This window comes from Streptomyces sp. NBC_00448, from assembly GCF_036014115.1.
In the GTDB taxonomy this organism is placed as follows: Bacteria; Actinomycetota; Actinomycetes; order Streptomycetales; family Streptomycetaceae; genus Actinacidiphila.
In genome coordinates this window covers 4,966,882-5,428,254 of the sequence record NZ_CP107913.1, presented here as the reverse complement: position 1 = coordinate 5,428,254, position 461,373 = coordinate 4,966,882, and the positions used below count along the sequence as shown (strand labels likewise).

General features: G+C 72.1%; 395 protein-coding genes, 5 tRNA genes and 9 pseudogenes (2 of these 409 cut by a window edge). 217 read left to right on the top strand and 192 right to left on the bottom strand.

From position 1 onward, the window contains the following. Window positions 1-786: the 5' portion of a molecular chaperone DnaK gene (gene dnaK, locus OG370_RS23180; RefSeq protein WP_328467294.1), read on the bottom strand. The gene continues 1,101 nt to the left of window position 1, outside the view; the window shows 786 of its 1,887 coding nt (coding positions 1-786); it begins with the start codon at window positions 784-786; its stop codon lies off the left edge, out of view. A gap of 426 nt (window positions 787-1,212) precedes the next feature. Between dnaK and OG370_RS23175 the strand changes: the two genes are divergently transcribed. After that, window positions 1,213-3,471: a (Fe-S)-binding protein gene (locus OG370_RS23175; protein WP_328467292.1), complete on the top strand. Its 2,259-nt coding sequence runs from the start codon at window positions 1,213-1,215 to the stop codon at window positions 3,469-3,471. 109 nt (window positions 3,472-3,580) lie between these two features. On the opposite strand, the gene OG370_RS23170 is transcribed toward OG370_RS23175, so the two are convergent. Beyond that, window positions 3,581-4,438 carry a thioredoxin domain-containing protein gene (locus OG370_RS23170; protein ID WP_328467290.1) on the bottom strand — a complete coding sequence of 286 codons (858 nt, stop codon included), beginning with the start codon at window positions 4,436-4,438 and terminating at the stop codon, window positions 3,581-3,583. 142 nt (window positions 4,439-4,580) lie between these two features. Here OG370_RS23170 and OG370_RS23165 point away from each other — a divergent pair, with 142 nt between their 5' ends. After that, complete coding sequence (locus OG370_RS23165; RefSeq protein ID WP_443060730.1) at window positions 4,581-5,558, top strand: Yip1 family protein; 978 nt, start codon at window positions 4,581-4,583, stop codon at window positions 5,556-5,558. A 139-nt stretch (window positions 5,559-5,697) separates the two neighbouring features. Further along, on the top strand, window positions 5,698-6,141 hold the full coding sequence (locus OG370_RS23160; protein WP_328467286.1) for a DUF2000 domain-containing protein: 444 nt from the start codon (window positions 5,698-5,700) through the stop codon (window positions 6,139-6,141). Between the two features lie 18 nt (window positions 6,142-6,159). Here OG370_RS23160 and dcd read toward each other — a convergent pair whose 3' ends face one another. After that, entirely contained in the window at window positions 6,160-6,735 is a 576-nt protein-coding gene (gene dcd, locus OG370_RS23155; protein ID WP_328467284.1) for a dCTP deaminase, read from the bottom strand. Window positions 6,736-7,223: 488 nt separating this feature from the next. On the opposite strand from dcd, the gene OG370_RS23150 reads away from it, so the two are divergent. Further along, a tRNA-Gly gene (locus OG370_RS23150) sits at window positions 7,224-7,297 on the top strand. Window positions 7,298-7,466: 169 nt separating this feature from the next. Here OG370_RS23150 and OG370_RS23140 read toward each other — a convergent pair. The 3 genes and pseudogenes from OG370_RS23140 to OG370_RS23130 form a co-directional block, all read right to left on the bottom strand. Then, window positions 7,467-7,819, bottom strand: a pseudogene (locus tag OG370_RS23140) (transposase family protein); the annotation flags it as partial. A 39-nt stretch (window positions 7,820-7,858) separates the two neighbouring features. Then, window positions 7,859-8,797 (bottom strand): zinc-binding dehydrogenase, encoded by a 939-nt coding sequence (locus OG370_RS23135; RefSeq protein WP_328467282.1) that lies wholly within the window; start codon window positions 8,795-8,797, stop codon window positions 7,859-7,861. 40 nt (window positions 8,798-8,837) lie between these two features. After that, complete coding sequence (locus OG370_RS23130) at window positions 8,838-9,647, bottom strand: nuclear transport factor 2 family protein (RefSeq protein ID WP_328467280.1); 810 nt, start codon at window positions 9,645-9,647, stop codon at window positions 8,838-8,840. Window positions 9,648-9,790: 143 nt separating this feature from the next. On the opposite strand from OG370_RS23130, the gene OG370_RS23125 reads away from it, so the two are divergent. Then, window positions 9,791-10,690: a LysR family transcriptional regulator gene (locus OG370_RS23125; RefSeq protein ID WP_328467278.1), complete on the top strand. Its 900-nt coding sequence runs from the start codon at window positions 9,791-9,793 to the stop codon at window positions 10,688-10,690. A gap of 796 nt (window positions 10,691-11,486) precedes the next feature. Here OG370_RS23125 and OG370_RS23120 read toward each other — a convergent pair. Together OG370_RS23120 and OG370_RS23115 are read right to left on the bottom strand one after the other, a co-directional pair. Further along, window positions 11,487-11,862: pseudogene (locus OG370_RS23120) on the bottom strand (tyrosine-type recombinase/integrase); the annotation flags it as partial. 470 nt (window positions 11,863-12,332) lie between these two features. After that, a complete protein-coding gene (locus OG370_RS23115) occupies window positions 12,333-12,809 on the bottom strand; it encodes a hypothetical protein (RefSeq protein WP_328467276.1) in 477 nt (158 codons plus the stop codon). A gap of 435 nt (window positions 12,810-13,244) precedes the next feature. Here OG370_RS23115 and OG370_RS23110 point away from each other — a divergent pair, with 435 nt between their 5' ends. From OG370_RS23110 to OG370_RS23080, 7 genes are all read left to right on the top strand, one after another. Beyond that, complete coding sequence (locus OG370_RS23110; protein ID WP_328467274.1) at window positions 13,245-14,060, top strand: sterol desaturase family protein; 816 nt, start codon at window positions 13,245-13,247, stop codon at window positions 14,058-14,060. A gap of 79 nt (window positions 14,061-14,139) precedes the next feature. Continuing rightward, window positions 14,140-23,484, top strand: a complete 9,345-nt coding sequence (locus OG370_RS23105; RefSeq protein WP_328467272.1) for a non-ribosomal peptide synthetase/type I polyketide synthase — start codon at window positions 14,140-14,142, stop codon at window positions 23,482-23,484. Then, entirely contained in the window at window positions 23,471-25,120 is a 1,650-nt protein-coding gene (locus OG370_RS23100; RefSeq protein ID WP_328467270.1) for a phytoene desaturase family protein, read from the top strand. Before OG370_RS23105 ends, OG370_RS23100 begins: the two co-directional genes overlap by 14 nt. 8 nt (window positions 25,121-25,128) lie before the next feature. Beyond that, entirely contained in the window at window positions 25,129-26,787 is a 1,659-nt protein-coding gene (locus OG370_RS23095) for a phytoene desaturase family protein (RefSeq protein WP_328474334.1), read from the top strand. Continuing rightward, entirely contained in the window at window positions 26,784-27,836 is a 1,053-nt protein-coding gene (locus OG370_RS23090; RefSeq protein ID WP_328467268.1) for an MDR family NADP-dependent oxidoreductase, read from the top strand. The genes OG370_RS23095 and OG370_RS23090 overlap by 4 nt, the downstream gene beginning before the upstream one ends. Window positions 27,837-27,888: 52 nt before the next feature. Then, window positions 27,889-28,974, top strand: a complete 1,086-nt coding sequence (locus OG370_RS23085) for a Rieske 2Fe-2S domain-containing protein (RefSeq protein ID WP_328467266.1) — start codon at window positions 27,889-27,891, stop codon at window positions 28,972-28,974. Window positions 28,975-29,243: 269 nt separating this feature from the next. Further along, a complete protein-coding gene (locus OG370_RS23080; protein ID WP_328467264.1) occupies window positions 29,244-32,882 on the top strand; it encodes a S8 family peptidase in 3,639 nt (1,212 codons plus the stop codon). 59 nt (window positions 32,883-32,941) lie between these two features. On the opposite strand, the gene OG370_RS23075 is transcribed toward OG370_RS23080, so the two are convergent. Then, the gene (locus OG370_RS23075; RefSeq protein WP_328467262.1) at window positions 32,942-33,889 is read right to left on the bottom strand and encodes a helix-turn-helix transcriptional regulator; all 948 of its coding nucleotides are present in this window, start codon (window positions 33,887-33,889) and stop codon (window positions 32,942-32,944) included. Between the two features lie 84 nt (window positions 33,890-33,973). Here OG370_RS23075 and OG370_RS23070 point away from each other — a divergent pair, with 84 nt between their 5' ends. Together OG370_RS23070 and OG370_RS23065 are read left to right on the top strand one after the other, a co-directional pair. After that, window positions 33,974-34,102 carry a hypothetical protein gene (locus tag OG370_RS23070; protein ID WP_328467260.1) on the top strand — a complete coding sequence of 43 codons (129 nt, stop codon included), beginning with the start codon at window positions 33,974-33,976 and terminating at the stop codon, window positions 34,100-34,102. 63 nt (window positions 34,103-34,165) lie between these two features. Beyond that, window positions 34,166-34,300 (top strand): annotated as a pseudogene (locus OG370_RS23065) (VapC toxin family PIN domain ribonuclease); the annotation flags it as partial. 537 nt (window positions 34,301-34,837) lie between these two features. Here OG370_RS23065 and OG370_RS23060 read toward each other — a convergent pair. Next, window positions 34,838-35,410, bottom strand: a complete 573-nt coding sequence (locus OG370_RS23060) for a COG4315 family predicted lipoprotein (RefSeq protein ID WP_328467258.1) — start codon at window positions 35,408-35,410, stop codon at window positions 34,838-34,840. Window positions 35,411-36,099: 689 nt separating this feature from the next. On the opposite strand from OG370_RS23060, the gene OG370_RS23055 reads away from it, so the two are divergent. Continuing rightward, entirely contained in the window at window positions 36,100-36,369 is a 270-nt protein-coding gene (locus OG370_RS23055) for a type II toxin-antitoxin system Phd/YefM family antitoxin (RefSeq protein ID WP_328467256.1), read from the top strand. Continuing rightward, complete coding sequence (locus OG370_RS23050; protein ID WP_328467254.1) at window positions 36,359-36,817, top strand: type II toxin-antitoxin system VapC family toxin; 459 nt, start codon at window positions 36,359-36,361, stop codon at window positions 36,815-36,817. The genes OG370_RS23055 and OG370_RS23050 overlap by 11 nt, the downstream gene beginning before the upstream one ends. Before the next feature lie 598 nt (window positions 36,818-37,415). On the opposite strand, the gene OG370_RS23045 is transcribed toward OG370_RS23050, so the two are convergent. After that, entirely contained in the window at window positions 37,416-37,967 is a 552-nt protein-coding gene (locus tag OG370_RS23045) for a hypothetical protein (protein ID WP_328467252.1), read from the bottom strand. A gap of 478 nt (window positions 37,968-38,445) precedes the next feature. Between OG370_RS23045 and OG370_RS23040 the strand changes: the two genes are divergently transcribed. Then, window positions 38,446-39,747, top strand: coding sequence for a carbohydrate-binding protein (locus OG370_RS23040; protein ID WP_328467250.1), 1,302 nt, complete (start codon window positions 38,446-38,448; stop codon window positions 39,745-39,747). Window positions 39,748-40,009: 262 nt separating this feature from the next. On the opposite strand, the gene OG370_RS23035 is transcribed toward OG370_RS23040, so the two are convergent. Then, entirely contained in the window at window positions 40,010-44,185 is a 4,176-nt protein-coding gene (locus OG370_RS23035; RefSeq protein WP_328467248.1) for a S53 family peptidase, read from the bottom strand. A gap of 160 nt (window positions 44,186-44,345) precedes the next feature. Here OG370_RS23035 and OG370_RS23030 point away from each other — a divergent pair, with 160 nt between their 5' ends. Then, window positions 44,346-45,329 carry a helix-turn-helix domain-containing protein gene (locus tag OG370_RS23030; RefSeq protein WP_328467246.1) on the top strand — a complete coding sequence of 328 codons (984 nt, stop codon included), beginning with the start codon at window positions 44,346-44,348 and terminating at the stop codon, window positions 45,327-45,329. Between the two features lie 16 nt (window positions 45,330-45,345). Here OG370_RS23030 and OG370_RS23025 read toward each other — a convergent pair whose 3' ends face one another. Further along, entirely contained in the window at window positions 45,346-46,392 is a 1,047-nt protein-coding gene (locus OG370_RS23025) for an acetylxylan esterase (protein WP_328467244.1), read from the bottom strand. A 108-nt stretch (window positions 46,393-46,500) separates the two neighbouring features. Beyond that, window positions 46,501-47,643 carry a mandelate racemase/muconate lactonizing enzyme family protein gene (locus tag OG370_RS23020; RefSeq protein WP_328467242.1) on the bottom strand — a complete coding sequence of 381 codons (1,143 nt, stop codon included), beginning with the start codon at window positions 47,641-47,643 and terminating at the stop codon, window positions 46,501-46,503. Window positions 47,644-47,861: 218 nt separating this feature from the next. Here OG370_RS23020 and OG370_RS23015 point away from each other — a divergent pair, with 218 nt between their 5' ends. The 8 genes from OG370_RS23015 to OG370_RS22980 all read left to right on the top strand — a co-directional run bounded on the left by OG370_RS23015 (window position 47,862) and on the right by OG370_RS22980 (window position 58,711). Then, a complete protein-coding gene (locus OG370_RS23015; RefSeq protein WP_328467240.1) occupies window positions 47,862-48,869 on the top strand; it encodes a LacI family DNA-binding transcriptional regulator in 1,008 nt (335 codons plus the stop codon). Window positions 48,870-49,064: 195 nt separating this feature from the next. Next, window positions 49,065-50,462: an ABC transporter substrate-binding protein gene (locus tag OG370_RS23010; protein WP_328467238.1), complete on the top strand. Its 1,398-nt coding sequence runs from the start codon at window positions 49,065-49,067 to the stop codon at window positions 50,460-50,462. A 6-nt stretch (window positions 50,463-50,468) separates the two neighbouring features. Continuing rightward, complete coding sequence (locus OG370_RS23005) at window positions 50,469-51,428, top strand: carbohydrate ABC transporter permease (protein WP_328467236.1); 960 nt, start codon at window positions 50,469-50,471, stop codon at window positions 51,426-51,428. Then, the gene (locus OG370_RS23000) at window positions 51,425-52,306 is read left to right on the top strand and encodes a carbohydrate ABC transporter permease (RefSeq protein WP_328467234.1); all 882 of its coding nucleotides are present in this window, start codon (window positions 51,425-51,427) and stop codon (window positions 52,304-52,306) included. Before OG370_RS23005 ends, OG370_RS23000 begins: the two co-directional genes overlap by 4 nt. Before the next feature lie 78 nt (window positions 52,307-52,384). Beyond that, a complete protein-coding gene (locus tag OG370_RS22995; RefSeq protein ID WP_328467232.1) occupies window positions 52,385-54,682 on the top strand; it encodes a hypothetical protein in 2,298 nt (765 codons plus the stop codon). A gap of 7 nt (window positions 54,683-54,689) precedes the next feature. Continuing rightward, complete coding sequence (locus OG370_RS22990) at window positions 54,690-56,912, top strand: FAD-dependent oxidoreductase (protein ID WP_328467230.1); 2,223 nt, start codon at window positions 54,690-54,692, stop codon at window positions 56,910-56,912. Window positions 56,913-56,925: 13 nt separating this feature from the next. Then, window positions 56,926-57,816, top strand: a complete 891-nt coding sequence (locus OG370_RS22985) for an NAD-dependent epimerase/dehydratase family protein (protein WP_328467228.1) — start codon at window positions 56,926-56,928, stop codon at window positions 57,814-57,816. Between the two features lie 301 nt (window positions 57,817-58,117). Beyond that, on the top strand, window positions 58,118-58,711 hold the full coding sequence (locus OG370_RS22980) for a hypothetical protein (protein WP_328467227.1): 594 nt from the start codon (window positions 58,118-58,120) through the stop codon (window positions 58,709-58,711). 126 nt (window positions 58,712-58,837) lie between these two features. Here the strand turns inward: OG370_RS22980 and OG370_RS22975 are convergent, their stop codons facing one another. From OG370_RS22975 to OG370_RS22960, 4 genes are all read right to left on the bottom strand, one after another. Then, complete coding sequence (locus OG370_RS22975; RefSeq protein ID WP_328467225.1) at window positions 58,838-59,644, bottom strand: DEAD/DEAH box helicase; 807 nt, start codon at window positions 59,642-59,644, stop codon at window positions 58,838-58,840. An 805-nt stretch (window positions 59,645-60,449) separates the two neighbouring features. Further along, window positions 60,450-61,292 (bottom strand): Gfo/Idh/MocA family oxidoreductase, encoded by an 843-nt coding sequence (locus OG370_RS22970; protein WP_328467223.1) that lies wholly within the window; start codon window positions 61,290-61,292, stop codon window positions 60,450-60,452. A gap of 145 nt (window positions 61,293-61,437) precedes the next feature. Further along, window positions 61,438-62,799 (bottom strand): RNA polymerase sigma factor, encoded by a 1,362-nt coding sequence (locus tag OG370_RS22965; RefSeq protein WP_443060885.1) that lies wholly within the window; start codon window positions 62,797-62,799, stop codon window positions 61,438-61,440. Continuing rightward, entirely contained in the window at window positions 62,799-63,218 is a 420-nt protein-coding gene (locus OG370_RS22960) for a YciI family protein (protein ID WP_328467219.1), read from the bottom strand. The genes OG370_RS22965 and OG370_RS22960 overlap by 1 nt, the downstream gene beginning before the upstream one ends. A 391-nt stretch (window positions 63,219-63,609) precedes the next feature. Here OG370_RS22960 and OG370_RS22955 point away from each other — a divergent pair, with 391 nt between their 5' ends. Further along, window positions 63,610-65,136 carry a flavin monoamine oxidase family protein gene (locus OG370_RS22955; RefSeq protein ID WP_443060884.1) on the top strand — a complete coding sequence of 509 codons (1,527 nt, stop codon included), beginning with the start codon at window positions 63,610-63,612 and terminating at the stop codon, window positions 65,134-65,136. Window positions 65,137-65,221: 85 nt separating this feature from the next. On the opposite strand, the gene OG370_RS22950 is transcribed toward OG370_RS22955, so the two are convergent. The 4 genes from OG370_RS22950 to OG370_RS22935 form a co-directional block, all read right to left on the bottom strand. Continuing rightward, window positions 65,222-66,010, bottom strand: a complete 789-nt coding sequence (locus OG370_RS22950; RefSeq protein ID WP_328467215.1) for an ABC transporter permease — start codon at window positions 66,008-66,010, stop codon at window positions 65,222-65,224. Further along, the gene (locus OG370_RS22945; protein ID WP_443060883.1) at window positions 66,007-66,996 is read right to left on the bottom strand and encodes an ATP-binding cassette domain-containing protein; all 990 of its coding nucleotides are present in this window, start codon (window positions 66,994-66,996) and stop codon (window positions 66,007-66,009) included. Before OG370_RS22945 ends, OG370_RS22950 begins: the two co-directional genes overlap by 4 nt. A gap of 206 nt (window positions 66,997-67,202) precedes the next feature. Further along, complete coding sequence (locus OG370_RS22940; RefSeq protein ID WP_328467211.1) at window positions 67,203-68,045, bottom strand: DUF4097 family beta strand repeat-containing protein; 843 nt, start codon at window positions 68,043-68,045, stop codon at window positions 67,203-67,205. Between the two features lie 116 nt (window positions 68,046-68,161). After that, a complete protein-coding gene (locus tag OG370_RS22935) occupies window positions 68,162-68,677 on the bottom strand; it encodes a toxin-antitoxin system HicB family antitoxin (RefSeq protein ID WP_328467209.1) in 516 nt (171 codons plus the stop codon). A gap of 776 nt (window positions 68,678-69,453) precedes the next feature. Between OG370_RS22935 and OG370_RS22930 the strand changes: the two genes are divergently transcribed. The 3 genes from OG370_RS22930 to OG370_RS22920 all read left to right on the top strand — a co-directional run bounded on the left by OG370_RS22930 (window position 69,454) and on the right by OG370_RS22920 (window position 73,857). Continuing rightward, the gene (locus OG370_RS22930) at window positions 69,454-69,654 is read left to right on the top strand and encodes a hypothetical protein (protein WP_328474906.1); all 201 of its coding nucleotides are present in this window, start codon (window positions 69,454-69,456) and stop codon (window positions 69,652-69,654) included. Window positions 69,655-69,812: 158 nt separating this feature from the next. Then, complete coding sequence (locus OG370_RS22925) at window positions 69,813-72,686, top strand: DUF6571 family protein (protein WP_328467207.1); 2,874 nt, start codon at window positions 69,813-69,815, stop codon at window positions 72,684-72,686. A gap of 70 nt (window positions 72,687-72,756) precedes the next feature. Further along, on the top strand, window positions 72,757-73,857 hold the full coding sequence (locus OG370_RS22920; protein ID WP_328467205.1) for a hypothetical protein: 1,101 nt from the start codon (window positions 72,757-72,759) through the stop codon (window positions 73,855-73,857). Window positions 73,858-74,010: 153 nt separating this feature from the next. Here OG370_RS22920 and OG370_RS22915 read toward each other — a convergent pair whose 3' ends face one another. The 5 genes and pseudogenes from OG370_RS22915 to OG370_RS22895 form a co-directional block, all read right to left on the bottom strand. After that, window positions 74,011-74,619, bottom strand: coding sequence for a superoxide dismutase (locus tag OG370_RS22915; protein WP_328467203.1), 609 nt, complete (start codon window positions 74,617-74,619; stop codon window positions 74,011-74,013). Window positions 74,620-74,816: 197 nt separating this feature from the next. Further along, window positions 74,817-74,996, bottom strand: a complete 180-nt coding sequence (locus OG370_RS41535; protein WP_443060882.1) for a hypothetical protein — start codon at window positions 74,994-74,996, stop codon at window positions 74,817-74,819. Window positions 74,997-75,437: 441 nt separating this feature from the next. Beyond that, a pseudogene (locus OG370_RS22905) lies at window positions 75,438-76,169 on the bottom strand (PepSY-associated TM helix domain-containing protein); the annotation flags it as partial. A 379-nt stretch (window positions 76,170-76,548) separates the two neighbouring features. Further along, window positions 76,549-77,844, bottom strand: a complete 1,296-nt coding sequence (locus OG370_RS22900) for an amidohydrolase family protein (protein ID WP_328467201.1) — start codon at window positions 77,842-77,844, stop codon at window positions 76,549-76,551. A 75-nt stretch (window positions 77,845-77,919) separates the two neighbouring features. Continuing rightward, window positions 77,920-79,089: a trans-sulfuration enzyme family protein gene (locus OG370_RS22895; RefSeq protein ID WP_328467199.1), complete on the bottom strand. Its 1,170-nt coding sequence runs from the start codon at window positions 79,087-79,089 to the stop codon at window positions 77,920-77,922. A gap of 154 nt (window positions 79,090-79,243) precedes the next feature. Here OG370_RS22895 and OG370_RS22890 point away from each other — a divergent pair, with 154 nt between their 5' ends. Further along, window positions 79,244-79,681 (top strand): Lrp/AsnC family transcriptional regulator, encoded by a 438-nt coding sequence (locus OG370_RS22890; protein WP_328467197.1) that lies wholly within the window; start codon window positions 79,244-79,246, stop codon window positions 79,679-79,681. Window positions 79,682-79,787: 106 nt separating this feature from the next. Here the strand turns inward: OG370_RS22890 and OG370_RS22885 are convergent, their stop codons facing one another. Further along, window positions 79,788-80,636 (bottom strand): PhzF family phenazine biosynthesis protein, encoded by an 849-nt coding sequence (locus tag OG370_RS22885; RefSeq protein ID WP_328467195.1) that lies wholly within the window; start codon window positions 80,634-80,636, stop codon window positions 79,788-79,790. A 406-nt stretch (window positions 80,637-81,042) separates the two neighbouring features. Further along, window positions 81,043-81,240: pseudogene (locus tag OG370_RS41530) on the bottom strand (aldo/keto reductase); the annotation flags it as partial. Window positions 81,241-81,607: 367 nt separating this feature from the next. Between OG370_RS41530 and OG370_RS22875 the strand changes: the two are divergent. The 5 genes from OG370_RS22875 (at window position 81,608) to OG370_RS22855 (ending at window position 86,084) form a co-directional block, all read left to right on the top strand. After that, complete coding sequence (locus OG370_RS22875) at window positions 81,608-83,299, top strand: chloride channel protein (RefSeq protein ID WP_443060881.1); 1,692 nt, start codon at window positions 81,608-81,610, stop codon at window positions 83,297-83,299. A gap of 81 nt (window positions 83,300-83,380) precedes the next feature. Next, window positions 83,381-83,866: a MarR family winged helix-turn-helix transcriptional regulator gene (locus OG370_RS22870; protein WP_328467191.1), complete on the top strand. Its 486-nt coding sequence runs from the start codon at window positions 83,381-83,383 to the stop codon at window positions 83,864-83,866. A 112-nt stretch (window positions 83,867-83,978) separates the two neighbouring features. After that, window positions 83,979-84,344: a hypothetical protein gene (locus OG370_RS22865; protein WP_328467189.1), complete on the top strand. Its 366-nt coding sequence runs from the start codon at window positions 83,979-83,981 to the stop codon at window positions 84,342-84,344. Continuing rightward, complete coding sequence (locus OG370_RS22860; protein ID WP_328467187.1) at window positions 84,331-84,789, top strand: CBS domain-containing protein; 459 nt, start codon at window positions 84,331-84,333, stop codon at window positions 84,787-84,789. Before OG370_RS22865 ends, OG370_RS22860 begins: the two co-directional genes overlap by 14 nt. Further along, window positions 84,786-86,084: an ArsB/NhaD family transporter gene (locus OG370_RS22855; RefSeq protein ID WP_328467185.1), complete on the top strand. Its 1,299-nt coding sequence runs from the start codon at window positions 84,786-84,788 to the stop codon at window positions 86,082-86,084. The genes OG370_RS22860 and OG370_RS22855 overlap by 4 nt, the downstream gene beginning before the upstream one ends. Window positions 86,085-86,142: 58 nt before the next feature. On the opposite strand, the gene OG370_RS22850 is transcribed toward OG370_RS22855, so the two are convergent. Further along, window positions 86,143-86,763: a hypothetical protein gene (locus OG370_RS22850; RefSeq protein WP_328467183.1), complete on the bottom strand. Its 621-nt coding sequence runs from the start codon at window positions 86,761-86,763 to the stop codon at window positions 86,143-86,145. A 139-nt stretch (window positions 86,764-86,902) separates the two neighbouring features. Here OG370_RS22850 and OG370_RS22845 point away from each other — a divergent pair, with 139 nt between their 5' ends. Continuing rightward, window positions 86,903-87,325: a DUF3592 domain-containing protein gene (locus OG370_RS22845; RefSeq protein WP_328467180.1), complete on the top strand. Its 423-nt coding sequence runs from the start codon at window positions 86,903-86,905 to the stop codon at window positions 87,323-87,325. Between the two features lie 270 nt (window positions 87,326-87,595). Here the strand turns inward: OG370_RS22845 and OG370_RS22840 are convergent, their stop codons facing one another. Together OG370_RS22840 and pepN are read right to left on the bottom strand one after the other, a co-directional pair. Then, on the bottom strand, window positions 87,596-88,657 hold the full coding sequence (locus OG370_RS22840; RefSeq protein WP_328467178.1) for a hypothetical protein: 1,062 nt from the start codon (window positions 88,655-88,657) through the stop codon (window positions 87,596-87,598). Between the two features lie 132 nt (window positions 88,658-88,789). Continuing rightward, a complete protein-coding gene (gene pepN / locus OG370_RS22835; RefSeq protein ID WP_328467176.1) occupies window positions 88,790-91,378 on the bottom strand; it encodes an aminopeptidase N in 2,589 nt (862 codons plus the stop codon). A gap of 193 nt (window positions 91,379-91,571) precedes the next feature. Here pepN and OG370_RS22830 point away from each other — a divergent pair, with 193 nt between their 5' ends. Further along, window positions 91,572-95,732: a hypothetical protein gene (locus OG370_RS22830; protein ID WP_328467174.1), complete on the top strand. Its 4,161-nt coding sequence runs from the start codon at window positions 91,572-91,574 to the stop codon at window positions 95,730-95,732. Window positions 95,733-95,824: 92 nt separating this feature from the next. Here OG370_RS22830 and OG370_RS22825 read toward each other — a convergent pair whose 3' ends face one another. Next, on the bottom strand, window positions 95,825-97,708 hold the full coding sequence (locus tag OG370_RS22825) for an N-acetylmuramoyl-L-alanine amidase (protein ID WP_328467172.1): 1,884 nt from the start codon (window positions 97,706-97,708) through the stop codon (window positions 95,825-95,827). Window positions 97,709-98,074: 366 nt separating this feature from the next. Between OG370_RS22825 and OG370_RS22820 the strand changes: the two genes are divergently transcribed. After that, window positions 98,075-98,539, top strand: coding sequence for an NUDIX domain-containing protein (locus tag OG370_RS22820; protein WP_328467170.1), 465 nt, complete (start codon window positions 98,075-98,077; stop codon window positions 98,537-98,539). Window positions 98,540-98,834: 295 nt separating this feature from the next. Continuing rightward, a complete protein-coding gene (locus OG370_RS22815) occupies window positions 98,835-98,987 on the top strand; it encodes a hypothetical protein (protein WP_328467168.1) in 153 nt (50 codons plus the stop codon). Window positions 98,988-99,025: 38 nt separating this feature from the next. Here the strand turns inward: OG370_RS22815 and OG370_RS22810 are convergent, their stop codons facing one another. Continuing rightward, entirely contained in the window at window positions 99,026-99,727 is a 702-nt protein-coding gene (locus tag OG370_RS22810; protein ID WP_328467166.1) for an FG-GAP repeat domain-containing protein, read from the bottom strand. A gap of 889 nt (window positions 99,728-100,616) precedes the next feature. On the opposite strand from OG370_RS22810, the gene OG370_RS22805 reads away from it, so the two are divergent. Beyond that, the gene (locus OG370_RS22805; protein WP_328467164.1) at window positions 100,617-101,258 is read left to right on the top strand and encodes a DUF2637 domain-containing protein; all 642 of its coding nucleotides are present in this window, start codon (window positions 100,617-100,619) and stop codon (window positions 101,256-101,258) included. A 129-nt stretch (window positions 101,259-101,387) separates the two neighbouring features. Next, window positions 101,388-102,077, top strand: coding sequence for a hypothetical protein (locus OG370_RS22800; protein ID WP_328467162.1), 690 nt, complete (start codon window positions 101,388-101,390; stop codon window positions 102,075-102,077). Window positions 102,078-102,092: 15 nt separating this feature from the next. Here OG370_RS22800 and OG370_RS22795 read toward each other — a convergent pair whose 3' ends face one another. Then, window positions 102,093-102,695: a TetR/AcrR family transcriptional regulator gene (locus OG370_RS22795; protein ID WP_328467160.1), complete on the bottom strand. Its 603-nt coding sequence runs from the start codon at window positions 102,693-102,695 to the stop codon at window positions 102,093-102,095. Between the two features lie 248 nt (window positions 102,696-102,943). Here OG370_RS22795 and OG370_RS22790 point away from each other — a divergent pair, with 248 nt between their 5' ends. After that, entirely contained in the window at window positions 102,944-103,846 is a 903-nt protein-coding gene (locus OG370_RS22790; protein ID WP_328467158.1) for an NADP-dependent oxidoreductase, read from the top strand. A gap of 502 nt (window positions 103,847-104,348) precedes the next feature. Here OG370_RS22790 and OG370_RS22785 read toward each other — a convergent pair. From OG370_RS22785 to OG370_RS22770, 4 genes are all read right to left on the bottom strand, one after another. Beyond that, complete coding sequence (locus OG370_RS22785; RefSeq protein ID WP_328467156.1) at window positions 104,349-105,014, bottom strand: response regulator transcription factor; 666 nt, start codon at window positions 105,012-105,014, stop codon at window positions 104,349-104,351. Then, entirely contained in the window at window positions 105,011-106,375 is a 1,365-nt protein-coding gene (locus OG370_RS22780) for a sensor histidine kinase (protein ID WP_328467154.1), read from the bottom strand. Before OG370_RS22780 ends, OG370_RS22785 begins: the two co-directional genes overlap by 4 nt. Window positions 106,376-106,433: 58 nt before the next feature. Next, window positions 106,434-107,225 (bottom strand): ABC transporter permease, encoded by a 792-nt coding sequence (locus OG370_RS22775; RefSeq protein ID WP_328467152.1) that lies wholly within the window; start codon window positions 107,223-107,225, stop codon window positions 106,434-106,436. 97 nt (window positions 107,226-107,322) lie between these two features. Then, the gene (locus OG370_RS22770) at window positions 107,323-108,273 is read right to left on the bottom strand and encodes an ABC transporter ATP-binding protein (RefSeq protein WP_328467150.1); all 951 of its coding nucleotides are present in this window, start codon (window positions 108,271-108,273) and stop codon (window positions 107,323-107,325) included. Window positions 108,274-108,539: 266 nt separating this feature from the next. Here OG370_RS22770 and OG370_RS22765 point away from each other — a divergent pair, with 266 nt between their 5' ends. Then, window positions 108,540-109,328 (top strand): D-Ala-D-Ala carboxypeptidase family metallohydrolase, encoded by a 789-nt coding sequence (locus OG370_RS22765; protein ID WP_328467148.1) that lies wholly within the window; start codon window positions 108,540-108,542, stop codon window positions 109,326-109,328. 290 nt (window positions 109,329-109,618) lie between these two features. Next, window positions 109,619-111,292: an esterase-like activity of phytase family protein gene (locus tag OG370_RS22760; protein ID WP_328467146.1), complete on the top strand. Its 1,674-nt coding sequence runs from the start codon at window positions 109,619-109,621 to the stop codon at window positions 111,290-111,292. A gap of 109 nt (window positions 111,293-111,401) precedes the next feature. Here OG370_RS22760 and OG370_RS22755 read toward each other — a convergent pair whose 3' ends face one another. Continuing rightward, on the bottom strand, window positions 111,402-112,472 hold the full coding sequence (locus OG370_RS22755) for a glycoside hydrolase family 43 protein (protein WP_328467144.1): 1,071 nt from the start codon (window positions 112,470-112,472) through the stop codon (window positions 111,402-111,404). A gap of 283 nt (window positions 112,473-112,755) precedes the next feature. Then, on the bottom strand, window positions 112,756-113,235 hold the full coding sequence (locus tag OG370_RS22750) for a hypothetical protein (protein ID WP_328467142.1): 480 nt from the start codon (window positions 113,233-113,235) through the stop codon (window positions 112,756-112,758). A gap of 137 nt (window positions 113,236-113,372) precedes the next feature. Between OG370_RS22750 and OG370_RS22745 the strand changes: the two genes are divergently transcribed. Beyond that, window positions 113,373-113,987, top strand: coding sequence for a TOPRIM nucleotidyl transferase/hydrolase domain-containing protein (locus tag OG370_RS22745; protein WP_443060729.1), 615 nt, complete (start codon window positions 113,373-113,375; stop codon window positions 113,985-113,987). Window positions 113,988-114,032: 45 nt separating this feature from the next. On the opposite strand, the gene OG370_RS22740 is transcribed toward OG370_RS22745, so the two are convergent. The 3 genes from OG370_RS22740 to OG370_RS22730 all read right to left on the bottom strand — a co-directional run bounded on the left by OG370_RS22740 (window position 114,033) and on the right by OG370_RS22730 (window position 118,454). Further along, the gene (locus tag OG370_RS22740) at window positions 114,033-115,298 is read right to left on the bottom strand and encodes a vWA domain-containing protein (protein ID WP_328467140.1); all 1,266 of its coding nucleotides are present in this window, start codon (window positions 115,296-115,298) and stop codon (window positions 114,033-114,035) included. 230 nt (window positions 115,299-115,528) lie between these two features. Then, window positions 115,529-116,854 (bottom strand): AAA family ATPase, encoded by a 1,326-nt coding sequence (locus tag OG370_RS22735; protein ID WP_328467138.1) that lies wholly within the window; start codon window positions 116,852-116,854, stop codon window positions 115,529-115,531. A gap of 112 nt (window positions 116,855-116,966) precedes the next feature. After that, entirely contained in the window at window positions 116,967-118,454 is a 1,488-nt protein-coding gene (locus OG370_RS22730; RefSeq protein WP_328467136.1) for a hypothetical protein, read from the bottom strand. 267 nt (window positions 118,455-118,721) lie between these two features. Here OG370_RS22730 and OG370_RS22725 point away from each other — a divergent pair, with 267 nt between their 5' ends. Together OG370_RS22725 and OG370_RS22720 are read left to right on the top strand one after the other, a co-directional pair. Next, a complete protein-coding gene (locus tag OG370_RS22725; protein WP_328467134.1) occupies window positions 118,722-120,008 on the top strand; it encodes a sensor histidine kinase in 1,287 nt (428 codons plus the stop codon). Further along, the gene (locus OG370_RS22720; protein WP_328467132.1) at window positions 119,996-120,691 is read left to right on the top strand and encodes a response regulator transcription factor; all 696 of its coding nucleotides are present in this window, start codon (window positions 119,996-119,998) and stop codon (window positions 120,689-120,691) included. The genes OG370_RS22725 and OG370_RS22720 overlap by 13 nt, the downstream gene beginning before the upstream one ends. Here OG370_RS22720 and OG370_RS22715 read toward each other — a convergent pair. The 4 genes and pseudogenes from OG370_RS22715 to OG370_RS22700 all read right to left on the bottom strand — a co-directional run bounded on the left by OG370_RS22715 (window position 120,634) and on the right by OG370_RS22700 (window position 127,256). Beyond that, window positions 120,634-121,812, bottom strand: coding sequence for a glycosyltransferase 87 family protein (locus OG370_RS22715; protein WP_328467130.1), 1,179 nt, complete (start codon window positions 121,810-121,812; stop codon window positions 120,634-120,636). The genes OG370_RS22720 and OG370_RS22715 overlap by 58 nt on opposite strands. Before the next feature lie 400 nt (window positions 121,813-122,212). Next, window positions 122,213-122,587, bottom strand: a pseudogene (locus tag OG370_RS22710) (hypothetical protein); the annotation flags it as partial. Between the two features lie 134 nt (window positions 122,588-122,721). Further along, complete coding sequence (locus OG370_RS22705) at window positions 122,722-123,894, bottom strand: epoxide hydrolase family protein (protein WP_328467128.1); 1,173 nt, start codon at window positions 123,892-123,894, stop codon at window positions 122,722-122,724. A 53-nt stretch (window positions 123,895-123,947) separates the two neighbouring features. Beyond that, window positions 123,948-127,256: a family 78 glycoside hydrolase catalytic domain gene (locus tag OG370_RS22700; RefSeq protein WP_328467126.1), complete on the bottom strand. Its 3,309-nt coding sequence runs from the start codon at window positions 127,254-127,256 to the stop codon at window positions 123,948-123,950. A gap of 274 nt (window positions 127,257-127,530) precedes the next feature. On the opposite strand from OG370_RS22700, the gene OG370_RS41525 reads away from it, so the two are divergent. From OG370_RS41525 to OG370_RS22680, 5 genes are all read left to right on the top strand, one after another. Next, entirely contained in the window at window positions 127,531-127,650 is a 120-nt protein-coding gene (locus OG370_RS41525; protein ID WP_366409697.1) for a putative leader peptide, read from the top strand. Window positions 127,651-127,979: 329 nt separating this feature from the next. Further along, window positions 127,980-129,299 (top strand): NtaA/DmoA family FMN-dependent monooxygenase, encoded by a 1,320-nt coding sequence (locus OG370_RS22695; protein ID WP_328467124.1) that lies wholly within the window; start codon window positions 127,980-127,982, stop codon window positions 129,297-129,299. A gap of 37 nt (window positions 129,300-129,336) precedes the next feature. Then, window positions 129,337-131,679 carry an ATP-binding protein gene (locus tag OG370_RS22690; protein WP_328467122.1) on the top strand — a complete coding sequence of 781 codons (2,343 nt, stop codon included), beginning with the start codon at window positions 129,337-129,339 and terminating at the stop codon, window positions 131,677-131,679. Window positions 131,680-131,774: 95 nt separating this feature from the next. Next, entirely contained in the window at window positions 131,775-132,689 is a 915-nt protein-coding gene (locus OG370_RS22685) for a sigma-70 family RNA polymerase sigma factor (RefSeq protein WP_328467120.1), read from the top strand. Window positions 132,690-132,846: 157 nt separating this feature from the next. Beyond that, window positions 132,847-133,290, top strand: a complete 444-nt coding sequence (locus OG370_RS22680) for a cysteine/serine endopeptidase inhibitor (protein ID WP_328467118.1) — start codon at window positions 132,847-132,849, stop codon at window positions 133,288-133,290. A gap of 52 nt (window positions 133,291-133,342) precedes the next feature. Here OG370_RS22680 and OG370_RS22675 read toward each other — a convergent pair whose 3' ends face one another. Continuing rightward, on the bottom strand, window positions 133,343-133,474 hold the full coding sequence (locus OG370_RS22675; protein WP_328467116.1) for a hypothetical protein: 132 nt from the start codon (window positions 133,472-133,474) through the stop codon (window positions 133,343-133,345). Window positions 133,475-133,564: 90 nt separating this feature from the next. Continuing rightward, the gene (locus OG370_RS22670; protein ID WP_328467114.1) at window positions 133,565-134,761 is read right to left on the bottom strand and encodes an eCIS core domain-containing protein; all 1,197 of its coding nucleotides are present in this window, start codon (window positions 134,759-134,761) and stop codon (window positions 133,565-133,567) included. A gap of 620 nt (window positions 134,762-135,381) precedes the next feature. On the opposite strand from OG370_RS22670, the gene OG370_RS22665 reads away from it, so the two are divergent. The 7 genes from OG370_RS22665 to OG370_RS22635 all read left to right on the top strand — a co-directional run bounded on the left by OG370_RS22665 (window position 135,382) and on the right by OG370_RS22635 (window position 143,245). Next, window positions 135,382-136,689 (top strand): glycoside hydrolase family 16 protein, encoded by a 1,308-nt coding sequence (locus tag OG370_RS22665; RefSeq protein WP_328467112.1) that lies wholly within the window; start codon window positions 135,382-135,384, stop codon window positions 136,687-136,689. A gap of 142 nt (window positions 136,690-136,831) precedes the next feature. Beyond that, the gene (locus tag OG370_RS22660) at window positions 136,832-137,197 is read left to right on the top strand and encodes a hypothetical protein (protein WP_328467110.1); all 366 of its coding nucleotides are present in this window, start codon (window positions 136,832-136,834) and stop codon (window positions 137,195-137,197) included. 84 nt (window positions 137,198-137,281) lie between these two features. Further along, a complete protein-coding gene (locus OG370_RS22655; RefSeq protein ID WP_328467108.1) occupies window positions 137,282-137,380 on the top strand; it encodes an Ms4533A family Cys-rich leader peptide in 99 nt (32 codons plus the stop codon). Window positions 137,381-137,630: 250 nt separating this feature from the next. After that, a complete protein-coding gene (locus OG370_RS22650; RefSeq protein ID WP_328467106.1) occupies window positions 137,631-139,349 on the top strand; it encodes an ABC transporter substrate-binding protein in 1,719 nt (572 codons plus the stop codon). Between the two features lie 4 nt (window positions 139,350-139,353). Beyond that, window positions 139,354-140,364, top strand: a complete 1,011-nt coding sequence (locus tag OG370_RS22645) for an ABC transporter permease (RefSeq protein WP_328467104.1) — start codon at window positions 139,354-139,356, stop codon at window positions 140,362-140,364. Then, the gene (locus OG370_RS22640) at window positions 140,361-141,350 is read left to right on the top strand and encodes an ABC transporter permease (protein ID WP_328467102.1); all 990 of its coding nucleotides are present in this window, start codon (window positions 140,361-140,363) and stop codon (window positions 141,348-141,350) included. The genes OG370_RS22645 and OG370_RS22640 overlap by 4 nt, the downstream gene beginning before the upstream one ends. Window positions 141,351-141,451: 101 nt before the next feature. Beyond that, a complete protein-coding gene (locus tag OG370_RS22635) occupies window positions 141,452-143,245 on the top strand; it encodes an ABC transporter ATP-binding protein (protein WP_328474326.1) in 1,794 nt (597 codons plus the stop codon). Window positions 143,246-143,298: 53 nt separating this feature from the next. Here OG370_RS22635 and OG370_RS22630 read toward each other — a convergent pair whose 3' ends face one another. Further along, window positions 143,299-143,514, bottom strand: a complete 216-nt coding sequence (locus OG370_RS22630; protein ID WP_328467100.1) for a DUF4287 domain-containing protein — start codon at window positions 143,512-143,514, stop codon at window positions 143,299-143,301. Window positions 143,515-143,811: 297 nt separating this feature from the next. Here OG370_RS22630 and OG370_RS22625 point away from each other — a divergent pair, with 297 nt between their 5' ends. After that, the gene (locus OG370_RS22625) at window positions 143,812-144,051 is read left to right on the top strand and encodes a hypothetical protein (RefSeq protein WP_328467098.1); all 240 of its coding nucleotides are present in this window, start codon (window positions 143,812-143,814) and stop codon (window positions 144,049-144,051) included. Between the two features lie 153 nt (window positions 144,052-144,204). After that, window positions 144,205-145,017 (top strand): maleylpyruvate isomerase family mycothiol-dependent enzyme, encoded by an 813-nt coding sequence (locus OG370_RS22620; protein ID WP_328467096.1) that lies wholly within the window; start codon window positions 144,205-144,207, stop codon window positions 145,015-145,017. An 85-nt stretch (window positions 145,018-145,102) separates the two neighbouring features. On the opposite strand, the gene OG370_RS22615 is transcribed toward OG370_RS22620, so the two are convergent. Continuing rightward, window positions 145,103-145,843 (bottom strand): N-acetylmuramoyl-L-alanine amidase, encoded by a 741-nt coding sequence (locus OG370_RS22615; protein WP_328467094.1) that lies wholly within the window; start codon window positions 145,841-145,843, stop codon window positions 145,103-145,105. A gap of 181 nt (window positions 145,844-146,024) precedes the next feature. Then, window positions 146,025-147,320, bottom strand: coding sequence for an MFS transporter (locus OG370_RS22610; protein WP_328467091.1), 1,296 nt, complete (start codon window positions 147,318-147,320; stop codon window positions 146,025-146,027). Between the two features lie 225 nt (window positions 147,321-147,545). On the opposite strand from OG370_RS22610, the gene OG370_RS22605 reads away from it, so the two are divergent. The 3 genes from OG370_RS22605 to OG370_RS22595 all read left to right on the top strand — a co-directional run bounded on the left by OG370_RS22605 (window position 147,546) and on the right by OG370_RS22595 (window position 149,949). After that, entirely contained in the window at window positions 147,546-147,851 is a 306-nt protein-coding gene (locus OG370_RS22605; RefSeq protein ID WP_328467089.1) for a zinc-binding dehydrogenase, read from the top strand. A 114-nt stretch (window positions 147,852-147,965) separates the two neighbouring features. Next, window positions 147,966-148,841 (top strand): fructosamine kinase family protein, encoded by an 876-nt coding sequence (locus tag OG370_RS22600; RefSeq protein WP_328467087.1) that lies wholly within the window; start codon window positions 147,966-147,968, stop codon window positions 148,839-148,841. Between the two features lie 172 nt (window positions 148,842-149,013). Then, window positions 149,014-149,949 carry a TIGR03564 family F420-dependent LLM class oxidoreductase gene (locus OG370_RS22595; protein ID WP_328467085.1) on the top strand — a complete coding sequence of 312 codons (936 nt, stop codon included), beginning with the start codon at window positions 149,014-149,016 and terminating at the stop codon, window positions 149,947-149,949. Window positions 149,950-149,998: 49 nt separating this feature from the next. Here OG370_RS22595 and OG370_RS22590 read toward each other — a convergent pair whose 3' ends face one another. Continuing rightward, window positions 149,999-150,370, bottom strand: coding sequence for a hypothetical protein (locus OG370_RS22590; protein WP_328467083.1), 372 nt, complete (start codon window positions 150,368-150,370; stop codon window positions 149,999-150,001). Between the two features lie 154 nt (window positions 150,371-150,524). Between OG370_RS22590 and OG370_RS22585 the strand changes: the two genes are divergently transcribed. After that, on the top strand, window positions 150,525-151,268 hold the full coding sequence (locus OG370_RS22585; protein ID WP_328467081.1) for an SDR family NAD(P)-dependent oxidoreductase: 744 nt from the start codon (window positions 150,525-150,527) through the stop codon (window positions 151,266-151,268). Window positions 151,269-151,320: 52 nt separating this feature from the next. Here the strand turns inward: OG370_RS22585 and sigJ are convergent, their stop codons facing one another. Continuing rightward, entirely contained in the window at window positions 151,321-152,193 is an 873-nt protein-coding gene (sigJ, locus tag OG370_RS22580; protein ID WP_328474325.1) for an RNA polymerase sigma factor SigJ, read from the bottom strand. Window positions 152,194-152,492: 299 nt separating this feature from the next. Here sigJ and OG370_RS22575 point away from each other — a divergent pair, with 299 nt between their 5' ends. Together OG370_RS22575 and OG370_RS22570 are read left to right on the top strand one after the other, a co-directional pair. After that, complete coding sequence (locus OG370_RS22575; RefSeq protein ID WP_328467079.1) at window positions 152,493-152,864, top strand: DoxX family protein; 372 nt, start codon at window positions 152,493-152,495, stop codon at window positions 152,862-152,864. Between the two features lie 49 nt (window positions 152,865-152,913). After that, complete coding sequence (locus OG370_RS22570; protein ID WP_328467077.1) at window positions 152,914-153,405, top strand: nuclear transport factor 2 family protein; 492 nt, start codon at window positions 152,914-152,916, stop codon at window positions 153,403-153,405. A gap of 284 nt (window positions 153,406-153,689) precedes the next feature. Here OG370_RS22570 and OG370_RS22565 read toward each other — a convergent pair whose 3' ends face one another. Next, window positions 153,690-154,082, bottom strand: coding sequence for a MerR family transcriptional regulator (locus tag OG370_RS22565; RefSeq protein ID WP_328467075.1), 393 nt, complete (start codon window positions 154,080-154,082; stop codon window positions 153,690-153,692). Between the two features lie 180 nt (window positions 154,083-154,262). On the opposite strand from OG370_RS22565, the gene OG370_RS22560 reads away from it, so the two are divergent. Further along, the gene (locus OG370_RS22560) at window positions 154,263-155,336 is read left to right on the top strand and encodes an alkene reductase (protein ID WP_328467073.1); all 1,074 of its coding nucleotides are present in this window, start codon (window positions 154,263-154,265) and stop codon (window positions 155,334-155,336) included. Window positions 155,337-155,392: 56 nt separating this feature from the next. On the opposite strand, the gene OG370_RS22555 is transcribed toward OG370_RS22560, so the two are convergent. Further along, window positions 155,393-155,974, bottom strand: a complete 582-nt coding sequence (locus OG370_RS22555; protein WP_328467071.1) for an AAA family ATPase — start codon at window positions 155,972-155,974, stop codon at window positions 155,393-155,395. A 755-nt stretch (window positions 155,975-156,729) separates the two neighbouring features. Here OG370_RS22555 and OG370_RS22550 point away from each other — a divergent pair. From OG370_RS22550 to OG370_RS22540, 3 genes are all read left to right on the top strand, one after another. Beyond that, window positions 156,730-157,389 carry a helix-turn-helix transcriptional regulator gene (locus OG370_RS22550; RefSeq protein WP_328467069.1) on the top strand — a complete coding sequence of 220 codons (660 nt, stop codon included), beginning with the start codon at window positions 156,730-156,732 and terminating at the stop codon, window positions 157,387-157,389. 124 nt (window positions 157,390-157,513) lie between these two features. Then, complete coding sequence (locus OG370_RS22545; RefSeq protein ID WP_328467067.1) at window positions 157,514-158,173, top strand: DUF4255 domain-containing protein; 660 nt, start codon at window positions 157,514-157,516, stop codon at window positions 158,171-158,173. Beyond that, window positions 158,170-160,413, top strand: a complete 2,244-nt coding sequence (locus OG370_RS22540) for an ATP-binding protein (protein ID WP_443060728.1) — start codon at window positions 158,170-158,172, stop codon at window positions 160,411-160,413. Before OG370_RS22545 ends, OG370_RS22540 begins: the two co-directional genes overlap by 4 nt. Window positions 160,414-160,473: 60 nt before the next feature. Here OG370_RS22540 and OG370_RS22535 read toward each other — a convergent pair whose 3' ends face one another. The 3 genes from OG370_RS22535 to OG370_RS41520 all read right to left on the bottom strand — a co-directional run bounded on the left by OG370_RS22535 (window position 160,474) and on the right by OG370_RS41520 (window position 163,068). Next, window positions 160,474-161,859, bottom strand: a complete 1,386-nt coding sequence (locus OG370_RS22535; RefSeq protein ID WP_328467065.1) for a COG1470 family protein — start codon at window positions 161,857-161,859, stop codon at window positions 160,474-160,476. Between the two features lie 106 nt (window positions 161,860-161,965). After that, window positions 161,966-162,217, bottom strand: a complete 252-nt coding sequence (locus OG370_RS22530; RefSeq protein ID WP_443060727.1) for a hypothetical protein — start codon at window positions 162,215-162,217, stop codon at window positions 161,966-161,968. Further along, the gene (locus OG370_RS41520) at window positions 162,214-163,068 is read right to left on the bottom strand and encodes an eCIS core domain-containing protein (RefSeq protein WP_443060726.1); all 855 of its coding nucleotides are present in this window, start codon (window positions 163,066-163,068) and stop codon (window positions 162,214-162,216) included. The genes OG370_RS22530 and OG370_RS41520 overlap by 4 nt, the downstream gene beginning before the upstream one ends. 388 nt (window positions 163,069-163,456) lie before the next feature. Between OG370_RS41520 and OG370_RS22520 the strand changes: the two genes are divergently transcribed. From OG370_RS22520 to OG370_RS22465, 12 genes are all read left to right on the top strand, one after another. After that, window positions 163,457-165,070, top strand: a complete 1,614-nt coding sequence (locus tag OG370_RS22520) for a phage tail sheath family protein (RefSeq protein WP_328467061.1) — start codon at window positions 163,457-163,459, stop codon at window positions 165,068-165,070. Window positions 165,071-165,161: 91 nt separating this feature from the next. Next, on the top strand, window positions 165,162-165,605 hold the full coding sequence (locus OG370_RS22515; protein ID WP_328467059.1) for a phage tail protein: 444 nt from the start codon (window positions 165,162-165,164) through the stop codon (window positions 165,603-165,605). Further along, window positions 165,605-166,114, top strand: a complete 510-nt coding sequence (locus tag OG370_RS22510; protein ID WP_328467057.1) for a hypothetical protein — start codon at window positions 165,605-165,607, stop codon at window positions 166,112-166,114. Before OG370_RS22515 ends, OG370_RS22510 begins: the two co-directional genes overlap by 1 nt. Beyond that, the gene (locus OG370_RS22505) at window positions 166,111-166,269 is read left to right on the top strand and encodes a DUF6760 family protein (RefSeq protein WP_328467055.1); all 159 of its coding nucleotides are present in this window, start codon (window positions 166,111-166,113) and stop codon (window positions 166,267-166,269) included. Before OG370_RS22510 ends, OG370_RS22505 begins: the two co-directional genes overlap by 4 nt. Window positions 166,270-166,335: 66 nt before the next feature. After that, window positions 166,336-169,842 carry a hypothetical protein gene (locus OG370_RS22500; protein ID WP_328467053.1) on the top strand — a complete coding sequence of 1,169 codons (3,507 nt, stop codon included), beginning with the start codon at window positions 166,336-166,338 and terminating at the stop codon, window positions 169,840-169,842. Between the two features lie 111 nt (window positions 169,843-169,953). Continuing rightward, the gene (locus OG370_RS22495) at window positions 169,954-170,391 is read left to right on the top strand and encodes a phage tail protein (protein WP_328467052.1); all 438 of its coding nucleotides are present in this window, start codon (window positions 169,954-169,956) and stop codon (window positions 170,389-170,391) included. Then, complete coding sequence (locus tag OG370_RS22490) at window positions 170,392-171,117, top strand: CIS tube protein (protein ID WP_328467050.1); 726 nt, start codon at window positions 170,392-170,394, stop codon at window positions 171,115-171,117. After that, window positions 171,114-173,006 (top strand): VgrG-related protein, encoded by a 1,893-nt coding sequence (locus OG370_RS22485; RefSeq protein ID WP_328467048.1) that lies wholly within the window; start codon window positions 171,114-171,116, stop codon window positions 173,004-173,006. The genes OG370_RS22490 and OG370_RS22485 overlap by 4 nt, the downstream gene beginning before the upstream one ends. Then, on the top strand, window positions 173,006-173,506 hold the full coding sequence (locus tag OG370_RS22480; RefSeq protein WP_328467046.1) for a GPW/gp25 family protein: 501 nt from the start codon (window positions 173,006-173,008) through the stop codon (window positions 173,504-173,506). Before OG370_RS22485 ends, OG370_RS22480 begins: the two co-directional genes overlap by 1 nt. Then, window positions 173,506-175,464 carry a putative baseplate assembly protein gene (locus tag OG370_RS22475; RefSeq protein ID WP_328467044.1) on the top strand — a complete coding sequence of 653 codons (1,959 nt, stop codon included), beginning with the start codon at window positions 173,506-173,508 and terminating at the stop codon, window positions 175,462-175,464. Before OG370_RS22480 ends, OG370_RS22475 begins: the two co-directional genes overlap by 1 nt. Window positions 175,465-175,547: 83 nt before the next feature. Next, window positions 175,548-176,072, top strand: coding sequence for a phage tail protein (locus OG370_RS22470; RefSeq protein WP_328474321.1), 525 nt, complete (start codon window positions 175,548-175,550; stop codon window positions 176,070-176,072). Then, a complete protein-coding gene (locus tag OG370_RS22465) occupies window positions 176,053-177,696 on the top strand; it encodes an NADase-type glycan-binding domain-containing protein (RefSeq protein ID WP_328467042.1) in 1,644 nt (547 codons plus the stop codon). The genes OG370_RS22470 and OG370_RS22465 overlap by 20 nt, the downstream gene beginning before the upstream one ends. Before the next feature lie 156 nt (window positions 177,697-177,852). Here the strand turns inward: OG370_RS22465 and OG370_RS22460 are convergent, their stop codons facing one another. Further along, window positions 177,853-179,052 carry an MFS transporter gene (locus OG370_RS22460; protein ID WP_328467040.1) on the bottom strand — a complete coding sequence of 400 codons (1,200 nt, stop codon included), beginning with the start codon at window positions 179,050-179,052 and terminating at the stop codon, window positions 177,853-177,855. A gap of 75 nt (window positions 179,053-179,127) precedes the next feature. Between OG370_RS22460 and OG370_RS22455 the strand changes: the two are divergent. Together OG370_RS22455 and OG370_RS22450 are read left to right on the top strand one after the other, a co-directional pair. After that, window positions 179,128-179,280, top strand: a pseudogene (locus OG370_RS22455) (carbohydrate ABC transporter permease); the annotation flags it as partial. Window positions 179,281-179,621: 341 nt separating this feature from the next. Then, window positions 179,622-181,037, top strand: coding sequence for a hypothetical protein (locus OG370_RS22450; protein ID WP_328467038.1), 1,416 nt, complete (start codon window positions 179,622-179,624; stop codon window positions 181,035-181,037). A 60-nt stretch (window positions 181,038-181,097) separates the two neighbouring features. Here OG370_RS22450 and OG370_RS22445 read toward each other — a convergent pair whose 3' ends face one another. Further along, on the bottom strand, window positions 181,098-181,742 hold the full coding sequence (locus OG370_RS22445) for a class I SAM-dependent methyltransferase (RefSeq protein ID WP_328467036.1): 645 nt from the start codon (window positions 181,740-181,742) through the stop codon (window positions 181,098-181,100). A gap of 289 nt (window positions 181,743-182,031) precedes the next feature. On the opposite strand from OG370_RS22445, the gene OG370_RS22440 reads away from it, so the two are divergent. Further along, window positions 182,032-182,274 (top strand): hypothetical protein, encoded by a 243-nt coding sequence (locus OG370_RS22440; RefSeq protein ID WP_328467034.1) that lies wholly within the window; start codon window positions 182,032-182,034, stop codon window positions 182,272-182,274. Window positions 182,275-182,302: 28 nt separating this feature from the next. Here the strand turns inward: OG370_RS22440 and OG370_RS22435 are convergent, their stop codons facing one another. Together OG370_RS22435 and OG370_RS22430 are read right to left on the bottom strand one after the other, a co-directional pair. Next, window positions 182,303-182,785 carry a MarR family winged helix-turn-helix transcriptional regulator gene (locus tag OG370_RS22435; RefSeq protein ID WP_328467032.1) on the bottom strand — a complete coding sequence of 161 codons (483 nt, stop codon included), beginning with the start codon at window positions 182,783-182,785 and terminating at the stop codon, window positions 182,303-182,305. A gap of 131 nt (window positions 182,786-182,916) precedes the next feature. Continuing rightward, the gene (locus OG370_RS22430; RefSeq protein WP_328467030.1) at window positions 182,917-184,497 is read right to left on the bottom strand and encodes an MFS transporter; all 1,581 of its coding nucleotides are present in this window, start codon (window positions 184,495-184,497) and stop codon (window positions 182,917-182,919) included. A 76-nt stretch (window positions 184,498-184,573) separates the two neighbouring features. Here OG370_RS22430 and OG370_RS22425 point away from each other — a divergent pair, with 76 nt between their 5' ends. Both OG370_RS22425 and OG370_RS22420 read left to right on the top strand, forming a co-directional pair. Beyond that, the gene (locus OG370_RS22425) at window positions 184,574-185,017 is read left to right on the top strand and encodes a protein-tyrosine phosphatase family protein (protein ID WP_328467028.1); all 444 of its coding nucleotides are present in this window, start codon (window positions 184,574-184,576) and stop codon (window positions 185,015-185,017) included. Between the two features lie 183 nt (window positions 185,018-185,200). Then, entirely contained in the window at window positions 185,201-185,743 is a 543-nt protein-coding gene (locus OG370_RS22420; RefSeq protein WP_328467026.1) for a hypothetical protein, read from the top strand. A gap of 118 nt (window positions 185,744-185,861) precedes the next feature. Here the strand turns inward: OG370_RS22420 and OG370_RS22415 are convergent, their stop codons facing one another. Further along, window positions 185,862-187,799 (bottom strand): glycoside hydrolase family 2 protein, encoded by a 1,938-nt coding sequence (locus OG370_RS22415; RefSeq protein WP_328467024.1) that lies wholly within the window; start codon window positions 187,797-187,799, stop codon window positions 185,862-185,864. A 161-nt stretch (window positions 187,800-187,960) separates the two neighbouring features. On the opposite strand from OG370_RS22415, the gene OG370_RS22410 reads away from it, so the two are divergent. The 4 genes from OG370_RS22410 (at window position 187,961) to OG370_RS22395 (ending at window position 192,658) form a co-directional block, all read left to right on the top strand. Further along, window positions 187,961-189,118 carry a LacI family DNA-binding transcriptional regulator gene (locus OG370_RS22410; protein ID WP_328467022.1) on the top strand — a complete coding sequence of 386 codons (1,158 nt, stop codon included), beginning with the start codon at window positions 187,961-187,963 and terminating at the stop codon, window positions 189,116-189,118. A 307-nt stretch (window positions 189,119-189,425) separates the two neighbouring features. After that, complete coding sequence (locus OG370_RS22405) at window positions 189,426-190,766, top strand: extracellular solute-binding protein (protein WP_328467020.1); 1,341 nt, start codon at window positions 189,426-189,428, stop codon at window positions 190,764-190,766. Window positions 190,767-190,778: 12 nt separating this feature from the next. Then, window positions 190,779-191,777, top strand: coding sequence for a carbohydrate ABC transporter permease (locus OG370_RS22400; protein ID WP_328467018.1), 999 nt, complete (start codon window positions 190,779-190,781; stop codon window positions 191,775-191,777). After that, window positions 191,774-192,658: a carbohydrate ABC transporter permease gene (locus OG370_RS22395; RefSeq protein ID WP_328467016.1), complete on the top strand. Its 885-nt coding sequence runs from the start codon at window positions 191,774-191,776 to the stop codon at window positions 192,656-192,658. The genes OG370_RS22400 and OG370_RS22395 overlap by 4 nt, the downstream gene beginning before the upstream one ends. 37 nt (window positions 192,659-192,695) lie before the next feature. Here the strand turns inward: OG370_RS22395 and OG370_RS22390 are convergent, their stop codons facing one another. Next, window positions 192,696-193,214 carry a GNAT family N-acetyltransferase gene (locus OG370_RS22390; RefSeq protein WP_328467014.1) on the bottom strand — a complete coding sequence of 173 codons (519 nt, stop codon included), beginning with the start codon at window positions 193,212-193,214 and terminating at the stop codon, window positions 192,696-192,698. A gap of 134 nt (window positions 193,215-193,348) precedes the next feature. Here OG370_RS22390 and OG370_RS22385 point away from each other — a divergent pair, with 134 nt between their 5' ends. The 4 genes from OG370_RS22385 (at window position 193,349) to OG370_RS22370 (ending at window position 196,455) form a co-directional block, all read left to right on the top strand. Further along, window positions 193,349-193,594 (top strand): hypothetical protein, encoded by a 246-nt coding sequence (locus OG370_RS22385; RefSeq protein WP_328467012.1) that lies wholly within the window; start codon window positions 193,349-193,351, stop codon window positions 193,592-193,594. 129 nt (window positions 193,595-193,723) lie between these two features. Further along, window positions 193,724-194,935 carry a PP2C family protein-serine/threonine phosphatase gene (locus OG370_RS22380; RefSeq protein WP_328467010.1) on the top strand — a complete coding sequence of 404 codons (1,212 nt, stop codon included), beginning with the start codon at window positions 193,724-193,726 and terminating at the stop codon, window positions 194,933-194,935. 360 nt (window positions 194,936-195,295) lie between these two features. Further along, window positions 195,296-195,658 (top strand): STAS domain-containing protein, encoded by a 363-nt coding sequence (locus tag OG370_RS22375; RefSeq protein ID WP_328467008.1) that lies wholly within the window; start codon window positions 195,296-195,298, stop codon window positions 195,656-195,658. Window positions 195,659-195,828: 170 nt separating this feature from the next. Continuing rightward, window positions 195,829-196,455: a DUF5994 family protein gene (locus OG370_RS22370; RefSeq protein WP_328467006.1), complete on the top strand. Its 627-nt coding sequence runs from the start codon at window positions 195,829-195,831 to the stop codon at window positions 196,453-196,455. Window positions 196,456-196,493: 38 nt separating this feature from the next. Here OG370_RS22370 and OG370_RS22365 read toward each other — a convergent pair whose 3' ends face one another. Beyond that, on the bottom strand, window positions 196,494-197,426 hold the full coding sequence (locus tag OG370_RS22365) for a LysR family transcriptional regulator (protein ID WP_328467004.1): 933 nt from the start codon (window positions 197,424-197,426) through the stop codon (window positions 196,494-196,496). A gap of 70 nt (window positions 197,427-197,496) precedes the next feature. On the opposite strand from OG370_RS22365, the gene OG370_RS22360 reads away from it, so the two are divergent. Continuing rightward, on the top strand, window positions 197,497-198,756 hold the full coding sequence (locus tag OG370_RS22360) for a TDT family transporter (protein WP_328467002.1): 1,260 nt from the start codon (window positions 197,497-197,499) through the stop codon (window positions 198,754-198,756). Here OG370_RS22360 and OG370_RS22355 read toward each other — a convergent pair. Then, entirely contained in the window at window positions 198,753-199,901 is a 1,149-nt protein-coding gene (locus tag OG370_RS22355) for a peptidoglycan recognition protein family protein (protein WP_328467000.1), read from the bottom strand. The genes OG370_RS22360 and OG370_RS22355 overlap by 4 nt on opposite strands. A gap of 402 nt (window positions 199,902-200,303) precedes the next feature. Between OG370_RS22355 and OG370_RS22350 the strand changes: the two genes are divergently transcribed. Together OG370_RS22350 and OG370_RS22345 are read left to right on the top strand one after the other, a co-directional pair. Continuing rightward, window positions 200,304-200,927, top strand: coding sequence for a DUF998 domain-containing protein (locus tag OG370_RS22350; RefSeq protein WP_328466998.1), 624 nt, complete (start codon window positions 200,304-200,306; stop codon window positions 200,925-200,927). Between the two features lie 149 nt (window positions 200,928-201,076). Then, window positions 201,077-201,694 carry an alpha/beta hydrolase gene (locus OG370_RS22345; protein WP_328466996.1) on the top strand — a complete coding sequence of 206 codons (618 nt, stop codon included), beginning with the start codon at window positions 201,077-201,079 and terminating at the stop codon, window positions 201,692-201,694. Window positions 201,695-201,731: 37 nt separating this feature from the next. Here OG370_RS22345 and OG370_RS22340 read toward each other — a convergent pair whose 3' ends face one another. Further along, window positions 201,732-202,709, bottom strand: a complete 978-nt coding sequence (locus OG370_RS22340; protein ID WP_328466994.1) for an acetylxylan esterase — start codon at window positions 202,707-202,709, stop codon at window positions 201,732-201,734. A gap of 45 nt (window positions 202,710-202,754) precedes the next feature. Then, window positions 202,755-205,166, bottom strand: coding sequence for a glycogen debranching N-terminal domain-containing protein (locus OG370_RS22335; RefSeq protein ID WP_328466992.1), 2,412 nt, complete (start codon window positions 205,164-205,166; stop codon window positions 202,755-202,757). Window positions 205,167-205,364: 198 nt separating this feature from the next. On the opposite strand from OG370_RS22335, the gene OG370_RS22330 reads away from it, so the two are divergent. The 4 genes from OG370_RS22330 (at window position 205,365) to OG370_RS22315 (ending at window position 210,071) form a co-directional block, all read left to right on the top strand. Beyond that, window positions 205,365-206,498 (top strand): LacI family DNA-binding transcriptional regulator, encoded by a 1,134-nt coding sequence (locus OG370_RS22330; protein WP_328466990.1) that lies wholly within the window; start codon window positions 205,365-205,367, stop codon window positions 206,496-206,498. 85 nt (window positions 206,499-206,583) lie between these two features. After that, a complete protein-coding gene (locus OG370_RS22325; RefSeq protein ID WP_328466989.1) occupies window positions 206,584-207,822 on the top strand; it encodes a sugar ABC transporter substrate-binding protein in 1,239 nt (412 codons plus the stop codon). Between the two features lie 93 nt (window positions 207,823-207,915). Further along, window positions 207,916-209,142, top strand: a complete 1,227-nt coding sequence (locus OG370_RS22320; protein WP_328466987.1) for a carbohydrate ABC transporter permease — start codon at window positions 207,916-207,918, stop codon at window positions 209,140-209,142. Further along, window positions 209,139-210,071, top strand: coding sequence for a carbohydrate ABC transporter permease (locus OG370_RS22315; RefSeq protein ID WP_328466985.1), 933 nt, complete (start codon window positions 209,139-209,141; stop codon window positions 210,069-210,071). Before OG370_RS22320 ends, OG370_RS22315 begins: the two co-directional genes overlap by 4 nt. Before the next feature lie 123 nt (window positions 210,072-210,194). Here OG370_RS22315 and OG370_RS22310 read toward each other — a convergent pair whose 3' ends face one another. Beyond that, window positions 210,195-211,052 carry an SCO6745 family protein gene (locus OG370_RS22310; RefSeq protein ID WP_328466983.1) on the bottom strand — a complete coding sequence of 286 codons (858 nt, stop codon included), beginning with the start codon at window positions 211,050-211,052 and terminating at the stop codon, window positions 210,195-210,197. Window positions 211,053-211,242: 190 nt separating this feature from the next. Beyond that, window positions 211,243-211,809, bottom strand: coding sequence for a TetR family transcriptional regulator (locus tag OG370_RS22305; protein ID WP_328466981.1), 567 nt, complete (start codon window positions 211,807-211,809; stop codon window positions 211,243-211,245). Window positions 211,810-211,921: 112 nt separating this feature from the next. Here OG370_RS22305 and OG370_RS22300 point away from each other — a divergent pair, with 112 nt between their 5' ends. The 4 genes from OG370_RS22300 (at window position 211,922) to OG370_RS22285 (ending at window position 218,230) form a co-directional block, all read left to right on the top strand. Beyond that, the gene (locus OG370_RS22300; RefSeq protein WP_328466979.1) at window positions 211,922-212,848 is read left to right on the top strand and encodes an SDR family NAD(P)-dependent oxidoreductase; all 927 of its coding nucleotides are present in this window, start codon (window positions 211,922-211,924) and stop codon (window positions 212,846-212,848) included. Between the two features lie 109 nt (window positions 212,849-212,957). Next, a complete protein-coding gene (locus tag OG370_RS22295; RefSeq protein ID WP_328466977.1) occupies window positions 212,958-214,397 on the top strand; it encodes a purine-cytosine permease family protein in 1,440 nt (479 codons plus the stop codon). Between the two features lie 192 nt (window positions 214,398-214,589). Further along, entirely contained in the window at window positions 214,590-215,492 is a 903-nt protein-coding gene (locus OG370_RS22290) for an FAD binding domain-containing protein (protein WP_328466975.1), read from the top strand. Beyond that, window positions 215,489-218,230, top strand: coding sequence for a molybdopterin-dependent oxidoreductase (locus tag OG370_RS22285; RefSeq protein ID WP_328466973.1), 2,742 nt, complete (start codon window positions 215,489-215,491; stop codon window positions 218,228-218,230). Before OG370_RS22290 ends, OG370_RS22285 begins: the two co-directional genes overlap by 4 nt. Before the next feature lie 7 nt (window positions 218,231-218,237). Here the strand turns inward: OG370_RS22285 and OG370_RS22280 are convergent, their stop codons facing one another. Beyond that, window positions 218,238-220,067 carry an APC family permease gene (locus tag OG370_RS22280; RefSeq protein ID WP_328466971.1) on the bottom strand — a complete coding sequence of 610 codons (1,830 nt, stop codon included), beginning with the start codon at window positions 220,065-220,067 and terminating at the stop codon, window positions 218,238-218,240. Window positions 220,068-220,188: 121 nt separating this feature from the next. Between OG370_RS22280 and OG370_RS22275 the strand changes: the two genes are divergently transcribed. The 3 genes from OG370_RS22275 to OG370_RS22265 all read left to right on the top strand — a co-directional run bounded on the left by OG370_RS22275 (window position 220,189) and on the right by OG370_RS22265 (window position 223,001). Beyond that, window positions 220,189-221,220 carry an amidohydrolase family protein gene (locus OG370_RS22275; protein WP_328466969.1) on the top strand — a complete coding sequence of 344 codons (1,032 nt, stop codon included), beginning with the start codon at window positions 220,189-220,191 and terminating at the stop codon, window positions 221,218-221,220. 132 nt (window positions 221,221-221,352) lie between these two features. Next, a complete protein-coding gene (locus tag OG370_RS22270) occupies window positions 221,353-221,883 on the top strand; it encodes a TerD family protein (protein WP_328466967.1) in 531 nt (176 codons plus the stop codon). Between the two features lie 242 nt (window positions 221,884-222,125). Then, window positions 222,126-223,001: a lysozyme gene (locus tag OG370_RS22265; RefSeq protein WP_328466965.1), complete on the top strand. Its 876-nt coding sequence runs from the start codon at window positions 222,126-222,128 to the stop codon at window positions 222,999-223,001. On the opposite strand, the gene OG370_RS22260 is transcribed toward OG370_RS22265, so the two are convergent. The 5 genes from OG370_RS22260 to OG370_RS22240 all read right to left on the bottom strand — a co-directional run bounded on the left by OG370_RS22260 (window position 222,950) and on the right by OG370_RS22240 (window position 228,657). Next, complete coding sequence (locus OG370_RS22260; protein WP_328466963.1) at window positions 222,950-223,792, bottom strand: DUF1295 domain-containing protein; 843 nt, start codon at window positions 223,790-223,792, stop codon at window positions 222,950-222,952. The genes OG370_RS22265 and OG370_RS22260 overlap by 52 nt on opposite strands. Then, window positions 223,789-225,177, bottom strand: coding sequence for a cyclopropane-fatty-acyl-phospholipid synthase family protein (locus OG370_RS22255; protein ID WP_328466961.1), 1,389 nt, complete (start codon window positions 225,175-225,177; stop codon window positions 223,789-223,791). The genes OG370_RS22260 and OG370_RS22255 overlap by 4 nt, the downstream gene beginning before the upstream one ends. Further along, window positions 225,174-226,565 carry a cyclopropane-fatty-acyl-phospholipid synthase family protein gene (locus OG370_RS22250; protein WP_328466959.1) on the bottom strand — a complete coding sequence of 464 codons (1,392 nt, stop codon included), beginning with the start codon at window positions 226,563-226,565 and terminating at the stop codon, window positions 225,174-225,176. Before OG370_RS22250 ends, OG370_RS22255 begins: the two co-directional genes overlap by 4 nt. After that, on the bottom strand, window positions 226,562-227,275 hold the full coding sequence (locus OG370_RS22245) for a DUF1365 domain-containing protein (protein WP_328474319.1): 714 nt from the start codon (window positions 227,273-227,275) through the stop codon (window positions 226,562-226,564). The genes OG370_RS22250 and OG370_RS22245 overlap by 4 nt, the downstream gene beginning before the upstream one ends. A 122-nt stretch (window positions 227,276-227,397) precedes the next feature. Then, complete coding sequence (locus OG370_RS22240) at window positions 227,398-228,657, bottom strand: NAD(P)/FAD-dependent oxidoreductase (protein WP_328466957.1); 1,260 nt, start codon at window positions 228,655-228,657, stop codon at window positions 227,398-227,400. Window positions 228,658-229,051: 394 nt separating this feature from the next. Between OG370_RS22240 and OG370_RS22235 the strand changes: the two genes are divergently transcribed. Further along, window positions 229,052-231,055, top strand: coding sequence for a S53 family peptidase (locus OG370_RS22235; protein ID WP_328466955.1), 2,004 nt, complete (start codon window positions 229,052-229,054; stop codon window positions 231,053-231,055). A 236-nt stretch (window positions 231,056-231,291) separates the two neighbouring features. Continuing rightward, window positions 231,292-232,560 carry a hypothetical protein gene (locus tag OG370_RS22230; RefSeq protein WP_328466953.1) on the top strand — a complete coding sequence of 423 codons (1,269 nt, stop codon included), beginning with the start codon at window positions 231,292-231,294 and terminating at the stop codon, window positions 232,558-232,560. Here OG370_RS22230 and OG370_RS22225 read toward each other — a convergent pair. The 4 genes from OG370_RS22225 to OG370_RS22210 all read right to left on the bottom strand — a co-directional run bounded on the left by OG370_RS22225 (window position 232,550) and on the right by OG370_RS22210 (window position 238,602). Beyond that, window positions 232,550-234,736, bottom strand: coding sequence for a transglycosylase domain-containing protein (locus OG370_RS22225; protein ID WP_328466951.1), 2,187 nt, complete (start codon window positions 234,734-234,736; stop codon window positions 232,550-232,552). The genes OG370_RS22230 and OG370_RS22225 overlap by 11 nt on opposite strands. Window positions 234,737-235,274: 538 nt before the next feature. Further along, on the bottom strand, window positions 235,275-235,874 hold the full coding sequence (locus OG370_RS22220; protein ID WP_328466949.1) for a TIGR03086 family metal-binding protein: 600 nt from the start codon (window positions 235,872-235,874) through the stop codon (window positions 235,275-235,277). Window positions 235,875-236,096: 222 nt separating this feature from the next. Next, on the bottom strand, window positions 236,097-236,402 hold the full coding sequence (locus tag OG370_RS22215; protein ID WP_328466947.1) for a zinc-ribbon domain-containing protein: 306 nt from the start codon (window positions 236,400-236,402) through the stop codon (window positions 236,097-236,099). Window positions 236,403-236,652: 250 nt separating this feature from the next. After that, window positions 236,653-238,602 (bottom strand): helix-turn-helix domain-containing protein, encoded by a 1,950-nt coding sequence (locus OG370_RS22210; protein ID WP_328466945.1) that lies wholly within the window; start codon window positions 238,600-238,602, stop codon window positions 236,653-236,655. A 596-nt stretch (window positions 238,603-239,198) separates the two neighbouring features. Between OG370_RS22210 and OG370_RS22205 the strand changes: the two genes are divergently transcribed. From OG370_RS22205 to glpK, 4 genes are all read left to right on the top strand, one after another. Beyond that, window positions 239,199-240,455, top strand: coding sequence for an SLC13 family permease (locus OG370_RS22205; RefSeq protein WP_328466943.1), 1,257 nt, complete (start codon window positions 239,199-239,201; stop codon window positions 240,453-240,455). A 185-nt stretch (window positions 240,456-240,640) separates the two neighbouring features. Beyond that, window positions 240,641-241,117 carry a universal stress protein gene (locus tag OG370_RS22200; RefSeq protein ID WP_328474317.1) on the top strand — a complete coding sequence of 159 codons (477 nt, stop codon included), beginning with the start codon at window positions 240,641-240,643 and terminating at the stop codon, window positions 241,115-241,117. A 194-nt stretch (window positions 241,118-241,311) separates the two neighbouring features. Continuing rightward, window positions 241,312-242,157: an MIP/aquaporin family protein gene (locus OG370_RS22195; RefSeq protein ID WP_328466941.1), complete on the top strand. Its 846-nt coding sequence runs from the start codon at window positions 241,312-241,314 to the stop codon at window positions 242,155-242,157. Between the two features lie 152 nt (window positions 242,158-242,309). Continuing rightward, window positions 242,310-243,827, top strand: a complete 1,518-nt coding sequence (glpK, locus tag OG370_RS22190) for a glycerol kinase GlpK (RefSeq protein ID WP_328466940.1) — start codon at window positions 242,310-242,312, stop codon at window positions 243,825-243,827. Window positions 243,828-243,911: 84 nt separating this feature from the next. Here glpK and OG370_RS22185 read toward each other — a convergent pair whose 3' ends face one another. Further along, on the bottom strand, window positions 243,912-244,595 hold the full coding sequence (locus OG370_RS22185; RefSeq protein WP_328466938.1) for a DUF4232 domain-containing protein: 684 nt from the start codon (window positions 244,593-244,595) through the stop codon (window positions 243,912-243,914). A 98-nt stretch (window positions 244,596-244,693) separates the two neighbouring features. On the opposite strand from OG370_RS22185, the gene OG370_RS22180 reads away from it, so the two are divergent. Then, window positions 244,694-246,145, top strand: a complete 1,452-nt coding sequence (locus OG370_RS22180; protein WP_328466936.1) for a VWA domain-containing protein — start codon at window positions 244,694-244,696, stop codon at window positions 246,143-246,145. A gap of 282 nt (window positions 246,146-246,427) precedes the next feature. Beyond that, window positions 246,428-247,156: a hypothetical protein gene (locus tag OG370_RS22175; RefSeq protein WP_328466934.1), complete on the top strand. Its 729-nt coding sequence runs from the start codon at window positions 246,428-246,430 to the stop codon at window positions 247,154-247,156. Window positions 247,157-247,205: 49 nt separating this feature from the next. Here OG370_RS22175 and OG370_RS22170 read toward each other — a convergent pair whose 3' ends face one another. The 3 genes from OG370_RS22170 to OG370_RS22160 all read right to left on the bottom strand — a co-directional run bounded on the left by OG370_RS22170 (window position 247,206) and on the right by OG370_RS22160 (window position 249,842). After that, window positions 247,206-247,655, bottom strand: a complete 450-nt coding sequence (locus OG370_RS22170) for a type II toxin-antitoxin system PemK/MazF family toxin (protein WP_328466932.1) — start codon at window positions 247,653-247,655, stop codon at window positions 247,206-247,208. 237 nt (window positions 247,656-247,892) lie between these two features. Further along, window positions 247,893-248,876: an aldo/keto reductase gene (locus OG370_RS22165; RefSeq protein ID WP_328466930.1), complete on the bottom strand. Its 984-nt coding sequence runs from the start codon at window positions 248,874-248,876 to the stop codon at window positions 247,893-247,895. A 36-nt stretch (window positions 248,877-248,912) separates the two neighbouring features. Next, window positions 248,913-249,842 carry a sigma-70 family RNA polymerase sigma factor gene (locus OG370_RS22160; RefSeq protein ID WP_328474315.1) on the bottom strand — a complete coding sequence of 310 codons (930 nt, stop codon included), beginning with the start codon at window positions 249,840-249,842 and terminating at the stop codon, window positions 248,913-248,915. A 211-nt stretch (window positions 249,843-250,053) separates the two neighbouring features. On the opposite strand from OG370_RS22160, the gene OG370_RS22155 reads away from it, so the two are divergent. After that, window positions 250,054-250,914 (top strand): FMN-dependent NADH-azoreductase, encoded by an 861-nt coding sequence (locus OG370_RS22155; protein WP_328466928.1) that lies wholly within the window; start codon window positions 250,054-250,056, stop codon window positions 250,912-250,914. Here the strand turns inward: OG370_RS22155 and OG370_RS22150 are convergent. Then, on the bottom strand, window positions 250,841-251,107 hold the full coding sequence (locus tag OG370_RS22150; protein ID WP_328466926.1) for a hypothetical protein: 267 nt from the start codon (window positions 251,105-251,107) through the stop codon (window positions 250,841-250,843). The genes OG370_RS22155 and OG370_RS22150 overlap by 74 nt on opposite strands. 174 nt (window positions 251,108-251,281) lie before the next feature. Further along, the gene (locus tag OG370_RS22145) at window positions 251,282-252,331 is read right to left on the bottom strand and encodes a zinc-binding dehydrogenase (RefSeq protein ID WP_328466924.1); all 1,050 of its coding nucleotides are present in this window, start codon (window positions 252,329-252,331) and stop codon (window positions 251,282-251,284) included. Window positions 252,332-252,419: 88 nt separating this feature from the next. On the opposite strand from OG370_RS22145, the gene OG370_RS22140 reads away from it, so the two are divergent. The 5 genes from OG370_RS22140 (at window position 252,420) to OG370_RS22120 (ending at window position 255,635) form a co-directional block, all read left to right on the top strand. Continuing rightward, window positions 252,420-253,010 (top strand): TetR/AcrR family transcriptional regulator, encoded by a 591-nt coding sequence (locus tag OG370_RS22140; RefSeq protein WP_328466922.1) that lies wholly within the window; start codon window positions 252,420-252,422, stop codon window positions 253,008-253,010. A gap of 116 nt (window positions 253,011-253,126) precedes the next feature. Continuing rightward, window positions 253,127-253,528: a phage holin family protein gene (locus OG370_RS22135; RefSeq protein ID WP_328466920.1), complete on the top strand. Its 402-nt coding sequence runs from the start codon at window positions 253,127-253,129 to the stop codon at window positions 253,526-253,528. Then, window positions 253,525-254,052 carry a DUF3618 domain-containing protein gene (locus OG370_RS22130; protein ID WP_328466918.1) on the top strand — a complete coding sequence of 176 codons (528 nt, stop codon included), beginning with the start codon at window positions 253,525-253,527 and terminating at the stop codon, window positions 254,050-254,052. The genes OG370_RS22135 and OG370_RS22130 overlap by 4 nt, the downstream gene beginning before the upstream one ends. Window positions 254,053-254,191: 139 nt before the next feature. Next, a complete protein-coding gene (locus OG370_RS22125; RefSeq protein WP_328466916.1) occupies window positions 254,192-255,202 on the top strand; it encodes an aldo/keto reductase in 1,011 nt (336 codons plus the stop codon). A 115-nt stretch (window positions 255,203-255,317) separates the two neighbouring features. After that, window positions 255,318-255,635, top strand: a complete 318-nt coding sequence (locus OG370_RS22120) for a hypothetical protein (RefSeq protein ID WP_328466914.1) — start codon at window positions 255,318-255,320, stop codon at window positions 255,633-255,635. 21 nt (window positions 255,636-255,656) lie between these two features. Here the strand turns inward: OG370_RS22120 and OG370_RS22115 are convergent, their stop codons facing one another. Then, a complete protein-coding gene (locus tag OG370_RS22115; protein WP_328466912.1) occupies window positions 255,657-256,196 on the bottom strand; it encodes a hypothetical protein in 540 nt (179 codons plus the stop codon). A 374-nt stretch (window positions 256,197-256,570) separates the two neighbouring features. On the opposite strand from OG370_RS22115, the gene OG370_RS22110 reads away from it, so the two are divergent. Continuing rightward, on the top strand, window positions 256,571-258,553 hold the full coding sequence (locus tag OG370_RS22110; RefSeq protein WP_328466910.1) for a hypothetical protein: 1,983 nt from the start codon (window positions 256,571-256,573) through the stop codon (window positions 258,551-258,553). Window positions 258,554-258,594: 41 nt separating this feature from the next. Here the strand turns inward: OG370_RS22110 and OG370_RS22105 are convergent, their stop codons facing one another. Together OG370_RS22105 and OG370_RS22100 are read right to left on the bottom strand one after the other, a co-directional pair. Next, on the bottom strand, window positions 258,595-259,140 hold the full coding sequence (locus OG370_RS22105; RefSeq protein ID WP_328466908.1) for a hypothetical protein: 546 nt from the start codon (window positions 259,138-259,140) through the stop codon (window positions 258,595-258,597). A 114-nt stretch (window positions 259,141-259,254) separates the two neighbouring features. Then, window positions 259,255-259,923, bottom strand: a complete 669-nt coding sequence (locus OG370_RS22100) for a hypothetical protein (RefSeq protein WP_328466906.1) — start codon at window positions 259,921-259,923, stop codon at window positions 259,255-259,257. Between the two features lie 370 nt (window positions 259,924-260,293). Between OG370_RS22100 and OG370_RS22095 the strand changes: the two genes are divergently transcribed. The 7 genes from OG370_RS22095 (at window position 260,294) to OG370_RS22065 (ending at window position 269,124) form a co-directional block, all read left to right on the top strand. Beyond that, complete coding sequence (locus tag OG370_RS22095; protein WP_328466904.1) at window positions 260,294-261,682, top strand: efflux RND transporter periplasmic adaptor subunit; 1,389 nt, start codon at window positions 260,294-260,296, stop codon at window positions 261,680-261,682. Beyond that, window positions 261,679-262,608 carry an ABC transporter ATP-binding protein gene (locus OG370_RS22090; protein ID WP_328466902.1) on the top strand — a complete coding sequence of 310 codons (930 nt, stop codon included), beginning with the start codon at window positions 261,679-261,681 and terminating at the stop codon, window positions 262,606-262,608. The genes OG370_RS22095 and OG370_RS22090 overlap by 4 nt, the downstream gene beginning before the upstream one ends. Beyond that, the gene (locus tag OG370_RS22085) at window positions 262,605-263,822 is read left to right on the top strand and encodes an ABC transporter permease (RefSeq protein ID WP_328466900.1); all 1,218 of its coding nucleotides are present in this window, start codon (window positions 262,605-262,607) and stop codon (window positions 263,820-263,822) included. The genes OG370_RS22090 and OG370_RS22085 overlap by 4 nt, the downstream gene beginning before the upstream one ends. A 50-nt stretch (window positions 263,823-263,872) precedes the next feature. Further along, window positions 263,873-264,763, top strand: a complete 891-nt coding sequence (locus OG370_RS22080; protein ID WP_328466898.1) for a hypothetical protein — start codon at window positions 263,873-263,875, stop codon at window positions 264,761-264,763. 69 nt (window positions 264,764-264,832) lie between these two features. Beyond that, the gene (locus OG370_RS22075; protein WP_328466896.1) at window positions 264,833-265,573 is read left to right on the top strand and encodes a response regulator transcription factor; all 741 of its coding nucleotides are present in this window, start codon (window positions 264,833-264,835) and stop codon (window positions 265,571-265,573) included. A 14-nt stretch (window positions 265,574-265,587) separates the two neighbouring features. Then, entirely contained in the window at window positions 265,588-267,336 is a 1,749-nt protein-coding gene (locus tag OG370_RS22070) for a sensor histidine kinase (RefSeq protein ID WP_328466894.1), read from the top strand. Between the two features lie 318 nt (window positions 267,337-267,654). Beyond that, complete coding sequence (locus tag OG370_RS22065) at window positions 267,655-269,124, top strand: hypothetical protein (protein ID WP_328466892.1); 1,470 nt, start codon at window positions 267,655-267,657, stop codon at window positions 269,122-269,124. A gap of 91 nt (window positions 269,125-269,215) precedes the next feature. On the opposite strand, the gene OG370_RS22060 is transcribed toward OG370_RS22065, so the two are convergent. The 3 genes from OG370_RS22060 to OG370_RS22050 all read right to left on the bottom strand — a co-directional run bounded on the left by OG370_RS22060 (window position 269,216) and on the right by OG370_RS22050 (window position 271,016). Continuing rightward, window positions 269,216-269,581, bottom strand: coding sequence for a hypothetical protein (locus OG370_RS22060; protein WP_328466890.1), 366 nt, complete (start codon window positions 269,579-269,581; stop codon window positions 269,216-269,218). A gap of 84 nt (window positions 269,582-269,665) precedes the next feature. Beyond that, window positions 269,666-270,085 carry an RbsD/FucU domain-containing protein gene (locus OG370_RS22055; RefSeq protein WP_328466888.1) on the bottom strand — a complete coding sequence of 140 codons (420 nt, stop codon included), beginning with the start codon at window positions 270,083-270,085 and terminating at the stop codon, window positions 269,666-269,668. Window positions 270,086-270,161: 76 nt separating this feature from the next. Further along, the gene (locus OG370_RS22050) at window positions 270,162-271,016 is read right to left on the bottom strand and encodes a chitosanase (protein ID WP_328466886.1); all 855 of its coding nucleotides are present in this window, start codon (window positions 271,014-271,016) and stop codon (window positions 270,162-270,164) included. 213 nt (window positions 271,017-271,229) lie between these two features. On the opposite strand from OG370_RS22050, the gene OG370_RS22045 reads away from it, so the two are divergent. Both OG370_RS22045 and OG370_RS22040 read left to right on the top strand, forming a co-directional pair. Next, complete coding sequence (locus OG370_RS22045; RefSeq protein WP_328466884.1) at window positions 271,230-271,460, top strand: DUF2277 domain-containing protein; 231 nt, start codon at window positions 271,230-271,232, stop codon at window positions 271,458-271,460. An 87-nt stretch (window positions 271,461-271,547) separates the two neighbouring features. Continuing rightward, window positions 271,548-271,988: a PPOX class F420-dependent oxidoreductase gene (locus tag OG370_RS22040; protein ID WP_328466882.1), complete on the top strand. Its 441-nt coding sequence runs from the start codon at window positions 271,548-271,550 to the stop codon at window positions 271,986-271,988. Window positions 271,989-272,015: 27 nt separating this feature from the next. Here the strand turns inward: OG370_RS22040 and OG370_RS22035 are convergent, their stop codons facing one another. Together OG370_RS22035 and OG370_RS22030 are read right to left on the bottom strand one after the other, a co-directional pair. Continuing rightward, window positions 272,016-273,473: an LCP family protein gene (locus OG370_RS22035; RefSeq protein WP_328466880.1), complete on the bottom strand. Its 1,458-nt coding sequence runs from the start codon at window positions 273,471-273,473 to the stop codon at window positions 272,016-272,018. A 237-nt stretch (window positions 273,474-273,710) separates the two neighbouring features. Next, the gene (locus OG370_RS22030) at window positions 273,711-274,577 is read right to left on the bottom strand and encodes a helix-turn-helix domain-containing protein (protein ID WP_328466878.1); all 867 of its coding nucleotides are present in this window, start codon (window positions 274,575-274,577) and stop codon (window positions 273,711-273,713) included. Between the two features lie 202 nt (window positions 274,578-274,779). Between OG370_RS22030 and OG370_RS22025 the strand changes: the two genes are divergently transcribed. Next, on the top strand, window positions 274,780-275,235 hold the full coding sequence (locus tag OG370_RS22025) for an ATP-binding protein (protein WP_328466876.1): 456 nt from the start codon (window positions 274,780-274,782) through the stop codon (window positions 275,233-275,235). Between the two features lie 193 nt (window positions 275,236-275,428). On the opposite strand, the gene OG370_RS22020 is transcribed toward OG370_RS22025, so the two are convergent. Further along, entirely contained in the window at window positions 275,429-275,665 is a 237-nt protein-coding gene (locus tag OG370_RS22020) for a DUF397 domain-containing protein (protein ID WP_328466874.1), read from the bottom strand. 236 nt (window positions 275,666-275,901) lie between these two features. On the opposite strand from OG370_RS22020, the gene metG reads away from it, so the two are divergent. Next, a complete protein-coding gene (gene metG, locus OG370_RS22015; RefSeq protein WP_328466872.1) occupies window positions 275,902-277,644 on the top strand; it encodes a methionine--tRNA ligase in 1,743 nt (580 codons plus the stop codon). Window positions 277,645-277,742: 98 nt separating this feature from the next. Here the strand turns inward: metG and aspS are convergent, their stop codons facing one another. After that, on the bottom strand, window positions 277,743-279,509 hold the full coding sequence (gene aspS, locus OG370_RS22010; protein ID WP_328466870.1) for an aspartate--tRNA ligase: 1,767 nt from the start codon (window positions 279,507-279,509) through the stop codon (window positions 277,743-277,745). A gap of 159 nt (window positions 279,510-279,668) precedes the next feature. Here aspS and OG370_RS22005 point away from each other — a divergent pair, with 159 nt between their 5' ends. The 3 genes from OG370_RS22005 (at window position 279,669) to OG370_RS21995 (ending at window position 283,027) form a co-directional block, all read left to right on the top strand. Continuing rightward, on the top strand, window positions 279,669-281,810 hold the full coding sequence (locus OG370_RS22005) for an ATP-binding SpoIIE family protein phosphatase (RefSeq protein ID WP_328466868.1): 2,142 nt from the start codon (window positions 279,669-279,671) through the stop codon (window positions 281,808-281,810). A gap of 145 nt (window positions 281,811-281,955) precedes the next feature. Next, a complete protein-coding gene (locus tag OG370_RS22000; RefSeq protein WP_328466866.1) occupies window positions 281,956-282,456 on the top strand; it encodes a hypothetical protein in 501 nt (166 codons plus the stop codon). Between the two features lie 118 nt (window positions 282,457-282,574). Then, a complete protein-coding gene (locus OG370_RS21995; RefSeq protein ID WP_328466864.1) occupies window positions 282,575-283,027 on the top strand; it encodes a hypothetical protein in 453 nt (150 codons plus the stop codon). A 23-nt stretch (window positions 283,028-283,050) separates the two neighbouring features. Here the strand turns inward: OG370_RS21995 and OG370_RS21990 are convergent, their stop codons facing one another. Further along, window positions 283,051-284,241, bottom strand: a complete 1,191-nt coding sequence (locus OG370_RS21990) for a saccharopine dehydrogenase family protein (protein ID WP_328466862.1) — start codon at window positions 284,239-284,241, stop codon at window positions 283,051-283,053. Window positions 284,242-284,312: 71 nt separating this feature from the next. Between OG370_RS21990 and OG370_RS21985 the strand changes: the two genes are divergently transcribed. Next, window positions 284,313-285,269 (top strand): helix-turn-helix domain-containing protein, encoded by a 957-nt coding sequence (locus tag OG370_RS21985; protein WP_328466860.1) that lies wholly within the window; start codon window positions 284,313-284,315, stop codon window positions 285,267-285,269. Window positions 285,270-285,341: 72 nt separating this feature from the next. Here the strand turns inward: OG370_RS21985 and OG370_RS21980 are convergent, their stop codons facing one another. Both OG370_RS21980 and OG370_RS21975 read right to left on the bottom strand, forming a co-directional pair. Further along, window positions 285,342-286,229, bottom strand: coding sequence for an LAETG motif-containing sortase-dependent surface protein (locus tag OG370_RS21980; protein ID WP_328466858.1), 888 nt, complete (start codon window positions 286,227-286,229; stop codon window positions 285,342-285,344). Between the two features lie 155 nt (window positions 286,230-286,384). Further along, entirely contained in the window at window positions 286,385-287,569 is a 1,185-nt protein-coding gene (locus OG370_RS21975; RefSeq protein WP_328466856.1) for a PP2C family protein-serine/threonine phosphatase, read from the bottom strand. Window positions 287,570-287,717: 148 nt separating this feature from the next. On the opposite strand from OG370_RS21975, the gene OG370_RS21970 reads away from it, so the two are divergent. Together OG370_RS21970 and OG370_RS21965 are read left to right on the top strand one after the other, a co-directional pair. Then, window positions 287,718-288,290: a helix-turn-helix domain-containing protein gene (locus OG370_RS21970; protein WP_328466854.1), complete on the top strand. Its 573-nt coding sequence runs from the start codon at window positions 287,718-287,720 to the stop codon at window positions 288,288-288,290. 33 nt (window positions 288,291-288,323) lie between these two features. Next, window positions 288,324-289,232 (top strand): aminoglycoside phosphotransferase family protein, encoded by a 909-nt coding sequence (locus OG370_RS21965; RefSeq protein ID WP_328466852.1) that lies wholly within the window; start codon window positions 288,324-288,326, stop codon window positions 289,230-289,232. Window positions 289,233-289,261: 29 nt separating this feature from the next. Here the strand turns inward: OG370_RS21965 and OG370_RS21960 are convergent. After that, window positions 289,262-289,335 (bottom strand) — tRNA-Thr (locus OG370_RS21960). Between the two features lie 132 nt (window positions 289,336-289,467). Continuing rightward, entirely contained in the window at window positions 289,468-290,022 is a 555-nt protein-coding gene (locus OG370_RS21955; protein ID WP_328466850.1) for a hypothetical protein, read from the bottom strand. A gap of 19 nt (window positions 290,023-290,041) precedes the next feature. Here OG370_RS21955 and OG370_RS21950 point away from each other — a divergent pair, with 19 nt between their 5' ends. After that, the gene (locus OG370_RS21950) at window positions 290,042-290,197 is read left to right on the top strand and encodes a hypothetical protein (protein ID WP_328466848.1); all 156 of its coding nucleotides are present in this window, start codon (window positions 290,042-290,044) and stop codon (window positions 290,195-290,197) included. A 45-nt stretch (window positions 290,198-290,242) separates the two neighbouring features. Here OG370_RS21950 and OG370_RS21945 read toward each other — a convergent pair whose 3' ends face one another. Continuing rightward, window positions 290,243-291,505 (bottom strand): MFS transporter, encoded by a 1,263-nt coding sequence (locus OG370_RS21945; RefSeq protein WP_328466846.1) that lies wholly within the window; start codon window positions 291,503-291,505, stop codon window positions 290,243-290,245. A gap of 75 nt (window positions 291,506-291,580) precedes the next feature. On the opposite strand from OG370_RS21945, the gene OG370_RS21940 reads away from it, so the two are divergent. Together OG370_RS21940 and OG370_RS21935 are read left to right on the top strand one after the other, a co-directional pair. After that, entirely contained in the window at window positions 291,581-292,009 is a 429-nt protein-coding gene (locus tag OG370_RS21940) for a MerR family transcriptional regulator (RefSeq protein ID WP_328466844.1), read from the top strand. Between the two features lie 9 nt (window positions 292,010-292,018). Then, complete coding sequence (locus OG370_RS21935; RefSeq protein ID WP_328466842.1) at window positions 292,019-292,954, top strand: aminoglycoside phosphotransferase family protein; 936 nt, start codon at window positions 292,019-292,021, stop codon at window positions 292,952-292,954. On the opposite strand, the gene OG370_RS21930 is transcribed toward OG370_RS21935, so the two are convergent. Then, window positions 292,951-293,847: an oxidoreductase gene (locus tag OG370_RS21930; protein WP_328466840.1), complete on the bottom strand. Its 897-nt coding sequence runs from the start codon at window positions 293,845-293,847 to the stop codon at window positions 292,951-292,953. The two genes, OG370_RS21935 and OG370_RS21930, sit on opposite strands and share 4 nt — an antisense overlap. A gap of 95 nt (window positions 293,848-293,942) precedes the next feature. On the opposite strand from OG370_RS21930, the gene OG370_RS21925 reads away from it, so the two are divergent. Both OG370_RS21925 and OG370_RS21920 read left to right on the top strand, forming a co-directional pair. Then, window positions 293,943-294,584: a DNA-binding response regulator gene (locus OG370_RS21925; RefSeq protein ID WP_328466838.1), complete on the top strand. Its 642-nt coding sequence runs from the start codon at window positions 293,943-293,945 to the stop codon at window positions 294,582-294,584. A gap of 72 nt (window positions 294,585-294,656) precedes the next feature. Next, window positions 294,657-295,630: pseudogene (locus tag OG370_RS21920) on the top strand (IS5 family transposase). 228 nt (window positions 295,631-295,858) lie between these two features. Here OG370_RS21920 and OG370_RS21915 read toward each other — a convergent pair. After that, a complete protein-coding gene (locus OG370_RS21915) occupies window positions 295,859-296,788 on the bottom strand; it encodes a LysR family transcriptional regulator (RefSeq protein ID WP_328466836.1) in 930 nt (309 codons plus the stop codon). Window positions 296,789-296,903: 115 nt separating this feature from the next. Here OG370_RS21915 and OG370_RS21910 point away from each other — a divergent pair, with 115 nt between their 5' ends. Next, window positions 296,904-297,431: a DapH/DapD/GlmU-related protein gene (locus tag OG370_RS21910; protein WP_328466834.1), complete on the top strand. Its 528-nt coding sequence runs from the start codon at window positions 296,904-296,906 to the stop codon at window positions 297,429-297,431. A gap of 141 nt (window positions 297,432-297,572) precedes the next feature. Then, a complete protein-coding gene (locus OG370_RS21905; RefSeq protein ID WP_328466832.1) occupies window positions 297,573-299,579 on the top strand; it encodes a tetratricopeptide repeat protein in 2,007 nt (668 codons plus the stop codon). Here OG370_RS21905 and OG370_RS21900 read toward each other — a convergent pair. The 3 genes from OG370_RS21900 to OG370_RS21890 all read right to left on the bottom strand — a co-directional run bounded on the left by OG370_RS21900 (window position 299,552) and on the right by OG370_RS21890 (window position 300,821). Further along, window positions 299,552-300,058 (bottom strand): DUF6907 domain-containing protein, encoded by a 507-nt coding sequence (locus tag OG370_RS21900; protein WP_328466830.1) that lies wholly within the window; start codon window positions 300,056-300,058, stop codon window positions 299,552-299,554. The genes OG370_RS21905 and OG370_RS21900 overlap by 28 nt on opposite strands. Before the next feature lie 126 nt (window positions 300,059-300,184). Continuing rightward, window positions 300,185-300,589: a hypothetical protein gene (locus OG370_RS21895; RefSeq protein ID WP_328466829.1), complete on the bottom strand. Its 405-nt coding sequence runs from the start codon at window positions 300,587-300,589 to the stop codon at window positions 300,185-300,187. Between the two features lie 13 nt (window positions 300,590-300,602). After that, on the bottom strand, window positions 300,603-300,821 hold the full coding sequence (locus OG370_RS21890; RefSeq protein ID WP_328466827.1) for a hypothetical protein: 219 nt from the start codon (window positions 300,819-300,821) through the stop codon (window positions 300,603-300,605). A gap of 170 nt (window positions 300,822-300,991) precedes the next feature. Here OG370_RS21890 and OG370_RS21885 point away from each other — a divergent pair, with 170 nt between their 5' ends. The 4 genes from OG370_RS21885 to OG370_RS21870 all read left to right on the top strand — a co-directional run bounded on the left by OG370_RS21885 (window position 300,992) and on the right by OG370_RS21870 (window position 303,115). Further along, window positions 300,992-301,879, top strand: coding sequence for a helix-turn-helix domain-containing protein (locus OG370_RS21885; RefSeq protein WP_328466825.1), 888 nt, complete (start codon window positions 300,992-300,994; stop codon window positions 301,877-301,879). Next, on the top strand, window positions 301,855-302,076 hold the full coding sequence (locus tag OG370_RS21880) for a DUF397 domain-containing protein (RefSeq protein WP_328466823.1): 222 nt from the start codon (window positions 301,855-301,857) through the stop codon (window positions 302,074-302,076). The genes OG370_RS21885 and OG370_RS21880 overlap by 25 nt, the downstream gene beginning before the upstream one ends. Window positions 302,077-302,194: 118 nt before the next feature. After that, window positions 302,195-302,392: a DUF397 domain-containing protein gene (locus OG370_RS21875; RefSeq protein WP_328466821.1), complete on the top strand. Its 198-nt coding sequence runs from the start codon at window positions 302,195-302,197 to the stop codon at window positions 302,390-302,392. Between the two features lie 27 nt (window positions 302,393-302,419). Beyond that, complete coding sequence (locus OG370_RS21870; RefSeq protein WP_328466819.1) at window positions 302,420-303,115, top strand: haloacid dehalogenase type II; 696 nt, start codon at window positions 302,420-302,422, stop codon at window positions 303,113-303,115. Window positions 303,116-303,230: 115 nt separating this feature from the next. On the opposite strand, the gene OG370_RS21865 is transcribed toward OG370_RS21870, so the two are convergent. Next, window positions 303,231-303,866, bottom strand: a complete 636-nt coding sequence (locus OG370_RS21865) for a class I SAM-dependent methyltransferase (protein ID WP_328466817.1) — start codon at window positions 303,864-303,866, stop codon at window positions 303,231-303,233. Window positions 303,867-303,931: 65 nt separating this feature from the next. Between OG370_RS21865 and OG370_RS21860 the strand changes: the two genes are divergently transcribed. Then, complete coding sequence (locus OG370_RS21860) at window positions 303,932-304,627, top strand: TetR/AcrR family transcriptional regulator (RefSeq protein ID WP_328466815.1); 696 nt, start codon at window positions 303,932-303,934, stop codon at window positions 304,625-304,627. On the opposite strand, the gene OG370_RS21855 is transcribed toward OG370_RS21860, so the two are convergent. From OG370_RS21855 to OG370_RS21845, 3 genes are all read right to left on the bottom strand, one after another. Further along, the gene (locus OG370_RS21855; RefSeq protein ID WP_328466813.1) at window positions 304,620-305,066 is read right to left on the bottom strand and encodes a GNAT family N-acetyltransferase; all 447 of its coding nucleotides are present in this window, start codon (window positions 305,064-305,066) and stop codon (window positions 304,620-304,622) included. The two genes, OG370_RS21860 and OG370_RS21855, sit on opposite strands and share 8 nt — an antisense overlap. Before the next feature lie 32 nt (window positions 305,067-305,098). Then, window positions 305,099-305,935 carry a class I SAM-dependent methyltransferase gene (locus tag OG370_RS21850; RefSeq protein WP_328466811.1) on the bottom strand — a complete coding sequence of 279 codons (837 nt, stop codon included), beginning with the start codon at window positions 305,933-305,935 and terminating at the stop codon, window positions 305,099-305,101. A gap of 71 nt (window positions 305,936-306,006) precedes the next feature. Beyond that, the gene (locus tag OG370_RS21845; RefSeq protein WP_328466809.1) at window positions 306,007-306,792 is read right to left on the bottom strand and encodes an SDR family oxidoreductase; all 786 of its coding nucleotides are present in this window, start codon (window positions 306,790-306,792) and stop codon (window positions 306,007-306,009) included. Window positions 306,793-306,926: 134 nt separating this feature from the next. Between OG370_RS21845 and OG370_RS21840 the strand changes: the two genes are divergently transcribed. Further along, window positions 306,927-307,772 carry a LysR family transcriptional regulator gene (locus OG370_RS21840; RefSeq protein ID WP_328466806.1) on the top strand — a complete coding sequence of 282 codons (846 nt, stop codon included), beginning with the start codon at window positions 306,927-306,929 and terminating at the stop codon, window positions 307,770-307,772. Window positions 307,773-307,801: 29 nt separating this feature from the next. On the opposite strand, the gene OG370_RS21835 is transcribed toward OG370_RS21840, so the two are convergent. Together OG370_RS21835 and OG370_RS21830 are read right to left on the bottom strand one after the other, a co-directional pair. After that, window positions 307,802-308,413 carry a DUF6879 family protein gene (locus OG370_RS21835; protein WP_328466804.1) on the bottom strand — a complete coding sequence of 204 codons (612 nt, stop codon included), beginning with the start codon at window positions 308,411-308,413 and terminating at the stop codon, window positions 307,802-307,804. After that, on the bottom strand, window positions 308,406-308,627 hold the full coding sequence (locus OG370_RS21830) for a hypothetical protein (RefSeq protein WP_328466802.1): 222 nt from the start codon (window positions 308,625-308,627) through the stop codon (window positions 308,406-308,408). The genes OG370_RS21835 and OG370_RS21830 overlap by 8 nt, the downstream gene beginning before the upstream one ends. Window positions 308,628-308,949: 322 nt before the next feature. Here OG370_RS21830 and OG370_RS21825 point away from each other — a divergent pair, with 322 nt between their 5' ends. After that, on the top strand, window positions 308,950-309,237 hold the full coding sequence (locus OG370_RS21825; protein WP_328466800.1) for a hypothetical protein: 288 nt from the start codon (window positions 308,950-308,952) through the stop codon (window positions 309,235-309,237). A 63-nt stretch (window positions 309,238-309,300) separates the two neighbouring features. Here the strand turns inward: OG370_RS21825 and OG370_RS21820 are convergent, their stop codons facing one another. The 3 genes from OG370_RS21820 to OG370_RS21810 all read right to left on the bottom strand — a co-directional run bounded on the left by OG370_RS21820 (window position 309,301) and on the right by OG370_RS21810 (window position 313,256). Beyond that, window positions 309,301-311,373, bottom strand: coding sequence for a WD40 repeat domain-containing serine/threonine protein kinase (locus OG370_RS21820; RefSeq protein WP_328466798.1), 2,073 nt, complete (start codon window positions 311,371-311,373; stop codon window positions 309,301-309,303). Between the two features lie 149 nt (window positions 311,374-311,522). Continuing rightward, window positions 311,523-312,485, bottom strand: a complete 963-nt coding sequence (locus OG370_RS21815; RefSeq protein WP_328466796.1) for a pirin family protein — start codon at window positions 312,483-312,485, stop codon at window positions 311,523-311,525. Between the two features lie 252 nt (window positions 312,486-312,737). Then, complete coding sequence (locus OG370_RS21810) at window positions 312,738-313,256, bottom strand: SseB family protein (RefSeq protein WP_443060725.1); 519 nt, start codon at window positions 313,254-313,256, stop codon at window positions 312,738-312,740. 139 nt (window positions 313,257-313,395) lie between these two features. Between OG370_RS21810 and OG370_RS21805 the strand changes: the two genes are divergently transcribed. Together OG370_RS21805 and OG370_RS21800 are read left to right on the top strand one after the other, a co-directional pair. After that, window positions 313,396-315,222, top strand: a complete 1,827-nt coding sequence (locus OG370_RS21805; RefSeq protein WP_328466794.1) for an acyl-CoA dehydrogenase — start codon at window positions 313,396-313,398, stop codon at window positions 315,220-315,222. Window positions 315,223-315,368: 146 nt separating this feature from the next. Beyond that, complete coding sequence (locus tag OG370_RS21800) at window positions 315,369-316,673, top strand: M18 family aminopeptidase (protein ID WP_328466792.1); 1,305 nt, start codon at window positions 315,369-315,371, stop codon at window positions 316,671-316,673. A 58-nt stretch (window positions 316,674-316,731) separates the two neighbouring features. Here the strand turns inward: OG370_RS21800 and OG370_RS21795 are convergent, their stop codons facing one another. Then, window positions 316,732-317,772, bottom strand: coding sequence for a S66 family peptidase (locus OG370_RS21795; RefSeq protein ID WP_328466790.1), 1,041 nt, complete (start codon window positions 317,770-317,772; stop codon window positions 316,732-316,734). 130 nt (window positions 317,773-317,902) lie between these two features. Between OG370_RS21795 and OG370_RS21790 the strand changes: the two genes are divergently transcribed. Next, window positions 317,903-318,100 (top strand): hypothetical protein, encoded by a 198-nt coding sequence (locus tag OG370_RS21790; protein ID WP_328466788.1) that lies wholly within the window; start codon window positions 317,903-317,905, stop codon window positions 318,098-318,100. Window positions 318,101-318,216: 116 nt separating this feature from the next. After that, window positions 318,217-318,456, top strand: coding sequence for a DUF6458 family protein (locus tag OG370_RS21785; RefSeq protein WP_328466786.1), 240 nt, complete (start codon window positions 318,217-318,219; stop codon window positions 318,454-318,456). Here the strand turns inward: OG370_RS21785 and OG370_RS21780 are convergent. Next, a complete protein-coding gene (locus OG370_RS21780; RefSeq protein WP_328466784.1) occupies window positions 318,450-320,294 on the bottom strand; it encodes an NHL domain-containing thioredoxin family protein in 1,845 nt (614 codons plus the stop codon). The two genes, OG370_RS21785 and OG370_RS21780, sit on opposite strands and share 7 nt — an antisense overlap. Before the next feature lie 190 nt (window positions 320,295-320,484). Between OG370_RS21780 and OG370_RS21775 the strand changes: the two genes are divergently transcribed. The 4 genes from OG370_RS21775 (at window position 320,485) to OG370_RS21760 (ending at window position 325,622) form a co-directional block, all read left to right on the top strand. Then, window positions 320,485-322,158, top strand: a complete 1,674-nt coding sequence (locus OG370_RS21775) for a DUF262 domain-containing protein (RefSeq protein WP_328466782.1) — start codon at window positions 320,485-320,487, stop codon at window positions 322,156-322,158. Further along, a complete protein-coding gene (locus OG370_RS21770) occupies window positions 322,151-323,386 on the top strand; it encodes a type II toxin-antitoxin system HipA family toxin (protein WP_328474311.1) in 1,236 nt (411 codons plus the stop codon). The genes OG370_RS21775 and OG370_RS21770 overlap by 8 nt, the downstream gene beginning before the upstream one ends. A 54-nt stretch (window positions 323,387-323,440) precedes the next feature. Next, complete coding sequence (locus tag OG370_RS21765) at window positions 323,441-323,935, top strand: LURP-one-related/scramblase family protein (protein WP_328466780.1); 495 nt, start codon at window positions 323,441-323,443, stop codon at window positions 323,933-323,935. A gap of 256 nt (window positions 323,936-324,191) precedes the next feature. Next, entirely contained in the window at window positions 324,192-325,622 is a 1,431-nt protein-coding gene (locus tag OG370_RS21760; RefSeq protein ID WP_328466778.1) for a hypothetical protein, read from the top strand. Window positions 325,623-325,703: 81 nt separating this feature from the next. Here the strand turns inward: OG370_RS21760 and OG370_RS21755 are convergent, their stop codons facing one another. Continuing rightward, complete coding sequence (locus tag OG370_RS21755) at window positions 325,704-326,480, bottom strand: carbon-nitrogen family hydrolase (RefSeq protein WP_328466776.1); 777 nt, start codon at window positions 326,478-326,480, stop codon at window positions 325,704-325,706. A 135-nt stretch (window positions 326,481-326,615) separates the two neighbouring features. On the opposite strand from OG370_RS21755, the gene OG370_RS21750 reads away from it, so the two are divergent. The 5 genes from OG370_RS21750 (at window position 326,616) to OG370_RS21730 (ending at window position 332,026) form a co-directional block, all read left to right on the top strand. Further along, window positions 326,616-327,443 carry a maleylpyruvate isomerase family mycothiol-dependent enzyme gene (locus tag OG370_RS21750; RefSeq protein ID WP_328466774.1) on the top strand — a complete coding sequence of 276 codons (828 nt, stop codon included), beginning with the start codon at window positions 326,616-326,618 and terminating at the stop codon, window positions 327,441-327,443. Window positions 327,444-327,852: 409 nt separating this feature from the next. Beyond that, the gene (locus OG370_RS21745) at window positions 327,853-329,583 is read left to right on the top strand and encodes an ATP-binding protein (protein ID WP_328466772.1); all 1,731 of its coding nucleotides are present in this window, start codon (window positions 327,853-327,855) and stop codon (window positions 329,581-329,583) included. Continuing rightward, window positions 329,583-330,014: a roadblock/LC7 domain-containing protein gene (locus OG370_RS21740; protein WP_328466770.1), complete on the top strand. Its 432-nt coding sequence runs from the start codon at window positions 329,583-329,585 to the stop codon at window positions 330,012-330,014. The genes OG370_RS21745 and OG370_RS21740 overlap by 1 nt, the downstream gene beginning before the upstream one ends. Beyond that, complete coding sequence (locus tag OG370_RS21735) at window positions 330,014-330,364, top strand: DUF742 domain-containing protein (protein ID WP_443060880.1); 351 nt, start codon at window positions 330,014-330,016, stop codon at window positions 330,362-330,364. Before OG370_RS21740 ends, OG370_RS21735 begins: the two co-directional genes overlap by 1 nt. Window positions 330,365-330,466: 102 nt before the next feature. After that, window positions 330,467-332,026: a cytochrome P450 gene (locus tag OG370_RS21730; protein WP_328466766.1), complete on the top strand. Its 1,560-nt coding sequence runs from the start codon at window positions 330,467-330,469 to the stop codon at window positions 332,024-332,026. 378 nt (window positions 332,027-332,404) lie between these two features. On the opposite strand, the gene OG370_RS21725 is transcribed toward OG370_RS21730, so the two are convergent. From OG370_RS21725 to pdhA (OG370_RS21690), 8 genes are all read right to left on the bottom strand, one after another. After that, the gene (locus tag OG370_RS21725) at window positions 332,405-333,718 is read right to left on the bottom strand and encodes an MFS transporter (protein WP_328466764.1); all 1,314 of its coding nucleotides are present in this window, start codon (window positions 333,716-333,718) and stop codon (window positions 332,405-332,407) included. Further along, window positions 333,715-334,359, bottom strand: coding sequence for a GntR family transcriptional regulator (locus tag OG370_RS21720; protein ID WP_328466763.1), 645 nt, complete (start codon window positions 334,357-334,359; stop codon window positions 333,715-333,717). The genes OG370_RS21725 and OG370_RS21720 overlap by 4 nt, the downstream gene beginning before the upstream one ends. A 114-nt stretch (window positions 334,360-334,473) precedes the next feature. Next, a complete protein-coding gene (locus tag OG370_RS21715; protein ID WP_328466761.1) occupies window positions 334,474-335,499 on the bottom strand; it encodes a hypothetical protein in 1,026 nt (341 codons plus the stop codon). Beyond that, the gene (locus OG370_RS21710) at window positions 335,484-336,146 is read right to left on the bottom strand and encodes a hypothetical protein (RefSeq protein ID WP_328466759.1); all 663 of its coding nucleotides are present in this window, start codon (window positions 336,144-336,146) and stop codon (window positions 335,484-335,486) included. The genes OG370_RS21715 and OG370_RS21710 overlap by 16 nt, the downstream gene beginning before the upstream one ends. A gap of 159 nt (window positions 336,147-336,305) precedes the next feature. After that, the gene (locus tag OG370_RS21705) at window positions 336,306-336,500 is read right to left on the bottom strand and encodes a hypothetical protein (protein WP_328466757.1); all 195 of its coding nucleotides are present in this window, start codon (window positions 336,498-336,500) and stop codon (window positions 336,306-336,308) included. 107 nt (window positions 336,501-336,607) lie between these two features. Continuing rightward, entirely contained in the window at window positions 336,608-338,053 is a 1,446-nt protein-coding gene (locus OG370_RS21700) for a dihydrolipoamide acetyltransferase family protein (protein ID WP_328474309.1), read from the bottom strand. Between the two features lie 19 nt (window positions 338,054-338,072). Next, complete coding sequence (locus OG370_RS21695; RefSeq protein WP_328466755.1) at window positions 338,073-339,047, bottom strand: alpha-ketoacid dehydrogenase subunit beta; 975 nt, start codon at window positions 339,045-339,047, stop codon at window positions 338,073-338,075. A gap of 1 nt (window position 339,048) precedes the next feature. Further along, window positions 339,049-340,236 carry a pyruvate dehydrogenase (acetyl-transferring) E1 component subunit alpha gene (gene pdhA, locus OG370_RS21690; protein WP_328466753.1) on the bottom strand — a complete coding sequence of 396 codons (1,188 nt, stop codon included), beginning with the start codon at window positions 340,234-340,236 and terminating at the stop codon, window positions 339,049-339,051. Window positions 340,237-340,652: 416 nt separating this feature from the next. Between pdhA (OG370_RS21690) and OG370_RS21685 the strand changes: the two genes are divergently transcribed. Beyond that, a complete protein-coding gene (locus tag OG370_RS21685) occupies window positions 340,653-341,669 on the top strand; it encodes a phosphotransferase (protein ID WP_328474307.1) in 1,017 nt (338 codons plus the stop codon). 137 nt (window positions 341,670-341,806) lie between these two features. On the opposite strand, the gene OG370_RS21680 is transcribed toward OG370_RS21685, so the two are convergent. Next, on the bottom strand, window positions 341,807-343,438 hold the full coding sequence (locus OG370_RS21680) for a protein kinase domain-containing protein (RefSeq protein ID WP_443060724.1): 1,632 nt from the start codon (window positions 343,436-343,438) through the stop codon (window positions 341,807-341,809). Between the two features lie 258 nt (window positions 343,439-343,696). Between OG370_RS21680 and OG370_RS21675 the strand changes: the two genes are divergently transcribed. Continuing rightward, window positions 343,697-345,406 carry a Stk1 family PASTA domain-containing Ser/Thr kinase gene (locus tag OG370_RS21675; protein ID WP_328466751.1) on the top strand — a complete coding sequence of 570 codons (1,710 nt, stop codon included), beginning with the start codon at window positions 343,697-343,699 and terminating at the stop codon, window positions 345,404-345,406. A gap of 110 nt (window positions 345,407-345,516) precedes the next feature. Here OG370_RS21675 and OG370_RS21670 read toward each other — a convergent pair whose 3' ends face one another. Together OG370_RS21670 and OG370_RS21665 are read right to left on the bottom strand one after the other, a co-directional pair. Then, on the bottom strand, window positions 345,517-346,071 hold the full coding sequence (locus OG370_RS21670; RefSeq protein WP_328466749.1) for a bacterial proteasome activator family protein: 555 nt from the start codon (window positions 346,069-346,071) through the stop codon (window positions 345,517-345,519). A 95-nt stretch (window positions 346,072-346,166) separates the two neighbouring features. Beyond that, on the bottom strand, window positions 346,167-346,778 hold the full coding sequence (locus OG370_RS21665) for a hypothetical protein (protein ID WP_328466747.1): 612 nt from the start codon (window positions 346,776-346,778) through the stop codon (window positions 346,167-346,169). A 674-nt stretch (window positions 346,779-347,452) separates the two neighbouring features. On the opposite strand from OG370_RS21665, the gene OG370_RS21660 reads away from it, so the two are divergent. Next, a complete protein-coding gene (locus tag OG370_RS21660) occupies window positions 347,453-347,989 on the top strand; it encodes a hypothetical protein (protein ID WP_328466745.1) in 537 nt (178 codons plus the stop codon). Between the two features lie 47 nt (window positions 347,990-348,036). Here the strand turns inward: OG370_RS21660 and OG370_RS21655 are convergent, their stop codons facing one another. After that, window positions 348,037-349,002, bottom strand: coding sequence for an NAD(P)H-quinone oxidoreductase (locus OG370_RS21655; RefSeq protein WP_328466743.1), 966 nt, complete (start codon window positions 349,000-349,002; stop codon window positions 348,037-348,039). Between the two features lie 11 nt (window positions 349,003-349,013). Then, window positions 349,014-349,946 (bottom strand): LysR family transcriptional regulator, encoded by a 933-nt coding sequence (locus OG370_RS21650; RefSeq protein ID WP_328466741.1) that lies wholly within the window; start codon window positions 349,944-349,946, stop codon window positions 349,014-349,016. A 95-nt stretch (window positions 349,947-350,041) separates the two neighbouring features. On the opposite strand from OG370_RS21650, the gene OG370_RS21645 reads away from it, so the two are divergent. Beyond that, the gene (locus OG370_RS21645; protein WP_328466739.1) at window positions 350,042-351,580 is read left to right on the top strand and encodes an MFS transporter; all 1,539 of its coding nucleotides are present in this window, start codon (window positions 350,042-350,044) and stop codon (window positions 351,578-351,580) included. 69 nt (window positions 351,581-351,649) lie between these two features. Here OG370_RS21645 and OG370_RS21640 read toward each other — a convergent pair whose 3' ends face one another. The 6 genes and pseudogenes from OG370_RS21640 to pdhA (OG370_RS21615) form a co-directional block, all read right to left on the bottom strand. Continuing rightward, window positions 351,650-352,636, bottom strand: a complete 987-nt coding sequence (locus tag OG370_RS21640) for a potassium channel family protein (protein ID WP_328474303.1) — start codon at window positions 352,634-352,636, stop codon at window positions 351,650-351,652. A 152-nt stretch (window positions 352,637-352,788) separates the two neighbouring features. Then, window positions 352,789-354,444, bottom strand: a complete 1,656-nt coding sequence (locus OG370_RS21635; protein WP_328466737.1) for a molybdopterin molybdotransferase MoeA — start codon at window positions 354,442-354,444, stop codon at window positions 352,789-352,791. Next, window positions 354,441-355,483 (bottom strand): annotated as a pseudogene (locus OG370_RS21630) (DUF6457 domain-containing protein). The gene OG370_RS21635 and the pseudogene OG370_RS21630 overlap by 4 nt, the downstream one beginning before the upstream one ends. A gap of 17 nt (window positions 355,484-355,500) precedes the next feature. Then, window positions 355,501-356,913 carry a dihydrolipoamide acetyltransferase family protein gene (locus OG370_RS21625; RefSeq protein WP_328466735.1) on the bottom strand — a complete coding sequence of 471 codons (1,413 nt, stop codon included), beginning with the start codon at window positions 356,911-356,913 and terminating at the stop codon, window positions 355,501-355,503. Beyond that, window positions 356,913-357,884 carry an alpha-ketoacid dehydrogenase subunit beta gene (locus tag OG370_RS21620; RefSeq protein WP_328474301.1) on the bottom strand — a complete coding sequence of 324 codons (972 nt, stop codon included), beginning with the start codon at window positions 357,882-357,884 and terminating at the stop codon, window positions 356,913-356,915. The genes OG370_RS21625 and OG370_RS21620 overlap by 1 nt, the downstream gene beginning before the upstream one ends. A gap of 80 nt (window positions 357,885-357,964) precedes the next feature. Continuing rightward, window positions 357,965-359,065 carry a pyruvate dehydrogenase (acetyl-transferring) E1 component subunit alpha gene (pdhA, locus tag OG370_RS21615; RefSeq protein ID WP_328466733.1) on the bottom strand — a complete coding sequence of 367 codons (1,101 nt, stop codon included), beginning with the start codon at window positions 359,063-359,065 and terminating at the stop codon, window positions 357,965-357,967. Between the two features lie 183 nt (window positions 359,066-359,248). Here pdhA (OG370_RS21615) and OG370_RS21610 point away from each other — a divergent pair, with 183 nt between their 5' ends. Then, the gene (locus tag OG370_RS21610; protein WP_328466731.1) at window positions 359,249-359,773 is read left to right on the top strand and encodes an Lrp/AsnC family transcriptional regulator; all 525 of its coding nucleotides are present in this window, start codon (window positions 359,249-359,251) and stop codon (window positions 359,771-359,773) included. Here OG370_RS21610 and OG370_RS21605 read toward each other — a convergent pair. From OG370_RS21605 to OG370_RS21595, 3 genes are all read right to left on the bottom strand, one after another. Continuing rightward, complete coding sequence (locus OG370_RS21605) at window positions 359,770-360,723, bottom strand: IS481 family transposase (protein ID WP_328461228.1); 954 nt, start codon at window positions 360,721-360,723, stop codon at window positions 359,770-359,772. The two genes, OG370_RS21610 and OG370_RS21605, sit on opposite strands and share 4 nt — an antisense overlap. A gap of 209 nt (window positions 360,724-360,932) precedes the next feature. Beyond that, window positions 360,933-361,538, bottom strand: a complete 606-nt coding sequence (locus OG370_RS21600; RefSeq protein WP_328466729.1) for a TetR/AcrR family transcriptional regulator — start codon at window positions 361,536-361,538, stop codon at window positions 360,933-360,935. Next, window positions 361,535-363,064, bottom strand: a complete 1,530-nt coding sequence (locus tag OG370_RS21595; RefSeq protein WP_328474299.1) for a 3-hydroxyacyl-CoA dehydrogenase — start codon at window positions 363,062-363,064, stop codon at window positions 361,535-361,537. The genes OG370_RS21600 and OG370_RS21595 overlap by 4 nt, the downstream gene beginning before the upstream one ends. Window positions 363,065-363,218: 154 nt before the next feature. Between OG370_RS21595 and paaN the strand changes: the two genes are divergently transcribed. Beyond that, window positions 363,219-364,895: a phenylacetic acid degradation protein PaaN gene (gene paaN / locus OG370_RS21590; RefSeq protein WP_328466727.1), complete on the top strand. Its 1,677-nt coding sequence runs from the start codon at window positions 363,219-363,221 to the stop codon at window positions 364,893-364,895. A gap of 54 nt (window positions 364,896-364,949) precedes the next feature. On the opposite strand, the gene OG370_RS21585 is transcribed toward paaN, so the two are convergent. The 5 genes from OG370_RS21585 to OG370_RS21565 form a co-directional block, all read right to left on the bottom strand. Beyond that, the gene (locus OG370_RS21585) at window positions 364,950-365,765 is read right to left on the bottom strand and encodes a TrmH family RNA methyltransferase (RefSeq protein WP_328466725.1); all 816 of its coding nucleotides are present in this window, start codon (window positions 365,763-365,765) and stop codon (window positions 364,950-364,952) included. Window positions 365,766-365,844: 79 nt separating this feature from the next. Then, a complete protein-coding gene (locus tag OG370_RS21580) occupies window positions 365,845-367,236 on the bottom strand; it encodes an HTTM domain-containing protein (protein ID WP_328466723.1) in 1,392 nt (463 codons plus the stop codon). Continuing rightward, window positions 367,233-368,012 (bottom strand): DUF5819 family protein, encoded by a 780-nt coding sequence (locus tag OG370_RS21575; RefSeq protein ID WP_328466721.1) that lies wholly within the window; start codon window positions 368,010-368,012, stop codon window positions 367,233-367,235. The genes OG370_RS21580 and OG370_RS21575 overlap by 4 nt, the downstream gene beginning before the upstream one ends. A 231-nt stretch (window positions 368,013-368,243) precedes the next feature. Further along, complete coding sequence (locus tag OG370_RS21570) at window positions 368,244-368,576, bottom strand: rhodanese-like domain-containing protein (protein WP_328466719.1); 333 nt, start codon at window positions 368,574-368,576, stop codon at window positions 368,244-368,246. Window positions 368,577-368,703: 127 nt separating this feature from the next. Further along, window positions 368,704-369,603, bottom strand: a complete 900-nt coding sequence (locus OG370_RS21565) for a J domain-containing protein (RefSeq protein WP_443060723.1) — start codon at window positions 369,601-369,603, stop codon at window positions 368,704-368,706. 421 nt (window positions 369,604-370,024) lie between these two features. Here OG370_RS21565 and OG370_RS21560 point away from each other — a divergent pair, with 421 nt between their 5' ends. Further along, the gene (locus tag OG370_RS21560) at window positions 370,025-373,033 is read left to right on the top strand and encodes a SpoIIE family protein phosphatase (protein ID WP_328466717.1); all 3,009 of its coding nucleotides are present in this window, start codon (window positions 370,025-370,027) and stop codon (window positions 373,031-373,033) included. A gap of 75 nt (window positions 373,034-373,108) precedes the next feature. Next, entirely contained in the window at window positions 373,109-373,570 is a 462-nt protein-coding gene (locus OG370_RS21555; RefSeq protein WP_328466715.1) for a MarR family winged helix-turn-helix transcriptional regulator, read from the top strand. A 48-nt stretch (window positions 373,571-373,618) separates the two neighbouring features. Here the strand turns inward: OG370_RS21555 and OG370_RS21550 are convergent, their stop codons facing one another. After that, window positions 373,619-374,059, bottom strand: a complete 441-nt coding sequence (locus OG370_RS21550) for a winged helix-turn-helix transcriptional regulator (RefSeq protein WP_328466713.1) — start codon at window positions 374,057-374,059, stop codon at window positions 373,619-373,621. Window positions 374,060-374,234: 175 nt separating this feature from the next. On the opposite strand from OG370_RS21550, the gene OG370_RS21545 reads away from it, so the two are divergent. Continuing rightward, window positions 374,235-374,882 carry an FMN-dependent NADH-azoreductase gene (locus OG370_RS21545; protein ID WP_328466711.1) on the top strand — a complete coding sequence of 216 codons (648 nt, stop codon included), beginning with the start codon at window positions 374,235-374,237 and terminating at the stop codon, window positions 374,880-374,882. Window positions 374,883-375,072: 190 nt separating this feature from the next. Here the strand turns inward: OG370_RS21545 and OG370_RS21540 are convergent, their stop codons facing one another. From OG370_RS21540 to OG370_RS21525, 4 genes are all read right to left on the bottom strand, one after another. Further along, complete coding sequence (locus tag OG370_RS21540; RefSeq protein ID WP_328466709.1) at window positions 375,073-375,648, bottom strand: TerD family protein; 576 nt, start codon at window positions 375,646-375,648, stop codon at window positions 375,073-375,075. A 311-nt stretch (window positions 375,649-375,959) separates the two neighbouring features. After that, on the bottom strand, window positions 375,960-376,439 hold the full coding sequence (locus OG370_RS21535; RefSeq protein WP_328466707.1) for a MarR family winged helix-turn-helix transcriptional regulator: 480 nt from the start codon (window positions 376,437-376,439) through the stop codon (window positions 375,960-375,962). A gap of 115 nt (window positions 376,440-376,554) precedes the next feature. Continuing rightward, a complete protein-coding gene (locus tag OG370_RS21530) occupies window positions 376,555-377,013 on the bottom strand; it encodes a nitroreductase/quinone reductase family protein (RefSeq protein ID WP_328466705.1) in 459 nt (152 codons plus the stop codon). Window positions 377,014-377,469: 456 nt separating this feature from the next. Next, a tRNA-Leu gene (locus OG370_RS21525) sits at window positions 377,470-377,553 on the bottom strand. A 405-nt stretch (window positions 377,554-377,958) separates the two neighbouring features. On the opposite strand from OG370_RS21525, the gene OG370_RS21520 reads away from it, so the two are divergent. From OG370_RS21520 to pknB, 6 genes are all read left to right on the top strand, one after another. Then, window positions 377,959-378,870: a DUF3662 and FHA domain-containing protein gene (locus OG370_RS21520; protein ID WP_328466703.1), complete on the top strand. Its 912-nt coding sequence runs from the start codon at window positions 377,959-377,961 to the stop codon at window positions 378,868-378,870. A gap of 10 nt (window positions 378,871-378,880) precedes the next feature. Beyond that, a complete protein-coding gene (locus OG370_RS21515) occupies window positions 378,881-379,396 on the top strand; it encodes an FHA domain-containing protein FhaB/FipA (RefSeq protein WP_328466701.1) in 516 nt (171 codons plus the stop codon). A 57-nt stretch (window positions 379,397-379,453) separates the two neighbouring features. Next, a complete protein-coding gene (locus tag OG370_RS21510; RefSeq protein ID WP_328474295.1) occupies window positions 379,454-380,992 on the top strand; it encodes a Stp1/IreP family PP2C-type Ser/Thr phosphatase in 1,539 nt (512 codons plus the stop codon). Window positions 380,993-381,029: 37 nt separating this feature from the next. Next, window positions 381,030-382,427 carry an FtsW/RodA/SpoVE family cell cycle protein gene (locus tag OG370_RS21505; protein ID WP_328466699.1) on the top strand — a complete coding sequence of 466 codons (1,398 nt, stop codon included), beginning with the start codon at window positions 381,030-381,032 and terminating at the stop codon, window positions 382,425-382,427. Beyond that, window positions 382,424-383,884 (top strand): peptidoglycan D,D-transpeptidase FtsI family protein, encoded by a 1,461-nt coding sequence (locus OG370_RS21500; RefSeq protein WP_328466697.1) that lies wholly within the window; start codon window positions 382,424-382,426, stop codon window positions 383,882-383,884. Before OG370_RS21505 ends, OG370_RS21500 begins: the two co-directional genes overlap by 4 nt. Window positions 383,885-384,057: 173 nt before the next feature. Next, window positions 384,058-386,043, top strand: a complete 1,986-nt coding sequence (pknB, locus tag OG370_RS21495; RefSeq protein WP_328466695.1) for a Stk1 family PASTA domain-containing Ser/Thr kinase — start codon at window positions 384,058-384,060, stop codon at window positions 386,041-386,043. A gap of 91 nt (window positions 386,044-386,134) precedes the next feature. Here the strand turns inward: pknB and OG370_RS21490 are convergent, their stop codons facing one another. The 5 genes from OG370_RS21490 to OG370_RS21470 all read right to left on the bottom strand — a co-directional run bounded on the left by OG370_RS21490 (window position 386,135) and on the right by OG370_RS21470 (window position 390,001). Further along, on the bottom strand, window positions 386,135-386,881 hold the full coding sequence (locus OG370_RS21490) for a class E sortase (RefSeq protein WP_443060722.1): 747 nt from the start codon (window positions 386,879-386,881) through the stop codon (window positions 386,135-386,137). Beyond that, on the bottom strand, window positions 386,874-388,265 hold the full coding sequence (locus OG370_RS21485) for a class E sortase (RefSeq protein WP_443060879.1): 1,392 nt from the start codon (window positions 388,263-388,265) through the stop codon (window positions 386,874-386,876). The genes OG370_RS21490 and OG370_RS21485 overlap by 8 nt, the downstream gene beginning before the upstream one ends. Before the next feature lie 35 nt (window positions 388,266-388,300). Continuing rightward, window positions 388,301-388,957 (bottom strand): aminodeoxychorismate/anthranilate synthase component II, encoded by a 657-nt coding sequence (locus tag OG370_RS21480; protein ID WP_328466689.1) that lies wholly within the window; start codon window positions 388,955-388,957, stop codon window positions 388,301-388,303. Beyond that, window positions 388,954-389,151, bottom strand: a complete 198-nt coding sequence (locus tag OG370_RS21475; RefSeq protein ID WP_328466688.1) for a hypothetical protein — start codon at window positions 389,149-389,151, stop codon at window positions 388,954-388,956. Before OG370_RS21475 ends, OG370_RS21480 begins: the two co-directional genes overlap by 4 nt. A gap of 130 nt (window positions 389,152-389,281) precedes the next feature. Then, window positions 389,282-390,001 (bottom strand): DUF881 domain-containing protein, encoded by a 720-nt coding sequence (locus tag OG370_RS21470; RefSeq protein ID WP_328474293.1) that lies wholly within the window; start codon window positions 389,999-390,001, stop codon window positions 389,282-389,284. A 205-nt stretch (window positions 390,002-390,206) separates the two neighbouring features. On the opposite strand from OG370_RS21470, the gene crgA reads away from it, so the two are divergent. Then, entirely contained in the window at window positions 390,207-390,458 is a 252-nt protein-coding gene (gene crgA, locus OG370_RS21465; RefSeq protein ID WP_328466687.1) for a cell division protein CrgA, read from the top strand. Window positions 390,459-390,759: 301 nt separating this feature from the next. Here crgA and OG370_RS21460 read toward each other — a convergent pair whose 3' ends face one another. Continuing rightward, on the bottom strand, window positions 390,760-391,638 hold the full coding sequence (locus tag OG370_RS21460) for a rhomboid family intramembrane serine protease (protein ID WP_328466686.1): 879 nt from the start codon (window positions 391,636-391,638) through the stop codon (window positions 390,760-390,762). 141 nt (window positions 391,639-391,779) lie between these two features. After that, window positions 391,780-392,313: a peptidylprolyl isomerase gene (locus OG370_RS21455; protein WP_328466684.1), complete on the bottom strand. Its 534-nt coding sequence runs from the start codon at window positions 392,311-392,313 to the stop codon at window positions 391,780-391,782. Between the two features lie 234 nt (window positions 392,314-392,547). Here OG370_RS21455 and OG370_RS21450 point away from each other — a divergent pair, with 234 nt between their 5' ends. Further along, entirely contained in the window at window positions 392,548-393,360 is an 813-nt protein-coding gene (locus tag OG370_RS21450; RefSeq protein ID WP_328466682.1) for a DUF5324 family protein, read from the top strand. 199 nt (window positions 393,361-393,559) lie between these two features. On the opposite strand, the gene OG370_RS21445 is transcribed toward OG370_RS21450, so the two are convergent. The 3 genes from OG370_RS21445 to OG370_RS21435 form a co-directional block, all read right to left on the bottom strand. Beyond that, entirely contained in the window at window positions 393,560-395,173 is a 1,614-nt protein-coding gene (locus OG370_RS21445) for an MFS transporter (RefSeq protein WP_328466680.1), read from the bottom strand. A 228-nt stretch (window positions 395,174-395,401) separates the two neighbouring features. Beyond that, window positions 395,402-398,995 (bottom strand): AfsR/SARP family transcriptional regulator, encoded by a 3,594-nt coding sequence (locus OG370_RS21440; RefSeq protein WP_328474291.1) that lies wholly within the window; start codon window positions 398,993-398,995, stop codon window positions 395,402-395,404. 95 nt (window positions 398,996-399,090) lie between these two features. Further along, window positions 399,091-399,741: a hypothetical protein gene (locus OG370_RS21435; protein ID WP_328466678.1), complete on the bottom strand. Its 651-nt coding sequence runs from the start codon at window positions 399,739-399,741 to the stop codon at window positions 399,091-399,093. Window positions 399,742-399,923: 182 nt separating this feature from the next. Between OG370_RS21435 and OG370_RS21430 the strand changes: the two genes are divergently transcribed. Together OG370_RS21430 and OG370_RS21425 are read left to right on the top strand one after the other, a co-directional pair. Next, window positions 399,924-400,472: a hypothetical protein gene (locus OG370_RS21430; protein WP_328466676.1), complete on the top strand. Its 549-nt coding sequence runs from the start codon at window positions 399,924-399,926 to the stop codon at window positions 400,470-400,472. A 19-nt stretch (window positions 400,473-400,491) separates the two neighbouring features. Beyond that, window positions 400,492-401,097, top strand: a complete 606-nt coding sequence (locus OG370_RS21425; protein ID WP_328466674.1) for a S1 RNA-binding domain-containing protein — start codon at window positions 400,492-400,494, stop codon at window positions 401,095-401,097. Between the two features lie 130 nt (window positions 401,098-401,227). Here the strand turns inward: OG370_RS21425 and OG370_RS21420 are convergent. Further along, window positions 401,228-401,300: transfer RNA gene (locus tag OG370_RS21420), tRNA-Ala, on the bottom strand. A gap of 147 nt (window positions 401,301-401,447) precedes the next feature. Between OG370_RS21420 and OG370_RS21415 the strand changes: the two genes are divergently transcribed. After that, window positions 401,448-402,992, top strand: coding sequence for a serine/threonine protein kinase (locus OG370_RS21415; protein WP_328466672.1), 1,545 nt, complete (start codon window positions 401,448-401,450; stop codon window positions 402,990-402,992). A 57-nt stretch (window positions 402,993-403,049) separates the two neighbouring features. Here OG370_RS21415 and OG370_RS21410 read toward each other — a convergent pair whose 3' ends face one another. The 5 genes from OG370_RS21410 to OG370_RS21390 all read right to left on the bottom strand — a co-directional run bounded on the left by OG370_RS21410 (window position 403,050) and on the right by OG370_RS21390 (window position 407,225). Beyond that, window positions 403,050-404,348, bottom strand: a complete 1,299-nt coding sequence (locus tag OG370_RS21410) for a hypothetical protein (RefSeq protein WP_328466670.1) — start codon at window positions 404,346-404,348, stop codon at window positions 403,050-403,052. Window positions 404,349-404,491: 143 nt separating this feature from the next. Next, window positions 404,492-404,632, bottom strand: coding sequence for a DLW-39 family protein (locus OG370_RS21405; protein WP_328466668.1), 141 nt, complete (start codon window positions 404,630-404,632; stop codon window positions 404,492-404,494). 453 nt (window positions 404,633-405,085) lie between these two features. Then, window positions 405,086-405,337 carry a GntR family transcriptional regulator gene (locus OG370_RS21400; RefSeq protein ID WP_328466666.1) on the bottom strand — a complete coding sequence of 84 codons (252 nt, stop codon included), beginning with the start codon at window positions 405,335-405,337 and terminating at the stop codon, window positions 405,086-405,088. A gap of 365 nt (window positions 405,338-405,702) precedes the next feature. Continuing rightward, window positions 405,703-406,386, bottom strand: a complete 684-nt coding sequence (locus OG370_RS21395) for an HAD family hydrolase (protein WP_328466664.1) — start codon at window positions 406,384-406,386, stop codon at window positions 405,703-405,705. Next, on the bottom strand, window positions 406,383-407,225 hold the full coding sequence (locus OG370_RS21390; RefSeq protein ID WP_328466662.1) for a GntR family transcriptional regulator: 843 nt from the start codon (window positions 407,223-407,225) through the stop codon (window positions 406,383-406,385). The genes OG370_RS21395 and OG370_RS21390 overlap by 4 nt, the downstream gene beginning before the upstream one ends. A gap of 432 nt (window positions 407,226-407,657) precedes the next feature. Between OG370_RS21390 and OG370_RS21385 the strand changes: the two genes are divergently transcribed. The 11 genes from OG370_RS21385 (at window position 407,658) to OG370_RS21335 (ending at window position 416,282) form a co-directional block, all read left to right on the top strand. After that, the gene (locus OG370_RS21385) at window positions 407,658-407,957 is read left to right on the top strand and encodes a hypothetical protein (RefSeq protein ID WP_328466660.1); all 300 of its coding nucleotides are present in this window, start codon (window positions 407,658-407,660) and stop codon (window positions 407,955-407,957) included. Then, window positions 407,954-408,814 (top strand): DUF2637 domain-containing protein, encoded by an 861-nt coding sequence (locus tag OG370_RS21380; RefSeq protein WP_328466658.1) that lies wholly within the window; start codon window positions 407,954-407,956, stop codon window positions 408,812-408,814. The genes OG370_RS21385 and OG370_RS21380 overlap by 4 nt, the downstream gene beginning before the upstream one ends. 17 nt (window positions 408,815-408,831) lie before the next feature. Further along, on the top strand, window positions 408,832-409,155 hold the full coding sequence (locus OG370_RS21375; protein WP_328466656.1) for a hypothetical protein: 324 nt from the start codon (window positions 408,832-408,834) through the stop codon (window positions 409,153-409,155). Window positions 409,156-409,160: 5 nt separating this feature from the next. Next, window positions 409,161-409,358: a DUF6257 family protein gene (locus OG370_RS21370; protein WP_328466654.1), complete on the top strand. Its 198-nt coding sequence runs from the start codon at window positions 409,161-409,163 to the stop codon at window positions 409,356-409,358. Between the two features lie 87 nt (window positions 409,359-409,445). After that, window positions 409,446-411,599, top strand: coding sequence for an FtsK/SpoIIIE domain-containing protein (locus OG370_RS21365; protein WP_328466652.1), 2,154 nt, complete (start codon window positions 409,446-409,448; stop codon window positions 411,597-411,599). Between the two features lie 210 nt (window positions 411,600-411,809). Continuing rightward, window positions 411,810-412,139 carry an RRQRL motif-containing zinc-binding protein gene (locus OG370_RS21360; RefSeq protein WP_328466650.1) on the top strand — a complete coding sequence of 110 codons (330 nt, stop codon included), beginning with the start codon at window positions 411,810-411,812 and terminating at the stop codon, window positions 412,137-412,139. Window positions 412,140-412,222: 83 nt separating this feature from the next. Then, window positions 412,223-413,128, top strand: a complete 906-nt coding sequence (locus OG370_RS21355; protein ID WP_328466648.1) for a bifunctional DNA primase/polymerase — start codon at window positions 412,223-412,225, stop codon at window positions 413,126-413,128. Further along, entirely contained in the window at window positions 413,125-413,484 is a 360-nt protein-coding gene (locus OG370_RS21350; protein WP_328466646.1) for a hypothetical protein, read from the top strand. The genes OG370_RS21355 and OG370_RS21350 overlap by 4 nt, the downstream gene beginning before the upstream one ends. After that, window positions 413,481-414,662 carry a DUF3631 domain-containing protein gene (locus OG370_RS21345; protein ID WP_328466644.1) on the top strand — a complete coding sequence of 394 codons (1,182 nt, stop codon included), beginning with the start codon at window positions 413,481-413,483 and terminating at the stop codon, window positions 414,660-414,662. The genes OG370_RS21350 and OG370_RS21345 overlap by 4 nt, the downstream gene beginning before the upstream one ends. A gap of 247 nt (window positions 414,663-414,909) precedes the next feature. After that, the gene (locus OG370_RS21340; RefSeq protein ID WP_328466641.1) at window positions 414,910-415,101 is read left to right on the top strand and encodes a helix-turn-helix domain-containing protein; all 192 of its coding nucleotides are present in this window, start codon (window positions 414,910-414,912) and stop codon (window positions 415,099-415,101) included. 2 nt (window positions 415,102-415,103) lie between these two features. Then, complete coding sequence (locus tag OG370_RS21335) at window positions 415,104-416,282, top strand: tyrosine-type recombinase/integrase (RefSeq protein WP_328466639.1); 1,179 nt, start codon at window positions 415,104-415,106, stop codon at window positions 416,280-416,282. Between the two features lie 55 nt (window positions 416,283-416,337). On the opposite strand, the gene OG370_RS21330 is transcribed toward OG370_RS21335, so the two are convergent. The 9 genes from OG370_RS21330 to dnaA form a co-directional block, all read right to left on the bottom strand. Then, window positions 416,338-416,414, bottom strand: a tRNA-Ile gene (locus tag OG370_RS21330). Window positions 416,415-416,462: 48 nt separating this feature from the next. Then, window positions 416,463-417,140 carry a DUF3566 domain-containing protein gene (locus OG370_RS21325; protein WP_443060878.1) on the bottom strand — a complete coding sequence of 226 codons (678 nt, stop codon included), beginning with the start codon at window positions 417,138-417,140 and terminating at the stop codon, window positions 416,463-416,465. A gap of 15 nt (window positions 417,141-417,155) precedes the next feature. Continuing rightward, window positions 417,156-419,849, bottom strand: coding sequence for a DNA gyrase subunit A (gene gyrA / locus OG370_RS21320; RefSeq protein ID WP_328466635.1), 2,694 nt, complete (start codon window positions 419,847-419,849; stop codon window positions 417,156-417,158). 44 nt (window positions 419,850-419,893) lie between these two features. Further along, a complete protein-coding gene (gyrB, locus tag OG370_RS21315; protein WP_328466633.1) occupies window positions 419,894-421,894 on the bottom strand; it encodes a DNA topoisomerase (ATP-hydrolyzing) subunit B in 2,001 nt (666 codons plus the stop codon). Between the two features lie 301 nt (window positions 421,895-422,195). Next, window positions 422,196-422,849: a DUF721 domain-containing protein gene (locus tag OG370_RS21310; RefSeq protein WP_328466631.1), complete on the bottom strand. Its 654-nt coding sequence runs from the start codon at window positions 422,847-422,849 to the stop codon at window positions 422,196-422,198. After that, window positions 422,846-424,009 carry a DNA replication/repair protein RecF gene (recF, locus tag OG370_RS21305; protein WP_328466629.1) on the bottom strand — a complete coding sequence of 388 codons (1,164 nt, stop codon included), beginning with the start codon at window positions 424,007-424,009 and terminating at the stop codon, window positions 422,846-422,848. The genes OG370_RS21310 and recF overlap by 4 nt, the downstream gene beginning before the upstream one ends. 64 nt (window positions 424,010-424,073) lie before the next feature. Further along, on the bottom strand, window positions 424,074-425,009 hold the full coding sequence (gene gnd, locus OG370_RS21300) for a phosphogluconate dehydrogenase (NAD(+)-dependent, decarboxylating) (RefSeq protein ID WP_328466627.1): 936 nt from the start codon (window positions 425,007-425,009) through the stop codon (window positions 424,074-424,076). 64 nt (window positions 425,010-425,073) lie between these two features. Further along, window positions 425,074-426,204 carry a DNA polymerase III subunit beta gene (gene dnaN / locus OG370_RS21295; protein WP_328466625.1) on the bottom strand — a complete coding sequence of 377 codons (1,131 nt, stop codon included), beginning with the start codon at window positions 426,202-426,204 and terminating at the stop codon, window positions 425,074-425,076. An 803-nt stretch (window positions 426,205-427,007) separates the two neighbouring features. Next, window positions 427,008-428,906 carry a chromosomal replication initiator protein DnaA gene (gene dnaA / locus OG370_RS21290; RefSeq protein WP_328466623.1) on the bottom strand — a complete coding sequence of 633 codons (1,899 nt, stop codon included), beginning with the start codon at window positions 428,904-428,906 and terminating at the stop codon, window positions 427,008-427,010. 408 nt (window positions 428,907-429,314) lie between these two features. Here dnaA and rpmH point away from each other — a divergent pair, with 408 nt between their 5' ends. The 9 genes from rpmH to OG370_RS21245 all read left to right on the top strand — a co-directional run bounded on the left by rpmH (window position 429,315) and on the right by OG370_RS21245 (window position 436,128). Continuing rightward, entirely contained in the window at window positions 429,315-429,452 is a 138-nt protein-coding gene (gene rpmH / locus OG370_RS21285) for a 50S ribosomal protein L34 (RefSeq protein ID WP_103886005.1), read from the top strand. Window positions 429,453-429,471: 19 nt separating this feature from the next. After that, window positions 429,472-429,870 carry a ribonuclease P protein component gene (gene rnpA, locus OG370_RS21280; protein ID WP_328466619.1) on the top strand — a complete coding sequence of 133 codons (399 nt, stop codon included), beginning with the start codon at window positions 429,472-429,474 and terminating at the stop codon, window positions 429,868-429,870. Continuing rightward, the gene (yidD, locus tag OG370_RS21275; protein WP_202234819.1) at window positions 429,867-430,184 is read left to right on the top strand and encodes a membrane protein insertion efficiency factor YidD; all 318 of its coding nucleotides are present in this window, start codon (window positions 429,867-429,869) and stop codon (window positions 430,182-430,184) included. The genes rnpA and yidD overlap by 4 nt, the downstream gene beginning before the upstream one ends. Before the next feature lie 2 nt (window positions 430,185-430,186). After that, window positions 430,187-431,452 (top strand): membrane protein insertase YidC, encoded by a 1,266-nt coding sequence (gene yidC, locus OG370_RS21270; protein WP_328466614.1) that lies wholly within the window; start codon window positions 430,187-430,189, stop codon window positions 431,450-431,452. Between the two features lie 15 nt (window positions 431,453-431,467). Continuing rightward, window positions 431,468-431,986 (top strand): Jag family protein, encoded by a 519-nt coding sequence (locus tag OG370_RS21265; protein ID WP_328466612.1) that lies wholly within the window; start codon window positions 431,468-431,470, stop codon window positions 431,984-431,986. A gap of 156 nt (window positions 431,987-432,142) precedes the next feature. Next, on the top strand, window positions 432,143-432,883 hold the full coding sequence (gene rsmG, locus OG370_RS21260; RefSeq protein WP_328466608.1) for a 16S rRNA (guanine(527)-N(7))-methyltransferase RsmG: 741 nt from the start codon (window positions 432,143-432,145) through the stop codon (window positions 432,881-432,883). Window positions 432,884-433,211: 328 nt separating this feature from the next. Beyond that, a complete protein-coding gene (locus OG370_RS21255) occupies window positions 433,212-434,333 on the top strand; it encodes a ParA family protein (RefSeq protein WP_328466606.1) in 1,122 nt (373 codons plus the stop codon). Next, window positions 434,330-435,436, top strand: coding sequence for a ParB/RepB/Spo0J family partition protein (locus OG370_RS21250; RefSeq protein ID WP_328466604.1), 1,107 nt, complete (start codon window positions 434,330-434,332; stop codon window positions 435,434-435,436). The genes OG370_RS21255 and OG370_RS21250 overlap by 4 nt, the downstream gene beginning before the upstream one ends. Window positions 435,437-435,510: 74 nt before the next feature. Further along, the gene (locus OG370_RS21245; RefSeq protein ID WP_328466602.1) at window positions 435,511-436,128 is read left to right on the top strand and encodes a GNAT family N-acetyltransferase; all 618 of its coding nucleotides are present in this window, start codon (window positions 435,511-435,513) and stop codon (window positions 436,126-436,128) included. A gap of 97 nt (window positions 436,129-436,225) precedes the next feature. Here OG370_RS21245 and trxA read toward each other — a convergent pair whose 3' ends face one another. The 7 genes from trxA to OG370_RS21210 form a co-directional block, all read right to left on the bottom strand. Beyond that, entirely contained in the window at window positions 436,226-436,573 is a 348-nt protein-coding gene (gene trxA / locus OG370_RS21240; RefSeq protein ID WP_328466600.1) for a thioredoxin, read from the bottom strand. A 51-nt stretch (window positions 436,574-436,624) separates the two neighbouring features. Further along, window positions 436,625-437,575: a thioredoxin-disulfide reductase gene (trxB, locus tag OG370_RS21235; RefSeq protein ID WP_328466598.1), complete on the bottom strand. Its 951-nt coding sequence runs from the start codon at window positions 437,573-437,575 to the stop codon at window positions 436,625-436,627. Between the two features lie 124 nt (window positions 437,576-437,699). Further along, window positions 437,700-438,665, bottom strand: a complete 966-nt coding sequence (locus OG370_RS21230) for an anti-sigma factor family protein (RefSeq protein WP_328466595.1) — start codon at window positions 438,663-438,665, stop codon at window positions 437,700-437,702. Continuing rightward, on the bottom strand, window positions 438,662-439,387 hold the full coding sequence (sigM, locus tag OG370_RS21225; RefSeq protein WP_328466593.1) for an RNA polymerase sigma factor SigM: 726 nt from the start codon (window positions 439,385-439,387) through the stop codon (window positions 438,662-438,664). The genes OG370_RS21230 and sigM overlap by 4 nt, the downstream gene beginning before the upstream one ends. Window positions 439,388-439,420: 33 nt before the next feature. After that, on the bottom strand, window positions 439,421-441,361 hold the full coding sequence (locus OG370_RS21220) for a serine/threonine protein kinase (RefSeq protein ID WP_328466591.1): 1,941 nt from the start codon (window positions 441,359-441,361) through the stop codon (window positions 439,421-439,423). Window positions 441,362-441,499: 138 nt separating this feature from the next. Next, window positions 441,500-444,007 (bottom strand): murein biosynthesis integral membrane protein MurJ, encoded by a 2,508-nt coding sequence (gene murJ, locus OG370_RS21215; protein ID WP_328466589.1) that lies wholly within the window; start codon window positions 444,005-444,007, stop codon window positions 441,500-441,502. A 26-nt stretch (window positions 444,008-444,033) separates the two neighbouring features. Next, complete coding sequence (locus OG370_RS21210) at window positions 444,034-446,388, bottom strand: DUF6049 family protein (RefSeq protein WP_328466587.1); 2,355 nt, start codon at window positions 446,386-446,388, stop codon at window positions 444,034-444,036. A 203-nt stretch (window positions 446,389-446,591) separates the two neighbouring features. Here OG370_RS21210 and OG370_RS21205 point away from each other — a divergent pair, with 203 nt between their 5' ends. Further along, window positions 446,592-448,037, top strand: a complete 1,446-nt coding sequence (locus tag OG370_RS21205) for a CCA tRNA nucleotidyltransferase (RefSeq protein ID WP_443060721.1) — start codon at window positions 446,592-446,594, stop codon at window positions 448,035-448,037. A gap of 135 nt (window positions 448,038-448,172) precedes the next feature. On the opposite strand, the gene OG370_RS21200 is transcribed toward OG370_RS21205, so the two are convergent. From OG370_RS21200 to OG370_RS21190, 3 genes are all read right to left on the bottom strand, one after another. Continuing rightward, window positions 448,173-449,486, bottom strand: coding sequence for an MFS transporter (locus OG370_RS21200; protein ID WP_328466583.1), 1,314 nt, complete (start codon window positions 449,484-449,486; stop codon window positions 448,173-448,175). Window positions 449,487-449,643: 157 nt separating this feature from the next. Further along, entirely contained in the window at window positions 449,644-450,726 is a 1,083-nt protein-coding gene (locus OG370_RS21195; RefSeq protein ID WP_328466581.1) for an inositol-3-phosphate synthase, read from the bottom strand. 72 nt (window positions 450,727-450,798) lie between these two features. After that, on the bottom strand, window positions 450,799-451,389 hold the full coding sequence (locus tag OG370_RS21190; protein WP_328466579.1) for a PadR family transcriptional regulator: 591 nt from the start codon (window positions 451,387-451,389) through the stop codon (window positions 450,799-450,801). A gap of 360 nt (window positions 451,390-451,749) precedes the next feature. On the opposite strand from OG370_RS21190, the gene OG370_RS21185 reads away from it, so the two are divergent. Together OG370_RS21185 and OG370_RS21180 are read left to right on the top strand one after the other, a co-directional pair. Further along, window positions 451,750-454,500 (top strand): transglycosylase domain-containing protein, encoded by a 2,751-nt coding sequence (locus OG370_RS21185; RefSeq protein ID WP_328466577.1) that lies wholly within the window; start codon window positions 451,750-451,752, stop codon window positions 454,498-454,500. 125 nt (window positions 454,501-454,625) lie between these two features. Next, a complete protein-coding gene (locus OG370_RS21180; RefSeq protein ID WP_328466575.1) occupies window positions 454,626-456,140 on the top strand; it encodes a glycosyltransferase family 87 protein in 1,515 nt (504 codons plus the stop codon). 33 nt (window positions 456,141-456,173) lie between these two features. On the opposite strand, the gene OG370_RS21175 is transcribed toward OG370_RS21180, so the two are convergent. From OG370_RS21175 to OG370_RS21165, 3 genes are all read right to left on the bottom strand, one after another. Continuing rightward, entirely contained in the window at window positions 456,174-457,214 is a 1,041-nt protein-coding gene (locus OG370_RS21175; RefSeq protein WP_328466573.1) for an alanine racemase, read from the bottom strand. A 63-nt stretch (window positions 457,215-457,277) separates the two neighbouring features. Beyond that, window positions 457,278-458,399: a lipid II:glycine glycyltransferase FemX gene (locus tag OG370_RS21170; protein ID WP_328466571.1), complete on the bottom strand. Its 1,122-nt coding sequence runs from the start codon at window positions 458,397-458,399 to the stop codon at window positions 457,278-457,280. A gap of 188 nt (window positions 458,400-458,587) precedes the next feature. Continuing rightward, window positions 458,588-458,902 carry a hypothetical protein gene (locus tag OG370_RS21165; protein WP_328466569.1) on the bottom strand — a complete coding sequence of 105 codons (315 nt, stop codon included), beginning with the start codon at window positions 458,900-458,902 and terminating at the stop codon, window positions 458,588-458,590. A 256-nt stretch (window positions 458,903-459,158) separates the two neighbouring features. On the opposite strand from OG370_RS21165, the gene rpsF reads away from it, so the two are divergent. From rpsF to rplI, 4 genes are all read left to right on the top strand, one after another. Continuing rightward, entirely contained in the window at window positions 459,159-459,449 is a 291-nt protein-coding gene (gene rpsF / locus OG370_RS21160; RefSeq protein WP_328466567.1) for a 30S ribosomal protein S6, read from the top strand. A 90-nt stretch (window positions 459,450-459,539) separates the two neighbouring features. Further along, the gene (locus OG370_RS21155; protein WP_328466566.1) at window positions 459,540-460,142 is read left to right on the top strand and encodes a single-stranded DNA-binding protein; all 603 of its coding nucleotides are present in this window, start codon (window positions 459,540-459,542) and stop codon (window positions 460,140-460,142) included. A gap of 43 nt (window positions 460,143-460,185) precedes the next feature. Then, entirely contained in the window at window positions 460,186-460,422 is a 237-nt protein-coding gene (gene rpsR, locus OG370_RS21150; protein WP_031512678.1) for a 30S ribosomal protein S18, read from the top strand. A gap of 16 nt (window positions 460,423-460,438) precedes the next feature. Continuing rightward, window positions 460,439-460,888 (top strand): 50S ribosomal protein L9, encoded by a 450-nt coding sequence (gene rplI, locus OG370_RS21145; protein ID WP_328466563.1) that lies wholly within the window; start codon window positions 460,439-460,441, stop codon window positions 460,886-460,888. 132 nt (window positions 460,889-461,020) lie between these two features. Here the strand turns inward: rplI and OG370_RS21140 are convergent, their stop codons facing one another. Beyond that, on the bottom strand, window positions 461,021-461,373 hold the 3' end of the coding sequence (locus tag OG370_RS21140; RefSeq protein ID WP_443060720.1) for an MATE family efflux transporter. It continues 1,036 nt past the right edge of the window; only the last 353 of its 1,389 coding nucleotides appear in the window; its start codon lies beyond the right edge, outside the window; it ends in the stop codon at window positions 461,021-461,023.

Sequence of the window (461,373 nt, the reverse complement as noted above, 5' to 3'; positions counted from 1 at the left end):
GCCCTCGGCGGACGCCGTGATGTAGGGCAGGTTGATCGAGGTCTCGGTCGACGAGGACAGCTCGATCTTCGCCTTCTCCGCGGCCTCGCGCAGCCGCTGGAGCGCCATCTTGTCCTTGCCCAGGTCCACGCCGTGGCCGGACTGGAACTGCTTGACCAGGTAGTCCACCACGCGCTGGTCCCAGTCGTCACCACCGAGGTGGTTGTCGCCGTTGGTGGCCTTGACCTCCACCACGCCGTCGCCGATCTCCAGCAGGGACACGTCGAAGGTGCCGCCGCCGAGGTCGAAGACGAGGATCGTCTGGTCGTCCTTGTCCAGGCCGTACGCCAGCGCGGCGGCGGTCGGCTCGTTGACGATGCGCAGCACGTTCAGGCCGGCGATCTCGCCGGCCTCCTTGGTGGCTTGCCGCTCGGAGTCGTTGAAGTACGCGGGGACGGTGATCACCGCGTCGGTGACCTTCTCGCCCAGGTACGACTCCGCGTCCCGCTTCAGCTTCTGCAGGATGAAGGCGCTCATCTGCTGCGGGTTGAAGTCCTTGCCGTCCAGGTTGATCCGCCAGTCGGTGCCCATGTGGCGCTTGACCGAGCGGACGGTCCTGTCCACGTTGGTGACGGCCTGGCGCTTGGCCACCTCGCCGACGAGCACCTCGCCGTTCTTGGCGAAGGCGACGACGGACGGCGTGGTCCTGGCGCCCTCTGCGTTGGTGATGACGGTGGGCTCGCCGCCTTCGAGAACGCTGACGACGGAGTTAGTCGTGCCCAGGTCGATGCCGACCGCACGTGCCATGGTTAATCCTCCAACAACTGACTTGAGTGCAACTGGCTCAACAGTGCACGACAACGAGTCCGCTGTCAATTGACATGAGTCGAGGCGACTCAACTTAACGGCGCGTGTCCGACGCACTACCCGAGCGACGCCCACACCCGACCACCGACGCCACCGCTTCACCTGTCTCACGGATGAGCACCCTGCGTAGTTCCCCGGCCACGCCTGAACCGCCACAATTCACCCGATCGGCGGCAGATCCGGCCCCGCGAGCGCCCCCACTCCGCCCAGCGGGCACCCCCGTTCGGCTCCGCGGGTACCCCCGTCGCGACGCAGATCACCAGCAGGGCGGCTTTATGGGCCCGGAATTCCCGGGTAACCTCAGCCGAGACCGGAGTAAGTTACCGCTTAGTACGTTTTTGCTCGCAGCAGGCCCGAGGAGCCCTCATGCAGCTCGCCGCGATCATCGTGTCGCTGGTCCTCACGGCGGTCGGCGTCGCCCTGATCGGCCTCGCCGTCGCGCAGATCTACCGGTTCGTCAAGCTCGGGACGCCCGTCCCCGCGGGCAGCCGCACCAACGACCCGGTCGCGCGCACGAAGACGCTGGCCAAGGAGTTCGTCGGCCACACCCGGATGAACAAGTGGGGCCCGATCGGCGTCGCCCACTGGTTCGTGGCGGTCGGCTTCCTCACCTTGGGCCTGACCATCCTCAACGCCTACGGACAGCTCTTCAAGGCCGACTGGATTCTCCCGGTGATCGGCACCTGGCTGCCGTACGAGGTGTACATCGAGTTCATCACGCTCTTCACCACCCTGGGCATCCTGGTGCTCATCGCGGTCCGGCTGATGAACCTGCCCTCCCGCGCCGGACGCAAGTCGCGGTTCGCCGGATCGACCGCCTGGCAGGCGTACTTCGTCGAGTACGTGGTGCTCGTCATCGGCCTGGCCATCCTGATGCTGCGCGGCCTGGAGGGCGCCCTGCACGGCGTCGACCACTACGAAGCCGCGTACTGGGTGTCGTACCCCCTGGTGGCGGGCCTGCGCGGGCTGAGCACCCACACCCTGCAGAACACCGTGTACCTGGTCGCGATGATCAAGCTCGGCGTCACCATGATCTGGGCGATCACCCTGGGCCTGAACACCTCGATGGGCGTGGCCTGGCACCGCTTCCTCGCCTTCTTCAACATCTGGTTCAAGCGCAACGCCGACGGCCCGGTGGCCCTGGGCGCGCTCCAGCCGATGACCAGCGGCGGCGTGCCGATCGACTTCGAGGACCCGGGCGAGGACGACGTGTTCGGCGTCTCCCAGGTCGAGCAGTTCTCCTGGAAGGGCATCCTCGACTTCTCCACCTGCACGGAGTGCGGCCGCTGCCAGTCGCAGTGCCCGGCCTGGAACACCGGCAAGCCGCTGTCGCCGAAGCTGCTGATCATGAGCCTGCGCGACCACGCCCACGCCAAGGCGCCCTACCTGCTGGCAGGCGGCGGCAAGTCCGCGGAGGGCGAGGAGAAGGCGACCGAGGAGCAGCTCGCCGGGGTGCCGGCCGCCGCCCTCGCCGAGGCCGAACGCCCTCTGATCGGCACCCTGGAGGAGAACGGGGTCATCGACCCCGACGTGCTGTGGTCCTGCACCACCTGCGGCGCCTGCGTCGAGCAGTGCCCGGTCGACATCGAGCACGTCGACCACATCGTGGACATGCGCCGCTACCAGGTGATGATCGAGTCGGCCTTCCCCAGCGAGGCCGGCACGATGCTGAAGAACCTGGAGAAGAAGGGCAACCCCTGGGGCCTGCCGAAGAAGCAGCGGCTCGCCTGGGTCAAGGAGGTCGACTTCGAGGTGCCGGTCGTCGGCGAGGACGTCGAGGACCTGACCGAGGTCGAGTACCTGTACTGGGTCGGCTGCGCGGGCTCGCTGGAGGACCGCGCCAAGAAGACCACCAAGGCGTTCGCCGAGCTGCTGCACATCGCGGGCGTGAAGTTCGCCATCATGGGCGGCGACGAGAACTGCACCGGCGACTCGGCCCGCCGCCTGGGCAACGAGTTCCTCTTCCAGCAGCTCGGCCAGGAGAACGTCGCCATGCTCAACATGGCGTTCGGCGAGGAACTCGACGACGACGGCAAGGTGGTCCCCGCCTCCCGCAAGCCGCGCGCCTCGAAGAAGATCGTCGCCACCTGCCCGCACTGCTTCAACACCATCGCCAACGAGTACCCGCAGCTCGGCGGCGAGTACGAGGTCATCCACCACACCCAGTTGCTCCAGCACCTGGTGGACGACGGGAAGCTGGTCCCGGTCACGCCCGTCGAGGGCCTGATCACCTACCACGACCCCTGCTACCTCGGCCGGCACAACAAGGTCTACACACCGCCGCGCGAGATCATCGCCAAGGTGCCCGGGCTGCGCAACGAGGAGATGCACCGCCACAAGGAGCGCGGCTTCTGCTGCGGCGCGGGCGGCGCGCGGATGTGGATGGAGGAGCGGATCGGCAAGCGCATCAACAACGAGCGCGTCGACGAGGCGCTGTCCCTGAACCCGGACATCGTCTCCACCGCCTGCCCGTTCTGCCTGGTGATGCTCACCGACTCGGTCAACGGCAAGAAGAACGACGGCAAGGCGAAGGAGTCGCTGCAGGTCGTGGATGTCGCGCAGTTGCTGCTCGACTCGGTGCGGACGCCGGCGGCGGTGCCGGCGGAGGCGACCACGACGGGCTGAGCCGCACGGACGGTGCGGGGCCCGGACGTCACCGGGCTCCGGACGTCACCAGCGGCCGGCGCGCGGCGTGCAGCGGCCGGCGGGCCGCGGCCGGCCGCGGGGTGGTCCCTCAGGACACCCCGTGGTCGGCCAGCATCTTCTTGAAGTCCGCCGTCTTGAAGATCCCGCTGTCGTCCGACACCTTGTCGCCGTCGATCTTCACCATCGGGGTGCCGGCCGCCCCGCTCTTGTCGAACGCGTTCTCCGAGCCGCTGACGAAGCTCGCGTACTTCTGGTCGCGCACCGCCGCGTCGAAGGCGGTGCTGCGCAACCCCGGCACCCGGCCGGCGAGTTGGAGCAGGTAGTCCACGGTGAAGCCGTCGGTCTGCTCGTCGGGCTGGTACTGGTAGACCAGCGTGTGCAGCGCCGCGAAGCCGCTGCCGTCCGCCGACGCGTCCAACGCCGCGCGCAGCGCGTTCACCGTCCGCTTCGAGCCGCCCCCGCCGCGCTGGTCGAGGAACGACGCGAACGTGTACTGCACGCGGATCTTGCCCGCCACCTCCAGCGCCTGGATCTGGGCCGCGTTCGCCTGCTCGAACTGCTCGCAGATCGGGCAGCGCGGGTCCTCGTAGACGGTGAGGGTGTGCGCCGCGGAGGGGTCACCGACGGTGATGGTCGTGCCGTCCGCCTCCAGGCGGGCCGGGATCGCGTGCCCGGCGGTGGCGGGGGCGCCGCTGCCGGTCGCCGTCGGTGCCGAAGGGGTCGCGGGCGCGCTCGTACGGGAGTCCGGGAGGTGGGAGCCGTAGCCGGGGTCCGTGCCGGTGGAGCAGGCGGCCAGCGGCAGCGCGAGGGCGATGACGGCCGTGGCGACCAGGGCGGCCTTGCGGCGGGCGGGGAAAGGAGGGGTGCGTATCACCCGAACGGCCCTGGTCCGTGCGCCCTTGTCCGCGGCTTCCGCTCCGATGATCCCAGCGGCGTTCTTCTTCATCGTCGACTTCCCCACACCCGGTCCAGCCCGTCACCCGTTGCCGCCCGGCAGGCTACCGCGCGTGTCACAGGTTGGCAGCAATGGGCCGCCCGCGCACAGAGGGCCGTCCCCGCATCCGGAAGTAGCGGGTACGTTCGAAGGCGTGGCAGGTTTCAAGGGACGACGGGGCGAGGGCGGCCAGCGGGGCGGGGCGCGGTCGGCGCGGTACCGGCCGCCCGGGCCCGGCGCGGCGCAGCAGCAGCAGCCGCCGCAGGGGCACCCGCGGGCGTACGGCGGGGGATACGGCGGGGGTGGCGGAGGCGGCTACCCTGACGGCGCGCCCGGCGCGGGTGCGCCGCACGGCGGGCCCGAGTACTACGACCACCGCGGCGCCCCGGCCCCCTCGTACGACGACTCCCCCGGCAGCACCCGCGCGTTCACCGTGGGCAACGACGCGCGGTACGCCGACCCGTACGCGGAGCAGGCGTACGACGGCGGGTCCTACGACCGCGGGTACGACGGCGGTTACGGCGGCGCGCCCTACGGCGATGACCACGTGGCCACGTACCGGGCCGGCCAGGCGAGCGCGCCGCCGGTCGCCCCGCGGCTGCACTGGAAGGAACTGCTGAGCGGGATCGTGCTGCGGCCGGGCCGTACGTTCTGGCAGATGCGCGACCACACGGTGTGGGGCCCGGCCCTCATCGTGACCTTCATCTACGGGCTGCTCGCCGTCTTCGGCTTCGACGCGGCCCGCAGCGACGTGCTCAACTCCACGCTGACCGCGAGCGTGCCGTGGGTGCTGACCACCGCGGTCATGGTCGTGCTGTGCGGACTGACGCTCGGCGCGGTCACCAACACGCTCGCCCGCCAGCTCGGCGGGGACGGTGCCTGGGCGCCCACCATCGGCCTGGCGATGCTGGTGAGTTCGCTCACGGACGCGCCGCGCCTGCTGTTCGCGCTGTTCCTCGGCGGCGGCAACGGCTTCGTGCAGTTGCTCGGTTGGGCGACGTGGATCGCGTGCGGGGCGCTGCTGACGTCGATGGTGGCGAAGTCGCACGATCTGCCGTGGCTCAAGGCGCTCGGGGCGGCGTCGATCCAGCTGGTGGCGCTGCTGATGTTGTTCAAGCTGCCGCTGATCTGAGAGGTGGGCCGGGGCAGGTCGGTGCGCGCGGCAGAGGTGGGCCGGGGCGGGCCGGGGCGCGCGGCCGGGTCAGCGCCGATCCGCGGGATCGGTCAGGAACGTACAAGATCCGGGGCCGGCCGGGCGTGAGGCTGGGTGCATGAGCACCGAGAACGACATCGCACCCGAGCCGGTCCGCTTCGACACGAAGATCGCCGTACTCCTGCGGGACGACCTGGAGACCTGGCAGCGGCTGAACACGACCGCCTTCCTCGTCAGCGGGCTCGGCTCGCAGGTGCCCGAGGTGGTCGGCGAGCCGTACGAGGACGCCGACGGCACGCCGTACCTGCCGATGTTCCGGCAGCCGGTCCTGGTCTTCGAGGGCGACAAGCAGACGTTGACCACCGCGCACGCCCGGGCGCTGTCCCGCGCGCTGCCGCGGTCGGTCTTCACCGCGGACCTCTTCAGTACCGGCAACGACCACGACAACCGGGCCGCGGTCCGCGCGGTGCCGCGGGACGGGCTCGATCTGGTGGGGCTGGCGGTGTACGGGCCGAAGAACGCGGTGGACAAGGTGCTGAAGGGTGCGCGGATGCACCCCTGAGGGCCTTCGAGGCGTTGGCTAGACCTGCGTGCGGTGGAAGTTGAGGAACGAGCGGGAGGGCGTGGGGCCACGCTGGCCCTGGTAGCGCGAGCCGTAGCGGGCGGACCCGTACGGGAACTCCGCGGGGGACGACAGCCGGAACAGGCAGAGCTGCCCGATCTTCATCCCGGGCCACAACTTGATCGGCAGCGTCGCCATGTTCGACAGTTCGAGCGTCACGTGGCCGGAGAACCCGGGGTCGATGAAGCCGGCCGTCGAGTGCGTGAGCAGCCCCAGCCGCCCGAGGCTCGACTTCCCCTCCAGCCGCGACGCGATGTCGTCGGGGAGCGAGATCACCTCGTACGTCGAGGCGAGCACGAACTCCCCCGGGTGCAGGATGAACGCGTCGTCGCCCTCCGGCTCCACCAGCCGGGTCAGGTCGGGCTGTTCCACCGCAGGGTCGATGTGCGGGTAGCGGTGGTTCTCGAACACCCGGAAGAACCGGTCCAACCGCACGTCGATACTCGACGGCTGCACCATCGCCGCGTCGAACGGGTCCACCCGCACCCGCCCGTTGTCGATCTCGGCCCGGATGTCCTTGTCTGAGAGAAGCACCCCCCGAGACTAGCCGAACCCGATCACGCGTCCCGGCGCCCCGCACCCCACGGGGCCGTCACGGCACCGCCATGGCGCCTCGCGGCACCGAGCGACGGGACGCACCGGGACGCGTGGCCCTACTTCCCGCTCACTTCCCCGCGCTCCCGTGCAGCGCGTCCACCGGCACCGCATGCCGCAGCCGCGCGCACTTCGGACACCTCAACAGCCGCCCAGGCCCCAACCGCTCGGCTCCGAGATGCTGCATCGGAAACGACGCCGTACTGAACACATGTCCCTCCGCACACCGAACAACCGTGCGCTCCATGTAGCCCCTTCCCCAACTCCGCGTGGCCGACAAACCCACACATTAGGGGATTCCCCTGCCCCACCCGGCTCCACCACACCGACCCCCAACCTACCCCTCCCCCACCCCTCAACCCCGCCCCGTCCGCCTCCCACCATGGGGTACAGTAGCCTCGCAGCGTCTTCCCAAAGCCGCTCACCATGCGGATGTAGTTTAATGGTAGAACATGAGCTTCCCAAGCTCAGAGCGCGGGTTCGATTCCCGTCATCCGCTCCATTGCATCACTCCTGGGCTTGAGGCTTCCGCTATTCCGGGCTCCCGTTTTTTCGGCGGATGCGGCTCCTTGCCGCCGACCAGGACTTCCATGCCACGCAGCCGCGCCAGGCGCTCCGCGTACGCCGGATGAGCCGCCATCGCACTGTTCACACGTGACCCTTTTCCCACCTCACGCTGACGCGTGATGGAGGACGAGTACGGCTTGGACGACCGCGGTGATTCGGTTGGTACTGCAGCGGAGCTTCCGAAGGAGCCGCCAGCTCTTCAGGACCGTGATGGCTTGCTCGACCGGGCAACGGATCTTGGCGTGACTGCTGTGGTGTCGGCGCTTCCCCTGCTTGCCGCGACGGCCTCGGAACGGGACGTGAACGTAGTAGCCGGCTCCCTGGTACGCCTTGTCCGGATGGTCTTCATCGCCTCGGTGAGGGTCGGGGCGAGAGCGGCCGGCACGTCGATTGCCTCGCGTATGCAGCGACGGACCGTCGCGATGCCGATGTGGAAACCGGCGGCGAGCCGGGCATAGTTGCGCGGTGTTTGAGCCAGGCGCGTGCGTATACCGGTTCAGCCGACGGTCAAGACCACGTTGCCGCGCACCCGGCGGCCGCGGAGTTCGGCGATGGCCTCGGCCGTACGGGCCCAGTCCCGGATCGAACCGATCTCCGGGTGCAGCCGGCCGGAGGCGACCAGGCGCACCAGGGCGGCGAGGTCTTGGCCGTAGCTCGCATCCGATGTCGTGTAGTCGAAGTGCGTGATCCGGGCCTGGTTGGGGCCCTTGAAGAAGTCGAAGAAGTTCAGGGTGACGGGCTCGCGGCTGGCCTGGCCGAACCACACCAACTGCCCGCCGGGGGCGAGTTTGGTCAGCGCGGCGGGCAGGCTGGCGCCCCCGACCGACTCCAGCACCACGTCGTAGGGGCCTGCGGCATCCACGACGGAGGTGACCAGCTCAGCGGCGCCGAGCTCCAGCAGTTGCGCGCCGCGTTCGGCGGTGGCGCTGACGGCCGTGACGGTGGCGCCGGAGGCGGCGGCCAGCTCGGTGACGTAATGCCCCACCCCGCCGCTGGCCCCGGTGATCAGCAACCGGCGGCCGGCGAGCGGTCCGGCGGCGCGCAGCAGCCGCAGCGCGGTGATGCCGGCGAGCGGCAGGGCGGCGGCGGTGACCGCGTCGACGTTGTCGGGCAGTTCGGCGAGGTCGGTGGTGGGTACGGCGACCTGCTCGGCCCAGCCGTAGGCGGGCGGGTGGCCGACCACGCGGGTGCCGGCGGCCGGCCCGCTGCCGTCGGCGGCGGCCCGTACCACGGTACCGGCGACGTCCTTGCCGGGCCGCCATCCGTCCCAGCGGCGGGCCAGGCCGCCGTCCAGCTGGAAGGTCTCGCCGCGGTTGACCGAGTACGCCTCGACCGCGATGACTGCCTCGCTGATGGCTGGTTCGGGCTCAAGAGCCTCGCCGAGGATGACCGGCTTATCGGTGTCGCCGGGCGCGCCAGGCAGTATCGCCTTCATGTTTTGCTGTCCTCTCGGGAGTACTGACGGTGGGCGGGCTTCAGGCGACGAGCGCCCGCTGCCAGTGCTGGGTGTCGGCGTACTCGCGCATGTTTGTGATCTTGCCGTCGCGGACGGTGAAGACACCGATGTTGTTTTCGCGGTACGGGCGGCCGGTCTTTCCGGTGGCCCAGGAGTCCCACTCGACCAGTACCTGCTCGCCGGCCCCGAAATGGTTGGTGACCTTGATGCCGATCTCTTTCTCCGGGTCGAGGTGGGCGAAGGCGGTGGCAAGGAAGCCGTTGATCACCTGGTCGCGGCCCTGCCAGGTGCCTGAGATCGGCAGATCGCCGCCGTACCAGCAGCTGCCGTCCAGGGCCCAGGAGTCACAGATGACATCCTGATCACCGGCAGCCAGAGCCTCGAAGTAGCGCAGCACCACGGTGGTCGGATCACTCTCGGCGAAGACGACGGTCTTGGCGTGCAGGGTGTCGAAGTACTCCCGGACGGAGGCGATCTTGCCGTCGCGGATGGTGAAGACGGCCAGGCAATGCTGGTCGTAGCGGCCGCCCGTCCGGGCCTGGGCGAGGGTGTTCCACTCGGCGAGCACCTTCTCGCCCTCGGCGATCAGGCCGTCGAAGCTGAACTCCATCGTCTCCGGCCGTAGCCGGGCCACCATCTGCGGCACGAACTCCTCCAGGATCTCCACCGGCCCGGTCCAGGTGCCCGACAGCGGCAGGTCGCCGGCGAGGGTCCAGGTCGATTCGGCGGTGAAGAAGCCACGCAGAGCGTCGATGTCGCCAGTCGTCAGCGTGTCCATGTATGCCTGGACGACGGCCTTGCTCGTGGCGGTCAGTTCCTGGGTGCTCATCGTTTTCTGCCCTTCTGAGGGGGTGTTTCCTCCGTTGCCTCGAACATAGGTCCACGGCATCCCCGAGAGGAAAGACCTGTCCTGGCTGACTCGATACCAGCACGGCATAAGCCCAGTTCAGGCCCGGGCGTAGGATGCGCCGCATGGCAGAACTTCGTCGTCTTCGCTACTTCCTGGCGGTGGCCGAGGAGCGGAACTTCACCCGTGCCGCCGCCCGGCTGCTGATAGCCCAGCCCGCATTGAGCCGCCAAATACGCGAGCTGGAGAAGGAAATGGGTGTGCGGCTGCTGGATCGCACCACGCAGTACGTGGAGCCGACCGAGGCCGGCCGGCTGCTGATGGAACGCGGTCAGGCCCTCGTCCGCGAGGCGGACCGGCTGTGGCGCGAGGTGCGGGGTTTTGCCACTGGTGCCAAGGGGAGCCTGTCCTTCGGCTACAGCGCCAGCACCGGCTACGAGACCGCCCCGGCCCTCCTGGAGCGGCTGGCCGAGACCAACCCCGGCATCACCGTGGACGCCAAACTGTTGTCCACCGCCGAGCTCTTGGCCGCCGTCGCGGACGGCACCCTGGATGCCGGCCTGCTGCGCTGCCCGCCGCCCACTCCGCAACTGGTGCGCACCCTCGTACGCCTGGAGCCGCAGGGCGTGCTGATGCACCAGGGACATCCACTCGCCGCTCAGAGCGAACTCCCGGCGATCGCCCTGGCCGAGGAGACGATCCTGCTGCACCCGCGGGAAGCCAACCCCGGCCACTACGACGCCATCACCGCCATCTTCCAGCGCGCCGGCATCACCCCCGAGTTCCGACCGCGTCGCCTCTTCGACACCGCGCACACCCCGGTGGCCCAGGGCAAGGCCGTCGCCGTCGTCGGTGCCTCCACCCTTCCCGGGCTGCCCGCCGACCTGGTCTGGCGCCCTCTCGCTCCCGCCGAGGCGATCGAGATCCACCTGCTGACCCGCGGCAACCCCTCACGCCCCGCGCTGGCCCATCTGCTGCGCGCCACAGCGGCAGTCGCCCGTGAGCACGGCTGGCTACGCGTCTGAGCAGCATCAACCGGATCACCGACGTGGTGAAGGCCGTCCTCGTGCTTCACCACTACGCCTATGCGTGAGGTCGGGAAGAGCTCACTGCCGCACGGGCGTCCGGCTCGGGCCGTCACGTAGTGAGCCGGTGATTCCGTCGGTCCTCAGGCCGAGGGCGTACCCGAGGGGCCGTAGACCCCGCCCTCTCGTACGGCCCCGCGAAGCCCTCCCGCTCGTTGGGGACGGGCGTGAGAACCGCGCCGCCCCCGCACCGCATCCGCACCACGCACGGCGGTACGGTGCGGTCAGCCGCAGGCACCAAGGGCACTGGACACGTGGGTACTTCAGAGCGGTAGGTGTCACTGACCAGTACAGATGCCGACGACGCCCCCGTGATTCCCAAGCTCGGAGCGCGGGTTCGATTCCCGTCATCCGCTCCATAAAGAAGCCCCAGCTCAGCGAGTTGGGGCTTTGTCGTTGTCTGGACCAATTACAGGCCCGCGTCAGACGGCCAATTGAGGCGGTTCAGAGACGCCGAATGGTGCGGCGAATATGGGCGCGGCGCAACTCTCGAATGATGCGACGCATTTCGAGTGACCTGCATCACCGTGCGAAGTTGCGTTCCGTCATGCTTGGTTGAAGGCTGCGCTGCGACCCGGCCGTCAGCTCGCGGGCAACGACCTTGGCCAGCAAGCGGATTGCGAGGCGCACAGTGCGGCGCCTGGCTGGTGGGTTCCGTCACGGAGCGTCGCGGCGGGCAGGCTTCGGGGGCCGACACGGCATCGCGTCGGCCCCCGAACGGGCGGTCGGACCGGCGTCAGGCCGGCCGCATCACTTCCGCACCGGATGCGTCGTCGGCCGCCGTGTCGAGGCGTTCGGCGCGGACGCGTTCATCGAGACCGGCCGCGACCTCCTTCCGCCGCTCCAGCGTGGAGTGCCGGGTAGATCAGGGCAGCGCGTTCCGAGGACTGGCCGGCGCGGACCATGGCGTCCTTCAGCGTGCCGCCCGACTGAGTGACGAGGGTGTTACCGGTGTGGCGGAGGTCGTAGAAGCGGAAATTGCCGGGCAGGCCGAATTTCGCGCGGGCCTTCCGCCGTTTCCGGCCGAAGGCGGACCGGCGGAATGGCGCCCCGCGCTCTCCGACGAAAAGCAGTCCGTCGTCTTTTCCCGCCACCCACCCATGGCACTTGACGCTTCGCGCGACGCAGGAAGCACGCCGGGCCGCCTCGTCCACGTCGTCGACCTGAGCCCACCGTTCTGCGCGCACAGAGCAAGGTCGTCTCGGCCTGGCTCCGGCTGCTGTTACCGGCGGCACCGCCGTCGCGTGTCGGCCGGGGGCCGGAGTTTCGACGTACGGCGTCACGTTGCGACGCCGTACATGCCGCGCAGGCGGTGAGCGTACGACCGCGCCGGTACGCGCGGCCCAAGCGACCCCTGGTGCCCCCCTGGTGCCCCCGTCATCGCAGCCAGGTGGTCGACCCCGGCACAGCGAAGGACGTGCCCGCGATGCGCGTACGGAGAACACGGTTCATCCGTGAACAGCGGACACCAATGCCGTCCGAGCTGGTGGACACGGCGCTGGAACCCGCCCCTGGGCCCAGATGCCCGGCACGACTGAAGCCGCCGACCGGGTGGGCGGCGGCTTCGGCGGCTGGGCAGCGATCAGTGTGCGGCCGTCAGGAACTCGGCCTTGTAGACGCCGTCGCGGAGCGTGGTCAGGTGGATCTCCCCGCTGATCCCCTCGTACTCGTCGGTGCCGCCGGTGATGACGCCGTTGACTTCCGTGCTGGAGGAGTCGTCCGGCTTGACCAGGTTGCCCACCTGGAAACCAATCTCGCCGTGCTGGTAGATGTCGACCATGCCGGTGCAGTAGATGACGTCACCGTCTTCGCCGGCGGTGTCGTTGCAGCTGATCACCGCGCCGCCGACGGCCGCGCCGTCGGCGTCGAGGACCGCGCCGTGCTCCCCGAAGCCGGAGTTGGACGTGCTGCCCGTGGGCATGTCCTTGCTGAAGTCGAGGGTGACGGGTTGCGGGGCGGTGACCGCGGCGGCGCTCGCGAGAGACGGGGCCGCGGCGGTGAGCGCCAGTGCCACGACGGCTCCGGCGGCACCTCGCTTGAACAGGACAGCTCGCTTCATCGATCCTCCTGGTGGAGCGGTATCGGACGTTTCCTCCGATGTGAAGGGCCATAGCTGACCACACCGGGCGACTGTCGACCGGTGTCTGATCACCGAGGCGTGTCGGCCGCGCGCCGGCGCCGGAGCGGCCCCGGAGGCCGCTTCCCGGGCGGTTCGTCGCGGCCGGGAGGGGCCGGGGTCCGGCGCACGGCACCCGGCTGATTCCCCGGATCGGGGGCAATCACGGTGTCGTTCAGCCGAATCCGCCCGGCACCGCCGATCATCAAATTACTCCGCGCGTATGGCGGTGAATTCGCATGTTCCACCGGCACGTGCTTATCCTCAAGTCCTCTTCGGCTCGGTGAAGTTCCACCTGGAGGATCGACATTGCCTCAAGGAAAATTAGACGGTCCATTTTTCGGATTTTCAACCGCGCTGCGGTGGATCGCTTATCCGATGCTGCTCCTGGCGGTGGTCTCGGCGGCCACCGCGACCCTGCTGGAGCACTGGGACCCCGGCCATGTCGTCGCGTTCTTCCAGCTCGGCACCATCGGCTACCTCTGGATTCTGGAGCGGCTGATCCCGTACCGCACCGACTGGCACCCCGACGGGCGTGAAATCCGTTACTACGGGCTCTACTTCCTGCTGACCATGGTCGGCGGGGCGCTCGGTCAGCTGGTGGTCTCCGCCATGGTCACTCGCCTGGCACCCCCTCACCCGGTGCTCCCTCTCCGCATGGAGATCCCGCTCGCCCTGCTGACCGGCTCGCTGGCGAAATACCTTTTCCACCGGTGGTCCCATCACCACCCGTGGCTGTGGCGGCTGCACGGCGTGCACCACTCCCTGGACAAAGTGAACGTCACGAACAACGGCGTCAATCACCTGCTCGACGTCTTCCTGGGGCAGGCCACCGTGCAACTGGCCCTCGCCGCGCTCGGTTTCTCGCCGGAATCCGTTCTCTGCGCCACCCTGTTCGTCGTCGCCCAGGGGTATTTCGTGCACGCGAACATCGACGTCCGCATCGGCTGGCTGAACCATGTGCTCGCCGGCCCGGAACAGCACCGGCTGCACCACAGCACCGTTCTGGCCGAAGCCGGCCACTACGGCGCGGACTTCGCGATCTGGGACCACGCGTTCGGCAGCTTCACCTGGCGGCCGGGTCGCACCCCTGCGGCGGTCGGGCTCCAGGACCCCGCCGCCTTTCCTCCCACCGGCGACGTGCTCGCCAGCCTGCTGCACCCCTGGCGTCCGGCCACCCGGCCCGGCACCTGATCGTCCGCCCGAGCGGGCCGGTGTTCGCGCATTCCCCTCCCCGCACCGCGCCGCGGCGCCATGACTCACGGAATGGACCATGACGGGCTCGCCCAACGAAGACTCCCCGGATCGGATCGCGATCATCGGCATCGGCTGCCGGTTCCCAGGCGGCGCCCGCGACCACCAGGGCTTCTGGCGCAACCTCATCGAGGGCCGGGACTGCATCACGCCGACCCCCGCCGATCGCTACGACGTCGCCACCCTGGCCAGCAGGGACGCGGCCAAGCCGGGCCGCCTGGTCGGCGGGCGCGGCGGCTACATCGACGGCTTCGACGAGTTCGACCCGGAGTTCTTCGGCATCAGCCCGCGCGAGGCCGCGCACATGGACCCCCAGCAGCGCAAGCTGCTGGAAGTGGCCTGGGAGGCGCTGGAGGACGGCGGTCAGCGGCCGAGCCTGCTGGCGGGGCGCGAGGTCGGCGTCTATGTCGGCGCGTTCACCCTGGACTACAAGATCCTCCAGTTCGCGGACCTCGGCTTCGACAGCCTGTCCGCGCACACCGCGACCGGCACCATGATGACGATGGTGTCGAACCGCATCTCGCACTGCTTCGACTTCCGCGGCCCCAGCGTCTCGATCGACACCGCCTGCAGCTCGTCACTGGTCGCGCTGCACCTGGCCCGGCAGAGCCTGCTGCGCGGCGAGACCGATCTCGCCCTGGCCGGCGGCACCTTGCTCCACCTGGCGCCGCAATACACCATCGCCGAGACCAAGGGCGGCTTCCTGTCCCCCGCCGGTTGGTCGCGTGCCTTCGACGCGGCGGCCGACGGCTACGTCCGCGCCGAGGGCGTCGGCGTGGTGGCGCTCAAGCGGCTGGCGGACGCCCTGCGGGACGGCGACCCCGTCCACGCGGTGGTGCTCGGCAGCGGTGTGAACCAGGACGGCCGCACCGACGGCATCACCGTGCCCAACCCGGATGCCCAGATCGCGCTCATCCGGCGGGTCTGCGCGGAGGCGGGCATGCAGCCGGGCGGGCTCCAGTACGTGGAGGCTCACGGCACGTCCACGCCGGTCGGCGACCCGATCGAGGCGAACGCGCTGGGCCGGGTACTCGCCATCGGCCGGCCGCCGGGTGCCCGGAGCTACGTCGGCTCGGTCAAGACCAACATCGGGCACAGCGAGGCGGCCGCCGGCATCGCCGGGCTGATCAAGACGGTGCTCGCCCTGAAGCACCGCAGGATTCCCCCGCACATCAACCTGGAGCGTCCCACCACCGCGATCGACTGGGCCGCGCTGCCCTTCGAGGTCCCGACCCGGGCGGTGGACTGGCCCGAGCACGAGGGCCCGGCCCGTGCGGGCGTCAACTCCTTCGGCTTCGGCGGCACCAACGCCCATGTGCTCCTGGAGGAGGCGCCGGCACCCCGGCCGACCGGCGTCTCCTCGCGTGTACCGTCCCGCACCGTCCTGCCGCTGAGCGCGCGCTCCCCGGACCGGCTGCCCGAACTCGTCGCGGGCATCCGGCGGCAGCTCGCGGGCATCGGGCAGCAACCCGACAGCGCCGACGGGCCCCCGGCGGCGCTGTCCGACCTCGGCCACACGCTGGCGCGGCGCCGCGAGCACCACGAGCACCGGCTGTCCGTGGTGTACTCCACGGCGTCCCCCGAATCGCTCGACCAGGCCCTGGCCGCCTACCAGCGCGGAGAGCCGCATCCGCGGGTGCTGGCCGGCCGGCGGCGGGAGCGCGCGCAGCGCCGGCTGGTATGGGTGTTCACCGGCATGGGCCCGCAGTGGTGGGGGATGGGCCGCGGGCTGCTGGCGACCGAACCGGTCTACCGCGAGGCCGTCGAACGCTGCGACGCCGAGATCCGCCGGCAGGCCGGCTGGTCGCTCCTGGACGAACTGGCCCGCGGCGAGGCCGATTCGCGGATGTCCGAGACCTGGCTCGCGCAGCCCGCCAACTTCGCCGTGCAGGTCGGCCTGGCCGCGCTCTGGCGCAGCTACGGCGTACGTCCGGACGCTGTCGTCGGGCACTCCACCGGCGAGGTCGCCGCCTTCCACGAGGCGGGGGTGTACAACCTCACGGACGCGATCGCGGTGGTGCTGCACCGCAGCCGCCTGCAACAGCGGCTGGCTGGCACCGGTGTGATGCTCGCCGTCGGTCTGACCGAGCCGGAGGCCGCCCGCCGCATCCGGGACCGCCGCGACCAGGTGTCGCTGGCCGCCGTCAACGGCCCTTCCGACGTCACGCTCTCCGGCGACCAGGACGCTCTCGGACAGCTCGCGGCCGAACTGGAGCGGGAGCAGGTCTTCAGCAGGTTCCTGCCGGTGCAGGTGCCCTACCACAGCGTGCGGATGGACCCGATCAGGGACGAACTGCTCGCCTCGCTCGCCGATCTCACGCCCGCCGCTGCCGAGGTCCCCCTGTACCTGACGGCCCGCAAGGGCCGCGCGACGGGCCCCGAACTGGACGCGGGCTACTGGTGGCAGAACGTCCGCGACCCGGTGCGGTTCCAGGCCGCCGTGGAGTCGCTGGTCGACGACGGCCACCGGTTGTTCCTGGAGATCGGCCCGCACCCCGTCCTCGGCCACGCGATCCGCGAGTGCCTCGACGGCCGGGGCGTCGAGGGCCGGGTGCTGCCCTCGATCCGCCGCTTGGAGAACGAGCCCGAGGCGTTCGCCGGGTCGCTGGCCGAGCTCCACAACCACGGGGTCGAGGTTGCCTGGGAGGCGCTGCACCCCGGTGGGCGTCCGGTGTCCGTGCCGGGCTACCCGTGGAAGCGGGACCGGTACTGGACGGAGCCGGCGCCGGTCGAGCAGATCCGGCTCGGCCGGCTCGACCACCCGCTGCTGGGCCGGCGGACCGCGAACGCGCAGCCCACCTGGGAGGTCCAGCTCGACCTCGAACGGCTCCCCTACCTGGCCGACCACCGCATCCAGGACAGCACGGTGTTCCCGGCGGCCGGATACCTGGAGATGGCCACGCAGGCGGTGCGGGCGCTGACCGGCGCCCCGCAGGCGGTGCTGGCCGATGTCGAACTGTCCAAGGCGCTCTTCCTGTCGCAGTCCCGGCCATCGACGGTCCAACTGCACTTCGACCCCGACAATGCGGCCTTCACCATCGCCTCCGTCGGCGCCGAGCGCACGGTGCACGCGGCCGGCACCGTCCGCGCCGCCCGGCGCCGGCGGCCCGGCACGGCGCCGGACCTCCGGACGATCCGCTCGCGCGCGCGCCGGCGGCTCGACGGGGCCGACTGCTACCGGGAACTCGCCGGACTGGGCTACCACTACGGTCCGGCCTTCCAGCGCGTCGAGGAGGTGTGGATCGGACCCGAGGAGGCGCTGGCACGCGTCTGTCCGGCAGAACGGCCCCCGGTGGACGCGGCCGACAGCCATGTGCATCCGACGCTGCTCGACGCGTGCTTCCACGCTCTGCTGGCGCCCCAGTTGCTCGCCGAACGACAGGCGGGCGGCATCCGCCTCCCGCTGTCCGTCCGGGAGGTGAGCCTCGACCGTGTCGGCGACCAGCCGTTCTGGGTGCATGCGACGATCTCCGGGCGGAGCGAGGACGAACTCACCGGCGACCTCGCTCTCTACGCCGACGACGGCACCCCCCTCGGGCACGTCACCGGATTCCGCGCGGCCGACGTCGAGCACGCATCGACCTCGGTCAGCCTGGCCGCCATCGACGGCTGGCTGGCCGAACCGACCTGGATCGAGCAGCCGCTGGAGGCCGTCGGCGCGCCACGGGACGCGCCACTGGACGGAGTGCCGGACGGGCTGCTGGTCTTCGCCGACGCGCAGGGCCTCGCAAAGGAGTTGGCCGAGCGGGTACGCGTCCGCGGCGGAACCTGCCACCTGGTGCAACTCGGCGAGCGCTACCGGCACGACACGGACGGCTCCACGGTCCGGCCGGGCTCCGCGGCGGATCTGCGCCGGCTGTTCACCGACCTCGACGACACCTTCGGCACCGTCCTGCACCTGTGGAACCTGGACCTGCCGTCGATCGACTCGGCCGACCGGGACGAGCTGGCGCGCTGCGGCACCCTCGGCGGCTACTCCCTGGTCGCCCTCGCCCAGGCCCTGCCGTCGGCCCGGCCGGACGCTCGGCTGCACATCGTCACCCGGGGCGCCCAGGCGGTGGTCGCCGGTGACCTCGTGGAGCCGCTGGGCGCACCCGCCTGGGGCATCGGACGGGTCCTGTGGCAGCAGGAACTCGTCGCACAGAAGGGCAAGTTGATCGACCTCGGCGTGCCCGCCGACCACGGGGACGAGGCCGAGGCCCTGCTGCGGGAGATGGCGACCGCGGACGTCGAGGAGGTCGCGCTGCGCGCGGCACGGCGCTTCACGAGCAGGCTGCGCGCGCCCACCGGGCTCACCCGGCCGCTGCCGCTGCGCCTGCGCCCGGACGGCAGTTACCTGGTGACCGGCGCGTTCGGCGCGCTCGGCCGATTGCTGTGCCGCACCCTGGTCCGGCGGGGCGCGCGCAGGTTGATCCTGGTCGGACGCACCCTGCTGCCCGAGCGGGACCAGTGGGCCGAGACCGATCCGGATACCGCGGCCGGCAGACGCGTGGCCTTCCTCCAGGAGCTGGAGTCGCTGGGCGCCCACCCCCTCCAGGCAACCCTCGACGTCACCGACGAGACCGCCCTGGCGGACTGGCTGGCGGACCACCGGCGCCGCCGGCTCCCACCCGTACGCGGTGTCTTCCACCTCGCCGGTCAGGTCAGCGACGCGCTGGTCGGCGAGCTGGACCGGGCGCGCTTCGACGCGGCGTACGAGCCCAAGGTGGTCGGGGCGCACCTCCTGCACCGGCACCTGCGCGACGAACCGCTGGACCACTTCGTCCTGTTCGCCTCCATCGCCGCCCTGCTGACCACCGCCGGCCAGGCCAACTACGCTGCGGGCAACGCGTTCCTCGACGCGCTGGCCCACCACCGCCACGCCCAGGGCCTGCCGGCCCTGAGCATCGACTGGGGCCCGTGGGCAACGGGGATGATCGAGGAACTGGGGCTGGTCGACCACTACCGCCACGCACGCGGGATGAGTTCGCTGCCGCCGGCCGCGGGCATGGCCGTGCTGGAACGCGTCATCGGCCAGGACCGGCCGCAGCTGCTGGTCGCCACCATCGTCGACTGGCAGGTGTTCCAGGCGTGGTACGCCTCACCCCCGGCGCTGGTGGCCGGCCTGGTCGCCGCCGCGGCCGAGCAGATTCCCGCCGCCCCGGCCGGCGGCTTCCCGGCCGTCTTCCGAGCGGCCGACGCCGACGCCCGCCAGGGGCTGGTGGGCGAGCGCTTCACCGAACTCGTCTGCGGCGTGCTCCGCGTGCGGCCGGAGCGCGTCGACGTGGAGGTGGGCCTGAACGCCCTCGGCCTTGACTCGCTGCTGGCGATGGAGCTGCGTGCCCGCGTCCAGGCCGAACTGGGCGTGTCGCTGCCGGTGGTGGCCCTGCTCAGCGGAGATCCGGTCGGCGCGCTCATCGAGCGGCTGCACGCCGGTCTGCTGGAACTGGCGGCGGACGACGGGACCGTGCCGCAGACGGCGGTGGAACTCCACACCGACGTCCACCGGTACCCGCTGACGTACAACCAGAAGGCCCTGTGGTTCCTGAGGCAGCTCAACCCGGACGCCTTCGCCTACAACATCGGCGGCGCGGTCGAGGTGGGCACCGAGCTCGACCCCGAGCTGATGTTCGCGGCCTTCGTCACCCTCCTCGAACGACACCCGTGCCTGCGTGCCAACTTCCACCTGGAGGACGGCCGGGCGATGCAGGTGATCTCCGCCGAGGCCCGCCCGGACACCGCGTTGTTCGACGTCGAGGGCCGGGCATGGGACGACGTCCACCGGATGATCGTCCGGGAGTACCGGAAGCCGTACGACCTGGAACACGATCCGCTGGTCCGGTTCCGCCTGTTCCGACGTGCACCGGACCGCTGGGTGATCATGAAGGCGGTGCACCACATCGTCTCCGACGCGATCTCCACCTTCACCTTCATCGAGGAGCTGTTCACGGTCTACGAGGCGCTGCGGCACGGCCGGCCCGTGCTGCTGCCACCACCGGCCGGGAACTACCTGGACTTCGTCAACCACCAGAACCGGTTCCTGGCCGGACCGGACGCCCGCGGGATGCTCGGCTACTGGCGCGGACGGCTGCCCGCCGAGATCCCGGTGCTCACGCTGCCCACCGACCGGCCCCGGCCGCCGGTGGTGACCCACAACGGGGCCTCCGAGTTCTTCCAGCTCGACGCCGAACTCAGCGCCGGGGTCCACACGCTGGCCCGGGAGCACAACGCGACCCCGTTCATGGTGCTGCTCAGCGCGTACTACCTGCTGCTGCACCGCTGGTCGGGGCAGGACGACCTGATCGTCGGCAGCCCGGTGTCCGGCCGTACCCGCGAGGAGGACTCCTCGGTGTACGGCTACTTCGTCAACCCGCTCCCGTTGTACGCCAGTCTGGCCGGTGACCCGACGGTCGCCGAATTGCTGGCCCAGGTCCGTGAGACCGTGCTGGGCGGGCTGGACAACCAGGAGTACCCGTTCGTGCTGCTGGTCGAGGAGCTCGGCCTCCAGCACGACCCGAGCCGGTCGGCGGTCTTCCAGGCGATGTTCATCCTGCTCACCCACAAGGTCGCCCAGGAACGCGGGGACTACCGGCTGGAGTACATCGAGCTCCCCGAGGAGGAGGGTCAGTTCGACGTCACGCTGTCCGCCTACGAGGACCGGTCGGACGGCCGCTTCCACTGCGTGTTCAAGTACAACACCGACCTGTTCGATCCGCGGACCGTCCAGCGCCTCGCCGGCCACTTCCGCAACCTGCTGGCCGGACTGACCCGCACCGCCGCGGACCTGCCGGTCAGCCGTATCCCCATGCTCGGCGACGCGGAGCGCGCGCGCATCCTCACCGCGTGGAGCGGCGCGACCCGGCGGGTCGGCCACGCCCCGCCGGTCACCGAGCTGTTCGCCAAGGCCGCCGCCGCGCGGCCCAGGGCGCTCGCGGTCTCGGTCCCCCGCGGATACGGCCCGGCCGCCCGGCTGACCTACCGCGAACTCGACCAGCGCTCGGGCCGGATGGCCGGACGGCTGCGTGAAATGGGCGTCGGCGCGGGCACGGTGGTGGCGGTGTGCCTGGACAAGTCGTCCGAGCTGGTGGCGAGCCTGCTCGCGGTGCTCCGGGCCGGTGGCGCCTACCTGCCGCTCGATCCGGACCACCCGGCCGAACGCCTCGCCGAACTGGCCGCCGACGTCGGGGCGGTACTGGTGATCGCCGACCGGCCGGGCCGGTTCGGCGCCCCGGTGGTCTCCCCGGAGGATCTCGCGGCGACCGCGGCCGAGGCTCCGGAACCGGCGATCGACCCGGACCTGCCCGCGTACGTGATCCACACCTCCGGGTCCACCGGACGCCCCAAGGCCGTCCGGGTCAGCCACCGCAACCTCGCGTCCGCCTACGCCGGTTGGCACGAGGAGTACCGGCTGGAGCGCGACGTCCGGGTCCACCTCCAGATGGCCGGGCTGCCGTTCGACGTGTTCACCGGTGACCTGGTCCGGGCCCTCTGCTCGGGCGGGACGCTGGTCCTCGTCGACCGGGAACTGCTCTTCGACACGGCACGGCTGTACCGGACCATGCGTGAGGAGCGCGTCGACTGCGGCGAGTTCGTCCCCGCCGTGGCCCGTGGCCTGCTGGCGCACTGCGCGCGCGAGGGCCTGCGGCTGGACTTCATGCGCCTGCTGATCGTCGGCTCGGACACCTGGAAGGTCGCGGAGCACCAGCGACTGCGCGAACTGTGCGGACCGGACACCCGGCTGGTCAACTCCTACGGCCTCACCGAGACCACCATCGACAGCACGTACTTCGAGGGCACGGGCGAGGGGCTCGAACCCGGTCGCACGCTGCCGGTCGGCCGGCCGTTCCCCGGCAGCGAGGTGTACATCCTGGACCGCCACGGCGAACCGGTGGCGCCCGGCGTCCCCGGCGAGCTGTGGATCGGTGGGGGCGGCGTCACGGACGGATACGTCGGTGACCCGGAGCGGACCGCCGAGCGGTTCACCACGCGAACGGTGGGCGGCGTCCCGAAGCGGCTGTACCGGACCGGCGACCTCGGCCACTGGGACGCGGACGGGCAGATCCACCTGCACGGCCGCGCGGACGACCAGGTCAAGCTACGCGGCCACCGGATCGAGCCCGGCGAGATCGAGGCGCACCTGGCCGCGATGCCCGAGGTGGCCCAGGCGTGCGTGGCCGTCCGCAGGGACCCGTCCGGCGAGGACCTGCTGTGCGCCTACTGCGTCCCGGCCGACGGCGCGGTGCTCGACCACCTCACGCTGCGCCGCCGACTGGCCGAACGGCTGCCGACGTATCTGGTCCCGTCCCACGTCGTGGCGCTGCCGGCCCTGCCGCTGACCGCGAACGGCAAGGTCGACACCGCCGCGCTGCCCGCACCCGGAGCGCGCACCGGAACGGACCGGCGCGATCCGCCGGTCACGCGGTACGAGGTGCGCACCGCCGCGCAGTGGGAGACCGTTCTGGGAGTCGACCGGGTCGGTCTTGAGCAGGACTTCTTCGAGCTGGGCGGCAGCTCGATCAAGCTGATCGAGCTGATCCACCACCTGCGGACCGAGTTCGGGGTAGGCATCCCGGTCGGCCTGCTCTTCCGCAGCAGCACCCTGCACGGCATGGCCCGTACCGTGGAGCAGGTCGTCACCGGGCGGATCAGCGGCACGCAACCGTACCTGTGCTTCAACGAGTCGGCGGCACCGGGCGAGACCGTGTTCTGCTTCCCGCCGGCGGGCGGGCACGGCCTGGTGTACCGCCAGTTCGCGGAGCGGCTGCCGGAGTACCGGATCGTGGCGTTCAACTACATCCGCGGCGACGACAAGACCGAGCGCTACGCCGACCTGGTCGAGCAGTTGGCGGACGGGCGCCCGGTCGCGCTGGTCGGCTACTCGTTGGGCGGCAACCTGGCCTTCGAGACGGCCAAGGAGCTGGAACGCCGCGGCCGGGCGGTGTCGGGCGTGGTCATCCTGGACTCGCACCGCATCCCCGAGGCGTACGACGTCGGGCCCGAGCACATCGCCGCGTTCGAACGCGAACTCGCCGACCACCTGAACCGGTACACCGGCTCGTCGATCGTCGCCAGCGAGACCATGGAACAGGCGAAGGAGTACCTCGAGTTCTGCGCCGGCACGCCGAACCTGGGCACGGTCAGGGCGCCGCTGTCCGTCATCTCCCACCAGGACGCGCTGCCGGGACACGCGCCCGGGCGGCACGGCTCGTGGCACGGAAGCTCGGCCACCCGTACCGAGGTGGTCCAGGGCTCGGGACGCCACGAGGAGATGCTGGACGGCGAGCATCTACGACACAACGCCGACCTGGCGCGGGCCGCCCTGGGGCGGACCGCCCTGACGCAGGACATCGGGGCGAAGGACGGTGCTGTCCATGCCGACGCGTGAGGACCGTCCCCGTGTCATCGTCATCGGCGCGGGCATCGCCGGGCTGGCCGCCGGCTGCTACGCCCAGATGAGCGGGCTGGAGAGCCGGATCTTCGAGAAGCACGTGCTGCCCGGCGGCTGCTGCACCGCCTGGGCCCGCAAGGGCTACCTGTTCGACTACTGCATCGACTGGCTGATCGGCACCGCCCCCGGCAACGACGCCCACCGCATCTGGCGGGAACTCGGCGCGCTGGACGGGAAGACCGTCACCAACTTCGAGGTCTTCAACCGCGTCGTGGACGAGCACGGCCGGGAAGTCAGCTTCTACAACGACCCGGACCGGCTGGAGCGGCACCTGTTGGAACTCGCGCCCGGCGACGCCCGGCCGATCCGGGAGTTCTGCCGGGACCTGCGGCGGTTCACCTCCATCGACCTGTACCCGTTCCTGACCCCGCCCCCGCTGCGCACCGTCCGCGAACGGCTGGATTTGCTGGGGACCGTACTGCCGTCGTTCCGGTTGTTCTGGCGCACCGGCGCCACCTCGATGGACGCCTTCTGCGCGCGGCTGCGGGACCCTCTGCTGCGCAGGGCGTTCCCGTTCATCTTCTTCCAGGACCACGAGGTCTTCCCGCTGCTGCCCTACCTGTTCAACATGGCCGCCGCCCACCGCGGCAACTGCGGTTTCCCGCAGGGGGGTTCGCTGGGACTGGCGCGGTCCGTCGAGGAGCGGTACACCTCGCTCGGCGGGCGGATCGGCTACCGCGCACCGGTGTCCCGCATCCTGGTCGAGCAGGACCGCGCGATCGGCGTCGAACTCAAGGACGGCAGCAGGGAGTTCGCCGACCACGTGGTGGCGGCCTGCGACGGCCCCACCGTGCTGCGCCGGCTGCTGGGCGACCGGTACTCCAGCCCGGTGACCCGGGCCCTGTACGACGAGGCGCTGCACCAGCCCGACGCCCTCTACCCGGGCGTGGTCTCCGCGTTCGTGGGCCTGACCGGGGATCTGCCGCCCGGCACCCCGCACAGCACCACCTACCTACTGGCGCCGCAGGACAGTGCCCGGCTGCCGGCCGCGCGGCAGAACAGCCTGGTGGTGCAGCTCCGCTCCCGGTACGCCGACGGGTTCGCGCCGCCCGGCCGGTCGGTGGTGCACTGCACCTACTTCAGCGACTTCGGCTCCTGGCAGGCGCTGCGCGACAGCGACCGGAAGGCGTACCGGGCGCGCAAGCGCGAGGTCGCCGACTTCGTTCGCGGCTTCCTCGAACGGCACCACCCCGGCACCGCGGAGCGCATCGAGGTGATCGACGTGGCCACTCCGGTCACCCTGCGGCGCTTCACCGGCAACCACGAGGGCAGCATCCTGGCCTGGAAGTCCTTCACCGAGGCCGAGCGACTGACCGACCGGCTGGTCGGCAAGGAGCGGATGCGGCTGCCCGGCCTGCGCGGCTTCTCCATGACCGGCCAGTGGGTCACCGGCGGCGGGCTGATCCGGGCCGCTTCCGCGGGCCGGTTCGCCATCCGCTACCTCTGCGACGAGCTCGGGGTGCCCTTCCGCGCGTGGCCCAGTGCCGACCGCACGCCCTGGCAACCCGAACGCTGGGGTGAGCTGCCGCAGCTCGGCGAGCGGGCCGTCTACTCCGGGGCGGCGTCGTCATGAGGCAGACCATGATCGTCGTCGGTGGCGGCCTCGGCGGCCTGTCCACCGGCTGCTACGCGCAGATGAACGGCTACCGCAGCACCGTCCTGGAGATGCACGACCTCCCTGGCGGCTGCTGCACCGCCTGGGACCGCGGGGAGTTCACCTTCGACCCGTGCGTCAGCTGGCTGCTCGGCTCCGGGCCGGGCAACGAGATGCACCGGATCTGGCTGGAACTCGGCGCGATCCAGGGCAAGCAGATGCGCACGTTCGAGACGTTCAACACCGTCCGCGGCCGGGACGGCCGCTCCGTGAACTTCTACTCCGACCCCGATCGGCTCCAGGCCCACCTGCTGGAGCTGTCCCCGGCGGACGCCCGGCCGATCCGGGAGTTCTGCGCCGGCCTGCGCGCCTTCCGCTCCTGCCTGGCGAAGTACCCGTTCCTCACGCCGGTCCCGCTGATGGGCCGCTTCGAACGCATGCGGATGCTCTCCGGCTTCCTGCGGTACGCCAACCTGATGCGCCGCGCGATGTCCGTGCCGATGACGGACTTCTCCGCGCGGTTCCAGGAGCCGCTGCTGCGCGACGCGTTCAACTACATCCTCTACGAGAAGCACCCGAGCTTCCCGCTGCTGCCGTTCTGGTTCCAGCTGGCCAGCCACGCCAATCAGTCGGCGGGGGTGCCGGAAGGCGGCTCGCTCGGCCTGGCGCGCTCCATCGAGCAGCGCTACCAGCGGCTGGGCGGTGAACTCGTCTACAACGCCAAGGTCGTCGAGATCCTGGTCGAGGACGACCGCGCGGTAGGCGTACGGCTCAGCGACGGAAGCGAACGGCGCGCGGACATCGTGGTGTCCGCCTGCGACGGCCGGACCACCGTGATGGACCTGCTCAAGGGCCGCTACGTCGACGAGGGTTACCGCCGGCTCTACACGACCACGATCAACGACCCGGAGCTTGTCTTCCCCGGTTACGTCACCGTCTTCCTCGGCCTGCGCCGCCCCTTCCCCCAGGGCGATCCCTACACGACGTACCTGCTGTCGGACGAGCAGGCCGCACGGCTGACGGGCATCCGCCACCCGAGCCTGCACGTCCAGTTCCGCAGCCGCCACTACCCCGAACTCTCCCCGCCCGGAACGGCCGTGGTCTACGCGAGCTACTTCTGCGACATCGCGCCCTGGCGGGAACTGAGCACCGGCCCGGAGCAGTCCAGCCGGGTGCGCCGCGGCGTGGAGACGCACACCCTCGCGGTCGGGCGCGGCCGCGCGTACCAGCAGGCCAAGCGCCGGGTCCGGGACACCGTGGTGGAGCTGCTCGAACAGCACCATCCGGGGATCGGGCAGGCCGTCGGCGTACGGGACGTGTCCACTCCGCTCACCCAGGTCCGCTACACCGGCAACCACGACGGCACGGTGCTCGGCTGGCAGCCGTTCCTGGCCAGCGGCGAGGACATGGAACAGCAGATCCGCACCCACGGGCCGGCCCTGCCCGGACTGGCGAACTTCTACCTCTCCGGCGTCTGGGCCACCACCGGCGGCCTCATCCGGGCGGCGGCGGCCGGCCGGCACGTCATGCAGTACGTCTGCCGGGACGACGGCCGGCCGTTCAGCGCCCTGGTGGACGACCACGCGCCACTGCCCACCCAGATCGTCGAAGGAACCACCCCCGTCAAGGAAGGAGCCACCCCGTGAAGATCGAGAAGTGGATCGTCGGCGAGCACGTCGAGGGCGTGCCGGACGTCGACCGGATGTACCGGAAGGTGACCGAGGAGGTCGATGTCGACCTCGCCGACGACGAGATGCTGCTACGGACCCGCTACGTCTCGGTCGACCCGTATCTCCACGGCATCGCGCTGGACACACCGCTCGGCACCCACATGGGCGCCGACTCGGTGATGGAGGTCGTCGAGGCCGGCCCGCGCGCCAGGTTCGCGGTGGGCGACCTGGTCCAGGGCTTCGGCGGCTGGCGCAGCCACGTCGTCAGCACCGGTGCGCCCGAGAGGTGGACCGGGACCTTTCCGATGGTCTTTCCGGCCTACCGCCGGCTCGAACCGGGCGACTACGACGACGTGCTGCCGCTGTCGTCGGCGCTCGGCATCCTCGGCGGTTCCGGCATGACCGCCTGGGGCACCATGACCAAGTTCCTCACCGTCCGCCCCGGCGACACCGTGGTGGTCAGCGGCGCCGCGGGCCAGGTCGGTTCGCTGGTCGGGCAGTTGGCCAAGCGGGCCGGGGCGCGGGTGGTCGGCACCACCGGAACCCCGGAGAAGGCGGCCTACCTGGCGGGGCTGGGCTTCGACGAGGTACTGGAGTACCGGCACGGCGACGACCCGGACGCCGTACGCGAGACGCTGGCCAAGGCGGCACCGGACGGGGTCGACAAGTACTTCGACAACCTGGGCGGAGCCTTCACCGACACCGTCTTCAGCATGCTCAACGTCGGCAGCCAGGTGGCGGTCAGCTGGCAGTGGTCCAGCCAGGTGGGCCAGGAGTGGACCGGCCCGCGGCTGCTCAACTACATCATGTTCCCCCGCACCACCATCCGCGGCATCTTCGCGCCCGAGTGGTTCACCGAGGACAACTGGACGGCGCTGCACGCCGAACTCGGCGGCGCGGTCCGCCGGGGCGAGATCGCCTACCAGCAGACCGTCCACCAGGGCTTCGACGGCATCCCCGCCGCCTACCGCAGCCTGTACACCGACCGGGCCGTCTCCCGCGGCAAGGTGCTGGTGGAACTGTGAAGCGGTCGGTGGCGAGCCGCCCGACCAGCCTGGCGGAACAACCGGAGGAACGATGGGACTGAGCCGTACGTACGCGCGGCAGTTCACCCAGGGCCCGACCCCGGCCGACGCGCGGCCACCGGGACTGCCGTACCCCGACGGCTGGTTCGCGGTGGCCTTCTCCGCCGAGTTGAGCGCGGGCACCGTGCTCACCCGGCCGCTGCACGGCGAGGACGTGGTGCTCTACCGGCTCCGCGACGGCGGTGTCCGGGCCGTTCGTCCGTACTGCCCGCACCTGGGAGCGCACCTGGGCCTCGCCGAGATGGAGGGGGACGATCTGGTCTGCCCCTTCCACCGCTTCGCCTTCGGCCCGGACGGTTCCTGCGTACGGACCTCCTACGGCACACCACCGCCGTCGGCCACGGTCGCGCAGCTGCCGGTCCGCGAGGCCAACGACGCGATCTTCGTGTGGCGGCACCACGACGACCGCCCCCCGCTCTGGGAACTCCCGGACTGGCACGTGCTCGGGGACCGGCCCCCTCGCGTCTCCACCTGGGAGATGTCGGGCCACCTCCAGGACGTGATCGAGAACGCCGTGGACACCGGGCACTTCTCCGCGCTGCACGGCTGGGCCGCGTTCGAACTCGCCGCACCGATCGCCTTCGAGGAGCGGGCCTTCCAGGTGTCGCTGAGGGTCCGCGAACGCTTCCCGCTGCTCGGCGAGCACACCCTGGAGGTGGAACTGGAGGGCCGCGGCCTCGGCCAGCTGCATGTGTGCACCTCCCTCCCCCGGCTCGGCGTGCGCACCTGCGCCATGCTCACTCCCGTGATGATCGCGCCGAGCCGCTTCCAGCTCCGGCAGTCGAGCCGGCTCGCCGTGGCGGAGCCCGGATGGCTGCCGGGGCCGTTGGCCCGGTGGATGAGCCGCTCGGCACCGCGCCTGCTGGGCGGGCTGACGCTCCGAGCCAACCGCGAGTTCGTCGCCGCGGACTTCCCGATCTGGGACAGCAAGCAGTACCAGTCGCCGCCGCGGCTCGCCCAGGGCGACGGTCCCATCGGCCCGTTCCGGCGCTGGGCGCGGCAGTTCTACCCGCCGACGGCAGTCGGCTCCCCCGGGCGCCAGATCAACCCCCTCTCGGAGCGGAGCGTGTCGACGTAGGCGAAGGAGACGGGCCCGGGGTCGAAGACCCGGGGCTTCGTTCGGAACGTCACCGGCGCCAACGCGACCGCGTCGGACGGTGGCAGCGGACGCACGACCATCGGGCTCACCCGCACTGACCGGACCGGGTAACCCCGGCCCGTCACGTTCTCGTCATGGCGAGGGTTCGCCATGGTTCCGTCTGTGCAGGGGTGTTGGACGCCCGCTAAACCGTTGTCATGAGACCCATATCCAGACGCCGGTACGCTCCAGCTGCTACAGCGCTGACCATGGCGCTTGTCGGCTGGTCGGGGGTGTCGGCCGCGTCGGCGGGCGCTTCCCCGGTGGCGGCAGGACATCCGGCCGCCACCGGCCGGTCCTACGACATCACCCTCGTGACCGGCGACCACGTGCACTACACCGACCTGCCGGGCAGCAACGACCTCGTGACGGTCGACCCCGCCGACGGGAGCAACGGCGGGGTGGATGTGGAGACTCACGGCAGCGACACCTATGTCGTCCCCCGGCAGGCCATGTCGCTTCTCGCCGCCGACAAGTTGGACCCACGGCTGTTCGACGTCACCGCGCTGGTGGCCATGGGGTACGACGACGCACACGCCGATTCCACGCCGCTGATTGCCACCGCCCCGAAGAACAGCCGCTCCGCCCGGCCCCCGGCCGCGCCCAGGGGCGCCACGTCCCTGCGCACGCTCACGTCGATCGACGCGACCGCGCTACGCACCGACAAGGACCAGACCCGCACGTTCTGGAACGCGATCGCCCCTGGCGACGCACCGCGCACGCTGAACGGCGGAATCGGCAAGCTGTGGCTCGACGGCCAGGTGAAGGCGTCGCTGAGCGACCAGACGGCGCAGATCAACGCCACTGCCGCCTGGGGACAGGGATACGACGGCAAGGGCGTCAAGGTCGCGATCCTGGACAGCGGCGCCGACCTCGATCACCCCGACCTGGCCGGCCAGGTCGACGCCACCGCGAGTTTCGTGCCCGGCGAGAGCGTCGATGACGGCAACGGCCACGGCACGCACACCGCCTCCACGATCGCCGGCACCGGCGCCGCGTCCGACGGCAAGGAGAAGGGCGCGGCTCCCGGCGCCCGCCTGCTGGTCGGCAAGGTGCTCGGCGACGCGGGCACCGGCGAAGACTCGTCCCTCATCGCCGGGATGGAGTGGGCCAAGGCGCAGGGCGCTGACATCGTGTCCATGAGCCTGGGCAGTCCCGACGCCTCCGACGGCACCGACCCGATGTCCCAGGCCGTCAACGAGCTGTCCGCCGACGGCGGTCCGCTGTTCGTGATCGCCGCGGGCAACGCGTACGACCCCGGCACCATCGGCGCCCCGGGCGCCGCGTCCTCCGCGCTGACCGTGGCCGCCGTCGACGGGAACGACCAGCGGGCGGACTTCTCCAGCCAGGGCCCGCTGACCGGCACCCACAGCCTCAAGCCCGACATCTCCGCGCCCGGCGTGGACGTGACGGCCGCCGCCTCCCAGTCGGTGCCCGGCTGGACCGGCGGCCTCTACCGCACCATGAGCGGTACGTCGATGGCGACGCCCCTCGTCGCGGGCACGGCCGCGATCCTGAAGGAACGCCACCCGGACTGGAGCGGGCAGCGCATCAAGGACGCGCTGATGTCCACGTCGCACCGGACGAGCCAGACGCCGTACGAGGTGGGCACGGGCCGGGTGGACGCCGCCGCGGCCGTCGACTCGGCGATCGAGGCGACGGGCTCCGTCGAGGCAGCCGCCTACGACTGGCCGAACGCCGACGCGAAGGCCACCACCCGCACCCTGACCTACCGCAACGACGGCGCCGCGGACGTGGATCTCGCCCTCTCCCTCGACACCGACGCCGCCGCCTACACGCTCTCGGCGTCCTCGCTGACGGTGCCGGCGAACGGCACCGCCGAGGTGACGCTGACTCTCGACCCCTCGAAGGTCCCGGCGGGAACCACGTTCTCCGGCCAGGTCCTCGCCACCGACAGCGCCACCCACACCGTGGTCGCGCACACCGGCTTCGCGCTGTTCAAGGAAGCCGAGATGTACGACTACACCGTCAAGTTGACGGGGAGCGACGGAAAGCCCGCCACGGACACGGTGGCGCTGTACTCCCCCGCCTGGTCCGAGCCGCAGTACATCGCTGTCTCCGGCGAGACCACGCTGCGCCTGCCCCCCGGCACCTACACGGCCACCTCATACGTGGACGTGCCCGGCAGAACAGCCGGCTCGCTCGGCGAGGCCCTGCTGATCTCCGACGACGTCACGCTCGGCAAGGGCCACACCGAGGGGACGGCAGACCTCGACGCGACCAAGGTGCGCGAGGTCACCGCGGTGCCGAAGCGCGAGTCCGAGGAGACGCAGATGGTCTTCGGTATGCAGCGCACGTACGACTCCGCCCCCGGGCAGGGCTGGACCACTTCCGATCTGCTGCCCGCCAAGTACGACTCGTTCTACCTCTCACCGACACGAAAGGTGAGTGACGGCTCGATGCAGGCGTTCGTCCACTGGAGGTTGCGGGAGAAGGCCCTCGACGCCAAGACGGGCACCGGACACGACATCGCGTTGACCGCTCAACCCAACACCGCGTACCACGACGGTGTGCGCACCCTGAAGACGGTGTACGCCGGCCAAGGCGCGGCGACCGACTACACCGGTCTTGACGTGCGCGGCAAGGCCGTGGTGATCGACCGCAGTGCCGACGTCACCGCTGACGAGCGCGCCCAGGCGGCCGCCGACGCCGGCGCCTCGATGCTGATCGTGGTCAACGACACCCAGGGCCGCCTCTTCGAGAGCTCCACAGGCGCCGACGACCTCACCGTCGCCTCCGTGGAGCAGGGGGACGGGGCCCGGCTCACGGCAGAGGCGAAGTCCGGCAGGGGCACGCTGCGCGTGGCACAGCAGGAGTACCCGGACTACACCTACGACCTGGTCCAGAAGTTCAGCGGCTTCATCCCCGACAAGCCGCTGGCCTACACGCCGAACGACTCGGGCCTGGCGCGTATCGACAACTCCTTCTACGCGGCCGACGGCACCCTCGGCTTCGGCGGCCGCTACTTCGTCCCGTCCTGGGGCCCAGCCCTGGGCGGCGACTCCTACGAGCGCTACGCCCGCACCACCACCGAGTACGTCACCGGCGGCACGGGCGCCATCGGTTCCTGGTACGAGCAGCACGAGGCCCTGGGCGCCACGGCGGACTACTTCGAGCGCGGCCAGACGGCCTCGTACACGTCGGGGCAGCGGTATGACGGGGCGTGGTTCGAGCCGGTGCAGGCGCCGCGCTTCGGCGACACCTACGTCCCGTACTACACCAGCAGCAACACCCTGAACTGGAACGTCGCGATGTGGTCCGGCGGCGACGACGGCCACGTCGGCGCCGGGGGCAACGGCACCGTGCGGACCGCGCTCTACCGTGACGGCACGCAACTGACCGCGTTCAACGCCCAGTCCGGCCGCATGAACGGCATGACGGCGGGCTCCTACACGCTGGTGGCCACGGGCCAGCGCTCCACCCCGGCCTGGTCGACGTCCACCCGCACGAGCACCACGTGGGGCTTCGACTACCAGCCGCTGCCGTCCAGCCCGGCCGCCCGTGCGAACCTCCCGCTGCTCAACACGTCCTACGACATCGGTACCGACCTGCAGGGCGCGGCACGGGCGGGGCACCGCATCGAACTGGGGCTGCGCTCGGCCACGTACACCGGTGACGTCGCCGCCACGTCGGCCACCCTCCAGGTGTCCTACGACGATGGGGCGACCTGGCAGAAGGCAACGCTGAAGAGGACCGGCGACGGCCGCTGGTCGACGGTGCTGACGCCCCCGCGCACGTCGCGGTCGCTGTCGCTGCGTACGGCCGCCGAGGCGCCGGGCGGCCTCTCCGTCCGGCAGGACGTGATCCAGGCCGTCACGCTGAAGTGATCCAAGGCGCGTGTGGCGGGCCGGCGGTGACCGCCGGCCCGCCACACGCGCCCGAAACGTCACACCCAGCCGTGATGGCTCGCATACCACCCCAACTGGAGTCGTGTGGTCGCCTCCGCGCGGATCATCAGGGCCTGGAGCCTTCGCTGCACGGTTCGCGCTGACATCTGCAACTGCCCGGCGACCGCGGTATCGGTCAGGCCCGCGAGCAGCAGCCGGAGGATATGGGCGTCGAGCGGGTCGACGCCCGGATGTGGTTCCTCCTGGTACGGGCGCCCGCGCTCCCATACCGCCTCGAACAACTCCCGTGCCACATGGGCGAGTCCGCCGCGCAGCACGACCGCCGGGTCCACGTCGGCTTCCCGGCCGTGCAGCGGCATCATCGCCACGGAGCTGTCGCACAGGATCAGCTTGTACGGCACTTCGGTGACGGTACGCACGTGGACACCCGCCGCCAGCGACTGCGCCACGTTCTCCGCGGCGCCCGGTTCACGCAGGAAACCCTGGTCGATGACCGCGCGTACCCGCACGTTACGGGAGATGGCCGTCACCTCTTCGCTGTCCGCCGGGGTGACCGCACGTGGTTCCCCCGCCGAAAAGATGTCGATGCTGTGCCGTGCGGAGAGCTGAAGCTGGAGATAGCGGGTGCGGATGGCCTCGGTACCCTCGACGATCTCCACAAGTTCGCGTTGGGCCCGGTCCGCGGTCACCATCCGGTACGTTTCGGCGAGCCGCGCCACGGTCAGCTCGGCGCGCTGCACCTGTTCCCGGCGCGTCGCGAGTTCGGCGCCCAGAGCGACCGCCGGTGGAACCGCCGCGTACCCCTGGCCGCCTGCCGGTCTTACGACGACACCCCTGATCATGAGGGCACGCAGAGCAGCCTCGGTCCGCTCGCCCGGCAGTGCGACGACCTCCGCCACCAGTTCGTACGGCGCCGTGGGCAGCCCTATCAGCGCCCGGTAGACGGCGTCCTCATCCGCCGTGAGTCCGAGATCCTCCAGGCTCATTCCTGCTCCCCACCCATCGCTCACCGCCAAGCCGCGCTGTCGCCCCTCCGCGCGGGACCTGAACCCCGCCGAAGTGTCCGGCCCGTGCTCGGGCGCACCAGCCTGGCGAACCGGGCCGCCGCCGACGCCGACGGCCTGATCACCGCAGTCCGGCAGGGGCTGCGCCGGCTCCAGTATCGCCAGGACGACCTGGACGGCGACGAGCGGCCTTGAGGCTGCTCCCCGGACCGGGCAACACCCTTCTCTCCACGGGTTCAAGGCGACTCGCCGGCACTCCGGCGCCTGGACATCCTGCAACGCGCCGAGAACGAGTTCGACCCCATCCCCTTCGACACCGAAGCCGCCCGCATCTACGGCAGGGTCTGCGCAGCCGTGATCGGAGCTGGACGCAAGCCACGGCGCCGGGTCGCCGGTAAGCCACGGCCATCGCACCACTCCCGCACCACTCCCGCACCAGGCAGAGCGGTATGGCTCGGTCGATCAGGGGCACCAACAGCGCCCTCCCAGCGGACACTTACCGACCGACCATGCCGCCCACCGGCACAGATGCCAACAAGGCCCCCGTGATTCCCCGGCGCAGAGCGCGGGCTCGATTCCCACCATCCGCTCCATAAAGAAAGCCCCAGCTCAGTGAGTTGGGGCTTTGTCGTTGCGTAGACCATTTCGAGATCCGCGTGCCGTAGCGGCTTGCCTCATGCCTGTCTCCCGCGAAGCAGCGCGCGGTTGTCGCGCTTACGGGAGAATGTGGTTCGGGCGAGACCTCTCTGCGTGCACGCTGCGCGGGGTGCGGACCTCGCCGCTGCCGGGGTCCGCGGAGATCCGGAAAGTACTGCGCGTGAAAGGCCATCGGGCGCGGAGCCCCGTCGACGCGCCCGTCCCCGGCGAGGATGACACCGGCTCCGCCCGTGCCGCGGTGCACACCTCCATCAGGGTTCGCGGCAAGTGGGCTCAGTAGCCTCCGCCACCGCCGGAGGTGGACGCGGAGGGCTGCGAGGACGGCTTGGTGGTGATCTGCTTGCCGTTGGTGCCCACGACGTACCACTTGGCGCCGAAGTTGTTGAGGCCCTGGCCATTGGTCTGGCCGGACTTCTTGTCCCCGGCGAACCGGTAGAGCGGGTGGCCCTTGTACGTCACCTGCATGCTGCCGTCACTGCGCTTGGAGGTCGACAGCAGCTTGCTCTGCGCCCCGGAGGCGGCGGTCGGCTTGCCCGTCACCGTGAGCGGCGGCCACGCGGTGGCGCAGGACCCGTTACAGGTGGACTTGCTGGTCTTGTCCGCCTGGAAGAGGTAGAGGGTCATGCCCTTGTTGTCGACGAGGATCTTGCCGAGTTTCACCGACTTGGTGCTCACCGTCGCCGAGCTGGAACTCGCGGCGTTGTCCGCCGCGTGCGTCCCGGCAGCGGCCGGTGCGGCGGCAGCGGAGCTGTGGGCCGTATCGCTGGAGCTGGAACAAGCTGTCGCGGCGGCGAAGGCCAGCAGGGTTCCGGTGACTGCGGCGGCGGCTCTGGCGTGGTGCTTCACGATGACTCCTCGGAGATCCGTCCACCGTGGACGGGGCGATGGCGGCCCGCCTGGGTGGGGCCGCACCACCTCCACTACACGTCCGCTCTCGTCCTCCAGCTACAGGGGAGAGTCATTCGGGCGACCCGGCGCTGGGCCTCGGGCGCCGAACAGGGACGGGGCCGGCGCCGGAACGGGACGCGTGACCCACTTTCGTGCGAGAGGGTGCTGCGGACGGCCCAGCTCCACAGGCGACGCGGTCCGGGGGTGTCGGACCCACCGCTGGGGGCGTTTCCCGGGCCTGCCGGCCCCCAGACGGCCCCACGGGCGCGGGGAGCAGCTGGCCGCTTCCGTCTCCAGGCTGAACAGCGGGGGTCCATCCCCGCGGGTGCGGGGAGCAGTCTGGCCGACTTGTGCGTTTTCTGGAGGGCCGGGCCGCTTCGAACCAGCTGCTGGGAGAGAGACATTTGGGGCACCAGGCGGGCGAAGGCGCCGGCCGACTCCCCACCTCACAGAGTACGGTCACGCGAAGACGCACCAGGCCCGGCCAGCACGCAAAGCAGCAAACGTGCCAGTTCGCCCCAGCGGGCCCGGAGCCGCCCGGACGCCAGACCCTCGGCTGCGGCCACGCCCAGAGCGACCTTTGAGGTGTCCGGTCGTCTACGACCCGGCTCGCGGCACGCGGTGCTACAAGGTGCTACCGTGGCGCCATGTCAGTGCAGCCCGAGATCACCCAGCGCGATCTGCGTAGCCGGTCCAAAGAGATCATGGACGCCGTCCAGGGCGGCCAGTCCTTCACCGTCACCCGGGACGGGCACCAGATCGGGGAGCTCATCCCGCTGCGCCGCCGGCGGCGGTTCGTTCCGCGCGCGGAGTTCGCTGCCATGTCCCGTACGGCGTCGGACGTCTCGCTTGAGGCGTTCCGGGCCGACCAGGACGCCACCGCCGAGCAGGAGACGGACGACCCCTATGGCCGTTGAGTACGCGCAGGGCCTGCTCGACACCAACATCGTCATCCTGCGCAAGTGGCTCGACCCCGCAGAGCTCCCCGGCGAAGTCGCGATCACCGCCATCACCCTGGCAGAACTCTCCGCAGGCCCACACGAGGTGCGCAGGAACGAAGAGCAGAGCGACTACGACGAGCACGCGGAACGGGGCCGGCGCCTGGACATCCTGCAACGCGCCGAGAACGAGTTCGACCCCATCCCCTTCGACACCGAAGCCGCCCGCATCTACGGCAGGGTCTGCGCGGCCGTGATCGGAGCTGGACGCAAGCCACGGCGCCGGGTCGCCGACCTCATGATCGCCGCCATCGCCGTCGCCGAAGAACTCCCCCTCTTCACCACCAACCCCGACGACTACAAGGGCCTCGACAGCCTCGTCACCGTCGTACCCGTCACCCGACCCACCGTCCTCCACGACCGGTAAGCCACAGCCATCGCACCACTTCCGCACCGGGCAGAGCGGTACGGCTCGGTCGATCAGGAGCACCAACAGCGCCCGCCCAGCGGACACTTCCGGACCGACCATGCCCGCCGACCGGTACAGATGCCAACAATGCCCCGTGATTCCCCAGCGCATAGCGCGGGCTCGATTCCCGTCATGCGCTCCATAAAGAAAGCCCCAGGTCAATGACCTGGGGCTTTGTTGTTGCGTAGACCATTTCGAGATCCCCGTGCCATTCGCATATCGCAAGGCGAGGAAACCGGCCGCAGAGAAGCGCTGCTCGGGGACTTTTTCACTCCGCCGATATCTTTGGGTGGATCGACCTCGTCGCTACTGGTCTGCCGCGACGTACGGCGGGTTGCCGACCGCCAACCGTTCCAATAAAACACCGGAGCCGTCATCCGCCATAACTTCGTGAAGATTCCGGCGGCACGAAAACGGGACGGGCCCGCGACCCACGCAGACGACCGGAACACCCGTGCCCGGGACCGCGACCAGGCCGTACGCGAGGGTGGATGACCCGGCGGAGCGGCGTGGCTCCCCCGCCGGTCCGCCACGGGCGGGGTGGCCGCTGTCACGGTCAGACGTACGCGACGGGCCGGGACTGCTCAGCCGGGACGGCCGATCCGTCCCGCTTCGCACGGCCGAGCAGCAACTGCCCGCGGACCACGATGGTGCCCAGCCGGACCACGACCTCACCGAACGCCATCAGAATGAGCGCCACCACCCACGCCTGACCGCTGGTGATGTCGTGCGCAGCCGAGAAGTGGGTGACGTGGACCGCGCCGGAAGAGTGCGAGGACCACACGGCGAACCCGAGCCGGAACCCCATGCTGACCACCCACAAGGCGGCCGCACCCACCGAAGCACGAATCCGCACATGACCGTCAGCCAACCGGACACGGGTGAGCAGACCGCCGAGAAGACCGAAGACGACACCCACGCCGGCGAACACGCCCGCCAGCAGCAGGTCGTTCCCCGCCGTGGGGATGTGGTGCAGGTAGGTGGACGCCGCCCAGCCGATGATGCCCAGCGGCAACAGCACGGTCCGCACGGTCAGCCGCTCCTCCCGCATCTGCCGGAAGACGATCAGAACCAGAACGATGTCGATGACCCAGTCAGTGGTTGTCATGGCACCGAGCATCCACTCCGATGGCCCCCGCTCCCTCAACCCACGGGTGGAACCCCGGGTGGACATCGCCTCTCCACCCCCCGCCACCCCTCACCACGGACAGCGGCCACAACCAGTGATCCGGGCGGCACACGGCAGCCTCTGCGAGCTCCGACGCGGGTGCGTCCACGTCACCTTCACGAGTGCACCGCGCCGGGATGGGCCGCGATCAATGGTCGAGGACGTGGTTTTCCACAACCTCCACCATTCACGACCAATATCTCCACCGACTCTCGGCGGCCTATCACGAAAGATGGTGAATTTTGCGGCGGACCTGTTCCTGAAAGGCCGCCACCCCGATCTGGCAAAACTAATTATGCAACTTTGTTGAAGGGTTGACCGGCCCACTCGCCGCCCGTACAAGTTGGTCTTGACCAATCTGCTCGACGGTCAGGACCGGACCACTCCGCAAGAGCGCCTCTCACTCCTGGAGGATTCCATGCGAGTCGGAAGACAGATTCTACGCATTGCACTCATCACCGGCTCGGCACTCGGGCTGACCGTCGGCGGCGCGGCCTTCGCGGGGGCCGCGGCGCCGTTGGCGCAGGCGCCCGCCGCGCAGGCGGCCACCACCTGCGCCGCGGCGTGGAGTTCCAGCACCGCCTACACCGCCGGCCAGCAGGTGAGCGAGAACGGGGCCGATTACACCGCCAATTACTGGACTCAGGGCAACGACCCCGCGACCAGCAACGGCGGAAGCGGCAGCGGACAACCGTGGACGTCCAACGGCGCGTGTACCGGCGGATCATCAGGAGGCGGGGGAGGTACCGGCCCCGGGACCGGATCGGGTTCGGTCAGCGGGCTGCTCTTCAGCCCGTACAAAGACGTCACCATCAACATGAACTGGAACACCTACCAGATGCAGTCGGCCGTGACCGGGTCCGACCTGCCGGTGGTGGGCTCCGGCAGCCTGGTGTCGCAGTACCTTCCGAAACTGCCAGCGCTCACGGTCGCGTTCGCCACCGGCGCGTGCGGCAGCGAGAACTGGGGCGGTGTCTCGGGCGCCGACTGGGCCGCCGAGAACGTGCCGCAACTCCAGTCCGCCGACCTGGACTACGTCCTGTCCACCGGCGGTGCGGGCGGAACCTTCACGTGCGACTCGACAGCGGGCATGGAATCGTTCATTGCCCGCTACGCCGGTCCGAACCTGGTCGGCGTCGACTTCGACATCGAAAGCGGCCAGAGCGCGTCGGACATCCAGAACCTGGTCGCCGCGGCGGCCGGAGCACAGGCGCAGTACCCGAACCTCCAGTTCTCGTTCACCCTCGCCACGCTGGGCGCGTCCGACGGCAGCTACAGCGGCGTGAACTCGCTCGGCGACGAGGTCGTCAAGGCGGTGCTCGGCTCCAGCCTGCAGAAATACGTCATCAACCTGATGACCATGGACTACGGCAACGCGTCCAGCAGCGTGTGTGTCGTCTCCTCCGGCAGCTGCGAGATGGCGCAGTCGGCGATCCAGGCGGTGCAGAACCTCGAGCACACCTACGGGGTCCCGGCGAGCAAGATCGCCGTCACCCCGATGATCGGCATGAACGACGCCACCAGCGAGATCTTCACCCCCGCGGACGCGGACACGCTGACGTCCTACGTGGTCAGCAACGGCCTGGCCGGGCTGCACTACTGGTCACTGGACCGGGACACGCCCTGTTCCGACACGTATGCGTCTCCCACCTGCAACTCCGTCTCCAGCACGACACCGCTTGAGTACACCGACAAGTTCCTGGGCGACCTCGGGGACTGACGAAGAACCCCGGACGGGCCGCGCACGGACCACCGTGCGCGGCCCGCCTGCTTCCGGGGCGCAGGCGACCCCCGTGATTCCCCAGCACGGAGCGGGGGACCTGTCTGAGCTCGTGCGCACGGTCGGACGGCACTGTGCCCCGCTGCCGGTGGCAGCGGGGCACAGGTTCCGGTGGTGCTCCGGGGCCGGATGTCCCCCCTCCGGGCATCCTGTCCCGGAGCGTCCGGTCAGGCCGCCTGTACGGGGGCGGCCTGACCGGAGGTCACTTCAGGGCGGCGAGTGCGGTGTCCACTCCGGCCAGGGGGGAGCCGAGGCCGGTGACGGTGTCGTACCCGGGGCCTGCGGTGCACTCGGTGCCGCACAGGCCGTTGGAACCCGAGGTGACGTCGTTGAGCTTGGGGCCCAGGGCGTACACGTCGGTGTGGGCGGTGTCACCGTGCGGGCCGGCGGCGGCCAGCGGTGCCTTGCCGGCCTGGGCCCGGAGCTGGTCGGCCGCGCTGATCAGGGCGGCCCAGGACGGGGCGGACAGGCTGGTACCCCCGACCTCCATCCACACGGGGGTTCCTCCGGCGGAGGTGTAGACGGCCACGCCGGTGTTGGGGTCGGCGACGAAGCTGACGTCCGGGGTGGCGCGGAACTTCGAGCTCTGCACGCCCTTCTGGTAGGCGGGGCGCTTCTCGAAGTAGCTCAGGCCGCCGCCGGTCGAGGACCAAGCGGTCTCGCCCAACGTGGTCCCGGAGGCGTCCAGTTGGAGGCTGGTGCCGCCGATGGCGAGCGCGTACGGGTTGGTGCTGGAGTAGCCGGCCGGGTAGCCGGCGTCACCGGTGGACTGCACGCACACCGCGTCGGCGAGCGCGCAGTGGCCGTCGTAGAAGGACTCCTCGGAGAACTCGGACATGCCCCAGCTGTTGCTGACGGCGGCCGGGTGCAGCGAGGCGGCCTTGTCCACGCCCTGGTAGAGGCCGGCGGCGGAGGCGTCGGCCGCCTCGACCAGCACGATCTTGGCGTGCGGGGCGACGGAGTGCGCCCACTCGATGTCGAGGGCCTCCTCCTCGTTCCAGTTGGCGTCGACGGCCGGCTTGGTGCCGTCGGCGTAGACCTGCTGGAAGTCGAAGCAGTCCGTGCCGGCCGGGACGCTGTCGCAGGTCTGCGGCAGGCCGAAGTGGTCGGCGAAGTGGTTCAGGTCGTCCTTCGCGGTCGGGTAGTCGTAGGCGTCGACGATGGCGATGGTCTGGCCGGTGCCGTCGCCGGTCAGTCCCAGGCGGGCCTGGATCTGCTGCGGGGTGTAGCCGCGGGTGGGCTGGTCGGTGTCGTCGGCAGTGGCCGCGACGGTCGACTTGATCTTCACCGGCGGGGCGATGGTGCCCGTGGTCGGCAGCGTCGCGCCGGTGAACGGCGCGAGGGTCGAGGCGCCGGTGCTCTGCTCGCCCTTCTGCTTCGCGGCCAGGTCCTTCGCGGCCTGGCCCTCAGGGGCCTGGTCGCTTCCCGGCTGGACGGAGCGGGTGGCGGCGGTCGCCGGCTGCGCGGTGTCGGTGACCTGCTGGACCGTCACACCGTGCGGGTAGTTGTCCGGCGCGACCATGTTGGCACCGAACCCGCCCACGTTCTCGTTGAGGTCGTAGGCGGCGTTGTCGTACGGCAGGCCGACGATGTCGGTGGCCTTGCCGCCGGTCAGGTCCACCGCGGTGGCGGTGCCGGCGAAGAGCGAGAAGTCCTCACTGCTGCTGGAAACGTAGTCGTCGGACTTCGGGAACGGCTGGTCGTACTGCTCCAGGCCGCCGACGGCTCCGACGAAGGTCTCCTTGCCGCCCGCAGTGGTGGCGAAGACCGCGCTCTGGTTGTTCGGGAGCGTGCCGATGTTGTACGGGGCGCTGCCGTCCGCGGGGTAGAGGGTCATCTGGAAGGCGTGCAGCTCGACCAGGCCGTACTTCTGCGAGGCGGCGAAGCCCTGGAAGGTGTTGGCGCCGGTGGAGTCGCGTTCGGAGACGACCTTGCCGGTCGTCGCGTCCACGATCTGCACCCGGTGCTTGCCGGTGGCGGGCTTGTCACCGCCGAAGGCGAAGGCGACTCCGTCGCCGCCGGTGCCGGGGATCGCCGTACTGACGAAGGCGCCGGCCTGCTGCTCGATCCAGGCGGCGGAGGGGACGTCGGCGTTGCTGGGCTGCTCGCTCCACATCTGCGTGCCGGTGGTGGCGTTCAGGGCGACGGCGGTCGGGGCGGGGTCGGTGGCGCCGGTGCCGAAGCCGGACCGGGTGCCGCCGTACTCCAGGAACAGCCGGCCCTGGCCGTCGGTGACGGGCGTGGAGTAGATGACCTGCTTGCTGCCGACGCCGGCCGGGCGGTAGTCCCACATCCGGGAACCGTCCGCGGTGTAGGCGGCCACGTCGCTCGAACCGGTGGCGACGATCTCGCCCTTGGTGACGGCCAGGCCGTACTGGAAGGCGCCGGTGGTGATGTCGGCACCGACCTTGCCGGTGGCCGGGTCGAGCACGGCGAAGCCGTGGGAGGTGGCGGCGAGCACGCGCGGCGCGGTCCTGCCGTGCTTGTCGACGACGTTCGCGACCTGGATCTGGTGCACGGCCGCGCTGACCGCCGTGTGCCACAGGACGGTCGGGGCGGTGTTCTTCAACGAGCGGCCGTCCAGGGCGAAGACGCCGTGGCTCTGGCCGCCGACTATCAGGTCCTTGACGCCGTCGCCGTTGACGTCGACGGACGCGGCCGAGTAGTTCTCGCTGAACAGCGGCAGGTCGGTGGCCTTGCCGTTGTTCTTCTTCAGCGTCCAGGCGTTGAGGTCCAGGCCGACGCTGAGCAGGCCGCCCTGGTACGGGGTGACCTGGTCGCCGGTCACGTCGCCGTCGCGGCGCCATGCCAGGGAGCCGTTGCGCGCGTCCAGGGCGAGCAGTTGGGTGTTGTAGACGCCCTCCGGCTCGGTGGCGCTGTCGGCAACGTTGTCGGCGACCGCTGCGTAGACCTGGCCGTGGCCGGACGGGTCGTACGTCAGCGACAGCGTGGGCGCGTTGGGGTTGCCGACGGTGCTGCTGGTCTGGTGGGTCCAGACGGTGTCGCCGTTGCCGTCCCAGCCGGAGATCGTGCTCTGCCCGTCGGACAGGTCGGCGTTGATGCCGAGTTCCGCCACCGCGTAGCGCGCCTGCTTGCCGTGCGCCTGGCCGTTGACGACGAAGTCCTCGGGGATGGTGTTCTGCCGCGAGGCCAGCACGGTCCGCGCGCCGGTCTGCGCGTCGACCGCCGTCAGGTCCCAACGCACCGCGTCATAGGGGTCGTTCTGCTCGGCGACCAGCACCCGGTCCGAACCCGGGTCCTGCTGGAGGATACGGGGGTAGCCCGGCGTCTTGGTGTCGACCAGGGCCTTGCCGCTGGCGGTGCTCACGACCAGGACGTGGCCGGCGGCCGGCCGGGGGTTGCCGAGGCCGAAGGGCGTGTCCGTCCAACCCACCGTGATCCGGCCGTCGTTGAGCGGCTCGACATCCGTCCAGTCGGCCCAGGGCGCGCCGGTGCTGTACGTCCATGCCTTCTTGGCGGTGACGTCGCCGCTCTTCTTCGCCGTGAAGGAGTAGGCGAGCAGCGAGCTGCGGCTGTCGCCCTGGGTGGCCACCGGGTCGTCGCCCCAGTCGGGGCCCGTGGTGTCGGCGACGACCAGCTTGCCGTCCTGTGCCAGGAGCGAGCCGACGTAGCCCGGCAGGAGCTGGTGCCACAGCATCCGGCCGGTGCGGCCGTCGAGCACGTTGACGAACGTGCCGGACGGCAGGTCGGAGCCGGGCGAGGTGAACGGCCGTGACGGGTACTGGCCCACGGAGTAGGCGACCGCGATGTCCGCCACGCCGTCGCCGTTGAAGTCCGCCTGGGCGAAGGGGTGCCGACCGGAGGACGACGGCTGGTAGGGGTTGTAGCCCTCGGACATCACCGGGGTGAACGCCTGGGGCTGGTAGGCCTTGTCCGGCTTCACCTGCCAGTCGTCGTACAGCGAGCTGCTGCTCTTCTGCCAGACGGGGTTGCCCTGGGCGTCGTACCGGGTGATGGAGCCGCCGGTGGACAGGGCGACCCAGTCCTGGGTCCCCTGCAGCGCCAGCGTGGAGACGGAGCCGCGCGCGCTCTCCCACGTCGTGGACTCGTCGATGCCCGTCGTCGAGGGCGCGGACGAGGTCGAGGGCGTTGACGTCGAGGGTGCCGACGTCGAGGGGGCGGCGGTCGTCCCGGTGGACGACGCGTCACCCGAAGCCGCCGCGGCGACGAACCCGGAGGTGCCGTCCGCGCGCTGGGTGTACTTCGCGCTGAGCTTCGCCAACTGCTTGGCGTTCAAACGCACGGGTTTGTGTGCGACCGGGGCGGCGTGTGCCGCCGGTGCGGACAGCAGCGCTGTGGCTACCGCCAGGACGGCGGCTGTCGCGCCGCCGCGTAGGGCTTGGCCTGCGGGTCTCATCGAGATCCGTCACTCCTTTGTCACCGCGAGAGGGGGTGGCTGTACCTTTCCAGCCATCAGTCGGTGGTGGGACCGATCCGAGTGGCCGTCTGCGGCCGTTGGCCGCAGACGGCCACCTGCCAACCGGTCATTTCCGGGCAATGGGAAAAAAGGGGTCGCGATGTTGGAGTCGGTCGGGCTGGACGAGGTCACCGAGCGGGCCTACGGCGTGCTGCTGCACGAGGAGCAGCTCACCGCGGGCCATCTGGCCGGCATCCTCGATCTGGCACCGGCGCGTGCCCGCCAGGTGCTCGACGGCCTGGTGGCGGCCGGGCTCGCCCAATACCACCAAGGGCGGCCGGCGCGCTACCGGCCGGTCGACCCCCGCACCGGCCTGACCGAGCTGATCCGCTCGCGCCAGCGCGAACTGGAGCGGGTCGCCGCCTCGGTGGAGGCGTACGCCGCCGACTACCACGAACGCAACCTGCGCTCCGACCCGCGGCTGCTCGTGGAGGTCATCGAGGGACCCAACGAGGTCACCCGGCGGGTCGAACTCCTCGTCACCAGCGCGGAGCACGAGATCCTCGCCTTCGACGCGCCGCCCTACGTCTCCCCGCACGGCACCACGTCCCCGTCCGAACGGGACGCACTGGGGCGCGGCGTGAGCGTGCGGGCCGCCTACGCCACGGAGGTCCTCGCCGTGGCCGGGCACGCGGAGACCCTGCGCGAGATGGTCCGGCTCGGCGAGCAGGCGCGGGTGCTGCCCCGCGTACCGACCAAGTTGATCGTGGTGGACCGGCGCGAGGCGATCCTGCCCCTGACCGGCTCCGACGAGGGGCAGCGCACCACCGCCGCGTACGTCCGCCGCTCCGGACTCAGCGACGCGCTGGTGGAACTCTTCGAAGCGCACTGGGCCGTGGCCACCCCCGTCTTCGCCGCCACCGAGCCGCCCGAACCGACCGACCCGACCGACCCGGAGATCTCCCCCGAGGACCGGGCGCTGCTGCAGTTGCTGAACGCCGGCTTGAAGGACGAGGCGATCGCCCGCCAACTCGACCTCAGCCAGCGCACCTTCCGGCGCCGGGTGGCCCATCTGATCCACCGGCTCGGCGCCACCAGCCGCTTCCAGGCCGGCACCCAGGCGATGCGCCGCGGCTGGCTGTGACCCGCCCCGGGCAGGCTCAGGGGGTGACGCGGGCGAGGTCGGGATCGGGTCGGGGCCGGGCGAAGAACTCGCGCATGGCGGTGTGCAGCCGGTCCTGGACGGCCTGGTGGTCGGAGTGGTCGGGCCAGTGGCCGAACGGCATGACGTGCAACTCCTTTGGCCCGGCAAGGCAGTTGAAGACCGCGAACTGGCCGGGCGGCGGCACCGCCGGGTCCAGGAGCGCCGCGGCGACGTGCACCGGGATGCGCAGCCGGCGGGCGGCCGTGGCCGCGTCGAAGTAGGCGAGGACCTCCAGCACCGACGGGTCCGCCAGCCATCGCTCACGGACCTGCGCGCCGCTGCCCAGGCACTCCAGGCCGACCCGCAGGGGATGGTCGCCGAAACTGGGCACGGTCAACTGACCGGTGGCGAAACGCTCGTCCCACGGCAGCGCGAGCGCGCCGATGCCGCCGCCGAAGCTGGAGCCCTGGAAGTCCGTTCGCAGGCCGCGGAGGGACGGGACCAGGTCGTGCAGGGCGGTCACCGCGCACCACACGTCGGCGGCGCACCCGCCGTGCACGTAGGTCTCGCGCGAAGCGATGCCGTGCAGGACGTGCGGGGCGGCGACGGCGGGCGATGCGCTGAGCGCGGGCAGCCCCCGCAGGCACGGCTGGAGGGATGCCACGCCGTCCATCGGCAGCCGGGGGTCCGGCGCCGCCCGTCCGCCGTAGCCATGGGCGATCACCGCGCCGCGGCACGGCTCGCCCCTCGCGGGCACGGTGAGCCAGCCGCCCAGCCGCACCCCGCCGAGGCTGGTGTAGCTGACGCGGTACGCCTCCACGGCGGCGGCGCCGGCCTGGTGCCCTTCGAGCGCGGCTTCCTGCCACCCGTCGGGCAGCCGTTCCTCGATCCGCGCGTCGACCCGGACGTCCCGGGCCCGCCGGTACAGGTCGCGCCAGAACGCGTCGAAGTCGTCCGGCTCGTGCGCGGGGCCGGGAACGGCGCGGAGCGCGGCGAGGTCGTGTCCGTAGGTCGGGTCGAAGGGGAACGGGGCTGTGCGGGGTGGTGCGTCAGGGCGCGCCATGGACTCTCCTCGCGTTGGGGTCGGTCGACTGCCGCCGGGGGCGCGCGAACCCCGGACGGGGGCTCGCACACCTCCGGCCGCCGGCCGTCGCTCGTCGGCGGGCGACCGTCACCAGTTGGTGAACGCGCCGTCCGGGTTGCGGAGATGGGGGCGTTCGGCCGCGGTCGCGGTGTACCGGCGGGCGGCTTCGCGGTCGAGGGTGACGCCGATGCCGGGGAGGCCGGTGGAAAGGACGCGGCCGGGCCGGATGGTGGGGCGGGTGGCGAAGAGTGCGGCGATGGCCGGTTCGGGGTCGGTCTGGTGCTCCTGGATCGCGATGTTCGAGCAGGCCAGGTTGAGTTGGAGGGAGGAGGCTGCGGTGACCGGGCCGAGGGGGTTGTGGGTGGCGAGCTTGATGTGGTGGGCCTCCGCCATCGCCGCGATCTTCTTCGCCTCGGTGAGCCCCGCGGCGACCCCGACGTCCACGCGGGCGTAGTCGATCAGGTCCTCCTCGATCAGGGTCCTGAACTCCCATTTGGAGCCGTACTGTTCGCCCGCGGCCAGCGGAACTCCGGTGCGGGAGCGCAGCATCCGGTAGCTGTCGGGGTTCTCGCAGCGCAGCGGGTCCTCGACGAAGTACGGGCGGGCCGCCTCTATTTCGCGGCACAGCGTCACCGCCTCGGGCGGGTCGAGCCGGGTGTGCACGTCCAGGATCAGTTCGGTGTCGTCGCCGAGCGCGTCCCGCACCTGGTGGAAGAGGCTGACCGTGTCCCGCAGGCAGCGCCGGGCGTCCAGGATGTCGCCCGGGTCGTGCGGCGCGGAGAAGCGCAGATGGCCCCAGCCCTCGGCGACCAGTGCGCGGCAGCGGTCCAGGAACCGCTCGCGGTCGTGGTAGTCGTCCCCGACGTGCACGTACGCGGGGACGTAGTCCCGTACGGCGCCGCCGAGGAGTTCGTGCACCGGCACGCCCAGCGCCTTGCCGCGGATGTCCCACAGCGCGACGTCCACGGCCGCGATGGCGGCGCCGAGTATCCGGTCGGCCGGGAAGAAGCCCCGCCGGAACATGACCTGCCACAGACGCTCGATCCGCCGCGGGTCCTCGCCGACGATCAGCTCCGCGAGATGTTCCAGCCCGCCGGCCACCGCCTTCTGCCGGGATCTGATGCCGACCTCGCCCAGGCCGTGGATGCCCTCGTCGGTGTCGACCACGACCAGCATCATGCTGTCGCCGTGGTCGGGGAGGGTCAGCACTTCCAGGCCGGTGATCTTCATCCCGCTCCTCCGTGAGACTGCTATGAAAACGTTCCCGCAACACCATCAGGCGTGCTGAGAACGCATCATCCGCAATGACCGTGCCGTTCCGCAAGGCCTTACCGCCCTCAGGATTTTCCTTGTGGAAACACTCTTGACACCTCCGGGAACGTTCGCAAAGATCCACGGCATCCGGCAGCAGCGAGGCTCCGGGCGGCGATGATGCGAGGAGGCGGTCCGTGGCAACCACGATCCGGGAGGTGGCCAGTGCCGCGGGCGTCTCGGTCTCGACGGTCTCCCGCGCGTTCACGGCACCGGAGCAGGTCCAGCAGAAGACCCGGCAGCGCATTCTGGAGGCGGCGACCAAGCTCGGTTACGCGCCGAACCCGGCGGCGCGCAGTCTGCGCGGCGGCGGCACCGGCACGCTCGGGCTGATCATCCCCGACATCGCCAACCCGTTCTTCCCGCCGATCGTCAAGGCGATGCAGGCCCGCGCCCGCCGGCTCGGCTACACCGTGCTGGTCACCGACAGCGACGAGCGCGAGGCGGACGAGCTGGAGGCGATCGCCGCCGTCTCCAAGCGGGTGGACGGCCTGGTGCTGTGGGCCTCCACGCTCACCGAGGACCGGCTGCGCGAACTGGCCGACCAGATGCCACTGGTGGTCGTCAACCGCCATGTGCCCGGCATCCCCGAGGTGCGGATCTCGCTGTCGGCCGGCATCGCGCAGGCGGTGGAGCACCTGCGCGCGTACGGCCACCGGCGCTGCGTGTTCATCAACGCCTCACGGGACGAGCTGAGCCGCGGCAAGTCGATCCACGAGTCGTTCGAGGCGCAGGACATCTCCTTCGTCGAACTCGGCCCGTACGAGCCGCGGTTCGAGACCGGGGTGCTGGCGGCCACGCTGGTCGCCGCGCACGGGGCGACGGCGGTCCTCGCGCACAACGACCTGGTCGGCCTCGGCGTGCTGCACCAGATGGCGAGCCTCGGCGTCAGCGTGCCCGGCGACGTCAGCGTCATCGGCATCGACGACACCCTGCTCGCGTCGGTCTCCACCCCCAGCCTCACCACCATCAGGATCGATCCGGAGGAGGTCGCCACCCGGGCGGCCGACCTGCTCCTGGAGACGATCGCGGGCCACGCCGACCGCCGTACGGGCGGTGCCGGCAACGCCGAGGACACCCCCTTCGCGGAGATCGGCTCCCGGCTGGTCCCCCGCGCGTCCACCGGGCCCGCGCCCACGCGCTGACCCCCGCGTCCACCCGCCGTCCCCGCGGGGGCCCCACCGCCCCGCCGTACCAGCCGCCGACCCCGCGGCGCCCCCGCCGTTCACGCCGCTGACCCTCGCGGCGGCCCCGCCGCACGACCCGGTGGCCGCCTCCGAGACCCCCATGCGCAGCAAGGCACCCCGCCCCGACCTCACCCTGCCCTCCGTGGAGACGAAATGTCCAGACAATCCCGTAATGCGGCCCTGCTCGGCAGTACCGCCATAGCCATGACCGTGGCTCTCACGGCCTGTTCCGCCCTCACCCCGAGCAAGTCCGGCGGCGGCAGCGGCGGCGTCATCCTCCGCGTCCAGGGCATGCCCCCCGCCACCGACAAGGCCGAGCTCAAGCTCTTCAAGCAGCAGGTCGCCGACTTCGAGAAGGCCAATCCGGGCATCAAGGTCAAGGGCTCCACGACGGTCTTCGACCCGCTGACCTTCTCCGCCAAGCTGGCCGGCGGCAATGTCGAGGACGTCATCAAGGTCCCGCTCACCGAGCCGCAGCGGCTGATCCAGCAGAAGCAGGTGCAGTCGATCAGCAGCCAGCTCCAGTCCTGGGGCCACTTCAAGGAGTTCAACCCGCAGGTCCTCAAGCCGCTGAGCGACAGCGCGGGCCAGGTCTACGGCGTCCCGCAGAATCCGTACGCCCAGGGTCTGGTCTACAACCGGGCGCTGTTCAAGGCGGCCGGGCTCGACCCCGACAAGCCGCCGACGACCTGGCAGGAGGTCCGGGCGGACGCCAAGGCGATCAGCGCCAAGACCGGCAAGGCGGGATTCGTCCAGGAGTCCAAGGACAGCCAGGGCGGCTGGCAACTGGCCATCCTCTCCTACGCGTTCGGCGGCGATCTCGAAACGCAGCAGGGCGGAAAGTACACCGCCACCCTGACCGGCGAGGCGACGAAGAACGCGCTCGGCCTGCTCAAGGACATGCGCTGGAGCGACGACTCCCTCGGCCGGAACCTGCTGAACAACCAGAACGACGCCATCCGGCAGTTCGCGGCCGGCCAGGCGGGGATGTTCATCGGCAGCCCCGGCACCTTCCGGCTGGCCAAGACGCAGTTCGGCATGGAGCACACCGACGACTTCGCCGTCGCCTCGATGCCGCAGTCCGGCGGCAACGCCACCCTCACCGGCGGCGACATCTACATGGTGCCGAAGTCGGCCGACACCAAGCACGCGGCGGCCGCCGTCAAGTGGCTGATCTTCGCCTACGCCGAGCCGCAGTACAGCACGGCCACCGCCGTGAGCCAGGCCAAGTCGCTGGCCGCCGACCCCAAGTCCGCGGTGGGCGTCCCGACGCTGCCGGTCTTCGACGCCGCGCGGCAGACCGCGATCAACGCGGCGATCAAGCCGTACGTCAACGTCAAGCTCGACAACTTCGCGCCGTACACGAAGGGCCTGGGCAAGCTCGAACTCAAGCCGGAGCCGCCGTACGAGGCGCAGACGCTCTACGCCGCGCTCGACCCGGTGGTGCAGGCGGTGCTCACCCAGCACAACGCCGACATCGACGCGCTGCTCGCGAAGGCCGAGAAGGACGTCAACGCCAAGCTCGCCACTGACCAGTCGAACCAGAAGTAGCCGGTCATGAGCCTGCTCACCCACTCCCAGCGCGGCGCGAAGGCGTCCCACGACCCCGCCGAGGGGGCCGCGGGACGGCCGGCCCGGCGGCGCGGCGGCACCGCCGCCCGCAGGCAGTTCACGGCCTGGCTGTTCCTGCTCCCCGCCGTGCTGGTCTTCGGACTGTTCGCCTGGTGGCCGATCGTCCGCAGCCTGCTGCTCAGCTTCCAGCGGACCAACCTCGTCGACCCCGCGGTCTGGGTCGGCTTCGACAACTTCCGTGCCGTCTTCGCCGATCCGCTGCTGGGCACCGCCGTCACCAACACGCTGTTCTTCGTGGGTCTCGGCCTGCTGATCGGCTTCCCCGCCCCGCTGATCCTGGCCGCGGTGATGTCGACGGTACGGCGCGGCGCGGGGGTGTACCGCTTCCTGGTCTACCTGCCGGTGGTCATCCCGCCGGTGGTGGCGATCCTGCTGTGGAAGTGGTTCTACGACCCGGGCAGCGGGCTGTTCAACACCGCGCTCGGCAAGGTCGGCCTCGGTCCGTACACCTGGCTGGAGTCCTCCGACACGGCGATGCTCTCGCTGGTCCTGGAGGCCACCTGGGCCGGGATGGGCGGCGCCGTGCTGATCTACCTGGCCGCGATGGTCGGCATCCCGGGCGAGCTGTACGAGGCCGCCGAGGTGGACGGGGCCGGCATCTGGCGCCGGATCTGGCACATCATGCTGCCCCAACTCCGATCCGTGATCGGCCTGTTGCTGCTGGTGCAGCTCATCAACACCGTGCAGGTCTTCACCGAGCCGTATGTCTTCACCGGCGGCGGCCCGGACAACGCGACGCTGACCGTGCTGCTGCTGATCTTCCGCTACGCCTTCCAGGACGGCGCGTACGGCCAGGCCGCCGCGCTGTCCTTCCTGATGGTGCTCGCCCTGGGCCTGCTGTCCGCGGTCTATCTGCGGGCCACCCGCGGTTGGAGCAAGTCATGACCACCCCGCTGACCACCTTCGTCTCCGCCCACGACCGGCAACGGCCCGGTGTGCGCGCGGCCGTGCGCTCCATCCAGGTGCTGACGCTGCTGCTTCTGCTGCTCATCGGCATCGGGCCGCTGTACTGGATGCTCAAGGGCGCGGTCTCCCCGCCCACCGAACTCACCAACCACCCGCTGGCGTTGTGGCCCGACCGGCCGCGCCTTGGCAACTTCCGTACGGCGTACACGGATCTGAGCGTCGGCCGCTATCTGATGAACACCTTCCTGGTGGTCGGCGGATCGTGGTTCGTGCAGCTCTTCGTCTCCGCCACGGCCGGCTTCGCGCTGTCGGTGCTGAAACCGCGCTTCGGCAAGGCCGTCTACGGCGCGATCCTCGCCACGATGTTCGTGCCGTACACGGTGAACATGGTCAGCCTCTTCATGACGGTCATCGATGTGCCGCTGCTGCACCTCAACCTCGGTGACACGTACTGGGCGATCTGGCTGCCGGCCGGCACCAACGGCTTCACGGTGCTGCTCGCCAAGCAGTTCTTCGACGCGCTGCCCAGGGAGCTCTTCGACGCGGCGCGGGTCGACGGGGCGAACACCTGGCAGCTGCTGACGAGGATCGTGCTGCCGATGAGCAGGCCGGTGCTCGCGGTGATCAGCCTGCTGGCGGTGATGCACAGCTGGAAGGACTTCATCTGGCCGCTGGTCGCGCTCACCGATCCGGACAAGCAGCCGATCAGCGTCGCGCTCTCCCAACTCGCCACCCAGGCACCGCAGGACCAGCTCATCGCGGCCATGGTGCTCGCGGTCGCGCCACCGGTCCTGGTCTTCGCCGTCGGCCAGAAGTACATCGTCGCCGGGCTCGGCTTCACCGGCGTCAAGGGCTGAGCGCACCCGGCCCTCCGGACCGCCGCCCGCCCGCTTCATCCCCGCACCTTCTCTTCGGGACAAGAGAGAGGCACCTCCATGTCCGTCGCACGCCGCAGATTCCTCCAGGGCACGGCCGTCGCCAGCGGCGCCGCGCTGCTTCCCGCGATCCCCGCGCACGCCGCCGACCCGGTCACCGTCACCGCCGACGGCATCACGCTCGTCGGTCAGAGCGACGGCAGCGTCCTCATCAGCGACGGATCGGCCGGTTCGGGCACCGACCGGGTCCTGATCAGCCACTTCATGTTCAAGGACAGCGTGCTCGGCCAGCAGCGCACCTACGGCGGGACGCCCGCCCCGATCACGCTGGCGGACGGCCGCCCCGCCGTCCGGATCACGTACACCATGGGCAGCGCCGCAGGCGGCGTCACCGTGCTCGGCACCTTCGACGTCAGCGCGCACAAGGCCCACATGTCCTGGGAGGTCAGCGGCTCGGACACGTTGACGCCCACCGGGTTCATGGTCGCCCGCACCGTCCAGTCGCCCAGCGCGCCCGAGTCCTACGAGGCGTTGACCGCGTGGACGAAGGACCCGCGCGGCGGCATCCCGTACGAGGTCAACGCGGGCTGCGCGTACGCCGAGACGTGGGCGGACACCAAGGGCTTCTTCTGCCTGGCCGCCAGCAACACCGCCTACACCACCGCCACCTGGCTGCACACGCCCGGCGCCGCGACCGGTACGGGCGCCGCCACGACGACCATGGATCTCGTCTTCGGCGACCTGCGGCCGCGCGGCGCCGGGGTGCTGGCGGCGGGCAGCCCGCTGGGCGTGGAGGTGTGGACCGACCAGCCGTTCAACCTCTACAAGAGCGCCGGGCAGACCATGACCCTCAAGGCGCAGGTGGCCAACGGCGGTTCGGCCGCGAAGCCGGTCACCCTGACCTGGTGGGCGCGGGACTTCGCCGGGAACCAGATCGCGGGCGGCACCGACTCCCGAACGCTCGCCGCGGGTGCCGGCTGGGACGCCTCCTTCCCGATCACCGCACCCGGCCAGGGCATCGTCTTCACCGAGGTGAGCGTCCAGAGCGGCAGCGACACGGCACTGGCCCGCACGAATCTCTCCGTGCTGCCCGACTTCGCCTACCAGGCGGGCAGCGAGTCGATGTTCGGCCTCGCCAACTACCCCTGGCTGCTCAAGCCGACCGAGGCCGATGTGCTCGGGCTGCTGAAACTGATCGGTGTGCGGCGCATCCGGATCGCCTACGCGGGCGCGCCCGGCATCGACATCGCGACCCTCGACGCCAACGGCATCCACCACAACGTGGAGTTGAGCGGCATCCCGACCGGCGGCAGCGCGGACCAGATCGCCGCCTGGGCCGACACCAACACCGCGACAGCCATCGCCGCCGCCGCCGAGTACTTCGAGGTCAGCAACGAGGTGAACGCCCCCTGGATGCAGGGCCGGGGCGCCGACGCCTACGTCAGTGACGGGCTGCGCCAGGTCACCGACCGGCTGACGGCGGCCGGGTCGACGATGAAGGTCATGAACGCGGGCCTCGGCGGCATGGACTACGTGTGGACCGCCAACTTCCAGGCCGCGGGCGGATGGGACCTCATCGACGCGTTCGCCTTCCACCCCGGCCGCGGCAACTTCACCGCCGACTACGCCCCCACGCCTGATCAGTGGGTGCTGGGCGACACCGGCACGTACTGGAACTTCCTCGGCGCACTGCGCAAGGCCAAGGAGGTCATCGCCGAGTACGGCACCAAGGAGTTGTGGATGTCCGAGGCGTACGCCCCGACCAAGCCGAACTCCTGGTGGAACGACACCTACCGGCATGCCGCGGAGAACGTGCTGCTCAGCCTGGCGCTCGCGAAGTCCGAGGGGGTGCGGGGCGTCAACTGGTACCAGTTGCACGACTCGACGGTGCACCATCCGCAGGAGGCGAACCCGGACGACGTCGAGTTCCACAGCGGCATGATGAACCGCGACACCAGCGCCAAGCCGACCCTGCTGGCGTACGCGACGGCCGCGCGCGTCCTGGACCAGGCCGCGTACGTACGCCCGTTGGTCTTCAGCGACCCGGACGTCAAGGGCCTGCTGTTCACCAGCCCCGCCGGGCCGATCTCGATCCTGTGGACCCGCAAGGACGGCTACGTCCTCAACGCCGACCACGGCACCGACTCCTGGTGGGCCTCACCCGAACCCTGGACCGACACCTGGACGACGAAGACGCAGGTCGTCGCCCACTCCGGAACCGTCGCCGGGACGGTGCGCGAGCTGAACTGCATCGGCCAGGAAAGCACGTTGACTGCGGCGGGCGGCAAGGTCACGCTCACCCTGGACGGCGCGCCCCGCGTCTACTACGGCCTCGCCGCCGACCCCGACTGGAAGTAAGCACGCCATGAGGAACGAAACCGTACGGCACGACATCACCGTCGTCGGCGGCGGCCTGGCCGGGGTCTGCGCGGCGATCGCCGCCGCCCGGCTGGGCCGGTCCGTCGCCCTGATCAACAACAGGCCCATGCTCGGCGGCAATTCGAGCAGCGAGGTCCGGGTGTGGGTGTGCGGCGCCACCGGGCACGGCAAGAACCACCACGCCCGCGAGGGCGGCGTCATGGGCGAACTGTTCGTGGAGAACCAGTTCCGCAACCCCGAGGGGAATCCGTACTACTGGGACACCGTGGTGCTCGACGCCGTGCGGGCCGAGCCCAACATCACGCTGCACCTCAACACCGATGTGCGAGAGGTCGACGCCGAAGGGCCCGACGACGCACGGCGGATCACCGCCGTGACCGGCTGGACGATGGGCTCGGAGCGGCTGATCCGCTTCGAGAGCGAGGTGTTCCTCGACTGCACCGGCGACGGCCTGATCGGCTACCTCGCCGGCGCCCGGCACCGCATCGGCCGCGAGGCCCGCGCGGAGTACGGGGAGCCGTGGGCGCCCGAGATCGCCGACGACATCACGCTCGGCTCGACGCTGCTGTTCTACACCAAGGACGCGGGGCGGCCGGTGAAGTACGTGCCGCCGGACTTCGCCAAGGACATCAGCACGACGTCCATCCCGCAGCGCCGCATCATCAAGGCGGGCGACAACGGCTGCGCGTACTGGTGGATCGAGTTCGGCGGCGAGCTGGACACCGTGCACGACAACGAGCAGATCCGCGACGAGCTGTGGTCGGTGATCTACGGCATCTGGGACCACATCAAGAACTCCGGGCAGTTCGACGCCGACACCATGACCCTGGAGTGGGTCGGCTCGCTGCCCGGCAAGCGCGAGTACCGGCGCTTCCTCGGCGACTACGTCCTGCACCAGGGCGACATCCTCGGCCAGACCGAGTTCGCCGACCGCGTCGCCTTCGGCGGCTGGTCCATCGACCTGCACCCGCCGCAGGGCATGTACTCGACGGCGGCCGGCGCCAAGCAGCGCTACGCGGACGGCATTTACCACATCCCGTACCGCAGCCTGTACTCGGTGAACACCGCCAACCTGCTCTTCGCGGGGCGCGACATCTCCGCCAGCCATGTGGCGTTCGGCTCGACGCGGGTGATGGCGACCTGCGCGACGATCGGCCAGGCCGCGGGCACGGCGGCAGCGCTCTGCGCGGAGCAGGGCATCGCGCCGCGCGAGCTCGAAATTCCCTTGCTGCAAAGGGCGTTGCTGCGCGAGGACGCCTCGGTGATCGGGCTCGCCTCCGACGACCCGTCCGACCTCGCCCTTCGCGCCACCGCCACGGCCTCGACCACCCTGGGCGACCTGACCGTCGACACCCCTGACGAGACCTGGCCGCTGACCGCCGACGCGGGGATCGTCCTGCCCGTCGACCCCGCGCTGACCGGCCTCGAACTGCTGGTGGACGCCGAGCGCGACACCGTACTGACCGTCGACCTGTACGACCCGGAACTCGGCCAGAACTACGTGCCGCGCCGGCTGGTCGCCACGGTGTCCGTCGAGGTCCCGGCCGGGCACGGGCAGTGGGTCAAGACCGGTCTGGAGTGGGCGCCGGACACCCCGCGCAACGCCTTCGCCGTCGTACGCGCCGCCCCGGGTCTCGCCCTGCGCGTCGCCGACCGGCCGACGCCCGGGGTGCTGTGCTTCACCCGGGTGCCGCTGCGGCCGCAGGACGAGTCGCCGCAGCCGCTGCGGGAGTGGGCCGACACCGGGCTGCTGCGGCGTACCTTCTGCCTGCGGGCCGGGGAGACGACCGCCTTCGCACCCGGCAGGGCGGTGGACGGATACGCCCGGCCGTACGCGGGCCCGCACATGTGGGTGTCGCAGCCGCTGGGTGAATCCTCTGAAGCCTGGCTGGAGTTGGCTTGGCCCGAGCCGGTCGAGCTGGGCCGGATCGACATCGTCGCCGATGACGACGTCAACGAGGACCTGATCAACCTGCACCACCACAGGACCCCGTTCGACACGATCCCGACGCTGCTGCGGGACTACCGGGTGGAGGTGCGGGACGGCCCGGACTCCTGGCGGGTGCTGGCGCGGGTGACGGACAACCGGCGCCGCCGCAGGACACTGGTCCTGGACGAGCCGGTCACCGCCTCGGCGGTACGGATCGTGGCCGAGTCGACCAACGGGGCCGCGTCGGCGCACATCGTCGCCGTACGGGCCTACGCGTAAGGGGGGGTTGGCGATGACCGCCGAGATCCGGGTCAGAAGAGTGCTGGTCACCGGGGCCGCCGGGCGGATCGGGCGGGCGGTGCTCGCGCTGCTCGCGGCGCGCGGCATCGAGGCGAACGCGCTGGTCCTGGACGATCCGGGCGACCTCGGTGGTCTCGGCGGTCTCGGTGGCCTCGGTGCGCGGCTGGTCGTGACCGGTGACGCGGCCGACCCCGGGACCGTACGCGCGGCCCTGGACGGCGCCGACGCGGTGATCCACCTGGCGGCGATCCCGACCCCCGAACGCAACACCGCGCAGGAGGTCTTCGCCGGCAACACGGTCGCGACCTTCACCGTGTTGGAGGAGGCCGGGCGCGCCGGGGTGCGGCAGGTCGCGCTGGCCAGTTCGTGGGGCACCACCGGGCTGCCGTGGACCACCGACCCGGACCCGCACCCGCCGTACGTCCCGGTGGACGCGGACATGCCCGGCCAGGTCGAGGACCCGTACGGGCTGTCCAAGCAGGTCGACGAGCTCACCGCCGCGATGATGGCGCGGCGGCACGCGATGAGCGTGGTCTGCCTGCGCTATCCGTACGTCGGCGGCTTCGAGGAGCGGCTGCTCGCGCACGCGGCCCGCCTCGCCGAGCAACCCGCCCTCGGCGCACGGGACTTGTGGACCTATCTGGAGGTCGACGACGCGGCCCGCGCCGCGCTGCTGGCGCTCGGCGTGCCAGGTCCCGGCGCACACACCGTCCACGTCTGCGCGCCCGAGATCATCGTCCCGTTCCCCACGGAGGAGTTGCTTCGCCGCTTTCACCCCACCACCCGGCTGCTGCGGCCCCTGCCCGGCCGTACCGCACCGGTCGACACGACGGCCGCGCGGCGGCTGTTCGGATTCACGGCGGAACGGCTGATCGAGTTCTGAGCGGGTCCTGAGCGGGTCCTGAGCGGGTCCTGCACGGGTCCTGCACGGGTTCCACGCGGGGGCGGTCGCCGTCCGCCGCCGCCCCCGCGGCCCCGCCACCTCGGCCGGAACGCACCGGGTGGCGGCAGGGCGAGGCCCGCGCCGCCGGAACCCGGCCGGACCCGCACCGGTTGATCGGGCGCCGGGACGACGTATGCACGGCGTCAATTCCGCCGGTCGGAGCGTCAGCACGGCGTCAACGGGCCTGCCGGGCAGGCGATTTGCGGGGTGAGGCTGAACGTCCTGACGGAGGTTCGACTCGGTGGTCGCGCTGTCCCAGGCCCGGGCGGTGTCGTACGACGCGAACGCCGACGAGTCCCGCTACCTGCTCGACCCGGGCCGGCGCGGCACGTACGAGCAGTCCTTCGAGGACACCTCCCAGCAACTGCTCACCCTGCCGCAGGCGACCCTCGGCACGTACGACGCCCGGCTGGCCGCGGCCTTGACCGCCTACCGCGCGCACCACACCGACCTGCGCTTCACCGGCTACTACGGCGACGAGTTCCGCAACATCACCTTCCCCGGGGAACGTGCCGCGGCGGAGGCGACCGTCGACGCCTACGCCGTCTACGAACGGGACGACCGCAAGGTCCGCACGCTGGTGCGCCAGGGACGGTTCCAGCAGGCCCTCGCGTTCTGCATCGGCTGGGACAAGGACGCCTCGAACTACGACTTCGGGCAGTACGACACGGCTCTGCGGAAGCTGATCGGCATCAACGCGGACGCTCGCACGGGGGCGGTGGCGGCCGGACGGGGCGAGTTGACCGGCCGCCTCGCGGGCGCGGGGGCCGCGGTGCCGGCGGCCGCCGGGCTGACGGTGCTCGCGCTCCGTCCCCGACTGGCCGAGTTCCGCTGACACCTCCCCGCGCCGCACCGCCTCGCACCGGTCGGCCGGACGCGAGAGCAGAGCGGGTGCTTGAGCGTCCCGGAGCAAGGTCGTTCCAGGCCATTGCCGCGCTCCTGGCAGAGGAACCTCCGTTGACTACGTGTTCGCCTCTCCCTCATTCCGGTTCTCCAGGTAGTCGACACGCCGCAACTGCTCTGCGAGGACGGAGAAGTTGGAGTGGCCGCGCCACGACTCGTGGTCGCCGATGACGACCAGGCGGCGCCTGGCTCGGCTGACGGCGACGTTGAGGAGGTTGGGTTTGGCCGCTGCCCAGCGTCGGGAGCGGTCTGCGTCCGGGTGGGTACCGAGGATGAGGATCACCACGTCGGCCTCCTTGCCCTGTGCCGTGTGAACCGTGCCGCCCCGGTTCCGCGGCACCAGTCCTCGCAGCTGATCCGCCGCACGCTTCGCGACGTCGCGGAAAGGACTGATCACGTAGAGCTGGTCGTCCGGCAGGCCGTCGTGGCGGAGACGCCTGACGGTGGCGATCAACGCCCGCCCCTCGGTGGGGACCCACTTGCCCTCGGCCTGCAAGGATCGTACGTGCCACCAGGAGCTCTCCCGCGGCGGCCGGAACTCGCCCCTGTCACCGACTCCGTGGACCATGAGACCGGCGTAGGCGATCGCGTTGCTGACAGCGAACATCGGGTTGTCGCACCGACGGTGGACGCGGAGCGGCGAACCGACCCACACCTGCGTCGAGCCGTCCGGCAGCTGCGCCGGCAGGGTCGTGCCCCAGCGACCCAGGCGGTCCGCCACCTGTTGCGCGGACGTCCAGGACGGCGCCCACTCCTGGGCCACGTTCCGGTATTCGCGTAGCCGCTGCTGAGCCGTCCAGGGCAGGACGACCACCGGCTCCAGCTGCAGAGGGTCGCCGACGAGGCCGCGCGGCGGGTGCGCCACAGCGCCCCCACGGGCATCTGCGGCGAGGCTTGGCCGGCTTCATCGACGAAGAGCCACCCCAGGTCGCCGCAGCCGATACCGGCGAAGAGCCGCGCGTAGGAAGCGAAGGTGGTGGAGACCACCGGAACCGTGAGGAAGATGCTCTGCCAGGCGGCACGCACCGCCTCGGGGGCGAGATCCTTCGGGGCGCCGCCCCCTACGACCTCCATGGCGGCCTGGAGGTTCTTGAGCATGATGTCGCCCGCGGCGCTCAGGAAGGCACGGTGCAGCCGAAGTGCCTCCAGGAAGAGCCGGGTGCGCGCCTCGGCGAACGCGGTACATGAGGGCACTGGAGCCGTTGAGACGACCGTCGCGATCCTGGGCCGCCGCCTCCGGGAAGACGTCGGCGAGCACGTCCCGTACGCGTTCCACAGGAAACACCCCGCAGAACACCGTGTGCTGCCAGGCGTAGCCGTTGCGCGGACGCGGCAGACCGTCCGGCTCCTCCCACGGAAGCGGAACGCCTGCGCCGACAGCGAAGATCTGCTCCCGGGGACTGACGAGGGGAAGCTTCTGCGGGCTGAACAGTTCCACCGCCCGCCAGAAACTCACCACCTCGGCCATGCGACGTCGTTCACCGGACCTCGGCGCCACCAGGCAACCCCCCACCGCATCGGAGGTGCGTCCCGTCCGTCACCTTGGCCTCAGGCGGAGCGGCCGAGCAGGTGAAGCGTTCGGTCGACCCGGCACGCGGTCCGGGTTCCGCCCGGGCACGTGGGTGGAATCCGGTACGGCCCGGCATCGCGGGACGGCCACCGCGGAGGGGTCAGCCGGGGAGGGCCGTGGACACCTCGTGGAGGAAGCGCACCGGGCGCAGCAGGTCGTCGTAGGACAGGGGCGGTGTGCCCGTGCGGGCCATGTGCAGGAACGTCTTGAGGCCGGGGAGCAGGTAGTGGTCGTCGAGGGGCAGGGTGCGCTGGGCGATGGCCTCGCGGGAGACGACCATGGCGTGGAAGGGGATCTGCGCGGTCTCGGTGGGGCGCACCAGGTTGACCACGACGCGGGTGGCTCCCGCGACAGCCGTCGCCGTGATGGCCGCCGCGGAACGTTCGACGCGGATGTGGCCGAGCGCGCCGGGAGCCAGCCGCAGCGCCACCTCCACCGCGTGGACGCCGTAGAAGAAGACGCCGCCGTACGGGCTGTCCGGGTCGGCCGGGCCGGATGCGACGACGACCTGCGCCGCGCCCCGGGCCGCCGCGTCGGCGGCGAGGGCGTCGGTGTCGGGCAGCCAGCGTAGCGCCGAGTACGAGGTGAGCGGGGCGTCGTGCGCGCGGGCGGCCGCGATGATCGCCTCCGCGTCCGCCACGTCGCAGGCGAGCGGCTTGTCCACGAAGACCGGCAGGCCCTGCTGGAGGAACGGCACGGCGTGGGCGCGGTGCAGGCCGCCGTCCCGGTCGGTGACCATCACCGCGTCGACCAGGCCCAGCAGTTCGGTGGGTGCGTCGACGATCCGCTCCACCGCGCCCTTGGCCCGCAGGAGTTCGTTGCGCTGCGAGGCGCCGCCGCTCAGCGCCACCACGCGGGCGTCGTCGCCCAGGGCCTTGACGTTGAGGTGGTCGACGATGTGGTCGACGTGGCTGCTCTCCGTACCGATGATGCCGATGCGCATGACTCCATCATCCGGGAAGCCGCTCGGGGCGTTCCGCGGGCACCGACCGAGGCACCGTTCCGCGCGCCGCTGCGCGCGTCGTTCCGCGCGTTGTTCCGCGCACCGCCGTGTGATCGGCTCCTCGGCCGCGCCCCCGGGCGGATGGTCACCGCCCCAACGCGGCCGCCTTGCCCAGCAGTACGGACCGCTCGCGGGCGTTGCGGCACAGCCGGGCGGCGAGTTCCAGTTCGGCCCGGGCCTCGGCGGTCCGGCCGAGCCGGGTGAGCAGTTCGCCCCGCACGCTCGGGAGCAGGTGCGACCCGGACAGGGCACCGGATGCGGCCAGTTCGTCCACCATGCGCAGCGCCTGACGCGGTCCGCTCGCCATCGCGACGGCCACGGCCCGGTTGAGCTCGACCACGGGTGAGGGGGCCACCCGGCCGAGCGCCTCGTAGAGGAGCACGACGCGCTCCCAGTCGGTCTCCCGCACCGAGGGCGCCGTGTCGTGGCAGACCGCGATCGCCGCCTGGAGGCCGTACGGTCCGAGGCCCCGCCCGGCGGTCGTGGCCCGGCCGAGCGCGGCCAGGCCGCGGCGGACCGCCGACCGGTCCCACAGGCGCCGGTCCTGGTCCTCCAGGAGCACCGCCTGCCCGTCGGGCCCGGTACGCGCCGGAAAGCGCGCGGCGGTGAGCTCGAACAGCGCGAGCAGGCCGTACACCTCCGGCTCGGCGGGGAGCAGGGCGGCCAGCGTCCGGGCCAACCGGACGGCCTCGTACGCCAGGTCGGGGCGCAGCAGGCGGTCGCCGGCCGTCGCCGTCGAGCCCTCCGTGAAGATCACGTACAGGACGCTGAGGACGGCGCCGAGCCGCTCGCGCCGCTCCTCGGGCGGCGGCAGCGCGAACGGTACGCGCGCTGCGGCGATCGTCTTCTTCGCCCGGGTGATCCGGGCCTGGACGGTCGGGGTGGGCACGAGGAAGGCGCGGGCGATCTCCTCGCTGGACAGGCCGCCCACCACCCGCAGGGTGAGCGCTACCCGGGCCTCGGGCGAGAGCACCGGGTGGCAGGCGGTGAACATCAGCGCGAGGACGTCGTCGTCGATCCGGTCGGGGTCCCACGGCAGGTCGTCCGGCCGGCCGGGCGCGGCCCGCACGCCCGAACTGAACTGGCCCTCGCCCAGTTGGCCCGCGAGCAGGGCGTACCGCTCGTCCAGCGCCGACCTGCGGCGGAACGCGTCGATGGCCCGCCGCCGCGCGGTCGCCAGCAACCAGCCCACCGGCTCGGCCGGCGCACCGTCGCGCGACCAGGTGACGAGGGCCTCCGCCAGCGCCTCCTGCGCGACGTCCTCGGCGAGCGCGAAGTCCCCGGTGAAGCGGGCCAGCGCACCGACGATCCGCGCGGACTCGATCCGCCAGACGGCCGAGGCGGCCCGCCGCGCCGCCTCGGCGACCGGCGTGCCGCCGACGCTAGGTGTGTCGCCGGCGCTCGGTGTGCCGCCGGCCCCCGGAGTGCCACCGACGCCGCCGGGCATCAGATCTGCCCGGTCCGCTCCCGCCACGCCCGCTCCTTGATGATCCACTCGTTGTCCTGCGGAAACTCGTCGATGCCCGGCACCCGGCGGACCTCGCACTTCGAGCCGGCCACCGCCGGGAGGCGCTTGGCCCACTCGACGGCTTCCTCCTTGGAAGCGACGTCGATCAGGTAGAAGCCGCCGAACAGCTCCTTCGTCTCGCCGTACGGACCGTCGGTGACCACCGGGGCCGGCCCGCCGAAGTCGACCACCACACCCTGCGACGGGTCGTCCAGCCCCTCGGCGGCCACGAGCACGCCCGCCCGGATCAGCTCCTCGTTGAAGCTCCCCACGGTCTCGAGCATCTCCTCGAAGGGTGTGGACATCATCGTCGCGACGGACTCGTCGGTGCCGCGCATGATCAGCATGTACTTCGCCATCGTCGGTCTCCTTGCTCGGGGGTCGCCGATCGACCCTCTCTCTCCCAGGTCGAACGGCGACGTCGAGGATCGACACGGCAGCGGATCGAGAGGGCAGCCGAACACGAACGGTCCGGTTCGGGCAAGCGCCTTCGTCCCGCAGCGGGGCGAGCACGTCCGCGACCGCGCCCCCCGGAGCCCCGTGAGCCCGCCGCGGGCCGGCCTTCGGGCGCACCTCAACAGACGCCGCCGAAGCGGACGTTGCCTGCACGACACACGTACAGGAGGTCCTCCGTAACAGCCGGCTGCCAGAGTCCGCTGCGGCCAGCGAAGGAAAGGGGACATGACAGTGACCCAGTTCAACCGACGTGCGTTCTTGCGTGCGGTGGGTGCCACCGGCGGAGCGGGTGCCATGCTCGCCACCATGGGAGCGCTCGGCCTGACCCAGACGGCCGAGGCGGCCGGGCAGGAGGCCGCGAACTACCGTGCGCCGCGCAAGGGCGACTTCACGCTCTCCGGGCGGGCCGCCGCGAAGGTCGTCGTGCTCGGCGGCGGCATCGCCGGGCTCGCCACCGCGTACGAACTCGGCAAGGCCGGATACGACTGCACGATCCTCGAAGCCCAAAGCCGCCCCGGCGGCCGCAACTTCACCATCCGCGGCGGCACCACCACCACCGACCTGTACGGCAACAAGCAGACCGCCCGATTCTCCGACGGCCAGTACATGAACGCCGGCCCGGCCCGCCTCGCGCAGTGGATGGTCACCCTCGACTACTGCCGCGAACTGGGCGTGCCCGTCGAGGTGTTCACGAACGTCAACGCGGACGCCTTCCTCTACAACGAGTCCGCCGGCATGACCGCCCCGATGCGCTACCGCGTGGCGAAGGCGGACGTGTTCGGCTACACCACGGAACTCCTGGCCAAACTCACCGACCAGGGCGCGCTCGACCAGCAGTTGACCGGGTCGGACAAAGAGCGCCTGATGGACTTCCTCAAGGACTACGGCGACCTCGGCGACACCCTGGACTACAGCGGCAGCACCCGGCGCGGATACAGCGTGTGGCCCGGCGCCGCGGGCCAACCCGGCGTGGTGGCCGGCGACGTGCCGTCGGCGTCGGACGTCTTCGCCACCGGCGTCGGCCGCTACTTCTCCTTCGAGTTCGAGTTCGACCAGGCCATGCTGATGTTCCAGCCGGTCGGCGGCATGGACCGAATACCGTACGCGCTCGCTCGTGCGGTCGGCGGGCACCGCATCCAGTACGGCAGCGCCGTCACGCGGATCACCGACACCGAGCACGGCGTCACCGTCACCTACGAACGCGACGGCCGTGCCCGCAGCCTCACCGCGGACTTCTGCGTGTCCGCGATGCCGCCCAACATCCTGGCCAAGGTCCCGCACAACCTCGGCTCCGGCGTGCAGTCCGCACTGGAGGCGATCAAGCCGTCGTCCGCGGCCAAGATCGGCCTGGAGTACAAGTCCCGCTGGTGGGAGACCGATTACCGCATCTACGGCGGCATCACCGAGACCGACCTCGACGTCACGCACATCTGGCACCCCTCCTACGGCTTCCACGGCGAGCGGGGTCTGATGATCGGCTACTACAACACCGGCTCGAACGCCGACTCCTACGCTCCGCTCACCCCGGCCCAGCGTGAAGCCCGTGCGGTGGCGGCCGGCGTGAAGATCTACGGCGCCAAGTACCGTTCCGAGCTGGCCAGTTCGTTCTCGCACCACTGGCGCCAGTTCCCCTACCAGGAAGCCGCCTGGCACAGCACCCCCGGCGGCCCGGACGACCCCCGGTACAAGCCGCTCACCCAGCCCACCGGCCGCGTCTACTTCGCCGGCGACTGGCTGAGTTACATGGACGCCTGGCAGCACGGCGCTTTCACCTCGGCCCGTAACGCGGTCACCGCGCTGCACCAGCGCGTCCTCGCCTGATCGCTGGAGCCGCGCCGCCTTCCGGGAGAGGGCCACGCGCGGCGCCGGGCGGATACCCCGCTGGGTATCCGCCCGGTCCCCGCGGTTACTTCGGGTCGCGGTCGAACAGCGCCGACGACCAGCGGTAGCCGAGTGCGGTCAGGCCGACGCACCAGACCAGCGCGATCCACCAGTTGTCGCCGATCCCGGTACCCAGCAGGAGCCCGCGCAGGGTCTCGATGGCCGGAGTGAACGGCTGGTACTCGGCGATCGGCCGGAACCAGCCGGGCATCGTGTCGGCCGGGATGAAGGCGCTGGAGATGAGCGGGAGGAGGACCAGCGGCGTGGCGCTGTTGCCGGCCGCCTCGGCGTTCGGGCTGGCCATGCCCATCCCGACCGCGATCCAGGTGAGCGCCAGGGCGAAGAGCGCGAGCAGGCCGAACGCCGCCAGCCACTCCAGGGCCGTGGCGTCCTTGGACCGGAAGCCGATCGCCACGGCGACGGCACCGACGAGGACCGCGCTGGCCAGCGACTGGAGCACGCTCCCGACGACGTGCCCGATGATCACGGAGCCGCGGTGGATCGCCATCGTACGGAAGCGGGCGACGACTCCCTCGGACATGTCCATGGCGATGGAGACCGCCGCTCCGACCACGGTGCTGCCGACGGTCATCATCAGGATGCCCGGAACGATGTAGGCGATGTACGCGGAGCGGTCGGCGCCGCCACCGATCCCCGCGCTCATCACGTCGCCGAAGACGTAGACGAACAGCAGCAGGAGCATGAGCGGCGTGAGCAGCAGGTTCAGGGTCAGGGACGGGTAGCGCCGCACGTGCAGCAGGTTGCGGCGCAGCATCGTGTTCGAGTCGCGCACGGCGAGGGAGAGCGAGCTCATCGGGCTTCCTCCTGGGAGTGGTCGGACCGGCCCGTCGCGGCGCCGCCGGTCAGGGCGAAGAACACGTCGTCGAGGTCGGGGGTGTGCACGGACAGTTCGTCCGCCTCGACGCCGGCCGAGTCCAGCCGGTCGAGGAGGGCGCGCAGCGCGCGCTGGCCGCCGTCGTGCGGGATCTGCAGCGACAGCGCCGCGTCGTCCCTGGCGGCGTCGCGCAGGACGACCGCGGCGGACTGGTACGCGGAGGGGTCGGTGAACCGCAGCCGTACGTGGCCGCCCGGGACGAGCCGCTTCAACTCGTCGGGGCTGCCCTCGGCGGCGATCGTGCCCTCGCTCAACACCGCGATGCGGTCGGCGAGTTCATCGGCCTCGTCCAGGTACTGGGTGGTGAGGAAGACGGTCACGCCGCCGGCGACCAGCTCGCGGATGATCCCCCACATGGTGTGGCGGCTGCGCGGGTCGAGGCCGGTGGTCGGCTCGTCGAGGAAGATGATCCGCGGGGCGCCGACCAGGGTCATGGCGATGTCGAGGCGGCGCTTCATGCCGCCGGAGTAGGTGGAGGCGGGCTTCTTCGCGGCCTCCACCAGGTCGAAGCGCTCCAGCAGTTCGGCGGTGGTACGGCGGCCCTCACGGCGGGGGAGGTGGTGCAGGTCCGCCATGAGGAGCATGTTCTCCTCGCCGGTGATCAGGTTGTCGACGGCGGAGAACTGGCCGGTGACGCCGATCGCGCCGCGCACCCCGTTCGGCGCCGCGTTCACGTCGTGGCCCGCGACCTGGGCCTGGCCGGCGTCGGCGGTGATGAGGGTGGAGAGGATGTTGACGACGGTGGTCTTGCCGGCGCCGTTCGGCCCGAGCAGGGCGAAGACGGAGCCGGCCGGGATGCGCAGGTCGATGCCGTCGAGGACGAGCTTGTCCCCGTAGGACTTGCGCAGGCCGAGCGCGGAGATGGCGGCGGGTGGATGGGCGTCGGCATGCCTGGGCGTGGGCATGACAGAGGAAGCCATGGGGCTCTCCCGTTCGAGTCGAGGCGTGGCGAGGCGGGGTGGGGTGGGGTGTGAGCGTGAAGGGTGCGGGGCGGGGGGCTAACCGCGGTGCGGAGCAGGCGAGTTGGCGGGGCGGGCGCTCAGGGTCGGCGGGCAGCGGCGGCGTCGCTCAGGGGTGGCGGGGCTGGTACGCAGGGTCGCGGGGCGGGCGCTCAGAGCCGGCTGCGGCGCACGTCGATGTTGCCCCACCGGGTCCGGGCGCGGACCTCGACGGTGTCCTCCGTCTCCTGCGGGACTCCGGCCTCGGCGAGTGCGTTGCGCACCTGCCCGTGCTCGGAGCTGACGTCGAGCCAGGCGGCGGTGCCCTCGCGGACGCCGACCTCGATGGCCCCGTACGACGTGTCCAACTGGACGGTTCCGCGAGCGACTTCGGCGATACCCAAGGCTCCGTGGGCGGTGGTGGCGGTGACCGAGCCCTCGGCGCGCACGATGTCGATGTTGCCGTGCGCACCGCTCACCCGCAGGTCGCCGATCGCGGCGCCTACGGTCGTGGCGCCGTGCGAGTTCTTCAGGACGGCCGGGCCGTCGATGGTGCCGACGCGCAGGCTGCCGAAGCTGGCGGTGATCTCGGCCGTGCCCTCGATCCGGTCGATGGTGACCGCGCCGTACGAGGCGGTCAACTGGATGGGCCCGGTCGTGTCGAAGCGGACGTCACCGCCCGAGGTCTTCACCCGGACCTCGCCGAACCGGCCCTCGCCGAGCACCCGGGTCCAGGAGCCGGTCACCTCCACGCCCGAGCCGGTGGGCAGGTCGACCATCACGTCGACGGAGCCGGTGGGCCCGACGAGATAGCGCTGCTTCGTCCTGACGGTCAGGACGCCGCTCGCGTACGTGACTTCGGTCTGCTCGGCGGCCCGCACGTCCCGGTCCCGCTTCGGGTCGCGCGGCCGTACCTCGACGACCGTGTCGGTGCGGTCGGCCGCGGTGAACTGGATGGAACCGGCGCCCACGTGGGCGATGACCGAGATCGGTTCGGGGGTGTCGAAAGAAGGCATGGCTGTACCGTCCTCGCGAGTCGTTTTGGCGTCCGCGCTGGTGGGCGCGGTAAGGGTGGGAGTGGGCGGGTGCGGGTGAGTGCGCGTGCGGGTGGTGCGCGTTGGCGTGGGCGCGGTCAGCGCACCCAGCCGGTGAAGCTCTGTCCGATGGTGCGGGTCTTCTCCGTCCTGCGCGGCTGCGTGCCACCGCCGACCGCGGCCGACACGGCCCGGACCAGCCACGCGTTGACCGACAGGCCCTCGCGGCTCGCGGCCTCCTCGGCACGCGCCTTGAGGTGCGCCGGCAGGCGCAGGTTCACGCGGGCGGTGCCGCCCTCGTCCCCGTCGTCGGGCGCCTGGCCCTTGAGCGGTTCCACGGGCGCGGCCGGCTCCGCGGGACCGCTGTCGGAGGGCGGCAGCGTCACCACGAAGTCCGGGTCGAGTCCGCGCAGCCGTACGTCGACGGAGCCCGGGGCGAGCTCGCGGGTGACCTCGTCCATCGCGGCGGAGAGCACGTTGAGCATGGCCAGCCGGGTCGCCGACTCCAGCGGAGCGGTGAGCCGCTCGGCCAACTCGCGGGCGTCCTCGCCGCCGGCCTCAGCGGCCACGGCAAGTTCGCGACGAAGGGCGTCGACATACGGGTTCAGATCCATGACGCCATCATGGCACCACATTGGCGCCACACGCAACCCCCTCACTGCGCCACGACGTCACCCTTCTCGAAACACCTCTCCCACCTGCAGAAATGCTCGGAGCCAGCCTGAGCCAGCGCGGCACCACCCGGCCCCCTACCGTCACGACGGCACACGAATGGCACCAGCTGGCACCATCTCGCACCACGTGACACCACACGACACCCCCACGACCGGCCACCCGCGCCCGTCCGCCTCGCAGCGGTCTGCCGGTACAGTGCCCTCGGCTGTCTGGGGGGCCTTATGCATGCCGCGCGTTCCGGGGACTTCGGACCTCTGATCTTCTACCTGGTCATGGTCGTCTTCTGTCTGGGGCTCGTCCTCGACGTCGGCCAGGTCAACTCCCGAATCGAGCGGGAGCTCAAGACGCGGCGTCTCGGTCGCCTCTACCGGAATGTCCCGACATGGATGTTCCGGCTGAGTCCCCTTGCGGGCCTTGCGATGATCACCGTGGTGATGGTGCTGATCCATGATCCAGGGCGGGGATCGTGGGCGGTTCGCCGGTGCCGTTGATCGGGTAGGTGGTGCCCGCGATGATCAGGCGCTGCCACGACCGCGGCTACCGGCTGCCGCCGGTGGTGTGGGAAAAGCTGAGGTGCGGCCGGAAGGGCTTAGGTGGTGCGTTCGCGTGGGCGGATCAGGATCGCGACGGTGATCGTGAGCGCCGCGCAGAGGGCGCTGACGCCCAGTTGGGTGAGGCGCCAGGACCAGGTGAGCGCGGACGGTTCCGCCGTGGCGTGGAGACGGTCGGCGCTGAGGCGGCCGTCCTGACCTCGTTCAGCATCGGCATGACAGGCCGCACGGCACCCGCCGTCACCCCGCACCTGTACGTGGCGGTGGTCGCCGCGGCCGGACTCCTCGCACTCGCCGCGACCGCGCTGCCCGGACGCGTGGCACTGAGGGTGCGGGCCGTGACGGTGGCGACGGCCCAGGAATGACGCGCGCGATCGGCTCGGCGGGGTCCGTCCCGACACGTGGGCCCGCGAACGTACAGGGAGCGTCAAGGATCTCGCGGCGAAGGGGCGCGCGGCGGGCGCGGGTGCGTTAATGGAAGCGGGGGCGCCGACCGGCGCCATGAAGTCCACGGGGGGACGCCATGGGGGAGTTCTCGGGTATCGACCCGACCGCGCTGAAGCAGATGATCTCGTCGTTCGACGGTGACCGGCAGCACCTGCGGGACCTGGTGTCGCGCTACATGGGGCAGTTCACGGCGAAGGGGCTCGACACCCAGGACCTGAGCAGTCTCCTGACGATCTGCGGCTGGCTGGACGACGAGTCGCCGAAGCTCAAACGGCGGGAGACCCTGGCCGCCGCGGCGGCCGCGGGCGACGGGCCGGACATGCACATGGTGCAGATCCCGGAGCCGGTCACCGAGTCGTCCGCACAGGCACAGGCGGACGGCAAGAAACTGGCCCAGCAGTTCAACGCCAACAACGGCGGCGACAGCAAGGCCGGCGACCAATACCACACGCTCGCCCAGGAGTTGCTGGCCCACCAGGACGACCCGGACTACTGCGCGGCCTTCTACGCCAACCTCACGCCGTCGGAGGCCACCGCACTGCCCACGCTGCTCGCCTCGACCCACAGCAGCACTGCCGGGAGCGACCTGACGGTCTTCAGCCACGCCCTCGGCACCGCGACCGACGCCGCGTACCCGGTGCCGGGCTTCGACAAGGTCGTCTCGTACTACACCTCGCCCCTGCCCAAGGGCTCCAACAGCGCGGCCTGGAACCGGGCCGCGATGCTCCAGTACGGCAACTTCTCCACGGACTTCCTGGTCAAGACCACCCGGGCGGCCGGGATGGACCAGTTCGCCAAGGACCCCAAGCAGAACTTCAGCAGCGACCCGTTCGACGCCGCCGATGTACTCGGGCTGCCGAAGGACATCGTGACGCTCGACCTCCAGGCGCTGTCCCCGAACGAGGCCGCCACCCAGCAGGTCTTCGCCGGCATGGGGCAGGACCCGGGCAAGACCGACCTGAACGGCAACCTCAAGTCCCTTGCCTCCTACGTCGGTTCGCAGCACGACCAGCAACTGACCGCCGCGTTCCAGACCACCCTCATGGCGGGCTCCGGCGACCACTCGACCCAGGGTCCCTACGGCTCGTACTACGCCCCGGTCCTGCACACCGGAACCGAGACCGACTTCGCCAACGCCGCGATGAGCGCGCTCAGCGGCAGCAACGCCAAGCAGAGCGACTACCAGGACTTCATCGCCACCACCTTCGAGATGTTCGGCACCCCCGCCGGCGCCACCCCGCAGCAGACCGGCACCCAGGCCGCGACACTGCTGAAGCTGACCCAGAGCGCCGACCCAAAGTGGGACGCCACCCGCACCGCGATCCACTCCGTCGCCGACCAGGCCGAAGCGGGCAAGAACGACACCGGCTTCATGCAGGGCTACTACGGCAACGGCGGCGCCGACCTCGAATCGAACCTGGCGCTCGAACTCCACGCCATGGACGGCACCCACGGCAGCACCGTCCTCAGCCCGGACTCCACCAAGATCCTCGGCGAGTTCGGCGACAACCTCGCGGCCGCGACCCAGCTCAGCAAGGCCGGCAACCTCCCCCAGTTCGACGCGAAGACCTTCACCTCCCCCCACGACATGTGGTCGGCGAGCATGCTCGTCAAGTACGGCCCCTCCGGCGACAAGTGGGAACCCACGTTCCTGACGAACATGGGCGACGCCGCCCTGCACTGGCGCGCCGACCAGAAGGACAACCTGCGCCCGAGCTACACCCCCGGGGACATGAGCATCGGTACGGTCGACAGCTGGATCGACCCGGACAAGGACCCCTGGTACAAGGAACTCGGCCTGCACGAGGACAACTTCACCAAGAGCATCAGCCAGCAGCAGGACATCGCGCGGGGTGTGTCCGCCAACGACCCAAGCCTCGCGGTGCTGTCCAAGCTCGGCGAGAACCAGCAGGCGTCCCGCGACCTGCTCTCCGGCGGTGACGGCAAGTTCGCCGCCGACCAGCTCGTCAACGCCAACTGGCAGACGCCCGGGATCAGCGACGACTCGACGTTCCCGTCCGAGGTCATCCTGCAGGCGACCAAGCGCGGCAGCGGCAACAAGGACATCGACACGGACGCGACGCAGGCCGCCGCGTACGTCTTCCAGGCCGGCGCGAGCCACTACAAGTCCGGCGGGCAGCAGTTGCCGCCGAAGCTGGGGGTCGCCCTCGCCGACGTCGCCGGAGCCTACGTGCCGGACTTCACGAGCGCGCAGACCCACATGGGCTCGGCGGGATTCGAGGTCGACCACGACGCGAGCGGTCGGCCGCAGATCAACGCCAACCCCACGGACCTGAACCTCTTCATGCACGAGTTCATGAACGGCAACCCCGCGGCCGCCGGCGACTTCCGGGCCGCCGTGCACGCCAACATGACGACCGAGAGCGCCCGTTACCAGGGCGACAGCTCCTCGAAGGACGCCAGCACGGTCCTCACCAACCTGGGCCGGCTCGACGGCAGCATCGACAACGTCATGAGCGACCTGAAGTACCAGCCGGCGGCGAAGGCCGACGCGCAGGCGCAGAACGACGCGATGTACGCGTGGATCGCGGGCGGCCTGATCGGTCCGCTCATCCCGGAGGAAGCGCCCGCGATCGTGGCCATGGCCAACGGTGGCGGCAGCGCCTGGCTCTCCTACCAGTTCTCCACCACCCACGCCGCCGACGTCACCAACGCGGCGCAGAAGGCCGACTTCCAGGAGGAGCAGTCCCTCCAGATACCGGCGGCCAACGGCCTCATCCACGCGGGCACGATCAACCCGCCGCCGTACGCCTGGTACCACGACGGGAACTTCGACATGACCAAGTTCAACGGGACCGAGTACGACCGGTGGTTCGACGGGCTGCCCACCTCCCAGCAGAACACCATCAACCAGCTCTCCAACTACGCGAAGGAGGGCCACTCGCAGACCACCTCCGAGCACACAGGGAACTCGAACAATGTCAACTGAGGGAGCTGAGCGGGTGGCCGGAACGGTCGCAGGCGGATCTGGGGCGGGCGGATCTGGCGCGGGTCGGCGGGTGCGGCCGGCGCGCGGACGCGGTACGTCCGCGGCCACCGTCGCCGTCTCGGTCGCGGTCGCCCTGGTCGGGCTGGTCGCGGTGGCCGGCTGCGGCGGCAAGGGGAAGCCGCACGCGCCGAAGCCGGGGCAGGCCGCGCTGCTCGGGACGTACGACAGCGGCACCACCGTCGGCCAGGTGCTGGGCGCCCTTCATCCGAACGGGGCGGCCACCGACGCCGCCGGCACCACCTATCTGCTCAACTCCCCGGCCCTGACCGGACTGAGCGCCACCGGCAAGGGGAAGACCTTCCCCACGACCGAGAGCCTCTTCGACGCGACCCCGCCGGAGGGCCTCGTGGCGATGCCGGACGGCTCGGTCGTGTTCGGGCACGGCGCCGAAGTGGTCCGGCTCGACCCGAAGAGCGGGAACACCTCGGTCCTGGCCGGCGACGCCGACCGGACACGTCCCTACAACACCTCCGCGCCCGCCACCGCGACGGCCGGCGACGTCCGCTTCACCAAAGCGGTCACCCCGGTCGGAGTGACCCGTGCGGGCGCCGTCGTGCTCGTCGACGACCGCGCGCTGTGGTCGCTGTCGTCCGGCCGGCTCACCCGCGTCGCACAGCAGCCGGTCGGCAACGGCAAGGACACCACCTTCCTCAACGTGGGCAACGCCGCGGCCCCCGACGGCACGACGTACCTGCGAGGGACGAAGAGCAGTTCCACCACCCTCGCCGACGTCCGCGTGGTCTCCCCCCAGGGCGGGACGACCGCGCTGACCCTGCCCGCATCCGTCCCCGGCGTCAACGGCCGCCCCGCTGACCTCACCACCACCTGGCTCGCCTCCGACGGCGCCGACGGCCTCTACGTCCACGCGGTACAACTCACCCACGGCAACGGCGACTACGTCCTCCACCTCCACGACGGCGCCGCCACCCTGCTGCTGTCCGCGAAGCCCTCCGCGAGCGCGGCGAAGAGCGGAACATGCGACGTCCACCACCCCGTCGACGCCACCCGCTTCCCCTGCGCCCTCCCCCGCACGCTGACCTACCACGCCGGCCAACTCACCCTCGCCGGCGAGAAGTCCTACGTCGTCCGCCTCCCGGCGACCCGGCCGTGAACCCCCGCACCCGGCCCGCCGCCACGGCTCTTGCCGGGCTGCTGCTCGCACTGGTCGCGTGCGGCGGGCCGTACCGGGTCAGGCCCGGCGGCTGCCGGGCCTGACCGGCGGACAGGTTCTGCCGGCGCGCCGCCCCCCGCGCGGCGCGGCCGTTCAGCTCGCGGTGGCGGCGGCGTAACGGGCGCTGACGTCGGTCCAGTTCACCAGGTCCCACAGCTTGGTGACGTAGTCCGGGCGGACGTTCTTGTACTGGAGGTAGTAGGCGTGCTCCCAGGCGTCGAAGACCAGCAGCGGGGTGGTGCCCTGGCCGACGTTGCCGTGGTGGTCGTAGACCTGCTCGATGATCAGCCGCTTGCCCAGCGGCTCCCAGCCGAGCACGCCCCAACCGGAGCCCTGCACGGACGCGGTGGCGGTGGTGAGCTGCTTCTTGAACGCCTCGAAACCACCGAGGTGCTCGTCGATCGCGGTGGCCAGCGCGCCGTCGGGGCGGTCCCCGCCGTCCGGCGAGAGGTTCTGCCAGAAGATGGAGTGCAGGACGTGCCCGGAGAGGTTGAACGCGAAGGTCTTCTCCAGCCCGACCAACCCGGTCGGGGTGATCGCGTCCTTGTCGCGGGCCTCGGCGATCTGCTCCAGCGTGTCGTTCGCGCCCTTGACGTAAGCGGCGTGGTGCTTTGCGTGGTGCAGCTCCAGGATCTCCCCGGTGATCGCCGGTGCGAGCGCGGAGTAGTCGTACGGCAGGTCCGGAAGAGCGTAGGTGCCCATCAGGCACGGCCCCTTTCCACGATGGTCGACAACATGCCACGACCCACCCTAGACCTCTATTGCGAAGAGCTTGCAACAGCTTCCCTGTTGCAGGAGCATGGTGTCGGGCGGGGCCCGCCCGACAGCTTCCGGAAGCCCGCTTCCTCGCTGGTCGTCTTTCACCCGGCACCCGCCGGCCGGCCGGCCCCGTCCACCCGTCACACCATGACGAGGAGCATCACCGCCATTCCCAGGGCCATCGCGCCGTGGCAGCCGGCGTCCACGGCCCCGCGGAGCGCGGCGGTCCCGGCGTGGCGCAGCCCGACGGCGGAAGGCGCGGGCAGCGCCGGGGCGAGGCGGGCGATGTCGAAGGCCCGCGCGAGCCACCACAGGCCCATGACCACGAAACGGCGACGACCAAGACCGCCGGGGCCAGCACCCGTCCCGGAATCCGGCGCCAGGCGCCCCGCGCGGGGGCGCGCCCCATCGCCGGGCGGCCGCGAGTGGGCCGGCGCGGCCGCCACATGCGGTAGCCGACCACGATCATGGTGATGAAGCTGATCGCGAGCAGCGCCAGCACGATCTGGTTGGCGAGGCCGAAGAGCAGGCCCATGTGGACGTCGACGCCCCAGCGGGTGAGCTTGGCGGTGACTTTGCCGGTGTGCGGGTCGACGGCCACGGAGTCCTGGCGTTCGGGCCGGTGACGGGTGTTCTCCTGTACGGTCCGCGCCGTGCCCGGGGTGCGGGGCGGGGTGACGTCGAGCACGCCGGTCAGGCCGGCGCGGGGCGGAGTCCACCACGGCGTCGACGCCGACGGCTCGGCGCTCCTTGCCCGGCGTCGATGCGGCGGCGGGCAGGGTGGTGGAGACGGACGGGCTGCCGCCCTTCAACTGGGCGCGGAGTTCACTGATGCTGGCTCCGGCGTGGTTCGACCAGGTCAGACCGGTCGCGGACAGCCCGAGCGGGCCCAGCGACACGCACAACCCCACCACGGCGTGCCACGACAGCGTCCTGCGGCGGCCGGCGCCGCTTTTCACCCGCGGCAGCACCGTCCCGCGCAGTCGCTCGCCCCTCCGGCGGCGCGCTCCGAGCCACAGCGCGAGCCCGCCGAGCACCTCCACCCACAGCCAACTGGCGGCAAGCTCGCTGTAGTTGCGGCCGAACGCGCCGAGGTGCAGGGTGCGGTGCAACGTGTCGAGCCACGCCCGCACCGGCAGCCACTGCCCGTAGGTGGTCAGGACGCCGCGCACCTCGCCGGTGTACGGGTCCACGAAGGCGGTCCTGCTGTACCCGTCGGGGACGCCGGGGGCGCGGAAGAGCACGCGGGTGGTGTCCGTGGGTCCTGCGGGCGGGCTGACCGACTGCGGGGTCCCGCCCGGAACGGCCGCTTCGCCGGCGGCGATCTGTCCGGCCAGCGGCACCACCTGCGCCGGGCTCCGCGCGGTCACGTGTAGGTCGTGCCGGTACACGATCTGCTCGATCTGCGGCGAGGCGGTGTAGATCATCCCGGTCGTCGCGACGACGAGCAGGAACGGGCCGATGAGCAGGCCGACGTAGAAGTGCAGCCGCATCAACAGGGGGCGAACCGCGGCCCACAGTGCCGGAGTCGCCGCGGGTTCGGACGAGCCGGCCGCCGGAGATGGCGGCGCGGAGTGGCCCGCCCGCGCCGTCCGTCGTCGTCTTCGTCCCGCTCTCCCGGGTCGAGAGCGGTGTCGCTCACTGCCCTGCCGTCTCCTGCCGACTGGTGCCGAGGTGAGACAGCCGAACGCGCCCACCTCTTCATACGTCGGACCGCGCGCGTGCCGAGTTCCGGGAGGGTCCGTGCCGATGGGCACCAGGTGCGCGCCGACGACGAAGTACGCGGCCCCGATGGGTTGTTCGAGGAGCGCGGTGCGTGCTCGTACCGTCCGCTCACCGCAGAGGGAAGCTTCGAGGAGACGACCGGTACGCTCAGCGGGCCGGCCGCGGACGCCAGGTGCCGTCGAGCCGTACGCCGGCGGCAGCGGCGATGCGGTCGCGGGACGCGATCAGCCGGCTCTTGAGCGTGGGCAGGTCGACGCCCAGCAGGGTTCCGTCGCGTTTGACCACACGGCCGGCGACGAGCACGGTGTCGACCAGTCCGGGGTGACCGGCGGAGACGATGGTGCCGGCCGGGTCGGTGACCGGGAACACGGTGATGTCGTCGGTGCGCAGCAGGATGATGTCGGCGTCCTTGCCGGGGGTGATGCTGCCCGTGCGGGCGTCGAGTCCGCACGAGGCCGCGGCGTCGATGGTGGTGAACTCCAGCAGGTCGCGGCAGTTGAGACCGCCGTCCAGGCCGCGCTGCACGGCGAAGGCGGTACGCATGGTGGAGAACATGTCGCCGCCGACCGACGGGACGTCGTCGACGGAAAGAGTCGGGCGCAGGCCGGCGGCAAGTGCCCGGCCGGTGAGGGGCTCGCCGAAGCCCATCTTCAGCTCGACGTCCGGGCTGATCGAGAGCGAGCTGCCCGCGTCGGCGAGCATCCGCAGTTCTTCGTCGCTGATGCCGTTGCCGTGCACGAACGTGGTGTGCTCGCGCAGCAGGCCGTGCTCGCGCAGGTCGGCGACGGGGCGCTGGGTGCCGTCGGAACCGGAGTGCAGGCTGGTGCGCAGACCGAGTTCCGCGGCCAGCTTCAGCTCCCGGGCGAGGGCGTCCATCCCTGTGTCCTCCGGTCCGCGCAGTCCCCAGGCCAGAGTGATCAGGCCGTCGCCGGGCAGGCCGGCGTGGACGCGGCGGATCGCGTCGTCCACGGAGTCGGCGGAGCCCCAGCCGGCGCCCAGGCAGAAGACGGACCGCGCCGGTACGTCACGCAGGGCGGCGATGGCGGCGTCCTCGTGCTCGGGACCCTGCGCGACGTGGTACCAGTCCAGCATCGTGGTCACGCCGGAGTGCAGAGCCTCCAGCCGGCCGAGCAGGGTGCCCAGGTACACGTCTTCAGGCTGGTAGTGCGGCTTGACGGTGCCGTGCATGGCCGCTGTCCACTCGGGGAACGTCCAGTTCGCGCCGGCGCCGCGGAACGCGGTCTGCCAGCCGTGGCGATGATTGTCGACGAAGCCGGGCATGACGATCCGGTCGCTCGCGTCGATCACCTCGGCGTCCGGCGCGTCGATCCGCTCGGCCACTTCGGAGATCCTTCCGTTCTCGATGAGCACGTCGCCTCGGTCGAGATCCCCGACAGCCGGGTCCATGCTGACGACGGTGCCGCCGGAGAGCAGGGTGTTCATGAGTGAGGTCCTTTGCTTCGGTGGTTCACGATCGCTTGCCGGAGGCGTGCTGAAGCGGCTGCGGTGCAGGGCCGCTCAGTCGTGGAGGGCGTCGGCCGCGGCGAGGGCGTCGGCGACGAGATCGGCGGTGTCCTCGGTGCCGGCAGCCAACCGCACCAGGCCCGCCGGGACGGTGTCGGTGATCTGGTCGTCGGTGAGCATTCCCGCCCACATGGAGGCCGGGTGCACGGCGAGGGATTCCACACCGCCGAGGCTGGCCGAGCGGCGGGGGTAGCGCAGTCGGGACAGGAAGGCGTCGGCCATCTCGTATCCGCCACTGAATTCGATGCTCAGTACTCCGCCGAATCCGTTCATCTGGTCGGCGGCCAGGTGGTGTTGTGGGTGGGTCGCCAGGCCGGGGTAGTGCACGCGTGTCACCGTCGGGTGGCTGCTCAGTGCCTCGGCGAGGGCGAGGCCGTTGTCGTTGTGCCGCGGAACGCGCAGCGGCAGGGTGCGTATGCCGCGCAGCAGCAGCCATGCGTCGATGGGGCCGAGGGTGGCGCCGGTGAGGAGGCTGGTGTCCCAGATCCGGTCCAGGATCTTCGCCGGTCCGGCCAGCACTCCGGCGGAGACGTCGGAGTGGCCGTTGAGGTACTTCGTCGCGCTGTGCCAGACCACGTCGATGCCGAAGTCCGCCGGGCGCTGGTTCAGCGGGGTGGCGAAGGTGTTGTCCGCCAGGGTCAGCGCACCGTGGGCGTGGGCCAGGTCGGCAACGGCGCGCAGGTCGGTGATCTGCAGCAGCGGGTTGCTCGGTGTCTCCACCAGGATCAGCCGGGTCCTGGAGGTGACGGCCTTCGCGAACTCGTCGGGGTCTGTCTGGTCGACCAGCGTGGTGGACACGCCCAGGCGCGGCAGCAGGTTCAGCAGGACCGAGGCCGTACCGCCGTAGGTGGACTTCTGCCCGATGACGTGGTCGCCGGAGGACACCAGGGCGAGCAGCGCCGTGGTGATCGCGGCCATGCCGGACGCGGTGACCATCGCGCCCTCGGTGCCCTCCAGTTCCGCGACGACGGCGGCGACCTGGGCGTGATTGGGATTGCCGAAGCGGGTGTAGAAGTCCTGGCCCCGCGGCTCCACGGCGCCGGCGGCGAACGTGGTCGCGTCCTCGGCCGAGAACGCCGCCGTCTGGTAGATGGGCGGCGCCACGGCGCGGCTGGGGTGGGTCTCACGGTCGGTGTGAACGGTGACGGTGCTCTTGCCCGGCATGGCTGGCCCTTCCGGAATTCGATGCTATGTCCGTATCCAGCATGGCCGCCTGCGACGCCGACGTGACCGGCTGCCAGCAATTTTGGCAAGAACTTGCGCGCACCTGCGGCACCTGTTTGTGCTACAGATGCCCCGCGAGCAATATTCTGCTGTCATGGATGAAGTGGACCGGACGATCCTGGCCGTACTCGAACGGGATGGCCGTATCAGCAACAACGAGCTCGCCGCCCGGGTCGGGCTGACGCCCTCGCCGTGCCTGCGCCGCGTACGGCAGATGGAGGAGAGCCGGGTCATCCGCGGCTACCGGGCGCTGATCGACCCCGCGGCGGTCGGCCGCGGGCTGCGCGTCTTCGCGGGGGTGCGGCTGATGCGGCACACCCGCGCGGACGTGGTCGCCTTCGAGGAACAGGTGATGGAGCTGCCGGAGGTGATCGCCTGCCACCACATCACCGGCAACTTCGACTACCTGCTGCAGGTGGAGGTCGCCGACCTGCCCGCCTACGAGGACTTCCACGCCAATCAGCTGGCCGCCCTGCCCGGCGTCGGGACGGTCAACAGTTTCGTCATCATGAAGACACTCGACACCGCGTGACCGCCCCGCCGCCCGCGTCGGCCCGTGGTCACGGTCGCCCGGCATGGTCACGGTCGCCTGGTGACCAGAGCTGGTGGGTGCCGCGCGGGCGCGGGCGGTCGGGCTGTCACGCGGTGATGGAGCCGCGGATGCACACGGTGGTGGCGCCGCTGACCCAGACGGTGCCGTCCGGATCGGCGGTGATCTCGATGCTCGCGGCCCGCCCCAGCCGAGTGCCCTGGGAGACCCGGTAGGTGGAGGGTGCGCCGCCGGTGGCGGTGAGCCACTGCCCGACACCGGCGTTCATGCTGCCGCAGGCGGGGTCCTCGGGAACGCCGGCCCCGGGGGCGAAGGTGCGCATCTCGAAGTGGTGCTCCGCTCCCTCGGGGTGGGCCCCGATCGCACCGACCATCGCGGTCGGGATGAGGGACAGGTCGGGCTCGAGGGCGAGGACGTCCTGGGCGGTGGCCAGCTGGACCACTGCCCAGCCGGGCCCGTTGTCCACCCACTGGTGGGCCAGCACCTGCCCCTGGGTGATGCCGAAGGCATCGACGATCCGGCCCAAATAGGCGTCGTCGAGTGCACCGTCGCGCACCCTGGGCGGGGCGGCGAAGGACAACGAGCCGTCCCCTCGGCGCACGGTGACCAGGCCCGCGCCGCACTCCTGCACGATCCGGTCGGCGTGCTGCGGTGTGCCGCCACCCTCCAGCCAGGCCCGCGCGGAACCCAGGGTGGGGTGCCCGGCGAACGGCAGCTCGCCTCCGGGCGTGTAGATCCTCAGCCGGTAGTCCGCCTCCGCGGCGGTGGGGGGCAGCACGAATGTGGTCTCGGACAGGTTCGTCCAACGCGCCAGGCGCCGCATCTCCTCATCTGTCAGGTCCGTGCCGTCCAGGACGACCGCGACCGGATTGCCGCCGTAGGGAAGCGTGGAGAACACATCGACCTGCATGAACGAACGGGTTCGCGACATGGTCATCGAGAGCCTTCCGTATCGGTGCCAGCGGATTCCGCCTCCATCCCAGCGTGCGCGTGGGGGACCGGTACAGGGCCACTCGCAAAGCAGTGGCCCCGCCGACCTTCGCGGTGGAAGGACGGACAGAAGCTCGAATACGACGGTGTGCGCCTCGACGTGGAGTTCCCGGCATTGACGTACGGAGCTTCCAGGGCGGCGGCTTCGTCGTCCGTCAGGTGGAGGTCGAGCGCCTCCGCGGCCTGTTGGAGGTGGTGGGGTCCGGTCGCTCCGACGACGGGGCGGAGACCAGCGGGTTGCGCAGCACCCAGGCGAGCGCGACCTGCGCCATGGACACACCGCGCGTCGCGGCCAGTTGCCGCACGGCGTCGATGACGGGCGTCGTGGGGCTGTCGAAGGCCCGGACGACGCGGACCTTGGTGGCCAGCACGATGTCCTCGCGCCGCGCGTACTCGCGGAGGGCACGGCCGGTGATCCAGAACGGTCCGGCTTTGTCCTCGGTCAGCGCCCAGGGGTGGGCACCGGGGACGGACGGGTCGCCGTAGCTCATACAGCCCAGCGCGAGCCGGCTGACCTTCAAGCCGGTCGTGCCGAGACGGACGTACTCCATGGCGTGGGCTCCTTGCGTGAACGAGTGGGCGGCCGAGCGACCGGCTACCGGCCTGCTGTCGCAGGAAACAGCAGGTCACGGGTGCGCGGAACGACCTGCTGACACCTGTACTGGCAGTACACCCCTCATGGCCCGGACGCGTGGTGGCCTCGAAGTCACGGACAACTCCGGCGAGGTCCGGGAGCTCCCCCAGGACTTTGCCTGATGCCACTATTGCACAGGGCAAGGGTTTGTATTGCATAATGCAAAGATGCCGAACCCCGTGGTACCCCCACCCGCAGCCTCGCTCCGCCCCTCCCCGGCGCCCCGCGTGCGTCGCGGAGTGGCTGCCCTGCTTCCGATGCTGCGCGAGGCGAAGAGCGGGCTGCTGGTGCTGGCGCTGGTCGTCGGCTGCGGGGCGGGGGTGGGGGCGATCGCCTTCCGCCGGCTGATCGAGACGTTCACCCGCGCGCTGTCCGGGCACGCGGACTACTCCGCCGCGGGCCACGTCGCCAACCCGCACGTGCCGTGGCTCGGGCACTGGTTCGTGCTGCTCGCCCCGGTCCTGGCCGGACTGATCCACGGCCCACTGGTGCAGCGCTACGCGAAGGAGGCCCGCGGCCACGGCGTGCCCGAGGTGATGTACGCCGTCGCGCGGCGCGGCGGGCGGATCGCCCCGCAGGTCGCGGTGGTGAAGTCGCTGGCGTCCGCGCTGTGCATCGGGGGCGGCGGCTCGGTCGGCCGGGAAGGCCCGATCGTGCAGATCGGCTCCGCCCTGGGCTCCACGCTCGGCCGCACCGTGCGGGTCGCGGAGGACCGGATGCGGGTGCTGGTGGCGTGCGGCGCGGCCGGCGGCATCGCGGCGACCTTCAACGCGCCGCTGGCCGGGGTGTTCTTCGCGATGGAGCTGATCCTGCGGGACTTCACCGCCGAGTCGTTCGGCATGGTCGTGCTCGCCTCGGTCACCGCGAGCGTCATCGGCCGGGCCGCGTTCGGCGACCACCCCTTCCTGCACCTGCCCGCGTTCACCGTCACCCACCTCTCCCAGTACCTCCTGTTCGCCGCGCTCGGCGTGCTGGCCGGCGCCGTCGGTGTCGGGTTCACCCGGGTCCTTTACTGGGTGGAGGACGCCTGCGACTGGGCCTGGCGCGGCCCGGAGTGGGCCCGCCCCGCGGTCGGCGGGCTGCTGCTCGGCGGCCTGCTGCTGGTCCTGCCCGAGATGTACGGCGTCGGCTACCCCGTCCTGGAGAGAGCCGTCGGCGGCCGGTACGCGATCGGGTTCCTGGTGGTCCTGCTGCTCGGCAAGATGCTCGCCACCAGCCTGACGATCGGCATCGGCGGCAGCGGCGGGGTCTTCGCGCCCTCGCTGTTCATGGGGGCCACACTCGGTGCCGCCTACGGTGCCGCCGCCCACCACCTGCTGCCGTCGGTCGCCGGACCGGTCGGCGCGTACGGCCTGATCGGGATGGGCGCCGCCTTCGCCGGCGCGGCCCGCGCCCCGATCACCGCCGTGGTCATCATGTTCGAACTCACCGGCGAGTACACGATCATCCTGCCGCTCATGACCGCGATCGTGCTGGCCACGCTCACCAGCCGCGCGATGTCCGCCGACACGATCTACACCCTCAAGCTGCGCCGCCGCGGCATCGACCTCGACCGCGCCCCGGGCGAAGCCGTCCTGGCCGGCATCACCGTCGCCACCGTCATGGAACCCGTCCCCGACCCGCTGGACGGCGCCACCCCGCTCGCCGAGGCGGCCGAGGCGCTGGCCCGCTCGCCGCACGGCGTCCTGCCGGTCACCGTGGACGGCACCTACCTCGGCACCGCGACCGCCCGCACCGCCGCCGAGACCCTCGCCGACGGAGCCCACGCCACCGCGACCGTCGGGACCATCGCCCACCTGCCCGCGCCCGTCACCGCCACCACCGACCTGTCCACCGCCCTCGACGCGCTCGTCACCGCCGAAGGCGCCGGCCTGCCCGTCCTCGACGACACCCGCGAACACCTCACCGGCTGGATCACCCACCAGGCGATCCTCCGCGCGCTGCGACACGCGTCCAGGACCGCCGCGTCCCCGTGACCCCTGCCCGAGGGCCCGGCCGCCACCGGATGTCGTGCCCGCGGCGGCGGGAGGCGGCCGCGGGCCTGTAGAAAGGTGTGCATGGTCGCTTCCCAGTCCGCTCCGGACAACGACGCCGAGGCCATGGTCGGCGCGCTGCTGACCGCCTCACGGCTGCTGGTCGCCGTCTCCGCGCGGTCGCTCGCGGCGGTGGAGGAGTCACTGACCCTGCCGCAGTTCCGGATGCTCGTGGCGCTGCACACCCGCGGCCCGCTGAGCCTGTCGGCGCTGGCCGCCGAGTTGGACGTGCAGCCGTCCACCGCGATGCGCATGATCGACCGGCTCGTGGCGGTGTCCATGGTCGAGCGCGGCACCGTACCGCACGACCGCCGCACCACCCTGATCTCGCTGACCGCCGCCGGGCGCCGCACCGTCACGGAGGCGACCGAGCGCCGCCGCAAGGAGATCGCCCGCATCGTCGAGGCCATGCCCGCCGTACGCCGCCGCGAACTGCTCAAGGCGCTGCACGCGTTCACCGAGGCCGGCTCGGAACCCTCCGTCAGCGCGGGGGCCGTTCCGGTCTGGTGAACCGCCCGAGGTCCGCCGCAGCCGCCTGAACGTCGTGTACGTTTGCTGCTGGTGTGCCGGGAAGTCTGGTCGGCGAATACGAGAGAACTCTCTTCGCTGATCGGGGTCTTCCATGGTGCTTGTCGTCGTCTTCTGGGCGGCGCTGCTGGTCGCGGCGCCGCGGTCGGGTGTTGTCCCCCGGTCGGTGCTGCCGGCCGCCCCGCTCTTCCTGGCCGGCGGCGCGCTCGTCGGTGCCGGCGGGCTCGGGCGCGTACGCATCCCGTCAGGCAGCCCGATCGTCGCGGCCACCGCCGATCTCGCCTCGTTCACCGCCCTGTTCACCGTGCTGTTCGCCGGTGGCCGGCACCTCTCCTTCCGCGCGAACCCGTGTCCGGCCGCGTTCGAGTCGCTCGGCAAGTCGCCCGGCGTCGCGCTCGGCGACGAACCAGGGCCGCCGCCCGCGGCCCGTATCCAGGAGGCAGGACATGCGCGCATCTGAACTCGCCCGGTCCTACCCGACCGTGACCCTCGGCAGCCCCGCGCTCGACGCGGCCCGGCTGCTGGCGGGCCGCGGCCTGCCCGGGGTGCTGGTGGTGGACGCGGACGGCGCCCCGTACGCGATCGTGCCGGCCTCGCGGTTCGTACGGCTCCTGGTGCCCTCGTACGTGGTCGAGGACCCGACCCTGGCCGCCGTCGTCGACGAGCAGCACGCGGACCGGCTCTGCGCCGCGCTGGCGGACCGGGCGGTCGCCGACATCCTGCCGAGGGAGCGGATGGCGGCGCCGGTGGTCGCCGGTGACGCCACCGTGCTGGAGGTGGCGGCGCTGATGGCCCGCGAACGCAGCCCGCTGGTCGCCGTCATGGCGAAGGAACCCGACGGCACCCGCCTGCTCGGCGTGATCACCGCCTCCCACCTGCTGGACCGACTGCTCGGAGTGGCATGAACGACTGGCACGGCTGGGCGGCGCTGGCCGTCTTCATCGGCACCTACGCCCTGATCATCAGCGAGCGAATACACCGCGTCGCCGCGGCGATGGGCGGCGCCGCACTGATGCTGCTGGTCGGGGCGACCGACGGCACCGCCGCCTTCTACTCCGAGCGCTCCGGCATCGACTGGAACGTCATCTTCCTGCTGATGGGCATGATGATGATCGTCGGAGTGCTCAAACGCACCGGCCTGTTCGAGTACCTCGCGATCTGGTCGGTGCAAAAGGCCCGGGCCCGGCCCTTCCGGGTGATGGTGATGCTCATCGCCATCACCGCGATCGCCTCGGCGCTGCTGGACAACGTCACCACCGTGCTGCTCGTCGCCCCCGTCACGCTGCTGATCTGCGAGCGTCTCGCGCTGCCGATCGCCCCTTTCCTGATCGTCGAGGTCTTCGCGTCGAACATCGGCGGCATCGCCACCCTCGTCGGCGACCCGCCGAACATCATCATCGGCAGCCGGGCCGGGCTGACCTTCAACGACTTCCTGGTGCACCTCGCGCCACTGGCCGTGGTGCTGGTGCTGGTGCTGATCGGCCTGGCCCGGCTCATGTTCCGCTCCGCCTTCGTCTACGACGCCGACCGCGCCGCCGAAGTGCTCGCGCTGGACGGGCGCGAGGCGATCCGCGACCCGCGGCTGCTCGTCCAGGGTCTGACGGTGCTGGGCCTGGTGATCGCCGGGTTCGTGCTGCACCCGCTGATCGGGTTCGAGCCGAGCATCGTGGCGCTGCTCGGCGCGGGTCTGCTGGTGGCGGTCTCCAGCGTGGAGACCGGCGAGGTGCTCGCCGAGGTGGAATGGCCGACGCTGGCGTTCTTCGCCGGGCTGTTCGTGATGATCGGCGGGCTGATCGAGACCGGGGTCGTCGCCCACGTCTCCGACGCCCTCGCCGGCGCCGTCGGCGACAAGGAGTTCGGCGGCTCCATGCTGATGCTCGGCGCCTCGGGCGTGCTGTCCGGCGTCATCGACAACATCCCCTACGTCGCGACCATGGCACCGGTCACCGCCGACCTCGTCCACCACCTCGGCGGCGGACGCGACCACGTGATGTGGTGGGCCCTTGCCGCCGGCGCCGACCTGGGCGGCAACGCCACCGCCATCGGCGCGTCCGCCAACGTCGTCGTCCTCGGCATCGCCGAACGCTCCGGACGCCCCATCTCCTTCTGGCAGTTCACCCGCTACGGGCTCGTCGTCACCGCCGCGACGGTCGGCACGTCAGCGGTCTACCTGTGGCTGCGCTACTTCGCGCTGGCCTAGGTGTATTGCCTGCGCGGGCCGCGTGTCGCGCGTGCCCGTCGCGACGCGCTCGTACGTTTCAGAGCATCCGCTCGGCCGTCGCCGCCCGTGCGCGCAGCGCGTCGGCCTCCTCGTGCCGGCCTCGGGCAGCCAAGATCCGCGCCCGGTACTCCATCGCGTACCCGTCGCCCAACTCCTCGGCGCGCACGATTGCCTGCACGGCCCGCTCCAGGTCCCCCCGGTCCCGGAAGAGCACGCCCAGCGCCGTGATCGGGAACGCCTCGTCCTGAGCGAGGATCACCGGCGCCCAGCGCTCGGCACCGGCCGCGTCGCCACGGTCGAGCGCCTGCTTGACCAGGCCCAGCATGGCGTCGGGATCGCCGAGTTCCGCGCTCCTCTCCCAGATCGCCCGCGCGCGGCCCGGGTCACCGGCCGTCGCGTGCAGCATCCCGAGGTTGTAGCCGGCCACCGCGTTCCCCGCCGTCCAGGACCGGCCCCACCAGTGCAGCGCGCCGGCCCGGTCGCCCTTCACGTGCAGGGCCGCCGCCAAGGTCCCCATCGCCACGTCGTCACCGCGCTCGGCCGCAGCCGTCAGCTCGGCCAGTTCCTCGTCCGACGGGAGCTCGGCCCTCCCCTCCGGCAACCGGACCGACACCAACTCCTCGTCCGGCGCCGACCGCCTACGGAACCACCAAGCCATCAGCAACCACCCCGGCATGCGAGCACGCGAACATCCGTCTCCGGCCATCCTGCCGGCGAAGCCGGCGTACCCGCCGGAAACCCGAAGTTCCGCTGCCTGTGGGTGGGGGCATACACGGAGCGACGGGAGGAGGGTCGCGATGGGGTGGGCGCTGCCGGCGACCTCGTGCCATACGGGAAACTGCACCGGCAAGCCGATCGACCCCGATCTTCCGTACGTCGTGCTCGCCTGCGTAGGGGTCGTGGTCGTGCTGTACGCGATCGGGCAGGTCGTGATCGCGATCAGGAGGAAGCAGGTACTCAAGCACGGGGTGCCGGCGCAGGCGGTGATCCGCGAGATCACGGCGCGGCGGGGTTCCGCCTACGCCGAAGACGTCAAGGCGGACGTGACGCTCGTCTTCAGCCCGGCCTCGGGAGAGGAGGTCGAGGGCTGGACCACCGCGAGGTTCCCGACCGCGGCTCTCCCCGAACCAGGGTGGACCGTTCCGGTCCGCTACTGGGCCAAGGAGCCCCAGCGTGTCGCCGTGGCCGGCGCGGCCGCCCCACCCGTGCGGCCGGATTGAGCGGACGGCGGGCCGTTCGCCCGGGGGCGTGCAGAAGGGATCGGCGAAGCCCCTGATCGGCTGGTCGGTCTGGTTGTTCAGCACGTGGGCGAGCGGAGGCAGTTGCTGGCAGGCGCTGGGAACCGCCTGGGCATCGCCTCCTCCACCCGAACCCCAGTCCTCACGAACGCCGTTGGGCCGTCGGCTGAACACGGCAGCTCCGGACCTGGTCCTCCGGCAGGGACTCCCGGATGTCACGAACAGTCCGGAGGGAGAGCGCCACGGCCGGGCTCACGCCGCGCTTGACGGGGTCGCGTCGACGGCGGTGGTCTGCTGGTCGATGGTGTAGACGGAGGTGCGGCCGGAAGGGGAGATGACTCCGAGCTGGGACTGCATGTCGTGCTCCACCACCTGGTCCATGGGCGCGGTGCCGTTCTTCACGAACGGTTGCAGGCTCGGGCCGAGGTTGACGGCGGAGCTGAGGTCCTTCGCCTGGACGGTCTCGTCGACGGCGCTGTCGCTGAGGACGAGGGCGCCGCCGTCCTTGGTGCGGAGGGCGAAGGTCGCGCCGGCCGGCGGGCGGGCGGCCTTGTAGTCGGCGTAGGCGTGGCCGTCCATGCTGTTGCCGCGGTCGGTGTAGACGGATATGGCGGCGTCGCGCTCCTTGGTCTTCGCCAGGTCGGACTTCTCGCCGCCGGTGGCGTAGAGGTCGGCGACCATGCCGGCCAGGTCCTTCGGCGCGTGGGTGCCGATCTTGGCCGCGGGGTCGACGACCGTCGCCAGGCCGTTCCCGTCGAGGGCGAGCGCCGGGACGGCCTTCTGCTCGGCCCCGGAGAAGCCGGCCGCGGCCACCGCGCGCCAACCACCGCTCAGGTGCTGGAAGACGAGGAAGCGAATGTACGTGGTCGCCGGCGTGCCCGCCTTGCCGGCCTTGAGCTCCGCGATCCTGGCCTTCATCACGAACCAGTTCGCCTTCGCGGAGGCCGGCGGTATGAAGAAGGAGCGCTGGACGTACACGAACGGCGCCAGGTTCGCCGCGACGTCCTTCTTGTCCAGCTTGGGCAGTTGCGTGAAGTACCCGTTGTCGGAGGCGAGCATCGCGCCGGCCTCGACCTTGGCCATCAGCGTCGGGCTGTGCTTGGCGTTGGCCTGGTTGTTGACGCTCTGGTAGGTGTCGACGACCTTGTCCGCCTCGCTCGCGGGGAGCAGCGGCTGCTCGGCGGCGGCTTTCGTCGCCGTCGAGTCGGAGGGCGAGGGGGAGCCGGATGAGGAGGAGCAGCCCGCGGCGAGGGCGAGCGAGGCGGCGGCGGCGAGCAGAGTGGTGGACGCGGTGCGTCGAGTGCGATGCGGCATGGCGGCGCTGATTCCCCGTGGAGTTGTCGGTTGTCCGCGCCGGCACCATCGCCGGCAACGGTGGTATCGGGCAACGGTATCGGCCGGACCGAACCGCCCGGGGTCGCTTGCTCTCCCAGGGGCCGCTTGCTGTCAGCGACGGTGCGCGAGGGCGCGGCGCAGGTCGTCGAGGCCGTCGGCGAGGTGGCGGCGCAGCGAGGGGGTCAGGTCGGCCCTGGCCAGGCACGCCTCCGCCGCGCGGATGGTGTCCGGGTGGGCCGCGCCCACGGGGAAGAGCCCGTGGCCGAGTGCGCGCGCGACCGCGCCACCACGCTGCCCGGCCGCCGGAATCTCCTCGAAGTACCGCAGTGCGTAACCCTGTTGGCCGCGTGGCGAGCCGGAACGCCAGAAGCCCTCCGCGGTCGCGGTGAGCAGGGGGCCGGCGAGCGCGTCGGGGGTGAAAAGCCGCTGCCAGGCCCGTTCCTTCGCGGCGTCGTCCGGGAGCGCGGCGCGGGCCCGGGCCGCGCCCAGTTCACCGGTGTCGCTGGGGTCGGCCGCCAACTCGGCGGCGATCCGCGCCTCGTCGGCCGCCCCGGTCGCGGCGAGCCGGGTCAGCGCGGCCCAGCGCAGGCTCGCGTCGAAGTCGACGCCGTCCGGCAGGTCGCGGCCGTCCAGCCAGCCGTCGAGCTCCGCTCGCCGGCCCTCCCCCGACGCCGTGTCGATCACACCGCGCAGGGCGGCGATCCGCAGTCCGCGTCCGGCGTCCGGGCGGGCGAGCACGGCACGTGCGGCGTCGCCGAGCAGGAGGAGCGCGGCGGGCCGTTCGTCCGGGTCGAGGTAGCGGGCGACGACATGGTCGCGGGCGAAGGCCAGCACCGCCCCGACGATGCTGTCCGAGCTCTCGGCCGGGAGGTGGGCGGCGACCAGGCGCAGGTAGTCGGCGGCGGGCAGTTCGGCGCCGCGGGTCAGGTCCCGGAGGTGCTCCCAGAGCACGGCGCGGCCCAACTCGTCCTCGATGGCGGACAGCGAGGCGGTCACGGTGGCCGAGGAGTGCTCGTCGAGCCGGACCCGCGCCCACGTCAGGTCGCCGTCGTTGGGCAGCAGCAGGGCGGCGCGCGGCGCACCGACCAGTTCGGGCAGCGGGGTACGGCCCCCGGGCGCGACCTCGGCGTCCAGCCGTCGGCGGGCCACGAGCACGGCACCGTCCCGCTCTCGTACCCCCTCCCGCCCGGCCCCGCCGTCCCCCTCGCGCCCGCCGGCCCACTCGTACACACCGATCCGCACCCGGTGCGGGCGGCTGCCGTCGTTGACCAGCACGGCGGAGGTGACGGCCCCGCCGGTTGCCTCGGCCCCGGCCTCGACCCCGGCCCCGGCCCCGACCCCGGCCTCGACCTCGACCTCGATCCGCAGCGTGTCGACGCCCGTGGTGCGCAGCCACCGGTCGGCCCAGCCCGGCACGTCCGGGCCGTCGGCGGACGTCAGTGCGGCGAGGAAGTCGGCCAGGCCGGCGTTGCCCCGGCGGTGCTCGGCGAAGTAGGCGTTGACCCCGGCGAAGAACGCCTTGTCACCGAGCCGGTACATCAGCTGGTGCAGCGCCGAGGCGCCCTTGGCGTACGAGATCCCGTCGAAGTTGGACAGCGCCTCGGCGGCGGAGTCCGCCCCGGTGGCGGCGACAGGGTGCGTGGTGGGGCGCTGGTCGGCGTCGTAGCCCCACCCCTTGTGGCCCGCGGCGAACAGCGCCCAGGCGCCGGTGTAGCGGGTGGCCTCGGCCGCGATCCGGTAGCCGAGCACCTCGGCGAAGGACTCGTTCAGCCAGATGCCGTCCCACCAGGCCAAGGTGACCAGGTTGCCGAACCACATGTGGGCCATCTCGTGGCAGACGACCACCGCCCGGTTCACGCGCTGCGCGTCGGTCGGCGCGGAGCGGAAGAGCATCGTGTCCTGGAAGGTGACGCAGCCCGGGCTCTCCATCGCCGCCCAGTTCAGCTCGGGCAGGAACACCTGGTCGTACCCGCCGAACGGGTAGCGCTCCTCGAAGAGTTCGTGCAGACGGTCGAACGACGCCCGGGTCAGCTCGAACAACTCCCCTGCCTCCCGGTCGAGTTCGGCGGCGAGCGAGCGACGGGCGTACAGGCCGAGCGGGATGCCGTCGTGCTCGGCGCGCACGGCGTGCAGCGGACCGGCGACCACGGTCGTCAGGTAGGTGGAGATCGCGCCGATCGGGTCGATCCGCCAACGGCCGTCGGGCAGGCGGCTGTCGGCGCCGTTGCCGATCACCGTCCAGCCCTCGGGCGCGGCGACGGTGAAGGAGAACGGCGCCTTCAGGTCCGGCTGGTCGAAGCAGGCGAAGACCTTCGGGGTGAGGTCGGGAGCGCACGCCGCGTACACGTAGACCTCGCCGTCGGCCGGGTCGGTGAAGCGGTGCAGGCCCTCGGCGGTACGCGAGTACGGCATGTCGGCCTCGACCAGCAACTCGTTCCCGGCGGCCAGCGCGGGCAGCGGCAGGCGGTTGCCGTCGAGGGTGCCGGGGTCGAGCGGGCGGCCGTTCAACTCGACGCGCAGCAAAGCCCCGGGCTCGATGTCCACGAAGGACGCCGCACCGGGCTCCGCGCACGCGAAGCGGATCACCACCGTGCTGCGGAAGCCCTCCTCGCCACGGGTGAAGTCCAAGGTGACGGAGTAGGAGAGGACGTCGAGCAGGTGCGCGCGCACCTCGGCTTCGTTGCGCAGAAGGGCTGGCATCCCCGCATGCTGCCGCAGCCCCCACGCGTCGGACAACCCGATAGATGCGCCCGCAGCGGCCGCGAACCAGCCTTCGACGAGGCGGCGGCCCCGGGAAAAGCCGACCTGATTGTCATGGCCACCCCCTAGAATCCGGCTGCCCGCACGACGGCTTCCCGCTGATCGTGACGCAGGGCGCATCCCAGGGGGGATCATGAGAGAACCGAAAGGCGCCGCCGCGTCGCGGCGCAGGTCGTGGGCGAGACGGCGGAAGGCCGGGGCGGTGCGCGGGACGACCGCGCTGACCGCCGCGCTCGCCACGGCGGCGACCCTGTGGCTCGCGCCGGTGGCCACGGCCGCCGCGGCGACCGGCGACACCGGCAAGGCACCGGCCGGTGCCGGGACCTCCGCGACCGCCCGCGCCGGCGGGCACGCACCAGCCGCCGCGGCGGCGAAGCCCGTGCCGGGCTCGGCGGCAGCGAAGGCCGCGAGTTCCAGGACCACGGCGAAGTCCACCGCGAAGTCCCCGGCTGAATCCGCCGGAAGACCGGCCGCGAAGTCCACCGCGACGCCGCGGGCATGGACCAAGGCCGACGCCGAGAAGGCGCACGCCCAGGCGGTGCGGCAGACCACCGCCGCCGACTCACCCGACGCCTGCTCCGGCGCCTTGGCACCGCACACCGTCTACTCCTGCGCCGATCCGACGAACGGCGACCCCGTCTACACGCTCGACCTGCCGCGGTCGAAGGACGTGCTCTTCGTCCAGGTCGTCGCACAGGACCCCTTCGCGCCGGCCCCGGTGGTCACCGCACCCGACGGCACCGCACTCACCTGCGACCGTCCCGACGACCCGCAGCAGCACAGCTACGGCACCCTGCGCTGCCCGACCGCGCAGGCCGGCACGTACACGCTGACGGTCCCCGGCGCCGGCTTCACCGTCGCCTGGAACGCCCTGCTGTCGGACGCCGCCTGCACCACGCTGTCCGCCCAGGACACCGCGCTGGGCGCGCCCACCGCCCTGGCCGGCTCGCTGGCCGCCGGCTCCCCCGGCGACTGCTACAGCCTCCCGCTGGCGGCCGGGGACGTCCTGCGCTCCCGGGTGTCGGACTGGACCGACAACGCGTGGGTCTACGACGCCGACGGTACCCAGGTGTGCGCCAAGGGCGACAGCTCCTTCGAGATGGACTGCACCCTCACCGGTTCCGCGCCCTACCGCGTCCAACTCGACGAGCGCGAAGCCGAACAGAGCAGCTACACCCTCTCCTTCGCCCGCCTGTCCACTCCGGCCGGCTGCCCGGTCCTGGACCCGCAGGCGTACGGCACCGTCCCGGACGCGTCGTCCACCGCGCGCTGCCGCACCCTGCACGTCCCGTCCGCCGGACCGTATGTCTTCGGCACCGCGGCCGCCGACCACGGCGTCACCGGCGCCCTGTACCGGGCCGACGGCACCGAGGTCTGCACCGAGGACCAGAGCACGGCGTGTGCGCTGACCGCGGGTGACTACACCTGGGCCCGCGACTTCCAGGACAGCGGACCCGCCGCCTACGGCGTGTGGTTCCGCGCCGCGGCGAGCACCGACGGCTGCACGGCCGGCCGCGACGACGACTTCGCCTCCGGGGCCCTGACCGGGGCCTTCGCCGGCCAGGGCGAGGAGTTGTGCTGGACGCTGCCGACCGCGACCGGCCAGGGCCTCTATCTGCTCGACCAGCAGGAGGGTCGCGGGGCGCAATTGGAGGAGGCGGTCTACGACTCCGCGGGCGCCCGGCAGTGCGCCGACGACACCGTCTCCCTGGTGTGCAAGCTCACCGGCACCGCGCCCTTCCACCTGGCGCTCGGGAACACCGCGGCCGGCAGCGACTCCGGCGCCGACGCGGGCGGTTACGTCTACACCGTGCAGCGCACCGGCTCCACCAGCGGTTGCACCGCCTGGCCGCAGTCCGCGTTCGGCGGCTCCTTCGGCGCGGAGGTCTCCCTTACGGCAGCGCAGCAGATGCGCTGCCTCGCCCTCCCGGCGAACGGCCACTCCACCGCGGAGATGTTCGACTTCACCAACACCTCCAACCGGCTCGACGCCTCCTACCGGGTCTACGACGCGGCGGGCGAGAAGGTCTGTGCCAGTACGGGCAGTTCGCTGACCACCTGCCGCTTCGCCGCCGGCACCGCCTACCAGGTGCTGCTGGTGGGCACCGGCTATGACGACACCTACGACGTGGTCCGGCGCGACATCTCCTCGACCGCGTCCTGCAAGGCGCCCGCGTCCCTCACCGTCGGCGGCGCCGCGACCGCCTACTCCTTCGGCTCCGCCCTGGACAGCGGCTGCCTGCACGTGTCCGCCGCGGCCACCGACAAGCTGTGGCTGTCGGTCCGCACGCCGAACCCCGAGTACGAGACGGGAGCCGACCTGTTCGTCGCGGACGCCGACGGCACCGTCGTGTGCTGGCAGCAGGGCATCGCATGCCGCGTCACCGGCTCGACGTCCTACGTGGTCGGCGCGGTGGCCTCCGGCTACGACGGCGACCCCATCGCCGCACGGGTGGACACCTGGAAGGTGGGCACCGCCGCCGGCTGGGCGCCGCAGTGCACGGCCAACCGGCTGTCGCCGGACGGCTTCCCGGTCCAGAGCGGTACCTTCACGGAGTCCGCGTCCGGCTACTGCGCGGTGATGGACCTCAAGCCCTCGCAGCGGTTCGACATCTACGGCACCGACAGCGACATCGCCGGCTACGCGTTCTCGGTGAACCTCCTGGGCACCACGGGCTTCGCCGGGACCTCGATCAACACCGCCTACCAGTGCGGCATGTACAGCCCCGGCTTCCACTCCTCCTGTCTGACCGACTCCTCCGCTCCGGCCGGGCAGTACGTCATGGTGGTCTCGGCCGACCACACCACGGCCCCGGTCGCATACTCGATCCAGGGCGTGTGCAGCCAGGGTTGCTCCACCCAGCACCCCCACGCCGATGTCACCTCGCTGAGTCCGGCGACCGGCGCGGCCGGCACCGCCACCCAGGTCGTTGTGCACGGCTCGGACCTCACCCTCGGAACCGACGTCGAACTGGCGAGCAACGGCCTCAAGTCCGACTCGTGGACCAGCCCCGTCTCGGTGAGTGCCGACGGCACGTCGCTGACGGTGCTTCTGGACCCGGGGTCCGCCGATCCGGGCAGCTACGACGTCGTCGTCGACCAACCCGGCTACAGCGTCGGCACCAAGTCGACCGGCTACCTTCCGGACGGCTTCACCGTCACCGCCGCCACCACCGCCTCGCACAGCCGGCTCGTCCCGGTCACGCCGACGCGCTTCCTGGACACCCGCAACGGGACCGGGGCGCCGAAGGCACAGGTGGGAGCCGGCAAGACCGTGCGACTGACCGTCGCCGGAGCACACGGCGTCCCGGCGTCCGGAGTCACCGCGGTCACCATGAACGTGACCGCCGTACAACCCACCACGACCGGCCACATCACCGTCTACCCCGACGGACAGCAACTGCCCTCCGTCTCCAGCGTCAGCTACCAGGCCGGCCACACCATCGCCAACCTCGTGACCGTGCCCGTGCACAACGGCGTCGTGGACCTCGACAACAGCGCCGGCACGGTCGACCTCCTCGCCGACGTCACCGGCTACTACACCGACGGCGGCGACGGATCGGCTCTGACGCCGATCACGCCGACGCGCTTCCTGGACACCCGCAACGGGACCGGGGCGCCGAAGGCACAGGTGGGAGCCGGCAAGACCGTGCGACTGACCGTCGCCGGAGTGCACGGCGTCCCGGCGTCCGGAGTCACCGCGGTCACCATGAACGTGACCGCCGTACAACCCACCACGACCGGCCACATCACCGTCTACCCCGACGGACAGCAACTGCCCTCCGTCTCCAGTGTCAGCTACGGTGCGGGGCAGACCATCGCCAACCTGGTGACGGTACCCGTGCACAACGGCGTCGTGGACCTCGACAACAGCGCCGGCACGGTCGACCTCCTCGCCGACGTCTCGGGCTACTTCTCCACGACGGGCTCCACGTTCACCCCTGTCGACCCTGTGCGTCTGCTGGACACCCGAAGCGGGCTCGGCGCGCGTACCGGACAGGTCGGCCCGGGCGCGACGGTGAGCTTCGAGGTCGAGGGGGTCGACGGCGTCCCCACCGACGGTCTGACGGCCGTGGCACTCAACGTCACGGTCACCGCCCCCAGCGCCAACAGCCACCTGACCGTCTACCCGCACGGCAGACCGCTGCCGGGAGTGTCGAACCTCAACTACCCGGCAGGCACGACCATCGCCAACCAGGTGGTGGTGCCCGTGGTCGACGGCAGGGTCTCCCTGACGAACTACACGGGTGCCGTCCAGGTCATCGCTGACCTCGACGGCTACTACGGCACCTGATCCGAAGGGCCCCCGGTCGCGCGCGGGTGCGCGTCGCGGCCGGGGGCCCTTCGGTGCCGGGTGCGGCGACCCGGTTCAGTGCGCGGTGGGCGTCAACTCACCTGCACGTCAGAGGAGTTGACGAGTGCCAAGCGGTGGTTGTACTGGATCGTGTACACCGTTCCGGCGCCCTGGATGTAGGTCTCCGTGGGCCGGGTCGTGCCGTTGGCCGGGTAGAAGTCGTCCCGGTTGGCGGGCTTCGCCGTCGCCACGTACTGCTGACCCGCGGCGAAGGTGTACTTGCTGAGCGGCGGCGCCACGTCGGCCGAGAGGCCCGCGGGGTACTCGGACGCGTCCGGGTACGCCTCACCGAAGAGCGGTGCGGCGGTGTCGCCGGCCGTCGTGAGGATCTTCACGTCCTGCGCCTCGACGGTGTTCTTGCCGTCGGGGTTGTCGAACCAGACCTTCTGGCCGCCGTACCAGATGGCCGTCCACTCGCCCTGCTGGTCGGCCACGACGAACTGCTGCCCGGCCGAGACGGTCGAACTCCAGTCGCTGATCTCGTCCTTGCCCGGCGTGCCGTCGGTGTGCACGTACGGGTCGCTCGCCAGCGGCGCGGTCGCGCTGGGCGCGGTGCGCACGTAGAGGAAGTTCGACGCGGCGGTCTGGTCGGTGCAGGTGGTCGTCGCACCGGTCGGGTCGTCCACCGGGCACACGTTCACCGTCTGCTCGTTGGACGCGAACTCCGGTGCGATCGTCACGGCCGTGCCGACCGGGCCCACGCTGTGCTCACCCTTGTCCGTCGGCGCGCCCAGCAGCGCCATGAACTGGTTCCAGTCCCAGTACGGTCCCGGGTCCCAGTGCATGCCCGAGACGAGCGAGTCGACCGGTCCCGGCACGTTGTCGTGGCCGATGATGTGCTCACGGTCCAGCTTGACGTGGTACTTCGCCGCCAGGTACTTCACCAGGTCGGCGGTGTTCTGGTACTGCACCTGCGTGTACCAACTGGCGCCGTGGGCAGCGAAACCCTCGTGCTCGATACCGACCGAGTGCATGTTGAACCAGTAGTTGCCCGCGTGGAACGCCACGTCCTTGGTGGCCACCGACTGCGTCACCGCGCCGTCGGACGAGCGCATCACGTAGTTCGCCGCGTCCCCGCTCGCCGGGTTCTGGAACCCGTCGATGGCGGTCTGGTACGACGTCTCGGTGTCGTGGATGACGATGTACTTGATCTTCATCCCGTCGGCGGCGCGGTCCGCGACCTGGTAGTTGGTCGTCGCCGCGGGTGCCAGCTGGCAGTCGAGCTGCTGCGGGCAGTCGGTGCCGGAGGTCGACGTCTTCTTCAGGTGCAGCGACGACAGGTGGCTGGTGTCCGCCCGCAGCGAGGGCTGCGACGCCAGGTCCACCCGCTGACCCCCGGTGGTGGTGCGCTGCGCACCGGACTTCATCGTCGCGAACACCCGGTTCGCGAAGTCCTCGGCGGCGGCCTGGTCGGTGGACCCGCTGTACCGGGCCACCGCGGTGTACCAGTCGGCCGGGTCCTGCGGGGCGTCACCCCGCAGCTTCTTCTCGTACGACGCCAGGAGCGCCGCCGCGGCACGGATGTTGTCCCGCCGGTCGGTCCGCACCTGCTGCGCGGGCACGTCGATCAGCTTGGCCGCCGCGGTCAGCGTGTGCAGGGACGGGTCGGACGCCAGCGACGCCAGGTCGGAGCGGCCCGCCGCGCCGGCGCCACCGTCCGCGACCATCGACGGCGTCACGTCCGTCAGGCTCATCGGCCCGAATCCGCCGCTGGTGTTGTGCCCCTGGTGGACGTCCCACTGGGATTCCTCGTACGCGACGGCCATCAGCACAGACGCCGGTACGCCGGACTCCTTCGCGGCGTCCGCGAAGTCCTTCTGCTCGCCCGCGGAAGCCGGCCCCGCACTGCTGCCGCTCTGGCTGGCCAACGCCACCGGCGCGCCGACGCACCCCGCGACGACCAACGTCGCACCCACGACATACGTCGCAAGTTTCCGCTTCGATCTCCGCCTCTGACCCACGGTTGCTCATCCTCCGTCTGTATGTGATGCGCTCCCGATCATCACATATTTGATTGAGCATCAGTCAACGTGCCGCTCGTTTTCGGCGCGGAACCGATCACCCTGTGCGGGCTCACGGTATGCCGTGCCGATCGGCACGACGGCGGCAGGTCGCTGGCTGGTACATCGAGCCGGTGGCATGCGGTCATGGAGTGCGCGAGTCGTGAACAGGCGGTGAACAAGCCGCGCGTATGCGGTGGTCGGCGCGATGCCCATTTCCTTTTTCCCCGACCGGGCCGATTCGGGAGCCGGTTGGCCTATCCGGCGGGTGAGACTGGCCTCATGGCTGATATCAAGCGCAGCGCGGGCCTGCTTCTCTTCCGCCGTACCGGCGCCGGGGTGGAGGTGCTGCTCGGGCATATGGGCGGACCCTTCTGGGCCCGCAAGGACGCCGGGGCGTGGACGGTGCCGAAGGGCGAGTACGAGGGCGACGAGGAGCCCTGGGACGCCGCGCGCCGCGAGTTCCGCGAGGAGTTGGGGCTGCCGGCGCCGCAGGGAGCGCCGCTGCCGCTGGGCGAGGTGGTGCAGTCCGGGGGCAAGCACGTGACGGTGTGGGCGGTGGAGGGCGACCTCGATCCGGCGGACGTGGTGCCGGGCACGTTCACCATGGAGTGGCCGCGCGGCTCGGGCCGCACCGCCGAGTTCCCGGAACTGGACCGGGTGGCGTGGTTCGGGCTCGACGCGGCGCGCGAGGTCGTCGTCACGGCGCAGAAGGCGTTCCTGGACCGCCTCGCGGGGCGGATCTGACGTCATGGGCACCGCGGATTCGCGTGGGCGGATTCTTGGGCGAGTACGGCTTTGCGCGAGGACGGATTCGCGGGGTGACGACATTGCGTGGCGAGGGGATGACGCCGTGACGTGACGGATTTGCTCCGCGCGGCGGATTCGTTCAAGCGGATTCGTTCAATCGGTGAGACCGGGATTTCGTCAGGTGGGCCCCGATCTGCCGACGGCCCGTGACCGTGAGAGCGTCGAAGGAGAGGGGCGCGGCAACACCGTGCCGTGCCCGGAACGGGGACGCTCCCAGGAGGAGGACCTCGCGATGAGAGCACTGGAGACGATCGGATTCTCGCTGGTCGTGATCGCTTTCGCCATCGGCATTCTCGTGGTCCTTATGGGCGGACCGAATTACCACGGCGGCACCCGGCACCCGGACCGTCCACGCCACCACCGCAGGCACCTGCTGCACCACTAGCGGGTCTGCCGTTCGCGGCGCGCACCCACCAGACACGGTCAGCGGGCGAAGGCCGACCCGAAACCCGCGCCGTCGGTCGGTATCGCCGTACCGAAGTCGACGGCCGTGATCGTGATCGGGCGCCGCAGGTCGAGGCCGGCGGGGGTGCCGCGCACCACCGCCACCTGCGGGGGACGGACGTCCGGCGAGCCCATCGCGAGGTCGGCCCGCCCGTCGCCGTCGGTGTCGAGCATCGCGGTGGCCGCGGCATCCTGGGCCGGCACGAGTTGCACCGCTGACGTGGTCAGCCCGTGCGGGCCGCCGCGCAGCACCAGCACCGCGCGGGACGAGCCCCCGCCCGTATCGGCGACGTACGCCAGGTCCGCGTAGCCGTCCCCGTTCACGTCCCCCGCCACCGGCAACTGGCCGAACTCGTCCGCGAGGGGTGGCCCGGGCAGTCCCGGGGTCGCGGCGGTCAAGGTGAGCGGTGCGCGCGCGGGGCCGTTCCTGCCGCCGTACCAGACGGTCAGCCGGCTGCCGCCCTTCGGCGGGCCCGGCTCCTCCTCCCCCGGGCCCACCTCGTCGGGCAAGCCGACCGCGATGTCGTCGCAGCCGTCGCGGTCGAAGTCGCCGACGGCGAAAGGCGTGTCGTAGCTGCTGCTGTAGTTGTCCCCGCCCCGGGCGTCCTTCAGCCGCGGCCCCCGGGCGGCACCCGTGGCCGTGCCGTACCAGACGACCGTGGCGCGCGGGGTGTCGACCACGTCGGTCCCCCGCCGCCCCCACCGGACGAGTCCCCGAGCAGCCCGCGAGGCCGAGGGCCGCCCAGCACACCGTCACCGCGACCCACGCGGCAAGTCGCTCGCGCATACGTACACCGACTCGGGACACCCGCCGAAGGTTGTCGCGCCCGGGCCGGACGAACACCGCAGCGGCCGTCCGGGCACCCACGTCCCGTGGTTCCGGAGGAATACCACGCCGCCAGAATCGCCGAGCCCCGGGCCGGGCGAATGGGTCCGTCACCGCCGGGGCTCATCGCGATCGGTGGGAAAGACGGCAGAAACCTGGATTCCGGCTTGCCGTTTTCGCAGGAGTCGCCCTGCCGCGCCGCGCCGGGCAACCGGGCCTTCGGCGTTCCCAGGGCCTCCCGGGCGATCCTCCCACCATCGGAACAGCCGGCACCACAGATATCTGACAGGCTCTCAGAAACGGTGTGAGCGCCGCCATATACCGCAGGCGCCGCCCTTCCCGCCCGATCCGTGGCAAACGGTCCAGCCGAATGCCCACACGCTTCACTCGTTTGCCTCGTCCTGGTCCCGCCCCGTCCTCGTTGATGGAGATGTGAACACGCCCCTTGTCCAACAGACTTCCGAGTACACGGACCCGCTGCGCGTCAGCTCCGCTCCCCTTCCGCGGGAATTCACTCCTGAGGACGCCACCGAGGTAGCGCGCGGCGCCGAATCCGGCTGGGAGCCGGCCACAGGTCCGCGTTCGTGCGGTTCCCTGCTCGGCGAATTCCTCGCCCGCAGGGGACGTGTCGAAGTGGACTTCCGCGGCGTTTGCGCGTCGCACGACTCGGAGACTCGATGAGCGCTCACCGGCAGAACTCGCAACCCTGGTGGCCCCATAGTGTATGAATACGATACCCGCCAGATGATGGGCCCCGACGAGTTCGCGCCCCCGCCGGGCCGGCCGCCGGACTTCTACCCCGAGGCGGAGCCGGACGACACCCGGACGCAGGGCGACTTCGATGCCGAGTTCGAGTACCTGTTTCAGCCGCAGGTCCCGGAGGAGGCGTCGCTCCCGGCGGAACCGCCCGCGGTACCCCCGGTCAAGCACCGCCGCAGGCGCCCCCGGCTGGTGCGACCGCGATGGTCGGCCGTCGTGGGTGTCGTGATCACGGGGATCACGAGCGCGGTCACCAGCACCGTCAGCGTGCTCGGCGCACTGGTCTCCTATGGTCCGCTGCGCCAACTGGCCTCTCCCACCGCGCACGAACTGGACTGGTCCTGGCCGCTGCTCGTCTACGGTCCTTGGCTCGCCGGCGCCCTCTTCGTCCTGCACGCCACCGCGCACCGGCGTCCCACCCGGACCGGGTGGATCGCGGTGTCCCTCTTCTCGGCCATCGCCGTGGCCCTGTGCATCGCCCACGCACCGAGAACCGTCACCGCGAGCGCCACCGCCGGCCTGCCCCCGTTCTCCGCACTGGCCAGCTTCCTCCTCCTCTCCCGGCAGATCGCCCTTCTCCGCCCCGCCCAGGTGAAGATTCCGCGCCAGCGCCGACGCAAGCACTGAGCCCCGCGACGAGGGGCAGGCGACCTCGGCGCGACCACCAGCACCGGTGCCAGAACAAGTCGGCCGACGTGCGGCCCGCACAGTCCCAACGGGAGGCTCGACGTGCTCCTCGAAGAAAACAGTCAGGTGATGATCGAAAACCCGCGCACAGAGGACTGGCTCGTCTGGGGAATGCACTCCACCGTCGCCCCCGACGCTCCGGACACCCTGCTCACCGTCATCGAACTCCCCGCGGTCAAGGAGATGATCGACATGCTCGTGCAGGGATACGTCACCGGGCAGGAACTCCACGAGGCGCTGGACGCCTTCGCGCAACGGCTCAGTCCGCCGGACCCCCCGTACGAGGACACCGAGACGGCTTTCACCGGCTACGACTGCCCGCTCGGCTGTCCGGTGTGCGTCAGCGCCCGGGCCGAGTTCGACGCGATCGCCGCCGAGTCGTTCATGCACAAGGTGCGCCTGTCCGATCCGGACCTCTATCCGTACGCGGCGGGGAGAACCACGCTGCACCTGAGCAGTTGCCTCCGGGTGGCGCGGTATGTCGGTCGGGCGGAGCCGGAGGGGTCGCCGTGGTCTCTGGCCGGCCTGCCCGCGTTCGCCCACCACGGAGTGTGCAGCACCACGTGGGCGGCCGGGATGCAGGTCCTGACCGCGGACGAAGCCGCCGAATGGGTCAGGTGGCAGAACGACCCCCGCCATGGGAGCGGCTACAAGCTGTGCTGCCACTGCCTGTCCCCCGTCCCGGCGGCCATGCCGGACGAGGAGAGCGCGTTCGCCATCACTTACTGGCCCGCGGAGAACGCCGTCACCTGGGGATAGCCGTCGCGGAACGGATCAGAGGCCGTACTGGAGGGCGGCGAAGAGGCGGTCGAGGCCGGCGCGGTGGTCGGGGAGCACGGCGTCCGGCGGGTCCCCGGCGGTGAGGCGGCGCGCGGTGCGGACCAGGACGGTGCCGTAACCGGCGACGAAGAAGGCGGCGAGCAGGTCGGGGTCGCCCTCGAAGGCGGGGTCGCGGGCGAGTTCGTCGGCGAGGGTCTGCTGGAGGTCGGCGGCGATCTCCCGCGCACGGGCGATCAGCGCGGGCGAGCCCGCGACGGTGCGGAAGAAGGGGAGGGAGCGGTCGTTGACGCCGGAGAGCGGGTGCCGGGTGTCGACGAGCCGCAGGACGGTGGCGCGCAGCGAGGTCGGTACGTCGACGCCCGGGGCGCGGTCGCGTACCGCCGAGCGCAGGAAGTCCACGGCGTCGTCCGCGCGGTCGAGGAAGAGGTCCTCCTTGCGCGGGAAGTGGTTGAAGACGGTCACGCTGGAGACCCCGGCCGCGCGCGCCACCTCGGCGACCGTGACCGTGTCGTACCCGCGCTCCAGGAAGAGCCGGGTCGCGGCCTCCGCGATCCTCGCGCGTGTCTGCGGCCCGCCGCGCTCTCCGGTCCTGGGCATCCTGCCTCACTCTCGCTCTATCTTGTGTGACTAAACTTAGTCACTTAATATAGTGGTCGGGCCGCCGAACGGACCCACGTCATTGTCGTCCGGGACATCGGGCGGACCTGGCCGGCGGCCCTTGCGTACGGTGCCGGCGGCGGAACGCGTCGCACCATGCCGCGAGCGGCACCCACCAGCAGCGGCCGTCAACGAGCAGTCGAGCCACGCCCGCGGACCAGCGAGCCGCGTCGAGATCGGAGCGCATGATGAAGGCAGCCCGTTTCAGCCGGTTCGGGGGCCCGGACGTCCTCGAACTCGTGGACCTGCCTGCTCCGCGTCCCGACCCCGGCCAGGTCCGGATCGCGGTGCGCGCGGCCGGCGTCAACCCGAGCGACTGGAAGAAGCGCGCGGGGCTCATGGACGAGGAGCTCCCGCAGACCCTGGGCTACGAGGCGGCAGGCATCGTCGACGCGCTCGGCGAGGGCGTCACGGACGCGGCCGTCGGCGATCGCGTCTTCGGCTTCTGCACCGAGGGGGCGGCGCAGGCCGAGTCGGCGGTGCTGTCGTACTACGCGCCGATCCCGCCGTCGCTCGACTTCGCCGGCGCCGCCGCGCTGCCGGCCGCCGTCGAGACGGCGACCCGCGCGCTCGACCAGCTCGGCGTGGGGAACGGGGACACGCTGCTGGTCAACGGCGCTTCCGGAAGCATCGGCAGCGCCGCGGTCCAGTTCGCCGTCGCGCGCGGCACGCGCGTGATCGGCACCGCGAGTCCGGCGAACCACGCGTACCTGCGCTCGTTGGGGGCCGTGCCCGTCGCCTACGGTGACGGGCTCGTCGAGCGGGTCCGCGCGCTCGCGCCCGACGGCGTCGACCTGGCGCTCGACGTCGCAAGCAGCGGCGTGCTGCCCGAACTCATCGGCCTCGCGGGCGGCCCGGAACGCGTCCTGACGGTCGCCGACTTCGCCGGTGCGCAGGAGCATGGGGTGCGGTTCAGCCGGGGGGACTCCGGCCGCGCGCTCCACGCGCTCGCGGAGATCGGCGAGTTGATCGAGGCCGGGCGCTTCTCGCTCCCCGTCGGCGGGACGTTCCCGCTCGCCGACATCGCGGAGGCGCACCGCGCCGGCGAGAACGGCCGCCTGCGCGGAAAGCTCGTCCTCCTGGTCGGCTGACCCGGCCGAGCCGACCGCGCGGCCCGGGTCCCCCGGCAACGGGCCCGCTCAGCAGCTCAGATGAGCGGCGCCGGACGCCGCGCCATCCGACCGTGTCCCCATCGGGAATCCGGCGGCGCGCCTCCGACAACGTCCAGCACCCAGGCCCGGCCAACTCGCCGCGGGGCAGGGCCCGCGGGCCCGGCGCGCCACAGTGGGTGGCTGAGCGCGCAGTTCCCCGCGCCCCTGGGGTGGCCGCCCACCGCGGACAACGTCCAGCACCTAGGCCCGGCCAACTCGCCGCGGGGGCAGAGCCTGCGGGCCCGGCGCACCACAGTGAGTGGCTGAGCGCGCAGTTCCCCGCGCCCCTGGACAGGTACGGCTCCTCCCGCGGAAGAACGGCCCCCCTCAAGGGTCGCTGGGGGCACCTCCCAGGCGAAGCTCTGGGGAGGAACTGCGCGACCGGCCCACCACCCGCCGGTGGTCCGGCCAACTCGCCGCGGGGGCAGAGCCTTCCCGGGGGTCACTCGGGTGGGGGGGACTTGCGGGGCGTGAGGAGGCCGCGGTTGAACGCCTCGGCCACGGCGGCCGCGCGGTCGCTGACGCCGAGCTTGCCGTAGACGTTCAGGAGGTGGGTTTTGACGGTGGCCTCGCTGATCAGGAGTCGAGCGGCCACCTCGCGGTTGGTGGCACCGGCCGCGACCCACTTCAGGACCTCGCTCTCGCGCCGGCTGAGCGGTCCGGGGCCGGGTGAGCGGACCCGGTTCATCAGCCGGGCCGCGACGGCCGGGGAGAGGACCGCCTCACGGTTGGCGGCGGCCCGCACCGCGCGGAGCAGTTCGTCGCGAGGCGCGTCCTTGAGGAGGTAGCCGGTCGCGCCCGCCTCGATCGCCGGCAGGACGTAGCTGTCGGAGTCGTACGTGGTCAGCACCAGCACCCGCGCGGTGCTGCCGGCCCTGGCGAGTTCGGCGATCGCGGTCACGCCGTCCATCCCGGGCATGCGCAGGTCCATCAGGACCACGTCCGGCCGGAGGCTGCCGGCCATCCGGACCGCCTCGGCGCCGTCGGCCGCCTGGCCCACCACCTCGAAGGCCGGGTCGGCGGCGAACATGCCGCTCAGGCCGTCCCGGACGACGGGGTGGTCGTCGGCGATCAGCAGCGTGATCGGGGCCCCGCCGGCCGGGCTCACGCGCCCGCCTCCACCGTCTCCTGGGGCACGCACGCGGAGACCGTCGTACCCGATCCCGGCGCCGACTCGACCCGCAACGTCCCCGACAGCCCCTCGATCCGCTCCCGCATCGCCTTCAAACCGAACCCACCGCCCGCTTCCGTATCCGACCCCGATCCCGGTTCCGCTTCCGTGCCCGATCCCGGTTCCGCTTCCGCTTCCGCTTCCGACTCGGGGCCGACCGTCGCCGACGCGGGCACACGAGGGGCCGACGGGTCGAAGCCGCAGCCGTCGTCCCGTACCTCCAGCGTGACCTCGGACCCCAGATACCCGAGCGTCAGCGTCACCGTGCCGGCGCGGGCGTGCCGGGCCACGTTCGCCATCGCCTCCTGCGCCGCCCGCAGCAGGGCCAGTTCGGTCTCCGACGCCAACGGCCGGGCGGTCCCGACGGTGGTCACATGCGCCGTGATCCCGTGCAGCGCCGACCAGCGGTCGGCGACCCCGGCCAGCGCCTCCCCCAACCCGGCGGTCTCCAACGGCTGCGGCCGCAACGCGTCCACCGACCGGCGCGCCTCGGCCAGGCTCTCCCGGGCCAGCCGGGTCGCCGCGGCGAAGTGCGCCTGCCACCGCGCCGGGACGTCCCCCGCCGACTCCGCGGCCTGCAACTGGGTGACGATCCCGATCAGGCCCTGCGCCAGCGTGTCGTGGATCTCCCGGGCCATCCGCTGCCGCTCGTCCAGGACCCCCGCCTCGCGGGCCTGCACCACCAACTGCCGGTGCAGTCCGGCGTTCTCGGCCAGCGTCGCCTGGAGCCGGCGGTTGGCCTCCCGCGCCTGCTCCAGCGCCGCCACCCGCTCCACGTTCTTCCGATCGACGTCCCACTCCCACCACGCCATCCCGCACATGCAGACGACGTTCACCGCCAGCACCACCACGGTGAGCGCCACCCCGAAGGCGTTGTGCTTGGGGATGCCCGCCACCTGCGCCATCCCCGACTCGAACGCGACCACGGAGACCCCCGCGAGCCGCCACGGCCAGACCAGCACCCCGAAGGCGTAGGAGTACCCGGCCGGCGTGAACAGGCCGAACCACGGGTCGCGCAGCACCAGTACGCCGATCAGCACGACCAGCCCGGCGAAGAACACCGCCATCACCGCCACGCGCTCCCGCCACGCCGGGTGCCAGGTGAACATCCACAGCATCCACAGCGCCGCCGTGGCACACAGCCCCAGGTCGATCAGCAGGGAGCCGCCCGCACCGCGCTTGACGACCAGCGTCACGACGACCAGCGCGGCCAGGATCACGTACGGCGCCACGGTCATCAGCGGTTCCAGCCGCTGGTCCTGGCGACCCGGCCGTACGGGCGGCACCGCCCCGCTCATCGCGGCCCCGCCCGCTCCGGCCCCACCGCCCACGACCCCGTCACCCCGTCCCCCGTCCTCATTCCCAGCGGAACCATTTAACCGCGCCCCCGCCGAAGACCGCCGTGTACGCGACCAGCGTGATCAGCTGTACCGGGTGCGGCCAGTGCCCTTCCGTCGCGTCCGTCAGCGCCTGCACCGCGGCGCCCAGCGGGGCGGCCTGGCTGATGTGCCGCAGCAGCGACGGCATGGTCGCGATCGGCAGGAAGAGCCCGGCGAAGAACATCATCACGTAGAACAGCGTCACCCCCACCGCGTTCGCGACCTGGCTGTTCGGCGAGGCCGCCGCGACGAACAGGCCGAGCGCGATCAGCGCGAGCGCGGTCAGCACGATGCCGATGGCGTACCCGGCGGCCTGCCGCGGCAGCGGCACCCCGAACGCCAGCCGGGCCACCAGCAGCAGCGCGACCACCGCCACGGCCGCGGTCGCCAGGTTGACCAGGAGCTGCGCCGCCAGCACCCGGGCCGGCCCCACCGGCGTCGTCCGCAACCGCCGCAGCACCCCCTTCTCCCGGTAGCCGACCAGCACCTGCGGCACCACGTTGAACGACAACGTGGCCAGCACGAAGGCCGCGAGGATCGGCACGTACACGTCGAGGAGGGTGTATCCGTCCAGGTTCGCGCGATGCTGCCGGTAGAACGGGATGTTCCCGAACACGATCAGCAGCACCAACGGCAGGCCGACCGCGAAGACCGGGCCCGCCTTGTCCCGCAGGAACAACCTCAGCTCGGCCAGCGCGAGCCGGCCCAGCGCCGAACCGTCCGCGACGGCGCCTGGCACCGCCGGCGCGCTCGACGTACCCACCGACATCACTGAACTCCTCTTCCTGCTCGCACGGTTACGTGAAGGTGTGGCGAACGGTCGCGCCAAGGCATGGCGAACGGCCCCGCGAAGGCGTCGCGAACCGTCAGTCGTGGACGGCGCCGGGCGAATCCGCGGCGCCCGTCCCGGTGGTGAGGTGGTTGCCGGTCAGCGCGACGAACGCGTCCTCCAGACTCGGCTGGTCCACCCGCAGGTGCTCCGCCACGATGCCGTGGCGGGCCAGCACCGACGTGACCGCGTTCAACGCGTTGGCGGTGCCCGTGACCAGCACCAGATCGCCCCGCCGGGTCAGCCCGGTCACGTCCGGCAGCTCCGTCAGCAGGCCGTCCTCGAACGGCACCGACGGCCGGAACCGGATGCGCTGGCCGTCCGGGACCCGCTCGGTCAGGGCGCTCGGGCTGTCCACCGCGACCACCCGGCCCCGGTCGATCACCGCCACCCGGTCGCACAACCGCTCGGCCTCCTCCATGAAGTGGGTGACCAGCAGGATCGTCACCCCGCGGGCGCGGACGCCCTGGATCAGCTCCCAGGTGTCCCGGCGGGCCTGCGGGTCCAGCCCCGTGGTCAGCTCGTCCAGGACGGCCACCTCCGGGCTCCCGATCAGCGCCAGCGCGATCGACAGCCGCTGCTTCTGGCCGCCGGACAGATCCGCGTACCGCGTCCGCTCCTTGGCCGTCAGCCCCAGCGCCGCCATCAACGCCCGCGGATCGGCCGGCCGGCGGTAGAACGAGCGGTACAGCCGCAGCGCCTCGCCCACCGTCATCCGGTCCTGGAGCTGCCCGTCCTGGAGCTGCACCCCCAGCCGCTGCGTCAACTCCGGGCGGTCGCGCAGGGGATCGAGCCCCAGCACCCTGATCTCCCCGCCGTCCGGCGTCCGCAGCCCCTCGACGCACTCCACCGTCGTCGTCTTGCCGGCGCCGTTCGGGCCGAGAATCCCGAAGATCTCGCCCTGCTCCACGCGGAACGAGACATCGTCCACCGCCACGGTGCCGCCGTACCTCTTGTGCAGGTTCCGCACCTCGACCACCGCGGGCATACGTGGTGTCCCCTCTGCTCCCGAACTCTTCCCGGACCGTTCACCACCCTGACAGCGGACGGCTTCCGCGCCCATCGACCGACCGACCACACTCCGCGGACAGCGGCTGATCGGCCACCGGGCCGGTCCCCCTCCACCGATCGGTTGATCCGGCCTCATCCCCCGTGCGCCGCAGGCCTCTTGAGCACCGCCCGACCCGCCGCCATGCTGGGGGCGCTCCACGCCCGCGGCCCACTCCGAGCCGCTCGGTCACCGAAAGGACCACGATGACCTCGTCCCCGTCCTCGTCCTCCTCGCCGTCCTCGCCTCCCTCGTCCTCCTCCCCCTTCGACCGCCGCACCCTGCTGCGCGGAACGCTGGCCGCAGGCGCCGGCGTCGTCCTCGGACCGATCCTGCTGTCCGGCTCTGCGTACGCGTACACCTGGTCGCGTACCCTCCAGCAGGGATCGACCGGCGCCGACGTGACCGAACTGCAGATCAGGGTGGCCGGCTGGGCCACCGGCAGCGCCGGCCACACCCGGGTCGCCATCGACGGGGACTTCGGCCCGGGCACCGCCACGGCGGTCCGGCTCTTCCAGTCCGCCTACGGCCTGTCGTCCGACGGCGTCGTCGGCCCCGCCTCCCAGGCGCAGCTCAACGCCCTTCAGCAGTCCGACGGTTCCACCGTGCACTTCGACTTCAGCGAGTTCACCGACCGGGTGAGCGGCACCTTCGACGGCGGCAAGGTCAGCGCCGCCGCCGCGAAGGAGAACGTCCGCCGCGCGATGTACAAGCTCGAAGCGCTCCGCAGGAAGCTCGGCGACGTCCCGATCACCGTCAACTCCGGCTTCCGCAGCATCTCCCACAACGCCGCGGTCGGCGGGGCGAGCGACAGCATGCACCTGTACGGCACGGCCGCCGACCTCGACGTCCCGGGCGTGGCCAACAAGACCGTCTACCAGAAGGCGGAGACCTGCGGATTCTCCGGCCTGGAGACCTACACCGAGGACCACCAGCACGTGGACAGCCGGGCCGACCTCGGCCGGGCCTGGTGGTGGGAGAACGGCACCGTCTGACCCGCCCCGCCCGCGGGAAGGGGGTGGGGCGCGGAGACCGGAATCCCGCGCCGGGCCGAGTGCCCAGCAGGGTGCCGGTCAGGCGCCGGGCCGGGTGCCGACGCAGGTCCCGGCCGGTGCCGGGCCACGTCCCGGGAGTCCGCACCCCCACCCCCACCTATCCCAGCGGCCCCAGGGCGTAGCAACGACGACGGCGGAAGTCGAGGACGTTCGCAGAGTCGTTCCATCCCGGATCGAGGGTTCACCAGGGGTCAACTCGGCGTTCACCGCCGACCGACAGGTTCGGCAGCATGACTTCGAGACCCTTCTCCCGCAAGCGCACCCGGGTTGCCGTCGCGATCGTCGCCACCGCCGCCGTGGTGGGCGCGGGCACCGCCGCGGCCCAGGCCCACGGCTGGCTGTCGGCTCCGTCGCACGACTTCAGCGCGACGGCCGACTCGTACTCCGGCCACGGCAAGGTGACCGGCAACGTGCTGCGCAACGACGCCCGCGCGACCGCGGTCGTCCGGCACACCGACCCGTCCGACGGCACCGCGACGGTCGACCCGGACGGCTCGTTCACGTACACCCCCAAGGCCGGCTTCAAGGGCACGGACACCTTCACCTACACGGCGACCGACGCGGTGCAGCTGTTCAAGGACACCCAGGCGAACGGCGACGCCCTGCCGCCGCTGGCGAAGGTCGCCGGCCCGAACGGCACCACCACCGAGATCTCCGGTGAGGGCTACGGCTCCTCGCTCGCCCCGGTGCCCGGCAGGTCCGGCTACTTCTACGGCCTCACCGACCGCGGCCCCAACGCCGACGCCCCCGACGGCAACAAGTCCGAGATGGTGCTGGACTTCACGCCGCAGATCGGCGAGTTCAAGCTCGTGGGCGGGAAGGCCGAACTGGTCAAGAAGGTCACCCTGAAGGGCCCGAAGAGCCTGGGCGGCGTCAACTACAGCGGCCGCCCGCCGCACGACACCAGCGAGGTGATCGACGACGTCAACGCGACCAACGCCAACGGCGGTACGCCGGTCCCCGTCGCCAAGGACCCGTACGGCTACGACTCCGAGGGCCTGGTCGCGCTGCCGGACGGCACGTTCTGGGTCTCGGACGAGTACGGCCCGTACCTCACGCACTTCGACGCCAACGGCTACGAGTTGGGCCGGCTGACCCCGTACAAGGACAGCCAGGACAACGCGTATCACAAGATCGTCGGCTACCTGCCGGCCGAGTTCGCGGACCGCCTGAAGAACAAGGGCATGGAGGGTCTGACGGTCACCCCGGACGGCTCGACCCTGGTGGGCGTCATGCAGTCCGCGCTCCAGCAGCCGGACCTCGGCAGCACCAAGGCCGGCAACGTCTCGACCACCCGCGTCATCACGATCAACCTGCGCACGTACCAGACCAAGCAGTACCTCTACCTGCTGGACGACCCGGACGACACCGGTGACGCCAACAGCGAGATCACCGCTCTGTCGGACACGAAGTTCCTGGTCGACGAGCGGGACGGCAACTTCGAGCCGTTCGCGCAGAAGAACCTCTACGAGATCGACATCAACGGCGCCACCGACGTCAGCGGCCTGACGATCGGCGGGAAGTCGCCCGAGGCGTTCGTCGGGAAGAAGGGCACCAATGACGCGCTGGCCGCGCTCACCGGCGCCGGTGTGCACGTCGCGCAGAAGCAGCCGTACCTCAACGTCGGCACGCTGGTGAGCCAACTCGACCCCAGCGGTGCGTTCTTCTCGCACGACAAGGTCGAGGGCGTCGCCACCACGGACGCCGGCAAGACGCTGTACCTGTCCAACGACGACGACTTCGGCATCGACACCATCGCCGTGGACCCCGACGGCAAGTGGACGGTCCACCAGAAGGTGATGCCGCCCACCGGCCAGACCGACAACGGGGAGATCCTGAAGGTCGACACCACCAAGCTCCCGGCGGTGCTCAAGACCGTCACGGTGACGATCCACGTCCGCTGACCCGCCCCGCCTCCGTCCCCCGGGCCCGCCCACAGAAGTGGGCGGCCCCGCCGGCGGCCCACGCCGCCGCGCCGTTCCGGCGCATCCTCGGCCGCGCGCGGACCACCCGTCACTCGAAGAACTTCAGACTCCACCCCGTGTCGCTGGTCGCGCCGGGGACGTTGGCCCGGGTGTAGGTGGTATTGCCCCACCAGCAAAAACTCCCGCTGAACCAGTACCGGTTGGCCCACGAGTACGGCGTCCCCTTCGGCACCGCGGTGAACATCAGCGGGAACGTCGGGCCGGCCGGCGGGCTGGTGTTGATGTCGCCGTCGAGCAGGACGAAGCTGTGGCTGCCGGGGCCGTCGACGTAGAGCGTCGGGTCCCAGCCGGACATCATCGTGGCCGCGTGGGAGCCGAACAGGCAGCCGTTGGACTTGTACCAGTCCCAGACGTACGTCGGGTCACCGCCGGCCCGCAGCCGCAGGTCGGCCATGCAGTACTGGTCGCTCCAGCTTCCGTTGGCCGAGTAGACGATGTGCAGTTGGCCGTTGGGGTCCTTGATCGCCGCCGGCGCTTCGTTGATGTAGGGGTCGCCGACCACCCGCTCCCAGCTCTCACGCGGCTGCGAGATGATGAAGCGCGCGCCGGTCGGCGTGGTGGGGCTGCTCATCCGGGCGATGTAGAGGTTCTGTTCGACGTTGGTGTCGCCGTCCCAGCCCGACCAGACGAACCAGCGCTGCCCGTTGAAGGCGAACATGTTGCCGTCGATGGCCCACTTGTCGTCGGGCAGGGCCAGTTCGGTCTCGGCGCCGTATCCGCTGTTCGCGGTGGCGGAGCTGATCACGTACATCCGGTGGGCCGATCCGGTGCCGGACGTGAAATAGATGTAGTAACGGCCGCTGTCCACCACGATCTCCGGGGCCCACACCTCACCGCGGCCCGCGGTGTCCGACCAGACCTTCTGGGCGGTTGCCGCGCCGAGAGCGTCCGGAGAGGACGCCTCCCGCACCGCGATGCCGCCGCCGGCGGACTCCGCGGAGATGTAGGTGCCGCCGACCCTGATCACGCTCGGGTCGGCGTTGTGGATGCTGGTCCGGGCCGCTTGCGCGGGCGCGGGGCACACCAGTGCGAGCACCGCGGCCAGCGCACCGCACAGGGTGAAGGCCGTCGCGCCGTAGAGACTTCGCAGGAGCTTCATCGTCCCGTTCCATGGTCGGCCTCCGCTTCGACGCGAGCCCGGACCGGCGGAGGGGCGCCGGCAGGTGGACGACGTCCGGTCGGATCGCATCGGAGGGGGGCGACTGGGCGCTCCGACCGTCTGCACTCCACCGTTTCCGAACAGGGGTCACCACCGGCGGGAGCACATTCCGACAGCATCACGACCGACCGTGCACATGTCAATCGCCCATCCGAGTACCGCTCCCCAACTCTCCAGCGGGCGGGGGCACCCCGGGCGGGCCGGGGCGCCCCGGGAGCGTGGGTCAGCCGAGGGGGATGACGACTCCGGCGGAGGGGTGCGCCCGTTCCGCCTCGTCGAGCATGAGCGCGGCCACGGTGGCGCGGGAGATCCGCGGCGGGAGCAGAGGGCGCGGGTAGTCCGCGAGAGGCACCGTGCGGCGTTCGGGCCCGAGGGGCCCGTCCGTGAGGTCCGGCGCGTGGAAGACGGTGGCGCCGGCGTCGAGCGCGATCTGGTCGGCCTCCGCCTTCTCCACCAGCTCCGCGCCGACGAGCATCCGCATCACCGCGGAGTAGATCAGCCCGCCGGCGCCCTTGGAGGGGCCCGCCCCGAGCGCGCCGAGCCACACCGTACGGACGCGCGCCTCGGCCAGCCGCCGCGCGCCGGCGGCCAGCGCGCCCGGGCCGTCCCCCTTGCTGACGCCGACGGCCGAGACGACCACGTCGACGTCGTCGAGACCGGGGAAGGTCCCGGGAGCGGAGACGTCGGCCCGCCGGACCTCCACCCGCCCGCCGCCCGCCCCGGCCTCCGCCCCACGCGGTGACCGCCTCCCGGAACGCCTCCATACCCGCCATGCGACGAGTCTCCGGCCCCACCACCCGCGACGGAACCGAATGGGCGGCCGAAGGTGCGGCCGGGGCTGTGACCAGGGGTGCGCCCAGGGGTGCGGCAGGAGACACGGCAGAAGGTCCGGCCGGGGACATCGCGGCGGAGTGGGCCGGGCGGGCGGCGGTGCGGCCCGTGGTGCTCGTGGAGGGGCCGAGTGACGTCGCGGCGGTCGGTGCGCTGGCCGCGGCCCGGGGGCGGGACCTGGAGGGGGAGGGCGTCTGCGTCCTGGCGATGGGCGGCGCGATGAGCATCGCGCGCTTCGCCCAGCTGCTCGGCCCGCCCGGCCTGGACCTGCGCCTGACCGGGCTGTGCGACGAGGCGGAACGCGGCTTCTACGAGCGGGGCTTCGCGCGCGCCGGCGCCGCGCGGCAACGGTTCTTCGTCTGCGCGGCGGATCTGGAGGACGAACTCATCCGCGCGCTCGGCGTGCCCCGGGTGACGGAACTCGTGTGCGCCGAAGGCGACTTGCGCGCACTCCGCACCTTCCTGCAGCAGCCCGCGCAGCGCGACCGCCCCGCACCGCAGCAGTTGCGGCGCTTCATCGGCACGAAGAAGGGCCGCAAGATCCGCTACGGCCACGTCCTCGTGGAGGCCCTCCCCCCGGACCTGGTCCCGCCGCCGCTCGACGACCTCCTCAACAGCCTCTGAAAAAGGCCGCGTTGAAGGGCCCACCGGGAACGGCGGCACGGCCGTTCAGCCGATGGTGACGACGCGGGCCCAGGTGGGCGGTTCCAGGGGGACGTAGTCGGGGTCCTCCTCGTCCACGGAGTCGGCGGGGCGGGGGAAGAGGCCGACGACGGTGCGGCAGGGCGGCGGCGCGGAGGGCCAGGGGGTCTGGCCGTCGGTCAGCGCGACGATCGCGTCCGGCCGGACCCGGGACCGCAGCGCCTGGGCGAAGCCGGAGCGCAGGTCGGTTCCGCCGCCGCCTACCAGTTCGATGTTCTCGGCCCGGCAGATGGGGACGGCGATCCCGGCGGCCGCGTCGCAGGAGATCACCGTCACCAGGTCGCGCCGTCCGCCCACCGCGCGCGTGATCGCCGCCACCTCCAGCAGAGCGCTGCCCAGTTCGGCGTCGCTCACCGACCCGGAGGTGTCGATCACGACGCAGACCCGGGGCGGTGTACGGCGCAGGCTCGGCATCAGCACCCCGGGCACACCGGCGGAGCGCCGCGACGGGCGGCGGTAGCTGTAGTCGCCGCCCGCCCCCGGCGCGCTCACCGCCGAGCGGACCGCCGCCCCCAGCAACTGCCGCCAGGGCTGCGGCGGATGGAACGCCTCATCCGCCCATCGGCGCCATCCCTGCGGAGCACTGCCCGGGCGGCCCTTGATCGCCTCGGCGACCCGGAAGCGGACCGCGTCCCGCTGCTGCCTGCTGAGCCCGTGCGCGCCGCCGGGTCCCGATTCCCATGGCCGGGCCTGCCCGTCGGCACCGCTGCCGCAGTCCAGCCAGGCGAGGTCCGTGGCGGCCCCGGACAGCGACGAGGTCCGCAGGTACTCCTCCATGAGCAGGCCCTCGGGCAGCCGGAGCAGGCTGGGCAGCACCGCGCCGGTGGGGCGGGGCAGGCCCTTGCCGTGGAGGTCGTCGTAGATGTCGTCGTTGATCTCGAAGTCGGCGGCGATGTTCCGCCGCAGCCTCTCCCAGCGCTCGGCCTGCCGGACCTCCTGCTCGCTCCGCGCGCCCCGGCCGCGCCCCTCCCGCTCCTCCTGCTCGCGCGCATAGCGCTCGCCCCGCCCGTGGTGGTCCCGCAGCAGGTGGGAGACCTCGTGCACCCATACGCCCGCCAGTTCCTCCACCGGCATCCGCGCCACGAAGCCGGGCGAGACGTAGCAGCGCCAGTGCGCGTCCACCGCCATCGTGGGCACCGACCGGTCCTCGACCACGTGCAGCGCGAAGAGCGCGTCGGCGAGGTACGGGCGGACCTTCACCGCGTGCAGCCGGGCGGCCAGCAACTTCTCCATGTCCAGGGGGATTCCGGGCTGGGTGGCGCCTGGACGCGGTGCGGCGCCGTCCCCCGCCGCGGTGGCCGGCGCCGTACGCGGTGGCGCGGGCTTGGGCGCCGGGCGCGGTGGCGCGGGCTTGGGCGCCGTACGCGGATACGGTCCCGGGCGCGGCACCGGATGCGGCACATCGCGGGACGACGAACGCGACACCGAACTCGGCTGCGGGCCCGTACGCTTCGCGGCCCCCGTCATCGCCGCTCCCCCGGCGTCCGCCGCGCGCCGGGCGCGGCCTCGGCCCGCCGCACCGACCGGTCCGCCCTGCGCGCGAGGCCGATCACCCCGGTCAGCCGTTCCACCCCCGCCGGCACCTCCCACTCGTCGCGCCGCAGCGCGGCCAGCGCCGTCGCCGGAGCGACCAGCAGGTCCGGCGCGCCGGTCTCCAGTGCCCGGGCCAGTACCGCCCAGCCCGCCTCCCACCGGTCCCGCTCCGGCCGCGCGCCGACGGCGGCCACCACCGACTCCAGGGCCGCCTGGCGCAGGTCGCCCCGCTCCGGCAGCTCGGCGGCGGCCGGATCGGCCAGCATCACCTCCGGGTCCGGCAGCTCCATCCGGTCCAGGTGGGCGAGGAGTTCGAGCCCGGGTCCGTCCCCGACCGCGCCCCGCACCAGCAGCGCCAGCACCTCGCGGGAGACACCGGCCGCGGTGCCGAACGCCAGCAGCGTGAGCGCGGCCTCCCAACTCCGCGGTGACGGCCAGGCGCCGCCGCGCCGGGTCTCGGTGGTCGGCAGCCGGTGGATCAGGGTAGGCCGGGCCTGGAGGAAGCCGCAGACCGCGCGCCGGGCGAACTCCGCCGCCTCCGGCAGCCGTTCGGGCACCAGCCGGGGCAGCTCCGCCCGGGGCCAGACGCCGCCCAGCCCGCGTACCACCACCTCCCGGTCGTGCACCCAGTACAGGTGCACGAACCGGTTGGCCAGCGGCGGGCTCAGCTCCCACCCGTCCGCGGCCGACGCGCGCGGGTTGGCGGCGGCCACGATCCTGATGCCCGGGGGCAGTTGGAGCGCGCCGACCCGCCGCTCCAGGACCACTCGGAGGAGCGCTGCCTGGACCGCCGGGGTGGCGGTGGACAGTTCGTCGAGGAAGAGCAGCCCCCGCCCGGCGCGCACGAGTTCGACGGCCCACTGCGGCGGCGCCATCGGCACCCCGCGCACCTCGGGCTCCTCGCCCACGATGGGCAGCCCGGAGAAGTCGGACGGCTCGTGGACGCTGGCGATCACGGTCGTCAGCGGCAGGTCGAGGGTGGCGGCGAGCTGCGTCAGGGCCGCGGTCTTGCCGATGCCCGGCTCCCCCCACAGCAGCACGGGCAGGTCGGCCGCGACGGCCAGGGTGAGCGCTTCGAGCTGCTCGTCCGGACGGGGCTCCGTCCTGGTCGTCCGCAGCAGGGTCAGGAGGTCCTCGGCGACGGCGAGTTGGGCGTCCGTGCCGGAGGCCCCGGCGGGCGCGACGGAGGGCGGGACGGTGGATACGGGCACGCCCGCGGCCGGAGCCGGGGCGGGCAGGAGGGTGCTGGACGTCATGGGCATCACCTGGGGTCGTGTACGGAGACGAGTCGGCCCGTCCCGGAGGTCATGGGTGAGCGCGAGCGGAACGCGCCTCGGGAGAAAGGGAGTTCGGCGGAGGTGTCGCGGGTCAGCGGTACTGGCCGGTACGGGGGCGGGCCCGGCTGGAACCCTTGCCGCTCGGGTAGGGAGGCGTTGCGCGGCCGGGCCGCTGACGGCGAGCGGCGTTCGTACGCCCCGCACCCGGCACGGGGGCCAGCCCCGCGCGGAAGAGCCCGTGGTCGACCCGGCGGGCCGCGGCCGACTCCAGCTCCTGCCGGAGCGGACCGTCCCGCAGCACCGCGCTCGGTCCGAGCAGCCCCTCGACCACGGCCAGCGCCCCGACGACGTCGCCATGGCCGAGCCGCTCCCGGACCGCGGGCAGCGCCTCCGGGTCGCGGTGCACCGTGTCGATGGCGCGCAGACAGGGCAGCGCGGGCCCGCCGAGCGCCACCAGCAGTTCCTCCCGGCGCAGTTGGTCCAGGTCGTGGTCGACCGCCGTCAACACCCCGTCCCGCAGGGCGATCCGGTGCACCTCGCCCCGGCACTCCACCCGGTGCGGATCACCGGGCTCGGGGGCGGGACCGGCCGACGGGGCCGGGGCGTACGCCGCCAACGCCGCCGCGACCAGCGGATGCAGCCGGTCCGCCGGGACCAACCCGGCCCGCAGCAGCTCCAGATCGGGCAGTACCCGGGCCGCGGCCTCCGGCAGCATCGGAAGCGCCGCGACCTCCTGCGGCGGCAGCGCCTCCCGCACCGGCCGCCACGTGGGTGCGTGGCTGTCGTCGGGCGCGACGAGTTCGAGCACCGCGCGACGGCGCGCACCGAGCCGTACGGTGAAGGCGCCGCGCGGACGGTCCTCGGCCCGCAGCAACAGCTCCGCCTCCGCGGCCCAAGTCGCCACCGCCCACAGGGAGTCCGCGTCGGTGGCGGCCTCGTCGAGGGGGCCCTCGGACGGTGCCGAGGGCAGAGTCCCGGACCGCAGCGCGCCCTCCGCGCCGCACCGCCACGCCAGTTCGCCGCTGCGCCGGGCGTCCCAGAGGTGCCGGTGCAGGTCGAGCCGGAACCGCCGGTCGGGATGCGGATGCGGATGCACGCCGGGGTGCGGGTTCGGGTGGGGGTGCGGCCGCGGCGGCGGGAGCGGCTCGGGGGTGTCGTGCCCCGGCCCCTCCCACAGGGCCAGCGACAGCCGCTGGCCGGCGTCCGCCCAGGACGGCGGGGTCCGCACCACCAGGTCCAGTGCGGTGCGCGCGCTTCCGTACCGGGCGAGGCAGAGGGTCAGGCCCGGCCGCAGCCGCCCGTCGGGGGCGGTCCTGGGCAGGTGCCAGCGGAGCAGATCCGGCGCCAACCGGCGTAGATCCGCGCGCAGTCGGGTGACGACATCGATGCCGTGGCGGTCGCGCACGGCGCGCAGATCGAGATCGACGTCGATCCGGGCGGCGGCGCAGGCCCCCGCCCAGTCGCCGACCGCACGCCGTGCGGTCGCGGTCCCGATCATGGACGGTGGCACGGCGTACTCGCGTACGCGCTGCCACATCAGCAGGCGGGGCGGAATCCCGTTCGCGAAGTGAAGTGCCATCAGCACTCACCTTGCGCGGACGAGTCCCCCAATCCGTACGAGGAGAAGTTCATCATCCCGGGCATCATAAGCACCTCGTCGCCGATCTGTCAGTCCTCCCCGGCCGCCCGCGTCCCTCGGACCCCGCCGACGGCAGCACGGCCCGCCGCCCACCGCCCCTCCCCACCGGAGTCCCGCCGCCCCTCCCCACCAGGCAACCCGCTCCGCCGGAGCGGAGTCCTCAAGGGGAGGAAACGGACGCGCGCGACCGGCGGGAGGAGAGGGGTCATGACCGTTGCCGTGTGGGACGCGCTGCGCCGGCGACCGGTGCGGTTCCTCTTCTCCCGGTGGCCGCTGCGCTGCGCCGCCTACCTGTGCACGGGCGCGGTCGTGGGGTGCGCGGTCCTGGTCGCGCTGACCGCGCTGCTCGTCGTCGGGCTCGGGCTCTCGGTGGTCGGCGTCGGCGTGCTGGTGCTGATGGCCGCGGCGGCCTGCGGGGTGCCCGTCGCGGCGGTGGAGCGGCGCAGGTTGCGCCTGGTCGAGCCGGAGCCGCTGCCGGACCCGCACGGTTCGCTGCCGGGCGTCGGGGCGCTGCCCTGGCTGCGCGCCCGGCTCAAGGAGCGCGCCACCTGGCGCGAACTCGGGTACGCGCTGGTGCTCGGCGTGGTGTTCACCGCCGCCGGTCTCGGCTTCACGGCGCTGCTGGGCTTCTCCGCGCTGCTGGTGTCCACGCCCGTCTTCGCGTGGCTGATCGCCCCGGACACCCTGATGCTCATCCCCGGCAGGTCGATCAGCGGTCCGGTCGCCGCCCTGCCCGCCACGGCCGCGGGTCTGGCCGGGCTGACGGTGTGCGCCTACGCGGGCGGGGTGCTGGCCGCCGCCCAAGTGCGCGTCGCCCTGGCGCTGTTGCCGGCCGTCGAGGCTGACCTCGGGACCAAAGTGGTGGAACTCACCCGGTCCCGGGTCCGGTTGGTCGACGCGTTCGAGGCCGAGCGGCGCCGGATCGAGCGCGACCTGCACGACGGCGCCCAGCAGCAACTGGTCGCGCTCACCATGACCTTGGGGCTCGCCGAGTGGGAGCTGCGGAGCCAGGACGCGGCCGGCACGCCCGCCGCGGAGCTGGTCACCCGGGCCCGCGCGGAGGCCCGGGCGGCCCTGGACCAGTTGCGCGGGCTGGTCCGCGGCATCCATCCCCAGGTCCTCACCGACCACGGACTCGCGGCCGCCACCAGCGAGGTCGCGCTGCGCCACCCCGTCCCGGTGACCGTCGACGTCGACCTCCCGCATCGGCTGCCCGGCCCCGTCGAGACCGTGGCCTACTTCACCGTGACCGAGGCGCTCACCAACGCGGCGAAGCACAGCGGCGCCGCGGCGGTCACCGTCGCGGCCCGGCTGACGGGCGACCTGCTGACCGTGACCGTCACCGACGACGGACGCGGCGGCGCGGACCCCTCGGCCGGCGCCGGACTGCAGGGACTCGCGGACCGCGTGGCCGTGCTGCACGGCAGGCTCAAGGTGACCAGCCCCGTCGGCGGCCCGACCCGTCTCACCCTGGAGGTCCCGTGCTCCGTGTAGTGCTCGCCGAGGACGCGGTGCTGCTGCGTGCCGGACTCGTCGAACTCCTCTCCCGCGTCGGCCACGAGGTGACGGCCGCCGTCTGCGACGCCGCGGAACTGGCCCGCGCGGTGGACGCCGACCGGCCCGACGTGGTCATCACCGACGTACGGATGCCGCCGGGCTTCCGCGACGAGGGCCTGCGTACCGCCCTCGAACTACGTTCCAGGCACCGGGAGTTGCCGGTCGTGGTGCTCTCCCAGTACGTGGCGGGCGCGTATGCCGCGCGGCTGTTCCTCGGCGGGCCGCCGGACCAGGGCGGCCTGGGCTATCTCCTGAAGGACCGGGTCGGCGAGGTGGCGGAGTTCCTCGACGCCCTGGACCGGGTGGCGGGCGGCGAGACCGTCATCGACCCGGAGGTGGTGCGGGTGCTGCTGGGGGAGCAGAGCGCCGCCAAGCCGCTGCTGCGGCTGACGCCACGGGAGCGGGAGGTACTCGCCCTGATGGCTCAGGGGTTGAACAACCAGACCATCGCCCGGCGCCTCACCGTCACCGAGGCGTCGGTGGTCAAGCACTCCGGCAACATCTTCATGAAGCTGGACCTCGATCCCGCCGAGGGCAACCGGCGGGTGCTGGCCGTCCTCGCCTATCTGCGCGGCCACCTCGACGCCGACCGGACGGCCGGAGAGCCGACCGCACGGTGACCGCCGACCGCCCACCGACCGCGGACCCCCCGCCGAGCACGGACCGCCCGGCCGGGCCCGACCGCGACCGCCCGCCCCGGCCGCACCGCCGCGTCCGGGTCCTCCGCTTCCCGCTCCGAACGGCATTCCGCTTCCCGTCCGGCGCCCCGTTCCGGCGCCCGCCGCTCCGCCGCCCGTCCCGCCCGGCTGCCCGTGCCGGCCAGCCGCGTCCACACCACCAGCGTGACCGGCAGCGCGAGATAGCCGAACCGCCCGGCCGGGGCGAGGAGGAATCCCGCGCACAGGCCCAGCGCGAGCCGGTCGGCGGCCGCCACGGCATCGGACGGCGGCCGTACGACCAGCGACGCGCCCACCGCCAGCGCGCCCGCCGACAGGAGCGCGACGGCCACGTACCAGCCCGCGGGGCCCGACTCCGCGAGCAGCCGGCCGGGCAGCAGGCTCCTGGCCGGGGTCGCCAACCGGCCGCGTCCCGTGGGGAAGGCGACCACCTGCTCGGCCACCGCCCCGGGCGAGCACAGCACTCCGGGCAGGACCAGCGCGAGGGTGCCCGCCACCGAGACGCCCGCGAAGCGCAGGGCGGCTCGGCGGCCCGCGGTGTGCGCCAGCAAGGACGCCGCCACCGCGAGGGCGGGCCACGCCGTCCACTTGAGGGCGCAGGCCGCCGCGACTGCGAGCCCCGCCGCGACCGATCGCCCGCGGGCGGCCGACGCGAGCGCCAGGCAGAGCAGACCGGTCAACGGAAGGTCCACTCCGCTCACGCACAGCGGGAGTGCCACCACCGGCGAGGCGACCAGGGCGGCGAGGGCGGTGCCGTACCCCAACTGCCCCTCTGCCCAAGCTGATTCGCCGGCGACCGGCGTACGCAGGATGCGGCGCCCCTGCCCCAGGCAGCCGAGGAGGACGAGCGCGCACCACACGCGGGCGTCGCCGAGCAGCCGAAGCAGCGGGCCCCCGTCGCCGAACAGGGCCCGCGGCAGCCCGAACACGGCCATCCCGGGCAGGTAGGGGTCGTAGTCCAGGACCGTCCGGGGGTGGGCGACGTAGGGGCTGTGGCCGTGCAGCAGGAGGTGTCCGGAGCGCTCGATGACGCCGACCTCGCTCTGCGCGCGGCCACTCAACACGCAGTACAGCAACGGCAGGACGACGGCCCCCGCCAGCGCGCACCCGACTCCGGCCCGTACGCCGGCCCATGCGCTGACCCGTACTCCGGCCCGTGCGCCGGCCGACCTGCCGACGGACGAGCGCGGAGGCCAGAACGCGGCAACCGCGGCGCAGAGATAGCCGGTTCCCGCGCAGAATCCCCAGATCCGCTCTGTTTCCAGGCCGGAGACCAGAGGAAATCCGAAAGCCCAGAAAGCGGCGAGGAGCCATCCCGCACCCCACCACTTTCGCGGATCGGCGGAACCGTGAAATCGACGAATAGCCACCCGGCCATTCCAGTTCGACCGTCCCCATCAGGTCATGACAGCCAGGTCGAGACCTCACGGTCGGGTTTTCCCTACCCCTGGTGACCGGGATCGGTCACGATCGCGTGGCCGTCCCGCACTCCGTTCCGTCGGCCTCGCGCAGGCGTTCGCTCATCGAGGTGGTCCGGTCGTACGGGTCCGTCTCGGGGCCGCTTCCCGGGCTCTTCGGCGCACGGTCGGCGATGAACTCGGGGCGGAAATAGCCCGTGAAGTTGCTGCAACCGCCGTTGGTGGCATCCACCTTGTAGGAGACGAAGGAGAACGTCCCCGGCTCGGTGATCACCTTCGCCGGGTCGTCCCAGCTCATCACCGTCTCGCGGCGCACGATGGTGCGCGCGACCCCGTCGCTGCCCTTCGCGGCGCGGACGACCGGGTAGACGTACGTGACTTGCCCGCGAGCGGGCCCTCCCCAGGACCGCTCGCCATCCTCATGGCATCACAGAACGGACCTGCGCGATCACCGGCCCCCTTCGCCGGCCGCGCATGCCGCGACGCGGGCCACGATAGCCGCGAGCACCGACAACCCGCCCCGGGGGAATCCGCGGCGGCGTCCTCCAGAGCCCTCTAGAGCGCGCGCCGGAAGGGGCGGAAGAAGGTGCGCAGTTCCTCGGCGTAGAGCTCGGGCTCCTCGAACGCCGCGAAGTGGCCGCCGCGCGGGAGCTCGTTGACGTAGGCGACGTTCGCGGTGCGGTCGAGCCAGGCGCGCGGGGGGCGGGCGATGTCACCGGGGAAGAGGGAGAAGCCGGAGGGGACCTCGACCCGGCGGGCGAGCTGGGCGGGCGGGATCGCGCCGTTGGCGCCGTACATCCGCATCGAGGACCCGATGGTCCCGGTGAGCCAGTACAGCGTGACGTTGGTGAGGATCTCGTCCTTGGTGTAGCTGCGCTCGATGTCGCCGCCGCAGTCGCTCCACGACCGGAGCTTCTCGACGATCCACGCGGCGAGCCCGGCCGGCGAGTCGGTGAGGCCGAAGGCCGCGGTCTGGGGCTTCGTACGGTGCATGGCGGCGTAGGCGCCCTCGGCCCCGCCCCACGCGGCGACGCTGTCGAACCAGGCGCGCTCCTCGGGTGCCAGCTCCGCCGGGTCGCCGCCGAAGACCGGCACGCCCGCGTCGGTACGGTGCACGGCGACGACCCGCTCGGGGTGGTCGAGTCCGAGGTAGCGGCTCACATGGCTGCCGATGTCCCCGCCCGCGGCGCCGAACCGCTGGTAGCCGAGGACGTCCATCAGCTCGGCCCACAGGCCGGCGACGGCGATGGAGTTCAGCGGCGGGCCGGTCGGGCGGTCGGAGTAGCCGTAGCCGGGCATGTCGGGCACGACCACGTCGAACGCGTCAGCCGGGTCGGCGCCGTGCGCACCGGGGTCGGTGAGCAGCGGGATGACCTTCGCGTAGCGCCAGAACGAGTCCGGCCAGCCGTGGCTGAGCGCCAGCGGCAGGGCGGTGCCGGCCGGGGCGGCCGCGGCCCGCGCGTGGACGAAGTGGATGCCCAGGCCGCCGAGCCGGACGCGGAAGTGCGGGAGCGCGGCGAGCGCCGCCTCCTGCGCCGGCCAGTCGAAGCCGTCGGCCCAGTACGCGACCAGCTCGCGGAGGTAGTCCAGGTCGGTGCCGAGCGACCAGCCGGCGTCGGCCGGCGCGTCCGGCCAGCGGGTCGCGCGCAGCCGCGCGCGCAGGTCCGCCAGCGCCGCGGGGTCGGTCGACGGGGTGAACGGCTGGGGCAGGGCGGCGACATCCGGCATAAGGCGCACCCTACCGACCGCACTCCTGACGGCCGTGCCCTCCCGACCGCGTCCTACCGGCCGTGTCGCGCCGGGGCCCGGTAGCCGTCGGGACAGACGCCGGTGAGCTTGGTGTCCCGGTAGGCGGACCCTCCCGGGTCGGTGGTGAGGACGTGGCAGCCGGGCTGCACCCCGGCGACCCGCAGGAAGCCGTTGCCGTACGTGGCGGCGACCCGGCGCCCGTCCAGGTAGACGGTGGTGGCGGTGGCCGAGCCGCCCGGCAGGTAGACGTCGGTGCTGGAGTCGGGCGGGACGCTCACCCCGGTGTCGACCCGGCCGCCGGCCGCGGTGTCGAAGGCCGCGCCGATCCTCCCCTTGCCGGTGGGCACCGTGACATGGGCCCAACGCACCGCGGACGGCTGGGGTTTGACGTCGAAGGTGGCGTAGCCGGGGGTGGTCGGCCGGATGCCGAACATGTCCTGCGGGATGTCGAAGGCGGGCGAGGCCGCCCAGGGGTGGGAGTAGGTGGTGTTGGACTTCAAGGAGAGGTCCCACGCCTCCATGGTCGCCCCGGCGCCGGCCTTGATCATGTTGAGCCAGCTGTCGGTGCCGGTGGAGGTGAGCATGCCGTGCGCCAGGTCCGGCCGGTTGCCGTCGTAGAGCGCCTGGATCATGAACGCGGCGCAGTAGACGCTGCACGCCATGCCGCGCGTGCCGAGGTAGTCGGCGACCCGCGCGGCCTGCTGGTCGTCGGCGAGGCCGAACGCGGTGGCGAACACGCTTGCCTGCACGGCGTAGTGGTCGATCGGGGCGCCGCTGTCGTCGAGGCCGTCGCGGTACGCGCCCTTGGCGGCGTCCCACATCGTGGCGTTCACCGCGGACTTGATCGCGTCGGCCTTGGCGTTGTCGGCGGTGGCGTCCGCGGTGCGGCCGAGCGCGGTGGCGATGTCGGCCATGTCGCGGTAGCTGCGGTAACTGATCGCGTTGATCACGGTGTTGTAGGAGCTGAAGACGTAGCCGTCGCGTTCGGAGGCCGGCCAGTCGACGATGTCGCAGTCGTTGCAGCTGCCGGCGCCGGTGTCGCCGGTGGTCTTGTGGATCAGCCCGCTCGCCGGGTCGAACCACCGGTCGGGCAACTTCCCTTGCAGAGCGGTGTAGTTAGCGGCCAGCGCGGTGGTGTCGCCGGTCGTCTGGTAGCTGTCGTGCAGGGCGAGGATCAGGTACATCGGCCACTCGGTCGGCCAGGTGCGGCTCGACAGGAGGAAGTTGAGCGAGTAGTCGCCGAGCGAGGCGTCGCCGCCGGTGTAGAGGTTCGCCATCAACTGGAGGTAGGAGTCGGCCTCGTAGACCCCGCGCTCGCGCTCCCAGGAGTCCACGTAGAGGTTCTGGTCGGACATCTCCACGGTGTTCCTGGACAGCGTCCAGACCTGGTCGAGCGAGCTGTCCGAGGAGTCGAAGGTGCCGGCCGACTCGTCGAACGGGTAGACGTACGCCTCCGCCGTGAGGTCCGCGGCGCGCAGGCCGGTGGGGGCGCCGGTGATCTGGACGTAGCGGAAGACCCGCAGGCCCCAGGTCTCCAGGTGCTGGCCGCCGGCCTTCAGCGTCCACGTGTCCTCGTAGGTGTTGCCCGCGGAGGTCTGGTAGCGGACGGTGTCGGTGCCGGCGGGCACCTCGCCGTAGCGGATGTCCAGTTGCTGTCCCGCGCTGCCGGTGAGGTCGAGCGAGAGGCCGCCGATCCAGCTGCGGCCGTAGTCGACGTAGTAGTCGCCCGGGGCGTACTCGACCACCGACGCGGGCTTCTCCAGCTTCTGCTGGACCTTGGCGGTCGGGGTCGGCTCCAGGTCGGCGAAGGCGCTCTTGACCACGGGCGCCGGCCACGACGCGTCGTCGAAGCCGGGCGCGGCGAAACCGGTCGGGTAGGCGCGGGCGTCGAAGTCCTCGACCGGGGCGGTGTAGTAGCTGGTGCCGATGCTGCCCGCGCTCGGCAGCACCTTGGCGCCGCTCGCCGCCTTCCAGCCGGGCCCGGTGCCGAAGGTCTGGGTGCTGCCGTCGGTGTAGCGGACCACGAGGTCGGCGAGGAAGCGCTGGTCGCTGGTGGTGTACGCGAGCGCGCCGATGGTGTTGGCGGCGCCCGGCCGCAGCAGCGAGGTGACGTCGTAGCCGTCGTAGCGGGTCTCCGCGCCGACCGGCCGGGTCGGACCGACTCCCACGAAGCGGCCGTTGACCCACATCTTGTAGACGAACTGGCGGCCGGGGGTGGTGGAGGAGCCGGTCGCGTACAGGTGCGCCCAGGCGATGTGCCGGCCCTTCGCCAGGGTGGTGTCGCCGCGCAGGAACGCCCAGTCGGCGCCGCCGAAGCCGGTGCCGCAGTTCTTGCTCTTGTCGACGAACAGCGCCTGGCCGGTGACGGTGCCGCAGCTGAAGTCGGTGTTCGCCGGGTCGCTGAAGTCGTTGGCGTACAGCGCGGTGCCGTCGGGGGCGGTGACGGTGATGTCGTCGAAGGTGGCCTGTTCGGTGCTGCCGGTGCGGAAGCCGATGCCGCCCGAGGCGAAGGTGGCGTCGGTGGTGGTGTCCACCAGGGTCCACCCGGTGTCGGTCGCGGCCTTGAGGTAGGTGGTGAAGGTCGCACCGGCGGCCACCACGCGGAAGTCGTACGCCGTGCCGTCGACCAGCGCGAAGGGCAGCGGCTCGGCCGCCTTGAGGTTGGAGAAGGCGCCGTCCTTCTGGACCTGCGGGGCGATGGTGTTCTCGCCGTTGCCCTTGAACTGCCACAGGTAGAAGTCGCGGGTGTCGGACTCGCGGAAGGTGACGCTGGCGTACTTCGCGTCGATCACGAAGCTGCCCTGGAAGGTGTAGTCGCTCCAGGAGGCGCTGCCGGCCCAGATGGGCGCGGCGCCCGGCCACGCCTTGCCGGGGCCGGTGCCGAAGGAGGCCGCGGCCGACCAGGCGGAGGCGGCGCCCGAGGGGGCCCAGGTGCGCACCCGCCACACGTAGCCGGCGGCGGGGCGCAGCGCGGGGCCGCCGTAGGCGACGGTGCCGTTGGCGCGAGAGGAGACCTTGCCGGAGTTCCACACGTCGGGCCGGCCGACCAGGGCGGCGGCGGTGGTGGCGACCTCGACCTGGTAGGCGCGCTGCGTGCCCGCGCCGACCTGCCAGCCCAGCAGCGGGGTGGCGTCCGGCGCGACGTCGGCGGGGGCGGTCAGGCCGCCGACGGTCAGGTGGTGAGGAGCGGCGCGGGTGGCGGCGGAACCGGGGGAACCTGCTGGGCCCGCGGCGGCGCTGGGCATCGCGGTCCCGAGGACGAGGCCGACCGCGGTCAACCATGCGGTCAGCGCGGCCAGCAGCAGGAAGGGCCCGTGACCGGACCGTCGGGACTGCGCCATTCCACGCCTCCGAATGAAACGATTCATCAGAGGAGACCGCGACAGCCTCCTTCAGAACAGCGGTGAGACGGCTGTCATCCTGATGGGAACGGCGAGGGCTGTCAATGAAGATGAAACGTATTCGTCATCGGGGCCCGGGGTGCGGTCTTGACAGGGCCGCCCGTCTGCCGCGTACGTTCGTTCCGTACCGTCAGGAGCGGCTGAGGGGCGCGCGGGCGCCCGGATCGCCTGAGCCGCGGGTCGAAGGGCTGCCGTTCGACGGCCGCCCGGGTCGATGGGAGTCATCGTGAGGGCAACGCGCGTCGGGCCGGCCGGGACCGCGGTTCCGCTGCCGGGCTGGACGAAGCGGCGTCACGTCGACCTGTGCCGTACCCAGACCGCGCTCTGTCGCTGACGACGGCCCACCCCGCCTCTCCCCTGCGCTGAGCGGTCGACGCGCGCCCTTTTCCGCCGGCGCCGCGCCGCAGGTCCGCAGGGAGCCCGGAAGGGGTCGACTTTCGCTGCCCGGGCGCCCGTTCGCCTTCGGCACCTTCGCTTTCGCTCTCGCCTTCGCCTTCGCCTTCGCCGTGAAGGCTCCGGGAAGGCGTGCACGCGTGAGTTCACGGGCCCGCGGAACCACGAACCCGCGTACCCGCGATTCCCCGAACTCCCGTACCCCAGAACCCCTGAACCCCTGAACCCCCGCCCCGAGACGTCACCGCCAGCGGTGAGATGGGACCAACTGTGAGCGCGAAGCCGCCCAGGACCTTGAAGACCGTGACCGGCGCCGGCGGCACGTCGGAGACCTACGACCTGGCGATCGACCCCGCCCGCTCCACCCTGGACACCGCGATACGGGTGGCGGGACTCGCCGAGGCGGCGCGGATCGACGCGCTGTTCACCGCCGACCTGCTCAGCTTCGGCGCCCAGGGCGCGATCGGGTCGCAGGAGCCGCTGGTCTTCGTCTCGGCGCTGAGCCAGGTGACGTCGCGGATCGGCCTGATCGCCACCGTCTCGACCACCTTCCACCACCCGTACAACCTGGCCCGGCTGTTCGGCACTCTCGACCACGTCAGCAACGGGCGGGCCGCCTGGAACCTGGTGACCTCCTCCGTCGGCGAGGAGAACTTCGGCCCGGGCGACCTGCCCAGCCCCGAGGAGCGGTACGCGCGCGCCGCGGAGTCGCTGGAGGTCGTCAACGCGCTGTGGGACAGCTGGGAACCGGGCGCGCTGACCGCCGGCCCGGACGGCCGGGCCACGCTGCACCCGGACCGGGTGCGCCCCATCGACCACGCCGGCACCTACTTCACCGTGGCCGGACCGCTGAACATCCCGCCGCTGCCGCAGCGCCGCCCCGTGCAGATCCAGGCCGGGCAGTCCGAGGCGGGCCGGGCGCTGGGCGCGCGCTACGCCGAGATCGTCTTCACCTCGCTCCCCACCCTCGACATCGCGACGGACTTCACCCGGAAGATCCGTGCCGAGGCCGAGCGGTTCGGCCGGCCCGGCGGACTGCCGCTGATCTTCAGCTCGTTCCACGCGACGTACGGCGCCACCGAGGCGGAGGTGCGCCAACTGGTCCGCGACAAGCGGGAGTCGATCGACTTCGAACGCGGCCGGGCGCAGGTGGCCGACATGCTCGGCGGCGGCGTCGACCTGTCGGAGCTCCCGCTCGACGCGAAGCTGCCGGAGAGCCTGCTGCCCGACATCACCACGGTCAACCGCCGCCGCGGCCGCGTCGACATCTTCGCCGGCTACGCCCGCCAGGGCTACACGCTGCGCGAACTGGTCATCGCCGCGCAGGATACCGGGCACTGGGCCGTCGCGGGCACCCCCGAGCAACTCGCCGACGCCGTCGAGGAACGCTTCCGGGCCGGCGTGCTCGACGTGATCTCGCTCAGCGGCCTCGCCGACCCGCGTCAGCACGACTTCGTGGTCAACGGGCTCCTCAACGAACTGCGCAAACGCAAGGTCGTCGCCGACGACTACACGGGCAGCACCCTCCGCGAGAACCTCGGCCTCGAACTCCCGCCCCGCGCCGAGGCCGGGGACCGGAGTGACGGGTGAGTTTCCCTCCGTGTCCGGTTGGTGTCAGGCTGAGGTCATGACGGGCAACGTTCCTCAGGAGACATCGAGTTTCGTGGGTCGGGGAGCGGAACTCGGCCGGTTGAGGGGGGCGTTGGCCCGGCACCGGCTGGTGACGCTGACGGGTCCCGGCGGGATCGGGAAGACGCGGTTGGCGCAGCGGGCAGCACTTGCAGCGGCGGAGGCGGATACCGGGGGCGGCCCGGGGGAGGCGGATACGGGGGCCGGTTCGGGCGAGGCGGGCGCGGGGGTCCCGGGAGGCGCGGAACGCGAGGCGGGCGCGGGGCGCGGGCACTTTCCGGACGGGGCCTGGTGGGCCGACCTCAGCACCCTGGACAGTTCCGAGCTGCTGCTCTCCACCGTCAGCGACGCGGTGGACCTCGCGGACCACTCGCTGCGGATGCCGCTGGACGCGCTGAGCGAGTGGCTCGCGGACCGGCGGCTGCTGCTCGTACTGGACTCCTGCGAGCACCTGATCGACGCGTGCTCCTATCTGGTCGGGGAGTTGCTGACCGCGGCCCCCGGGCTGACGGTGCTGGCGACCAGCCGCCGCCCGCTGGGCTCGGCGGTCGAGGAACTCGTGGAGGTCCTGCCGCTGCCGGCCGACGGTCCCGACGCGCTCGCGCTGTTCACCGACCGGGTGACCGACCGGCTGGGCCGCGCGCCGCTGGCCGAGCCGGGCGCGGCCGAGGCGGCCGAGGCGGTCTGCCGCCGTCTGGAGGGCATTCCGCTGGCGATCGAACTGGCCGCCGCACGGGTCGGTTCGGTCGGGCCGGGTGCCGTCGCCGAGGTGGCCGAACGGCTCGGCTCGCGTTTCGACACGCTTGCTTCGTCCGGGTACGCCTGGCCGCGCCGGCACCAGACGCTGCGCACCACGATCGGCTGGAGCCACGAGCTGTGCGCGCCGCTGGAACGGCTGCTGTGGGCGCGGTTGAGCGTCTTCCGCGGCGCGTTCGACCTCGCCGCGGCCCAGGCCGTCGCCGCCGGTGGTCCGCTCGGCGCCGCGGCCGTGGCGCCGACGCTGGAGCGGCTGGTGGCCCAGTCCGTCGTCCGCAGGATCGGACCGGGCGCGGAGTCCGGGCCCGGAACCGGGTCCGGTCCCGGCACCGTACCGCCGTCCGGCAACGGCCCCGTACGCGCACCCGGTCCCGCGCCCACTCCCGTACCCGTATCCGCCACCGCTCCGAACGCCGGCTCCGGCGACCGCTACCGCATGCTCGACACCATCCGCGAGTACGGCCACACCTGGCTGTGCGAGCTCGGCGAGGTCGCCGGCACGCAGTACCGGCACGCCGACTACTTCACCGGGCTCGCCCGCTGGGCCGACGCCGCCTGGTCCGGGCGCGACCAGCTCCTCGGCTACCGGCGGATCGAGGACGCCCACCCGGACCTGCGCGCGGCGCTCGACCACTGGCTCGACCACGACAGCGACGCGGCCGCCGAACTCGCCGGTCTGCTGGTCTACTTCTGGACCTGCTGCGGGCACCTCAAAGAGGCCAGGTCCTACCTGGAACGCGCCCTGGAGCAGCACACCGCGCCCGGCCCCGCCCGCACCCGCGCCCTGATCGGACTCGGCGCGACCCTCACCCTCCAGGGCGAGTACGACCGCGCCGCCGACATCAGCGACCGGGTGCAGGCCATGGTCGCGATGCGCGGTGACAGCGAGGACCTGGCCGCCGCCGCCTGCCTGACCGGCCTGCTGGGCATGCTCACCGGGCAGTCGCGTACGGCCCTGGACGCCGTACGGGAAGCGCTCGGGTCCGCCCCGGGCTACGTTCCCGGCACCCTCCGCAGCCACGCGCTGGACTCCGTCCCCGGCTCCGCGTTCGACACCCCCGACCGGCTGCGCTGCCACCTCGTCGAGGTGCTCTCGCTCACCGCGCTGGGCGACTTCGCCGAAGGCCGGACGCGGGCACTGGAGTTGCGCCGGCACTGCGTGGAGATCGGCGAGGTGTGGACGCGTTCCTACCTGGACTACCAGCTGTCCGTCGTGGCCCTCTTCTCCGCCGAGCCCGAGGACGCGGTCGCGTACGCGCGCACCATGCTGGAGAGCAAGCACCTGCTCGGTGACTCCTTCGGCATAGCGCTCGGCCTCGACCTGCTGGCCGCCGCGCTCGCCGCCGCCGGCCGCGCCGAACAGGCCGCGTCGGTCTACGGCACCGGCGGGGCGTACTGGCGCAGCGTCGGCCACCCGCAGCGCGGGGCGCCGGAACTCCAGCCGATACGCGACCGCTGCGAGCGGACGGCCCGCGCGGCACTGGGCGACGACGGGTACGCGGTCGCGTACGCGCGGGGGGCCGCCGCCCACGGCCCGACCGCCCTGGCCGCCGCCCTGCTGCCCGACGGCGTCGGCCACGAATGACGGCCCCCGGCGTACCGGGGGAATCCCGGCCGGTTACCTTCCTCCTCCCGGGCACGTCACAGCGGTGACGTGGCTCGATCGAGGAAGGTGACGAGATGACGACCGGACCGCTTCGGGACGAAGTACTGGCGGGTGCCTTCGAGGAGCAGCGCGGGCGGCTCGTGGCGGTGGCCCACCGGATGCTCGGGTCGCGGGCCGACGCCGAGGACGCGGTGCAGGAGGCGTGGCTGCGGCTGGCCCGCCAGGACGCGGCCGCGATCGACAACCTCGCCGGCTGGCTCACCACCGTGGTCGGCCGGGTCTGCATCGACGTGCTGCGCTCGCGACGGGCCCGGCCCGAGGCCGCCTACGACGACCAGCCGCCCGAGGTGGTGGTGACCGAGGACGGCGAGGACGCGCCGGAGGACGCCGCGCTGCTCGCCGAGTCGGTCGGGCTGGCGCTGCTGGTGGTGCTCGACACCCTCGGCCCCGCCGAACGGCTGGCGTTCGTGCTGCACGACATGTTCGCGGTGCCGTTCGACGAGATCGGCCAGATCCTCGACCGGTCCACGGACGCCGCGAAGATGCTCGCGAGCAGGGCTCGCCGCAAGGTGCGGGGCACCCCGCGCCCGTCCGGCGAGCGCGAGCAGCGCGCGGTGGTCGAGGCGTTCCTCGCGGCGGCACGGCACGGCGACTTCGAGGGGCTGCTCCAGGTACTCGACCCGGACGTGACCTGGCGCTCCTCCACCCCGCACGGTCTGGTGGTCCGGCACGGCGCCACCGCGGTGGCCGGGCGGGCCCGGCTCGGCGCCGGCACCTCGATCATCGCGCGCCCCGCCCGGGTCAACGGCCGCACCGGCATCATCGCCTGGCGCGCGAACGGCAAGCCGCACAGCGTCATGGCCTGCACGGTGGCCGGCGGCCGTATCGTCGAGATCCTCTCGGTGGGCGACCCCGAACGCCTCGCCACCATGCACCTCCCGCCCTGCCCGCCCCACGAGGACGCCGAACGGGAAGGCGCCGAGCAGTAGGGCACCCGGGCAGGGTGAGGCACCGTACCCGGTGGGCGCTTGTTCGCGTACCGTCAGAGATGCGGACCCGCCGTACTCGGAGCGCGTCGCACGGAACGCCTTGCTCGGAACGCTTGCTCAGTCCCCCCACGCTGAACAGACGGACAGGAGAAGGACATTGCGCATCGCGCGACGTATCGGCCACTGGATCGGCGGCGCGGCAGGCGCCTCGGCGCTGCTTCTGCTCGGCGGCGGGCCGGCCGCGGCCGACGTGCCGATCGGCCAGCCCATGACCGGCGAGATGACGTACTACGACGACGCCGGCTACGGCGCCTGCGGCACCCCCATCGACGCGTCCAGCCAGTACCTGGTCGCCGTGTCGTACCAGTGGTGGACCACCGCCAACCCGAACAACGACCCGCTGTGCGACGGGATCTCGGTCCAGGTCACCTACAACGGCCAGACCATCACCGTCCCGGTCGAGGACAAGTGCCCGAGCTGCGACGCGACCCACATCGACCTGAGCGAGCCGGCGTTCACCGAGTTCGCCCCGACCGGCACCGGCGTCGTCACCGGCATCACCTGGCAGTTCGTCAACTCCGACGGCACGGCCCTCCACTAGCCCCTGCCCCCGAAGTACCCGAGCCGCCGAGAGCCGCCCCGGTCGAAGCGGCTCAGTCGGACCCGGGGATCAGGAAGTACCGCCTGGGCGTCTGGTCAGCCCTCTGTTCGGCCTCCTGCTGCCGGCGATCCTTCTTGATCCCCTCCACCAGATCGGCGTACTCGGGGTTGATCCACTCGGCCATGGCGGCACCTCCTGAGACCACGCCAGACGTTCAGCCGACTGCGAACGGCTCCATCACACCGATCAGGAAGGGAGAGCCGGCTGCGCCGGGCTACTTGGTGTTCCGCACGTACCAGCTCTCGCCATACAGCCACTTGCCCCGGGGGTCGTACACCTGGACGTCGCAGGCGAGGTGGGAGGGAATGACGTACTGGTAGTTCTGGTCGATGTCGGCCGCCACCGAGCCGGACGCGCCCAGGTCCCTGCCCGTGATCCCGTCGAAGTGGGCGACGACCTCGTACTCCACCACGTTGCCGTTCTTGATCTCCTTCTTCACGTTCGCCTCTGCGTAGTGAAGGTGGTTGGAGTTTCCGGTCTTGGTGAGCGGGGTGAGGTTCGTCAGGGTGTTTCCGGGGCCGCCGAGGTTCTCGTTGAGCAGGTGGCCCTGGACCATGTTCCGGGCGAACCAGGCACCGGTGGTGGTCTTCGACGACGGCCACCACGAGGGCTTGACCCGGGGGGAGCTGCCCTTGCCCAGGGAGCGGGGGTGCAGCTCCGCGCTCATGTACGTGCCCACGTCGTTGGTGGTGTTGCCGTACTGGACGTAGTGACGGCCGCCGTACACGCGCTGGATCGCCCGGGAGACGGTCGGGGTGAGTGCGGCGCCGGCGGTGTCGTCGGCTTGGTGGCCGGCTTCGTGGCCCCGGGTGGGTACGGGGCCGCTCATCACCCGCTGCGCGTTGGCCTCGGCGGTGCGCTCGAAGTGGTCGGACGGGTCGCTCACCCGGAGCCCGTTGCCGTTGTCCGTACCGGCCACCTGACCCTGGCGCTGCTGGATGACGTGCGTCAACTCGTGTGCGAGGGTGTGCTTGTCGCCGCCGCCCTGGCCGATGACCACGTGGCTGCCCGAGGTGTAGGCGCGGGCGCCGAGCTCCGCCGCGGACCGCTGCGCGGCACTGTCGGTGTGGACACGGACGTTGGAGAAGTCCGCGTCCAGGCGTGCTTCCATCTCGGAGCGGAGCACGGAGTCCAGCGGTCGGCCCGGGCCTTGCAGCACCGAGTGGACCGCGGAGCGCTGCACGGCGGCCTGTTCCGTGCCGTGGCCGCAACCGGCGCCGTGCTCATGGTCGTTCTGGCCGCCGACGGGTCCGCCGTTGCGGAGCATCTGCACGACGGCGGCGTTCCCGGCCGTGCTCTGCAGGCCGAGAATCCCTCGGGAGGGCGCGTGCGCGGGAGCGTTGGGGCGACGCCCGGGAGCGGCCGCGCGTCCTTGCGCGCGAGCGGTTTCCCTGTCCATGGCAGAAGCCACGTTCTCCTCCTCCAGCAAGCGGATCTTCCTGTTCTACCCGGAGCGTCCGGCGCCCGTCCAGGTGCGCCGGGGCACCGTTGGAGGGCGAAGGGGGCACTCTTCGGCGGGTCCCGCACCGGGGCGGCAGAGGCAGGTCAACCCGCGCGTGCGGTGGTGGGGTTGCAGGCGCGACGGGCGAGGCGGTCCCCGTTACCGCGCCCGCGTACCCCTACTGCCCGCGCCTGCGCGTCCCTACCGGCCACGCCCGCACATCCCCAAGGCAAGCGCCGGCGTACCCGCGGGCATTCCCACCCGATCCCGCCCGACGCCTTGACGTGAACCTGGCGGGAGCCCGACACTCGCCTCGATCCGCCGCTCTGAGAGCGCTCTCACGACGCGGTGCGAAGGAGACGGGACCCCCCACCCCGGTGCGCACCTTCCGGTCTCCGCGCCGCGTCCGGCCTCACCGCGGTCCAGTCGCACCCGCAGAAAGGTCGGGATCACCCGTGACACGCATGCCGAACTCCGGTGCCGCACAAGGCGGCCAGAACCGTTTCCGGCTCCGTCCCCCGCTCCCTCTCCGTCCCCCGCTCCGTCTCCGTCCGCCCGGCCGCCGTCGTGGTCGGCGGGGGCCGATCGCCGTGCTCAGCGCCTTCCTCCTGCTGCTCGCCGGCGTGCTCGCGCTGACGGTCTCCGGCGGTTCGGCCGCGGTGGCCGCGCCGGCACCCCCCACCGGGTGGAGCACCGTCTTCAGCGACGACTTCAACGGCGCCGCGGGCACCGGACTCGACCGCTCGAACTGGCTCTACGACACCGGGACCGGCTACAACTACCCCGGCGCCGCGGCGAACTGGGGCACCGGCGAGCTGGAGACGGCCACCGACTCGACGACGAACGTCTACCAGGACGGCGCCGGGCACCTGGTGATCAAGCCGGTCAAGGACGCGTCGGGGCAGTGGACCTCGGGCCGGATCGAGACCCAGCGCACCGACTTCGCCGCGCCGGCCGGCGGCCAGTTGGAGATCAGCGCGTCGCTGGAGCAGCCCAACCCGGCCAGCGGGCTCGGCTACTGGCCCGCGTTCTGGGCGATGGGCGCGGACGCCAGGCCGGTCGGGGCGACCAACTGGCCGGGCATCGGCGAGATGGACATCATGGAGGACGTCAACGCGCTGAGCCAGCACTCCACCACCTTCCACTGCGGCGTCTGGGCCGGAGAGTGCCATGACCCGGACGGCATCAGCAGCGGGCTCCAGGCGTGCGGGGGCTGCCAGACCGGTTACCACACCTACTCGGTGATCGTGGACCGCACCAACACCTCGGCGGAGCAAATGCGGTTCTACCTCGACGGCAACCTGACCTACACCGTCGACGAGAACGAGGTCTCCACGGCCACCTGGCAGGCGGCCGTGGACCACGGCTTCTTCGCGATCTTCGACGTGGCGATCGGCGGTTCGTATCCCAACAAGGTCTGCGGCTGCACCTCGCCGTCGGCCGACATCAGTTCCGGCGCGGGCATGAGCGTCGACTGGATGGCGGTCTACCAGACGACCGGCGGGAGCAGCGGCACCACCGGCGGGACGACCACCGGCGGCACCACGACCGGCAGCACCACCGGCGGGACCACCAGCGGGACCACCACCGGCGGCACCACCACGGGCGGCAGCACGACCGGTGGCACCACCACGTCCGACTACACCGCGAACGCCACCCGGGTCGACGCGAGCGACGCGCTGATCAGCTTCACGCCGACCACCCCCGCGGCCTACGTCGACGTGCACTACCTGGTCAACGGCGACGGCCAGCAGAACCTCCGCATGACCGACAACGGCGGAACCTGGACCCAGAACGTCGGCTCCCTGACCTCCGGCTCGGTCGTCACCTACTGGTTCACCTACGAGAAGAACGGCCCGCAGTACGACTCCCCGCAGTACACCTACACCCAGAGCTGACCCCTCCCCCGCTCCCGGCGCCCCGCACCCCCACCAACGCCAACCCCCGCGCCGGGAGCGGACGGTGCCAAGCCGGGCGCCCCGCCCCCGCGGGGTACCCCGTGCTGTATCCCGCACCGGGGTGATCGGGGAGGATGGGGGCATGTCGTCACGTTGGTCGATCCGGTCGCGCAACTCGTTGCTGTCCATCGCCTCCACCGAGTCGGTGCTGTCCATCGGGGCGGCCGGGTCGGTGCTGTCCGTGGGGTCGGTGGCGTCGTTCGGGTCGGTCGGGTCGCTGGGGTCGGCGATGTCCGCGGTGTCGCTCGGGTCGTTCCAGTCGTTCGGCTCGTGGCTGTCGGGGCAGTCGAACGGTTCGGCGCTGAGCTGGCAGTCGAACGGGGCGGTGCGCGCGAGGCGGGTGAACGGCCCGACCGACCGGCTGAAGCCGCAGATCGCGGTCGCCGTCGCGGCCACCGCCGTGGCGGGGCTCACCTGGTGGCAGGTCCGCCGCGCCCTCCGCGCCTAGCGCCGACCCTGTGCATAAGTGTTCCTTTGTGATCATGAACGTCCGACTTTGACAATTCGTGGTGCGTCTGCGCACTCTTCTGCCATGCACCTGTGTCTCATCCGCCCCTTGGTCCGCGCCGGCATCGAGCTGGCGCTGATCGGCGTGACCGGGCACAGCGTCGCCGACGTGCACTGTCGCTGATCGCGCACCAGGCCCCCCTTCGCCGAGCCACACCCCCGACCGCGGTCGGGGGATCTGCCGCGCCCGGGGCCTTTCCGGCAGGTCCGCCCGCACGGTCCGCTGACCACCCGGGCCGCCCACGCCGTACGACGCCGCACAGCGCCGCATGACGCCGTAAGGCCAACACCCCCGTATCCCCGTTTGTCCCGCGCGCCCCGGGCGCGCGCCTCCCCCCGCCCGGGTGACCGCACGCCCGGGGAAAGGCCCTGCCATGTCTCGCTTGTCCCTGTCTGCACGGCAGTTGGGCGCCATAGCCGTCGGTCTCGCCCTCGCCGGAGGGGCCGTCGCCTGCGGCCCCAAGAGCGCCGACTCGGCCGCGAAGGGCTCCGACTCCACCCCGCACCGCGGCGGCACCCTCTACGTGCTGAACAACCAGCCGCAGAACAACTTCGACCCCGCCCGGCTCTACACCTCCGGCGGCGGCAACGTCCCCTCCCTGGTCTACCGCACCCTGACCACCCGCGCCCGGGAGAACGGCGCGGCCGGCAACAAGGTCGTCCCGGACCTGGCCACGAACACCGGCGAGCCCAGCAAGGACGCGACGGTGTGGACGTACCACCTCAAGGACGGGCTGAAGTACCAGGACGGCACGGCCATCACCACCGCCGACATCAAGTACGACATCGAGCGCTCCTTCGCGGCGGAGCTGTCCGGCGGCGCCCCCTACCTGCGGGACTGGCTGGTCGGCGCGCAGGACTACCAGGGCCCGTACAAGGACCCCAAGGGGCTGTCCTCGATCGAGACGCCCGACGCGAAGACGATCGTCTTCCACCTGCGCAAGCCCGAGGGCGACTTCCCGCTGCTCGCCACGCAGACCTCCTTCGCGCCGGTGCCCAAGGCGAAGGACACCGGCACCAAGTACGCCGAGCACCCGGTCTCCTCCGGCCCGTACGAGGTCGTCAGCAACCAGAACAACGGCGAGCACATCGTGCTGCGGCGCAACCCGAACTGGTCGCAGGCCGGTGACGACCAGCGGCACGCCTACCCCGACACCATCGACGTGCAGTCCGGGCTCGACCAGGCCGTGATCAACCAGCGGCTGTCCGCGGGCGTCGGCAAGGACGCCGACGCGGTCACCACCGACACCAACCTCGGCCCCGCCGAGCTCGCCAAGACCACCGGCGACAAGGCGCTGTCCGCCCGGGTCGGCACCGGCCACTTCGGCTACACCGACTACCTGGCGTTCAACCCGAAGGTGAAGCCGTTCGACAACATCAAGGTGCGCGAGGCCGTCGCGTACGCCATCGACCGGACCACCGTGGTGGACGCCGACGGCGGCTCCTCGCTCGCCGAGCCCGCCACCACCTTCCTGCCCCCGCAGGCCGCGTTCGGCTACACGCCCTACGACCCGTTCCCGGCGGGCAAGAGCGGCGACCCGGCCAAGGCGCGCGAACTGCTGAAGGAGGCCGGCTACCCGAACGGGCTGACCGTCACCCTCACCCACGACACCAACAAGGGCGGTGAGGAGGGCCCCGAGGTCGCCACCGCCGTGCAGGAGGCGCTGAAGAAGGCCGGCATCACCGTCAAGCTCGACGGCCTGGAGCACAACGCGTTCGACGACAAGGTCTACAGCGTGAAGACCGAGCCGGGCCTGTTCCTGGCCGGCTGGGGCGCCGACTGGCCCTCCGGCGGCCCGTTCCTCGGCCCGATCTTCGACGGCCGGCAGATCGTCAAGGACGGCTACAACTTCAACAGCTCCCAGCTGAACGACCCGTCGGTCAACAACGAGATCGACGCCATCGACAAGATCACCGACCTGAGCGCGGCGGCGAAGCGCTGGGGCGCCCTGGACCAGAAGATCGGCGCCCAGGCGCTGACCGTGCCGCTGGTCCACCCCGTCTACAAGCGGCTGTTCGGCAAGAACATCCGCAACGTGGTGATCAGCGACTGGACCGGTGTGCTGGACATCTCCCAGGTCGCGGTGAAGTGACGTCATGAGCGTCGAACTCACCCTCGCCGGGGACGGCGCGGCCGCGGCCGGGCCGTCCTCCGGCGACCCGGTGCCGGGCGGGCCGATCCCCGGCGGACGGCAGTTCTGGCGCCGGCTGCGGGCCGAACGCGCCGCTCTGGCCGGCGGCGCCGTGGTGGCGCTGCTGGTGCTGGTGGCCGTGGCCGCACCGCTGCTGGCCGCCCTCGAGGGCCAGGACACCACCAGCTACCACGCCGCGCTGCTGGACTCCAAGGCCGGCGCGGTCCCGCTCGGCCACTTCGGCGGGGTGAGCGGCACGCACTGGCTCGGGGTCGAACCCGGCACCGGCCGCGACCTGTTCGCCCGGCTCGTCTACGGCGCGCGCACCTCGCTCGCCGTCGCGTTCGGCGCCACGATCCTGCAGGTCGTGATCGGCACGGCGTTCGGGCTGGCCGCCGGGCTCGGCAACCGGGCCGTCGACGGGCTGCTCAGCCGCGTCGCCGACATCTTCGTCACGCTGCCCGCGCTGGTCTTCGCCATCGCGCTGCTCGCGGTGGTGCCCGGCGGCTTCCCGCGCCCGCTGCTGCTCGCCCTGGTGCTCGGCCTGCTCGCCTGGGGCGGCGTCGCCAAGATCGTCCGCGCCCAGGTGCTGGCCCAGAAGTCCCTCGACTACGTGGCCGCGTCCCGGCTGGCCGGCTCCAGTGGCTGGCGCACCGCGCGCCGCGAGCTGCTGCCCGCGCTGGTCGCCCCGGTGCTCACCTACGCGGCGATCCTGCTGCCCGGCAACATCGTCTCCGAGGCCGGGCTCTCCTTCCTCGGCATCGGCGTCAACCCGCCCACCGCGTCGTGGGGGCAGATGCTCTCCACCGCCTCCACCTGGTACCAGGCCGACTCCGCGTACGTCCTGCTGCCCGCGCTGCTGCTGCTCGTCACGGTGCTCGCCTTCACGGTGTTCGCCGAGGGCGTGCGGGTCGCGCTCGACCCGCGCTCGCGCAGCCGGCTGCGGATCGGCACCCGCAAGGGGGGCGCGTCGTGATCCGCTTCGCCGGGCGGCGCCTGCTCCAGGCGGCCGCCGTGCTGCTGGTGCTGGCCGCCGTGCTCTACGCCGTGTTCTACCTCGCCCCGGGCGACGCCGCCCAACTCGCCTGCGGGCCGCGCTGCTCCACCGCCCAGGTCGCCCAGGTCCGCGCCCAGATGGGCCTCGACGACGCGGTGTACGTCCAGTTCTGGCACTTCCTGCAGGGGGTGTTCGCCGGCCACGACTACAGCACCGGCACGGGCACGCTGCACTGCCCGGCGCCGTGCCTGGGCCAGTCGTACCGCACCGGCGACCTGGTCACCCACGTCGTCGCCGAGAAGCTGCCGGCCACCGCCTCGCTCGCGCTGGGCGCCATGGTGCTGTGGCTGGTCATCGGGGTGGGCACCGGCCTGCTGTCCGCGCTTCGCCGCGGCACCCTCGTGGAGCGGCTGCTCACCGGGTTCACCCTGATCGGCACGGCCACACCGGTGTTCATCACCGGCATCCTGCTGCTTCTGGTCTGCTGCTCGTGGCTGCGCTGGCTGCCGTACCCGACGTATGTGCCGCTGACCTCCGACCCCGAGCAGTGGGCCTGGAACCTGCTGCTGCCGTGGCTCGCGCTGGCCCTGGTCGAGGCCGCCAAGTACGCGCGGCTGACCCGCAGTTCCATGCTGGAGACGCTCGCCGAGGACCACATCCGCACCTTCCGCGCGTACGGCGTGCCCGAGGGCGCGATCGTCCGCCGGCACGCGCTGCGCGGCGCGCTCGCCTCGGTGATCGCGCTGTCCGCGCTGGACCTGGGCACGATGTTCGGCGGCGCGCTGCTCACCGAGACGCTCTTCGGCGTCCCCGGGCTCGGCCAGCAGCTGGTGCAGTCCGTGCAGTTGAAGGACCTGCCGGTGGTGGTGGGAATCGTCCTGGTCATGGGCCTCGCGGTGGTGGTCGCCAACGCGGTCGCCGACGTGCTCTACGCCCTCACCGACCGAAGGGTGGTGCTGGCGTGACCGCCAACGCTCCGCAGTCCGCGTCCAAGTCCGCGCCGGAAGCCGGGGTCAGCGCCGGAGCCGGGGCCGAGGTCGGTTCCCCGGGGCGTACGGACGCGCCGCTGGTCGAGGTCGCCGACCTGCGGATCGACTTCCGCACCGAGTCCGGGACGGTACGGGCCGTCGACGGGGTGGGCTTCACCCTGCGGCCCGGCGAGGCGCTCGGTCTGGTCGGCGAGTCCGGCTCGGGCAAGTCCGCCACCGCGTACGCGCTGCTCGGGCTGCACCGCGGCACCGGCGCCGAGGTGAGCGGGACGGTCCGGGTGGCCGGCACCGATGTGCTCACCGCGCCCGAGGAGGAGTTGCGGCGGCTGCGCGGCGGCGTCGCCGCCGTCGTCTTCCAGGACCCGCTCAGCGCGCTCGACCCCTACCTCGCGGTCGGCGACCAGATCTCCGAGGTCTACCGGGTGCACCGCCGGGTCTCCCGCGCCGCCGGCCGGGCCCGGGCCGTGGAGGTACTGGACCGGGTCGGCATCCCCGAGGCGGCCCGCCGGTCCCGGTCCCGGCCGCACGAGTTCAGCGGCGGGATGCGGCAGCGGGCGCTCATCGCCATGGCCCTGGCCTGCGAGCCGAGGCTGATCGTCGCCGACGAGCCGACCACCGCGCTCGACGTCACCGTGCAGGCGCAGGTCCTCGACCTGCTCCACGAGTTGCGCACCGGCTCCGACCTGGCGCTGCTGCTGGTCACCCATGACCTCGGCGTCGCCGCCGGCACGGTGGACCGGCTGCTGGTCCTCCAGCACGGCGCCGCGGTCGAATCCGGCCCCACCAGGGAGGTGCTGGCGAACCCCGGCCACGCCTATACGCGCGCGCTGCTGTCCGCGGTGCCCCGGCTCGCTCCCGTCGCCGCGGAAGCGGAACCGGCGGCGGAAGAGGAGCCGGACCGGGCAAAGGGCGCGCCCGCACGCGAGTTGAGCGGCGCGGCCGTCGCCGAGGCGCGGCAGGCCGGCGAGGTGCTGCTCGAAGCCACCGGGCTGCGCAAGGAGTTCGGGCGCGGCCGGGGCCGGTTCGCCGCGGTGGACGGCGTGGACCTGGTGGTCCGGGAGGGCGAGACCCTCGGCGTCGTCGGGGAGAGCGGCAGCGGCAAGACCACGCTGGGGCGGATGCTGGTCCGGCTGCTCGACCCCACGCAGGGTGCCGTCCGCTACCGCGGCAGGGACATCGTGCGGCTCGGCGACCGGCAACTGCGCCCGTTGCGGCGGGAGTTGCAGATGGTCTTCCAGGACCCGGTCTCCTCGCTGAACCCGCGCCGCAGCATCGGCGAGTCGATCGCCGACCCGCTGCGGGTGGCGGGCGACCTGACCGAGCAGCAGATCACCTCACGGGTGGGCGAGTTGCTGGAGCGGGTCGGCCTCGAACCGTCCTGGTACCACCGCTACCCGCACGAGTTCAGCGGCGGCCAGCGCCAACGGGTCGGCATCGCCCGGGCGTTGGCGCCCCGCCCGCGCCTGGTGGTCTGCGACGAGCCGGTCTCCGCGCTGGACGTCAGCACGCAGGCCCAGGTCGTGGCCCTGCTCGGCGAACTCCAGCGGGACCTCGGGCTGTCGCTGGTCTTCGTCGCCCACGACCTCGCGGTGGTCCGCCAGGTCAGCGACCGCGTCGCGGTGATGCGGGCGGGCCGGGTGGTCGAGGAGGGCACCGCCGACGAGGTGTACGGCAGCCCGCGCGACCCGTACACGCGGCGCCTGCTCGCCGCCGTGCCGGTGCTCGATCCGGCACTGGCCCGGTCCCGCAGGGAGGCCCGCGCCGGCGCGGGTACGGAAACGGATACGGGTACAGGTACGGAGGAGGGCTCGGTGGCGGACCCGGCAGCGGGCTCGCGGGAGGAGCCGGCGGCGGGCCCGGCCCGCCCGTAGCACCGGTACCGCCCGCCGCGCCCACACCCGGGCAGGGTCGGGCCGGGCGGGGGTCAGGCCGCCGCGGCCTCCGCCCGGGTGTGGGCGACCAGCGCGTTGGCGTGGCCGTGCCCGAGCCCGTACTCGGTCTTCAGCCAGTTGACCACTTCCATGTGCCCGGTCAGCGGCGAGGCGCGGATCAGCTCCTTCCACTCCGCGATCGGGCGGCCGTACTTCTTCTCGATCGCGGGGAAGTAGCTCGCGGGGCCGTTCTGGCTGCCGGCGGTCATCTCGATCTCCTCGTGCGCTTCGGATGGTGCGGTCCGCCCGGGCCGTTCTCGGCCGCGGGAACGGAACCTTCGTACAAGTAGACCGCTCGCGCCGGCGAAACTCATCGGTCCGGCCGCGCGGGCCACCGCGCGTGAGCGCGGGAAACCCAACCGCCCCACCGTCACCAATTGGTCTGGACCTATTGAAAACGGAGGGCGGCGCCCGGCAGTGTTGGTGCCGCGCGCGCCGCCCCCTGCACCACACCCCTGGCCATTCGGCAGGCAACTCCGCCTGCCAGGAAAGGAGTTGTGATCCACATGCGCAAGAAGGTCCTCGCTCGCGCGGCCACGGTCGCCGCCACCGCGATCCTCGGCCTCGGCGTCGCCACCACGGCGGCGCAGGCGTCCCCGCCTCCCGGCAGCGGCTTCATGTTCATGGGCTACTTCCCGACCTACGACAGCTGTGTCGCCCAGGCCCAGGCCGACGCGCCCGTGCACGGCCCGGTCTACATCTGCGAGTACGGCACGAACGGCCTGTACCTGCTGTGGATGCACTGACCGGCCCGCGCGTCACCGGCACCGTCGCCCGCACCCGCACCCGCTGAACGCATCCGCGCCGCCCTCCTCGTACGGGGCGGCGCGGGTCCGCGCGGCGGCGGGGGACGTGCGGGCCCTGGACAGACGTATGGAGTTGGGTCACCCTTCAGCACCATGGACACCCCCCGCTCCGGGACCACCACCGCGTCACCGCTGTCCGCGGCCGTCCACGCCGTCGCCGAGCGGACCGCGGAACTGCTCCGCGCGGGTGCGGACCCGGCCGCGCCGATTCCCGGTGCGCAGTGGACCGTCGGCGAGGCCGCCGCCCATCTGGCCCTGGCCAACGCGCTGATGGCCGACCTCGCCGCGGGCCGTGAGCGGCCGTACGGCGACGGGACCCCGGGCGGCCTGGCGGCGGCCAACTCCGCCTCCCTGCAGGCCTTCACGGAGCGGGACCCGTCGATCCTGGCGGACGCGATCGTGCGGCACGCGAGGGCGTTCACCGACGCGACCGGGGCGCGGTCGGCGGACGAGCAGGTGGTCACCCCGATGGGCCCGATGGATCTGGGCACCTTCGGCTCGTATCTGCTGACCCACATGCTCGGCCACGGCTACGACATCGCGGTGGCGCTGCGCCGGCCGCACATGATCGACCGCGAACGGGTCGCGCTCACGCTGCCGTTCCTGATCACGGCGATGCCCCGGGTGGTCGACCCGCGCTCCGCCACCGGCCACAACGCCTGCTACGCCTTGAGGTTGCGCGGCGGGCCCCGGCTCGCCGTGACGTTCACCGACGGCGCGGTGGCCGTGACGCGGGAGCCGCCGCGGCGCGCGGACTGCACGATCGTGGCCGAGCCGGTCACGTTCTTCCTGCTCGCGCTCGGCAGGCGTACCAGCATGGGCGCCCTCGCCCGCGGCAAGATCGCCGCCTGGGGGCGCAGGCCCTGGCTCGCGCCCGGTTTCGCCACGCTCTTCACCGCGCCGTAGCCGGTGCAGTGGCCGGAGCCGGTGCAGTGGCCGGAGCCGGTGCAGTGGCCGGAGCCGGTGCCGTGACCGGAGCGGGCCCGGCGGGTCAGCCGTCCCGGGCGGCCTGCTGCCGCAGCCGTGCGGCCTCCTGCCGGACCCAGGGCAGATCGTCGTACAGCGCCTGGCCCGGGCAGTCGGTCTGGTAGACGTCGCGGTGGCCGGAGATCACGTTCAGCTCCGCCGCCGTCCCCTTCCGGTAGAGGCTCGCGTTGTTGCTCGACACCAGGCGCACCCGGCCCAGCGGGTTGACCCCGGGGTCGAGCTTCCAGGCGGCTATCTCGGCGATCGCCTCCAGCATCGCGTGCGGCACCTTCTGCCCGCCCCCGAAGTTGCCGAGCGCCGCTATCCCGACGGTGTCGTTGTTGAAGCCTTCGGTGTGCGAGCCCCGCGGGTCGCGGTCGACGCTCCCGGTCCGGCCCTCGTAGATGCCGCCGCACCGGTCGACGATGAAGTTGTAGCCGAGGTCGTCCCAGCCCAGGGCGATGTGGCGCTGTTCGAGGGCCAGCAGCATCTTGGGGACGTCGGTCCTGCAGTCGTACGTGTTGGGGTTGTCCGTGTGGTGCACGAACACCGCCTTGACCGAGCGGTCGTAGACCAGCCCCGGCCGTACGTCCTTCTCGTCCGCGTGCCATCCCGCGCGCAGCACGACGTTCGGCCGCAGCGACACCGGGTGGATCGCGGCAGAGCCCTGCCGCGGCGCGTTCGCCGGGTGCTGCGGCGCCGAACAGGTCACGAGGAGGGCCAGTGCCGGTAGGTACCACGCCAGCTTGGGCCGGTGCAGCCGCATGCTGACCAGCCTCGGGTCATTCGGCCGCGCAGGACATCCGCGCGGGCCGTTCGGGTGAATTCCCGGGTGTCGGGGACCGCGTTGTCGGCGCGCCTGGCCGCCTGGCCGAGCCCGCGGGGTTAATGCGGCGCGGGTGGGCGGCATGCGGCGACGCGGGCGTACGGCCCCGGCCCGGCCGGCGTCAGGGGCCGGGCGCGTCGCGGGACGTCTCGTGCGGCGCGTCGCGGGGCGCGCCCGGGCCGTGCGGGCGGGGCCGGACGCCGACCACCGCGGTGCTCGCCCGCCGCGCGCCGGTCGTGGCGAAGGCCGAGTACCGCGGCACCCACCGCAGCAGGGCGCCCGCCGCCGCGATGCCCACGGCGCCCATCACCGAGATGCCGGCCGCGAGGCTCCCGAGCGAGGCGGCCGCCGACACCACCAGCGGCCCGCCGGCGCTGCCGGAGTCCGCGCACAGCCGCCACACGCCCAGGAACTGCGAGCGGGTCTCCGGCGGTGCGACGTCCGCGCCCAGGGTCATCAGGATGCCGCTGCCGATCCCGTTGCCGAAGCCGATCAGCATCGCCACCACGGTCAGTTCGGTGAGGGTGTGGGTCAGCGGCAGGGCGGCCTGGGCGCCGCCCAGCACCAGCATGGAGGGCACCGCGATCCACAGCCGGCCGGCCCGGTCCATCACCTGGCCGGAGGGGTAGAAGGTCAGCGTGTCGATCAACCCGGCGATGCCGAACACGACGCTGGTGGAGGACGGGCTCTGGCCCAGGTGCTCGGCCCACAGCGGCAGCACGGTCTGCCGGGTGGCCCGGACCGAGCCGACCAGCAGGACCGCGAGGCCGAGGGTGAGGAAGACCTTCCGGTGGTCGCGCAGCACCGCGCGCACCGGCACGGGCTTCTTGCCGCCGCCGGTGGCGGGTTCGGCGACGTCGGGCACGGTGAGCAGGACCACGACGGTGACGGCCGTGCACACCAGCGCCAGCCAGTAGATGTCGTGCACCGGGCGGCCGCCGGTCAGCACGGCCGCGCCGAGGAACGGCCCGACGAACGCGCCCACCCGCGACATCCCGCCGAGCGTCGACAGCGCCCGCGCCCGCAGCTGCGGGGGCACCGCCTCGGTCAGATAGGACTGCCGGGCCAGCATGATCACGGCGTTGGACGCCCCGGTGACGGTGACCGCCAGCGCCAGTTGCCAGACGTTCCGGGCCAGCGCGCACCCGCTGAGGGTGACCGCGGTGACGCCCGAGGCGACGAGCATCGCCTTGCGGTCGCCCAGCCGCGCCGCCAGTGCCCCGGCCGGCACGTCGCCGAGGATCTGTCCGACCCCCAGCAGCGCGAGCACGAGCCCCGCGGTGCCGACACCCGCGCCGAGCGCCCGGCCGCTGAGCGCCAGTACGGGCGCGAGCGCGCCCATCCCGGTCTCGAAGACCAGCACCGGCAGGAACACCGCCGGTATGAGGCTTTTCAGCGACACCGGCTGCGCGCTCACCTGCTGATTCCCACCCTCGTGCCGACGGCGTCCGGACCAGGGCCCCGCCACGGGTCGGCCGCGGCCCGTACCTCATTCAACAACAGCCCCCTCCCGACCCAGGTGGCGGGCCCCGCGCGGCACCTTCATCAGAGCGCGGCGACGCTGCCGGGCACGGCCGGGGTCCCCGGCCCGCCGGCGCGTCCTTCCCGACGGCGGCCACCACCGGCGGGCGACCCGGACGCGGTGCTCGGCACCGCGGGTTCGGGTGCGCCCGCCGTCCTGGTCGCCCTCGCGGGCGGCCCGGACCGGGTCGTGTCGATCGCCGACTTGACCGCACCCGACCACGGCGTGCGGTTCTCCCGCACCGCGGGCCCCGGCGCCGCCTCGCGGCCGGGCCACGCCGGTCCCGCGGTGGCGGCGGCGCCGGCCGCCGAGGGCCGTTCCACGGTGCCGGTGCACGCGGTGTTCCCGCTCGCCGACCGCTCGGCCGCCCACGAGTCGAGCGCCTCCCGGCACGCCAGGGGCAAGATCGTCGTGACCGTGCCCTGACCGCGGCCCCGTGCCGCCCGCCCCGCCCTACCGCTCGCACCCGCCGTACCGTTGGCGTTCGGCGGCCGGGGCATGGAACGGTGCCGGCCGGATGTCGGGTGGGAGGAACCGGGAGTGACGGATCGGGATGGCGGCGGCCGCGAGCCGTGGCGGGGCCTGCCGAGTGCCTTGGTCGGAGAGGTCGTCGCGGACGAGCCGCTCAGCGGAGGGGCCGTGAACGACGTGCGGCGGCTGACGCTCGCCGACGGCACCCGGGTCGTGCTCAAGAGTTCGGAGCAGGCTCCTCCCGACCTGTACGCGCAGGAGGCGGAGGGCCTGCGGGTGCTACGGGAGCAGGGTGGGCTGCGCACCCCGCGGGTGATCGAGGTGAGCGCCCGCCACCTCCTGCTGGAGGCACTGGAGCCGGCGCCCGCCGACGGGGACGCGTTCTGGGCGGAGGCGGGCCGCGCCGTCGCCCGCCTGCACGCCGTCCGCGGCGACCGCTTCGGGTGGCACGCCGAGGGATGGCTGGGCCTCCTCCCCCAGACGAACGCCTGGACCGACGACGGCCACGCGTTCTTCGCCGAGCACCGGGTGCTGCGCTACCTCCGCGAGCCGAAGGTGCGCGCCGCGCTCGACCCCGCCGACCTCGCGGGCCTGGAGCGGATCTGCGACCGCCTTCCCCGGCTGGTGCCCGGCGGACCCGCGGTGCTGAACCACGGTGACCTGTACCAGGGCAACGTGGTGGCCACGTCCGACGGCGCCCCGGCCTTCATCGACCCCGCGGTGTGCTGGATGTGGGCGGAGTCCGAACTCAGCATGATGTACTGCACCGGCCGGCCGCCGGAGTCCTTCTTCGCCGCCTACCACGAGGTCCTGCCGCTCTCGGACGGCTGGCGGGAGCGGATGCCGCTGCTGCACCTGCGCGAACTCATCAGCACGATCGCGCACTTCGGCGCGTGGGGCGACTGCGTGCCGCAGGTCAGGGACGTGATCCGGCGGTTCGGCTGAGCCCGTACGGAGGCCCCGCCGTACAGCGCCAAGGGCGTTCACCGGCCTGGGCGTTGGGCGGCCCTGGCGTGCGGCGGCCCGTTTCCGCGGCCGCCGCCCGTACACACTGCCGTCACGAGACTGTCGCAGGCGGACCGGAATGCCCGGGCGCGCGGGGCTCGTTGGACACGGCATGACTGTGGGAGTGACACTCAGCGCGACCGGCACCGGCAACCAGATCGACGCCACCGTACGACTCGCCGAGGAGGCCGCGGCGGCCGGACTGCGGTCCGCCTGGTTCGGGCAGACCTTCGGCGCCGACTCGCCCCAACTCGCGGCGATCGTCGGGCGGGAGGTGCCGGACCTCCAGGTGGGCACCTCCGCGATCCCCGTCTTCGGGCGGCACCCGCTGATCGTCTCCAGCCAGGCCCAGACCGCCCAGGCGGCCACGCACGGCCGCTACCACCTCGGGCTCGCGCTCGGCACCAAGCACCTGACCGAGTCCGGGTTCGGCATCCCCTTCGAGCGGCCCATCGCCCGGCTGCGCGAATTCCTCACCGCACTGCGGCAGTTGACCGAGACCGGCACCGCCGACTTCCACGGCGAGCTGCTCACCGCGGGCACCCCGGTCTCCGCGCGGGTGCCCGGTGCCGAGGGCGGCGTGCCGCTACTGGTGGCCGCGATGGGCCCGCAGGCGCTGCGGGCCAGCGGCGAACTGGCCGACGGAATCCTGCCGTACCTCGCCGGACCCAAGGCGCTGGCCGAGCACATCGTCCCCGCCGTCACCGCGGCGGCCGAGGCCGCGGGGCGCCCGGCACCGCGGATCGTGGCGCTCGTCTCCGGCGTCGTGACCGACGACGTGGACGCCGTGCGCGCGAAGGTCACCGAGAGCCTCGCGTTCTACGAGCAGATCCCGTCCTACGCGCGCGTCATCGAACTCTCCGGCGGCAAGCGGGCGTCCGACGTGGCCGTGATCGGCGACGAGGAGGCGATCGCCGCCGAGGTGCGGCGCTACCGGGACGCCGGGGCGACCGAAGTGGTGTTCTCGGGCACGGACCTCGCCGGGGAGGCGGCGCGTCGGCGCACCTGGGCGCTGCTGGGCGAACTGGCGGCGGGCAGCGCCGGGTAGCGCGCCGCCGGCACTGGCGCCGATGCCGACGCCGCTCCGGGTGGCGGCGCTATCCGGCGGCCGGTGCCGGCGGCGCGGCGCGCACGAAGGGATGGGTGCAGGGAGCCGTCCACCGCGCGCTCTCGCGAGCCCACTCGCCCTCGCGGCGGAAGCCGCACTCGCCCAGGGTGCGGTCGAGGTCGGCCGCGGGGAAGTCGTCGCCGGGGCGCCGCGGGGTGACGGTGACCACGAGCGCGTCCACCTCGCCGCGGTCCGGATGGTCGTCCAGGCTCCGCACGTTCAGGTGCCAGTGCCCGTCGCCGCGCACCGCCTCCGCCCGGTACGGCGGCTCCCCGCTCGCCTCCCCCCGGACCCCGCCCCGCCTCCCGGGCTCCGCTGTCCGGGCCGTCGCCTTCTTCCCTGCCGCTCGGGTCTTCGGCACCGCTGCCTCCTCCGGGTCCCACCGTCCTGACCTCTGCCGCCTTCCCCCGACCGGCACGGGAATTCCCCTCCCCCGCACCGGAGTCGGGAGCCCGGGGCGGGTCCGGGCATAGGCTGCCCGGCGGACAGTTCCGGGTGCGAACGGGGAGGGTTTCATGGGGGTACTCACGGGCAAGGCGGCCGTGGTGACGGGCGGTTCACGCGGAATCGGCAGGGCGATCGTGGAGCGGCTGGCCCGGGACGGGGCCGAGGTCGTGTTCACGTACGCGCGGAACGCCGAGGCCGCCGCGGAGGTCGAGCGGAGCGTCGCGGACGCGGGCGGCCGGGCGCACGGCACGCGGCTCGACCTGGGTGAAGCCGGTGCCGCGGAACGGCTGATGGAGGACGCGGCGGACCGGCTCGGCGGCCTGGACATCCTCGTCAACAACGCCGCGATGAGCTTCGCACCGGCCCCGCTCGCCGACACCGAAGAGGCGCTCTTCGACGAGGTCATGGCGGTCAACGCCAAGTCCACGTTCCTGACCATGCGTTACGCGGCACGCCACATGCGCGACGGCGGGCGGGTGGTCAACATCTCGACGCTCAACACGCGCCGCCCCGCGCCGGGCAGCGCGCCGTACGCCGCGAGCAAGGGCGCGATCGAGCAGTTGACCTCGGTGGGCGCAAGGGAGTTGGGGGCACGCGGCATCACCGTCAACACGGTCTCGCCCGGCGCGACGGACACGGATCTGCTGCGCGAGGCCAACCCGGGCGCGGACTTCGGCACGGTGATCGGCATCACCCCGCTCGGCCGGCTCGGCCAACCCGCCGACATCGCCGACGTCGTGGCCTTCCTCGCCGGGCCGGACGGCCGCTGGCTCACCGGGCAGAACCTCCGCGCGACCGGCGGCCTCACCTGACACGGCGCGGGACGGCTCCGGCACCCGGGGCCGCGCCGCGCCCGCCTCGACATCAGGTCCAGGGCCGGAGCTTGGCCGGGTTGCGGACCGCCCACACGTGCGTGACCCGGTCGTCCACGATGTCGAGCGCCAGCACCGCCACGGTGGCGCCTTCGTACTGGAGCAGCAGTCCGGGCCGGCCGTTGACCGTGCGTTCCAGGATGGTCAGGCCGTCCGCCTGACGTACGAGGCCGATGAAGTACTCCGCGACCGGCTCGCCGCCCCGCAGCGGCCGCGGCAGGGCCGCGACGACCCCGCCGCCGTCGCCGATCGCCGTGACGTCGGGGTCGAGCAGGCCGATCAGCGCCTCGACGTCCTTGGCCTCCCACGCCTCCTTGAACTCCTTGACGATCCGGGCACGTCGGGCGTTCGGCGTGCCCGGGCCGCGCGACGCGCGGACGCGGCGGCGGGCGGATGTGGCCAGTTGGCGGCAGGCGGCCGGCGTACGGCCGACGATCTCGGCCACTTCGGGGAAGGGGTAGCGGAAGACGTCGTGCAGGATGAACGCGACGCGCTCGGCCGGGGTCATCGCTTCGAGCACGACGAGGAACGCCATGTTGAGCGACTCGTCGAGGGTGACCCGGTCGGCGGGGTCCACCTCCGCGCCGCCGGACCACCCGCTGATCCACTCCGTGCGGTCGGGCACCGGCTCCGGAATCCACTCGCCGACGTAGCGCTCCCGCCGGGCCCGCGCCGAGCCGAGCAGGTCCAGGCAGATCCGGCTGGCGACCTTCGCCAGCCAGCCGCCGGTGGACTCGATCGCCGCCCGCTGCCGGGGCGCCATGGCGTACCAGCGGGCGTACGTCTCCTGCACGACGTCCTCGGCGTCGGCGAGCGAGCCGAGCAGCCGGTAGGCGAGGCTGATGAGCTGCCGCCGTTCGCTCATCACCGCGTCCAGGGCCCGGTCGGCGGCGGGTTCGGCCTGCTCGGCCCGGTCGGCGGCGGCCGGATCGGGTCGGCCGGAGTGATCGGCCCGGCCGGGGCCGCTGCCGCCGCTGCCGTCCGGCCCGGATTCGGTGCTCATGGTCCCGCCGACCTCCTCGATCGCGCCTGCTCCCCCGACTGCCCGCACTCATAAGACGACGCGGCACCCCGGACTGTGAGGTCCGCCCGGCGGCCTCACACTCCGCGCGGCTGCGTCGTCGGAGTGGTCGGAAGCACACCGCATCACACGGGGGAGACCTGATGAACGCGTTCCTGTGGGTGGTCCAGGCGGTACTCGCCGCCTCGTTCGCCATGTCCGGGCTGGTCAAGGCCACCCAGCCGAGGGACCGGCTGCTCGGCTGGTTTCCGTGGGCCGAGGACTTCTCCCCGCCGACGGTACGGTTCATCGGCGCGATGGGACTGCTCGGCGCGGTCGGGCTGATCGCCCCGGCCGCGAGCGGCATCGCCCCCGAACTGACCCCGGCCGCCGCGACCGGGCTGGCGGTCATGATGGCGCTGGCCGGCGCCACGCACGTCCGCCGCAAGGAGCCGCCCGGCGTGGCCGTGACCGCCGTCATCCTGCTGCTCGCCGCGCTCGTCGCCTGGGGCCGGTTCGGCCCGTACGCCTGGTGACCGGCCCCTCGCGGCCGGCGGCGGCCCCGACCGACAAGGAGGAAATCCGATGACCGACATCCCGATGACCGATGTCCCGATGACCGATGTCCCGACCATCGTCGACCGCTGCGCGATCGACGCGCTGCGCGGTGAGTTCACCGACGCGGGGACGACCGGCGACTACGACCGCTTCGCGGCGCTCTTCACCGCCGACGGGGTGTGGCGCATCCCCGACGGCCACATCGAGTTCACCGGCCGCGAGGCGATCCGCGCCGGGATCGAGCGGTTGCAGGCCAACTGGGAGTACTTCATCCAGAACGTGCACCCCGGCACGATCCGGATCGACGGCGACACCGCCACGGGCCGCTCCTACGTCTCGGAGCTCGGGCGGATGCGCGACGGCAGCTCCCACCTGAACTACTCGATCTACCACGACCGCTACCGGCGCACCCCGGACGGCTGGAGGTTCACGGAGCGCAGCTACGAGGTCCGGTACGTCGACTCGACCCCGCTCGCGGGCTCGTCGCCCCACGCGCCGGAACGGGACCACCGGGGGTGACGGGGCCGCCCCGTCGCTCATGGGCGGGGCGGTCGCCTCCGGTCGGGGGGATCGGGGGGCGGGGGGAAGGGGGCGCGGCGCGCCCGGCGGGGCACCCGTACGCCCGGCCGGGCGCGCCGCCGCCACGGCCACTCACCGCCGCTCACCGCCGCCACGGCCACTCACCGCCGCTCACCGCCGCTCACCGCCGCTCACCGCCCGACCCGATCATCCGACCGCCCGACGGGCAACGCCGGTCACGGGAAGCCCGAACGGGCCCCCGGGCACGAACCCCGGGTCACCCGTCAGCAGGCCACCGGCGCGCCCGCGCCCGCCGTCCGCAACTGGTCGCGGTACTCCCGCGCCGTGACGATGAGCCCGTCGAGCGCCGCGCGGGTCCGTACGAGGTCGGCGATGTGCGCCGAGAGCCGGTCGCGCTCCTGCGCCATCCGCTCCAGCGCGACGTCGGAGTTCCGCTCGCTGGGGGCGTCCGCGCAGGGCAGCAGCTCCAGGATGGTGCGGCTGGACAGGCCCCCGGCGTAGAGCCGCTGGATGAACGCGACCCGCTCGACCTCGTGGTCCGTGTAGTGCCGCTGCCCACTGGCGCTGCGGGTGCTGCTGAGCAGCCCCTGCTCCTCGTAGTAGCGCACCGACCGGACGCTGACGCCGGACCTCGCCGCGAGTTCCCCGATCCGCACCCTGTTCCTCCCGACCGCGTACCGCTCACCGCGTATTCGCACCGTGTTCCGCCGCGCCCCGCCCCGCGCGTACCGCGGGTGTGGCGTGCGCAACAGAACTTGCCTCTGACGTCAATGTCAGGTTCTAGCGTAATCGACGGGCCCGAGGTCCGGGCCCGTGGACCGCGAAGGAGTCCCGACGTGACGACCCTTTTCAGCAGCTACCGGCTCGGCGCCCTGACCCTGCCCAACCGCACGGTGATGGCCCCGATGACCCGGGTCAGGGCCGCCGCGGGCGGGCTGGCCACGCCGTCGATGGCGGCCTACTACGCGCAGCGGGCCAGCGCCGGGCTGATCGTGACCGAGGGGGTGCAGCCGAACGCGATCGGGCAGTCCAACCCGGGCACCCCGGGGCTGCACACCGACGCGCAGGTGGCCTCCTGGCGCGAGGTGACCGGCGCGGTGCACGCCAACGGCGGACGGCTCTTCGCCCAGATCATGCACGGCGGCCGTGTCTCGCACCCCGACACCATCGGCACCCAGCCGATCGGCCCGTCCGCGGTCGCCGCGGCCGGCGACGTGTTCACCCCGACCGGCCCGCAGCCCGCCCCGGTGCCGCGCGCCCTGGAGACCGCCGAAGTGCCCGAGCAGGCCCGGTCGTACGCCGACGCGGCCCGCCGCGCCGTCGATGCGGGCTTCGACGGCGTCGAACTGCACGGCGCGAACGGCTATCTGATCTCGCAGTTCCTGTCGTCCAACGCCAACCTGCGCACCGACGGCTACGGCGGCCCGATCGCGCACCGCATCCGCTTCGCCGTCGAGGCCGCGGCCGCGACCGTCGAGGCGGTCGGCGGGGACCGGACCGGCATCCGGCTCTCGCCGGGCGCGGACTTCTGGGGCGTGCGGGACACCGACGTCCCCGAGCTGTACACCGCGCTGCTCTCCGAGTTGGCCCGGATCGGGGTGGGCTACGTCCACCTGGAGGCCACCGCCGACGAGGAGGTGCTGATCGCGCTGCGCCGGGCCTGGTCCGGCCCGCTCATCATGAACCCGGTGCTCCCGATGGGACCGAAGCAGACCGGCCGGGACGACGCCGACCGCTGGCTGGGCCTGGGCGCGGACCTGATCAGCTTCGGCCGGGCCTTCATCGCCAACCCCGACCTGGTGGAGCGGCTGCGCGCCGGGCTCCCGATCGCCCCGGTCGACGAGGCGACGTACTACCAGGGCGGCGACGCGGGCTATCTGACCTACGCCGCCCACCAGTACACGGCCTGATCCCGCTCCCCACGTCCGCTCCCCGCCGCGGCCCCCGCCGCTGCCCCCGCCTCCGCTCACGGCCGGTCCGCAGGGACCCCCAGCAGGAACGTACGGCCGTCGACGCCGCGCAGCACGGCGTCGGCGGTGGCCTCCGGGGTGAGCCGGGAGCTGTCCAGGACGTGGGCCTCGAACTCCTCGATCGCGGCGAACTGCCGGTGCATCGCGCGGACGGGCTCCGGGTCGGTCAGCGCGTCGGCGCCGCGGCCGGTGGCCCGCCGCAGCGTGGTGTCCTGGTCCGGGCGCAGCACGACGTAGTGGAGTTCGGTGTCCCGCGTCCGGGCCGCGGCGCGGAACGCGCCCACGAACCAGGGGCCGATGACGCCGTCGCACACCACCTGGTAGCCGCCGTCGGCGTACCCGAAGGCGGCTTCGGCCAGCACGCCGACGACGACCTCGTTCTGCCGCTGGGCGGCGGGCAGATACGGCAGGACGGCGCCTCGGGCGAGGAAGGACCAGAAGTCGTCGCCGTGCAAATGGACGCTGGGCGTGAGCCTTTGGGTCAGCAGGCGCGCCACGGTGCTCTTGCCCGCACCGGGCGGCCCGGTGAGCACGATCACCCGGCCCGCGGCGGCCGGCGGGAGCGCCGGATCGGGCACGGGAGCGGTGGCGGGATCGAGGGTGGGACCGGCCGCGCGCGCAGAGGCTGGATCAAGGGTGGGATCTGCGGCGGGTCCGGGGGTGGAATCAGGCGCGGGATCGGGCGTCGGCCGGGTCATACGGGGTCCTCTCCTCCGTCGCGGCATGCCGTCACCGCGGTCCAACAGCGTTCCATCACCGGGCTTTCCGGAGCCCGCAGCGCCCGCCCGCACGCGGATTCCCGGGCGCTCCCGCGACCCGGGGGGCGGCTCCGGCGCGTGGGGACAAACATCCCACGCGCCCCTTCCGCTTTTCACCACGGTGATTCTGCTCTCAATTTCAGCCGCCGCCAGATCCGCGCGATCGCGACCCGAAACCTCGGCCAACCGATCAGATTCGGCCATCGTTGAACGGTCAACCGGGCAGGGAACACGGCGTCTTCGGGCAGCGACACCACCACGAACCGGGCACGGCGGACGCCCAACGGCCGCCCGGGGCCCGTCCCCAGCGGCTCTCGGCGTGTCCACAGGGGCAAGATCGTCGGGTCCGAACGGGCAACCGTCCACGCCAGGCTGTGACGAGGACAACTGGCCGGATACGTCGTCGGTGCGGAACTCTGAAACGCTTCAACCCCCTCCTACCGATTACGTCCGCAGTGCGACCGAAGGTGGGTACGGGTTGGTATGGGTTCACATGGCGGAGCATGATGACGCGGGAAACACTGACCACAGGAGTGTGCAACTCCCACCTCTGTGCGGGCGAAAGGACTGAGACCGTGGTGCTCTCCACGCCCTCTGATCTGTCGGGTGCCACCTCCAGAATCCCCGTCACGGTCCACGCTCCGGACCCGATCTCGCTCGCGGGAGTCACCAGCCAGCTCAGCCAGCGGCCGGAGATCCGGTTGGTCGACGCGGAGAGCCGGCAGCCCGGGACCGTCGCGGTCCTCCTCGCGGTCGCGCTCGACGAGAACACGCTCTCCCGGCTCCGCCAACTCGTCCGCACCGACGGCGTACGGGCGGTGCTGGTGGCGAACCTGATCCGCGAGGCCGAACTGCTCCAGGTGATCGACTGCGGGGTGGGCGCCATAGTCTGGCGCCATGAGGCCACCGGGCAGCGCATCCTGCAGGCCGTGCTCGCCGCCTCGCGGGGCGACGGCGACCTGCCCTCCGATCTGCTCGGACGGCTCATGACCCAGGTCGGCATCATGCACCGCAACGCCAAACACCTGCCCGGCGACCCGGCGTCGGGGCTGACCCCGCGCGAGGTCGACGTCCTGCGGCTGGTCGCGGAGGGCATGGAGACCGGCGAGATCGCCAGCAAGCTGTCGTACTCGGAGCGGACCGTCAAGAACGTGATGCACAGCCTGACCACCCGCCTGCGGCTGCGCAACCGCGCGCACGCCGTGGCCTACGCGCTGCGCGAGGGCTACATCTGACCGCCACCGGCGGCGAACCGCCCGGCGGCCACCCCGGTCACCGGTCCACCCGGCCACCGGACGGCCGGGCCGACTCGTCGACGTACGAGTACGCAACCCACCGTGCACAGCGAAGGGCTCGACCGTGATACACGAGGTGGACGAAGTCCTCAGGGGGCTGCTCTCCGGCGGCGCCCTGGCCGGAACCGGTGTCGACATCGCCTTCGAGGCACCGACCCGCGACTGGGCCGCCCGGCGCAACGCGCCGACCATCGACGCCTATCTCTACGACATCCGCGAGGACGTCGCCCGGCGGGAGCGGGGCGCGGTCGCGGTCCGCGACGAGCGGGGCATCGTGCTGCGCCGGCGCCAACCGCCGCGCTGGTACCGGTTGTCGTACCTGGTCACCGCCTGGACCAAGCAGCCGCAGGACGAACACCGCCTGCTGTCCGCTGTGCTGTCCACCCTGCTGCCCCACGAGGTGCTGCCGCCCGAGGAGTTGACGGGCGCGCTGGCCGCACTCGGGCTGACCGTCCCGCTCACCGTCGCCGGCTCCCAGACCGACTCCCGTTCGTTCGCCGAGATCTGGTCGGCGCTCGGCGGCGAACTCAAGCCGTCGCTGGACGTCACGGTCACCGCGCCCTTCCCGGCCTACCCCGAGTACGACGCCGGGCCGCCGGTCACCGAAGGCGCGGGCGTGCGGGTACGCGGCACCGACGGCACCCTCGAAGGCTCCGCCGAGCGCTACCACCGCCCCCGCCACCTCGCCGGCCGCGAGGACGCGGCCCCGGGCGCGGCCGAGTGACCGCCGCGACACCCGCCACCGGCACGGCCACCGGCAGCGGCAGCGGCAGCGGCAGCGGCACGGACCTGGACTCGGACGCCCTGGTCCGCAGGCTCGGCCGGCTGCGCGACCGGGTCGCCCTGCTCGTCGAGCACCGCAGCGCCTCCGACCCGACCGCCGCCGATCCGCTGCGCGGCCTGTACCTGACCGACGAAGCGGTACGGCATCTGCTGCGCCCGGCCGCGGCGGAGGAGGGCAGCACGTTCGCCGGCGAAGGCGCCGACACGTTCGGCGACCCGTCCGACGACGCGTTCGGCGGCGGGTCCGGCGGCGACCGGCTGCACCGGCTCGCCGCCCGGCTCGGCCTGTCCGAGCTGGACGCCCGCATCCTGCTCACCGTGCTCGCCCCCGACCTCGACCGCACCTTCGAACCGCTCTACGGCTACCTCAACGACGACGTCAGCCGCCGCCGGGCGACCGTCGGCCTCGCGCTCGACCTGTGCGGGGTGCCCGCGCACCGCGCCGAGGGCCGCGCCCGCTTCCACCCGTCGGCACCGCTGGCCGCGCTCGGCCTGATCGTGGTCGAGGAGGGCGAACGCCCCTTCCTCAGCCGGTCGTTGCGGGTCCCGGACCGGGTCGCCGCCCACCTCGTCGGCGACGACACCCCCGACCCCGCGCTCGCCGGCCGGGTCCGGCCGCTCGGCCGGCCGGCCGCGGCGGACGACCCGCTGGTGGAACGGCTCGCCAAACGCCTCGCGACCGGCCCGGCCACGGTCTACCTGCGCGAGCAGCGCGAGGGCGACGGCATCGCCTGCGCCGCCGCCGCGCTCGGCGCGGCCGCGCTGCCCGCCCTGCACTTCACCCCCGCGGGACACTCCCCCGCCCCCGGCGACGACGGCCGGGACGACGACCCCGCCGGCCACGGGCCCGGCCCCGAGCGCGGTGCCGCGGCCACCGCCCCGCTCCCCCAACTGCTGCGCGAGGCACGGCTGCGCGGCCACGCGGTCCTGGTCGCCCCCGTACCGGACGAGCCCGGCGCCGCCGCCGCGCTCGTCCGCGCCCTGGCGGTCGACGACGTCACCGTGATCATGACGGGCACCCGGCCGTACGACCCGCAGTGGGCCGATCGCGACCCGCTCGTGCTCGACGCGCCCCGGCAGCGGGCCGGCGACCTCGACACCTGGACGGCGGCGCTCGGCACGACCGGCCCCGGCACGGACAGCGGGGCCGACTCCGGTTCCGGGTCCGGTGCGGCGACCACCGAGGCCGGCAAGGAGATCGAGGCCGTCGAAGCCGCCGGCTTCGACCTGGCGCCGGTCGTCGCGCCGTACCGGCTCGGCGGCGACCGTATCCGCCGGGTCGCCCAAGTCGCCCGCGAGCTGGCCGAGTTCGACGGCACCCCGCTGTCCGCCGGGCACCTGCGGCTCGCCGCGCGGCAGCAGTCCGCGTCCGGCCTCGAACGCCACGCCCGCCGGATCAGGCCCGCCGTCGGCTGGGACGACCTGGTGCTGCCGGACGGTCCGCTCGCCCAGCTGCGCGAGCTGGCCATGCGCGCGCGCCACCGCGACCAGGTGCTCGGCGACTGGCGGTTGAGCGCCGGCGGCGGTCGCGGCCGGGGCGTGCTGGCGCTCTTCGCGGGCGGCTCCGGCACCGGCAAGACGCTCTCGGCCGAGGTGGTCGCCGCCGAACTCGGCCTGGACCTCTACGTGGTGCAGCTCTCCTCGATCGTCGACAAGTACGTCGGCGAGACCGAGAAGAACCTGGAGCGCGTCTTCACCGAGGCCGACCGCACCGACGCGGTGCTCCTCTTCGACGAGGCCGACTCGGTGTTCGGCAAGCGGTCGGAGGTGAAGGACGCCCACGACCGCTACGCCAACATGGAGAGCGCCTACCTGCTCCAGCGGCTGGAGTCCTTCGACGGCATCGCGCTGCTCACCACGAACCTGCGGGCCAACGTGGACGACGCGTTCACCCGACGGCTGGACATGGTGGTCGACTTCCCGTTCCCCGACCCCGCCCAGCGGCTGGCGCTGTGGCGGCACAGCCTGGCCCACGTGCCGTGCGCCGACGACATCGAACCGGACGCGGTGGCACGGCAGTTCGAGCTGGCCGGCGGTTCGATCCGCAGCGCGGTGGTCACCGCCGCGTACGCCGCCGCCGGCCGCGGCGCCCCGGTCGGCACCGCGGACCTGCTGGCGGGGGCGCAGCGCGAGTACCGCAAGGCGGGCCGGCTGGTGCTGGACGACAACAGCGACTGGTGACGCCGCGGTTCGCCGGTCGGCGGGCCGGTCAGCCGGCCGACCGGCGAAGGGGCCGGGCGCTCAGACCGTGAGCCTGATGGCCTGCAGGATCGCCGAGGTGGTCGTGGTCCCGCCGAAGATCCAGGCGTCCTTGGAGGGGTCGTTGCAGCCCAGGCCGCCCCACCCGCTGCCCTGCAGGAAGGCGTTCCGGCAGATCGTTCCCTGGTTGGCACCGACACCGAAGCCGGACAGGCGGATGCCCTTGCCCGCGGTCCCCGAGTACATGTCGATGCCGTCGGCCTGCTTCTGCCACCCCGGAGGCCGCCACCCGCCGTCCTCGCGGTACGCGTTGAGCTGCCCGCCTCCCACACCGGCCTCCGCGATGTTGATCTCCTCGATGGCGCCGCCGTCGTCCTCCGTCGAACCCGCCGTGACGCCGTCGCACGCGGGCTTGCTCCAGCCCTTGTCGCTGACGTAGACGCGGTAGCAGATGTGCCGGCCGGTGGGGTCGCTCGCGGCGAGCTTCTGCACCGCGGTCGCCGCCGTGGCCGGCGGTGCCTTCTTCTTCTTTTGCTCGCCACCGCCCCCGGACCCGCCCGACGATCCGGCGGGCGACGCCGGGGGCGTCGTCTCCACGGGGCTGGTGGTCGGCGGCGGCGTCACCGGCGCCGCCGGGGTCGGCAGCGTGCTCGCGGCCGCCTGCTGGACCTTCTGCCCCGCGAGGCTGGCCACTTGCGGCTTGTAGGCGAACCACAGCGCGACCGCGGCGATCACGAGCCCGACCATCAGCCCGAGGAAGGTGGCCAGGAAGCGGGGCAGCACCCCGCGCTGCACATACGTCCCGTCGACGTCGAGCGGGTTGGCGCCCGAGCGCTGGACCGCCAGCCGGAAGGGGCGGTTCTCCTTGCGCCCGAACCAGGCGATCTGGCGCGGCTTGAGGGTGGTCTTGACGAACGCGGCCCGGCCGGGCTCGATCTGCACGTTGGCCGGGTGGATGTCGTACGAGACCTGGTCGCCGTTGTCGGCGCCGACGATCGAGGCGGTCAGCTTCGTGTTGCCGAGGTTGTCCACCGCGAGCTTGGAGCGGCCCCGGAAGCGGCCCTTGACGGTGTGCGGCACCAGCTCGGCCCGCACCTCGGTGAAGGGCGTGATGGTGATGTTGCCCTCCGGGACCGTGGTGGCCTCGGGATTCTCGGTGGGCACGATCTGGACGCCGTACGGGTTGGGCCCGGCGGTGGCGTCCGGGGTGCGCGGCGGCGCGATGGTGAGATGGACGGTGTCGACGGTGCCCGGGTAGAGCCGCAGCAGCGGCGGCTCGACCGTGATGTACGGAGCGAGGTCACCGACCGGCATGAAGCGGTACTCGTCCACGACGTCGCCGGTGTTCCGCAGGCGCAACCGTACGGTCGTGGCGCTGCCCGGGTCGACCGTGGCGGACGGGGGTTCGAGGGAGGTCCAAAGGCTCACACCCCGACGCTACGGTGCCGGGCCCCGGATCGGCAGCGGACCGCGAGGCAGGGCTGGTGTCCGTGCGGGCGGGGGAGTTGCCCCCGGGGGGCGGGCGCGGGGCCGCTCAGCCGTAGGCGGCCGAGTCCCACGCCAGGCCGGGCCGCAGCCCCGCGGGTGCGGCCGGGTCCGCGAACCGGACGTGCGGCACCCAGGACGGCACCCGGTCGGGGTCCTGCCGCAACTCGCCCCACTCCGCGCCGAACGCGGCGTTCCAGCCGGCCGCGTCGTCGGGCGACAGGCCGCGCTCGCGCAGCCCGTCCTCGATCCGCCGCCGGCCGGCGGCCTCGTCGAACGGCACGTTCCGCTCGTCGCTCACCGCGACCCGCGCCGGCACGAGACGGGCGCGGCGGGCCGACTCCACGTCGGCGCCGTACGGGTCACCGCCGTTGAGGTCGACGCCGCCCACCAGCCCCTCCGCGCCCGGCCGGACGGGAGCCGCGTCCGCCAGCAGCCGCAGCACGAACGGCTTGGTGGCGGACCGCGACCCGCTGGATGGCGGGGGTGCCGGTCAACTCGGGCGCGGGCCCGGCGCCCTGGGCCGTGCCCGCCCGCTCCGGCGCGGTCCGCACCGGGACCGGCGCCGACATCGCCCGCTCGGCGTCGCGCTCCGCCTCGCTCGTACGCGTCGCCCGGGTCGCTGACCCGCAGCCCGTCCCCGGTGGGCGTGCCGGCGACCGGGCCGGTGCGCTGCTGGATGACGTGGGTGAGTTCGTGGGCGAGCGTGCGCTTGTCGGCGCCGCCGTCGCCCACCACCACGTGGTGGCCCGAGGTGTAGGCGCGGGCGCCCAACTCCGCCGCCGAGCGCCGGGCGGCGCTGTCGTCGTGAATGCGCACGTCACCGAAGTCGGCGCCGAGCCGCGCCTCCATCTCGGCGCGCAGCGGGGCGGCCGGCGCGCGGCCGGAGCCGCGCAGCACGCTGTGCACCGCGGAGCGCTGGACGGCCGGGCCGTGCCCGCAGCCCGCGCCGTGCGGGTGCCCGTGCCCGTGCTCGTCGTCCTGGAGCATGCGGGCCACGGCGGAGTTGCCCACGGCGCGCTGCAGGGCCAGGAGTCCGGCGGCGCTCGTGCCGGGTGCCGGCCGCGGCCCGGCGACCGCCGGGCGGGGCGGCGCGGAAGGCCGGGAACGCCCGGCCGCGGACACCTCGTCGACCTTGTCGTGCGCGCGCATGCCCACCCACTCCGTGGCTGACCCCCACTGCCTACGGCAAACTCCGGGCCCGGCGCAAGGACTACGGGGGCACTCCCAGGGGCAGACCTCAGGCGCACCAAGCGCGCCACCCGCCCCCGAGGACCGGCGAACCGCCCGCGGGGGCACGCGGCGTGCCACCGGGCACCGGCGCGGGTCCCGCCATGCGTGGACATACGGTGACGAGTCGGGCGGGCACCGGGGTGTCGCGGCGCGGAGACGGCAGGCACGGCCCGACCCCGGCAGCGGCGCGCTGCCCTCGGGGGCAGCGGAACTGCCCCCGGAAAGGCACCGCAGGACGTTTCGGTCACGGGCCGGGCGAGCGAGGGTGAGAGTCGACCCTTTTCTCGTACCCCGAGGAGATCAGCGCATGCCGTCGTATCTGTCGCCGGGCGTCTACGTGGAGGAAGTGGCCAGCGGTTCCCGCCCGATCGAGGGGGTGGGCACATCGGTTGCCGCCTTCGTCGGTCTGGCGCCCACCGGTCCGCTCAACGAGCCGACCCTGGTGACCAACTGGACGCAGTACGTCGCGTCCTTCGGTGAGTTCACCGACGGCTACTTCCTCGCGCACTCGGTCTACGGCTTCTTCAACAACGGAGGCTCCGCGGCCTACGTCGTCCGGGTGGGCGGCGAGACCGGCGGAGTGTCGGGCCAGGCAGCGGGCGGCACCGGCAAGCAGCCGGCCGCCGTTGCCGGCGGTGGCGCCGGCCCGGCCGCCCTGACCGCCGGCGAGGACACCACGCTCGGCACCTTCAAGGTCGCGGCGCTCGCGCCCGGCGAGGCCGGTCCGCTCAGCGTCGAGGTCGCGGACGCCGAGGGCGAAGGCCCCGCCGAGCGCTTCCGGCTGCTCGTCAAGGACGGCGAGAAGACCGTCGAGACCTTCGACGTGACCGCCAAGCGGGGCAACCGCAACTACGTCGTCACCCAGGTGAAGGAGCGCTCCAAGCTCATCACCGTCAAGGAGGCGGCCGCCTCCGGCCAGCTGGTCCGTCCGGAGAACCAGACCGTGGCGCTCGCCGCTCCGGCCTCGCTCCCCGCGACCTCCGGACCGGCGGGCTCCGACAGCGGCGAGACGATCGGTGTCGGCGAGTACCTCGGCGACAGCGCCGACCGCACCGGCTTCGGCGGCCTGGAGGCGGTGGACGAGATCTCCATGGTCGCCGTCCCCGACCTGATGGCGGCCTACCAGCGCGGCGCGATCGACCTGGAGTCCGTCAAGGCCGTCCAGCTCGGCCTGATCGCGCACTGCGAGCTGATGGGCGACCGGCTGGCGATCATCGACCCGCCGCCCGGGCTCAACGCGCGGGAGATCCGCGTGTGGCGCCAGGAGACGTCCAACTACGACTCCAAGTACGCGGCGCTGTACTACCCGTGGATCAAGGTCTTCGACCCGGCCGGCGGCCAGACCCGGCTGGTCCCGCCGAGCGGCCACGTGGCCGGCATCTGGGCCCGCAACGACTTCGAGCGCGGCGTGCACAAGGCGCCCGCCAACGAGGTGGTGCGCGGCGCGGTGGACCTGGAGATGCAGATCACCCGCGGCGAGCAGGACCTGCTCAACCCGCTGGGCATCAACTGCATCCGCTCCTTCCCCGGCCGCGGCATCAGGGTCTGGGGTGCGCGCACCCTGTCCTCCGACCCGGCCTGGCGCTACCTGAACATCCGCCGGTACTTCAACTACCTCGAAGAGTCGATCCTGGCCGGCACCCAGTGGGTCGTCTTCGAGCCCAACGACCAGGCGCTGTGGGCCCGGATCAGGCGCAACATCTCGGCCTTCCTGGTCACCGAGTGGCGCGGCGGCGCACTGTTCGGCGGCCAGCCGGACGACGCCTACTACGTGAAGTGCGACGCCGAGACCAACCCGCCGGAGTCGGTGGACCTCGGCCGGGTGATCTGCGAGATCGGCGTCTCCCCGGTGAAGCCCGCGGAGTTCGTGATCTTCCGGCTCGCCCAGTTCTCCAGCGGCGCGGGCGAGCTGGAGGAGTGACCGTGGCCAGGGATGACCACGACCAGCACCAGCAGCGGCAGGACCAGCACGGCATGACGTACGAGCAGCGCGACGCGAAGGAACAGCGGCCATGAGTCTCCAGCCAGGTGATGCGCTCACCTCACACAATTTCGGCCTGCAGATCGACGGGGTGATGGTCGAGTACCTCCAGGAGGTCAACGGCCTGGACATGCAGCAGGACGTCATCGAGTACCAGCAGGTGTCGGCGAACGGACAGCCGGTCACCAAGAAGATGCCCGGCGTGAAGAAGGCCGGCGAAGCGACCGTCGTGCGCGGCATGACCCAGTCCAAGGCGTTCAACGACTGGATCAACGCGTCGGTCCGCGGCGACATGGGTTCGGCCCGCAAGAACGCCAGCATCCTGGTGATGGACTACATGAACAACCCGGTGAAGCGGTACCACCTGCGGCAGGCGTGGTGCAGCAAGATCTCGGCGAGCACGGTGAAGGCCGGCGAGGCCTCGGCGCTGACCGAGACCGTGACGATCACCTACGAAGAAATGATCATGGAGTAATGCGCCGAGGAACGGCTTCCAGGTCAGGCGGCCCCCTGTCCGACGACGCCACGGCGGTCCCCGTGACCGCCGCGGCGCCGTCGGCGTCGGCCACCGCCCTGTCCGCGCCGGTCACCGAACCGGCCCCCGTACGGCGGCAGTTGCGCACCGAGTTCGCCTTCGAGCTGCCCCGCGGCTACGTCGACGAGTCGGGCGCGGTGCACCGCGACGGGGTGATGCGCCTGGCGACCGCGCGGGACGAGCTGATCCCGCTGCGGGACCTGCGGGTGCAGGAGAACCCGGCGTACCTTTCCGTGGTGCTGCTGGGCCGGGTGATCACCCGGCTCGGTACGGTGCCGCACATGCACGACGGCGTGGTGGAGAACATGTTCGCCTCCGACCTCGCTTTCCTCCAGGACTTCTACCGCCAGATCAACGCCGAGGGCCACACCAGGGCCGGCGTGACCTGTCCGCACTGCGAGCAGCCGTTCGAGGTCGAGCTCGGCGGGAGCCGCCTGGGGGAATCGTGACGTACGCGACCGACCGGGTGCACGAGGAGATCGCGTACATCGCCTACCACTTCCACTGGAGCCTGGAGGACATCCTGGACCTCGAGCACCGCGACCGCCGCCAGTACGCCGAGCAGATCGCCTCGCTCGTCACGCGTGCCACGGCAGAACGGTGAGAGGACGGGGTTACGGCCATGGGAATCCTTGACCGGTGGGCCCCACGGGCCCGCGCACGCGGACGTATGCAGACAGGTGGCGCGCAGCCGGACGGCACCGCGGCGACCGAGGCGGGGCCGGGCGCTGCCCCGGGCACCGCGTCGGGCTCCGTGCACGGTGCCGGGCCGGCTCCGGCCGCCGGTACCGCCGCCGTGCGGCCGAGCGGGCCGCCCGGCTGGTCCGCGCTGCCGCCGATCCAGCGGGCGAGCGCGCACCCGTCCCGGCACACCATCGCGTCCGCGGACTTCGGCGGCACGCTCTCGGCCTGGCAGAACCCCTCCTTCACCGGGGAGTTGGCGCACGTCGTGCTCGACGACGCGCCGACCGGGCTGATCCGCGACGTGCTCGCCCCGGCGCCGGCCGCCGTGCACCGCACCGGCCGGCCGCCGGTCGCCCTGCCGGTCGCCGTGGTCGGCGACCGCGGCAGCGGCGACGCCCCGGCGGAGCCGGCGGCCGGACCCACGGTGCAGCGCGCGGTGTCGGCGGCCCAGGCCACCGGGCCCCGCGTGGTGCCGCTGGTGTCCCGGCCGCCCGCGCCCACCGCGCTGACCAGGGCCCCGGCCCCGCAGGTGGCGCGACGCGCGCTTCCGACCGTCACCCCGGCGCCGAGCGCGCCGGCCGCACCGGTCACCGCTCCCACCACGTCCACCGGGCCGGCCGGTGGCGGGTCCGACGGCGGAACGGGCGGGGAACCGGGCGGCAACAGCCCCGGCGGATCAGGCGGGTTCGGCGGACCGGGCGGGGGCACACCCTCCGGACCGGCACCCGCGCCTGCCCCGGTCCAGCGGCAGGTGGAGCGCGAGGGCGCCGCCACCGGCCCGCTCCCGGGCCGCGGTACGCCCGGCGGTGACAGTGCCCCGGCCCGTACGGCGCCCCCCGCGGTGCCCGACGCCGGCGCGCCCCAGAACGCCTCGACTTCCCTTCCGGTGGCCCCCGTTCAGCGGACGGCCGCGCCCGCTCAGGGCAGCGCCGGTCGCACCGGCGGACTCGGCGCGCCCCTCCAGGGACCCGCCCCCGTGCACCCGGTGGCCCAGGTCCAGCGGCGGACGTCCGCCGCCACTCCCCCGGCGAGCCCCGCTCCCGCGCGGAAGAGCCCGATCGGGCCGCCGACCGGGCGGAGTTCGGCGGGCGCCGGCGGCTCCACGTCGGTACCCGTACGACCGGCCGGGCCGGGTACGTCACCCGCGGCCTCGGCCGTGCCCGGGGCGGCGCCCGCTGCTCCTGCGGCCGTTCAGCGCCGTGCGGTGGCTCCGGCGAACGCGGCGAACCCGACGACCCCGGCGAGCGGCACGACCCCGGTGAGTCCGGTGCCCCCGGCGACCGGGCTCGGGGCGCCCACGTCCTCGGCCCAGGGCGCGACTTCGGCGCTGCCGGTCTCCGCGCCGCGCGGGGCCGACGGGCCGTCCATGCCCCCCGGCCCCTCGGCCGCGCCGACGGGTGCGGCACCCGCCGGACCCGGCGCCGTCCAACGCCGGGCCGCTGACGCGACGACCCCGTCCGCCGGGCTCGGCGCACCCGTGCCTTCTCCCGGGCAGGCCGCGGGTCCCGCCGCGGCGGCTCCCGTCCAGCGGGCGGCCACCGGTCCGGCGGCCGGCCCGGCCGCGCCCTCGGGCAGCACGGGATCGCGGCCCGCCACCACCCCGGGCGGCTCGGCCCCCCGGCAACGGCCGCTGCTCGGCGCCCCGATGTCCGCGCCGCCGCCCGGCGCGGCGCCGCTCACCGGACGCGCGGTACAGAGGTCCGCCGCCCCGGCCGCGGTCCGGCCGTCCGCCCCGCAGGCGGGCGCAACCTCCGCTGTCAGCAAGGGCGTTGCGGGCCCGGCCGGCACCACCCCGGCCGTACCGGTTGTCCCGGCCGCCCCGGCCGCTCCCAGCGCCCCGGCCGCTCCCGGCGCCGCGGCCGGTACGCCGACGCGCCCGCAGACCGCGGTGCCGTTCCCGCAGCCGTCGGCGGCCCCGAACCCGCCCTCCGCACCGGCCCGTTCACCCGGCGCCGCTCCCACCGTGAGCCAGTCGCCCGCCGCTCCCGTCCAGCGCGCATCTGCCGCGCCGAACACGCCGAACGCGCCCTCTCCGGAGGCCGGTTCGGCAAGCGTCCCGGCCGGCCCGGCTCCCGTCCAGCGCCGCGCGGCCACTCCCACCGGCCAGAACAGCACCACGGACACCGTCGGTGCACCGGTCCTGCCCTCCGGCGGCGACCGCGCGACGGCCACGGCGACCACGTCGGCAGCGGCCCCCGCCTCCTCCCCCGCCCCCGTGCAACGCGCGCTGGCAGCAAGGCCGTTGGCGTCCGCACGTCCGGTGCGGTCGACCCTGCGGCCCGTGGCGGCCGCAGGCCCCCGGCAGCCCGCCACGCCGAAGGCGGTGCCCCTGCGCCCCACCGGGCACCCCGAAGCGTCCGCCGCCCGCCCCCAGACGACACCCCAACAGCCTTCCGGAGTGAACCCGTTGGGGACAGCGGCCGTCGCGCAGCCGGCCACCGCACCGGTGCAGCGCCGTACCGCGGCCGGAGGGCCGACCCCGGTGACCGGAGCGGTTCCGCCCGCCGCCCCCGTACCCGCATCCGTGCCTGCACCCGCACCCGTACGCCCGGCGCCCGCGACCATGTCCACGGCCGCGACCACGGCCGGGCCCGGATTCGTCCAGCGCTCGATGGCCGGACCGCTCGCCACCGCACCCCTCGGCACCGCCGCACCGCCGACCCCGGTGACCGGCAACCCGCCGGCGGCCCGCTCCGCGCACCCGCTCCCCGCCGTGCAGCGCACGGCGGCCGCCGGGGCCGCGCCGACCGCCGCGCTCCACGCGCCGGTTCCCGCGCCCGCGCCCGTGCCGAGCCCGGACGTACGCCCCGACAGCACAGGACCGGTCCGGCACGGCACCGACGCGCTGCCGCTGAACGGCGTCGCCGAGGCGTTCCCCGCCGTACGGCCCGCGGCGACCGCGGTCGGCGTATCCGGCGCGCCCACCGGGCAGTTGCCGGTGCAGCGCGCGGTGCTCGCGCCCGTAGCGGTCGGCACGGCACCCGGCGGCGTACCGGCCGCCGTACAGACCGCCGTACACACAGGGGTCCCGACCTCGGCTCAGGCCGCCGTCTCCCTCGCCCCGGTCACCTCCACGTCCGCCGCGGAGTTGCCGGTGCAGCGCGCACCCGCCACACCGTCACTCGCCTCGCGGATGACGAAGTTCGTCTCCCCGCAGCGCACCGCCGAGGCGCGGGTCACGCCCGTCACGGTGGGCCGGGACGACGGCGGAAGCAACGGCGGCTCCCGCGCCGCCAAACCACCGGCCGACCCGCCACCCGCGTACAGCCGCTACGACAACCGCCGCACCAACCCGCCCCGCGGGAACGGCGGGAACAGCGGGAGCGGCGGCAACGACGCCGCGGGAGGCGCCGACTTCGACGCCCGCACGCTCTCCGACGGCCAGGTGGACGAGTTGACGCACCGGCTGATCGGCCCGCTGACCCGGCTGCTGCGCACCGAACTGCGGCTGGACCGGGAGCGGATCGGCAGGTTGCGTGACTCCCGCAGCTGACCGCGCCGCCCGGCGGGCGGCCCCCGCCGGGCCGACCCGCCCGGCCCCGCCCGCGCCACTTCGGCCCGCCCCCCGGGCCCACCCGACTCGTCCGCAGAAAGGCAGTGATCGATGGCCAGCGACCTTGACCCCGGCTCCACCATCTTCTTCAACCTGACCATCGACGGCGAGAACCTGGGCACGTTCAACGGCTGCGAGGGGCTCAGCTCCTCCGTCGAGATCCACCAGCACCAGGAGGGCGGCAACAACGGCTTCGTGTGGAACCTGCCCTCCCGCGTGACGTTCTCGAACATCACGCTCACCCGGCCGCTCACCAAGGACACCTCCAAGGTGGCGGCCTGGATCACGTCCATCACCACCGGTGTGACCCGGCCCACCGCGCAGATCGCCGCCCTGCGCGCGGACGGCTCGATCGTCGCCCGCTGGGGGCTGATCGACGTGCTGCCGGTGAGCTGGCGCGGCCCGTCGCTCGACCCGTCGAGCCCGTCGGTGGCCACCGAGGTGCTGGAGATCGCGCACCACGGCTTCACGGACGCGGGGGCGGCGTAGATGGCGAGCAGCAGCGGCGGCGCGGGCAAGAGCCTGGTACGGGCCTCGCTCGCCATCCACCAGGCACCGATCGGCTACAGCACCACACCCGGCGGGCTGATCAAGACCTTCGACTTCGACTTCAACCCCTCGGAGCTGTCGCTCAGCCGGCGCGCGCAGTGGAAGACCACGCCGACCGCCGCCGTGCGGGACGGCGCGGTACCGGAGTTCATGGGGCCCGAGCCGCGCGAGCTGTCGGTCGAGGTCTTCCTGGACCGCTCCGACGACCCGAACAGCAACGACGTGCGCAAGAACGTGGAGGCGCTCTTCTCCTGCTGCGAGGTGACCTCCGCGAGCATCGAGGCGAAGCAGCCCTCGACGCCGTGGGTGGTCTTCCAGTGGGGGTCGTTCTCCACCGCCCGGTTCACCGCGTACGTCAGCTCGGTGGACGCGTCGTACACCCTCTTCGGCACCACCGGCGTGCCGATCCGGGCCACCTGCCGGCTCCAGCTGAACGAGATCCCGAGCAACACCCTCGGCCAGAACCCGACCTCCGGCGCGCTCACCGCCCGCCGGGTGCACCGGGTGGTGGCCGGCGACTCGCTCCAGTTCCTGGCCTGGCGGGAGTACGGCGACGCCACCGTCTGGCGAGCGATCGCCGAGAGCAACGACATCGACGACCCGACCCAGCTGGTGCCGGGCACCGAACTCATCCTGCCGGCAGCCGAGGAGGTCGGCCTGCGATGACCAAGATCGGCTACTCCAACGTCCTGCACGTCACCATCGCCGGCCGGCCGCTGCTGCCGTACCACGCCACGCTGCTGGTCGGCGGCTGGGTGGACTTCGGCGTGGGGGTGCCCGGCGCGTTCCAGCTCACCTTCCGCGACCCGAAGCGCAAGCTGCTCGGCGAGGCGGGCGCCAAGATCGGCGCGGACGTGGTGCTGGCGCCGGTCTCCGACGGCCAGGGCGCGCAGTCCCCGCTGCTCACCGGCGAGATCACCGGCCTGGAGACGGACTACGACGGCACCGGCACGTTCAGCGTGATCCGCGGCTACGACCTCGGGCACCGGATGCTGCGCCAGCGCCGGGTGGTCGCCTACCGCAACATGACCGCCTCGGACATCGCCCGCAAGCTGGCCGGCCAGGACAAGGTCCCGATCGGCCAGGTCGAGTCCACCAGCACGCTCTACGAGTTCATCACCCAGGCCAACGTCACCGACTGGGACTTCCTGAACCGGCTCGCGGACGAGAACGACATGGTGATGTCCCTGAGCTCCAAGGGGAAGTTCCAGTTCGTCAAGCCCGACCCGGCGTCGGGCGCTCCCCCGGTGAGCACGCCGAGCGACAAGAGCCCGTACGTCCTGGAGGCCGGCGTCGACATCCTGCGCTGCCGGGCGGCGGTGACCTCCGCCGACCAGGTGGCCCGGGTCGAGGCGCGCGGCTGGGACGTGACGACCAAGCGCGACCTGGTCGGACGGTCCACGGCCGCGGACAACCCCGGCATCAAGATCGGCACCAGCCCGGCCGCGGCGGTCGCCGCGTTCGGGACCGCGACGCTCGTCGAGACCGACATCCCGTACGACAAGCAGGGCGAGGTGAAGAACGCCGCCGACTCGCTGGCCGCCGACGTCACCGGCTCGTTCGCCGAGCTGGAGGTGACCGTCCACGGGAACCCGAAGCTGCGGCCCGGCGTCCCGGTCGCCCTCGCCGACGTCGGCACGCCCTTCGAGGGCAAGTACACGGTGACCGCCGCCCGCCACACCTTCGGCGAGGGCCGGCACTACGAGACCTGGCTGACCGTCAGCGGCCGGCAGTGGCGCTCGCTGTACGGGCTCGCCTCCGGCGGGTCCGGCGGCGGCGCGGGCGCCGCGCGGCTGCCGGGGGTCGCCAACGCCCTGGTCACCGACATCAAGGACCCGCTCAAGCAGGGCCGGGTCAAGCTGCGGTTCCCGTGGCTCGACGACACCTACGTCAGCGACTGGACCAGGACCGTGCAGTTCGGCGGGACCAGCGGCGGCGGGCTGATCGGCCCGGACGTCGGCGACGAGGTGCTGGTGAGCTTCGACCGCGGCGCCCTGGACCACCCGTTCGTGATCGGCGGGCTCTACAACGGCAAGGACAAGCCCGGCACCGTGGACGTCCCGCCGTACGACGGGACGTCCGGCAAGGCCGTGCGGCACACGCTGGCCGACCGCAGCGGCAACCGGCTGGACCTGCTCGACCAGCGGACCGGCGGCAAGCGCGGGGTGCGGCTGAGCTCCGGCGACAACCGGCTGGTGGTCAACCTGGACCGCACCCGCACCGAGATCACCGTGGACAGCAAGGGCTCGGTGAGCATCAAGGGCACCCGGTCGGTGTCGATAGAGGCGGGCGGGAGCCTGTCGCTGAAGGCGGGCGGGAACCTGTCGCTCAAGAGCGGCGGGGTGCTCAACATCGAGGCGTCCACCATCAGTGCCCGCTCGCTGGGTGCGGTCGCCATCAACGCGCTGGCCGCGCTGGAGCTGAACGCGGTGGGCGTCACGACAGTGTCCGGCGAGGGCGCGCTCATGCTCAGCTCGCCGCTGGACGTCACGGTGGACGGCACCAGTGTCATGCTGCTGGGTGTGGTCACCGCCAACGGGATGCCGGTGGTGTGATGGCAGAGCAATTCGTCGGTACCGGCTGGGCGTTCCCGCTGCGGATCGGCCCGGGCGGCGGCATCGCCATGGTCAGCGGGCAGCAGGAGGTCGAGGAGGCGATGCGGCTGGTGCTCGCCACCGCGCCGGGCGAGCGGCCGATGCGGCCCGAGTTCGGCTGCGCCATCCACGACATGGTCTTCGCGCCCATCAACGAGGCGACCGCCGGTCGAATCCAGCACGAGGTGTATGCCAGTCTGGACCGCTGGGAGCCGCGGATCGAGGTGGAGGACGTCGAGGTCACCGCGGGGGACGGCCAGGGCGTGCTCTACATCGACGTGCGCTACTCGGTGCGGGGCACCAACAACCCGCGCAGCCTGGTCTTCCCGTTCTACACCATCCCCTCGCACGACTACCCCGACCTGCCCGATTCGTCCAGTTCCGCCGGCTTCCCCGGTTCCGCCGACTTCCCTGGCGGGTCGTCCGCGGACTCCCGGCCGGCCCCCGAAAGCGACCGCTGATGGCCCTGCCCTCTCCCAACCTCGACGACCGCCGCTTCCAGCAGTTCGTGGACGACGCCAAGCGCTACATCCAGCAGCGCGCCCCCGAGTGGACCGACCACAACGTCTCCGACCCCGGCATCACCCTGGTCGAGACGGTCGCCCACATGGCCGACCAGGTGGTCTACCGGCTCAACCGGGTGCCGGAGAAGAACCACCTCGCCTTCCTCGACCTGATCGGGATCACCCTGTTCCCGCCGACGGCCGCCCGCACCGACGTGACGTTCTGGCTGTCCGCGCCGGTGGGCGAGCCGGTCCGGCTGCCCACCGGCACCGAGGTCGCCACCGCCCGCACCGAGAGCGAGGAAGCGGTGGTCTTCGCCACCGAGACCGAACTCACCGTGGTGCCGTGCGAGTTGGAGTACCTGGTGGTGCAGCACGGCGAGAAGGCCGCGGTGGACCGCACCTCGGACCTCGCCGAGGGCGGCGACCTGATGTGCTTCAGCGAGTCGCCGCGCCCCGGTGACTGCATGCTGCTGGGCCTGAGCTCCGCCGTCCCGCACTGCGCGGTCGCGCTGACCCTGGACAGCCGGGTCGACGGTGTCGGCGTGGACCCGCGGCAGCCGCCGCTGGTCTGGGAGGCGTGGACCGCGGACGGCTGGACTGCCTGCGAGGTCGACCGGGACGGCACCGGCGGCCTCAACCGGCCCGGCGAGGTGGTGCTGCACGTCCCCGGCGGCCACACGCTGTCCAGGACCGGGCGGCGCGAGGCGGGTTGGCTGCGCTGCCGGGTCACCGAGCCGCTGGCCGGCCAGCCCTTCTACACCACCTCGCCCACCGTCCGGTCGGTCGAGGCGTTCACCATCGGCGGCACCACCGGCGTCGTGCACGCCGAGACGGTCCGCGACGAGGTGCTGGGCGAGTCCACCGGGCTGCCCGGCCAGCGGCTGCGGCTGGCGCACTCCCCCGTGGTCGGCGACGTGCCCGCGCTGCTGCTGCAGGTCGCGGGGGACAACGGCTGGACCGACTGGGAGGCCGTCGGGCACTTCGCCGCGTCCGGCCCGTACGACCGGCACGTCACGCTCGACGCGGCCACCGGGGAGATCGCCTTCGGCCCCGCCGTCCGCGAACCCGACGGCAGCCTGCGGCAGTACGGCGCGGTGCCGCCGATGGGTGCCGCGATCCGGGTCCGCCGCTACCGCACCGGCGGCGGCCGGGCCGGGAACGTCGCGCGCGGCGCCATCCAGGTGCTGCGCAACTCCGTCCCGTACGTCGCCGAGGTGGTCAACCGCGAGGCCGCCAAGGGCGGGGTGGACGGCGAGACCGTCGAGGAGGCCAAGGCCCGCGCCCCGATCACCCTGCGCGCCCAGGACCGCGCGGTGACCTTGCGGGACTACGAGGAACTGGCCCGCCGCGCCGCGCCCGAGACCGCCCGCATCACCTGCCTGGCCGCCGACCCGGACGAGCACGGCGCCCACGCGGTGCGGGTGCTGGTCGTCCCGCAGGCGGTCACCGACCCCGGCGGGCGGCTGCGGTTCGAGCAACTCGTCCCGGACGACGCCCTGCTGGAGCGGATCACCGACTACCTCGACGACCGGCGGCTGATCGGCACCCGGCTCGCGGTCGGCCCGCCGTACTACCAGGGCGTGACCGTGGTGGCCACGCTGCACGCCTTCCGCGGCACCGACACCGAGCTGGTCAGGCAGCGCGCGCACGACGCCCTCTACCGCCACCTGGACCCGCTCACCGGCGGGGCCCGCGGCACCGGTTGGGCCTTCGGCCGCCCGGTGCAGGCCGGCGAGGTCTTCGCGGTGCTGCAGCGGGTGCCGGGCGTGGAACTCGTCGACCAGGTGCTGCTGCATCCGGCCGACCCGCTCACCGGCAAGCGCGGCGACCCGACCGAGCGGATCGACCTCGAACCGCCGTCCCTGGTCTTCTCCTTCGACCACCGGGTGCGCGTGATCGGGGGCCAGGAGTGACCGCGGCGACGGACCTGGGGCAGGTTGCGCCCGGCGGGCGCGGCTCGATCGACGGGCTCGGCTCGTCCTCGCCGCTGGGGGCGATGCTGCCCGCCGTCTTCGCCGAGGACGACCTCGCGCAGCGCTTCGTCGCCGGGCTCGACGACGTGCTCGCCCCGATCCACAACGTGCTGGACTGCCTGGACTCGTACTTCGCGCCGTCGCTGGCGCCCGCGGACTTCACCCGCTGGCTCGGCGACTGGGTGGGTGCGGAGACCGACGGCGTCGAGGACATCACCGCGCTGCGCCGGGCCGTCGCCGCCGCCGCGCACCTGCACCGCATCCGCGGCACCCGGCGCGGCCTGGCCGAGGTGGTACGGCTCGCCTTCGGCGTGGAGCCCGAGATCAGCGAGAGCGGCGCCGTGGCCTGGAACGCCAGGCCCCTCGGCCCGGTGCCCGGCGAGCGCCGCCCGCACCTGCACATCTCCATACGGCTGCCCGACCCGGACCCCTCCGACCAGGTGCGGCTGGACCGCCTCGTCGCGGCAGCCCGCCCCGCTCACATGCCCTACACGGTCCAGGTGACCGCGGTTGAAAGGACCTCCGAAGGTGACCGGACGAAGCTATGACGCCGAGCCGCCCCGGCCGCGGGCACGGACCTGCGCGGAGTGCGGCACGCAGGCGGGTCCCGACCAGTCGTTCTGCGACGGGTGCGGGGCAGTGCTCGGCTGGGCGGAGCCGCCGGCCGCCGGCTCCGCGCGGCGCCCGTCCGAGGCGCCGCTGAGCGCGGCGGCCGCGGGCGCGGGACCTCTGCCTCCGCCGGCGAGCGAGGGCGCGGGCGCGGCGGGTGCCGGCGGCTCCCCGCCGCCGCCCTCCGGCGGCGGCTCGCCGTACACCCCGCCGGGGTCCGGCGCGGGTGCGGGCGCGGGCCGTACGGGAGCCGAGGGCTCGGGGCCGATGCCGCCGCGCGCGGGCGAGGGGGCCGGCGGCCGCGGCTTCGGCGGCGGCGCGGGACAGGACGTGATCGAGGACCCGGGCGCCAAGTCCGCGGCGCCGATCGGCGGGACCGGTGGCGGCCAGGAGTCGTGGGGCGAGGTGCCACGGCAAGGGCAGCCCCCGGTCGCCGAGTGGCAGGCCGCGGCCGGCGGACCGGCCCCGGACGCAGGTGCGGGTGCGGCCGGCCCAGGTCCAGGCCCAGGTGACCCGGGTGCCCGCACGGACCCCATGGAAGACACCCTGGAGCAGCCGCCCGCCACCGACCCGCAGTACCCGCAGTACCCGCAGTACCCGCAGGCGCAGCAACCACCGCAGCCGGGGCAGCCGCCGCAGCCCCAGCAACCGCCGCAGTCCCCCTCCGCCGAGGAGCGGGCCCGCGCCCTGCTCATCCCGGTCGCCGACCCGCAGCAGCGGCCGACGGCGTCCCCGTCGGTGGGCGCGGTCATGCCCGGCCGTCCGGTCGCGTCGCGGCCCCTGGTCCGTACGCCCGGCGAACTGCCCGACGACGACGGCCCGGCGGGCTGCCCCTGGTGCCAGACCGGCAACCGCGTGGAACGGCACTTCTGCCGGCGCTGCGCGATGCCGATGTCGGGGCGGCCGCAGGACGACCTGGTCCGCCGCCCGTGGTGGCGGCGGCTGCTGGACTTCTTCCGCCGGCGGGAGACCCCGTGGGCCGGGGACCGGCCGCGGCTGGGCCGCAACCTGGGCCGGGTGGTGACCTGGCTGGTCGGCGCGGGTGCCGCCGCGCTGGTGGTGGTGGGCGCGATGCACATCGGCGACGGGGTGCGGGCGACGCAGGACCACTTCGCCAAGCGGGCATCGGTCGTCCCCGACTCCGTGTCGGCGTCGCACTCCTACCAGGGCCACGGGCCGAAGCTGGCGTTCGACGAGTACAACAACACCTGGTGGGGGCCGGGCATCTCGGAGTCCGGGGCCGGGGAGTGGCTGGAGGCGAAGTTCATCCAGCCGGTGCACCTGCTGGACCTCGTCATCACCCCGGGTGAGTCGACCCAGCCGGCCGACCTGCAGAAGTCCGCGGAGCCGCACCAGCTCGACGTCACCGTCACCACCGCCGACGGCCGCACCATCGTCCGCCACATCACCCTCGACCAGGGCAGCGGCGGCCAGACCGTCTCCTTCCGCGCCACGAAGGTGACCTCGGTCCGGTTCACCGTGGTCTCCTCCTACGGGATCGACAAGAAGAAGCAGGTGGCCATCGCCGAGATCGAGTTCTTCGGCCCGAAGCACGCCAACTGACGGCCGCGCGGCAACGAACGGGCCCGTCCCCCGCCCGGGGGCCGGGCCCGTCCGCGCGTCAGCCGCCGTCCGGGACCACCGCCGTCCGGGACCGCCACCGTCCGCACACCCACCCCCGCCCGTACGCGCACCGTCCGGCCCACCGGCCGCACGCCGTCACTGCGACGGCAGCGGCCTGCGCAGCAGATACGCCGCCACGGCGCCCGACATCGCGATCACGCACGCCACGAAGATCAGGCCGGCGCTGCGCAGTCCCACCCCCACCGCCACCGCGCCGATGCCCACCACCGGCAGCGCGATCCCGACGTAGGCGGCGACGAACAGCGCCGAGATCGTCGCGCCGCGCTGCTCCGCGGGCGCGACCCGGCTCACCGTGGCCACCGCGCCCCGGAACGCCAGGCCCTGGCCGACACCGCTGACCACCGCGCCCGCGACGAGCAGGCCCAGCGACTCCGCCAGCAGCGAGCAGCCGATCAGGACCAGACCCGCCATCAGCACCAGGCAGCCGAGCGGCAGGGAGCGCGCGGCGCCGAACCGGCCCATCAGCGACTGCCCGACCATCGAGGCGAGGAAGACCGACAGCACCACCGCCCCGGAGACCGCGAGGTTGTGCACGCCCAGGTACTCGGCGACGAACGACGGGGCGACCGCGGTGAACAGGCCCAGCACGGAGAACCCGGCGAAGGCGGCGAGCGCGGCGGGCGCGAAGACACCCCGCACCTGGGCCGGCACCGCCATGCCCTGCGGGCGCAGCCGGGGCCGCGGATCGCGGCGGCGCACCGTCTCCGGCAGCCGCCAGACGATCGCGCAGCAGACGGCGAGCAGGCCCAGGTGGACCAGATACGGCAGCCGCAACGGGTAGGGCGCGTACTGCGCCAGCACCCCGGCGAGCATCGGCCCGCAGCCCAGCCCGCCCATGTTGGCGGCCGTCGCGGCGAGCGCGGCCCGCCCGCGCTGGGCGGGCGCGGCCAGTTCGGTGACCGCGGCGGTGCCGGCGCCGCTGAACAGGCCGGCCGAGAAGCCCGACAGCAGCCGCCCGACGAACAGCAGCGGCAGCCCGCCCTCGGACACGAAGCACACCGCGCTCAGCGCGGAGAAGCCGAGCCCGGCCAGCAGCACCGGACGGCGGCCCAGCAGGTCGGAGAAGTCGCCGGCGATCAGCAGCGCGGTGATCACCCCGCAGGCGTAGACGGCGAAGACCACGGTCACCATGAACTCGGAGAACCCGAGTTGCTGACGGTAGAGCCCGTACAGCGGCGTCGGCAGGGTGGTCCCCGCCATGCCCACCGCGAACACCACGGCGGCCAGGGCGTACCAGGGCCGGACGGGGCGCGCTCCGGCGCCGGGAGTCGTCATGCTCACAACCTAGGCCCGCACCCGGCGCCAGGGCCGTCGCCGCCACCGCCCCCGCGCGGCGGACGGTGCGGGGACGTCGCGCTGTCCACCCTGACCACCGCCCAAGTGGTCGACATCCACGAGCTGTTCGCCGCGTCGGCGGTGTCGATCCTGCCGCTGCTGCTGGTCTTCCTGCTGCTCCAGCGGCACATCGTGGCGGGTGTCGAGCGCTCGGGCATCGACGACTGACGCCCTGGGCATCATTCCCCTGAACCACCGGACCCCCTTCACCGACAGCGCCCGACCCCTCTCTCTGCGCCCACGCGGCGCCCCGCCGGAGCCGCCGCGGTGGGGCGGGCCCGCGGTGGTGTGGGATCGCTCACGCGGGCCTCGGGCGTCCGGCGGCGATCGGGGGCCGGATCGGCAGGCGGGGCGCGGGATTTGCGCGCCCCGGGCGGCACCCGGTCTTCACCGCGGGGAGGCGGGGAATTTCGACCGGCTATAGGGAGACGTGCCCCTCCTGTCGTACTTTGCCTGGAGGCCAGAAGGTACGAAACGGGCCCCCGACGAGGGCCCCGGAGGGAGCGACCGTGTCGGAACGGAGAATTCCGGCGCCCTCGGGGCCCGGCGCGTCGCGCGGCCTGAACCGCCGGGCGCTGCTTCAGGCGGCCGGCATGGGGGCCGGGGTGCTCGCCGCCGGCGCCGCCACGGTGGGACGGGTGGTCGCGGCGACCAACACGTCGGACAGCGCCGCGGCGTCCGCGCCCGCCGCCGACCTGCCGCTCACCGGCGGGCCGGACTTCCCGATCGGCCTGTACTGGCCGCCGCACCCGTACCAGACCACCCCCGCCCGCTACCGGGAGATCACCGACGCGGGCTTCACCTTCCTGATCACCGGCAACTACCAGCTCGACGAGGCCAGCGCGAACCAGGCGCTGGGCATGGCCGACCAGGTGGGCCTGAAGGTGCTGGTCGCCGGGGACCCGCGGGTGAGCGTGGTCGCGCAGCACATGACCGTCACGGACGACCGCAGCGTGCCGACCTCGATCACCACCGCCGACGCCACCGAGTGGATACGGTCGGCCACCGGCAGCTACGCGCGCCACCCGTCGTTCGCCGGACTCAGCCTCTACGACGAGCCCGGCACCGACCGCTTCCCCACCGTCGGCGCGCTGACCGGCATCGTCCGCACGGCCACCCCCGGCCTGCTGCCGTACGCCAACATCAACCGCGGCAACGGCGCGCACTACACCCGCTTCGTGCAGAGCTACCTCGACACGGTCAAGCCCGCGCTGATCTCCTTCGACCGCTACCCGTTCCTCACCGAGGGCCTGGACACGGACTACTTCGAGACCTGGGCGATCATCCGCAAGGCCGCGCTGGCGGCGGGCGTCCCGGCCTGGACGTACATCCAGTCCGCCGGCTTCAACGGTCATGCCACGCCGACGGCCGCGCAGATGTCCTGGCAGGTGAACGTGAGCCTGGCGTACGGCTGCAAGGGCATCCAGTACTTCACCTACTGGACCCCCGACCCGGCCCGCGGCGAGGGCTACACCCAGGCCCTGATCACCACCGACGGCGAGCGCACCCCCCTCTACGACGCCGCCACCAAGCTCAACGCGGGCTGGCTCCAGCCCGTCGGCCGCCAACTCAAGCCGCTGGTCTCGGAGTCCGTGCAGCACCTCAACGACGCCCCGGCGCCGACCGGCACCACGCCGTTCGCGCCCGGCGCGCACCTCACGAGCGCCACCGGCGACCCGGCGATCCTCGGCGTCTTCAAGGGCGCCGGCGACGACGGCACCCGCCACCTGCTCGTCGTCAACCGCGACCCGGACACGTCGGCCACCGTACGGATCGGCCTGAACGCGTCGACGGTGGAGGCGGTCTCCCGCTTCGACCCGTCCACCGCGACCTATCCGCGGGCGAGCCGCCCTGCGGACCTGACCCTCACCCTCGACGGCGGGGCCGCTGCCCTGTACCGGCTGTCGCCGCACCGGTCGTCCTGACCGCCGCGGGGTCGCCGGGGGGCGGGCTCGTCGACCCCGCGGATCGCCGGCCGGCCGGCCTCAGGAGGACGGGAGCGCGGGCGCGCGGCGGAGCTTCAGCGTGTTGTCGCGCCGCATCCGGGTACGGCCCTCGGGGTCGGTGAACTCGCGCTCGTACTCGGTGGCGACCAGCAGTTCCCACCCGCCGGGCGGCAGCTCCAGGCTCGCGTGGACCTCCCGCGGGGTGGGGAAGTGCACGTCGAGGTCCGGGGGTTCCTCCCCCGCCGGCCAGCCCGCGTGGCCGACGACCAGCAGCACCCCGCCGGGGGCCACCGCGGCCGCCGCCGACCGGAGGATCGCCTCGCGCGGCATCTCGACCGGTGAGTGCAGGAAGTGCGCGGACACCAGGTCGAAGCGGCCGGCCGGGAAGTCCACCGCCAGGTCGTGCCGGCGCCACTCCACCCGGTCGGCCACCCCGGCCTGCTCGGCGTGGCCGGCCGCGCGCTCCAGCGCCCGCCGGGAGACGTCCGTCCCGACCACCTGCCAGCCCTGCCCGGCCAGCCAGATCGCGTCCCCGCCCTCCCCGCACCCCAGGTCGAGCGCCGTACCCGGCGCCAGTCCGGTCACCTCGCGGACCAGCGCCACGTTGGGCCGGCCGCTCCAGATCCGTTCCGTGCCGCCGTACCGCTCGTCCCAGTACTCCTCCGCCGATGCCACCTCGCCCATCCGGACGGCTCCTCTCCCTGTCGCGACCACCGGTTCCGGTGCACCGCCGAGCATGGGTCGCCCTCTGCCGTAACGCCAAGCCTCGTTGCCGGAACGGCAAGCGGGGCGGGAGGGGTGCGCGCGAGGGGTGCGCGGGATCGGGGAAGGGATCGCCGGGAGGGACGTGTCGCACGAGGACGCGCGGAGACGTACGGCTGCGGCGGGCGATCAAGGGCAGACGGTCCCGCAGCAGCCCGCCCGGCCGCCGCGGCCGAAGCGGAACCCGGAACCAGGACGAAGAGGTGGACGCGTGAGCGGCTTGAGGGTGACGACCACGGCCGAGGTCTCGATGGAGCTGAGCACCTACGACGCCGAGCGGCAGCGCGAGATCCACGAGGCGCTGGACCGGCTGGCGGACGCGTCCGCCCAGGGCGCGGGCACCCCCGACGGGGTGGGGCGGCGCGCGGAGTTGCTGCCCGGGATGGCGTTCCACTGGGTGGTGCTGGAGGCGCCCCGGCTGGCCATCGTCTGGCAGATCGTCCTACGGAGCTGACCTGGGCGTTCGGAGCGAGGGCCGTCCGTCAGGACGGGTCGTCGTTGAGGTGGTCGACCAGGCGGAACAGGGCGGGGAGCGCGGCGCGGACGGCGGCGCGGTCGGCGTCGTCGAGGGCGCCGAGCGCGCTGTCGAGCCGCCGCTCGTGGGCCCGGGTCCACGCGGCGAGCTGCTCGCGGCCGGCATCGGTGAGCGCGACGGCGGCGGCGCGCCGCTCGCCGGGGTCGACGTCCCGGGTGACCAGGCCGGACGTGATCATCTGGCCGACCAGGCCGCTGACCGTGCTGTTCGCCAGCCGCTGCCGGGTGGCCAGTTCGCTGACCCGGGCCGGGGAGCGCTCGGCCAGCACCTGGAGGAGTTCGACCTGCGCCATCGGCAGGGTCTCCCACGGGTAGTCGGTGCGGATCGACGCCCGCAGGGCGCGGCGCAGCCGCGTCACGGCCTCGGTGAGCCGGCGGGCGTCCGAGGCGTCACCGGACGCGGCGAGTTCGGGGGTCGGCTGCGACGACATGGCCCAAGCCTACGGCGCGGGCCGGTGGTTCGGATCACCGTGCCCGGAAGGAAGCACGCCATCGGCACACCCGGGAACGGCCCGGCGCGCCGCACCGGCACGCCCTGACCAGAGCCGCCGCCCGCCGCTCCTCAGCTCTGCGGCGCGTCCTCGCCCGGTGCCGTCCCCGCGCAAGCGGAACCGCCGGGCGCCCCGTCCGTATCCCCGGCCCCAGTCCCGCCCCCGTCCCCGTTTCCGTCCGGGCGCCGGCCCGGCGCCCGCGGACCGAACCACGCGGCGGCCACCGCCACCGCCGCGGCCACCACCAGGACCGCCGCCGCCCAGCGCGCCGCGCCCGTACCGCCGGCGAGGGAGCCGCCCGCGGGGCCGTACCGCTCGCCGAGGTGCAGCGCGAGGGTGACCAGGGCGACGCCGAGTGCGGTGCCCAGCCCGCGTGCCATGTTGACCAGGCCGCCACCGGTGCCGGAGGACCGGCGCGGGATGGCCGCCATGATCATCGCGTTGTTCGCCGGGGTGAAGGTGCCCAGGCCCAGGCCGACGACGGCGAGCACCACGGCCAGCAGGCCCGCGGTCAGCGGCACCACCAGCAGCGCGGCCGTCGCGGCGGTCAGCACGCCCGCGCCCAGCACGCACCGGCCGCGGTCGGACAGCCCGCGCGGCAGGACCCGGTCGCCGCCGGTCGCGGCTGCCGCGAACCCGGCCGGGAGCGCGGTGAGCACCAGCCCGGTGATCAGCTCGGACGAGCCGGACCCGGTGAGCACGACGGGCACCAGCACCAGGGGCCCGAAGAGCACCAGATACCCGCTGAGCGCGCCGACCAGCCCGAGGGAGACCGTACGGCCGCGGACCAGCGCGAGGTCGAGCAGCGGGGTACGCGCCCGGCCCTGCCGCACCACGAATCCCCAGGCCGCCGCGGCCGCCACCGCGAACAGCGCCACGACCGCCCAACCCGGCACCGGCAGGCCCGAGGCCGCCGACACCCCCAGCAGGCCGCCGCCCGTCGCGGCGGCGAGCAGCGCGAGCCCGGGCCAGTCGAAACCGCCGCTGCTGCGCCGCTCCCTGGTCCGCGGCAGCAGGTAGTGCCCGGCGACCAGCGCGAGCACGCCGATCGGGACGTTCACCCCGAACACCCAGCGCCAGCCCAGCGTCGAGACCAGCACGCCGCCGACCGTGGGCCCCAGCGCCAGGCCCAGCGCCTGGGCCGCCGCCTGCACGCCCAGCGCGGCCCGCATCCGCTCGCGCGGCGCGCTCGTGGTCACCAGCGCCACGCTGTTGGCCTGCATCAGCGCGGCACCCACCGCCTGCACACCGCGGAACACCACCAGCATCAGCAGCGAGGGGGCCAGCCCGCACACCGCCGAGGCCGCCGTGAACACGGCGAACCCGTAGAGGTAGAGCAGCTTGCGCCCGTGCGCGTCCGACAGCCGTCCGGCCGGTACCAGCAGGGCGATCAGCACCAGCAGATAGGCCAGGGACACCCACTCCACGGCGGCCGGCGAGGCGTCGAACCGCTGCCGCAGCCCGCCGTAGGTGAGCGTCACGATGCTCGCGTCGAGCTGCCCCATGAACGCGCCGAAGCAGACGGTCGCGACGGCCAGCCGCCATGCGTACGGGCGGCCGCGCACCGCGTCCGGCCGGGCCCGCTCGTGCAGCAGCAGCGCCGGCCAGCGCGCACGCCCGTCCGCCGGCCGGGTCCCCGCACGCGTCGTCATACGGCCGAGCATACATCGGTCACCGAACTGTTCGGAGACCGTCCTGGGCCGGGGCCGCGGCGGCTACCCTCGGCGCATGAGCGGTACGTGGGAGCCGGCCGCCGCCGGCGTGCTGAGGCTGCCGTCCGGACGGCTGGTGCGCGGGCGGGGGCTGCGCAACGCGCTGCCCGAGGGGCCGCCGCCGGACTTCGCCGTCCATCTGCTCGGGCGCCGGCCGCCGCCGGTGGAGTGGGAGGCGCGGTGGGTGCACTGGCCGGACTTCCGGCTGCCGTCGGACCGTACGGCGTTCGCCCAGGCACTGGCCGAGCTGTGGCGGCGGGCGGAGGACGAACGCGTGGAGATCGCCTGCGGGGGCGGGTTCGGGCGCACCGGCACCGCGCTGGCCTGCCTCGCGGCGCTCGACGGCGTCCCCGGCGACGAAGCCGTCGGCTACGTCCGCGCGCACTACTCCCGCCGGGCCGTCGAGACGCCGTGGCAACGCCGCTTCGTGACCGCCTTCGCCCGCTCCCGCCGGCCCTGACGACCACCCCCACCAGCTCCGACACCCGCTCGCCCTCGGCTCCGACGCCCGCCCCCGGCAGCTCCGACACCCGCTCCCGCCGGCCTTGTCGCCGAGCCCCGCACGCTCGGCTCTCCGCGTCCGGCGGCGCTGTCCGGTTACGATCCTTCGGGGAATCGAACAGTCGGACGGAGGAGAGTACGCGTGAGCAGCAAACCTGACCTGGTCGGCGTCGTCGGATCGGCCCGGGCCCTGGGCTCGCTCGCGGTGCTGACCGGTGCGGCCGGGGCGCTGCCCGTGCTGCTCGGGCACACCAAGGGGCTGAGCGGCGCGGTGGTGGCCGTGATCGGGGCGCTGCTGTTCGCCATACCCTGCGCGTGGTCCGCCGGGCCGCGGCGCGCCTGGTACCGGACCCGGCTGGAGGCGGCGGTACCGGCGCCCGACGAGTCCGTGGTGACCGCGCCGGAGGAGACCTTCGAACGCGTCACCCGCCCGATGACCTCCACGGTGATCGTGTCGATCGGCGTCGGGCTGCTCATCGCGTACACCACCGGCATCCCCGCGGGGCTCGTGCTCAGCGGTGTCGGCGCGGGCATGCTGAGCCAGGCCCGGTGGGTCGCCCGGCAGGAACGCGCCCAGGGCGTACGGCTGCTCTGCCCGGCCGCCCCGAGCCGGGTCTCCGCGGACGACCCGAACCTCGCCGCGTACCAGGAAGTCCCCTTCTACACGCTGCCCCCGCGGGCCTGACCCCGGCGGAGCCGCCGCGCGCGGAACCTCACGCGGACGCGCCCCAGGCGGACCCGACCCCCGCGGGCATGGCGTCGCCCCGGCCCCGGCACGACCGGGGCCGGGGCGACGCCGGCCGTCACTCGGAGTCGCCCGGCGCGGAGCCGCCCCCCTTCGTCCCGGTGACGATCTCGCTGATGGACTCCAGCGGCAGCTTCGGGGTGCCGTCGTCGAAGAGCAGCCCGTTGGTCTCCTGGGCGGTGTCCATGAACTGCGTGTAGCAGAAGCCCGCGACGAGCGGGCTGCGCAGAAGCGCGCCGAACATCTCCCGCAGCAGCGCCGCGTACTGGGTGTCGGAGCTGGTGTACGTGTACGCGAAGTCGCCCTCGTCGGCGCGCAGCGACAGCCCGCCGAACTCGGTGACCATCAGCGGGGCGTCGCCCGCGGCGAACCGTTCGGCCTGCGCCGCGGTGAGCGAGAGGGCACGGCCGGACGGGCCCGGGCCGGCCAGCACCGCGTCGAAGGCGGCGGCGTCGCCGTAGCGCGCGGTCAGCTGGGCCGGGTCCGCGGTGTAGTCGTGCACGCCGAGGATGTCGCTGTCGGCGTGCTCCCAGCCCTCGTTGGAGACGACCGGCCGGGTCGGGTCGAGGGCGCGGGTGAGGTTGGCGAGCGCGACCGAGAAGTGGCGCTGCGCGGGATCGCGGGCCAGGTCGGTGATGCCCCAGCTCTCGTTGATCGGGACCCAGGTGACCACGCTCGGGTGGCTGCGGTCGCGGTGGACCAGGTCCAGCCACTCCCGGGTCAGCGTCTCGACGGCCTCGCCGCAGAAGTCGTACGTCGCGGCGGTCTCGCCCCACACCAGCAGGCCGAGCCGGTCGGCCCAGAACAGGAACCGCGGGTCCTCCGCCTTCTGGTGGATACGGGTGGCGTTGAAGCCCATCGCCTTGGTCAGCTCGACCTCGCGGCGCAGCTCCCCGGTGCCGGCGTTGGCCAGCAGGGTGCGCGGGCGGTAGCCCTGGTTGAGCACCGAACGCACGTAGTAGGGGTGGCCGTTGAGGAGGAAGGCGCCGCGCCCGACGCCGACGGAGCGCACCCCGACGTAGCTGTCCACCCGGTCCACGACGGCCCCGGCCGAGGTGCCCGCCCCGGCTCCGGCTCCGGTCCCGGCCTCGCCCGGATCGCGCACGGTGACCCGGGCGTCCAGCAGCACCGGGTGCTCCGGGCGCCACACCAGTTGCTCCCGGTCGATGCCGTTGCGCAGCGCGGGAATCTCCACGTCGATCCGGGCCCGGCGGCCCCGGAGCACGGCCGAGGTCTCGGCGAGCACCTGGTCGCCGCGGCGGATCACCACGTCCACGGCGAGCGGGGCGGCCGGCGGGCGGGCGAGCGTGACCTCGGCGGTCACGCCGCGCGCGGGGTCGGTGGTCCACGCCAGCTCGACGATGTGCCGCGCGGGCACCGACTCGGTCCACACGCTCTGCCAGATGCCGGTGGTCCGCTCGTACCAGACCGCGTGCGGCCGCTCCTGCCAGTCCTGCTTGCCGCGCGGCTGCGCGAGCTCGACCGGGTCGTCCTCGGCCCGGACCACCAGGACGTGCTCGGCGGCGCCGGGCCGCAGCGCGTCGGTCACGTCGGCGGTGAACGGCGCCTGCCCGCCGACGTGTTCGGCCACCAGCCGCCCGTCGAGCCACACCCGCGCGCGGTGGTCCACGGCGCCGAAGTGGATCAACGCCCGCCGGTCCGCGGCGCCTTCGGCCGGGCCGTCCGGCACGAGGACCGCGTGCGGGACGCGGCGCCGGTACCAGACGACCGGGTGCCGTCCGGTCTCACCGACACCGGAGGCCGGCGCCTCCGGCGGGAACGGCACGGTGATCCGCCGGTCGAACGGGTCGGCGCCGGCGCCCGAACCGCCCGCCGCCGGACCGCCCTCGGCCGGATCGCCGGCCGCGAACCAGGACTCGCGCTCGCCGACCGCCGCGTCGTCGTACCCGAAGTCCCACTCGCCGTCCAGACTGCTCCACTGCTCCCGGCAGAGCATCGGCCGCGGATACGACCCGTCCTGCTCGCTCGCCCTCACGGCTCCTCCTTCTGCCTGCCCGGCAACGGGCGTCGTCACGACCTGGGGTCGTAAGATTCGTGTGATCAAGGTCGGCGTCCAGCTTGGGCGATAATTTGCATCGATGCAAGAGGCAGCATCCCGAGCGGACCCGACCCGTTCCGACCAGAGGGGAACGCCCGGTGGCCAGAGTGAGGATGCGCGACGTCGCCGAGCACGCCGGTGTGTCGGTGCGGACCGTGTCCAACGTGGTCAGCGGATACACGCACGTCAGCGAGGCGACCCGGGCCCGGGTGCAGCGCTCGCTGGACGAGCTGGGCTACAAGATGGACTACCTCGCGCGCGGCCTGCGTTCGGGCCGCACCGGGTTCGTCGCGCTGGCCGTGCCGTTCGTGGTGGAGCCGTACTTCGCCGCGCTCGCGCAGGCCGTCATCCAGGCCGCGGCCCGGCGCGGGATCACCGTGCTCGTGGAGTCGACCGGGGGCGACCGCGAGGTCGAGCGGCGCATCCTGGCGGGCGGCCTGACCAACGTCGCCGACGGCGTGCTGTTCAGCGCGCTCACCGTGCCGGCCGCCGACGTCCCGCCCACCGGGCCGGACTTTCCGCTGGTCATGCTGGGTGAGCACAATGTCGGCGACCACCTGCCGCGGGTCGGCATCGACAACGTGGCGGCCGCCCGCACCGCCGTGGAGCACCTGCTCGCGCAGGGCTGCCGGCGGATCGTCGCGCTCGGCCTGAACGGCAGCGAGAACGGCCGGCAGCGCGCCGAGGGCTACCAGCAGGCGCTCTCCGCGGCCGGCGTGCGGCGGGTGAACTGGCTGGTCGAGCCGGTCGCGGACTGGACCAGGGCGCAGGGCTACGCGACCGTCCGGCGGCTGCTGGAGGGCAGCGGGCCGCTGCCCGACGCGATCTTCGCCTTCAACGACGCGCTCGCGGTGGGCGCGTTGCGCGCGCTCGACGCCTCGGGGGTGCGGGTGCCGGACGAGGTCGCGGTGGTGGGCGTGGACGACATCCCCGAGTGCGCGTACACGCACCCCCCGCTCACCTCGATCGCGCCCGACCTGGACGTGATCGCCGAACGCGCGCTCAGCCTGCTGGACGCGCAGACCCGAGGCGCCAGCCGGCCGGGCGGCACCGGCACCGGCACCGGCCCCCACACCACCGGCGTGACCTGCGACGACGCGGCGGACGGCGGGGAATCCGGCGGTCGGGAGGGCGCACGGGAGGACACCTCGGAGGGAACTTCGGAGGGCGCCCAGCACTGGGCGGGCGCCTCGGAGGCGACCCCGTTCCGGCTCGTGGTCCGCGAGTCCTCGCGGCGCCCGCCGACCGCGAAGTAGCGCGCGCCGGAAGCGAAGTGGCGCGGCCCCGGACCCGGAGCGGCACCCCGCGCCGGCGGCGCCAGCCCCGCCCCCGCGCGCGCCCGTACCCGGCCTCCGCGCCGGCCCGGTGTGCACCGGTCCACCGTTCCCGCGCCCGTCCCGGACCGGGCGCGCGGCGGCGCGGGCCTGCCCTACGTCACCGACCTCCGGGTATGTCCCGCCTCGCCCTCGAAGGGACTTGCCGCAGGGCTATTGCAACGTTGCAAATCCTATGCCAAGGTCTCCGGCATCGAGTTCACATCGAATTAACGAGGTGAATACGCCCATGAGCGGAGCGTTGGGGCGCCGCCGGTTCCTGGCGCTCGGTGGAGGGCTGGCCCTGTCCGGAGGACTCGCGGCGTGCTCTTCCCCGTTGGCCACGGGTCTGGCCGGCACGCAGCCGGACACCGCGGACGTCATCTTCTGGAACCTGTTCACCGGTGGTGACGGCGCCAACATGGTGCTGATGGAGAACGCGTTCCGCAAGGCCCACCCGGGGCTGTCGGTCGAGGCGACCATCCTGGGGTGGGGGAACCCGTACTACACGAAGCTGGCGCTGGCGACGGCGAGCGGCACCCCGCCCGACGTCGGCATCGCGCACCTGTCCCGGCTGCCGCTGCTGGCCGCGGCCGGGCTGCTGGAACCGGTGCAGGACGCGGGCGTCGGCGAACTCGGCATCACCGCGGACAAGTTCACGCCCGCCGCGTGGAAGAAGGCCACCGTGGACGGCACCGTCTACGCGGTGCCGCTGGACACCCACCCGTTCGTGCTCTTCTACAACACCGACCTGGCGCGCAAGGCCGGGCTGCTCGACGCGGCCGGCGACGGCCTGAAGCCGATGAAGGACGGGGCCGCGTTCACCGACGCGCTCCGGGCGATGAAGGACGCCGGCGCGCAGTACGGCGCGGTGATGTCGACCACCGCCGACCCGTCCACCTGCTGGCGCTACTTCAGCATGATCTACTCCGGCATCGCCGGGCCGGTCGTCACGGACGCGGGCACCAAGGTCGACGTGGACGACGACGCGGCGCGGTCGACGTTCGCGTTCATGCAGAGCCTGACCGCGGGCGGCCTGATGCCCAGGAGCCTGACCGGCTCCGGGGTGAACGCCCTGTTCTCCACCGGCAAGGCGGGCTTCCTCTTCGACGGCGAGTGGCAGATCCCCACCTACCGCGGGGTCAAGGACTTCCACTTCAACGTGGTGCCCTTCCCCGCGCTGCTCGGCCCCAAGCCGGTCGCCTACGCCGACTCGCACTCGCTGGTGATCCCACGCAGCGGCAAGCGGTCCTCGGCGCGCACCGCGCACGCGGCGCTGTTCATCAAGAGCCTGCTCAACAACAGCGCGACCTGGGCGCACGGCGGCCATGTGCCGGCCTGGCTGTCCACCCAGCGCAGCAAGGCCTTTCTCGACCAGACCCCGCAACGCAACTACGTGCAGGCCGCGTTCAACGCGGTGTACGACCCGGTCGCCTGGTACACCGGCGCCGGCTCGGACTTCCAGACCACGGTGGGATCGACCGTCATCGAGGTCATCGCGGGGCGGCTCAGCCCCAAGTCGGGTGTCTCCCGGCTGCGTTCGGACCTGAAGCGCTACACCACCGCCCGACCGCCGGTCACCATCGGATAGGAGGCCGCCACCATGACGACCATCGCCTCTGAGCGGCCCGCCGAGCGGCCCACCAGCCGCGTCACGCTGCGCACGGACCGGGAGCGCGCGCCGCGTTCCGACCGGCGGGCCGGGCTGCTGCTCAGCTCCCCCTTCCTGATCATCTACCTGCTGTTCATGATCGGCCCGCTGCTGGTCGGCGTCGTGGTGAGCTTCTTCAACACCACGACCGTCAAGAGCGGCCTGGGCGGCTGGGTGGGCCTGGCCAACTACCGTGCCGTGCTGGAGGATTCGCTCTTCTGGTCGGCGATGTGGCACTCGGTGCTGTTCACCTTGCTGACCACGCCGCTGCTGGTGGTGCTCGCCCTCGCCTTCGCCGTCCTCGCCTCCCGGATCAGGCGCGGCACCGTCTTCTACCGGCTGGCGTTCTTCGCGCCCTACGTCGTGCCGTCGTCGGTGGTCGTGCTGGTCTTCCTGTGGATGTACACCCCGCAGGTGGGGCTGGTCCCCAAGCTCTTCAGCGCGGTCGGGCTGACCTCGCCGGACTTCATCGGCTCCACCTCGGGCGGCTGGACCGCCGTGGTGCTGATGACCCTGTGGTGGACCTTCGGCTTCAACTTCGTCCTCTACACCGCGGCCATCCAGGACGTGCCGCCCGAGGTGTACGAGGCCGCCGCCATCGACGGCGCGAGCCCGTGGCAGCAGATCCGCTTCCTGACCGTGCCGCTGCTCGGCCGCACCACCAGCCTGGTGCTCATCCTGCAGATCCTGGCCTCGCTCAAGGTGTTCGACCAGATCTACCTGCTGCTGGGCGGCGGCCCGAACCAGTCCACCCGGCCGGTCATCGAGTACATCTACGACACCGGGTTCACGTCGTACCGCGGCGGCTACGGCGCCGCCGCCACCATGGTCTATTTCGTCATCATCGTCGCGATCTCGGCGGTCTGGTACGGGCTGCGCCACCGCCGTACGACCGTCGCCGAACGGGCCGCCGAACGGCCGGCACCGCGGGCCGAACGGAGGACCTCATGACCACCCTTGCCCCCGTGCGGCGGCGCCGCACCCCGGCGCCGGCGGCGATCGCGGACCGCTCCAACGGAGCGAAGCTCTTCAACCGGCTGTGCGCGGTGTGCGTGACGCTGTTCGCGCTGATCTGGCTGGTGCCGCTGGTGTGGGCGCTGATCACCTCGCTGCGCTCGGACGGGTCGATCACCGCCAAGCCCACCTCGCCGTTCGCGGGCGGCTGGTCCTTCCACGCGTACTCCTACGCGTGGGACAACTACCCGCTCGGCTACTGGTACCTCAACAGCCTGGTGATCGCCACGCTCGCGGTGCTGTTCACCGTGACGTTCTGCTCGATGGCCGGCTTCGCGCTGGCGCTGCTGAAGTTCCCCGGGCGCAACGTGGTGATGGCGCTGGTGGTCGCCGGGCTGATGCTGCCCACCGAGGGGCTGGTGCTGCCGCAGTTCATCGAGTACCGCTCGCTCCATCTGCTGGGCACCTACTGGGCGTTGGTGCTCCCGTCGGTCGCCGCCCCGGTCTCGGTCTTCGTCTTCCACTCCTTCTTCCAGGGCATCCCGACGCCGCTGATCGAGGCCGCCCGGCTGGACGGGGCGAGCTGGTGGCGGATCTACCGGTCCGTCTGCCTGCCCATCTCCCGCCCGGCGGTCGCCACCGTCGCCATCCTCACCTTCATCAGCTCCTGGAACGCCTTCCTCTGGCCGCTGCTGGTGCTCAGCCAGACCAAGTCCCAGACCGTGCCGGTCGGTCTGGCGTCGCTGGTCAACCCGAGCAACATCCAGTACGCCGAGGTGATGGCGTCCTCCGTGCTCGGATTCCTCCCGCTGATCGCCGTCTTCCTGGTCTTCCAGCGGCAGATCGTGCAGGGGGTCGCGACCACCGGCCTGAAGTAGCCGCGCGGCGCGACGGCTTCGGCCAGGGTGGCCCCGGTCAGTCGGGCGGAGGCACGGCGGGAGCCGCGTACGACCGTACGGACACGATCTGTTCGGGGCTCCAGCGCTGCTCGGTGGTGGCCAGCAGGCGCCAGCCGAGCCGTTCGTAGAGGGCGGCGGCAGCCGTGTCGGTGGCCACGACGTCGAGCACCGGGTGCAGGCCGAGGTCGTGGGCCGCCCGGGTCGCCTCGGCCATCAGGCGCGCGCCGATCCGGTGGCCACGCGCGGCCGGTGCCACGAAGAGCCGGTTGACGACGGCGGTCTGCCCCGGGCCCGCGCCCGCCTCCGCCGCCCACAGCGCCGGCGCGAGGTCGTCCGAGCCGCTGCGGGAGATCACCGCGTGGCCGGCGACGGCGCCGTCCAGTTCGGCCACCCAGGCGGCGAGCAGCGTGGACGGCGACAGCCAACCCCCGGGGTCGGCGGGCCAGTTCACCGGGTAGCCGTCCTGCCGGTGCACCGCCGCGAGCACCGTGGCGCAGCCTTCGAGGTCGGCCGCGACGCGCGGGCGTACGGACACCCCCAGGTCCCGACCGCGCCCCCGCACCGGCCCCTGCGGTACCCGCCCCTGCCCCATTCCGCCTCCGTCGCTCCGCCCGCCACCGTCTGCGACCCAACGTACAGGGCCGTCCGCCGGGGCCCGCAGGTGCGACCATGGCGAGCATGGAAACCGACGAGGCACGCCGTACAGCCGTTGCGCACTTCACCGAGGGCGGCTCGAAGAACGCGGGGTGGACCGTCACCGGACCCGCCCTGCAGGACGTACGGACCGCGACCGGGTCCCGGCCGTCGCTCGTCTTCACCTTCCGCGCGCCGGCCAGCGATGCCTGGAACCGGAGGTCGTTGCCGCTGCGGGTGGCCGTCGACGCCGAGACCGGCACCGCGGAGACACTGCGCTGACCTTCGCCCGCCCGCCTTGGGACGCACCCCCTACGCCCGTATCGCCATGAATCGGTGCGCTTCGCCGTGTTGGCGCCTTTTCCCATGCTATGCAGGGGTGTGGAAGAACACCGGCGGCAGCCCCGCGGTATGACGGTCGATCGCTCCGAGGGGTTCGGGGAGCGCCTGCTGGGCGTTCTGCTGGACCGGGCGCACGAGATGCCGCCCGAGCTGATCGCCCCGCTCGTCGCGGAGGAGGTCACCCGGATCGGCGGACGCGACGTGTCGGTCCTGCTCCAGGACTACGAGCAGTTGATGCTCATGCCGCTGCGCGGCCGGCGGCTCCTCGTCGAGGAGCCCCAGCCGGTGTCCGGGTCGCACGCGGGCACGTCCTTCCTGGAGGCGAAGACGATCGAGGTCGAACAGGACGGCGGAACAAGGATGTTCCTGCCGCTGCTGGACGGCAGCGACCAGGTGGGCGTCATGGCGGTGACCCTGGACACGGTGGACGACGACGACCGCCGGCTGCTGCGCCGGCTGGCGGGCCTGGTCGCCGACATGGTGGTGACCAAGGACAGCTACACCGACGTCTTCACCCTGACCCGGCGCCGGGCCCCGATGAGCGTGGCCGCCGAGATCCAGTGGTCCCTGCTGCCGCCGCTGCGCATGGCGGTGCCCCAGGTCGAACTGGCGGGCATCCTCGAACCCGCGTACGACGTCGCGGGCGACAGCTTCGACTACGCCCTCAACGAGGACGTCCTGCACGTCGCCATGATCGACGCGATGGGGCACGGACTGAGCGCCGCCGTGATGGCCACCGCCGCGATCGGCGCCTACCGCCACTCTCGCAGGAGCGGCGTCGGCCTGTCCGGGATCTACGCCTACATGGACGAGGTGATCGCCGCGCAGTTCGGGCCCGAGCAGTTCGTCACGGCCCAGATGATGCAGCTCGACGTCAGGACCGGTCGGCTGCGGTGGGTCAACGCCGGCCATCCGTGGCCGCTGCTGATCCGCGGCCACGACGACATCCGGCAGTTGCACGGCACCACCACGCTCCCGGTGGGCTTCGGCGGCCAGGAACCCGTGGTCAGCGAGCAGACGCTGCGCAAGGGCGACCGCGTGCTGTGCTTCACCGACGGTCTCGTCGAGGAACACCGCTCGGGCGGGAAGGAGTTCGGCCTCGACCAGCTCACCTCGGTGATCTCCGAGGTGAGCCTGCGGCACCACCGGGTCCGGCCGATGGTGCAGGACCTCTCGCACACGCTCAAGCAGGCCCGCGGCGGAGTCACCACCGACGACGCGACGATCCTGCTCATCGAGTGGCGCGGCGGGACGGCCGACCACCTGGCGACGTTGGACTGACGGCACGGGCCGTGCGCCGGGCCCGCCGCACACCGCCAACGCCCGCCGCACGCCATACGCCGCCCACGCCCGCCGGACGCCACCACGCCGGCTTGCGCCACACGGGCTATGCTGCTTCTACGACGTCCTGGACCCCGGCGGCAAACGCCCTCCCGTACGTGTTCCGCGTACGGATGCCCGTCGACGCGCACCGGTCCTCCGGTCCGCCGGCGCCACACCCTTTCGAGGAACCCGCGCTTCCCCGCCGACCCGACGTCCGTCGCCCACGAGCCGCCGGAACGGCACTTCGCCCCTCCGCCGCCTGCCGACGTACGACCGCACCCGGACAGCCCGGGGCGGTCCCGTGAACCGAGGCACATCATGTCCCTGCCGCACGCGCTCCACGCCCACCGCCACGACACGGAGAACCGCGCGATGATCACGCTCACCGGCGAGGTGGACCTCGACTCGGCACCGTTGATACGCGAAACCCTGGGACGGTGCCTGCTCGACGGCATACGCACCATCGACGTCGACCTCACCGCCGTCAGCTTCTGCGACTGCAGCGGCATCAACGCCTTCCTGGCCGTCGCGCTGCGCACCACCGAGGCCGGCGGGGTGCTGCGGTTGCACCACCCGGCGCCCGCGGTGGCGCGGGTGTTCGCGCTGACCGGGTCGGCCGCCCTCCTTCCCGACGAGCCCGCCGCGGTCCCCGTGCCCGGACCGGCCGCGCGCGCCGCGTGACGGCGGCCGTACGACGACGCCTGCATGACGGCACCGGCTCCCGGACCGGCCGAAGAGTAGGGTTGAGCTACCGAGGGTATTTCGCGCACGGGCGACCACGCTTGTGTCGTTTTCGGCGATCGACGATGCCGGGATTCGGTCCATCGCCGTCCCGGACCAAGGTTCGCGCCATGCACACGCTCACTCCGACCATGCGGAACTCCCACGACGGCACGACGACTCCCGACCCGGCCGCTTCCGGCCCGGCCTCCGACCGGCCGTCCACCGAGCGGTCCGCGGGTCCCGCGCTGCGCCTGGCACTGGCCCGGCCCGGCTCCGCCCGCGCCCTGCTCGACGGCGCCTGGTGGCCGTACTCCCGCGACCTGACGGCGGAACTCCCCGGGCTGATCGATGCCCTCGACGCGCGATGGGACCGGATCACCCGGGTCACCGTCAACCCGACCTACTGGCCGGTCGTCCCGCACAAGGTCCCGGTGCCGGGGCACGTGGTGAAGGTCGGCTGGTTCGCGGAGCAACAGGACCCGCACAGCGTGATGTTGCTCTCCTACCAGGTGGGCCGCTGGGACCTCCTGGTGATCCCCCCGGAGACCGACCCCGACACGGCCGACCGGCTGATGGCGGCCACCTCCGACCCGCAACGGCCCATGACGGCAAGCCAGTTGATGGCAGAGGCGGGCCACGGGACGGAAGGCCCGGACGCCGCCGCGCCCACCGACCAGGACATGGAGGCGGTGTGGACCTCCGAAGGGGGAACCGTCGCCGACGGCCTCCCCTCGGTCGCGGGCGCGCACAGCTGAGCCCTCGACGCGGCCGAACCGCGTGCACGGCCGAGCCCTCAGCGAGGCGCCGGGGGCACCCAGCGGCGGGCGATCGCGGCGAGTTCGCGGGCCGCGCCGGAGAACTCCTGGCCGGTGCGGTGCACCACCCGCAGCGTGCGGGTCAGGTCGAGCCCGTCGACCGGGACCGCGACGACGGTGCCGGCCGCGAGGTCCCGCTCGACCGCGAGCGAGCTGAGCACGGCCGGCGCCACCCCCTCGGCCACCGCCGTCTTGATGGCGGTGGTGGACGAGACCTCGATGACCGGCGCGGCCAGCGGGCGGGAGGTCCTGGCCCGCAGCGCGCGCTCCAGGTAGAGCCGGGTGCCGGAACCGTGCTCGCGACTGACCAGGGAGGTCGCGGCCAGCTCGTCCGGGGTGACGGCGGCCGGCGGCCGGCGGCGGGCCCACGGGTGCTCCGGGTGCACGATCACGGTCAGCTCGTCCCGCCCGACCGGGTCCGCGGTGATCCCGCGCGGAACCGCCGGGCCCTCCACGAACCCGATCACCGCTGCGCCGCTCAGCACGGCCGCGGCCACCTCGTCGGAGTTCCCGGTGGTCAGCGCGACAGCGGTGCCCTCGACCGCCGCGTGGAAACGCACCAGCCAGTGCGGCAGCAGGTACTCGGCGATGGTCATGCTCGCGGCCACCGGCAGCCGCGCCTCGGCGCTGAGATGCAGCGAGGTGAGGCCGGCCTCCAGCGCGGCGGCCGCGTCGAGCGCCGTACGCGCCCAGTCGGCGACCAGCGAGCCCTGCGCGGTCAGCCGCGAGCCCTGCGGCGAGCGCTCCAGCAGCGTGACCCCCGTACGCCGCTCCAGGTACCTGATCCGGGAGCTGGCCGCGGGCTGACTGATGCCGTGCTCGCGCGCCGCGGCGCCCAGGCTGCCCAGGCGCGCCACGGACAGCAGCAGGTCGAACGGGCCCAGGTCGCTCACCCGGCTGGTCAAAGGCATAAGTCGAGTCTATGGCGCCATGCCGTATTGCTCCCTACCGGCGGTCCCGGCCCGGCCCGAAGGTGGGGACATGACCACCTCGCTCGCCGCATCGCCGCGATCCGGCGGACCCCGGCCGGCGCACCGCCTGCCCTGGGGCCTGCTGCGCGAACTCGACCACCCGTCCGACCTGTTCCGGCACCTCGGCCCGAACTGGTACGCCTCGGTCATGGGCACCGGCATCACCGCGAACGCGGCGGCGACGCTGCCGGTGCACGCGCCGGGGCTGCGGACGGCCGCCACCGTCGTCTGGGCGCTCGCCGCGTTCCTGCTGGTGGCGCTCACCGCGGCCTGGGCCGTGCACTGGACCCGGCACCGCGAGCAGGCCAGGGCACACGCGCACCACCCGGTGATGGCGTACTTCTGGGGCGCCCCGCCGATGGCGCTGCTCACCGTGGGCGCGGGCACGCTCTCCCTCGGGCAGGACTGGATCGGGCTGCACACGGCCGTCGTCGTCGACGTCGTGCTGTGGTCCGCGGGCACCGCGCTCGGGTTGGTCACCGCGGTGTGGATTCCGTACCGGGTGATGACCGGCGGCAAGACGTCCGCCGACTCCGCGTTCGGCGGCTGGCTGATGCCGGTGGTGCCGCCCATGGTCTCGGCCGCCACCGGCGCCGCGCTCGTCCCCCATCTCGCGCCCGGCCAGGGCCGGTTGACGCTGCTGCTGGGCTGCTACGCGATGTTCGGCATCAGCCTCTTCGCGAGCGTGGTGATCATCACCCAGATCTGGGGGCGGCTGGTCCACCACTCGATCGGCCCGGCTGCCATGGTCCCCACCCTGTGGATCGTGCTCGGCCCGCTCGGCCAGTCCGTCACCGCCGCCAACCTGCTCGGCAACGTCGCGCACCTCGCCCTGCCCCGCCCGTACGCCGACGCGGCGGAGGCGTTCGGCTTCCTCTACGGCGTCCCCACCTGGGGCTTCGCCATGATGTGGCTCGCGCTGGCCGCGAGCGTCACGGTGCGCACCTTCCGCACCGGCCTGCCCTTCTCGCTGACCTGGTGGAGCTTCACCTTCCCGGTCGGCACCTGCGTCACCGGCACCAGCGCGCTCGCCGTCCACCTCGGTTCGACGCCCCTGAAGGCGGCGGCGGTCGCGCTCTACGTCCTCCTCGTCGCCGCCTGGATCACCGTCGCCGCCCGGACCGCCGCGAACAGTGCCCGCGGCGGTCTCTTCCGCCCCGCGCCGCTGCCGGGAGCGGCAGCGGGCGCGGGTACGGGGGCAGCAGCGGGCGCAGGCGCCGGTGGGAGTACGGGCGCGGGGGCCATGGCCGGCCGGTCAGCCGGTCGTTAGCAGTCGAACGCCTCGCGCACCGAGCCGCCGACGACGACGCACCACGTGCTCAGGTCCACCTTGCCGTCGGGGGTGAGGCCGTGCAGGCGCTGCATGCCCTGCACGGCCTTCATCGTCGCGTGGTCGTAACTGCCGCTGACGGTGACGTCGCCGTAGCCCTTGCGGCTCAGCATCAACTGGAGCGCGCTGACGGGGAGTCCGGTGGCGTGCTTGTCGAGGAGGGGGGCGAGCGCCTCCCAGGTGGTGGCGTCGAAGGTGCAGTCCGCGGTGACCGGTATGCCGTGCGTGGTCTGGAAGTCGGCGACCGCGTCGTTCATGTCGAGGCCGAAGTTGCCGTCGGTGGCCAGGGCGTAGCCGGCGTTGTCGAGGAGGTACTGCGCGACCTCGACCACCGGGCCGTCGACGAACCGCCAGATGTCCGGCCAGCGGCGGGCCGGGATCTGCGCGTGCGGGGTGTGCATCGCCTTCAGGACGCGCCTGCGGACCATCGGGAACTGCGCGTAGAACGCGATGCCGGGGCAGTCGGTGGTGTAGAAGTCCCAGTGCCCGAAGATGTCCCAGGCGTTCAGGCCGAACTGCCGGCACACCGCGACGCACAGCTCCACCAGCGAGTCCAGCAGCGCCTCGGGCGGGGTCTCGGTGATGTACGTGCCCTCGTTCTCGATGCCGATCGCGTTGCCGTTCTCGCCCGGGCAGTGCGCGGCGATCACCTGGTGCTCGCCGGTCTCCAGCGTCGAGAGGCTCTGGTGCCGCCCCTCCAGCACGTATCCGCCGCGGCTGACGGTGAAGTGCTGGCCGGTGTCCGCCCAACCGTTGGTGTCCATGTGCAGGTTCTGGCAGTCCTTGGCCAACTGGATCGCGTGGTCACGCGAGTAGTCGGTCACGTTCGGGAACGCCATGTGGTGCAGGATGATCTTGTTGGTGGCGTTGCCGGTGATCTGGATCGGGCTCGACGGCGGGCGGGCGCCCCAGGTGTCGCAGTCGATGATCCAGGGAAACTCCGCCGAGGGCGTCTCGGGCGCGGCGCCCGCGGCGTGCGCGGCGCCGGGGAAGGCCAGTTCGGTGCCGACGACGGCGGCCACGGCCCCTCCCAGGCCGACCTTGAACAGCGTGCGCCGATCGACCTCGTGCTCGTGGACGGCCATGCAGTCTCCCGTGACGAACGTGGCGGCCTCTCCCGGCTGCCAGTGGCACCCGGAGAATATGCGGCCGACTGACGCTTCACCAGAAGCTCTTCGAGATCGTCACGACGACCGCCGCCGGATGTCCCGGAAAGGCCGTGCATGCGCGGCTTTTCGCTCCGCGGCGGAGGGTCGGTCCGTATACGGGGACGCGCGGGGTGCGTGCCGGGAGGACGGACGGGGTCGCGTTCGGGGAACGTGCGTGCCGCACGTCGTGAGGGCGGACGGCGCTACGTCAGGAGGGCGCGGGGCCACTCGTCGCATGCGCGGCGAACGCGCATGCGGCGCGGCTGGAAACGTTCGATCGGGCGCCGCGAGGAACTCGCAGGATGCGCGCGTGCGATGTGACGGTTTTATCATGGACTAATGCGACTTGTGGCTTGGTGGGCGCTGATCTCGTCGAGCTGTGCCCCTGTTCTGCTGGTCGTGGGATTCACCACGGCCACGCTCCTGGAAGAGCCGGGATACAACCCTGTCACGCAGACGATCAGCGTGCTCGCCGCCGGTAACCATCGCGGATACCTGGTGCTGACCGGGACGCTGATCGCCGTCGGAACCTGCTACATGGCGACCGCGTGGGGGTTGCGCGCCGCCAAACTCTCCGGACGGCTCTGTCTGGCCGGCGGCGGGGTGGCGGCGATCCTGCTGACGGTGTTCCCCGCGCCGCGCACCGGCGGCTCGATGTCGCACGGTGCCGTGGTCGGCGTCGGATTCACCCTTCTGGCGCTGTGGCCGGTCTTCGCCACCCGCCGCGGCCGACGGGCGCCATGGGGTCTGCGGTTCGTGCCGTCGGTCGTGGTGAGCGCGCTGATGTGGATGGGGGCGGCCTGGTTCCTGTTCGAGGTGGAGAGCGACGGCGCGGCGGGCGTCGCCGAGCGCGTCGTGACCTCGGTACAGGCGCTGTGGCCGGTCGTGGTCGTGGCGTCCTGCCTGTGGCAGGCCCGGCGCCAGGCCCGCCGCCGCGCCGCGGTGGCACAGGCGCGGACGTAGCCCGAGCCCTTCTCTCCACCCGGGGATGGATCGCGGATCTCCACCCGGGATCAGCCAGGTTCAACCCGTGGGTTGGTCCGCTCGCGGGGGCGAATCGGCAGCATGGAAGGCGTTCTCCTTCCGCTGACTGTCGAAGGGCGGGTCGACCCGTGGGTTCCAACGGTCTGATCAACGTGGCCGTCGCCGTGGTGGTCCTGATCTGGCTGCTGAGCCGGCAGCTGTCCACGCGCCCGGTGCGCGAGAGGTCCCGGCTCGGCCTCGTCCTGATCGTGGTGGGCGTGATCGAGACCGTCTCCTTCACCTCCCAGCACAGCCTGTCCGGCCGGGACGTCTCGCTGCTGGCGCTGAGCCTGGCGATCGGGGTGGCGCTCGCCGCCGTCCGCGGATTCACCCTCTCCGTGTGGCAGGAGGGCGGCCGGACCCTCCGCAAGGGCGGCCCGCTCACCGCGGTGCTCTGGATCGCCGGCTCCCCGCAGAACGTATGGCCCTGCGCCTTCTGGGCCACCCCGACATCGGATCGCGCCCCCGCGCCCAGCCCCCGCGGCCCCGCGAACATCCTGCTGGTGCAGAACACCGCCGACCCGTCCACGCCGGTAGCCGGTGCGCGCCAGACCCTCCGCGCCTTCGGCCACCGCGCGGCGATGGTCACCGTGAACGCGGCGGGCCACGGCGTGGACACCTCCCACGGCTGCGTGGCGGCGGCTGTGACCCGCTTCTTCATACAACTGCGGCAGCCCCGCTCCGGCACCTGCCCGGCGGCGGACTGACCCCGCCGCCGGGTGGCGCGACCGCCAGGCGCCCCGGTCAGCCGACCTCGCCCAGCACCGACCGCAGGAAGTCGAGCTGGTGGACCACCTGGTGCTGCCCGCCGCCTTCATGACGGTTGTACGGCCAGACCCGGATGTCCTTCGGCCCCGCGTAGTGGTTGTGGGCGGCGAAGACCGTCGAGGGCGGGCAGATGTCGTCCATCAGGCCGACCGCGAAGAGCGCGGGCGCGGTGGCGCGGGCGGCGAAGTTGACGCCGTCGAAGTAGGACAGGGTGTCGAAGACCTGCTCCACCTGGTCGCGGTGGGTGCGCAGATAGGTCCAGATCTCGCGGTAGGCGTTGCCCTCCACGACGGACAGCGCCCGCCGGTAGTGGCACAGCGACGGCTGGTCGATGACCGCGGCCCGTACCCCGTCGGCCAGTGCGGCGGCCGCGAGCGCGATCCCGCCGCCCTGGCTGCCGCCGGCCACCACGACCCGTTCCCGGTCGACCGCCGGGTGGGCGCGCGCGGCGTCCACGGCGCGGACCGCGTCGGTGAACACCCGGCGGTAGTAGTAGTCCTCCGGGCGCTGGATGCCGCGGGTGACCATGCCCGGCGAGGAGGAGCCGGCACTGCCGTGCGGGTCGCCGGTCGCGCCGGGCTGGAGCGAGCCGCCCTGCCCGCGGGTGTCCATCAGCAGGTGGACGTAGCCGGCGGCGGGCCAGGTCAGCCACTCGTACGGGAAGCCGCGCCCGCCGCCGTAGCCGAGGTAGCCGACGACGCAGGGGCGGGGCGTGCGGGCGGCGGCGGGCACCAGCAGCCAGCCGGCCACCAGGTCGCCGCCGTACCCGGGGAACCGCACGTCGTAGACGCGCACCTCGCTCAGCCGGGCGTCGTACGGCGTGAACTCGGCCGGGCGGTCGTGGCTGCGGGCCTCGGCGAGCGTGGTGGCCCAGAACGCGTCGAAGTCCGGCGGCTCCTGACGGTCCGGCAGGTAGCGGCGCAGTTCGTCGAGCGGCAGGTCGGTCTCGGGCACGGGGCTGTCCTCCTCCGTGGGGCGGGGTCGGGGTGCGGCAGGGCGTCAGGACCGGGGGGCCATCCGGTGGGCGCCTTCCAGCGTGAGGCTGTCCGGGGCGGAGACCTCGGCGCGCCCGTCGGCGTCGAGCCGTACCGAGAGCGGGGCGCCGCCCACCCGCAGTCCGCTGACGTGCAGCGGGCCGAACGCACCGGCGGCGGCGGGGTCGATCCGCAGCCGGCCGCCGGGCACGTCGGCCGACAGCCCGAGCGCGGCCTGAAGCAGCAGCACACCGGCGGCGGCCGACCACGCCTGGGGGCGGCAGGCGGCGGGGTAGGGGGCGGGGGCCTCGTCGTAGCCGCTGCCGTGCCCGCCGTACAGCTCGGGCAGGCGGGCCTCGAAGCCGACCGAGGCGGCGACGATGCCCTTGGCCAGCGGTACCGCCTGGGCCGGGAAGCCGGCCCTGACCAGGCCGTGCACCGCTATCGCCGTGTCGTGCGGCCACACCGAACCGACGTGGTAGCCGAGCGGGTTGAAGCCGGCGTTGCGGCTGCTGAGGGTGCGCACGCCGAAGCCGCAGTCGAGATCGGGCCCGGCCAGCCGGTCGGCGAGCAGCGCGCTCTCGTCGTGGTCCAGCAGCCCGGTGCCGAGCAGGTGCCCGAAGGCGGAGGTGGCGGAGTCGACCGGGCGCTTGTCCACGTCGAGCGCGACCGCCGGGTAGCTGCCGAGCGCGTCGGAGACCCAGAAGCTCTCCCGGAAGCGGCGCCGGACGGTGGCCGCCCACTCCTCCCAGCGGTCCGCGCCGGGCCGGTCGAAGGCGCGCAGCAGGGCGGCCCCGGCGAGGGCGGCCTCGTAGGCGTACGCCTGGACCTCGCACAGGGCGATGGGCGGCGCGGCGAGCCGTCCGTCGCGCCAGCGGATGGAGTCGCCGGAGTCCTTCCAGCCCTGGTTGGCCAGGCCGCGGCCGGTGCTGTCGACGTACTCCAGCAGGCCGTCGCCGTCCGCGTCGCCGTAGCGGGCCAGCCACTCCAGCCCGGCCTCGGCGTGCGGCAGCAGCTCGGCGACCTCGGCGGCGGGCATGCCCCAGCGCCACGCGTCGTGCAGCAGCGTGATCCACAGCGGGGTGGCGTCCACGGTGCCGTAGTAGACGGCGGGCAGCGCGCGGGAGTCGGCCAGCCGCAGCGGCTCGCGGCGCACCTCGTGCAGGATCTTGCCGGGCTGCTCCTCGGTGTGCGGGTCGACGCGGGTGCCCTGGCGGCGGGCCAGGGTGCGCAGGGTGCCCGCGGCCAGCTCGGTGCCGAGCGGCAGCAGCATGCGGGCGGCCCAGAGCGAGTCGCGCCCGAAGAGGGTGAGGAACCACGGGGCACCGGCGGCGAGGAAGGTGTCGCCGGGGTGGTCGGGGTCGGTGAGCAGCAGCCGTTCCAGGTCACCGACCGAGCGGGCCACGAGCCGGTCCAGCCGCTGGTCGGCGGAGGCGAGCCGGGGGTGCGGCCAGTCCACGCTGCCGGGGGCGGGAGCCGGGAAGGGCGCGGGCCGCGGGTCGTACACGGTGCATTCGAGTACGGCCTGCCAGGAGGCGCCGGGGGCGAGCGCGACGCGGTAGCGCAACTCGCCGTCCTCGGGGTGGACGACCGGGGCGCCGGCGAGGGTGGCCGGCGCGGCGCCCGGGTCCGGGTCGGTGCCGTCGGCGTCGGCGTCGGCGTCGGCGTCGGCGTCGGCGTCGGCGTCGGCCGCGACGTCAGCCGCGGCTTCGGCGGTTGCCGTGAGCGGGCGCAGCACCACCCGCAGCCCGTCCTCGTCCTGCCAGATCAGACCGGTGGCCGCGGCGTCCGCGTCGTCCGCGGCGGTCTCGGCGCTGTCAGGTGCGCCGGTGCCGCCGGACGTGCCGGAGTCGCCGCGGCCACCGGGGTCGTGGGGTCCGAAGTGCTCGGCGGAGGCCGCCGCCGCGGGCCTAGGCCGCGGGAAGCGGCCGCTCTTGACGTCGTCCATCCGCGCCAGGTCGGTGCCCGCGGCCACCACCATGGTCAGTGAGACGTGCAGGGCGCCGGAGTTCGTGATCCGCAGCGTCTCCCGCAACCGGCCGGGCGTCAAGCGTCGGACCCGATGGAGCGTGACCGCCGGGTCGGCGGTGATCTCGCCCACACCGCGCAGCACCGCGCGGTAGGCGGTCTCGTCGGCCGCCCGCAGCGTGTGCCCGAGCGGCGCCAGCAGCACCGGCACGGCGCCCGCGCTCCCATCCGTACCGGCGCCGCCGCCCCCGTCCGCGTCCGTCTCGAAGCGCACCTCGAGGCGCGACAGCGCGCGCCGGTCACCGTGGAAGAAGCCGTCCGCGCCGCCGGCCAGATCACCGCTGCGACGGGAGAGCGCCAGGCTCGGCGCGTACACGGTCGTACAGGCGTCGTGCAGGAACGGCTGGAGCCCTTCTGCTGCACCCGCGGAAGACGGGGGTTCGGCGGCGGAGCGCCCCTGGACAGCCATGTTCACGGTGCTGTGCCTCTCGTCGTGACGACGGTTGGTCGATGTGGGATCGATGCTTTGATCATCGTTTGGATCGATCAAATAGCACCTTACCCCTTGCCAACCAGCACCTGAAGGGGATTTTATCGTTCCATCAAACGCAGCGCTGCGTCGGTAACGTGGTGCCGCGGGGACTTCGGAGAACGAGGGAGGCCGTAGGTGGCGCGTGGCAAAGCCGCAGGTGGCAACGGGGGCAAGCCGGTAACGCTGGCCATGGTGGCGCAGCGGGCCGGGGTGTCGGCGCAGACCGTTTCCAATGCGCTGAACTCCCCCGACCTGCTGGCCGGCGAGACCCTGGAACGGGTCCGCCGGGCGATCGCGGACCTCGACTACCGGCCGAGCCAGGCCGCCCGCTCGCTGCGCACCCGCTCCAGCCGGCTGATCGGCTACGGCCTCGCCCCGACCCCGCCGACCATCTCCACGTTCGTGGCCGACCGCTTCCTGCACGCGCTGTCGGACTCGGCCGACCGGGCCGGTTACCGGGTGCTGCTCTTCGCCGCGCCGTTCGGTACCGAGGACGAGCAGGAGCGCTACGACCAGCTCGTGCGCGACCACTCGGTGGACGCGTTCGTGCTCAGCAACACCCACCGGGGCGACCGCCGGCCGGGCTGGCTGGCCAAGTGGGAGATCCCGTACGTGGCGTTCGGCCGCTCCTGGGCCGCCCGCGACGCCGGCGACTGGGTCGACGTCGACGGCGCGCACGGCACGTCCGAGGCGGTGGACCACCTGGTCGCCGTCGGGCACCGCCGGATCGGCCTGCTCGGCTGGCCGCGCGGTTCCGGCGTCGGCGACGACCGGGCCCGCGGCTGGCGCGAGGCGATGGAACGGCACGACCTGCCGGTACGCGGCCTGCGGCGGTTCGCCGAGGACGACGCGAAGGCGGCCCAGGAGGCCGTGGCCCCGCTGCTGGACAACGGCAACGGCGTCACCGCCGTGGTCGCGGTCAGCGACACCCTCGCGCTGGGCGTCTACCGGGCGCTGCGCGAGCGCGGCCGTACCCCCGGCACCGACGTGGCCGTGGTCGGCTTCGACGACTCGCCGGCCGCCGCGCTGCTCTCGCCGAGCCTCAGCAGCCTGCACCAGCCGCTGGAGGAGGTCGGACGGGCCTGCACCCGGCTGCTGGTGAACCGGATCGAGAACCCGCGGGCCGATCCGCAACAGCTTCTGCTCGCACCGGAACTGGTGGCCCGGGAGAGTTCCGCGCCGCACCCGGGCGAGCGGTCGGAGCAGCCGGAGCCGCACCCGGACCCCCGCCCGGACGCGCACCCGGCCCCCCACCCGCACCCGGAATGACCCCCGGCCCCGCCCCCGGGCCGGGCCCCCACCCGCTTTCGCTTTCGCACCCGCACACCGCTATCCGTACAGCCTCGGAGAGATGATGAACGTACGCAGAGCCGCCCCCGCCGCCTTGTGCGGCGCCCTCCTGCTGGCCGGTTGCTCGTCGAACTTCGGCAGCGACTCCAGCAGCAAGCAGGACAGCGGAGGTAAGCAGCACCTCACGGTGATGATCGGCTCGTCCGGTGACGCCGAGACCAACGCCGTGAAGGCGGCGGCCGCCGCCTGGGCGAAGAAGACCGGCAACACCGTCACGGTGACCCCGGCGCAGAACCTCGACCAGCAGCTCGGCCAGGCCCTGGCGGGCGGCAAGCCGCCGGACGTCTTCTACGTCGGCTCCAACACCTTCGCCAACTACGCCAAGGGCAACTCGCTGTACCCGTACGGCGACCAGCTCTCGTACCAGGACGACTTCTCCGACTCGCTGCGGAAGTCGTTCTCCTACAACGGCAAGTTCGTCTGCGCGCCCAAGGACACCTCGACGCTGGCGCTGGCGATCAACACGGACATGTGGAAGAAGGCCGGCCTGACCGCGGCCGACTACCCCACCACCTGGCCGCAGCTGGAGAAGGTCGCGAAGAAGCTCACCAGCTCCAAGACGACCGGGCTGGTGGTGGACGCGTCCTACAACGAGCTGGGCGTCTTCATGAAGCAGGCCGGCGGCTGGATCACCAACCCCGGGCAGACCGCGATGACCGCCGACAGCGCCGCGAACGTCGAGGCACTGACGTACGTCAAGAAGCTGCTGAAGGAAGGTGCGCTGAAGTTCCCCAAGCAGGTCGACACCGGCTGGGGCGGCGAGGCGCTGGGCACCCAGAAGGCCGCGATGACCATCGAGGGCAACTGGCTGACCGGCGCGATGCAGTCGGACTACCCGAAGGTCGGGTACAAGGTGCTGTCGCTGCCTGACGGCCCGGCGGGCAAGGGCACGCTGTCGTTCAGCACCTGCTGGGGCGTCGCCAACAAGAGCGCCCACCACGACGCGGCGGTCGACCTGGTGAAGGCGTTCACCGCCGTGCCGCAGGAGTTGTCGTTCGCCGGCGCCTACGGTGTGCTGCCCTCCCGGACCAGCGCGCTGGCCGCGTACAGCGAGAAGTACCCCGCGAACAAGGCGTTCGCCGACGGCGCGTCCTACGGGCAGGGGCCGGTGACGATCCCCGGGTTCTCGAAGGTGCTCGCGCAGTTCGACACCGATCTGAGCGGGCTGGCCACCGCCGACCCGAAGACGATCCTGTCGAGCCTGCAGAAGAACGGCACGGCGGCGCTCAAGTCGGGCGGCTGATCCCCGACGCCGGCGGCAGCCGGCCGTAAGCGGCATCGAACGGTCCGATCGACCGGCAGCACCCGATCAGCGGGCAGTGTGAAGGGAAGGAACATGCGCAAGGAGCAGCAGGGCGGCGCGGCGGCCGTCGCACTGCCCGCGGTTCGCCGGACGGGGCCGAACGGACCGGGCGGCGAGAACGAACCGGCCGGACCGGGAGCAGGGAAGGCGCCGGCCGGGAAGGCGGGCCGAGCGGGGAAGGCGGGCCGGACCCGGGGCAGCCTCATGAGCCGGCAGCACGGCCGCTGGGGCTGGCTGTTCGTCAGCCCGATGGTGATCGTGCTCGGGCTGTTCCTGCTGCTCCCGATCCTGATGGCGCTGTGGGTCAGCCTGCTGCACTGGGACGGCCAGTCCAACCCGTTCAGCTCGGCGGCCGACTTCGTCGGCATACGCAACTACACCGACCTGTTCGGCAGCAGCGGCGGCCTCAACCACCAGCTCTTCATGATCTCGCTGCGCAACAACCTCTACTACGTGGTGCTGGTGGTGCCGCTGCAGACCGTGCTGGCGCTGGGCCTGGCGCTGGCGGTCAACAGCCGCCGGCTCAAGCGCAAGGGGCCGCTGCGCACGGCGTTCTTCTTCCCGTCCGTCACCAGCTCCATCGCGATCTCCACCGTCTTCCTCTTCCTCTTCCAGGGCAGCGGCGCGGTCAACGCGCTGCTGAAGTGGGTGGGCATCACCGGGCCCAAGTGGTTCACCGACGCGCACGGCCTGGTCTGGACGGTGCTCGGCGGGCTCGGCCTGGTCGACCCGAACAAGCCGGTGAACGCGCTCGCCGCGCACAGCGTGCTCGGGCTGTCCTGGTGGGACTGGCTGGCCGGGCCGTCCATCGCGATGTGCACGATCATCGTGCTGGCGGTGTGGACCACCTCGGGCACCTTCATGCTGATGTTCCTCGCCGCGCTCCAGGACGTGCCCGCCGAACTGGAGGAGCAGGCCCGGGTGGACGGCGCCAGCCGCTGGCAGTCGCTGCGCCACGTCACCCTGCCCGCGCTGCGCCCGGTGATCTTCCTGGTGCTCACCCTCGGGCTGATCGGCACCTGGCAGGTCTTCGACGCGGTGTACGTGATGAGCCAGGGCGCCCCGGGCAACACCACCCTCACGCCCGCCTACCTGTCGTACACCTCCGGTTTCCAGGACAGCGACTACGGCCACGCGGCCGCGATCGCGTTCATCCTGCTGGCGATCATCATGTTGATGACGCTGGTGCAGCGGGTGCTGCTGCGGGAGCGCGGTGAGCACCCGGGCCGTGTCCGCCGACTCCTCGGGAGGAACCGATGAGCATCATCCGAAGGAATCCCGAGCACGCCGAGGGTCCCGCGAACGCCCGGAACCCCGAGCACGCCGTGAACGCCGCACCGCGGCCGCGGCGCTCGGTGAGCACCGTGCTGGTGCTGGGCGTGGCCGGGCTGCTGGGCGTGGTGTACGTCCTGCCGTTCGTGATCCAGCTCGTGACGTCGTTCAAGACCGACCCCGACGCGGCGGCCCACCCGCTGTCGCTGCTGCCCAACCCCTTCACGCTGGACTCCTACCGGCAGCTGTTCGGGTTCGGCGGGGGCGAGTCGATCCCGTTCATGCGCTGGCTGGGCAACTCCGTGCTGGTCACCGTCTTCATCACCGGCGGCCGGGTGTTCTTCGACTCCCTCGCCGGATACGCCCTGGCCCGGCTGGACTTCCGCGGCCGCAACCTGCTCTTCAACGGCCTGCTGACGGTGATGTCGGTGCCCGGCGTGGTGCTGCTCATCCCGAAGTTCCTGGTCCTCAACCAGCTGGGCATGTTCGACACCTACGCGGGCATGATCGTGCCCCTGCTGGTCGACGCCGCCGGGGTGTTCATCATGCGGCAGTTCTTCCTGTCCGTGCCCAAGGAGGTCGAGGAGGCCGCGCGGATCGACGGCGCCGGGGTCTTCCGCACCTTCTGGTCGGTGGTGCTGCCGATGGCCCGCCCGGCCCTGATCACCCTGACCATCCTCTCCTTCCAGTCGTCCTGGAACGAGTTCACCCACTTCCTCGTGGCCACCCAGTCCCCCCAGTACGAGACCCTGACCACCGGCCTGGCGCGGTTCGTCTCCGGCAGCCTCAGCGCCGGCACGCAGTACCCGCTGAAGCTCACCGCGGCCCTGCTCGCCACGATCCCGGTGGCCGTCCTGTTCTTCGTCTTCCAGCGCCACTTCGTCCGCGGCGCCAACTCCGGCTCCGTCAAGGGCTGAGCGCGGAAGCGGGACCGCCCCGCCGCCATGGCCGCGCCGAGCCGCTGAGCGGCCGCGCGGCCGTCGGGACGGCGTGAGAGGCCGGCCCGACGGCGTGACGGGTCAGCCCGACGGCGTGACGGGTCAGCCCCTCGTGGCGAAGACGCCTGCCGGGAAGGCGCCGTTCGCCACGGCCGTACGGGTCAGGCGGGCGCCGATCTCGGTGAGGCGGGCCGTGCCGGTCTCGCCGAGGTGGCGGTAGGGGTCGGCGGCCAGCCGGTCGGTGGTCTCCTCGATGTCGTGGCGCAGTGCGGTGCCCGCCGGGGTGAGGGCGTCGTCGGCGTCGAGCAGGCCGCGCTCGCGCAGCCGCTCGCAGCCGGCGGTCCACTCCTGCCGGCTCCAGCCGCGGCTGGCGCACGCGAACTCCCGGGTCATGCCCTGGCCGGTCGCGGTGTGGGTGATCAGCGCCTCGATCCCGTCGAGTCCGGCGCCGGCCAGCGCGGCGATGTGACCGTCGCCGCGGTGCTCGCGCAGCAGCGCGGCGCAGTGCCACAACGCCAGCTGCGGCGCCTTCGGCGCGTCCAGATCGGCGTGGGCGGCGTACAGCGGGCGGCCGGGGGCGGCGCACGCCTCGGTGGCGGTCGTCGCCAGCGCGGCGGCCTCGGCGACCTCGGGGTCGTCGGCGGCGTCCTCGCCGAGCACCCGGCACAGCGCGGCCTCCACCGCCCGCCACCGCGCGTCCAGCACGGCCGCCGGCGCGGCGGCCTGCCACGCCCGGGGGATGTGCCGGGCGATCAGCGCGGGGTTGAAGTTGTAGAAGGTGGCCGCCACCACGCCCGCGCCCACCGCGCCCATGGCCGCCGACCGGCTCGCGAGGTACGCCATGCCGCCCGGTTCCAGGCCGATCGCGGTGAACTCCCGCTCCGCCTCGGGCGCGAAGTAGATCAGCGAGTGCAACGGGTTGAGCGCGCTGTTGCAGTGCCGGGCCGCCGTCAGTGTCATACGGCCATCGTAGGCACGGCGAGCGGAAAATCTACCCGCGGGTACGACTGTGGCCGGTTCCCAACTCCCGCCCGCTGAAAGGCCATGCGCGAGCCCCCACCCGAGCCCCGTATGCCTCGTACGCCCGCGCCCCGTACGCCCGCAGCCGCAGCCGCAGCCGCAGCCGCAGCAAGCGTCGACCGCCGCGGCCTCACCCCGCGATCAGCGCCGCCACCGCATCGGTGACCACCTTGCGCCGGCGCGCCGTCCCGCCCCCGGCCAGGGTGGCGTCGAGCTCCGGGGTGTTGGAACTCCAGAAGCCGGACAGGTGCAGCACCAGGCCGAGCAGTTCCTCCGCGCTGAACCGGGTGGGCAGCAGGCCGTCGCGCTGCGCGCCCGCGACCGCCTCGATCTTGGCGGCGTTGCTCTGCATGACCACCGGGATCGGGGCGCCGCTGCCGGACCGCTCCAGCCGGTACCAGGTCGCGAGGCGCTGCACCCACGGCCGCGCCTCGTACGAGTCGAAGAGCCGGCCCGCGTACTCGGGCAGGTCGGCCGGGTCGATCGGCACGGCGTCCACGGTCTCGCGGCACATGGCGTCGAAGACCGCGTCGAACAGGCCGTCCTTGCTGCTGAAGTAGTGGTAGATCTGCGCCTTGTTGCTCTTCGCCGCGGCGGCGATCCGGTCCACCCGGGCGCCCGCGATGCCGTACGCGGCGAACTCCTCGGTCGCCGCGCGCAGCAGCCGGCGACGGGTCGCCTCGGCATCCCTGTTCATGGCACTCAGCCTATCTACTAACCAGATAGTTGACAAAGGGCGGGTCGAGGAGTCGGATGGAGTTGCTAATCAACCGGTTAGTCAGGAAGTCGTTCCGGAACGGAGCCCCACCATGCCCTCACCGTCCGCCACTCCCTCGAACTCGAACGCCCCCTCGCACCAGTCCGCCGTCTTCCTGGTCAGCGGCGCCTCCCGCGGGCTGGGCCGGGAGATCGTGCGGGCCGCCGCTGAGGCCGGGCACCGCGTGGTGGCCGGCGTGCGCACCCCGGCGTCGCTGGACGACCTCGCCGAGCGCTACGGCGAACGGATCGCCGTCGTCCCGCTGGACGTGACCGACGACGCGCAGGTCCGGGCCGCCGTGCGCACCGCCGTGGACCGCTTCGGCCGGCTCGACGTGCTGGTCAACAACGCCGGGTACGCCAACGTCGGCGCCGTGGAGGACGTCGCGTTCGACGACTTCCGCGCGCAGATCGACACCAACCTCCTCGGCGTGGTCCGGCTCACCCAGGCCGCGCTGCCGGTACTGCGCGAGCAGGGGTCGGGGCACATCGTGCAGGTCTCGTCGGTCGGCGGCCGGCTGGCCACCCCGGGGCTGGCGGCCTACCAGTCCGCGAAGTGGGCGGTCGGCGGGTTCTCCTCGGTGCTGGCGGCCGAGGTCGCGCCGCTCGGCATCAAGGTCACCGTGCTCGAACCGGGCGGGATGTCCACGGAGTGGGCCGGCTCCTCGATGCGGGTCGACCCGGTCCGGCCCGCGTACCAGCCGACCGTGGGGGCGATGGCCGCCCTGCACAGCGGCGGCTCCGCGACGGCGGCGAGTGACCCGGTCAAGGTCGCCCGTCTCGTCCTCGACGTCGTCGCCCTCCCCGACCCGCCGCTGCGGCTGCTCGTGGGCGCCGACGCCTTCCGCTACGCCACCGCCGCCGGCCGTGCCCTGCTCGCCTCCGACGAGCAGCACAGGGCGCTGAGCGAGTCCACCACCTCCGACGGCGCCACCGACGCCCACCTCGACCCCCTCGGCCACGACGAGCCGCGCCCCTGACTCCCGGGCCTCGGCGGGGAAGTACCCCCACCCCCCCCCTGGGTTTGTGCGGCCCCCTCCGCGGAAAGAGGGTCACCAACCAAGGGGCACGTGGGGCCCAGGAGGCGGCATGACGACCACCGAGCAACCGCGCGTTCCGGGTCTGGAAGTCCGCTCCATCGACTACGTGCCGCTGCGCGAACGGCACGGGAAGCTCTGGCACCTGGGCCCGCTGTGGTTCATGTCGAACGCCCAGATCGCCACCCTCGCCGTCGGCCTGATCAGCATCACCGGCGGCGGCAACCTGATCTGGTCACTGATCTCCATCGTGCTGGGCACCGCGCTCGGCACGTTCTTCATGGCGTTCCACTCCGCGCAGGGGCCGCAGCTCGGGCTGCCGCAGATGATCCAGTCCCGGCCGCAGTTCGGCTACGTCGGCGCGCTGCTGGTGTGGCTCTTCGCCTACGTGCAGTACGCCGGTTTCAACGTCTTCAACACCATCCTGGCCGGCCAGGCGATGAGCCGCACCGCGCACGGCGGGGTGAAGTGGTGGGTGGCCGGCGTGACCGTGCTCGCGCTGCTGGTCGCGCTCGTCGGCTACGACGTCATCCACCGCGCCGAGCAGGTCCTCACCTACGTGTTCCTGGCGGTCTTCGGCGTCTTCACCGTCGGGGTGCTGGTGACGCTGCACTACCCGGCCGGGTCGTTCGACCTCGGCGGCTTCAAGTGGACGCCGTTCCTTGCCCAGTTCGGGGTGGTGGCGGGCTACCAGATCAGCTGGGCGATCTACGTGTCCGACTACTCCCGCTACCTGCCGCCGGGCGTCACCGTGCGCAGGACCTTCTACTGGACGTACTTCGGCTCCGCGCTCGGCGGCGCGTGGCTGATGGTGCTGGGCTCCCTGCTCGCCGCGTGGGCGGGCCAGGGCTTCGACACGATCGCCTCGATCGACGCGGCCGGCGACAAGGTCTTCGACGGCTTCGGCGCGGTGGTGCTGATCTTCTCGGCGCTCGGCCTGGTCTCGGTCACCGCGCTGAACATGTACGGCGGTTCGCTGACGCTGATCAGCGCGGCCGACTCGATCCGCAAGGTCCGCCCGACGATCAGTGCCCGGCTGCTGACCCTCGCCTTCACCGCGGCCCTGTCGCTGGCCGGCGCGCTCGCCGCGACCTCGCACTTCCTGACGAACTTCAACAACTTCCTGCTGCTGGTGCTCTACCTGTTCATCCCGTGGACCGCGGTGAACCTGATGGACTACTACGTGGTGCGGCGCGGGCACTACGCCATCGCGGAGATCTTCAAGCCGCACGGCATATACGGCCGTTGGGGTTGGCGCGGGATCATCGCATACCTGGTGGGCTTCGGCGCGATGGTGCCGTTCTTCTCGGTGGGCACGCTCTTCACCGGGCCCGCCGCGAAGGCGCTGAACGGCGCGGACATCTCCTTGTTCATCGGGCTGCCCGTGTCGGGACTGCTGTACTGGTGGCTGGCCCGCACCATCGACGTGGCCGCGGAGATCGAACTCGCCGACGCCGAGGCAGCGTCGCTGGAGACGGCCGGGACGGGGTGAGAACGGGGGCGGCGCCGCGGGCCGCGGCACCGGATGCGATGACCGCATCATCCGACGTGAACCAGCCGTTCGGCGTGCGGATGGCGCCCGCACCACCGCCTTCCGCCTCCTGTGCGACCCTCCACTCCGACACGCGGTGGTTCCGCGCCGGGAAACAGCCGTCCGCCCCGCGGGCGGTTGCTTCACTGAGTCATGGACCTGAACACCGTGGTGGAGATCCGGGACGCCCGGCACGCCTCCCCGTGGCAGCCGGGCGACGCCTGGCTCGCCGGCGGGACCCACCTGTTCTCCGAACCGCAGCCGCACCTGCGCCGGCTGCACGATTTGAGCCGCACCGGCTGGGAGCCGCTGCGGCACCTGCCCGACGGCTCGCTGGAGATCGCGGCGACCTGCACGATCGCCCGGCTGTCCCGCTTCGGGCGGGGCCTGGACCCGGCCGCCCACCCGGCCGCGCCGCTGATCGAGCAGTGCTGCCGGGCCTTCCTCGCCTCGTTCAAGGTCTGGAACATGGCCACCGTCGGCGGCAACCTCTGCAACGCCCTGCCGGCCGGCCCGATGATCTCGCTCACCGCCGCGCTCGACGGGGTGTGCCTGCTGCTCGACCAGGCGGGCGGGCAACGCGGTTCGCGGGTGGCGGACTTCGTCACCGGCGCCGGGCGCAACGACCTCGCCGAGGGCGAGTTGCTGCGGGCGGTGACGCTGCCGCCGCACGCGCTGTCCGCGCGCACCGCCTTCCGCCAGGCGTCCCTGTACGCGCTGGGCCGCTCCGGAGTGCTGCTGGTCGGCACCGAGGAATCGCCGGACCCGGCCGATCGAGCCGAGCGCGCGGACCACCCGGACCGCACCCACCGCGCCTGGACACTGACCGTGACCGCCTCGACCGTACGGCCGTTCCGGCTGGCCTTCGCCGGGCCGCCGTCCGCCGACCGGCTGCGGGCCGCGCTGGACGCGGCGATCGGTGACGGCGACTGGTTCGACGACATCCACGGACTGCCCGCCTGGCGGCGGCACATGACGTACCGGCTCGCGGAGGAGATCCGCGCGGAACTGGCCGCACGGCCCGGCGGCGACGCGACGGAGGCCGGTGCGCGGTGAGTTACCGGATCGAGGTCAACGGCCGGCCGTTCGACGTGGAGCCGCGGCCGGGCCAGTGCCTGCGCACGTATCTGCGGGAGCGGGGCTGGTTCGGCGTCAAGAAGGGCTGCGACGCGGGCGACTGCGGCGCCTGCACCGTGCAGGTGGACGGCGAGCCCGTGCACAGTTGCCTCTACCCGGCGGTGCGCGCCGAGGGCCGCCGGGTCACCACCGTGGAGGGCCTGGCCGGCGACGACGGCGAACTCCACCCCGTACAGCGGCGGTTCCTCGACGCCCAGGGCTTCCAGTGCGGCTTCTGCACCTCCGGGTTCCTGATGACCGCCGCCGCCCTGGACGAGGAGCAACTCGACGACCTGCCGCAGGCGTTGAAGGGCAACCTGTGCCGCTGCACCGGCTACCGGGCGATCGAGGACGCGATCCGCGGGGTGCGGCACGCCGAGGCGCCCGGCGCGGGCGAGGCGGTCGGCCGCAACCTGCCCGCGCCGGCCGGCCCGCAGGTCGTCACCGGCACCGCCCGCTACACCTTCGACGTCGACGTGCCGGGGCTGCTGCACATGAAACTGCTGCGCTCCCCGCACGCCCACGCCCGGATCACCGCGATCGACACCTCCGCCGCGCTCCAAGTGCCCGGCGTGCGCGCGGTTTTCACCCACCGCGACGCCCCCGAACGGCACTTCTCCACCGCGCGGCACGAGCACCCCGAGGACGACCCGGACGACACCCGGGTACTCGACGACACCGTCCGGTACGCCGGCCAGCGGGTCGCGGCCGTCGTCGCGGACAGCGAGGGCGCCGCCGAGGAGGGCTGCCGCCGGATCGAGGTGGCCTACCAGGTGCTGCCCGCCGTGCTCGACCCGGAGCGGGCGATGGAGCCCGGCGCCCCGGTGGTCCACGACAAGGACGCCCGCACCGCGCGCATCGCCCGGCCACGGCGCAACGTCGTCGGCGAGCTGCACGGCGAGGTCGGCGACGTCGCAGCCGGGTTCGCGGCGGCCGACGAGGTCTACGAGGAGACCTTCCGCACCGTCCGGGTCCAGCACGCCAGCCTGGAGACGCACGGCGCGGTCGGCTGGATCGACGACGGCGGACGGCTGACCGTACGCACCAGCTCGCAGACCCCGTTCCTGACCCGCCGGGCGCTGTGCGCGCTGTACGACCTGCCGGCCGAGCAGGTGCGGGTGGTGGCCGGCCGGGTCGGCGGCGGCTTCGGCGGCAAGCAGGAGATGCTCGTCGAGGACGTGGTGGCGCTGGCGGTGCTGCGGCTGCGCCGGCCGGTGAAGCTGGAGTACACCCGGGCCGAGCAGTTCTTCGGCGCGACCACCCGGCACCCGTTCACCGTCCGGGTCAAGGCCGGCGCGCGCCGCGACGGCACCCTGACCGCGCTGGAGCTGCGGGTGGTGGCGAACACCGGCGCCTACGGCAACCACGGCCCGGCGGTGCTCTTCCACGGCTGCGACGAGTCGCTGTCGGTCTACCGCTGCCCGAACAAGAAGGCCGACGGCTACTGCGTCTACACCCACACCGTGCCGGCCGGCGCCTACCGCGGCTACGGCCTCGGCCAGGTCACCTTCGCGATGGAGTCCGCGCTCGACGAGCTGGCCCGCCGGCTCGGCCTGGACCCGCTGCTGCTCAGGGCCCGCACCGTCATCGGCCCGGACGACCCGCTGGTCACACCCGTCAGCGAGCCGGAGGAGGACCTGCACCTCGGCGGCTACGGCCTCGACCAGTGCGTGGACATCGTCCGCCGCGCGCAGGCGGAGCCCCGCGCGGAGCAGGTCCCCGACGGCTGGCTGGTCGGCGAGGGCAGCGCCCTGTCGATGAACGCCACCGGCCCGCCCGGCGGCCACTTCGCCGACGCGCGGGTGCTGCTGCGCCCCGACGGCGGCTACGAACTCAGCGTCGGCACCGCCGAGTTCGGCAACGGCACCACCACCGTTCACCGCCAGGTCGCGGCGGGCGAGCTCGGCACCACCGTCAACCGGATCAGCGTCCGCCAGTCCGACACCGATGTCGTGGGCCACGACACCGGCGCCTTCGGCTCCACCGGCGTCGTGGTCGCCGGCAAGGCCACGCTGCGCGCCGCCCGGGCGCTGGCCGACGCGGTCCTGGACTTCGCCGCCGCGCGGCTGCGGGTGCCCCGCGCGCAGGTCAGGCTCACCGAGGACGCGGTGCTCGCCGAGGACGCCGGGACACGGCTCACCCTCGAGGAGGTGCACGCCGCGGCCCGGGCGGTCGGCGTCACCCTCACCGCGGACGGCCACTTCGGCGGCACCCCGCGCTCGATGGCCTTCAACGCGCAGTACTTCCGGATCGCCGTCGACCCCGGCAGCGGCGAGATCCGCGTCCTGCGCAGCGTGCACGCCGCCGACGCCGGGAAGGTGCTGAACCCGATGCAGTGCCGCGGCCAGGTCGAGGGCGGCGTCGCCCAGGCGCTGGGCGCGACCCTCTTCGAGAACGTCCGCGTCGACGGGAGCGGCCGGGTCGAGACCGCCACCTTCCGCCGCTACCGGCTGCCCGCCTACGCCGACGTGCCGCGCACCGAGGTGCACTTCACCAGGACCGCCGACGCGACCGGCCCGCTGGGTGCCAAGTCGATGAGCGAGAGCCCGTTCAACCCGGTCGCCCCCGCCCTGGCCAACGCCCTGCGCGACGCGACCGGCATCCGCTTCACCGAGCTGCCCTTCACCCGCGACCGCGTCTGGCAGCGCATCGACGCGGCCGCGCGGGAGGTGAACTGACAGCCCGTCAGATCTTCAGCCGGTACGGCAGCAGGCAGACGACGACGTCGGTACGGGCCCGTAGCACCGTCGCCAGCAGGATGCCGCGCTGGTTCTGCAGGATCTGGTAGCGGCGGTGCCGCGGCTCCACCTCGGGGATGAGGACCGCGATCTGCCGGCCGTCCGCCGCGAGCCCTTTGACGTAGGCGACCACCGGCTCGACCAGCGAGCGGTGCGGGCTGTCCACGATGTCCAGGCGCACCCCGGGCTCCCACCGCGCCCAGGCGTCGCGCAGCGCCCCGGCCCGCTCCGGGTCGGAGTGCACGGCGACCGCGACCACCTCGTCGCCGAACGCGAGGGCGGCGGTGAGGGCGTACCGGGCGACGTCGCTGATCTCGCCGACCGGCACCACGACGAGCCCGATGCCGCCGCGCCCGGGCGGTGCGGGGATACGGCCGAGGCCGAGCTCCCTGCCGACCTCGGTGTAGTAGCGCTGCACCCGGCTGAAGAGCAGCATCAGCAGCGGCACCGCGACCACCACCACCCAGGCGCCTTCGAGGAACTTGGTGCTGAGCAGCACCACGCCGGCGATGGTGGTGAGCACCGCGCCCAGGCCGTTGACCATGGCCCGGCGCAGCCACTTCGGCGGCCGGTCGCCGGCCCAGTGCCGGACCAGGCCGATCTGGCTGATCGAGAAGCCGATGAACACGCCGATCGCGAAGAGCGGCAGCAGCTTGTGGGTGTCGGCGTCGACCGCGATGAGCAGCACGGCCGCGAGCGCGGCGAGCGCGAGCACGCCGTAGCGGTAGACCGGGCGTTCGGCGCGCAGCCCGAAGATGTGCGGCAGCCGGTGGTCGCGGGCGAGCAGGCTCATCAGGACCGGCAGCCCGCCGAAGCTGGTGTTCGCGGCGAGCGCGAGCACGAGGGTGACCACGAGGTTGGTGGCGATGTACGGCCAGCCGGTGCCGTAGGCCCCGGCGGTGAGCTGGGCGAGCACCGTCACGCCGCCGCGCGGAGCGACGTGGTCGCGGTGGATCAGCACGGACAGCCCGACCAGCATCAGGCCGAGCAGTCCGCCGAGCATCAGCTCGGTGCGCTGGGCGCGCCGCACGCGCGGGGTGCGGAAGGTCGGCACGCCGTTGGCGATGGCCTCGACGCCGGTCAGCGCGGAGCAGCCCGCCGAGAACGCCTTGAGCAGCAGCAGGATGCCGAGCGACTCGGTGACGTGCACCGGCTCGTGGGTGCCGACCTCGGCCGCGGGGTGGCCGCGCAGCAGTCCGATCACCACGACCCCGAGGATGCCCAGCACGAACAGCGCGGTGGGCAGCATCAGCACCCGGGCGCTCTCGGCGACCCCGCGCAGGTTCACCGCGGTGAGCAGCAGCAGGCCGAGGAGGCACACCTCCAGCAGGTGCGAGTTGAGCGCGGGGTAGGCGGAGGCGAGCGCGGCCGCGCCCGCGGCGAGGCTGACCGCGACGGTCAGCACGTAGTCGACGACGAGGCTCGCCGCCGCCAGCAGGCTGACCCGCGGCCCGAGGTCCTTCTTGGCGACGGCGTACGCGCCGCCGCCGTCGGGGTGCGCCGCGATCACCTGGCCGTAGGAGACCACCAGCACCACCAGCAGGGCGGTGATCACCAGGGTGATCGGAAGCGTCGCGTCGATCGCCCCGGTGCCGGCCGTGACCAGCACCAGCACGATCGCCTCCGGCCCGTACGCGACCGAGCTGAGCGCGTCGAGCGACAGCGCGGCCAGCCCCTCCAGGCTGGTCAGCCGGTCCTTCTCGGCCTTGCGGTGCCCCTCGCCCGGGCGCACGGGAACCCTCGGCCGCAGTTGGCGACGGGCCAGGCCGAACGTCATGGACACCTCGTGAGGGGCGATACGGTCCTTTTGTCCGTTCAGTGTGACCGCCGGGTCTGCCCGGACGTCCGGGACGCGCGGGCGGCGGTCGGCGGTCGGCGGCGATCACCGGCGTGGCACCATGGCCCGGTCGGAGGCCGGACGGACGGACGCGGAGGGCGGTGGCGAGGTGGGCGGGATACCGCGAGCCGGGGCGGAGACGGGCGGAGCCGAAGCGGACGGCTCGGCAGCGGACGCCGCCGGATCGGACACCGCCGACCCGGAAGCGGCGCGGCGGGCGGAGGCCGAGCGGCGCGAGGTGGCGGCCTTCCGGCAGTCGCTCGGGCTGGACCACCTGGTCGACGTCCACACCCACTTCATGCCGCAGCAGGTGCTGTCCAAGGTGTGGGCGTACTTCGACGCCGCCGGGCCGCTGGTGGGCCGGCACTGGCCGATCGCCTACCGGATGGAGGAGCAGCGCCGGGTGGAGGTGCTGCGCGGCTTCGGCGTGCGGGCCTTCACGTCGATGCTCTACCCGCACAAGCCGGGGATGGCCCGCTGGCTCAACGACTGGTCCGCCGACTTCGCCGCCCGCACCCCGGACTGCCTGCACACGGCCACCTTCTTCGCCGAGCCTGGCGCCCTCGCCGACGTGCGGCGCGCGCTGGGCCAGGGCGCGCGGGTCTTCAAGTGCCACGTCCAGGTGGGCGGGTTCGACCCCAACGACCCGCACCTGGACGCCGTCTGGCGGCTGCTCGCCGACGAGGGGGTGCCGGTGGTGACGCACTGCGGCTCCGGCCCGGTGCCCGGCGCCCACACCGGCCCGGCCCCGATCGCCGCGCTCCTGGCCCGCCACCCCCGGCTGCGGCTGGTCGTCGCCCACCTCGGCATGCCCGAGTACGAGGACTTCCTCGACCTCGCCGAACGCCACCGCGACGTCATGCTCGACACCACCATGGCGTTCACCCCCTTCGTCGAGTCCGCCGCCCCCTTCCCCCGCGCCGCCCTCCCTCGCCTCGCCGCCCTCCAGGACCGCGTCCTGCTCGGCACCGACTTCCCCAACATCCCCTACACCTACGCCGCCGCCCTGACCGCCCTGCGCACCGCCGACCTCGGCACCCCCTGGCTCCGCGCCGTCTGCCACGACAACGCCACCCGGCTCTTCTCCCTCTGACCCGGCCCCCGGAGAGACCGGCGGCCGACCGTGGCCGGAAGGCGTCGGGGGGTGTGGACAGGGTGGGGTGGAGAGGCGTTAATCGGGGTAAGTGTGGCGGCCCATGACGGGGCGTCGGGGTGGAGGCGTGGGATGAACGGCCTCAGCAAGGGGATCGAGCGGGTCGAGGTGCGGTTGAAGTGGGACCCGAGCCCGCTGGGCGCCCCGCCGAGCGATCTGGACCTGATCGCGGCCACGTACCGGGCCGGTGCGGAGCAGGGTGATCCGGCCTACCTCGTGCACTTCGACAGCAGGGCGCCCGACGGGACCATGTGGCTCAACCGGGACAGCAAGAACGGCCAGGGCTTCGGCTTCGACGAGGTGATGACGCTGGAGCTGGACCGGCTCGGCGACGGGTACCGCCGGGTCGTGGTCGGCGCGATGATCCAGCAGAGCTTCGGACGGCTGGAGTTCGGCGCGGTGGCCAACCCGGCCTACCAGATCGTCACCGGCTGGACGGTGCTGGTGGAGGGCGGCCTGACCGAGCTGGGCGGCACCACGGCCGCGACCTTCGCGGAGTTCACCCGGAGCGGGTCCGGTGCCTGGTCCTTCCACTCGCTGCTGCGCGGCTACGACGAGGACCCCGACACGTTCGGCCACTCGATGGGCCGCCCGCCGTCCTGACCGCGTCCCGGTCCGCGGCCCGCCCGCGCCCCGACCCGCACACCCCGGGAAACCACCGGCGCCACCGGCGCCGACGTGGCCTTTTCCCCGCGCGCGCCGAACTGCCCGGCGCCGCGGCCGCGTACGCGCCGACCGGAGAGACCGTGATGGCCCGCGCGTCCAGCGCCGGAGCTTCGCGCCCCTCTGTTCCAATAGCGCATATGGGGCATCACCGAAGCAAAGCCACACCCATGGAGGCAGTCATGCGGGACGCCGGTCAGGGCGTGCGGGGACGTACGGGCGTACGGAAGTCGGCGCTGGGGATCGGGTGCGCGGCGGTCGCGGTCGCCGGAGTGCTGGCCGCGCCCGCCGGGCCGGCCGAAGCGGTCGGCGGTGCGCCACACGTGCGCGGCGCGGTGCTCCACCCCGAGCAGGACTGGATGGGGTCGTCCGTCGCCGCCCACGAGGGCCGCTCCAGCACCACCACGGCCACCGGCGGGTCCTCGAACGTCACCCGCACCCCCGGATTCGACGTCAGCAACTGGCAGGGCACCATCGACTGGGCGGCCCAGTACCGCAAGGGCGCCCGGTTCGCGTACATCAAGGCGACCGAGGGCACCACGTACAAGGACCCGAAGTTCGACGCGAACTACACCAACTCCTACTACGCGGGCTTCATCCGCGGCGCCTACCACTTCGCCCGCCCGGACAGTTCCGGCGGCAAGGCGCAGGCGGACTACTTCGTGTCACACGGCGGCGGCTGGTCCAAGGACGGCAAGACGCTGCCGCCGGCGCTGGACATCGAGTACCCGTCCGGCGCGGCCTGCTACGGCCTGAGCAAGAGCGCGATGGTCGGCTGGATCAAGGCGTTCGTCGACGAGGTGCACGCGAAGACGACCCGCTGGGCGACCATCTACTCCACCACCGACTGGTGGACCCGGTGCACCGGCAACACCTCGATCTTCGCCGCCGACGACCCGCTGTTCGTGGCGCGTTACGCCTCCAGCGCCGGCAAGCTGCCGGCCGGCTGGCCGTTCTACACCTTCTGGCAGCACGCCGACTCCGGCACGTTCCCCGGCGACCAGGACTACTTCAACGGCCCCCTCAGCGGCCTGCGCAACCTCGCCAACAACACCTGAGGCGGACGCGGCAGGAAGCCGCTGGTGCGGGCGGCGTACGCGGCGTAGCCGGGCCGGTCGGCCATCTGCCGCTCCAGCAGCCGTTTCCCGCTGCCGAAGACCAGCAGGGCGGTCATCACCAGCGGGCCCGGCGCCGCCACCGCGGCGGCCTGCGGGCTCGCACACGCCATCGCGTACAGGCCCCACCACACCAGGCAGTCGCCGAAGTAGTTGGGGTGCCGGGTCCAGGCCCACAGGCCGCGGTCCATGATCAGGCCGCGGTGCGCGGGATCGGCCTTGAAGCGGGCGAGTTGGTGGTCGCCGACCGCCTCGAAGGCCAGCCCGACCGCCCACAGCGCGCCGCCGGCCGCCGCCCAGCCGCCGAGCCGCTCGGGGGCGTACTGCGCGGCCTGCACCGGCAGCGAGACGACCCACACCAGCGCGCCCTGGACCAGGTAGACGGTGCGCAGCGCGTACCCGGCGCGGCTGCCGGGCGCCTTCGCGAGCATCCGGTCGTAGCGCGGGTCCTCGCCGTGGCCGCGGCCGCGGCGGGCGATGTGCGCGGCGAGCCGCAGCCCCCACCCGGCGGTGGCGAGCGTGACCAGCAGCCGCCGCCCGTCGTCGCCGTGCCCGGCCGATGCGGCGTACGACGCGGCGGCGACCGCGGTGAAGGCCACGCCCCACGCGATGTCCACCACCCGGTGCACGCCCTTGACGAGGGCGACCGCGAAGGTGGCCGCCATGACGCCGAAGGCAGCGAGCGCCGCCCAGCCGAGGCCCTCGGCGAACGCGGCCCACGGGAAGCCGGTCACGGGCGCACCGGTACGTACCAGTCGTGCGGGGTGGCCGGCAGGCCCGAGCCGCCGAACGGCTCCGGGCGCGCCGCGAGGATCTGGTCCACGCCCATCCGGCGCTCGGCGAAGGTCAGCATCGACCCGGCCAGGTAGAGCTGCCAGACCCGGACCGTCGGCTCGCCCGCCAGCGCGGCGAACACCGGCCGGCGCTCCTCCAGGGTGCGGTACCAGGCCGCGATCGTCCGGACGTAGTGCTCGCGCATCGCCTCCACCGACCGCACCTCCAGGCCGGCGTCCTCCAGCAGGTCCACGGTCCGGCCGACCGGGCGCATGTGCATGTCGGGGACGATGTACGACTCGATGAACGCGCCGCCGCCGGGCGCGTCGGCGCCGCGGGACATCTGCTGGACCAGCAGCCGGCCGCGCGGGCGCAGCAGGGCGTGCAGCCGGGCGGCGAAGTCCGGGTACTGCTCCTCCCCGACGTGCTCGCCCATCTCGATCGCGCTCACCGCGTCGTATCCGCCGTCGGCGGCGCCGAGGTCGCGGTAGTGGCTCAGCCGCACCTCGACCAGGTCGCCGAGGCCCTGCTCCGCGATCCGGGCGGCCACGAAGTCGCGCTGCTCGCGGGAGAGGGTGACGGCGGTGACGCGGGCCTTGAACTCCCGTGCCGCGTAGAGGGAGAGGCTGCCCCAGCCGCAGCCCATGTCCAGCAGCCGCGCGCCGGGGGTCAACGCCAGCTTGCGGCAGACCAGTTCGAGCTTGTCGCGCTGCGCCTCGGCGATGCCGTAACCGACGCCGCCCGGTACGTCCCCGGGCTCGGGCTCGGACTCGGGCTCAGGCTCGGGCTCGGCCCCGGGCTCGACACCGGGCTCGGTCGCGGGCTCGGTCTCGGGCTGGGTCCAGTAGCCGCAGGAGTACGCCATCGACGGGTCCAGCAGTTCGGCGTACCAGTCGTTGGACAGGTCGTAGTGGTGGCTGATGGCGGCCCGGTCGCGGCCGGTGCTGTGCAGTTCGCCGCGCTGCTTCGCCTTACGGACGCCCGGCGGCGCCGGGCGGGGGCCGAGCGCGCCCAGCCGCAGCGCGGTCGCGGCGGCCGCGGCGAGTTCCCGCGGACCGGGGCGGCCGGGTGTCGAACCGCGCTCCCGCACCGCCCGGGCCACCCGGCCGAGCCCGTCGGGCAGGTCGCCCTCGATGTCGAGTTCGCCCGCGATGTACGCCTCGGCCAGGCCCGTGCCGCTGGGCTGCCACAGCAGGCGGCGCAGTGCGCGGCGGCTGCGCACGACGATCACGGGCGCGTCGGCCGGCCCGGTCTCGCTGCCGTCCCAGGCGCGCAGCCGCACCGGCGGCCGGCCGCCGAAGTACCCGTCGAGCAGCCGCCCGAGCCGGTCCGCCACTGTGCTCATCGGTCGTCTCCGTCCGTACGGCCGGGGTCGGTCCCCGTGCCGGTTCCGGCCATGGCGCCGGGGCTCGCGGCGCCGTCCGCGGGCCCGGCGCCGTCCGCGGCGCGGGTCAGTACCGTCTGCCGCACGTCCAGGTAGCGGGAGCGGAACCCGGCCTCGGAGTAGGCGAGGTAGAACTCCCACATCCGGCGGAAGGTCGCGTCGAAGCCGAGCGCGGCGACCTCGCCGGCGTCGTCGGCGGCGGTGAACCGCTCGCGCCACAGCCGCAGCGTCTCCGCGTAGTGCGGGCCGAAGCCGTCGTCCTCGGTGACTCGCAGGCCGTGCGCGGCGGCCTCCCGTTCGATGCCCTGGGACGAGGGGATCAGGCCGCCGGGGAAGACGTACTTGCCGATCCAGGTGTAGGTGCCGTGGGTGGCGAGCATCCGGTCGTGCGCCATGGTGATGGCCTGCAGGGCGATCCGGCCGCCGGGGGCGAGGACGCGTGCGAGGGTGCCGAAGTACTCCGGCCAGAACTCGGCGCCGACCGCCTCGATCATCTCCACGCTGACCACGGCGTCGAACCGGCCGCGCACCTCACGGTAGTCGCGCAGTTCGACCGCGGCCTTCCCGGCGAGGCCCGCGGCGGCGATCCGCGCCTGGGCCAGGTCGCGCTGCTCGCGGGAGAGCGTCACGGTCAGCACCCGCGCACCGCGCCCGGCCGCCCGCAGCGCCAACTCGCCCCAGCCGGTGCCGATCTCCAGCAGCCGGGTGCCCTCGCCGACGCCGGCCAGGTCCAGCAGCCGGTCGATCTTGCGGTGCTGGGCGGCGGCGAGGGTGGCCTGATCGGCGGGGAAGCCGCGGAACAGGCCGGCGGAGTACGTCATCGTGTCGTCGAGGAAGAGCGCGAACAGCGCGTTCGACAGGTCGTAGTGCCGGCGGATGTTGTCGCGGGCGCCGTCGGGGGTGTTGCGCTGCCGATCCGGGGTGGCGTGCACCCAGGCCCGGCGCAGCCGCTGGAGGCCGTGCGGGACGAGCGCGGTGGCGTTCGCGGCGAGCACGGTGAGCACCCCGACCAGGTCGTCCGCGTCCCACTCGCCGGCCATGTACGACTCGCCGAAGCCGATCAGGCCGTCGACGGCGATCCGGCGGTGGAAGGCCCGCGGGTCGTGCAGCCGCAGCACCGGGCCCCGGTCGCCGCTGCCGGAGCCGTCGGGCAGCCGCACCCGCAGCGGCAGCCGGGCGAACGCGCGGCCGACCAGCAGCCGGGCCACCGCGGTGCGCGGCGGCGAACTGCGCGGCACCCGGGCCGTGTCCGGCCACAGGGCAGGGTCCACGCCGGCTCGCGGCGCCGGGGCGGGGACGCCGGGAGCGGTGGCGGTGGCGGTGGTGCGGTCGGAGACGAGTCCGCTCACTTCAGGCCCTCCTGGGTGCGGTGGTGCGGGCGGGGGAGAACGGGCAGGCCGCGCAGGTACAGGCGGATGCCGTGCAGGCGGATCGCCGCGGAGACGGCGAGCGTGGACCAGGGGTGCCGGGCGGCGGCGGCCAGCAGGGCGCGGGTGCCGGCCGGGCGGCGGGTGCCGCGCACCGTCGCGGTGAACGGCCGGCCGCCCTCACGCTCCAGGTGCACGGCCAGTTCCAGCTTCTCGCCGGGTTCGGGCAGCCGCATCCGGTAGGTGCCGTCGACCGGGAAGAACGGCGAGACGTAGAACTCCTTGGGCACCTCGGCCCGGCCCCGCTCGTCGGTGTGCAGCAGGTAGCAGTGCCGCTCGCCGTAGGTGTTGTGCACCTCGGCGACGGTGCACAGCGGCGAGCCGTCGGGGCGGTGGCACCAGTACACGGTGAGCGGGTTGAAGACGTGGCCGAGGACGCGGGCGTGCGCGAGCATCAGCACCCGGCCGCCGTCGAGTCGTACGCCCTGCGTGTCCAGGTAGCGCTCCAGGCCCGCGCGCAGGGTGGGTGCGGTGCCCGCGAAGTGGTCGCGCGAGGCGAAGCGGGCCAGCGGGCGCAGCGCCCGGGGCTGGACCGGAAGGTGGTCGAGGTCGACCAGCCACATGTAGGTGCGGTGCCGGAAGGTGCGGCGGATCGGCCGGGTGCGCACGTGGGTGATCGCGCAGGCGTACAGGCTCGCGGCGCCGGGGGCACGGTGCGCGCCGGTGTGCGGGACGCCCGCGACCGCGGGTGCGGACGCCGTGTCGCCGGGCACCGTGTCCGCGGGCACCGTGTCCGCGAGCGGCCGGGCGGGGGTCACCAGCGCACCCCGAGCGCCGCGGCGGCCGCCACCCCCGCGCGGCAGCCGTCCTCGTGGAACCCCCAGCCGTGGTACGCGCCCGCGTACGCCGTCACCGCCGTATCCAGCTCCGGCAGACGCCGCTGGGCGGCCACCGACTCGGGCGTGTACAGGGGGTGTTCGTAGACCATGCGGGCCAGCACCCGGCCGGGGTCGACCGCCTGCGACGCGTTGAGCGTGACCACGTACTCCTCGGCGGCATCGAGCTGCTGCAACCGGTTCATGTGGTAACTGACCTGCACCTTCTCGGCGGGAGCCGCGCACGAGGGCATCAGGTAGTTCCACGAGGCGCGGGCCCTGCGGGCGGTGGGCAGCAGCGACGCGTCGGTGTGCAGCACCGTCTCGTTGCGCGAGTAGCGGAACGCGCCGAGCACCCGCGCCTCGGCGTCGGTGGCGTCGGCGAGGACGGCGAGCGCCTGGTCGGGGTGGGTGGCCAGGACCACCGCGTCGTATCCGCGGGTGGTGCCGTCGGCGGCGGTGACCTCGGCGCGGTCGGGGAAGCGGCGCACCGCGCGGACCGGGGTGCCGGTGTACACCGTGGTCAGCTGCTTGCCGATCCGCCGCACGTACTCCTCGGAGCCGCCGGTGACCGTGCGCCACCGCGGTGACCCGCCCACCGACAGCAGCCCGTGGTGGCGCAGGAAGCGGAAGAGGTAGGCCGCCGGGTACCGCATCGCCTGGTCGGGGGCGCAGGACCACACCGAGGAGACCAGTGGCACCACGAAGTGCGCGGTGAAGTACGGAGTGAAGTCGCGCTCGGCCAGGAAGCCGCCCAGCGTCAGGTGGTCGGCCCGGCCCGAGGCGAGCGCCGCGCGCGCCGCCCGGTGGAAGGACGGCACCTCGGCGAGCAGGCCGAGGTAGCGGCCGCGTATCGCGCTGCCGGGGTGGGCGAACAGGCCGCCGGGGCCGCGCGCGCCCGCGTACTGCAGGCCGCATCCGTCGCACCGCACGGACAGGCTCATCTCGGAGTCCTGGGTGGCGACGCCGAGTTCGCGGAAGAGCCGCAGCAGCGTCGGGTAGGTGCGGTCGTTGTGCACGATGAACCCGGTGTCGATCCGCAGCGCCTGCCCGCCCGGGTCGGCCACGTCGTGGGTGTGCGCGTGGCCGCCGAGCCGGTCGTCGGCTTCGTAGAGCGACACCTCGCACACCTGCCGCAACACGTAGGCCGCGGTCAGGCCGGCCACTCCCGAACCCACCACCGCGATACGCCGCCGCACCTCGTCGCCTCGTCTCCGCGCCTTCTTCGCGCCTCGCCCGCTCCCTGTCGACCCCCGTCACCAGAGATTCGGCGCGGCGGCCGAAAAGGATTGGTGGGGGAGCCTGCGTCTGGCGCGAGGGGGGAGCGGGGGTGCGGGCCCGGATGCGGCGATCGCCCGGTTCCGACCGGATATGAGCCACCGATGATCGTCGGTTTTCGGTAAAGCGACACCGCTGAGCGCCATACGGTATTCCCACAACGCTCACGTGGCGTGCACACTACAGGCCGGGTGTGGGTCGTGAACGAGCGTGCGGTACAAGGCCCGTGCCTGTCGTTGCCCTCTCACGGACCATCACGTTGGAGTCGTCATCACCCACATACACACACCCCGTAGCGGCGCAGGCCGTACCGGAGTGGTAGCGGCCGCCTCGCTGGCCCTGCTCTCCGGTTCGCTGCTGCTGGCGGCCACGCCTTCGCAGGCGTCGGCGCCGGCCGCGTCCGCCAAGACCATCACCGGCTCCCACCCCGCGTGGGCCACCGCCTCCGCGGACGCCGGTTCGGTGTCGTCCTCCACCGAGGTCACCGGCACCGTGTACCTCGCGGGCCAGGACCCGGCCGGGCTCACCTCGTACGCGACGGCCGTATCGGACCCGAGCAACGCCAGTTACGGCAAGTTCCTCAGCCCCGCGCAGTACCAGGCCCGGTTCGGGGCCACCAAGGCGCAGATCGCCGCCGTGCAGAAGTGGGCCGAGGACTCCGGCCTGAAGGTGCTGGGCACCACCTCGCACGCGATCACCGTCAAGGGCACCAACTCCGCGCTCACCAAGGCGTTCGGCACCGGCGAGCACCAGTACAAGGTGTCCGGCGAGCTGCGGCACGCGCCGGCCCGCGACCTGAAGGTGCCGGCCTCCGTCTCCAGCGCGATCCTCGGCGTCGACGGCCTCTCCTCGGTCGGCAGCAACGTGGTGCGCCCGGACTCGCACAAGGTCACCTCGGACACCGCCACTTCGGCGAAGGGCGCCAAGGCCGACAAGAGCCTGCCCACCACGCCGACCTGCTCGGCGTACTGGGGCCAGAAGACCGCCAAGGGCGCGCCGGCCGGCTTCACCAAGAAGGACGTGGCGTTCGACCAGTGCTCGCTGTACCCCTCGCAGATCCGCAAGGCGTACGGCATCACCTCCACCGGGCTGACCGGCAAGGGTGCGACGATCGCCATCGTGGACGCGTACGGCAGCTCCACCATGGAGGCCGACGCCAACCAGTACGCCACCAACCACGGTGACAAGGCGTTCAAGAAGGGCCAGTACACCGAGGTCGTCGACTCCTCGCAATGGACGGACCAGGACCTGTGCGGCGGCCCCGAGGGCTGGGCGCCCGAGGAGGCGCTGGACGTCGAGATGGCGCACGGCCTCGCCCCCGACGCCAACGTGGTCTACGTCGGTGCGAACTCCTGCACCGACGACGACCTGCTGGCCGCGATCACCAAGATCGTGGACAACCACCTCGCCGATGTCGTCTCCAACTCGTGGGGCGAGATCATGCACACCACGGACAACGCGGACGTCACCGCGTCGGAGATCGCGGCGTACGAGCAGGTGTTCCAGCAGGCCGCGATCGAGGGCATCAGCGTCGGCTTCTCGGCCGGCGACTGCGGTGACAGCAGCCCGCTGGCGGCGGCCACCGGTGCCAACTGCCAGACGGACACCGCCCGTGCGCAGGCCAACTGGCCGGACTCCGACCCGTGGGTGACCTCGGTCGGCGGCACCGCCCTCGCCCTGGCGGACAAGAGCGGCAAGTACGGCTTCGAGACGGACATGGGCACCACCCGCTCCGCGCTGTCGGCCGACGGCAAGAGCTGGAACCCAGCCCCGGCCGCGGCGCCGTTCTACTTCGGCGGTGGCGGCGGCACCAGCGAGGACTTCGCGCAGCCGGGCTACCAGCGCGGCGTGGTCCCGGACATGCTGTCGCACACCCTGATGACCGGTCAGAAGGTGGCCGCCGCCAAGCGGGTCACCCCGGACATCTCGATGGTCGGCGACCTGTACACCTCGGTGCTGGTCGGCATCTCCGACGGCGCCGCGTACAGCGAGGGCGGCTACGGCGGCACCAGCGTCTCCTCGCCCGAGTTCGCGGCGGTGCAGGCCGACGCGATCCAGGCCGGCCACCACGCGATCGGCTTCGCCAACCCGGCGATCTACGCCCGCTCGCACCTGACCACCGACGTGGTGGACAAGCAGGCGCAGCACTCGAGCACCCCGCTGAGCAGCGTCTACGACGCCGGTGTGGTCAACGGCAACCTGCTGGTCCGGCTGATCGGCTTCGGCCAGGACACCTCGCTCAACGCGGTCCGCGGCTACGACGACGCGACGGGTGTCGGCTCGCCGAACGCGAGCTACCTGAAGTCGTACCGCTTCTGACGGTTCGCCGGCAGGACGGCTCGACGGATCGACGCTTTGACGCTTTGACGCTTGACGGATCGACCGATCAGCGGATCGACCGATCCACGTGTCAGACCGATCCACGTGTGTGACCGGGCGGGCTCCGGCGGAGGACGACTCCTCTGCCGGGGCCCGCCCGCACGTTTGATCGGATCAACTGAATAATGGGTCCCGGTACGCCCGTGGGTGGCGTGCCCTTGGGGGGACGCGCACCGATGGTGAAGCTCAAGCGAGGGGCGGTGGCCGGGCTGGCCACCGCGGGTGTGGCGGCGGCGTTAGCCGGGACGCTGATCGCGGTCGGCACCGGAGGCGGCGGCTCCGCACACGCCAAGGCGGCCGGGCACACCACCGCGCAGGCACCGGTCCGGCACGCGCCGACCGCCTCCACCACCCCCGCGTGGGACGGCAAGACGAAGGTGATCGGCGACGGCTCCACGTCGTACACCGGGCCGCAGCCGCACCAGCCGAAGTGGCACAAGCTCAAACCGGGCGAGAAGCCGCCGCAGTTCGTGGTCTTCTCCTGGGACGGCGCGCTGGAGGGCGACGACCACGACTTCTCCCGCTTCCGCACGCTGGCCGAGAAGTACCACGCCAACATGACGTTCTTCCTCAGCGGCATCTACCTGCTGCCGAAGGACAAGCGCACCCTCTACCACCCGCCGCAGCACGCGCCGGGCGCCTCCGCGATCGACTTCCCCACCGACCAGCACATCAAGTGGACCCTCCAGCAGCTCCGGCTGGCCTGGGAGGAGGGCGACGAGATCGGCACCCACTTCAACGGGCACTTCTGCAAGCCCGACAAGGGCGCGGGCGCGGACTGGAGCACCAAGGAGTGGCTGAGCGAGACCAGCCAGGCGTACTCCTTCGTGCAGAACTGGAAGACCAACACCGGCGACACCGACATCCCGCCGCTGCCGTTCGACTACGCCCAGGAACTGGTCGGCGGGCGCGCGCCGTGCCTGGAGGGCCAGAAGAACCTGCTGCCGGCCGAGAAGCAGCTCGGCTGGCGGTACGACGCCAGCTCGCCCGGCGACTTCCAGCTCTGGCCGCAGAAGCAGGACGGGATCTGGAACTTCCCGCTGGAGCTGGTGCCCTACCCGGGCAAGAGCTTCCAGGGCCTGACGATGGACTTCAACTTCCTCTACAACCAGTCCGGCGGCGACGTCACCGAGGGCGACCCGGCGAAGTACCCGGCGTGGGAGAAGCAGACCCGGCAGGGATACCTCGAAGGCTTCCAGCGGGTCTACAACGGCAGCCGGGCACCGCTGTTCATCGGCAACCACTTCGAGGACTGGAACGGCGGCATCTACATGCAGGCCATCTCCGACGTGGTGAAGGACGTCTGCCCCAGGAAGGGCGTGGAGTGCGTGTCCTTCAAGGAGCTGTGCGACTGGCTGGACATGCAGGACCCCGCGGTGCTGGCGAAGCTGCGCAACCTGGACCCGGGCGAGTCGCCGGACTGGTCGACCTTCCTCACGAAGTAGCGGCCTTGCGGGCGGCGTCGGGGCCGGTCGGCGTGGGCGTCGCCGTCTGCGCGCCGCCCGGCGGGCGGGTCGCCTCGGCGTAGTGGGTCCAGATGTCCACCGGGGCGTCGCTGCCCGGCTTCTTCGCGGACCGCCCGCCGATCCCGGTCAGCGGCTCCAACTGCTGCGTCTTCGGGTCGATCCGGAACAGCGTGACCGCGGTGGCCATCTCCGCGTCGTAACCGACGAACGACGCCGAGGTGTTGTCCTGCGCGGTGCCCGGCAGCCCGGCCAGCCCCGGCCCGGCCTTCGCCACCGCCTGCGCGGCGCCGCTGTCGACCGCGTCGCGCAGCGCGTCGTCCACCTCCCCGGCCACCTTCGGGGTGAACGGGTGCGTGACGGTGGGCTTCTGGAGCGGCACCGCGGCGCCGTCGCGGGTGATGCGCAGCACCGAGTACGGGTCGGTGTGGGTGCCGCCGGCCGCGAACGTGGCGTACCCGTCGGCCATCCGGATCGGGCTGGGCGTAGAGGTGCCCAGCGAGAAGCTCGGCACCTGCTCGGCGAAGCCGCTGTCCGGCAGCAGCCCGGCGTCGATCGACGCCTGCCGCACCTGGTTGAGCCCGACGTCCACGCCGAGTTGTGTGATCGGCCCGTTCACGCCCTTCGCGACGGCCTCGCCCAGCGGGATCTTCCCGTACGAACGGCCGTCCGCGTTGGCGGTCTTGACGACCTTGCCGTCCCGGCTCCAGTACGGGCCCTCGGGCGTCTGTATCGGCACCTTGTCGTCGCCGTCGTAGCGGGACTGCGGGTCGACCCGGGCCCGCGGCGCGTCCCGGGTGCGGACCACGCCGTCGCGCAGGGCCGCCGCGTACACGAACGGCGCGTAGGTGGTGCCGGCCGGCACGATCGCGATGTCGGCGTCGTCGAAACCCTGCTTGACGTAGTCGGGGCCGCCGTAGAGCGCGAGGATGCGGCCGTCGGTCGCGACCGAGGCGGCGCCGACCCGCACATCGCGATCGGCGGGGCGGTCCTTCGGGCGCAGCCGCGCGGTCTGCTGCTTGACGGCGGCGGCCAGCGCGTCCACCTTCGGCTTCTGGAAGGTGGTGTAGATCTGGTAGCCGCCGAGGTCGAACCGCTGGTCGGAGATGCCGCTGTGCGCGGAGACGTAGGCGCGTGCGGTGTCCACGAGGTAGCCGGTCTGCCCGCTCAGCCCGGCCGGCTTCGGCGGCGCGATCGGCTCGGGGAACTTCGTGTACGTGGCCCGCTGCGCCGCCGACAGCTTGCCGGTCTTCACCATCCGGTCCAGCACCCAGTTCCAGCGCGCCACCGCGCGGTGGTGGTTGGCGGCGCTCACCGACGGGTCGAACTGGCCGGCGCCCTTGAGCAGCGCGGCGAGGAACGCGGCCTGGCTCGGGTTGAGTTGGGAGACGTCCTCGCCGTAGTACGCCTTCGCGGCGCGCTGCACCCCGTAGGCGCCGCGGCCGAACCAGCTCGTGTTGAGGTAGCCGTCGAGGATCTGCTTCTTGCTCATCTTGCGGTCGAGCTTGATCGCGATGAAGATCTCGGAGATCTTGCGGGAGATCGTCTGGTCCTGGTCGAGGTACACGTTCTTGACGTACTGCTGGGTGATCGTGGAACCGCCCTGCGTCTGGCCGCCGGTGGCCATGTTCGCCACCGCCCGGGTGATGCCCCTGGGGGAGACGCCGTGGTCGGAGTAGAACGACGCGTTCTCGGCGGCGAGCACCGCGGACTGCACGGCGGTCGGTATACGGTCCAGCGGCATCGCCTGCCGGTCGACCGGGCCGACCCGGGCCATCTCGGTACCGTCGGCCCAGTAGTAGACGTTGTCCTGCTGGGTCGCGTAGGCGTTCAGGTCGGTGGGGATCGCGGTGCGCTCATAGGCCCAGCCGACCAGCGCGATCAGGGCGAGCACGCTCCAGGTGCACAGCAGCAGGGTCTGGCGCAGCGAGGGGACCCACCGGCGCCAGCCGGTGCGGTTCGGCCGCGGGTACCGCGGGCGCAGCGGGCGGAGCCGCCGTAACGGCGCCCACCACCGCTTTCCGCCCCCGACGGCGCCGGTACGGTCCGAGGGTGCCTCGGGGCTCGCGGGCGCCTCGGGTGCCTCGGTCTTCCCGGTGCCGCGGTGCGGCTTCGGCAGCCGGGCCGCCGCCGAACGTGCCGTCCGCAGCGTCCGCACGGCTAACTGCCTCGGCCGCAGCCTCCGTTGCTCACCGCTTCGCCGCGCGAACATGTCCCCCCTCGACGCCCCTGGACAGGGACGTCCCCCGCGCCCCGAACACGGCTTCGACCCTATGTCGGGTGCCCACCTCCGCAGGGGTCCCGATCTCCACAGCTCTGTAACAAACCCCGCACCAGTCCGACACCCACGTGTTGCCGACGCCCCGCCACCCCGCGGTCCTCACCCCGTGCCACGCCCCCCGCCGCACGACCCGAGCGCGCGGTCCCCCGCAGGGCACCTGCCGGTGGCTCACCGCGCCGCCGCACGGGCTCAGGCCCCGGGCCACAGCGCGCCACCGCGCGGGCTGAGCGCGCAGTTCCCCGCGCCCCCGCACAGCACCCGCCGGTGACACACCACCCCGCCACGCAGGCTGGGGACCCGGGTCACAGCGCGCCGCCGCGCAGGCTGGTCGCGCAGTTCCTCGCGCCCCTCGGAGCGGCACCCGGCGGTGACACCGCAACCCGTCGCGCGGGCTGCGGCCCGGAGGGTGGGGTGGTCAGGGGCGCCAGGAAGGGGAGCGGCCGCTGAGGGCGATGAGTTGGTCGAGGAGGGGGGCGGTCGGGGGGAAGGGGAGGGCGGGGCCGAAGGGGCCGCCGGCGGGGCGGTCGGCGGCGGAGGGGGCGAGGAAGTCGCGGCAGGTGGCGAGCTCTTCGGGGGTGGGCTGGTAGTCCTGGCCGGTCGCGCGGGCCAGATCCCATCCGTGGACGACCAGTTCGTTGAGCGCGACCACGCCGGCCTGGGCGGCGGGGAGGGTCACGCCGCCCACCTGGGTCATCTCGGTCCAGGCGGCCGGCTCCCGCCAGGCGGCGGCCAGTTCGTCCAGCGCCGCGGGCAACTCCGCCCGCCAGGCGCCTTCGTCGTCGATGTCTGGAACGGAGGTGAACGGCGGCGTCGAGGTCGCGGCGCCCAGCTCCTTGCGGCCCGCGGCGCCAAACCCCTGGCTGAGGCCGATGACGTGGCCGAGGAGGTTGCGTACCGCGGTGTCGGGACAGGGCGTCGGCGCGGCGAGCCGCTCGTCGCCGATGCCCTCGGCGAGCGCCGCGACCCGGGCCGCGGCCGGCCCCAGGTCCACCTTCCGCACTGCGTCGTCCGTCATGGGTGACTCCCTCGTTGGTTCCGCGACCGCACTCCGCACGGCACGGTCCGATGTCTGACCCAGGGCAGACCACCCGGACCCGCGGAACTCATCGGTCCGGTCCAGTCCCGTCCGGTCCGGTCCGCTCGGTCCCGTCCCGCCCCGGACACACCAGCGCCCCGGGTCCCGGACGAGGAGTCCGTGGCCCCGGGGCGAACGACGTCGGCCCGTACGCCGGGCGCTTCAGCTCTGGTACGGGTTCGCGCCCTGCGGCGGCACCGGCTGGCCGGCGGGCGGCGCCGGCTGCGGCGACGCGGCGATCTGCGCCTGGAGCTGCTCGGCCTGCTCCTTCGGCACCGCCGTCTGCGCACCGCAGAAGGTGCACTGCGTGGAGTACTTGGAGCTGATCGGGAACAGCGGGATGAAGAACAGGGTGAACTTCATGACCCGCCGGCGCAGCGCGTGGGCGGACGGGTTGCCGCACCGCCCGCAGAGCAGCGTGATCATCGCCAGCTGGTAGATGTAACTTCTGGTACCCCAAATGATCATGGTGGTTCGCCTTCCCCCTGGAGTGCCCGCCCCTGCGACGGTCTCGGTGTCAAGGAGCACAGTGTGCCGCACCCGGTCGACGGGACGGCAGCCGGGCGGCGGAATTTACCTATCCATGCCATGCCGGAGTGCCCTGCCGAAGCTCCGATCCGGCGGCGCCGCGGCTCAGGCCCGTCCACCACTCAGACCCGTCCGCGGCTCAGGCCCGTCCGCCGGGGAGGGGCGGCCACCACTCAGACCCGCCCGCCGCTCAGGCCCGCCCGCCGGGGAGGGGCGGCCGGGGTACGCCCGGCCCGGTGGTGGCGTAGAGGGCCACCGCAAGCGGCCGGACGCTGGCCAACCGGTGCTCGCTCTCGCCGGGCACCAGCGGCAACTCCCCGATCAGGTCCCGCTCCAGCAGCGGCTCGGCCGCCCTGATCCGCGACCGCACCGTCTTCGCCGCGATCCCCAGCGACGCCGCGGCCGGCTCGTACCGGCAGCCGTGCCGCACCCACTCCCGTACGGTGCGCAGCAGGTCGCGGCGATCGTCGGCGAGCGGCCGCAGCGCCTTCTCCGCCCAGGCCCGCAGCGCGGGGTCGGAGAGCAGGGTGTGCAGGTCGGGTACGGTGCCCGCGTCCGCGTCGCGCCCGCCGCGGTCGGCGCTGCCGTACCGCGCCACGATCTGCGCGGCCAGCGACAGCACCACCCGGTCGAGGATGGCGTCCTGGTCGAGCCCGACCGCGTCGAACACCTGCCGGACCCGGCGGGTGACGGTGTTGCGGTGCACCCCGATCACCCGCGCGGTCGCCGACATCTCGAACTCGACGGCCATCGCGGTGGTTTCGAGGATCTGCCCGCCGCCGCGCGGCATCGCCAGCACCGGCCGCAGCAGGTGGGTGGCCCAGGCGAGCGCGGCCTCGGGGGCGAGCACGTCGACGATGCCGGTGCTGCGGGTGGCCATGGCGATCCGGTCGGGGTTGCGGCCGGCCCGGGTCAGGCAGTCCAGCGCCTCGCCGTAGGCGTCGGGGACGGCGTCCAGCGGGTGGGCGAGGCTGCCGCCGAGCAGCACGCGGGCGTCGGCGAAGGTGTCCATCAGCCGGTGCAGGCCCTCCTCCGCCCGGGCGCTGGTGCGGTGCGGCGCGAGGAAGATCAGGTGCCGCCGGTAGGCGGGGCAGCGGATGGCCAACGCCCGCTCGGCGAGGGTGTGTTCGGCCTCGGCGAGCACCGTGTCGCGGGCCGCCCGGGCGCAGTCGAGGATGAACACCCGCGCGGTGTCGCTGTCCATCAACGAGCCCTCGATACCCGCCACGACGCGCTGTGCGGCCACGGCGTGCCCGGTCATGAAGAGTTGGAACGCGGACAGCCGCACCCCGCGCAGCGCGTCGCCGACCGCCCCGTTCACGCGCCGCTCGCGCAGCCCCGCGACGGCCAGCCGGAGCGCCTTGGCGGTGTACGCGACCAGGACCCGGTCGGGCGCGGGCTCCGCGGTGGCGACCACGAGCATCGCGTCGCCGGCCGGGGCGAGCATGACGGTCTGCGCGAAGTCGCCTGCCGCGGTGGGCTGCGGGCTGCCTGGAGGCGTGCCGAGCAGCGGGGCGAGCGCGGCGGCGCTCGCGGGCACGGCGGCGAGCACCTCCCCGTCGGCGTGCACCAGGACCCGCGCGTCGAGCGCCTCGGCGAGGTAGCCGGCCAACTTCCTTACGGTCGAGCGCTCGTCGGCACCGGGCACCGGCAGCCGGTCCAGCAGGCCGGCCAGCCGGGCGTGCCCGCGCCGTACCGCGCCGGCGCCCAACGCCGAGACGCGCGGGGCCAGTTCACGCCAGGCGGCGACCGGGTGCGGGCCGGCCAGCACCGGCACTCCGGCGGCCGTGACAGCCGAGGCGACGGCCGCCGCGACGGCAGTCCGGACAGTCGCCACCGGCGGCTCGGCCAGCGGGCCCGCGGTACCGGGGTCAGTGACGGGGTCGCGGCCGGTGCCGGCGTCGGTGCCCGCGAGCACCAGCCCGGCCGCACCGCCCTCCGCGAGAGCCCGCGCCAGCCGGTCGGGGCGGCCGATCCGGCCGGGGTCGGCGACCACGAGCGCCCGCTCCATCGGCGTGCCGCCCCACTCCGCGTCCGGGTCGGCCGGAACCAGCACCTGCTCCACCTCGGCACCGCCGTCGCCGGAGACAAGGGTCAACCCGAAATCGGGCACGGCGACGAGGTCGTGGAGAGTGAGCACGCGGGTTCCCGGGGTCGGTGGAGGGCGAACCGCACACGACCGCAAGCCGGCACCGGGTCCGGCCCCCCGGACGACCGTCCCCACCCGCCGACGACAACGGCCCCGCGCGGCGGGTCGTCAACCTCCACCCTAAGCCGCACGCACCTCGTCCAAGAAGAGCGCACGCACGCGCACCGCCCCGGGCGCGATACCCACGAGGCGGTGCGGACGGTCGGCGATCCCCCTCCCCCGGCGAGCCCGCGCGACCGGCCGGCGGTCCCCTCCCCCGTACGCGGGCTCCCCCGTTCACGCGGACCGCCGACCACCTCGACCGTACGGCGCCTCGCCCGCACCGCACCACGGCACGCGTGCACCATTTCCGCCCGGCACACGGCACCCGTGCACCACGGCACGCGCGGCATACGGCCGGCGTATCCGCCTGTCGCGGCCGGCACCCCTCACACTGGCAGTCGGGTCCGCCCGGTCCCCCACCGGCGCCGGACCCGTACCACCCGTACGACCGCCACACCCTCCCCGACCACCGACGACCGCCGTGCTCCCCGGCGACAGGAAGGCCGCACCTCACCCCATGAACGCCTCCGTATGAACGCCGCCCGATGAACAGCGCCGCCGCCGAAACGCTCAGCGCCGTCCTGCTCGTCCTCGTGCTGGGCTGCGCGGTGGTGCGCCCGTGGGGCCTGCCCGAGGCGGCCGTCGCGGTGCCGGCCGCCGCCGTGCTGATCGGCACCGGGGCGATCTCCCTGGACCACGCGCGGGCCGAGGCGCAGCAGCTCGGCCCGGTGATCGGGTTCCTCGCCGCGGTCCTGGTGCTGGCCCAACTCTGCGACGAGGAAGGGCTGTTCACCGCGTGCGGCGGCTGGATGGCGAGCGCGGCCGGCGGCAGCCCCTACCGCCTGCTCGGGCAGGTCTTCGTGCTCGCCTCGGTGATCACCGCGGTGCTCAGCCTGGACGCGACCATCGTGCTGCTCACTCCGGTGGTCTTCGCGACGGCCGCCCGGCTGGGCGCCCGCCCCAAACCGCACGTCTACGCCTGCACGCACCTGTCCAACACCGCGTCCCTGCTGCTGCCGGTCTCCAACCTCACCAACCTGCTCGCCCTGGCCGCCAGCGGGCTGAGCTTCACCCGGTTCGCCGCGCTGATGGCGCTGCCGTGGCTGGCCGCGATCGGCGTGGAGTACGTGGTGCTGCGGCGGTTCTTCGGCACCGACCTGGCCGCCGGCGCGCACCCGCAGCAGTCCGCCGACCGGCCCCCGCTGCCCCGGTTCGCCCTCGCCACGGTCGGCTGCACGCTCGCCGGTTTCGTGGTCGCCTCGCTGCTCGGCGTCAACCCGGTGTGGGCGGCCTTCGCCGGCGCCGCGGTGCTCGCCGTACGCGCCCTGGTCCGGCGCCGCACCACCCCCGGCGCCCTGGTCCGGTCCGCCGCCGTCCCCTTCCTCGCCTTCGTGCTCGCGCTCGGCATCGTGGTACGCGCGCTGGTCGACCACGGGCTCGGCTCGGCGCTCGGCCACGCGGTACCCGGCGGCACCGGACTGCCCGCGCTGCTCGCGCTCGCCGCACTGGCCGCGGTGCTGGCGAACCTGATCAACAACCTCCCCGCGGTCCTCGTCCTCCTCCCGCTGACCGCGCCGCACGGCGCGGGCGCGGTGCTCGCCGTCCTGCTCGGCGTCAACATCGGTCCCAACCTCACCTACGCGGGGTCTCTCGCCACCCTGCTGTGGCGGCGTATCGTGCGGGCCCACGAAGCCGAGGTGGACCTCGGCGAGTTCACCCGCCTCGGCGCGATCGCCGTGCCTGCCTCGCTGCTGGTCGCCGTGGTGGCACTGTGGCTCTCGTTGACCGTGATCGGAGGGTGACCCCCATGCCAACGCCCCCGCCGCCCCCGCATCGGCCGGGTCCCCGGGGCCCGGGCGGACCGGACGGGCCAGGCGGCCCCGGCGGACCCGGCCGGCCGCACGAGCACCACCAGCCGTCCGACCCGTACGAACCGTACGAACCTCCGGAGCCGGGCCACGCCCACCGGGCCGGCGGCGCCGAGACCGTGGTCGCCTGGATCGTCGAGGGCACCTGGCCGGCCTGCGTGGACGCGGTCCGCACCCACGCGTCCGACAGCGCCGACATCGTGTTGGTGCACGTGCCGGAACCGGAGGTGGCCGGCGCCGCCCACGGCGCGTTCGCCGGACTGCTCGGCCGCGGCCGCCCGGCCCGCGACCCCGGCCTCGTACTGTCCGAACAGGCCACCTCCGCCGGCCAGGCACTCCTCGCCGAAGCCGCCGCCCGCCTGGGCCGCCCCTGCACCACCCTCCAGCGCACCGGCCGGGTCGAACGCGAGATCGTCGCCGAAGCGGAGGACGCCGCCCTCCTCGTCCTCGCCCGCGACGGCGACCACACCCGCCTCGGCCCCCACAGCCTCGGCCCGCACAGCCGCTTCATCGTCGACCACGCCCCCTGCCCCGTCCTCCTCGTCTGGCCCGAACCCCCGCCCAGCCCCAGCACCCTTCCCCCGCCCCCGCACTAGGACCGCCTCACCAGGACCGCCGCGGGGCCACCTCTACAACGCCGAACCCCCTTCCCGCAGCCCGGCGCGGCGCGCTCCCCTGAACGGCCCATCCATACGCGCCAGCCCCTTTGCACCGTGCTTCCTTGAGTAGGAGCAGAAATGCGAATACGAGCCAGAGCCGGTCCGGTACGACCGGCGGGAAGCAGGCTGACATGGCGCCACGTTCACGCGGCTCAGGGCTGATCGGCGAGTTGTCCGCGGAGTTCGCCGGCACCCTGATCCTTCTCCTCTTCGGCATCGGCGTGGTCGCCCAGGTCGTCGCCGGTGGAGCCCTGACCACGCCCCCGGGCGGTCTGGGAAATCACGACAGCATCTCCTGGGCCTGGGGACTCGGCGTGACGCTGGGCGTCTACCTGGCGGCCCGGCTCAGCGGGGCCCACCTCAACCCGGCCGTGACGCTGACCCTCGCGACCTTCAAGGGATTCCCCTGGAGGAAGGTCGCGCCGTACATGGCGGCCCAGGTCCTCGGCGCGTTCTGCGCCGCGCTGCTGGTGCGCTGGAACTACACCGAAGTACTCGCGCGGGCCGACCCCGGCCACACCATCAAGACCCAGTTCATCTTCTCCACCCTGCCGGGCAACGGTAACCCCGCCGCCGGCGTGCACGAGTGGGGCGCGTTCCGCGACCAGGTGATCGGCACCGCGATCCTGCTGATCCTGATCCTGGCCCTCACCGACCTGCTCAACAACCCGCCCGGCGCGAACATGGCCCCGTTCATCATCGGCCTGGTGGTCGTCGCGATCGGCATGGCGTTCGGTACGGACGCGGGATACGCGATCAACCCGGCCCGTGACTTCGGGCCCCGGCTGGCGAGCTACATCACCGGCTACCGCCACGCGTGGCGGGACGAGTGGGGCAACCTCTACTTCTGGGTGCCGATCGTCGGCCCGCTCATCGGCGGCCTCGTCGGTGGCGTCGCCTACAAGCTCTTCGTCGGCCGCTTCCTGCCGGGCGCGGCGCCGGAGCCCGAGGGCCGCACCCCGATCCCGCAGAGCTGACCCCGTAGGACCGGTCCCGCAGGGCTGATCCCGCAGGACCGGTCCCGCGGGGCCGATCCCACGCACGTGAGCCCGGGCAGCCGAGGCGACTCGGCTGCCCCACATGTTCGTTGACCCAGGAGCTCCAGCAGATCCAGGAGAGGCAGCTAGCCATGGCGGACTTCGTCGGCGCGGTGGACCAGGGGACCACCAGCACCCGGTTCATGATCTTCGACCACGACGGCAACGAGGTGGCCCGGCACCAGTTGGAGCACACCCAGTACCTGCCGCGCCCCGGCTGGGTCGAACACGACCCGACCGAGATCTGGGAGCGCACCAACGTGGTCATCCAGACCGCGGTGCGCAACGCCGGGATCACCGCGGCCGACCTGGCCGCCATCGGCATCACCAACCAGCGCGAGACCGCGGTGGTGTGGGACCCGCGCAACGGGCGGCCGTACGGCAACGCGATCGTCTGGCAGGACACCCGGACCGACTCCATCGCCAAGGCGCTGGAGCGCGACGGCCACGGCGACCTGATCCGGCAGCGGGCCGGGCTGCCGCCGGCCACGTACTTCTCCGGCGGCAAGATCAAGTGGATGCTGGAGAACGTCGACGGGCTGCGCGAGGCCGCCGAGCAGGGCAACGCGATCTTCGGCACCACCGACTCGTGGGTGCTGTGGAACCTCACCGGCGGGCCCAACGGCGGCATCCACGCCACCGACGTCACCAACGCCAGCCGCACCATGCTGATGGACCTGGAGACGCTGGACTGGGACGACGAACTGCTGGGCATCTTCGGCATCCCGCGGTCGATGCTGCCGAAGATCAACCCGTCCTCGCACCCCGAGGCGTACGGCAAGACCCGTACCTCCCGGCCGCTCTCGCAGGAGGTGCCGATCTGCGGCGTGCTCGGCGACCAGCAGGCGGCCACCGTCGGCCAGGTGTGCTTCGCCCCCGGCGAGGCGAAGAACACCTACGGCACCGGCAACTTCCTGCTGCTCAACACCGGTACGGAGGCGGTGCGCAGCGAGCACGGCCTGCTCACCACGGTCGCCTACAAGTTCGGCGACGCCCCGGCGGTCTACGCGCTGGAGGGCTCGATCGCGGTGACCGGCTCGGCCGTGCAGTGGCTGCGCGACCAGCTGCACATCATCAAGGCCGCGCCGGAGAGCGAGCGGCTGGCCAAGACCGTGGACGGCAGCGACGGCATCTACTTCGTGCCCGCGTTCTCCGGGCTGTTCGCGCCGTACTGGCGCTCCGACGCCCGCGGCGCGATCGTCGGCCTGGCCCGCTTCCACACCGACGGCCACCTGGCCCGGGCGACGCTGGAGTCGATGTGCTACCAGAGCCGCGACGTGGTCGAGGCGATGGAGCAGGACTCCGGGGTGCACCTGGACGTGCTCAAGGTCGACGGCGGTGTCACCGCCAACGACCTGTGCATGCAGACCCAGGCGGACATCCTCGGCGTGCCGGTCAGCCGTCCGGTGGTCGCCGAGACCACCGCGCTCGGCGCCGCGTACGCGGCCGGTCTCGCGGTCGGCTTCTGGCGCGACACCGACGAGCTGCGCGAGCACTGGCACGAGTCGAAGCGGTGGCAGCCGCAGTGGTCCGACGAGCAGCGCGACACCGGCTACAAGGGCTGGAAGAAGGCGGTCGAGCGCACCCTGGACTGGGTGGACGTCGAGTAGCCGACACCCGCGCGAGCAGCGGGCGTCCCGGCGCCGAGGCGGTCCCGACCGAGGGTCAGGGCCGCCTTCGCCGTGCGCGGCGGGTCACTTGTGGACGTACCAGGCGGTGACGTCGAGCTTGCCGGTGTTGCCGAGGTCGACGTTGAGCGGGACGCGCTGCTCGGCGCCCGCGACGGTGAACTCCAGGGTGGTGGCGAGCGCGGGGGGTTCGTTCGACTCGGTGTAGGTGTTCCGCCAGGCCAGGATCGCGATGACCTGCCGGCCGGGGCGCAGGGTCGTCGTGGCCGGCCCGGGGTCGGTGACGCTGTCGACGATGTCGTCGCCGTGGTGCACCCGGACCTCCACCGTACGGCCGTGGTCGTCCAGCAGCCGCAGCTTCGGATAGCCGCTGACGGCAAGGGACTTGGCGCCGCAGTTGGTGAGGGTGACCGTGGTCTGGCGCAGCCCCGTCGCCGCGTCCGTCGCTTCGACGCCCACCCGCAGGCCCGAGGCGGGACAGGGGCCGCTGGGGGGTGCCGAGGTGGTGGCACCGGGCCCGCCGGTCGGCGGCACACCGTACGACGGGACGCCGGTACCGCCGGAGGTGCCTGGCGGGAGGGTGTCGGCGTGCACCCTGAAGTCGTCCGTGCCCTCCGGCGCCGGCATCGACGCGCCGCTGCCGCTCTGTGTCCCGCAGCCGGCCGCCACCACCGCGGCTCCGGCCACCGCCAGCGCCACCACCGCCGTCCGCGCGCGCCGCGGTCTCCGCGAGGTCACTGTCGTCCACATCGCGCGATCATCACATAATCCGCGTCTCAACGGTCCGTCCGGCGCCCGGTGCGACAAGAATGGGACACTCCAGACCACGCAGCAGGGGGAGGCAGGCCATGGCCGGCGCCATCGCACTCACACCGGGCGGCAACACGGCCCTCGACGGCGGCCCGGCCCGCGCCGAGGTCACCGCGACCGGCACCGCCGTCGACGTCTCGGCGGTGCTGCTCGCCGAGGACCGCAAGGTGCGCGGCGACACGGACCTGGTCTTCTACAACCACCCGGCGCAGGACGGCGTCACCGTGCAGGGGCAGGCCATCGGCGTCGAACTGGCCCTCGTGCCGGCCGCCGTGCACACGGTCGCGGTCGTGGTCAGCGTCGATGCCGACGAGCCCGGCACGGTCTTCGACAGCGGCAGCGGTCTGCGCCTCGGCGTCACCTCGGGCGACCGGCTGGTCACTTTCGAGCCACCACCGTGCCGGCTCGGCGAGACCGTCGTGGTACTCGCCGAGTTCTACCGCCGGGCGGGCGGGTGGAAGGTGCGGGCGGTCGGGCAGGGATACGCCGACGGACTCGCCGGGCTGGCCCGGGACTTCGGGGTGTCGGTGGACGACGAACCCGCCGCGGCCCCCTCGCCCGCCCCGGTGGCCGCCGTGGAGCCCGCACCGTCGCCGCCCACGGTGCCCGACGCCGTGCTCGCGCCGCCCACCCTCCAAATGCCGTCACCCGCACAGGGGTTCGGGCCGCCGCCGCCCGCGTGGGCGCCGCCCGTACCGCCGCCGCCCGCGGCTCCGCCGACCGCTCCCCCGCCGATGCCTGCGCCCATGCCCGTGCCCGTGCGAGCGTCGGCGCCCCCTCCCGCGCTGGCGCCCGCGATCAGCCTGGAGAAGGTCGAGCAGGCCGCGCCCGCGCTGGTCAACCTCTACAAGCAGGCCGGGATCTCCCTCCAGAAGCAGGGCATCACCGGTCAGCGCGCCGCGGTCTACCTCGTCCTCGACCACTCAGCGAGCATGAAGTCGTACTACCGCAGCGGCACCATGCAGCACCTCGCCGAGCAGGTCCTCGGGTTGTCCGCGAACCTCGACGACGACGGTGTGGTGCCCGTGGTGGTGTTCGGCAGCCAGGTCAACCTCGTCTCCGAGATCTCGCTGGACAACCACACCGGCCGGGTCGAGGCGCTCCAGCGCAAACTGCCCTGGGGCGGCACCTGTTACTCCCCCGCGATGCGCGCGGTGATCGACCACTACCAGCGGTGCGGCGCCACCGACCCGGCGTACGTGGTCTTCCAGACCGACGGCGAGCCCTTCGACCGCGGCGCCACCAAGCGGCTGCTCCAGGAGTGCTCCACGCTGCCGATCTTCTGGCAGTTCGTCGGCTTCGGCAGCCCGCGCGGCCTGAAGTTCCTCCAAGGGCTCGACACGCTCAAGGGGCGCACGATCGACAACGCGGGGTTCTTCGCGGCCGGCCGCGACCCCCGCCAACGGGACGACGGCGAGCTGTACGACCTGCTCATGGCGGAGTTCCCGACGTGGCTGAAGTCGGCGAGGGCAGCGCGGATCATTCGGTGAGCGGACCCTCCGGGGTGGGTGGTGCTGTCGGTTGAGGGACCACCTGCCGGTGGGGGGCTTGTCGCGCAGTTCTCCCCCAGAGCTTCGCCTGGGAGGTGCCCCCACGCGCCCCTGGATTTACTCGGGTACTTCGTGGATGGGGTTCTGTGGGGTGGTTGGCTATACGGCAATAGTCGACCTTTGGGGCAATTCGGACCGCGGAACGGCATAAACGCAAGGGCTGCCATGTTGTTATGTGGTTCGGCGATTGCCGACACAGCTTCATCGGCCATACTGCTTGCCGTGGAGCAGCAGCGCATAGGTTCGATCACCCCGTCCGTGCCCGCCGCCGGCCTCGACCCGGCGTACGTGCCCGGCCTGACCCCGCCGCGCTCCGACGCGGACGGGACGGCCGACGCCGTACCGGAGCAGGCGGAGGCTCCCGAGGAGCCGAAAGCGGAACCGAAGGCGGAACCGACGGCTGAGCCGGAGGTGGAGCCCGAGGCGGACGCTGAGGTCGAGGCGGAGGACGACGCCGAGGCGGAGGACACAGAAGCCGCGGAGAAGGACGAGGACGCGGGGGACGGCGACGACGACGGCCCCGTGTTCGAGGTCTCGGACCGGCGCGGTGCGATCGTCGCGGACCGGGTGGGGGTGCGTTTCCGCCTTGACGAGGAGGAAGCGGAGTTCACCTGGGACGAGATCGCCGCGGTGGAGATCGACACTCCGCGGTTCGGGCGGCGCTTCTCGGTGACCGTGTACACGCCTGAGCGCCGGTGGTACGACGCGCAGGTCGAGGCGACCTCGCGGGGCCTGCTCAAGGAGTGGACCAGCCGGCTCGACACGGTCCTCGACACCTACTTCGAGGCCGAGGAAGAGCCGGAAGAAGCCGAGGAGACCGCCCCGGAGTCGGCCGAGGACGCCGACACGGAGGCCACGTCCACGGACGAGGACGCCGCCAAGGACGAGGCGGAGCCCGACGCCTCGGAGGACGAGACCTCGGACGAGGCGGAGCCCGCTCAGAAGTCCTGACGCCACCGCCAGGTGGTCCCGGCGCCGACGGCACCGGGACACCTGGGGGTCAGGCCCACCCGTAAAGCTCGCGGAGCCGGTTGGCGACCAGGTTGAACCGTCCGCGGTCCAGTGCGCACGCCTCCCGCCGCATCCCCTTCTCGTACAGCCTCAGCACGCGGTCGAGCACGACCCACGAGTCGCGCCCCTCCCGGTCCCACGGCCCCGCCCCGAGCGCGAGCCAGTCCCCGCCGTCATGCCGCTTGCTGGTGAGCTGCACCGCGAGCAACGTGCCGCCCTCCTCCCGCGCCACCACCAGCACCGGCCGGTCCTTCCCCCGCCCGTCCCGCTCCTCATACGGGACCCACGTCCACACGACCTCCCCCGGATCGGGGTCCCCGTCATGCACCGGCGCGTACTCCATCCGCACCCGACCCACCCCCCGCGGCTCCGCCTCCGTGGTGGCATACGGGCCCGCGGCCCCCGGAAACTCAGGCTGACTCTCGGTAAACGTCGTCACCCACCCGACCGTAGTGCCCCCACCACCGCATCAGGCAACCCCGGGCACCCCATGCCCGAACCCCAAACCAGCCCACAAACCGCAAGGGAAGCAGCTTCTTTTCACGGAAGGGCCGTCGCATACCCAGGGCGCGTGGGGGCGCCTCCCAGGCGAAGCTCTGGGGGAGAACGGCGCGACAAGCCCCCCACCGGCAGGTGGTCCCGGAACCGACAGCACCACCCACCCCGGAGGGTCCGCTCACCAACGCCCGTGGACCTGGTGCCGTACCCTCCGCTCGTACAACTCCCTCACCCCGCCCACCACTTCCTCCGGCAACTCCGGCAACTCCGCAGCCGCCGCGTTCGCCCGGGCCTGTTCCACCGACCGCGCTCCCGGGATGACCGAGGTCACCCCGGGCTGCTGGACGACCCACCGCAACGCGGTCTGCGCGGGTGTGGCGCCCTCGGGCGCCAGCTCGGCGAACTCCGCCGCCGCCTGGAGCCCGGTCGCGAAGTCGACCCCGGAGAACGTCTCACCCTGGTCGAACGCCTCACCGTGCCGGTTGTACGTGCGGTGGTCGTTCGCCGCGAACACCGTCTCGCGGGTGTACTTGCCGCTGAGCAGCCCGGACGCCAGCGGCACCCGGGCGATGATGCCGACCCCCGCCTCGGCCGCGGCCGGCAGCACCTCCTCCAGCGGCTTGAGCCGGAACGCGTTGAGGATGATCTGCACGCTCGCCACGCCCGGCCGGGCGATGGCCGCGAGCGCCTCGGCGCAGGTCTCCACGCTGACCGCGTAGTTCGCGACACGCTTCTCGGCGACGAGCGTGTCCAGCGCGTCGAAGACCGCGTCGGTGGAGTAGACGGCGGTCGGCGGGCAGTGCAGCTGCACCAGGTCGAGGGTGTCCACCCCGAGGTTCGCGCGCGAACGGTCGTTCCACGCACGGAAGTTGTCGAGGTTGTAGTTCTCCGGGAGCTGGTCGGCGCGGCGCCCCATCTTCGTGGCGACGAACACGTCCAGCTCGGGGTGCGCCTTCAGGTAGCGCCCGATGAGCTGCTCGCTGCGCCCGTCGCCGTAGACGTCCGCGGTGTCGAAGAAGGTCACCCCGGACGCCACGGCCGCGTCCAGCACCGCCACCGCGTCCTCCTCCCGCACCTCCCCCCAGTCGGCCCCCAGCTGCCACGTCCCCAGCCCCACCACGGACACTTCCCGGCCGGTCCGGCCCAATACGCGCTGTTCCATGCCCCCGAGCCTACGAGCCTGGCCGTTCGCGACCGGTCACCAGGGGTCGCCCGGCTCGCCCCCGTCGAGCCCCACCGGGTCGAGCACGGCCAGATCGAGAACCGCCAGGTCCAGCCGGCGCAGCCGGTCCGGGTCGGCGATCACCTCGTACCCGGCGATCAGGCCGTCGTCCGCGAAGGCGACGGTCAGGGCGAGCAGCAGCCGGCCGTGCGGGGCCACCACGATCCCCACCGCGCCGTCGACCAGGGCCGGCTCGGCGTACCGCGCCCGGTGGGCGAGGAGGGCGGTGCCCTCGGCGACGGCCCGCGCCCCGCGTACCACCGCCGCCGCCCCGGGTGCGAGCGCGATCGGATCGGTGCGGCGCACCACGTCGGGGGCGAGCACGGCGAGGATCGCGGCGAGGTCACCGGCCCGCATGGCCGACAGGAACGCGGTGACGACCCGGCGCCGGCGGGCGAGTTCCTCCGCCGGGACGGCAGGGGTGCCGCGCACCTTGCGGCGCGCACGGCTGGCCAGTTTCTTGGTGGTGCCGGGCGTACGCGCCACCAGGGGCGCGATCTGCTCGAAGGGCACGGCGAACACGTCGTGCAGCACGAACGTGATCCGCTCGTCCGGGTCCAGGGTGTCCAGCACCACGAGGAGCGCGCCGCTCACGGCGTCCGCGAGCACCGCCTCGTCCTCCGGCCGGCCGCTGCCGGCGCCACGCGCGGGGCCCGGGACCTCGTCGAAGGCGTGCTGCTCGGTCAGGTCCTCGCGCCGCGAGCCACGGGCACGCAGCATGTCGAGGCAGATCCGGGTCACCACCGTACGCAGCCAGCCGGACAGGTTCGCCACGTCGGCGACGTCGGTACGGCCCAGGCGCAGCCATGTCTCCTGCACGGCGTCCTCGGCCTCGCCCGCGGAGCCGAGCATCCGGTGGGCGACGGCGTGCAGGAGGGGGCGGCGCGCCTCGAACCGCTCCGCCAGTTCCTCCGGGTCCGCGGGCCCGGCAGGTTCCGCGGGCCCGGCAGGTTCCGTGCGCCCGGCCGGTTCCGCCGGTTCACCCTGCTCCGCTGCCGCCACCCGCTCGCCCCGCTCCACCCGCTCGCCGTCGTACTCGGTCACCGGTCCCCTTTCCGCGCCCTGATCCGTCACTGCTCCTGACGAAGACGACACGGCGAAAGTGACGGGAGACGTAGTGACGGAAGACGTGAGGGCGTCCTTGCTGCACCTGGACTCCGGTGCCGACGGCTCCGACGGCTCGGTCGGCAGGCGGCTGACCGCCCTGTTCGCGCGGACCTGGCGGGCGCGGCACGACGCGGCCGGCCTCCAGTACACGTACCGGTACCGCGATCTCGCCGCCGACCCGGTGCCACCGCTGGACAGCGCCTACTGCGCGCTCGGCCGGCGGGTGGAGCGGCACGGGTTCTGCCCGCCGGACGGCGTGGCCGCGCTGATCGGGGACCCGGCCGAGCGGCGCGCATGGGCGCTGACCCGGCCGCTGATCGACGAGGTGCTGGCGGCCGACACCGTGCTGATCGGCGCGCCGATGTACAACTACACGGTGTCCGCGCTGCTCAAGGCGTGGATCGACCGGGTGAGCTTCCCCGGTGCCTTCACCGCCCCGGGCACCCGGGCGCCGCTGCTCGCCGCCACGCGGGTCGTGGTGGTCGCCACCCGTGGCGGCAGCTACCGGCCGGGCACGCCCCGCGCCGCGTACGACTTCCAGACGCCTTACCTGCGGGCGTACTTCGGCAAGCAGGGGGTGGTCGACGCGAACGTCCGGGTGATCAGCGCCGAGTCGACGCTCGCGGACCTCGTGCCGCACCTGGCCGGGCACCGCGCGCAGGCCGCCGCCTCGCTGGCCGCGGCCCGCGCGGCGGTGGTCGCGTGCGCCACCGATGACGTGGACGGCGACGCCGACCGCACCCGGACCGGTGCGGGCACAGGTGCCGGTGAGGCCTCCCCCGGTGGAGGAGCGCCGCTTACAAGCGCGGCGGATGCAGATGGGAGAAACGGTCGACCACGGACACCAGCGCGACCCGCTGGCCGGGGCTGATGTCACCGGCGAGGTCGGTCTCACGGATGTGTGCGCGTCGCAGGAATTCGTGCGCGTCGAGCGCGGTGAGCGGTCGGACCGAGCGGACGAGGGCGGATACGGTGATCGCCGCCGCGTCCTCGTCCCCGGAGGAGGCCCGCCGCAGGACGCGGGAGAGCCCGCTCGCCCCGTCCTCGGCGACCTCACTCAGCACAAGGGCCCTTCGATGGGTCGCCTCAGAGCTGTACAGCGCCATATGCCCACCTCGATCTACACCATCGGTTTGTCCCGATTCGCCCCCCACAGATGAGCGTACGCCCGGAATCGCGCAACACCATACCTGGTAACGATTTTCACCTTCCGCGACGTGGGCGCCCGGTCCGGGCCCCTACGGGTGCAGCACGATCTTCCCCACGTGCCCCCTGCGGGCCAGTTCCTCCTGGGCCCGAGCCGCCTGGTCCAGCGGGAACGTCGCCGCGACGACGGGCCGGATCGCGGCCCGCCGGGCCAGGTCCATCAGGAGCCCGAAGTGCGCGGGCGTGTGCATCGAGGAGCCGATCAGCTGCACGTTGTGCAGGTAGAGACGGCGCACGTCGAAGGTCACGTCGTACCCGCCGAGCGCGCCGGCCACCACCCACCGGCCGCCCTCGCGCAGCAACGGCAGTCCCTCGCCCACCAGTTCACCGGCGACGACGTCGAGTGCGACATCGACGCCCTCCGGGGCGGCGGCACGGACCTGCCCGGCGACGTCCCGTGCGCGGTCGACGACCTCGTGGGCGCCCGCCGCGCGTACCGCGTCGATCTTGGGTCCGCTGCTGACGGCGAGCACCCGCGCGCCGCGCGCCCGGGCGAGCTGCACCAGCGCGAGGCCGACACCGCCGGAGGCCCCCGAGACGAGGGCGGTCCCGCCCGCGCCCAGCCGGCCCCGTTCGATCATGCCCAGCGCCGTGCCGTAGGCGGTCGGCAGCGTCGCGAGCTGGTCGTCCGTGAGCGGGGACTCCGTCATGTCGTGCACCCGCTCGGCCGGCGCGGTCACGTACTCGGCGTACCCGCCGTCGCGCTCGCTGCCCATCAGGCCCACCGGGTTCGCGCCCGGGCCGTCACCGTCGTAGATCGCCGGGTCGACGACCACCCGGCGGCCGATCAGGCGCTCGTCCGCGCCGGCGCCGACCGCCACGACCCGGCCGGCCACGTCGGCGCCCTGGATGCGCGGGAAGTCGATCGGGCCGCGCCAGCCCGCCGTCGCCTTCGGGTCTCCCGGGCGGCCGTAGGCACCCTCCCGGGTCCACAGGTCGGTGTTGTTCAGCGCGACCGCGCCGACCCGGACCAGCGCCTCCCCGGCCTTCGGGGCGGGCACGGCCACCTCCACCGGTTCGAGGACCTCCGGCCCTCCGTGCCGTGCGATCCGCACCGCGCGCATGCGCTCGGGAACACCCATCGCCTGAACCTCCTCGCAGATATACTGATCTGTGAACTTCGACCCACGGTACACCGCTCAGGTATACCGATCAGTGAAGGAGCGCCCGATGCCGGAGACGCGGCCCATGACACCGGCCGGCCGCCGGATCGTGGCGGCGGCCGAGGAGCTGTTCTACGACCGCGGGATCACGGCGGTCGGCGTGGACCTGATCGCCGAGCGCTCGGGCGTGACCAAGCGGACCCTGTACAACCGGTTCGGCTCCAAGGACCACCTCGTGGCGGCCTACCTCGCGGAACGCGACCGGCGCTGGCGGTCGCTGGTCGTCGCCGCCGTCGACGCCTGCGACGATCCGGTCCGGGCCGTCACCGCGCCCTTCGACGCGCTGCGGACCTGGAGCGGGACCAACCGCCGCGGCTGCGCGTTCGTCAACGCGCTCGCCGAGCTTCCGGACCCCGCGCATCCCGCGCACCGGGTCGCCGCGGAGCAGAAGCTCTGGCTGCTGGACCTGTTCAGGGACCTCGCCGCGGAGGCCGGGTGCGCGGAGCCCGACACCCTTGCCACGCGGCTGCTCGTGCTGCACGAGGGTGTGCTGGCTACGCAGCCGCTCGCGGTCGACACGCTCGGGGTCGACACGCTGGCGGGGAGTGCGGAGCTGGCGCGGGCACTGGTGCGGGCCGCCGTGCCGCCTCGGGGGTAGGGCGCCCGGGCGGTTCGCGGGTTCGCGGGTTCGCGGGTTCGATCCGCTCGCATGTTTCCGTTCGCGAATACGGGCAACCCGGGCAGGACAACTCCCTGGAGCCGGAGGTGAAGGTCGTGGCGCATGCGAACGGGTCCGCCAGGTCGGTGGGCACACTGGTCAAGGAGGGCACCGAGCAGCTTTCCGACCTGGTCAGACAGGAACTGAAGCTGGCGCAGGCCGAACTGACGCAGAAGGGCAAGCGGGCCGGGATCGGCGGCGGGCTGTTCGGCGCGGCCGGGCTGATGGCGTTCTTCGCCCTCGCCGCCCTGATCACCGCCGCGATCGCCGCGATCGCGATGCCGCTGACGCTGTGGGCGTCCGCGCTGATCGTGGCGGGCGGGCTGCTGCTCATCGCCGGGATCGCGGCGCTCATCGGCCGCGGTGAGGTGAAGCGGGCGGTACCACCCGTGCCGGGGGAGACCGTGGACAGCGTTCACCAGGACCTGGTGATCCTGAAGGAGAGGGCCAAGCGATGACGCCCCGTACCGACCCCCACCTCGCCGAACTCGAACGGCAGATCGCCGAGACCCGCGAGGCGCTGGGCCAGACCGTCGAGGAACTCGCCGCCAAGGTGGACGTCACGTCCCGGGCGAAGGCGAAGGCGCGGGACACCGCGGGCCGGCTGCGCGCGGCGGAGGACCGGACCCGGACGAGGGCCGCTCAGGCGGCGACCAGCGTCAAGTCCCGGCTGCCCGGGGGCTCGACGGGCGGACCCGACGGCGCGGCGGAGCTCTCCGCGGGGTCCGGCTCCCACCGTGCGGAGGTCCCGGCCGCGCCCGTATCCGCGCCGGACGCCGAGGCCGCGGCCTCCCCCGCCGCCGGATCGGCCGCTGGATCGGCCGCTGGATCGGCGTCCGGACCGGCGTCCAGGTCCGTATCCGCGTCCGCCGCGACCGCCGTGTCCGCTGTCCGCTCGTACGCCCCCGCGGTCGCGGCGGCGACCCTGTCCGCGGCGGCGGCCGCCGCCCTCGTGTGGGCCCGTCACAACGACCGCACCTGACCCGTCGCTCCGGCTCGGCCCGGCACCGGCCCTCGTCGGCCGGCGCCGGGCCGAACCCGTACGCCGAACCCGTGCCCGTACGCCCGTCCCGTACGTGGGGGCTTGCCATCGAGTGCGCTTCAAGGTGTTCGCTGGCGCCATGGAATACGTGCAGCTCGGTCGGACGGGGCTCAGAGTGAGCCGGGTCGTACTCGGAACCATGAACTTCGGCGAGGAAGTGACGGAAGAGGGAAGCCATGCGCTGATGGACGCGGCCCTCGACGCGGGGGTGAACTTCTTCGACACCGCGAACGTCTACGGGGTGGACGAGAACAAGGGCTACACCGAGGAGATCATCGGGAGCTGGCTCGCCCGGGGCGGTGGCCGCCGGGACAAGGTCGTGCTGGCCACGAAGGTCTACCTGAACGACACGAACGACGGCTCGACGCTGTTCGACCGGGCGTGGCCCAACCACGACCGGCTCTCCGCGCTGGGCATCCGCCGCGCGGTGGAGGCGAGCCTCAGGCGGCTGCGTACCGACCACATCGACGTCTACCAGTTCCACCACGTGGACCGCGCGACACCGTGGGAGGAGATCTGGCAGGCGATCGACGTCCTGGTGCGGCAGGGCAAGATCCTCTACGCCGGGTCCAGCAACTTCGCCGGCTGGCACATCGCCCAGGCCAACGAAGCAGCGGCCAGGCGCAGTTCGCTCGGCCTGGTCAGCGAGCAGTGCCTCTACAACCTCTTCGAGCGGAGCGCCGAGACCGACGTGATCCCCGCGGCGCAGGCGTACGGGCTCGGCGTCATCCCCTGGTCACCCCTGCACCAGGGGCTGTTGGGCGGGGCGCTGCGCAAGGAGCGCGAGGGCGGCGGGTCCCGTACCTCCGTCGGCCGCTCCGGCGCGGGCCTGGCGAACCCGGCGGTCCGCGCACAGGTCGAGGCGTACGAAGCGCTCTGCGACAAGCACGCGGTCGAGCCCGGCGAGGTCGCCCTCGCCTGGCTGCTCACCCGGCCCGGCGTCACCGGCCCCATCGTCGGCCCGCGCACCCCGCACCACCTCGAATCCGCCCTCCGCGCCGCCGAGTTGACCCTCACTCCGGAATTCCTCGCCGAACTCGACACCATCTTCCCGAGCCCCGGCCCCGCCCCGGAATCCTTCGCCTGGTAACCCCACCCCCCGCCAATCCCCGCCGCGCGCCCCCGAGTTGCCCCACCCAACTCGGGGCTGCGCCCGCCGCGTCGCAGTGGATACGGTGTCGGCAGGAACGAAACAGGGGGAGACGATGGGTGATTCGAGCCAGCCGAAAGTGGCCAACCCGGCCCTTACCGAGCTGAAGAGCCTGCGTAGCGATCTCGCGGGCGACGTCGAGACCTACCGCGAGGCGCTGAAGAGCACCGCCGGCGACATGGGCGGAAGGAAGGTGTGGACCGGCAAGGCCGCGAGCACCTGGGAACAACACGTGACGCACCAGCGGTCCCAGGTGAAGACCCTGGTCGACAAGCTCCTGCCGATCATCGACGCGGAGATCGCCAGAACCCCGGCCGAGGTCACTCAGGCCGAGGCCAAGCAGTGGCACATGGACCAGAGCCGATACATCTGAGCGTCCTGCCCCCGGCCCGGTTCAGCCGGCGCGCAGGCAGTCCGTGTGGGCGGTGACGGTCCACAGCTCGGTGGTGGCGTGTTCACCGGAGGCGGTCGCCCTGAGCGTGAGGTGGATGCCGGTCTTCTTGTTCACCAGGGGCGTGTCGTAGCTGGTGTACTCGTCGTCCTGCCGGGTCGCGTCGGGATCGACGTCGTAGCCCCGTTCATCGTGCAGCTTCGACGAACCGAAGACCGTGGTGAAGTCCAGATAGTTGCCGCCGGAGGAGATACGGAAGCTCTGGTGCCCGGCGAAGGAGTAACTCGCCTTGCCGTGCCCGCAGGACACCGCCTTCGTCCCGTCCTGGGTCACCGTGAACACGCCCAGCGGCTTGAAGCCCGCCCGCACCTTCGCCGCCACCCACCGCGCGTCCGTCGACATTTTCGCCGCCGAGTCCTTCGCCTTCGGCCCCGACGGTGAACTGGAGCACCCCGACACCGCCAGCGTGAGCACCACCGCACCGACCGCGCAGGTCAGCGTCCACTCGCCGTGGCGCGATGTCCGAACCGATCGTGCGCGCACCGGCATACGACCTCCCCTTATCCATGGCATGACCGGCACCGTATGTGCCGCGAACGACGAGGGCCCTCACGCGTGCACGGTCATGGAGGTCGTGGGGCAGGACCACAACGTGCAATTGCGCGCGGGACCACACCCGGGATGCGTCGCACAATTGCCCCACTCCATCGACCAGTTCCTCGCACCCGGGAGCGTTGCGTACTCCTCGCCCGCGAACAGACCCACGTGCCCCATGCGGCACGCGCGGCACCAGGCGGATACTGTACCGATGTGACCAAGCGGTAGCGATGCGTGATCGAAGAACCGGCGAAGTCGACCGCCCGCACCCGCCCGCCACGCGCGCACCGCATTCGCAAGGAGCCCAGGGGGCAAGGCAGATGACGGAGTTCTCGGGGATAGATCCTCAGGCGCTCAAGGGCATGATCTCGTCGTTCAGCGCCGACAAGGAAAGCCTGCACGACGCCTACAGCCGGTACTGGTTCCGCTTCTACCAGCACGGCCTCGACGGCAGCCCGCTCAACAGTCTCAACGGCATCGCTTCATGGATGGACGACCAGGTGCCCGGCCTCAAGCGGCGCTACAGCTTGGCCGTCGGGATGGAGCACGGCGGCGACATGAAGCACGTCGTGCAGGTACCCGAACCGGTGATCAGCAGCGCGGCGGCGAAGAAAGAGGCGCAGTCCCTCGCGAAGCAGCTCGCCGACATCAAGAAGCTGGACGGTGAGGGCGGCAAGCAGTACCACGCCATCGCCGAGCAGCTCAAGGACCACGAGGACGACCCGGACTACTGCTCCGCCTTCTACGCCGCCCTCAAACCGCCGAACCTCGCGGTGAGCCTGCCCAGCATGATGGCCGCCACCGGTAGCGGCACCGCCCCCAAGGACTTGGAGATCTACAGCAAGGCGCTCGGCGCCGCGAGCCGCGCGCCGTACCCGGCCCCCGGGTTCGACAAGGTCGAGAAGCTGTACACCTCCCCCGTGCCCAAGGGTGACTACCCGGCGGGCTGGGACCGGATGGCGATGATGCAGTACGGCGACTTCGACTCGAAGTTCCTCGCCGACGCCAGCCGTGCCTCCGTCCTCGACCAGCTCGCCAAGGACCCCGACCAGGACTTCCGCGGCACCATGACCGATGCGCAGCAGCTCGGGCTTCCGCAGGACACCGTGGCCATGGCACTCGGCGCCCTCGGCCGCAACGGCCCCGCGTCCTTCACCGCCATCGCGCAGATGGGCGACCCGAAGAACCCCGACCTGCAGGGCCACCTCGACGGCCTGTTCAAGTACGCCAAGTGGGACTCCGACGTCCAGACCAACCTCGGCAAGGTCATCGACGCCGGCTCCGGTGTCACCGGCCACACCGACGCGAACGGCAACTGGCACGCGGACCCCGAGAAGCACGACGACTACCAGAGCACCTTCGCCTACTGCGCGATGCTCGCCGCCGGCAACAACGCCGGTGAGATCGACAAGAACTTCGACGGCTGGGCGAAGCAGGACCTGGGACGCCTGGCGGCTTCCTACCCGCAGGAGTTGATCTCCAGCGGCAGCGGTATGAGCCACGACGTCAAGGACTCGATGCTCGGTGTCCCCGCTGGTTTCAAGCCAGTGGTGGGCACCAACCCGTCCTTCCTGCTCAACGGCCAGGACACGTACAAGTTCCTCAAGACGTTCGCGGGTGACGACTCCTACAGCGCACCGTACGACGAAGTGATGGGGAACCTCCAGCACGACATCCTGGTCAAGGCCGCGCGCATAGACGCGACCGCCGTCAACAGCGGCAAGCAGGACCCGAACGCCTACGACCTCGCTTCCCAGGCGTTCGGCAATATCGGACGCCAGCAGTACGACGCCGAGAAGCACGTCCGCGGCGGCATGGACGCCTCCGACGAGGCGAACCGCGAGGCCCTGAAGCGCTTCATCGTCCTCGGCTCGGAAGTTGCCGGTGAGCCCGAACTCGGTTACGGGGCCACGCTTGCCTGGCGAGTCGGCATGTTCAGCCTCAAGGAGTACGGCGGCGCGGCCTACGTCGACCAGGGCGAACCGCGTACCGAGCAGCTCGAGGACGGGAACTACGAGCGGATCATGCACACGCACTACACCATGACGTCCACCCTGCTGGAGGGTGGCTGGAAGACCACCACACCTCTGCCCGCCGATCTCAAGGGCCCCGACGGCAAACTCAAGCCCTTCGAAGAACTGGCCAAGAACAACCAACTCGACGATTTCGACGACTGGGTCAACGAACAGCAGGGCGACGCCGCTCATCCGGACTCGCTGGAGCAGAAGCAATCGCTGACCAGCAGTATGATGAACAGCGCGGAGGCTGACGAATACGCTCATGAAGTGGACGGCGACGTGTAGCAGCTGAGTCGGGCCGCGGAGGTCGGTGACCGCGGCCCGACTCAACCGGTGCGCAGGCAGTCCGTGTGCGCGGTGACGGCCCACACTTCGGTGGAGGCGTGATCGCTCGAGGCGGTGGCCGTGACAGTGAGGTGGATGCGAGTCTTCTTGTTCACCAGCGGTTTGGACATGTGGCTGTCATAGTCGCCGTTGTCCGTCTTCGTGCCGATGTCGACGATGTATCCCCGATTCGCCAACAGCCCGGCACTGCTGCTCGTGGTGACGTTCAGATAGGTGTCCACCGGGCCGATGGTGAACGTCTGGTGCCCGGCGAAGGAGTAGCTGGCCTTGTCGTGCCCGCAGGACACGGCCTTGGTGCCGTCCTGGGTGACAGTGAACGGGGTCGTGGGTTTGCCGTACCGGCGTTCCTTCGCCGCCACCCACCGCGCGTCCGCGGCCATCTTCACCGCCGAGTCCTTCGCCTTCGGGCCCGACGGCGAACTGGAGCACCCCGACACCGCCAGCGCGAGCACCACCGCACCCGCCGCGCAAGCGGAGAGCCGCACGGCGCCGCGCGGCAGGTGCCCGCGTCGCCCGATCCCGGACATATGGACCCCCATGTGTGGCATGACCGCACGGCCTCGGACGGCGGTGCGTTCGGAAACTACCGCACGGTGAGCCGGGGCGGGAGGGGGTCTTGGTGGAGTCGAGCCAGGTGGGGTCTAGGAGGGGGTGGAGGTGGGGCGTTGGGGGAGGAGGGGCTTGCAGGTGGCGTAGGCCTTGGCGGTTTTCGGGTCGGCGGTGTTGAGGTTGCGGATGGCGCCGAAGCCGCCGTAGCCGCCGCGGCCGTTGCCTGCGGAGGCGCTCGCGTCGGGCGAGGGGGTGGGGAGGGTGACGCCGTGGTCCTTGAGGCAACCGGTGAACGCCTGGATCGCGCTGGCATCGGCCCCGCCGTTGGCGCCGCCGGGGCCGCCGCCCGGGAACTTCGGCTGCTTGGAGGCGCACGCCTTGAGCGCCTTCTGGGTGGCCGCGTCGGGCGAGGCCCCGCCGATCCCGCCGAAGCCGCCCCGGTACCCGCCGCTGGAACGGCCGCTCGGCGCACCGCTGGGACGGCCGCTGGGCCGCGCACCGCCCGAAGGGCGTTTGAAGGTGGGCAGGTTGACACCGTGCTGCGACAGGCACTGCCGGTACGCCTCCATGTCCTGCCCGCCCCCGCCGCCCGAGGCGGCCACGGACGCGGAGGCGGACGCGGAGGACTTCGCGTCCGAGGAGGAGGAACCGCCGGAGGAGCACGCGGTGAGCGCGAGCGCGCCCGAGGCGAGTACGGCGACGAACGCCCCGGCCCGCACCGCGATGCGCGCCTCGGGCGGCCGGCTGGTGGTCCAGTTCATGACCGTGGTCTCCTCGGGGAAAGCCGGACACCGCACCACCGGATCGGCGTCCGGTGGCGAGGTGCCGCGGCACGTTGCCGTATGGCTGTCAGCCGTACTTGGGGCCGCCCGCGCGCACGCACGGGACGCGGGGACACGCGAGCGACGGTGGAACTGAACCGCATACAGGTGGGGACTGTCGGGGATCGAGCTGTGAGTTCCCGGGGAGCGCCCCGTCGCAACGGGCTTCCGGGGGCGGCCTTTTCGCCCGGTTGAGCGGCGGAAGTCCGTTTCGGAGGCGCCCGCGGCGGCCGCACGGCGGGCCAGGTTCCCAGCAAACTCCCAGGCTGCTCCCAGGCCTTCAATGGCGTCGGAGTCCAAGATGCGCGCCATGAAGGTGCTCCCACGGCGGCGCAGGGCCGTCCTGATCAACTCGGTGCTCGGCGTGGTGGTCCTCGCGGGCGCCGGCGGCGCCTACGCGGCGGTGCACGACGACAGCGGCAAGTCCGCGAGCTCGGGCGGCGCACGGACCGCGACCGTGACCACGGCCACGGTGTCGGCCACCGTATCCGGCTCCGGCACGCTCTCCTCCCCGAGCGACGCGGGGCTGAACTTCACCACCGGCGGCACCCTCACCGAGGTCGACGTCAAGCCGGGCGACAAGGTGAAGAAGGACCAGGTGCTGGCGAAGGTCGACCCGACCGCCGCGAAGGAGACGCTCCAGCAGGACGAGGCGTCCCTGACCGCGGCCGAGGCGAACCTGACGAAGGTCGAGGCCGGCGAGACCCCCGCCTCCTCCGGCACGGACTCCGGCTCCGGCTCGTCCGGCTCCGGCTCCAACTCCGGCAGCAGCCGCGAGACGGTCGTCACCCCGACCCCCACCCCGACCGTCGACCCGGCCCAACTCGCCTCCGCACAGGCCCAGTTGACTGAGGCGCAGAACGCCGTGGACGCCGCGCAGCGCGCGGTGGACGGCTGCGTGCTGAAGGCCGCCGTCAGCGGCACCGTGGCCTCGGTGGACGGCGTGAAGGGCGACACGGTCAGCGGCACCTCCGGCAGCGGTACGAGTTCGGGCTCGGGCTCGTCGGGGTCGGGTTCCAGCGGCAGTTCGTCGTCGGGCTCCTCCTCCAGTTCCTCCGGTTCCACCCCGACCGGGTTCGTGGTCCTCACCAACCCCTCGGGCATGCAGGTGAAGGCGGACTTCTCCGAGGCCGACTCGCTGAAGATCAAGGCCGGCCAGGCCGCGACCGTCACGCTGAACGCCGAGTCCGGCACCGTGCTCGACGCCAAGGTGCTGTCGATCAGTTCGCTGCCGGTCAGCAGCAGTTCCAGCTCCGGCGGGTCGGGCTCCAGCGGCAGCGCGGTGCAGTACGCCGCCACGCTGAGCATCACCAGTGACACCTCGAACCTGCGCACCGGCCTGAGCGCCAGCATCCAGGTGACCACCGGCCAGGCGGCCGACGCGCTGAGCGTGCCGACCGCCGCGGTCTCCGGCACCGGCACCAACCGTACGGTCCTGGTGGTCAACTCCGACGGCTCCACCACCCGCACCCCGGTGACCGTGGGCGTCGAGGGCGACTCGGCCGACCAGATCACCAGCGGCCTGAAGGAGGGCCAGCAGGTGCAGATCCCGCAGGTCGCCTCCTCCGGCAACGGCGGCTTCCCGAGCGGTGCGTTCCCCGGCGGCATCGGCGGCGGCGCCAACCGGCTCGGCGCCGCGGGCGGCGCCGGCGGCGGCTTCCGCACCGGCGGCACCGCCGGCGGAGGTGGCCGCGGATGAGGCAGGCCCTGGGCAAGCGGCTCGGCGGCCTGGCCGGAGCGGCGTCCGGGCTGCACCGGCTGCGCCGCACGGCGGATGACGAGGCGGCCGCCGAGATGGCCGACGGCGGCCCCTGGGGCCCGGCCCCGGTCATCGAGGTGCGCTCCCTGCTCAAGACGTACGGCCACGGCGACGCCGCCGTCCGCGCGCTCGGCGGCCCCGCCGACCCGCTCACCGGTGACTCCCCCGGCGTGGACCTGCTGGTCGAACAGGGCGACATGGTCGCGGTGATGGGCAGTTCCGGCTCCGGCAAGTCCACCCTGATGAACATCCTCGGCTGCCTCGACGTGCCGACCGCCGGCCGCTACCTGCTGGACGGCATCGACGTCGGCGGCCTGGACGAGCACCAGCTCTCCCTGGTCCGCAACCGCAAGATCGGCTTCGTCTTCCAGTCGTTCAACCTGGTGCCGCGCACCCCGGCGCTCGCCCAGGTCGAACTCCCGCTCGCCTACGCCGGCGTGAAGGCCGCCGAGCGGCGCCGCCGGGCGCTGGCCGCGCTCTCCCTGGTCGGCCTCGCCGACCGCGTCGACCACCGGCCCAACGAACTGTCCGGCGGCCAGCAGCAGCGCGTCGCGGTGGCCCGCGCCCTGGTCACGGCGCCGGCGATGCTGCTCGCCGACGAGCCGACCGGCAACCTGGACAGCCACAGCACCGAGGATGTGCTCGCCATCATCGACCGGCTCAACGCGTCCGGGCGCACCGTCGTACTGATCACCCACGAGGACGAAGTGGCCCGGCACGCCAAGCGCGTGATCCGGCTGGTGGACGGGCAGGTCGTGGAGGACGTACGGCAGGCCGCGGTGGACGGGCCGCCGCCCGCGCTGCGCGACCCGGCGGAGTTCGCCTCCCACGCCCCGCACGCCATGAGCGGGGGTGCGGCCCGGTGAACCCGTTCGAGATCCTGCGGTTCGCCGTCGGCGGGCTCGCCGCGAACAAGGTGCGCTCCGCGCTGACCATGCTCGGCGTGCTGATCGGCGTGGCCGCCGTCATCATCCTGCTCGCGGTCGGCAACGGCTCCTCACAGTCGGTCAAGGACTCCATCGAGAAGCTGGGCACCAACTCGCTCACCGTCTCCTCCGGCGGCGGCTTCAGCGCGTCGGGCTCGTCGTCCGCGACCAGCACCAAGCCGCTCACCGTGGACGACGCCCGCGCGCTCGCCAACCCCGCCGACGCGCCCGACATCGAGTCCGTCGCGCCCGAGGTCACCACCTCGCAGTCCGCGGTCTACAACGGCACCTCGCACACCGTCGGGCAGGTCGTGGGCACGTACCCGGCCTACTTCCAGACCTCCAACAGCAAGGTCGACAAGGGCGACTACTTCAGCGCCGACGACGTGCTCAACTCCCGCAAGGTCGCCGTGATCGGCTCCACCACCGCGACCGACCTGTTCGGCACCGTCTCCCCGATCGGCAAGAAGCTGGTGATCGGCGGCACTCCGTTCACGGTCGTCGGGGAGCTGGCCACCAAGGGCGGCACCGGCTTCCAGGACCCGGACGACACGGTGATCGCGCCGCTGCCGACCGTGCAGAACGCCTTCACCGGCTTCGGGCCGGTCAGCCAGATCCTGGTCGAGGCGAAGTCCGCCGGCGCGACCACGCCCGCGCAGAACGAGATCACCACGATCCTGATGGGCACGCACGGCATCAGCGACCCGAACGCGCTCGACTTCCGGGTGAGCAACCAGGCGTCGCTGCTGAGCACCCAGTCCGACACCAACAAGACCTTCACGGTGCTGCTCGGCGCGGTCGCGGCGATCTCGCTGCTGGTCGGCGGGATCGGCATCACCAACATCATGCTGGTCACGGTCACCGAGCGGACCCGGGAGATCGGCATCCGCAAGGCGATCGGCGCGCCCAAGGGCGTCATCCTCGGGCAGTTCCTCGCCGAGTCCACGCTGCTGTCGCTGATCGGCGGCGGGCTCGGGGTGGTCGGCGGGCTGATCGGCTCGCGGTTCACCATCGTCGGCATCAAACCGGCGGTCATCCCCGCGTCGGTGTGGGGCGCGTTCGCCATCGCGGTGGCCATCGGGCTCTTCTTCGGCAGCTACCCGGCCAACCGGGCGGCGGGCCTGCGGCCCATCGAGGCCCTGCGGCACGAGTGATGTTCACCAAGAGACACAAGCGGAACACGGGATCAGGAAGAGGGGCCGAGATGGCGCGACGCCGCACCGAGCTTGTCAAGGCAGACGCCGAGGCCGCAGGCGGGATCGAGATCATGGAAGGGCCGCGGCAGACCGGGAGTTCGCAGACCCCGGCCGGCGCCGGCGGCCCCGGTGGTCCGAGCCGCGCGGGCGGTCCGGGCGGCACCGTGCCCGACCCCCGCGGCGGGGCCGGGTACCCGGCGAACGGCGCGGGCCCCAAGGGCACGTACCCCGAAGGCACGTACCCCGAGGGCGGATACGACATCGAGCGTCCCGGCGAGCACCCCGAGGACATCCTCGCCGAGCCGCCGGACGCCCGCGACATCTCCGCCGAGCTGACCGCCCCGCCGCGCCGCAAGCTGCCGTGGCTGACCCTGGTGCTGTCCGCGTGCGTGGTGGCCGCGGCGGCGTTCTCCGGCGGCGCCCTCGTCGAGAAGCACCATCTGAACGGCAGCACCACGGCCGGGCGGTCCGGCTTCCCGAGCGGGCCGACCGGCGGCACCGCGGGCACCGGCCGGACCGGCGGCGCGGGCGGCCGCTTCGGCGGCACCGCGGGCACCGGCACGACCGCGGGCGGCGGCACCGCCGCGAACGGCGTGACGGTCGGCACGGTCAAGCTCGTCGACGGCAAGACCCTCTACGTCACCGACGCCCAGGGCAACATCGTCAAGGTCACCACCGGCGGCTCCACCAAGGTCACCGAGTCCAAGTCCGGCAAGGTCTCCGACCTCAAGGCCGGCCAGAGCGTCACCGTCCTCGGCACCAAGGGCGCCGACGGCAACGTGACCGCGACCACCGTCACCGAGGGCGGCGGCACCGCCGGCGGGTTCGGCGGGTTCGGGGGCTTCGGCGGCGGGAGCACCGCGGGCGGCACCGGCGGCGCCGGGGGCACCGGCAACTGACACACTCGGCTCACAGCATCGGCACGTACGGTGCGGTCGTATCCCACCGGGCCGGGAGGAGGAGTCCTCATGGAGACACCCGAAGCCAGCCTGCTGGTCGTGGACGACGAACCGAACATCAGGGAACTGCTCTCCGCGTCCCTGCGGTTCGTCGGCTTCAAGGTGGTCTCCGCTGCCACCGGCGCCGACGCGCTGGCCGCCGTCGCCCGCGAACGGCCCGACCTGGTGGTCCTCGACGTGATGCTGCCGGACATGAACGGCTTCACCGTCGTCAAGCGGCTGCGCGAGGAGAGCGGGCCGCACCCGCGGGCGGGCGGCGGGCCCGACCGGCTGCCGGTGCTCTTCCTCACCGCGAAGGACGGCGTCGACGACAAGATCAGCGGCCTCACCGCGGGCGGCGACGACTACGTCACCAAGCCGTTCAGCCTGGAGGAGCTGATCGCCCGGATCAGGGCGATCCTGCGCCGCACCGGCGGCCCCACCGACGACGGGCGGCTGGTCGCAGGCGACCTGGAGCTCGACCCGGTCGGCCACCAGGTGCTGCGGGCCGGCCGCCAGATCTCCCTGTCCCCCACCGAGTTCAAGCTGCTCGCCTACCTGATGGCCAACGCCGACCGGGTGGTCTCCAAGCTGCAGATCCTCGACCACGTGTGGGCGTACGACTTCGGCGGCGACCTGAGCATCGTCGAGTCGTACATCTCGTACGTGCGGCGCAAGGTGGACGCGGTGGCGGGCGGCGGCCCGAAGCTGATCCACACGGTGCGGGGGGTCGGCTACGTGCTGCGCCGTCCCGCGCCGGGCCAGGGCTGAACGGCGGCGCGGCCATGGGGTTCCCGCCGCCGCGACCAGCGGGCCCGCCCGACCCGCCCGGCATACGGACCGACCCGCCCGGCATACGACCCGGCGCGTCCGGACCGGCCGGACGCTCAGGCCCCGGCGCGGCGCTGCGCCGGATCAGGCGGTGGCCGGCCGGCTTCCAGTGGTCGGCGGTGTCGCTGCGCTCCCGGCTGGTGCTGCTCGCCCTGGTGCTGGTGCTGCTGGGCCTGGCGGTCAGCGACACGGTGGTCCTCGGCTCGGTGCGCGGGCAGTTGGTGCAGCGGGTGGACCAGCAGCTCCAGCGGTACGGCCAGCCGCTCGCCCGCCGGCTCGGCACGGAGGGCGTCCCGCCGCCGCGCTACCTGGCCCCCGGAACCGGCCACGGCGGCTCCATGAGCACGCACGGCGCGAACGGCACGACCGGCGGGAGCGGCAACGCTTCGGGCCCGGCCGCCGCGAACACCGTGAACAGCCCCGGCGGGGCCCGCCCCTGGCTGCCCAGCCAGTTCGTCGTCGCCTTCGCCGCCGCCGACGGCCACGTGGCCGAGCAGTTCCGGATGCCGGTCGCCGCGAACGACCCGCAGCCACTGTGGCCCACGATGGACGCGACCCGGCTGCGTTCCCGCTTCGGCCACCCCTTCGACGTACGCAGCGACCACGGCGGCGGCAGCTGGCGGGTGCTGATCATGCCGGTCGGCACCGGCACCGACGAGGCCCTCGACCGCGCCGGCACGCCCACCGCCGATCTGCCCGCCGGGGTCGTGGTGGCCTCCTCCCTGGACGACGTCTCCTCCACCACCAGCCACCTCAGCACCGCGTTCCTGCTGATCGGCGGCGTCGTGGTGGCGCTGCTCGGCGTCGCGGGCTGGTTCGCCGTCCGCGCCGGGCTGCGGCCGCTGCGCCGGATCGAGGCGACCGCGGCCGAGATCGCCGCGGGCCGCCCGCTGTCGCACCGCATGCCGGAGGCGTCGCCGGGCACCGAGGTCGGCCGGCTGTCGTCCGCGCTCAACGGCATGCTCGCGCAGATAGAGTCCGCGTTCGCCGCCCGCGCCGAGTCCGAACAGCAGATGCGGCGGTTCGTCGCCGACGCCAGCCACGAACTGCGCACCCCGCTGGCCGGTATCCGCGGCTTCGCCGAGCTGTACCGGATGGGCGCGCTCGCCGACGACGCCGACGTGAAGCGGACGATGGCCCGGATCGAGAGCGAGGCCGTACGCCTCGGCGGCCTGGTGGAGGACCTGCTCACGCTGGTGCGGATGGACGAGCAGCGGCCGGTCCAGCTCGCGCCGATGGACCTGCGCACCCTCGCGGTGGACGCCCTGCACGACACCACCGCCCTCGACCCGACCCGACCGGTCACCCTCACCGGGCCCGGCGGCACCGGCACCCCGCCAGGACCGGCACCGGTGCTCGGCGACGAGGCGCGGCTGCGCCAGGTCGTCGCCAACCTCGTCGGCAACGCCGTCGCCCACACACCGCCCGGCACCCCGGTACGGATAGGCGTCGGCACCTCCGGCGGGCACGGAATCCTCGAAGTCGCCGACCGCGGGCCGGGCCTCACCCCTGATCAGGCCGCGCGCGTCTTCGAGCGCTTCTACCGGGTCGACGCCTCCCGCTCCCGCGCCACCGGCGGCGGCGCGGGCCTCGGCCTCGCCATCGCCTCCGCGCTCGTCACCGCCCACCACGGCACCGTCGAACTGGACACCGAGCCCGGCGACGGCGCCACCTTCCGCATCCGCCTGCCGTCCGCGCGCTGACCTGGACGCCTCGCCGGCGGGCCCGGACTCCGCTCCGTGGTGCGCGGGTTACGGATGGGTATCAGGAGGCAACCATCCGTCCGGATAGCCGCTCTTTAGGTGCACACGCGCGTTCAACTGCGGTTTCGGCGTTTCGTACGTCTACGCTCGCGAATCCGGGGGGACCGCGCCACGCCCGAGGCTGGAAGGTCGCCGATGCCCGAACCGCTGAGCGCTGCACGCCGAGGCCCGTCGTCGGCACCCGGGAGGGCCGCCGCATCCTCGGCGGGAGCGGCGGCAGGGGCGCCCGCGCGGCGGTGGGGGCTGTGGATCGCGGCCGTGTGCACGGTGTTCGTCGCGGCGCAACTGATCCTGGTGCTGCCGGGTTCGGGGCTCGGCTGGGACGAGACGGTCTACACCAGCCAGGTCAGCGGCCACATCCCGGCGGCCACCTTCAGCGCCCCGCGGGCCCGCGGGATCTCCTTCCTGGCCGCGCCGGTCGCGCAGTTCACCGACTCCCCGGTCGCGCTGCGGCTGTGGATGGCGGCACTGTCCGGCATCGGGCTCTACGTCGCGCTGCGCGCATGGCGCGGAGTGCTGCCCGAACGCGTACTCGCGCTGGCCGGCGCCCTGTTCGCCGGACTGTGGATCACCCTGTTCTACGGGCCGCAGGTGATGCCGAACATGTGGAGCACCTTCGGCGCGCTCGCCGCCGTGGGCTGCTTCGTACGGGCCACCCGCGATCCCCGCAACCGCGCCGCGCTGGTCGGGCTCGCCGCGGGCATCACCGTGGTGGGGCTGATGCGCCCGCCGGACGCGGGCTGGCTGGCGCTGCCGCTGGCCGTCGTGGCGCTGGCGGTGCCGCGCTGGCGGCGCCCGGCGCTGTTCGCGGTCCTGGTCGCGGGCGTGGTGCTCGGCTGCGCGGAGTGGGTGATCGAGGCGTACGTCCGCTACGGCGGCGTGACCGAGCGGCTGCACAGCTCCAGCGCGGTCGAGGGCGGGATGGGCCTGCACCTGGCGATCGACGACCAGATCCGCTCGCTCAGCGGCCGCGCGCTGTGCCGCCCCTGCAACGTGCCGTGGCGGCACAAGGACGCGTCGGTGTGGTGGTTCGTGCTGCCGTTCCTGGCCGCGGGCGGCGCCGCCGTGGCGCCCCGGGTACGGCGCTCGGCGGTGTGGATCGCCGCGCTGACCGGGCTCGCGATGGCCGTGCCGTACCTCTTCACGATCTCGTACGCGGCCCCGCGCTTCCTGCTGCCGACGTACGCGCTGCTGGCGCTGCCGGTCTCGGAGTGCCTGTGGTGGCTGATCACGCGCCCCGACAGCCGGACCGAGGCGGACCAGGTCCGGCGCCCGGGCGAGGCGCCGGGAGAACGCCCGGGCGTGCCAAGGAAGTTGCGGCTGCGCCCGGTGGCCACCGCGCTGGTCGCCGTCGGGCTGTGCGGCCACCTCGCCATCCAGGGCGGCATCCTGCACATCGCCACCCGCAACAACCACCGCACCAGCCAGGAGTACCGCGCCGTCGCCGACGGGCTGCACGCCCACGGCGTCCGCGCGCCCTGCACCGTCAGCGGTGTCTCGGCGGTGCCGATCGCCTTCTACGCCGGTTGCTCGTCACGGCAGTTGAGCGGCCCCGACGTGAGCATCGACGCGGCAGGGCTGCTGGCGCAGACCCATCAGCGGCCGGTCGCCTACCTGGTCACCGGCGGCGGGCGCCCGCCCGCCTTCGCCCGCGACTGGCGGTCGGTGCCGCTGCCCACCCCGCACGGTGCCCGCGCCTTCCGCGCCTACCTGCCGCCGTCCCGGTGAGGCCGGGCGGCCGACACGGAAGGTGCGACCGGTGTGGCCGGGGGCACGGCCAAAACCGCGGCCCCGCGGACAACTCCCTTCCCGGGCACGGCTACAGGTCCGCGATCTCCTCGGCGTAGATCTGCCCGAGCGGCTGCGGGCCGACGTACTGCTGGCAGTTGCAGGTGCCGGCTTCGTACTGGGTGGGCTTGCGGTCGGCGTCCCACGCGGTCGGGACCTCCACCGCCTCGTGGCACTTGCCCTGCTTGTCGTGCTTGGCGAGGTGGTGGGTGCAGCCGCACACCGGCTCCGGCGCGCGCCCGGCCGCGGCGAGTTCGCGCCGCTCGGCCTGCTCGGCCTTCATCCGTTCCATCTGCCGCTTGTGGCGGGTGCGCAACGCGGTGCGCACCGTGTCGTTCACCGACTTGACCCCTCCGAGGCCGAAGATGGCGATCACCCACCACACCCAGGCATCCATCGCGCCGCGCCCCCATCCGCCCGGTGCCGTCCGGCACCCGCTGCCCTTTGACGGTTACAGCTTAGGGCCGCGGGCGGGTGCCGGTCAGTCCGCGCGCACGCCGAGCGTGAGCAGCAGGTTCGCGTACGTGCGCCGGTCGCCGGTGGCGATCACCAGCGCGGTGTCGGCGCCGCGGGCGGCGTCGTAGAAGGCGTGCCGGTCGAGCCCGTCGAGGGTCAACTCCGGCAGCGAGGAACGGAATTCGGCGAAGACCGGGGGTTCGGGCTGCTCGGGCGGCGGGGTCATCACCGTGGCGGCCTCGAACGGCGCCGCGTCCACCAGCGCGGCCAGCACCTCCGTGACCAGCATCCGGTCCGGGGTGAGGTTGAGGTAGACCCGCTGGGCGGCCGGGTGGGCGCCCGTGGTGTGCGGGTAGTGGCCGTCGCTGATCAGTACCCGCGAGCCGTGGCCCGCTGACGCGAGCGCGGCGAGAATCGTCGGGTGGGTGAGCTGGTATCGCAGCATGGACGGCTCCTTGAACGCGCAGGCGGGCGTAGAGATCGGATCTCTACGCCCGCGAGCGTACCGGGACCGGCAGGCCCTACGGCAGGGTGAGGATCTCGTACGAGTCCCCGTAGGTCTTCCAGTGCAGCGGCGGGTCGAGGTTGAGGTTGCCGTCGTTGAGGAACACCCGCTGCTCGGTGTCCACCCGGCTGGTGTCGTCGTGCGCGGCCTCGGTGAGCATCGCGGCCTTGCGCGCGTCGAGGTAGGCGTTGAGGTACTTCGTCTCGTCGCCGCCCTGCGCGGGCGTCTTCGCCTTCTTCATCGCGGTCTTGCGGATGCCGCCGAAGCTCACCGGGTCGTCGCCGGGGCCGTGCATGACCATGGCGTCGTAGTAGATGAACTGGCCCAGCGTGCCCAGCCCGTCCGACTTGGCCTGGTCCACCGCCGGGTTGAAGTACACGTCGTCGCGCTCGTCGTCCTGCGCCTGCTGGAAGACGGTGTCCTTCGCGGCGGTCTTCCACGCGCTGACGAACGCCGAGCCGAGGCCGGAGTGCGAGTCGGAGCCGTTGTCCGCCTCCAGGGCGGGCAGGTACTTCGCCAGCGGGTTGCCCGGCTCCATGTCCGTGTAGTGCTGGACGAGTTCGAGCATGTCGCCGGTGCCGGAACAGAAGCCGATGATGCCGGCCGTGTAGCCGCGGCCGTCGCCGATGTCCTCGATGTACTTGTACTGCGCCTTCCAGTCCAGCGAGGAGTTCTCGGCGGAGGAGACCAGCTCCATCGCCATCTCCTTCTTGTGCGGGTCGTCGAGGCCGGTGGCGGTCGAGGCGCCGGCGGTGCCGGCCATCGACAGGGTCGCGGTGCCCGCGGCGAGCACGGCCGCGGCGGCGGCCAGCGCGGTGCGCCGGGTCAGGGTGCGGCGCGGGGCGCCGGCGCGGTGGGGGGAGGTGTGCACGTGCGTCTCCGTTTCCGGCCACGACCCGGTTCCGGGCAGCGGCCAACTGCGGTTGCTGTGCTGGGACTTACCATTAGTTAGGAAAGGTTCCTAACTATGCGCAGCATTGAAGCACCACTGAGGCCGCCCGCCAAGGGGGCGGACCGGATCGATTCGCACGCTCCCCATCTGCCACCCGCGCCCCATGTCGGACCCGCGCGGCACACTGGAGGCATGTGCAGAAGCATCAAGACCCTGCGTCCGCCGATGGTCCCCGAGGTGCACGACGAGGACATCCGCGCCGCCGCGCTCCAGTACGTCCGGAAGGTCTCCGGGTTCCGCGCGCCCGCCGCGCACAACCAGGAGGTCTTCGACGCGGCCGTGGCCGCCGTCGCCGCGGCCACCGCCGAACTGCTCGACGGCCTGGAGGTGCGGGGCGCCTCGCCCGCGAAGGCGGTGGGCTGACCGCGCGCCGACCGCGCACGGACCGGTGGCGTACGCGCGCCGCCGCGCCGCGCGTCACGCACGGTGGTGCGGCACTAACCTTTCGCCATGGCGCACATGACCGAGGCGGAGTGGCGCGAGTTCGCCACGACCGGCACTCGCACCGGAAAGATCGCCGTCCAGCGCAAGAACGGGCGGCCGCACGTCACCCCTGTCTGGTTCGTCCTGGACGACGCGGACCCCGCCGACGTCCGCGTGGTCTTCATGACCGGGCAGGACACCCTCAAGGGCCGCGCGCTCCGGCGCGACCCGCACTTCGCCCTCTGCGTGGACGACCAGGAGCCGCCCTACTCCTTCGTGCTCTTCGAGTGCACCGCGGAGTTGCTGGACGACCCGGTGGCCCTCCAGGACTGGGGCACCCGGATCGGTGCGCGCTACATGGGTGTGGAGCGCGCCGCGGAGTTCGGCGCGCGCAACGCCGTACCCGGCGAGTACCTCGTCAGGGCCCGCATCGACCGACTCACGGCCGAGGCGAACGTGTCGGATTGACGGGCCCGGCAAGCCCGGGCGGACCGCTCACCCGTAGGAGAGCTTGTCGCAGGGGTTGCTGGAGGCGCTGCGGGCGGAGTCGGTGACGGACTTGGAGAGCTGCTTGGGCGTGGAGCCCGCGGACTTCGCGTAGTCCGCGCCGACCACCAGATTGATCCCGCTGATGCTCAGCGGCTCCAGTTGGGACCCCGGGAAGAGCTTCTTGAGCGACTGGGCCTGATCGGCCTGCGCGGAGCCGTACTCGATGACGGTCGTCGCGTGGTCCTGGGTCCGCGCGGTCGACGTGCCGGTGACGGTGAACCCGGACTTCGTCAGCTTGTCCGACGCCTTGCCGCCCAGCCCGTCCGTGGTCGTGCCGTTGTAGACGGCGACGGCGATGCCGGAGCCGTCGACCGTCGGCGCCGGGGTGGCCTTCGGGGTGACCTGGCCGGAGGCGTTCGTCCCGTTCAGCGTGCGGTTGGCCCGCAGTTCCGCGAACAGGTCGTCCACGTCCGGGTGGACGAGGTCTATCCGCGCCCCGGCGTACTTCCAGGGCGCGGTGATGAACTGGATGTTGTCCAGGTCGACGTTCTTCAGCGACAGCCCGAAGGCCATCAGCTTCGCCGCGGTGCCGAGCCCCGGGTCCACGGTGAGCGACTTGGTCGCCGCGTTGGCCAGCGGCAGCAGCGTGGTGGGGTTCATGCCCTCGCCCTTGACCTTGGCTATCAGGGCGGACAGGAAGGCCTGCTGGCGCAGCATCCGGCCGACGTCGGAACCGTCGCCGATGCCGTGCCGCATCCGTACGTAGTCCAGCGCGTCCTGCCCGGACAGGTTCTGCATGCCCTTGTGCAGGACGAGCTTGCCCTTGTACCCGAGGTTGGGGTTCATGTCCCCGGAGTAGATGTCGTTGGGCACGCAGACGTCGACGCCGTGCACGGCCGAGGTCATGGCGGCGAAGCCCTCGAAGTCGACCACGATGGTGTGGTCCACACGCATCCCGGAGAGCTTCTCCACGGTGTTCTGCGTGCAGGCCGGGTTGCCCTTGGCGGTGTCGCCCACGGAGAAGGCCGAGTTGAACATCGCGCTCGGCTGCTCCGCCGACCACTTGCCGTCCGGCAGCAGGCAGGGCGGGACGTCCACCAGCGAGTCGCGCGGGATGGAGATGCCCACCGCGTGCTTGTGGTCGGGGTAGACGTGCAACAGGATCGTGGTGTCCGAGCGGCCGATGTCGCCGGAGGTGCCCTTGCCGCCCAGTTTGGCGTTGTCGCCCGAGCGGGTGTCGGAGCCGATCAGCAGGACGTTCTCCGCCTTGTGCCCGTTGGCGTCGGCCTGCTCGGCCTCCGGGCGGTCCTTGCTGAGGCCGGCGGAGTCGAAGGTCGAGATGTTGGCGTTCAGCTTGAAGTAGATCGCCCCGGCGCCGCCGACGACCAGCAGGACGAAGGAGACCGCGATCGCGATGATCCAGCGCTTGCGGCTCCGCTTGGGCTTACGCCCACGAACGCCCATCCCCACACCTTCGGTCCGGCGGCCTTCGCGACACACGAAGCCCCAACTTCTACCAGCTCTCCCTGAGCGGATATATGACGCAGGTCACATCGCCCATCGGGGATCGGGCCGGCACCCGGCAAGCCACTGTAGTTGCCGGGGACTTCGAAGGAAGGGGACCGCGGAAGCGCGATCCTTACCGTTGTCTTTCAGGCGCGCGGAGCACCGGCGGGGCGGGGCCGGAACCGGCCCCGCGCCTCACAGTTCGCGCTGGAGGGCGCGCAGCCAGTCCACCGACCGGGCCGGGTCCAGGGCGATCCGGTCCAGCGCGTCCATCGCCTTGGTGTACTCGACCACCTCGTCGTGCTTGTCGACGTAGAGCGCGCCGGTCAGCTGCTCCAGGTAGACCAGGTCGGGCAGATCGGACTCGGGGAAGCTCAGCAGCGTGAAGGCACCGCCGCCCGCCGCGTGGCCGCCGGTCGCGAACGGCAGGATACGTACGTCGACGTTGGACGCCTCGGCCGCTTCGAGGAGGTGGCCGACCTGATCCCGCATGACCTTCGGTCCGCCGAACGCGCGGCGCAGGGCGCCCTCGTCCATCACCGATACGAAGTGGGGTGCCCGCTCGGAGACGAGGAGCTTCTGCCGCTCCAGGCGTAGGCCGACTCGTCTTTCCACCCAGGAGTCGGCCGCGCCGGGGTGTCCGAGCCGGATCACGGCCCTTATGTAGTCCTCGGTCTGCAGCAGGCCGTGCACGAACTGCACCTCGAAGGTACGGATCAGCGCCGCCGACTCCTCCAGCCCGACGTACGTCTGGAACCAGGTCGGCATCACCTCGCCGTACCCGTGCCACCAGCCGGCCGCGTTGGCCTCCCGGACCAGTCCCAGCATCGCCAACCGCTCGGCCTCCTCCGTCACTCCGTACATGGTCAGCAGGTCCGCGACATCGCGTTCCTTGAAGCTGACCCGCCCCAGTTCCATGCGGCTGATCTTCGACTCGGAGGCACGGATCGAGTAGCCCGCGTCCTCCCTGCTGATGCCCTGGGACTCCCGCAGCCGCCGCAACTGCGCTCCGAGCAGCATTCGTCGCACGATGGACCCGCCTCCCGGCTGCCCTGCGCTCATAGGTCACGCTCCGCCCTTAGCTCATCAGCAGTCTGCCACTTATGCGCTGCGCGCAGTACCCATACAGTCACTCTCCATCGTCACGTGCATCAATTCCTTGCAGATGCACGTGCAGACGCCCTTGCATGGTGGGGTGCTGATCCATGAGCATGGTGACCGTGCAGATACCTCGGGGGCTCGCATGAGGGCAGAGGCAGCAGCCGTGCTGGAACCGTTATGGCAAGGCGTACTCGCGCCAGAGCGACTCGCCGCCGGCAACGGGGCCACGTGCGGACTGGCGGCTGCTCCCGCGTCGGTGCGCGAGGCGCGCGGGTTCACCCGTGCCACCCTTCAGCGCTGGGATCTGCCGCTGCTGCGCGATGCCATGGAACTGGTCGCCTCCGAGCTGGTCACCAACGCGCTGCGGTACGCGGTGCCGATCGGCACGCCCGGCAGACCGGTCCAACTGAGCCTGGTGCGCTGGACGTCACGCGTGGTGTGTGCGGTGCGCGACCCCAGCGGGGTCGCGCCGATCGCTAAGGACGCCGACTACGTCGCCGAGACCGGCCGCGGACTGCACCTGGTGGAGTCCTTCAGCGAGAACTGGGGCTGGCACCCGCTGAGCGGGGCCGGAAAGGTGGTCTGGGCGCTTTTCCTCGCGCCCGGCGGTGCGCTCTGACTTCCCACCCGCGGGGACGGGGACAGCGACGCGGACGGCCGGGAAACCGGACGACCGGGAAGCCGGGGAACCCGCGCCGGGAGACCGGCATCGGAAAACCGACGCCGGCTACCGGACGGGCGGGTCGGACGGTCGGTCGGACGTGAAGATCGAAGCGGAGATCGAGGCAGTTACCAGGTCGGACGTCCGTCCGCTAGGGCATGAGATGGTCGAACTCGCCGGCCTTCACACCGATGATCATCGATTCGATCTCGGCTCGGGTGTAAATCAGCGCGGGCCCGTCAGGGAACCGCGAATTGCGCACCGCGACCTCGCCGTCCGGCAGGGCGGCGAACTCCATGCAGGTGCCATTGGCATTGCTGTGCCGACTCTTCTGCCAGACCGCTTCCGAGAGATCCTCCGCAGCCATTCCGTTGTGCGTCCGGCGCATCAGCGACTCCTACACCTGTGCCTCGTCTGGTACTCGAATCATAACTCGTAGCCAAGTCGCGTGCATGTGCACGTGCATGTGCATGTGCAGTCACGCGCGGTGATCTTCGGGGCTGAACTTCCGGGTTGCGGTACCGACTTATCCACGGTCGGTTACCACCTGTTCGGGTCAGATACGCTATTGACGGTCCGTAGACGAATTACTCACTCCGCGCAACGAATTGGGAGCAGCCTGCAATGGCTCGTCACCTCATCACCTCTGCCCTGCCCTATATCAACGGGATCAAGCACCTGGGCAACATGGTGGGGTCCATGCTCCCGGCGGACGTCTACTCCCGGTATCTGCGTGACCGCGGCCACGAAGTGCTGTACATCTGCGCCACCGACGAGCACGGCACCCCTGCCGAACTCGCCGCCAAGGAGGCCGGCCTGCCGGTCGACGTCTTCTGCGCCCAGGCCCACGACGCGCAGAAGGCCATCTACGACGGCTTCGAGCTGTCCTTCGACCACTTCGGCCGCAGCTCCTCCGCGCAGAACCGCGACATCACCCAGCGCTTCGCCCGCACCCTGCACGAGAACGGCTTCATCGAGGAGCGCACCGTCCGGCAGGTCTACTCGCTGGCCGACGAGCGCTTCCTGCCCGACCGCTACATCGTCGGCACCTGCCCGCACTGCGGGTACGACAAGGCCCGCGGCGACCAGTGCGAGAACTGCACCCGCGTGCTCGACCCGACCGACCTGATCGAACCCCGGTCGGCGATCAGCGGAAGCAGCGCTCTGGAGGTCCGCGACACCAAGCACCTCTTCCTCCTCCAGTCCAAGCTGGCCGGCGAGGTCGAGGCGTGGATCGACGCCAGCAGCGGGGACTGGCCGACCCTGGCGTCCTCGATCGCCCGCAAGTGGCTCACCGAAGGGCTCCAGGACCGGTCGATCACCCGCGACCTCGAGTGGGGTGTCCCCGTGCCCGCCGACACCTGGCCGGAGTTGGCTGCCGAGGGCAAGGTCTTCTATGTCTGGTTTGACGCACCGATCGAGTACATCGGTTCCACCAAGGAGTGGGCCGACGCCGCAGGCGAGGGCGAGACCCGCGACTGGCGGTCGTGGTGGTACGACGCGGACGGCGGCGAGAACCCGGTCCGCTACACCGAGTTCATGGCGAAGGACAACGTCCCCTTCCACACCGTGATGTTCCCGGCCACCCAACTGGGCACCCGCGAGCCGTGGAAGAAGGTCGACTACGTCAAGGCCTTCAACTGGCTCAACTACTACGGCGGCAAGTTCTCCACCTCGCAGCGCCGCGGCATCTTCACCGACGCCGCGCTGGAGATCCTGCCGGCCGACTACTGGCGCTACTTCCTGATCGCCAACGCGCCGGAGTCCGACGACACCTCCTTCACCTGGGAGTTGTTCACCTCCTCGGTCAACAAGGACCTCGCCGACACCCTCGGCAACTTCGTCAACCGGGTGCTGTCCTTCTCCCGCAAGCGGTTCGGCGACGCGGTGCCGGACGGCGGCACCCCCGGCGCGGCCGAGGCGAAGCTCGGCGAGCAGATCTCCACGCTCCTCGCCGAGTACGAAGGCCACATGGAGACCCTGCAGTTCCGCAAGGCCGCCCAGTCCCTGCGGGCGCTGTGGAGCGCGGGCAACTCCTACCTTGAGGAGAAGGCGCCCTGGATGGAGATCAAGACCTCCCCGGAGGGCGCCGCGCTCACCCTGCGCACCGCGATGAACCTCATCCACCTCTACTCGGTCGTCTCCGAGCCCTTCATCCCCGCCTCGGCCCGCGCCATGCGCGCCGCGTTCGACCTGCCGGGCGACACCGCGCCCTGGGTCACCGCCGACCAGGCCCGCGCCCTCACCACCCTGCCCGCGGGCACCCCGTTCACGGTGCCGCCGGTCCTCTTCGCCAAGATCAGCGACGAGGACCTGGCGGGCTACACCGAGCGCTTCGGCGGCGACCCGGACGCGGCGGCGGCGTAACCGCTCGGCGGCCGGCCGGCACGACGCACACAGCACCGAGCCCGCCCGGCGCCTGAGGGCAGCCGGGCGGGCTCGGTGCTGTGCGTACGGCCTGCGCGCTAGTTCTTCTGCGCGGGCTTGCGCAGCTGGAGGTGCAGCTCGCGCAGCCGGGTGTCGGGCACCTCCGAGGGGGCACCCATGAGGAGGTCCTGGGCGTTCTGGTTGAGCGGGAACGCGATGGTCTCCCGGATGTTCGGCTCGTCCGCCAGCAGCATGACCATCCGGTCGACGCCGGGCGCGATCCCACCGTGCGGGGGCGCGCCGAAGTGGAACGCCCGCAGCATCCCGCCGAACTCGGCCTCCACCGTCTCCCGCGTGTACCCGGCGATCTCGAACGCCGCGTACATCACGTCGGGTTCGTGGTTCCGGATCGCACCGGAGGACAGCTCGATGCCGTTGCACACGATGTCGTACTGCCAGGCGAGGATGTCCAGCGGGTCCTTCGTGCGCAGCGCTTCGAGGCCGCCCTGCGGCATGGAGAACGGGTTGTGCGAGAACTCGATCGCGCCGGTGTCCTCGTTCCGCTCGAACATCGGGAAGTCCACGATCCAGCAGAAGCGGAAGACGTTCTCGTCGAACTGCCCGGCCCGCCGGGCCGCTTCGACCCGCACCGGGCCCATGATCTTCGAGACCTCGTCGAACTCCCCGGCCCCGAAGAAGATCGCGGTGCCCGCCTTGGCGCCGACCGCGGCCAGCAGCGCGGTGGTGTCGTCCTCGGTGAGGAACTTCGCGATCGGCCCGGTGAGTTTGTTCTCCTCGCCGACCCGCACCCAGGCCAGGCCCTGCGCGCCGAGCGAGACGGCGTACTCGCCGAGCGAGTCGAAGAACTTCCGCGGCTGGTCCGCGGTGTCGGGCACGGCCAGCGCGCGGACGTGCTTGCCGGCGAACGCCTTGAAGGAGGAGCCCGCGAAGATCCCGGAGACGTCGACGAGTTCGAGCGAGGTGCGCAGGTCGGGCTTGTCGTTGCCGTACTTGAGCATCGACTCGCGGAACGGGATGCGCGGGAAGGGCGAGGTGACGGTGCGGCCGCCACCCAGCTCGGTGAACAGGTCGGTCATCACCTTCTCGATGACGCCGAACACGTCCTCCTGCTCCACGAAGCTCATCTCGACGTCGAGCTGGTAGAACTCGCCCGGCGAGCGGTCCGCCCGGGAGTCCTCGTCGCGGAAGCAGGGCGCGATCTGGAAGTAGCGGTCGAAGCCGGAGATCATCAGCAGCTGCTTGAACTGCTGCGGCGCCTGCGGCAGCGCGTAGAACCTGCCGGCGTGCACCCGGGAGGGCACCAGGAAGTCGCGGGCGCCCTCGGGCGAGGTGGCCGACAGGATCGGTGTGGCCATCTCGTTGAAGCCGAGCGCGGTCATCTCGCGGCGCAGGAAGGAGATCACCTGGGTGCGCAGCATGAGGTTGCGGTGCATGCGCTGGCGGCGCAGGTCGAGGAAGCGGTTGGTCAGCCGCATCTCCTCGTTGGCGTTGTCCTCGGGGAAGACCGGGAACGGCAGCGGGTCGGCGGCGCCCAGCACCTCCAGCGAGGTGACCTCGACCTCGATCTCTCCGGTGGGCAGCTCCGGGTTGACGTTCTCCGCGGAGCGGGCGAGCACGCGGCCGTCCACCCGCAGCACGGACTCCTTGGACTGGCCGCTGAGCTGGTCGTAGACCGGGGAGCCGGGGTGCACCACGAGTTGCGTGAAGCCGTAGTGGTCGCGCAGGTCCACGAAGAGGATGCCGCCCAGATCGCGGCGATTGTGCAGCCAGCCGGACAGGCGGACGTCGGTGTCGACGTCGGTGGCGCGCAGCTCGCCGCAGGTGTGGGACCGGTACCGGTGCATCAGCTTCGTCCTAGGCGTGGGATGTGACAGAAGTCGTCGGAGGTGTGTCGGTGGTGTGGTGTCGGGAAATCGGTGGGGCTCAGCCTACCGGCGCCCCTCCCCCCACCCTCCACAGGGATCTATTCGCCCATACCTTCCGGAGCACCATAAACTAGGAAAATGCGCACAGAGGACGTCCTCGCCGCCGCGGGCTACGGCCTGTGGCAGTGGGACGAATCGACCGGCACCGTGGCGGTCGACGGTCGCGCGGCGCGCCTGCTCGGACTGTCCGGCGGCGCCGCCACCCGCCGATCGTCGGAGGTGCGCGCCCGGCTGCACCCCGCGGACTACGTCGCACTCGCCGGCGCGGTGTCGCTCGCCGCCGCCGAGGGCACCGTGGCCGAGGCGCTCCTGCGGGTGGTCGGCGAGAACGGCCAGGTGGAGCGCACCGTCCGGGCCCGGCTGCGGCCGCAGGGTCCGCTGCTCAGCGGCAGCCTGCACGAGATCCGCGAGCCCTCCGCGCCGTACGACGGCCAGGGGCGCGCCGGCCGGCAGGGACATGGCCACGGCCTGGGCCACAGCGCGGGCCTGTCCGGCCTGGCCCGCAACCACGAGGCCCGCGGCGACTGGCGGCGGGCCCGCGAGGCGTTCCTGCTGGACGCCGGGCGGGCGCTCGCCGAGGCCGACTCCACCTCCGAGGTGCTGCGGGTCGCCGCCACCTTGTCCATGCCCGGCTTCTCCCCCGACGGGCTGGCCGTCTTCGGCATCAATGGTGACCGGCTGTCGCTGATCGGTCACCATGGACAGGAACTCGGCGACCCTTTTCTGGTCGACATGCCGCTGACCACGGACTATCCCGCGGTCACGGCGGTACGCACCGGCCAGGCGGTCTACCTGCCCAGCCCCGAGTCGTACGAAGAGCGGTATCCGATGAGCTGGCCGCTCATCAAGCCCTACGGCCGCTCCTCGTGGGCGTACCTCCCGCTGACCGTCGCCGGGTCCACCATCGGCGCCTGGATGGCCGCCTTTCGTGAGCGGGTCGACTTCACCCCCGACGAGCGGTCGGTGCTCACCACGGTGGCCCGCATGCTCGCCCAGGCGCTGTCCCGCGCCCACCTGCACGAGTCCGAGCGAGCCCTGTCCGACGGCCTCCAGCGCACCATGCTGCCCGCCCGCGAGCCCGAGATCGACGGGATGGCGCTCGCCGCGCGCTACGTCCCGACCGGTGGCGGCCTCCAGGTCGGCGGCGACTGGTACGACGTGATCGACCTGCCGTCGGGCCGTACCGCCCTGGTCATCGGCGACGTCCAGGGCCATGACGTGCGGGCCGCCGGGATCATGGGCCAGATCAGGATCGCGCTGCGCGCCTATGCCGCCGAGGGCCACAGTCCCGACGCGGTGCTCTCCCGGACGTCGCGCTTTCTGGCCGGCCTGGGCGCCGACGCCTCGCCCGAGGAGCCCGGCGGCGCCCCCGACGTCCGCTTCGCCACCTGCCTCTACCTGGAGGTGGACCCGTCCGACGGCACCGTGGAGGTGGCCCGCGCCGGGCACCCCGAGCCCGCGATCCGGCTCGGCGACGGCACCACGATCATGCGGCGCACCGCGGGCGGCCTGCCGCTGGGCGTGGAGCCCGACACGGACTACCCCACCACCCGGCTCGTCCTGGAACCCGGTGAAGTGCTGTTGATGTGCACCGACGGGCTGATCGAGACCGGCGGGCACGACCTGGACACCGGGTGGCTGCGGTTGCGCGAGGTCTTCGAGGCCGGGCCCGCGGAGGATCTGGAGCAGCTCGCCGACTCCATGGTGCGCGCGGTGCACGGCCCCGCCTCCCACCACACCACCGGGCCGCTCGCCGACCGCCGCGAGGACGACATCGCGCTGCTGCTGCTGCGCCGCGACCCCGACGGGCCGACCTGCGCGGTGCCGATACGGCGCACCGTCCTCACCGTCTCGCAGTCCGACCCCGGGCAGATCCGCTCCGCCCGCGAGGACATCCGCTCCCTGCTGCACGACTGGACATCCCCCGACCAGTTCGAGTCCGCGGTCCTCCTCGTCTCCGAGCTGATCACCAACGTCCTGGTGCACACCGACGACGACGCGGTGCTCATCGCCGAGGTGATCGGCATGCCCGGCACCCGCCGCCTGCGCGTCGAGGTCGCCGACCGCTCCGACGACATGCCCCACCCCCGCTCCCCCGGCGAACTCGCCTCCTCCGGCCGCGGCCTCTTCCTCATCGAGGAACTCGCCGACGCCTGGGGCGTCGAGCCCCGCGGCGACGGCAAATCCATCTGGTTCGACCTCTTCGAAACCCGCGTCTGACGGCGAACCGGCCCTCCCCTGGGCGCCGTACGGGGGCGCCCTGTCGCGTCCTCCGCCCGCGTGCCAGCATCGATGTCATCGCGCTGGCAGAGAGCGGAACTGGCTTCGGCACACTGACACTTGACGTGTTCGGGTGATGGGGGACATGAGCAGGACCAGACGAACCACGAACAGCGCCGCTGCCATCGCCTTCCTGGCCATAACGGCGACCACAGGCTGCGGCATCATGAATCACGGCAAGGCCACGCCCGCGTCGGTGGAGAAGAAGGCGCACACCCTCACCCGGCAGACGCTCGACGCGATTCACCCGGTGATCGGTTCTGCGCGCACGTCTGTCGACCGCGCCGACTGGGGCAAGTGCCCTACCGAGACGCCCGGGGTACACCGCTTCGAGTACGCCTACACGCTGAAGCTGGAGGTCCCGCAGGACCGGTCCGAAGCCGTCATGGCCGCTGCCAAGGCGCACTTCGTCAAGCAGGGTTACGACCTCGACCTGCCGGACCCGAAGACGGCGCGGGTCGGTGGCACCGAAAAGAACTCGAGCTGGTGGGTCGGGGTCGGGGTGAACAACGACAAGACCTCGATGTTCATCAGCGTCGATTCCGACTGCGTGGGCACCAGTCACGACCCCAAGACGGCAAGTTGACCGATCGGGTGAGCGGGTGGAAGTGAACAGGCATCAGTCGCCGTGCTCAGGGGTATGAGGACGCGGCCCGGACTTGTGCGGTCGGGGTGTACTCCAACTCCTGGGAACGGAGCGGCACATGAAAATCCTCGGGAGAGAGCCCGCGCTGTGGCTGTCGCTCCTGGCGGTGGTGATCAAGCTGAGCACGGCGTTCGGGCTGGACCTCAGCGACAAGCAGCAGGCGGTGGTGAACGCGTTCGCCGCCGCGGTCGTCGGTCTGCTGGTCGCGCTCAGCGTTCATGACGGTGTCAACGCGGCGGTGCTCGGGCTGTTGCAGGCGGGGATGTCGCTCGCGATCGGCTTCGGCCTGCACTGGACCCCCGACCAGCAGTCGACGGTGATGAGCCTCGCCTCCGTCCTGGTCGCGATGTGGACCCGGGGCCAGGTCACCGCCAAGGTCCCGCCGCCGGCAACGGCCGCACCTGCGGCCCCGGCCGCACCGGCCGCGTCCGCCAAGAAGACCACCCCGGCCCAAAAGACCGCCGGCTCCAAGAAGAGCGCCGCGGCCAAGAAGGCGGCGCCGGCGGAGTAGCCGCGGGCGGCGCGGCACGCCGGTCAACTGCCCTGCACAGCAAGGTGGTCGGGGGTGGTGAAGGTCAGGTCGCACGGGGAGAGGGCGCGCAGGAAGTCGGGGGCGTCGAAGAGGGCGCCGGGGGCGAGCACGCCTGCGGTGGGGCCCTGGACGCGGCCGTCGAGGAGGCGTTCGGCCGCTTCCACGACCAGGGGCGCGGTGATCGCGTAGATGTCGCGGCCGGACGCGGTCGCGCGGCGGTGGACACCGTCCCTTCGGGCGACGACGTCCACGAGGAAGGTCTGCGCCGAGCGGCCGTCGGGGTCCGCGGGCGCGGGCGGCGGGGTGGTGGGGTCGCTCAGGTCCCGCAGCGGCGCCTGGTTCATGTGCACGCGGATCTCCGGCACCCGCAGATGGCGGGAGATGGTGACCTGGTCGGCGGTGGACAGTTCGGTCACGTCCTGGAGGCCGAGCGGCGCCGGGAACTCCCAACTGCCTCCGGCGGCAGGCCCGGTGGGCTGGACGAGCCGGTTGCCGGTGAAGACCAGGTGCCGGCCGGCGTTGCTCCGCACCGTCTCGCGGGTGCCCCGCGTCGGCCGCCAACTGTCCAGCGAGATCGCGAGGGTGAGGTCGTCCGCGTCCGTCCAGTCCCCCATCGCCGCGCTCGCCAGCAGGTCGCCGAGGCCGCCGTAGAACGCCATCGACGGCACCACCGCCACCCCCGCCTCGCGCGCCCGGTCCGCCCGCCGCTCGAACGTCTCCAGGGTGACCGCCTGTTCGGCGGCGACGTCCAGGTAGGGAATCCCGGCGCGGAGCGCGGCGTCGACGAGCGGCAGCGCGGTGGCGGCGAACGGTCCCGCGCAGTTGACGACCGCGACCGCACCTTCCAACGCGCCTGCCAGGGAGGCCGGTTCGGCGATGGACGCGACCCGCACCTCGGCGCCGGACCCGTCCTGCGCTCCCCCCTGCCCCCGGGCGACAGCGTTCAGCTTGTCCCGGTCGCGCCCCGCGAGAATCGGCGTCCAGCCGCGCCGCCGCAACTCGCGGACGACGAAGACGCCGGTGTGCCCGTAGGCGCCGAAGACGGCGATGGCCCCGCGGTGCGCCTGCCGCCCGTATCGCCCGTCGCTCCCGTCGCGCCCGTACGCGTCCCGCCCGTACTCATCGCGCCGCCCTTGCCCCTCGCGCCCGTACTCGTCGCGCCCATGCCCGTCGTATCCCTGCGGTGTGTTCATACGGACAAGGGTCGGCGTCGTGGGCTCCCCGCACGAGTGGCCGAAACGACGAGCTGCGTACACTTTCGGACATGACATCCGTGGCGCTGGCGCTCTACGACGGAGCGATGCTGTTCGAGGCCGCCGCGGCCTGCGAGGTGTTCGGCGTCGACCGCGAACTGACCGCCACGTGGTACGACTTCCGCGTCTGCGGCCCGCGCCGCTCCCCGCTCGGCGGCTGGCTGCGGGTCGACACCCCGTACGGCCTCGACGCGCTCGCCACCGCGGACACCGTGGTCGTGGCGGCCTGCGCCGACATCGACACCGCTCCCCCGCCCGACCTGGTCGCGGCCGTGCGCGCCGCCCACGACCGCGGCGCCCGGCTCGTGTCGCTGTGCACGGGCGCGTTCGTGCTGGCGGCCGCCGGAGTGCTGGACGGCCGCCGCGCCACCACGCACTGGGAGCACGCGGCGGCGCTCGCGGCCCGCTACCCCCGCGTCCAGGTGGACCCGGACGTCCTCTACACGGACGAGACGACCGTGCTGACCTCGGCCGGGAAGGCGGCCGGGATGGACCTGTGCCTGCACATCGTGGCCCTCGACCACGGCGCGGCCGTCGCCAACGCGCTGGCCCGCCGCCTGGTCGTCCCCCCGCACCGGGCCGGCGGCCAGGCCCAGTACGCCACCGCGCCGGCCGCCCCCGACACCGCCCCCGCGCTCGCCGGCCTCCAGCACTGGGCGCTCGAACGGCTCGACGAACCGCTGACCGTGCCCGACCTGGCCCGCCGGGCGAACATGAGCACCCGCAACCTCACCCGCCGCTTCACGGCCGCCACCGGCCTCACCCCGCTGCGCTGGCTGCACACCCAGCGCATCCAGCGCGCCCGGGAACTGCTCGAAACGACGGACGACAGCGTCGAGTTGATCGCGACGCGCACCGGCATGGGCACCGCGGCGACCTTGCGCAGGCACTTCCACCGCGCGCTCGGCGTGCCTCCGGACACGTACCGGCGCACCTTCCGCGACCGGCACGGCGCCGCCGCGGGGTGACTCGACCGCCCGGGCAGGCCCGGGCGGTCACCCCGTACGCCGGTCCGCAGGTCCGCCGGTCCGTTCCGCGGCTCAGACCGCCGCGGAACCCTTCCTGCGCAGCCGTACGACACCGATCGCCCCCGCGCCGACCAGCACCGCCGCGCCGCCGATGCCCGCGATCAACCGCGTCGCCGAGGACGAACCCGTCTCCGCGAGGGTCCCGCCGTCAGGAGCCGTCGAGGGGGCCGGCGTACCGCTGCCGCCGGCCTTCGAGCCGGGCGCGAGCACGTCGAAGGTGGCGTCGGTGGTGCTGCCCCGGGTGCAGTTCTTCGTGGTGTCGACGTAGGTGCCGCCGCCGACGGCGTAGCTGGGGCCGGGGGTGGCCTTGGCGTCGACCCTGATCCGGAACTTCAGGTCGGCCGACGCGTGGGCGGTCTTCAGCGTGGTGTAGCCGTAGATGAGGCCGGTCTCGCGGATGTCGTCCTTGCCCTCGTCCTTCAGGCTCAGCCACTTGCCGTTTCCGGCGTCCCAGTACTCCAGGTACGCGTGCTTGTAGAGGTCCGCGTTGTAGCTGTCCTCGCCGTTGTCGGCCGTGACCGACGCCTCGACCGCGCCGAGCGCCTTGTCGGTGGCGCCGGCCACGTTCAGCGTGAACGTGGACCAGCCGCCGCCCGCCACGATGCTGGACGGCAGCCCCTTCAGCTGGAAGCGGATGGTGCTGGAGGGCCCGCTGCTGCACGGCGGCGGCGTCCCCGCGTCGGTCGGCGTGGCCGTGGGCGACGACGACGGCGACGTGGTGGGGACCGAGGAGGCCGGGGTGGAGGTGTCGGCCGTCGGCGGGGTCGAGGGCGTCGAGGGGGCCGTGGTCGAGCCGGCCGGCCCGGGATCGGCGTGTGCCACGGCGGTGGCGCCCAGCAGCACGGCCGGGACGATCGCGGTGGCCGTGGCAGCGGCCGACAGGGTGCGACGAAGGTTCATGAGTGGGTCCTCGCGGAGTGGCGCAGACGTGTATGACACCCCTGTGACCCTGGTGACGGAGTGAGCGTTGTACACGGTTCGCGCTGTTCGCCAGACGTTCAACGAGCGTTCGGGCGGCGCGTCCGTCGGGCCGTGCGACGGGGAGAGGGCCCGTGTCAGGCCGCGCGCCGGTGACCAGGGTCCGTGCCGGGCCACCGGTCCGCGTGCCGCCCTGGCTCCTGCTGCGTGGCCGTCCGCTGGAGGATCAGCAGCGCGGCGTCGTCCGCGGGCTGCCCTCCGGTGTGCCGCAGCAGGTCGTGGTGGATGAGCTCCAGGAGTACGTCCGGGTCGGTGGCGGGCAGGTCGGCGACGCGCTCGGCGAGCGGGTAGAACTCGCCGGCCGGTGAGCGCGCCTCGATGAACCCGTCGGTGTACAGCACGAGGAAGTCGCCCGGCTCGAAGGCGAACTGCTCGGTGCGCAGGACCGCGGCGGGGTGCGGGGCGGTGACGCCGAGCGGGGGCGAGATCCGGTGGGCGTACAGCGCGGTGACCTGGCGGTCGTGGATGAGCAGGGGCGGCGGATGCCCGCAGTTGATCATCTGCGCCCGCGAGCCGTCGTCGGGCAGGTCCAGCAGGAGCGCGGTGACGAAGTGCTCGCCGATGTCCTCCTCGACGTCCGCGACCTCCTCCAGGTTCCGGCTGACGCTGTCTTCCACGGCGGCCACGAGGTCGGGCAGCCCGGCGTGCCGGTGGGCGGCCTCGCGGAACGCGCCCAGCACCATCGACGCCTCACCGATGGACGCCAGGCCGTGGCCCCGGACGTCGCCGATGATCACGCGGGTGGCGGGGTGGGCGGCGCGGGCCGTGGCGAAGAGGTCGCCGCCGATCTGCGTCTCGTCCTCGGCGGACAGATACAGCCAGGCCACCTGCTGCGGTCCGACCCGGCGGGGCGGCGGGCGAAGCAGCACCCGCTGTGTGGTCTCGGCGACCGAACGTGCGCGGCCCAGCTCGCGGTTGCGTCTGTCGCGTGCGACGCACACCAGGACGACCAAGAGCGACAGGCCGGTCAGCGCGATGATCTCCGCCACGTGGTTGGCCGTGCCGAGACCGCCCTCGAACACCCCGATCAACGTCTGCGCCGCCACCGCGAGCGCCCCGGCCACGGCGGTGAGCCTCGGCCCGGCGAGGGACGCGGTGAGGGCGGGCGCGATCACCAGCAGCGGGCCGAGATGGACGTCCTGTGGGAGCAGCAGGTCAACCGTGGCGATCACCGCGATGAGCACAAACGGGAGCACCACCAGCCTGCTACGGCCCGATGGCTGCTCCAGGAGGCGGTCCACCGACAGGCGCCGGTTGTCCATTTCCTCCCACTACCCCTTTATGTCCGGGATACCCCTTGGCCGGAGAAGAGGGGGCGACGTATGCACGCGGGGAAAGAACACTCGGACCGCGGATCGATGGCGATGTCAGCGCCTGCCATCGCATGCCGGGGTCGCGTACGATCGGGGCATGGGCAGATGGGAGCCGGACGCGCGCGGGCGCCTCGGCAAGGCAGCGCTGGAACTGTTCGACGAGCGCGGATACGAGCAGACCACCGTGGCGGAGATCGCCAACCGGGCCGGGCTGACCGAGCGGACCTTCTTCCGGCACTACGCCGACAAGCGCGAGGTGCTCTTCGCCGGCTCGGCGGCCCTCCAGGACCTCATCGTCGGCGCCGTCGCGGGCACGCCCGAGGGCACCGCACCGATCGACGCGATCGCCGCCGGCCTCGACGCCGCCGCCGACCAGATCTTCCGGGGCGCCCACCGGCACGCCCGCCGGCGCCAGGCCCTCGTCTCCGCGCACACCGACCTCCAGGAGCGCGAACTCGTCAAGCTCGCCGCGCTCTCGTCGGCTCTCACGCGGACCCTGCGGGGCCGTGGCGTGACCGAGCCGGCCGCGAGCCTCGCCGCCGAAGCGGGCACCGCCGTCTTCCGGGTCGCCTTCGAGCGCTGGGTCGACGAGGCGGACCAGCCGCGCGAACTCGCCGACGTCATCCACGAGTCGCTCGCCGAGTTCAAGTCCCTCACCGCGGCCGGCTGACGGGTGGGCGAACTCGTCAGCGTCCCACCCGCGGTGCGGGACCGACTCGTCGTCAGGTTCGGACCTGAAGTCGTCGGCTGGCTCGACGCGTTGCCGTCCCTCGTCGGTGAACTCACCGCCCGCTGGAACCTGGAGCCGGTCGCGGCGGGCGGCGGCGGCACCTCGCGGGTCTTCCGCTGCGTGCGGCGCGACACCGGCGCCTCGGTGTGGCTGAAGCTCACCCCGGAGTCCGCGATCGCCCGCGAGGAGGCGGCGGCGCTGCGCGCCTGGGCCGGCAGGCCGTCGGTCGTACCGCTGCTCGCGGAGGAACTCGCCGTAGGCGCGCTGCTGTTGGGCGACGTACGACCAGGGGTGCAGGTGAAGCGGCTCGGGTGGCGGCTCGCCGACATCGGCCCGCTCCTCCGGGACCTGCGGGTCCCCGCCGTCGCGCCCGTCCCCCACTCCGCGCTACGGCCGCTGACGCATCGGGTCGACTTCGTCTTCGACCTGACCCTCCGCAGGTTGGCCGCGGCCGGCGTGGGCGAACCGTTCGACGCGGGCGTGCTCGACCGCGCCCGGGCCGCGGCTCTGGAACTGGCCGTCGACGGCCCGCTCGGGCTCGTCCACGGTGACCTCAACCCGGCCAACGTGCTGTCCGGCCCGGGCGCGGATACGGTCGCGGGCCCCGGCCAGGCATCGGCACCGGCTCTGGTGGCGATCGACCCGCGCCCCGCCTGGGGCGACCCCGACTTCGACGCCGTGGACTGGGTACTCGACGCGGTCACCGACCACGCGGACCTGGAACGACGCATCGACACGCTGGCCGCACTCGTGCCCGGGATGTCCCCCGCCCGCGTGCTGCGCTGGTGCCGCGCCCTCGGCGTCCTTGACGCGGCCCTCAGGTTCTGCGCCGGCCGCCACGGCCCGGAGACCCGCTTCCTCCTGACCCTGTCCCGCACCTGACCCGTCCCGCGCCCGAAGGACGGAGGGGACGGAGCCGGCCGGATTCGAACCGGCGTCCTCCCACACGCAGTGGAGGCGCGACAACCGCTGCGCTACGAGCCCCGTCCCTCCGATGATGCTAGGAACCCAACCCCCGCACCGCACCCGAATATCCGAGGGCCGACGCTCCTCCCGGGCCGACCGACACACGACCGGGCCGCCGGTGGCGGGTGCGAGACTCACGGGATCGCGAGGCTCACGGGATGACGAAAGCGACCTCACCACGGGACGCCGTGGTCACCGCACCCGCCCGGCGCAGCACGTCCGCGGGGCCGAGCACCGCGAACCCGTCGTTGCCGCCGGGCCAGAACAGCGCGATCCGGCGGTCGCTTCCGGCCCCGTCCAGCAGCCGGTTCAGCTCGGCGGCGGGCATGAGGGTGCAGTCCATCCACGGGTCGCCGCTCACCGGAAGGTGCGGATCTGCCGCGTCGGTGGAGTAGAGGGTGAGCGGATTGCCGTTCACCGTCACCGTGTAGCCGGGCGCCGGGACGTCGTCCCACGGACCCGAGGAGGTCGTGACGTCCAGCACGACCCCGCAGTCGGCCAGCGGCCGCGCCATGCCGCGCAGCCAGTCCTCGACCTCACCGTCGGCGAGGTCCTCACCGTCGGCCGCCCACCCACCTCCGCTCCACCACACCGCGCCCGTACCGGACTTGAGTCGCCGCACGGCCGCGATGCTCTCGTCGGCAGGGAGTTCCCGCCACAGGCCCGCCTGGTCCAGGTCCCCAAGCAGCCTCTCGTAAGGGTTCACGACGGCCATCGTGCCGCACATGGCACGGAGCGGGGCCGAGCCGCCCGGCGACTTCCACGCCTTTCGGCTCGACCTCACCGAGGCCGTGCTCACCTTCGTCGACCAGGAGGAACAGCTCCTGGTCATCCGGCTCTGGCGCCCCGGCCACCCGGAAGAGGTGATCAAGCGCCGCTGAGCCACCGTGCCGCTGACGGTCAACGAGGCTGCGTGGAAGTGACGTTCACCCTTGCGGCGCCACCTCTCGGCTCGCGCCCAGGGCCGCGGGGAACCCGTGGGTGCGGGCGGCGAAGGTGGCCGCGAAGGCGGGGGCGAGGAGGACGAGGACGGTCCAGGGGAGGGCGTGGGTGCCGAGGAGGTCGAGGAGGAGGCCGCCGACGAGACCGCCGGCGGCCGTCGCCACGTTCCAGAGGGTGACGAGGAGGACCTGGGCGGCGTCGGCGTGTTCGCCGCCCGCCTCGCCGACGGCGGTCTGCAGCAGAGACGGCGCCCCGCCCCACCCCAGCCCCCACAGCACCGCGGCGACGTAGACGAGCACGGGCTGGTGCGCACCGACTCCCAGGAGGAAGGCGGCCGTACCGATGAGCAGCACGCCGCCGAGGGTCAGCGCGCGCAGCGCGCGGTGGATGCGCGCGCCCACCGTCCAGACGCTCAGCAGCGACGCGACCCCGAAGGCGAGCAGCACCAGGTCGGTACGCCCGCCGAGCCCGACGCGGTCGAGGAAGGTCGAGATGTACGTGTAGAGGATGGTGTGCGCGAGCACGTACGCGGAGGTGACGAAGAGGACCGGGACAACCCCGGGCACGCGGAGTGCCCCGAGCAGAGGGGCGGCCGCACCCTTCTCCCGGCCCGCACCCTCCTCCCGGGCGACCCCCCGCCTACCCCCGTCCCCGCTCAACCCCGCTTCCGCGCCCGGCCGTTCCGGCACCGCCACCGTGATCCACCCGAGCAGCAGCACCGTGAGCCCCGACATCACCAGGAACGCGATCCGCCAGTCCGCCGCCTTCCCCAGATACGTCCCCACGGGCACCCCGATCGACAGCGCGACCGGAATCCCGGACATCGCGACGGCGATCGCCCGCCCCTCCAGCCCCGCGGGGGCCAGCCGCCGCGCGTACCCGGCGAGCAGCGCCCACGCGAGCCCGGCCGCCACCCCGGCGACGAACCGCGCCACCATCGTCAGCGGGTAGTCCCCGGACAGCGCGGTCACCGTGTTCGCGACGCAGAACCCGGCCATCGACACGAGCAGCAGCCGTTTGCGCGGCCACCCCGCGGTCGCCGCGGTGAGCGGGATCGCGGTGACGGCCGTACCGATCGCGAAGACCGTCACCGACTGGCCCATCGCGGACTCGCCGACCCCGAGGTCGCGCGACATCGCGGGCAGCAGCCCGGCCGGAAGGATCTCGGTGAGGCAGGTGATGAAGACGGCCGTCGCCAGCGACAGCAGCGCGGACAGGGGGAGCGCGGAACGCGTTCGCGTGGTCATGCCGGTTATGGTCAAACCCTCACATCAGTGTGAAGGTCAACCCGGCCCGTCCCCCGACCCTGTGAGGCACCCCACATGCGCATCGGCGCACTCTCCGCCCGCACCGACACCCCGCGCCGCCTGCTGCGCTACTACGAGGAGCAGGACCTGATCCACGTGCCGCGCTGCGCCAACGGCTACCGCGACTACCCCGAAGCCCTCGTGGACACCATTCTGCACATCCGCGGGCTCCTGGACGCGGGTCTGCCCACCCGCATCATCAAGCAGTTGCTGCCGTGCCTCACCAAGCCGTCCGTCATCCACATCCCGGACGCCACCCCGGAGATCGTCTCCACCCTCCAGACCGAACGCGACCGGATGACCGCCCGCATCGCCACCCTCACGCGCAACCGCGACGCCATCACGGACTACCTCACCGCGGTCCTCGCCCCCGCCGCGGAGGCCACCACCGACGAGGCCACCACCGACGCCGTCACGGCTCCCCGCACCCGGACCACCGCATAGGGTGCCCGAATGACCGCGATACCGGAGGAATTCACGCAGAGCACCGTCGCCCGCGAGGGCGCCCGGGGATCGGCCTGGCTCGCCGAGCTGCCCGCGATCGTGGACGACCTGCTGGAGCGCTGGGCGTGCGCACCGGACGGCCCGCTCCTGCACGGCGGCGTCGGCCTGATCGCCCCGGTACGCCGGCACCACGGCGAGCCCGCGGTGCTGAAGGTGTCCTTCCCGCACCCCGGCAACGTCCACGAGCCCGACGCGTTCGCGACATGGCGCGGGCACGGCGCCGTCCTGCTGCACGAGCGCGACGACGAGCGCTTCGCGATGCTGCTGGAGCGGGCCCGTACCTCGACCCTCGCGGAGATCGAGGACGTCGACGAGGTGGTGACGGTCGCGGGTCGGCTCAGCCTGCGACTGGCCGTGCCCGCACCGCCCGAACTGCCCCGGCTGCGCGGGCAAGCCGACACCTGGGAGCGGGAACTCCACCAGGAAGCTGCGGAGTTCGCGCACCTGCTGCCTCCCCACGTGGTGGCCGCCACCGTCGCGACCGTCCGCGAGTTGGGCCGCGACCAGCCGGACACCCTCATTCACGGCGACCTGCACCCCGGCAACATCCTGCGCGCGGACCGCGAGCCCTGGCTGGCCGTCGATCCCAAGGGGTACGCGGGAGACCGCGGTTACGACGGCGGCACGCTGCTCAAGGCGCTCGCCCTGCGGCTGATCGAGGCGGACGACCTCCGCAAGGCCGTCCACCGCTCGCTCGACGTCTTCGCCGAGGCCGCCGAACTCGATCGTGAACGCGTCGCGCGCTGGGCGCAGTTGCACGCCGTCCAGGCCACGTTCTGGAGCCTGCGGCACGGGTTCCGGATCGCCCGCGGTGGTCCGGAGCTGGACCGGATCACCGCATTCGCCGCCCATCTGGCGACGCTGCTCACCGGGCCATCCGACTAGCCGAGCCGGGCCAGGTCCTCCTCCGACAGGCGCAGGCCGGCGGCTGCCACGTTCTCCCTCAGGTGCGCCGGGTCGCCGGTTCCGGGGATGGCCAGCACGTTGGGGCCCTTGTGGAGGGTCCAGGCGAGGCGGATCTGGGAGGGGGAGGCGCCGTGGCGCTCGGCGACGTCGGCGAGGGCCCGGTCCGCCTCCGTCGCGGAGCCCGAGGCGGAGGGCGCGGCACCGCCGGGGGCGCCGCCCACGGAGAAGAACGGCACGAAGGCGATGCCCCGCTCGGCGCAGGCCTGCTGGATCGCGTCGTCCTCGCGGCGGGTGGCGAGCCCGTACTGGTTCTGCACGCACACCACCGGGGCGATCGCCAGCGCCTCCTCCAGGTGTTCGAGGCCGATGTTGGAGATGCCCAGGTGCCGGATGAGGCCCTCCTCCCGCAGTTCGGCCAGCGCCTCGAAGCGCTCCTTGAGGGAGCCCTCACCGCGCTCCAGGCCGACGCCGATGCGGAGGTTGACCACCTCAAGGCGGTCCAGGCCGAGTTGGCGGATGTTCTCCTCGACCTGGCCGCGCAGCTCCTCCTTGGTGTGGGCCCCGAGGAAGGCACCGGACGGGTCGCGGCCGGGACCGACCTTGGTGGTGATGACCAGGTCGTCCGGGTAGGGGGCGAGAGCGGTGTTGATCAGCTCGTTGGCGGAGCGCGGTCCGGCGAAGTAGAAGGCGGCGGTGTCGATGTGGTTGACGCCCAGTTCGACCGCCTGCCGCAACACCTCGATGGCCTGCGCGCGGTCGCTGGGGCTGCCGTCGGCCTTGCTCATCAGGCGCATGGCGCCGAGGCCGAGTCGGTGGACGGTGCGGTCGCCGAGCGTCCAGGTGCCGGCGGCGCCGGCGTTGGTCGTTGTCATGGGATGAAGTCTTGCCCGGGAGGTCCCGCGCTGCCGGGAATGGCAACTTCCTGCCTCCCCTGGCGAGTCGGGGGCGGTCGGGGAACACTGGGGCCATGAGCGTGGAGAGCGGCGTGCGCGTACTGCGCGGCGAGGCGGAGGTTTTCGCCCGCACGCACCACCTGTTCGCCACGGCCGGTGAGCTGTGGTGCGCGGCGCGCGACCTCAACACCTGGGCCCTCGGTCAGGAGTTTCCCGGCCGGCTGCCCGATACGCATCCCCGGTTGCGCAAGCTGTACCAGCCGAGCGCGCTGATGAGCCCGCCGATGGCCCGGCATCTGCGGGCCGTGGCGGCTTCTCCGGACGCGCAGGTCCGCATCACGGCGGACACCATCAACGAGACGATCATCATCGACCAGCGGTTCGCCATCCTCGCGGGCGATCTGGGCGCGGGACGGCGCAGCTACAGCGTGGTCTCCGAGCCGACGCTGGTCCAGAACGTCACCTCGCTGTTCGAGGCGGCCTGGCGGTCGGCGACCGATCTCGCGGTCTACGACGTGCAGCACGCGGAGCTGCGCGAGATGGCGCCGCGGGTGCTCGAACTGCTCGCCTCCGGCTGCAAGGACGAGACGGCGGCCCGGGTGCTGGGCCTCGGGGTGCGCACGTATCGGCGCCGGGTCGCGGAGCTGATGTCCGCGCTGGGGGCGGACTCCCGTTTCCAGGCGGGTGCGCGGGCCCGCGATCTGGGGCTGATCTAGGGCGTGTGTGGAGTTGTGATCTCGTGGGGTCCCGGCCTGGGAGGGCCGGGCTCCTTGGGGTAGAACGGTAGGGTGTCTCGACCTCAACTTTCGGATGCCGAGTGGGAGTTCGTCTCCCCGTTTCTGCCGGTCGGTGAGTACGGTCCGTATCCGGAGAACCTGCGGGCGCACTTCGAGGGCGTCGTGTGGCGGTTTCGGAACGGGGCGAAATGGCGGGAGTTGCCCGAGCGGTTCGGGCACTGGTCCACCGTGTACGGCCGGTTTCGGCAGTGGCGGGATGCCGGGGTGTTCACTGCGGTGTTCCAGGGTGCGATCGCCGAGGCGGCGAGGCGGGGCCTGGTGGACTTGTCGCTGGTCAGCGTGGACTCGACCACGGCGAGGGCCCATCATGATGCCGCCGGGATGATCATGGAGCCCGGGACTCTGGACGCATTGGAGAAGGCCGCCGCTGAAAAAGGGGAGCCAGCGGGGAACAAGACGGGCAGATAGGTCTGGAGCGGGAGGAACGACGGCGCGTGAGGCGTCGCCGCAGAGTCCGGCTCGCTGCCGCTGACCTGGGGCGTTCCCGCGGCGGACTGACCACGAAGACGCACCTGTCCTGCGTTCCGCAGTGCCTGCCCCTCTCGCTCAAGATCACCGCAGGTCAGGCGGGAGACAGTCCGCAGTTCATCCCCGTCCTGGACAAGATCCGCGTCCCCGGCCCGGTCGGCCGACCCCGCACCCGGCCCGGCGCAGTCGCCGGCGACAAGGCGTACTCCTCCCGCAAGAACCGTGCTCACCTGCGCAAACGCGGGATCAAAGCGGTCATCCCCGAGAAGAAGGACCAGGCCGCCCACCGCAAGAAGCGCGGCTCACGTGGCGGACGGCCCGTCACCTACGACAAGGAGCTGTACAAGCTCCGCAACAGCGTCGAACGCACCATCAACAAGATCAAGGACTGGCGCGGCCTCGCCGTCCGCTACGACAAAAAGCCTGGAAGCTACCAGGCCGGACTCGAATTATGCGCCGGCCTGCTCTGGATCCGACACCTCGGATCACAGTCTTGATCACAACTCCATACAGACCCTAGTACCGCGACGGTGACGGGACGCTCCACCACCGCGGATGACGGCGCGCGCGGGCCCTGAACCGGCCCGAACCCGAACGCGGCGACCTGGTCGCCGCGGCCACGCGGCACCGTCCGGGCGCGCCGCCAGGCCGGCACCGACCCCGTGCCCTGCGCACACTCCGCAGCGACCGCCGACCCTCACGTGTCTGTTGATTCGGTCGTCAGGTCAGCGGTCCATCCAGTCCGGCGCCCACACGTCGTGCGGGGTTCGCGGGCCCGCGGTGCGCAGATGGTCGCGTAGCGCGCTCAGCACAGGGTGCCGGTCTCCGCTGCGGAACAGCAGCACGTGCGGGTAGACCGGGGTCGGGTCGTGCAACGGGATGCGCCGTAGGTCGTGGTTCTGGGGCCACAGGTACCGGTCCCCGCTGCCGACGAGGGTGGCCGGCGAGGCCGGGGCGGCGAGCGCGTCCATCAGGGCCTCGTCACCGAAGTGGGGGCCGAGCGCGTCGATACTCAGGCCGAAGGTCTCGGACATCGCCTGGTAGAACGCCGCCCACTCCGTGCCGAGCCTGATCCCGGGAATCCAGATGCGGTGGCCGGCCAGGTCCGCAGGACTGACCCAGGGCGCGTCAGCCAGCGGGTGGCCGGGGCCGACCAGGAGCTCCAGGGGTGTGTCCAGGAGCCGTTCGGCGCTGATCCCGGCCGGGACCTGGTCTGCCGGCAGGGCACGGAAGGACGCGTCGATGGTCCCTTCGAGCACCGCGTGGGCGGCCTGGGCGGCGTTCTCGTCGCTCAGCGTGACCGCGTCCAGGTCGGTCTCGGGGTGGGAGCGGTAGAACCGGTAGACGGCCCGGGCCGGGGAGATGCGCCGATTGAGGACATCGACGCGCAAGGGACGGCTTCCGGGGCGCACGGCCTGCTCGGCCTGCTCGATGGCCACCAGGACCTTCTTGGCGTGCGGCAGGAAGACCTGCCCGTCCAGGCTCAGCCGCGAGCCTCGGGAGGTCCGCACCAGGAGCGGGACCTCGGTGTGCCTCTCCAGGGCCGCGATCCGCTTGGAGACCGCCTGCTGACTGATCCCCAGCTCATCGGCCGCAGCCTGGAACTGGCCGGTCTCAGCGACGGCCACGAACGTCCGCAGCGCTTCAACGTCCACGCCTCCCACCCTACTTCCACAACCAAAGGTTGTGTCTGGTGTGGTGCGGAGTTGTTTGATCGAGCGTTCCGCGCGGTGATGGGATCAGCGCATGTCAACCCGCACAGAGCAGGTCATGTATGTCCGTACGCCTGAGTTCGCGCGTCACGTGGAGCGGATCGTGGAGGTGACCGATGCGACGTCTCGACTGAACGTGCTTCCGTTCAGCGACGGCGAAGGTCGCACGGCACTACTTTCCGTTGTGTTCGGTGGCCCGCTGCCGGAATCGGTGACGATCTACCCACCGTTCTTCACCGAGTACGGGCTGAACACGACGTTCGGGGAGAACGTCTTCGTCAACCAGGGATGCACCTTCATGGACAAGGGAGGCATCCGTATCGGGAACGGCGTGATGATCGCCCCGAAGGTCAGCCTCATCACCGGCGGCCATCCGCTGCCCCTGGCCGAGCGCCGCGAGTACCTCTCCTTCGCCCCGATCGTCATCGAGGACGACGTCTGGATCGGGACGGCTGCCGTGATCACGCAGGGGGTGACCATCGGTGCCGGTGCGGTGGTCGCCGCCGGCGCGGTGGTCACTCGTGATGTTCCTGCCGGCACCATGGTCGCGGGAGTGCCCGCCCGGGTGATCAAGAAGACCGACTGAGCCCGGCCGGGCTGCTGGGCCGCCGACGGCTGCGGTCCTCGTCGCGGTGCTGCTCCGGGCTCGCATCCAACGGGTACGCCGTAGATTGGCTGTGGGGTGGTTCGGGTGCTGAGGGAGCGGTACGTCGTACGGGGGGCGGTTGTGGATTCCGCGGACAAGGTCACGAACTCCGAGGACGGCGGCGGCGACAGCGGGGAGGGCGGCGCCCACGGGGGCGGGGTGCTCTTCGACGTGGTGGTCCAAGGCCGCCCTGTCACCGTTGAGTTGGCCGGGAGCGTGCCGCCCGAGGCGACGGGGCTGCCCGCTCCCTCGGGAGCGTTCGCGGGGCGGGCCGCGGAGTTGGCCGAGTTGGTGGCCGTGTTGGACCCGGCCGCTGACAGGGGGGCCGAAGGGCAACGGGTGGTGCTGGTCACCGCGGTACCGGGGCTCGCCGGGGTCGGGGTGACCGAAGTGGTCGTGCAGGCGGCGCTCCGGGTGCTGGCCGAGCCGGGCTGGTTCCCCGGCGGCGTGCTGTTCACGGATCTCGACGGACATGACCCCGACCCGGACCGCCGCAGGGTGCCGCATCGCGTTCTGGACGGGTGGCTGCGGGCGCTCGGGATGCCGCCCGAGCACATACCGGACCAACTGCCGGGCCGGGTAAGCCTGTTCCGAGAGGTGCTCGCGGCCTACGCCGAGCAGGGCCGCCGGCTTCTGGTGGTCGTCGACAACGCGGAAAGCGAGACCCGCACCCGCGCCCTGCTTCCGGCCGACCCGCACACGGCCGCGCTCGTCACCTGCCGTCGCACGATGGACATCGCAGCCCGGCGCCACGAGGTGGCCGCCCTCGGTCCCGCCGCCTCGGTCGAGGTCCTGCGTCAGGCCCTGCACCAGCTACGCGGCCCGGCCGACACGCGTGTGGACGACGCGCCCGAAGACGCCCTGCACATCGCCGAGTCGTGCGCCGGCCTGCCCCTCGCGCTACGGATCACCGCCGCCCTGCTCGCAAAGAGCCCGGCGCAGCCGCTCGCCGCGATGGCGGACGCGCTCCGAGCCGAGCACACCCGGCTGGACCCGATCCGCCACCCCGGCTCCGAACAGGCGGTCCGCGCCGCCTTCGACCTCGCCTACGCCCACCTCACCCCCCGCCAGGCCCGGCTCTTCCGACTCCTCCCCCTCAACGCGGGCCCCCACGTCTCCACCCGGGCCGCCGCCCGCCTCATCGGCCAAGAGGAGCAGAACGCACGGGAGTTGCTGAGCGACCTCGCCCGCGCCCACCTCGTCGTACGCCTCGCGGGGTCGCGGGACCACTGGCGGCTGCACGACCAGATCAGGGATTACGCCGAGGAGTTGGGCCGCGAGCACGCCGAGACCGACCACCCCGACGACGCCGCGGCCCGCCTGCTCGACCACTACCTCGCCACCGCGAGGGCCGCCGACGCCCGGTGGGAGACGCGGGACGGCGCACCGTACGACCACGCGTACGACGACGTGTTCGCCGACCGCGCACAGGCGGTGGCCTGGCTCGACGCCGAACGCGCCAACCTCCTCACCGCGGCCACCGTCACCGCGCCCCGCCACGACCACCCCGCGGAGACCGACCTCGCCGCAGTGCTCGCCCGGTACTTCGTGCACGGCCGGCACTTCGACGACTGCACCGCCCTCGTGACGGCCGCCGCCGAGATCCTTCATGAGCGCGGCGACCTCACGGGATCGGCAGCGATGCTGACCAACCTCGGCGCCGCACTGATCGAGGCGAGCCGCCACGACGCGGCGGTCACCGCGCTCACCGCGGCGGCCGCCGTCCACCGGGCCACCGCCGACCACCAGGGCGAGGCCATCGCCCTGAACAACCTCGGCCTGGCCGAACTCGGGGCGGGCCGCCACGACGAGGCCGTCACCGCGCTCGCCGCGGCGGCCACCCTCCACCGGGCGGCGGCCGCGCACGCCGACGAGGCCGCCGCGCTGAGCAACCTCGGGGCCGCGCTGATGGAGGCACGGCGCTACGACGAGGCCATCGCCATCCTCGTCGCCGCCGGGCACGCCTACCGCGCGGTCGGCGACACCCTGGGCGAGGACCAGACGCTGGAAGCGCTGGAGGACGCCCACGCCAGACGCCGGCAGAGCCACCGGCCAGGGACTCAGGGCGAGCCCTGGGGCTCGGAGTGAGTGCCGATGGCCCAGTCCTCGCGAGCCGCGATCAGAGCAGGTCGCACCTTGCGGTCGAGCAGATCGGCCTGGGCGCGAAGCAGATCGGCTACCTGCAACAGCCCCTCCGGGTCGAGGTCGATGATCCAACTCTCCTCACACAGATGGACGTTGGCCACCGGCACGCGGGGGTCGGGGAGTTCGGCGTAGGGCGTGCAGTCGAGGGTGCAGGAGAAGATCTCCTGCTCGGAAGGGCGCCCGGATCGGTCGGCCGCGGTGTAGACGGTGGCGGTCTGCCCGGGGAAGCGGGCGCTGTGGTGGATGTCGGCGAGCCGATGAGCCAACTGGTCAACGGGCACGTGGTGTTCGCTCGGGTCGTCCCCGGCCCACGGCGGCAGATAGCCGCTGAGGGTGTGCCCGTCGACGGAGGTGAGGGTCCACCGCCGCGCGGGTCCGGGTAACTCCGGGAACTCGGCCGGTGCGGGCGGAATGCTGATCATGCGCGGTGTTCCTTCTCTACGGCTCTGCCGCTCTACGGCTCTGCGACTCACGGACGACGGTCGTCCCGGCGACGGCTCCACGGCTCGATACCCCTTCGCCGCGCGCATGTTCGGGACGTCCCGCCGCTACATCCACGACCGGCGTGGCAGCGGAAACGCCGTCGCTATCCGCGGCGGATCGTCCAGCTCCCAGCTGTGCCCGCCCGGGTGCCCCTCGAACTCGCTGCACGGGCTGTCCACTTCCCGCCCGGCCGGGCAGTCCGGTATCTCGATCACCGCGCTCGGGGTGCCGCCGTCCCGCCACAGCGCCCACAGCGTCCCGGCCTCCGGCCCGCGCAGGTTGAGCGCCGCACCGTAGTGAATCGGCCCTCGGTGCACCTCGATCGTGCACACCAGCGTCGCGAACATGTCCTCCCGGGTGTACGCGTACACGTCGTCCGCCTTCACCAGGCTCAGCACCGTACGCACCAGCTCGTCCGGCACCAGCGTCCGCCTGCCGCAGATGAAGCGCTGCGCGCGCCGCACCGGCATGTCCCCCAACTCCTCACGTCCTCGTTCCGGTTGCCGCCACGGCGAACGTGCCCGTCAACGCCTCGGCGCGCAGGTCGCGTTCGGTGGCCGGCCGCACGCTTCCGGGGTCCGCCGACCACAACCCTCCCCGCCCGGGACGCTGGAGGGACAGCAGGCCACCGGTCTGCCGCAGCACCTCGCCGAGGTCTCCCGTCATCGTGTCCACCACCCACGTGCCTTCCGGATACAGCATGCGTTCGGTCTCTCTGTGATCGATTCCTGACGTTCCGTGAACAAGAATGCCGTGCGCACTCTACGATCGGCAGAGGTGAGCCGTTGCCGTACATATGGGACTAGTTGGCGAGCCATGCACGGAAAACGGCAGACCAAAACTACGCAACCATCTGGCATCATGCGCGCGCAGTGCGCCGCTTGACCTGGTGCCAGGACAAGGAGAAAGGGCTCTCTTTTCTGATGAAAAACGCCGGAGAAGCTACCATCACCGCTCGGAGTATGTACGCGGAGGAGCTCGCGCGCCTGCGCAAGCTCCACGGCTGGACCCTCGTGGAACTGGGCGACCGCTGCAATTACGAGCAGTCGTACCTGCACCGCCTGGAGACCGGCGGCCGCCTGGGCACCCTGGAGGCCGCGCAGGCGCTGGACAGGGTGTACGGAACCGGGCACGTGGCCAAGCTCTGGCTGCTGGCCAAGGAGGAAGCGAAGCGGAGCAGGTACGGGGGCTTCGCGGAGGTGGAGGCGGACGCGACCAGCATCCAGGAGTTCTGCGTGACGACCGTCCCAGGTCTGTTGCAGACGAGGGCGTACGCGGAGACCCAACTCCGAACAGCGGAACCGGAGAACGAAAAGGTCCTCGCCAACGGTGTCGCCGCACGGATGAACCGCCAGGACATCCTCACCGGCAAGAAGCCCACGATTTACAGGGGGCTGCTCGACGAGTCAGTGATCCGGCGACTTCCGCAAGATCCGGCGGTTCGTGCCGAGCAGTTGGAGCGGCTGATCGACGCCATGCAGCAACCGAACATCTCGATTCAGGTCCTGCCCTTCCGGGCCGGTATGCACAGCCTGCTCAACACCGCGCTTCAGCTGCTATGGCTGCCGACCGGGCGGACCGTCGCGTACGTAGAGACCGACTGGAGCGGGCAGTTGATCGAGGAAATCGAGGACGTTGAGCGACTCCGGTTGCTCTACGATCAGCTCAGGGACTCCGCATTGTCCCCCTCCGAGTCCCTTGAGCTATTGCGATCCGCACTGGAGGAGCACGTCTCATGTCCCACTTCACCCCAGACCTGAGTGCAGCCGCCTGGCGCAAGTCGTCCTACAGCGGTAGCTCGGACCCCAACAGCTGCATCGAGGTGGCCGACGGCTTCACCGGCGTCGTCCCGGTCCGCGACTCCAAGGACCCCCAGGGCCCCGCACTGACCTTCACCGCTGACGCGTGGACGTCGTTCGTCTCGGCCGTCCAGGCGAACGAATTCCCCACCGCCTGACCGCAATTCAGGCCAAACGGGCGCACGCGACTACCCAAAGAAGTCGCGTGCGCCCACACTTATTCTCTCCCAGCACCACGTCCCGCTCGACACTCGCCCCGTCGAAGGAGCACGTGACATGCCGTACACCTGGCGCAAGTCGTCCTACAGCAACGGCTCGGACCCCGACAGTTGCATCGAAGTAGCCGACGGCCACCCCGGCATCGTCCCCGTCCGCGACTCCAAGGACCCCCAGGGCCCCGCCCTGACCTTCACCCCCGACGCCTGGACCTCCTTCCTCACGGCCGTCCGGGCGAACGAATTCCCCACCCTCTGACCCCAATCTGCTCGGGAGACCTCGCACATGCCCGCCCTTGAGATCGACGCCCTGGTGTTCGATGTGCTCGGCACACTCGTCGACGAACCCGCCGGTATCCGCGCCGGTATCCGTGACCTCGCTCCGTCACTCGCCGATCCCGCGATCGAGGAGCTGTTGCAGGTGTGGCAGCGCCACATCGAGAATGCCCAGCAACGCATCCTGGACGGGAGTCGGCCCTACGCCGCCAGCGACGTTCTGGACCGCGAGGCCGCTCAACTCGTCGCCGATGCGGCGGGGTTCGGCGACCCCGCCGCAGTCGACGCGCTGGCGCTCGCGGGCCGGCGGCTGCCGGCCTGGCCCGACACCGTGGCCGGTCTCGCACGCCTCGCCGCACACTTCCCGTTGATCGGGCTCTCCAACGCCGGCCGGACGGCGCTGCTGGGACTCAACGCCCACGCGGGCCTGCGATGGCACCAAGCGCTCTCCGCCGAGGACGCGCGCACGTACAAGCCGACCCCGGCCGTCTACGAACTCGCGGTCACCGTGGCCGGAGTGCCGCCGGAGCGGCTGCTGATGGTCGCCGCCCACGCCTGGGACCTGCGCGGAGCCCAGCGTCTCGGGCTGCGCACCGCGTACGTGGCCCGACCTGTCGGGGACCCGCCGACGCCGTCGGACCGGTTCGACCTGCACGCCAAGGGACTTGACGACCTGGCCGACCAACTCGGGCTGCCCGTCGGCTGATCGGGGCCCAGGTGAGGCTGAGCCCGATCCAGGGACTCGCCACCCTGGCCCTGGCCAAGGTCGGCAGTTGGAGAGCGGCGGCCGGGCGTCCTGGATGTCCGGCCGCCGGCGGTCGTCAGCCAGGGCTCACGCCGTGGCGGCGTCGGTGCAGGGTGAACCAGAACGTCGGGACGGGATTGGTGCCAGGTGTCACGTCGACCAGCCGCCACCCGGTGAACCTGGCGGTGAGTTCGTCGGCGGTGACGCCGGACACCAGGTCGTCGAAGGCCCCGGGCCCGTAGCCGAACATCAGCAGATGCGCGCCGGGGGCGGCCCGCCGCGTGAGGCCGGCCGCGTAGGCGTCGCGGCGGTGCGGGGGAATCCCGCAGTAGCAACTCAGGTCGAAGAACAGGTCGTACGGGCCGGGCAGGCCCACCTCGTCGAGCCGGGTGGCGTCCGCGCACAGCACGGGGATGTCCACTTCCGCCGCCGCGGCCTTCTCCCTCGCCTGCCGGACCGCGCGGTCGACCAGGTCGACGGCTGCCACCTGCCAGCCGTGCCTGGCCAGGTACACGGCGTTGGTCCCGGTGCCGCAGCCGAGTTCGAGAGCCCGGCCCGGCGCCAGTGCGTCGGGGCCTTCGACCAGGGCCACGAGCTCGGGCGGGGTGATCCCGCAGTCCCAGGGCGGCTTGCCGTCCCGGTAGAAGTCCTCCATGTAGCCGCGCACCGCGGCCTCTTGATCGAGTTCCGCGGCCGTTCGTGTCTCGCCCATCGCCACACCCCTCTACGAAACTAGAGTTCATCTCTAGTGACTGACTCTAGAGATAGACTCCCGTCATGGATGAAGTCAAGGGAACCGGCGAAAGCGTCAAGCGCCCCGACAAGCGGGCCGAGCGCTCGCGGCGCACCCGCGAGAAGATCGTCGCGGCGGCGCGGGACCTGTTCGTCGCGCAGGGGTACGGCGTGACGAGCCTGCAGGAGGTGGCGGATCGCGCGGGTGTGGCCGTCCAGACCGTGTACTTCGTCTTCCGCACCAAGCGCGGGCTGTTCAAGGACGTCGTCGACACGACCATCGCGGGCGACGCCGAACCGGTCGCCACGATGGACCGCGAGTGGTTCCGCGCCGCGTGCGCCGAGCCCACCGCGGCCGGTCAACTGCGCTCCCACGTCAGGGGAGTAGGCGACATCCTCGGCCGTGTCGCCCCGATCATGCCGGTGATCGCGGCCGCGGCGGCCACGGACCAGGAGATCGCCGCGCAGTGGCCGGCGGCCGGTCCCGACCCGCGCTACACCGTCCAGCACGCCGCGGCGAAGGCGCTGACCGCCAAGCCCGACGCCCGCCCCGACGTCGATGCCGACCGCGCCGCCGACCTGCTCTACGGGCTGCTCAGCCCGGAGCTGTACCTGATCTTCGTCCGCGATCGGGGCTGGTCCCCCGAGGCGTGGGAGGAGTGGGCCGCCACTACCCTCGCCGCCCAACTCTGCACCGACGCCCCGCTCTCCACCGGCCGCGGGCAGGCCGGCGTCAGCTGAGGCGGAGGTCGATCCAGGGAATCGTGTCGCCGGGCAGCAGGTACCTCTCGATCTCGGCGAAGCCGTGCCGCGAGGCGAAGCGCAGTCCGTCCTCGTTGGAGGACAGCACGACGGTCTCGACCACCTCGGCTCCAAGCTCGCGTGCGCGGTCGAGCCCTCGCGCGTAGAGCCGCGCGCCGAACCCGCGGCGGCGGTACGGAGGCAGCACGCGGGCGATCACGGTGGCGGTCCGGGTGTCGTCCGCCGGCGGGCGCACCGTACTGCATCCCACCAACACGTCGTCGAGGTAGGCGACTTCGAGGTGGTGGCGCCGGGACCGGTCCCGTACGTCGGCCAGGGACAGGACGTGCGTCGGGATGATCGTGTTGTGGACGTGCTGCCAGTCGAGGAACGCGGCCTCGTCGGCGGGCTGGTGGATGCGCAGGCGGAGGTCGGCCATCAGCACAGGAAACCCGAGGAGGGCGCCGGACCTCAACTCGGTTTCGGCGCCGCGGGGCCGGGGCGGCGGCGGGCGAGGTGGGCGGTGATGTCCGCGGCGATCCCGACCGTCGCGGGGAGGACCTGGCCGATCGCGCGGAACGCCTGGGCCCGTTCCGGGGCGGGCAGCATCAGGTAGGCCGAGATGGTCGAGAGGTGGCCGAGGTAGTCGTCGGCGCTCATCGTCAAGCGCCTCCGGATCAAGACCTGTTGGACGTCCTCGAACCACGCGGACCGTTGGAGTTCGGTGCCCGGCCACTGCATGGCGTGGTCCGGGGGTGTGCCGTCGGGCGACGGGATGTCGTCGCTGTCCAGGAACGGTGCGCGGGCGGCGCGGATCGCCTCCGCCAGGGCGGGGTCGGCCAGTTCGACCGGCCCGCCGAAGGAGGCGAACACGCCGCCCGGTTCGAGGAGCGCGGCCACGCGGGGCCAGCGGCCGTCCGGGTCCGTCCAGTGCAGGGCCGCGGCGGCGTAGACCAGGCCGTACGTCCTGGCCCCGCCCTCGCCGCCGCCCTCGCCCTGACCTTCGCCGCCGCCCGCGCCGCCCGGTCGCAGCTCTTCGAACGCGGCCCGCACCGTACGGACGTGTGCCGGCACGTGCTTGCGCAGCTCCGCGAGCATCGCGCCGTCGGGCTCGGTCGCGGTGACGGCGATGCCGTGGCGGGCGAACAGGCGGGTGGCCTTGCCGGTCCCGGCACCGATCTCCAGTGCCGTGCGCACCGGTCGGCCCGCGAACTCCGCCACCACGTCGACCAGTTCGTCGGGGTACCCCGGGCGGAAGCGCTCGTACGCCTCCGCCGTCGCTCCGAAACTCAGCGCGCGTCCTGACATGCGGAGCATCCTGGCACGGGCCGTACCGTCAGCGCCCGTGCGTTTCGCGGGGGCCGTGTACCAGGGACCGTTTACCAGGGCACCACGCCGGCGTCGTCGGAGAAGGTGCCGGTCGGGCCGTCGTCGGGGAGGGACGCGAGCCGGATGGCGATCCCGGCGCCCTGCTCGGGGGTGCGCACCCCGCGGAAGCCGTTGAGGTCGGTCGCGCAGTAGCCGGGGCAGCCCGCGTTGATCAGGATGTTCGTGTCCGCCAGCTCCTTGGCGTACTGGACGGTGACGGCGTTGAGGAACGTCTTCGACGCCGAGTACGCCGCGGAGATCGGGCCCACCTCGGCGCCGGGCGTGCTCTGGAGGGTGAGGGAGCCGACGCTGCTGGACATGTTCACGATCCGCGGCGACGCCGAGCGGCGCAGCAGCGGCAGCAGCGCGTTGGTGACGCGGAGGACGCCGATGACGTTGGTCTCCACGGCCGTCCGTACGGTGTCGAGGGCGACGGTGGTGGGCGTCTGCGGCGCGGCGCCGGTCACGCCGGCGTTGTTGACGAGGACGTCGAGGCGGCCGGCGCGCTCCTCGATCAGGCGGGCGGCGGCGGCCACGCTCGCGTCGTCGGTCACGTCGAGCGGGACGCCGAACGCGTCCACGCCGTCCTTCCGGAGTTTCTGTACGGCGGCTTCCCGGCGTTCGTCGTTCCTGGCGCCGACGCCGACGCTCCAGCCGAGGGCGCCGAGGCCGGCCGCGATCTCGTATCCGATGCCCTTGTTCGCGCCGGTGACCAGCGCGATCGTCCGGCTGCCGTCCTGGCCGCCGTCGTGGCCGCCTTCCTGGCCGTTCACGGGTCCGTTCGTCTCTTCGCTCATGTCTTCCAGCGTGCTCCGCACCCGGGCCCGGGCGCCAAGACCAAGTAGGTGGGAAGCGATACCGCACGGGTATGGCCGCAGCTCATCGCTGGCGTTTCGGTCCGCGCCGGCGGCGTGTCGGGTACCTTGGCGGTATGGAGACGCGGGAGCTGCGGTACTTCGTCGCCGTCGCGGAGGAACTGCACTTCGGGCGGGCGGCAGGGCGGCTCGGGATCGCGCAGCCGCCGTTGTCGCGGGCGATCCAGCGGCTGGAGCGGCGGCTCGGGGCGCCGCTGCTGGAGCGTACGAGCCGCGGTGTCGCGCTGACCGAGGTGGGGGCGGTGCTGCTCCGGGAGGCGCGGGCGGCGCTCGACGCGGTCGACGCCGCGGAACGGCGGGCCCGGCGTGCGGCTGCCGTGCGCGGCCGTCCGGGTGTCGTGCTCGTCACGAAGGCCGGGGCGTCCAACGAACTGCTGGCGAAACTGCTCGACGCCTACGCGGCCGAGCCCGACGCGGTGCCCGTGGACGTCGTGCTGTGCGGGCCGGGCGAGCAGGAGCGGCTGCTGCGCGACGGGCGGGCCGACGTGGCGCTGCTGCACCTGCCGTTCGACTCGACGGCCGGGTTCGACACGGAGAAACTCCGTTCCGAGGAGCAGGTGGTGGTCCTCCCGGCCGGGCATCCCCTCGCCACCCGTACCGAGTTGCGGATGGCCGATGTCGCCGCGCTGCCCGACCTGCCGCTGCCCCGCTGGCCCGACGTCGAGGGCACCTTCCCCGACGGGCCCGGACCCCAGGTCCGCGACCACACCCAACTGCTCCAACTCATCTCCCTGAGCCGGGCCGCGGCCATCCTCCCCGAGTCCTCCCGCACCCACCTCCTCGACGACCTCACCGCCGTGCCCCTCGTCGACGCCCCCAAGGTCATCACGGTCATCGCCTGGCCGCCGCACACCCACTCCCGCCCCCTCGCGGCCCTGGTCCGCACCGCGACCCGGCTCTAGGGTCGCGACCCCAGGGCCGGGCCGGGTCCCTACGGGGTCGTGGCCGGGGCGGGCAGCGGGGCGACCTCGCGGGCGAAGAAGGCGTCGTACTCCTCCGCGCGGGCGTAGAGGGTGTCGAAGCCCGCGGAGGTCTCGGCGATGAGGGCGGGGTCGGTGAAGCGGTTGACGCCGTCCGCGTTGCCGTCGGCGTCGTACTTCACCTCGAACATGGCGACGTCCCCGAGGACGACGACTTCGGGTACGGGGTGGCGCTGCTCGATGGCGGCGATGGTGCGGGCGTCGAGAATCCGGATCGGGTCGCCCACCTGGGTGCGCACCCGTAGGACGTACAACTCCCATTGCAGGTAGGGCGTCAGCGGGAATTCCACCACCCGCGGCCGGCGCTGGAGGACCCCGAGGCGGCGTGCCTCGCGCACCTGTTCGGCGTAGCTGTCGCGGCGGTCCTCGATGAGCCGGATCGCCGCGTCCCATTCACCGGCGGCGAACGCCTCCCAACTGGCGAAGCCCCGCTCTTTGAAGTGCTGACCGCGCTCCAGTTTGTTCATATGCCGGATTCCGCTCGAAAAGATCCGGTAGAACTCCGCGTGGTACGCGGGCCGGTCGAGCCGCTCGGGCCTGGCGGCGGCGAACGAGTCAAACACCGGGGATGTCCGGCTTCGCCGCGACGAGCATACTCCGCGGGATCACCACCAGCCGCTCGTCCGCCCCCAACGAGACGCCGGCCGGTAGCCGTTGACCGAGTGACGCGGACAGGTCGCGGCCGATCACGGCGATGTCGCCGTTCTCCAGTTCCCACAGGTCGGGGCAGTCGGGGCTGTCGGAGGTGACGCCCAACTCCTGGGGGGACTTGCCCAACCGCCGCCGAAAACCGGTATCCGGATCTGCGTCCCACGGACTTGTCGCAGTTGCCCCCTCGGACCGAGTTCGACCTGCACATTCCGGTATCCCGCCCACGGTAGCACCGGCCCCAAAGGGGCAATATTGTTTTTGGTTGATTCCGAAAGAAACAGGCCATCTCGTACGCACCGCCGAATCGCCTTACCCCACCTGCGATTTATGCGATCCTCTTGAGAGAAAGCACGGCAATCGCACGACTGCGAACGACACGATCAGGAGAGCAGTGGACCCGGAAATCACAGCACTCACGCAAGAAGCCGGCACCACACTGGTCACTCTGATGGCCGCCGACACCTGGCAGGCGGTCCGCGGCGCCGTCATCCGGTTCTGGCAGGCGCTCCAACCCGACCAAGCGGACGCGGTCGCCTCCGAGTTAACCGCTGACCAGCGGGAGGCCGCGGCGGCCGACCTGCACCCCTCCCGCGACAGCGAGCACACCCTCGCCGAGCTGCGCGCCCAGTGGCAGGGCCGCTTCCGCCGACTCATCGCCGCCCACCCCGAAGCCGCCCCCGACCTCCGCGGCCTCCTCTCGGAGTTCGGCCCCCTGCCCACCGCCGCGGAGCGATGACCAGCGACCCGCACAGAAGGGGGCGCTCCCTCGCCGCCGGAGGCGGGTTGGGCGGCTACGGGGTCAGGTGGCGAGGGTCCACAGCATCAGGCGGGCTCCGCCGGTGGCGAGGGTTCTGCCGTCGGGGCTGAGGGCGACGCAGGTGGCGGGGGTGCCGTGGGGGGTGGTGTTGAGGACGGCGCCGGTGTCGGCGGTGGCGAGGATCTTGCGGGTGGCGGTGGACCAGAGGGAGACCGTGCCGTCGGAGTTGCCACTGGCCAGCATGGTGCCGTCCCGGCCGTAGGCAAGTGAACTGGCCGTGGAACGAGGGTTGGTGAGCCGGTATCCGGCTTCCCGGGTGGCGGCGCCCCACAGTTGGACGTTGCCCTCGCCGGTGGCGGCGGCGAGGGTGCGGCTGTCGGGGCTGAACGCCACTGAGTTCAGGTTGCAGTTGGTGGTGGACAGCGTCGAGATCTCGCTTCTGAGGAAGACGTCCCACAGGTCGAGGTGACCGCGGTCACTGGTGGCGTCGCTCAGCGTGTCGCCGCAGCCGACCGCGAGCAGCTTGCCGTCGGGGCTGAACGCCATCGCCTGGGCCCACCACTCGCCACCGCCCTTGAGCTGGGCGACGCGCGCGTTCGAGGTGAGGTCCCAGAGCGAGACCACCGTGTCGTTGTAACTGGTCGCCAGGAGCTTGCCGTCCGGGCTGAGCGCGAGGACGCTGAGGAACCTGATCCACGCGCCGTCGTTCGTGTGCGCGTCGAGCGAGAAGACCGCTCCGTAGGTGCGCATGTCCCACACCTCGACGGTTCCGTCGCCGTTTCCGCTGACGAGCGTCTTGCCGTCCGGGCCGTACGCCACGGCGTAGACCGACTCGGTGCCGGGCGCGGTGGCGTGCCTGCTCGTCGGGAGGGTGACCCGGTGCTGGTGGGTGCGGACGTCCCAGACGCTGACGCCACCCGCGCCCTGGGCGGCCGCCAGCGTGCTGCCGTCGGGGCTGAACGCGATGCCGTAGATGCCCCGCACGCTGTCGCCGACCAGGGTGGCACGGGGCGTGAGGCTCACCTTTCCGCCGGCCGCGGAGTGGGCGCCGCCGGAGCCGGACGGGGTGCCGTTGCCGGCCTCGGCGCCCTTGCCGCTCTTGCCGCTCTTGTGCGAGCCGCCGCGCTCCACGGCGAGCGGAATGCCGACGCCTGCCGCGACCACGACGCCGAGCCCTGCGGCGATGAGGGCGCGACGGCTGTGCGCCGGGTGGACGGACGGGGGTAACGGTGGTGCGGCCGGGGGCCGTTGATCCAGGTACCGGGTGGAACCGTCCCCTGCCGCGGTTCGTCGCTGCCGGGCGAGCAACTGGTCGAGGAACCCCGCCACCCAAGCCGCGTCCGGCCGCCCGGCCGGCGCCTTCGTCAGCAGGGCCGTCAGCAGTGGCGCCAACTCACCTGCCCGCTGCGGCGGTCGCAGCGGTTGCAGCAGGATCGCCACGTACAGGTTCGTGAGCGTCTCCCCGGTGAAGGGCGGGCGGCCCTCCACCGCGGTGTACAACGTCGCCCCCAGCGACCACAGGTCCGACGCCCCCGTGACCTCCTTGCTCTCCAGTTGCTCGGGGGACATGTACCTCGGCGTGCCGACCATCGCGCCCGACTCCGTCAGCGTCGTGCTGCCCTCCGTGAGGCGGGCGATGCCGAAGTCCATGAGGGCGATGCGCCCCTCGGCCAGCAGGATGTTGTCCGGCTTGACGTCGCGGTGCACCACGCCCGCGGTGTGCGCGTGCGCGAGCGCGTCCAGTACGGCCGCCCCGATCTCCGCCGTCTCCGCCACCGGCAGCGGCCCGCGTTCGTCGAGTACGGCGCGCAGCGAGCGGCCCGCGACGTACTCCATCACGATCATCGGCGCGCCCTCGCGCTCCACGATGTCGTAGACGCCCACGATCCCGGGGTGGCGCAGGTTCGCGGCGATCTTCGCCTCCCGCCGCACCCGCTCGACCCGCACCCGCTGCTCCACGGCGGAGGTGCCCTGCGGGACCAGGATCTCCTTGACCGCCACCGCGCGTTCGAGCGCCTCGTCGCGGCCGCGCCACACCCGCCCCATGCCGCCCTGGCCCACCAACTCGACCAGCCTGTAGCGGCCCGCAACCACGTCCCCCACATTCGCCGTCACACCGGCCACGGTAGGGAGCCCCGCTCCCGACCCTCAACCACCCGCCACTCTCTGTGGCAATTCCGTTGCACCCGCCCCCCAGCGGGTGCGGTCGGTGCGGTCGGTGAGTCCGTGCGGTCCGTGCGGTCCGTGCGGTCCGTGCGGTGGCGTCAGTGGCCCAGGGGGGAGTCCGCCGGGATCGTGCCGAGCCGGCCGGCCTGGAAGTCGTCGAAGGCCTGGGCGAGTTCGGCGTGGGAGTTCATGACGAACGGGCCGTACTGCATCATCGGCTCGCGGATGGGGAGCCCGCCGAGCAGGACGACCTCGAAGTTCGCGCTGCGGGAGTCCTGCTTGTCGTGGGCGCGCAGCGTGAGCGCGTCGCCCTTGCCGAAGACGACCGCCTGGCCGAGGTGGAAGGGGCGGGCCTCGGGTCCGGCGAAGCCGCTGCCGGCGAGGCCGTACGCGAGCGCGTTGAAGTCCGCCCGCCAGGGCAGCGTGACGGTCGCGCCCGGGTTCACCGAGACGTGGATCATCGTGATCGGGGTGTGGGTGGCGCCCGGGCCCTGGTGCCCGCCGAGGTCCCCGGCGATCAGGCGGATGAGGGCGCCGCCGTCCTCGGAGGTGAGCAGCTTCAGGCCGCCCGCGCGGATGTCCTGGTACTTCGGCGGCATCATCTTGTCCGCCTTCGGGAGGTTCACCCACAGCTGGAGCCCGTGGAAGAGGCCGCCGCTCAGCACGAGGGACTCGGGCGGCGTCTCGATGTGCAGCAGCCCGGACCCGGCGGTCATCCACTGGGTGTCGCCGTTGGTGATGGTGCCGCCACCGCCGTGGCTGTCCTGGTGCACGAAGGTGCCGTCCATGATGTACGTCACCGTCTCGAAGCCACGGTGCGGGTGCCACGGGGTGCCCTTCGGCTCACCCGCCGCGTAGTCCACCTCACCCATCTGGTCCATCAGGATGAACGGGTCCAGGTGGCGGTAGTCGACCCCGGCGAAGGCGCGGCGGACCGGGAAGCCCTCGCCCTCCAGTCCGCTCGGCGCGGTGCTCACCGCGAGCGCGGGCCTCGGTGTGCTCCCCTGCGCCGGACTCACCCGGGGCAGGCTCAACGGGTTCTCTACGGTCACTGCGGGCATGACGGCCTCCTAGCGAATGCTCAGCTTCCAAAGTAGTTGAACTCTGAACATCTCGCAAGGCGTGAGCATTCCCTCACGGCGAGCAGACCCGCCGGGGTGGTGCGTTCCGTCGGTTCCAGGGACCACCCGCCGGTGGGTGGCTTGTCGCGCAGTCCCTCCCCCAGAGCTTCGCCTGGGAGGCGCCCCCAGCACCCCTTGGTACGTGCGGCTCACCGCGTGCTTGCGGGCAACCCGGACGGACCCGTTGAGGAGCTACCCGTACATCCGGCGCATCGTGAAGTCGACCATCTGCTCGACCGCCTTCGCGTCGAACACCATCCGGTGCTGCCCGTCGATGTCGAGCACGAAGCCGTAGCCGGTCGGGAGCAGGTCCAGCACCTCGGCCCCGGTGATCACGAAGTACTTCGACTCCTTGCCCGCGTACCGCCGCAGTTCCTTGAGCGAGGTGAACATCGGGATGACCGGCTGCTGGGTGTCGTGCAGCGCCAGGAACCCGGGGTTCTCGCCGCGCGGGCAGTACACCTTGGACGTGGCGAAGATCGCCTGGAAGTCCTCGGCCATCATCGCGCCCGTGGTGAACGCCCGGACCGCGTCGGCCAGCGACGGCGGCGACGGCTCCGGGTACGCGGGAGAGGGGTCCGGGTAGCCGGGACCGCCCATCGGACCGCCGCCCATCGGGGAGCCCATGGGCGCACCCATCGGCGGACCCATCGGGCCTGCGCCCATCGGACCGCCGGGCCCGCCGTTCCCGCTCTGCTCGTAGCCGTACACGGGCCCAAGGGTATCGACCCGGGCGGGCGGGCAACGAGGAAGGCGTCACATCCGGCCGGAAGGGGTTGCGCCTTATTACCGACCGGTAGCATCATTTCGGATGAAGCCTTCTTCTTGACTGCGATACGGAGCCTCCGTCATGGGCCACTACAAGTCGAACCTCCGCGACATCGAGTTCAACCTCTTCGAGGTCCTGGGCCGCGACCAGGTCTACGGCACCGGTCCGTTCGCCGAGATGGACGTGGACACCGCGAAGGACGTCCTGAGCGAGATCGCCCGCCTCGCGGAGCGCCAGCTCGCCGACTCGTTCGCCGACGCCGACCGCAACCCGCCGGTGTTCGACCCCGAGACCAGCACCGCGCCGCTGCCCGAGTCGTTCAAGAAGAGCTACGCGGCCTTCATGGACGCCGAGTACTGGCGGCTCGGCCTGCCCGAGGAGATCGGCGGCACCACCGCGCCCCGCTCCCTGATCTGGGCCTTCGCGGAGATGGTGCTGGGCGCCAACCCGGCCGTGTGGATGTACGGCTCCGGCCCCGCCTTCGCCCGCATCCTCTTCGAGGAGGGCACCGAGGAGCAGAAGAAGATCGCGGCCGTGTCGGTCGAGAAGCAGTGGGGCACCACGATGGTCCTCACCGAGCCCGACGCGGGCTCCGACGTCGGCGCCGGCCGCACCAAGGCCGTCCGGCAGGAGGACGGCAGCTGGCACATCGAGGGCGTCAAGCGCTTCATCACCTCGGGCGAGCACGACCTGACCGACAACATCATCCACTACGTGCTGGCCCGCCCCGAGGGCGCGGGACCCGGCACCAAGGGCCTGTCGCTCTTCATGGTCCCGAAGTTCGAGTTCGACTTCACCACCGGCGAGTTGGGCGAGCGCAACGGCGTGTACGCCACCAACGTCGAGCACAAGATGGGCCTGAAGGCGTCCAACACCTGCGAGCTGACCTTCGGCGACCGGCACCCCGCCAAGGGCTGGCTGATCGGCGACCGGCACGACGGCATCCGCCAGATGTTCCGGATCATCGAGTTCGCCCGCATGATGGTCGGCACCAAGGCGATCGCCACCCTCTCCACCGGCTACCTCAACGCGCTGGAGTACGCCAAGGAGCGGGTCCAGGGCCCGGACCTGGCCCAGTTCACCGACAAGGCCGCGCCCAAGGTCACCATCACCCACCACCCCGACGTACGCCGCTCGCTGATGACGCAGAAGGCGTACGCGGAGGGCATGCGCTCCCTCGTCCTCTACACGGCGACCGTCCAGGACAGCATCGAGGCCGCCGAGGCCCGCGGCGAGGACACCAAGCAGCTCCACGGGCTCAACGACCTGCTGCTGCCGATCGTCAAGGGCTACGGCTCCGAGCGGTCCTACGAGCAGCTCGCCCAGTCGCTGCAGACCTTCGGCGGCTCCGGGTACCTCCAGGAGTACCCGATCGAGCAGTACATCCGGGACGCCAAGATCGACACCCTCTACGAGGGCACCACCGCGATCCAGGGCCAGGACTTCTTCTTCCGGAAGATCGTCCGCGACCAGGGGCAGGCGCTGACCGCGCTCAGCGAGGAGATCAAGAAGTTCCTCGCCGAGGCGCCGGGCGGCGAGGACCTGGCCCCGGCCCGCGACCAGCTCGCGAAGTCCGCGGCCGACCTGGAGTCGATCGTCGGCACCATGCTCACCGACCTCGCGGCCACCGAGCAGGACGTGCGCTCCATCTACAAGGTGGGGCTGAACTCCACCCGGCTGCTGCTCGCCTCCGGCGACGTCGTCACCGGCTACCTGCTGCTGCGCGGCGCCGCGGTGGCCGCGGAGAAGCTGCCGTCGGCGACCGGCAAGGACCAGGCGTTCTACGCGGGCAAGGTCGCGGCGGCGAAGTTCTTCGCGGCCACGGTCCTGCCGGAGGTCGGCACGGCGCGGGCGCTGGCCGAGGCCGTCACGCTCGACGTCATGGACCTGCCCGAAGAGGCGTTCTGACCGAGGCACGGCAGGTGTGCCGCCGCCCTTCCGGGGCGGCGGCACACCGTCGTGTCGGGCCGGACCGCCGTCGGATGCCGCCGCCGCCGGACCACCGGGCGAACGGCCGGGTGGGGTGGGAACCGAGCCGAAACTAAGCTGCTGCCATGACCTCTCAGCACCCTGCGTTCGACCGCGGGCACACCGACGACCTGGCCGCGTTCGTACGATCCGCGCCCTCTCCGTACCACGCCGCGGCCTCCGTGGCCGAGCGGCTGGACGCGGCCGGATTCCGCCGGGTCGAGGAAGCCGAGCGGTGGGAGGACGGCACCGGCGGCGGCGCCGGCGGGCGGTACGTGGTGCGCGGCGGCGCCGTCGTCGCCTGGTACGTGCCCGAGGGCGCCGCGCCGCACACCCCGTTCCGCGTGGTCGGCGCGCACACCGACTCCCCCAACCTCCGGGTCAAGCCGCAGCCCGACCTCGGCTCGCACGGCTGGCGCCAGGTCGCCGTCGAGATCTACGGCGGCCCGCTGCTCAACAGCTGGCTCGACCGCGACCTCGGCATCGCCGGACGGCTGTCGCTGCGCGACGGCTCCACCCGCCTGGTGAACGTCGACCGGCCGCTGCTGCGGGTGGCCCAGCTCGCCGTCCACCTCGACCGCTCGGCGAACGACGCGCTCACCCTGGACCGGCAGCGCCACCTCCAGCCCCTGTGGGGCCTGGGCGACACGACCGAGGGCGACCTGATCGCCTTCCTCGCCGAGGAGGCGGGCGTCGCCGAGGCCGACGTCACCGGGTGGGACCTCATGACGCACGACGTCCAGCCGCCGGCGTATCTCGGGCGCGACCGCGAACTGTTCGCGTCCCCCCGGCTGGACAACCTGCTCTCCGTGCACGCGGGCGTGGCCGCGCTCATCGCGGCCGCCGCGCGGCCCGACCTCGCGTTCGTGCCCGTGCTGGCCGCGTTCGACCACGAGGAGACCGGCAGCCAGTCCGACACCGGGGCCGGCGGGCCCCTGCTCGGGCGGGTCTTCGAGCGGTCCGTGCTGGCGCGGGGCGGTGACCAGGAGGACGTGCTGCGCGCGCTCGCCTCGACGGTCTGCGCGTCCTCCGACGTCGGGCACGCCGTACACCCCAACTACGCGGAGCGGCACGACCCGAGCCATCACCCGCGGGCGAACGGGGGGCCGATCCTCAAGACGAACGTCAACCAGCGGTACGCCACCGACGGGGTGGGCCGGGCGGTGTTCGCTGCCGCGTGCGAGCGGGCCGGGGTGCCGTTGCAGCACTTCGTCTCCAACAACACGATTCCCTGCGGGACGACGATCGGGCCGATCACCGCGGCGCGCCACGGCATCACCACCGTGGACATCGGGGTGCCCCTGCTTTCCATGCACTCCGCCCGCGAGCTCGCCGGCGCGGACGACCCGCACCACCTGGCGAACGCCCTCACCGCGTTCCTGGCGAGCTGACCCACCCGGCTGCCCCGTCCTGCCGGTTCCGGGACCACCTGCCGGTGGCCAGTACCTCCTAGTACGTCACCGTGATGCGGCGGGCGGGGCCGTCGACGCGGATCTGGCCGCCGTAGGGGATGACCTGCTGCGGGTCGGTGTGGCCGAGGTCGACGTCGAAGACGATCATCGTGTCCGGGGCGTACTGCTCGAACGCACGCAGGACGGCGGCGCGTTGCCTGGCACGGTGGTCGACGCGCCGCTCGGGCGGAAGCGGCCGTTCGAACGACCAGCTCTTCGCGCGGCCCATGAGCAGCGCGGGAAACCGGCGGAGCAGCCCGCGCTGGCCCATGTTCCGCAGGATGCGGAAGACCTCCTCGTCGGAGGGAAGTTCCTCCGAGGTCTCCAGGAAGAGCACGCACCCTTCGTACTCCTCGGGCGTCTTGATGCCCTGGTCGGCCATCAGCAGCCAGGACAGGATCTCCAGGTTCCCTCCCCAACTCGGCCCCTGCACCACACGGTCGGGGCGGTGCCAGGTCCAGCCGCCGGCCGGCTCCAGCTCGGGCGCGGCGTCGAAGGTCCGCGGGTCCTCCCAGCGGCGCGCCAGGTCCGTGAACTCGGCCGCGGGCACCAGGTCGTAGGGCCCCGACCCGAGCAGCGCCGCGCGCAACGACCGCTCGGTGAGCGGGTGCAGGGCCCCGGGCCGGCCGAACTCCACCATCACGCTGCCGCCGTGGTAGCCGACGATCCCCAGATTCCACAGGTAGACGAGCAGGTTGGTGCAGTCGCTGTAGCCGAAGAACGGCTTGGGGTTCGCCCGGAGCAACTCCGCGTCCAGCAGCGGCAGTACCGTGATCTGGTCGTCCCCACCGATGCTGCTGATCACCGCCTTGATGTCGGGGTCGGCGAACGCCGCGTGCAGGTCCGCGGCCCGCTCCGCGGGTGTCGCCCCCATCCGCCGGGTGGCGGGGTACTCCACCACCTCAAGCCCGAACTCCGCACGCAGCCGGGTGAGTCCGAGCTCGTACGGCAGGGGCAGCACCGCCGGGAGGCCGGCTGAGGGGGAGACGACCGCGACGCGGTCGCCGGGGCGCGGCTTGGCGGGGTGGCGGAGATCCATACCGCCATGATCGCCGATCCGCGCATCCTGTCGAGCGAATGGGATGTTCCTGTCACCGCGCTGTGAAACTCTCCCGGCAGGATGTCCGTTCGACCACCGCAGCCGAAGACACTCCGGGGGATACCGCGCCATGCCGAGCCGCACGCACAGCCGTAGCGACAGCACCAGCCGCACCAACAGCCTTGTCAGCAGCCGCAGTCGGAGTGCCGTGGTCGCCGCCGTGGTCGCCGCGGTGTGCGGGGTCGGGCTGACCGCCTGTCACAGCACGTCCGGGAGCAGCCACAGCCACCACTCGCACAGCCGCAGCCACAGTCGCAGCCGTCACTGAGGAACCGCACCGCCGAGGAACCCCGCCACCGGGAAACCGCGCTGATTGCGGGTCAGGGGTCCGGGTAGGCGACTGCCGTCACCACAAGCCGTCAACTCGACAGGGAGGCGGGCATCGTGGGCATCGGAGGCTGCATAGTCCTCATCGCCGTAGGCGCGATCATCACGTTCGCGACCGACTGGCACATGAAGGGCGTCAACGTCGACCTGGTCGGCCTGATCATGATGGCCGTGGGCATCATCGGGCTCGCCGCGTACGTCAGCATCTTCAAGCGCCGGCGCGTCCCGCCCACGGCGGACGGCGACGTGCCGCCCGTCGTGGAGGAGCGCTACTACCCGTCGGACCGCCGCTACTGAGCCTGTTCGGCGGGCCCCTCGTCCATGCCCGCCAGGACGAGGGCGAGCCGGGCGTCTCCGCCCGGCACCAGCCGCACCGGGACACCCCAGTCCTGCTGGTGCACGTGGCAGGCGGGATACGGGTTGGCCGTGTCGTCGTCGCACGACGCCGCCATCGCCGAGACGTGCAGGACGCCCTCCGTCACGGCCGGGTCCAGTTCCAGGTCCCGGAAGAGGTCGGTGCCCTTGCCGGTGCCCGCCTTCAGCAGCTCCGGCGGGGTCGCCTCGATCAGCAGCCGGGTGGCCGGACCGTAGCGGTCGTCCAGCTTCTGGCCGGGCGGTGCGCTGAACACCACGTCCAGCCGCAGCGGACCCGGCGCCACGTCGGTGGCCGCCCGCTGCGTGCGGTGGGCGGCGCCCTGCACGCGGGCCGCCTCCTCGGGCAGCCGCATCCGGGTCAGCCGGTGCCCGGCGGATTCCACCACCACCACGTCGCCGTCGACCACGGCCGCGTCCGACGGCTCACGCAGATCGCTCGCGAGCGTGGTCACCTCGCCGCTCACCGGGTCGTACCGGCGCAGCGCGTTGTTGTACGTGTCACTCACCGCGACGGAGCCGTCCGGGAGCGCGGTGACGCCCAGCGGGTGCTGGAGCAGCGCCTGCCCGGCCGGGCCGTCACGGTGCCCGAAGTCGAAGAGTCCGGTGCCGACCGCCGTACGGATCACGTACCCGTCGCCGTCGGCCGCCCGCTCGGCCCAGCGCAGCGCGGACGTCTCGGCGTCGGCGATCCACAGCCGGCCGTCGGCCGCCGACAGCCCGGACGGCTGGGCGAACCAGGCGTCGCCGGCATGCCCGTCGACCAGGCCCTCGTTGGTGGTGCCCGCCGCGACCTCGACCCGATCGGTGGCGGGGTCGTACGTCCACAGCTGGTGCACGCCGGCCATCGCGATCCACACCCGGTCGTCGAACCAGGCCACGTCCCACGGCGAGGACAGGTCCACCTCCAGGGCGGGCCCTGAGGTGGGGGAGCCCTGCCACCACTGCCGGCCGGTGCCCGCGACCGTGGTGACCTCGCCGGTGTCCAGGTCGAGCCGGCGCAGCGCGTGGTTCACGGTGTCGGCGACGATGACCGTGCGGTCGGGCAGCAGTGCGAGGCCCTGCGGCTCGCTGAACATGGCGGCCTGCGGGCCGCCGTCGGCCAGCCCGCGCTCGCCGGTGCCGATCCGGCGCACCACGGTCTCGCCGTCGGCCGCCAGCTCCACCAGCGCGTGCCGGGTGGAGTCCGACACCAGGTAGTGGCCGCTGCCCGGCAGCGACAGCACCTTCGCGGGGAAGCGCAGGTTCGTCGAGACCGGCTCCGGCGGTACGTACAGGTCGTCGCCCCGGCGCAGGGTGCCCTTGGCGGCGTGCTCCTGCTCCAGCCGGTTCACCAGCTTCTCCAAGGCGTGCGCGTGCCCCTCCCCGGCGTGCTGCGCGACCACGTAGCCCTCCGGGTCGATCACCACCAGCGTCGGCCACGCCCGTACCGCGTACTGCCGCCACGTGGCGAGCTCCGGGTCGTCCAGCACCGGGTGGTGCACGCCGTACCGCTCCACCGCGTCGACCACCGCCTGGTGCTCCGCCTCGTGCACGAACTTCGGCGAGTGCACCCCCACGATCACCACGGTGTCGCGGTGCCGCTCCTCCAGCTCGCGCAGCTCGTCCAGAACGTGCAGGCAGTTCACGCAGCAGAACGTCCAGAAGTCCAGGATCACGATCGATCCACGCAGGTCAGCGAGGGTGGGTTGGCGATCACCTGTGTTCAGCCAGCCGCCCTTGCCGACCAGCTCGGGCGCTCGGACGCGTGCGCGTGCAGTCATATCCCCATCAAACCGCATCACGGCACCAAACACATTCCCGCATACTTGTGGCGGTGCGCGCCCCGGCCCGGCCCATCCTCGTGGATACGCAGGGCACAACGTTTCCGGCGGTCACTGCGCGCCGCCTACCCCCGGGAGAGAAGTAGTGGAAAACGGACTCGACAACCGTCCGAGCACGACTATGTTCACGGTGGAACGACTGGTGGCCATGGCACGGTCGGGCGAGATCCGCATCCCCCACTTTCAGCGTGACTTCCGGTGGCAGCGCCAGGACGTGGTCAGGCTCTTCGACAGCATCGTCCGGGGCTATCCCGTAGGGTCGCTGCTGCTCTGGCGACGCCCCGCACCGCAGCAGCTCGTCACCTTCGGCTCGCTGAATGTCGACGCCCCCGCCGTGGACACCGCCCGGTGGGTGGTGGACGGGCAACAGCGCATCAAGAGCCTCGCTGGGGCGCTGATTCCCGAAGCCAGCCGCGAAGCGCCTTTCTCGCTCGCCTACGACCTCAAAGAGGAGAAGTTCGTCCCGCGTCCCACCGCCGACGAACCGACGGTGGTGCCGCTTCCGGTGATCTTCAACCTCTCGCAAGTGCTCCAGTGGTTCCAGAGGTACCCGGAGGCTGCGGCGTACGTGGATCGGGCGAACGACATCACCCAGCGACTCCGGCAGTTCGAGATTCCGGCGTACGAGGTCACGCAGAACGACGTGAAGGTGCTCCAGGACATCTTCGACCGCATGAACAACTACGGGAAACGTCTGAGTCGCGCGGAGATCTTCTCAGCTCTCTTCGCCGACAACGAGGAGGTAACCGAGCGGCTCACTTTCGACAAGATCGCCGAACACCTCGACGAGGACCTCGGGTTCGGCACCGTGGACAAGGACACCATCCTGATCTCCGTGCTCGCCAGGCGCGGGCCGGACGTCCGGCGCGAGATTCGCAACGAATTCTCGGATGACGGCCTGGATATACAGAACGCCCAACCCAAGCGGGCGATCATCGACTTCCCCGACGAGAGCCGCGACACCGCCTACCGCCTCGGTGAGATCGCCATGCGCCGGGCCATCACCTTCCTGCAGCAGGAAGCCGGTGTCCCCCATGTGAGTCTGCTTCCGTATCGGCACCTGCTGGTCGTGCTCACCCGACTCTTCGCACACCACCCCGATCCGGACCCTCGCAGTATCAGACTCCTGCGACGGTGGTTCTGGCGTGCGGCAGTTGTCGGCCCGGAGGTGTTCAAGGGCAGCACGACAGGAGCGATGCGTTTCCTAGTGTTCGCGGTGAAACCCAACGACCTGACCGGATCGATCCAGGAACTGCTACGGCTCGTCTCGTACCCGGACGCCCCGGTCCCCGACCTGAAGAGGTTCCGGAGCAACGAGGCCGCCACGAAGATCGTGCTCTGTGCCTGGTGGGCCGCGATGCCCCGCTCGTTCGAGGACGGTGAACCGTTCGACCGGGAGGACCTCTCTGCAGCGCTCCTCGACCGTCCGACGGCACTTGACGCCGTAACCTACGTCGTGCCGCGCCAGGCGGTTCCCGAAGAATACCGGCTCTGGGCGGCCAACAGGGTTCTGATGCCACGTATGCAGGGCGACGGCGGGAATATCGAGAACATCGTCACCGGACGGCCACTGGGCATCTCGGAGCCGGTCTGGAAGGCTGTTCTGACATCCCACACGATCACGCCCGAGATGACGACGATGATCGCCGAACACCGGATCATCGATTTTCTGACGCTTCGGCAACAAGAGCTTCAAAAGCGAGTCAGCATGTTTCTGGGCAGAATGTGCGAGTGGAATCTTGAGAACACACCCCACATGGACGATCTTCTGATCGAGGACCTGAAAAGTGACGACGATGCGTGAGACGCAATATGCCGTGTGGCTGCGCGACCGCCATGTCGGCGTCCTACACCAGCGGGGCGACTACACCCGGATGACCTTCGATGTCTCCTACAGGGAAGACCCCGACCGGCCGGTCCTGGGGCTGCACTTCGAAGAGACCCTACTCGCCGACCAGGCGTCCGCCCTTCGACTGCCGCCCTGGTTCTCGAACCTGCTGCCAGAGGGAAGAATCCGGGAATGGGTCGCAGAGGACCGGGGCGTCTCGGTGGACCGCGAAATGGAGTTGTTGGCCCACATGGGCCACGACCTTCCGGGGGCTGTAAGAGTCCTGCCCGCCGACGTGCCGATCGACAGAACCGCCTGGGAGATGTCGGCGCTCACAGGGATGCAGTCTCCGGAGGTCTCCGACTGGCATCCGGGATGGCGTATCTCCCTAGCCGGGGTGCAGTTGAAGTTCGCAGTACTGGCGAAGGACGACCGCTTCACCGTTCCGGGCTATGGCGACGGAAGCGACTGGATCGTCAAGCTCCCGGATCGACAGTTCGAGAACCTGCCGGCCAACGAGCATGCCGTCATGTCGCTCGCGAGGGAATCCGGTATCGAGGTTCCGGACACCAGACTCGTCCACCGGGACGAACTGGACGGAATCCCGGTGAACGTCTGGCCGAGCGATGAGGAGTTCGCCTACGCGGTAAAACGGTTCGACCGGACCGCGACCCGAGGACTGGTCCATATCGAAGACCTGGCCCAGGTTCGCAACTTCTACCCGGGCGATAAATACCGGGGAAATTTCGAGACGCTGGCGTCCCTGATCTATAGAAGCCACGACCTTGAATCCCTGCGAGAATTCGCCCGGCGACTGACCTTCATCATCCTGGTGAACAACGGAGACGCCCACTTGAAAAACTGGTCTCTGATCTATCACGATCCCCGTCGGCCCCGGCTCGCCCCTGCCTACGACCTGGTCTCAACGGCGGTGTACCGGGTAGGAGAAGGGCCGGAGGACCTCGGCCTCAAGTTCGGCGGAACAAAGGCCTTCGAGCGAGTCAGGTTCGCCACGTTCCGCCGGCTGGAGGAACGCCTGGGCGCAGTCGGCGCGGACCTTGCCGGCGAAGCAGAACGGACTGTGACACGCACACTCGCCGCCTGGGAACAGCACGCGGATTCGCTCGGGGTCTCCCGCGAGCTGCGCAAGGAAATCGACGCGGCATTGTCGATACGAGCGTCGTCTCTGGCCAAGATTCACTAGATCCGATCCAATTCGCATCGACATACGGCATCGCGAGCGGGGTACACATGCCCCATGAAATACGTGGTGCGAGAGAAGATGTTCGCGATCGGCGACGACTACTGGGTGGAGGACGAGCACGGGCGGCGCGCCTTCTACGTGGACGGCAAGGTGCTGCGGATCAGGGACACCCTGGAGATCCAGGACGCCGACGGCAACGAGGTGGCGGTCATCCACCAGAAGCTGCTCAGCCTGCGTGACGCCATGACCATCGAGCGCGGCGGGCAGACCCTGGTCACCGTCAAGAAGAAGCGGCTCGCCCTGCTGCGCGAGGTCTTCCGCGCGGAACTCGCCTCCGGCGAGGAACTGGAGATCCGCGGCGACCTCATCGACAAGGAGTACGACATCGAGTACGACGGGGAGCGGCTCGCCCGCATCTCCCGCCGCTGGTTCACCCTGCGGGACGCCTACGCCATCGATGTCGAACGCGAGGACGCCGACGCGGGCATGCTCCTGGCGATCGCGGTGTGCGTGGACCACATCATCGCCAAGGAGCACGACTCCCACTGAGCCGCTTTCCGCGGCGGAGGCACGGATGTACGGCTCTCCGCCGCGACGGTTCCGGTTCATTGCCGGGGGCGGCCCGGCGGCCGGTTGCGCGCGCAGTTCTCCCCCTGGCTTCGCCGGGAGGTGCCCCCAGCGCCCCTTCAGGGGAGCCCCGGCGGGGCGGGAAAAGATAATCGAGCAGACGTACGCACGGCAGCTCCCTACAGTGTGCTGCGGCCCGAACCACCAGGCCGTTCTCACGAGGGGGGACCCCGACCGGATGAACCGTCATTTCCGCCGCCGCACCGCGGCGTTCGCCTCCGCCGCACTCACCACCGCGGCGCTCACCGCGCTGTGCACCGCGGCCCCGGCATCGGCGTCTGCCGACGACACCGACCCGGTGATCACGCTCCAGAAGCCCGCCGCCGTGGCGGTGCCGACCGCGGCGGCGAGTGGCACGGAGACCACCGTGCAGCCCGACCTGGAGTACACGACCGACGCGAGCAGCGTTCAGACCGACGCCACCATCACCATCGACGCACGTCGCGTGGCGAAGATCGCGAACGTCTCGTTCTCCGACAACTGCACGGTGGAGAACAACGTCGCGACCTGCTGGGAGCTGTTCTACGACGACGACCCGCAGGGGCAGCTCGGCAGCGTCACCCAGATGACGATCTCCGCGCTGCCGGGCGTCGCGGCGGGCGCCACCGCGACGTACACCGTGTCCGGCACCGCGACCGCGGGCACCATCGTCGGCGGCACGGGCTCCGTCCAGGTCGGCGGCCCCGCATTCGACCTTCAGCCGACCGTCGACCATACCGGGCTCGCGGTCGGCTCCACGGTCGACGAACCCGTGCAGTTCACCAACACCGGCGACCGTCCGGCGGCGGGCGCGCAGTTGCTGCTCATGGCGTCGCCGGGGCTGGGCTTCGCGCAGCACTACGCCAACTGCAAGTACAGCGAGGCGTCCACCAGCGCCCCGTCCGAGTACGCACTGTGCACCTTCACCCGGACCATCCAGACCGGCGAGAAGGTCGCGCTGGCGACCCCGGTGCAGCTGAACGTCACCACTGCCGCCTACTACACCTACCTGGACACGCAGATCGTCCCCAAGGGCGACCCCGGCCTCGCGCGGACCATCGACGGCCACACCTGGACCGAGGGCACCGGCGGCCGGCTCGCGCTGACCGTCCTCGACCCGGGCACGGCGAGCTCCGCGCCCGCCGGGAAGGTCGCGCTCCCGCTCACCGGCGACCACAGCGACTACCGTATCGCCGCGCTGACGGCCGACAACACCGCGGACTTCTCCGTCACCGGCGACACCGCGCAGGGCGCCGTGGGCGACACGGTCGACCTGCACTTCAGCATGACCAACAACGGTCCGGCCACGCTCTACGACCGCAGCGGCAGCGGCATCGGCCTCACCGTCACCCTGCCGCCGGGCACCACGGTCGTCGGTGCCTCGGCCGGCTGCTATCCCGACTCCGACGTGCCGCAGGAGCGGGCGCACGGGCCGTACGACTGCGGTGAAAAGGGCGACTACCTGGTGCCCGCCGGCCACACCGCCGACTTCAGCCTGACCGTCCGCATCGACCAGGTCACCCCCGGCGCCCAGGGCACGGCGGCCATCGCCTGGAGCTACACCCCGGGCTGGCGGCCCCCGTACGACCCCGACGGCGCGAACGACAGCGCCCCGCTCACCCTGAACTGACCTCCGCCCGCGAACGCACCCTGCCCTTTCGCAGAACGGGGCGCCCCGGCGTCGGGGCGCCCCTGAAGGGTCAGGCCACCGTCAGAGGCGGCGGTCTCGGAGGACGGGGAAATCCGCTCGGGTGGAGGCGACGAGGGCGGGGTCGAGGTCCACCGCAAGAACCTGCTCGTCCGGGCCGGCCTCGCAGAGGATCTCGCCCCAGGGGTCGACGACCATGCTGTGCCCGGCCTGCTCGACCCCCGCATGGGTCCCCGCGGTCCCGCACGCGAGGACATACGCCTGGCACTCCACCGCGCGGGCCTGCACCAGGACCCGCCAGTGGGCGAGGCGGCGGGCGGGCCAGCCGGCGGGGAGGACGACGATCTCCGACCCGGCGTCGACCAGCAGCCGGAAGAGTTCGGGGAAGCGGAGGTCGTAACAGGTCGCGAGGCCGAGCACGGCCTCGGGGTGCCGCACGGTGACGACGGACTCACCCGGAGCCATCAGCGCGGCCTCGCCCCGGTCGAAGCCGAAGCGGTGGATCTTGCGGTAGGCGCCGCGCAGCTCCCCGTCGGGTGAGAAGACCAGCGAGGTGTTGTAGAGCGGCCCCTCGGGGTCGCGCTCGACGACGGAGCCCGCGTGCAGCCACACCCCGGCGTCGCGCGCGGCCGCGGCCATCGCCTCGACGGTGGGCCCGCTCTCGACCGGTTCCGCCTCCGCCGGGAACAGGTCCGAGGCGAACGCGCCGACCGGCCACAATTCGGGCAGTACGACAAGATCCGCCCCGGCCTGCGCCCGCACCAGCGCCGCCACCCGGGCCCGCCGCGCGGCGGGCTGCTCGGCGGGGTCCACGTCGATCTGGAGAAGCGTTGCGCGCATCCGGACACCGCCCCTACGTTGGGTCGTCATAGTCGGGCCTACCATCGTCACTCGAAAGCACTGCGTGGGCGCCCGCGCGAAGACTAACTTAGGCGCCAAACCGCCACGACCGCGCACCGACCGTCGAGGGGTCCCGTGACCGTCCACAGCAAGATCCAGCCGTATATCGACGCCTGGACCCACTCCATTGAGTCCATCAACGAACTGGTCTCGCCACTCGCCGAGGGTGAGTGGAACCGCCCCACCGAGTGCCCGTACTGGTCCGTTCGCGACGTGGTCTCGCACGTCATCGGCTTCGAGTGCGAACTGCTCGGCGACCCGCGGCCGATCCACAGCCTGCCCAGCGACCTGCGGCACATCACCAGCGAGACCGCCCGCTACACCGAGGTCCCGGTCGACATCCGCCGCCACCACACCGCGCCCGAGATGACCTCCGAACTGGAGTACACCATCATCCGGCGCTCCCGCCAGCTCCGGAACGAGTCGCGGCAGCCCGACGCCGACGTGCGCGCGATCGGCGGCGGCGAGACCACCCTCGAAGAGCAGCTCTGGTCACGGGTGTTCGACGTGTGGGTGCACGAACAGGACCTGCGCCGGGCCCTGGACAAGCCCGGCAACCTCGCGTCGGCCGCCGCGGTGCTGTCCCGCGAGTTCGTCCTGCGCGCGCTGCCGAAGGTGGTCGCGCACGACGCGGGCGCCAAGCCCGGCTCCGCGGTGGTCTTCGACGTGCACGGCCCGCTGGAGTTCATGCGCACCGTCCGGGTCAACGCCGAGGGGCGCGGCAGCATCGACTCCGCGGTCTCGCTGGGCCCGGCGGTCACCTTCGTGGTCGACTGGGAGACATTCCTGCGGCTGCTCACCGGCCGGGTGAAGGCGACCGCGGTGTCCGAGGACCGGCTGAAGGTCGAGGGCGACCCGGAGTTGGCCCAGCAGATCCTGGCGCAGCTCGCGGTCACGCCCTAGCGGCGGCGGCCGGTCGCATCACGGGGCCGGCCGATCCGGTTCCGGCTGCACGGGTCCGGCCGTCGCCCAATGCGCCTCAGTGCCGGGCGAGTTGCCCAACTGCCCCTGGAACAGGGCGAATCGGTGGCCGAAAGTGAATTCTTGCACGGGCGGTGATGATCCAGTAACGGTACGGCGACCAATCCCTCGCGTTTCGGGCGTTGAAGGCGAGTTGGGCGAGTAGGGTGAGGCGAACTCATCCTGTTGCCGCCCGTAACGTCAGCGTGACCCGGCACGGCGGTCGGCTTCCGGCCCGGCCATGGGGTATTGATTGATGTCAACTCAAGGCTCCCCGTTACCTTTTCAGCCGCCGCGAGACTCCGGCGGCGGGTTCCGTGCCGTCGTCCGCGCCGCGCCGCTCCCGCTCGCCGTGGTGGTCGCCGGCGCGGCGGCCGGCGGCTGGGCGGTGCGCCGCGCGAGCCACCAGGACCGCCCGCTGGTGGCCGTGACCGGTGCGCTGGCCGCCCTGCTGCTCGGCACGGTGGTCGCGCTGGCCGCCTCCCGCCGCCGCACGGTGCGCCGACTCCGCGCCGAGGCAGCGGAGTTACAGGACGACACCGCCCGTACGGTCGCGCTGCACGCGGAAGCCACCCGGCAGGCCGCCGCCGAACTCGACGCGGCCCGGCGGACAGTGCGGGAGACGGAGGCGCGGCGGCGCGCCTGGGCCGAGACCGAAGCAGCCCTGCGGGCCGCGCTGCACACCGAGACCGCGCGGGCCGCCGCCCTTGAGGACGAGGCCGCGCGGATGGCCGAGGTGACGATCCCGCTCGCCGTCGAGCGGATGCGCGAGGGCGGCTCCACCAGCACCGTGCTGGCCCAACTGCCGCGCCCGGTCGGGGAGGTGCACCAGCGGCTGCTGGAGCTGACGGTCCGCGAGCTGGGTACGAGCGAGCGTGCCAAGGCCGCCGGGATGGCCGCCTGCGCCAGCGCCGCCGCCCGCGTGCAGGCCCTCACCACCACCATGCTCGCCGACCTGCGCGAGATGGAGCAGCGGCACGACGAGAGCGTCCTGGACGACCTGCTGCGGCTGGACCACTGCGCCGCGCAGACCGGCCGGCTCGCCGACAGCGTCGCGGTGCTCAGCGGCTCGCGCTCCGGCCGCCGTTGGACCCGGCCGATCGCGATGGAGAGCGTGCTGCGCGGCGCGATGGGCCGTATCCACGCCTACCGCCGGGTGCGGCTGCACACCACGGGCGGCGCGGCCGTCGCCGGGCACGCCGCCGAGGGCGTCATGCACGTGCTGGCCGAACTCATGGACAACGCCTGCAACTTCTCGCCGCCGTCCGAGGAAGTCCACGTCTACGTCCAGGAGTCGCACTCGGGCGTCGTCGTCACCGTGGAGGACGCCGGGCTCTCGATGCCCGCCGGCGACCTCGCCCGGATCGAACGCCTCGTCTCCGGCGACCCGGCCGAGGCCGCGAACGACCTGCTGCCCGGCCTGTCCGGCACCCGGATCGGCCTCACCGTGGTCGGCCGGCTGGCCCGCAAGCACGGCCTGCGGATCTCCTTCCGGCCGTCCTCGCGCGGCGGCACCGGCGTGGTCGTCCTGATCCCGTCGAGGATCGTCACGCGCACGGCGGAGTCGTACGGCCCCGCGTCGTACGGCACGCCGGTGGTCGGCGGGCGGTACGACACGCAAACCGGACCGGGGGAAGGGCAGTTGGGCCGCGGCGGCGGCTACGGCGGCGCCCAAGGGTCCACGGGGGCGCCCGGGGCCGACATCGGCGCCGGGTACGACGGCTTCCCCGAGCCCGGGCGGCCCGAGGAGATCGGGCACGCGGGACCGGCCGAGCGCGGCTCGGCAGGCGGCCCAGGAAGCGGTGTACGGCCCCGTACGGGCCCGGACGCGGGCGCGGGCACGGTCGGGGACCCCGGAGCGGCTCCGGGCCCTGCCTCGGCCGTACACATGCCGCTGCCGCGGCGGACCCGGGGGCGGGGCATGCCCGATACCGCGCCCGGGTACGACTCTCCCCCGTGGACTCCGGAGCGGGAGGCGCCGCCCGGCGGCGCCGACGCGGGCGCCCGGTTCGGCGCCTTCCGGGACGCCGCGACCGGCCGGGACCGGGGAACCGCCGACAGCGAAGGGGAGGGTGGCCAGTGATGACGAACGGAACCGGTGGCGGCGGAGGCGGGGTCGCGTTACTGCTCGAACGGTTCGTGGCACTGACGCCCGGCGCCCGCCACGCGCTGCTGCTCTCCGCCGACGGACTGAAGCTGCACTGGTCGCCCGAGCTGTCCGTGGACCGCGCCGACCAGCTCGCCGCGATCGCCTCCGGCATCCAGAGCCTGGTGCACGGCGCGTGCGTCGAGTTCGGCGACGGCAGCGGCGGCGTACGGCAGTCGATGACCGACTTCCACGGCGGCGCGCTGTTCCTCGTCGAGGCCGGCGCGGGAGCCCATCTGGCCGTGGTGGGGGAGGAGTCGGCGGACGCCCGCGCGGTCGGGCGCGGCATGAACGACATCGTCGAGGCGGTCCGCGACCAGCTCGGCACCCTGCCCGCGGCGGGCATACGCGGGAAGCTCCCGGCATGATGGGCGTGCCGGTCGACAGCGGCGCCCCGGACCGGCTCTACACCCTCACCGGCGGGCGGAGCAGCGCCGGCACCAAGGGGTTCGACCTGGCCACGGTCATCGCCGCACGCGCCGAACCGCTCCCCGGGATGCCCTCGGAACACGTCCGCATCCTGCGGCTGTGCCGCCGCCCCGTCGCCGTACTCGAACTCGCCTCCCGCCTGGCCCTGCCGGTCGGCGTGGTCCGGGTGCTGCTCGCCGACCTCCTCAACGCGCAGCACATCAGCGCCCATGCGCCCACCACCGCCGCGGAGTTGCTGCCTCCTTCCGACATGCTGAGGAAGGTCCTCCGTGCGCTGCACAACCTCTGAGCCGGGAACCGAGGCAGGGCGCGGAGCCGGTCACGGGATGGGGCGCCGGGCGGGGCGCGTCGCGGTGGGCACCCGCGTGAACGCAGGAGAGAGAACGGGCACATGACATCGTCACAGGAGCGGGAACCGGAGGCGCGGCGCGACCGGGCGGATGAGGTGGTGCCGCCGCGCGGGCTCGCACCGGAGCGGCGGGTGCCCCAAGTGGGCGCTGCGGCACGGCAGAAGCTCGCGGAGATACCCGGGCCGCAGCCGGTGCCACCGTGGGGCCCGGCCGCGGCGCAGGGGCAAGGGCACGTGCAGGGGCCCGGGTCGGGTGCGGAAGGGGCCGCGGAACCTGAGCGGGCCCTGCGGCCCGGGCCGGAACAGGAGCACCCGCCGCAGGCCCAGGAGCAGGCGCAGGCGCACCACCAGGTCGCCCATGTGCCGCAGCCGGCCGGGCCCGCGTTCGACCACGCCGACCCGGGGGCGTACTACCGGGCGCTGCGGGAGGCGTACGGGCCGGTCGCACCCGTGCTGCTGGACGGCGGGATGCCCGCGTGGCTCGTCCTGGGCTACCACGAGGTGCATGTCGTGGCCGGGAACCCGGAGTTGTTCGGGCGGGACCCGCGCCGTTGGCACGCGTGGGACCGCGTCCCCGCCGGCTGGCCGCTGCTGCCGCACGTGGCGCACACCCCGTCGGTGCGGTTCACCGAGGGGGAGGAGCACGTACGGCGCGCGGGCGCGGTCGCCGACGTGCTCGGCGGGGTCGACCCGTTCGAGCTGCGGCAGCGCGCCGAGCGGGCCGCCGACGCCGCGGTGGACGCGTTCGCGGGGGCCGGGCGGGCGGAGTTGGTGGCGCAGTACGCCGAGCAGGTGCCGTTGCACGTCATGGCCGGGCTGTTCGGGTTGCAACCGGCCGAAACAGCGGCGCTGGAAAGGGACTTGGCAGGCCAGTACGGCTACGGCACCGCCGCGCCCGGGCCGGCCGCGGAGCCCTCGCACCCGGCAGCGCCGGCCGGGCCCGCCGCGTCCGCCGCGCGGCTGCGGGCCACGCTGGAAGCGGTGCTCGCGCGGGCCCGGCGGGCCCCCGCGCCCGGGGCCGACATCCCGTCCCGGCTGCTCGCGCATCCGGCGGGCCTCACCGACGAGGAGGTCGTGCAGGACCTGCTCACGATCATGGCGGCCGGGCGGCGGCCCACCGCGGACTGGATCGGCAACACGCTGCGGCTGCTGCTCACCGACGAGCGGTTCGCGCTCACCCTGTCCGGGGGGCGGCGCAGCATCTCCCAGGCGCTCGCGGAGGTGTTGTGGACCGATCCGCCCGTGCAGAACGTCATCGGGCGGTGGGCCACCCGTGACACCCAGCTCGGCGGGCGGTACATCCGGCGCGGCGACTGCCTCGTGCTCGGGCTGGCCGCGGCCAACGCGGACCCCCAGGTCCGCCCGGCACTTCCCGGGGCCGCCGTCGGCAACCACGCGCATCTGTCGTTCAGCCACGGCGCCCATCGCTGTCCCGCGCCCGCGCCCCAGCTCGCGGAGGTCGTCGCGACCACGGCGCTGGAGATCCTCCTCGACCGCATCCCCGATCTCGTCCCCACCCTCCCCCCGGACCAGCTCCCCTGGCGCCCCTCCCTCTGGCAACGCGGCCCCGCAGCCCTCCCGGTGACGTTCACACCCTTGTGAGCCCTGACCCCCGGGCCGTCGGGGCGCCCCTCGGCCAAGCACCGTTGTGGTGTCGGTCCATTTCCCGACCGCAGGCCGGTGGCCTGCTGAGCGCGCAGTTCCCCGCGCCCCTGGGTGGGTGACCCTCTTTTCGCGGAAGGAGCCGCACATGCTCAGGTGCGCGTGGGGGTACTCCCCCTGGCTCCGCCGGGGGCACACCCACCCAGGCGAAGCTCTGGGGGGAGATCTGCGCGACAAGCCCACCACCGGGCTGAGGCCGGGAAGCAACCGCCGCCGAGACGGCGCTGGGCCGAGGCACCCACCACCCGCAAGGTCCGGGTCCTCACGGGTCCACGCGGCCCGGGCGGACCCGCGGCCGCACATCCCCGGACAGAACAGCTAGTCGTGGATCGCGGCGGCGTGGCCGCGGTGGACGCTTTCCACCCGGCTCACCGCGATCCGCTCCCGTTCGAGCTGAGCCGTCCGCCGCCGCAGGCGCAAGATCTGCACGGTCCCGAGCAGTTGGAGGACGAACACACTGCTCCAGGCCAGCTGATAGTCGTCGCCGGTGGCGTCGAGCAGCAAGCCGATCGCGAGCAGGGTCACCATGGACGCGGTGAACCCCCCGATGTTGACGATCCCGGACGCCGTACCGAAGCGCTCCGGCGGGTTCGCCGGCCGGGCGAAGTCGAACCCGATCATGGAGCCCGGTCCGCAGGCCCCGAGCACGACGCACAACACCACGAGCAGCCAGAGCGGATCATGCCCGCCGGGCCACCCGAGAACCGCGGCCCAGGCGACCGCGGTCGCCGCGATGACGCCGAGCGTCAACGGCATCCGAGCCCCGTGATGCCGCCCGATCAACTGCCCGAAGAGCATCCCGAACACCATGTTCGCGAGGACCACCAGCGTGAGCAGCCCACCCGCGCCGCCGCGCGACATCCCCTGGTCCTCGACGAGGAACGGCATTCCCCACAGCAGCAGGAACACCATCCCGGAGAACTGCGTGGTGAAGTGCGTCCACATGCCCAGCCGGGTACCGGGTTCCCGCCAGGCATCGGCGATCTGCCGCCGTACGTAGGCGAGTCCGGCGTGCTCGGCGGGAGCGGGGACGTACCCGTCGGGGTGGTCCTTGAGGAAGAGGGCGACCAGGACGAGGACGAAGGCACCGCCGATCGCGGTGCCGAGAAACGTGGGGGTCCAGCCGGCGGAGTGCAGCACCCGCGAAAGCGCCACCGTGGAGACGAGGTTGCCCGCGACCCCGAAGAGCGCCGCACCCTGGGCGATCATCGGCCCGCGCCGCGCGGGGAACCAGCGCGAGCCGAGCCGCAGCACGCTCACGAAGGTCATCGCGTCGCCGCAGCCGAGTACCGCACGGGCGGCGAGCGCCATCCCGTAGGAGTGCGACAGCGCGAACGCGCCCTGCCCGACGGTGAAGAGGACCGCGCCGAGCATCAGCACCCGCTTCGTGCCGAGCGAGTCCACCATCAGGCCGACGGGTATCTGCATGCCCGCGTAGACCAGCACCTGGAGGATGGAGAACGACGACAGCGCGGAGGCGCCGATGTGGAAGCGGGCGGCGGCGTCGATCCCGGCGACGCCGAGGCTGGTGCGGTGCACGACGGCGACGAGGTAGACCAGGGTGCCGACGCCCCAGACGAGCGCGGCCCGACGGCCGCCCGGTGGGTCCCCCGGCAGTGGCTTCCCGGTCACGACTCGCCCCGGGCCAGCGTGTTGACCCAGGACACGTGCCGGTCCACGACCTCCGCCGCGGTCCGCTCGTCGCCGTTCCGCAACGCCTGCAGGATCTCCGTGTGTTCGGCGATGTTCTTCGCCACCCGGCTCGGCTCGGCGTGCATCGTCGCCACCCCCATCCGCAACTGCCGGTCCCGCAACTGGTCGTAGAGGTGCGCGAGGATACGGTTGCCCGCCGCGCGGACGATCTCCGCGTGGAAGCTGCGGTCCGCGGCGGCGAAGGCGGACAGGTCGCCGGCGGCGGCGTGCTCGCACTGCTCGGCGAGCGACTCCTCCAACCGCTCGATCAGGCGCGCCGGCACCGCGTGCACCACTTTCGCGACCGCGTGCTGCTCCACCAGCAGCCGGGTCTCCACCACGTCCGCGATCTCCTGCGCGGAGACCGGCAGCACCAGGGCGCCCTTCTTCGGATACAGCTTGAGCAGCCCCTCCGCCTCCAGCTTCAGCAGCGCCTCCCGCACCGGCGTCCGCGACACCCCCACCGCCTCGGCGAGGTCCCCCTCGGTCAGCAGCGTCCCGCCCTCGTACGACCGGTCCAGCACCCCGCTCTTCACATGCAGGTAGACCCGCTCGGCGGCGGGCGGCGACTTCGTATCCATAATGCGCACATCATAGATACAACACACAACCAGACGATACCCCCGGGCAGTACGGCACCCCGTTCACGCCGCGGCCGCGGACCCGCTCGGTCCGCGGCCGACGACGAACCGGGCTCAACGGTTGACGGTCTGGATCTCCTCGACGGTGACGGGCTGGTCGGAGTCGGACCGCCCGTCGGGCAGCGGGGTCCCGTCGGGTCGCACCTCCGCGGTCGGGGTCCACGACACCCGCCACGTCATGGCCGCGGTGAACGTGTACGTCCCCGCGCTCGCCTTCGTGTACGTGATGTTGCAGGCCGCACCGGACGAGTCCAGCGAGGCACCCTCCCCGGACTGACCGAGCCGGTAGTCACAGCTCTCCGGGCTCGCGTACCGCGTCCCCGCCTCGACATGCAGGCTGTACGGCTGCGCCACCACCGTCGCCGCGACCGTGTCGCCGTTCGGCTCGGTGAGCTGCGCCGTGACGGACACCTGCGCGTCGGCCTCCTTGAAGTCCACGTACGTGGGCAGGTTCACCTTCTGGTTCCCCGGCTTCGGGCTGAGCTCGACGCCCTTCGTGGGCAGCTTCAACTGTCCGTACGCGGCCTGGGCGAGCACCTGCGGGGAAATGGCGCCCTCCGGCGGGTCCGCCGGCGGCTCCCATATCCATCCGGTGTTGTACGGGCAGGTGGCCCCGGGCTCGTTCAGGGCGTTGTCGTCCCAGGTGAGGACCCACCAGCTACCCTTGTCGCCCTTGTGGTACTTGATGTCGCTCATGTCCGACTGGACCTGGTTGTAGTAGTCGGAGACCGTCCCCGCGCCTTCCTGACCGGCCTCGTCGTACCGCCGGTCGATCTCCGCGTGGAACTGGTCCGGCGTGAAGCTCGTGTACCAGCACACCGGCGGCGAGAAGTTCGCGTCGGACGATGTGACGGGGGCCGCCCCGTCCCCGTCCGAGGTCCCGCGATGCGTGTACTTCACGTGCACCTGATAGGAGGTGCCGTCGCCGGTGGCCCCGCTGTCACTGCTGCTGGACGAACCCGAATCGCCGTAGCCCTTGCCGGTATTGGCCCAAGCTCCGTCGGCGGCGGCCAGCGCGGAGACGCAGGTGAGGATGACGACAACGCCGCGCGACAGGCGACGTATCAGGCGATCTGACACTGCTTTGCCCCGTTCTGCCACGTGTGGTCGTATGCCTGCCATTCCCCCGTCGAGCTCTTGGTCATGGTCAGGGTCCACAGGTTGAAGTCCGCCAAGGACGGTGTGGTCACGTTGACCTTGCCCGTCTTGGCGTCCTTGCCGTATGCCTTCCGCTGGTCCTCGCAGTACTGGACCGACAGGTTTCCGGTCACGAGCTTCTTGACCACCGGCTTGTAGTAGTCGAAGGTCCCGGTGACGACACTGCCGCCCTTGCCTTGCGAGATGAGCGAATCGGCGAACTCGGCACCGTGCTCGCCGGTCCAGAACCGCTTGAAGAACGCCGGTTCCTTCGTGTACGTCTTCGCCGTGAACGCGACCACCGCCGTCGCCGCGTACGTGGCGTCCTTCAGCGCGGCCTTCTTGGTCGGGTCGCTGCTGTCGAACCCGTCGAAGTTGACCTTGATGTCCGACGGCAGGTCGAAACTCGGCGCGCCCGGCCCCGCCGCCCGCGTCGGGGACGCGGTCGTCGCCGACGCCGTGGCGCTCGCGGTCGGGGAGTCCGACGCATCGATCTTGTCCGAACCGTTCGAACCGCCGCCGCACGCGGCCAGCAGGAGCACGGCCGTGGCCGCGGTGACCGCGGCGACGGGCAGAGAAGAGCGGGTCACGATGGCATCCCCCGTGAAGTACCTGTACGCAAAGAGAGTTGGCACCCCGACGCTACCGGCGCCGCGCGCGGGACCGGAAGCGTTCCCCCCGGACTGTGACCCGCCCGGCACACGGGCCCCACAGATCATGCGCCGCCCGCACCGCGGGAGAAGGCGGCCCTAGGGATGGATGGTGCCGACCAGGGAGGCGGTGGAGGTGAGGGTGGACTGGATGGTGGGGGCCAGGCTGGAGGACGCGAGGCAGAAGCCCAGCAGGACGCAGGTGATGGCATGACTGGGCTTGAGGGACCGGTTGTGCATCTGCATCCCGGCGAGGACGAGGAGCAGCAGGACGACGGAGACAGAGACGGCCATACGGTCGATGGCAGCACAAAACGGACGGGAAGTGCGGGAGACACGCACGGCGGCGGGCCCGGGCGTCCATCCGCCCGGGCCCGCCGCCGTGGAAGGGGTTCAGCCGGTCATGACCAGGTGAGCAGCCGCTTGGGCTGCTCCAGGATCGCCGCGATGTCGCCCAGCACCTTCGAGCCGAGCTCGCCGTCGACCAGCCGGTGGTCGAAGGAGAGCGCGAGGGTGGTGACGTGCCGCGCCTTCACCTTGCCCTTGTGCACCCACGGTTGGAGCTTGACCGCGCCGAACGCGAGGATCGCGGACTCGCCGGGGTTGAGGATCGGGGTGCCGGTGTCGATGCCGAAGACGCCGACGTTGGTGATGGTGGCGGTGCCGCCCTGCATCGCGGCCGGCGAGGTCTTCCCCTCCCGGGCGGTGGTGACCAGGTCGCCCAGCGCGGCTGCCAGTTCGGGCAGCGTCTTGTCGTGGGCGTCCTTGATGTTGGGCACCACCAGACCGCGCGGGGTGGCGGCGGCGATCCCCAGGTTGACGTAGGACTTCCGGACGATCTCCTGGTTCGCCTCGTCCCAGGCCGAGTTGGCCTCCGGATTGCGGCGGAGCGCGACCAGCAGCGCCTTGGCGACCAGCAGCAGCGGGCTGACCTTGAGCCCCGCGAACGCCGGATCGGCCTTCAGCTCCTGCACCAGCTTCATCGACTTCGTGATGTCGAAGGTCACGAACTCGGTGACGTGGGGCGCCGTGAAAGCGCTGGTGACCATCGCCTGCGCGATGGCCTTGCGGACGCCCTTGATCGGGACCCGCGTCTCGCGCGCGCCCGTCGAGGTGACGCCGGCGATGTCGTCGGCCGCCGGCAGCGGCAGCCGGGCCGGCGGCGCGGCGGCGGCCCTGATGTCCTCCCGGGTCACCTCGCCCTGCGGCCCGGTGGGCACCACGGTGGCGAGGTCGATGCCCAGTTCCTTGGCGAGCTTCCGCACCGGCGGCTTGGCCAGCGGCCGCAACGCACCGGCCACGGGAGCACCGGCCGCGGGAGCCTCCGCCGCGGGCCCCTCAGGAGCGACGGGCGCCTCGGGCGCGGCAGGAGCGACGGGCGCCGCATGCCCGTTCAACGGCTCCCCCGGCGTCGGCCCACCCGGCTTCTGCTTACGGGGCCGCCTGGTCGTCGACGACGGCGCGACCCCGTAACCGACGAGCACCGCCGTCCGCTTCGCGGCCGGCTCCGGCGCGGGTTCCGCCGCCTCGACCGCCTCCGCGGCGACGGCAGCGGCCGCGCCGGCCTCGTCACCGCCCGGCGCGTCCTCGCCCCCCGCGTCCACCACGATGATCGGGGTGCCCACATCGACCGTGGTGCCCTCGTCGAAGCGGATCTCGCTGACCACCCCGTCGAACGGGATCGGCAGCTCCACGGCCGCCTTCGCCGTCTCGACCTCGCAGACCACCTGCCCGTCGGTGACCGTGTCCCCGACGCTCACGTACCACTTGAGGATCTCCGCCTCGGTCAGGCCCTCACCGACATCCGGCATCCTGAACTCGCGAAAGCGCTGTGCCTGTACGGCCATGATCGTCACAACCCTCTCCTCAGTACGCCAGCACGCGGTCGACGGCGTCGAGTACGCGGTCCAGACCGGGCAGGTACTCCTCCTCCAGCCGGGCCGGCGGGTACGGCGCGTGGAAACCGCCCACCCGCAGCACCGGCGCCTCCATGGCGTAGAAGCAGCGCTCGGTGATGCGGGCCGCGATCTCCGCGCCGGAACCGAAGAAGACCGGGGCCTCGTGCACCACGACCAGCCGCCCGGTCTTCTCCACCGAAGTCTGCACGGTGTCGAAGTCGATCGGCGAGATCGAGCGCAGGTCCACCACCTCGATGCTGCGGCCCTCGTTCGCCGCCGCGGCCGCCGCCTCCAGGCACACCTTCACCATCGGACCGTACGCCACCAGCGTGACGTCGGTGCCGGACTGGGCCACCGCCGCCTTGTGCAGCCCCGCGGGCACGGCCGAGACGGCCACCTCGCCCTTGTCCCAGTAGCGGCGCTTCGGCTCGAAGAAGATCACCGGGTCGTCGCACTCGATGGACTGCCGCATCATCCAGTACGCGTCCGAGGCGTTCGACGGCGAGACCACCTTCAACCCGGCGATGTGCGCGAAGAGCGTCTCCGGGGACTCGCTGTGGTGCTCGACCGCGCCGATGCCGCCGCCGTAGGGGATGCGGATGACGATCGGCAGCTTGATCTTGCCCAGCGCCCGCGCGTGCATCTTCGCCAGCTGCGTGACGATCTGGTCGTAGGCCGGGAAGACGAAACCGTCGAACTGGATCTCCACCACCGGGCGGTAGCCGCGCAGCGCCAGGCCGATCGCGGTGCCCACGATGCCGGACTCGGCGAGCGGGGTGTCGATCACCCGGCCCTCGCCGAAGTCCTTGAACAGGCCGTCGGTGATCCGGAAGACGCCGCCGAGCCGGCCCACGTCCTCTCCCATCACCAGGACCTTCGGGTCGTTCTCCAACGACGTGCGCAGCGACTCGTTGAGTGCCTTCGCGATGGCCATCTGCGTCATGTCAGTGCCCCTTTCCGGAGCCGGCCGCCCCATGGGCCCCGGCGGGCGCGTCCTCGAAGGAGGCCAGGTACTCGGCGAACCGGGCGCGCTCCTCGTCCACCAGCGCGTGCCCGTCGGCGTAGATGTTCTCGAAGATCGCCATCGTGTCGGGGTTCGGCATGCTCCGCACGCCGTCGCGGACCCGCTTCGCCAGCGCGTCGCTCTCGGTGTCCAGGCCCGCGTAGAACTCCTCGTCGGCCAGGCCCTGCTTGTCGAGGTACGTGCGCAGCCGGGCGATCGGGTCCTTCGACGCCCACTCCTCGCGCTCCTCGTCGCTGCGGTAGCGGGTCGGGTCGTCGGTGGTGGTGTGCGCGCCCATCCGGTACGTGAAGGCCTCCACCAGCATCGGGCCCTGTCCGCTGCGGGCGTGCTCCAGGGCCGCCCGGGTGACCGCGAGCACCGCCAGCACGTCGTTGCCGTCCACCCGGACGCCCGGGAAGCCGTAGCCGGCCGCGCGCTGGTAGATCGGCACCCGGGACTGCTTCTCGGTCGGCTCGGAGATCGCCCACTGGTTGTTCTGGCAGAAGAACACCACCGGCGCGTTGTAGACCGCCGCGAAGGTGAAGGACTCCGCCACGTCGCCCTGGCTGGAGGCGCCGTCGCCGAAGTACGCGATCACCGCGGCGTCCGCGCCGTCCTTGGCCACGCCCATCGCGTAGCCGGTCGCGTGCAGCGTCTGCGAGCCGATGACGATCGTGTAGAGCTGGAAGTTGTTCTCGTTGGGGTCCCAGCCGCCGTTGTTGACCCCGCGGAACATGCCCAGCAGGTTCAACGGGTCCACGTCACGGGTCCAGGCCACGCCGTGCTCGCGGTAGGTCGGGAAGATGTAGTCGTCCGGGCGGGTGGCCCGTCCGGAGCCGATCTGGGCGGCCTCCTGGCCGAGCAGCGAGGCCCACAGCCCCAGCTCGCCCTGCCGCTGCAGGGTGATCGCCTCGGCGTCGAACCGCCGGGTCAGCACCATGTCCCGGTACAGGCCACGCAGCTCGTCCGGGGTCAGGTCGATGGAGTACTCGCCGTGCTCGACGCGCTCGCCTGCGGGGGTCAGTAGCTGTACGAGCTCGGGCTCGCCCCCACGGCGCTTCGCGCGGCCGCGGCTGGTGCGCCCGCCCGAGGCGGGGGGACCCCCAGCGGCAGTGCTCTTCACGCTCACGTTCGCTCCTCCGTCTGTCCGGCCCCCGGGATCTGCCGGAGAGCCAGTGCGGCTCACCTGGTCCGGCGTGACGCACGGGGTATGTGCGGCATGGCCGGGCCAGGCGTGACAACGCCCCGGCGAATGGCCTGCAAAGCAGACGTTACCTACATCGGGAAGCCTTCGCGTACACCGAGGGCACACTTTCTGACCTGCGGTTTTGCTTGGATTTCCTAGTAGTCCGCGTTACCGCAGGCCATGACCGGGACACCGGCACCGTATCCCGATCAGGAAAAGTCCGTAAGGGGTGAACGGCCCGGAGTGCCGTCCGGTTCCGGCCATCGCCCGAATCCGACCAGCCGGACATAGCAGACGCAAGGCCCCTCACGCCACTCGCATATGCCCGAACCGCCCGTTGATCTACGCTGAGCCGCGTGATGGGCACGGCACAGCGGCCGCCCGCACTGACCGCCCTGCTGCGCCGCTACGACTGTGCGGCGACCCTGCTGACCTGCGAACCCGTACCACGCGGGTTACTCAACCGGGGCTGGCGGATCACCACGGGCAGCGGCCGCTACTTCCTGAAGCAGTACATCTCGGCGGACACCGCGGCACCCGCGGTGATCGCCCGACAGCACCACGCGACCCGACGGCTCGCCCGGCTCGGGCTGCCCGCGGCCGCGCCGCTGCCGGACCGCGACGGGACCACCGTCACGGTCCACCACGGCCACCGCTACGCCCTGTTCCGGTGGGTCGAGGGCCGCCACCGCGAGGGCACCGAACTCTCCCAGAGCCAGTCCCACCGGCTCGGCACCCTGCTCGGGCGGGTCCACACCGGACTGGCCGACACCCAGCCGCCGCCCCCGGCCGAACCGCACCCCAGCGCCGACCCCGATCACACCCACGAGCAGATCGACCACCTGCTCACCCTGGTCCGCGGCCACCGCCCGTTCGACGCGTTCGACCGGCTCGCCGAGCACCGCCTGCTCGAACGCCGCGCGCTGCTGCGCCGGCACGCCCACCGCCGGCCGCCGGCCGCGGACGACCGCGCCAGCGGCTGGGTGCACGGCGACTTCCACCCGCTCAACCTGCTCTACCGCGGCGAGGAGCCGGCCGCGATCATCGACTGGGACCGGCTCGGCGTCCACCCGCGGGCCGAGGAGGCGGTCCGGGCCGCCGTCATCTTCTTCGTGCACCCCGCCGACGGACGGCTCGACCTCGCCAAGATCCGCGGCTACGCCCGGGCGTACCGGCGGGCCGCCGGGATCGCCGTGTCCGAGGTGGCCGCGGCCGTCCACCGCGTGTGGTGGGAACGGCTCAACGACTTCTGGATGCTGCACTGGCGCTACCAGCACCGCGATCCCCGGTCCGACCCGCTCTTCCCGGCCGCGTCCGCCCTGGCGGTGTGGTGGACCGAGGAGTACGCCCGCGTCCGCGACGCGTTCACGGGGTGAGCGGGCCCTCCGGGGCGATGTGTCCCCGGAGTTCCGGGACCTTACGGACCTCCGGGGCGGTGCGTCCCCGGAGTTCCGGGACCTTGCGGCGCGTGGGTGGCTGGTCGCGCAGTTCCCCGCGCCCCTTCAGGTGAGCGTCAGCCGTTGCTTCCCGTGATCCCGCCGTCAGTGTCGCCGCCATTGTCGCCACCGCTACTGCCGGCGGTCCCACCGGTGCTGGTGCCGCCGTCGTCACCGCCGGCGGAGGTGCCGCCCGTGGGCGGCGGGGTGGTCGGCTTGGTGGGCGGCGTCGTCGGCTTCGTCGGTTTCGTCGGCTTCGTCGTGTGGGTGGGCGGTGTCGTGGGCGCCGTGGTGTCGTCGGTGGGAGACGTGGACGTCGAGGTGTCGGTGGGGGTGTCGCTGGACTCGCCGGAGTCGGTCGGCTCGTCGTTCACCGCGCCCGAGGTGTCGTCGGACGGCTGGTCCGTGGCGTCGTCGGACGGCTGGTCGGAGGACTGCGCGCTGGTCGGCGCGGTGGTGTGGCCGGTGCTCGGGCCGCTCCCACCGGTGTCCCTGGTCGCGAGGTAGACCCCGAGCGTGATGGCGAGCACCGCGGCGATCACGAAGAGCACCGGCTTGACCCAGTGGCTCCCGGAGGACGGCGGCTTCTCGCCGTACCCGTGCACGTCGTCGCTGCCACCGACCCCGGAGATCCCGCCGAGCAGCGGACCGATCTCCGCGGTGTTGCCGCTCTGCCCGGGCCGGCCGCTCTGGGCCACCACGGTGGGCGCCGCGCCGGTCTGGCGGGGCGTGACCGCGGTGACCGCGCCGGTGTTCCACATCCCCCCGGTCCAGCCGCCCTGCTGCATCAGCGTGTGGTGGGCGTACCCGACCAGCGCCCGCATCTCCTCGGCGTTCTGGAACCGGTCCTCGGGCTGCTTGGCGAGCGACCGCAGCACCAGGCCGTCGAGCTCCGGCGGCACCCGGTCGCTGATCTGCGACGGCAGCTGCGGCTCGTCCTGGACGTGCTGGTAGACCACGGACAGCGGGGTCTCGCCGACGAAGGGCGGCCGCAGCGCGAGCAGTTCGTAGAGAAGGCAGCCGGTGGCGTACAGGTCGCTGCGGTGGTCGACGGTCTTGCCGAGCGCCTGCTCGGGCGAGAGGTACTGCGGGGTGCCCATCACCATGCCGGTCTGCGTCATGGTGCTCGCCGCGCCGTGCAGCGCGCGGGCGATGCCGAAGTCCATCACCTTGACCGCGCCCGTGGTGGTGATGATGACGTTCGCGGGCTTGATGTCGCGGTGCACGATGCCGTGCTCGTGGCTGTAGGCGAGCGCGTCCAGCACGCCGGAGACGATCACCAGCGCCTGGTCGACCGGCGGCGGGGTGGGCCCGGTGAGCAGGTCCTTGATGGTGTGGCCCTCGACCAGTTCCATCACGATGTAGGGGACCGTGCCCGTACGGGTGACGTCCTCGCCGGAGTCGTAGACCGCGACCACCGCGTGGTGGTTGAGGCCGGCCACCGACTGGGCCTCGCGGGTGAAGCGGGCCCGGGCCACCTGGTCCTCGGCGAGGTCGGTGCGCAGCAGCTTGACGGCGACGATCCGGCCGAGCCGGACGTCCTCCGCCGCGAAGACCTCGGCCATGCCGCCTCGGCCCAGCCGTCCGGTCAGCCGGTAGCGGCCGTCGCCGACCACGGCCCCGGGGCCCCAAGGACCGTTGGCCTCCGACGCTCCGATGCCGGCGGCCGTCTCGTTCGGGTCGACCATCAGTCCTCGTCGTCCGTCCATGTCGTGCGAGCCATGTGGTGCGAGCCTGTCGTACGCGCATCGCTGTCTTGGTGCGCCACCGTACCGCTTTTCGGTTGCCGCGATCAGACGCCGTCCGACTGCCGTACGAAGGTCACCGCTTTGTGCGCGGACGATGCGTATCAGGTGACGAGATGGTCAACGAACTTGACGTGCACGTGCGATAAGCGAGACTTGGCGGGCAAGCTCGGGGGACTGGTCTGTCCCGTCCCGGTTCACCATCAGGGGGTAGCGGTACAGATGAGCGGGGACGCCACACAGGGCGGGTACGCGGGGCGCTCGGTCGGCGGCGGGCGGTACGTGCTGCGCGACCTGCTGGGCCAGGGTGGCATGGCGTCTGTGCATCTGGGACATGACACGGTGCTGGACCGGCCGGTGGCCGTCAAGACCCTCCACACCAACCTCGGCAACGAGCAGTCGTTCCGGGAGCGCTTCCGCCGCGAGGCACAGTCCGTCGCCAAGCTCAACCACACCAACATCGTCTCCGTCTTCGACTCCGGTGAAGACGTGATCGACGGCCAGATGGTGCCGTACATCGTGATGGAGTACGTCGAGGGCAAGCCGCTCGGCGACGTACTGGCCGCGGACATCGCCCAGTTCGGCGCGATGCCCGCCGACAAGGCGCTGAGGGTCACCGGCGACGTGCTGGCCGCGCTGGCGGTCAGCCACGAGATGGGCCTGGTGCACCGGGACATCAAGCCGGGCAACGTGATGGTCACCCGGCGCGGCGTGGTCAAGGTGATGGACTTCGGCATCGCGCGGGCCATGCAGTCCGGCGTGACGTCGATGACCCAGACCGGCATGGTGGTCGGCACCCCGCAGTACCTCTCGCCCGAGCAGGCGCTCGGGCGCGGCGTGGACGAGCGCTCCGACCTGTACTCGGTCGGCTGCATGCTCTTCGAACTCCTCACCGGGCGGCTGCCGTTCGACGCGGACTCGCCGCTGGCGATGGCCTACCAGCACGTCCAGGAGACCCCGCCGGCCCCCTCCGCGGTGAACCAGGCGCTCGGCCCCGCCATCGACGCGCTGGTGGCCCGCGCGCTGCGCAAGAACCCGGCCGAGCGCTTCCCGACCGCCGACACGATGCACGACGAGATCGAGCGGGTGCTCTCCGCCACGCAGAGCGGCGGCATGCCGGTGATCACCGGCAACGCCGTCACCGGCAGCCGCGGCGAGGGCGTCGCCGCGTCGGTCTTCCCGGTCCAGCCCGGCCAGCTGCCGCCCCCGGCGCAGCAGGTCCAGACCCCGTACGCGCCGACCCCGCCGCCGCAGGGCTACGGACCCACCACCCCGCCGCCGTCGGCGTACGGCTACCCGCAGCAGGGCGCGCCGACCCCGCCGCCCACCCCCGCGTACAACCTCCCGCCCACCCAGGTGCCGCAGCAGTACGCCATGAACGGCACCGGCGGTCCGGGCGGCGGCATGGCCGGCGGCACCGGCGGGCCGAACGGCCCGCGTCGCGGCGGCAAGTCCAACACCCCGCTGGTCGTGGGTGTGGTGGTGGCCGTGGTCGCGATCGCCGTGATCGTGGGCGTGATCGTCGCGATGACCAACAGCGGCGGTGGCAGCCCCAGCGCGGACCACACCGACACCCCGACCGGCAGCGCCACCACCTCGGCGAGCGCCAGCGCGTCCGCGACGGACAGCGTGGTCCAGGGCGACCAGACCCGCACCATCGACACCGACCAGTGCACCGACGCCCACAACGACTTCATCAACCCCGACAAGCCCGATGTCGCCACGATGCCGGACTTCCACACGGACTACGTCGACTCCGTGGTCGCCTGCATGAAGGCCGCGGGCTGGAAGTACACCATCAAGCACACCAACGAGCAGCTGTGGGGCAAGGGCTCGGTGACGAGCCAGTCGCCGTCCGCCGACGCCGACTACAACCCGAAGACCGACGGGCCGGTCACCATCTGGGTGTCGACGGGCAAAGGCACGGACTGAGCGCTTGCGCGCGTCGGCGCGCCTCGGCGCTTGTATGACTCGTACGAAAGGGCCGGACCTCGGCGGCGTCCACCGCGGGGGTCCGGCCCTTTTGCGTGTCCCGGGGTCGGCTAGAGGTAGGGGCCGGAGCGGCCCGCGGGGCCCTGCGGCTCCTCGTCGTGGCCGGCCGCGCCGGGCGGCAGGGCGCGGCGCATCTGCTCCAGCTGGGCGCGCGCGGCCATCTGCTGGGCGAACAGCGCGGTCTGGATGCCGTGGAAGAGCCCTTCGAGCCAGCCCACGAGCTGGGCCTGGGCGATCCGCAGCTCGGCCTCGCTCGGCACGCTCTCGTTGGTGAACGGCAGCGACAGCCGCTCCAGTTCCTCGACCAGCTCGGGGGCGAGCCCGGCCTCCAGCTCCTTGACGGAACTGGCGTGGATCTCCTTCAGCCGCACCCGGCTGGCCTCGTCGAGAGGAGCCGCCCGCACCTCCTCCAGGAGCTGCTTGATCATGCTGCCGATCCGCATCACCTTCGCCGGCTGCTCGACCATCTCCGTCACCGGGATCTCGCGGGGCTCCTCGCCCTCGCCCGGCGCTCCACCGCCGAGCGCCATCCCGTCCGGCCCGACGACCAGGACCTGCGGATTCTGTGAGTTCTCCGTCGACCGTTCGTTCATCGGCATCTCCATGCGTCCATTGTCCCGCAGCGGTCCCGCGAGCCTCGACACCGGGAGCCGCGGGCGGGCCACCGCGGTCACGAGCGGCGCGATCAGGGGCGGCGCGATCAGGGGCGGCGCAGCCGCAACCCGAGGAACCCCAGTCCCAGCCCGACCAGCACCAGCCCGGCGCCCAGCGGCAGCACCCGCGGCACCGGGCGGCCCGCGGTCACGAACGGCAGCGCCTGGTCGTCCTGCTCCTCCTCGGCCCCGGCCGGTGCGTGCGACCCGCCCGCCTCGAACGACGGCACGGGCGTGGCTGCGGCCTGCCCGCCGTCCGCACCCAGCAGCAGCGGCGCCGAGGCCGCGCCCGGGTGGCCGCTTCGGTGCCCGAGCGGGACGTACGGGCGCAGGGGCGCGTGCGGAGCCGCGTGCGGGGACCGGGCCGGGGTCTTGGCGGCGGGTGCGCCGCGGGTGGGGGGCGCGGGGCGGCTGCCGGGGTGACCGGGCCGCAGCGGGCCGGTGCCGGGCAGGGGTCCGGCGGAGGACTCGGGGGCCGGGCGGTTCGGGAGGTTCGGGCGGTCCGGGCGGTCCGGCGCCGGGGCCGCGGGCGCGGAGCCGGTGGACGGTGCCTGGTCGGCCGAGCCGCCGGAGTGGGCGGGAGAGCTCGGCGCGGGGGCGGCGGACGCGGGAGGACCGATGGGTACGGGGGCCGCGGGGGCCGCGGGCGGAGCGGGCACGGGCGGCCGGGCAGGACGGCTCGGCCGTGACGGAATGGCGGGAGGGGCGATGGGCGGCACGGTCGGGGGGAGGACCGGCAGCGTGAGCACGGGGCCGACCCCGGGCGGGGGCAGCGGCTTCGGCTGCGGCTTCGGCTGCGGCTTCGGCTGCGAGGCGGCGGGAGCGGACGGGCGGGGGCGACCGGCAGGCGGCTGCTGCGTGCCCTGCGCCGCGCCCGACAAAGTGCCCGATGTCGCGTCCGGAGCCCCCGGCGCCGTGGCGGAGGGGCCTGGCGGCCGTCGCTGCTGTGCCGCTGAGGGCGCCGTGTCCCCGGCCGCCCACGCCGGCGCCGCCGCTCCGAGCAGCGCCGCGGCCAGCACCGCCGTGCCCGCGGCCATCGTGCCCGCGGCCGCCCGTCGCGCCTCGCCCCGCCTGTCCGCCGCAGCCCACCGCACGTCCGCGCCTCCCGCACCCAACCGTGTGTACGCCCAGCGTCACATGAGGCGACAAATACGGCATCCCGGGCATCTTTCGGGCACCCGTCGCCGACACAGCGGGCCGCCGGAGAACCGGGCCGCCGAAGAAACCGGGTGCGCCCCGCCCCGTCCGCCCGACACCATCACCGCATGACCGAGACACCCGCGGACGGCGCTTCCGACGACGCCGGCCCGCCCGACGGCGACCCGCTGGGCTGGTGCGTGTCGCCAACGTGAGCGCCGAGACCGCGAAGGGCGAGGCCGGGCTCGACATCCGGCGCGGCATCAAGCACTTCCCGCCCGGCGCCCGCCTGTGGGTCACCCGGGCCCGATGGGACCCGGGGCACGGCCGCACCCACGTGGTCGGCCGGCACCGCGGGCGCTCCGGGCGGTACGTCCGGATGGTGGTCGCCCTCGACGACCTGGAGAACTTCCGGGTCCGCGGCATCCACAGCACCCGCCTGCTCCGCGTCCTGCTCGGGCTGCGCCGGGACCCGGTCGCCCCGCTCCCCGCCGAGCGCCCCTGGAACTCCCGCGCGCACGCCCAGGAGTACGCCGACGCCTGGGCCACGTGGCAGCACCGCGTCCCGGCCCGTATCGACGGCGAGACCCACCCGTACCGCTACGTCTGCAACCCGCCCCCGATGGAGATCGAGCACGAGGGCCGCACCTTCCACCTCGCCCACTTCAACGCCAAGGGCGCGCGCTACTCCTCGCTCCCGCCGCCGACGGAGTACGTCCCCGACCTGCCGTGAGTGCGCGGCCGGGCGAGTCCGCCCGGCCGCGCGGGGCGGAGAGGCGGTCAGACGGTGAGCAGGATCTTGCCGATGTGGGTGCTGGACTCCATCAGGCGGTGGGCCTCGGCCGCCTGGACGAGCGGGAGCGCGCGGTCGACCACCGGCCGGACGGTGCCCGCCTCGATCAGCGGCCAGACGTGCTCGCGGACCGCCGCGACGATCGCCGCCTTCTCGGCCGGCGGGCGGGAACGGAGCGTGGTGGCGGCGACGGCGCCGCGCTTGGCCATCAGCTTGGCGAGGTTCAGCTCGGCCTGCACCCCGCCCTGCATGCCGATCACCACCAAGCGGCCGTTGACCGCGAGCGCGTCGATGTTGCGGTCCAGGTACTTCGCGCCGATCAGGTCGAGAATGACGTCCGCGCCGTCCTCGCCCAGCTCCGCCACGAAGTCCTGCTCGCGGTAGTTGATCAGCACGTCCGCGCCCAACTCCCGGCAGGCGTCGAGCTTTTCCGCACTGCCCGCGGTGACCGCGACCCGCGCGCCGACCGCCTTGCCGAGCTGGATCGCCATCGTGCCGATCCCGCTGGACCCGCCGTGCACCAACAGCGTCTCGGTGGGCCGCAGATGGGCCACCATGAAGACGTTCGACCAGACGGTGGCGGCGACTTCGGGCAGCGCGGCCGCCGTCACGAGGTCGACGCCCTCGGGCACGGGGAGCAGTTGCCCGGCGGGCACCGCCACCTTCTCGGCGTAGCCGCCGCCCGCCAGCAGCGCGCACACCTCGTCGCCGACCGACCACCCGGCCACGCCCGGGCCGACCTCCGCGATCCGGCCGGAGCACTCGAGGCCGGGGTAGGCCACGGAGCCGGCCGGCGGGTCGTAGAGGCCCATCCGCTGCAGGAGGTCGGCGCGGTTCACCGCGCAGGCCGCGACCTCGACCACGACCTCGCCGTCCGCGGCCACCGGATCGGGTACGTCCGCCCAGGTCAGCGCGTCGGGGCCGCCCGGCTGGGGAATCGTCATCGCGTACATGCAACGGGAGGCTACTCCGCGGCCGGCCGCATCCCGCCGAGCACCTCGCCGTCACCGGTCAGCTCGACCAGCGTCTGCCGCAGCCAGCGGTGCGCGGGATCGGCGTCGTGCCGTACGTGCCAGGTCATGTCGAACGCCACCGGGGGCAGCCGCAGCGGGATCTCGTGCACGGTCAGGCGCAGCACCCGGGCGGCGCGTTCGGCGAAGCCGGAGGGCACGATCGCGAACGCGTGGGTGTCCAGCGCGAGGAAGCAGGCCGCGCCGAAGGTCGGCACGGTCGCCAGCACCCTTCGTTCCAGGCCGAGCTCGGCAAGCCGGTCGTCGATCACACTGCGGGCGCGACCGTGCCGGGAGGCGGTGATGTGGGGGAGTGCGGCGAAGTCCGCCGGTGTGAGGGGAGCGGAGGCGCCGGGGTCGCGCTCCGGCGACCGTACGACCGCCATGTACCGGAAGTCGGCCAGGTGGGTGGTGCGGACGTCCGGCGGGGTCTCGGGCAGGGCGCCGAGGTCGAGGTCCACCCGGTCGCGCAGGTCGGCGGGGTCCTCGTCGCCCTCGGGCAGGATGCGCAGCCGTACACCCGGCGCCTCGCGGGCGGCCCGGGCGAGCAGGGCGGCGCCGAGCACCACGGCCACCCCGTCGTTCGTACGGATCACGAAGTCCCGCCGGACGTCGGCGAGATCGACCGGCGGCGGGGGGCTCAGTGCGGCCAGCGCCTGGCCGAGCGCGGCAGCCACCTGGGGCCGCAGCTCGCGGGCGCGCGGGGTGAGGGTCAGCCCGCGGCCCGAGGGCACCAGCAGCGGATCGCCGACCACCCGGCGCAGCCGGGCCAGGGTCCGGCTCATCGCGGACGGTGAGACGTTCATCACGGTCGCGGCGCCCGTGACGCTGCCCTCGCGGAGCAGCGCGTCCAGAGCGGGCAGCAGATTCATGTCCGGCAGGAGCACGGCTTCAGTGTCGCACCGACCATTGCATCCCGTGCAACGGTCATCTGACAACCAGGACCTTGTGATCAACCATGGTCGGCTTGCACGCTGATCACATGATCGACGCCCCGCAGCCGCCGAGACCCGAGCCGCAGCCCCCACCCGGCAGCACCCCAGCGGCCGTATCCCCACCGCGGCCGACCGCGACCGCGGCCACGACGACCGCCTCCGCGGGTGCGGACGGCGGCCCGGCGCACCGGATCAGCCCCCGGCAGCGCGCCGTCGCCCTGCTCGTGGCGGGCTGCTTGTTCATGGAGAACCTAGACGGCACCATCGTGTCCACCGCCGCACCCCGGATCGGCGCGTCCCTCGGCGTCTCCGCCACCGCGGTCGGCCTGGTCGTCACGGCGTACGTCCTCACCCTCGCCGTACTGGTCCCGCTGAGCGGCTGGCTGACCGCGCGCTTCGGCACCCGGCGGATCTTCCTCACCGCGATCGTGCTGTTCACCGTCGCCTCGCTGGCCTGCGCCGCCGCGTCCAGCCTCGGCGAACTGGTCGCGCTGCGCGTCCTCCAGGGCGCGGGCGGCGCGATGATGGTGCCGGTCGGGCGGCTGGTCGCGCTGTCGGGGATCGCCAAACCCGACATCCCGCGGCTCGTGGCGTACATCGTCTGGCCCGCGCTGATCGCGCCGGTCGCCGCGCCGCTGCTGGGCGGGGTGATCACCACCTACGCGAGCTGGCACTGGCTCTTCCTGATCAACATCCCGCTCGGGCTGGTCGCGTTCGCCGTCGCCTGGCGGCTGATCGAGGGCGGCCCGGTCGCCGGGGTGGGCGCGCTGGACTGGCTCGGGCTGGTGTGGACGTCGGTGGGGCTGGGCGCGCTCACCTACACCGGGCACCTGCTGTCCGACGCGCACGCGCCGTGGCCGCGCGCCGCCGGGCTCGGCGCGGTCTCCCTGCTGCTGCTCGCCCTCGCGCTGCGCCATCTGCGGCGGGCCGAGCGCCCGTTGATCGACCTCGGCACCCTGCGCACCCACTCCTTCCGCGCCTCGGTCTCCGGCGGCTCGGTCTTCTGGATCTCCGTCTCCGCGGTGCCCTTCCTGCTGCCGCTGCTCTTCCAGGAGGTCTTCGGGTGGAGCGCCGTACGCTCCGGCGCCCTGGTGCTCTTCGTCTTCGTCGGCAACATCGGCATCAAGCCCGCGACCGGCTTCCTCTTCGGCCGCTTCGGCTACCGCGCGGTGCTGGCCACCTCCGGTGTCGTCCTCGCCGGGACCATGGCCGGCTGCGCCTTCCTCACCGCGGGCACCCCGCTGTGGGTGATCGGCGCGCTCGTCACCCTCAGCGGCGCCGCCCGCTCCACCGGCCTGACCGGCTACAACACCCTCGCGTTCGCCGATGTCCCGCAGGACCGGATGCGCGACGCCAACACGCTCAACGCCACCGCCACGCAGACCGCCGCCGGCCTCGGCGTCGCCGCCGCCCCCGTCGCCCTGCGCCTCGGCGACCCCCTCACCCACCACCTGCTGGGCCACACCTCCCCCGCGCTCTCCTACGGCGCCGCCTTCACCCTGCTCGCGCTGCCCGCCCTCGCCGCCGCCACCGGCGCCGTCCGCCTGCCCGCGGGCACCGGCGACATCCTGAGATCCCGCCGGTAGCGCCGGTGCCGGGGCGGGCGCGCCCCGGGCGCGGCCGCCCGGGCGGACCAGGGCGCCGCGCGCACGGCTTCACATCGCCCGGTGGATCGCGATCAGCCGGTCCCCGTCACGCAGCGCCCCCAACTCGTTGTCGTCGTGGTCGAGAAGCGCCTCCCCCCGCCGGACCGACACCACCAGGTCCCCCAACTCCCTCGGCGCCCGCCCGACTTCCGACGGCTCCACCGCGCGCTCGATCAGATCGAGCCCGCTTCCGTACGTGATGAGGTCGTCCATCACCCGCCCGGCACTCGGGCTGAGCATCGACAGCCCGAGCAACCGCCCCGCCGCACTCGAACTCGTGATCACCGCGTCCGCCCCGGACTGCCGCAGCAGCGGCGCGTTCTCCTCCTCGCGCACGGACGCGACGATCCGCGCCGTACCGTTGAGTTGCCGCGCGGTGAGCGTGACCAGGACCGCCGTGTCGTCGCGCTGGGCGGCGATCACGATCTGCCGGGCCCGCCCGACCTCGGCCCGCAGCAGCACGTCGTTGCGGGTCGCGTCCCCGGTGACCGCCACGAACCCCTCGTCGGCCGCGGCCTGCACCACCTTCGGCACCGGGTCCACCACCACGATCCGGTCCTGCCGCACCCCTCGCCCGATCAGCGTCTGCGCGGCGGACCGCCCCTTCGTCCCGAACCCGACGATCACCACATGGTCGTGCAAGGTGCTCCTCCAGCGCTTGAGCCGGTACTGCTCCCGGGTGCGCTCGGTCAGCACCTCCAGGGTGGTACCGACCAGGATGATCAGGAAGATCACCCGCAGCGGCGTCACCAGCAGCGTATTGGTCAGCCGCGCCCCGGTGCTGTACGGGACGATGTCGCCGTAACCGGTCGTGGACAGCGTCACCGTCGCGTAGTAGAGCGCGTCGAGGAACGACACCGTGCCGTTGGCGCTGTCGTGGTAGCCGCCGCGGTCGGCGTAGACGATGAGCACGGTGATCATGAGCACCAGCAGCGCCAGCAGCAGCCGGCGGACCACCTGCCTGAGCGGGCCGGCCGCCGGGCGCGGGAAGAGCACCCGGTAGGCGCTGCCGGACGGTCCCGACCCGCCGCCGCGGCGGGAGTCGGAGGAGTCGGGGGAGTCGTCGGCGCCGGGGGAGTCGCCCTCGGTGGGCGGCGGGTACGGCACCGGGTCGTCGTCGGCACCGCCGCGGGGGGCACGGGGCAGTCTCACCGCGCGCTCCCCCAGGCCGAACCGGGCATCCCGAGGTCCAGCACCTTGACCTCGTCGCCCGCCTTCGCCCCACCCGGCGGGACCACCGCCATCCCGTGGGCGGCGGCCAGCCCGCGCAGCATCGCCGAGCCGGTGTGGTGCAGCGGCCGGGCGGCCGCGTGGGCGTCGAACACGACCGGCACCAGCCGGGTGTCCTCGCGGTGCCCGCCGACGTCCTCGGTGAGCGGCGCGGTGTACGACGCCGGGGCAGGGTGGCCGCCGAGCGTCCGCAGCAGGGGCGCAACGAGCGTCAGCACGCCGGCGACCGCGGCGAGCGGGTTGCCCGGCAGGCCGACGAAGTAGCTTCTCCTGGGCGGCGGTTCGGCCCCCGCGCCGCCATCCGGCCGGCGCGGCGGGGCGAAGGGCTTCGGCCCGGACCGCTCCGCCGGGCGCGGCGTCTCGTACGGTCCGCACGGGAACTCCGCGAGCAGCATCGGATGCCCGGGGCGTACCGTCACCCCGTCCACCAGCAGCCGCGCGCCGACCCGGACCAGCGCGCCGTGCACGTGGTCGCGCGGGCCGCTCGCGGTGCCACCGGTGGTGACCACCAGGTCGGCGCCCCGGGTCGCGACGGAATCGGCGACCGCGGCCCGCAGCGCCTCCGCGTCGTCCGGCAGCGCCCGCACCGCGACCACGTCCGCGCCCAGCGCGCGCAGCCACGGTGGCAGCATCGGGCCCAGCGCGTCCCGGACCCGGCCCTTCCCCGGCTGCCCCTCGGCGAGCAACTCATCCCCGAGCACCAGCACTTCGACCCTCGGCCGGGCCACGACCGCCAGCTCGTCGTACCCGCACGCCGCCGCCAGGCCCAGCACCGCGGGCGTCACCGTGACTCCTGCGGGCAGCAACTCCTCACCCGCCCGGCACTCCTGGCCGCGCCTGCGCACCTCCTGGCCGGACACGGGCGCCGGGTGCGGCGCGGCCACCTTCAACCACTCGCCGTCCGGGCGCGGTTCGGTCGCGCCGTGTTCGTCGCGCAGCACGGCCGTCGCGCCCGCGGGCAGTTCGGCGCCGGTCGCCACCCGTACGGCGTGCCCGTCCGCGAGTCGGGCCGCGGGCTGCTGACCGGCGAACACCTGGCCCGCCAGCCGCCACGGCCCGGGACCGGCGACCGCCCAGCCGTCCATCGCCGAGGAGTCGAACGGCGGTAGGTCCGTCAGCGCCGCCAGCCCGCGCGCCAGCGCCGCGCCCAGCGCCTGCTCGCCCAACGGCACGCGCTCCGCGTCCAGTTGGCGGGCGGCGGCCAGCGCGGTGTGGCGGGCCCTGAGCCAAGGGGTGTCCAGCCGGTGGACGACGGGGCGGCCGGGGTCGGAGGGGAGCAGGCCGCCGGGGTCGGGTGGGCCGCCGGGATCGGAGGCAGCGACGGCCGGGTGGGCGCGGCGGCGCAGGTACTCCGTGAGGCCGAGCCCGTCCATGTACGCCTTCGCCAGGGGGTCGGCGGCCAGGGCCAGGAGGGCGGGGTCGACGTCCACGGGGTCGCAACGGTCGGAACGGTCGGAGCCGGGGGTGGATTCGGGGGCGGGCGCGGGACCGGCGGCGGGGGCAGGGGCGGACAGGCCGCCGGAGCGGACGGGTTCGCAGTCGCCGGGTGCCGAGCCGGGACCTGGGGCGCTCATTCCGGGGCGCCCGCGGTGCCCGAGGTACCCGAGGGGCCGCCGGTGCCTGCGCCGGTGCCGTCCTTGCCGGCCGCCGCGGCCTGTTCCGCCTGTTGGGCCTGTTCGGCCCAACGCCGAGCCAGCGCCGCGGCCTTCTCCGCCGCCGCCCGCACCTCGTCCGGACCGCCACCCGCCCGCCCCGCGGCGTACCCCACGAGGAACGTGGTCAGCGGCGCGGCCGGCCGCGCCACCCCGTGTGCCGCGTCGCGGGCGAGGTCGAGCAGGACGCGGGTGTCCACGTCGAGGTCGATGCCCAGTTCGGTCTTGGCTGCTGCGATCCATTCGTCCAACACAGGCCCATCGTCCCCGATCCCGGCCCGGGCGACACGCAGGCTCACCCCTCGCACCGGCGCTCCAGCCGGGCCCGGGCCGCCGCCACGTCCTCCCAGGTGTCGCAGTCGAACGACGCCTCGCCCGTCGGATCGGCCATCCTGCGCAGTGCCAGCTCGCCGGTGAGCAGCCGCAGCGGCAGCCCGGTCAGACCGCCGTACTCCCCCGCGAGCAGGGCCAGTTCGCGGCGCAGCGGCTCCCACCGGTAGGCGGCCGCGAGCGGCTGGTCCCGCCCGCCCGCGTCGGTGAGCACCACCCCCTCCGCCGCGCTGCCGGCGTCGGCCGCCGCGTCCGCCAGCGCGCCGACCGTCGCCGCCGTCAGGAAGGGCAGGTCGGCGGCGAGCACCACGACCACGTCCGCGACGGGCGCGCCCGAACCGCCCGAGCCGCCCGCGGGCCCGGCCGCAGGCCCGATCGCGGACAGCGCGGCGAGCCCGGCGGCCAGCGCCGGCACCGGTCCGCCGCCGGGCGGCTCCTCGCGGGCCCAGCGCACCGGCCGTACGGTCGGCCGGCGCGGGCCGACCACCACGGTCCCGTCCGCCGCCGCGCAGGCCGCGAGCACCCGGTCGAGCAGCATGAGGCCGCCGACCGGCAGCGCGGGCTTGTCGGTGCCGCCGAGTCGGCGGGCCGCGCCACCGGCGAGCACCACCGCGTCGTAGCGCGTCGTCATGCCCGCGAGTATGCCGCTCAGACCGAGGCCAGCAGCACCGCCGGGTCCTGCACGCAGTCGGCCACGAACCGCAGGAAGCCGCCCGCCGTGCCGCCGTCGCACACCCGGTGGTCGAAGGTGAACGACAGCTGCACCACCTGCCGCACCGCCAACTCCCCTTGGTGCACCCACGGCTTGGCCGCGATCCGGCCCACCCCGAGCATGCCCGCCTCCGGGTGGTTGAGGATCGGCGTCGAGCCGTCCACCCCGAACACGCCGTAGTTGTTGAGCGTGAAGGTCCCGCCGGTGAGGTCGGCGGGCGTCAGCGACCCGGTCCTGGCCGCCTCCGTCAGTCGGCCGATCTCCGCCGACAGCTGGGCGGTGGTCCTGGCCTGCGCGTCCCGCACCACCGGCACGACCAGGCCGCGCTCGGTCTGCGCGGCGAAGCCGAGGTGCACGGCCGGCAGCCGTACGATCTCGCCCCGCGCGGTGTCCACCGACGCGTTCAGCTCCGGGTGCCGGGCCAGCGCGGCCGTCACGATCCGGGCCATCAGCGCCAGCACCGATATCCGCGTGCCCTCGCCGCCCGTGCCCGCCGTGGCCGATGTGCCCGCCGTGGCCGACGCCGCGTTCATCGCCGCGCGCACCGCGAGCAGTTCGGTGGCGTCCGCGTCGACCCAGCAGGTGGCGTCGGGGATCTCCCGCCTGCTGCGCGCCAGTTTCTCCGCGACCGCGCCGCGTATCCCGCGCAGCGGGACGCGCACCTCACCGTCGACGGGCTGCCGGGCTGCCGCCGTCTGCTCGGCCTGGACGGTCGGGCCCCCCGCCGCGACATCAGCCACGGCACCTGTCGCGGTGCCCGCCGCCCGATCCACGTCGGCCCGCAGGATCAGCCCGTCGGGGCCGGTGCCGATCAGCGACCGCAGGTCCAGGCCCTTCTCCCGGGCGAGCCGGCGCACCAGCGGCGAGATGACCGCGACCGGTCCGCCGTCCGGGTGACCGGCGTCGTCGCGCGCGGTCCTCGCGGCACCGGCCACCGGCTCATGACCGACCGCCGCGCCGACCGCCCTGACCCGGCCGCGCCGACGGGCTACCGCCGCCTGGGTGCCGTAGCCGACCAGGACGTTCCCCGAGCCCTCGGGCCCGCCGCCGTCACCGCTCCCGCCGGCAGAGCCCCCGCCGTCACCGCCGCCCGGGCCCGGGTCCGCGCCGACCGCGACCGTCACCAGCGGGCGGCCGACCGCCAGGGTGTCGCCCTCTGCCCCGAACCGCGCGGTGACCACCCCGCCGTAGGGGCAGGGCACCTCCACCACGGCCTTCGCCGTCTCCACCTCGACCACCGGCTGGTCCACCGCGACGACCTCGCCGACCTCGACCAGCCAGCGCACGATCTCGGCCTCGGTGAGCCCTTCACCGAGGTCGGGCAGGGTGAACTCCTTGACCGCGGCCATCACCCCTCCTCCCACTGCAAGCGGCCCACGGCGTCCAGAATCCGGTCGACCCCGGGCAGATGGTGCCGTTCCAGCATCGGCGGCGGGTAGGGGATGTCGAACCCGGCCACCCGCAGCACCGGCGCCTCGAGGTGGTGGAAGCAGCGCTCGGTGATCCGCGCGGCGATCTCCGCGCCCGCGCCGCCGAACCCGGACGACTCGTGCACCACGACCGCCCGCCCGGTGCCGCGCACCACCCGCGCCACCGTCTCCTCGTCGAACGGCACCAGGCTGCGCAGGTCCACCACGCCCAGGTCCCAGCCCTCCTCCTTCGCGGCCTCGGCGGCCTCCAGGCACACCGGCAGCGAGGGGCCGTAGGTGATCAGGGTGGCGCTGCGCCCGGGGCGCCGCAGCACCGCGCGCCCGATCGGCGGGACCTCGCGCGGCGCCTGCGGCGACCAGTCGGCCTTCGACCAGTACAGCCGCTTGGGCTCCAGGAACACCACCGGGTCGTCGGAGGCGATGGCGGCCCGCAGCAGCCCGTAGGCGTCCTCGACGGTCGCCGGCGTCACCACGTGCAGCCCCGGGGTGTGCAGGTAATACGCCTCGGAGGAGTCGCTGTGGTGCTCGACGCCGCCGATGCCGCCGCCGTAGGGGATGCGGATGGTGATCGGCAGCGGCAGCGCGCCCCGGGTGCGGTTGCGCATCTTGGCCACATGGCTGACGAGCTGCTCGAACGACGGGTAGGCGAAGGCGTCGAACTGCATCTCGACCACCGGCCGCAGCCCGTACATCGCCATGCCGACCGCGGCGCCGAGGATGCCGGCCTCGGCGAGCGGGGTGTCGGTGCAGCGGTCGTCGCCGAAGTCGCGGGCCAGTCCGTCGGTGATCCGGAAGACGCCGCCGAGGGTGCCGACGTCCTCACCGAGCACATGGACGGTCGGGTCGAAGCTGAGCGCGTCCCGCAGCGCCTGGTTGAGCGCCTGTGCCATGGTGGCGGGCTTCCCGGCGGGCTTCCCGGCGGGGGAAGCGGGCGCCGCGGCCGGGGCGGCGGCGGCCGAGGAGGTGGGGCTCATGAGCGCTGCTCCGCTTCCAGCTCGGCGCGCAGCATGGCCTCCTGCTCGCGCAGTTGCTGCGTGGGCTCCGCGTAGACGTGTGCGAACAGCTCCGTCGGGTCCAGCCGCGGGTCGTCGTGCATGCGCTCGCGCAGGGCGGCGGCGAGCGCCTCCGCGTCGTCGGTGGTGCGCTGCCGCAGCGCGTCGTCGAGCAGGCCGCGGCCGGTCAGCTCGCGCTCCAGCAGGGTGACCGGGTCGTGCGCGCGCCAGGCGGCGACTTCGTCGTCGTCGCGGTAGCGCGTCGCGTCATCGGCGTTGGTGTGCGCGTCGATCCGGTAGGTGACCGCCTCGACGAGGGTGGGGCCGCGGCCCGCGCGGGCCCGGTCCACCGCTTCGGTGAGCACCTGGTGGACGGCCGCCGCGTCGTTGCCGTCCACCAGGCGGCCGGGCATGCCGTAGCCGACCGCCTTGTGGGCGAAGGACGGCGCGGCACTCTGCTTGGACAGCGGGACGGAGATCGCGAAGCCGTTGTTCTGCACCAGGAAGACCACCGGGGCCTTCCACACCGCCGCGAAGTTCAGCGCCTCGTGGAAGTCGCCCTCGCTGGTGCCGCCGTCGCCGACCATGGCCAGCGCCGCCACGTCGTCACCGCTGAGCCGGGCGGCGTGCGCGAGGCCGACCGCGTGCGGCAGCTGGGTGGCCAGCGGGGTGCTGAGCGGGGCCACCCGGGTCTCGCGCGGGTCGTATCCGGTGTGCCAGTCGCCGCGCAGCAGCGTCAGCGCCTCGACCGGGTCCACGCCGCGGGCGACCACCGCGAGGGTGTCGCGGTAGCTGGGGAAGAGCCAGTCGCGCGGGCCGAGCGCGAGCGCGGCGGCGATCTCGCACGCCTCCTGGCCGGTGCTCGACGGGTAGACCGCGAGCCGGCCCTGCTTGGTCAGAGCGGTCGCCTGCCGGTTGAACCGGCGGCCGCTGACGAGCTGGGCGTACAGCTCGGTGAGCAGCGCGGGGGCGAGCCGGGCGGCCTCGGGGGTGCCGAGCAGCCGGAACGGCTCCTGGTCGGGCAGCAGCGGCCCGGCTTCGGTGCGCGGGCGCCAGGCGGGGGTGTCCAGGACAGTCATCGCGAGCACCTCCTTGGAATCGGTGACCGGTGTGGTCGGGGCGGCGAGAGCGGGTCTCGCTCTCCCAACCGATTGTTCGGTCGCCAGAGGCATTTTGGCTACGGGGTGGTTCGGCCTGTGGACAAACGGTTCTGCACAGCCTGAGATGGAGCCAGTACGTCCATGCTAAGGAGTCCCGGGGGGATGGCGAGAGAACAGATGGCCGAAGACGCACAAGGGGTCCGACCTCTGGACGCGATCGACCGCACGATCCTGCGGCTGCTCCAGGAGGACGGCAGGGCGTCGATACGCTCCGTGGCCGAGCGTGTACACGTATCCCGGGCCAACGCGTACGCCCGGATCAACCGGCTGGTCGAGGACGGAGTCATCCGAGGGTTCAGCGCCCGGATCGACCACGAACGCGCCGGGCACGGCGCCTCCGCGTACATCACGCTCAGGATCGTCCAGAACTCGTGGCGGACCGTCCGGCAGAAACTCGTCACTCTTCCGGGTGTCGTCCATATCGCACTGGTCAGCGGGGACTTCGACGTCCTGCTGCTGGTGCACACGGTCGACAACCGCAGCCTGCGCGAACTGGTGCTCACCCGGCTGCAGGCGATCGAGGAGGTGCTCAGCAGCCGCACGCTGCTGGTCTTCGAGGAGACCGACCTGGTGGTCGGGGACTGGCCGCGGCAGGAGAACGGCCCGGACGGGTACCCGACGATCTAGGTGTACTGACCCGTTAGGTTGGGGACGCGGCTGGCGGGTGGTTGGCCTTTGAGTGCGGTGTGTCCGCGGTGGTGATTGTAGGTGTGGAGCCACTGCTGATAGGCGGCGCGTCGTTCGGCGTCGGTGCGGTAGGGCTTCGCGTAGGCCCATTCGTCCAGCAGGGTGCGGTTGAACCGTTCGACCTTGCCGTTGGTCTGGGGCCGGTAGGGCCGGGTGCGTTTGTGTGAAATACCTTGCTCGGCAAGGGAGTTGCGCCACAGATGTGACTTGTAGCAGGAGCCGTTGTCGGTCAGGACCCGCTGGACGGTGATACCGGCGGCGGCGAAGAAGGCGTGGGCGCGCTGCCAGAACCCGACGGCGGTCTCTTTCTTCTCGTCGGCCAGGATTTCGCTGTAGGCCAGGCGGGAGTGGTCGTCGATGGCGTTGTGCAGGAAGCTCATGCCCGCCTTGGTGCGGTTCTTGCGGCCTGCTTGCCGGCCGAGGACCTTGTGGCCGCCGCCGTCGGGGATGTTGCCGAGTTTCTTGATGTCGACGTGGACGAGGTCGCCGGGGGCGGCGTGTTCGTAGCGGCGGATCACCCGGCCGGTGGCACGGTCCAGGTGGGCCAGACGGGCCAGCCGGTAGCGGGTCAGGACACGGTGCACGGTCGCCGGGTTCAGCCCGAGAAGGTAGGCGATACGGGCCGGTCCCCACCGGCGCAGGACACGGACCTTGATGATCCGCCGCTCGGTACGGGTCGGTGTCCGGCGCGGGCTGGAGTGCGGGCGCGAGGAGCGGTCGACCATCCCGGCCTCGCCCAGCTCCCGGTAGCGGGCCGCCCACCGCTGAGCCGTGGTGGGCGAGACCTGGAAGCGTTCGGCGGCCCGGCGCAGGGTCCACCGGTCGTCAACGATGCAGCGGGCCAGCCGCAGACGGCCGGTCTCGGTCAGAGGTGCATTACGGTGGGGCATGAGGGCCTTCTGATCGTTCGATGTCGATGTCGCAATCCACACCGAACCCGGAAGGCCCTTACTCGTTCAAGATCACCCCACCGTGATCACTGTCACCAACCTCCGTGGACAGAACATCTAGGCCGGTCCACCGACCGGGCCGGTGTGCCGACCAGATCCGTCGGCCGCCCTGGTCGGCCGGCTGGATCGACCCGCGCGGTCGGCGGCTGTCAGGAGTCGGCGTCCGGCGGTATCCGCAGCCCGTCGAAGGCCAGCCGCACCACCGCGTCCGCGACCTGCTCGGCCTGTGCGGAGCCGCGGCCGTCCGGGCGGTACCACTCCACCACCGAGTTGATCATGCCGAACAGCAGCCGGGTGGCGAGCCGGGGCTCGACGTCGGCACGCAGGTCGCCCTCGGCGACGGCGGCCTTGAGCAGTTCCGCCACCCGCTGGTCGAACTCCCTGCGCCGCTCCATCGCCCGCCGCTCGGTGCCGGTGTTGCCGCGCACCCGCAGCAGCAAGGTGACGTAGGGCAGTTCCTCGACCAGCATGTCGGTGGTGCGCCGGGTGACGTACTCCAGCCGGTCCACCGCGCGGCCCGCGGTCGCGCCGGTCTCCTCGAAGATGCCGAACAGGCTCTCCAGGGCGCGGCCGACCGCCCGTTCGAGCAGTTCCTCCTTGCCGCGCACATGGTGGTAGATCGAGGACTTGGAGATGCCCGCCGCCTGCGACAGGTGCTCCATGGACGTGCCGTCGTAACCGCGCTCGTTGAAGACCTCGACGGCCACGGCGAGCAGCGAGTCCGGTGTGTAGGTGTCGCGCTTGGGCATGGTCATGAGCAGACCACATCCCGGGCCGCCGCCGCACGCCGCCTCAGTTCAGGCCCGGGTGCGTACCGTCCGGTCGGGTACCAGGCGTGCAGGCCGTCCAGCAGGTCCCGTACGTAGGGCAGCGAGATCCGCTCGCCCCACTCCAGCGGCCCCAGCGGGTAGTTCACGCCCAGCCTCATCGCGGTGTCCACGTCGTGCGCGGTCGCCACCTCCCTGGCGACGGCGTCCAGCGCGAAGTCCACCAGCATCGCCACGGTGCGGGCGACCACCATGCCGGGCACGTCCCGGATGACGCTGACCTCCTTGCCCATGGCCTGGAACAGGCCGGTCGCCTCGGCGACGGCGTCGGCGTGCACCCCGGCGGCCGGCGCGATCGCCACCCTGGTGGCGGCCCGGTAGTCCAGCGCCAGGTCGAACTGGACCGACGGTTCGCCCGGCAGCCGCCCGTCGGCCAGGTGCAGGCGGACGCCGCCGGGCAGGACGAACGCGCCCGTCGTCCCGGGCGCCTCGGGTTCCCTGCGCACCTCCACCCGCGCCTCCTCGGCGAGCGCGGCCAGTTCCGCCGCCGGGCCGAGCTCCCCGCGGAGGGTGACGAACTCCGGCGCCAGGGCCGCGTCGGCGGTGTGCGGCTCGGTGGCCGCCGCCACCTCGGCCGCGCTGCGGCCCGGGCCGTACGGGAACCAGCCGCGCCCCGCCTTGCGGCCCAGCCGGCCGGACTCCACCAGCCGGCGCTGCGCCAGCGAGGGCCCGAACTTCGGATCGCGGCCGTACGCCTCCCACACCGAGCGGGTGACCGCCTCGTTGACGTCCTGGCCGATCAGGTCGGTCAGCTCGAACGCGCCCATCGCGAAGCCGCCGCTCTCGCGCAGCAGGGCGTCGATGGTGGCGGGGTCGGCGGCCCGCTCCTCGTACACGCGCAGCGCCTCTGCGTAGTAGGGGCGGGCGATGCGGTTGACCAGGAAGCCGGGGGTGTCGGTGCAGCGCACCGGGGTCTTGCCCCAGGCGGCGGCGAGGTCGAACGCGGCTGTCACGGCGGCCGGGTCGCCGGCCGCGCCGGCGACCACCTCGACCAGCGGCAGCAGCGGCGCCGGGTTGAAGAAATGCAGCCCGACCAGCCGGCCCGGGCGGCGCAGGCCGCTCGCCACGGCGGTCACCGACAGCGAGGAGGTGTTCGTCGCCAGCAGGCAGTCGTCGGCGACCACCCGCTCCAGCTCGGCGAAGAGCCCCTGCTTGACGGCGAGGTCCTCGACCACGGCCTCCACGACGAGCCGGGCGGGCACCAGGTCCGCGGTGGTCTCGGCCGCCGCGAGCCGGGCCAGCGCCGACGCGCGCTCCTCGGTGCCGAGCCGGCTCTTCTCGACCAGCCGGTCCAGCCGGGCGGTGACCGCTTCCACGGCCGCGCGGGCCCGGCCCGGCACGGCGTCGTGGATCAGCACGCGATGGCCGGCCACCAGCGCGACCTGCGCGATGCCCTGGCCCATGGTGCCCGCGCCGACGACGGCGACGGTGCTGGTCAGATCTGGTGCGGTCACGGTTGCTCTCTCCTCGCCGAGGTCGTCGACGTCGTCCGCGGGGTGGTCCGCGAAGTTATCCACAGGCCGAGAAGCTCCTCTTGTCCCGACCGAACATTCGGTTAATCTAGCGGTGTCCCCGCCACTCAGCCCAGCTCGACGAGGAGTTGGTCCCATGTCCGCCGATCTCTCCACCGTGCTCCTGGTCGACCGCCACCGCGGCACCCTCGACCAGGCACTGGAGGCCGTCAGGACCCGCGCGTTCTGGTCGCCGCACCCCGAACACCCCAAGGCGTATCCCGACGTCGAGGCCGGCCGCGCCGCCTTCGAGGCGCGTCTCGGCGGCCGTTTCCCGCTCGACCAGCCGGGCACCGACGAGTGGACCGGCGACGAGCACTCGCCGTACGGCATCGACCTCGGCATCCAGTACCCGCACCCCGATCCCGACGTGCTGCTGCCCGCCATGCGCGCGGCGGTGCCCGCCTGGCGCGAGGCCGGTCCCGAGATCCGCGCCCTGGTCTGCCTGGAGATCATCGCGCGGATCAACGCGCGGACCCAGGAGTTCGCGCACGCCGTGATGCACACCACCGGCCAGGCGTTCACCATGGCGCTCCAGGCCGGCGGCCCGCACGCGCAGGACCGCGGCGTGGAGGCGGTCGCGTACGCGTACGTGGAGCAGGTCCGCACCCCGGAGACCGCGGAGTGGACCAAGCCGCAGGGCAAGCGGGACCCGATCGGCCTGCGCAAGACGTTCACGGCGGTGCCGCGCGGCATCGGCCTGGTCATCGGCTGCAACACCTTCCCGACGTGGAACGGCTACCCGGGCCTGTTCGCCTCCCTCGCGACCGGGAACGCGGTGCTGGTCAAGCCGCACCCGCGGGCCGTGCTGCCGCTCGCGCTGACCGTCGAGACCGCCCGCGAGGTGCTCGCCGAGGCGGGCTATCCGCGGGATCTGGTCTGCCTGGCGGTGGACCGTCCGGGTGAAGGGCTCGCCAAGACCCTCGCGCTGCGCCCCGAGATCCGCCTCATCGACTACACCGGGTCCACCTCCTTCGGCGACTGGCTGGAGGCGAACGCGCGGCAGGCCCAGGTCTACACCGAGAAGGCCGGCGTCAACACCGTGGTGATCGACTCCACCGACGACTACCGCGGCATGCTCGCCAACCTCGCCTTCTCGCTGTCCCTCTACAGCGGCCAGATGTGCACCACCCCGCAGAACCTGCTGATCCCCCGCGACGGCATCAGCACCGACCAGGGCCCCCGGAGCTACGACGAGGTGGTCGCCGACCTCGCGGCCGCGGTCGACAAGCTCCTCGGCGACGACGCGCGGGCCAACGCCCTGCTCGGCGCCCTGGTCAACGCCGACGTGAAGTCCCGGCTCGACGCCGCCCCCGGCATCGGCGGCGTGGCGCTGGCCTCCCGGGCGGTCACCCACCCCGACTTCCCGGACGCCGTGGTCCGCACCCCCGCGCTCGTCACGCTCGACGGCGCGAAGCCGGACGCCGAGTCCGCCTACCTGACGGAGTGCTTCGGGCCGGTCTCCTTCGCCGTGGCCGTGGACTCCACCGCCGACGCGCTGGAGTTGCTGCGCCGCACCATCCGGGACAAGGGCGCCATGACCGTCGCCGGCTACACCACGTCCCCGCAGGTCGAGCGGGAGTTGGAAGAGGTCTGCTTCGAGGAGTGCGCCCAGCTCTCCTTGAACCTCACCGGCGGGGTGTACGTCAACCAGACCGCCGCGTTCTCCGACTTCCACGGCTCGGGCGGCAACCCGGCGGCGAACTCCGCCCTGTGCGACGGAGCCTTCGTCGCCGACCGCTTCCGGGTGGTGGAGGTGCGCCGCCCGGCCTGACGGGCGAGCCGTCCTGGCCCGAGTGGGCCGGGGCGGGCCGGGCCGGCCCCCGGCTCAGTGCCCGCCCGGCCCGCCCCGCCCCGGCACCAGCGGCGAGCGGGAGGTGGCCGCCCAGTGGTAAAGCGCCATGCCCACGCTGGTGGCGAGGTTGTAGCTGGAGACCTGCGCCCGCATCGGCAGCGACACCAGCGCGTCGGCCCGGTCGCGCAGCGCGGCGGAGACGCCGTGCCGCTCGGACCCGAAGACCACGAGCGCGTCGTCGGGCAGACCGGTGTCGCGGATGTCCTTGCCCTCGGGGTCCAGGACATAGCGGGGCCCCGGCGGCAGTGCGTCCTGGTCGGCGCGCTCGACCGCGGTGGCGTAGTGCAGCCCGGCGCCGGACCGTACGGCGTTGGGGTGCCAGGGGTCGAGGTCGCCGGTGGTCACCACCCCGGTGGCGGCGAAGCCGGCGGCGAGGCGGATGACGGCACCGACGTTGCCGAGGTTGCGCGGGGAATCCAGCACGACCAACGGGGCGAGCCGGGGCATGCGGTGCAGGTCGGCCAGGTTCGCGGCGCGGTCCGGGCGGGCGGCGAGCGCGGCCACGCCGGTCGGATGGACCCGGGGCACCAGTTCGCGCAGCACCGGGCCCGGCACCTCGGCGACCCGCCCGGCCAGTTCCGCGGTGAGGTCGGGTGCCAACTCGGCGGCCAGCCGCAGCAGCCCGGGCCGGTCCGCGGTCACGGCGACCCGTACGTCGGCGCCGAAGCGCAGCGCGTGCTTGAGCGCGTGGAAGCCGTCGAGCAACACGCACCGCGCTTCGGTCGCCGCCTGCCAGCGGTGCACCGCGGCCGCGCTGCTCCCTGGCCGCGCGGCCTCGTCCTCGCTCATGCGCTCACCCTACGGGCCGGGCCCCGGTGCCCCACCGGGGCAGGCCCGTCCGGTGCGGCACCGCGGGGGCCGAGGCCCGTCAGGTGACGGCCGACGGTGGCGGCGGGCCCACGGCGGGCGCGGCGAGGTCGTCGGCGCGCTGGCCCGGCAGGGCCCCGGTGGCGCGCTCCCGGCCGCGCCGGCGGCCGGTGATCCGCTGCTCGGCCCAGAGCAGGAAACCGGTCGGCAGGAAGACCGCGTCGGCGGAGATCATCGCCAGCGAGAAGAAGGGCAGCCCCAGCACCACGGCGATCGAGGCGTGCTCGATGATCATTCCGACCAGCAGCACGTTCTTCACCCGGCGGTTGAAAAGGGTGAAGGGGAAGGCGACCTGGACGATCACCGTGCCGTAGGTGATCAGCATGACCATGACGGCGTGGCTCGCCAGCGTGTGGGACAGCGCCGGCCAGGGCGTGAAGTCGTCCAGGTGCAGCGGGTAGTACAGCGCGGTGCCGTCCTGCCAGCGGCTGCCCTGGATCTTGTACCAGCCGGCGGTGGAGTAGATCAGGCACACCTCGACCACGATCACGAGCATCGCGCCGTTGTGGACCACGTTGGCGATGATGTCGAGCACCGTGCGCGGCTCGCCGGGCGCGTAGCGGCGGACCGCCCACCACACCGCGTGCCCGACCCAGCAGGCCCAGAAGACCAGGTCCCAGCCGGTGCTGAGCTTGTCCCCGAACGACGCGGCGAGCAGCACCGCGCCGAAGACCGTCCACAGCGCCACGCCGACCGGATCGACCCCGGCGCGCGCGGCCCGGGCGCCGGGCGCCGGCTCCGTGCTCACGTCGCCGGCCGCGTCCACCCCGGCGCCAGAGCCCTGACCGCCGGCTTCCACCGCTGCCGAGGACACCTCGGCCTCGGCCTCCGCCTTCTCCGCGCGGCGCCGCGCCCTGCGGCTGTCGAGCGACCAGACCTGGCCGCAGCGGGTGAAGGCGAGGTAGATCGCGATGATGTGGACCACGTTGTCGCCGCCGTCGCCCATGAAGACGCTGCGGTTCTGGAGCGACAGCACCCCGACCATGAACATCAGCGCGGACGTCCGCGTCCGCCAGCCCAGCATCAGCGCCGCGCTCGCCAGGATCGCGAAGGCGTAGCCGATCTCGAACCAGGCCCGGCTGTCGCTCCACATCAGGACGCTGAACGCGTGGTTGCCGGCCAGCAGCCGCTGCGCCAGGTCGAACCCCCAGGCGCTGTGCGGGCCGTAGAGCGCGCCGCGGTGCGGGAACTCCCGCAGCAGGTACAGCAGCCAGGTCAGCGACATGCCGATCCGGACCACCGCACTCTGGTACGGGCCGATGGCGCCGCTGGTGATCCGGGCCAGGCCGCGGGTGACACCGCGGTCGAGTGCGGCGGTCACGCCGGCGTACGTGGGCGTGGCCGGGACGTGCCGCCCGGCCGGGGTCTCGGCGTGGGTGCGGGGCGCGGTCATGAGGAGGCCCCCTGCCCGGGAGTGGTGGTGGTCGGCGGTGGAGCAGTGGTGCTCGGGCCGGGGCTGCTCGGCGTCGCGCCGGGGGCGGCGGTCGTACCGGGAGCGGCGGTCGTGCCCGGGTCGGGCGTCGCGCCGGGGGCGGCGGAGTCGACGCCCCACCACGGCAGGGTCCGGTACTGGGTGGTGGGCGAGGACGCCCCGACGCTCCAGGACGGCTGCGCCACCGGGGTGGTGGCCGCGCGGGCCTGGATGCGGACCACCGTGCCGCCGTTCAGCTTCTTGCCGAGCCGCCCCTGGATGATGCGCTGGAGGTAGGTGCGGCTCAGGTCGCCGCCGGTGCTGGTCGACTGCTCCTGGGCGTCATGGGTGTCCGTGTAGTAGCCCCAGGCGCGGCGCAGTTCGTTCTGCTGCGTGTGGCTGGGCAGCGGGTCGTGCCGCATCGCCGCGATGTCCATACCGGTCAGGTCCACCCAACCGGTGGTCTCGGTGCCGCCGCCGGGCTTGCTCAGCTCGGCGCGGGCCTGGACGTGCACGTTCTGCTGGAGCGGGTCGGGGGCGAACAGCTTCCAGTTCTGCTCGAACTCCGGGTAGATGTAGTCATTGACGGCGGCCGCGTGCTCCTTGCTGAGCGTGTTCGACGGCGCCACGTACAGGAACACCATCCCCAGGTGGAGCAGCGCGCCGACCGCGACCGCGCCGACCGTCACCGCCACGACTATCCGCCCGGGCAGCGACAGCGCCGCCACATTGGGCGGCGGCCCGTCCGTTGGCCCCATCCGTCTCTCCGCTCTCCGCTGCACGCGACGCATCCGACCACGGCCCTGAACGCCCAGGGTCCGACGTTCGGGTGTCCGCGGGGGCCTGGACGTCAGACCCTAGCCACCCGGGGCCCCGGCGGGTGACCTTACCGAGTTATCCACAGGCGCAGGAACGGCTCTGCGAAACAGGAAAGGCGCGAGCGCGGGCGGTACCAGCCGGTGCTACGGAGCGCGGTGCTACAGGCGGTACTACAGGACGTAGCCCTCGGCACCGCTGTCGTCGATGACCGGACGCCCGGCCGACTCCCAGTCGAGCATGCCGCCGCTGACGTTCACCGCGTCCACGCCCTGCCCGATCAGGTACTGCGTGACCTGCGCGGAGCGACCGCCGACCCGGCAGAGCACGTGGACCGTGCCGCCCTCGGGCAGCTCGGAAAGCCGCGCGACGACCTCGCCCATCGGGATGTGCAGGGCGCCCTCGGCGTGCCCGGCGGCCCACTCGTCGTCCTCCCGGACATCGAGGAGGGTCGCGTCGGCCGGTACCGCGGAGGCATCCACCGCGGGGAGCTGGGAGCGGAACATCGGACGCGGCCTCCTGGGACACGGGCGTACGGACGTACGAAGTACGGAATCTGCGAACTGTACGAATGGTGCGAACTGTGCGATTGGTGCGGGCCACGGGAACCGTGCGGCCTACGGGAAAGCTACCTCAGCCGCCGGAAGCCCCGTGGACCAGTTCGGCGAGCCGGGCCTCGCGCTGCGAGACCTGGGTGAGCAACTGCTCGGCGATCTCGTTGAGCAGCGCGTCGGGGTCGTCGGGGGCGAGCTTCATCATCTGCCCGATGGCGCTGTCGTCGAGTTCCGCGGCCAGCGCCGCCAGCTTCTCCTTGCGCTCGGCGAGCCACTCCAGCCGGGCGTAGAGCACCTCGGCCTCGCTCGGCAGGTCCGCCACCGGCACCGGACCGGCCTCCCACTCCGCGGCCAGCTCCCGCAGCCCCTCCTCGTCGGCGTACGCGTACGCCTCGTTGACCCGGGCGATGAAGCCGCTGCGGCGCTCCTTCTCGGCGTCGTCCTGGGCGAGGTCGGGGTGGGCCTTGCGGACCAGTTCGCGGTAGAGCCGCTGGGCCTCCTTGCCCGGGCGCACCCGGCGCGGCGGGTTGGGGTCCTCCACCGGCCGCACCCCGTCGGCGCCGAGCAGGCCGCCGAACAGCTCCTCGACCCCGGGCATCGGCATCACCAGGGCGCGCGCCTCCCAGGCCCGCTCGATGTCGGCCCGGTCACCGCTGTGCGCGGCGACGGCCTCCGCGATCAGCGCGTCCAGCTCGTCCAGCCGCGCGTACATCGGGCCGAGCCGCTGGTGGTGCAGCCGGGAGAAGTTCTCCACCTCGACCCGGAAGGTCTCCACCGCGATCTCGAACTCGATCAGCGCCTGCTCGGCGGCGCGCACCGCCTTCGCCAGCCGCTCCTGGCCCTCCGGGTCCACATGCACGGCGCCGTCCGCGGCCGCGGCAGCCGCCGCTGCGGCGGCGGACGGATCGGCGGAGGCGGACGGATCGGCGGAGGCGGCGGACGGGGCGGCGGACGGTCCGGGTCCGGAGGTGTTCGTCACCCGGATAGCGTAGGCCCTCTACGGTCGATCTTCGCTGGAGTGCGGTCACGGGCGACCTCGGGCTACGCACCTGCCGGGGCGGTGGGCGGGGACTTCCCGGGCGGAAGAGCCGGCCGCGCGGGTCGCCCGTACGAGTCAACCGGTCGGGGCGCCGGCGGCGACGGCCCAGGCAGACCGCGGGAAGCGGGCCCGGCCGGGCACCGGTGTGCGGGTGGGCTCACGGGGCCCGGGCCCCCTGCGTCGCCACCGCGCCCGCCGCCGTCCGCCCGCGGCCGATCGCCGTCAGCGAACGGACCGTCAGCATCCCGCGAGCGGGCGCCAATCCGGCCAATCGGTCGACCAGGCCGGACGTTTCGTGCTTGCCTTGAAAGCCGACCCTACTCAGCGCGGAACCTCAGCGCCGGACCGCAGGTGCACGACGTTGGACGAGATCACCGGGCATCCCGATGCCACCGAGCCGGACCATCACACCGACCGCTCCGACCGCACCGAGCCCTTGCCGGGCCCCGGCACAGCGGTGCCCGCGATACGGCCCGCGCCGCTGCCGTCCGCCCGCACGGCCGCGTCCGTACCCGTGCCCGCACCCACGCCCGTCCCGGCACCGGTGACCGCCCCCGCACCCACGCCCGTCCCAGCACCGGCGACCGCGCCCGTCGCCGCGCCGATCACCGCGGCCGCACCGGTCACCCCGGGTCTGGCCGCCCTGCTGCGGCTCGCCGTGCTCTGCGTGGACCCCGACGGCCGGATCTCGTACTGGAACCGCGGTGCCGAGGAGCTGTTCGGCCACCGCTGGGAGCACGTCTTCGGCCACCGCGCGGCCGGTCTGCTGAGCACGACCCGCCCGGCCGCCGGGCATACGGACAAGCGTCCCGCCGCGGCCCGCCAGGACACCCTGGAACTGCTGGACGACCTCACCGTCTCCTCCTGGGCCGGGGCGCTGGCCGCCACCGACCGCGACGGCACCGTGAAGGACGTCCTGTGGTGGACGTACCGGCTGGTGGAGCCGGGCGGCCGGAGCATGCTCGCCATCGCCACCCATGCCAAGCCGCTGCGCACCGGCGGGCTGCGGATCGCGCTCGGCGGGCGACTGCTGCCGTACGGCGCGGAGGGTCCGCAGCGCCAGGACATCGCGGTCGCCGCCGTGCTGGCGCCGAGCGCCGATCCGGCCGTGGGCCAGGCGCTCGCCGGGCGGCTCGCCGACGTGCTGCCGGGCGCCAGCCCGGGTCGGCTGGACCGGATCGTCCGGCAGATCGCGGCCCTCGGCCACCCCGCGCTCGACGTCGAGGACGGCGCCCGGCTGCCGGTGGTGCCGCACGAACGCGCCCGGCTCGCCGCGGCCGCCCGCGCCGAGACCGCGGTACGCAGGGAACTGCTGCCGGGCGACCACCGGGCGGGCGCCGCGCCGCACCCGGCCGGGCCCACCACCAGCGGTACGGCCACGGGGGCCGGCGACCTGTCCAGCGCGTCGGCGCTGACTGCGGTGCCGCTGCCGTCCCTCACGTCGTACGCGTCCTACCCGCTGTCCACGGTCGGGGCGCCGGCGGACGACGGCGCCCCGACGGACACGGCAGTACCGGGAGGACCGGCAGTACCGGGAAGACCGGCAGGACCGGGAAGACCGGAAGGCGCGGCTGGACCGACGGACACATCCGTACCGTCCGATCATCGGACCGGAGACCAAACCGCCGACCCCGCCGGCACCGCCCGCCCCGACCTGCTCCGCCCCGACCTCGCCCGCCCCGACCCCACCGCCGCGATCCCCCACCCCGCCGGCAACGCCCTCGACGAGCAACTCGCCCTGCTCCGGGCCGCCGGCTCGATCGTCGGCTCCACCCTCGACCTGGACACCACCGCACGCGAACTCTGCTCCGTCACCGTGCCGCGCTTCGCGGACCTCGCCTCGGTGCTCGTGGTCGACCAGCTCTTCTCCGACGCCGAACCGCCCAAGGACGACCGCCCGTCCGACACCGTGCTCGTCCGCCGGGTCGCCACCGCCCTGCCCGGGCCGCCCGGCGCCTGGGAGACGGCGATCCCCGAAGGCGAGTTGATCGCGCTGCCCGCCGGCGACATGGTGCCCCGGCTCGGCGACCCCGTCCTGGTGCCCGTGGTCGACCCCGCGCTCTCCCCGGACATCGCACTCGACTTCGGGGTTCCGGCGCTCGGCCCGCTGATGGCCGGCCATTCCCTGATCGTGGCGCCGCTGACCGCCCGCGGCACCGTGCTCGGCCGGGTCTACTTCCTGCGCGGGCCGGGCCGCCGCCCCTTCGACGCCCGGGACGCGGCCACCGCCGGCGAGGTGGTCGCGCGCGGCGCCGTGCACATCGACAACGCCCGGCTGCACCGCCAGGAGTCGCGCGCCGCCGCCACCCTGCAGCGCTCGATGATGCCGACCCGGCCGCCCCGCATCCCCGGCGTGCGCATCGCGCACCACTACATGCCGGGGGACCGGCAGGCGCAGGTCGGCGGCGACTGGTTCGACGCGATCCAGCTGCCCGGCGGCCGGGTGGCCCTGATTGTCGGCGACGTGATGGGCCACGGACTGCAGGCGGCCGCCGTGATGGGCCAGTTCCGTACCGCCGTGATCACCATGGCCGGACTCGACCTGCCGCCCGCGCAGCTGCTGCGCCACCTCGACAACCTCGCCCACCGCCTGGGCACCGAACACCTCGCCACCTGCGTCTACGCGGTGTACGACCCGATCCACCGCACCCTCACCCTCGCCAACGCCGGCCACATCCCGCCGGTGCTGGCCGGCTCCGACGGCCACGGCGAACTGCTGCGCATCCCCGGCGGAGCGCCCATCGGGGTGGGCGGGGTGCCGTTCGAGACCGTGGAGATCCCGGCGCCGGACGGCAGTTGGCTGGTGCTGTGCACGGACGGGCTGGTCGAGGTGCGCGGGCAGGGCATCGACGCCGGGCTCGCGGCCCTGTGCGCCAACGTGATCGAGCCGCAGCAGTCCCCCGAGGAGGTGTGCGCGCAGATACTCGCCCGGGTGCACTCCGACGACCGCAGGGACGACGTGGCCCTGCTCGTCGCCCGCTTCGAGGGCGTCGCCCCGCGCGACGTGGTCCGCTGGACCCTGCTGATCGACTACACCGAGGTGGCCAGGGCCCGCGAGCTGACCCGCCGCCAACTCGCCGAGTGGGGCCTGGAGCACCTCGGCGACGTGGCGGAACTGCTGGTCAGCGAGCTGGTGACCAATGCGATCAAGGCCGCCTCCTACGAGGTCGAGCTGCGCCTGATGCGGGTCGGCAAGCTGCTGGTCGAGGTGAGCGACGACAACCACAACCTGCCGCAACTGCGCCGCGCCGAGGCGGACGACGTGCGGGGGCGCGGGCTGGCGCTGGTCTCGAACCTGTCGCGTCGCTGGGGGACCAGCCGGAAGGCGGTCGGCAAGGTGGTGTGGTTCGAGCTGCCGCTGCCCTCCTGATATCGTTGTAATATACAACTCTTGCGCTGCCGATCACTCGCGATCGCGGCCGTACCAGGCAGGAGCGTGACCGCGATGTCAGCAGCAGCGACCCCCGCCCGGCCGGCCGAGGCCGTCGCGTCGCTGGAGACCATCCAGCGCGAGCTGACCGCGTTCGCCCGGCGGGCGCGCGCCACCGCCGCACGCATGCACCCCGAACTGTCCCTGGTGGCGTACACCATCCTCGCGCACCTGGAGGAGCAGCAGGGCTGCCGGGCGACCGACCTCGCCGCGCACTACCTGCTGGACAAGTCGACGGTCAGCCGCCAGGTGGCGGCCCTGGAGCGGGACGGCTTCCTGGAACGGCGGACCGACCCGACCGACCACCGGGTCCAGGTGCTGCACCTCGCACCGCACGGCGTGGAGACCCTGGCGGCGGCACGGGTACGGCGGCAGGAGACGTTCAAGGAGCGCCTGTCGGCGTGGGACCCGGCGGACCTGGCCCGGTTCGCCGACTACCTGGTGCGTTACAACGAGGACGCGGCGACGCAGTCGTAGCCGACCCGGCGGCACCCCGCGTTCACGCGGCGGCGCATCGGCCAGGGTTCACCCCGCGGCGCACTCGCCCGAGTCCGCCACCGTGCCCACGGCGCCCGCCCCGTCCACCGCATCCGCGGCGACCGGGTCCGGCTCGGTGCAGGGCACGTCCGGCAGGTACTTCTCGGCCCACCGGGTCAGCTCGCCCAGCGCCGGGCGGATGGCCAACCCCGCCTCGGTCAGCCCGTAGCTGACCCGCAGCGGCGGACCCGGATCGACTTCCCGGACCACCAGGCCCGCGTCGGCGAGTTCGGTCAACCGGTCGGAGAGCATGCGCTCGCTGATCCGGGGAATGGCACGGCGGATCTCGGCGAAGTACGCGGGGCGGTGTGTGAGCACGGCCACGATCAAGCCGGTCCATCGCTTGCCGAACAGCTCGAAAACCCTGGTCAGGGCCACATCCACGCCCCGACAGGGAGTACCCGGGCGCACTTGCTGTCCCCGTTCCATGAACACAGCGTACTCCGTCGGCGGGGTAGCGCTGCAGAAAAGTAAGCCTCTGTGTTAAAAATAGCTACGTACGAACTTGCGGCACTGCTGACGTCGGAGAACGTCGTCGGAGCGCCGTGCCGTGTGCTTCTCCCCCGCCCCTGTCCCCCCTTTACGACGAAGAGGCTCAACCCCCATGGCCACTCTGCTGCACATCGACTCGTCCGTCTTCCAGGACTCCTCCATATCCCGCGAGGTCACCGCGACCTTCCGCAAGGAGTGGGAGGCTCAGCACCCCGGCGGCACCGTCGTCTACCGCGACCTCGCCGCCCACCCGCTTCCGCACCTGACCGCCGACGGCGTCATCGGCACCAACGTCCCGGCCGAGTCGCGCACCCCCGAGCAGGCCGCCGCGGCCGCGCTGCGCGCCGAACTCGCCGACGAGCTGGAGCACGCGGACGCGATCCTCATCGGCACCCCGATGTACAACTTCACGATCCCGTCCAGCCTCAAGGCGTGGCTGGACCAGGTGATCATGGTCGGCAGGACCGCGGGCGAGGGCGGCTCGGTGGCCGGCAAGCCCACCACGGTGGTGGCCGCGCGCGGTGGCGGCTACGGGCCGGGCACGCCGCGCGAGAGCTACGAGTTCCTGACCACGTACCTGGAGAAGGTGCTGACCGGGATGCTCTCGCTGGACGTCGATTTCATCATCCCCGAGCTGACCCTGGCCCGGGTCAACCCGGCGATGGCCTCGCTCATCGACGCGGCCGACGCCTCGCGGGCCAAGGCGCACGAGGACGCGACGGAGAAGGCGAAGGCGCTCGCCGCGCGCTTCGCGGCGTAGCTCGCGGCCGGGGTGCCCGCGCCGTCAGGGGCGGTGGGCGCCACGCGCAAGCGGGGTCGCGGTCACCGGTGTGCGAACAACCGGTGACCGCGACCCCGCGATCTGCTTCTGCCGGACCGATGGAGCGGTGGCCGGCGGGACCTCGTGAAGGCCCCGCCGGGAACCCGTCAGTCCCTCGGCACCACCCTCGTCAGAGGTTGACGCCGAAGTCCTGGGCGATGCCGCGCAGGCCCGAGGCGTACCCCTGGCCCACCGCGCGGAACTTCCACTCCGCACCGTTCCGGTACAGCTCACCGAAGACCATCGCGGTCTCGGTGGAGGCGTCCTCGGTGAGGTCGTAGCGGGCGATCTCCGCGCCGCCCGCCTGGTTGATCACGCGGATGAACGCGTTGCGCACCTGGCCGAAGCTCTGCTGCCGGGTCTCGCCCTCGTAGATCGAGACCGGGAAGACGACCTTGTCCACCTCGGCCGGCACGGTGGCGAGATTGACCTTGATCGACTCGTCGTCGCCCTCGCCCTCACCGGTGAGGTTGTCGCCGGTGTGCTCGACGGAGCCGTCCGGGCTCTTGAGGTTGTTGAAGAAGACGAAGTGCTTGTCCGACACGACCTTGCCGGAGGCGTCGAGCAGCAGCGCACTCGCGTCGAGGTCGAAGTCGCTGCCGGTGGTGGTCCTTACGTCCCACCCCAGGCCGACGGTGACCGCCGTGAGTCCGGGGGCCTCCTTCGTCAGCGAGACATTGCCGCCCTTGGAGAGGCTGACACCCATGCTGGATCTCCCTGCTCGGTTCGGCGCGGGCCGCGCCGCTTGACGATTGCTTTGCCCAATCCGTCCAACGGACACCACCCTGCACGGGTTCCCGCCCCGGTGCCACCGATGCACCCGATACGGCTCCGCCTCCTGCCGCGTTCCGCACCGGCCCCCGCCGCGCCGCCCGCGGCCACCGGGCCGACGGCCTTTTCACCCGCTTGACGCTCGCTTCATCGGTCTTCGCTGAGATGGGCCCCGCGCCGGCCGCGGCCCGTCCGACCGGCCCGTCCGACCGGCCCGTCGGGTCCGGCGCGGCCGGGCCGACCAGGTCAGCGCGAGGTCACGTTGGCCAGGACCCGGTCCAGCAGCGTGCCGAGCAGTTCGATGTCGTCAGCGCTCAGGCCCGCCAACATCTGCTCCTGGCTCTTGAGGGCGACCGTCTCGATCGCCGTGCACATCCGCTCGCCCTCGGGCGTCAACGCCACGGTGGCCGCCCTGCGGTCGCTGCCCTCACGGTTCCTGACGACCAGGCCGCGCCGCTCCATCGCCTCCAGGTGCCGGGAGAGGGTCGGCCCTTCGATGCTGAGGAACTTCGCCAGCGCCCGCTGGATCATCGGGCCCTCCAGCTTGAGGGTGGCGAGCGTCGTCCAGGTGGCGAAGGTGGCCCCCGACTTGCTCAGCTCCTCCTCGAAGAAGGTGCGGCTCTCCTTGGCGACCAGCCTCAACTTGGGGGCGATGCTCTGACGCAGCCACACCGGCCCGGCCTCCGACGGCGAGGGTTCGCCCGGCGTCTTCGACTGCCTCGCCACGCTGCTACCTCCACTCGTCGGCCACCACCAGGGAACATATACCCGCAGGCATACGGCTCCACGGGAGCGAACGCGGGCGAGGTGACCGGCTCACCGGCACCCGACCACCTTCGGTTCAGCGCACCGGGACGACCCTGAAGACCGGGATCTGCGGGGCCGCGCGCGCGAAGCTCTCCGGGCTCCTGTCGGCCACGACACCGTTCTTCACGAAGATCCCGGCGCCCATCGGCACCTGGGTGGGGAACTCCCGAACGATCGCCGCACGCTCCTGCTCGGGCACCTCGACGAGCGTGACGTGCCGCGCCCGGCGTCCGCGCACCAGCGTCCCCTCGCCCGCGGCGCGGACGTTCTTCACCCAGTCGGACTGCGGGAACGCCTGGAGGAGGTACTGCTCGCCGCCGACCTTCACCGGTGCGACGGGATTGGTGAACTCCCGTCCCGAGACCCGGCCCTTGACCCGCAGCAGGTACATCGGGCCGACCGGCAGTCCGATGGCGTGGAAGACCTCCATCATCCGGTTGCCGAACTTCAGGAACGGGGACACCGCCGGCCTGGCAGTGGCTGTGGCTGACATCTCGTCTCCTTCTGTCGTACGGGGTGCTTCGCCGGCCGCGGGCCGCGGGACGCCCGACGGAAGAGGGTCAGGCCGGCCGGAAGGTCGCGGTCGAGCCGCGGGCCGATCCACTATTTGCATAGCAAGCTATCTAATAGTGTTGCATGCTCGCGGCGGCCGTCAACGCGGGATCTGGCGCGCCGCGCCGTGCACGAGGTCGTCATCCCCGAGCGATCTCCCGGGGACGGCCTCCCGGCGGCCGGCGGGACGGAGATGCGGGGCCGGACTGCCCGGACGCGCCCGGCGGTACGGAGCGGATGGTCACTTGGACGCGCCCGAGGGGAGCCATGGCCGAACGACTGTGATCGCGCTCACCAGGGACCGGCGGACAGCGGCAGCGGGCCGCGGCGGCGGATCGCCCTGGCACAACGCGAAACGGTCGGCATCGTGACTACGATGCCGACCGTCTCGTCTGTGTGCGCGAGGGGGGAGTTGAACCCCCACGCCCTTTCGGGCACTGGAACCTGAATCCAGCGCGTCTGCCTATTCCGCCACCCGCGCATGGGTGTTGTCGTTGGGATTCTCACACTGCCCTGGACCTGTAGGTCTTGGTGGTGTGGGAGCCCCGTCCGACATGCAGAAGATTAGCACGGCGCGTGCGGTGCAATCACATCCGTTTCGGGGCGCCCGGTGGTGGCACACGCCCGGAGGGGAGGCGGTGTGGTGGAGTCTGCCGGTGCGGGACACTGGGGACACTGGTGGGTACGGCCGGAACCCGGGACCGCGTACAGCGGCCCCATCTACCATCGCAGTGGGTAGGAGGAGGGCAGGCGCGGCGCGGTGTGAGGGTTGACACTGACCGCCCGAGCAAGATCGGGGAACCGCCGGTTTTTCCCACGCGTGGATACGATCAGTAAGCAGTATCGGAAACGAGCCGACGGACGACCCGGAGGAGGGAGGTGCCCGGTGGGTGTGCTGAAGCGTTTCGAGCAGCGACTTGAGGGCATGGTAAACGGCACCTTCGCCAAGGTCTTCAAGAGCGAGGTGCAGCCCGTGGAGATCGCGGGTGCGCTGCAGCGTGAGTGCGACAACAACGCGACGATCTGGAACCGCGACCGCACCGTGGTGCCCAACGACTTCATCGTCGAACTGAGCGCCCCCGACTACGAACGGCTGAGCCCGTACGCGGTCCAACTCGGCGACGAGCTCGCCGGGATGGTCAAGGACTACGCCAAGCAGCAGCGCTACACGTTCATGGGCACCATCAAGGTGCACCTGGAGCGGGCCGACGACCTGGACACCGGGCTGTACCGGGTGCGCAGCCGCACCCTGGCCTCCAGCGAGTCCCAGCACGCGCAGGCGCCGCAGGGCCACCAGCCGCCCGCCGGCCGGCCGCAGCCGTCGTACCAGCAGCAGCCCGCCCCGCAGCCGTACCCGCCGAACCAGCAGCGGCCGGCCCGGCCCGCGCCCGACCGGCACGGCCCGCCGCAGCGCCCGGCCGGCCCGCCGCCGATGCCCGCCGCGCCGCCGCCCGGCGGCGCCGCCCCGGTGACCCGGCTGCCCGGCACCGGCGTACCGGCCGGCTCCCCCGCGGCCGCCACCCGGCGCTGGGTGGAGATCAACGGCACCCGCCACCAGATCTCCCGCGCCACCCTCGTGCTCGGCCGTTCCACCGAGGCCGACGTGCGCGTGGACGACCCGGGCGTATCGCGCAAGCACTGCGAAATCCGGGTCGGCACCCCCTCCGTCGTACAGGACCTCGGGTCGACAAACGGCATCGTGGTGGACGGACAGCACACCCAGCGCGCTACGCTCCGCGACGGCTCCCGCATTGTCGTGGGGAGCACCACCATCGTGTACAGGCAAGCCGAAGGGTGAAGCGGGGCCAATGTCAGAGCTGACCCTGACGGTCATGCGGTTGGGTTTCCTCGCCGTGCTGTGGCTGTTCGTCATCGTCGCGGTCCAGGTCATCCGGAGCGACCTGTTCGGGACCCGGGTGACCCAGCGCGGCGCGCGCCGGGCCGACGACCGGTCCCGCCCGCCGCAGCAGCGCCAGCAGCAGGTGCAGCAGCCCCGCCAGCAGCCGCAGAACAACCGCCAGCGACGCGGCGCCCCCACCAAACTGGTGGTCGCCGAGGGTTCGCTGGCCGGCACCACAGTGGCACTCCAGGGCCAGACCATCACCCTGGGCCGAGCGCATGACTCGACGATTGTGCTCGATGACGACTACGCGTCCAGCAGGCATGCCAGGATCTACCCGGACACCGACGGCCAGTGGATCGTCGAGGACCTGGGTTCCACCAACGGCACCTATCTGGACCGTAACCGGTTGACCACGCCCACCCCGGTCCCGCTGGGCGCGCCGATCCGCATCGGCAAGACCGTCATCGAGCTGCGGAAGTAGTCGCACAATGGGGCAGCGAAGCCACGACGCGCGAGCGAGAGGGTGGGCAGCGTGCGGATGTACCCGGAACCGACGGGGGAGGTACGCATGTCATTGAGCCTGCGTTTCGCCGCCGGTTCACACAAGGGCATGATCCGCGAGGGGAACGAGGACTCCGGCTACGCCGGCCCCCGTCTGCTCGCGATCGCCGACGGCATGGGCGGCCAGGCCGCCGGCGAGGTCGCCTCCTCCGAGGTGATCTCCTCCATCGTCACGCTCGACGACGACATCCCCGGCTCGGACATCCTCACCTCCCTCGGCACCGCCGTGCAGCGGGCCAACGACCAGTTGCTGCACATGGTCGAGGAGGACCCGCAGCTGGAGGGCATGGGCACCACGCTCACCGCCCTGCTGTGGACCGGGCAGCGGCTCGGCCTGGTGCATGTCGGCGACTCCCGCGCGTACCTGCTGCGGGACGGCGTCCTCACCCAGATCACCCAGGACCACACCTGGGTGCAGCGGCTGGTGGACGAGGGCCGGATCACCGAGGAAGAGGCCACCACCCACCCGCAGCGCTCGTTGCTGATGCGCGCGCTCGGCAGCGGCGAGCGGGTCGAACCCGACCTGTCCATCCGCGAGGTGCGGGTCGGCGACCGCTACCTGATCTGCTCGGACGGCCTGTCCGGGGTGGTCAGCCATCAGACGATGGAGGACACCCTCGGCGGCTACCAGGCCCCGCACGAGACCGTGCAGGAGCTGATCCAGCTCGCCCTGCGCGGCGGCGGCCCCGACAACATCACCTGCATCGTCGCGGACGTGCTGGACACCGACGACGGCGACACCCAGGCCGCACAGCTCAACGACACCCCGGTGGTGGTCGGCGCGGTCGCCGAACACCAGTCGCAGCCCAACGACCCGCGGCATCTGGACACCCCGGCCGGCCGCGCCTCCGAGCTGGGCCGCGCCCCGCACCAGGCCGGCCCGTCCGGCGCGTTCGGGCCGCCCGGCAGCGGCGACCCGGTGCCCGGCGCCCCGCTCGGCGCCTTCGGCGGCTACGACGAGGCCGACCTCGACAAGCCCGCCGGGCGCAAGTGGCCCAAGCGCAGCCTGATCACCCTGGTGGTGCTGGCCGTGGTGGCCGGCGGCCTGTACGCGGCGTACTCCTGGACCCAGACCCAGTACTACGTGGGCGCCAAGGGCGACCACGTCGCGGTCTACCAGGGCATCGACCAGAAGCTCGTCGGGCTCAGCCTGTCCAAGGTGCACCACGACCGCGCGGACATCCCGCTGAAGTACCTGCCGTCGTACCAGCGCAAGCAGGTGCAGGACACCATCGCCACCAGCAGCCTCGGGCAGGCGAACGACAAGGCAGACGAACTCGCCCAGCAGGCGGGGGTGTGCAAGAAGGTCGCCGACGCCCAGAGCGTGGCCGACAAGGCGAAGAACGCCGCGAAGAACGCGGAGAACTCGGTCGGCTCCGGCGGTGCCGCCGGCAACTCCGAAGGCAAGCAGCAGGGCGGGAAGAAGGTCACCACCACCCCGACCCCCGCTCCCGGTCCGACGCTGACGCCCGACGAGAAGAAGCTGGCCGGGCAGTGCAGCACGGACCAGCAGTAGTGCCGGTACGGAAAGCAGCAGGAAGGTTCGGCTCGTCATGAGCGCCAGCAACACCACGACGATCACGTCGATCGGCGCGCCCAACCGCCGCAACACCGAACTGGCCATGCTGCTCTTCGCAGTGGCGATCCCCGTCTTCGCCTACGCCGACGCCGGGCTCGCCAAGCACGGCTCGGTGCCCGCGAGCCTGGCGGAGTACGGCCTCGGCCTGGGCTGCATCGCGGGCATAGCGCACCTGCTCGTGCGGAAGTTCGCGCCCTACGCCGACCCGCTGATGCTGCCGATCGCGACCCTCCTCAACGGCCTCGGCCTGGTACTCATCTGGCGGCTGGATCAGGAACCCTCCATCACCACCGCCCAACTCGGCGGCCCGATGGCCCCCAAGCAGCTGATGTGGTCGGCGCTGGGAGTGGCGCTCTTCGCCATCGTCCTGGTCTTCCTCAAGGACCACCGCATCCTGCAGCGGTACACCTACATCTCGATGATCGTCGCGCTCGCCCTGCTGATCGCGCCGATCTTCTTCCCGGCGGTCTACGGCGCCCGGATCTGGATCACCATCCCCGGCGTCGGCTCGCTCCAGCCGGGCGAGTTCGCCAAGATCGTGATCGCGGTCTTCTTCGCCGGCTACCTGATGGTCAAGCGCGACGCCCTCGCGCTCGCCTCCCGCCGCTTCATGGGCCTGTACCTGCCGCGCGGCCGCGACCTCGGTCCGATCCTGGTGATCTGGGCGCTCAGCCTGATGATCCTGGTCTTCGAGACCGACCTGGGCACCTCGCTGCTCTTCTTCGGCCTCTTCGTGATCATGCTCTACGTGGCCACCGAGCGGACCAGCTGGATCGTCTTCGGCCTGCTGCTCAGCGCGGGCGGCGCCGTCGTGGTCGGCTCCACCGAGGCGCACGTCAAGGTCCGCGTCCAGGAGTGGCTGCACCCGCTCGCCCTCCAGAACGGCGGCGTCACCGAGACCGCCCAGTCCCGTTACGCCTTCGGCTCCGGCGGCCTGTTCGGCTCCGGCCTCGGCGAGGGCTACAGCCGGCTGATCGGCGGCATCGCCCCGAAGAGCGACTACATCCTCGCCACCGTCGGCGAGGAACTGGGCCTGGCCGGCGTGATGGCCATCCTGCTGCTGTACGGGCTGCTGATCGAGCGCGGCCTGCGCACCGCGCTGGCCGCCCGCGACCCGTTCGGCAAGCTGCTCGCGGTCGGCCTGTCCGGCGGCTTCGCGCTCCAGGTCTTCGTGGTCGCCGGCGGCGTCACCGGGCTCATCCCGCTGACCGGTATGACCATGCCGTTCCTCGCCCAGGGCGGCTCCTCGGTGATCGCCAACTGGGCGCTGGTCGCGCTGCTGCTGAGAATCAGCGACACCGCCCGGCGCCCGGCGCCGAGCCCAGCCCCCTCTCCCGATGCCGAAGCGACCCAGGTGGTGCGCAGCCAGTGAACAAGCCCCTACGACGGGTCGCGGTCTTCTGCGGCCTCCTCGTCCTCGCCCTGCTCGCGCGCGTGAACTACGTGCAGTACGTCCAGGCCGGCCAGCTCTCCAGCGACCCGCACAACCGGCGGGTGGCGATCAACCAGTTCGCCCAGCCGCGCGGCGACATCATCGTGGACGGCAAGGCCATCACCGGGCACACCACGACCACCGGCAGCGACTTCAAGTACAAGCAGACCTTCACCGACGGCCCGATGTGGGCGCCGGTGACCGGGTACGCCTCGCAGGCGTACAGCACCACCATGCTGGAGGGCGTGGAGGACAAGTTCCTCACCGGCGACGACGACCGGCTCTTCTTCAACCGCACCGTCGACCTGCTCACCGGCAAGCAGAAGCAGGGCGGCAACGTGGTGACCACGCTGAACGCCAAGGCGCAGGCCGCCGCGTACAACGGGCTCGGCAAGAAGAAGGGCGCCGTGGTGGCGCTCGACCCGCGCACCGGCGCGATCCTCGCGATGGCCAGCACCCCGTCGTACGACCCCGGCTCCTTCGCTGGCAACTCGCTGACCGACGAGAAGAACTGGAACGCGGTCGGGAAGAAGAACGACCCGGACGACCCGACGCTGAACCGGGCGCTGCGCCAGACCTACCCGCCCGGCTCGACGTTCAAGCTGGTCACCGCGGCCGCGGCGCTGCAGAACGGCGCGGTCAGCGACATCGACAAGGACACGAACTCCCCGGACCCGTACATCCTGCCGGGCACCACCACCCCGCTGCCGAACGAGGGCAACATCCCCTGCAAGAACGCGTCCCTGCGCAAGGCGCTGAAGTACTCGTGCAACAGCGTCTTCGGCAAGCTCGGCGCCAACGTGGGGCTCAAGGACATGGTCGACGAGGCCGAGCAGTTCGGCTTCAACAAGGAGCAGTTCGTCCCGGTCCGCGCGGACGCCAGCAACTTCGACACCGAGATGAGCCCCGACCACGTCGCGCAGTCGTCGATCGGCCAGTTCGACACCACGGCCACCCCGCTGCAGATGGCGATGGTCGCCTCCGCGATCGCGAACAACGGCAAGCTGATGCAGCCGTACGAGGTCGACAAGCTGGTCGCGCCGAACCTGAGCACCATCGCGCAGACCAGCCCCAAGCAGATGAGCCAGCCGCTGTCGGCGGAGAACGCGCAGAAGCTCCAGTCCATGATGGAGACCGTCGTCGACTCGGGTACCGGCACCAACGCCAAGATCTCCGGCGTCAAGGTGGGCGGCAAGACCGGTACCGCGCAGCACGGCATCAACAACGAGGGCACGCCGTACGCCTGGTTCGTCTCCTACGCGATGACCGACCAGGGGTCGCCGGTCGCCGTGGCGGTCGTGGTCGAGGACGCAGCCGCCAACCACGACGACGTCTCCGGTGGCGGCTTCGCCGCCCCGATCGCCAAGGACGTCATGGAAGCGGTGCTCAACAAGTGAGAGACACGTCACGTCCGGATTGGGTCGCAGCCAGATACCGGTCGGATATCAGCGGACCGCTGAGCCGAATGTGCGCGCCGCGCGCCCGGTAGCGTATCCCCGAGCAGGCGTAGGGCACAGGTTCACATGTCGGGTTGAGCTTGGGACAGCGGGATTGAGGAGAGGGCAGAGCTATGGAAGAGCCGCGTCGCCTCGGCGGCCGGTACGAGCTGGGCTCGGTGCTCGGCCGCGGTGGCATGGCCGAGGTGTACCTCGCCCATGACACGCGCCTCGGCCGTACCGTTGCCGTGAAGACGCTACGGGTGGACCTCGCCCGTGATCCGTCCTTCCAGGCCCGGTTCCGCCGTGAGGCCCAGTCGGCCGCTTCTCTGAACCACCCCTCGATCGTCGCCGTGTACGACACCGGCGAGGACTATGTCGACGGGGTCTCCATCCCGTACATCGTGATGGAGTACGTCGACGGCTCCACCCTGCGCGAGCTGCTGCACTCCGGGCGCAAGCTGCTGCCGGAGCGCTCGCTGGAGATGACCGTCGGCATCCTGCAGGCCCTGGAGTACAGCCACCGGGCCGGCATCGTGCACCGCGACATCAAGCCCGCGAACGTGATGCTGACCCGCACCGGCCAGGTCAAGGTCATGGACTTCGGCATCGCCCGCGCGATGGGCGAGTCCGGCATGACCATGACCCAGACCGCCGCGGTGATCGGCACCGCGCAGTACCTCTCGCCCGAGCAGGCCAAGGGCGAGCAGGTCGACGCGCGCTCCGACCTGTACTCGACGGGTTGCCTGCTGTACGAGCTGCTGACCGTCCGGCCGCCGTTCGTCGGCGACTCGCCGGTCGCGGTGGCGTACCAGCACGTGCGCGAGGAGCCGCAGCCGCCGTCGGTGTACGACCCCGAGGTCACCCCGGCGATGGACGCCATCGTGCTGAAGGCGCTGACCAAGGACCCGGACTACCGCTATCAGTCGGCCGACGAGATGCGGGCCGACGTGGAGGCGGCGCTGGACGGCCAGCCGGTCGGCGCCACCGCCATGATGGGCGCGGCCGGCTACGGCTACCCGCACCAGTACGGCGACACGGCGGCCACCACCGCGATGCCGCCGCAGACCGACCCGCAGACCTCGATGCTGCCGCCGGCCCGCGACGACGACGGCGGCTACGGCTACGAGGACCGCCCGGACCGGCGGCGCCAGAAGAAGTCCAGCAACACCTCCACGGTGCTGCTGGTCGTGGCCGCGGTGCTGGTGCTGATCGGCGCGATCTTCCTCGGCAAGTCGCTGTTCGGCGGGCACGCCCAGAGCGGCGGCACCGTGCCGGACTTCACCAACGTCTCGATGACCGACGCCCAGGCCAAGGCGGACAACGTCGGCATCAAGCTGGTCAAGGGCCCGGCGGTCTTCTGCCCGAACGTCGACAAGAACCTGGTCTGCCAGCAGGACCCGAAGGCCGACTCCGAGATCCCGTCGGACAAGACGGTCACCGTCAACCTGTCGAAGGGCTCCGCACCGATCGCGGTGCCGGATGTGACCAACGACAAGTTCGACGACGCGAACACCGAGCTGACCAAGCAGGGCTTCCAGGTCGAGCAGAAGACCCAGACGTCCACCACCGTGGACGCCGGCACCGTCCTCAGCCAGGACCCGAAGGGCGGCACCAAGGTCGCCAAGGGCTCGACGATCACCCTGACCGTCGCGGTGCAGCCGAAGAAGGTCACCCCGACCAACGTCAAGGGCGACACCTACGACCAGGCGGTCAGCGCGCTCAAGACGCAGGGCTTCACGAACATCACCCGGGGCACGGACCAGCCGTCCGACGAGACGCCCCAGGGCAGCGTCATCAGCCAGACACCCGATCCGAACGCGGGCGAGCAGTCGCTGGACACCGCGATCGTGCTGACCGTCTCCTCGGGGCCGCAGCAGAGCCAGCAGCCGCCGGCGACCATGCCGGGCGACCTGACGGGCAAGACCGTCGGTCAGGCCAAGCAGGAACTCCAGGCGCTGAACCTGAACCTGCAGATCACCGCGGTCGACATGACGGGCAACCAGGCCGACGACAACGCCAAGGTCTTCCAGGTCGACCCGGGGGCGGGCACCCAGCTCCAGGAGGGGCAGCCGGTGACCCTCACCGCGGTGGGCGGAGGCAACGGCTTCGGCCACTGAGGACGACGCCGGCCGGCACGGCGAACGACGCAGCAGGGCCCGCAGGCGGGGAAGCCTGCGGGCCCTGCGTCGTGTCCGCGCTAGCGCCGCGTCACTTCAGCTCTGCCGGCGGGGTGCGCTGCGGGTCGACCTTCTGCGTGCGCACCAGCTGGCCCCAGACCACGTAGCGGTAGAGCGAGGTGTAGACGGGCGTGCAGGTGGTGAGCGTGATGTAGCGGCCCGGCTTGGTCTTGCCGGACTCCTTGGGGACCTGGTCGGTCACCGCGACGTTGTACTTCGAGGTCTGGTCGAGGACCTTGTAGACCTTGTAGACGTACCAGGTGTCCTTGGACTCGAAGACGATCGGGTCGCCGTCGTGGATCTTGTCGATGTTGTGGAACTTGGCGCCGTGTCCGTCGCGGTGCGCGGCGACGGTGAAGTTGCCGGTGTTGTCCCAGGGCATCGCGGACGGCGTGGGCTTGGTGTAGTAGCCGGCCACGCCCTCGTTGAGCACGTCGGTGGCGGTGCCCTTCTTCACCAGCACCTCGTAGTGCCTGCCCATCGCCGGCACGTGCAGGAAACCTATGCCGTCCTTGGTGTCCAGGCCGCGCGGGGCGCTGTTGCCGCCGCCGGAGGGGCCCTGGGCCCAGTCCTTGCGGACCTTGTCGCCCGCCTTGCGCGCGTGCCGGTCGGCGATCACGTTCGTCCACCACAGCGAGTAGACGACGAACAGCGCGAGGACCAGCCCGACGGTGATGAGGACCTCGCCGATGACGCTGATGGTGGCCGCGACTCGGCCCCGCCCGGTGCGGTTCTCGGTGGTCACGCTGTTCCGTTCTGTTGTCGCGCCCTCAGCCATTGACGAGCGCGTCGGGCTTGCCCTTGCTGCGCGCACGCTCCTCGGTGAGCTTGCCCCAGACGATCAGCCGGTTGGTGCTGGTGAATTCGGGGGTGCACGTGGTGAGCGTGATGTAGCGGCCCGGCTTGGTGAAGCCGGAACCGGGCGGTACGGGTTCGAGGACGCTGGTGTTGGTGGGCGGGGTGGTCGGCAGCGAACTGGTCACGGTGTAGGTGTAGTACGTGGTGGAGGTCTCGACCACGACCTTGTCACCGGTGACCAGGTGGTTGATGTAGCGGAAGGGCTCGCCGTGGGTGTTGCGGTGGGCGGCGACCGCGAAGTTGCCGGTCTTGTCCCACGGCATCGCGGTGTTCACGGGAGCGCCGTCGTAGTGGCCGATCATGCCCTTGTTGAGCACCTTGGTGGTGCTGACGCCCTGGGCGATCGGGGCCTTGACGTCCAACTTCGGGATGTACATGATCGCGAAGCCCTGGCCGGGGGAGAAGGTGCCCGCCGCCCGGCTGGGATCACCCGAGCCGCTGTCCCACTGGTGCTCCAGGTTGTTCGACGCGCTGTTGGCCTGGGCGTGCGCCCGGACGTTGGTCCACCACAACTGGTAGGTGACGAACAGCAGCATCACGACGCCGAGGCTGATGAACAGCTCGCCGACGATCCGGCTGATCACCACCGCGGGGCTGTCCTTGGCGGCCTTGGCGGCCCGGCGGGCCTCCACCCGGCTCAGCGGCACGGCCGGCTGCTGCTCGGCGTGCTCTGCGGCGGAGCCGGCAGCGGCGCTCGCCGCGGCCGTGGAGGGGCTGTTACGGCCCCGGGCCCGGTGGCCGCCGCCGCGGGCGGCCGCCTTGCGTCTGGCGGCGCGGCCACCGTCCGCTCCGGCCGGCCCGGGACCGGGTGATCCTGGCACCGGCGCGAGGGTGGCCGCGGGACCCGGCTCGTCCGCGTCGGTGAGGAGGGGCATCTGCGCGGTCTCGTCCGGCTCCGGCATGGACAGGGGTTCGGGTGCCGGGGCTGGAGCGTGGGCGGGGGCGGGCGAGCGAATGGGGCCGGGCATCAGGTCCGGAGCGGCCGGTTCCCCGATCGGCGCCGGCTGTGTCGGCGGCGGCATCCGCCCCGCCTGTGTCGGGGGCGCCATCGGCTCCGGCTGCGGCGGCCGTGCCATCTCCTCCGCGCGGAACCAGGGCGAGCCGTGGGACTGCGGAGGTCCTTGCGGCCCCTGCGGCTGCGACTGCGGCGGGCCCTGGTGCTGCGGCGAACCCAGCGGCCCCGGTGAACCCAGCGGCTGCGGTGAACCCTCGACCACCGGAGGGCGGCCGGGCAGCGGGTCGTTGAGCGGGTCCGCGAGCTGTCCGACGGCAACCTCGAACTGCCCGGTGTCCTCGTAGGACATCGAGCCGTCGGAGGCACGCTCCGGCCGGAGCGTGGTCACCTCCCGGCCTTCCCGACGGGTACGCCCGTCCCGACCACCGGGGCCAGTCCGTGCGACCGTTCCACCGCCCCTGGTTCGCCGCATTCGGCGAGCCAGTTGGCGAGCATGCGGTGTCCCCACTCGGTGAGCACCGACTCCGGGTGGAACTGCACGCCCTCGACGGCGGCCTCGCGGTGCCGGAGCCCCATGATGATCCCGTCCTCCGTCCAGGCGGTCACCCGCAACTCGTCGGGCAGCGTGTCCCGTTCGACCGCGAGCGAGTGGTAGCGGGTGGCGGTGAAGGGCGAGGGCAGCCCCGCGAAGACGCCGGAGCCCTCGTGCACCACCGCCGAGGTCTTGCCGTGCAGCAGTTCCGGCGCCCGGCCGACCACTCCGCCGTAGGCCACCGCCATGGACTGCACACCAAGGCAGACGCCGAAGACCGGTACGCCGGTTTCCGCGCAGTGCCGGACCATGTCCACGCACACCCCGGCCTCCTCGGGGGTACCGGGGCCGGGGGAGAGCAGCACCCCGTCGAACCCCTCGTCGGCGTGCGCGAGTTCCACCTCGTCGTTGCGCAGCACCTCGCACTCGGCGCCGAGTTGGTAGAGGTACTGGACCAGGTTGAAGACGAAGGAGTCGTAGTTGTCGACCACGAGAATGCGTGCGCTCATCGGACTGCGGCCACCCCGTGCTGGACTGCGGTCATCCCGTTGTCGACGGTCACGTCGTTGAACGGCAGCAGCGGCTCCGCCCACGGGAACACGTACTGGAAGAGGATGTAGACGACCGCGAGGACCAACAGGAGTGAGATCAACGCCCTCACCCACAGGTTGCCCGGCAGATGCCGCCAGATCCAGCCGTACATGCGGTGCCTTCCTTCTGAGTCCCCGCAACAGGGTAAAGGGAGATCGGCGACCAAGGGGGGTCCATGGGACAAAGCTTCGGCATGGGATCGACCTGTGCGCGCGCCCGTGCGGGCCGGTCGGCGGGGCCGTTCACGGCTGGTCCACAGGCGTCGCATAGCGGAGGTCCACCGATCCGGTGTAGCCGGGCAGCGTGGTCCGGCCGGCCGCCGTCACCTTCCAGCCGAGGCCGTACGCCTGCACGTACTGGAGGTAGTTGCGGATCGCCGGGCTGGCGTCGATCGCCTTGCGCAGCCGGCTCCGGTCGCCGATCGCGGTGATGCGGTAGGGCGGGGAGTACACCCGGCCCTGGAGGATGAGGGTGTTGCCGACGCAGCGGACCGCGCTGGTCGCGATCAGCCGCTGGTCCATGACGCGGATGCCCTGGGCGCCGCCCTGCCACAGCGCGTTGACCACGGCCTGCAGGTCCTGCTGGTGGATGACCAGGTCGTTCGGCTGCGGGTCGGGCACGCCGGGCACCAGCGGGGTGGCGTTCGGCGGGGCGTCGTCGAGCGTGACCTCGAGGGCCGGTCCGGTCAGCGGGGAGGTGCCGGCCGCCTTGCCGAGGGCGTCGATCCGGGCCCGCTCGGCGGGACTGAGCCCGCCGCGCTGCCGGGTCAGCCGGTCCACGTCGGAGCGCACGTCCGCGAGCGACTTGTCCAGCTTCTCGTTCTGCGCGTTCTTCGCCCGGATGTTGTCCGACAGCTTCGGCAGCGGGTCGTCGCTGCGGATGTCGACGCCCTTGGCGGTGTCGAAACTGGTCCAGAAGATCAGTCCGGCCAGCGCGAAGACTCCCGCACTGAGCACGCGCAGCGCTACCGTGCGGGATACAGCGCGAGATGTAGGGGCGGGGGAGGTGCCACCGGCTCCGGTCACCAAATACCCTTCTCCTTACAACCCAAGGGAAGCACTACGCTAACGGACGCCCGGGAGCGGCACCGCCTCCCACCGTCCCTCACCCGCCAGGCTGACCCCACAGACCCGTGCGGTTACGCAGCGCATCGACAGGAGATCCCTCGTGCCGAAGTCACGGATTCGCAAGAAGGCGGACTTCACCCCGCCGCCCTCCAAGGCCACCGCGATAAAGCTCGGCAACCGCGGCTGGGTCGCGCCGCTGATGCTGGCGTTCTTCGTCGTCGGGCTGGCCTGGATCGTCCTGTTCTACGTGACGCGGGGCGACCTCCCGGTGGACGCCCTCGGCAACTGGAACATCGTGGTCGGCTTCGGCTTCATCGCCGGCGGCTTCGTCGTCTCCACGCAGTGGAAGTAGCACGTCGAGGTTGGTCTCGCGCACTTGTCCACACGGTTATCCACAGTGGGGAAAAGGTCAGAAGATCTGTGGATAACCTCTACGGAGTTGACGCCGGTACGACCGGTGGTCGCTGCGGCGGCCACCGGTCTTTCGTTGATCTTGCAGGGAAAACCTGGTCAAACCGGGTCCGGTGACCCTCCGCACAGCGCTTCCCACCAGTTGTGCACAACGCGGTGAGCCGCCCCCGGAGATTCCGTCCCACTGTGGATAACGTCTGATCAACGCCAGGGACACGGGCCGGCTCGACGGTCCTCGACGGTCAGGACGTGACTTGCGCCACAGCCACGCCGATGATGGCGATCGAGGCCAGCAGCACCGCCGCGGTGGACCCCCACTGCACCACTGACCGCCGCTCCCGCGGGGCGTAGAGCATCCCTATGGCCACCAGGGTGCCGGCCACCAGACCGCCGACGTGCGCCTGCCAACTCACCCCGCTCCAGGTGAAGCTGAAGAGGATGTTCAGGCCGAGGAGGATCAGGATCGGCCGCATGTCGTAGCGCGCCCGCCGCATGTAGACGGCGGTCGCGCCGAACAGTCCGAAGATCGCCCCCGAGGCGCCGATGGTGAGCGCGTCCGGCGCGAGCAGCAGCACCGCGGCGCTCGCCCCGAGCGCGGAGACGAAGTACAGCGCGAGGTAGTGCGCCCGGCCGATCCGCTGCTCCAGCGGGGCGCCGATCCACCACAGCGTCAGCATGTTGAAGCCGATGTGCAGCGGGTTGGTGCGCTCGTGCAGGAACGCCGAGGTGATCACCCGGTACCACTGACCGTCGGCGGCGCCGCCGCACACCTGGTGGCCGAACATGTCGTGCCCGCAGACCGCGTACAGCCCGTAGTTCTCCGACACCGTGCCGGCGCCGGACCCGCCGACCGCCAGCTCCACCAGCCACAGCGCGACGTTCACCGCGATGAGGATCTTCGTGATCAGGAACGGGTCGCCCGCGCCGACCCGGCCGCCGGTGACCGTACGGGGCTGGGAGGTTTGGTGGGCGGTCTGGTTGGCCTGGGCCACGCAGTCCGGGCACTGGAACCCGACCGACGCGCTGACCATGCACGCCGGGCAGATCGGCCGCTCGCACCGCGTGCAGCGGATACCGGTCTCCCGGTCCGGGTGCCGATAGCAGCAGACCGGCTGGTCCATGAAGTCCACTCCCCTGACGACACCCGACGACAACTCGCGCGCACCTGTGCCCGCGCCCTGCGCCGGCTGTGCACCCGTACGCCCCGCCCACTAGTACGTGCGGGCGGGGCGCGATGTTCCCCGAAGACTACGGGATCGGCGTCAGGAGGTGCGCCGCTCGATCAGCACCGTCTCCAGGACCACGTCGCTGAGCGGGCGGTTGGTGTGCGGGTTCGTCGGGGTGCCGACGATGCCGTCCACCACCTTCCTGCTGGCGTCGTCGGCGACCTCGCCGAAGATGGTGTGCTTGTGGGTCAGCCAGGTGGTGGGCGCCACGGTGACGAAGAACTGCGAGCCGTTGGTGTTCGGGCCCGCGTTCGCCATCGCCAGCAGGTAGGGCCGGTCGAAGGCCAGGTCGGGGTGGAACTCGTCGGGGAACTCGTAGCCGGGGCCGCCGGTGCCGTCCCCCAGCGGGTCGCCGCCCTGGATCATGAAGCCCGACAGGACGCGGTGGAAGACGGTGCCGTCGTAGAGCTTCCCGTGCGACGGATCACCGGTCCGCGGATCGGTCCACTCCCGGCTGCCCTCGGCGAGCCCGACGAAGTTCGCGACCGTCTTCGGGGCGTGGTTCGGCAGAAGCCGGATCACGATGTCCCCGTGGTTGGTCCGCAAGGTGGCGTAGAGCTGCTCGGCCACGTTCTACCTTCCATGAATCTTCGCTGACAGGGACAAATCCTCGCACGGTCCGTCCGGTGCCGTGGGCCCGATCGCCGTCCCTGCCCCGGGCCACCGCGGCGGTACCACGGGAATCGGGCCGACTGACCCGTATGGCTTGCCGCACATGCCGTACTTCGGGCGGCCGGGCATGATTTCAAACCGGGTGGACAGGCGAAAACCGTACGCCACCGAACCACCGAGGAGGAGGTTCCTGTGACCCGCATCGACAGCGTGCGCCACGCGGCCGACGTGACGAAGGACAGCGTGCGGCACGCCGCGGAGGTGGCGGCACCGTACGCGACCACGGCGAAGGAGAACGCTGTGGTTTACGGCAGGCAGTACGGCAGGCAGGCAGGCGTCTACGGGCGCCAGGCGGGAGCCGTCGCCAGGCAGCAGTACGAGGCCAGGCTCGCCCCCCGGGTCGGCCAGGCCCGTGATCAGGCGTGGGCCGCGGTGCCGCCCAAGGCCGCGAGTGCCGTGGAGACGGCGGCCCGCCGCACGGCGGACGGCGCGAAGGCCGCCACCGAGTACACGGCCCCGAAGGTCGGTACCGCGGTCGCCGCGACCCGTTCCGTGGCCGGGCCGGCCAAGGACGAGGTCGTGCTGCGCGGTGCGGCCGCCCTGCAGGCCCTGCGCGGCCAGGTGTCCGCCACCGACATCGACCGGCTGGTCCGGCGCCGGATGTTCCGCAAGAAGGCCGGGCGGACCGCTCGCGACGTGGTGCTGGTGGCCGTGTGCTGCGGCGCCGCGGTCGCCGCCTGGAGGTGGTGGAACAAGCAGAACAACCCGGAATGGCTGGTCGAGCCGTCCGAGGCCACCGATGTGGCGGACCGGGCGTCGATGAACGGCAGCGCCACCCTCACGGTGGTGGACCCGCTCGACGGCGGCTCCGTGAACGGCTCCTCGGCCGGCTCGGCGTCCACGATCGACCACGTCGACGGCTCCGCCGGGGCCGGCGACCTGGACGACGAGGTACGCGCGAAGCAGGCGGAGGCGGACCGCAAGCGGGAAGAAGGGGACCAGTAGGAACCCGGCAGCCCTGCTCCACACCGCTGGGAACCGCACCGGCCGGCGTCGCCCCGACGCCGGCCGGTGCGGCGTCGGGGGACCGGTGGACGTCGAGGATCTGGTGGACGTCGGGGACCCGGTGGACGTCGGGAGTGGACGCCCGGGCGTGGTGGGCGGCGGGAGTGGACAACTCCGGGCGGCGCGGTGGCCGCTCGGCTCAGGCCGTCGCCGCGTGCCCCGCTTCCGAACCGGCGCCCGACTGCTCCGGCACCATCGGGTCGGCGTCTTCGGCGTGCTGGTCCAGCACGGCGGGGACGCCCTTGAGCATGCGCAGCGCGAACACCGCGCCGACCAGCATCACCGCCGCGGCAGCCAGCATGGTGATGTGCATGCTGTGGGTGAACGCCTGCCGGGCCGCGTCCACGACGTGCTGCCCGGTCGCGCCGGCGAGCTGCCCGCCGGTCTGCACGCCGCCTGCCACGGACTCGCGGGCCGCCGACCTCTGATCGGCGCTCAGCTGCCCCGGCAGCCGCAGGTCGTTGCGGTACAGGGTGGTGAGCACCGAGCCGAGGATCGCGATGCCGAGCGCGCCGCCCAGCTCCATGCCGGTCTCGGAGATCGCCGCGGCCGCACCGACCCTCTTCCTGGACACGCTCGCCAGGATCGTGTCGGAGGTGACGGCGAAGGTGAAGGTGATGCCGAGGCCGTTCACGACGAGGATCGGCAGCAGGTGCCAGTAGTCGGTGTGCGGGGTGACCCGGGCGAGCGCCGCGGTGCTCACGGACATCAGCAGCAGGCCGAGCGCGACCGTACGGGCCCGGCCCACGCGGTGGACCAGCAGCGTGGAGGCGGGCGCCCCGACGGCCGCCGAGAGCGGGCCGGGCAGCAGCGCGAGGCCCGCCATGAGCGGCGACCAGCCGTGCACGACCTGGAAGTAGAGCGAGCAGGCCAGCGAGAGCGTGGACGAGGTGAACAGCGCGACGGTGTTCGAGGCCAGGGCGCCGGAGAACGCGGCGTTGCGGAAGAACTTCAGGTCCAGCAGGGGCTCGGCGAGACGCCTCTGACGGCGCAGGAAGGTGGTCAGGGAGATCACCCCGACCACCGCGCTGATCCACACCGCGGGGTCGTCGACGCCGTTGCGGGCGGCGGTCTTGATCGCGTAGATGATGCCGAGCATCCCGGCGATCGACAGCGGCACGCTGATCCAGTCGAGCCGACCCGGGTGCGGGTTCCTGGACTCCGGCAGGATGACCGTGCCGACCGCCAGCACCAGTGCCATCAGCGGCACGTTGATCAGGAAGACCGAACCCCACCAGAAGTGGTCGAGCAGCAGACCGCCGACGACCGGGCCGAGCGCGAAGCTGGCCGCGCCGACGCCGCTGCTCACGCCGATCGCGGTGGTGCGCTCCTTGGGGTCGGTGAAGGCGTTGCGGACCAGGGACAGCGTGGAGGGCATGATCGTCGCCCCCGCGACGCCGAGCAGCGCGCGGGCGGCGATCAGCGTCCCCGGGCCGTCGGCGTAGGCGGTGAGCGCGGAGGCGGCGCCGAAGCCGGCCACGCCCATCAGCAGCAGCCGCTTGCGGCCGATCCGGTCGCCCAGGCTGCCCGCGAAGATCAGCAGACCGCCGAGGACGAAGCCGTACACGTCGACGATCCACAGCAGTTGCGTGGAGGACGGGTGGAGCTGGTCGGACAGGCTCGGCAGCGCGTAGTTCAGCACGCTGTTGTCGATACCGAGGAGGGCGGCGGCCACGCAGCAGATGGCCAGGACGGCCCAGCGGCGGCCCCCGGCCACGGCACCGGGCGTCGGGGTCGGAGATGTCGTCGTCATGGGGACGAGCGTGGGCGGGGGCGCTGACCGCGAGCTGACCGCGCGCTGACCGGCGGCGCACCGCGCGCTGACAGCGGATGTCCGTGCAGGTCGGGGGCTGTGCGCGCGGGTTCCGCGGAACGCTCTGGGGGGAGGTCGCAGGGGTGGTGCCGAGGCGGTGGGGCGGTGAGCGGCCGACCGGGGCGGGCAGCAGCGGGCAGGAGGGGGGAGCAGCGACCGCGAGTCGTGTCACACGCCGACGAGGTACTCCGTCGCCCGGGCGAGCGCGGCCGCCCGGTCCAGCCCGGCGGTGCTCGCGTACGCCTCCTCGTAGCGGCCGTCGCCCAGTGCCGTACGAGCGGCGGCGTCCGCGGCCCGGGCGTCGGGTCCGCCGGGCGGGCCCCCGCGCAGGGCGTGCGCGGCGCCGAGCAGCAGCGCGGCCCGGTGCGGGTCGCCGGTCAGCACCGCGAGCCCGGCGGCGGCCACGGCCACGAGCGCGCCGGTCATCGGGAACTGCATCGACACCCCACCGTTCGTGGCCGCCTCCCGGAGCCGGTCCCGGGCACCGGCCGCGTCGCCCTTGGCCACCGCGATCCGCCCGAGTGCGACCAGTGCCGAGGAACGCATGCTGTCGCTGGAGAACCAACCGCGCGGGCACTCCTGGAGTGCCTGCTCGCACAGCGCCCGTGCCGTCGTGAGGTCGCCGGCCAGCCGGGCGGCCTCGCCGAGCCCGAGGTGGGCCATCGCCAGCGTCTCCGGCGAGCCGGCCCGCCGGGACAGTTGCAGGGCCCGCTCGCAGTACGCGGTCGCGGCCTCGTACTCCTCCGCCCGCAGGCTGTACGCGGCGCGGTTGCAGAGCAGTTCGGCCATGTCCAGGGCGGAGTCCAGTTCCTCGGCCAGTTCCAGGGCGCGGCCGAGCAGGTCGATGGCCTCTTGGAGCCGGCCGCGGTAGTCGGCGAGATCGGCGAGCACGTTGAGGCAGGTGATCATGCCCCAGCGGTCGCCCCGCTGCTCGAAGTACTCGAAGGCGAGGCCGCATTCGCGCTGCGCGGCGTCCGCGTCGGCGTGCGACATCCACGCCTGGAAGCCGGCGCCGAGGTGGCCCAGCGCGCGGTACCACGGGTCGTCCCGCTCGGAGAGCACCTCCTCCAGCACCGCGAGGGTGTCGAGGCTCTCGTCCGGCGCCCCCGCGAACGGCGCCCACAGCAGCGTGAGGACGGGGAAGCGCCGGGATATCCGCTGCATCCGGTCGACGACGACGGTGGCCGCCGCCACGTGTTCGGCGTACGCCTCGGCGTCGGAGAGCGCGCCGACCACGGCCAGCACGCAGAGGGCGTACTCCTCCTCCATGCCCTCCGGCGGGTTCGGTCCGAGTTCCGCGAGCACCTGCCGAGCGGCCCTGAATCCCTCGTAACGCACCCCGCGCAGCAGCCAGTACGACGACAGCGCCGCGATCAGCCGCATCGTGGCGGGGACGTCGCCGGCGGCAAGGGAGCGGTGCAGGGCGGCCCGGAAGTTGTCGTTGTCGTCGGAGTACAGCCGCAGCCACTCCACCTGTTCTGCGCGGCGCAGGTGCGGGTCGGCGTCGAGCGCGAAGTCCAGGAAGTAGGCGATGTGGGCCCGTTGGGTGCGCCCGGCCTCGCCCGCTTCGGCCAGCCGCTCGGCGCCGTAGGCGCGGATCGACTCCAGCATGCGGTAGCGGACCCGGCCGGAGGGGTCCGGCTGCTGGGCCACCACCAGGGACTTCTCGACGAGCGCGGCGACCAGGTCGAGGACGTCGTCCGGGGCGATGCGGGGGGTGCCGGCGGCGGGAGGACGACTCCTGTCGGCGCCGGGCCGACCGGGCTGGTCGGGTTGGTCGGACGGCTGCTCGGGCTGGTCCGCGCAGACCGCCTCCGCGGCGGCCAGCGTCCATCCGCCGGCGAAGACCGAAGCACGGCGCAGCACCGCCCGCTCGTCCGCCGGGAGCAGCTCCCAGCTCCACTCCACCACCCCGCGCAGGGTGCGCTGACGCGGCTGCGCGGTGCGACTGCCGCGGGACAGCAGCCGGAAGAGCGCGTCCGGCCGCACGCCGAGGCTGTACGGCACCTCGTCGTCGGTGGCGGGCAGCGCGCCGAGCCGGGCGGCGATGTCGACGACCGACAGCGAACGCAGCCGGGCCGCGGCCAGCTCGATCGCCAGCGGCAGTCCGTCGAGGGCGGTGCACAGCCGCAGCACGGCGTCCACGGTCGCCGGGTCGGCGGTCGGGTCGAAGTCGGGACGGACGGCCGCGGCACGCGCCACGAAGAGCCGAACGGCGGGGGAGGCGAGCACCATGTCTCGGTCGGCGCCGGGCCGCGGCAGCGCCAGGGTCGGCACCGGGCAGAGCACCTCGCCGTTGATGCCGAGCGCTTCGCGGCTGGTGGCGAGGACCCGCAGCAGGGGCAACCCGGCGAGCAGGCGCTCGACGAAGTAGGCGGCCTCGGCCACCACGTGCTCGCAGTTGTCGAGTACGAGCAGCAGCGGGCGGTCGGCCAGCGCGGCTGTGATCCGGGCCAGCGGGTCGGGGGTGGCGTTGGCGGCGCCGGAGGTGGTCGCGGCCCCCGGGCCGCCTGCCGGCAACAGCCCGCCTTCGCGAAGCCCGAGGCCGGCGAGGACAGCCCGGGCCAAGGCGGCGCCGTCGTCGAGCCCGGCCAGTTCCACGAACCTCACGTCGTCCGGGTGCCGCCCGGCCGCCTCCACCGCGAGCCGGGTCTTGCCCGCGCCGCCGGGGCCGATCAGTGTGACCAGTCGGCGGTGCGCCAACTGCTCGCCGAGCCGGGCGATTTCCGTCTCGCGGCCGACGAAGCTGGTGAGCTGGGCCGGAAGTTCGTGGTGGGGCTGCGGCGATGTTCCACGTGGAACATGGGCTTCCGGGACTGTTTCACGTGGAACATGCGCGGTTGTCCCGAGCGGTAGGGCCGCGGGCCCGTCCGGGGAGGGGGGCGCGGGCATGGTGCCGCCCGGCGCCGTCGAACCGGCGGACGCCGGCAGCTCCGACGTACCCGCCCCGGCGGCCGGGCTGCCTGATGCCCCGCTGATCGCTCCACCCAACGGCCGGTCCAGCGACAGGTCCGGCGACCGGTCCGGCATCAGCGCCGGGTCGCCGCGCAGCACCGCGAGGTGGACCGCGGCCAGCTCCGGCCCCGGGTCGGCCCCCAGCGAATCGGCCAGCTCCCGCCGGGCGACGTCGTACGCCGCCAGCGCCTCCGCCTGCCGCCCGCTGCCGTACAGCGCCCGCATCAACTGCCCCCGCAGCCGCTCCCGCAGGGGATGCGCGGCCACCAACTCCCCCAGTTCCGCGACCACCTCGCGGTGCCGGCCGAGCGCCAACTCCGCGTCGACCCGGTCCTCCACCGCCCCCAGCCGCAGCTCCTCCCACCGCGCCGCCTGGGCCACCACGAACGGCGCGTCCCCCACATCCGCCAGCGCGGGGCCCCGCCACAACCCGAGGGCGTCCCGCAGCCGCCCGGCGGCCACGTCCGGCTGCCCGGCCGCCAGCGCCTCCCGCCCGCACCGCGCCAGCCGCTCGAACCGGTACGCGTCCACCTGATCCGGCTCCGCCGCGAGGCGGTACCCCGACGGGTGCCCCTCCACCGCCACCGGCAGTACCTGCCGCAGCCGCGAGATCTGCGACTGCACCGCGTTCGCGGCCCCCGCCGGCACGTCCACCCCGTACAGGCCGCTGATCAGCCGATCCGCCCCCACCACCCGCCCGGCATCCAGCGCGAGCAGGGCGAGCACGGCCCGCCGCCGCGGCCCACCCAGCCCGACCTCGGCGCCATCGACACCGATGACCCGCGTCGCCCCCAGAATCCCGAACATCACCACGCCTCCGATTCTGTCGCACCCGCGGCCCCGGGCCCAGGTTCGACGAATCGCACCACGACCGCGCCCCGCCCCCGGGTCCCGGGCCGCCCTCAGCCCGGAAGCGCCACCCCGCCGTCAACGCCCAGGTCCGCGTCGAGCTTGGCGACCAGCGAGGCACCGAGCCCCGGCGCATGGCGTGCGGCCCACTCCTCGGTCCGCGCGAGGAACCCCCGCAGCTCCCTCTGCACCCCCGCCAGCAAGCCGGGCAACTCCGCCGGCACGATCTCCACCGGCGGCCCCACCCGCGGCCCGACGACCGCCGGACCCACCACCGGCCCGTCCGGCCACACCCGCACCACCGCGCCCTCCCGCTCGAACCACGGCGCCGGGTCGTGCCCGAGCCACGGACCCTCGCCCCCGTCGGCGACCTCGCGCCACTCCCGCCAGTCCTCCAACCCCGAGCAGCACCCCGGAACCACCACGGCCCCGGTCCCCTCGTCCCGCACCCGCAGCCCGCCCGGCGCGATGACCTTCTCCACCGCCAACAGTCCCCGCACCAACTCCGCGGCCCCCACCGCCGCCCCCTCGTCCCCGAGCAATCCCCCGTACACCGCCATGGTCGCCAGCACGGTCCCGACCTCCGCCGCCGTCATCCGCCCGGTCACCCGTACCCACCCGTAAGCCGGCACCTCAGAGGCGACCTCCCATGGCGCCGCCCCCACCTGCCCCGCTGCCTCGACCACCGCATCCATCTCCACCATCCCCCCACCATCCCAGCCCCCCAGCCACCGAACCCCGCCTTTTCCCGGCCGGGCGGGGTTCGAAGCCGCCGATCTCCGTCTACGGCCGGACGATGGCTCCTGCCCGACCGTAGGGTCTTCGCGAAGAGCCATGTACACGGTGGCGTTCGGCGGCCGCGCAGCGGGAGACGGGCAGAATTTTCATGGCTGACACAACCACGAGCGCGTGGTGGGGGCGACTGCCGGCGGGCATCCGCCAACAGGTCGACGGATACGTCCTTCAGGATGCTGCCTTCCAGGCGATCCGCACCGTCTTCGAAGCAGGCCGCGGCCTCGGCCTGGGACTCGACGAAGCCCAGCTTGTCGTCAATGACCGCTACCTCCGCCACAGCGACAGGATCGCCCGCACGCCCGACAGCCCCGTCGATCTGGAGTCCCTGTCCGCCCGCGCTGCCGGCTGCCCTGGACGCGTCATCGCGATCGAGGCGGTCTGGGACGGCGACACCGTTCACGACTGGTTCGTGGACCTGCTCGCCATCACCGCCGGCCCCGCCGGCGAACATCCCCTGGCCACCATCTACCGAGACACCGCGATGCGGTACCTCGGCGCCGACGACGATCCGGGCCGCCTTCACCCCTCTGCAGTGGTCGCCGACCAGGCCGGCAGAGCTCTCGCCGCACATCTCGCAGTGCCCTTCCACTTCGGAAGCCCCCACGCCCCCGACGACGATGCACCTCGCTGGACACCCTGATCGCTGAGAGGAGGACGTCATGGACGGAGCATCGGAAGACAGCGCGCGGGAGTTCTTGGGAACGTTCCACATCGGCGACGTCTGCACCGGCACGGCAAAAGAGATCACGCGGCCTCACGGGGTGGCAGTGACCCTGGACGGCTTTCCCACTCGCCCGCCGGGGATCGTCGGTCCGCTGGAACTGTCCTGGCGCCAGTCCCCGGCTGAGGCTGTGAAGGTCGGCCAGCAGATCACCGCCGCGATCACCTCCATCGATCTGGATGAGGGCCGAGCCCAACTGTCGATGGCCGCCACCGAGAATCCGGAACTCTGGGCGTTCCTCAAGCCGCTCCGCCCCGGCGAGATCCTTTCCGGCACGATCGCGGCGATCGAGCGGTTCGGCGTGTTCGTCGCGCTGGACGACGGCCCCGTGCACCCGGTCTTCCCGGGCGTCGGCTTCATCACCTACCCCGAACTGTCCTGGCGGCGCTTCGAGTCGGCGTCGGATGTCGTTCAGGTCGGCCGGCGCGTCTCCTGCGAGTTCCTGCAGTTCGACACGTGGAACGGAGAAGCCAGGCTGTCTTTGAAGGCGATGCAGCCCGACCCCTTCCGCATCTTCGCGGACAGCGCCGCGGTCGGCCATTAGCACACCCACATAGGCGGCCTGGCATGGCGGAACAACGCCGCGGCTTGATGTGTGCCGTATACGTGCCGAACGGTCAGCGGCCCCTTCACCCGAGACGGGCGAAGGGGCCGCTGAACTGCGAAGCACACGGTGGAGCCTAGGAGATTCGAACTCCTGACATCTGCCTTGCAAAGGCAGCGCTCTACCAACTGAGCTAAGGCCCCGTGTCGCAGACAGCGTACCCGTTGCGGGGGGTCGAGCTGAAACGGGTTGAGGGGGTGGGGCGGGTGGCACCCTCGCGCCCGGGCGGGGGCACTGGCAGAGTCGGGTCCAACGGGATCGGGGTCGGTGAAGGGGGCGGACGGCACGCCATGGGCGAGGTCTTCGCGGGTCGGTACGAGCTGGTGGACCCGATCGGGCACGGCGGGGTCGGGGCGGTGTGGCGGGCATGGGACCGGCGCAGGCGGCGCTACGTGGCCGCGAAGGTGCTCCAGCAGAGTGACGCCCACGCGCTGCTGCGCTTCGTACGGGAGCAGGCGATGCGGATCGACCACCCGCATGTGCTGGCCCCGGCGAGCTGGGCCGCGGACGACGACAAGGTGCTGTTCACCATGGACCTGGTGCGCGGCGGGTCGCTGTTACACCTGGTCGGGGAGTACGGCCCGCTGCCGCCGCGCTTGGTGTGCGTGCTGCTCGACCAGTTGCTGGCCGGGCTGACCGCGGTGCACGCCGAGGGCATCGTGCACCGGGACATCAAGCCCGCCAACGTCCTGCTGGAGGCGACCGGCACGCGCACCCCGCACGTGCGGCTGTCGGACTTCGGGATCGCGATGCGCAAGGGCGACGCCCGGCTGACCGAGACCAACTACGTGGTCGGCACCCCCGGCTACTTCGCCCCGGAGCAACTGCTCGGCGCCGAACCGGACTTCGCGGCGGACCTGTACGCGACCGGCCTCGTCACGCTCTACCTGCTGGGCGGCCGGAAGCCGGACGCGCAGGCGGTGCAGGACCGGTTCCTGGAGATGGGCATGCCCCCCGCGCCGTTGGGCGTGCCGGGCCCGCTGTGGCAGGTGGTCGGCACCCTGCTCCAGCCGGACCCGTACGCGCGGTTCCGTACGGCGACGGGTGCGCGCAAGGCGCTGGGGGCCGCCATGGAACTGCTGCCGGAGGGCGCGCCGGGCGAGGAACCGGTGGAGATCTTCGACCAGATCGGCGCGCTGCCGCCGGGCTTCGGCCCGGAAGGGCCGGTCGTCGCGGACCGGGTGGCCGGCAGCCCGGTGACGATCGACCTGTCCGGCCCGCCCGCAGAGCCCGCGGAATCCGCAGGGCCCGCGGAATCGGCCCAACCCGCCGCCCCGCAACCGTCGTTCCCGTACCCGGCGGCCCAAGGCTCCGCGCCCCACGGCCCCGCAACACCCGGCCCCGCGACACCCGGTCCCGCCGCTCCCCGCCCCGCAACTCCCACTCCCGACCCGACCGGCGCCGCCCGGGCCCAGTCCTCGGCCGCCCAAGCCCCACGGTTGCCTGCCGAGGCGCCGTACCCGGAGTACCCGGCGTACCCGGAGTCCGTACCCGCCCCGCAGCCGCCCGGAAAGCGCCGCCAGGCGCGCCACGCCGCCCCGACCCCTGCCGCGGCCTCCGCGGCCGTCCCCGCGCCCGCCATGGCGCCCGACAGCCCGCAAGGGCCCCCGACCCACCCGCCCACCCGCCCCGACCACGTGGCGCTGCCGCTGCCCGAGCCGGTCCCCGCGGCCGGGCCCAGCCATGCCGCCGCCCACTCCTCCGCCGACACCGCCTCCACCGAAGTCCCGGCCCGCCGCGCCAAGCCCGGCCCGCCGGCCAGAGTCGCGGTCCCCGTCCTGGTCCTCGCCCTGCTCTGCTTCGCGGTCGGCATCGCTGCCTTGATGGCGTCCTGAGCGAACCCGACGTCCCGACGTCCCGGGACTGCGCGGGCTGCGGGAGTCCGCGCCGGGTCAGCCCCGTGCCGGCCGCCACCGGGCCGCGGCGAACCACACCGCGAGCACGAGCAGCAGCAGCGTTCCCACCCCGAACGCCCCGTACGCGACCAGGCGCAGCGCCGAGGAGGACGAGCCGCCGGTCGCGGTGCCGTCGGCCGCCGCCACATCGTGCGCGTCGACGCCGATCCCGGCCGCGCCCGGGTTCCCCGAGTACGCCGGGGCGGCCTGCGCCGTGCCGTGCACCTGGACCCGCAGCGTGACCGGCACCGGCCCGCTGACCTGCTTGGCGACGTCCGGATGCACGGTGACCGCGAAGTAGTACCAGCCCGCGACCGCCACCCGCTGCACCATGTCGTCGTCCGACGAGCGGTTCGCGTAGGCCACCGTCGGCAACTGCTCGACCAGCGAGGTGGGCGCGCCGGAGTACGAGTCGTCGGCACCGTCGACGTACTGCCGGACCGGGCTGAAGGCCGTCAGCCGCACACCGGTGTTGACGAAGTCGAGCGAGCTGCCGATCAGCGGCGCGCTGGAGAAGTCCGCGAAGACGGTGGCCTGCTGGCCCCAGTCCACCGGGACCTTGTAGAAGCAGGTCTCGCCGGGCAGTACCCGGTCCCTCCAGACGCCGGTCCTGATCGCGGCCGCGGTCTCGAAGGAAGGGCCGCCGGACGCCTGCCGCACGGTGCCGGTGGTGAGCGGGGTCGGGGAGGCGGTGGCGCCGGTCGTGGCGGGGGCGGGCCGCGGCACTGAGCCGGGCTTCAACGGCGGTTCGAGCACGTAGCGCAGTTCCAGCGGCCAGGCCGCCTGATCCGAGCCGGGGTCGGAGGTCCGGTGCACCTGGAGGGTGTACTGGTCGGCGCGCCGGCAGTCGTCGTCCTCGTCGCCGGTGGCGCGCTCCACCGCGGTGCCGACCGGGCGGGCATCACCGTCGTCGTCGAAGTGCCCCTCGCGGCTGTCGCACTCCGAGCCGTCGGCGCTGACCAGCTTCAGCTCGAGGCCGTCGTCGTAGGTCACCTTCGAGCCGGACCGCGGCACCGCGAACGCCGAGGCGTAGGCGGAGGACTTCGCGTCCAGCGCGATGCCGTACATCCGGGTCTCGCCCGGTTTGATGGTGTCCCGGTACGTGACGCCGGCCTTCATCGCGGGCGCGTCGGCCGTGGTCGCCGCGCCGTCGAGCACGCTGCCCCGCGGCTGCCAGGTGGCCGGCGCGGTGGGTGCCGGGGGCGGGCTCCCGCTGTCCGCCGCCGCCGGGCCCGTGGCCGCGGCCGCGGCCAGCAGCAGTAACGCGGCGGCCACACCGAACGTCGTGCGCTTCATCCCCTGCTCCTGTCCCCACCGATCAGAGCGCGATGCACCGGCACCGTATCGAAGCCCGCGGGAACAGCGAAGGCCCCGGTCGCGCTGTGCGACCGGGGCCCGGAGATCGCCCCCACGCCTTGCGGCGTCCTGCTAACGGCGTCTCACACGTCTGTGCCGGAGCCACCCGGGACCGTGTCAGTGGCTTCCGTCCACAGGTCCTGCTCGGCGCGGTCCGCCTGGATCTGCCGGTACACGAACAGCCCGGCAACGGCGGCCAGGGCGATCAGGAGAATCTTCTTCATCGCCTGACCCTCCTCCTTCTAGCGTGAGACGAGCTTCTGACCCGCCCGACTATACACAGCAGCCGATACCGAACGGTTACCTGGCACCGAAAACGGGTAGGGCATCACGCCCAGTGGAAGTAGCGCTCCCGCGACCGGCCGAACCTCGCCAGGCGCCGAACCTGACCCGCCGCGGAACCCCGACGCAGCGACCTCGGCCGGAGAACGACGAAGGCGGCCCGGTCCCTCAGGACCGAGCCGCCTGTCTGCGAGTGGGGCTACCAGGACTTGAACCTGGGGCCTCTTCCTTATCAGTTAGATCCGCCGCGCCATCCCTGCGGCTGGATCAGGGCTTACTCACTGCTCACAACGTGGCGACTGCCGTGACATGTTCATCCCCGTCAGTGGGTGTCAGCCAGTGTTGATGTCGGCCGTTGATGTCGGCTCGCAGGTCAGATCCACTCATGGATGAGGCTATGCCTCGGGCGGGGTCGGCAGCTTGATGACGTAAATGCCCATGCCGTTCACGGTCTCGACGAGTCCTTCGTCCTTGAGTACCTGCACAGCCTTGCGCAGGGTGTCGCGTGCGACGCCGTAGTACTGCTCCATCTCCACCATGCTCGGGATACGTCGGCCCACCGGGATCGATCCGTCGCCGATTCGCTCGCGCAATTGGTCGGCGATCTGCCGGTACGGGGGCACGGGCCCCTCTCGGTCGATGGTCATTCTGCAAGCTAGGCAGGTAGCCAAGGGAAGGCATAGCTACCCACGGGGGTAGCAGGGGGTAGTACGGTCAGATGGAGGACAGACAGAGAGATCCCCCGCAACCGTGCGACCGGTCCGGGGGGACGGCCGACTACTGAGGAGTCGACGTGGCAGAGCGTACAGACGGACCCCCACCCGGCACAGACCACGAGACTCGGCCCCTCGCCGTGGTGGCAGGCAACGCCTTGGAGGGCAAGGCCAATCTCGCGTACCGGGCCTATCTCGACCACATGGGCGCCTGCCCGGCCTGCCCACGGTCCGCGTTCCAATGCGCTACCGCTGCGGACCTCTGGCGCGCCTACCGAGAGATTCGCGGACAGGAGTAGCTACCGCGCGACGGCTGCCGCCAAGTCGTTCATCGAGGTGACGACGGCCGCCGCGCCTGCGCCGGCCAACCTCTCTGCCTTGCCTGGCTTGTTGGCGTACCCGATGGCCTCCATGCCGGCGGCGTGGGCAGCTTCAATATCCCGCACGGCGTCCCCTACGAAGACACACTCCCCGCTAGATGCTCCCGCAGCGCGCATCGCCGCAACGAGAAGCTGCGGGGACGGCTTCATAGAGGAAGGGCTCCCCGGGACACGGCCGAACCGTCCGGCCACGTAGCGGTCAAGACCGTGCGCGGCGAGATAGTTGTTCATGGCCGAGGACGCGTTGTTGCTCACCAGCCAAACCGACCGTCCTCCTGCCGCGCATGCCTTGAGAAATGCCACGCTGCCAGGAGTGGGACGCGCTCCGACTGCCGCCTTTTCCTCCAGTCGAATTAGGTGACTATCCGCCCGCGCCACTAGATCCGGAATTTCCTCTTCGATACGGCGAAGGAGAGAAAGCGGATCAGACTCGTCCTCGGCCCAGGGAGGAGACTCCCCCCGCCAAAGTTCCTCGCGCAATTGGCATGCGACGTCACTCGCCGAAATGCTTGCGAAGATCGAGCACACGGGGCCGTCGAAGTCGAGCAGGACATGCCGAGCCGGATTGAGTACGGAGGTCAACGCCTCCTGTACCTCACTCATGCCTCACGCTCATGCGCGATGGTTTCCCAGACGCTTCCGAACCACGTCCGTGCCTGCTGGACGTACTGCGATCCCATGGATTCCCCGTCAGGCCCCGCCGCGTGGTGGAACAGTGTCGCGTCCTTTCCTGTGATGTCGTAGAAGTTGCGATTCTCTCCTTCGATGGCCATCGTGCGCTCTCGCAGCGGGTAAAAACCAAAGAACGCGTCGCGCTGATTCAAGATGTAGAGCTTGAACAACGCCGACGCGCGATAAACCTTCACTTCGACGCTCGCCTTTTCCACGAGTCCAAGTTCCGCGAGCACTTCAACCGAGTGCTTGATTCCGGCAGCGTTGGAAAGCGCGATGTCCCGCGCGCGGTTCCGCAATACCGGGTCATCCGACAGCCCTTCGACCAACGTCGGCACCGCCATGGGGCCACTGGTGTCAGGAAGCAACAGACGGACAGCAATCGACTCGGGACGAAGCCGACCGGAGCGGATCTTGTCCAACGGCTCTTGCATCGCGCTGTGCAGCGTCTCACTGCTGAAGCCGGTGAAATCAACGGTCACCTGAGGCTCGGTGAACGCCATCTCCAGGTGTGGACGAAGCCCCACGGGCCGTTCCGTCCGCTCGCGCACGAAGGAGCCGGAACCCTTGCGTGTCACGATCAGCCCTTCGTCCCTCAGCATGTCGAGCGCCTTGGTCACCGTGCCACGGGCGACGCCGAACCGCTTGGACAGCTCAGGGCCAGACGGCATCTGAACGCCAGGCTCGAACTTCTTCGTCAGGATCTCGGCTCGCAGGATGCCACTGACCTGCAAGTACGGGGGGCGTTCGTCGTTCGGGTCGAGGGTCATCCCCCCATGGTAATCCACCTGCCCAACCTGCGTGGTCTGGCCAACCTGCTTGACCTGTCTAAGCATGTTGGTTATGTTGAGCATGTCGCCACCGAGGGAACTCGGCCGGCGAACGAGGGGCCTTCTTTGGCCTGCTCAAGCACACCCAAGGGGTCCGGGACAGAGCGGACCGAGGCGCCCGGGGCCTTTGCATCCGGAGGGCACGAGACCGAAAGGTCACGTCTCTGCCTGAAACGGGCTTAGGCGGCTCTACCTGACACGGGAGTCGCTGGCCTGAAGGAGACATGCACGTCAGCCCCGGTATTCACGCCGTGAGGGCGCCGGATCAGATCCGGCCCGGGGCGCTCGCACCACCCATGCCCGGTTCGGCGGCTCCCGACCAAGGACATTCCGCCGCGCCGGGCCCCTCCATCCATCGTCAGGAGACGACCCGTGTACGACTTCGTTGGCCCCCACCGGGCCGAGAGCACGACCGAGTTCATCGAGCTTGCGCTGGGCACCCCGCTGGACCTGTGGCTGGGCGTCGGGGGCGAGAGCGACCAGGAGCGGGCCGCGCGTGAGGCGGCGGCCCGGGACATCCTCGCCGACGACCCGGGCATGGTCGACCGGACCACCGCTTTGGCGGTGGAGACGATCGGCCGGACCATGCCGGAGCTGCTGCACCTCGCCCCGGCGCCCCGCCGCGCCACGGTGGTCCGCCGCCGGGCGGGCAGGAAGGGGCTGGCGGCATGAACCGCACCGCCAAGACCCTTCTGGTGGCTGCGTTAGTGGTGGTCGTCGGGATGGCGTTCCGGGTGTCCTGGAACGCGTTGCGCGACATCGCCAGCACGGTCGGCGCGGACCACACCGCCGCCCTGCTCTACCCGTTCGTGGTCGACGGACTGATGGCCCTCGCGTTGGTCGCCACGCTGGTGCTGACCGGTGCGGACCGGAAGTTCGCGTTGCGGGTGCTGGCTGGCTACACCGCCGCCTCGCTGGTCCTGAACTACGTGCACGGTCTGGTGCCCGCCCTGCATGCGCACGCCGCCGGCCGGATGCACCTGGTCGACTACGGGCCCGCCAACTGCGTGCTGGTCCTGCTGGCCACCTCGCTGCCGGTCGGGTCGATCTTCTTCGGCTCCGACCTGGTCGCCAAGGTTCTCCACCACCGACCCGCCCTGGTCGCAAATCAGGATCAGATCATCGCATCTACCGTAAATCGGTTGGGGTCTGACCTGCGGGAGTCGGCTCCCGCGACCCCGCCCGCGCCGGTTGCCCCGACCGTGCCGGAGTCGACCGACCCTGCGCCGCTTCCCCCACCCGTCGAGCCTGCCCCGGCCGGTCCCCGTCGACCGACCGGCCCGGTGCCGAAGTCGGCCCGCACGCCCCGACCGACCCGCACCCCCGACCAACTGCTGACCGAGGCACGGCAAGCAACCGCCGACTGGTCGGACGACGAACTGACCGGCGAGGCGATCCGCAAGGCCGTGCACACCTCGTCCGCCAACGGCCGGATGTTGCGCGATGCCCTGCGCGCCGAGCGCACCGCCCCGGCGCCCCTGCACCTGGTCGACACCGACCAGCACGCCGACACCGCTGCGGCCCTGTGAGAACGGGAGACCTCGTCATGACCGACCTCAACAAGGCGTCTGCCGAAGCGGTCGAAGCCGCCCGGCAGGGCGAGCAGTTCGCGGTGATCCTCGCCGCGATCCAGGCCGCCCAGATCATCCAGGCCCAACAGCCCACCACCCCGGCGACCCCGCCGCCCGTGGTCGTGGCGCAGCAGTCCAGCGCGGGCGCGGCCGGCAAGTGGCTGGCCATCGGTATCGGCGGCTCGATGCTCATGGTCACCGTCGCGTTCGCCGCCGTGGCGCTGGCCATCGCGTCGGCCTGCATCGCCCTGGTCGCGCTGGTGGTCTACGGCATCTACCGCGACATCAGGAAGCGGTGACACCGGTGATCCGCACCCACCCCAACGACCCGCCCCTGACCGCCGGCGAAGCGGCCAAGGTCGCGTGGCTCATCGGCCGTATGGCCAAGCGCGGTATCGCTGGTGAGGACGTTGACCAGCGGGACTTGCGGCGCAAGTTGGACCGCGTCTTAGACGGCGCGCGCAAGCGTGCCGAGAAGGCCGCCACTGCGGCGGAGAAGTGAGTTCGCCCCGGAACGGCCGTACCTGCCGGCAAGCTGTCCGGCCGTTCCGGGCCCCGCACCTCAACTCGGAGAGCAGGGAACACCAGCATGACCGAGATCATCGACCTGGACGCCTACCGCCCCCGACCCGTACCCGATCTGACCAAGCACACCGACCCCTCCGACACCCCGCCGCCGCGCGAGGTGCTGGAAGGTGTCATCCTCCCCGCCGACTCCGCCGCCCCGGCGGTGCCGTTGTGGCGGCGCTCCGCGCGTACGGTGCGGGTGGTCGCGACCGACCCGCGCACCCGTACCGCCGCCCGCACGGCGGCCCGGCACGGCGCCTACGTGGCCGGCGGCGCGGGCATCCTCGCCAAGCGCGCCTGGGACGGCCGTTCCGCCGCCCGCTACGAGCGGATGATCCGTATCGCCGAAGTCGCGGGGCAGCACGAGACCGCGATGGAGTGGGAGGAGCGGGGCCGGCAGTTCCGCGCCGCCCGCCACCAGCGGCGCATGGACCTGCTCACCGCCCCGCAGCGCCTCGCCAAGGGCGCGCTGGTCGGCGCCGCCACCACCGCCGGGGGCCTGATCGCCCTGGGCACGGTGCTGGCGTTCGCCGAGCACGACGTGTCACAGGTCATCGCCCCGATCGCGTTCACCATCGACGTGGTCCGCACGCTGGTGTGGGTCGCGTCGATCGTGTGGGGCCCGGCGGTCTTCCTCGCCCCGTGGGCAGCCCTGCTCACGCTGTGGAACGTCGGCCGGCGCGGGCAGGCCGCCCCCAACTGGGCGCTCCCGGCCGTGCAGCGCTCCACCGACGGGATGCCGATCACCCCGTCGATCGTGGTCACCGCCCTGCGTGACCTGGGCATCGCCGCACTGCGCGGCGCGATCAAGGCCATGGAGGACAACGGCGCCGCGATGCTCGGACCGATCCGGATCGCCGGATGCGGTGTCGAAGTCGACGTCACCCTTCCCTCCGGCGTCTCCACCGAAGAGGTGCAGGGGCGCCGCCGCAAGCTCGCCGAGAACCTGGGACGCCACGAGCACGAGGTGTTCATCACGATCCCTCAGGCCGCCCGGACCGTGCGCCTGTGGATCGCGGACTCCGGCGCGCTGGACGAGCCGATCGGCCCGTCCCCGCTCACGATCGACGCCGACATGTCCGCCGCCTACGCGACCGGTCGGGCCCCGTGGGGTCAGGACCTGCGCGGGGACGCCGCCCTGATCAGCCTGTTCCAACGCCACCTGCTCATCACCGGCCTGTCCAACCAGGGCAAGACCGCCTCGCTCCGGGCGCTGCTGCTGTGGCTGGTGCTCGACCCGACCGTGCAGGTGCGGATCGCCGACCTCAAGGGCGTCGGGGACTGGCGGATGTTCGACGGTCTGGCCACGGTGCTGATCGAGGGCCCGACCGACGACCACGTCATCGACGCAACCGAGATGCTGGAAGAGGGCGTCGCCGAGATGGAGCGGCGCCTGATGGCTCCGGCCGGCACCACGTGGGACCCGCTGATCCTGCTGGTGGATGAGGCGCAGGTGGCGTTCATGTGCCCGGCGGTCGGCCCGGACAAGCGCCCGTATGGCGGGGTCAAGGCCACCTCCCGGTATTTCCAGGCCGCGCGGAAGATCCACAACCAGGGCCGTGCGGTCGACGTGCTGCTGTGGCAGGGCACGCAGGACCCGACCGACCAGAACCTTCCCAAGCTCGTCCGGGAAGGCGCGCACATCCGCGCCTCGCTCGTGCTGGGCACGGAGTCGCAGGCCCGGATGGCGCTGGGAGACAAGGCCATCGACGGCGGCGCCGCCCCGCACAAGCTCCGCCAGGGCCTGGACAAGGGCACCGTCGTCGTGGCGGGCGACGGGGTGAAGCTCGCCCCCGGCCAGTCGTCCATCACCATCCGCACGCACTTCATCGACGGCGACGCCGCCGCCGAGATCGCGCAGCGGGCCAAGGCCCGCCGCACGGGCGTGACCACCCGCAGCGCGGTCGACACCAGCCAACAGGTGGACGCGCTCGCCGACATCGCCACCGTGCTCGCCGACGCCGACCGGATGCGCACGCAGGAGGTGTTGCAGCGCCTCGCCGAACTGCGCCCCACCGAGTACCGGGGGTGGAAGTTCGGGGACCTGCGCGAGGTGCTGGACCCGTTCGGCGCGGCCCCGCACAAGTCCGACGGCGTGATGGTCGTCGACCGCGCCAAGGTCCGCACCGCGCTCGCCGCCCGGGATGCCGACACCGCCGCTGGTGACGGGGAGTAAAGGGAGGCGTCCAGGGTGGCAGGGAGAACTCCCTACCCGCCTCCCTGGACCCGCCTCCCTGACCTGATCAGCGACAACGCTCACTCAGGGAGGCAGAGAGCCACCCCGCCACGACCTGCGGAAACCCCCGGAAACACAGGTCCCGGTGCGGCCCCTACCTCCCTCCCTGCACGCACAGTCACCATCCCGGCGTCAGGAAGGAACGACGCTGTGACCCTGCCCGTCTACCGCTACCGCTGCGCCCCCAACGGCCTGATGACCCGTGCTCAGCTCCGCGCCGCCGGCCTCAGCGCCGCCCGTGCGGAAGTCGTCGGCGAACTGCGCTGGCGCTCCCGCAAGGCCCGCCACTACGGCGGCTACCGCGTCGCCTACCTCTACGACCCCGCCACCGCCCGGCCCGTCCGGCCGATGACCCCGGGGCGTTGGCGCTCCCATCACGCGATGATGCGCGCCCGCCGCACCTGCCCGGACTGCAAGGCCGTGCAGCCCTATGTCATCTCCACGTCGCTCGGCTGCTGCTGGCTCTGCGCGAACGCGTAGTACCCGTGGCGGCGGCTCCCGACCAAGGACATCCGCCGCCACGGTCCTCCATCCATCCCCGAAGGGACAGGAGAACCACCAGCATGACCCATCCCCACCCTTCCGCGCTGCTGTCCGCAGCGCTCGCCGCCGCCGGACACGGCTGGCCCGTCATCCCCTTGCGTCCCGGCGGGAAGGTGCCCGCGCTGCACGGCGAGCGTCGCTGCCCCGGAACCGGTGACTGCGCCAGCGGGCACCGGACGTTCGAGCAGCGCGCCACCACCGACCCTGCCCGGATCGAACGCTGCTGGACGGCGGGCCCGTTCAATGTCGGTATCGCCACCGGGCCCGCCGGTCTGCTGGTGGTCGACCTGGACACGCTCAAGCCGACAGATGAGAAGGGCACGCCTGACGGCGAGACTAACTTCCTGGCGCTCTGCGAGCGCGCCGGACGGGTGATGCCCCACACCCGCACGATCCGGACGCCCAGCGGCGGGCGGCACCTGTACTTCACCGCCCCGCCCGGCACCCGGCTGACCAACACGGCGGGCACCCTCGCGGAGAAGGTCGACACCCGCGCATGGGGCGGACAGGTCGTCGCCCCCGGGTCTGGGACGCCGCAGGGCCCGTATGCGGTCCTGGACGACTCCCCGGTTGCAAAGCTACCCGAATGGCTCCAAAGCGCCCTGACGGCCCCTCAGGGGACCCGCACGGCGCCGATCCGGCCCACGCCCACCCGTCAGGCGGGGCGACTCGCGGATGTCGTGCTCGACCGGGAGGTGTCCGCCGTGGCCGGCACTGGGGAGGGCGGGCGGAACGCCGAACTGCTGCGCGCGGTGCGGGCGGTGGGCCGGTTCGTGGCGTGGGGAGACCTTGACCGCGCCACCGTGGAAGCGGCTTTTCAGGCGGGGGGCGAGTCTGCCGGACTGCCGGCGTCCGAGTGCCGCGCCACCATCCGCAGCGCGCTGGACTGGTCGATCCGCACCGCCCGACCCCGGGAGGCGGCATGACCGAGCAGGACCGCCCCGGCCTGAAAAGCCTCACCGCACCCGCCACCCGGGCCCGCCTCGCCGAACCGGCCGGTGCCACCACTGGGCGTAGGGCGCCGAAGGTCGTCGCCGAAGGTGTCCCTTCTGCTGTTCTCCCTGACCAGCGCCGGTCCACGCAACAGCGGTTGATCGGGTGGCTGCACATCGTGGCCCCGCCGGACTGGCGGGCCCGGGTGTCGGCTACCTCGCACTGCGCGTGCGGTCGCCATCTCACCGCACGCGGTCGTGCCGACGTGGTGGCCCTGGTCGCCGACCACGCCGAACACCGCAAGGTGTGCCCGCTGCACAACGCACCCGAACGGAGGCACGCCGCATGACCACCACGGAGAACGGCGCCGACCTGCTGGACCAGGTCGAAGCGTTCCACCGCCGGTTCAATGCCTTCCCGACCGAAGCCGCCTACGTCGCCGTGGCGTTGTGGGACGCGCACGCGCACCTGCTGGACTGCTTCGACTCCACCCCGCGCCTGGCGTTCCTGTCCCCGGAACCGGGATCGGGCAAGACGCGCGGACTGGAGATCTGCGGAACCCTGGTCCCGCACCCCATGGCGGCCGTGAACGCGTCCGCCGCCGCCCTGTTCCGGGCGGTGTCGATGGACTCCGGACGCCCGACGATCCTGTTTGACGAGATCGACACGGTGTTCGGCCCCAAAGCGGGGGACAACGAGGAACTGCGCGGCCTGATCAACGCAGGTCACCGCCGTATCGGAGTGTCCTACCGGTGCGTGGCCGTGGGCGATCAGCAGACCGTCCAGCCCTTCCCCGTCTACGCCGCCGTAGCCGTCGCGGGACTCGGCTGGTTGCCGGACACGATCCTGCACCGCTCCGTCGTCATCCGCATGCGCCGCAGGGCCCCGAACGAGCACGTGGAATCCTTCCGCTCCCGCATCCACGAACCGGAAGGCCACGCGCTGCGGGACCGCCTCGCCGCATGGGCCGACAGCGTGCGGGACCGCGTCAACGGCGCGTTCCCCGCGATGCCCGACGGCGTCAACGACCGCCCGGCGGACGTGTGGGAACCCCTGCTCGCCGTCGCCGACGCCGCCGGCGGCACCTGGCCGGCACGGGCCCGGGAAGCGTGCGTCGAACTCGTCACCGCAGCCGCCGCCGGCGACAAGGCGTCGCTGGGAATCCGGCTCCTGACCGACCTGCGCGACAACGTGTTCTGCGGCGCCGAGCGCATGCCCACCACGCAGATCGTCGCCGCACTCAACGCTCTGGACGAAGCGCCCTGGGCCGACCTGAATGGCAACCCCCTGGGCTCCCGGCAGTTGTCCAAGTACCTCGCCGAGTACGTCACCGCCGACAACCAGCCCATCAAGGCCCGCAACATGCGCGTCGGCGCGGGAGTAGCCAAGGGCTACTACGCCGCCGACCTCACCGACGCGTGGGCCCGCTACTGCCCCCCTCCCCCCGGAAAGTCCGCTACATCCGCTACACACCCCGAGAAACTGCCCCTGAGCAGCGGAAACGGCGTAGCGGAAGCGGGCGGCTGAGCCGCTACAAACCCGCTACACGGACCACCAATCCGCTACACGCCTCGCCCCGTGTAGCGGATGTATCCGCTACACCCCCGAAAACCGCTACATCGATCACCGCCCTGACCTGCGATGTAGCGGATGTAGCGGATGTAGCGGACTTCCAGGGGGAGGGGGGTACCCCTCCCCCTGCCGTCGCTTCCTCGCCGTGCCCCGCAGCCCCGCCGCTGCGGGGCACGGCCCATGTCCGGACCAGGAGGACACGGTGACCACCGCCCCGCCGCAAGCCCTGACCGTCCCCGAAGTCATGGCAGCTCTTCGCATTAGCCGTCCGAAGGTCTACGACCTCATCCGCTCACGCGCGCTCGTGAGCTTCACCATCGGCCGCGCCCGCCGCATCCCCACGGAAGCGCTCGCCGCGTACATCCGCACCCGCACCGAAGATCAGGAGTTCTGAGCATGGCCAAGCGACGCCCCAACGGGGCCGGCACCATCACCAAGCGCGCGGACGGCCGATATCAGGGGGCCGTGTACGTGACCACCGTGAGCGGAGCGCGGAAGCGCGTGTTCGCCTACGGCAAGACGTACGACGAGGTGGCCGAGAAGGTCTCCAAGCTGCTGGAGAACGAGCGCGGGGGAGTTCCGGCACCGGATCGGACCTGGAAGCTTGAGGAGTGGCTGACGTACTGGCTTGAGCACCTGGTGAAGCCGAACCGGGAGCCGACCACCTACAACAAGTACGAGTCGATGTCTCGGCTCTACCTTGTCCCCAGGCTGGGGAAAAAGCCGCTCACCAAGCTCACGCCTCCCATGGTCCGCCGGATGCTGGCGGAACTGCGGGAGGACAAGCCCGATCAGAAGTCGACCCATGCCGAGGTGCTGCGGACCCTCCGCAACGCGCTCACCCGGGCCATGCAAGAGGAACTGGTCGGGCGGAACGTCGCCCGGCTGGTGGACATGCCGAAAGCGCCCCCGGTGAAGAAGAAGCCGTGGACGGCAGCGGAGGCGATTCAGTTCCTCCGTGCGGCCCGCCCGCACCGCCTGTACGCCGCGTTCGTGCTCGTGCTGGTGCTCGGTCTGCGTCGCAGCGAGGTGCTCGGGCTGCGCTGGCAGGACGTGGACCTGGAACACGGCCAGTTCACCCCGACCATGCAGGTACAGCGCGTCAGGGGCGAGAGGGGGCAGCCGAGCCGGCTGGTTCTCAAGAAGCTCAAGACCGAGTCGTCTCAGGCCGCTCTGCCCCTGCCGGCGTTCTGCCTAGACGCGCTCGCCGAGCGTCGCTATCTGCAAGAGATCGAGCAGCGCCTTGCGGGCGGACAGTGGCATCAGGATGACGACGCCGATCTCATCTTCTCCGAGCGGAACGGCGGACTGATCGAGCCGCGCGGTTTCTCGCTCACGTTCGAGCGGCTGGTGAAGCGCTCCGGAGTGAGGCGGATCACGGTGCGCCTGGCCCGGCACACCTGTGGCACGCTGCTGGCGTTCCTAAAGGTGCACCCCAAGGTCGCTCAGGCCATCCTCCGGCACAGCCAGATCAGCATGACCATGGACATCTACACGCACGTGGTCGATGAGGACCAGCGGGCCGCCGCCGCCCTGCTCGCGGACCTGCTGAAGGGCCCGGTTCGGGACGACTGATGTCAGCCATAGATGTCAACAGCCCCTCACGGTCACCGTGAGGGGCTGTTTGCGCTGGTGGGGCTACCAGGACTTGAACCTGGGGCCTCTTCCTTATCAGGGAAGCGCTCTAACCGTCTGAGCTATAGCCCCGCGCTGCACCGAAAGATTAGCGCACCAGGGGCCGTGTCCCAAAATCGGTTACTCGTCCTCGGCGAGAGTCAGCTCGATGCCGCCCACGAAACCCGAGGAGAGGTTGTAGATGAAGGCACCGAGCGTCGCCAGCGCGGTGGCGAGCACCACGTCGATGACCGCGATCACCGTGGTGAAGAGCATCACCCGGGACAGCGACAGGAAGCCGACGAGGTCGAAGCCGCCCTTGCCGCCCTCGGAGGAGGTCGCGTCGCTGATCGTGGAGCCCACGGCGCTGAACACGCCGATGGTGTCGAGCACCATCCACAGCACGGCGACCGCGATGATCGTGCAGATGCCCAGCGCGATGGAGAGCAGGAAGCTGACTTTCATCACCGACCACGGGTCGGCCTTGGCCACCCGCAACCGCGCCTTGCGGGTGCGCGGCGCCGTCCGGGCCGCGGGCCGCGGTCTGCGCACCCCGGCCGCCGCCGGCGAGCCCGAGGTCCCGCCGGGAGCCCCGGCCGGGGCTCCGGCAGGAGCGCCCGGCGGGCGAGGCGGCGCATAGGCGGCCGGCGGCTGATGCGGCGACTGACGGGTGTCCGTCACGGTGTGTCCCCCCTCCTGCGGACCTTTGCGGTCCGCGGAGCCGCTAGGCCCGGCTCCCCCGGCCGAGCCATGGGCACCGCCTGTCCGGCCGGCACCGTGCGCACCGCCCGTCCTGCCGGACCCGCCCGCGGCGCCCATGGCTCCACTCACGGCTTACTCCTCTGGTTCACCGGCCGCGGGCTCGGTGCCCGGGACCGCAGCGTCATGCCCTGTCGTGCTCGTGTCGTCCTGCGCCGCTGCCTGCGCCGCCGCGCCGTCCTGCTCATCCGGCTCCGCGCCGTCCGGCTCCACGCCGTCCGGATCATCCTCCGCTTCGGCGTTCCGCGCGATACCTACCACCGCGTCCCGCTTGCCGAGATTGATGAGCTGAACGCCCATGGTGTCACGACCGGTCTCCCTGACCTCGTTGACCCGCGTGCGGATCACGCCGCCGCTGAGCGTGATGGCGAGGATCTCATCGGTCTCCTCGACCACCAGCGCCCCGACCAGAGAGCCCCGGTCCTCCACGATCTTCGCCGCCTTGATGCCGAGCCCGCCGCGCCCCTGCACGCGGTACTCGTCGACCCGCGTCCGCTTGGCGTACCCGCCGTCGGTGGCGGTGAAGACGAACGTACCGGGCCGGACGACGTTCATGGAGAGAAGTTCGTCACCCTCGCGGAAACTCATGCCCTTGACCCCGGAGGTGGCCCGCCCCATCGGCCGCAGCGCGTCGTCCGTCGCGGTGAAGCGGATGCACTGCGCCTTGCGGCTGACCAGCAACAAGTCGTCCTCGGCGGAGACCAGCTCGGCACCGATCAGCTCGTCGGACTCGGCCGCGCCGCCCTCCTCGGCCGCTCCCGCGTCGCGCAGATTGATCGCGATGACGCCGCCGGAACGCGGGGAGTCGTAGTCCTTCAGCGCGGTCTTCTTCACCAAGCCGGACTTCGTGGCGAGCACCAGATACGGCGCCGCTTCGTAGTCCTTGATGGCCAGGATCTGGGCGATCCGCTCGTCCGGCTGGAAGGCCAGCAGGTTGGCGACATGCTGGCCGCGGGCGTCGCGTCCGGCGTCCGGGAGCTCGTACGCCTTGGCGCGGTAGACGCGTCCCTTGTTCGTGAAGAACAGCAGCCATTGGTGCGTGGTTGTGACAAAGAAGTGGTCGACGATGTCGTCCTGCTTCAGCTTGGTGCCGCGCACGCCCTTGCCGCCGCGCTTCTGCGAGCGGTAGTCCTCGGTCTTGGTGCGCTTGACGTAGCCGCCACGGGTGATCGTGACGACGATGTCCTCCTCGGCGATCAGGTCCTCGATGGACATGTCGCCGTCGAAGGGCACCAGCTTGCTGCGCCGGTCGTCGCCGAACTTGTCGACGATGGCCTGCAGTTCCTCGCTGATGATCTGCCGCTGGCGCTCGGGGGAGGCCAGGATCGCGTTGTACTCGTTGATCTTCGCCTGGAGCTCGTCGTGCTCGGCGATGATCTTCTGCCGCTCCAGGGCGGCCAGCCGGCGCAGCTGCATCTCCAGGATCGCGTTCGCCTGGATCTCGTCGATCGTCAGCAGGCCCATCAGGCCCTCGCGCGCGGTCTCGACGGTGTCGCTGCGCCGGATCAGCGCGATGACCTCGTCGATCGCGTCGAGCGCCTTGAGCAGGCCGCGCAGGATGTGGGCGCGCTCCTCGGCCTTGCGCAGCCGGAAGCGGGTGCGCCGGACGATGACCTCGACCTGGTGGTTCACCCAGTTCCGGATGAACGCGTCCAGCGACAGCGTGCGCGGCACCCCGTCGACCAGCGCCAGCATGTTGGCGCCGAAGTTCGACTGGAGGTCGGTGTGCTTGTAGAGGTTGTTCAGCACGACCTTGGCGACGGCGTCGCGCTTGAGCACGATCACCAGCCGCTGGCCGGTGCGCGAGGAGGTCTCGTCGCGGACGTCCGCGATGCCGCCGATCCGGCCGTCCTTCACCAGGTCGGCGATCTTCTGCGCGAGGTTGTCCGGGTTGGTCTGGTACGGCAGCTCGGTGACGACCAGGCACTGCCGGTTCTGGATCTCCTCGACCTCGACGACCGCGCGCATGGTGATCGAGCCGCGGCCGGTGCGGTACGCGTCCTCGATGCCGCGGCGGCCGACCACCAGGGCGCCGGTCGGGAAGTCCGGGCCCTTGATCCGCTCGATCAGGGCCTCGAGGAGTTCCTCGGAGCCGGCCTCCGGGTTGGCCAGGAACCACTGGGCGCCGTCGGCGACCTCCCGCAGGTTGTGCGGCGGGATGTTGGTGGCCATGCCGACCGCGATCCCGGCCGAACCGTTGATCAGCAGGTTCGGGAAGCGGGACGGCAGGACCGTCGGCTCCTGGTTGCGGCCGTCGTAGTTGTCCGTGAAGTCGACGGTCTCCTCGTCGATGTCCCGGACCATCTCCATGGCCAGCGGCGCCATCTTGCACTCGGTGTACCGCATGGCGGCGGCCGGGTCGTTGCCCGGCGAGCCGAAGTTGCCGTTGGAGTCCACCAGCGGCATCCGCATCGACCACGGCTGCGCGAGGCGGACCAGCGCGTCGTAGATCGAGGAGTCGCCGTGCGGGTGGTACGTGCCCATCACGTCACCGACGACGCGGGCGCACTTGTAGAAGCCCTTCTCCGGCCGGTAGCCGCCGTCGTACATCGCGTACAGCACCCGGCGGTGCACCGGCTTGAGGCCGTCGCGCACGTCCGGCAGGGCGCGCGAGACGATGACGGACATCGCGTAGTCGAGGTAGCTGCGCTGCATCTCCGTCTCGAGCCCGACGGGCTCGATGCGCAGTCCGCCGGACTCGTTGCGCTCGTCCATCTCGGACGCGGGGAGATCGGGCACGGGAGGGGTGTTGGGGGTCTCGTCGGCCATCGCTGTCTGATAGTCCTTTCACACGGCCGGAAGTCGGGGCCGACTCAGATGTCCAGGAACCGGACGTCCTTGGCGTTGCGCTGGATGAAGGTGCGACGCGCCTCCACGTCCTCGCCCATCAGGACCGAGAACAGGTCGTCGGCCTGCGCCGCGTCGTCCAGGGTGACCTTGCCGAGCACGCGGTGATCGATGTCCATGGTGGTGACCCGCAGCTCTTCGGCGTTCATCTCGCCGAGGCCCTTGAAGCGCTGGATCGAGTCCTCGCGGATGCGCTTGCCGCTCTGCTTGCCCAGCGCGACCAGCGCGTCGCGCTCGCGGTCGGAGTAGGCGTACTCCCAGTCGTCGCGGCCCCACTTCACCTTGAACAGCGGCGGGCGGGAGAGGTACACGTGCCCGGCCTCCACCAGCGGGCGCATGAAGCGGAAGAGGAAGGTCAGCAGCAGCGTGTTGATGTGCTGGCCGTCGACGTCGGCGTCCGCCATCAGGATGATCTTGTGATAGCGGAGCTTGTCGATGTCGAAGTCCTCGTGCACACCCGTGCCGAAGGCCGAGATCAGCGCCTGGATCTCCTGGTTCTGCAGGATCTTGTCGATCCTGGCCTTCTCCACGTTGAGGATCTTGCCGCGGATCGGGAGGATCGCCTGGTACTGCGGGTTGCGGCCGGACTTCGCCGAGCCGCCGGCGGAGTCACCCTCGACGATGAAGATCTCGCACTTCGTCGGGTCGTTCGACTGGCAGTCGCTCAGCTTCCCGGGCAGCGACGCGGACTCCAGCAGGCCCTTGCGGCGGGTGAGGTCCCGCGCCTTCCGGGCCGCGACCCTGGCGGTGGCCGCCTGGATCGACTTGCGGATGATGTCCGTGGCCTCGTTGGGATTGCGGTCCAGCCAGTCGGTGAGGTGCTCGTGCACGACCTTCTGGACGTACGTCTTCGCCTCGGTGTTGCCGAGCTTCGTCTTCGTCTGGCCCTCGAACTGCGGCTCGCCGAGCTTCACCGAGATGATCGCGGTCAGGCCCTCGCGGATGTCCTCGCCGGTGAGGTTGTCGTCCTTCTCCCGCAGCAGCTTCTTCTCCCGCGCGTAGCGGTTGACCAGGCCGGTCAGCGCCGCGCGGAAGCCCTCCTCGTGGGTGCCGCCCTCGTGGGTGTGGATCGTGTTCGCGAAGCTGTAGACACCCTCGCTGTACTGGGTGTTCCACTGCATCGCGACCTCGACCGACAGCAGCCGCTCCTTGTCCTCCGCCTCGATGTCGATCACCGTGGGGTGGACCATCTCGCCCTTGCGCGAGTTGAGGTACCGCACGTAGTCGACGATGCCGCCCTCGTAGTAGTACGACGCGGAGAGCGGCTTGCCCTCCTCGTCGACGTGGTCGGGGCGCTCGTCGGTCAGCGCGATCCGCAGGCCCTTGTTGAGGAACGCCATCTCCTGCAGGCGCCGGGAGAGCGTCTCGAAGGAGTAGTCGGTGGTCTCGAAGATGTCGGGGTCGGCCCAGAAGGTGACCGAGGTGCCGGTCTCCTCGGTGGCTTCGTGCTCGGCCAGCGGCGCGGTCGGCACGCCCAGCTTGTACTCCTGCGTCCAGCGGCGGCCCTCGGTGCGGATCTCGACAGCGACGCGCGTCGACAGCGCGTTGACCACGGAGACGCCGACGCCGTGCAGACCGCCGGAGACCGCGTAGCCGCCGCCGCCGAACTTGCCGCCCGCGTGCAGCACGGTCAGCACGACCTCGACGGCCGGCTTGCCCTCCGAGGGGATGATGCCGACCGGGATGCCGCGCCCGTTGTCCACCACACGCACGCCACCGTCGGCGAGGATCGTGACGTCGATGGTGTCGGCGTAGCCGGCCATCGCCTCGTCGACCGAGTTGTCGACGACCTCTTGCACGAGGTGGTGCAGGCCCCGCTCACCGGTCGAGCCGATGTACATACCGGGGCGCTTGCGCACCGCCTCGAGCCCTTCCAGCACCGTGATCGCACTGGCGTCGTAGGACTTGTTGGAGTTCTCGTTGGGGTTGCCGGAATCGGCCACGAAGCGCCCTTTCTGGCACAGCACGAGCCTGGTCCCACCGCGGTGGGACCGGCTGCGATGTTCTGACTGTGGTTCGACGGTTCCGCTGGGGTACCCCTGCCGGACTCGCCGGACTGCCAGGGGAGGGCGGTCTCGTATCAGTCTACCGGTAGCGCCGACATGAGTGGGGCTTTGCCGGTACCTGAGTTCCCATGTGCCGCCCAAACCCTGCCGCGCCCGACTCCCTACACGCGGACCCGGTGCCGAAACCGCTCACGCGGGCGTCCAGGGCTTCCGGCTGTCAACCCCTCGCTACGCTCAGCAGGGGCATCCGTGCGCCACTCGCTCACCCATATGTGTCACCGGGACCGCGGCTGCCGGGCGCCCGCAACCGGCCGTACGACCGGCTCGGTCCGGCCGGCGCCAGCACCTTGATCACCCGCACCGTGCCGTGCCCGAGGTCGGCGTTGAGCCGGGCCACCAGGGTGGGCGCGAGCAGCCTCAACTGCGTTGCCCACGCGGTGGAGTCGCACTGGACGGTCAGCACCCGCTCGTCCTCGTCGTACCGGTCCGGCGCGCAGTGCAGCGCCACCTCGGGTCCGACGAGCTGGGGCCAGCGGCCCATCACCCCGCCGACGGCGGCCGGCGCCTCCCAGCCGCGCTCGGTGATCAGCCGGTTGATCGCCGCGCCCAGCGGCAGCGGGTCACGGCCGTCCGCCCGGGCGCCGCTGCGCAGGCCGCCCCGGCGGGCCTGCTTCTTCTGCACCGCGGCCGCGCCCCGGGCGCGCGCCTGCTCCTTCGCTGCCCGCAGCGCCACGCGGGCGAGGTCCACGCCCGATGTGCCGGCTGCGGCCGACGGGTCCGGCCCGCCGGATGCCGCGCCCGATGCCGCGCCGGACCCGGCGGTGGACGTGGTGCCCGCCGCCGCGCCGTCCTGCCGCGGTACGGCCCCACCCCCGCGGTCCTCGCGCCGCGCCTTCGCCCGCTCGCCTTCGCTCATGCCCGCTGCACCGTCCCGTTCTGCACCGCGAACCGCGTGCCCACCAGTACTCCCGGCACGTCGTCGTCGACCGCGGCCGTGACCAGCACCTGCTCGCCGGGCGCGACGAGTTCGGCCAGCCGCTCCCGGCGCCGGGTGTCCAGCTCGGCGAACACGTCGTCCAGCACCAGCACCGGCTCCCGGCCGTCGGAGCAGAGCAGTTCGTACGACGCCAGCCGCAACGCGAGGGCGTACGACCACGACTCTCCGTGGCTGGCATAGCCCTTCGCCGGCAGCGGGCCGAGCTTCAGCACCAGGTCGTCGCGGTGCGGGCCGACGAGCGTGACACCGCGCTCGATCTCCTGCTTGCGGGCCTCGCCCAGTGCCTCCAGCAGCCGCCCGTACAGGTCCTCGCGGCCGGTCGCGCCCGCCATCTGCTCGTCGCCGATCGAGCCGCGGTACTCCAGGCCGACCGGGCCGCCGCCAGGCGCGAGTTGCTCGTACGCCTTGTCGGCCAGCGGCTGGAGCGCGGCGACCAGGTCGAGCCGCTGGGCGAGCACTTCGGCGCCGGCGCGGGCCAGGTGCTGGTCCCACACGTCGAGCGTGGACAGGTCGGCGCCGCCCGTCCTGCCACCGGGGCCAGCGGCCGCCCGGCTGCCGTGCCGGCGGGCCAACGCGGCGGACTTCAGCAGGGTGTTGCGCTGCTTGAGCACCCGTTCGTAGTCGGCGCGCACGCCGGCGAGGCGGGGCGCGCGGGCGGTGACCAGCTCGTCGAGGAAGCGGCGGCGCTCGCCGGGGTCGCCCTTGACCAGCGCCAGGTCCTCCGGCGCGAACAGCACGCTGCGCAGGATGCCGAGCACGTCCCGCGGCCGGACCTGCGAAGAGCGGTTGATCCGGGCCCGGTTGGCCTTGCCCGGGTTGATCTCCAGCTCGACCAACTGCTGCCGGTCGCCCTGCACCACCTGGGCGCGTACCACCGACCGCTCCGCGCCGAGCCGCACCAGCGGGGCGTCCGAGGCGACCCGGTGGCTGCCGAGGGTGGCCAGATAGCCGACCGCCTCGACCAGGTTGGTCTTGCCGTGCCCGTTGGGCCCGACGAAAACCGTGACGCCCGGGTCGAGGGGGACCTCGGCCCGGGCGTAGGAGCGGAAGTCGGCGAGCGAAAGGTGCGCTACGTGCATCGCGTGCTGTGGCGCTGGGCGCGCCGACCTCCCTGCTGTGACGTGCGGTGCGGTACCGCTCGGCCTATTCGGCCGCGGTGACCGCGTGACCGCCGAACTCGTTGCGCAGCGCGGCGATCATCTTCATCTGCGGCGAGTCCTCCTGGCGGGACGAGAAGCGGGCGAAGAGGGACGCGGTGATCGCGGGCATCGGCACCGCGTTGTCGATCGCGGCCTCCACGGTCCAGCGGCCCTCACCGGAGTCGTCCGCGTAACCGCGCAGCTTCTCCAGGTGCTCGCTCTTGTCGAGCGCGTCCACGGCCAGGTCGAGCAGCCAGGAGCGGATCACCGTACCCGACTTCCAGGAGCGGAAGACCTCGCGGACGTCGGTGACCGAGTCGACCGCCTCCAGCAGCTCCCAGCCCTCGGCGTACGCCTGCATCATGGCGTACTCGATGCCGTTGTGGACCATCTTGGCGAAGTGGCCGGCGCCGACCTTGCCGGCGTGCACCGCGCCCGAGTCGCCCTCGGGCTTGAGGGCGTCGAAGATCGGCTGGGCCTTGGCGACGTCCTCGTCCTTGCCGCCGTACATCAGCGCGTAGCCGTTGGCGAGGCCCCACACGCCGCCGGAGACGCCGCAGTCGACGAAGCCGATGCCCTTGGCGGCCAGCTCGTCGGCGTGCTTCTCGTCGTCGGTCCAGCGGGAGTTGCCGCCGTCGACCACGAGGTCGCCGGGGGAGAGCAGCTCGCCGAGTTCGTCGATGGTGGCCTGGGTGGCCGGGCCGGCCGGGACCATGACCCACACCACGCGCGGTCCAGGGAGCGCGTCCACAAGTTCCTTGAGGCTGTGGACATCGGCGAGGTCCGGGTTCCGGTCGTACCCGATGACGGTGTGGCCGGCGCGGCGGATGCGCTCGCGCATGTTGCCGCCCATCTTGCCGAGACCGATGAGACCGAGCTCCATCACTGACCCTTCGTTCGAAGCATTCGACGCGTCACGCCTGACGCGTGACCGCGGCACCTGGCTGGACCGCCTTGCCTGACCTGATCCGACCACGAGCCTACGTCGGCCCGCGTCCCCGGCCTCAGCCGGACAGGCGCACCGGCATGATCAGGTACTTGTACGCGTCGTCGGCCTCGGCGTCGACCGCCGGCCGCCCGCTGAGCAGAGCGGGCTTGGTGGAGGTCGTGAAGGACAGCTGGGCGGCCGGGGAGTCGATCGCGCTCAGGCCGTCGAGCAGGAACGTCGGGTTGAAGGCGATCGAGATGTCGTCGCCGTCGAGCTTGGCGTCGACCCTTTCCACAGCCTGTGCGTCGTCGCTGGAGCCGGCCTCGAGGGTGAGCACGCCCTGCTCGAAGCTCAGCCGCACCGGGGTGTTGCGCTCGGCGACCAGCGCGACGCGCTTCACCGCCTCGACCAGGGGCGCGGTCTCGATCACCGCGACCGAGGCGAACTCGGTGGGGAAGAGCGTGCGGTACTTCGGCAGGTCGCCTTCGAGCAGCCGGGTGGTGGTGCGGCGGCCGGCGCCCTCGAAGCCGATCAGCCCCTCACCGTCGCCCGCGCCGGCCAGGGCGATGGAGACGGTGTCACCGCTGGTGAGCGACTTGGCGGTGTCCTGAAGGGTCTTGGCGGGCACCAGCGCGACCGCGGAGATGTCCGCCTGCTCGGGCTTCCACAGGAACTCGCGGACCGCGAAGCGGTACCGGTCGGTGGCGGCCAGTGTGACGGTGTCGCCCTCGATCTCGATCCGCACACCGGTGAGCACCGGCAGGGTGTCGTCGCGCCCGGCGGCGATGGCCACCTGGGCCGCGGCGGCGGCGAAGACCTCACCGGGGACGGTGCCCGAGGCGGTGGGCATCGCGGGCAGCGCCGGGTACTCCTCGACGGGGAGGGTGTGCAGGGTGAAGCGGGAACTGCCGCAGACCACGGTGACCCGCACGCCGTCGGTGGAGATCTCCACCGGGCGGTTGGGCAGCGCCCTGGAGATGTCGGCGAGCAGCCGGCCGGAGACCAGCACGGTGCCCTCTTCGTCGACCTCGGCCTCGACCGAAACCCGCGCCGAGACCTCGTAGTCGAAGCCGGAGAGGCTGAGCTTGCCCTCCTCGGCCTTGAGCAGCAGTCCGGCGAGTACGGGCACCGGGGGACGGGCCGGGAGGCTACGGGCTGCCCAAGCCACTGCCTCGGCGAGTACGTCGCGCTCCACCCGGATCTTCACCGGAACCGCCTCCTGCTTGTTGCTGGCTGTCGGGGACCAGTCTGATGCACAGGACTGACAGTAGGTGCGGGTTGGCGTCAAGCCGTGACCCGAGCCGCGGGGCGGTGCCGGGCCGAGTTGTGCACACCCCCCGCTTCGAAACGACTTCGCAGCTCTCTATGTGTAGTCGTAGTAGTAGGGGTTGTGGATACCGTGGATAACCGGTTCCTTCGCAGGTCAGGCCCGGTTTTTTATCCACCGCGCCTGTGGGTGACGGCGGTGGATAACCAGGGGCTGCTGTGGACGGCGGAAAGTTGTGCACACCCGATACACAGGGCGACCCGACTTGTCCCCAGCTCCATCCCCAGAAATACCCGGGTTCTCCCCAGCCCAACCCACCTCCTTGGTGTGACGGCTTTCACTCGTTCGTGGGGTCGATCGTGTTTCGTTGCCGAACAGTGGACGAGCATGTGGAGAAGCGGCCCGAAGCTGTGCACAACCCAGGGCATCCTGTGGGCGAGCGGTGGACAACTTCTCATCCCTGGTGCAGGGTTGCCCGATTCATCCACAGTCTGTGGATATGGGTTACCCACATTTCCACACCCCGCTGAGCTGGGCAGACGGCCCTTGAGCCGACTGGCCTGTGGAGACGAATCTGGACAACTCCGGTGTCCCCAGGGTGTGGACGACGGTCCGGCGACGTTTCTGTGGAGAAACGGATCTCCGGTGGGGGTAATCGAACAGCCGGAAACGGCGAGTGCCCCGGGAGCGGGGCTCCCGGGGCACTCGTGGGCGTAGTCGAGGACGGTCGGACGCCCCCGCCGTCAGCTTTTGATGCGGTTCGTCAGCTCCGTCACCTGGTTGTAGATGGAGCGGCGCTCGGCCATCAGCGAGCGGATCTTCCGGTCGGCGTGCATGACCGTCGTGTGGTCGCGGCCGCCGAAGAGCGCACCGATCTTCGGCAGGGACAGGTCGGTCAGCTCACGACACAGGTACATCGCGATCTGCCGGGCGGTGACCAGCACCCGGCTGCGGGAGGACCCGGACAGGTCGTCGACCGCGAGCCCGAAGTACGCCGCCGTCTCCGCCATGATGGCGGTGCCGCTGATCTCCGGTACCGAGTCGTCGCCGCCCGGGATCAGGTCCTTCAGCACGATCTCGGTGAGCTGGAGGTCGACCGGCTGCCGGTTGAGGCTGGCGAAGGCGGTGACCCGGATCAGCGCGCCCTCCAACTCGCGGATGTTGCGCGAGATCCGCGAGGCGATGAACTCCAGTACCTCCGGCGGCGCGTTGAGCTGCTCCTGCACCGCCTTCTTCCGCAGGATGGCGATCCGCGTCTCCAACTCGGGCGGCTGGACGTCGGTGATCAGGCCCCACTCGAACCGGTTGCGCAGCCGGTCCTCCAGGGTGACCAGCTGCTTCGGCGGCCGGTCGGAGGAGAGCACGATCTGCTTGTTCGCGTTGTGCAGGGTGTTGAAGGTGTGGAAGAACTCCTCCTGCGTCGACTCCTTCTGGGCCAGGAACTGGATGTCGTCGACGAGCAGGATGTCCATGTCCCGGTACCGCTTGCGGAAGGCGTCCGCCTTGCCGTCCCGGATGGAGTTGATGAACTCGTTGGTGAACTCCTCCGAGCTCACGTACCGCACCCGGGTGCCCGGGTAGAGGCTGCGCGCGTAGTGCCCGATGGCGTGCAGCAGGTGAGTCTTGCCGAGGCCGGACTCGCCGTAGATGAAGAGCGGGTTGTACGCCTTGGCGGGTGCCTCGGCGACGGCGACCGCGGCCGCGTGCGCGAAGCGGTTGGACGCGCCGATCACGAAGGTGTCGAAGAGGTACTTGGGGTTCAGCCGCGCGGTCGGCTCGACCGCGCCGCCACCGTTTCCGCTGCCGTGCTGCTCGCTGCGCGCGGCCGGCACCCCGCCCGACTGCTGGTACCCGGCCGGCGGCACGTACGACTGCGGACCGCCCTGGTGCGGGCCGGAGCGGCCCTGCTGCTGGTGCCCCTGGTGCGGCACGCTCGGGTAGCTGTCGCGCGGCTCCGGCCGGTAGCGCCGCTCGTCGTACGACTCCGGGCGGCTGTCGTACGACTCGGACCTGCCGCCGTCGTAGGAGTCCCGGGGGGAGCGCCGCTCGTCATAGGAGTCGCGGCGCACCTCGTACGGCTCGCGCTCCTGGAACTCGACCGGTGCGGGCACGCCCCAGCTGCCGAGCTTGGGCTGCTGCCAGTCCTGGCGGTCGTCAGGGTAGGCGGGGCGCATCCGCATCTCGTGGGCGTCGCGCGGATCGCGGTTGTCGCGGTTGTCGCGGGCTCCGAGAGGGTCACGGGCGTCGTGCTGGTCGCGGGGGTCCCGGCTATCGCGCGCGTCCCGGCTGTCGTGCTGGTCGCGGGAGTCGTGCAAGTCGCGCTGGTCGTGGTCGTCGGCCGTTTCCACGGGAGGCCGGGGCGGGTGATCCTGCTCGCCGCCCGAGGCGACCGCGATCGCGATCCCGACCGAGTGACCGAACTCACTGCTGAGCACCTTGGTGATCAGCGGCAGCAGCCGGCCCTCCAACACGTTCTTGGCGAACTCGTTGGGAGCGGAGAGCACCGCGGTGCCGGCCACCAGGGCCAGCGGCTGGGTGCGCTGCAGCCACTCCGTGTCCTTGGGTTTCAGCTCACTGTCCACCAGGAGCTTCTGCAGGACCCGTGGCCACACTGCGGCAAGATCGGCAGTCACGTCGGCCACAGTGCACGCTCTCTCGGGTCGCTTGGTGGTGCGGAAAACTCCCGCGAAAGTGTGAACCTCCGGAGGGGCGGGGAGTGTACGAAGTTCGGTACCTGGATGAGTCCGGAGTCCAGTCACGGTAGTCAGGCCAGTGTGCGCGGTTCAAGTCGTTGTCCACAGGGTGTGTACAAACCTCGGGGTGTCGCGGCCGGGTTTGACCGGATGGCCTAGCCGCACGTACCGTATCGAGGTCGAGTTGTCGATGGCTGCTGCCGCCTGCCTACCGATGGGCGAAGATCTTCCGGGTGCCTCCGGCCTCCGGGTGGTTGTCAAAGCGGTACACCCGATCAGTCCGCGAGCTTCCTCGTGGGCGCACGGTGACAGCCACGCGACGCACCGCTGCCATCCCGATCCCCCTGGAGCCCCAGAGTGAGCAAGCGCACCTTCCAGCCGAACAACCGTCGCCGCGCGAAGACCCACGGCTTCCGTCTGCGCATGCGGACCCGCGCCGGCCGTGCCATCCTCTCGACCCGCCGTGGCAAGGGCCGCGCCCGCCTGTCCGCCTGATTGCCACAGGTCTCATGCCGTGCTGCCCACCGAGAATCGGCTGAGGCGGCGCCAGGACTTCGGCGAAGCGGTTCGCCGTGGACGCCGGGCGGGTCGCCCGCTGCTGGTCGTCCATCTGCGCCGCGACGCCACGGACCCGCATGCGCCAGGGGGAGGCAGTCCCCCGGCGCGTGCGGGTTTCGTCGTAAGCAAAGCGGTCGGCAACGCCGTGCAACGCAACCTGGTCCGGCGTCGACTGCGTCATCTGGTCCGGGAACGTCTGCCGCTGCTGCCCCCCGGTAGCCTTGTGGTAGTACGCGCGCTCCCCGAGGCGGGAAGCGCGGACCATGCACAGCTAGCCCTCGACCTGGACGCCGCGCTCCAGCGGTTGCTGGGCCGTGACACCCGTGGCGACGCCGAGGGGAGGGTGGCTCGATGAAATACCCACTACTGGCACTGATCAAGCTCTACCAGTGGACGATCAGTCCCCTGCTCGGCCCGGTGTGCCGGTACTACCCCTCCTGCTCGCACTACGGATACACGGCCATCGACCGGCACGGCGCCATCAAGGGAACCGCGCTGACCGCGTGGCGCATCCTGCGGTGCAACCCCTGGTCGCCAGGTGGCGTGGATCACGTCCCGCCGCGTAAGCGGCCGCGATGGCACGAACTGCTGCGCCGCTACCTGCGGGGCGGCTCCGACGGGCCCGTCACGCCCGAGCCCACCGGACCCTCTCACGCCCAAGGAGCCTGACCGTGGGGATCTTGAACCCCCTCTATGACGCCGTTTCGTGGATCATCGTCCAGTTCCACTCGCTGTACAGCCTGGTTTTCGACAAGGACAGCGGTTGGGCGTGGGGTCTGTCCATCGTCTCCCTGGTGGTCCTGATCCGGACGGCGCTGATCCCGCTCTTCGTGAAGCAGATCAAGTCCACCCGGAACATGCAGGTGCTCCAGCCGAAGATGAAGGCGATCCAGGAGCGCTACAAGAACGACCGGCAGAAGCAGTCCGAGGAGATGATGAAGCTGTACAAGGAGACGGGTACCAACCCGCTCTCCTCGTGCCTGCCGATTCTGGTCCAGTCGCCGTTCTTCTTCGCCCTGTACCACGTGCTGAGCAACGTGGCGAAGGGCCACGAGGTCGGCGTGATCCACAGCAACCTTGTGACGAGCGCGAGCAAGGCGCACATCTTCGGCGCCCCGCTGCCGGCGAAGTTCCTGGACTCCACCGCCACCCTGGCGCACCTGCACACCAGCCACGCCGAGGTGCGCACCGTCACGATCATCATGATCGTGCTGATGTCGTTCTCGCAGTTCTACACGCAGCGCCAGCTGATGACGAAGAACGTGGACATGTCGGTGAACACGCCGTTCATGCAGCAGCAGAAGATGCTGATGTACGTGTTCCCGCTGATCTTCGCGGGCTTCGGCATCATCGCCCCGGTCGGTGTGCTGCTGTACTGGCTGACCACCAACGTCTGGACGATGTGCCAGCAGCTGATCGTCATCCGGCGCAACCCCACCCCGGGCAGCCTCGCGTTCAAGCAGCGGCAGGAGCGGCTGCGGGCCAAGGGCAAGCTGGTGGAGCCGCCCGAGGAGGTCAAGGCGAAGGAAGCGGTCGAGCAGGCGCGCGCCAACCGCACCCAGCCGAAGCGGCAGAGCAAGTCCCAGCGGACCTCCGGCGGGACCGCGACCAGCACGCGTACGGCCGGTGGCTCCGATTCCGGGACCGCGACGTCCGAGAAGGCGTCCGACGAGTCCGGCGCTTCCGGTGGGTCCGGCGCCTCGAAGTCGTCCGGCGGTTCCGGTGCCTCCAAGTCCTCTGGCGCCTCGAAGTCGTCCGGTGCGTCGAAGTCTTCCGGGGGGAAGCAGTCCGGCGGCGGGAAGGGCGGCGCGCCCCGCGCGGGCGCGCCCAGGGCCGGTGCGCCGCGGGCGGGCGGTTCCAAGCAGGGCGGCGGTGCCTCGGGCAAGCAGTCCGGCGGCGCGAAGCCCAAGCCCGGCAACCTGTCGAAGAAGAAGTAAGAGGAGAGTCCAGGCGTGAGCGACGTCAACACGACCACGGCACCCGACAGCGGCTCGTCCGTCGGCCTGACCCGGCTGGAGCAGGAGGGCGAGATCGCTGCGGACTACCTCGAGGGTCTGCTCGATATCGCCGACCTCGACGGCGACATCGACATGGATGTCGAGGGCGAGCGCGCGTCGGTGTCGATCATCGGCGACGGTGGCAGCCGTGATCTGAACAAGCTGGTCGGGCGGGAAGGTGAGGTCCTGGAGGCGCTGCAGGAGCTGACCCGGCTCGCGGTGCACCGGGAGACCGGCGAGCGCAGCCGGCTGATGCTGGACATCGCCGGGTTCCGCGCCCACAAGCGGGCCGAGCTGGCGAAGCTCGGCGCGAGCGCGGCGGCGGAGGTCAAGCAGACCGGTGAGCCGGTGAAGCTGGACCCGATGACGCCGTTCGAGCGCAAGGTCGTGCATGACGCGGTCGCCGCGGCCGGTCTGCGCAGCGAGTCCGAGGGCGAGGAGCCGCAGCGCCGCGTGGTCGTTCTGCCCGCGTAGCACCGCGACCGGCCCGCCCGCGCACCTGCGCGTGACCGATCCGTCGGCCCCGTCTGTTCGCAGACGGGGCCGAACCTTGTAACCCTGATGGTGTACGTCTGCCTTCCCAGCGCCTGGAGAACCGAGGCGCGGACATCCGAGGAAAGGACCGCCCCCGTGACCGAGGCAGCAGCGGAGCTTCCCGCGCCGCCCGAGCAGGCCAAAGAGGTCTTCGGCGACCGGTTCGGCGATGCGGTGCGCTACGCCGGGCTGCTCGCCGACGTGGGGGTCCAGCGCGGGCTGATCGGCCCGCGCGAGGTGCCCCGCCTGTGGGAACGGCACCTGCTGAACTGCGCGGTGCTCTCCGAGGTGGTCGACGCGGACGTGTCGGTCTGCGATGTGGGCTCCGGTGCCGGGCTGCCGGGTATCCCGCTGGCACTGGTCCGGCCGGATCTGGAGATCACCCTGCTGGAGCCGCTGCTGCGGCGGACCACCTTCCTCGAAGAGGTGGTCAGGCTGCTCGATCTGGCGAACGTCACGGTGGTACGCGGCCGTGCCGAGGAGATGGTCGGCCTGCTGGCACCGGTGGACGTGGTGACCGCGCGCGCGGTGGCCCCGCTGGAACGGCTGGCCGGCTGGGGTCTGCCGTTGCTGCGGCCGCACGGCGAGATGGCCGTCCTCAAGGGCGACACCGCGGAGGAGGAGCTGAAGGCGGCCCGAGCTGCCCTCGGCCGGCTCGGTGCGGTGGGCGCGACGGTGGTCCACGTCGGCGAGGGCGTCGTCGAGCCGCTCTCCACGGTGGTCCGGGTCCAGGTCGGCGAGAGCCCCGGAGGGGTACGGGCGGCCAGCAGGCGGGCCAAGGCGGCGCGCGCACACCGTGCCTCGCGCAACGGTGCGGGCGGCCGGCGCCGGCGCTGAGGCTGGGTGCTGCCCTCAGTCTGTCGCCGCCCGCGTCATCTGGCGGCGGCGACGCTTGTGAAGCCCGCGGACCGTCTCCCAGGTCGGCTTTCTACGCCATCCAACCGGCCAAAACGGAACAATCCGGAGTGTCTGCGGAGTTAGTGTCGCGCCGCTGTGCATCGTGTTCCACGTGAAACGTCGCTCACTGCTCCCCGGAGTTCTCAACCGTGGCCGCGCCGCGGCCGAAGCGCATGCCAGTAAACCCGTCAAGAAGACCCCTCCTGTGGATAGTTCTCGGGATTTATCCACAGGCGGCCGGGGCTCGCTGGTTCAGCACCCCTCAGGCATGGCAGGCTCTCCTCATAGCGAGCCTGAAGTCGAGGAGAGTGAGTCCTTGCGGTCCGACGCCAACATTGCGGGACCGATGGCCGATCCGGTCCCCGGTCCCCGCTCAGCCGAAACCGCCGGAGGACCCCTGTCCGGGCCCCCGGGGTACGGGAGCGATGTTTCACGTGAAACATTGCCTCCCATGGATGACACCCCTATTGGCCGCGCGGCCCAGTTGGCCGTCGAAGCGCTCGGCCGCGCCGGCGAGGGGCTGCCCAGACCTGCCCAGACCCGGGTGATGGTGGTCGCCAACCAGAAGGGCGGGGTGGGGAAGACCACGACCACCGTCAACCTGGCGGCCTCCCTGGCACTGCACGGCAACCGCGTTCTGGTGATCGACCTCGATCCCCAGGGCAACGCCTCCACCGCGCTGGGCATCGATCACCACGCCGAAGTCCCGTCGATCTACGACGTCCTGGTGGAGAGCAAGCCACTCTCCGATGTCGTGCTCCCGGTCGCGGATGTCGAGGGGCTCTTCTGTGCCCCCGCCACCATCGACCTGGCGGGTGCGGAGATCGAACTCGTCTCCCTGGTCGCTCGTGAGAGTCGGCTGCAGAAGGCGATCGAGGGCTATGAGCAGCCGCTGGACTATGTACTGATCGACTGTCCGCCCTCGCTCGGCCTGCTGACGGTGAACGCCCTCGTGGCCGGCGCCGAGGTGGTCATCCCGATCCAGTGCGAGTACTACGCGCTGGAGGGTCTGGGCCAACTCCTCAAGAACGTCGACCTGGTCCGTGCCCACCTCAACCCGCGGCTGCACGTCTCCACGATCCTGCTGACGATGTACGACGGCCGGACCCGGCTGGCCGCCCAGGTCGCGGAGGAGGTGCGCACCCACTTCGGCAAGGAGGTGCTGCGCACCAGCATCCCCCGGTCGGTGCGCATCTCGGAGGCGCCCAGCTACGGCCAGACCGTGCTCACCTACGACCCGGGTTCCAGTGGCGCCCTCTCCTACCTGGAGGCGGCCCGGGAGATGGCCCTACGGGGCCTTCCTGCCAACATCGCGGTCGAGTACGACCCGGAGCACGCCGAACAGCACCAAGAGCACAACCCGCACAGCATGTCGGAGGGGATTCAGTGAGTGATCGACGCAGAGGGCTCGGCCGTGGTCTTGGCGCGCTGATCCCGGCCGCGCCGCAGTCGGCCGGCGGCACGCCCGCGAATCAGGCGACGTTGGACCGCGGTGTCGCCGCGGCCAAGGTGGCCGGGCTGACGGACCGCCGCGCGGCCGAGGCCGTACCCGCGGTGGTGGACATCCCTGTTTCACGTGGAACCGAACCGGACCTGTCCGGGGCGGAGGCGCCGGTCACCGGTGCCTACTTCGCGGAACTCGCGTTGGATGCCATCACCCCGAATCCTCGGCAGCCGCGAGAGGTCTTCGACGAGGACGCCCTCAACGAACTCATCACCTCCATCAAGGAGGTGGGCCTGCTCCAGCCGGTGGTGGTGCGGCAGATCGACACCGCTCGCTATGAGCTGATCATGGGTGAGCGCCGGTGGCGCGCCTGCCGGGAGGCGGGGCTCGAGCGCATCCCGGCGATCGTTCGCGCCACCGACGACGAGAAGCTGCTGCTGGACGCCCTCCTGGAGAACCTGCACCGGGCTCAGCTCAACCCGCTGGAGGAGGCCGCGGCTTACGACCAACTGCTGCGTGACTTCGCCTGCACCCATGAGCAGTTGGCCGACCGGATCGGCCGCTCCCGCTCCCAGGTGTCCAACACGCTGCGCCTGTTGAAGCTCTCGGCACCGGTACAGCGCCGGGTCGCCGCCGGGGTGATCTCGTTCGGGCACGCCAGGGCGCTGCTCTCCCTGGACGATGCCGACGAGCAGGACCGGCTGGCCCATCGGATCGTTGCCGAGGGGCTGTCGGTGCGCGCGGTCGAGGAGATCGTGACGCTGATGAACAGCGAGCCCACGACCGCCCGTAAGGTTGCCGCGCCGCGGGCAGGCCGTCGGGTCTCGCCGGCGCTGACGCACCTTGCCACCCGGCTGTCAGATCGCTTCGACACCAGGGTGAAGGTCGACCTGGGTCAAAAGCGCGGAAAGATCGTTGTGGAGTTCGCCTCGATAGAGGATCTGGAGCGCATCCTGGGATCAATGGCCCCCGGTGAGGGCAAGGTCCTGGAGAACCGGCTGGAGGCCGAATCCGAGGACGGTGACGACGCCGAGGACAGCGCCGAGTGACCTGTCGGCACCCCGGCAGGCTGCGCCGGGGTGCCGACAGGCTGGTTGGCTGACAGAAACGGGGTTTTCGCCAGATGGGACGTCGGCTCACACCGCTCACTCTCGACAATCTCACCGACCTTCCCAAACCGTGTCGACGCTGTGTCTTCTGGGAGCTCGATCCGGTCAGCGGTGAAGCGGCCGTCAAGGCGGGCCGACCCGAACTGGAGAAGGAGTCCTGGATCTCCGCGGTGCTGCTGGAGTGGGGCTCATGCGGCCGGCTGGTCTACGTCGACGAGATGCCGGCCGGCTTCGTGCTCTATGCCCCGGCCGCCTATGTGCCCCGCTCCACCGCCTTCCCCACCAGCCCGGTGTCGGGAGACGCCGTCCAGCTGATGACGTCCCGGGTGCTGCCGGGCTTCCAGGGGCAGGGGCTCGGCCGGGTACTCGTGCAGACGGTCGCGAAGGATCTGGTCCGCCGTGGCTTCCGGGCCATCGAGGCGTTCGGCGACGCCACGTGGGCATCCCCCGACTGCGTGCTGCCCGCCGACCATCTGACCGCCGTGGGCTTCAAGACGGTACGGCCGCATCCGCGCTTCCCACGGCTGCGGCTTGAGTTGCGCACCGCGCTCTCCTGGCGGGAAGACGTCGAGATGGCGATCGACCGTCTGCTGGGAGCGGTACAGAAAGAGCCGGCCCTGCGGCCGCTGTGACCGCTCCGACGACGGAGACGCAGAAACGGCGGTGGTCGTGTTCCACGTGGAACACGACCACCGCCGTTTGCTTGGGCCCAGCGGGCCTGGAGCTGTGTCAGCCGATGAAGTCGGCGAGATCCCTGACAAGGGCGCCCTTCGGCTTAGCGCCGACGATGGTCTTCACGACCTCGCCGCCCTTGTAGACGTTGAGCGTCGGGATCGACATGACACCGTACTTGGCGGCGGTCACCGGGTTCTCGTCGATGTTGAGCTTGACGATGGTGATCGCGTCCGCGTGCTCGGCCGCGATCGCCTCAAGCGACGGGGCGATCTGGCGGCACGGGCCGCACCACTCCGCCCAGAAGTCGACCAGCACGGGCTTGTCGCTGGCGAGGACCTCCTCCGCGAAGTTTGCGTCCGTCACGTGCTTGGGCTTGGTGTCGCCCGTGGTGTTCTCGGCCACGGCGGGCCTCCTCAGGTTTCGGTGCGTATGGGAGGGAGTGCTGACGCGAGGTCAGGCGGTCTTCTCGGCGTCGGTGAGCGCCGCGAGGTAGCGCTCGGCGTCGAGCGCGGCCGAGCAGCCGGTGCCGGCAGCGGTGATCGCCTGGCGGTAGGTGTGGTCCACCACGTCTCCGGCCGCGAACACCCCGGGGACGTTGGTGCGGGTGCTCGGCGCCTGCACGGTGAGGTACCCCTCGGCATCCAGGTCGAGCACACCCTTGAACAGCTCGGTCCGCGGGTCGTGGCCGATCGCGATGAACAGCCCGGTGACCGGCAGCTCGGAAGTGTCGCCGTTCGTCGTGTTCCGCAGCGTAAGGCCGGCGAGCTTGCCGTCACCCTTGATCTCCGCCACCTCGCTGTCCCAGACGAAGGAGATCTTCGGGTCGGCGAACGCCCGCTCCTGCATCGCCTTGGACGCCCGCAGGCTGTCCCGGCGGTGCACGATCTTCACCGACTTGGCGAACCGGGAGAGGAAAGTCGCCTCTTCCATCGCGGTGTCGCCACCACCGATCACGGCGATGTCCTGGTCGCGGAAGAAGAAGCCGTCACAGGTGGCACACCACGAGACGCCGCGACCGGAGAGCTGGTCCTCGTTGGGGAGGTTGAGCTTGCGGTGCTGCGAGCCGGTCGTGACGATGATGGCCCGCGCCTGGTGGACCGTGCCCGCCGAGTCGGTGACCGACTTGATGTCACCGCTGAAGTCGACCGCGACGATATCGTCCGGAATCAGCTCGGCACCGAAGCGCTCGGCCTGGGCCCGCATGTTGTCCATCAGATCCGGGCCCAGGATGCCGTCCCGGAAGCCGGGGAAGTTCTCCACCTCGGTGGTGTTCATCAGCGCACCGCCCGCGGTCACGGAGCCTTCGAAGACCAGCGGGTTGAGAGAGGCACGCGCCGTGTAGAGCGCCGCGGTGTACCCCGCAGGCCCTGAGCCGATGATGATCACGTTACGGACGTCGGTCACGGATGTTTTCCTCGTCTCTGCGAACTACTGCGGGGCCCTGGCTGGACTCTCGTCCTGCCTAACGGATACTACGGGCCCGGCATTCCCCTGTCGGTACGCCGCTCGTGTGCTCGTCCGGGACCGGCTACCGACGCGGATAGGTGCCCTGGAAGAGCACGGTGCCCGGAGCATCGGGCGAGCAGGAGGCATCGACGACGAACGCGTCCACCAGCCCGCTGTCGGCCGCGTGCGGGAGCACCACAAGATACGAGTCGGTGCCCTGATAGCGGTCCTTGCCGACGGCCAAGGGCGCCTGGGTCCGACGCGTGGCCTTGAGAACACATGAAGGCGCGTCGGCCACCACGTGACCCTGGCTTTGGTCTTCACTGTTGCTCGGCGTCGAGCCGGTGCCCGGGCCGGTCCCGTTGAACATCGGGGACACGCCATCGTTGGGGGCCGTGGTGGAACCGCCGCCGGCCCGGTTCGGGGAGTAGGGATCGGCGAGCAGTTGCCGTACCTGGTCGGCGATCGAACCTGCCGCCCGAGTGGAGTCCGATCGCTTGGCGCCGGCGGCGCTCGAGGCACTGGCGTCGCTACTCGACGAGTTCTGCCCGGCCGACACCACGCCGTAGACGATGCCGCCGAGCACGAGGACTCCGACCGCCCAGCCGGCCGCGAGCGTGAAAGCCCGCCGCCGACGTCGGCCAGACCGGTCGGATCGGTCGGAACGACCCGGCCTGGTATCGGTGGTGGGACGACCGGCGGGAGCGGCGGATGTTCCACGTGGAACACGGCTCGCGCCGCTCGGCGATGTTCCACGTGAAACATCGCGCTGTGGAACATCCGGCCGACCGTTGTCGTCGGTCGCCGCCTCGGCCGCGAGCGCCGCGTCGATCCGGTCGGCCACGCCGGCGGGCATCCGCTCGTCCGCCGGCAGCTCGCCGAGCAGGCTGCTGATCTCCGTGAGGGAGACCAGGACGTCGGCGCAGAGCGGGCACTCCGCCAGGTGCAGGCGGACCTCGACCGCCCGCTCCGGTGCGAGCAGGTCCTCGGTCAGGTCGGAGATCTCCGTGACCTCGGGATGCGGCCTGCTGTCCGGTGCCGATGTCATCGGTGTCCACCTCCGTCCTGCGTCGATCCTGTCGGTGGGACGGATGTCCCCTCCGCCCGGTTCCGTCCGTTCTCCGGGGCAGGCCGCTGCCCGGGTGGCCGATCAGCGGATGGCCGGCCGGCCGTCGGTGCGGATGGAGCGGCCGGCGCCTCTTCCGTGCCGGCCCGCAGATGACGCAGAAGCGGCAGCAGACGGGCCCGGCCGCGGGCGCAGCGGCTCTTCACCGTGCCGGTCGGCACATCGAGAACCGCGGCGGCCTCGGCGACCGGATAGCCCTGCATGTCGACCAGCACCAGCGCGGCACGCTGTTCGACGGGGAGGGTGGCGAGCGCCGCGAGCAGCTCCCGGTGCAGTTCGCCGCGCTCCGCTGGCGCCTCCGCGGACTCGTGCGGCTCCATGAGCGCATCGAGGCTCTTCTCGTCCGTGACCGGCGAGGTGCGCCGGGAGGAGGCCCTGCGGACCCGGTCCAGGCAGGCGTTCACGGTGATGCGGTGCAGCCAGGTGGTGACGGCCGACTGGCCGCGGAAGGTATGGGCGGAGCGGAAGGCGGACACCAGCGCGTCCTGGACGGCGTCAGCGGCTTCCTCGCGGTCCCCCAGGGTGCGCAGGGCAACTGCCCAGAGCCGATCCCGGTGACGCCGCACCAGCTCGCCGAAGGCGTCAGGATCGCCCGCGACATGGCGGGCGAGAAGCTCGGCGTCCCCGAGTGCGCTTCCCTCCACTGCAGGCCCCCTCGTCCGCTGACCGCCGGGCGCTCAGCCCGTGACGTGGATCTCGGACACCTGGCCACGGAAGTGGCCGTCCGAGGTGGGCGGCAGTGTGGTCAGCCAGACCAGCAGGAAGCGCGTGGTCACCTTGCTCTTCGGGGTGAGCTTCGCCTCCGTGCCCGAACCGCTGGCGACCTTGGTGAAGGTGTCGAAGTCGGTCGGCATCGTGGACGTGCCCGCGGGTGCCGCCAACAGGTCCACCGAGGTCTGCCCGACGAAGTCCACCTTCACGCTGCCGACGTTCTTGGCGCTGCCCAGGTCCAGGATCAGTCCGACTCCCGACTTGAGGTTGCCGAAGTGGGCGTCCGTGTACCAGCTGGTCTCCCAGGAGGTGCTCGGACGGTTGTCGTAGGCGAACTTCACCTGCGTCGGGTTCTCGCCGCCGTCCGAACCGAACGGGTCGTAGTCCTTGGCCGTGACGATGGGGATCGGCCCGGCTGACGGTCGCGCCGATGCCTGGCCGCCCTTCTGACCGGTGGGTGTCGGGGTGGCCGAGTGCCCTTCCCGGGACTGCAGGGTGTCCGCGAGCTGCCAGCTGCCGAGGCCGATCGCGACGATCAGCAGCGCGGCCACAGCCCACTTGAGGACCTGGCCGGTGCGGCCCGGCAGCGCGGGCGGCGGTCCGGCGATCACGGTCGCCTGGCGGGGAGCACCGGCCCTCGGCGGGGCCGGGGGCTGCTGGAAGGACGCCACTCCGTAGGCCGGTGAGGGCTGCTCCGGAGGTCGGATGCGCGGGATGCCCGCGACGACCTTGGCCAGCTCCTCCGGGGTGGTGCAGGGCGGCTCCTCGCGAGAGGCGGTGGCGCCGTCGTTGGCGAGCGCCCGCATCGCGATCTCCGACAGGCCGCGGTGGACGCCGGCCCGGACCTGGTCGGGGGCGATCAGGCCGACGCCCTTGGGCAGGCCGGTCAGACCGTGGGCGTCCTCCTCGTACGGCCAGCGCTGGGTCAACGCGGCGTAGAGCAGCGCGCCGATCGCCTCGGTGTCCTGCCGCCGCTGCTGGTCCGACTTCAGGCCGCGCAGCGCCGCGGCGACGGCGAGCCCGCGGATGCGGTACTGGCCGGAGACCGTGCGCAGCACCGCCCCCGGGTCGAGCCGCAGATGGGACAGGCCCTCGCGATGGGCGGCCGCCATGCCCTGGGAGACCTGGCTGACCATCTGGTACGCCTCGTGCGGCTCCAGCGGGCCGGTCCTGAGCAGATCCCCGAGCGAGACCGCGTCGGGCAGCCATTCGTGGATCACGTAGACGAGGTCGTTGTCCTCGACGGCGTCGAGGACCTGGACGAAGCGGGGGTCGCCGAGCAGGGCGGCGGAGCGGGCCGCGGCCATCACCGGACGGGCCTGCGGGTGGTCGGCGGGCAGTACGTGGACGCCCACCGCCCGGCGCAGCTTCTCGTCGACCGCGCGCCAGCTGCTGAAGCCGTCGACCCGGGTCACGCATTCGGCGAGCTGGTAGCGGCGGGCCAGCTTGTGGCCGCTGTGCAGATCGGGAGCGGTGATCCGGGGCTTGGCCGGAGCCGGGGCGGGCGCGGGCGGCGCAGCGGCCGTCTTGGTGGACTCGGGGCTCGGCTCCACGGGTTCGGCGGGTCGATCGGCGCCGACGGCCTTGGTGGGCTTGCCGGCGGGCGCTACAGGCTCGGCTGGCGGGACGGCTTCGAGGGGTTCGGTCGGCTCGGCGGGGCCGGTGTCCTCGTCAGCGGCCTCGATCCGTACGATGTCCTGGGCCGTGCTCTCGCTCGGCGCCCCCGCGATCGGTTCAGCGGCCGGTTCGGTGTCGGGCTGCTCCTGGGCTGTGGTGTCCTCGGCGGTGCCGCTGGTCTGCTCGTCCGTCGTGGTGCCGTCGGGAGTGGCGCTGCCCTGCCGGGCGGAGGACGAACCCTCGCCGCCCTCGTTGGCCACTCCGACGGCGGCCGTGCTCCGATCCGCCACCGTCGTTCCTGCCTCCCCATCCATTGCACGTTCTCACGTCACGCCGATGACAATTGTGCCCGCACTCCGGCTCTATGCACGACACACAGCCCACCATGATGGTTGTGCGGTACGGAGCGGGAAAGCCGGGGCACGTGTTCAGCGGCCGAGACGACCCCGCACCATCCCGATCATCGCGGTCATCTCCTCGATTCTCATCCGCTTGGCCGCGATCACGAACACGCCCAGCAGCAGCCCGCCGCCGACCACCAGAGCGGCCATCGAGCCGGCCGCGCCGCTGCCCAGCGCCTTGAGGATGACGACCACGGCGATCCCGGCCACGGCCGCCGCGGGCACGCAGGCGCCGGTGAGCCGGGCGTAGGTGCGCATGACCCGCTTGCCGTCCAGGTCGCCCTGCAACCGTCCGCGCAGCCGCTTGGCGGCCACCCCGACACCGACCGCGTACGCGAGGCCGTAGGAGAAGGCCATGCCGACGACGGCCCACCGGGTGGGCAGGATGAGGAAGGAGATGACGGAGGCGATCGCGTTGACCGCGGCCACCACCACCGTGTTGTAGAAGGGGGTGCGGGTGTCCTCGAAGGCGTAGAAGCCGCGCAGGATCACGTACTGGGCGGAGAACGGGATCAGCCCGACTCCGAAGGCCATCACGATGAAGCCGATGTTCCGGGCGGACTCCGCGCCGGTGCTGGCGTACAGCAGGCCGCACATCGGCACGCCCAGCGCCAGGAAGGCGAACCCGGCGGGCACGATCGCCACCGCCGATGTCCGCAGGCCGTAGGAGATGTCGTCGCGGACCGAGGCGATGTCGCCGTCGGCGGCCGCCCGGGAGATCCGCGGCAGTACCGCCGCCATCACCGAGACGGTGATGATGGCCTGTGGCATCTGCCAGATCAGCAGCGCGTTGTTGTAGGCGGTGATGCCTGTGCCCTGGTAGCCGCTCTTGTCCGCGTCGGCGCCCGCCCAGGTGGCGAGTTGGGTGACGACGATCAGCCCGGCCTGGTTGGCCAGCACGAAGAAGAACGTCCACTTCGCCAGCTTGGCGGTGTGGCCCAGGCCGTGGCCGCGCCAGTCGAAGCGCGGCCGGAACTTGAAGCCCGCGTCCCGTAGGTACGGCAGCATCGACAGCGACTGGACCACCAGGCCCAGCAAGGTGCCCATGCCCAGCAGCCGTGCGCCTTGCGGGGTGATCGTGCTGGAGTCCATCCGGGTGCTGCTGAAGGGGCCGTAGACCCAGATGGACATCAGGAAGGTGAAGATCACCACGATGTTGTTGAGCACCGGCGTCCACATCATGGCGCCGAACCGGCCGCGGGCGTTGAGCACCTGCCCCATCACGACGTGCACGCCCATGAAGAAGATCGTCGGCAGGCAGTAGCGGGCGAAGGAGATCGCCACGTCGTACGAGTCGGGGTTCTGCGCGATCTTCGGGGACATCATCTTGACCAGCAGCGGCGCTCCGGCCACGGTGATCGCCACGATGCCGCCCAGCACCACCATGACCACGGTCAGCAGCCGGTTGGCGTAGGCCGCGCCACCGTCCTCGTCGTTCTTCATCGCGCGTGCGAGCTGCGGCACGAAGACGGAGTTCAGGCCACCGCCGATGGTGAGGATGTAGATCATCGTCGGCAGCACGTTGGCGACGGCGTAGGAGTCGCCGAGGGTGGCCACACCGATCGCGGCGGCGATGACCAGGGTGCGCACGAAGCCGGTCACCCGGGAGACGAGGGTGCCGGCGGCCATGAGCGCGCTGGACTTGAGGATGTTGCCGGCCTTGCCGCCGCTGGCGGGCGCGACGACCGGGATCTGCCCGGTGGCGTCCCGCGGCGGTAGTCCGGTGCCCTCCACCGGGGCGCCGGCCGGCACCCCGGCCGGGGCCGGCTGCCCGGGCTGCGGCTGGTACGCCGGGGCGTATCGGGGGTCGGCGTAGCGCGGGTCCACGTAGCCGGCGCCGGTGCCCTGGCCGTACTGCGGGGGATCGACCTGCTGCGGGTCGACGTAGCCCTGCTCGACGTACTGGTGGTCGCCCTGGTAGGTGGTCGGCTGCCCGTACGGCTGTTCCTCGTACGCGGGCTCGGAGTAACCGGTGCCTTCGTTGTCGGGGACCTGCGGGTAGCCGTACGGCTGCGCGTAGCCGGGCTGGGGCTGCTGGTAGTAGCCCTGGCGCGGGTCCTGCGGCTGCTGGTACGCCTGCTGGTAGCCCTGCCCCTGCCCCTGCTGCTGTGGGTCCTGCTGCGGTGGGGCGTACCCGCCCTGCTGCTGGTCGCGGAAGAGGTGCTCGTAGGAGTCGAAGACCGGAATCGCGCCGGTCTGGCCGAGGTCGTCGACATAGAGCGAGGCCGGGTTGTCGCCGTACGTCATCTGCTGGTAGGTCGCGGGAGACGGCTGCTGCCAGTAGTAGCCGGCCTGCTGCTGAGGTTGCTGAGCCTGCGGAGGGTGCGGCTGCTGCGGGGGGTGCGCCGACTGGTCGTAGAACTGGTCGCCGGACGGGCCGGGCCCCGCGGGGCCCGGCTGGGGGTACTGCTGCGGGTACGGCTGCTGGTAGGCGTAACCGTCCTGCGCATAGGGATCGGGTGGCGCGGCGTGCTGCTCGGGCGTGTGAGGCATCTGGCCCGCAGCGTCGCGATCACCGTCGTACGGCGCGTTCATCAGTGCCCCACCTTATTGTCCGCTGGCTATCCGTCCACTTTCTCACCTGCCGGGGACGGCTCGGTGCTGTCCTGGCCGGTGTCAGCTGCAGGGTCACCCGGCTGCTCGGGGCCGGTGCCGTCGGTGTCGCCGCCGCCGCCGTTCGCTCCGCCGTTCGTGCCACCGTTCGTGCCGCCTTCCGCGGCTGCGTGGCGTTTGCGCTGACGATAGATCCGTACCCCGGCGAGCACCAGAAGCAGCAGACCGGCCGCGATGATCAGCATCACCAGGTCGGTGACGTTGGTGAGCTGGACCTTGAAGTCCACGGTGCCGCCGTACAGCGCGCCGTTCTGGGTGTAGAGGTGTGCGGTGATCTGTGCCGGACCGTTGGCGCTCGCCGTGGTCTGGAATTTCAGGGTACGGGTATGGCCGCCGTCGATGGTGATCGGCTGCTGCGGGTCCTTGATCTTGAGCCGGATGTTGGAGTTGGAGCTGAGCCGCAGCACCAGGCCGTTGATCTGCTGGCCCAGCTCGTTCTTCACGGTGACCGGGATGGTGCCGCTGCGGCCGGAGAGTGTGAGATTGGACTTCTGCAGGATGTGGACCGAGTCGATCAGGTCGGTGAGGTAGGTGCCGATCGAGTCGCGGTACGCCTTCTCGCCGCTGTTGTCGCCGCGCCACCCGGTGGAGGTCGCCCGCAGCATCGCGTTGCGGAACGGCACGGTCACGCGGTCCTTGATGGTGAGGATCACCACGAAGTCGTTGAGGTTGAGCTGCACCTCGTGGAGTTGCCGGAAGGCGTCGACGGGCAGTTCCTGCTTGCGCAGCGACTTCGGGTAGGCGCTGGACGAGGGAACCTTGTGGTTGGCCTTCGGGTCGGCCTTCGCCTTGACGGCGGTGCCGTAGTCGGCCGACTCCGCCCACTGGCTGCTGTCCGCCGCGGCGATCGCCACCGCCATCGCCTTCGCCTGCGCGATGCTCGGCATGCGCTGCGGTGCCACCACGATGCTGCGCTGCGTGTCCGGCGCCTCGAGGGTGATCAGCAGGGTCTGCGCGAGGTAGTTCTGGATCGCGAGGCTGGCGTTCTGCGGCTTGCTCATGTCGCCGTCGAAGTCGGTGGACAGGACCGCGTCGGTGTTCACCGCGGTGGTGCCCCCGCCGATGGAGCGGGCCGAGGTCGGGGTGTGGTCGAGTGTCGCGTGCTCCCGGAGGGAGTCGTTGCGCGTGATGATCTGGTCGGCGCCGGAGGCCCGCGCCACGGACACCACCGACGGGTCGATCGCGCCGTCCACCGGCCAGGCCACGTTGGTGAGGGACTGGACGCCGAGGATGAGGTCGACCGTGGTCTTGCCCAGGGCGGTGCCGGTCTTCACCAGGTTGAGGTCGCTGGTCTGTCCCTTGGCGTGGTGGGCGAGCGAGGCGATGTCCGGATCGCCGAACGGCAGCGCCACCACCTGGTGACCGGCCACGGCCGTCTTGAGTGAGTTCAGCCACTGCTTGGCCACCGTCGAGCCGGTGCCGTCGGTGGGGTGAGTGACATCACCACCTGGTCCGGCCACCCGGTAGGGCTTCGTCATCGCCTCGACGGTGGCCAGCAGATCGGGGTCGACGACCCACGTGACCGGCAGGGTGCTGCCGAGCCTGACCATCTCGTCGAGCCGGCCGCCGGGCTTGAGCTCCTTGACCAGGTCGTCGTCGGTGAAGATCGGGCTCTGCTGGGAGTCGCTGTCGCCGCGCGGGTCGACGTGCGGCCGGTCCGTGAGCGGCCACAGATTGGTGAGCCGGGTCGACTTCGCGCCGCTGCTGTTGCCGTACCAGGGCAGGAAGACCCGCTTGATGCCGAGGACGTGGTCGGCCGGCACCTCGGCGTTCTGCCCGTCCAGCGCGATACCGACCACGTACACGCCGCCGGAAGGACCGAGGTAGAGGGCGCTCACCGGGATCTTCATGGTGAATTTCGCGCTCTGACCGGGCGCGAGGTCCGGCATGGTGACCTGGTGGCCGTTGATGTCCTTGCCGTCCAGGGTGACGTCGAATCCGGTCCTGGACTCCTCGCTCAGCAGCGCGCTGCGCGTGTGTACCGCTCCGCCGGGCGGCACGTGGGCGGCCATCCGCGCATCGGCGATCTTCGACTTGCCGTTGTTCACCACGGTGCCGGTCACCGTGATCGAGTCGCTCGAGGACGGGATGCGGGGGCTCAGGTCGGTGACGGTCACCGCGGCCGCACGCGAGCCGGTGGCGGCCGTTGCCGCCAGTTCCGGGGCGGCGTGCGAGGTGGTGGCTCCCACGGCCTGCAGCAGGCCGGTGAGGAGCGCGGCTCCGGCAAGGAGTGCTGTGCCCCGCAGCAGCCGTCGGCGCGGTGCCGTCGGAGCCCTACCGGCTGCCTGTGCCGCCTCGCCCACGCGCTCGCCCGTCCCTCGTTCGTCGTCTGCCGGTGGGTGCCACCGGTCGGTCGTCCGTCTGCCTTGTGCGTCCTGCGGAAGTGCGTGGTGGCATGTTAACGATCGTCGAGGTGTCCAAGTGCTGTGCGTCCGCCACAGGTACGCCACAGCTCATGGGAAACCGGCGCGCCAGGGCCCGCCCGCGCCCCGTACCCTTTGACGTTGTGCCGAACGTCAGCAATGCCGCCCAGCCCCCGCAGGCCCACCACCGGATCGAGCCGGTGGCCGAAGACCTCGGCCGGTTGTTCAGCGCCGCCGGTTTCAAGCTCGCCTTGGTCGGCGGCTCGGTCAGGGACACCCTGCTCGGCAGGCTCGGCAACGACCTGGACTTCACCACGGATGCCCGTCCCGAGCAGGTACTGAAGATCCTGCGGCCGTGGGCGGACGCGCTGTGGGAGGTCGGCATCGCCTTCGGCACGGTCGGTGCCCGCAAGGACGTGCCCGCCGGCGAGGGCGAGGAGGCCAGGAGCTTCCAGGTCGAGGTGACCACCTACCGGTCCGAGGTGTACGACCGGACCTCGCGCAAGCCGGAGGTCTCCTACGGCGACACCATCGAGGAGGACCTGGTGCGCCGGGACTTCACGGTGAACGCGATGGCCGTGGCGCTGCCCGAGACGGAGTTCGTGGACCCCTACGGCGGCCTGGACGACCTGGCGGCCCGGCTGCTGCGTACGCCGGGTACCCCGGAGTCGTCGTTTTCCGACGACCCGCTGCGGATGATGCGAGCGGCCCGGTTCGCCGCCCAGCTCGACTTCGAGGTGGCGCCCGAGGTGGTCGCCGCGATGACGGCGATGGCGGACCGGATCACGATCGTGTCCGCCGAGCGGGTCAGGGACGAGCTGAACAAGCTGCTGCTCTCCGACCACCCCCGCAAGGGCCTGCGGCTGCTGGTGGACACCGGGCTCGCCGATCAGGTGCTCCCCGAACTGTCGGCGCTGCGGCTGGAGCGGGACGAGCACTTCCGGCACAAGGACGTGTACGAGCACACCCTGACCGTGCTGGAGCAGGCGATCGACCTGGAGACCGACGGACCCGATCTGGTGCTGCGGTTGGCCGCACTGCTGCACGACATCGGCAAGCCGCGGACCCGGCGCTTCGAGCCGGACGGCCGGGTCTCCTTCCACCACCACGAAGTGGTGGGCGCCAAGATGACCAAGTCCCGGATGATGAAGCTGAAGTACCCCAACGAGATGGTGAAGGACGTCTCCCGGCTGGTCGAGCTGCACCTGCGCTTCCACGGCTACGGCAGCGGCGAGTGGACCGACTCGGCCGTACGCCGCTATGTGCGCGACGCCGGCCCGCTGCTGGAGCGGCTGCACCGGCTGACCCGCTCCGACTGCACGACCCGCAACAAGCGCAAGGCCGCGGCGCTGTCCCGTACCTATGACGGATTGGAGGCGCGGATCGCCGAACTGCAGGAGCGCGAGGAGCTGGACGCGATCCGTCCGGATCTGGACGGCAACCAGATCATGGGGATTCTCGGGGTCCCGCCGAGCCCGGTGGTCGGCAAGGCGTACCAGCACCTGCTGGAGCTGCGGCTGGAGAACGGCCCGCTCGGCGAGGACGCGGCCGTGGCCGCGCTGAAGGAATGGTGGGCGGCGCAGAGCTGATGCCGGTGGGGAGCGGGCTGAGGTCGAGCGAGTCCCCTGCCGAGGGCCTGACGTCGAGCGGCTGATGCCGAACGGGTCGATGTTTCACGTGGAACATCGACCGTCTCCGGTCCGGCGCCCTCAGCCGTTCGGCCCTCAGCCGTTCTCCTCCGCTTCCTGTTCCACGTGGAACATCGCCGGCCGATGTTCCACGTGGAACATCGCGTAGCCGACCCCCGCGTAGATCAGCGCCAGGGCGATCACCAGCATCGAGGAGCGGCCGTCCGACGGCAGGATCAGGGCGGCGATCGCCGCGGCTCCGACAAAGGCGACGTTGAATGCCACGTCGTAGAGCGAGAACACCCGCCCGCGGTAAGTGTCGTCGACATGGGTCTGCACGACCGTGTCCGTGGCGATCTTGGCGCCCTGGGTGGTGACGCCGAGCGCGAAGGCGGCCACCATCATCGGAGTCTTCGCGAACGGCAGCGCCAACGGCGGCAGCAGGAGTGCGGACCCGGCCGAGCAGCCGGTGATCCACCCGGCGGTGCCGAACCGGGTGGTGGCCCAGGGAGTGATGACCGCGGCAACGAGGAAGCCGGCAGCGGACAGACCGAGGGCAAGGCCGAGCAGGGCGAGTCCGGCGTTGCTGTCGGACGGGTCCGACCAGGCGTAGCGGCACAGCATCAGCAGGGTGACGGTCAGGGCGCCGTAGCAGAAGCGCATCGCCGTCATCGCCGAAAGCGCCTGGCGAGCGGCCGGCCGCTGCCTCAGATGCTTCAGCCCCTCGGCGAGGCCGCGCGCGGTGCCGGCGAGTTCGGCGCGTACCCGGGTGCGGCCGCCCCGGATGTCCGGCCCGAGCAGGTCGCGGCCGAGGGTGAGCGCCGACAGGCCCGCGCACAGGTAGAGCACGGCTGCCAGTAGCACGGTGGCCGCGTCGGCGCCGGTTCCCGCCGCGTGGAAGAGGTGCACGACGAACGCGGCGCCGCCGCCCACCGCGGCGGCGAGGGTGCCCGCGGTGGGCGAAAGGGAGTTCGCCGTCACCAGGCGCTCGCCGTCCACCACTCGCGGCAGCGCGGCCGACAGCCCGGCGAGCACGAACCGGTTGACGCCGGTCACCGACAGCGCGGACAGGTAGAAGAGCCAGTCGGGCACATGGAGCAGGATCAGCCCGGCGGTTCCGCACGAGAGCACGGCCCGCAGCCCGTTGCAGTACAGCAGCACCTGGCGGCGCCGCCAGCGGTCGAGCAGGACCCCGGTGAACGGGCCGAGCAGGGAGTAGGGCAGCAGCAGCACCGCCATCGCGGAGGCCACCGCCCCAGGCGACGCCTGCTTCTCCGGCGAGAACACCACGTAGGCGGCGAGCGCGACCTGGAAGACGCCGTCGGAGAGTTGCGACAGCAGCCGTACCGTCAGCAGCCGCCGGAAGTCCGGCAGGCGCAGCAGTACCCGGAGGTCACGCAGAACACCCATGTGCACACCTTCACACGACGGACAGGGCCCCGGGTACGCGCCCCGGGGCCCTGCTCAGTCGTTCGGGTCGGTCTACCGACCGTCACATCGTCGTTCTGTCGGCCACCACTTCAGTGGTGAAGCTGTCGTGCGGTGGTCGGCGGTCCGGACGGGAGGTTCAGCGCTCGACGTCGCCGCGGATGAACTTCTCGACGTTCTCGCGGGCCTGGTCGTCGAAGTACTGCACCGGCGGGGACTTCATGAAGTACGAGGACGCCGACAGGATCGGGCCGCCGATGCCACGGTCCTTGGCGATCTTCGCGGCGCGCAGCGCGTCGATGATGACACCGGCGGAGTTCGGGGAGTCCCAGACCTCGAGCTTGTACTCCAGGTTCAGCGGGACGTCGCCGAACGCGCGGCCCTCGAGGCGGACGTACGCCCACTTGCGGTCGTCGAGCCACTGGACGTAGTCGGACGGGCCGATGTGCACGTTCTTCGCGCCGAGGTCGCGGTCCGGGATCTGCGAGGTGACGGCCTGCGTCTTGGAGATCTTCTTGGACTCCAGGCGCTCGCGCTCCAACATGTTCTTGAAGTCCATGTTGCCGCCGACGTTGAGCTGCATGGTGCGCTCCAGCACCACACCGCGATCCTCGAAGAGCTTCGCCAGCACGCGGTGCGTGATGGTGGCGCCCACCTGGGACTTGATGTCGTCACCGACGATGGGCACACCGGCCTCGGTGAACTTGTCCGCCCACTCCTTGGTGCCGGCGATGAAGACCGGAAGCGCGTTGACGAAGGCGACCTTGGCGTCGATGGCGCACTGGGCGTAGAACTTCGCCGCGGCCTCGGAGCCGACCGGCAGGTAGCAGACCAGGACGTCGACCTTGCGGTCCTTGAGGATCTGGACGATGTCGACCGGGGTCTCGTCGGACTCCTCGATGGTCTCGCGGTAGTACTTGCCGAGGCCGTCGAGGGTGTGGCCGCGCTGGACCGTCACGCCGGTCTGCGGGACGTCGGCGATCTTGATGGTGTTGTTCTCGCTGGCCCCGATGGCGTCCGCGAGGTCGAGGCCGACCTTCTTCGCGTCGACATCGAAGGCGGCCACGAACTCGACGTCACGCACGTGGTACTCACCGAACTGCACGTGCATGAGACCAGGCACCCTGCTGTCCGGGTCTGCGTCCTTGTAGTACTCGACACCCTGCACCAGCGAGGTGGCGCAGTTTCCCACGCCAACGATGGCTACGCGGACCGAACCCATACCGGTTGCTCCTTGTGAAATAGTCACGCGGTTCCCCGATCCCGGGTCGGCCGCCGTTCTCTTGGTTGTTGTCTAGCCGTCCCGCTCGGAGGTCGGACGCTCGACGCGTCCGGCCCGCTCGGTCTCGATCAGCTCGTTGAGCCATCGGACCTCGCGCTCCACCGACTCCATGCCGTGCCGCTGCAACTCGAGCGTGTAGTCGTCGAGCCGCTCGCGGGTGCGGGCCAGTGACCCGCGCATCCTCTCCAGCCGTTCCTCCAGGCGGCTGCGCCGCCCTTCGAGAACGCGCATCCGGACGTCCTTCGACGTCTGGCCGAAGAAGGCGAACCGGGCGGCGAAGTGCTCGTCCTCCCAGGCGTCGGGGCCGGAGTTGGCGAGCAACTCCTCGAAGTGCTCCTTGCCCGCAGCCGTCAACCGGTAGACGATCTTCGCCCGGCGGCCGGCGAGGGGCGCGGCCAGCGGGTCGCTGTCCAGCGCCGACTCCTCGATCAGCCACCCCTGGGTGACCAGCGTCTTCAAGCACGGATACAACGTCCCGTAGCTGAAGGCGCGGAACACCCCGAGCGAGGTATTGAGCCGTTTGCGCAGCTCATAGCCGTGCATCGGCGACTCACGCAGCAGACCGAGAATCGCGAACTCGAGGATTCCGGAGCGCTTGCTCAATCCCTCGTCCCCTCGTCTCCCGATCGGATGTGCTGCGTGTTGTGCCAGCTCGATGTATCGAGCCGATACATCGTGACGATAGAACGAGCCGAGACATCATGCAAGGCGGGCCGCGGTGACCGGCATCACATCGGCAAACCTATGAGCAGCCAACTGACCGATATGTGACGAACGTTCGTGCCGAGCGGCATTTGACCGTGCGTACTCTGTTCGCCATGCGGAGCACTGGGAACCCTGTGGCGTCAAGGTGCGTCATGATCCTTGGTGCGGTGCGGCCCGATCCAGCCGCGCGCAGGGGGACCCGACCGGAATGTCACCGATGCCTTCAGGCGATCCCGCCTGTCGAGGAGTAGCTGTTCAATGAGCGAGCACCGTCGCAAGCCGCCGCAGTCGCCGTCCGGCGGCCGTGCTGCCGCCCGGCGCGGGGGACAGCAGCCGGCGCCCCCTTCCTCCGGTGGCAGACGCGCCGCCGGAGGCACCCCGCCCGCGGACACCCCGCCGGGCGGCACCCCGGCCGGCGGTGCGCACTCCGCGGGGGCGCCTTCGGGCGGCCGCGGCGCCGGCGACGAGCGGCAGCAGCCGTACGAGGGCCGCGCGGCCGCCCGCAGGGCCGCCCAGGGGCGCAGCAGGCGCCGTGCGGCCGCCACCGGCACCGCGGCGGGCGGCGGTCCGGCCGGGCGGGCGGGACGCCGCCCCGGCAAGAAACGGTTCATCGACTACCCCCGCTTCGGCAAGGTGGGCTGGCGCCACTGGATGCCGTCCTGGCGGCAGATCGCGGCCCTGTGCGTCGGCTTCCTCGGCACCCTGGTCGGCGTGATCGGGATCGCGTACGCGATGGTGAGCGTCCCCAACGAGAACCTCGCGGCCCAGGCGCAGAACAACGTCTACTACTGGGCCGACGGCAGCCAGATGATCGCGACCGGCGGCGAGGTCAACCGCCAGAACATCACGATCGACGAGATTCCCCAGGCGATGCAGAACGCGGTGATCGCCGGCGAGAACAAGACCTTCGAGACCGACCGCGGCGTCGACCCCAAGGGCATCGCCCGCGCGCTGTTCAACATGGCCAAGGGCGGCGAGACCCAGGGCGGCTCGACCATCACCCAGCAGTACGTGAAGAACACCCGGCTCGATCAGCAGCAGACGTTCAGCCGCAAGTTCAAGGAACTCTTCATCTCGATCAAGGTCGGCGCGACGATGAAGAAGGACAAGATCATGGAGGGGTACCTCAACACCTCCTACTTCGGCCGCGGCGCCTACGGCATCCAGGCGGCTGCCCGTACGTACTACGGCGTCGACGCCATCAAGCTGGACCCGAGCCAGTGCGCCTTCCTCGCGGCGCTGCTCAAGGGCCCGACGTACTACGATCCGGCGGGTAACCCCACGATCGACACGATCGCGACGGCGGCGAGCAACAAGAAGAACTCGATGATCCGCTGGAAGGACATCCTCGACCTCGAGGTCAAGGACAAGCTGCTGTCCGCCGGCCAGCGAGCGAAGTACACCACCTACCCGATGCCCGACCCGCCGAAGCAGAACGCGCAGATGGCCGGGCAGATCGGCTACATGGTCAACCTCGCCAAGAGCTACGTGATCAACAACAAGATCCTCACCGACGACCAGCTCAACCAAGGCGGCTACCAGATCCACACCACCTTCCAGAAGCCGAAGGTTCAGGCGCTGGAGGCCGCGGTCAAGAAGGTCCAGAAGAAGTCCATCAAACCCGGCGGCACCCATGTGGTGAACGGCGAGGACATGGACAAGTTCGTCCAGTTCGGCGGCGCCTCGGTGAACCCGTCGGACGGCGCGATCGTGGCCATCTACGGCGGCACCGACGCGACTAAGCACTTCACCAACAACGCCGACGAGACCGGCGCCCAGGTCGGGTCGACGTTCAAGCCGTACGTCCTGGCCGCCGCGATGACCTACGGCGTCCGGAACCCGAACGGGGGTGCCACCCAGAGTCTGAGCGAACGGACCCTGGTGTCGCCGGACAGTGAGTTCAGCGGTAAGGACAACCAGCTGATCAACGACTACACCGGCAAACCGTGGATCGGCTACGACAAGAACAACAAGCCGTTCCAGTGGCGCCAGCCGAACGACGACGGTGACAACTTCGGCAGGGTCACCCTGCGGGTGGCGCTGGACAAGTCGCTGAACTCGCCTTACGTCCAGCTCGGCCAGGACGTCGGCACCGACAAGGTGCACGACGCCGCGGTCTCGGCCGGGCTGGTCGCCGACGCCTCCAACGGCCTCGACGACTACAAGAACAGCGTCACCTACTCGATCGGCACCTCCTCACCGAGCGCGATCCGGATGGCCGACGGCTACGCCACCTTCGACAACCACGGCCGGCAGAACGACCCGTACTCGGTCAGCACCGTCGTCCACAACGGCAAGCAGATCTACAAGCACCAGCTCAAGACCAAGGTCGCCTTCTCCCCGACGGTCGCGGACACCATCACCGACATGCTCACCGACGTGGTGAAGAAGGGCACCGGTACCCCGGCCCAGCTGCCCGGCGGCCGTGCGGCGGCCGGCAAGACCGGTACCACCGACGACAACAAGTCGGCCTGGTTCGACGGGTACACCCCGCAGCTGGCCACCTCGATCGTGATGTTCCGCCGCGACGACCAGTCGCACGACGGCAAGCAGAACGCCTTCCTGCCGATGTACGGCACCGGTGGCGCCATGAAGGTGCACGGTGACTCCTTCCCCGCGCAGATCTGGAAGGACTACATGAGTGCGGCGATGAAGGGCCAGCCGAACAAGGACTTCGAGCAGCCGGCGGAGGAGATCGGCAAGGTCATCTACGGCAACGTGACGAGCCCGACGCCCCCGCCGCCGCCCACCACGCCGCCGACCACCCCGCCGACGACCCCGCCGACCACGCCGCCGACGACGCCGCCGACCACCCCGCCGACGACGCCCACCGCGCCCACCACCCCGCCGTGCTCCATCTTCGGCTGCCCCACGTCGCCCACCACGCCGCCCACCGGTACGGACAGCGGCAACACCAACGGTGGCAACACCAACGGTGGGACGGGCAACGGCGGCAGCAACGGCGGCAACGGGTGGCAGGGGACGACGAACAGCACACGAAAGCAATGACCCGGCCGTGACCCCGGCGCCGAGCCGCCGGTGGCACGACCTGTGAGACAGCCTGTGAGAGCCCCCGGAACCGTGACGGTCCCGGGGGCTCTCGCGCACACAGTCCGGTACGGCAGGATGGCGCCATGACGAGCGTGCGCTACCGAGCAGACGACGACCGGCGAGAGTCCCCCGTGCGCCCCACGGACGAGGACCCGGTGGCCGCGGCGGGCAGCGAGTTCATCGGCGGCCCGGCCGGCCGCTGGGCGCTGTCCGGGCACCGCTGGTGGAACCCGCTGCGGGTGATGGTGCTCGTCGTGATCGGCATGTTCGCGCTCGGCATGGTGCAGAAGACGTCCTGCTACTCGGGCGGCTGGTTCCAGCCGCCGCCCAGCGACCAGCAGTACGCCCACGCCTGCTACTCCGACATCCCGCACATGTACACCCAGCGCGGCTTCGGCGCCGACCTGGTGCCGTACTTCGACCGTATCCCCGACTCCCTCAGCGGCTCGGCCGACCTCCACTACCTCGAGTACCCGGTGCTGACCGGGCTGTTCATGGAGGTGGCGTCCTGGCTGACCCCGCCCGGCTCGGGGCAGCACAGCGCGCAGATGTTCTGGATCGCCAACTCGGGGATGCTGATGATCTGCGCGGTCGCGCTGGTGGTGTGCGTGGCGCGCACCAACCGGCGGCGACCCTGGGACGGCCTGCTCGTCGCCCTGTCCCCCGCGCTCGCGCTGACCGCCACCATCAACTGGGACCTGTTCGCGGTCGCGCTGGCGGCGGGCGGGCTGCTGCTGTGGTCGCGCGGCCGCCCGGGCCGGGCGGGCGTGCTGATCGGGCTGGCCGCCGCCGCCAAGCTCTACCCGGTACTGCTGCTCGGCGCGCTGTTCCTGCTCTGCCTGCGGGCGGGCCGGCTACGGCAGTTCGGCCGGACCCTGGGCGCCGCGGTCGCTGCCTGGCTGGTGGTGAACCTGCCGGTGATGGCCTTCGCGCCGCACGGATGGGCGCAGTTCTACACCTTCAGCAAGGACCGCGGCACGGACTACGGCTCCCTGTGGATGATCGTCAGGGACCGCTCCGGCAACGCGCTCGACGGCGTCAACGAGTACGGCATCGCCCTGATGCTGCTGCTGTGCGTGGGCATCGCCGCGCTCGCCCTGTACGCACCGCGCCGGCCTCGGCTGGGGCAGATGGCCTTCCTGATGGTGGCCGCGCTGCTGATCAGCAACAAGGTCTACTCGCCGCAGTACGTGCTGTGGCTGCTGCCGCTGGCGGTGCTCGCCCGGCCGCGCTGGCGTGATCTGGCGATCTGGCAGGGCGCGGAGATGCTGTACTTCCTCGGCATCTGGTACCGGCTGGCCTACCTCAACAGCGCCAAGCACCACGGCCTGACCGCCGACGCGTACCACCTGGCGATCGGTGTGCACCTGCTCGGCGTGCTGTACCTGTGCGCCCTGGTGGTGCGCGACATCCTGCTGCCCGAGCACGACGTGCTGCGGCAGGACGGGTCGGACGACCCGGCCGGCGGTGTCCTGGACGGTGCCGAGGACGCGTTCGTCCTCGGCACACCCGTGCATGAGCCCAAGCACGCGTCGGCGCCGCCGGTGCCGTACGCCGACGGCGGGCCCCACCCCGAGGGCGGGTCCTACACAGGCTGAGCGGGCTCCGCCCGACCGACACCGGCCGAGGTCCTACGCCGACTGGCGGTCCACGACGCGGTCGAACTGGGTGGTGGTGTGCCGCAGGTGCGCCACCAGCTCGTCGCCGACCGCGGGCGGCGCCACGTCGCTGGGCAGGTACAGGATCGACACCTGCATGTGCGGCGGCTCGGCGAACCAGCGCTGCTTGCCCGCCCACACGAACGGCGACAGGTTGCGGTTGACCGTGGCCAGGCCGGCCCGGGCCACACCCTTGGCCCGCGGCATCAGGCCGTGCACCGCCTTCGGCGCCTCCAGGCCCACACCGTGCGAGGTGCCGCCGGCCACCACCACCAGGTGGCCGTCTGCCGCGGCCTTCTCCTGCCGGTAGCCGTACCGCTCGCCCTTGGCGATCCGGGTCACGTCGAGGACCGCGCCGCGGTACTCGGTGGCGTCGTGGTCGCCGAGCCACATCAACGTGCCGATCCGGGCCCGGAACCGGGTCTGCGGGAACTGCTGCTGGAGGGTGGCCATTTCGGTCGCGCTGAGGTGGCTGACGAACATCGTGTGCAGCGGCAGCCGGGCCGCCCGCAGCCGCTCCATCCAGGCGAAGACCTCCTCCACCGCGTCGCTGCCGTCGGCGCGGTCCAGCGGCAGGTGGATGGCGAAACCCTCGAGGCGCACGTCGTCGATCGCGGTGTGCAGCTTGACCAGGTCGTCCTCGGAGACGCCGTGCCGCCGCATCGAGCTCATCACCTCGATCACCACCCGGGCGCCGACGAGCCCGCGCACCCCCTCCACCGAGGAGACCGAGCGGATCGCCCGGTCCGGCAGCGGCACCGGTTCCTCGCCGAGCCGGTACGGGGTGAGCACCAGCAGGTCGCCGCCGAAGTAGTCCTTGATCCGGGCGGCCTCGTAAGTGGTGCCGACCGCGAGCATGTCCGCGCGCAGCCGGGTCGCCTCGTCGGCGAGCCGTTCGTGGCCGAAGCCGTAGCCGTTCCCCTTGCAGACGGGCACGATGCCGGGGAACTGGTCGACCACGGACTGCTGGTGCGCACGCCAGCGCGCGGTGTCGACGTAGAGGGTGAGCGCCATCGCGTGGTCAGGACCTTTCTTCGGTGCTCCGCCCGGAGCCGGTCCGAGCGGAGAGTCGGCCGGTCAGCGGCGCGACATGTAGATGTCGAGTGCCTTGTGGAGCAGCTTGTTGAGCGGGAAGTCCCACTCGCCCAAGTATTCGGCAGCCTGGCCGCCGGTGCCCACCTTGAACTGGATCAGGCCGAACAGATGGTCCTTGTCGTCCAGGGAGTCGCTGATACCGCGCAGGTCGTACACGCTGGCGCCCATCGCGTACGCGTCGCGCAGCATTCGCCACTGCATCGCGTTGGACGGACGCACCTCACGCTTGTGGTTCGCGGAGGCTCCGTAGGAGTACCACACATGCCGGCCGACGGTCAGCATGGTCGCCGCGGCGACCGCCTCGCCCTCGTGCATGGCGAGGTACAGCCGCATCCGGTTGGGCTCCTCGCCGTTGAGCGTGGTCCACATCCGCTGGAAGTAGCTCAGGGGGCGCGGCCGGAAGTGGTCGCGGGTGGCGGTGATCTCGTAGAGGTTCTGCCACACCGGCAGGTCGTCGTAGCCGCCCTGGATCACCTGGACGCCGGCCTTGTCGGCCTTCTTGATGTTGCGGCGCCAGAGCTGGTTGAAGCCCTTGAGGATGTCGTCCAGCGAGCGGTTCTCCAGCGGCACCTGGTAGACGTACCGCGGCTGGACGTCACCGAAGCCCGCGCCGCCGTCCTCGCCCTGCTGCCAGCCCATCCGGCGCAGCCGGTCGGCGACCTCGAAGGCGCGCGGCTCGACGTAGGTGGCCTCGACATCGCGCAGCCGCTTGACGTCGGGGTCGGCGATGCCCGCCTTGACCGCCCCGGCGTCCCAGCGGCGGATGATCACCGGGGGACCCATCTTCACGGTGAACGCACCCTGCTGCTTGAGGTGCTTGAGCATCGGCTGCAGCCACTCGTCGAGGTTCGGCGCGTACCAGTTGATCACCGGGCCCTCGGGCAGGTACGCGAGGTACCGCTTGACCTTGGGGAGTTGGCGGTAGAGCACCAGGCCGACACCGACCAACTCCCCGGTGCCGTCGTCGAACCAGCCGAGGTTCTCCGAGCGCCATTCGTTCTTCACATCGGCCCATGCCGGGACCTGGCAGTGGCTCGCCGAAGACAGGCCCTGGATGTAGTCCAGGTGCTGCTTTCGGCTGATGGTCCTCAGGGACAGGCTCATACGGGGCGCTCCCCATGCTCCGACTGCGGGCTTTTGCTGGCCCGAAGCCTACTGCGGGAGGGGAGCGCCGCCGCTACTGCCCGTCAGCCGTTCCCTCGACGACCGACCGCCGTTTCGCCGAAGGAGTAAGGACGGTGGGCGGGCTGAGGACAGACGGGGCACGAACGGAGGACGGGAGGAGGATCGGCCTACGAGAAGCCGCCGTGTGCCACACCCAGGTAGAAGCCGAGCGCGGCCATCCCCAGGCCGATGATGAGTGCGAACCGCTCGGCGGTGGTGACCGAGATGTACTGGCCCCAGGCACCGGTGAGGATGCCGGCCAGGCCGGTCGCGGAGCTGACCACGTGCAGGCTGTGGAATCCGGCCGTGGTGACCGCGACGATGCCGAGGACGAGCGTGATCGCGAGGAGCGAGTTCTCCAGCGGATGGCGCTTGCCGTCGGTGTTGAAGGTGAGGTGATGGGTCCGGGCCGAGGACGTCTGGGCTGTGTGCTGCTGTGCCATGAGGCACCTCCGTGATGGAGAGGTGGCGCAAGGTAGCGCCGGCCACACCCGATGCATACAGATTGGGGGCATAACCGGGCGGATTTCAACCCGGGGGACCGACCCGGGTACGCTGGGCGGTCTGCACCGGCCTTTCGCCGGGCAACGGCGGCGCGAGAAGCACTGTCTGTGCCCCGCGTTACCGTTGCGACGCAAGCCAAACCCTCCTGCCACGGAAACGCCGTGGCCGCTGAGTCCAAAGGAGGTGGGTTCCCCTATGCGTCACTACGAGCTCATGCTCATTCTCGACCCCGATCTGGAGGAGCGCGCTGTCTCCCCGCTGATCGAGTCCTTCCTGTCCGTCGTCCGCGGTGGCGGCGGCAGTGTGGAGAAGGTCGACACCTGGGGCCGTCGTCGTCTCGCCTACGAGATCAACAAGAAGCCCGAGGGCATCTACTCGGTCGTCGACCTCAAGGCCACGCCCGAGGTCGTCAAGGAGCTGGACCGCCAGCTCAACCTGAACGAGTCGGTGCTGCGGACCAAGGTCCTGCGTCCGGAACTCCACTGATCCGGGTCTCCCGGACCACCGAGTACCGAACCACCGAGTAGCAGCCACCACCACTGCACCGCCCACCAAGCCAGTCGAGAGGTCATCCCAATGGCAGGCGAGACCGTCATCACGGTCGTCGGCAATCTCGTCGACGACCCCGAGCTGCGCTTCACCCCCTCCGGTGCGGCGGTCGCGAAGTTCCGCGTCGCGTCCACCCCCCGCACCTTCGACCGGCAGACCAACGAGTGGAAGGACGGCGAGAGCCTCTTCCTCACCTGCTCGGTCTGGCGGCAGGCGGCGGAGAACGTCGCCGAGTCGCTTCAGCGCGGTATGCGCGTCATCGTGCAGGGCCGACTGAAGCAGCGGTCGTACGAGGACCGTGAAGGCGTCAAGCGGACGGTCTACGAGCTGGACGTCGACGAAGTCGGCGCCAGCCTGCGCAGCGCCACCGCCAAGGTCACCAAGACCAGTGGCGGCGGCGGTCGCGGCGGCCAGCAGGGCGGCTACGGCGGCGGTGGTGGCGGTGGCCAGGCCGGCGGCGGAGGCAGCTGGGGCGGCCAGCAGGGCGGCGGCGGGGCTCCCGCCGACGACCCCTGGGCCACCAGCGCACCGGCCGGCGGTCAGCAAGGCGGCGGCGGAGGTGGCTGGGGCGGCGGCTCCGGTTCCTCCGGCGGTGCCGGCGGCGGCTACTCGGACGAGCCGCCCTTCTAGAGGGCGACTCTCACACACTTCTTGAGCTCACAGGAGAGAGACCATGGCGAAGCCGCCCCCGCGCAAGCCGAAGAAGAAGGTTTGCGCGTTCTGCAAGGACAAGACCGTGTACGTGGACTACAAGGACACGAACATGCTGCGGAAGTTCATTTCCGACCGCGGCAAGATCCGTGCCCGTCGCGTCACCGGCAACTGCACGCAGCACCAGCGTGACGTCGCCACCGCGGTGAAGAACAGCCGCGAGATGGCGCTGCTGCCGTACACCTCGACGGCTCGATAAGGAGAGGGTGACCAGCATGTCGAAGATCATCCTCACCAACGAGGTCAGCGGCCTCGGTGCCGCAGGCGACATCGTGGACGTCAAGCCGGGCTACGCCCGCAATTACCTGATCCCGCGGGGCTTCGCCATCGCGTGGACCAAGGGTGGCGAGAAGGACGTCGAGCAGATCCGCCGGGCCCGGCGCATCCGCGAGATCCACTCGCTCGAGGACGCGAACGTCGTCAAGGCCCAGCTGCAGGCCGTCAAGGTCAAGCTGAGCACGCGTGCCGGTGACACCGGTCGCCTCTTCGGGTCCATCACCCCGGCCGACATCGCCTCGGCGATCAAGGCCGCGGGCGGCCCGCAGGTCGACAAGCGCCGGGTCGAGGTGGGTGCGCCCATCAAGACGCTGGGCGCGCACAAGATCTCGGTGCGACTGCACCCCGAGGTCGAGGCTGTCCTCGACCTGGAGGTCGTGGCCGCGTAACGCGGCATTTGGTCGGCATGGTCGCCATGTTCCACGTGAAACATGGGGAACATGGCGATCGAGCGGAACAAGCGAAGGGCCGGCTCCCGGACGGGGGCCGGCCCTTTCGCGTGCCTCGGCCGCCGCGCACGCTCAGCGGCTCGCTCCTGTCACCACCCAGCGGCCGGACCGGGAGCGTAGCCACAGGGCCACGAACCGGGTGAGCATCATCAGCCCCATCGCCCACCACAGCGCGGTCAGACCTCCGCCCACCGCCGGTACGGCGAACGCGACCGGCGCGAAGACCGCCAGCGTGACCAGCATCGACCCGGCCAGATAGGGTCCGTCGCCCGCGCCCATCAGCACGCCGTCGAGGACGAAGACCACCCCGCACACCGGCTGCGCCACGGCCACCACCAGCAGCGCCGAAGCGAGCGCGTGCCGTACCGCCGGGTCGGAGCTGAACAGCGGTCCGACCAGCGGCCGGGCCAGCACCACCAGCAGTC

Coding starts and splice junctions, on each gene's coding strand:
- OG370_RS22960 (WP_328467219.1), bottom strand. CDS start 63,218: ATGGCGAAGTACATGCTGATCATGCGCGGCACCGACGAGTCCGTCGCG.
- OG370_RS22385 (WP_328467012.1), top strand. CDS start 193,349: ATGGCGAGCATGGAAACCGACGAGGCACGCCGTACAGCCGTTGCGCAC.
- OG370_RS22430 (WP_328467030.1), bottom strand. CDS start 184,497: ATGACGACGCGTGCGGGGACCCGGCCGGCGGACGGGCGTGCGCGCTGG.
- OG370_RS21365 (WP_328466652.1), top strand. CDS start 409,446: ATGACCGAGATCATCGACCTGGACGCCTACCGCCCCCGACCCGTACCC.
- OG370_RS22995 (WP_328467232.1), top strand. CDS start 52,385: ATGTCCGTCGCACGCCGCAGATTCCTCCAGGGCACGGCCGTCGCCAGC.
- OG370_RS22325 (WP_328466989.1), top strand. CDS start 206,584: ATGAACGTACGCAGAGCCGCCCCCGCCGCCTTGTGCGGCGCCCTCCTG.
- OG370_RS22935 (WP_328467209.1), bottom strand. CDS start 68,677: ATGGATCTGAACCCGTATGTCGACGCCCTTCGTCGCGAACTTGCCGTG.
- OG370_RS21800 (WP_328466792.1), top strand. CDS start 315,369: ATGACCTCTCAGCACCCTGCGTTCGACCGCGGGCACACCGACGACCTG.
- OG370_RS22485 (WP_328467048.1), top strand. CDS start 171,114: ATGACCAAGATCGGCTACTCCAACGTCCTGCACGTCACCATCGCCGGC.
- OG370_RS23045 (WP_328467252.1), bottom strand. CDS start 37,967: ATGACAACCACTGACTGGGTCATCGACATCGTTCTGGTTCTGATCGTC.
- OG370_RS21400 (WP_328466666.1), bottom strand. CDS start 405,337: ATGACCATCGACCGAGAGGGGCCCGTGCCCCCGTACCGGCAGATCGCC.
- OG370_RS22860 (WP_328467187.1), top strand. CDS start 84,331: ATGCGCGCATCTGAACTCGCCCGGTCCTACCCGACCGTGACCCTCGGC.
- OG370_RS21485 (WP_443060879.1), bottom strand. CDS start 388,265: ATGTCCTACGAGGACACCGGGCAGTTCGAGGTTGCCGTCGGACAGCTC.
- OG370_RS22585 (WP_328467081.1), top strand. CDS start 150,525: ATGGGGGTACTCACGGGCAAGGCGGCCGTGGTGACGGGCGGTTCACGC.
- OG370_RS22165 (WP_328466930.1), bottom strand. CDS start 248,876: ATGGAACAGCGCGTATTGGGCCGGACCGGCCGGGAAGTGTCCGTGGTG.
- OG370_RS21860 (WP_328466815.1), top strand. CDS start 303,932: ATGGATGAAGTCAAGGGAACCGGCGAAAGCGTCAAGCGCCCCGACAAG.
- glpK (WP_328466940.1), top strand. CDS start 242,310: ATGGCGGACTTCGTCGGCGCGGTGGACCAGGGGACCACCAGCACCCGG.
- OG370_RS22395 (WP_328467016.1), top strand. CDS start 191,774: ATGACCACCCTTGCCCCCGTGCGGCGGCGCCGCACCCCGGCGCCGGCG.
- OG370_RS21460 (WP_328466686.1), bottom strand. CDS start 391,638: ATGGACCAGCCGGTCTGCTGCTATCGGCACCCGGACCGGGAGACCGGT.
- OG370_RS22865 (WP_328467189.1), top strand. CDS start 83,979: ATGGTGCTTGTCGTCGTCTTCTGGGCGGCGCTGCTGGTCGCGGCGCCG.
- OG370_RS21600 (WP_328466729.1), bottom strand. CDS start 361,538: ATGACCATGCCCAAGCGCGACACCTACACACCGGACTCGCTGCTCGCC.
- OG370_RS22305 (WP_328466981.1), bottom strand. CDS start 211,809: ATGAACAGGGATGCCGAGGCGACCCGTCGCCGGCTGCTGCGCGCGGCG.
- OG370_RS21670 (WP_328466749.1), bottom strand. CDS start 346,071: ATGGAGATGCCGATGAACGAACGGTCGACGGAGAACTCACAGAATCCG.
- rpsF (WP_328466567.1), top strand. CDS start 459,159: ATGCGTCACTACGAGCTCATGCTCATTCTCGACCCCGATCTGGAGGAG.
- OG370_RS22300 (WP_328466979.1), top strand. CDS start 211,922: ATGCCCTCACCGTCCGCCACTCCCTCGAACTCGAACGCCCCCTCGCAC.
- OG370_RS22125 (WP_328466916.1), top strand. CDS start 254,192: ATGGAATACGTGCAGCTCGGTCGGACGGGGCTCAGAGTGAGCCGGGTC.
- gyrA (WP_328466635.1), bottom strand. CDS start 419,849: ATGGCCGACGAGACCCCCAACACCCCTCCCGTGCCCGATCTCCCCGCG.
- OG370_RS22030 (WP_328466878.1), bottom strand. CDS start 274,577: ATGAGCGCAGGGCAGCCGGGAGGCGGGTCCATCGTGCGACGAATGCTG.
- OG370_RS22790 (WP_328467158.1), top strand. CDS start 102,944: ATGAAGGCAGCCCGTTTCAGCCGGTTCGGGGGCCCGGACGTCCTCGAA.
- OG370_RS22350 (WP_328466998.1), top strand. CDS start 200,304: ATGCGACTTGTGGCTTGGTGGGCGCTGATCTCGTCGAGCTGTGCCCCT.
- OG370_RS21700 (WP_328474309.1), bottom strand. CDS start 338,053: ATGGCCGTACAGGCACAGCGCTTTCGCGAGTTCAGGATGCCGGATGTC.
- OG370_RS21850 (WP_328466811.1), bottom strand. CDS start 305,935: ATGTCAGGACGCGCGCTGAGTTTCGGAGCGACGGCGGAGGCGTACGAG.
- OG370_RS21550 (WP_328466713.1), bottom strand. CDS start 374,059: ATGGAACGGGGACAGCAAGTGCGCCCGGGTACTCCCTGTCGGGGCGTG.
- OG370_RS22520 (WP_328467061.1), top strand. CDS start 163,457: ATGCCGTCGTATCTGTCGCCGGGCGTCTACGTGGAGGAAGTGGCCAGC.
- metG (WP_328466872.1), top strand. CDS start 275,902: ATGGCTCGTCACCTCATCACCTCTGCCCTGCCCTATATCAACGGGATC.
- OG370_RS22805 (WP_328467164.1), top strand. CDS start 100,617: ATGATGGGCCCCGACGAGTTCGCGCCCCCGCCGGGCCGGCCGCCGGAC.
- recF (WP_328466629.1), bottom strand. CDS start 424,009: ATGCACGTAGCGCACCTTTCGCTCGCCGACTTCCGCTCCTACGCCCGG.
- OG370_RS23130 (WP_328467280.1), bottom strand. CDS start 9,647: ATGAGCACCCAGGAACTGACCGCCACGAGCAAGGCCGTCGTCCAGGCA.
- rplI (WP_328466563.1), top strand. CDS start 460,439: ATGTCGAAGATCATCCTCACCAACGAGGTCAGCGGCCTCGGTGCCGCA.
- OG370_RS22425 (WP_328467028.1), top strand. CDS start 184,574: ATGAGCGGTACGTGGGAGCCGGCCGCCGCCGGCGTGCTGAGGCTGCCG.
- OG370_RS21930 (WP_328466840.1), bottom strand. CDS start 293,847: ATGACAACGACCAACGCCGGCGCCGCCGGCACCTGGACGCTCGGCGAC.
- OG370_RS21865 (WP_328466817.1), bottom strand. CDS start 303,866: ATGGGCGAGACACGAACGGCCGCGGAACTCGATCAAGAGGCCGCGGTG.
- OG370_RS23020 (WP_328467242.1), bottom strand. CDS start 47,643: ATGAAGATCACCGGCCTGGAAGTGCTGACCCTCCCCGACCACGGCGAC.
- OG370_RS21730 (WP_328466766.1), top strand. CDS start 330,467: ATGACATCGTCACAGGAGCGGGAACCGGAGGCGCGGCGCGACCGGGCG.
- OG370_RS22045 (WP_328466884.1), top strand. CDS start 271,230: ATGTGCAGAAGCATCAAGACCCTGCGTCCGCCGATGGTCCCCGAGGTG.
- aspS (WP_328466870.1), bottom strand. CDS start 279,509: ATGCACCGGTACCGGTCCCACACCTGCGGCGAGCTGCGCGCCACCGAC.
- OG370_RS22675 (WP_328467116.1), bottom strand. CDS start 133,474: ATGGCCGAGTGGATCAACCCCGAGTACGCCGATCTGGTGGAGGGGATC.
- OG370_RS21350 (WP_328466646.1), top strand. CDS start 413,125: ATGACCGAGCAGGACCGCCCCGGCCTGAAAAGCCTCACCGCACCCGCC.
- OG370_RS22655 (WP_328467108.1), top strand. CDS start 137,282: ATGCACCTGTGTCTCATCCGCCCCTTGGTCCGCGCCGGCATCGAGCTG.
- OG370_RS21900 (WP_328466830.1), bottom strand. CDS start 300,058: ATGATCAGCATTCCGCCCGCACCGGCCGAGTTCCCGGAGTTACCCGGA.
- OG370_RS22915 (WP_328467203.1), bottom strand. CDS start 74,619: ATGGGCACCTACGCTCTTCCGGACCTGCCGTACGACTACTCCGCGCTC.
- OG370_RS23000 (WP_328467234.1), top strand. CDS start 51,425: ATGACCACCCCGCTGACCACCTTCGTCTCCGCCCACGACCGGCAACGG.
- OG370_RS21405 (WP_328466668.1), bottom strand. CDS start 404,632: ATGAAGAAGATTCTCCTGATCGCCCTGGCCGCCGTTGCCGGGCTGTTC.
- OG370_RS21950 (WP_328466848.1), top strand. CDS start 290,042: ATGGCACGGAGCGGGGCCGAGCCGCCCGGCGACTTCCACGCCTTTCGG.
- OG370_RS22480 (WP_328467046.1), top strand. CDS start 173,006: ATGGCAGAGCAATTCGTCGGTACCGGCTGGGCGTTCCCGCTGCGGATC.
- murJ (WP_328466589.1), bottom strand. CDS start 444,007: ATGAACGCGCCGTACGACGGTGATCGCGACGCTGCGGGCCAGATGCCT.
- OG370_RS23030 (WP_328467246.1), top strand. CDS start 44,346: ATGTTGGAGTCGGTCGGGCTGGACGAGGTCACCGAGCGGGCCTACGGC.
- OG370_RS23055 (WP_328467256.1), top strand. CDS start 36,100: ATGTCAGTGCAGCCCGAGATCACCCAGCGCGATCTGCGTAGCCGGTCC.
- OG370_RS21765 (WP_328466780.1), top strand. CDS start 323,441: ATGAAATACGTGGTGCGAGAGAAGATGTTCGCGATCGGCGACGACTAC.
- OG370_RS22185 (WP_328466938.1), bottom strand. CDS start 244,595: ATGTGGACGACAGTGACCTCGCGGAGACCGCGGCGCGCGCGGACGGCG.
- OG370_RS21825 (WP_328466800.1), top strand. CDS start 308,950: ATGGCCGCCGACACCTGGCAGGCGGTCCGCGGCGCCGTCATCCGGTTC.
- OG370_RS21795 (WP_328466790.1), bottom strand. CDS start 317,772: ATGGATCTCCGCCACCCCGCCAAGCCGCGCCCCGGCGACCGCGTCGCG.
- OG370_RS22005 (WP_328466868.1), top strand. CDS start 279,669: ATGCGCACAGAGGACGTCCTCGCCGCCGCGGGCTACGGCCTGTGGCAG.
- OG370_RS22660 (WP_328467110.1), top strand. CDS start 136,832: ATGTCGTCACGTTGGTCGATCCGGTCGCGCAACTCGTTGCTGTCCATC.
- OG370_RS21625 (WP_328466735.1), bottom strand. CDS start 356,913: ATGGCCGCGGTCAAGGAGTTCACCCTGCCCGACCTCGGTGAAGGGCTC.
- OG370_RS22850 (WP_328467183.1), bottom strand. CDS start 86,763: ATGGCTTGGTGGTTCCGTAGGCGGTCGGCGCCGGACGAGGAGTTGGTG.
- OG370_RS22925 (WP_328467207.1), top strand. CDS start 69,813: ATGGGGGAGTTCTCGGGTATCGACCCGACCGCGCTGAAGCAGATGATC.
- OG370_RS22770 (WP_328467150.1), bottom strand. CDS start 108,273: ATGCCCGCGGTGGTCGAGGTGCGGAACCTGCACAAGAGGTACGGCGGC.
- OG370_RS22775 (WP_328467152.1), bottom strand. CDS start 107,225: ATGTCGGTGGGTACGTCGAGCGCGCCGGCGGTGCCAGGCGCCGTCGCG.
- OG370_RS21675 (WP_328466751.1), top strand. CDS start 343,697: ATGAGCGGGGACGCCACACAGGGCGGGTACGCGGGGCGCTCGGTCGGC.
- OG370_RS22090 (WP_328466902.1), top strand. CDS start 261,679: ATGAGGCAGGCCCTGGGCAAGCGGCTCGGCGGCCTGGCCGGAGCGGCG.
- OG370_RS22725 (WP_328467134.1), top strand. CDS start 118,722: ATGACCGTTGCCGTGTGGGACGCGCTGCGCCGGCGACCGGTGCGGTTC.
- OG370_RS21685 (WP_328474307.1), top strand. CDS start 340,653: ATGGGCACGGCACAGCGGCCGCCCGCACTGACCGCCCTGCTGCGCCGC.
- OG370_RS21355 (WP_328466648.1), top strand. CDS start 412,223: ATGACCCATCCCCACCCTTCCGCGCTGCTGTCCGCAGCGCTCGCCGCC.
- OG370_RS22950 (WP_328467215.1), bottom strand. CDS start 66,010: ATGAGCTCGCTCTCCCTCGCCGTGCGCGACTCGAACACGATGCTGCGC.
- OG370_RS22650 (WP_328467106.1), top strand. CDS start 137,631: ATGTCTCGCTTGTCCCTGTCTGCACGGCAGTTGGGCGCCATAGCCGTC.
- OG370_RS22335 (WP_328466992.1), bottom strand. CDS start 205,166: ATGGCTGTCCAGGGGCGCTCCGCCGCCGAACCCCCGTCTTCCGCGGGT.
- OG370_RS23010 (WP_328467238.1), top strand. CDS start 49,065: ATGTCCAGACAATCCCGTAATGCGGCCCTGCTCGGCAGTACCGCCATA.
- OG370_RS21980 (WP_328466858.1), bottom strand. CDS start 286,229: ATGAACCTTCGTCGCACCCTGTCGGCCGCTGCCACGGCCACCGCGATC.
- OG370_RS22765 (WP_328467148.1), top strand. CDS start 108,540: ATGACCTCGTCCCCGTCCTCGTCCTCCTCGCCGTCCTCGCCTCCCTCG.
- OG370_RS21230 (WP_328466595.1), bottom strand. CDS start 438,665: ATGACATCGGCACCGGACAGCAGGCCGCATCCCGAGGTCACGGAGATC.
- OG370_RS21310 (WP_328466631.1), bottom strand. CDS start 422,849: ATGAGCGAAGGCGAGCGGGCGAAGGCGCGGCGCGAGGACCGCGGGGGT.
- OG370_RS23170 (WP_328467290.1), bottom strand. CDS start 4,438: ATGAAGAAGAACGCCGCTGGGATCATCGGAGCGGAAGCCGCGGACAAG.
- OG370_RS21545 (WP_328466711.1), top strand. CDS start 374,235: ATGGCCACTCTGCTGCACATCGACTCGTCCGTCTTCCAGGACTCCTCC.
- OG370_RS22405 (WP_328467020.1), top strand. CDS start 189,426: ATGAGCGGAGCGTTGGGGCGCCGCCGGTTCCTGGCGCTCGGTGGAGGG.
- OG370_RS22900 (WP_328467201.1), bottom strand. CDS start 77,844: ATGAACACCCTGCTCTCCGGCGGCACCGTCGTCAGCATGGACCCGGCT.
- OG370_RS22265 (WP_328466965.1), top strand. CDS start 222,126: ATGCGGGACGCCGGTCAGGGCGTGCGGGGACGTACGGGCGTACGGAAG.
- OG370_RS21255 (WP_328466606.1), top strand. CDS start 433,212: ATGGCAGGCTCTCCTCATAGCGAGCCTGAAGTCGAGGAGAGTGAGTCC.
- OG370_RS22140 (WP_328466922.1), top strand. CDS start 252,420: ATGCCGGAGACGCGGCCCATGACACCGGCCGGCCGCCGGATCGTGGCG.
- OG370_RS21655 (WP_328466743.1), bottom strand. CDS start 349,002: ATGTACGCGATGACGATTCCCCAGCCGGGCGGCCCCGACGCGCTGACC.
- OG370_RS21390 (WP_328466662.1), bottom strand. CDS start 407,225: ATGACCCTCGACCCGAACGACGAACGCCCCCCGTACTTGCAGGTCAGT.
- OG370_RS21695 (WP_328466755.1), bottom strand. CDS start 339,047: ATGACGCAGATGGCCATCGCGAAGGCACTCAACGAGTCGCTGCGCACG.
- OG370_RS23095 (WP_328474334.1), top strand. CDS start 25,129: ATGATCGTCGTCGGTGGCGGCCTCGGCGGCCTGTCCACCGGCTGCTAC.
- OG370_RS22630 (WP_328467100.1), bottom strand. CDS start 143,514: ATGACCGCCGGCAGCCAGAACGGCCCCGCGAGCTACTTCCCCGCGATC.
- OG370_RS22965 (WP_443060885.1), bottom strand. CDS start 62,799: ATGCCCGGCGGCGTCGGTGGCACTCCGGGGGCCGGCGGCACACCGAGC.
- OG370_RS22460 (WP_328467040.1), bottom strand. CDS start 179,052: ATGACGACTCCCGGCGCCGGAGCGCGCCCCGTCCGGCCCTGGTACGCC.
- OG370_RS22645 (WP_328467104.1), top strand. CDS start 139,354: ATGAGCGTCGAACTCACCCTCGCCGGGGACGGCGCGGCCGCGGCCGGG.
- OG370_RS22120 (WP_328466914.1), top strand. CDS start 255,318: ATGGGTGATTCGAGCCAGCCGAAAGTGGCCAACCCGGCCCTTACCGAG.
- OG370_RS21880 (WP_328466823.1), top strand. CDS start 301,855: ATGTCCCACTTCACCCCAGACCTGAGTGCAGCCGCCTGGCGCAAGTCG.
- rpsR (WP_031512678.1), top strand. CDS start 460,186: ATGGCGAAGCCGCCCCCGCGCAAGCCGAAGAAGAAGGTTTGCGCGTTC.
- OG370_RS22380 (WP_328467010.1), top strand. CDS start 193,724: ATGACGGTCGATCGCTCCGAGGGGTTCGGGGAGCGCCTGCTGGGCGTT.
- OG370_RS22370 (WP_328467006.1), top strand. CDS start 195,829: ATGCACACGCTCACTCCGACCATGCGGAACTCCCACGACGGCACGACG.
- OG370_RS22315 (WP_328466985.1), top strand. CDS start 209,139: ATGAGCATCATCCGAAGGAATCCCGAGCACGCCGAGGGTCCCGCGAAC.
- OG370_RS21645 (WP_328466739.1), top strand. CDS start 350,042: ATGATCGACGCCCCGCAGCCGCCGAGACCCGAGCCGCAGCCCCCACCC.
- OG370_RS22365 (WP_328467004.1), bottom strand. CDS start 197,426: ATGCCTTTGACCAGCCGGGTGAGCGACCTGGGCCCGTTCGACCTGCTG.
- OG370_RS22475 (WP_328467044.1), top strand. CDS start 173,506: ATGGCCCTGCCCTCTCCCAACCTCGACGACCGCCGCTTCCAGCAGTTC.
- OG370_RS22845 (WP_328467180.1), top strand. CDS start 86,903: ATGGGGTGGGCGCTGCCGGCGACCTCGTGCCATACGGGAAACTGCACC.
- OG370_RS21855 (WP_328466813.1), bottom strand. CDS start 305,066: ATGGCCGACCTCCGCCTGCGCATCCACCAGCCCGCCGACGAGGCCGCG.
- OG370_RS22685 (WP_328467120.1), top strand. CDS start 131,775: ATGACGACCGGACCGCTTCGGGACGAAGTACTGGCGGGTGCCTTCGAG.
- OG370_RS22985 (WP_328467228.1), top strand. CDS start 56,926: ATGACCGCCGAGATCCGGGTCAGAAGAGTGCTGGTCACCGGGGCCGCC.
- OG370_RS22290 (WP_328466975.1), top strand. CDS start 214,590: ATGGACCTGAACACCGTGGTGGAGATCCGGGACGCCCGGCACGCCTCC.
- OG370_RS21890 (WP_328466827.1), bottom strand. CDS start 300,821: ATGCTGTATCCGGAAGGCACGTGGGTGGTGGACACGATGACGGGAGAC.
- OG370_RS21475 (WP_328466688.1), bottom strand. CDS start 389,151: ATGTACGGCTGGATCTGGCGGCATCTGCCGGGCAACCTGTGGGTGAGG.
- sigJ (WP_328474325.1), bottom strand. CDS start 152,193: ATGAGCGAACGGCGGCAGCTCATCAGCCTCGCCTACCGGCTGCTCGGC.
- OG370_RS22815 (WP_328467168.1), top strand. CDS start 98,835: ATGAGAGCACTGGAGACGATCGGATTCTCGCTGGTCGTGATCGCTTTC.
- OG370_RS21480 (WP_328466689.1), bottom strand. CDS start 388,957: ATGAGCGCACGCATTCTCGTGGTCGACAACTACGACTCCTTCGTCTTC.
- OG370_RS22435 (WP_328467032.1), bottom strand. CDS start 182,785: ATGTCGTCGCAGCCGACCCCCGAACTCGCCGCGTCCGGTGACGCCTCG.
- OG370_RS22360 (WP_328467002.1), top strand. CDS start 197,497: ATGACCACCTCGCTCGCCGCATCGCCGCGATCCGGCGGACCCCGGCCG.
- OG370_RS23105 (WP_328467272.1), top strand. CDS start 14,140: ATGACGGGCTCGCCCAACGAAGACTCCCCGGATCGGATCGCGATCATC.
- OG370_RS22575 (WP_328467079.1), top strand. CDS start 152,493: ATGAACGCGTTCCTGTGGGTGGTCCAGGCGGTACTCGCCGCCTCGTTC.
- OG370_RS21735 (WP_443060880.1), top strand. CDS start 330,014: ATGGGCGTGCCGGTCGACAGCGGCGCCCCGGACCGGCTCTACACCCTC.
- OG370_RS21175 (WP_328466573.1), bottom strand. CDS start 457,214: ATGGCGCTCACCCTCTACGTCGACACCGCGCGCTGGCGTGCGCACCAG.
- OG370_RS21325 (WP_443060878.1), bottom strand. CDS start 417,140: ATGGGCGCCGCGGGCGGGTCCGGCAGGACGGGCGGTGCGCACGGTGCC.
- OG370_RS21425 (WP_328466674.1), top strand. CDS start 400,492: ATGGACGGAGCATCGGAAGACAGCGCGCGGGAGTTCTTGGGAACGTTC.
- OG370_RS21530 (WP_328466705.1), bottom strand. CDS start 377,013: ATGTCAGCCACAGCCACTGCCAGGCCGGCGGTGTCCCCGTTCCTGAAG.
- OG370_RS21870 (WP_328466819.1), top strand. CDS start 302,420: ATGCCCGCCCTTGAGATCGACGCCCTGGTGTTCGATGTGCTCGGCACA.
- OG370_RS21155 (WP_328466566.1), top strand. CDS start 459,540: ATGGCAGGCGAGACCGTCATCACGGTCGTCGGCAATCTCGTCGACGAC.
- OG370_RS21430 (WP_328466676.1), top strand. CDS start 399,924: ATGGCTGACACAACCACGAGCGCGTGGTGGGGGCGACTGCCGGCGGGC.
- OG370_RS22990 (WP_328467230.1), top strand. CDS start 54,690: ATGAGGAACGAAACCGTACGGCACGACATCACCGTCGTCGGCGGCGGC.
- OG370_RS22310 (WP_328466983.1), bottom strand. CDS start 211,052: ATGACACTGACGGCGGCCCGGCACTGCAACAGCGCGCTCAACCCGTTG.
- OG370_RS22570 (WP_328467077.1), top strand. CDS start 152,914: ATGACCGACATCCCGATGACCGATGTCCCGATGACCGATGTCCCGACC.
- OG370_RS22195 (WP_328466941.1), top strand. CDS start 241,312: ATGGCGCCACGTTCACGCGGCTCAGGGCTGATCGGCGAGTTGTCCGCG.
- pdhA (WP_328466733.1), bottom strand. CDS start 359,065: ATGACTGTCCTGGACACCCCCGCCTGGCGCCCGCGCACCGAAGCCGGG.
- OG370_RS21925 (WP_328466838.1), top strand. CDS start 293,943: ATGAGCGTGGAGAGCGGCGTGCGCGTACTGCGCGGCGAGGCGGAGGTT.
- OG370_RS23025 (WP_328467244.1), bottom strand. CDS start 46,392: ATGGCGCGCCCTGACGCACCACCCCGCACAGCCCCGTTCCCCTTCGAC.
- OG370_RS22000 (WP_328466866.1), top strand. CDS start 281,956: ATGAGCAGGACCAGACGAACCACGAACAGCGCCGCTGCCATCGCCTTC.
- OG370_RS22615 (WP_328467094.1), bottom strand. CDS start 145,843: ATGCGGCTGCACCGGCCCAAGCTGGCGTGGTACCTACCGGCACTGGCC.
- OG370_RS21805 (WP_328466794.1), top strand. CDS start 313,396: ATGGGCCACTACAAGTCGAACCTCCGCGACATCGAGTTCAACCTCTTC.
- OG370_RS22780 (WP_328467154.1), bottom strand. CDS start 106,375: ATGAGCGGGGCGGTGCCGCCCGTACGGCCGGGTCGCCAGGACCAGCGG.
- OG370_RS23160 (WP_328467286.1), top strand. CDS start 5,698: ATGAGCACCGAGAACGACATCGCACCCGAGCCGGTCCGCTTCGACACG.
- OG370_RS22145 (WP_328466924.1), bottom strand. CDS start 252,331: ATGGGTGTTCCCGAGCGCATGCGCGCGGTGCGGATCGCACGGCACGGA.
- OG370_RS22705 (WP_328467128.1), bottom strand. CDS start 123,894: ATGCCGGATGTCGCCGCCCTGCCCCAGCCGTTCACCCCGTCGACCGAC.
- OG370_RS22095 (WP_328466904.1), top strand. CDS start 260,294: ATGAAGGTGCTCCCACGGCGGCGCAGGGCCGTCCTGATCAACTCGGTG.
- OG370_RS22040 (WP_328466882.1), top strand. CDS start 271,548: ATGGCGCACATGACCGAGGCGGAGTGGCGCGAGTTCGCCACGACCGGC.
- OG370_RS22515 (WP_328467059.1), top strand. CDS start 165,162: ATGAGTCTCCAGCCAGGTGATGCGCTCACCTCACACAATTTCGGCCTG.
- OG370_RS22595 (WP_328467085.1), top strand. CDS start 149,014: ATGACTGTGGGAGTGACACTCAGCGCGACCGGCACCGGCAACCAGATC.
- OG370_RS21185 (WP_328466577.1), top strand. CDS start 451,750: ATGAGCGAGCACCGTCGCAAGCCGCCGCAGTCGCCGTCCGGCGGCCGT.
- OG370_RS22500 (WP_328467053.1), top strand. CDS start 166,336: ATGCAGACAGGTGGCGCGCAGCCGGACGGCACCGCGGCGACCGAGGCG.
- OG370_RS21505 (WP_328466699.1), top strand. CDS start 381,030: ATGAGCGCCAGCAACACCACGACGATCACGTCGATCGGCGCGCCCAAC.
- OG370_RS22400 (WP_328467018.1), top strand. CDS start 190,779: ATGACGACCATCGCCTCTGAGCGGCCCGCCGAGCGGCCCACCAGCCGC.
- OG370_RS21245 (WP_328466602.1), top strand. CDS start 435,511: ATGGGACGTCGGCTCACACCGCTCACTCTCGACAATCTCACCGACCTT.
- OG370_RS21515 (WP_328466701.1), top strand. CDS start 378,881: ATGTCAGAGCTGACCCTGACGGTCATGCGGTTGGGTTTCCTCGCCGTG.
- OG370_RS22800 (WP_328467162.1), top strand. CDS start 101,388: ATGATCGAAAACCCGCGCACAGAGGACTGGCTCGTCTGGGGAATGCAC.
- OG370_RS21875 (WP_328466821.1), top strand. CDS start 302,195: ATGCCGTACACCTGGCGCAAGTCGTCCTACAGCAACGGCTCGGACCCC.
- OG370_RS21910 (WP_328466834.1), top strand. CDS start 296,904: ATGTATGTCCGTACGCCTGAGTTCGCGCGTCACGTGGAGCGGATCGTG.
- OG370_RS22885 (WP_328467195.1), bottom strand. CDS start 80,636: ATGACCATGTCGCGAACCCGTTCGTTCATGCAGGTCGATGTGTTCTCC.
- OG370_RS21985 (WP_328466860.1), top strand. CDS start 284,313: ATGACATCCGTGGCGCTGGCGCTCTACGACGGAGCGATGCTGTTCGAG.
- OG370_RS21755 (WP_328466776.1), bottom strand. CDS start 326,480: ATGCGCGCAACGCTTCTCCAGATCGACGTGGACCCCGCCGAGCAGCCC.
- OG370_RS22035 (WP_328466880.1), bottom strand. CDS start 273,473: ATGGGCGTTCGTGGGCGTAAGCCCAAGCGGAGCCGCAAGCGCTGGATC.
- OG370_RS23005 (WP_328467236.1), top strand. CDS start 50,469: ATGAGCCTGCTCACCCACTCCCAGCGCGGCGCGAAGGCGTCCCACGAC.
- OG370_RS21435 (WP_328466678.1), bottom strand. CDS start 399,741: ATGGTGGAGATGGATGCGGTGGTCGAGGCAGCGGGGCAGGTGGGGGCG.
- OG370_RS21580 (WP_328466723.1), bottom strand. CDS start 367,236: ATGACCGCGCCCCGCACCCACGCCGAGACCCCGGCCGGGCGGCACGTC.
- OG370_RS21345 (WP_328466644.1), top strand. CDS start 413,481: ATGACCACCACGGAGAACGGCGCCGACCTGCTGGACCAGGTCGAAGCG.
- OG370_RS21970 (WP_328466854.1), top strand. CDS start 287,718: ATGGGCAGATGGGAGCCGGACGCGCGCGGGCGCCTCGGCAAGGCAGCG.
- OG370_RS21680 (WP_443060724.1), bottom strand. CDS start 343,438: ATGGACGGACGACGAGGACTGATGGTCGACCCGAACGAGACGGCCGCC.
- OG370_RS21440 (WP_328474291.1), bottom strand. CDS start 398,995: ATGTTCGGGATTCTGGGGGCGACGCGGGTCATCGGTGTCGATGGCGCC.
- OG370_RS22830 (WP_328467174.1), top strand. CDS start 91,572: ATGAGAGAACCGAAAGGCGCCGCCGCGTCGCGGCGCAGGTCGTGGGCG.
- OG370_RS21635 (WP_328466737.1), bottom strand. CDS start 354,444: ATGAGCGCCCCAGGTCCCGGCTCGGCACCCGGCGACTGCGAACCCGTC.
- OG370_RS22020 (WP_328466874.1), bottom strand. CDS start 275,665: ATGCGCCGGACGCACAACGGAATGGCTGCGGAGGATCTCTCGGAAGCG.
- OG370_RS22055 (WP_328466888.1), bottom strand. CDS start 270,085: ATGCTGCGATACCAGCTCACCCACCCGACGATTCTCGCCGCGCTCGCG.
- OG370_RS22895 (WP_328467199.1), bottom strand. CDS start 79,089: ATGCCGGGCAAGAGCACCGTCACCGTTCACACCGACCGTGAGACCCAC.
- OG370_RS22100 (WP_328466906.1), bottom strand. CDS start 259,923: ATGAACTGGACCACCAGCCGGCCGCCCGAGGCGCGCATCGCGGTGCGG.
- OG370_RS22470 (WP_328474321.1), top strand. CDS start 175,548: ATGCTGCCCGCCGTCTTCGCCGAGGACGACCTCGCGCAGCGCTTCGTC.
- OG370_RS22110 (WP_328466910.1), top strand. CDS start 256,571: ATGACGGAGTTCTCGGGGATAGATCCTCAGGCGCTCAAGGGCATGATC.
- OG370_RS22275 (WP_328466969.1), top strand. CDS start 220,189: ATGGCCCGGTCGGAGGCCGGACGGACGGACGCGGAGGGCGGTGGCGAG.
- OG370_RS21555 (WP_328466715.1), top strand. CDS start 373,109: ATGTCAGCAGCAGCGACCCCCGCCCGGCCGGCCGAGGCCGTCGCGTCG.
- OG370_RS22510 (WP_328467057.1), top strand. CDS start 165,605: ATGCGCCGAGGAACGGCTTCCAGGTCAGGCGGCCCCCTGTCCGACGAC.
- OG370_RS21540 (WP_328466709.1), bottom strand. CDS start 375,648: ATGGGTGTCAGCCTCTCCAAGGGCGGCAATGTCTCGCTGACGAAGGAG.
- OG370_RS22445 (WP_328467036.1), bottom strand. CDS start 181,742: ATGGGCGAGGTGGCATCGGCGGAGGAGTACTGGGACGAGCGGTACGGC.
- OG370_RS21200 (WP_328466583.1), bottom strand. CDS start 449,486: ATGGGTGTTCTGCGTGACCTCCGGGTACTGCTGCGCCTGCCGGACTTC.
- OG370_RS21895 (WP_328466829.1), bottom strand. CDS start 300,589: ATGCCGGTGCGGCGCGCGCAGCGCTTCATCTGCGGCAGGCGGACGCTG.
- OG370_RS21445 (WP_328466680.1), bottom strand. CDS start 395,173: ATGACGACGACATCTCCGACCCCGACGCCCGGTGCCGTGGCCGGGGGC.
- pknB (WP_328466695.1), top strand. CDS start 384,058: ATGGAAGAGCCGCGTCGCCTCGGCGGCCGGTACGAGCTGGGCTCGGTG.
- OG370_RS21840 (WP_328466806.1), top strand. CDS start 306,927: ATGGAGACGCGGGAGCTGCGGTACTTCGTCGCCGTCGCGGAGGAACTG.
- OG370_RS22060 (WP_328466890.1), bottom strand. CDS start 269,581: ATGGATGCCTGGGTGTGGTGGGTGATCGCCATCTTCGGCCTCGGAGGG.
- OG370_RS22795 (WP_328467160.1), bottom strand. CDS start 102,695: ATGCCCAGGACCGGAGAGCGCGGCGGGCCGCAGACACGCGCGAGGATC.
- OG370_RS23080 (WP_328467264.1), top strand. CDS start 29,244: ATGGCGCTTGTCGGCTGGTCGGGGGTGTCGGCCGCGTCGGCGGGCGCT.
- OG370_RS23035 (WP_328467248.1), bottom strand. CDS start 44,185: ATGAGACCCGCAGGCCAAGCCCTACGCGGCGGCGCGACAGCCGCCGTC.
- OG370_RS21995 (WP_328466864.1), top strand. CDS start 282,575: ATGAAAATCCTCGGGAGAGAGCCCGCGCTGTGGCTGTCGCTCCTGGCG.
- OG370_RS22255 (WP_328466961.1), bottom strand. CDS start 225,177: ATGAGCACAGTGGCGGACCGGCTCGGGCGGCTGCTCGACGGGTACTTC.
- OG370_RS21395 (WP_328466664.1), bottom strand. CDS start 406,386: ATGAGTGAGGTACAGGAGGCGTTGACCTCCGTACTCAATCCGGCTCGG.
- OG370_RS21335 (WP_328466639.1), top strand. CDS start 415,104: ATGGCCAAGCGACGCCCCAACGGGGCCGGCACCATCACCAAGCGCGCG.
- OG370_RS22490 (WP_328467050.1), top strand. CDS start 170,392: ATGGCGAGCAGCAGCGGCGGCGCGGGCAAGAGCCTGGTACGGGCCTCG.
- OG370_RS22870 (WP_328467191.1), top strand. CDS start 83,381: ATGGTCGCTTCCCAGTCCGCTCCGGACAACGACGCCGAGGCCATGGTC.
- OG370_RS21380 (WP_328466658.1), top strand. CDS start 407,954: ATGAACCGCACCGCCAAGACCCTTCTGGTGGCTGCGTTAGTGGTGGTC.
- OG370_RS22180 (WP_328466936.1), top strand. CDS start 244,694: ATGGCCGGCGCCATCGCACTCACACCGGGCGGCAACACGGCCCTCGAC.
- OG370_RS22105 (WP_328466908.1), bottom strand. CDS start 259,140: ATGTCCGGGATCGGGCGACGCGGGCACCTGCCGCGCGGCGCCGTGCGG.
- OG370_RS21705 (WP_328466757.1), bottom strand. CDS start 336,500: ATGGCCGTCTCTGTCTCCGTCGTCCTGCTGCTCCTCGTCCTCGCCGGG.
- OG370_RS22620 (WP_328467096.1), top strand. CDS start 144,205: ATGGACACCCCCCGCTCCGGGACCACCACCGCGTCACCGCTGTCCGCG.
- OG370_RS21490 (WP_443060722.1), bottom strand. CDS start 386,881: ATGGCTGAGGGCGCGACAACAGAACGGAACAGCGTGACCACCGAGAAC.
- OG370_RS21410 (WP_328466670.1), bottom strand. CDS start 404,348: ATGAAGCGCACGACGTTCGGTGTGGCCGCCGCGTTACTGCTGCTGGCC.
- OG370_RS22080 (WP_328466898.1), top strand. CDS start 263,873: ATGGCGCGACGCCGCACCGAGCTTGTCAAGGCAGACGCCGAGGCCGCA.
- OG370_RS22230 (WP_328466953.1), top strand. CDS start 231,292: ATGGTGAAGCTCAAGCGAGGGGCGGTGGCCGGGCTGGCCACCGCGGGT.
- OG370_RS21780 (WP_328466784.1), bottom strand. CDS start 320,294: ATGACTGCACGCGCACGCGTCCGAGCGCCCGAGCTGGTCGGCAAGGGC.
- OG370_RS41535 (WP_443060882.1), bottom strand. CDS start 74,996: ATGGGCCTGTGGTGGCTCGCGCGGGCCTTCGACATCGCCCGCCTCGCC.
- OG370_RS22945 (WP_443060883.1), bottom strand. CDS start 66,996: ATGCCCACGCCCAGGCATGCCGACGCCCATCCACCCGCCGCCATCTCC.
- OG370_RS22280 (WP_328466971.1), bottom strand. CDS start 220,067: ATGACGTTCGGCCTGGCCCGTCGCCAACTGCGGCCGAGGGTTCCCGTG.
- OG370_RS22740 (WP_328467140.1), bottom strand. CDS start 115,298: ATGGAGAAGTTGCTGGCCGCCCGGCTGCACGCGGTGAAGGTCCGCCCG.
- OG370_RS21720 (WP_328466763.1), bottom strand. CDS start 334,359: ATGGATACGAAGTCGCCGCCCGCCGCCGAGCGGGTCTACCTGCATGTG.
- OG370_RS22890 (WP_328467197.1), top strand. CDS start 79,244: ATGGATGAAGTGGACCGGACGATCCTGGCCGTACTCGAACGGGATGGC.
- OG370_RS21575 (WP_328466721.1), bottom strand. CDS start 368,012: ATGGGGCCAACGGACGGGCCGCCGCCCAATGTGGCGGCGCTGTCGCTG.
- OG370_RS22940 (WP_328467211.1), bottom strand. CDS start 68,045: ATGCCTTCTTTCGACACCCCCGAACCGATCTCGGTCATCGCCCACGTG.
- OG370_RS23110 (WP_328467274.1), top strand. CDS start 13,245: ATGCTGCTCCTGGCGGTGGTCTCGGCGGCCACCGCGACCCTGCTGGAG.
- OG370_RS22320 (WP_328466987.1), top strand. CDS start 207,916: ATGCGCAAGGAGCAGCAGGGCGGCGCGGCGGCCGTCGCACTGCCCGCG.
- OG370_RS22755 (WP_328467144.1), bottom strand. CDS start 112,472: ATGAAGCTCCTGCGAAGTCTCTACGGCGCGACGGCCTTCACCCTGTGC.
- OG370_RS23115 (WP_328467276.1), bottom strand. CDS start 12,809: ATGAAGCGAGCTGTCCTGTTCAAGCGAGGTGCCGCCGGAGCCGTCGTG.
- OG370_RS21570 (WP_328466719.1), bottom strand. CDS start 368,576: ATGTTCCGCTCCCAGCTCCCCGCGGTGGATGCCTCCGCGGTACCGGCC.
- OG370_RS22495 (WP_328467052.1), top strand. CDS start 169,954: ATGGCCAGCGACCTTGACCCCGGCTCCACCATCTTCTTCAACCTGACC.
- OG370_RS21510 (WP_328474295.1), top strand. CDS start 379,454: ATGTACCCGGAACCGACGGGGGAGGTACGCATGTCATTGAGCCTGCGT.
- paaN (WP_328466727.1), top strand. CDS start 363,219: ATGTCCGCCGATCTCTCCACCGTGCTCCTGGTCGACCGCCACCGCGGC.
- OG370_RS23100 (WP_328467270.1), top strand. CDS start 23,471: ATGCCGACGCGTGAGGACCGTCCCCGTGTCATCGTCATCGGCGCGGGC.
- OG370_RS23125 (WP_328467278.1), top strand. CDS start 9,791: ATGGCAGAACTTCGTCGTCTTCGCTACTTCCTGGCGGTGGCCGAGGAG.
- OG370_RS22215 (WP_328466947.1), bottom strand. CDS start 236,402: ATGATCATTTGGGGTACCAGAAGTTACATCTACCAGCTGGCGATGATC.
- OG370_RS22840 (WP_328467178.1), bottom strand. CDS start 88,657: ATGCCGCATCGCACTCGACGCACCGCGTCCACCACTCTGCTCGCCGCC.
- OG370_RS22855 (WP_328467185.1), top strand. CDS start 84,786: ATGAACGACTGGCACGGCTGGGCGGCGCTGGCCGTCTTCATCGGCACC.
- OG370_RS22735 (WP_328467138.1), bottom strand. CDS start 116,854: ATGACGTCCAGCACCCTCCTGCCCGCCCCGGCTCCGGCCGCGGGCGTG.
- pepN (WP_328467176.1), bottom strand. CDS start 91,378: ATGCCAGCCCTTCTGCGCAACGAAGCCGAGGTGCGCGCGCACCTGCTC.
- OG370_RS22625 (WP_328467098.1), top strand. CDS start 143,812: ATGCGCAAGAAGGTCCTCGCTCGCGCGGCCACGGTCGCCGCCACCGCG.
- OG370_RS21945 (WP_328466846.1), bottom strand. CDS start 291,505: ATGACCACGCGAACGCGTTCCGCGCTCCCCCTGTCCGCGCTGCTGTCG.
- OG370_RS23075 (WP_328467262.1), bottom strand. CDS start 33,889: ATGAGCCTGGAGGATCTCGGACTCACGGCGGATGAGGACGCCGTCTAC.
- OG370_RS21935 (WP_328466842.1), top strand. CDS start 292,019: ATGACCGCGATACCGGAGGAATTCACGCAGAGCACCGTCGCCCGCGAG.
- yidD (WP_202234819.1), top strand. CDS start 429,867: ATGAAATACCCACTACTGGCACTGATCAAGCTCTACCAGTGGACGATC.
- OG370_RS22270 (WP_328466967.1), top strand. CDS start 221,353: ATGAACGGCCTCAGCAAGGGGATCGAGCGGGTCGAGGTGCGGTTGAAG.
- OG370_RS21845 (WP_328466809.1), bottom strand. CDS start 306,792: ATGAGCGAAGAGACGAACGGACCCGTGAACGGCCAGGAAGGCGGCCAC.
- OG370_RS21940 (WP_328466844.1), top strand. CDS start 291,581: ATGCGCATCGGCGCACTCTCCGCCCGCACCGACACCCCGCGCCGCCTG.
- OG370_RS22375 (WP_328467008.1), top strand. CDS start 195,296: ATGTCCCTGCCGCACGCGCTCCACGCCCACCGCCACGACACGGAGAAC.
- OG370_RS21770 (WP_328474311.1), top strand. CDS start 322,151: ATGCGTGAGACGCAATATGCCGTGTGGCTGCGCGACCGCCATGTCGGC.
- OG370_RS22070 (WP_328466894.1), top strand. CDS start 265,588: ATGGGGTTCCCGCCGCCGCGACCAGCGGGCCCGCCCGACCCGCCCGGC.
- OG370_RS23085 (WP_328467266.1), top strand. CDS start 27,889: ATGGGACTGAGCCGTACGTACGCGCGGCAGTTCACCCAGGGCCCGACC.
- OG370_RS21760 (WP_328466778.1), top strand. CDS start 324,192: ATGAACCGTCATTTCCGCCGCCGCACCGCGGCGTTCGCCTCCGCCGCA.
- OG370_RS21975 (WP_328466856.1), bottom strand. CDS start 287,569: ATGGACAACCGGCGCCTGTCGGTGGACCGCCTCCTGGAGCAGCCATCG.
- OG370_RS23135 (WP_328467282.1), bottom strand. CDS start 8,797: ATGAAGGCGATACTGCCTGGCGCGCCCGGCGACACCGATAAGCCGGTC.
- OG370_RS22205 (WP_328466943.1), top strand. CDS start 239,199: ATGAACAGCGCCGCCGCCGAAACGCTCAGCGCCGTCCTGCTCGTCCTC.
- OG370_RS21605 (WP_328461228.1), bottom strand. CDS start 360,723: ATGCCCCACCGTAATGCACCTCTGACCGAGACCGGCCGTCTGCGGCTG.
- OG370_RS22355 (WP_328467000.1), bottom strand. CDS start 199,901: ATGGCCGTCCACGAGCACGAGGTCGATCGGCGCACGCTGTTCAAGGTC.
- OG370_RS41520 (WP_443060726.1), bottom strand. CDS start 163,068: ATGCGCGCGCACGACAAGGTCGACGAGGTGTCCGCGGCCGGGCGTTCC.
- OG370_RS21195 (WP_328466581.1), bottom strand. CDS start 450,726: ATGGGTTCGGTCCGCGTAGCCATCGTTGGCGTGGGAAACTGCGCCACC.
- OG370_RS21790 (WP_328466788.1), top strand. CDS start 317,903: ATGCCGAGCCGCACGCACAGCCGTAGCGACAGCACCAGCCGCACCAAC.
- OG370_RS21165 (WP_328466569.1), bottom strand. CDS start 458,902: ATGGCACAGCAGCACACAGCCCAGACGTCCTCGGCCCGGACCCATCAC.
- OG370_RS21375 (WP_328466656.1), top strand. CDS start 408,832: ATGACCGACCTCAACAAGGCGTCTGCCGAAGCGGTCGAAGCCGCCCGG.
- OG370_RS22295 (WP_328466977.1), top strand. CDS start 212,958: ATGACGACCACCGAGCAACCGCGCGTTCCGGGTCTGGAAGTCCGCTCC.
- OG370_RS23040 (WP_328467250.1), top strand. CDS start 38,446: ATGCGAGTCGGAAGACAGATTCTACGCATTGCACTCATCACCGGCTCG.
- OG370_RS21170 (WP_328466571.1), bottom strand. CDS start 458,399: ATGAGCCTGTCCCTGAGGACCATCAGCCGAAAGCAGCACCTGGACTAC.
- OG370_RS21620 (WP_328474301.1), bottom strand. CDS start 357,884: ATGGCACAGGCGCTCAACCAGGCGCTGCGGGACGCGCTCAGCTTCGAC.
- OG370_RS22220 (WP_328466949.1), bottom strand. CDS start 235,874: ATGACGGACGACGCAGTGCGGAAGGTGGACCTGGGGCCGGCCGCGGCC.
- OG370_RS41525 (WP_366409697.1), top strand. CDS start 127,531: ATGGGAGTCATCGTGAGGGCAACGCGCGTCGGGCCGGCCGGGACCGCG.
- OG370_RS21610 (WP_328466731.1), top strand. CDS start 359,249: ATGGCGAGAGAACAGATGGCCGAAGACGCACAAGGGGTCCGACCTCTG.
- OG370_RS22690 (WP_328467122.1), top strand. CDS start 129,337: ATGACGGGCAACGTTCCTCAGGAGACATCGAGTTTCGTGGGTCGGGGA.
- OG370_RS22130 (WP_328466918.1), top strand. CDS start 253,525: ATGACGCCCCGTACCGACCCCCACCTCGCCGAACTCGAACGGCAGATC.
- OG370_RS22700 (WP_328467126.1), bottom strand. CDS start 127,256: ATGGCGCAGTCCCGACGGTCCGGTCACGGGCCCTTCCTGCTGCTGGCC.
- OG370_RS21815 (WP_328466796.1), bottom strand. CDS start 312,485: ATGCCCGCAGTGACCGTAGAGAACCCGTTGAGCCTGCCCCGGGTGAGT.
- OG370_RS21180 (WP_328466575.1), top strand. CDS start 454,626: ATGACGAGCGTGCGCTACCGAGCAGACGACGACCGGCGAGAGTCCCCC.
- OG370_RS22075 (WP_328466896.1), top strand. CDS start 264,833: ATGGAGACACCCGAAGCCAGCCTGCTGGTCGTGGACGACGAACCGAAC.
- OG370_RS23050 (WP_328467254.1), top strand. CDS start 36,359: ATGGCCGTTGAGTACGCGCAGGGCCTGCTCGACACCAACATCGTCATC.
- OG370_RS22730 (WP_328467136.1), bottom strand. CDS start 118,454: ATGGCACTTCACTTCGCGAACGGGATTCCGCCCCGCCTGCTGATGTGG.
- OG370_RS22955 (WP_443060884.1), top strand. CDS start 63,610: ATGCTCGCCACCATGGGAGCGCTCGGCCTGACCCAGACGGCCGAGGCG.
- OG370_RS21415 (WP_328466672.1), top strand. CDS start 401,448: ATGGGCGAGGTCTTCGCGGGTCGGTACGAGCTGGTGGACCCGATCGGG.
- OG370_RS22760 (WP_328467146.1), top strand. CDS start 109,619: ATGACTTCGAGACCCTTCTCCCGCAAGCGCACCCGGGTTGCCGTCGCG.
- OG370_RS21740 (WP_328466770.1), top strand. CDS start 329,583: ATGACGAACGGAACCGGTGGCGGCGGAGGCGGGGTCGCGTTACTGCTC.
- OG370_RS22970 (WP_328467223.1), bottom strand. CDS start 61,292: ATGCGCATCGGCATCATCGGTACGGAGAGCAGCCACGTCGACCACATC.
- OG370_RS23175 (WP_328467292.1), top strand. CDS start 1,213: ATGCAGCTCGCCGCGATCATCGTGTCGCTGGTCCTCACGGCGGTCGGC.
- OG370_RS22820 (WP_328467170.1), top strand. CDS start 98,075: ATGGCTGATATCAAGCGCAGCGCGGGCCTGCTTCTCTTCCGCCGTACC.
- OG370_RS21990 (WP_328466862.1), bottom strand. CDS start 284,241: ATGAACACACCGCAGGGATACGACGGGCATGGGCGCGACGAGTACGGG.
- OG370_RS21585 (WP_328466725.1), bottom strand. CDS start 365,765: ATGAGCGAGGACGAGGCCGCGCGGCCAGGGAGCAGCGCGGCCGCGGTG.